This window comes from Microcystis wesenbergii NRERC-220 (assembly GCF_032027425.1).
In the GTDB taxonomy this organism is placed as follows: Bacteria; Cyanobacteriota; Cyanobacteriia; order Cyanobacteriales; family Microcystaceae; genus Microcystis; species Microcystis wesenbergii_A.
Genome location: NZ_JAVSJA010000001.1, coordinates 1,997,501 through 2,458,873, shown reverse-complemented (window position 1 = coordinate 2,458,873; position 461,373 = coordinate 1,997,501). Strand labels below are relative to the sequence as shown.

The following is a 461,373-nucleotide window of genomic DNA, read 5'->3' as shown; positions in this document are numbered from 1 at the left end:
ACCCCATCCTCAACTTATCATTTACTGATAAATTATCGTTTCCAAGTGACTTTTGGTAGGATATGATTCATATCTACCCGCTCTCTGTACTTGGTGGCGAAGTTTAGGAGGGAATCGAGGAGAGAATCGGAGAGATAGTGAGGTTGTAGGCCTAGATCGAGTAATTTCGTGTTTTTAGCCTTGAAATAATGTTCCTCTAACTCGATGCGCGGGTTGTCAAGATTGTTAATCTCCACATTTAACCCTAGTGCGGAACCAGCTTTTTTAACCATCAGTGCCAAGTCACCGACGCTAAACAATTCGGTAAATTGGTTAAAGACGCGGAATTCTCCCGATTGAGCGGGATTTGCGAGCGCTAATTCCAAACAACGCACGGTATCGCGGATATCTAAAAATCCTCGCGTTTGACCACCTTTACCGTACACTGTCAGGGGATGACCGATCGCCGCTTGAATACAAAAACGGTTTAAAGCAGTACCAAAAACCCCATCGTAATCGAGACGGTTAATTAACATCTCATCCATTCCCGTTTCTTCGGTGAGGACTCCATAAACCACCCCTTGATTGAGATCTGTGGCTTTTAAACCCCACATCCGACAGGCAAAATGGATATTATGGCTATCGTGGACTTTGCTGAGATGGTACATACTACCGGGCTGTTTGGGATAGGGTAAAGTATCCTTACGACCGTTATGTTCGATCGTGATGTAGCCTTCTTCAATATCTATATTAGGTGTCCCATACTCACCCATCGTTCCCAGTTTCACTAGGTGCGCGTCGGGAAATTCCTCTTTCATCGCGTAGAGGATGTTTAAATTGCCAACAACGTTGTTAACTTGGGTTAAAACTGCGTGTTCGCGATCAATCATGGAGAAGGGTGCAGATCTCTGTTCTCCGAAGTGAACAATCGCATCCGGTTGAAACTGTCGCAGGGATTGAATCAAAAAGTCGTAGTTATTGATATCCCCGACAAAAAGATCGAGCGATTTTCCCGTCAGATCTTGCCAGCGTTGAATCCGATGAGATATGGGTGCGATCGGTGTTAAGGTATCGCAGCCTAATTGTAAGTCCCAATAGCGACGAACTAAACTATCAAGTATGCCTACTTCGTAACCTCTATTTGATAGATGGAGTGCCGTTGCCCAACCACAATAGCCGTCTCCGCCAATAACCAAAACTCTCATACAATATCTGTAAAGTTTATATACTCGTCTTTGCTCACTCTAGCAGTTTTGTGTCACGCTTTACCAACTTAGTCTGCGTGAACATAGCGGGGTGTGGGGTGTGGGGTGTGGGGTGTGGGGTGATGGGGAAATGGGGAAGTGGGGTGTAGGGTGTGGGGTTTTTCAGTGATCAGTAAACAGTAACCAGTTATCAGTGGGGGGAGATGGGAGAATCAATAAAGGTAGTCTATTGACAACTGCTCACTGATTACCACTGTCCACTGAAAACTCAAATCTGCTCACTGCTCACTGCTCACTGCTCACTGCTCACTGCTCACTGATAACTGATAACTGATAACTGATAACTGATGAGGGTGTTCTAGAAAACTTGACAAGGGAACGGATTATGGGGAAACTCAGCTTGTAATCAGTGGGCTTTGCTGACGAGAAAACAAAAGCCAAAAATCTAGATAAAAGGCAGTTTTTTTCGGTAACTCAAGGCCTATCTGCTTTTTTACTTTTTCTTTTCTACTTTTTACTTTATTACTTGATCTTATGCGTTGGCAAGCTCGGCAAAAATCTTCCTTTTCTTTCCTTCCCCTATACGGATTTTTGGCATTTATCGTCGTTTGTCTGATTATTTGGGCAAGTTCTCTCTATCCTCGTTCTAATGCTCTGGTGGGGGGTGATTCTCTCCCCGCACCTTTTAGGGAGTTTCAACCGGAATGCGCGGATTATGTCCTAGAAAATAGTTCTTTTAAGGATATATCGAGAATTTTTGATTGTAAAACCTATAAAAACCTCTCCGATCGAGTGATTTTTTCCCTATCTCTCCAAAAAAACGATATTAGTCTCGATAATTGGCAAAATAACTCGGCAACAGCGATCGAATTAGCACCCTGGCCAGAAATTCATCCCCGCGCTCAAGAGACAAAAGTACCGATCTTAATGTATCACGACATTTTACCGGAAAAAGAGGTATTCTTTGACGTTACTCCTGGCGAATTAGAGGCACATTTTCAATTTTTGCGGGAAATCGGGGCAACTCCTATCAGTATCGATTGGTTAATTTCCCATCTGCGGACAGGTATTCCCCTTCCCGCTAAACCAGTTTTATTAACTTTTGATGATGGTTATGGGGGACATTACCAGTATGTCTATCCTTTATTGAGAAAATACGGCTATCCTGCTGTTTTCTCGATTTATATCAATAAAATGACTCAAAAAACTGGCAGAACCAGTGTCACTTGGCAACAACTCCGGGAAATGGCCGCCGATCCTCTAGTACAAATTGTCTCCCATAGTGTCAGTCATCCCCGGGATTTAAGGTTATTGTCCGATGCAGATTTGGAGCAAGAAGTCAAGCAATCGAAACAAATCTTAGAAAAAGAATTGGGCATTCCGATTAATTATTTCACCTATCCGGAAGGGAAGGCGGACGATCGAGTGAAGGAATTCGTCAAAAAAGCGGGTTATCGGGCTGCTTTATCGATGAATGACCTCGATGAGCATTTTGCCGGACAATCCCCCGATTTACTCACTATTGGACGCTTTGGGCAATCGCGCACGCGAGAAGTTGTACCGCAAGCTTGGGGAGGTGATCCCTTACCCCGTAGGGATGGCGGTTTTAACTTTGCCACCACCATCCAAAAACGGGAAGTGGAATTTCCAACTAATACACTTGTTCTGATTAGTGGCGGTATTCCCAAAACCATCCACGCTGATAGTCGTTATCAAGTGGAGGAAATTATCGCCGGCACAGAAGCGATCGCGGCTGTAGATGGCGGTTTTTTCTCCCTCAAGGAATTGGACTCAAATCAGATGATCGGGCCGGTTTTAAGCGAAAATGGCGGCTTTATCCCGGGATATGAAGGGGAAATCGGCAAGTTAGAGGGTCGTCCTTTAGTAATCATTACCGATCGATGGGTGCGTTATCTTCCTTTTGATCCTGTCCGTCATAATACCCTAGAAGGAATCGCAGCGGAGGCCGGAGATGATCTCAAGGTGACGGATGCTTTTGTCGCGGCCGCTTGGTTAGTCAAAGATGGACAACCACAATCCCGAGAATCCTTTGGTACACTTTACGGTTTTGATGCCCTGCGTCACCGGGCTTTTTGGGGGATTAATCAGGCAGGACAGCCAGTAATCGGGGTTTCCAGAGAGCCGATCGATTCCATGGCTTTGGGAGAATTATTAGTACAGGCAGGCTTTCGGGACGCGGTGATGTTGGATTCAGGAGCAAGCACCTCCCTCGCTTATCAAGGCCAGTCGCAAGTGCATTATACTCCCCGTCCCGTTCCCCACGTTGTCGCTTTATTTCCCCCCACAGAAACCTATATTGTTCCCGTTAGTCATGTGGGGATTCCCTGCGTAATTTTCGCCGATTCCTGTCCTGCGGGGAGTTAGGGGACAAAAAGTTGCTAACCAGAAAACGGCTGAAGCTATGTATCTAAGAAAGCTCTAAGAGCAATTTTGTACTTGTTTTTCAGTCGTGGAGAAACTAGACCACCTTGCTGAATCTGTGCGAGAATTGTGGCTGAACAGGAGCCTTTTGGAATCGGACTACCCGCAGTGATTAAACTGGCTAATTCCGTGGCATCCATCTCCCGGGCAAATTGATAGGCAATCACGGATTCACAGACGATAAAATTCGGGACACCAAGGCCGGGCAAAAGCACACAAGTAGCTTCCGAACTGCTTCTTCGAGTTGTAACATTGACAAATAAATATCTATTTTCAGAAGTCTTTGCGATCGCAATATAGAGATGTTGCTTATTAGGGGGTGTATCAATTAAAAAGGCATCCCCCAGCTTGACTACCAGACTAGCCATGTAAAGCTCCATCTAAATAGGCTTCTCGCTGGGCTTCTTGGCTAATATCTTCGATTTCCTCCTCCGTTTTACCCATAGATCGCAAAACATCCTCCACTAAAATTGGAATAGCCGAACCATGGGGATCCTTCCATTCTGGTAAATCGTGAGTCCATTCGGCTACATGAAAGGGATCGAGATGGCCAAAAGTCTTGTAAACCTGTTTAAGAATCATTTCTTCTTCTTCACAGAGTTCTTCATTGCCGGGATATTGCAGCAGGTCAACATAATTAGAATCCCGGGGAGAAATATATTTCGACCACAGGGGTAAAGCAGAGTCCACGGGCTGTCCTTTAATCAAATCATAAACACCACTGAGAACCGGTCCATAATCCATTGATACATATCTATCCCCAGTAATTGGTTGATCCATGGTTTTTAAAGCAAGACGGTCAGCTATATAGAGCATTTTCAGCAACCCTAAATACTTCATCGGTTTGCCGTGCAGCTTTAAGAGTATAGCAGCGGCTTCAACTGCTTTCTCTGGATGAAACCGAAATTTGATCGTCATAACTACTATAAATTCACTGCTTTTTTATGACACTTTTATTATAGTTATTATTCTACATCGGCCATATTTAAGATTTTGTCCCAGTGGTTGAGGTTTCTAGCCTGATTTCTCAAAGATGCTGCTATAGGTATGATCGAGTTAAACCTTAGCCCAAAATTCTACCATGGAGATCGAACGTCTTAACGCCCTTTCCGATAATTATATTTTCCTCCTCTACGATCGAGCGCAAAAAATCGCGGCCGTGGTGGATCCGGCGGAACCTGAACCCGTTTTCAGGCGATTAGAGGCTTTACAGGTGGATTTAGTCGCTATTTTTAATACTCATCACCACGGCGACCATGTGGGGGCTAATCAGGCTTTAATTAATCGTTATCCCCATCTTTGTGTTTATGGGGGAAAGGAGGATCGCGGTCGCATTCCGGGCCAGCAGCTGTTTTTAGAGGAGGGGGATCGGGTGGAATTTGCCGGTCGCTGGGCCGAGGTTTTCTTTGTCCCCGGCCACACTCGCGCTCATATTGCCTATTATTTTCCCCCGGTTAACCCCGGAGATTACGGTGAGTTATTCTGTGGTGATACCCTGTTTTCGGGGGGGTGTGGTCGTTTATTTGAGGGAACACCGGGCCAAATGGTGGCTTCTTTAACTAAATTGCGATCGCTGCCCGACCAGACTAGGGTTTGGTGCGCTCACGAATATACGTTAAATAATTTAAAGTTTGCCTTGACAGTTGACCCTAATAATGCTGCTCTGCAACAGCGTTATCGGGAAGTGGAGAAAAATCGCGCTGAAGATATTCCCACGATTCCGGCAATTTTGGGGACGGAAAAGCTGACTAATCCTTTTTTGCGTTGGGATAGTCCCGCTTTGGCCATGACCATGGATAGCAGCGAACCAATACAAGTGTTTGCACGGCTGCGGGGCAAAAAAGATAATTTTTAAGTAGTGGCTAAGTAGGGTCTGCTGAAAAAGTACGGGCGAAGCATTCGGATAGAAAATCTACGGTTTCACCGATAGGTTATTGCCCGAATGCTTCGCCCCTACAGGACGCGGGCCGATGAAGATGCAAGGTTTTGAACGACGATTCTCTCAAAATCTTGCACCTGTTTCGCGAGAAAAGCCCCAAAACCCTTACTTTGCCTACATTTCACATTTATTCAGCAAACCCTAAGTAGGTAGGTTTTTGGTTTCTGTGGTTAGCCCCCCTTATTAAGGGGGGTAGGGGGGATATCCCCTTATTAAGGGGGGTAGGGTGTGGGGTGTGGGGTGTGGGGTGTAGGGTGTGGGGTGTGGGGTGTGGGGTGTGGGGTGTGGGGTGTAGGGTTGATTCATGAATCAACCCTACAGGGAGTAGGGGGGATCAAAGGCAAAATCTATCCCTACAAGCTCAACGGTTGCGGCTCTAACTTCAAATCGGCAAGACTGACATCACCGTGACCATTTACCGCCACCTCTAGGGGCAAATTGCCGTGATAAGCTTGGATTAACAGGGTTTTTAAGTCCTCAATCAGGGGATAACGGGGATTGGCTCCGGTACACTGATCATCGAAGGCTTGTTCAGCTAAATGGTCTAATTTGGCCATAAATTCGGCTTCACTTTCGGGAATTACCTCTTTAATACTGGCCGGAATACCGATTTCCCGTTTTAAACATTCGATCGCTAATACCAATCTTTCCACACTTTCGGTCTCGCTTTCTCCTCCCAATCCCAAGGAATGAGCGATCCTGGCATAGCGCCACTTCACGTTAGGATATTTGTACTGAGAGAAAGTCGCCTGTTTAAAGGGGGCATCGGTGGCATTATAGAGGATGACGTGGGAAATCATCAAGGCATTGGCTAGACCGTGGGGAATGTGGAAAATTGCCCCCAATTGGTGGGCCATGGAGTGACAGATGCCTAAAAAGCCATTAGCGAAGGCCATTCCTGCCATTGTCGCCGCGTAATGGACTTTTTCCCGCGCTTTCGGGTCTTTAGCTCCGTTATGATAGGAACTGGGCAAGTATTTAAACAGCAGTCGGATGGCATCTTGAGCAAGAGCATTGGTGTACTCTGAGGCTAAAACCGAGACGTAGGCCTCAAGAGCGTGAGTTAAAGCGTCAATTCCGCCGTAGGCTGTCAATTTTTTCGGCATATTCAGCACTAATTCTGGATCGACGATGGCCATGCTGGGAGTTAGGGCATAATCTGCCAAAGGATACTTAATATTATTACGGCGATCGGTCACGACGGCGAAGGGAGTCACTTCTGATCCTGTTCCCGAAGTGGTGGGAATACACACCATGAGAGCTTTTTCGCCTAAAGGGGGCAATTCATAGACTCGTTTGCGGATATCCATAAAACGCATGGCCAAGCTCTCGAATTCTATCTCTGGATGCTCGTAGAGTAGCCACATGATTTTAGCGGCATCCATGGGGGAACCACCACCGATAGCGATAATTACATCGGGATTGAAGGTATTAATGACATTTAACCCCCGTTCGACGGTTTCTAGGGAAGGATCGGGTTCCACATCATAAAAGATATTAATCGTGATGCCGATTTCTTCTAAAACCTCCTCTAAAGCTGCGGTAACTCCTAGGTCAAAAAGAGGTTTATCGGTGACAATAAAGGCCCGTTTTTTGCCGGCTAATTCCCGAATAGCGACGGGTAATGCTCCGTATTTAAAATATACTTTTGGTGGTACTCGGAACCAAAGCATATTTTCCCGGCGCTCGGCTACGGTTTTAATATTTAATAGGTGGGTAGGTTCGACGTTTTCGCTGATGGAATTACCGCCCCAAGTGCCACAACCGAGGGTTAAACTAGGATCGAGACGGAAGTTATAGATATCACCAATCGCACCCTGGGAGGAAGGGGTATTAATTAATACCCGGGCTGTTTGTACGTTGTCTTGAAAGTGCTTAATATGTTCCCGATTGGAGGGTGCGGTATAAAGCACGGCCGTATGACCTCGACCGGCAAATAAGACCAGTTTTTCGGCTTTTTTGACCCCATCTTCAAAGTCTTTCGCCCGGTACATGGCTAAAATTGGCGAGAGTTTTTCGTAGGAAAATGGTTCCTCTAAGCCAATATTTTCCACTTCTCCGATTAGTAAGCGGGTATCTTCGGGAACGGAAATTCCGGCCATGGTGGCTAATTTTTCTACCGGTTGTCCGACGATATCGGGGTTGATATGACCATCTTTGAGGAGAATCCCGACGACTTTTTCCCTTTCTTCGGGGGAAAGAAGATAGGCCCCGCGATCAATAAATTCCTGTCGAACTTCTTCATAGATGCTATCGACAACGATTACCGATTGTTCCGAGGCGCAAATCATGCCGTTATCGAAGGTTTTACTGAGAATAATCGAGGAAACGGCCATTTTTATGTGAGCGGTTTCGTCCACTAAAGCGGGGGTATTGCCGGCACCGACTCCTAGGGAAGGTCTTCCGGAAGAATAGGCCGCTTTTACCATACCCGGACCGCCGGTAGCAAGGATTAAATTAATGCTGGGATGTTGCATTAATGCTTGGGAAAGTTCCACCGATGGCTGATCGATCCAACCAATAATACCGGCTGGTGCGCCCGCTTTGACGGCCGCTTCTAAGACTATTTTGGCCGCCGCGATCGTGCAGTCTTTGGCTCGCGGATGGGGGGAAAAAATGATGCCGTTGCGGGTTTTCAGGGCAATTAGGGCTTTAAAAATGGCTGTGGAGGTGGGATTTGTAGTGGGTACGATCCCCGCTAAAATGCCCACGGGTTCGGCGATTTTTTGCAATCCAAAGGATTTATCTTCTTCGATAATTCCGCAGGTTTTGCTGTGTTTATATTTGTTGTAGATGATTTCTGAGGCAAAATGGTTTTTAATCACTTTATCTTCTATTACTCCCATCCCTGTCTCTTGTACTGCCATTTTAGCCAAAGGAATGCGCGCGTTGTTGGCTGCTAATGCGGCTTTTTTGAAGATAAGATCTACTTGTTCTTGGTTATAGTTGGCAAATTGTTGTTGAGCTTTTTTTACCTGTTGTATCAGTTCTTCTAGCTCTTGTCTATTGGTAACTATCATAACAATTTTGTTGAAAAAATTAGGCATTTTATTCTATTATAGCTTTTTTCGCCAAGGTACTCGCTCAATCTTGGGATTTTCTTTATAGTTTCCTAAGCATTGGTATTATAGAATACTAATAATTCTAGGTAATAGGTATGGGGAAGTGGGGAGATGGGTTTTAAAGTTCGATTGGGAGTTTATCATACTATTAAAAACAGAATTTATCATGAGAACTAATGTATCAAATTTAAGTCCCCCTTTTTAAGGGGGATTTAGGGGGATCAAATTTTTGTCAGTCCTTTGGGATGCTTTTGGGTGCGTTACTACATTTATATTTATTTTATTCCCCCCTCTATTATCCTGATTTCTTCCTCGCTTAATCCATACAATTCATACACTATTTGGTTAATTTTTGTTTCTAACTCCTTGACTTCTTTTCCCTTAGCTTCTAAACATTGTTTAACTAGATATTCGATCGCTTGTTTTTTAGGATTATCAATGTCAACAACTGGAATCTGAGAAACATACATCGGTTTAAATTCAAAAAAACCCCCCTGTTTAGATGATGCTATCTGTTGAATAAACCACCACATTATTGAAGAATTTAAAATAGCTAACAGACAATAAGCATTATCAGTTATACAGATTGAAGTTTTATCATTGCTATAATATCCACATAAATCTAGGGTATATTCAACATTATTGACGATAGCAGGAATAATAATTTTAGGTTGTTCAAATTCTTGCCAGTAAGCGATATTATCTTGGATTTCATACCATTTATAACTCCCTACTTTTCTTCCTATACCTGGAGTCAATTTTTGTTTGTATTGACTCAAATACTGTTCAATTGCAGGGTATTTTTTAATATCAATTCCCCTTCTGGTAAAGATTATCCATAAATCTTTATATTCTACGCACCATCTTTTTACATCTCGTCCTCGGAGAAAAGGTTTAATAACTTCCTCGGAGGAGGGATGTTCACTAATTAATCTATCGCGGGTGATTTTATCAATCACAAAAGCTTCATTTAAACCTGTGGTTATTCCTCGATAAAATCTACCTTTTACATATTCTCCCAAAGGAGTACCGACTTTTTGCAATTTAGCCAATAAATCTAAAGTTTGTGAAGATTCTAATTTCCAACCATCAGCAGATAAATTAGCTTGAGTGATGGTTAGATAATCTTGTTCTAGAATTGTGGCAAACTGGGTGATATTTTGCTCTTTGTGTTTATCCCAAGCTAAAGCTTTAAACTGATTGCCATCACATTTATCTTTACTTAAAGCGATAATACTGGGATAAGCGGTAGCTTCTTCAAAGACAGGAAAATCACCAAAGTCAATTAAATTAAAAATTTTGGTCGAATTGCTGAGAAGTTGTCTTAATTTTTCCCCGTATCCCGAACGAAAATATTTATTTGAGGAGATATAAGTTAAATAACCTTTAGTTTTGAGTATTTGTAAACCCCTCTCATAGAAATAGACAAATAAATCGGCAATCCCGGTATAGGATTGATAAATTTTCTGCAAGATAGGTTTAATATTTTTGAGTTCCTCCTGTCGGATATAAGGAGGATTGCCAATTACCACATCAAAACCGATAAAATTCCCCTTATCATCTAGAACTTCGGGGAACTCGAAGCGCCATTCAAAAGCATTATGATAAATCTTACCGCTTTCAATCTCCTCCAGTTGCGGACGTAACTTATCAATCTCATTCCTTAACTGACTAATCTTCCTTTCCCGCGCTTTCTTTTCCTTGGGTGACTCCTCAAATAATAAAATTTGATTCTCTAGACTATATAAATCCGTTTCCAAACCCCGCAAGCGCTTTTTCAGAGGATTATCTAACTGTAAAGTCTGACGAAAACTACTCTTAATCTCACTTATCAATCTCTCCATCTCACGCTTTTGCGATTTATCCTCCGCATTGCGATAGACTCTCACCGCATCCTTATAACTCTCGATACTTAAACGATTTTTGCGGGAAAAGACTTGTAAATCATTGGATAACCCAAAGCGACTAATCAGAGAATTGCCAACCTTGATATTAATATCGATATTCGGTAACGTCTCTAACTCATTATCTGCTTTGTAGTAAGCATTCTTGAGTAACTCAATCCATAAACGCAACCGACAGATTTTCACCGAGTTGGGATTGATATCAACTCCAAAGAGACACCCCTCAATCAGACGCTGTTTTTCCTGAAATAAAGTCTCCTGTACTCGCTGACTTTCTCGGTTGCGGGGATTATATTCAAACAGATTACCGTCATCATCGGTGACGATTAACTCATCGTTCACCACCTCAACCCGATAATCCCTGAGAGTTTTACCCTCTTTATCCACTAAAATCTGTAACTCACTCTTAATCGCGATTATCTCGTTCAAAGCAGAAACAAGAAAATGTCCCGAACCCACCGCAGGATCACAAATTTTGAGACTATTGATAATAGCATTGGCTGCCGTTTTATCTTTGATGCGGTTATACACATCCTCGATAGTCTGACAATCCCATCCCTGACTCTGGTTAAATTTCTCTATTACTGCGCGTCGAATCGTTTCCCGACACATATACATAGTGATGAAACCGGGGGTGAAAAAGGAACCATCCTTATATCCGTTGATTTTCTCGAAGATTAATCCCAACACTGACGCATTGATAAGAGTCTTATTATCCTCCTGTATCGCTTCCCCACCTTCGCTGCTAAAATCGTAGGCATTGAGAAACTCGAATAGGTATGCTAAAGCGTTGATTTCTCCTGTTCGCTTTTTCCCCTGACTATCCTTTAAGACTGTTCCTGCAAAAATCTCTATATTCTCCGAACGCAGGTTACTGATGACTATGGTTGACTGTTCTAATTCCGTCGGTTCAAATAGGGAACTGTTGAGATAGGGAACCTGAGTATAGGTATTCTGGATGTCTTTGCTTCTTTCTGACTGTTTTTTTGCTAAGACGCTGAAAAATAAGCGATTTAAGTCGTCATAGTCGGCAATTTTGCCTAAATTGAGAAACCCTAGGGATTTATCCCCCCGATGATACCTAATTATCTGCGCTTCTAATAGTTTGAGGAAGAGGATTCTATTTATCCAGGTTATCCCCAACTCTAAACCGATATTCAATAGTCTCTCCTCTTCCGTCTCCCCAAATTCTTCGGGATTGGGTAAACGAGAGATTTTATCTAAACTCTCCACTTGACTGATAGCGTTCTCTAGCAGCGAACCGGGTTGTCGCGCTGCCGGTTGCAGACGTTGGATGAGTTTTTTTCCTCCCTCTTTTATCTCTGTCAATCCGATGATATGCAGCAGTTCACTATAAAAGTTTTTGTCGAGACTGTTGCTATCGTTCGCAAAGGGGAGTTTTAAGAGGTGTTCGGGAGAAAAGATTTTATAGAGACTGATGAGGTTATGTTCGTCTTCCCGGATGGTTTGGGAGTATTCCCGCAAGTCAAAATGGGTGTATGTCAGGGAATCGAGTATGGAGTTAAGGAAGGGTTCTCCTATCTGTTTGTAGAAGAAGTCGGTGGTTTTTCCCGTTAGTCTCCCCGTCTCAAAGTCATTAAACTGTCTGACAAGTTCCTGATTTTGTGCGAATAGTCTCTCGAAGATATTCCCATCGAAGATAAACCACTCATATATATTGGTAGCAATCAGGTGTTTTATCTCTAGGTTTTTCTCGGTTATCCTTTCCCGTAGGAAGTAGAGGAGTAATTCCTGTAATGCTTTACAGTTGAGTTTGTCTCTCCGCAGCATCTCGCTTTTATTGCTGGGTTTCTTGACTTCCAGTATTACCCCCACGGAATCCCGCGATTCTTTCCCATTATGGATGACTAAATCATTCCTTCCCTTGGTGTTGATGAAATGTTGGGGACTATAGTAGCTGTGTTTGAGAAAGTCTGCAAGCAGGTTTTTATGGAACTCCTCTGATTCTGTCTCGTTTATACTCCCCAAAAGTTGTCCTAGGTGGGTTTGAAACTTCTCTACCTGACTACGACTCGGTTTGACTCTTAGGAATGCTTTGTTTAATGCTTGTCGGGGAGAGAAATTTTCTGTCTTCATACCTTTATCCTCTTCCTACTCAACCCGATTTTGGAGTCTATTTTTTTCTCTCTTATCTTTGCTCAAAAACCCTATATATATTTGCGCACGGATTCCCATTATCTAAAAAGTCTAAAGCAAGTCTCGTCATTTGTCAAGGGTTTTTAGAAAAAAAATCGAGCCGATTTTATAATCACCGTAACAACAATTCAGATCGTAAGGATAATTCCGTAGGGATAATTCCGTAAGGATAATTCCGTAAGGATAATTCCGTAAGGATAATTCCGTAAGGATAATTCCGTAAGGATAATTCCGTAGGGATAATTCCGTAGGGATAATTCCGTAGGGATAATTCCGTAAGGATAATTCCGTAGGGATAATTCCGTAGGGATAATTCATGAATTATCCCTACTCAGGAATGCTTTGTTTAATGCTTGTCGGGGAGAGAAATTTTCTGTCTTCATACCTTATATCCTCTTCCTACTCAACCCGGTTTTGGAGTCTATTTTTTTCTCTCTTATCTTCGCTCAAAAACTATATATATATTTGCGCACGGATTCCCATTATCTAAAAAGTCTAAAGCAAGTCTCGCCATTTGTCAAGGGTTTTTAGAAAAAAAATCGAGCCGATTTTATAATCACCGTAACAACAATTCAGATCGTAGGGATAATTCCGTAGGGATAATTCCGTAGGGATAATTCCGTAGGGATAATTCCGTAGGGATAATTCCGTAGGGATAATTCCGTAGGGATAATTCCGTAGGGATAATTCCGTAGGGATAATTCATGAATTATCCCTACTCAGGAATGCTTTGTTTAATGCTTGTCGGGGAGAGAAATTTTCTGTCTTCATACCTTATATCCTCTTCCTACTCAACCCGGTTTTGGAGTCTATTTTTTTCTCTCTTATCTTTGCTCAAAAACTATATATATATTTGCGCACGGATTCCCATTATCTAAAAAGTCTAAAGCAAGTCTCGCCATTTGTCAAGGGTTTTTAGAAAATCTCCCCACTTCCCAAGAGGTGAGGGAAATTGCCAGTAAGTTTGCAGGGGTAGAAAGTTTAAAGGAAGCGGTCGCAACGCGCTCGCTACGCGAGACCGAGCAGTTACAATTATTGTTATCTTCAGCTTGATCTTATTTTACTAAATAGCCAAAAACTAAAATGAGATTCCTATTTATTATCCTGACAAGGAGATGAATAAATGAATAACTTTTCTGATAAAACCCATCGTCGTTCCTTAAGATTATCTCACTATGATTATTCTCAATCGGGTGGATATTTCGTAACAATTTGTATTAAAAATAGTGAAAATTCATTAGGTGACATACAAGATAATGTTATGAATATTAATCAATTTGGTCAAGTTGTTAAGGATATTTGGCATAGTTTAGATACTCGTTATGAAGAGGTTATTTTGGATGAATTTGTGATTATGCCTAATCATATTCATGGAATAATATTTATTGATAACCCAGTAGAGATAATTCATGAATTATCTCTACTGAAGGAAAGGAGAAAAATGTTGTTACCCAAAGTGATTGGTTATTTTAAAATGAATAGTGCTAAACTGATTAATCAATTGCGGGGTAATCAAGGTCAATCGGTTTGGCAAAAGAATTATTATGAACATATTATCCGTGATGAGGTTTCCTTAACGAAAATTAGAGAATATATTGTTAATAATCCTTTAAAATGGCATCAAGATATTGAAAATCAGCAAGTCAAACCTAGTCAGGAGGAACTTCAGTTTTGGCAAAACTTCGGTAGAAAGGATTTATAATCACCGTAACAACAATTCAGATCGTAGGGATAATTCCGTAAGGATAATTCCGTAGGGATAATTCCGTAGGGATAATTCATGAATTATCCCTACTCAGAAATGCTTTGTTTAATGCTTGTCGGGGAGAGAAATTTTCCGTCTTCATACCTTTATCCTCTTCCTACCCAACCCGATTTTTCAGGCTATTTTTTTCTCTCTTATCTTTGCCCAAAAACCCTATATATATGTGCGCACGGATTCCCATTATACATAAAGTTTAAAGCAAGTCTCGTCATTTGTCAAGGGTTTTCAGGAAATCTCCCCTGCTCCCTGCTCCCTTCTCCCCACGCGAGCATTTTTGGGGATTAATCCCGTTCCTCTAGCCATTTTTGCCAGAGATCTGGACGACGTTCCTTAGTGCGATCGAGTTGTTGTTGATAGCGCCAATCAGCGATATCCTGATGATTACCCGATCGCAAAACCGGCGGCACTTGCCAACCGCGAAAGACCGGCGGCCGGGTATATTGGGGATAATCCAATAAACCTGCCTCAAAACTCTCCAATTTCAACGATTCCGCCTTACCTACCGTCCCGGGTAACAACCGCGTCACCCCGTTAATAATCGCTAAAGCAGGAATTTCCCCACAAGTTAGGACAAAATCCCCTAAAGATACCTCTCTAGTCACCAAATGCTCACAAACCCGCTCATCTACTCCTTCATAATGCCCACAGATGAGAATTAACTGCTGATAACTACTGGACCAAGTTTTCAGTAAAGCTTGATTGAGAGGTTCCCCCTGGGGAGTCATCAGCAGGATCTCCCGGGGTGGTAAAATTTCTAAAGACTCGATCGCCTCAAAAATTGGCTCTGGTTTTAATAACATTCCCACACCACCACCGTAGGGTTCATCATCGACGCGACGGTGTTTATCGTGGGCAAAATCCCGGAGATTGACCAAATTTACCCTAGCGATGTCGCGTTCGAGAGCTTTTGCCAACAACCCCGACTGCAGCGGTGAAGTAAAAAAATCGGGAAAGAGAGTAATAATGTCAAACTGCACGGGGAAAATTAAGGCCTAGACTGGAATAGTGTTTAATGTATCATTTTGTCACGGCTCGATCGGTTAAAATCTTGCTAATTTGGCGCTAGTCTATCTCGATAACATGATAGACTATGCTGTACTGTCTAGGGGTTTTTCTGGCTCTAGCTTGAGTGATCGAAGTCTAGCCTAGACTTAAAGTTAACTAAAAGTCCGTCATTGCCAGTGGATCGAAGAAAATTGCTAAAATCGCCTCTACTATTGCTTGATGTCCCGAAAAATATTCCTAAACCGCATTTTTTTCCGTCAACCGTTCAGGGAAAATAACATTAAAATACTTGTCCATCTTCCCGAAAAACCTTCCATCCCTAAAAATGTCTATTCGTTCAGTGACATGATCATCGAGCTAGAAACCCAACACCACGAAAATCCTGCCCCCATATCTCTCAAAACGGCGATTTTAGTCATTGGAGGTGCCGAGGATAAAGTCCACGGTAAAGAGATACTGCACACCTTTTGGAATCGCGCCGGGGGTAGCGAAGCAGTGATCGCTATTGTTCCCTCCGCTTCTAGAGAACCGGTTTTAATCGGCGATCGCTATCAGAAGATTTTCGAGGAAATGGGGGCAAAATACGTCAAAGTTATCGATATTCGTGATCGCGTACAGGGAGAAGACCCCCAATTCCAGGCCTACATCGAAGAATGTACAGGTGTATTTATGACCGGAGGCGACCAGCTGCGTTTATGCGGGTTGCTCTCCGATACTCCCCTGATGGAAAGAATCAGACAAAGAGTGCAACGGGGAGAACTGACCCTGGCTGGAACTAGCGCCGGGGCTGCCGTTATGGGTCATCACATGATTGCTGGGGGCAGCAGCGGGGAAGCACCAAATCGGGCCCTAGTGGATATGGCCATGGGATTAGGTCTGATTCCTGAAGTCATTGTCGATCAACACTTCCACAATCGCAACCGCATGGCTCGGTTAATGAGCGCTATCTCCGGTTATCCCGAACGTTTAGGAATTGGCATCGATGAAGATACCTGCGCTATGTTTGAACGGGATGGCACGATGACGGTAATCGGCTGCGGTACAGTGACGGTAATTGATGCCAGGGCAATGTCCCACACCAACCACCATCAGGTCACCGCTAACGAACCCCTGAGTCTGCATAATCTGCGGGTACATATTCTTTCCTACGGTGATGGCTATCATCTCAAAAAACAGCAAGTGATCGCTAAATTGGGGTAAAAAAACTCCTGAAAAACTGTTCATCGTGAACAGTTTACCGATCTCGGAAACCCGGACAATAAACAACGGCTTCTTTGTGCTTCTCAACAGCGAACATCAGCTATATCGTCACTAACCCCGCCCTAAAAGGGACGGAGCTTGCCTAAACCAATTTAGGCGACGCAAGTAGAGACTACCGCACCGAGACACAATCTGGCACAGACTTCCGAATGCTTCCCTAGTTCGGATTCCCTCTCAGCTTTATTGGTAAAGCGTTGTTAGACAAGACATCTTGATTGTGTTGCGGTAAGGGACATTAACTTCACTCTTAAGGATTATCTCCATGGCAAGAGTTCCTGTTATCTCAAAAGACGGAAAACCGTTAATGCCCACCAAACCTAGTCGGGCCAGACGGTGGATTAAGGAAGGAAAAGCTATCGGTAAATTCAACGACTTAGATATTTTCTATGTCCAGCTAACCGATGAACCTTCCGATAGTAAAACCCAACCGATTGCTATTGGTATTGACCCGGGTAAATTATTCTCTGGAATTGGCGTTCAATCCTCTCTTTTTACTCTTTGGAAGGCTCACTTAGAACTTCCTTTTAAACGAGTAAAAGAGCGCATGGACAATAGACGGTTAATGCGAAGAGGACGTAGAAAAAGACGGATTAACCGCCAACTTTCTTTTAATCTAAGAGCGCATCGACAAAAACGATTCTCAAATAGAAGAACAGGAAAATTAGCTCCCTCAATCAGAGCTAATCGTCAACTTGAACTTCGAGTCGTTTCCGAACTAACCAAAATCTATCCAATTACCGATATTTACTTTGAGTACATCAAAGCCGATATTGATCTAACTTCTGGTAGAAAAGGAGCTAAGTCTGGAAAAGGTTTCTCGTCGGTTATGGTCGGACAGAAATGGGCTATTGAGCAACTATCTCAATTGGCAACAGTCCATACTCGCTTTGGTTGGCAAACCTCTAATCTTAGAAAACATTTGCGACTAGAAAAGTCCAAAAATAAAGCAGAACAATCACCAGAAAGTCATGCTAACGATGGAATTGCTCTTGCCTGTTTTCAGTTTTTAGATTATTGGCCATTTCATGCTTCTAATAGTCATGGATACGATTGGAAGGGTTCTGTTAAAGTAACAAACGCTTCCTTTGCTGTCATCAAACGTCCTCCTATTAGTCGTCGTCAACTTCACCTGATGGTTTTTTCTAAAGGTGGTAAACGACGTAAATATGGTGGCTCTACCACAAGACATGGGTTCCGTAAAGGAGATTTAGTTTCTTCTCCTAAAGGAATTGGTTATGTTAGTGGAGATACCGAAAAACAGCTATCTGTAAGCGATGCCAATTGGAAACGATTGGGACAGATAACTGTTAGCAAGATTCAGTTAATTCGTCGTTCTAACGGTTTAATTGTTTCTCACTAACTCATATAAAGCCGCCCTCCGCTATCGCTAAAGGGCGGGGTTTCAGACCCAGTTTTTCAATGAAAATTCTCAGAACCCAAACCCTGCGCGGTCCCAACTACTGGAGTATTCGTCGCGACAAGCTCATTGTTATGCGTCTGGATCTCGAAGATCTCGCAGAGAAGCCATCGAATGAAATCCCCGGCTTTTACGAGGGATTAATCGACGTTCTGCCCAGTTTAGTCGAACATTACTGCTCCCCCGGTTATCGCGGCGGTTTCTTTGAACGAGTCCGCACTGGTACTTATATGGGCCATATTATCGAACATATCGCCCTGGAATTGCAGGAATTGGCGGGAACTCCCGTCGGGTTTGGTCGCACTAGAGCCACCTCCACCCCAGGAGTCTATAACGTCGTGTTTGAATACGTTGAGGAGCAAGCGGGACGTTATGCGGGTCGGGCTGCCGTGCGGTTGTGTCAATCGATTGTCGATACGGGAACCTATCCTCAGGAAGAATTGGCCCAAGATTTAGCAGATTTACGCGATTTATGCAATAATGCCTCCCTCGGTCCGAGTACCGAAACTATCGTCAAAGAAGCACAAGCTAGAAATATCCCCTGGTTACTCCTGAGCGCTCGTGCCATGGTGCAATTGGGCTATGGCGTTCACCAAAAGCGCATTCAAGCCACTTTAAGCAGTTTTTCGGGGATTTTAGCCGTTGAGTTGGCCTGTGACAAGGAAGGCACAAAAACTATCCTCAAGGATGGTGGGATTCCAGTCCCCCGGGGTACGGTGATTCAATACTTGGATGAGTTGTCAGCGGCAATCGAGGAAGTGGGAGGGTTTCCCATCGTGATTAAACCCCTCGATGGCAACCACGGCCGGGGTATCAGCATCGACATCAAAAATCAACAGGAAGCAGAGGAAGCCTATGATCTGGCCAGTGCCGCCTCGAAAACCCGCAGCGTGATCGTAGAAAGGTATTATAAAGGCAGTGATCACCGAATTTTAGTCATAAACGGCAAAGTCGCCGCCGTGGCCGAACGGATTCCCGCTCACGTCGTCGGTGATGGGCGCTCAACTGTAGAAGAATTAATCGAAATTACTAATCAAGATCCCAACCGGGGCGAGGGTCACGCCAACGTTTTAACTAAAATAACTATTGACAAAACCGCCCTTAATGTGCTAGGAAAACAGGGCTATGAATTAACCAGCATTTTACCCCAAGGTGCGATCGCCTATCTGCGGGCTACCGCTAATTTAAGCACCGGCGGCATCGCTGTGGATCGTACCGACGAAATTCACCCCGAAAACGTCTGGATCGCCCAAAGAGTGGCAAAATTAATCGGTTTGGACATTGCCGGTATCGATGTGGTGACAGATGATATCCGCAAACCCCTGAAAGAAGTGGACGGGGTGATCGTAGAAGTCAACGCCGCCCCCGGTTTTCGGATGCACGTCGCCCCTAGTCGCGGTTTACCCCGCAATATCGCCGCCCCAGTTATCGATATGTTATTCCCCCCCGGGACTCCCAGTCGCGTGCCAATTCTGGCAATTACGGGAACTAACGGCAAAACCACCACTAGCCGCTTAATTTCTCATATTTGCCGACAAACGGGGAAAGTAGTCGGATTTACCACGACGGACGGCGTATATATCGATGATTATCTCGTAGAAAAGGGCGATAACACCGGTCCCTACAGTGCCAGTATGATTTTGAAAGATCCCACAGTGGAGATTGCCGTGTTAGAAACGGCCCGGGGTGGTATCCTGCGATCGGGTTTAGCCTTTAATCAGTGCGATGTGGGAGTGGTGTTAAATGTGGCCGCCGACCATTTGGGTATCGGCGATATCGACACCATCGAACAAATGGCGAAGGTAAAAAGCGTTGTGGCCGAGGTGGTTAGCGCCGAGGGTTACGCGGTTTTAAATGCCGATGACCCCTTGACCGCTAGTATGGCCGAAAAAGTCAAGGGAAGAGTCGCTTATTTTTCCATGAGTCCCGATAACCCGATTATTCACGACCATATCCGTCGCGGTGGCATGGCCGCCATCTATGAGAATGGCTATCTGTCGATTCTAGAGGGAGAATGGACGCTGAGAATCGAGGAAGCGGTCAATATTCCCGTGACTATGCAGGGAATGGCTCCTTTTATGATTGCTAACGCCTTGGCCGCCTGTTTAGCGACTTTTGTGCAGGGTATCGATATCGAGTTAATTCGCCAAGGGGTGCGGACTTTTAAACCTTCCGTGGCCCAAACCCCCGGCAGGATGAACCTGTTTGACTTGGGACACCATCACGCTTTAATCGATTATGCCCATAATCCCGCCGGATACGAAGCCGTCGGCGGTTTTGTCGGCAATTGGTCCGGGGAAAAAGTCGGCGTGGTCGGCGGACCTGGCGATCGACGCGATGATGATTTAATTTTATTAGGGAAATTATCGGCCCAAATGTTCGATCGGATTATTGTTAAGGAAGATAACGATACTCGCGGTCGCCGCCGGGGGGAAGTGGCCGATTTAATTCTCAGGGGAATTAGCCAAGAAAATGCCAGTTTGCGGCCGGAAGTTATTCTCGATGAAACGGAAGCTTTAGAGAAGGCTTTAAGTACGGTTTCTGAGGGTGGTTTAGTGGTAATTTTCCCCGAAAGTGTCACCCAGGCGATCGATTTGATCGAGAAACATCGACCCCTGACCGATAACCAGGGTTAGAAGTTGGGAAAAATAGCTAGAAAATAAAGTAGTGCCAATTGTTACTGAGTACGATGGTTTAATCAAAATCAGCCGAAATCCCTATTATGAGACTCGGCTTGGTTCCGCTTATTTGGGTAATAGCCTGACACTGATGGGGGAGTTGCCGGATGAGAGTGTCGATTTGATTTGTACTTCCCCACCTTTTGCCTTAGTAAGAAAAAAAGAGTATGGCAATGTGGACGCTGATGATTACGTTGAATGGTTTAAAATATTTGCTGGTGAATTTTATCGTATTCTCAAGCCCAAAGGCTCCCTAGTTATAGATATTGGTGGTAGTTGGCTTAAAGGTTTTCCCGTGCGTTCTCTGTATCATTTCGAGTTAGTTATAGAACTTTGTAAACCGAGATTAGAAGGTGGACTAGGTTTTTTTCTCGCCCAAGAACTTTTTTGGTATAATCCAGCCAAACTTCCTACCCCCGCAGAATGGGTGACAGTCAGGAGGGAACGCGTCAAGGATGCTGTCAATACCGTTTGGTGGTTATCGAAGGAGCCGCACCCGAAAGCAAATAACAAGAGAGTTTTACGCCCTTATAGCGAGGCAATGAAAAACCTGATTAAAAATGGCTATGAGGCAAAACTGCGCCCGTCAGGACATGATATTTCCACTAAATTTCAGAATGACCGAGGAGGAGCTATTCCCCCAAATATTATTACTGATTCTATTCAGGAAAGAGGCGCGTCTATAGGTAGTCCAGTACTGGGAGAGTTCAACTGGATTTTAGAGAATGATTTAGGGCAGCCAGTAAATGTTATATCCGCTTCTAACACGGCATCTAATGATTACTATCAAAGAAGATGTAAGGAAGAAGGGGTGAAACCCCATCCTGCTAGATTTCCGCAAGCTTTACCCGAATTTGTTATTAGTCTCTGTACTGAGCCTGGTGATTTAGTTCTCGATCCTTTTGCCGGTTCAAACATGACAGGACGAGTAGCTGAAACCCTTGAGCGTCGTTGGTTAGCGTTTGAATTAAATGAAGATTATATGATAGCTTCGCAGTTTCGATTTGAACAAGATGCTCCTTTGGTCGTAGCTCCTATAAAGGATAGAAAAACTCTTAAAGCACGAGCCTTAGAACTGGCTAAGGATTATCCTGACAAAAGCTTGACAATGGATACTCAAAAACCTTTTGTTCAGTTAGATTTGTTTCCTGCCAGCGATAATAGTATGACAGACAAAAAAATCATCAGATTTACCTACGGCGACCAGTTTTCTCCTAAGCAATTTCAAGCATCTGAATTAGTACAACTTTGTTCTGATTGTCTTCCCGATCGTCGAGTGCTTCAGGATGAGATTGCTAAACGTTATTATGCTGACCATTCCAGCCAAAACGATCTACAGAAAGGAGAGAATCGTGGCAAACTTGCCATGAATACATTTCTTTCCCTTCGTGCTTATAAGTTGGTTGAATCAATTGATGGTGATGATTGGCAGTATCGACTCACGGATATCGCTAATGAAATATTAGACAATCAACAAGATAGTGAGACAGTTTTCACAATTTTTGCTCGCCATATTCTTGTTAACCTAACTGGAATGTCCCTAATAAAAGCCATAGAAGCGATTAATAGTAGGGGAGATAAACCCCAGCTAGAAATCATCGCTTACGAACTTCAAGAAATGGGGTATTCACTCTCGACCAATTGTACTTATGTTAGTACCATGAGACAATGGTTACAAGAAGCTAAAGTCCTGGAGAAAAGTTATGAGATTAACTGGGATCGAGTCTATGATCTATTGGAACTCGATCAAGACTATATTGACGAGCTTTATACTCTTAGTTCCGAACAAAAATATTTTTTACTGGCTATGCTTCAGATGGCGATTACTGAGCTAACCGAGTGGAATAAAATTACCAGATACGCCACCAGTGTTTATAAAATACGATTCCCCTCGAAATCTTTTGTTCAGGATATTATTCAACCTTTAGTAAAAGTCGGCTTAATTGCAACTGAGAAAACGACCAGCGGACGAGGAGCGAAACCTAATCTTGTCAAGCTTACCGAGAAATCACAGCTAGAACTGTTATCTAGATTATTACAATCTATATCCGATATTACAGAAATCTCCCAAACCGAGCTAAATCGAAGTTTTGAAGATGTTGTTAATGACCTAGATAATCCCGATAAACATATTAAAGGTAAAGCTCTTGAACTGCTGGCGATTTGGATGATTCGTCTAACCAGTCTTAGATTCACAAAATGGCGGAAAAGAGACTATGAAACTGGACAGGGTGAAGTAGATGTTCTGGCAGCATCAGACCGCTTTGTTTATCATCGTTGGCAAATTCAGTGTAAAAATACAAAGCGAGTAGATGTAGAAGTATTAGCCAAAGAAGTTGGTATGACCTTCGTAACAGGGTCTGACGTAGTTATGATTGTGACTACTGGTGAATTTACTAGAGACGCTTTTCAGTATGCTTATCGAATGATGGAAGTATCGAGATACTATATGGTGTTGATACAAAAAGAAGACATTGATGCAATTAAACAAGATAGAACCAATATTATCAAAATTCTTGATCGTCGTGCAAGGCGCGTGTTCGCCAAGAAAGAGTTGGGCTTAACTGATAATACAATTGACGAGATAGAAAGTGAAGATAATTCACTGGCAGAGTTATTGGAATTCTCCGGGGAGGAATAAAATTTCAGAAAATATCAAGGAGATTGCGTTAGGCAATCCCTTGTTTTTAGAGAAACAATCAAGATGTTAATATTGCCGTAACGCATCAAAAACTTTTCTTTTCTAGAATTGCTAATCGTAACCGGCGATCAAGGGAAAATAAACTGGTAGAATCTGAATAGAAGTGGTTACTTTGGCGATCGCTAATACCGCGTCGAAATTTTCCTCGTGGGTAATCAAGCGATCAAAAGTAGATGAATTCGTGGGGAGATTCTTGGATGTTAGCCGCCGATACTCAAGCAATTCTTTTGCTTTGTGCCAATTTTGGACAAAATCGCCCTACAGAACCCTCGCCCTTCACCTTGAGCGAGTATAATAGTATTGCTAGTTGGCTACGGCAACAGCAATTAACTCCCGCAGACCTGCTTGATCGCAGTTTACAGGAAAAATTACCAGATATCACGATCGCGCGCACTGGATTCTGGGCGTCTTTTTTCCCTACTCAATCGGGTTTTTTGCTAGGATTAACCCTAGAAAAATGGCTCAACGAAGGACTATGGATTATCGGACGGGGAGAGGATATTTATCCCCAAAGTCTCAAACAGAAACTTAAACATCTTGCCCCCCCATTATCTGTGGCATTGGCGATCGCTATTTCCTTTCTTTGGCAGGATTAGCGATAATTGGTTTTAGAGATAGCGATCATCGATGCTTGCGATCGCGTCTAGAGCCAGATTCAGTTTCAGCACGTTAACCCCCGGTTCGCCGAAGATGCCGAGAAAGCGAGCGTCGGTGTTTTTGGTAACGAGGATCTCCACTTGATTGGGCGGTAATCCGCGCGAGCGCGCCACCCGATCGATCTGCGCTCTAGCTGCCTCCGGGGTGATATGGGGATCGAGACCGGAACCGGAGGTGTACACCAGATCTGCGGTGGGTTTAATTGCCGCTTTCTCTAATCGGGGAATCTCCCCCTCGAGTGCTTTTTGCGGATCGGGATCGGGTTTTCCTTTAATCCGTTCGATCAATGCGGGGTTACTAGGAGCTAGGTTACTCGCCCCCGAAATCCCGGTTTGCAGGATCTTGTTAGGATCGTTTTTCGGATCGGCCGTACTGTAGGCGGTGGTACTCAGGCGACTATTGAAATAGCGATCGCTGGTGAAAGGTTGCCCAATTAGAGCCGAACCCACCACTTGACCTTGATTATTGGTGATCAAACTCCCGTTCGCTTGCCAGGGAAAAAGAATTTGACCGACGGCGATCATCGCAAAAGGATAGATCAGCGCAGTGATCACCCAGAGAACTAGGGTAGAACGGATGGCTCTACCGGCCTCGCGTGCAAAACTCATAATTAGACCTCTTATAAAAATCAAAAATTGTCGTGGTTAGTGAGGAGTCAGGAGACAGGAGACGGGAGACGGGAGAATTAAGAATAAACAACAATCAATTTTTTGAACTCTCAAAAATTAATTATGCCAGAAGTCTATTAAAACCTCTCCGGTACAAAGATGACCAAGAACAGATAGATAAATAACGCAAAGGCGACTAATCCTAAAAGGGTTAATGCGGAGGCTTGCCCCCTATTTATAGCACTTCCCGTAGAAGCTTGAACGATGGAGGAGAAAAGAATTGTCAGACATAAATTTAAGAAAATATACCAGAAAAATCGGTGTTTTCTAAGGGATGCTTTCATAAGAATTAGAGTTTTTTTGAGATTTGTTTTTGCCAGTAAATCAAGAAAATAGCTGTAGTTGTCAAAAATTATCAGACACCCCCTTATCAAGGGGGGATTAAGGGGGGATCAAAGACAAAATCTATTTTCAATTTAATTATAACCACTTACTTAGCTGTAGTTGTCGATAGGTTATCTTGTTTCCCTTTTTCAATTCATAGTTAAGAATACATTGGCCTACATATCTAGCCAAATTAATAGGAACAGCATTGCCAATCATTTGTTCTAGATTAGATTTTGTTCCAGCAAAAATAAAGTCTTTAGGAAAAGTTTGAATATAGCTTCGCTCGATTGTTGTTAGCGGTCTTAATTTTTCCTTAAGATGACAAGCATCACCGGGATGTTGTCGATAGGTTTTGGGAACTGGTCGATTTACTCCTCGAATAGTAGGGCTAGGTTCATAAATACTGAATATCGCCCTTCTTTGATAGCTTCTAGGATGTCTATAATAGTATTCTATATCTAATTCTTTGCCCATATAGTCAAATACAGTCAGAGGTTGACTTGATAGATTTTCATTGATCTCATCGATTAAAAAATCATCTTCTTCGTTCATTTTACCGATCAGAAAATATCTTTTTCTAGTTTGAGGAACTCCGCAGTAACAAGAATTAATAACTTTTCCAGTTAAACCATAACCATGGCTTTTAAAAATTTGTTTTGCTTGAGTGAGTATTTTACTTTTCTCAATTCTATCCACATTTTCCATAACAAACCATTGGGGACTTACTCTAGTTACAATTTCAGCGAATGTGAGCGTTAGATTCGCTCGTCCTAAACCCTCGTCTCTCTTACCCGCACTGGAAAAGTCTTGACAAGGAGGGCTGCCGACAATAATCTCAGGATTATATTGAGCCAATATTTCTTGATTAGATTCTCTAGATAAATCGACATTAAATATCGGATGACTAAAGTTATTTCTATAGACATCTATAGCAGGTATCCAATTATCAAATGCGGCCACAATAGTAAACCCCGCTTTCTGGAAACCTAAAGATAAACCACCACAACCAGCGAATAAATCGATTGTGATCATTTTGCTCCCTCCTCTAAATTAAACAAATCGGGTGAATTATAAATAATAGCATCAAATCGCCTTTCAGGACTCAATAAATTTTGTCCACCTCCTAAAATAATTTCTCTGATTTCTGACTTGTTAATTCTGGGTCGATGCAAAATTTCTGAACGCATATACCGGTTGGTAATTTTGCCGCTTAATGCAAACGCTTTATCGTTTTTTGTATTGTAAGAAAGTTGATCGATTATTTTTCTATGATTGATGCGCTCCTGTTTGCTGAAATCGTCAAGCATTTTGAACAGCCATATCGCAGAACGTATTTGTCTGGAAATAGTTTTTTCTATTCTCGCTTCAAATTTAGTCAGATCTACGAATAGCCGAGTGAAAGCTAGATCGCTCCAAACGAACACATCTAAACATTGCTCTGCCAATTTTGAAGATTTGCCTTCCGTTTTCCAGATAGGCTGTATTAAAAATGGTTGTTGATAGGGCAATAAATCAAGCGATAGTCGGTCAATAACGCCAACTATTGATAGTAAATAAGGCATTACCTCTCTCGGTTCTGTCCAGTCTTGAATAGAATCGAAATCACTACCGATAATCTCCTGTAATTTTTGTGTATTTTGCCTAATGTGATTAATTATACTACAGGCGAGATACACAATGGTATCTGGTCTAACCACTATTTCACATCCATAACGAATATCTTCTAAGTCACAAGTTGTATTGTCTGGTAAAGCGGTTAATTTAATTTCCAGACCTCGAAGACAATTACCGTTATCGATTCTCTGGGTTACTAGATCGACTCTAGGCAAACTACCGATTACAAATTGATTATACGGCGTAAATTGACTCTCGAAAGCATAAAATAAATTATCGGAATCGGGAGCTAGACCGTATAACTCTTGTGTACTTAACTCCGCCGGTTGAATTTTTAAATTTTCATCGAGTTTCAGATATACATTTTTCAGTCCTTTCCCATCTAAGTAAGCGCACAAAGAAGCTGGAAATGAGGAATTAAATTGATTTTTACCCCATGTTTCTTTTTGGGTAAAATCCCGATTCGAGTGCTTCAATCCGAATAAACTAGGCTTAAATATTGCCGATTTTCCCATTACCTCAACCCGATCGCTGAAATTATCTCATCAATAATCTTAATAGCAATAAACGGAGCAATCACGCCCCCCACGCCGTAGATGAGGATATTGCGCCGCAATAGTTGGTCAGCAGTGAGCGGGCGAAATTGAACGCCTTTAAGTGCTAGGGGAATCAAAACGGGGATAATTAGGGCATTGTAGATCAGGGCCGAGACGATCGCCGATTGAGCGCTTTTCAAACCCATGATATTTAAAGGACCGATCCCGGCAGCGGCGAAAATCGTCGGGATAATGGCGAAATACTTAGCGATATCGTTAGCTACCGAAAACGTGGTCAGGGCGCCGCGGGTAATGAGTAACTGTTTGCCGATGGTCACTAAATCGATCAGCTTGGTCGGGTCGGAATCGAGATCCACCATATTGGCCGCCTCCTTCGCCGCTTGGGTTCCGGAGTTCATCGCCACACCGACATTAGCCTGGGCCAGTGCCGGTGCGTCGTTAGTGCCGTCCCCCGTCATGGCAACTAACTTGCCCTGGGATTGCTCGCGACGGATCACCTCGATCTTATCTTCCGGGGTGGCCTCGGCGATAAAATCATCCACCCCCGCCTCCGCCGCAATCACCGAGGCCGTGATCTGGTTGTCGCCGGTGAGCATGATCGTTCTGACACCCATGCGCCGTAATTGGTCAAAACGCTCTTTTAATCCCGGCTTGACGATGTCTTTGAGATAAATAACCCCGTAGATATCGTTACCCCGACAGACGGCCAGGGGAGTCCCCCCCAAACGGGAAACCCTTTCCCGTGCCTGATCGAGGCTGGCGGGAACAGAACCACCGCGGGAACGGACGAAACCTTTAATCGCTTCTACGGCCCCCTTGCGGTATTCCTCGCCGTCCCTATCGGTGCCGCTCATGCGGGTACGAGCCGAGAATGGGACTCCCTCGCCGGGTTGACCATCGATATCGAGGTTTGCGCCCAAATTCCGGGCTAAAGCAACGATCGAGCGTCCTTCCGGGGTTTCGTCGAAAAGGCTGGCCGCTAGACAGACGCGGGCTAATTCCTCGAGGTTATGACCGTTGGCCGGGATAAATTCGTCAGCCAGCCGGTTGCCGAGGGTGATCGTTCCCGTTTTGTCGAGAAGGAGGGTATTTACGTCGCCGCAGGCTTCCACCGCACGCCCGGAGGTAGCGATGACGTTAAACTGAGCCACGCGATCCATGCCGGCGATGCCGATGGCGCTCAATAAACCGCCGATCGTCGTGGGAATGAGGGCGACGAGAAGGGAGATCAAGATGGCGATACTGGAACCGGCCCGAAAGGTATCCGCAACCGCCGGCCCGAGGCTCGTGTCTAGAAAACTGGCGATATAGTTCCCGATCGACGGAATCGTGGCCACGACAATTAAAAAGACTTGGGTTAACACGGCCAGAAGTACCGTCAGCGCGATCTCGTTGGGGGTTTTCGTGCGCTCGGCCCCTTCCACAAGGGAGATCATGCGATCGATAAAACCCTGACCAGGATCTTGAGCGATCCGCACCGTCAACTCGTCCGAGAGAAGCCTAGTGCCGCCGGTGACGGAACTGGCGATGTCGGTGCCGGGTTGTTTGAGGACCGGGGCCGATTCTCCGGTGATCGCCGATTCATCCACCGAACCGATTCCCTCGATCACTTCCCCGTCGGCGGGAATCACGTCCCCGGCCACCAGTTTCACCCGATCGCCCCGACCCAAGGACGTGGAACTGACCGACTCGATCGAGCCGTCGGCCAGGATTTTCCGGGCCATCGTGTCGCTGCGGGTCGATCGCAGGGCATCGGCCTGGGCTTTTCCCCGTCCCTCGGCGATTGCCTCGGCGAAGTTGGCGAACAGCACCGTGAAGAAGAGGATCAGGGTGATGATGCCGTTAAGTAGCCGTTGTTGTCCCCTCTCCCCGGCGATCGTGCCGAATAGATGCGGGTCGATCGTCACCAGGGCCGTGACGATTGTTCCCAACCAGACCACGAATAGGACAGGGTTACGCACGGCGATGCGCGGGTCGAGTTTAAGGAAGGACTGCCGGATCGCACGTTGATAGAGACCTGTCCGGTTTACCTTGGGGGTATGGCGGCGGTCGTCCCGGCGACCTCTCGGCACTCGCAACGGGCGGGGGGACTTAGAATTTCCTTTGTTCGTTCTCATAAATTATCTAAACTCCTAGCCGATCATCCGGGGGATTTGAAAGGCTTCCGCGATCGGCCCGAGGGCTAATATCGGCAAGAAAGTGAGCGCACCGAGAATTAAAATCACCCCCGCCGTCACGCCGGTAAAGAGTCCGGTATCGGTGCGGAGGGTTCCGGTGGTGGCGGGAACCGGTTGTTTGCGGGACATCCCATCGGCTAAGAAGAGCAGGGCAGCGATCGGGATATACCGTCCGGCGAGTAAACTGAAGCAGGCGCTTAGATTCCACCAGAGAGCGGTCATCGTCGGTTTCGCCCCAGATGCGATCGCAAGCGGTGCGGGTTGGGAGTCCCCCAGTCCCTCGAATCCCGACCCGTTATTGGCGGCGGCGGAAGCGTACTCGTAGATAACTTGAGATAATCCGTGAAAGCCGGGGTTACTGATGCCCCGAAAGTCGGGAAAGGCAAGGGCGATCGCTCCGGGGATGAGGATGGCGATCGGGTGAACCAGCAGAATTAAAAAACTCGCTAACACCACTTCCCGCTTCTCGATTTTGCGCCCGAACAATTCGGGGGTTCTTCCCACCATTAGCCCGGTGACGAATACCGCCAGGATCAGATAGGCGAACAGGTAGGCGGTGCCGGTTCCCTGGCCGCCGAAGACGATTTGCAGGAACAGATTCGAGAGGGTGGCGAAGCCGCCGTTCGGCATCAAGGAATCGTGCATGGCGATCACCGCACCGCACATGGTGGCCGTGGTAGTTACCGCGTACAGGGCCGATTGCGCCCAACCGAAGCGTACTTCTTTCCCCTCGAAGTTAACCGCTCGATCGACCCCTAGTAGGGAGTTAACCGCCTGGTTGCCGTTATATTCTCCGATCGCTGTGATGATCGTAAAGCCGATGAAGATACCGAGGGGAATTAGATAGATTAACCGAGCTTGCTTGAGATTATCGGCGAAAACCCCGTAGGTATAGATCAGGGAGGTGGGAATCGAGAGAATCGCCACCAACTGCACCAGATTGACGAATCCGTTCGGGTTTTCCAAGGGGTGGGCCGAGTTGCTGGCAAAAAAGCCGCCGCCGTTTTCTCCCAATTCCTTAATAATCTCGAAGTGGGCTACTGGACCGCGGGCGATCGCCTGACTGAGGTTGGGGTTTTCTAGCGTCGGCAAGATCGCTGGGCCTGCGAGGGTTTCCGGGACTCCGGCGATGATCAGGGCAATTGCCCCCACGATCGAGATCGGTAAGAGGATACGGGTGATCGCTCGGATCAGATCCACGTAGAAATTGCCCAACGGTCGCCCCGTCAGTCCCCGAATCAAGGCGATCCCCACCGCTAGACCGGTTCCGGCCGAAGTGAACATCTGGTAGCCAAGACCCCAGATCTGACTCGCGTAGCTGAGGGTGGTTTCTCCTGAATAATGCTGTTGGTCGCTGTTGGTGATAAAGGAAATCGTCGTATGTAGCGTGGTGTCCCAAGAAGGGGCGGGGAGCCCCGTCGGGTTGAGGGGAAGGACTCCTTGGCCCGCAATCAGGGAAAAAACCAGAATTGCTATTACCGCGTTACTGTAGAGAACGGCGCGGAGGTACTGCCAGCCGGTCATATTCTCTTTCCCTTTCACCCCGACGAAGCTGTAAAGAAGACTCTCGACTCGATCGCACAGTGGATCGAGTGGGGTTCTCTGTTCCATGAAAACCCTCGCCATATAGCGCCCGAAAAAGGGAGTGATTGCCACGATTATCAGGATCGTGAGTGCGATTTGAATCCATCCTTGCAACATGGTTCGATCAACTCCAAAAAAAGGCAAGTGGCGGCTCGATCGACGGATTCGACAAGCTCACCGTCCACGAGCGACCTGGAAAATGACGGGTTCGCTGTCTCGAACCAGCTTGAGAAAACCGAGTTTGTCTCATCGTTAGCGATCGTTAACAAATGGATGTCGAGGGATTACTATCACCTCTGCTGGAATGATTGTAGCGATTTTTCGCGCCTTGACAATCTATATTTTTTCCGTTCGTTATCCTGTCAGCTTTTACGCACTTATGCAGAAATACTGATAATCAGCAATTATCAGTGAGTCTTAGGATTTTAGGTCACCAGTGGCTGAACAAACAGGAATAATTATGCAAACGCCATCGCAATTTATGCCTTTATTTAGAAAACGGGTTTCTTTAAGAAACCCGTTTTCTGGACTTGTGGCGATCGCATCTTCGCCATGACAAGGAGTAAGATTGCTTCGGAGGGTTTTTAGTTGAAACAGAAAGGTTAACGCCGAAAGCGTCCCCCTCTTTTCGTAGTTCCCCTCTCCTCGTATTTTAGGGGGGTAAGGTCATAACAATCCGTTGCCAAAACAGACTTTTCAGAATATAATATAGAAGAGTAGTCATTCATCGCTCAGATTAGTTAAGATGATATTACATGACTAATAATGTTGACCATGATCGCTTATTTAAGGAGTTAATATCCACCTTTTTTGTCGAATTTATTGAGTTGTTTTTTCCTGAAGTAATGAATTATTTAGACCCAGACTCAATTACTTTTTTAGACAAAGAAGTATTTACCGATGTCACGGAAGGAGAAAAGCATGAAAGCGACTTAGTAGCACAAGTTAGGTTTCGCGGAAAAGAATCTTTCTTTCTGATTCATGTCGAGGCGCAGGAAAGTTCTCGAAAATGGTTTAATCGGCGAATGTTTACTTATTTTGCTCGCTTTCATGAGAAATTTGTCTTACCGATTTATCCCATTGTAATTTTTTCTTACTCCAGCCAAAAAAAGAAGCAATTAGTCAGTATGTGGTCGATTTTACTGATTTTAAGGTGTTAGAATTTAACTATCAAGTAGTGCAGTTAAATCGATTAAATTGGCGAGATTTTCTCAATCAGCCGAATCCGGTTGCTTCGGCTTTGATGGCGAAGATGAACATTGCAGACAAAGAGCGAGCAAAAGTTAAGGCGGAATGTCTGCGCTTGTTAATTACTTTAAAGTTAAATCCTGCGAAAATGCAATTAATTTCTGGATTTATTGATACTTATCTCAATCTAAATCCGGTCGAAGAGATACAATTTCAAGAAGAGATTAGCACATTTAGTCAACCCGTACAGGAGGGAGTTATGCAAATTACCACCAGTTGGATGCGTCAAGGTATCGAACAAGGTATCGAACGCGAAAAGACATTGATTCTTCGTCAAATTAAACGCAAGTTAGGGGAGATTAATCCTTCATTGGAAACTAAAATTATGCAGTTAAGTATTGATGATGTCGAAGTATTAGGAGAAGCTTTATTCGACTTCTCTACGGTTGAAGATTTAATCAATTGGTTAAATACTTTAACAGATTAGCTCTTCGGTTAGCGATCGCCTCCCTCGCAGCGGTTGGGATTACCCGATTTTTGCCTAAATTCAACTAACAACTAACCCGCTCCACTTTTGTCCACTTTTATTGATTTAATGTCCACTTTTACTGTAAGTCTTGTCAAGAAATGTTACGATTTAAATTTTATGCTTGACTTCATTGAGGGAGTAATACGGCCATCCGTTGAGTATAGGCTACATATCAAGAGAGGCACTCATGTAAGAGGCACTCATGCAAAACGGAGAATAAATAATCAGTCTTTGATAACCGGATTTAGTGTAACTATACCCTCGGCTGGTGACGAACCGAGTTAGGGGGTATGGCGATCGCTCAACGACTCAAACTCTGATTAGCCGTCTAGGTTATACTTCTTGTGTCTAGGTGCAAACCCCTTTGATTGATTTTTGAGAACCTCAGAAATGAAGATGACTACTCTTAACGAATACTCTCTTATTGTGGGAAATGCCCCTAATTTAGTCATTACCGAAGCAACTGCACCGACATCAGGTATTAGGAGACCATAGTGCAGAAACATTTCGTCCTTTATGGGAGTTAGTTAAAACCAGGGGATGTTATTTTTATGTAACAGATGGCTGGTCGGTTTATCCCTGCTTTATTGCTGATGAAGACCATATTATTAGCAAGACATATATGACAAGAGTGGAGGGGTAAAATACTAGATTGAGACAGTACCTAGCTCGACTTCACCGTAAAACTCTCTGCTATTCTAAGTCTATTGAAATGTTAGGGTATTCAATAGGTTTATTAATCCATTATCTTAAGTTTTGGGAAGTTCCTATTCCTGCCTGATTCATACCTTGATTCAGCAACGCCAAAAATGGTATAAGAAGATTTGGTCATGACTTCCAAGATAGAATCGGAGTAGAGGATATCTTATTTTTGTTTTCCCAATTGTTGGGCTTTATAAAAAGTTTCTAAACTGTGACTATCCCCGACAAAACGCCAGTGCCAGGGTTCATAATTAATACCCTGGGGATTATTTTCGGGGAAAGATAACTCAAAACTATACTGAGCAGCGTTATTTTGCAACCAACGAAAAGCGGCAGTATTGGCAAAACTGCTACTTAAATTCGTTGCGGGAGCGCGACCATCGCCAATATCGATCGCATAACCGGTATGATGTTCGCTGTAACCCGGAGGTGCGCTCACTTCTGCTCGTTTGCGGGTTTCCTGATTGCGTTGTTCTTTAACTTCAAAAAAGAGCTTGTCTTGGGTTGCTTTCGATCGAAATGCGGAAATCGGCATTAAAATCACCCCCGACCTTCTCGCGTCACTCTGCATCTGGATAAAAGCTTTGGCTGCTGCCTTCCTTAAACGCATAGCACCATCCGTAGTAATAGGGGCTAATTCCTTCTCCGGGGCCTCTTCATAGAGTAAATGACCTAGAACGTTCACAATGGGGCTAGGAGTGGGTTTAATGGGGGGGGAGGGGTTAATAACCGGTTTTTCTACGGTAGCAGGGGGACGATTCAAGACTGCTAGGGCAATTAGGCCGGTTCCCACCAGAGCAAGTAAACCGCTTGCGATCGCTATTAGACCATTAGGATTAGTAGTTTTTCTGTACTGGTTGTCCCGCAAAGCTTCGGGAATATCATCGATCGGTTTCACGGTTCACTTACCCTCCTGCACGATAATTACATTATTCCCCGGCCACTCCATCTTGACGAGCAGCGTGTTGAACGGCGGCGGCCACAGCCGTAACTACACGACTATCAAAAACCGAGGGAATAATATTCTCTCGATTGAGATTAGCAGGAGTGATCAAAGAAGCGATCGCTTTGGCCGCTTCCAGATACATATTATCGGTGATTGCCCTAGCGCGACAGTCCAAGGCCCCGCGAAATAATCCGGGGAAAGCGAGAACATTATTAATCTGATTGGGATAATCGCTGCGTCCGGTAGCCACCACGGCCACCAAATCATTGATTAATTCCGGTTGAATTTCGGGAATGGGATTAGCCATGGCAAAGACGATCGCATTTTTAGCCATTCCCTTGACCATTTCGGGAGTCAATACTCCCGGTGCGCTCACCCCCAAGAAGACATCAGCGCCTTTCAGCGCATCCCCTAGCTTACCACTGGCGGCCACGGCCCAAGCTTGTTTTTCTGGGGTTAAATCGTCCCGTTTTTGGGAGAGGATGCCATGGGAATCACAGAGGATTATATTTGTAGCTCCTGCGGTTTTAAAGAGAGTAGCGATGGCGATACCCGCCGCACCCGCACCATTAATGACGATTTTGACTGTATCAAGCGATTTTTTGACCAATTTGAGGGCATTAATCAGGGCAGCCAGGGAAACGATCGCTGTACCGTGTTGATCATCGTGGAAAACGGGAATATTTAATTCCGCTCGCAGACGTTTCTCGATTTCAAAACAGCGGGGAGCGCCGATATCCTCTAGGTTAATACCCCCAAAAACCGGAGCGATTCTTTTGACGGTTGCGATGATTTCTTCGGGGTCTTGGGTGGCTAAACAGATGGGAAAAGCGTCAATTCCGGCGAATTCCTTGAATAACATCGCTTTCCCTTCCATTACCGGCAGGGCAGCCTCTGGCCCGAGATTTCCTAATCCTAATACCGCGCTACCATCGGTAACTACAGCGACGGTGTTGCCCTTAATCGTCAATGAGTACACCAGTTCGGGTTGGTGAGCGATAGCGGTGCAGATGCGACCAACTCCGGGGGTGTAGGCCATGGCCAGGTCATCTTGGGAGGTGAGGGGAATACGACTCTCAATGGAGATTTTACCCCGACGATGGAGATCAAAGGTGCGATCGGAAACTTTCAGGAGTTTAACATCCGGTAGAGCTTTAACCGCGGCGATAATCTGTTCCGCTTGGTCGGTACTAGCGGCATCAACCATCACCTCGCGGGTGCTAATCTTTAAATTGCGTTCGATCAGAGAAATTTGCCCTAAATTCCCCCCCACGTCGGCGATCGCATTGAGGACAGAAGCGAAGGTTCCCGCTTGATTGGGGATTTCTATCTTGAGACTTAAACTATAGCTAGGATTGGGCGTTAAATGAACCATGCTGAAGGCTTCCAATACTGATAAATATTGATTATCTTCTATCTGTGAGGGACTTTGGTATCTAATCACGCAGTTTTTTAGCTATTAGGGTCTTTTTGGGCCTAATAAGTAGTCGTGCAAAATTAATTTCCTAGTCGAGACAGGAGACGGTCGTCAGGAGACGGTCGTCGGGAGACGGGAGACAGGAGACGGGAGACGGGAGACAGGAGACGGGATACGGGATACAGCTATTAGGGATCGGATTTGAGTTTTCAGTTCACTGTTTCCTCACATCAGAAGTCTGACGGGGTAGTGGCTTAGATGTGTAATTAATTGTGCTTAGATACTTACCAGTCAGACTGAGTGAGTCAAACTAGATCTCCTGTTGAAAAGGTGTGGGGCGTGGGGAGATGGCAAATTAGGTTAGACTTCATCTTGATGAGAAAGGCTGTAAATATGACTAGAGAATTATATCCGGCGATCGATCCCTATTGTACTGGTTACTTAAAAGTATCGGCTCTCCACACAATTTATTATGAAGAAGTGGGCAATCCCCAGGGTAACCCGGTAGTATTTCTCCATGGCGGGCCCGGAGGTGGTATTGAGGGGATTTATCGTCAGTATTTCGATCCACAGAAATGGAGAATTGTCCTTTTTGATCAACGGGGTTGCGGGAAAAGTACCCCCCACGCTGAGTTAAGAGAAAATAACACTTGGCTGTTAGTGGCAGATATCGAAAAACTACGAGAATTATTAAAAATCGAGCGCTGGGTAGTTTTTGGCGGTAGTTGGGGAAGTACCCTATCTTTAGCCTACAGTCAAACCCATCCCGAACGCTGTTTAGGCTTAATTTTGCGCGGGATTTTTCTACTGCGAGAAAAAGAATTAAAATGGTTTTATCAAGAGGGAACCAGTTATATTTTTCCCGATATTTGGCAGAATTATTTAGCACCTATTCCCCCAGAAGAAAGGGGTGATTTGCTGGCCGCTTATTATCGGCACCTGACTAGCGATAACCCCCAAATCCGTCTAGAAGCTGCCAAAGCTTGGTCAATTTGGGAGGGAAGTACCAGCAAATTAATTCCCGCGGACAATTTAATCGAGAGATTCGGTCAGGATAATTTTGCCGAAGCTTTTGCACGCATTGAATGCCATTATTTTGTCAATAAGGGTTTTTTAGAGACGGATAACCAACTCATCGAAAATGTTGATAAAATTCGCCATATTCCCGCGGTTATCGTGCAAGGACGTTATGACATTGTTTGTCCGATGATTTCTGCTTGGGAATTACATCAAGCTTGGCCGGAAGCGGAATTTATCATTGTTCCCGATGCGGGACATTCGATGACAGAAGTGGGAATTCGTAGTGCTTTAATTGAGGCTACCGATAAATTTGTTAACTTATAAATCACCTAATCATCGTGATGATTTTGCCAAATTTGTTCATAGGCTTTTTCCATATCTATCGTAAATTTTTTGGCATTCCAGAGGGGAGATGTATGACGTGATTGACGTAATTGATAACGGACTTCTTCCCTCAAATTTTTATCTAATCCTAACTTAATTCCCCACTGCACATATTCTTCATCACTCCAAGCTATACCCTGACTAATGCCGGCATTTTTCATAAAAGTATAGCTATTGCGGGCCGCGAATTGTTCACCAACCCTAGTGACTAAAGGAATCCCCATCCAGAGGGTTTCTAGGGTTGTGGTAGCACCATTATAGGGATAGGTATCGAGAACTATATCAGCAATTCCTAGATTAGCGCGATGGGTTTCCTCATGCAAATCATTGGGCAAAAATCTTAATCTATCTTGACTAATTCCCAATTCGTCGGCACTTTTGAGAAATAATTCTCGAATGGTTTCTTTGTCGGCAAAACCTTTGATTAAAAGATAGCCATTAGGAACCTGTTGGAGAATCTGCAATTGCCGATAAATCATGTTTAAGGTGCGTTTTAATCCCGATTGCACGGTCAGATAAATAATAGCATCATCGGGAATATTTAAATCAGTTCTTCTCCTGGTGGGAACACCCACTTCAAAACCATCCACGGATAAATAAGAGTTAGGAAGTCGGATGATTTTTTCTGAATAAATTTCTTGAGCATTTTCGGGTAAAACGTAGTTATCGGCGATAAAATAATCAATAGCAGGGATTCCCGACGCATCTAATCCTAACCAAGTTACCTGTATCGGTGCGGGTTTTAAAGCCATTACTAGATAAGTTGTATTATTGGTTAAGCTATCAATATCCACTAAAATATCTAAGTTATCTTGACGAATTTGGGCAGTTATTTGTTCAATTTTTGCTGGCAAGTTATAGCTATAATCTGAGTTATTTTTAAACCATTTTTGAGTAATTTCGTCTGCTGCTTGGTTGACAAAATAGGTGTAAATTTCAAATTTATCTCGATTATGATAGTGAAATAACCAGCGACTTAACCAACCCACAGAATGGCGACGGAGAGTATAGGCAATATAACCAATTTTTATTTTTCTTGCTGGAGATTTTAGAGAAGAAACAGGAGCAATATAGTTATAGCGGGTTCTTACATCTGCTTGAAAAATTTCTGCTAGTTTACTTTGTAAATAGCGATTAATTTTCGGATTATCTTGATAGTAGGGAAGGCAGCTAGTAACTCCTAAAATAGAGTCGATAATAAAGGGACGTGCATTAAATTGTTCGGCATTAATTTGTCGCTCGATTAGTTGTGTTAATTCATCGATAAATTTAGGTAAATTTCCCCAGTCTCCCTTAGCTTGTAAAATACCAATCACTAGAGAAATTCCGAACAGTTTTTCAGTAGTTGTCTGGCAATTTTTATAAAAATTATCGGCAGTTTCTAGAGCTTTTTTATAGTCAACAGTGGTGGTTTTATAAAGATTAAACAAACTATTTTGTAAGTATAAATCCTCTGGGAGAAAGCGCAAACAAAGTTCTACTAAATTAATGGCAAATACACTTTGCTTTTGTTGATAACCATAATTGACAATTGCTGATATAACTTTGGCTGCAATTATTTCTGGATTATTGATATGTAAGGCTGCTAATTCTAAAAAGTGGATGGTATCAGTACAGGGGTAGATTAAAACTTTTTCTGTCACTCCCAGCAGTAAATCAAGATTAATTGCTGCTGTAGCTGTATTCTCTAACAGTTCAAATACACACCAATCATGGCACTTTTCCATCGCAAAAATTTGGAATTGTATTTCTAATTCCATCAGATGCAGGAGATTATTTAAAAAACTAGGATTAAGATTTTGTAGCTGCAATCGAATTAGATAACTTGTCTCTAGTCTTTGGGAATTTTCTTGTCTGGTTGCCTCTGCATCTAAGATTTGAGTTAAAGTTTCTATCCACCCCGATAATTCTGATTCGGCTGCTTGACTCAACACCAGTAACCAAGTAGCTTGTGCGTCTTCTTCTCTATCTTGTAAAAGATAGGCTAATCCTATGGCATAGAACGAGTTAGTTAGGACAGATGCCTGAAGGCTTTACTCACAGCATCCACAAGGTTTTCACTATCATTGATAATCTGACTAACATAGTTTTTCAATCTAGCCCAGAACTTTTCAATTTTGTTGATATCTGGAGAATAGGCGGGTAAAAATAGCACTTCACATCCCGCTTTATAGCAAAGAGCGGGATAGTTAGGACATAATAGAGAAAAAGAAATGAGGAGAAGCTTTCATGGCAGCACCCTATAGTGATGATTTAAGACAGAAAGCAGTGAGTGCCGTAGAGCGAGGGGAGAAAAAAAGCCATGTCTGTCGCACCCTCAATATTAGTCGTAATACATTAGACATCTGGCTGAAACGGAAGAAACAAACTGGGACGGTGGCCGCTAAAACTAACTATCGTCGAGGGCCGAAGCCCCAAATTGACGATTTAGAAGCCTTTCAAAAGTTGGCCGAACAATATGGGCATTTGACCCAAGAAAAAATGGCGCAAAAATGGGCTAACCCAGTCAGTAGGATGAGAATTGGTCAAGCCCTCAAAAGAATTGGATTTACTAGAAAAAAAGGCGTTGCTGATTTGAGATATGAATTTTCTTTTGTGGGATTTTTAAAACCTAGACCCAAACTAACTTTTGGATGGGTGCAAGATTGTCATTCATACCTTGATTCAGCAACGCCGAAAAAAAAAACTTAGGCTCTTCGGTAATTGTTATGCAAATAATTAACTTCAAATAAAATTCGATGATAGTGCCTACGCTCAAAAATAGCTGAAATTTATACAGGGAGAGATTTTAGACACAAACAGGGGGAGCATCCCAATTTTGCCATAAGTATAAATGCTTAGAGACTAAAAACGTTAGCTAAGGCAAAATAAAGAGAAACAATTAAACGGTAGAATCATGAATACAGACCAAAAAGAACAACTAGATCAACATTTAAAAGCCATTGCTCAAATTCTAGTCGATAATACCCCAGAAGAACAACTACGTAGCTTTGAGGGCATTGAAACCGCCCTGCGAGACCATTGGCTGACTACATTGGGTCCTGCCATAGGCAATTTTTTTTTGAATCAGCAACAGGAACCCAAGCAGGGCGAACCAAAAGCGTAAGCAGTATCATAGGGAAAGTCAAGATAAGCGAGAAACAAGCCGATAAACTAGGATTAAGCAAGAATAATCGATTAAGTCCCATGCTGGAGAAATGTTGCTTAGGAGCAGTGGCTAAAGTCTCTTTTGAAGATGCGGAAAAAGATCTCAAAATGGCGACAGGAATGGCAGTTTCAGGCAGTAGTCAACAGAGGCTTGTACAAAGATATAAATTTGAGGAAGCAGAAGCAAAGAGTCCGGTAGAAGCATTGAGTGTAGAGGTCGGAAAAGTCAGAATCAGAACGCCCAAAGGACAACCGAGTCAAGGTCGAGATTACAAAGCAGTAAGTCTGCATGGTCAAGAATGTGCGGGATTTTTTCAGCAAAATGAAGAATTACTGGAATGGGTGAACCGTCAGCCCTTAACAGAGGTAGTCACCTGTTTAGGAGATGGTCATGATGGGGTGTGGAATCTGATGGAGAAAATCGGTGTTAAAAGGAGAGAAATATTGGATTGGTATCATTTAGTAGAGAATATGAATAAAATAGGCGGGTCAAACAAGCGTCTGAATAGAATCAAAGAGAATTTATGGAAAGGAGAGGTGAAAAGAGTTTTAGAGGAATTAGAGGGATGCAAAAAGAAACAGGCTATAAATTTCACCAAATATGTCGATAAACATCGAGAAAGAATACCCAATTACGAACTCTATCAATCCCAAGGGATTTGCATCGGTTCTGGAAGTGTAGAGTCAAAGATTAAGCAAATAGGTGCAAGAATGAAAATTGTGGGAGCACAATGGAAAGCAGAGAATGTTCCTCAGTATTTGAAGCTACGTTGTGCTTATCTCAACGGCGATATTGCCTGAGTATTTTTACTCATTGCAAAACTGGGATGCTCCCCAAACAGGTTAATACCAAAAGATAGACAATCGAGTTAAGATTTGATATAATAGCCAAAAACCAGAGTATTTGGCTCTTCGGTAATTGTTATGCAAATAATTAACTTCAAATAAAATTCGATGATAGTGCCTACGCTCAAAAATAGCTGAAATTTATACAGGGAGAGATTTTAGACACAAACAGGTTAATACCAAAAGATAGACAATCGAGTTAAGATTTGATATAATAGCCAAAAACCAGAGTATTTTACTTATGATACTTGACAAATTTTTGAACCTAGAAGGAACCTCTATTCAAGGCTATCGACACCTAGAAAATGTCGGTATAGTTTGACCAGTCGAATCGAAAAAGAAAAAAGCAATCTGTCCTCGTTGTGGGTTAGAGAGCGATAAACTACACCAAAATCATCGATATTTAGTCAAAGATTTACCAATCTCAGGACAACCAGTGTACCTACAAGTTAATCGTCGTCAATTTAAGTGCGATAATTGTCGAAACCCCTTGAGCGAAGAGTTAGATTTTGTCGCCAGTAAACGAACCTATACGAAAAGACTAGCCGAAAATATACTCGAACAATTAAAATCAGGAGATATTTTAAATGTTAGTCGAAGAAATGACGTAACGGAAGAAGAGATTCAAAGAATGCTAGAGGACATTGCTGAAGAAATTACCGAGCCAGACCTATCGGAATTAAAAAGACTAGGAATTGATGAAATCGCTCTAGTCAAAGGACAAAAAAATTACTGTGCGGTTTTAGTAAATTTAGATACGGGAAAACTAATAGCTATTCTAGAGAAGCGAACACAAGAGGAGTTGAGAAAAACGCTTACAGGCTGGGGAAAAGAGGTGTTAGAGCCAATTGAAGAAGTGAGCATAGACCTTTGGTTGCCCTATAAAAATTTGGTGAAAGAATTGATGTCATCGGTTGAATTAGTCGCCGATAGATTCCATGTAATGAAACAAATTAATCAAGAGTTAGACGAACAGAGAAGAGCGGAAAAAAGAGCCGTAGAAGCGCGGAAAAATAAAAAACAGAAAGCGGAAAAAGAAGCGAAGCTAGAAGTTTTAAAGCGAAGTAAATATAGCCTGTTAAAAAATGAAGAAGATTTAACGGAACCCCAAAAAATCAAACTAGAAGCTATCAAAAAAACTTGGCTAAATTTGAAAGAGATGCACGAATTAAAGGAAGAATTCAGAAGGATTTACGAAACCTCAAAGAATCCGACAGAGGGAATGCTATCCATCTCGGAATGGTTGGCAAAATCCTCCAGTGTTTTTACCAAGAGTTGTCAAACAATCCGAAACTGGTTTGGAGAAATCATTAGTTATTTCGAGCGAAGGACAACGAATGGATTAGTCGAGGGAATCAACAATAAACTTAAACTAATAAAACGAAGAGGCTATGGCTTTAGAAACTTTCGGAATTTTTGGGTTAGAAGTATGTTATCTTGGCATCTTGTCTGTTGATTTAGCATAAAGAGTAACGAAGAGCCAATTAATTTTGCTTAGGTACTTATCTATTCCAGCTTCATCAATATAGACAAATCTTTCCGGGGCATAACCTCTGATTTTTTGGAGAAACTCTTTTCGGGCTTCTTCATCTCTTTCTCTGTAGCCATAAGTTTTTTTTTTCTAGTAAATCCCTCAAGGGGTGACAGAAAGGTTAAAGAGCTTGCTTGATAAGGCTCATAGCCGTTAACCCTTTGGAGAAATAAGGGTTTTTCTGGGGTTTGAGGCGTATCAAAGAAAGGGCAAGTTCCGAAAAAATATCCATCGACTCAACCCAAAAAGTACCATAAGTCCCTATCCAAAAATCACTATGTCTTTCAGCAGAACGATTAGATTCTTTGAGGCGACAAATATAAACACGGTGGGGGAAAATATTGAGTTGTTGACCCCGTATTGTATTTAAAGAATAGGCGATAGCAATTAATAAAACAAGAGCTAAAAAACGCGGTTCGCTAACTTTAGTTTTCTCGATATTATAACCTCCCGTTTTACAATCTTTGAACATTGCTTCAATGCCAAAACGAGATTCATATAAATTTAAAGTCTCATCCAAAGAGTCAAGATTAGTAAGAAGATACCAAGGAGCTTCGGCTTGTTTACTACGGTAGCGTCTTTTCCAGCGAGTGGCCAAATTAAAAGGGCCAAGTTTATGAGCAGATGTATGATAAATATCCGAAAAAAAATGCTGAGTCCCCGGTTGAATATCTAGAGCTTTTAGAGGTTGATAGTTTTCTTCACCTGATAATAGCAAAGATGTTCCCTTCTTTTGTCTCAGAATAAAGGCTATCCCCTTTTCGTCTAGCCACTTTCCTAGTTGAACACTGTGAAATTCTCGGTCGCCTATCACGACAACTGGGTAGGATTTCAAAAATTTTAATACCGGCTTGAGAAAGTTTTTTTGGTTCCCTAAATTACTGCTTCCTTGTTTATCTAACAATATCCAGTACACAGGTAACGCCCTTTTTCCACAAATAACACTAGCTACAAACAAATTTCTTCCTTTCCAATCTGTTCGGTCAATTACCAATAATAGATGTCCCAGATGCTTAAGTTTTTTCAGTTTTCTTCTTTGATGTCGATTTTTATTTTTTTCGCTAAACTCTTGCTTAATAATGTGTTTAATTAGCGGAAACCATAACAATTTTACACTTAATTGCGGTAACTTGAGAAACCTTTGTAAATTTCTTCTTCTGCTTTCAAAGGTAATTGGTTGGGGAAATAAGGCGGCCAATCTCTCCAATTGTACTGTTCTATGGCTTTGTAGGAGCAGTATAAGAATTTGTAGAGTCAGATATTGTGCTTGTGTCAAGCTAGCTTGTAAACAGGCCTGATAGAATGATGGTAACATATTGAAATTTTGGGTGGTTGTCTCAACCACTCTATTTCTTTTGGGTTCATTTGGCTAGAGTCTTTATCTTGATTACCTTTGAACCCCTTTGTCACCCCTTGAGAGTAAATCCAATTCTTTTGAGCGCTTGACCAATTCTCATCCTACTGACTGGGTTAGCCCATTTTTGCGCCATTTTTTCTTGGGTCAAATGCCCATATTGTTCGGCCAACTTTTGAAAGGCTTCTAAATCGTCAATTTGGGGCTTCGGCCCTCGACGATAGTTAGTTTTAGCGGCCACCGTCCCAGTTTGTTTCTTCCGTTTCAGCCATAGGTCTAATGTATTACGACTAATATTGAGGGTGCGACAGACATGGCTTTTTTTCTCCCCTCGCTCTACGGCACTCACTGCTTTCTGTCTTAAATCATCACTATAGGGTGCTGCCATGAAAGCTTCTCCTCATTTCTTTTTCTCTATTATGTCCTAACTATCCCGCTCTTTGCTATAGCAGCAGGGGAATGGAAAGAAGCAGATTATGAAACAAATAGGGCGATGCTTCAAGCTGCTAAGAGGGAAGGGAACGGGTCTTTCTACCCAGGAGAGATTAAGAACTTTTCTTGTGAAGATTTACGCATGATTAACCAGCTTTGGTTGTCAGCTAGTAAAGGTAAATTCGGCATCAGCGTTCAGAAAGAAATCTATGAGAGTCTCGGTGGCACGAGAGAGTATAATCAGGGAGTATGGAACAAGTTCGGCGATCGCGTCGGCTGGAGAAAAGGAGGGAGTTGGTTGTGGTATGATGAACTAACCTATAGTGATCAAGCCCCCAAGGGGCACCTGCCGGGGAGAATTAGATTTTTTCTTTTTGCGTTTATTGGAGGTTATGAGCCTATATATTCCTCCTTTCGTGCAAAAGCTTGTAACCTGTAGAATATAACGATCTCAGGTCTTTTATCAAGTCTAATTTTAGGGGTTTTGCTCCCGTGAACATCAGCTTTTCACAGAACTCAATTTTTATCTTAAAATTGATACAATCAACCATAAAGAGATAATGACAATGATAAACCTAGAAACGATTCAAGAAGATATTGCGTCTCTTCCCCTCGACGCACAACAGACTATTCTTGAACTTGTAGATATTCTCAAAAAACGATATTCTCCCAACCCACAGGAAATGAAAGAGCAGCGAACAGAAGATTGGTCTGACTTTATCGGTTGTATAGAGGCTGAACCAGACCTTTCGCAAAACTATAAAACCTATAGCAATTCTCTGACTTATGAGGTACAGTAGCAACAGTGAGTAAACCAATTGCGAATATCTTTTTGAGTAACTTCTAACATAGCCAATTCAATCCCTTCTATTAAGTCTTTGTAAGTTCTCGCCTTCAGTTTTCTTAACGTCGCTTTCACTTTTGACCAAAAGTTTTCAATAGGAGAGAATTCGGGAGAATAAGGAGGTAAATAGATGAGTCTAGCTTTTTCTTGTTCGATTATTTCTCTGACCATAATTTATTACAACCTGGTGCGTTGTTACTGAAACTTGCTACTTACTACAAAAACGAGTGGGAATAGATGTCCCAAAAACCCTTATTCATAAAATCTCCACAGGAGAACTACAGGTATTCAACCTCAAAACTAAGCACTGCCAACGCATTGAAGAACTGATGCAAAAATATAGAGATTTGCCAATGGATTTAGCCGACGCATCTTTGGTTATTTTAGCAGAAGAATTAGGTTCAGGTCAAATTCTTTCCGTTGATTATCGAGATTTTAATACCTATCGTTGGAAAAATACGGAGCCATTTCAAAATCTTTTTCAAGAACAAATGTAATCCGGAACAGGCTTCTAGTTCCTGTGTTTGATATTCAGGCAGAATGAATGATATAATTGGTGCGTGGGGTGTGGCTCTCTCGTGCAAAAGCTTGTAACCTGTAGGATATAACGATCTCAGGTCTTTTGTCAAGTCTAATTTTAGGGATTTTGCTCCCGTAAACATCAGCTTTTCACAGAACTCAATTTTTATCTTAAAATTGATACAATCAACCATAAAGAGATAATGACAATGATAAACCTAGAAACGATTCAAGAAGATATTGCGTCTCTTCCCCTCGACGCACAACAGACTATTCTTGAACTTGTAGATATTCTCAAAAAACGATATTCTCTCAAGCAACAGGAAATGAAAGAGCAGGGAACAGAAGATTGGTCTGACTTTATCGGTTGTATAGAGGCTGAACCAGACCTTTCTTTTGAATTATGAATTATGAATTATCAAAAAGAATAGAAGAAACAAATAGATATGCGGGAACGTTGTTTTGAGTATGCACTGCGAGCAATTAAACTTTATCAATAAACAATAATTTGAGAAAATGAACCAAAAAACTTACCAACTAACCTTAAACTTTGACCAGATTTTAGATTTGGTTAAACAACTCCCAGAAAGTGACAAAATAAAACTCAGTAAAGAACTCGAAAAAGAAACTTTAAATCAAAAATTAACCCAGCTTTTAGAAACCTTTAAAACTGATGAGCTTTCCCTAGAGACAATTACCGAAGAAGTGGAGGAAGTTAGGGCTGAAATTTATGGACAACAAGCCACCGATTAAAGTTATTATTGATACTAACCTTTGGATTAGCTTTCTTATTGGTAAACAGTTAGCTGGTTTAAAATATCTACTGATTGAAAAAACTCTTGTGCCGATTTTTTCTCCACAGCTACTTAATGAGATTAACCTTGTTACCAAAAGACCAAAATTACAAAAGCATTTTTCCCAAAGTAAAGTTCAAGAATTACTTGAACTTTTAAGCATAATTGGGTTATGTAAGTACCTAAGCAAAATTAATTACACATATCTAAACACCTCTTGCCTCTTGCCTCTTGCCTCTTGCCTATCTTCACTAGGAAATTAATTTTGCACGACTACTTATTGAGACTAAATCAAAAATTAATATCTGTAGAGATGCTAAAGATAACTACCTTTTAGCCTTAGCCAAAGATAGTCAAGCTGACTTTTTAATTACAGGCGATCAAGATTTATTAATTTTGCAACAATTTGGAATAACTAAAATTGTTACTTATCAACAATTTTTAGTAATCTGTAGATTGGGTTGAGGAACGAAACCCAACTCAATTATTTAAAAGTGTTGGGTTTCACTATCGTTCAACCCAACCTACGATAATACTTTATTGATGATCGCTGTCAATTTAATTGATGCCCGTAATATGTTGTAAAATCGTATCTAATTTTTGGTTAATCTCATCACGAAACTCTTCAAAATTCGATTGAAGCCGATCAACTTTATCTTCAAGATGATCAATTTCGTCATAGATCCGATCAAAACTCCGGTTTAGCTCTCTTCCTGTCACTTGGGTATCTTCCAGACGCTCCAGGCGCCGATTAAGACTCCTCAATTGACGCTCCACTTCATAATTTTTATCGTTCGGTTCCTGAGCTTGTGCCATAGGGAAAATCGTTGAATGAGAATGTCTTAACTCAATTATATGTTAACTTATTGACTAAATAAAGGATTCTACTTCTCTTAAATCAGCTTGTAGGGTGCGTGTTTGCGCGTATTTAAAAGAAATTTGTTAATAATTAAATTATGATTGCGCCGTAACGCACCATCTTAAGAAAATTGCTGCGTTACGCTATCACTAACGCACCCTACAAGGGCGGCTACTGTGTCCTCTGTGTCTGGAGTGGTTTTTGTTATGATTATTTAACTGCTACCGAATATTCCCCCGTTTAATAGTGTGATTAACTTCCAATCGAACTTTAAAAACCCACTTCTCAGTTCTCACTCTCCTTTATATCAAAGTTTACCTGATAAATATCCTCTAATTTCTTAAGCTATAATTAAAACTCAATAACTTTAACCAGAGGCGAGGATTGTCTTTTTCTAGCCAGCTTTGGGAGTTTTTTAACCATTGGGGAAACCAGAGACCAAAAAGCAGATTTTTGACTCCATCAAGGCTAAAATCGAGATAGGAACCCAACCAACGAATTAAATCCTGACTGCCAGCCATTTCTGCTATCCATAACAGTAAAGCGGGGTTTTTTCTGGCCGCTTTAATTGCTAAACGGCTAAAGGTCAACCAATCGGTTTTATCCTTAATAAAAGTTTCGGAAACCTCTGGCGGTTCGTCGGCCAATAAACCGAAAAATGTGTTTAACATGGCGTTAATTCTTTGGGGTGGTAAAGTTTTTCCCGTGGCCACCATCATTCCTTTAGAAAATAACCAAGTTACCGCCACATTACTTTGATAAGCCCGCACATTTTCTAGGTCTTTAGCTGTTAGTAAATCGTGTTTCAATGCCGTATCCAAAAGATCGGTTAAGCGCTCTAAATTACGCACCAAAGAACCGAAGCCAGTAAAGATTAAGGGTGATTGCAGGGAGGCGGCATCACCGATGGCTAAAATGCGATCAAAGGAGACAATTCGATCTTTTTTGCCTGTGCTAAAATGTCCCGGTATATAACCAAAGGTGGGTTTTTTCCAAGTTAATTTTTCTGGGTCACACTGTCGATATTCGGGCAAAATAGTAAAGAAATCTTCGTACATTTCCAACAGAGAACCGGGGTTATCGGGATGGACTTGATGATAGTGAAATAGATAGAAGGTTAATTCTTTTCCTTCCCCCGGAAATAATTCCCAAATTAGTTGTCTGCCTTTAGAAATATCGCCATGGGAATTTAAGACATCGCCATAGTGAGAATCCCACACCAGCGGCTCGAATCCTTCTACTACTGCCCCCACCGTCGGACAGACACTATCAAAGGCGCGCACTCCGTTTAATTGCCAAGCAATGGCAGAAGCGGAACCCATAGCATCAATCAATAAACGGCCTTTTATCTGTTGAATTTCTCCACCATGATTAAGGGTGACAGTAACACTATTGGCAGTAATATCAGCCTTAATAAATTCTGTTTGATCGAGAATTTTACCGCCCTGATCATGTAATTTTTTAGCGCAGGATTGCAGCAATTTATCGGAATTAATGGCGATATTTAAAACCGTGGGAGTATGGAGAATTTTGGCTTTCAGATGGGGGGGATTATTGCCATCAAAAAACTTATTAAAGCCATCGATGTATTCTTGGAAGATTAATTCCTCGAATTCCTCGGACGTAAATAGGCCTAAATTAATTAAACTTTGAAACTCCGATCGAGAGATGTTCCATTCCCGATTCATTCGTCCGAAAGGCAGTCTTTCTACTAAGAGGACTCGATAACCTAATTTGGCCATCTGTGCCGCATGAATTGCCCCCAAGGCACCACCAATATAAATTAAGTCATAGGCGATGGGATGATCATTTTCCTCACTGCTAGAGAAAATTACCGGCTGCGGTTGTTGGGGATTTTTGGCACTGTCGCGCCAACGTTTTTCCCACCAATACAAACGTTCTAAATCGGCCTCCCCTTGAGGCATTTTGCGGAAGTAGTGAACCGTTAGGGGATAGTCCGCTTCTAAATCTGTAAAAATTGAGTGATTTTTTTGATCGATGTTTGGTATCGTGCTAAACTGCGGCGGAAAACGCTTTTGTAAAGCTCGATCGAGCTGCTGAGTCAGGGATGTTTCTCGGTCATGCGATCGCTGACCCCAGCGGAAAACTTTTAAATAAGTAGTCCGTTGCAGCGTCCAGACAAAGATCGACAATTCGATCGCCTCCGATAAGCGCAATCTCACCCCGTTAGGTGTATTTGTCTTGACACCGCTGGCGGGTTGCCAATCGGATTGTAACCACTGACAAACGGCGATCGAGTCAGGAGTCGGAATTTCTCTGTAAAGGATTTCTCTCATCTTGATTTAGTTATTACACCCAAAAATACCCAAAAGTACAAGTCAAAAATGGTCTGATTACGCTAGACTACACAAAAAGTTTTCTGAAAAAAGTTTTAAAAACTTTACATACCTAGATTAATACACAGCCAGCCCCATCTGATTATGAATTATCCCATCCCGACTACCCCCGAAGAAATTGCCGCCCTCCGACAGCGCCCCGTGGACGAGGAGATGATCGCTGCCGTGATTGCGGGAATTATTAGAATGGCCCGCGCCCAGGGTCAATCTCTAGACGATCTTACCGAAGAAATTCTCGCAGAAGACCCGATTTTAGATCAAGTGCAACGACGTTGGTTAAGTCAGCTTTTGACTAATGCTTGGCAAAATTTAGCTGGATGGGTGTAATTGAGCGATGGAATGGCTAACAATCACTCTCGCTAGTGTTTTGACCCTGTTAACTCCCGCAGGGGCAATTATCGATACGGTTTTAGCCCATACCCTTCGCTCCCAAGTCCAAAAAGTGGAACAATTAGCCGTGAGAGTCGATAATACTCCCAATTATCAGGCTCTGCAAGGCAAAATCGCTCGAGTTCGCATTTCTGCACGGGGAATTTATCCCCGTGCCGATGTTCGCATTGAGAAGATCGAGCTAGAAACTGAGCCAATTAGCCTCGATTTGCGGCAATTACAGCAAAAAAACGGCAGTTTAGCCGCCGCCTTGCGCCGACCGGCTGCGGGGGCATTGCATCTCGTCCTCACGGAAACTAATGTTAATCAAGCTTTACAATCGGCAGCGGTCAAAGAGCCAATTCAGACTCTGATTAATAATCTGATTCCCTCTAGGGAAGAATTGGGTAGCACAAAATATCAACTTAGTCAAGCAAATTTTAACTTTCTTAATAATAATCGAGTCGCCCTCAGCCTGCAGCTAGAGACCCAACGGCCGGACGGCCCCGCAGCCAGCCTCGATCTGAGCTTAGAAGTGGGATTTAAGCTAGTGCAGGGGCGAAAAATCGAGCTTATTGACCCCACAGCCACTCTTAACGGTCGTCGCATCTCCTCGCGCCTTCTCAAGGGGTTTGCCGAGGGTATATCCGCCCAGTTAGATTTAAAAAACTTCGAGAAACAAGGAATTATCGCCCGCCTTCTCCAATTGCAGATCGACGATGATAAGCTGAGTATAGCCGCCTTTGGCAGCATTGAACCTCGATCGGGGAACCCCAATTAAATTTAACGGTCGGAAAACAGGAGATCGGAAGTGGGAATTATGAATTATGAATTATGAATTATGGCTCTTCGTTACTTGGTATGGTTCGATAGGGGGGCATAAATCGACTAAATCCTTATCTGGCAAGGGATTTAATTGATTAGTTCGCTCTAGATCGAAAATAATTGACAAAAATCGCTAAATGCCTTTCTATATAGGGGTTCCATCCCTTATAACCCCCGTCCATTGCATAACACAAACCGAAGAGCCTGAATTATGAAGTGGGGTGGTGGGGAAGTGGGGAAGTGGGGAGATGGGGAGAATAAAAGCCTTCGACTGATAACTGATAACTGATAACTGATAACTGATAACTGATAACTGATAACTGATAACTGATAACTGATAACTGATAACTAATAACTGATAACTGATAACTGATAACTGATAACTGATAACTGATAACTGATAACTGAATTATGCCTAGTTCTCGCTCTAGTGATAAAATCTCTTTGCCTTGGATAATTGGTATCGGCCTCGCTTTATTTACTGCTGGTGGGGCCACTGCCTGGTTTGCCGTCCATCACCTATCTTCCTCCCAGAAAACTAGCGAAAACCCGATTGAATCTCCTACTCCGGCGCCGATAAGTCAATCACCAATTGTTGAACCGGTTTCTCCGGGTCCTGTGAAGACAAGTCCGACAGCGACTCCTGCAGCTATTCCTGTTAGGGAAACTCGACAGGTTTATTGGTTAAAAGTGACCGATACGGGTAATCAATTAGTCACCCAAGAAATTACCGTTCAAAAAGCGCTTAGCCGCGAGCGAGAGTTAACAGCAGTATTGCAAACTCTATTAGCTGGTCCAAGTAATCCTCAGGATATGACTACTATTCCCGCCGGGACTAAATTACTTGATTTAAAAGTAGATAAAACGGGAATTAAGATTAATCTCTCGCGGGAGTTTGGCACTGATGATGGTCCTGATATGTTGATCGGTCGTTTGGCACAAATCATCTATACTACTACCAGCAACGATCCCAATGCCAAAGTCTGGATTCAAGTGGAAGGAAACCCCCTAGAATTACTAGGAGAAGGCCATGGTATTGAAGTTGCCCAACCGATGACTCGTAAGTTTTTTGAGGAGAATTATCAGTTGTAAACTGCCCGCGCCTTTAAATTGTTGTTGTTGAGATTAACTAGGGGGATTAGTGGGGGTATAGGGAAAAAAAATCGGATAGGGAATTGTAATTCCTTCTTGCCGATAGCGTCGGTGTAGGAGTTTAATAAATTCGTGTTTAATGGTGAGATGTTGAAAAAATTCCTCTTCTACCACCTTGAGATAAACCGTGAGCAGGATACTATAGTAATCGAATTTACGATAAAGAATCAAGGGTTGATATTCACCGAGGTGAGGTTGCAATAACTGGGCGATTTCTTGCATAACTTCTAGGGTAACTTTTTCGACTTTTTCTAAGTCACTATCGTAACTAATGCCCACTTCCACGGGAATCAGTAGAGAGTGATCTGGTAAACTATAGTTACGGAAACTAGAAGAAATGATCTGAGCATTGGGAATGACCAAAAGATTATTGGTAATTTCTTCGATTACTGTGCATCTTAAATCCACATCTCGCACATAACCAGCTTCTCCCGTTCTCAGTTCAATATAATCTCCCGGTCTAACTTTTTTAGAAGTGATAATATTAATCCCCGACATTAAATTAGCTAGGGTATTTTGGAGAGCTAAACCGAGGGAAACACCCCCAATACCAAAGGCAGTAAGCAGCGGAGTTATCGAAATGCCAATCGAGCTTAAAATCAGCAAAAAACCGCAGCTAAAAATCAGAACTTTGGCGAGAAATTCAAATAGGGAAGTTAGGGAAGAAATGCCATCATCTCCCGTGGTATAAACTCGTAATATTTCCAGGGATAATTGAGCAACAACCCAAGTAGCCGAAGCTAAAAAAGCTACTAGCAGAAATTTTTTGCTCAGGAGAATGAGGGAGGGAAAGAGGGGAAGATTAGGAAGGGAGAGGGCAATATTTAAACCCAAAAGTCCGAACCAAAGTATGCTTAATCCACGAATGGAACGTAAAACCCCTTCCGAGAAACGCAGGTTTTTTTCTCTGGCAATCGATAAAAGTTGACTGACAACGCGCTTTTCTACAAGCCATCCCAACAGCAGGAAACTGAGGATGATGGTGATAGGTAAGATAATATAGGGCCAATCTTCCAGTCTGGTTAATAGGTTCATTGCTAGAGGGTTAGAAAAAGTTGCACTTTTGCCTTATCTTACTCCCCATTTCTCTATCTCTAGCAGGGGCGGTGGAATTTTCGGGCAAAAAGTTGCAAAATGTAAAGAGAAACTCATCTTTTCTTCGGCAGCTTGCGTGAATAGTCAGTTAGTTAAACCAAAATTCGGGATTTATCGATTCTCAATGGTTATAATCGTGGTTTTGTTCCTGATTAGCACCTTTTTAATCACCTTTCATCTGGCTAAGATGTCGGATCCCTATATTAAAGAGGTGTTATCCCTACAAGGTAATGTCAGTCGCGGTTACGAAATCTTTCAAATTAACTGTGCTGCTTGTCACGGTCAGCTTGCTGATGGCATCGTCGGACCAAGTTTAGAGGACGTTTCCCATCGCAAATCGAGAATTAGTCTGATTGAACAGGTAATTAGCGGTAAAACCCCGCCAATGCCGAAATTTCAGCCCGAACCTCAAGCTATGGCTGATTTATTGATTTATTTAGAAAATCTTTCAAAAAACTGACTCTTGGCCAAAATTGATAGTAAGCTAAGACCCATTGAAACTGGGTGGAGAGTGGGACGTGGGAAGTGGGGGAATGGGGAATTTCAACTAAGTAGCTGGTTATAATTAAATTAAAAATGGATTTTAGGTTCGATCCCCCCTGCCCTCCTTGATAAGGTAGGGTTGATTCATGAATCAACCCTACCCTTGATAAGGGGGGTGTCTGATAATTTTTAACGCCTACCTACTTAAAACCCCAACACCCAACCCCTGACCAACTGATAAATTTTACTTATATAGAAAAATTTTGCTTCTATTTGGGTACGCTAGTAGAGACACTTAACGATAAATACTTATGTCTTGGCATTCCCAAGTTGAACCGGCAATTATCCAAGGGGATTTCTGGCAAGTTAGCCAATTTTATCAAGAATTAATAGAAAAGGAACCCTTAGAAATTGGTCATTATTGGTATTTAGGATTAGCCTATCTTTTGGAAGCTAGGGAAGAAGAAGCACAAACCACTTGGTTATTCGTCCTCAGTCAAGGGGATGAACAGGAAGTGATGCTGTGGACAGCAGATTTAGTCAATATTTTGGATGGGGAAGCGCTCAGACAATTCGAGTTAGGCAATTTAGAAACCAGTTGGTTAATTCGAGGACATATTCGCGAGATTAGTCCCGATAATATTGATAATTTACTGCGGTTTATTTTATTAGCAATTGATTTGAATTATTTTGAAAAAGAGCAGTTAAAAACTTGGTTATTTGTCGATGTGTTAAAAACAAATGATTGCCAGAGTATCGAGTTAAGTTTATTAGCAGAAGTTTTAGAAAAATTTCTCGATTATCAGATACCAGAAACTGTCCCTTACTTAGAGGCAATATTTCAATCTAACTGTCAGCGACAAACTTTCATCAAAGTAGTAGAAGCTAAAGTAACTTCTCTAACCATGAATAATAAACCATTGGCTATTGATATTATTAATACTTGTTTAGCAGTAGAACCAGGACAAATTTATCTGTTAGCTGAACTTTATCAATGTTATTTTGATAATCGAGATTTTCCCGCTGCTATCCAAGTCGCTAATCAATTAAAAACAAGTTGTCAAGGGTTGCCTTCTCAAGCTGTCGCTGATTATATTGCTCTTTATGTCAAATTATTCAGTGGTAATTGGGTCGATATTAAGGCAGATATTGAAGAATGTACAGAATCCTTGCAAAAAAGTATCGCTAATCGAGAATGTCCCAGATTATTGGATAAACCATCCCTAACAATTTTATCTGCTCTAGTTTACCTAGAAGATAACCCAAGAGAAAATCGTTACATTAATAATTGTGTTGGTCAACTTTTTCAGGAATATGTTCGTAATAACTCTAACTGTAATTACCATCAAAAATCGGCTATTAAAGATACCAATAAAGTTCTTAAAATTGGCTATATTGCCCATACCTTATATAATCATTCTATCGGATTAATCTCTAGATGGTTAATGAAGTATCATGACTATAACCAGTTTCATGTCTCTTTATACCTAGTATCTCAAAAAGAAGATTTTATCACTGAAAATGATTTTAAAAATCGGGTAAATGCTTGCTATCACTTACCGATTAATCCTCAAATGATTGCTGAAAAAATTAGTCAAGATAACATTGATGTTTTGGTAGATTTAGACAGTATCACTAATAACGCAACTTGTCAAGTTATGGCACTTAAACCCGCACCAATACAAGTGACTTGGTTAGGTTTTGATGCGTCAGGAATTCCCGCAATTGATTACTATCTTGCTGATAATTACGTTTTACCAGCAGATGCACAGGAATATTACCGAGAAAAAATTTGGCGCTTACCTAATTCCTATATTTGTGTGGATGGTGTCGAGGTTGCTTACCCTTCTCTCCGAAGGGATGATTTAGGGATTCCAGAGGATGCAATTAATTACTTAACCGTACAAACGGGGGTAAAACGGAACCCCGAAACTATTCGACTTCAGCTACAAGTTTTAAAGGCAGTGCCTAATAGTTATTTGAGTATTCAAGGGTTAAGTGATGCTAAATCAGTGGAAAAATTATTTTTCAAAGTTGCCGAGGAAGAAGGAATTAATTATGAGAGATTAAAAATCTTACCCCTCTATCCCACAGGAATTTATCGAGCAAATTTAAGGATAGCTGATGTGGTTTTAGATACCTATCCTTTTACGGGAGGAATGACGACTTTAGATGTGCTGTGGATGGGGATTCCTTTGGTGACAAAAGTTGGTCAACAATGGTCATCGAGAAATAGTTATACTTTAATGGTTAATGCGGGAATTAGTGAAGGTATTGCTTGGAGTGATGAGGAGTATATCGATTGGGGAATTAAGTTAGGTAAGGATGAAAACCTGAGACGCAAAGTTATCGCTAAATTAGATGAATCTAGACAAACTTCCCCGCTTTGGAATGCACGTCAGTTTACTAAAGATGTGGAAAATGCCTATCGTCAAATGTGGCAAATCTATTGTGAAAGTTAATTAGGGAGAATTAAATCATGTCTTGGCAAAATGAAGTTAAAACCGCTTTAGAAAACAATCAATACGATATTGTTAGTCAGTTTTACGAAGAACTGATAGAAAGAGAACCCCTAGAAATTAGTCATTATTGGTATTTAGGATTAGCCTATCTTTTAGAAGCTAGGGAAGAAGAAGCACAAACGATATGGTTATTCGTCCTTAGTCAAGGGGATGAACAGGAAGTGACTGCGTGGACAGCAGATTTAGTCAATATTTTGGATGGGGAAGTGCGAAGACAAGTTAAGCTAAAAAATTGGCAATTAAGCTGGGTAATTCGTCAGCATATCTACCAGATAAATCCAGATAACCTAGAAAATTTATTATATTTAGTCCTGTTAGAAATTAAGCTAGAATATTTTTATCCCCAAAAACTTAAAGATTGGCAAATAGTTGATTTAATTAGTTCGGACAAGTTAGAAACTTTCGATATAAATTTACTCCTACACACAATCTATAAACTTCTAGATTGGCCAGCGCAAGAAGTTCTGGATATTATCATAACCCTTTTAAAAATAGAGTCACAACAATCGGCAATATTGGAAATTATCGAACAACATATTGAAAAAATTTATTATACCGATAAAACTAATGCTGTTATTTTGACTCTTAGCTGTCTAGATATTATACCCGATCGCTTACTACTTTTGTATAAAATTCATCAATACTATCTCGATACTGGTAACTTTGAGTTAGCCCTGGAAACTGCCAATAAAATCAAGAATTTATCCAATGATAAAGCTGCAAAGTTAGATAATATTTATCTGCTCCTCTATACAGAACTTTTAGCAGGTAATTGGTTAAATATTGACAATAAAACCCAAGAATATTATCAAGCAATTCAAAATAATTTAGAACAGTCTCAATGTCCCATGAGAAATCAAGCTGAGGTTATTTCTGTCACTTCTCCCTTAGCTTATTTAAAAGATGACTTAGTAGGTAATCGCTGGTTAACTAATCAGTTAGCTAAACTTTTTCAAGAGGCAGTTAGAAAAAGATTTAAGCAAGTTACTATCGATTCTCAGAGCCCTAAAGATGTCAATAAAAAGCTCAATATTGGCTATATTGCCCATACTTTACGGCGACATTCTGTCGGGTTTCTAAGTCGCTGGTTAATTCATTATCATCAACGAGATAACTTTAATATTCATCTCTACCTAGTCAATCAAGTCGAGGACGATATTACGGAACAATGGTTTAAAAATAAGGCGCATAAGTATAATAATTTACCAGCAAACCACCAAATTATTGCCGAAAAAATTAATCAAGATAACATCGATATTTTAGTAGATTTAGATAGTATAACTAATGATACCACCTGTGGAGTTATGGCCCTTAAACCCGCACCAATTCAAATAACATGGTTAGGATTAGATGCCACAGGAATACCTGCTATTGATTACTTCCTTGTTGACAATTTAGTTCTAGAAAAAAATGCCCAAGAGTTTTATCAAGAGAAGCTTTGGCGCTTGCCTAACTGTTATCTTGCCGTGGATGGATTTGAAATCGGAACACCAACCCTAACCCGACAGGATTTAAACATACCAGCAGACGCAATTACTTATTTAACTTTGCAAGTGGGATTAAAAAGAAATCCTGCCACAATTCGCTTACAAATGCAGATTATTAAAGCAGTACCTAACAGTTATTTATTAATCAAAGGTGCGGGGAGTGAAAAGCTTATCAAAGATTTATTTATCAGCATTGCTAAAGAGGAAGGAATCGATGAAAATAGATTGCGCTTTCTCTCAGGAGTTGCTAAGGAAGAAATTCATCGCGCTAATCTCCAAATTGCCGATGTGGTACTCGATACTTATCCCTACAGTGGTGCAACCACTACTCTAGAAACTCTTTGGATGGGGATACCTTTGGTGACAAAAGTTGGTCAACAATGGTCATCGAGAAATAGTTATACTTTAATGGTTAATGCGGGAATTAGTGAAGGTATTGCTTGGAGTGATGAGGAGTATATCGATTGGGGAATTAAGTTAGGTAAGGATGAAAACCTGAGACGCAAAGTTATCGCTAAATTAGATGAATCTAGAAAAACTTCACCGATTTGGAATGCACGTCAGTTTACTAAAGATGTGGAAAATGCCTATCGTCAAATGTGGCAAATCTATTGTGAAAGTTAATTAGGGAGAATTAAATCATGTCTTGGCAAAATGAAGTTAAAACCGCTTTAGAAAACAATCAATACGATATTGTTAGTCAGTTTTACGAAGAACTGATAGAAAGAGAACCCCTAGAAATTAGTCATTATTGGTATCTAGGATTAGTCTATCTTTTGCAAGGAAGAGAAGAAGAAGCACAAACTACTTGGTTATTTGTTTTCACTCAAGGGGATGAACAAGAAACCGAGTCATGGCTGCTAGAATTAAGCAATATTTTAGCAGCCGAAGCTAACCGACAATTAGAGTTAGAAAATCTAGAAATAAGTTGGTTAATTCGTAAACATCTACAGGAAATTAATCCCAGTTATCTCGATAATTTACTGCATTTAACTCTCGTTGAAATTAAATTAAATAGATTTCATCCTCAACAACTGCAAGAATGGCAAATACTAGAATTAATTACCCAGGGTTCAGTTAACTCTCAATTATTGGAACGGGTAGTGATTGCCGTCATGCCTTACGCTCATAAATATACCGTAGAATTAGTTCGGTTAAGTTTACCCTATCTTGACAATTCTCTAGAATTACTTAATCACGTCATCACTGTCACCCGACACTTTGCTTTTGAGAAATATCAACCTATTTATTCCGTTGACTTAGCGGAAGCTTTTCTTCCCCTTTATCCAGAAAGTTGGTACTTAGCCGTTAATTTATTCTGGTTTTATATCTCTTTAACTGACTATGAAAAAGCAATAAATTTAGTCAATAATTTGAAAGAGACAAGTCAAACGATTGATTTAAAAATGTTTAGTCAATCTCTTCTCTTTAATGGTTCTTTGCGAGCCTCAAAATGGAATGACATTCCTAGTATTTGTCAAGAGTATAAACACTTAATCAAAAAAATTCTAGAAGAAAAGCCTCAAGATATACATCCCTTAGTTCGGGAAGCTTTACTAACAGTTATGAATCCGATTTCTTACTATGAAGATAACCCGAAAGAGAATCGAACGCTTTTAAATCAGATTGGCAGTTTTTTCCAAAAAACCTACAAAGAAATGCTGGGTTTTCAAGAGGAAAGTTTTGACAAACCCAGAGAAGATAATGCAAATAAAAAACTTAAAATTGGTTACATTGCCCAAAGCTTAAAACGTCATCCCGTCGGTTTATTGAGTCGTTGGACTATTAATTATCACAATCGTGAGCAGTTTGATATTCACCTTTATATGGTGAGTCAACCTGTGGATGAAATAACTAAAAAATGGTTTTCTAATCCCGCAGATAAAATCTATCATGCTACTGCTGATTCCCTAGCAACCTACCGCAAAATTAAAGAAGATAACATCGATATTCTTGTGGACTTAGATAGTGGTACCGGGGCAATCGTTGCCCAAGTTATTGCCTTAAAACCTGCTCCTATTCAAGTTAACTGGTTAGGTTTTGATGGTTCCGGTTTACCCGCAGTAGATTATCTTTTAGCGGATGCTTATGTATTGCCAGAAAATGCCCAAGAATATTATCAAGAAAAAATCTGGCGTTTACCTGATGCTTTTGTCGCTGTGGATGGTTTTGAAATAGCCGTTCCTACCCTGCGAAGAGAAGATTTAGATATTAATAACGATGCGGTTATTTATCTAAGTTCTCAAACAGCAATTAAGCGTAATCCTGCGATGATTCGCTTACAAATGCAAATCCTCAAATCCGTACCTAATAGTTATTTCCTGATTCAAGGAGTTGCTGATGATAATTCCCTCTGGGATTTATTCTGTCAAATTGCCGCAGAAGTTGGGGTAGAAACTAATCGAATTAAGATGCTTCCTCTCTATCAGACGGAAACCTACAGGGCAAATTTAGCCATCGCTGATGTGGTTTTGGACACCTATCCCTTTAATGGTGGTACAACCACCTTAGAAACCCTCTGGATGGGAATTCCTCTCGTGGTTAAAGTGGGGCAACAATGGTCATCACGCAACGGTTATACTTTAATGATGAATGCGGGAATAACTGAGGGTATATCTTGGAGTGATGAGGAATATGTGCAGTGGGGAATTAAGTTAGGATTGGATAGAAATTTAAGAGAAGAAGTCCGTTGGAAACTCCGAAAGTCTCGTCATACATCTCCCCTCTGGAATGCCAGACAATTTACCAGAGATTTAGAAAATGCTTATCGGCAAATGTGGAATATTTATTGTCAATCTTAGAGGATAAAAACTATGCAATGGCATCAAGACATACAAACCCATTTAAAAAACAATAATTATCAACTGGTATTGCAGTTTTATGAACAATTAATTGAAAACAATTCTCCAGTAATTGAGGATTATTTTTATCTATAGCAAAGAGCGGGATAGTTAGGACATATAGCAAAGAGCGGGATAGTTAGGACATAATAGAGAAAAAGAAATGAGGAGAAGCTTTCATGGCAGCACCCTATAGTGATGATTTAAGACAGAAAGCAGTGAGTGCCGTAGAGCGAGGGGAGAAAAAAAGCCATGTCTGTCGCACCCTCAATATTAGTCGTAATACATTAGACCTATGGCTGAAACGGAAGAAACAAACTGGGACGGTGGCCGCTAAAACTAACTATCGTCGAGGGCCGAAGCCCCAAATTGACGATTTAGAAGCCTTTCAAAAGTTGGCCGAACAATATGGGCATTTGACCCAAGAAAAAATGGCGCAAAAATGGGCTAACCCAGTCAGTAGGATGAGAATTGGTCAAGCCCTCAAAAGAATTGGATTTACTAGAAAAAAAAAACTTATGGCTACAGAGAAAGAGATGAAGAAGCCCGAAAAGAGTTTCTCCAAAAAATCAGAGGTTATGCCCCGGAAAGATTTGTCTATATTGATGAAGCTGGAATAGATAACACCATCGATTATCCTTATGGATATTGTCACAAATCAGAAAGATTTGAGGCTTTAAAGTTAGGTCACTGTAGCGAACGAGTTAGTGTGATCAGCGGTTGGTGGCGTGGTTCCACGATCGCGCCAATGGTGTTTGAGGGGTACTGTAATACAGAGTTGGTGTGTGAGTGGATAGAACAATTGCTATTACCCGAACTACTACCCGGTCAAATTATCATCATTGATAACGCCAGTTTTCATCCCAAAGAGAGAATCAAAAAATTGTTAGCTAAAGCGGGATGTGAAGTGCTATTTTTACCCGCCTATTCTCCAGACCTCAACAAAATTGAAAAGTTCTGGGCTAGATTGAAAAACTATGTTAGTCAGATTATCAATGATAGTGAAAACCTTGTGGATGCTGTGAGTAAAGCCTTCAGGCATCTGTCCTAACTAACTCGTTCTATGCCATATTACCCGAACTACTACCCGGTCAAATTATCATCATTGATAACGCCAGTTTTCATCCCAAAGAGAGAATCAAAAAATTGTTAGCTAAAGCGGGATGTGAAGTGCTATTTTTACCCGCCTATTCTCCAGACCTCAACAAAATTGAAAAGTTCTGGGCTAGATTGAAAAACTATGTTAGTCAGATTATCAATGATAGTGAAAACCTTGTGGATGCTGTGAGTAAAGCCTTCAGGCATCTGTCCTAACTAACTCGTTCTATGCCATAATAGAGAAAAAGAAATGAGGAGAAGCTTTCATGGCAGCACCCTATAGTGATGATTTAAGACAGAAAGCAGTGAGTGCCGTAGAGCGAGGGGAGAAAAAAAGCCATGTCTGTCGCACCCTCAATATTAGTCGTAATACATTAGACATCTGGCTGAAACGGAAGAAACAAACTGGGACGGTGGCCGCTAAAACTAACTATCGTCGAGGGCCGAAGCCCCAAATTGACGATTTAGAAGCCTTTCAAAAGTTGGCCGAACAATATGGGCATTTGACCCAAGAAAAAATGGCCCAAAAATGGGCTAACCCAGTCAGTAGGATGAGAATTGGTCAAGCCCTCAAAAGAATTGGATTTACTCTCAAGGGGTGACAGAAAGGTTAAAGAGCTTGCTTGATAAGGCTCATAGCCGTTAACCCTTTGGAGAAATAAGGGTTTTTCTGGGGTTTGAGGCGTATCAAAGAAAGGGCAAGTTCCGAAAAAATATCCATCGACTCAACCCAAAAAGTACCATAAGTCCCTATCCAAAAATCACTATGTCTTTCAGCAGAACGATTAGATTCTTTGAGGCGACAAATATAAACACGGTGGGGGAAAATATTGAGTTGTTGACCCCGTATTGTATTTAAAGAATAGGCGATAGCAATTAATAAAACAAGAGCTAAAAAACGCGGTTCGCTAACTTTAGTTTTCTCACCTCCCGTTTTACAATCTTTGAACATTGCTTCAATGCCAAAACGAGATTCATATAAATTTAAAGTCTCATCCAAAGAGTCAAGATTAGTAAGAAGATACCAAGGAGCTTCGGCTTGTTTACTACGGTAGCGTCTTTTCCAGCGAGTGGCCAAATTAAAAGGGCCAAGTTTATGAGCAGATGTATGATAAATATCCGAAAAAAAATGCTGAGTCCCCGGTTGAATATCTAGAGCTTTTAGAGGTTGATAGTTTTCTTCACCTGATAATAGCAAAGATGTTCCCTTCTTTTGTCTCAGAATAAAGGCTATCCCCTTTTCGTCTAGCCACTTTCCTAGTTGAACACTGTGAAATTCTCGGTCGCCTATCACGACAACTGGGTAGGATTTCAAAAATTTTAATACCGGCTTGAGAAAGTTTTTTTGGTTCCCTAAATTACTGCTTCCTTGTTTATCTAACAATATCCAGTACACAGGTAACGCCCTTTTTCCACAAATAACACTAGCTACAAACAAATTTCTTCCTTTCCAATCTGTTCGGTCAATTACCAATAATAGATGTCCCAGATGCTTAAGTTTTTTCAGTTTTCTTCTTTGATGTCGATTTTTATTTTTTTCGCTAAACTCTTGCTTAATAATGTGTTTAATTAGCGGAAACCATAACAATTTTACACTTAATTGCGGTAACTTGAGAAACCTTTGTAAATTTCTTCTTCTGCTTTCAAAGGTAATTGGTTGGGGAAATAAGGCGGCCAATCTCTCCAATTGTACTGTTCTATGGCTTTGTAGGAGCAGTATAAGAATTTGTAGAGTCAGATATTGTGCTTGTGTCAAGCTGGCTTGTAAACAGGCCTGATAGAATGATGGTAACATATTGAAATTTTGGGTGGTTGTCTCAACCACTCTATTTCTTTTGGGTTCATTTGGCTAGAGTCTTTATCTTGATTACCTTTGAACCCCTTTGTCACCCCTTGAGGGATTTACTAGAAAAAAAAAACTTATGGCTACAGAGAAAGAGATGAAGAAGCCCGAAAAGAGTTTCTCCAAAAAATCAGAGGTTATGCCCCGGAAAGATTTGTCTATATTGATGAAGCTGGAATAGATAAGTACCTAAGCAAAATTAATTACACATATCTAAACACCTCTTGCAAGAGGCACTCTTGCCTCTTGCCTATCTTCACTAGGAAATTAATTTTGCACGACTACTTAACACCATCGATTACCCTTATGGCAGAAGTGTTGAACGTTGAGAAAAGTCAGAAAAAAAATGCTATTATAGATAGAATCTAGACAACTTATTCCCCTCACAATAGGGAGTTTGCCCTGATGACGAATTTTTCAAAACTCATAAAAGAGCTTCTCAAACCACTGCCTAAAAATGACTACCCCGCTTTAGATACTTTTACATTTTTGTCCTGTTGGATTGGTTTTGCTTTAGATAAAAGCATCGTCAGTATGAGGGACTTATGCAGTAGAATGGTACTTCAAGGAATTAATGTAAATTTATCCACATTTTCTAAGGCAAGCAAAATTAGAGAAACAAGTCCATTTGAGAAAGTCATTGTCGAATTAAATAAGCGTTTAGTTGCCAAAAAAGGAATAGAGAATGCGCGAGCTTTATTTCCTATTGACTCAACAATAATTAGCTTAACCAGTAAATTACTATGGTCCCAGGGATGGCATCAAGTAAAACTATTCTCTGGTCTTAATAGTATCACAACAGAGGTGGTCGGAATACTCATCCATTTTGGTCAAGGTCATGACTCAAAAGAAGGAGGAAAAACGATAGAAGCAATTCCTGTAAATGGAGTTGGAGCAATGGATAGAGGATTTGCGTCTAATCAAAGAATCACCGAATTATTAGAGAGTAGTGACAAGCATTTTGTCTTGAGAGTGAAAAATAATATTAGCCTAGAGATGCTCGAAAATGGCAAGTGTAAACTCGGAAAAGATAAAAGACAAATAGAAGTAAGAGTAGTCGCTTTTTGCGACCTAGAAAGTCAAACAGAATTTCGGCTGGCGACAGATTTACCTCTAGAAGGAGAAGGAGCAGTTAGTAATGAAGAAGTTGCCGAAATTTACATCCAAAGATGGCAAATAGAACTGCTGTGGAAATTTTTAAAAATGCATCTAAAGTTGGATAATCTAATCACTAAAAACGAGAACGGAATCCGCCTACAGATCTATAGTTGCATTATCGCTTATCTGATTCTACAGCTAATAGATATTGAAGAAGGATTTGGGAAAAGCTTATTAGACAAACTGCGCTATTTACAGAGTTTCATGTGTCAACATATTAGCTATGTACACTGGTTCCGGAGGATTGTCTATTCAATTTAAAATTTGATGTTATAGGGGTATTATGCTTGTCAATGTAAAGTTTTATTACAGGATTCAACGTTTCTGCCCTTATGGATATTGTCACAAATCAGAAAGATTTGAGGCTTTAAAGTTAGGTCACTGTAGCGAAAGAGTTAGTGTGATCAGCGGTTGGTGGCGTGGTTCCACTATCGCGCCAATGGTGTTTGAGGGGTACTGTAATACAGAGTTGGTGTGTGAGTGGATAGAACAATTGCTATTACCCGAACTACTACCCGGTCAAATTATCATCATTGATAACGCCAGTTTTCATCCCAAAGAGAGAATCAAAAAATTGTTAGCTAAAGCGGGATGTGAAGTGCTATTTTTACCCGCCTATTCTCCAGATATCAACAAAATTGAAAAGTTCTGGGCTAGATTGAAAAACTATGTTAGTCAGATTATCAATGATAGTGAAAACCTTGTGGATGCTGTGAGTAAAGCCTTCAGGCATCTGTCCTAACTAACTCGTTCTATGCCATATCTAGAACAAGGAAGCCGATTTGTGGATAAAAGACATTTAACCGTCCTCAGTTGGATGGTGACAGCCCTACTCAGTAGTCAAAGTCTCAATCAAGCCAGATGGGAACCCTTTGTACAAAGCAGAGCCGAACAAGCCAATAGTTATCAGAGACGGTGGAATCGCTTTTGCCAGAATGGAAGAGTAGCGGTGGAAAAGATATACATCCCCTTAATATTGAAAGCCATCGAGACTTGGAAGGAGAAGGGGGAAAGACTTTATCTAGCAATAGATACCACTCTGTTGTGGAATCAATACTGCTTTGTCTATCTAGCGGTGGTCTGCGGGGGGAGAGCCGTCCCCTTGATGTGGATGGGATTAGAACATGGTAGTGCCAGCCTAGCTTTTGAGAAATACGAACCCTTGTTGGACAGAGCCAAAGGCTATCTTCAGGGCTTTGAGAATGTCATGCTGTTAGCCGACCGAGGCTTTGCCAATCAGCAATTAATTCAATGGCTCAGGAAAAATACTTGGCATTGGTGTCTTCGCTTACCTTGCGATACCCTCATTTACGGTGTTCGCCGTCGGGGTTTTGGCTATGAGGTCAGAGAACTCTATCCTCCCAAACGGCAAGCCTGCTTTTATCGCAACGTTCAAGTCTGGCAGGAGGCTAGAATCACTGCTCATCTTGCTTTAGCCTCTGTTCCAGGGGTTAAGGATAATTGGGCAATTCTGAGCCATGAACCTCCTACCCTTGACACCTTCTGGCAGTATGGTCTTCGTTTTCCCATTGAACATCTCTTTCTCGACAGTAAATCGGGCGTTTTTGACTGGGAACATTCTCGTGTTCGCTCTGCTGCTTGTTTAGAACGTCTCTATCTCATTGTTGCCATTTCTATTCTCTTTGCTACTTTAACTGGCATGGCGGTTCAACAATCTGGCTCTCGCCGTCAGGTTGATGCTCATTTTCGGCGTGGTTTGAGTTATTTGAAAATTGGTTTACGTTGGCTGGCGGGAGTTGTTCATAAGGCGCGTCCCTTCTTGCGACTTGACCACTTATTTTCTGTTGACCCTTTTCCCTGTTTTGCTTCTCGCAAAGCTCGTCAGGATTATTATGGCAAAATTACCTTTTCTTTTATTCAGGAGTTTGAGGCTTTCACATAACAGTACTTGTCTTTGTATTGAAAAATGTGTCCGTCAGTCAGGCTGTCCACACCCAGATTTTGTTTTTTTTGAGCCAACAAAGGTTTCCAATTCATCCAGTTCCCCTACTTCAGGAATTGTTTCTGGGTCATAGGCGACTGGCAATAATTCTCCCACAGATTTTACCCAATTAATTACGGTCGTATGATGAACTCCCTTTAGCCTTTCTATTCCTCTAAATCCCATCCCATTAACATAGGCAGTTAGGCATTCTCGCTTCGTTTTTTCGTCATAGCCTTTCTGTTTTTCATAGTTATCAATAAATTGACGGCCACAGGTTACACAAATAGGATTTTGTTTACCTTGTTTATTGATGCCATTTTTACGGATATGGGTAGATTTACATTCAGGGCATTGCATTTTGATTTCCTCCATTCATATCTCTATTATGCAACGCCCTTGAATGTTTGCTGCTTTAAGGCTGTTAGCAAATTAGGGAGGGTACTCTCTTCATTCCTCGCCGGAATCAAGACCGAGACTTTAGGCGAACCGACGACTGAAAGGTCTGGAAGTCGCGGCAACCGCCACATCAATCCCCAGCCTATTAGCCAGCGCACCACCAGTGTGATGGACATCAGCTCCATAATAATTCAACCTTTCCTTCCGTCTAGAACATCACTCACCTACCGATACGAATTCCCTTGAGAAAACTCAGCAATCCGAACACCTTAAGAATCCACAAAACGAGGGCGATGACAACCACAATGTTCAGGATTTGCTTGATCTTGCTGTCCATCGGAATGTAGTTGTTCACGAGCCACAATAGAACCCCAACCACGATGATGACTACCACAAACTGGACCAGATCCATGACTGACCTCCTTTCTCCGATCTAATGAGTTTCGTCAAGCATTTTATTCTATTCATTATATATGATCGTTTATATATGCTCGTTAGGTGGCCAAGGCAATCGCACACAATTCTTAAAGATACACAATAAATCTACAAGAGATACTCATGTAATAGCAATTAATGGGACTTAAACAAATTTCAAGCCCAAATGTAGCCCAAAGCCGCTTTGTGAGCGGAAAAGACATCAATATTCTGCGTTAGCCAAGGGAAAAAACGAAAAGACATCGCTGTACGAAAAGCCTCCAAAGCATCAGTAAATGTCTCCAAAGGTTTATTCGCCCATCGCCTTTGTAGTCCCCCGGTTAAGTGATGCCAGAGAATAAAAGTGTAGGCACAAAACACCAGGATAAAATGGCGAAGAAGGCTTTCTTTCTCGCGAACCTGATATTCTCTTAGCCCTAACCATCCTTTCGCCTCTCGATAGAAAACTTCTACCCAATTTCTTGGCGAGTAAGTTTCTACTACCCACTGCGGGGTTACTTTTTCCGCCTGGACATTCGTGATAAAATAATCGATGTCCGTCGCTTCTTCCCAAGAACTCGCGTTCATGACGATGGCAAAAGTTCTCTCTTCTTCTAAAGAAGCGATGCGAGCAGAAACAATAAATACGTACAGGGTTTTCGGTTTTTCAACTGAGAGAATTACTGGGGTAAAACTCTCTGGCTTCAAGCTTTTTGCTAATTTCTCCAGACTGATTTTTTCCTCGATTCCTGATTCCTTTTTTCGGATAATTTTTCGATTTTTAGCCCCTCCTCCTAAATACTTTAGTTTTCTCTTTTCTAACTCTTTCAGAAACGGCGTGTTGTTTCCATACCCCGCCTCTATCAAGACAATTTTCGGTCGGTATTTTCGCTTTAAACTTCGGTCGATTAATTCGAGTCCGAGTTCGGGTTTCTTTTTCAACTCTTCGTCTTCTTTTCCCGATAGTAGAGAAGATGCCGGTTGATAGCTCTCGATGTCTAAGGGTAAGCTTTTTTTCCCGTCGTAGAGATGGGTGGTTACTACCACTACTCCGTTGTCTGTCTTGCCGATCTCACCGAGGTATTGTCTTCCGACTCCCTCGGTAAAATTGCCACTTTTTCGATGTCCCGAATCATCCAGAATCATCGTGAAGCCCACGCCGATCCTAGTCTGCGAGCATTTGTTCATCACTTCCAGACGACGTTGGTTAATTTGCGTCGCCGACCAAGGAGCCTCGGTTAAAAAGTGATGTAATCGGTGATAAACCACCCCCACCGAGTTATCCGCCATCTGGGTTAGGTTTTTTCGCTCGCTTTCTCCTAATAATCCGCCTAAATAGTGTCGGAAGCCATCTTTTTGCGACTGGTTTTTGAAACAGTCATCGAATCTAGCGCACCATCTCTCGAAGCAGGGCGGCATAGCGGATGGGGTCGTTTCTCCCATGGGCGTATTTTGACGTGAAAGCCTACTATGACTTGATTATAGCTAAAAAAATTCGGTTCTGTGTTTAAGTCCCACTAAGAAATATTCATGTTTTGTCTGACCCTCCTGTTTATTAACGATTCGATAATTAACGGGAACTGACCTTCCTTTACAATCGGTATAATATCAGGTAACTGCGTTAATACCTTTGACTACTTTTTTGTGTTTACCACCAGTAAAAGTAATCGATTAACTCAGCTTTAGCTGGGTGACTATAAGGCTTGTCAATTACCATGTCGTCCGTACTGATTGTTCCTCCTTCAAGTTCGATTTGAGGAGCCACTTCATCAAACAAATCCTTGAGTGTATAGTTCTCTCGCCACAAGAAACGATTGACACTGTCAGGAGATAAATTGCCCAGAATTTGAGCCAAACGAACACAGCTTATATATTTAGGCTCGCCGAGCAAAAATAGGGTGTAAATAGCCAGATTACATTGAGCAGTTGTTGGCTTCGTAATGTTTCTCATCAGTTGTTCTGTTATAAGAGATGCCCTTGTGTCAGGAAATCAAATCGGAGAGGGTTTTGTCAAGAGTCGAGAGAGAAATTGTATCTAAGACTAACAAAATTAGACCACCCACATTTAAGCCTTTTTGTCAATGCGTAATTTCTATGCTTGCAGAAACGGTATCGTTACATTTTGTGTCGTATTCAAGCAATTCATACAGACTCAATCAATTCATACAGTAAATCAAACAACCACCTGTTACAGTAATACCAGAAGCAGAATTGTTAGCTCAACTTAGGTAAGCAGTTCTCAAATCCAACAAATTCAATAAGGAGAGCATCATGAGCTTAAAAGATAGAACCGAGGCAACCGCCAAAAATATCGAAGGTAAAGTTCAAGAAGCAGTAGGAGATCTGACTGGCGATCCCAAAGCTCAGGCAGAGGGCAAGGAAAAACAGGCAGAGGCAAAAGTTCGTCACACTATCGAAGATGTGAAAGATGAAGTCAAAAAAATTATTGATTAGTAGGTCATTTGTCACGGCAACCGCCATTCAGACAAATGATTGAAACCCAGATTTCATCGGAACTCTTCCTCAAAAAATGGCTTCTTTCGAGACAGGTGAAACACTAGGACAAGGCGGCGTAAATAAACCCAATATTACCAGATATCTAGCTTCTCAAAGAAGTCGAATATCTCTCCCTCGGTAAATAAACTTACGCCGTCAAAGACTAGAAAAATCTTTCTCGAAAGGGTCTAGACAGTAGTTGTTCATCATCCATGTATCATGGATTCATCAAATTCTTTTTTGGAGTTAAAATGATGTCACTTCAACAGATTCGTCGCTTTTTTGTCACCATTATTTTAACTATAATGCTGGCAATTACTATAGCTTTTGATTTTGGAACTACAAATAGTTGGGCTGCAACTTTACCCACCCAATCGCAGACTCAAATCGCAAGCATGAATCGAGCCAAGGCAGTTACGAAAAATATTGAAGGCAAAGCTCAAGAAGCGATTGGCAACATGACAGGCGATCCCAAAGATCAGATGATGGGAAAAGCCAAGCAAGTCGAAAGTCAGGCTCGTAACGCAGCAGAAGATATAAAAGACCAGATGAAGTTAAAAGGGCGGGCAAAAGCAGTCACAAAGAACATTGAAGGCAAAGCTCAAGAAGCGATAGGTAAAGCTACTGGCAACCGCCAAGATCAAGTTGCTGGAAAAGCTAAACAAGTCGAAAGCCAAGTTCGCAATACAGTAGAAGATGTGAAAGATCAGGTTCAAGATATACTCAATTAAGGATCGATGACTGAATTTTCATTACTTTTCTCTAAATCAAGGAGGGAAATATGTTTGATCTCGTTTGGACTGCCGTTGTTATACTTTTCATCCTCTGGTTGTTAGGATTCTCCATTAACATTGGCGGCGGCTTAATCCACCTGCTTTTGGTTTTGGTGCTGATTGGCGTTGTCTACAACTTGTTTATGAGGCGACGGTAATTGTTGATTCTCGAACACAGAAAGGGTCAAAAAATCGGGAAAAAGCAAGAATCAAAGTAGCTAAGATTCAGGCTCGAATCACCGATAGCAGAAAAGACCATTTACATAAGCTAACCACTCAATTAGTTCGTGAAAACCAAACGATTGTAGTTGAGAATTTAGCCATCAAGAATATGGTCAAACACCCCAAGTTATCTCAAGCAATATCTGACGTTAGTTGGGGAGAAATCACTCGACAATTAGCCTATAAATGCTGTTGGTACGGAAGAAATTACATCGAAATAGATAGATGGTTTCCTAGCTCTAAAAGGTGCAGTAATTGCGGGTATATTGCTGAGAAAATGCCGTTAAATGTTCGAGAGTGGGATTGTCCAGACTGTGGGACGCACCATGACCGAGATATTAACGCCAGTAAAAACATTTTGGCCGCAGGGCTTGCGGTGTCAGTCTGTAGAGCGACCTGATGACCAGAACAGAGTAAATCTGTTAAGGCAGGTGCGAAAAATCCTTTGGGAAAGAGGCAGAAACTCAAATCGTGAGGTTTGGGAATCGCCGTCCGTTTCAAGGCGGCGAGGATGTCAACGGTCGCTGGATCACCCCAAAGAAAATTTACCCAATTCTCAACTATTACTATCAAAATAAGCCCCTGATAGAGGATTATCTTCCTGACAACTACGAAGAACAATACCAAAGATCCATTTAAGTACCGAGGAAAGGAAGCTAAATTCCATCAGGAATAATTAAATCAATCATTTCTTTACGATTTTGGTTCTTCCGAATTTACACTGTCAGTAGATGGAAAAGTTTGAATAACCAGAGTATTTAGTAACATCTGATACAAAATACTTAGAGAAATTAATTAAGAAAACTTATGTTTAAGAAAAAAGACTATTGCTATTAGCCAGAAGGCAAATAGATGGTATCAACAACTTGATAGATTTTATCAACGGCTTGCCTTAAAAACGAGAGCATTTGTTGAAAAGTAAATAACTCTCGATAAATTAAGCGTCCCCCACGTCTCGGAAAACAAACTTTTCGCCATAATAAATTAACCCAAATATTAACAAGAAGAAAGGAAATTCCGATAAATAATAAGCGAATAACTGGCTTTTTATTGGGAGTTTTAAGGCGACAAATATTTTTAATTCTATAGCTAGTCTCAATGCCAAAACGTTGACGATAAGCAGTATGAATATAATCTAGTTTAATAGATGGCAAATAAACTACATAAGCAAAATATTCAATTCCATGCTGGTTTCTTTTGCCTTTTTTGTACTTACAAACTATCCATAAATCAAAAGTTACACAATTATTTTGGTCTTGCCCCATAGTATAAGTAGTTTGATAACTTTTATTTCCTTGAATAAATTGCTTAATTCCCCCTGTTTTACCTCGAATAATTGCTGGCATAATGAAAGGTATTTTCAAAGCTTGTAGCCAACGAATAACAGCAATACTAAAAAAGCCTCGGTCTAAATAAAGAGTTTTAAAATCTATCTTTAGAAGAGAGCCTAATGCTAATAAATAGGTAATAATGGCGACAGTTGTGTCCGTATTCCGAATTCCTCTAATAGCTAAAGTTAATCTTTTTCCTTTTTTAATAAGATATAAGGTCGCATAAGCATAAAATGAGCAAGTTCCCTGTTTAGCCTGACTTCGGTAAATATAAGGTTTTTCGCTATCAGATGGTTCACCATAATAAGGAATTAAATTTAGGTCAATTGCCAACTTAAGCTTTCTTTTTTTGATTCTTGGCAATACCTGACTTTGTAAGGCTAGATTAACTTGGGATTCTAAAGTATCAAAATCATTTATTTTGTCTAAATGATGGCGAATATTTCGACCACAGCTAGAATTTTTAAGCATTTTAGCTGTGTTTTCAATGCTGTCGCAATTGCTGGCCGCCCTGACTAATATTTGATACAAGTCTGAGGCAGTAAATCCCCCCTGAGTTTCGAGAGGAATATGTTGAATTAAACAATCAATTGTTGTTGGTAATGTTTCTGATTTTGTTAGTAAAAATTGGCAGTTTTCGTTAATCAATTTTCAAATTTATTGCTGAAGTTTATTGATTTTATTATAACATTTTTATGTTTTTTTTGAGCGATTTTTTCTTTAATTAGTCAATTTAGATATAGATAACTTTTACTTATCATTGACCAGTGCTTCAGTACATAAGCACTAAAAAATACTAATTTTTTAGCCCCTATCATTTAGCGATCGCTATTGGACAAAAACTTTTCCATCTACTGACTGTAGAAAATTCCTCAAGCTCCCTCTCTGCCTAGCAATGCTCTAAAGTTGATAAATATCAATCTAACAAAAACTCAAAGTCTTAGTATACAAGCTTTACAAGCATAAGTTGTTGATAGTTTTACATGACAGGTTCGGTAGAGCCAAAAAGAAGTATTAGCTTTAGCAATAGAAATTTCCGATTCTCTCGCTTTACTTGATGATGGCTTGGCAAGACGGTATGCCAACTTATTAGGAATAAAACTCACTGGAACAATGGGAATATTATTAAAGGCTAAACAAAATGGTTATCTACACCGTATTGAGCCAATTCTTAATCAACGTCTCGACTTCGCTCGACGTTGACCCTGAGCGAAGCCGAAGGGTCAACTAGAATTGCTGAAGTTTCGCTTAGATGCCACTACTCGTACTTCTGTCTTAAAATTAGCTGGTGAAGGATAGAGTATGAAATCTATCGATCTATTTTAATATTTTTGGCATTAAGAGTTTCTTCCATCTTCATAACTTGGAAAGCCACAAAAAAGCACCCCCTCGCGGGAGTGCCTTTTCATTCAGACTAGGAATTATACTAAATCCTGTTTAAAAAGTATAGGATAGTGGGGTGTGGGGAGAAACAATTCATAACTTGAGAGTTAATCACAATAAGTAGTCGTGCAAAATTAATTTCCTAGTCGAGACAGGAGACAGGCTTCGGCCGTGAGCTTTTGCGTTCGACAAAAGCTCACGCCGAGGTCCGAACGGAGACAGGAGACGGTCGTCAGGAGACGGGGACTCCGGGACAGCTATCAGGGATCAGATTTGAATTTTTAGTTCACTGTTTACTGGTCACAGCAAAAAGCTTTTGGCTGACGGGTGACGGCTTGGATGTGTAATTAATTTTGCTTAGGTACTTATTAAAAACGGATTTGGTATTAACCATTGATAGCGGGAGCAATCAGAGCCACAGAAGCCTGTTCACCACTAGCTAAGTCTAAGGGGAAGTTGTGTGCATTGCGCTCGTGCATTATACTAAATCCTGTTATAATAAAACGAGTAAAGACGAGGAGATAAAATGCCTAAGAAAGCTTACTTAGCCGAACATCTAAGTTCAGAAGAACTGAAGGATAGATATAGAAGCAGTCAAGACTCAGTGGAAACAAGAAGATGGCACTTATTGTGGAAAATATCCTTAGGATGGACAATCAAAAATGCGGCAGTAGCTGTGGGGTTAGATTATCAATATAGTTTTAAAATTCTCAAGAGATATAATGAATTAGGAGAAGAAGGAGTTAAAAATCTCAAGAAAAAAAGTGCAGAACATCGGAGAGGAAAAGAACCTTTATTGAAGGAAGAACAATTTGAAAAATTAAAAGAAGAACTGAAAGAACGTCCTGCGGATGGAGGAATCTGGACAGGTCCGAAGGTAGCCAGATGGATAGAAAAGGAAACAGGACGAGAAAAAGTGTGGAATCAAAGGGGATGGGATTACTTAAAAAAGTCGAGATATTCTTGTCAAAAGCCCAGTCCAAAACATAAAAAGGGAGACCCAGTTGAACAAGAAAAACTTAAGCAAAATTTACCAGTAAAAGTCCAAGAATTAAAAGATAAATTTCCCAATTCTCAGGTGGAAGTCTGGTTTTTTGACGAACATCGAGTTGGCTTAAAACCAATCATTAGAAAAGTCTAGGCTCCAATAGGAGAAAGGCCTTCTGCCCTAGTACATCCTCGTTATGAATGGTTATATGTTTACGGATTTGTTGAGCTAAAAACAGGAAAAACACTCTGGTATTTAATCCCAAGAGTTAATCATCAATGGTTAAGTTTAGTCTATCAATCTTTGGCAAAAGATGTCGGGTTATCGGCAGAAAAAATTGTCCTATTAGTACAAGATAATGCTGGGGGGCATAGAAGTCAAAAACTTGAAGTTCCCGATGGAATCATGCTCGATTTTCTACCAGCTTATTCGCCAGAACTACAGCCAGCCGAGAGATTGTGGTCTCTAGTAGATGAACTTCTGGTTAATCAGTATTTTGAGACGATTGAAGAAATAGAAGAAATTCTGATAACTCGTTGTCAGTATCTCGAAACAATGACTAATGAAATTAAAAACTTGACTAATACTAAATCCTGTTATCAAAGACTGATTATTTATTACCCCTGTTGCATGAGTGCCTGTCCTGATATGTAGCCTATACTCAACGGATTTAGTATAACTATCATTGGCTAACCTCAAGGGGTGACAAAGGGGTTCAAAGGTAATCAAGATAAAGACTCTAGCCAAATGAACCCAAAAGAAATAGAGTGGTTGAGACAACCACCCAAAATTTCAATATGTTACCATCATTCTATCAGGCCTGTTTACAAGCCAGCTTGACACAAGCACAATATCTGACTCTACAAATTCTTATACTGCTCCTACAAAGCCATAGAACAGTACAATTGGAGAGATTGGCCGCCTTATTTCCCCAACCAATTACCTTTGAAAGCAGAAGAAGAAATTTACAAAGGTTTCTCAAGTTACCGCAATTAAGTGTAAAATTGTTATGGTTTCCGCTAATTAAACACATTATTAAGCAAGAGTTTAGCGAAAAAAATAAAAATCGACATCAAAGAAGAAAACTGAAAAAACTTAAGCATCTGGGACATCTATTATTGGTAATTGACCGAACAGATTGGAAAGGAAGAAATTTGTTTGTAGCTAGTGTTATTTGTGGAAAAAGGGCGTTACCTGTGTACTGGATATTGTTAGATAAACAAGGAAGCAGTAATTTAGGGAACCAAAAAAACTTTCTCAAGCCGGTATTAAAATTTTTGAAATCCTACCCAGTTGTCGTGATAGGCGACCGAGAATTTCACAGTGTTCAACTAGGAAAGTGGCTAGACGAAAAGGGGATAGCCTTTATTCTGAGACAAAAGAAGGGAACATCTTTGCTATTATCAGGTGAAGAAAACTATCAACCTCTAAAAGCTCTAGATATTCAACCGGGGACTCAGCATTTTTTTTCGGATATTTATCATACATCTGCTCATAAACTTGGCCCTTTTAATTTGGCCACTCGCTGGAAAAGACGCTACCGTAGTAAACAAGCCGAAGCTCCTTGGTATCTTCTTACTAATCTTGACTCTTTGGATGAGACTTTAAATTTATATGAATCTCGTTTTGGCATTGAAGCAATGTTCAAAGATTGTAAAACGGGAGGTTATAATATCGAGAAAACTAAAGTTAGCGAACCGCGTTTTTTAGCTCTTGTTTTATTAATTGCTATCGCCTATTCTTTAAATACAATACGGGGTCAACAACTCAATATTTTCCCCCACCGTGTTTATATTTGTCGCCTCAAAGAATCTAATCGTTCTGCTGAAAGACATAGTGATTTTTGGATAGGGACTTATGGTACTTTTTGGGTTGAGTCGATGGATATTTTTTCGGAACTTGCCCTTTCTTTGATACGCCTCAAACCCCAGAAAAACCCTTATTTCTCCAAAGGGTTAACGGCTATGAGCCTTATCAAGCAAGCTCTTTAACCTTTCTGTCACCCCTTGAGTTGGCTAACTTATGACTGATTGTTATCATCTTTTTAAAACAGGATTTAGTATAACAGGATTTAGTATTAGAATATGAAAAATGCAATGCAATCCTTGCTATCAAAGTAATACTAAATCCGTTGAGTATAGGCTACATATCAGGACAGGCAAAAGGCACTCTTGCAATAGGCAAAAGGGGCAATAGATAATCAGTCTTTAATAACCAGATTTAGTATAATTTCAGTTCCAAGCTGATTCGGAGCATCTTTCAATTTGACAACGCCACCTTTGCTGTAACTTTGACACTATTGACACCCTTGATTTGTTTTGCCAAGGGGTCAATTTTGTCGAGTTGCTCTTGAGTTTCTACGGTTCCAGAGACGACTACCGCTCCATCTTTAGCAGAAACTGTAAGTTGCCCTTTCGGGATGTTGGCTTCTAGCTTAGAGCGAACTTCACTGGAAAGGTCACTGTTGGCGCGATCCGCATCTCCTCCAGTTAGATTGTTGCGTTGCTCACGAGCGCGAATATCAGAATTGAGTTGATTTCGGCGCACTTGACTAGACGCATCGCTTTGGTTCTTTTGGACTGTTTTAGTATCAGGAACTTGCCCCGTTTCCTCTGTGGAAGAAGGGGCGTTGGTGCTAGTTTTAGCGTTGTTCCCACAAGCCACAGTTCCAATCAGTAGAAGGCTGCTGAGGATTAAAGTTGTGATCTTTTTCATGATGCAAATCCTTTAATAATTTCCGATTTTACAAACGAGAAGCAGGAGGATCGACATAGCCTTCAATTGCTAGGGCATTGTAAATTTCCCACTCGCGAATCCCTCGGCGCTTTAGAATTGTTTCAGCCTGAAGGATGTCAGCATCTGTACCGTCCACGATCAACAGGTAGTCTCCACGAACCACATAATCGTGATAGACTCGTGCCCGATCTTCTGGAATTCCTAGACCAATTAGACCACCTACCAAACCCCCGGTAGCCGTCCCGATTGCACCGCCAGCTAACGTGGTAGCGATCGCAGTTGCAGCCGCCCCTGCCAACATGACGGGACCCACTCCAGGAATTGCCAATATGCCCAACCCAACCAGCAAGCCTGTCAGTCCTCCGATGGCTCCGCCTGCCGCTGCCCCAGTCTTTGCTCCTTCGTCAATATGAGTTGTTTTTGTTTCGGTAAGCTCTTGAACTCGTGTCTCACCAATCCGGTTGCTCTGCTCCAGTCGTTCAGGCTCTTTGGCAATGATTGATACCTCATTCATGGCAAATCCGTCATCTCGTAATCCATTCAGTGCCTTCTCTGCCTCTTGATGGCTAGAGAAGATTCCCACGGCTCGTTTACGGTTAGTTAAAGTCATTTTTCCCTCCAACGCTATGCGGTAAAAGCTTTGTAAATCCTATAGTATGGCGAACTATCGCGATTGAATTTCCTGATGCGAGTTGATAATTCTGCTCTTGGCATTACTGTAACAGGCGGTTGCTTGATTTACTGTATGAATTGATTGAGTCTGTATGAATTGCTTGAATACGAGACAAAATGTAACGGGCGATGCACGAGTTAAACTCCATCGACTTTACCCGTCAGACGCTCATCAAACTTCTGCTCATAATCGGGGTCTTGAGTTCCGAGGAGTTTGTCCCAGAACGTGAAATATAGACCGTAATGTACGGTGTACTTGCGATGATGAATGGAATGATGGGCAGGACCAATAAACCACCGACCCAACCAATGATGGGGAAATGAGGAGGGCAAGCGATCGATCCCAAGATGATTTAACACTGCCCAGATCGTCATCGTGGTGAGTGCCGCAATTAACGTGATGAAATGCAGGGGAAGGACAAAGACAATGCCGACCAGGAAGAGAGACTGAACGATCGCCTCTAGTGGGTCAAAGGCAAACGAAGTCCACGGGGTAGGATAGCGCGAGCGATGATGCCCCTGGTGTAACCACCGAAAGAGTGACGGGTGGTGAAACAAGCGATGGGTGAAATAGAAATAGGCATCCTGGAGAACCAACACAGCGCCATAACTAACCCCTAAATAACACAGCCCATACTGTTGAGGGTGGCTGTATAAGCGGGTAATGCCCCAACTGTATCCTGTCATGATGAAAGCCGCCGCCAGCGCAAACACCCCCGCCGAAAGAACCGAGAGCGTGATATCTTGTTGAATCGATCGCCAAGAGGGAGACCAATGCCGCAGGTTGTGATTGACAAAGGACTGACTCAAGGGCGAATAGAAGAACAAATAGGTTCCCCCAGCCACGAGAAAGTATCGCGCCAGGATGATCCCAAAGAAAGCGAACCCGTAAAATCCAAATGAGTGGTCTATCAATTTAATCTCCTTGCCATTCCCGATCTTCCAAGTCCTTTTGAGGTAACAGCAACGTGGCTTCAATTTCTTGCCGGATTGCGGCTGTTATTTCGCAGTTACTATTCAAACAATCGATCAGGAGTTGATTGGCCTCATAGTAGCGTTGGAGCAGCTGCTGTTGCTCAGTCGTAAACTGCCAGGGATGATGAATATTGCGATAATTGGCGATCGCACACCGCAACTGTTCCACCCAGGCAGAATAGTTTTTCTGCCACCATTCCTGAAGCCGTTCCAGGTTTTGACTCCGAGGTGGCAGTTGGTCTCTCAATTGTTGCAAAGACTTATAAAATCCAGCATCCAGAACCATCACCAGAATGTTGTTGAGTGCCTCGCTACAAGCATTGACGTATGCAAAATCCTGACTGTGGTCGATGGCAAACTCTACCAGCAAGTTCTCCAACGCCGCATCTAAAAACATCCCCTGATCGAGCGTGCTGGCTAAGGCAAAGCGATCTGCCGTATGCGGGCTTTGGGCAAGGGCAAGGTAAAATGCGCGTGCGGTCGCCACTTTGGTTTCGTCTGGGAGCTGCTGGGATTTTTGGCTGGCCCAACTCAAAAACTCTTGCAGATAGGAGTCTTGCGCGACTAAGGCATCAATTTGTTGCTTCATCAACTGCACCAGCGCATCTGCACTTCGCAACATGGCAGCCGTTAACAAGAAGACTTCGCGCCAGTGGGAATCGGTGATGTGACTCACCAACCCTCCCAGTGCTTGTTCTAATGCCTGCAAATTATGGCTGGCAACTATTTTTCGAGCCGTGAAGTATTCTTGAAATGCCAGATAAGAAAATGAAAAAATGCCTCGCGCCCTTTCTGTGAGGATTCCATGCTGTGCCTCGATCGCTTTCAGCATGGCTTCGCTTTCGAGTTGGAGTTCCTCTGCTTCCAGGGTTGCACCTGGCAAATTCCGCAAATAGTCGCCAATGTATTGCTCAATCGTGCGTTGCTCAAAAAAATACTGCCCCTGTTCAAAAGTCACTGCTGCAAGCTGGCTCAACAGCCTCAATTTTTGGGGCAATAAAAACCCCCGGTAAACCTGATCGCGTTCGACTCCTCTAGCTTCATCCCATTTACCCAGCAGCAAATCCAGCCCTTGTTTATAAAACTCAGCCCGCTTGCTCGGAAATTTCCCTTGACCCTGAAACACCCAGCAGGCGAGATGCAGAAACAGAGGTGTCACCACCAGTTGCCGAAATTGCCAGTTTTCCGGCAAGTCCAACTTCTCCATAAACTCAGCCGACTGCTCCTGCCCCGCTTGAGCAGTCGTTTTGCTCAGTGCCACAAACCACTTTTGCGCGAAGGTGCTGATTTGTGCCTGGGTAAAGGGGGCAATTTCTACATCAGTGAAACCTCGAATCTGGAGTTTTTGGGCAGCGGTGCGACAGGTTACTACAAATCGATTGCGATGATACTTTTCTGAGAATTGGCGAATTTCTCTCAGAACTGCTGTAATGTCCTGGTTGAGAACTTCATCCATGCCATCGAGCAACAGCAGGACTCTGCCCGCTTGCAGTAAGGTTTCCAGCACAGACGGGTTGGAAATTCCCGAGGTGAGCAATGCCTGACGGATGTAGTTGAACAGGCTAAATTCACCACTGGGACTGGACTCCTCGGCAAATTCTCTCAATAAGATAAAAATCGGCACTTGATTCGCCGCAAACTCGCCTTGGTTGCACTGAATCGCCAGATGTTGCAAAAAGGTAGTTTTGCCAACCCCCGGCCTGCCCAAAACTCTAAGCTTTGAGTAAGTTTCAACAGCCTGCATTCCGGGTATTTGCTTCTGCTCAACCTCTCCCAAGCCGACGCGATCGAATTCAGCGGGACCCAAGTTTTGCAAATCGGCAATCTCCACCCACTGTTGACTGGCAATTTCCGCCAAAATATTGACATCCACATAGATGTCATCAATGTTGACTGGATGGCTGATATCTAGTAACTGCAAGATGCCGCACTGGTTTTGGATGGTGTCCAGGCGTTGCGCTCGCACCTCTTGCACCAGAGCATCAATATTAGTTTTCGCCAGTTCTCCTGGTTCAGGAAATTCTGCGGGCGGAGCGAGGGCAATCTCCCGCCAATCCAAATCCAGAATCGAACAAATTTCCAGGAAAACCTGGCGATCAACGGGTTTCCCTGTGAAAAACCGCCAAATCGGCTGGCGGGTCTTTAAGTTCACTTCCCCTGCTAGATTTTCCTGAGTCCACCCCGTGAGCGCAAAGGCTCGTTTAGCCTGTTTAATTCCCGAAGGGGAGGCCTGGAGCGATCTCTTGACCATACAATCCAATCCTCCCTATCGAGTCAGAATGAGTTCTGGTTGGGACGACCAGAAACTTCTAAGGGATCGTAGCCTAGTTGTTGAGTAATCCGTTCTCTGGCTAAGGCGCGGTACTCCCAAAAATGTTCTCCCGCCGCGCACAGACCTAAATACAGATTGAGAACTTGGGGCTTTTTTTGCAAAATCGTCCATAATTGCCGCCAAAACTGTCCCCGAATGTCCCCTCGGCGGATACCCTGATGCCAGATTAACTGGGTAATCAGCCGTAACCCCTTCCCCACGGGAAATTGCATGGTTTGCTTGTGTTTTGACTGCAAACCCAGACCGAGACATTGTTGGAAACAGCGTCGGAGATAGTGGCTGGGTTCGTACAGCGTCCAGAAGCCTTCGACATACTCTCTGGCAATTTCGGCAATCGGGCGGGTGGGGATAAAATTCATCAAGCTATTCTGATCTCCCGTCGGATGGATGCTGTCACCCTCAACTAAACGCTGTTCTTGCTGGAGACGATGCCAAAGAGCCGTATTCGGCAAAGATTGGAGAATTCCTAACATGGGTTGAGGAATACTGGTTTCTTCCACAAAGGCTTGAATCCTTTCCCCCGCACCAGAGCGCTCTCCATCAAACCCCAAGATAAATCCAGCATAGATTAGCAAACCGGCTGCATTAATCTTGCGACAGGCTTCCACCAGTGGATTGCGAGTATTTTGCAGTTTGCGCGTCACTTGCAGACTATCTTGGTCAGGAGTTTCAATCCCCAGAAAGACAGAATAAAACCCCGCCTCAGCCATCAGGCTTAACAATTCATCATCCTCTGCCAAATTGACCGAGGCTTCAGTAATAAAGGTGAAGGGATAGTCGTGCTGCTTCATCCAGGGAATCAAGTCTCTGAGAAAGCGTTTGACGTTGCGCTGATTGCCAATAAAGTTGTCATCGACGATGAACAACGAACCGCGCCAGCCTAGGTCGTAGAGAGTCTGCAACTCGGCTAAAGTCTGACTCGGCTCTTTAGTACGAGGTTTGCGCCCGTAGAGGGAAATAATGTCACAAAATTCGCAGTTAAAGGGACAGCCGCGAGAGAACTGCACTGCCATCATTAAGTAATCGTCTCGCTGAAGCAGGTCGAAGCGGGGGATGGGGCTGAGGGTCACGTCTGGCTTGTCCCCAGAGCGGAAAATTCCCTGGCTTTGACCTTGAGCGATCGCCTCCAAAAACAGGGGAACGGTTAACTCTCCCTCATCCAAAATTAGATAGTTCGCTCCAGAATCCAGGGCATCCTGGGGGACAGAGGTGGGGTAGGGACCGCCAACGGCGACTTTTTTGCCTAACTGCACGGCTTTTTGAATCAGAGCTTGAAAATCTGGCTTCTGGACCAACATGGCAGAGAGGATAACCAACTCACACCACTCCCAATCGGCTTCTGTTTCAGGATTGACGTTGCGATCATAAAATCGAATCTCCCAGTTTTGGGGGAGGAGGGCGGCGACAGTAATGATGCCGAGGGGTGGAATGGTGGCTTTCAGTCCCGCGATTTCCATAAAGCGATCGTAAGACCAGAAAGACTGGGGAAACTCAGGGTAGAGTAACAGGGCTTTCATCGAAAAACTGGGTCTGAAACCCCGCCCTTTAGCGATAGCGGAGGGCGGCTTTATATAAGTTAGTGAGAAACAATTAAACCGTTAGAACGACGAATTAACTGAATCTTACTAACAGTTATCTGTCCCAATTGTTGACCATTGGCATCGCTTACAGATAGCTGTTTTTCGGTATCTCCACTCACATAACCAATTCCTTTGGGAGAAGAAATTAAATCTCCTTTACGGAACCCATGTCTTGTGGTAGATCCACCATATTTACGTCGTTTACCACCTTACAACTATGTCTGCTTCTTCATTGGAGGGGAATATACCGATGATCGAGTGAATATTTGTCATGAATTTCCTGTTTTTAGTACATAATTAGATTATATCCAACATTCCGCAGGTCAGATTCCACTTCATAAATATCCCTCTTTGGGAGTATCTCATTTATGCAAGTGAGTAATTTATACCAATTCTCTAAATACCGACTACAGATAAAGCCTCAAGAATATAAGCACGTCCTGTAATCGAAGCAATTACCTTCTGGGTCATAACTTTCAGTCTCTCGGTAATTAATTCTCTTAATTCATCTAAAGAAGCTGGTAATTTCCATCTCAATCCCTTCTTTAAGTATTGCCAAATCTGTTCAATTGGATTGGATTCAGGGCAATAGGGCGGTTGAAATATCAGTATAATGTTGTCGGGAATTTTTAACTTTTTCGCCTTATGAAATCGAGCATTATCTAACTGGATGATTAAAATACTATCGGCAAAATGTTCAGCAACTAACTTCTAAAAATATCTGAAAACATTGACTGTTTAAATGAGTGAATTCGTAAAAAAAATGCTCTCCTGTCTTCGGCTCTACCACTCCATATATATAAGTTGCTTGAAATTTCCACTGCACCTTCCCATAAGGTTTTATCCCTTTTGCTGTGATTTTTCTGCCACTGATAGTCTTCAGTCCTATTCGAGTTTCATCTTCACATAAAAAGCGAATTTTTCCCTCTAATCCCATCATTATCATTGCCACCCAACTCAGCATTGCCAGGTTTTCTAAGAAGTTTTTTTAAAATACTCTAACCTTTCTTCTGACTGCTCTAGGCTTTTTGGTCTCGCTATTTTTGGTGACGCTTTTAGTCTATAATATACTAATTTATGAACGGTTTTATACTTTGCTTTTATCCCTATTTTTTTCTCTAACCATTCACAAATCTCGACCTGACTATCAAACCCTTGGTTTTCTTTTAATCTTTTTTCTAAGGCTTTTTCTGCCCATTGGGGAACTTTTCTTGGTCTTCCTGTACCCACTTTTTTCGACAATAATTTTTCTAATCCCCCTTGACGGTATTTTCCTACCCAATCTTGTACGGTGACTCTGTTTCTCCCGATCATTTCGGCGGCTTCTGTCACCGTTTTTGCCTTTTTTGTCTTTAATAAGTACAATACTTGTATTCTTTCTTTTCCTGAACCAGTTTTTTCTTGTCTGAGCAGTTCCTTGAGTTCTGCTTCGCTTTCTCTGATTTCTATCTTAGAAACTCCTGCCATATTTTTCCTTTAACTCTACTAAGATGATATTCTACACTATTTGTAGTCAGATTTTGGAGAATTGGTATTACTTGTCCCTAAAACTGGTTTCTAGCAAGGCTTTCAAAATAGCTTGACATAAAACCTGATTTAGGGGTTACAAAGGTGAGATGCTCCCTCCCTCTTAGCAATGCCATCGTTAGCATGACTTTCTGGTGATTGTTCTGCTTTATTTTTGGATTTTTCTAGTCGCAAATATTTTCTGAGATTAGAGGTTTGTCAACCAAAGCGAGTATGGACTGTTGCAAACTGAGATAGTTGCTCAATCGCCCATTTCTGTCCGACCATAACCGACGAGAAACCTTTTCTAGACTTAGCTCCTTTTCTACTGGAAGTTAGATCAATATCGGTTTTGACATACTCAAAGTAAATGTCAGTAATTGGATAGATTTTGGTTAGTTCGTCAACGTCGAGCGAAGTCGAGACGTTGACGATTAGCTCTGATTGAGGGAGCTAATTTTCCTTGTCTTCTATTTGAAAATCGTTTTTGTCGATGCGCTCTTAGATTAAAGGGAAGTTGGCGGTTAATCCGTCTTTTTCTACGTCCTCTTCGCATTAGGCAGCGATTGTCTAGGCACTCTCTTACTCGCTTAAAAGGAAGTTCTAAGTGAGCCTTCCAAAGAGTAAAAAGGGAGGATTGAACGCCAATTCCAGAGAATAATTGACCCTGGTCAATACCAATAGCAATCGGTTGGGTTTTGCTATCGGAAGGTTCAGTGGTTAGCTGGACATAAAAAATATCTAAGTCGTTGAATTTACCGATAGCTTTTCCTTCCTTAATCCACCGCCTGGCCCGACTGGGTTTGGTGGGCATTAACGACTTTCCGTCTTTTGAGATAACAGGAACTCTTGCTATGGAGATAATCCTTAAGAGTGAAGTTAATGTCCCTTACCGCAACACAATCAAGATGTCTTGTCTAACAACGCTTTACCAATAGAGCTTAGAGGGAATCCGAACTAGGGAAGTATTCGGAGGTCTGGGCCAGATTGTGTCTCGATGCGGTAGTCTCTACTTGCGTCGCCTAAATTGGTCTAGGCAAGCCCCGTCCCTTTTAGGGCGGGGTTAGTGACGAATCAAATTATCTCAAACCCAGTCAACGCTTCGACATTTTGTCGGAAAGCGATTAAGGCATGATTAGCTTGATACTCGACGAGACCAGAGAAGATCGCCTCCGAGACTTCCTGCGAGACAACGGTTTTGATCTCAATATTGGTGTTATAACCGACCATATCTCCCTGGCGGTTGCCGTGGCGACCTGCGCCCTGGGCTTGCGAGAGGGTATAGCCAGTTACGCCTAACTCTTGCAGCAGCTTGATCATGCGGTCTTGCAAGACGGTTTCACCAATGATGACAACCAGTACAGCCGGTTTAATGGGTAGGGATGAGGATGACATGGGCAACTCCTAAAATGGGTTTTTCAAAGACAATGTTATTGACATGCTCACCACGCCACTTTTTTAGGATGGTCGCGTCAATGGGGTTGACGCAGATAGCGAAAAACGCTTAATTGCTTAAGTCTGACACTTTCGACCCGTCCGTTTTGAGTGTCCGAATGCCGGACGGCCACTTTGAACAAGTCGAAAAAATCTCATGTTCAACCTTATTTCCTAGAAAGTTTTACTCGTTCAAGGCCGAATTTGACTTCTTTTCTGAACGAAACCCCCTACTATCTGTGGTCAGGGTTCAGTTTTTAGCTTGGTTATCGCTTTTTCCATTGTAGCTTAAAGCCGTCCTCAAAGGACGGGGTTTTCAACCCAAATTTTCGATAATAGAATACCTGACTGGGGTACGCTCAAGAGATGGCGATCGCCTCTGTTGTCGGTATCAAAATATTCTCGGAAATCGGCTTGGCATCGGGTAAGTAGTCCATAAAAAGCCTCATCTGATTCATTTGTACGGGACCAAAAATAGTGGCAAAAGAAACATCGGCTGCATCTCGTCCTGTGCCAACGCGAATTAGCCCGCTCTGAGGCACAAGGCGGGTAGGATCGAAAAGATACCAGCGACCCCCTAGATAAGCCTCAAACCAGGCATGAAAATCGGGGGGATTTAAACCATAGGCGTAGCCGGCAACAAAGCGTGCTGGAATATTCAAGGCCCGACAAAAAGCAATGCCTAAATGGGCAAAATCACGACAAACGCCTACCCGTTCTATCGCTGTATCGCAAGCAGAAGTTAAAGAATCACTGCTACCAGAGAGATACAAAACATTGTCATAAATCCAGTTACAGATAGCTGTCACCCGCGAATAACCAGGGACTAAATGGCCAAATTCAGCCGCGACAAAGCGCAATAATCGATCTGACTGACAGTAACGACTCGGATAAAGATAGTACAAGATATCGAGGGGTAAATCGGCCGGCTTTACTTCAAAAATCGTACTGGGGTCTGAATAATAAGGAGATAAGCCAACGGTTGCTCGATAGGAAATTTGCAAATTGCCAGGAGGGGCATTGAGTCGAAAGTATCGGTTTCCACTGACAGAAGTGATGTATTCCTCAATCGACCGTTGAGAGTTAGAATGGAGGTCTTCCTGAACAATAATCTGATGGTTGTTGCTGACAATAGCAACATTAAGAATTAGAGTGCTTGCTTGCTCAATGCTGTAGGTTAATTCACAGCCAAGTTCATACTTTAGCATATCGTTTTTTCCTGTCCTTTCAATACGAGCAGATGCTGGAGCCGAAGCCGATTGTAACGCTGCACCCACAAACAAGGCAGGTTGAAAGCTGTTCCCACGGCGAGGTTTACCAGCACACCCCAGCCAGGAGTCCAGAGCATCGTCACTAACCAAAACAGCCAGATGGCGATGTGAACGTATTCCGCGCGACGGGTTTCAGCCAAAAAACGGGACATTACGGCACAGTCCCCACCGCCAACGGATGTTTTGCGAAAACCTCCTGGGAAGAAATCCCCTGCTTCTGGCAACCGATCCTTCCATCGCTTGATCCGCAGTACCCGATTGTACCATTGTCTATCTTCCCCCCAGATTCGTGGCCGGGTCAGGCAGGTGTCCGTTTCTAGGAATTTCAGGGGAAGTCGATGACCGACAAAACCGATCAAAAGCGACCAGGCTGTCCAACCGACCACACAAAGCCCGACGATTACCCCATCCGGTAACTGTAGTATAGACAATCTCATTCATTCACCTTGCCATCGGGTACTTATCCTTCGTCCTTTCCATTCGATTTGACCACGTTCGAGATTCAGAATTGCCAGCAGGAACACTGCAATGAAGAAGGCAACCGGAATGGGGAAGAAAAAGACGATTGCTCCGAATGAACCCACTGGCCATACAATTATGGCTAACTGTATGGCGAAGGCAAGATAAAGCAGTACGTTATATAGTAAGGATGAATTCCCGACAATCGGCCAGCCGAATAGGGATGCGGGCAGACACCAAGCCGCCCAGAACAACCCTGAAAGCCAGAACACAACCGCCAGCATCCGCAGCCAAGAGACTTCCCCTGCTGCCGTTGCAAAGTTTTTGTCGAAACCAACAACCAGGTCCCGCAGCCCGCCGGGGTACATCCGATAGTCCAGTTGGCCATGACCAATGTATGCACTCACTGGCAGTCCCGCACTCTCATAAATATGAGCCATGAACCAGTCTTCTACAACATATCCTGCCACAGCGTCGTGGCCGCCGACCCGCTCATAGTCATCCTTGCTGGTAGCCATAGCCGGTCCAAAAGCCACACCACCTCTTGCTCCCAGTTTGACGGCCATCAAGCCGACGAGATTGAACAGAACCGCTAACAGTTCGTAGGGGCGTTCAGTGCGGTGATAGGGCTGAACTGAGACCAGACCACCTAAGTGTTGAACAGTTGCCACCAGCCTGCGGAGCAGCTCCTCCCCTGGCTCAGTGTCGGCATCGAGAAAGACGAGAATATCGCCAGATGAGGCTGCATATCCGGTTTTGAGTGCCCAGTTTTTCCCTGTCCAACCTGTGGGCAAAGGGCTAGTCTGCACTACTTTCACCCCAGCCTGTTCGGCGATCTGTGGGGTAGCATCGGCGGACTGGTCATCGATGACAATGATTTCGTAGGGCTTGAATGTTTGCTGCTTTAAGGCTGTTAGCAAATTAGGGAGGGTACTCTCTTCATTCCTCGCCGGAATCAAGACCGAGACTTTAGGCGAACCGACGACTGAAAGGTCTGGAAGTCGCGGCAACCGCCACATCAATCCCCAGCCTATTAGCCAGCGCACCACCAGTGTGATGGACATCAGCTCCATAATAATTCAACCTTTCCTTCCGTCTAGAACATCACTCACCTACCGATACGAATTCCCTTGAGAAAACTCAGCAATCCGAACACCTTAAGAATCCACAAAACGAGGGTGATGACAACCACAATGTTCAGGATTTGCTTGATCTTGCTGTCCATCGGAATGTAGTTGTTCACGAGCCACAATAGAACCCCAACCACGATGATAACTACCATAAACTGTACCAGATCCATGACTGACCTCCTTTCTCCGATCTAATGAGTTTCGTCAAGCATTTTATTCTATTCATCATTATATATGCTCGTTTATATATGCTCGTTAGGTGGCCAGGGCAATCGCACACAATTCTTGAAGATACACAATAAATCTACAAGAGATACTCATGTAATAGCAATTAGTGGGACTTAAACAAATTTCAAGCCCAAATGTAGCCCAAAGCCGCTTTGTGAGCGGAAAAGACATCAATATTCTGCGTTAGCCAAGGGAAAAAACGAAAAGACATCGCTGTACGAAAAGCCTCCAAAGCATCAGTAAATGTCTCCAAAGGTTTATTCGCCCATCGCCTTTGTAGTCCCCCGGTTAAGTGATGCCAGAGAATAAAAGTGTAGGCACAAAACACCAGGATAAAATGGCGAAGAAGGCTTTCTTTCTCGCGAACCTGATATTCTCTTAGCCCTAACCATCCTTTCGCCTCTCGATAGAAAACTTCTACCCAATTTCTTGGCGAGTAAGTTTCTACTACCCACTGCGGGGTTACTTTTTCCGCCTGGACATTCGTGATAAAATAATCGATGTCCGTCGCTTCTTCCCAAGAACTCGCGTTCATGACGATGGCAAAAGTTCTCTCTTCTTCTAAAGAAGCGATGCGAGCAGAAACAATAAATACGTACAGGGTTTTCGGTTTTTAAACTGAGAGAATTACTGGGGTAAAACTCTCTGGCTTCAAGCTTTTTGCTAATTTCTCCAGACTGATTTCTTCCTCGATTCCTGATTCCTTTTTTCGGATAATTTTTCGATTTTTAGCCCCTCCTCCTAAATACTTTAGTTTTCTCTTTTCTAACTCTTTCAGAAACGGCGTGTTGTTTCCATACCCCGCCTCTATCAAGACAATTTTCGGTCGGTATTTTCGCTTTAAACTTCGGTCGATTAATTCGAGTCCGAGTTCGGGTTTCTTTTTCAACTCTTCGTCTTCTTTTCCCGATAGTAGAGAAGATGCCGGTGGGAGCAAGTCAATTTTGTCAGAACAAACGTACCAATCCCTGACAGGGGGACAAGCAAGCTGAAAAGCTTATGTAGCATGGAATACAGATACAGACTCCCAAAAAAGATCAGTCATATATAGCAAAGAGCGGGATAGTTAGGACATAATAGAGAAAAAGAAATGAGGAGAAGCTTTCATGGCAGCACCCTATAGTGATGATTTAAGACAGAAAGCAGTGAGTGCCGTAGAGCGAGGGGAGAAAAAAAGCCATGTCTGTCGCACCCTCAATATTAGTCGTAATACATTAGACATCTGGCTGAAACGGAAGAAACAAACTGGGACGGTGGCCGCTAAAACTAACTATCGTCGAGGGCCGAAGCCCAAAATTGACGATTTAGAAGCCTTTCAAAAGTTGGCCGAACAATATGGGCATTTGACCCAAGAAAAAATGGCGCAAAAATGGGCTAACCCAGTCAGTAGGATGAGAATTGGTCAAGCGCTCAAAAGAATTGGATTTACTAGAAAAAAAAAACTTATGGCTACAGAGAAAGAGATGAAGAAGCCCGAAAAGAGTTTCTCCAAAAAATCAGAGGTTATGCCCCGGAAAGATTTGTCTATATTGATGAAGCTGGAATAGATAACACCATCGATTATCCTTATGGATATTGTCACAAATCAGAAAGATTTGAGGCTTTAAAGTTAGGTCACTGTAGCGAACGAGTTAGTGTGATCAGCGGTTGGTGGCGTGGTTCCACGATCGCGCCAATGGTGTTTGAGGGGTACTGTAATACAGAGTTGGTGTGTGAGTGGATAGAACAATTGCTATTACCCGAACTACTACCCGGTCAAATTATCATCATTGATAACGCCAGTTTTCATCCCAAAGAGAGAATCAAAAAATTGTTAGCTAAAGCGGGATGTGAAGTGCTATTTTTACCCGCCTATTCTCCAGACCTCAACAAAATTGAAAAGTTCTGGGCTAGATTGAAAAACTATGTTAGTCAGATTATCAATGATAGTGAAAACCTTGTGGATGCTGTGAGTAAAGCCTTCAGGCATCTGTCCTAACTAACTCGTTCTATGCCATATTACCCGAACTACTACCCGGTCAAATTATCATCATTGATAACGCCAGTTTTCATCCCAAAGAGAGAATCAAAAAATTGTTAGCTAAAGCGGGATGTGAAGTGCTATTTTTACCCGCCTATTCTCCAGACCTCAACAAAATTGAAAAGTTCTGGGCTAGATTGAAAAACTATGTTAGTCAGATTATCAATGATAGTGAAAACCTTGTGGATGCTGTGAGTAAAGCCTTCAGGCATCTGTCCTAACTAACTCGTTCTATGCCATAATAGCCAAAAACCAGAGTATTTGGCTCTTCGGTAATTGTTATGCAAATAATTAACTTCAAATAAAATTCGATGATAGTGCCTACGCTCAAAAATAGCTGAAATTTATACAGGGAGAGATTTTAGACACAAACAGGTTAATACCAAAAGATAGACAATCGAGTTAAGATTTGATATAATAGCCAAAAACCCAGAAGTGTTGAACGTTGAGAAAAGTCAGAAAAAAAATGCTATTATAGATAGAATCTAGACAACTTATTCCCCTCACAATAGGGAGTTTGCCCTGATGACGAATTTTTCAAAACTCATAAAAGAGCTTCTCAAACCACTGCCTAAAAATGACTACCCCGCTTTAGATACTTTTACATTTTTGTCCTGTTGGATTGGTTTTGCTTTAGATAAAAGCATCGTCAGTATGAGGGACTTATGCAGTAGAATGGTACTTCAAGGAATTAATGTAAATTTATCCACATTTTCTAAGGCAAGCAAAATTAGAGAAACAAGTCCATTTGAGAAAGTCATTGTCGAATTAAATAAGCGTTTAGTTGCCAAAAAAGGAATAGAGAATGCGCGAGCTTTATTTCCTATTGACTCAACAATAATTAGCTTAACCAGTAAATTACTATGGTCCCAGGGATGGCATCAAGTAAAACTATTCTCTGGTCTTAATAGTATCACAACAGAGGTGGTCGGAATACTCATCCATTTTGGTCAAGGTCATGACTCAAAAGAAGGAGGAAAAACGATAGAAGCAATTCCTGTAAATGGAGTTGGAGCAATGGATAGAGGATTTGCGTCTAATCAAAGAATCACCGAATTATTAGAGAGTAGTGACAAGCATTTTGTCTTGAGAGTGAAAAATAATATTAGCCTAGAGATGCTCGAAAATGGCAAGTGTAAACTCGGAAAAGATAAAAGACAAATAGAAGTAAGAGTAGTCGCTTTTTGCGACCTAGAAAGTCAAACAGAATTTCGGCTGGCGACAGATTTACCTCTAGAAGGAGAAGGAGCAGTTAGTAATGAAGAAGTTGCCGAAATTTACATCCAAAGATGGCAAATAGAACTGCTGTGGAAATTTTTAAAAATGCATCTAAAGTTGGATAATCTAATCACTAAAAACGAGAACGGAATCCGCCTACAGATCTATAGTTGCATTATCGCTTATCTGATTCTACAGCTAATAGATATTGAAGAAGGATTTGGGAAAAGCTTATTAGACAAACTGCGCTATTTACAGAGTTTCATGTGTCAACATATTAGCTATGTACACTGGTTCCGGAGGATTGTCTATTCAATTTAAAATTTGATGTTATAGGGGTATTATGCTTGTCAATGTAAAGTTTTATTACAGGATTCAACGTTTCTGCCAAAAACCAGAGTATTTTACTTATGATACTTGACAAATTTTTGAACCTAGAAGGAACCTCTATTCAAGGCTATCGACACCTAGAAAATGTCGGTATAGTTTGACCAGTCGAATCGAAAAAGAAAAAAGCAATCTGTCCTCGTTGTGGGTTAGAGAGCGATAAACTACACCAAAATCATCGATATTTAGTCAAAGATTTACCAATCTCAGGACAACCAGTGTACCTACAAGTTAATCGTCGTCAATTTAAGTGCGATAATTGTCGAAACCCCTTGAGCGAAGAGTTAGATTTTGTCGCCAGTAAACGAACCTATACGAAAAGACTAGCCGAGAATATACTTGAACAATTAAAATCAGGAGATATTTTAAATGTTAGCCGAAGAAATGACGTAACGGAAGAAGAGATTCAAAGAATGCTAGAGGACATCGCTGAAGAAATTACCGAGCCAGATTTATCGGAATTAAAAAGACTAGGAATTGATGAAATCGCTCTAGTGAAGGGACAAAAAAATTACTGTGCAGTTTTAGTAAATTTAGATACGGGAAAACTAATAGCTATTCTGGAGAAGCGAACACAAGAAGAGTTTAAGAAAACCCTTACGGGCTGGGGAAAAGAGGTGTTAGAGCAAATTGAAGAAGTGAGCATAGACCTTTGGTTGTCCTATAAAAATCTGGTAAAAGAATTGATGCCGTCGGCCGAGGTAGTCGCTGATAGATTCCATGTAATGAAACAAATTAATCAAGAGTTAGACGAACAGAGAAGAGCAGAAAAAAGAGCCGTAGAAGCGCAGAAAAATAAAAAACAGAAAGCGGAAAAAGAAGCGAAGCTAGAAGTTTTAAAGCGAAGTAAATATAGCCTATTAAAAAATGAAGAAGATTGAACGGAACCACAAAAAATTAAACGAGAAGCTATCAAAGAAAATTGGCCAAATTTGAAAAAGATGCAGGAATTAAAGGAAGAATTCAGAAAGATTTATGAAACCTCAGAGAATCCGACAGAAGGACTGCTATCTATCTCGGAATGGTTGGCAAAATCCTCCATTGTTTTTACCAAGAGTTGTCAAACAATCCGAAACTGGTTTGGAGAAATCATTAGTTATTTCGAGCGAAGGACAACGAATGGGGTAGTCGAGGGAATCAACAATAAACTTAAACTAATAAAACGGCGAGGCTATGGCTTTAGAAACTTTCGGAATTTTTGGGTTAGAAGTATGTTATCTTGCTCAAGGGGTGACAGAAAGGTTAAAGAGCTTGCTTGATAAGGCTCATAGCCGTTAACCCTTTGGAGAAATAAGGGTTTTTCTGGGGTTTGAGGCGTATCAAAGAAAGGGCAAGTTCCGAAAAAATATCCATCGACTCAACCCAAAAAGTACCATAAGTCCCTATCCAAAAATCACTATGTCTTTCAGCAGAACGATTAGATTCTTTGAGGCGACAAATATAAACACGGTGGGGTAAAATATTGAGTTGTTGACCCCGTATTGTATTTAAAGAATAGGCGATAGCAATTAATAAAACAAGAGCTAAAAAACGCGGTTCGCTAACTTTAGTTTTCTCGATATTATAACCTCCCGTTTTACAATCTTTGAACATTGCTTCAATGCCAAAACGAGATTCATATAAATTTAAAGTCTCATCCAAAGAGTCAAGATTAGTAAGAAGATACCAAGGAGCTTCGGCTTGTTTACTACGGTAGCGTCTTTTCCAGCGAGTGGCCAAATTAAAAGGGCCAAGTTTATGAGCAGATGTATGATAAATATCCGAAAAAAAATGCTGAGTCCCCGGTTGAATATCTAGAGCTTTTAGAGGTTGATAGTTTTCTTCACCTGATAATAGCAAAGATGTTCCCTTCTTTTGTCTCAGAATAAAGGCTATCCCCTTTTCGTCTAGCCACTTTCCTAGTTGAACACTGTGAAATTCTCGGTCGCCTATCACGACAACTGGGTAGGATTTCAAAAATTTTAATACCGGCTTGAGAAAGTTTTTTTGGTTCCCTAAATTACTGCTTCCTTGTTTATCTAACAATATCCAGTACACAGGTAACGCCCTTTTTCCACAAATAACACTAGCTACAAACAAATTTCTTCCTTTCCAATCTGTTCGGTCAATTACCAATAATAGATGTCCCAGATGCTTAAGTTTTTTCAGTTTTCTTCTTTGATGTCGATTTTTATTTTTTTCGCTAAACTCTTGCTTAATAATGTGTTTAATTAGCGGAAACCATAACAATTTTACACTTAATTGCGGTAACTTGAGAAACCTTTGTAAATTTCTTCTTCTGCTTTCAAAGGTAATTGGTTGGGGAAATAAGGCGGCCAATCTCCTGACTGACGGACACAAGTGGGTCAAAACCTGACAAGACAAGGGTTGCCAAAAAGAAAAATATCTGGGTAGATAGGGAAAAAGCAAGAATCCCTACAAGATGAAAACCGAGAACAGAATCTTCTCCCAAGTTTATTCCTATCTAGAACAAGGAAGCCGATTTGTGGATAAAAGACATTTAACCGTCCTCAGTTGGATGGTGACAGCCCTACTCAGTAGTCAAAGTCTCAATCAAGCCAGATGGGAACCCTTTGTACAAAGCAGAGCCGAACAAGCCAATAGTTATCAGAGACGGTGGAATCGCTTTTGCCAGAATGGAAGAGTAGCGGTGGAAAAGATATACATCCCCTTAATATTGAAAGCCATCGAGACTTGGAAGGAGAAGGGGGAAAGACTTTATCTAGCAATAGATACCACTCTGTTGTGGAATCAATACTGCTTTGTCTATCTAGCGGTGGTCTGCGGGGGGAGAGCCGTCCCCTTGATGTGGATGGGATTAGAACATGGTAGTGCCAGCCTAGCTTTTGAGAAATACGAACCCTTGTTGGACAGAGCCAAAGGCTATCTTCAGGGCTTTGAGAATGTCATGCTGTTAGCCGACCGAGGCTTTGCCAATCAGCAATTAATTCAATGGCTCAGGAAAAATACTTGGCATTGGTGTCTTCGCTTACCTTGCGATACCCTCATTTACGGTGTTCGCCGTCGGGGTTTTGGCTATGAGGTCAGAGAACTCTATCCTCCCAAACGGCAAGCCTGCTTTTATCGCAACGTTCAAGTCTGGCAGGAGGCTAGAATCACTGCTCATCTTGCTTTAGCCTCTGTTCCAGGGGTTAAGGATAATTGGGCAATTCTGAGCCATGAACCTCCTACCCTTGACACCTTCTGGCAGTATGGTCTTCGTTTTCCCATTGAACATCTCTTTCTCGACAGTAAATCGGGCGTTTTTGACTGGGAACATTCTCGTGTTCGCTCTGCTGCTTGTTTAGAACGTCTCTATCTCATTGTTGCCATTTCTATTCTCTTTGCTACTTTAACTGGCATGGCGGTTCAACAATCTGGCTCTCGCCGTCAGGTTGATGCTCATTTTCGGCGTGGTTTGAGTTATTTGAAAATTGGTTTACGTTGGCTGGCGGGAGTTGTTCATAAGGCGCGTCCCTTCTTGCGACTTGACCACTTATTTTCTGTTGACCCTTTTCCCTGTTTTGCTTCTCGCAAAGCTCGTCAGGATTATTATGGCAAAATTACCTTTTCTTTTATTCAGGAGTTTGAGGCTTTCACATAACAGTACTTGTCTTTGTATTGAAAAATGTGTCCGTCAGTCAGGCCAATCTCTCCAATTGTACTGTTCTATGGCTTTGTAGGAGCAGTATAAGAATTTGTAGAGTCAGATATTGTGCTTGTGTCAAGCTGGCTTGTAAACAGGCCTGATAGAATGATGGTAACATATTGAAATTTTGGGTGGTTGTCTCAACCACTCTATTTCTTTTGGGTTCATTTGGCTAGAGTCTTTATCTTGATTACCTTTGAACCCCTTTGTCACCCCTTGAGGTTATCTTGGCATCTTGTCTGTTGATTTAGCATAAAGAGTAACGAAGAGCCAATTAATTTTGCTTAGGTACTTATCTATTCCAGCTTCATCAATATAGACAAATCTTTCCGGGGCATAACCTCTGATTTTTTGGAGAAACTCTTTTCGGGCTTCTTCATCTCTTTCTCTGTAGCCATAAGTTTTTTTTTTCTATGGCATAGAACGAGTTAGTTAGGACAGATGCCTGAAGGCTTTACTCACAGCATCCACAAGGTTTTCACTATCATTGATAATCTGACTAACATAGTTTTTCAATCTAGCCCAGAACTTTTCAATTTTGTTGAGGTCTGGAGAATAGGCGGGTAAAAATAGCACTTCACATCCCGCTTTAGCTAACAATTTTTTGATTCTCTCTTTGGGATGAAAACTGGCGTTATCAATGATGATAATTTGACCGGGTAGTAGTTCGGGTAATAGCAATTGTTCTATCCACTCACACACCAACTCTGTATTACAGTACCCCTCAAACACCATTGGCGCGATCGTGGAACCACGCCACCAACCGCTGATCACACTAACTCGTTCGCTACAGTGACCTAACTTTAAAGCCTCAAATCTTTCTGATTTGTGACAATATCCATAAGGATAATCGATGGTGTTATCTATTCCAGCTTCATCAATATAGACAAATCTTTCCGGGGCATAACCTCTGATTTTTTGGAGAAACTCTTTTCGGGCTTCTTCATCTCTTTCTCTGTAGCCATAAGTTTTTTTTTCTAGTAAATCCAATTCTTTTGAGCGCTTGACCAATTCTCATCCTACTGACTGGGTTAGCCCATTTTTGCGCCATTTTTTCTTGGGTCAAATGCCCATATTGTTCGGCCAACTTTTGAAAGGCTTCTAAATCGTCAATTTTGGGCTTCGGCCCTCGACGATAGTTAGTTTTAGCGGCCACCGTCCCAGTTTGTTTCTTCCGTTTCAGCCATAGGTCTAATGTCAGAAGTGTTGAACGTTGAGAAAAGTCAGAAAAAAAATGCTATTATAGATAGAATCTAGACAACTTATTCCCCTCACAATAGGGAGTTTGCCCTGATGACGAATTTTTCAAAACTCATAAAAGAGCTTCTCAAACCACTGCCTAAAAATGACTACCCCGCTTTAGATACTTTTACATTTTTGTCCTGTTGGATTGGTTTTGCTTTAGATAAAAGCATCGTCAGTATGAGGGACTTATGCAGTAGAATGGTACTTCAAGGAATTAATGTAAATTTATCCACATTTTCTAAGGCAAGCAAAATTAGAGAAACAAGTCCATTTGAGAAAGTCATTGTCGAATTAAATAAGCGTTTAGTTGCCAAAAAAGGAATAGAGAATGCGCGAGCTTTATTTCCTATTGACTCAACAATAATTAGCTTAACCAGTAAATTACTATGGTCCCAGGGATGGCATCAAGTAAAACTATTCTCTGGTCTTAATAGTATCACAACAGAGGTGGTCGGAATACTCATCCATTTTGGTCAAGGTCATGACTCAAAAGAAGGAGGAAAAACGATAGAAGCAATTCCTGTAAATGGAGTTGGAGCAATGGATAGAGGATTTGCGTCTAATCAAAGAATCACCGAATTATTAGAGAGTAGTGACAAGCATTTTGTCTTGAGAGTGAAAAATAATATTAGCCTAGAGATGCTCGAAAATGGCAAGTGTAAACTCGGAAAAGATAAAAGACAAATAGAAGTAAGAGTAGTCGCTTTTTGCGACCTAGAAAGTCAAACAGAATTTCGGCTGGCGACAGATTTACCTCTAGAAGGAGAAGGAGCAGTTAGTAATGAAGAAGTTGCCGAAATTTACATCCAAAGATGGCAAATAGAACTGCTGTGGAAATTTTTAAAAATGCATCTAAAGTTGGATAATCTAATCACTAAAAACGAGAACGGAATCCGCCTACAGATCTATAGTTGCATTATCGCTTATCTGATTCTACAGCTAATAGATATTGAAGAAGGATTTGGGAAAAGCTTATTAGACAAACTGCGCTATTTACAGAGTTTCATGTGTCAACATATTAGCTATGTACACTGGTTCCGGAGGATTGTCTATTCAATTTAAAATTTGATGTTATAGGGGTATTATGCTTGTCAATGTAAAGTTTTATTACAGGATTCAACGTTTCTGGTCTAATGTATTACGACTAATATTGAGGGTGCGACAGACATGGCTTTTTTTCTCCCCTCGCTCTACGGCACTCACTGCTTTCTGTCTTAAATCATCACTATAGGGTGCTGCCATGAAAGCTTCTCCTCATTTCTTTTTCTCTATTATGTCCTAACTATCCCGCTCTTTGCTATAGAACAAATTGAGAGTTAATCACATTACTAAAAACGGATTAGCTGTAGGGCTAATTCATGAATTAGCCCTACAATAGGCGTTGTCAAATTGAAAGATGCTCCGAATCAGCCCAGAACTGAAATTACTTTGATAGCAAGGATTGCATGGCATCTTTCCTATTCTGATCTGACAACGCCGATAAATCAACAGGGATTTTCAATTTGCCCGGGAAATGTGCGTCGCCAGGGCCGCCGATTGTAGGATGGGGGTAGTGGTGACGGAATCCGTCGCTAGGGTAAAGAGAGGATTGGAGAGGATACCGGCCAGGGAAGTCGCCACTAGGGAGAGGACAATGCCCACCTGTAGGGGACGCATCCCAGTAAGAGTCCAATTGATAACGGGGTAATTTTTCACCGCATCGGACATCTCTTGGGGTTCCTTGACCACCATCATTTTGACCACACGGATATAGTAGTAAATCGAGGCCACACTGGTAACTAAACCAACGAGGACGAGGGCATAAAGTCCCGCTTGCCAACCGGCCCAGAATAGATAAATCTTACCAAAGAAGCCCGCTAGAGGCGGAATTCCCCCCAAAGAGAGCAGACAGATGCTTAAACAGAGGGTTAGGAGCGGATCTTTCTGGTAGAGTCCCGAATACTCAGCGATCTGATCGGTTCCAGTTCTCAGAGCAAAGAGAATCACACAGGCAAAAGCCCCTAGGTTCATGAACAGGTAAATTAACAGATAGAAAATCATGCTAGAGTAACCCGCGTCAGTACCGGCGGTTAAACCAATCATGACAAAACCCGCCTGACCGATCGAGGAATAGGCTAACATCCGTTTCATGCTAGTTTGGGCTAAGGCGACCACGTTGCCGAGGATCATACTCAAAATTGCTAGGGCGATAAAGATAAACCGCCATTGTTCGCTCACTAGACCGAAAACCGTCACTAATAAGCGAATTGCTAGGGCAAAACCGGCCGCTTTGGAACCTACCGAGAGGAAAGCCACCACGGGAGTGGGTGAACCTTCGTACACATCAGGGGTCCATTGGTGAAAGGGAACCGCCGAAATTTTGAAGGCGATACCGGCAATCACAAAAACTAATGCGATCGCTAAGGCCAGGGACTGACCACCGTTAACATCGGTTAATTTTTGGGCAATGGCACTTAAACTGGTTTCACCTCCGGATAAACCGTAGAGAAGGGAAACACCGTAGAGGAAAATCGCCGAACTAGAAGCTCCAATTAACAGGTATTTTAAAGCGGCCTCGTTCGATCGAGGATCCCGCTTCATGTAACCGGTCATTAGATAGGAGGAAATACTGAGCATTTCTAGGGAGATGAAGATCATCACCAATTCACTAGCGCCAGATAGGAACATTCCCCCGAGGGTTGCGGTGAGCATAATGGCCAAGAATTCCGCTAGGGAGGTTCCCGCTTGTTCCACATAACGGATAGACATCAGCACTGTGGAGGCGGTAGAAAGAGCAATAATCGCCCTAAAGACGATACTGAGATTATCGCCCTCAAAAGCCCCTAAAAAGGCCACTGGTTTCGGATTGTCCCAGGCAAAATAAAGAGCAACCACAGCAGCGAGCAGACCAGCGATCGCAGCGTAGGGCAGCCAACTTCTGGCACTTCGTCCCACGATTAAATCGCCGATTAAAATCACCATCAGGGTAATAATCAGGATTCCTTCGGGCCAGATAACGCCGGCGTTTAGCTGACTGGCAACAAGACTAGAAAAATCCATATTGATTGAGGTTAAAGGAATTTGAAGTTAAAAAAGGCTTAATACAAGCTTAGGGCATTTCATCAGTGATTCAGTGATCAGTTATCAGTTATCAGTGATCAGATCTGAGTTTTCAGTTCACCGATCGCCGCTATCGGGTCAAAATATCTAAAAAACCAGATAAATTTGAGATAATATTAGCTTTTATGGTTATTATAGTTGTCTATTGTCTTTTTTATCCTTCTGTCTCGGAGTCTACTCAGCTAAGGGAAAATCTTTGATTTTTGCAGCAGAGCTAATTTCTGATGGTGACAAGTTGTCACCGAGATGTATCCACGTTAACAGGGAATAAAGTGAAAACTCAGGAAATCATGACATAGACTGGCATCGTTAGTTGTCATTGAAGGATTCTGATAAAATTAGGCTAGGGAAACACCCGGAAAATCACTTGTTTTCGAGCCATCCGCTTGATTTTGTTGTTGAAAAACTTTCTAGTTCGCTCAATCCTTTTCCTTTAGCGCTCGCTTGAATGAGTAACGAAACCTATCTCAATCATCCCACTTTCGGTCTATTATACAGAGTGTGTCTATTAGAAGAACATCAGGAATTATTTACCACTCTTTATGCCCAACGTCTTTTTTTTCTGGTGACGGCCGGACCCAAAAAAGTCTCGTTCGCTCCGATTAGTCGTTCCGATGCTCGTCTTTTGGTGGAAAATCGGCTGCGGAATTTGCGACGGCGCAGTAATGTGCAAGAATTTAACAGTCTCAACCAAACTTATCAACAAACCTTTTCAGTCTAGTTCATGACGATCGCTAGTCGTATCGAGTCAATCCGTCTTACCCTACCCCCCTCCACGCGTCTGATTGCCGTCAGTAAACAGGTATCTGGCGATTATATCCGTCAAGCTTACCGAGCAGGAGTGAGAGATTTTGCTGAAAGTAAGCTACAGGAAGCAATCTCGAAGCAGCAAGAACTAAAAGACCTCCAGGATATTTCTTGGCACTTTATCGGGCATCTACAGGCAAATAAAGCCCGCAAAGTCCTAGAATCTTTTGATTTAATCCATTCCCTCGATAGTTTAAAATTAGCCCAAAGACTCGATCGCCTAGCTGGGGAATTAGAGATTAATCCCCAAGTTTTGCTACAGGTGAAAATTGTCCCCGATCCCGATAAGTTCGGTTGGGACACAGACGAATTACTAGCAGATATTCCCGCTTTAGTCAACTGTAAACAGCTAAAAATTCAAGGTTTGATGACAATTCTGCCCCGAGGATTATCCGCTGGGGAAAAGTTAGCCGCCTTTGAAAAAACCAGAGATTTAGCCCAAATAATCGAGAATAGCTCTAGTTTACGCCTGCCTCATCTATCAATGGGGATGTCTAACGATTATCCTCTCGCCATCAAGGCCGGAGCCACTTTAATCCGGGTGGGAACCAGCATTTTTGGCGATCGCATTTACTGAACCATCTCCGTAAATTTACAGAAAAACCCCCCTAGAAAATTTAATGATCGGTGATAATATATATTAGAATTGCAGCGCCCAATCTAGAAGCTGGTGGTTAGAAATGAGGAATTGACTTTTTCCCAATCCCTGAAAACTATCCCCTGAGCACAAAGACCGAATCTAAAACCTAATTGGTTAAGCTAAAAGCTTTGATGTGCTTAGTTTCTAACCTTCTTTTTAGGTAGGAGAATTGCCAGATTCTGTCTTCTGCACGAGTGCCTGTTGCCTCTTGCCTTCAGCAGCTGATAACTGATAGCTTAATTTGGGAACTAACCGCTGCCTCCAGACGACTAAAATGACGAACCCTTAACAAAATAGTTCCCCTGTACTAAGTTAGAGCAAAAATTGTTAAAGGCCAATAAATAACCCCGACTCTAGACAAGACCACCCAAAAAAATCTTGTGAAGGACCTTAGACTGTGAACAACATTTTTACCAAACTCAAAGATTTTGTCGGCATCTCCGAACAACCAGAAGACGAAGACGAAACCGACTACGAAGAAATGAACTGGGAAAAGTCTTCCCCCCAAGAGAAGGATCAAAACGAAGAAGAAGAACCGCTTAATCGTCGTCAACGCGAACCTTTAAATCTCAACACAGCCACATCTATGGGACCCAACAGAAGCAACGTGATCGGTATGCCAGGTATTAACAACAATAATGCAGAAGTAGTCGTGATCGAACCCCATTCCTTCGAGGAAATGCCCCAAGTTATCCAAACCCTGAGAGAACGCAAATCGGTGGTTTTAAACCTCAACGTCATGGCTCCCGAAGAAGCACAAAGAGCCGTGGATTTTGTCGCCGGTGGCACTTACGCGATTGATGGTCATCAAGAACGCATCGGTGAGAGTATTTTCCTATTTACCCCCAGCTGCGTTAAAGTTAGCACCCTTTCGGGAACTATTCACGATATCGCCGACAATCCGAAAATGGCTCGACCCGTTTCCTCCGCACCTGCTTGGGGCGCTGAAATCAATCGATTAGCTCAATGAATCCGCCCATAGTCCTCTCGTCAAGTTTGTCGAAGCTGGAAATCGCTCGATTGCTCGAGAGGATGTGTTTTTTCTGGGTAAGACCTCTAAATCTGCCTTTTTTTCTTTTTACTTTTTACTTTAAAAAATACTGTGTCTATTCGCTTAGGAATTATTGGCGGTGGAGTGATGGCCGAGGCCATTCTCAGCCGTTTATTAAAAAAAAATATTTATAGTCCCGAAACGGTGTTAGTCAGTGAACCCCAATCCCAACGGCGTAACTTTTGGGTTAATACCTACGGAGTAAAAGTCAGCGAGGATAACCGGGAAGCCGCTAGAGCAACTGAGGTGTTAATCTTAGCGGTAAAACCGCAAATTTTAGAGCAAGTAGTGAATAGTTTGCTGGGAATACCCGAAAAACCCCTAATTATCTCGATTTTAGCGGGAGTTACCCTCAATCGCTTAGAAATGGGCTTTCCCGATCGCCCCGTAATCCGGACGATGCCCAATACCCCGGCCACGGTGGGACAAGGGGTTACAGCGATCGCACCCGGTCGTCATGCGGAACCGGAACATCTGGCCGTAGCCAGAGATATTTTTGCTGCGGTCGGTTCGGTGGTGGAAGTTCCCGAGCCTTTGATGGACGCAGTAACGGGATTATCGGGATCGGGCCCGGCATTTGTGGCCCTGATGGTGGAAGCTTTAAGCGATGGTGGTGTGGCGGCCGGATTACCGCGAGCGATCGCGTCTCAATTGGCCATAGAAACAGTTTTAGGGACGGCAACCCTATTAAAAGAATCGGCCATACATCCGGGAGAATTAAAGGATCGCGTCACTAGCCCCGGGGGAACTACGATTGCCGGGGTGAGACAATTAGAAAAAGGCTCTTTTCGCTCGACAATTATCGAGGCAGTAGTGGCGGCCTATCATAGATCTAAAGATTTAGGGCGTAGTTCCGAAAAGTAATCTTGGTATCTTTTTTAACCCCCTAACTGATGTCTCGATCTGTGATAAGATACGCAGCAATTCTTGTCCAGAAAAAGTTATGAATAAGAAATCTTATCGTTTTGATTTAATGGCATTAATTGCCATTGCTGTTTTTTTTCTGGGGATTGTTTTCTGGAAAGTCCCGCTTCATTATCCCTATATCCTTAATTTTGATGAAGCGGTGGCCCTGGTACTTGCCTACGTCACCAAACAAGGTTATCGTCTCTACGAACAAGTTTGGCACGATCATTTATCGGGTTTATCTCTTTTACTAAATAGTTGGTTAAGCTTGACAGGATTTACTATCCATGCGGCGCGCCTTATGGTGCTTTCTTTGTCCACAATTATGTTAGGAATTTTTTATCTAATTCTGAGAGTTAATTGCGGAATATTGGCCTCTTGTTTATCGGTATTTATTCTCTCAACCTGTCTAGTGTATATTACCCTTTCAACCACAATGTTGCGGGAGTTACCCTCACTTTTTTTTACAATCTTAAGTATTTTTATCATCTTTAAAGCCCTTCAATCCACGGGTAAGCTTAAGTATGGGCTGTATTTACTCAGTGCCATTGCTTTGGTTTTTTCCCTGCAAATTAAACTTTCGGGCATTACTATTATCCCAACTGTAGCTTTAATTATTTTTCTCAATCAACAGAATAGTTTTATTAAAAGAATCATTGATATTGTTATTTGGTCAGTCGCTGTTGTTTTAGTCTTTGTCTTGGGTTCCCTGACTATTTTTCCTTTTTCCTACGCAAATATCATTAAATCTCATGTCAGTGTTGCCGCTAGTTTCGGTGAAGAAAATCTCACCTTATTGACTCTCTTACAAAGCTCCCTACAGCACGAACCAATTTATCTAATCGTGACAGCGAGCGCTATTATAGCGATGGTTTTTACTCGCAATATAATACCACTTTTACCGCCCTTGATCTGGTTGGGTTCTAATCTGTTCAGATTTGCCACAGTCGCCCCAATTTGGCCCTATTATTATATCCATTTAATTATTCCCGCCGTTTGGATAATTGCCTTGTTTGTCGAACAGTTAAAAATTACTGATAGCCTCGGAGAATTTAGGCAAAATCGCCAAATAACTTGGGTATTAATGCTTAAAATGCTGATTTTTATTCCCCTGTCTGGTCAATTTCTCTTTAATACCTTGAGAATAATCACCAATCGTGATCCGGCAATTAATGCCTACGTTCAATTTAATAAAAGGTATAAACCTCTTTTAGCAGAAGCTGTGTTTGAAAAATTTAAAAACTCCGATAAACTTCTGTTAACCGACAATCCTCACTACATATATCAATATTTCTTGAAAACACCCCCAGAAACTGCTGTCATCACCAGAAAGAGATTTATCAATCAGAATCTTGATGGGGATTTTATCCTAGAAGTTATTGAAAAAAGACAGCCAGATTTGGTTTTCCTCTATCGATTTGAAAAGGAATTTATGCAATCACCAAAACTCAAGGATTATCTAGAGAAAAACTATATCCAGTTTCCCGACCAGCAAGAAAAAGGAACTCTCTTTATTAGTCCCAAAACTTGGCAAGAATATCAAAGTAAGGCCGATTAGAAATTGTGGACGGGGACTATTAACGTTTTTTCTTTTTTACCGGTTTTTGAGCCACTTTTCGAGAACGTTTATAGGCAGATCCGATCCAATCACTACAACTATGACTCATCGCTCCTAATTCTAAACCCAGGAAAATAGCGATCGCTACCCGGGGATACTGTTGCCATAATGCGATCGCTTGCTGCGGCCACAGTCGCCAATCCCAGTCTATACCCCAGAAACTTTGCAGGATCGGAATGATGACGATCGCCGCTAGTAAAAGAAAACTACCGAAGTAAAATAACCGAAAAATTGTGCCGATCAATAAACCGTGGGATAACCAACCGCGATGACGGATCATAGAACGATAGGGTAGCCACAACCAGCGCAGATAACCCCAACGTTTGTACTGTACCGAGTGGATGTCAAGATCTGGTCCAAACAGGAATCCGCTAAACAAATAACTGGCCAACAGTAATAGGGTTAATTTACCACTGCCACTGACCAAAAAACTCGCCCCCGCAATCGGTGGCAGCAGAATTAGGGTAATGCGATCGTGAGTTCGACCAGAGGGCATCGGAAAAAAATCAACTCGCTCAAAAAAATAATATACTTTTTTGAAAATATATGTTATACTAAGAAAGTGCAAGATTAATTCGGGCGTTTAGCTCAGTGGTAGAGCGCCTGCCTTACAAGCAGGATGCCGTAAGTTCGACCCTTACAACGCCCATTTTATTAGATTCTTGCCTCGTCAAGCTTTCATACCCGATCGCAGGTTGAGATTAAAACTATTGAGGGGAATTCTTGCTGGAAGGCAAAATTGGGACTAATTGCTAGTAAGCTGGTCAGTAGGTACTAGGATTAATTCATCGCGGCACACCGGTTATATGGCCAATTGGAAATGTATTAAAAATTGTGGAGCTTGTTGTCAACTAAATCCCGATGAGCGTCCTGACTTAGAAGAATATCTGACTCCCGCACAATTAACTCAATATCTCAGCATGGTGGGGGAAGAAGGTTGGTGTATAAACTTTGATCGCCAAACCCGTCTCTGTACCATTTATGACCAGAGACCAGAATTTTGTCGTGTTCAACCCGATATTTTTGCCAAAATGTATCAAATTGAACCGAGAGAATTCGATCGATTTGCGATCGATTGCTGTCATCAACACATTGAGGATCTTTATGGGGAAGATAGCCTAGAAATGAATAGCTATCGTCAGCAAGTAGGCTAAGATTTATCCCTATCCCAGAAATAACTCGGACGGGGAAGAAAATAAGTGGTCTGGTTATTGTCCCGATCCTCTCCATCGCTAAACCAGTAAAATTACGGAATCGATTGTTTCCCTGTTGAGGAGAAGTCTATAGGAAACTCAAAACCTCTAGTAGAGGTGCAGAGTTTGAGTTCAGGACAGGGAAAAACTATCATGGAAAAACCAGAAAAACAGCGCCGCAGACGCGGGGTTGTCCTTACCCCCACGGGACTAGAAAAATTACTTACTGCCAAACAAGAAGCGGAGTATCGGGATAATCGCGGTCATCGTTTCACCCTAGAAGTCCTCAGCGAGAAAACTCTTTTAGGGGTAGATACTCTGATGAAGGTATTTGCTTGTGAATCGGGAGTGGATAAACAAACCCTGAAACATTGTTTTCAAGCCTTTAATTTAACTTTAGAAAATAGCGATTATTATCGTCCTAACTTACTAGAAACTAATACTATTAATCCTCAACTATTGCCTGAGTTACCAGAGGGACAAGTCCCCCTCGATTCCCTCTTGTATATCAACAGAAACAATCTAGAACAGACTTGTTATCAAGAGATCTTGCGCGGGGGTAGTCTGATCCGGATTAACGCGGCCAGAAAAATGGGAAAAACTTCCCTGATAACCAGAATTATTAATCATGCACAACAACAGCAATACCATACACTTTATTTTAGTTTTCGGTTAGCAGAAAGCTCAATTTTTCAAGATTTAAATCACTGGATGCGTTGGCTTTGCGTTAGTATTAGTCGCCAGTTAGATTTAGACAATCATCTCCCACAGGATTGGGATGAATTCTTGGGGGGTAAAATTAACTGTAAAATCTATCTAGAAAAGCATATTCTCTCCCATCTCGATCATCCTTTAGTGCTTGCCTTTGATGATCTTGAATATCTTTTATCCTATCCACAGCTAGGGGAAGAATTTTTTAGTATTCTCCACCTCTGGCACGAGGAAGGCAAAAACAAACCTCTCTGGCAAAAATTACGTTTAATTGTCGCCTATTCCCCTGCACAGGAGCTTGATAAAACCTCAGATACCTATCAATCTCCTTTTAGTCTTGGTTTACCGATCGAATTGCCTAATTTTACCAGCGCACAAGTACGAGAATTAAGCCAAAGACAGGGATTAGATCAGAATTTTGACTCCGAAAAATTACGGATATTTCTAGGGGGTAATCCCTATTTAACTCGTCTTGCTTGCTATCATATTGATCGGGGCAATTGTACCCTAGAAACCATTCTCGCTAATTCGATTAAGGAGGAAAGTAATATTTTTGCAGATCATCTTAAACGTTTACTTTCACATCTGCAATACTTAAAGGGCAATTTAGCGGCTATCTTTGCTAAGGTGGTGATGGCGGAAAAAGACATAGAAATTGATATAATGGCGGCTTTTCACCTAGAAAGTCTCGGACTGATTCACCGACAAGGTAAGTTTTGCCGAGTCAGTTGTCCTCTCTACCGTCAATATTTTGGCCAATATTTCCGGCAACGTTCTGTTTTTTTGCCTCAAAAAACTTCTATCCTCGCCAAAAAAATTACGCTTGCTCACTTTGATACTTCCGAAAAAAGTCGCTATGCCATCTAGTTTATAGTCCGTTAGGCGCTCGACTAACACAGAATACATTCTAAGTAAGTAGTTATAATTAAATTGAAGATAGATTTTGCCTCTGATCCCCCTATCCCTTATAGGGATCTTTCTTAACAATTTTTTCAGTAAGCACTCCAACCCTTATCCTGACTTGATTTCAGTTTTTTCTTTGTCAGTAAGGGTGTCAACAAGGAATATTACAAATTGTTAACCGAGTCTTGAAAGCTTTATGCTACAAAGGTTTGAAATGTTAAGAAAGATGTGACTAAAGGAAAGAAGGGGGGTGTCTGATAATTTTTAATCCCTACCTACTTAAGACTTGTTCTAAGCTTAACCTGCTTTTTGCCTTACTCAAATTGGCCAAGTAAAAGACTCATTTCGTGAACAACATTCTCACTTGCCTTTAACGCTTCTTTTCTAATTGCTTGAATTTCGGTCATACTTTTTGCTATTCTCTGCTGTTCAGATTTGGGTGGAATAGGCACTAAAACTTTAGACAAATCATCTACTAAAATAGTAGGAATAGCATGACCTGTCATGTACCTTTTAATCTGACGCAAAAAAAAGTCTGTTCGCATATATACTAATAAAAACAAAGGCTCGACTACCTGAATATTTCTTAATACTGAAAATCCATTTGAGCAAATTGCTCCGTCTTCATCTTCCGTGATTAGGGCTGTTGCTTGGCGTGGTGTTCCCGTACTTGCTCCTGAAATTGCTGTAATAATATCGCCTTTGTACAATCTATAAGTTGCGCGAGATGGGGCTTCATGTGCCTTGATTATTTGTTGGGAAACAACTTGCATTGTACGATAATCAACATCGGAAATGGCGATATATCTAATTTCACTATCCCTAGCTAAACGAAAATCAGCCGCCTCTCTCAAAATATCGGCAATTTCACCTAAAGGTTTCGCACCAATAGATTTTAGATGTTCTAATAATTTTTGGTCATTGGGTAAATAATGTTCGGCATCCAGTCTCGAATTGAGCAGGGTATTCTTAACTGTATAAATACAATCGCTGTTTTGTGCAAATTCGCCATTGATAAATGACGTAAAAGATTGAGAAATATCATCTATATCATCGTCAACTATTGGCAAACCTGATTTTGTTCGGGTTATAACTCCCGACTCGTTGCGCTTATATATTGTTTGTCCTTTAACGTCATAGCCTATTTTTTTGATTTGTGCCATAAAACAAGAATCATGGTTTGCCGGTAATTTTTGAACTACCAAAAGTGATGTCTTGATTCCTGTGCCGTAGGGTACAAAGGCTTCCGGCGGTATGGAAACAACACCTAATATTTTTGTTTGGGAGCGCAACCAATGGCGAATCGGTCCATTAGAGATATTTTGTAATAAACCATCGGGCAGAATAATCGCCATGCGCCCACCTGCGCGCAATAATTTTATAGATTTCTCAATAAATAAAATATCGGGCGACTGACCCGCTAAAACGGCTTGGGAAACTTCCCAACCATTGGACGCTGATTTATGCCATTTCCTGGCGAGAAGATATGATTGAAGAATTTTCTGGTCTTCTACTTTTCCCTTATTTCCGAAAGGAGGATTGGTCAAGATAACATCAAAAGAATTATTTAATTTTTCATCTTCGATAAGCGCATTAGTGCAGATAATTTCTGAACCTGTGCCACCTTCAAAAACTAAACGAATCATTCCCGAAAGGGCGACATCAGGATTAAATTCAATTCCTGTAATACTTTCTTGCACAAAACTTGCTATATCGAACTCTGGATTATTTTGTCGAACATGGTTTATTGCTTGAATTAAAAAACCACCACTTCCGCAAGCAGGATCTATAATTTTTTCGTTTGGTTTGGGGTCTATCATTTCAACCGCAAGGCGGACAATTGGATGAGGGGTAAAAAATTCTCCCCTATCTCCACGCTGGTGTCTATTTACAAAAGTCTGGAAGGCTTCCCCTTTTATATCGCCAGATGTTTTACTTAAATTAATGTACTGTAACCTGCCTACAATATAAGCAAGAGTTAAAGGTTTTAACTTGAATGTGTCATCGGTGAAAAATCCCCGATAATGATTCTTGATGGAGGTAAATAATTGACTGAGACGCGACATAAATTCATCGGACTTATTGGCTACGATGGCTTTATATTCACTTGCTGTAACGCCAAAATTTACAGATTGCTTGACAGATTTTTCATCATGAAGTTTGATGATGATTAGTTTAACCATCTCGTGAAAAATCTTGTCTTTGAGCATTCCTTCGTTGGCGTAAATATAATTATGGCACTCTTCAAAAACTGCTGAAAGATTGTTAGAAGGTCGTAATTCCTGAATTTGCGGGAGTTTTTCAGGTAACAGGCTATCTTCGGAAAATAACAATCCTTGCTCTTTCATTTTTCGAGTTTGCTGCTGTGTTCTGTCCATTTGTTACAACTCTCCATTTGCTTCTTCTGTAATTAAATATCTATTATCAACCTGCATTTCGTCTTCTTTGACACTATCTTTCTCCTTCAATGTCTGGTAAACATCATTTAGATTTTCATACCAGTCATCAGTGATACTTAATCTTGCGTTGCCAGATTCATCAGTAAACACAAATCCCATGATGTAATTTTGCTGTAAGTGATTTTCATCGTCACCAGATGATTCTAGGTGTTGGGGGTTGGCAAAAAGAAATTTATGCTCTGAATACCGAAGAAAAATGTCAATCGAAATAACGTTAAATTCATCTTTTCGATGCGTTGCTTGAGTTCTGTTGCTTGAAGCAGATTTGCCGGAAACAAAGTGAGTTTCCAAGACCCGAATCTTTGACATAACATAATTGAGGCGGCTGTCAAATAACGCATTTACTTCTTCTCTTGAAAGATGCTTCAATGCCTGTACTGCACGTGATTTGGCCGTTTCCCGTTGTGGGTTGTAGTTTTGAATTTCTTCATATTCATAAATGGTTGTTGAAAATTCATCTTGAAACTTTGGCAATTCTCGATGTATCCATTCGATAACTTGTTCTTCGATGTTGCCATTCTGGTCAATCCAATCAATTTTTCCAGAATGTGCAATGAGAAAAATTTTTAATTTCTCGAAGTTGTACAATTTATGCCACTTTTCAGAATTTGACTTTACGCCTTTAGATTCCACAACATACCAAAGATTAGATTCTGGTTTGCGAAAATAAAAATCTCCATGGTGATTTGGGCGCTTCCTACCTTCCCATTTTTCACGAATTCGTTTAACTTCAAATCCATATTCTTCTTCAAGTTTCTTTTTTAGCAACAACTCCGTGATTGAACCACTGACATATCCCTGTGCATTAGGGCTGTGCTTTAATGCTTCAAGAAAAATTTCTAAATTAGTCTTAAATACTCGGTGAACAAAATTAGTCAATCGTTCAAAAATGGTCATATTTTCGTCTTGTATTGTTGAGAAAAACCTTCCCAGAGTTGAATAGATAGAATATTTTTAGCCTCGACTGCATTCCTAGCAAACCAGTCTTTTAGTGGACAGAGATAATCGCCATCTTGATTAAACAAGAACTTGCCACTATACCTGATTATAGAATATAAATTAGAGGATGTCAAGAGATAAAAAATTCAGTTTAATGTTAACCAAAGTGAGTAAAAAAAGCTGAGAGATTGTTGATGACAGAAATTCGGAGCATCTTTCAAATTGACAAGGCCAATTGTAGGGCTAATTCATGAATTAGCCCTACAATTGGCGCTAATTCATGAATTAGCCCTACAGCTATTGACAACGCCTATTGTTTAGCCTTTTGATCAGGTGGGCGACGCTCACCTGATTTATTTTTAGCTAAACATTAAAACGGAATAGTAAAACATCACCCTCTTGAACAATGTATTCCTTGCCTTCACTTCTGACTAAACCTTTTTCTTTAGCCGCGCTCATCGTACCACTATTAACTAAATCCTGATAAGACACAGTTTCTGCACGAATAAAACCCCGTTCAAAATCCGAGTGAATAACTCCGGCTGCCTGGGGTGCTTTCATGCCAGAAATAATCGTCCATGCGCGGGTTTCTTGGGGTCCAGTGGTGAGATAGGTACGCAGTCCTAATAACTCGTAGGTAGCTTTAATTAAAGATTTTAATCCCCCTTCTTCTACTCCTAAAGAACCAAGAAAATCTTTTCTTTCTTCCTCCGACAATTCCACTAATTCCGATTCTACTTGAGCAGAAACGATCACAACTTTGGCCCGTTCCTGTTGGGCAATTTGACGGACACTTTCTACCCAATCATTACCCGTGGCCAGATCATCTTCGCTCACATTAGCGGCATAAATAATCGGTTTCCGACTCAATAAACCGAGATTTTTAATTAATTCTTCGTCCTCTTTGCTTAAATCCACTTTTCGCGCCGAAATACCGTCATTAAGACAAATTAGGATTTTTTCAAGGATAGCCAATTCTTCGGCGGCTTCCTTGCTATTTTTCGCCTGTTTGCGTAAACGTTCCACCCGCTTCTCCACCTGTCCCAAATCCGCTAGAGCTAACTCTAGATTAATCACCTCGATATCCCGGGCCGGATCCACGGACCCAGAAACATGAATAATATCATCATTATCAAAACAGCGCACCACATGAACGATCGCGTCCACTTCCCGGATATTAGCCAAAAATTGATTACCCAATCCTTCCCCGCGACTCGCACCCTTAACTAATCCGGCAATATCGACAAATTCGATCCGCGTCGGCACGATTTTCTCAGAATTAGAGATTTTAGCCAAAACCTCCAGACGTTCATCGGGGACGGATACCACACCCACATTCGGTTCGATGGTACAAAAGGGAAAATTAGCCGCCTCGGCCTTGGCATTAGCCACCAGAGCGTTAAATAGGGTCGATTTCCCCACATTTGGCAGTCCCACGATTCCAGCTTTCAACATAAAAATTGCTTGATAAACATCATCCCGACCTCTCACTATATCAGGCTGCCTCTCGTTTTTGTAAATCCAGTTGAGGAGAAAGACTCTCGATAGTCAACAGCTTAGTTAACATTTGCTGAAAAAATTTTTCCTGGAGGTAGGAGACTCCGATTCAGGAGACTCCGATTCAGGAGACAGGAGATTATTTTTATTTATTCTCCCCATTTCCCCATTTCCCCACACCCCACACCCCACACCCCACACCCACGAAAAACTTATTTAGCAAACCCTAGTTAACATTTATTCAAGTTCCTTAACTAAAAGTAGGCGAGATTTTACAAGAGATTGCGAGAATGGGATGTAATGCTTGAGACTGAGTTAGGGTGAAGAGTAAGAAAGAATACACCTGTAGCACTAGGCAAAATTATGGCAAGACAGGCCTTTCACTTCTAAATACGTCCTGAGAGTAATTTTCAGTGCTATGACAGTATATTTCCTAGGGCGATCGAGTGTAAATATCGTCCAATCGCCGCAACTAATCACTAAATCATTGTTGGGGGTATCTGTATGAACCAAAGTACCGGAGCAAACACCCGTAATGTGGCCCTTGTCGGCCCCTACTCCAGTGGCAAAACCTCCTTACTGGAAAGTTTACTTTTCGTCACAGGAGCGATCACCAGAAAAGGAAAAATCAGCGATCGCAATACCGTCGGTGATAGTTCCACGCAAGCGCGGGATCGACAGATGAGTGTAGAAGTTTCCGTTGCCCATAGTCAATACCAAGACCTAAATTTTACCTTTCTCGATTGCCCCGGTTCGATCGAATTTGCCAGTGAAACCTATAATGCCCTGGTCGGGGCCGGTGCTGCTATTATCGTTTGTGAACCAGTGGTCGATCGAGTTCTCACCCTGGCTCCCTTGCTAAAATTCCTCGATGATTGGGAAATTCCGCATCTAATCTTCATCAACAAGATGGATCGCTGTAATAGTCACTTTAACGAAGTCCTACAAGCTCTCAAATCCGTTTCTAGTCGTCCCCTCGTTCCCCAGCAATATCCTATCCGTCAGAATAACGAAATTATCGGATTTATCGATTTAATCAACGAACAGGCTTATCATTACCATGCTAACAGTCCCGCCGATCCTGTAGCTTTACCCGACCACCTCAAGGAAGAAGAACAGAGCGCTCGACAAGAAATGCTGGAAACGATCGCCGAATTTGACGATCATCTTTTAGAAGAACTCCTCGAAGATATTAACCCCTCCCGGGAAGAAATTCTCCAAGACTTAAAACAAGAACTGGGAGCCGATCAGATAGTACCCGTGTTCTTCGGTATGGCGGAACGGGATTATGGTGTGCGTCATCTCCTCACCGCTTTAGTGGAAGAAACACCGGCCCCGACAATTACTGCCAACCGTCGCGGTCTCGATCCCAGTGCGGATGGAGATGCAGTGGTACAAATCCTCAAAACCTATTTTACTCCCCAGGGCGGTCGCCTGTCCCTAGGGCGAATCTGGCAGGGAACCCTTAACGATGGCATGGCCTTGAACGGTGTGCGGATTGGTGGTATCTATCGTCTCATGGGACAACAACAACAACCCTTACAGCAAGCGCAAGCGGGGGAAATTGTCGCTCTCGGTCGTTTGGAGGGAATCGCCACCGGAGACGTGGTTAGCAGCGGCAGTCAAAAACCCGATCTTCCCAAAGGTTTACAACTCAAACCCGTCTTTGCCTTGGCCATTGCCGCCGTAAATCGCAAGGATGAAGTTAAATTAAGTTCAGCTTTGACAAAACTGATCGAAGAAGATCCCTCCCTCTACTGGGAACAACACGGCGACACTAAAGAAGTGATTCTTTGGGGACAGGGAGAAATTCATCTGCAAGTGGCCCTCGATCGCCTAGCACGCAAGTATAATCTACCGATGACCACCCATTTACCCCAAGTCCCCTACAAGGAAACAATCAAGGCCAGTACCAAATCCCACGGACGCTATAAACACCAAACCGGCGGCCACGGTGCTTTTGGTGATGTGTATCTCGATATTAAACCCCTGGCCCGGGGGGAAGGTTTCCACTTCCATGAAACCATTGTCGGTGGTGTTGTCCCGAAACAGTATATCCCTGGGGTGGAAACGGGAGTGCGGGAATATCTCGGTCATGGTCCTTTGGGTTTCCCCGTGGTGGATATCGATGTCACCCTCACCGATGGTTCCTATCACAGTGTCGATAGTTCCGAACAAGCTTTTAAACAAGCGGCCCGTCTAGCGATGACGGAGGGACTACCTAAATGTCATCCAGTCTTATTAGAACCAATTCTATCGGTGACGGTTCTCGCTCCCTCAGAATACACCGCCAAGGTTTTACAGTTAATCAGTGGTAAACGCGGTCAAATTCAGGGTTTTGAAGCTTCTGGGGAGTGGAAAGGTTGGGATCAGGTGACGGCCTATCTCCCCCAAGCGGAAATGCACGATTTGATCGTTGAATTGCGTTCTCTGACTATGGGGGTCGGTTTCTTCCGGTGGGATGAGGATCACCTGCAAGAAGTGCCGGATAAACTGCGCGATGCGGTTTTAGCTATGCAGGGTAACGGTCAAAAGTAAGCTGCCCGCGCATTTAAATTGCTTGTTGAGATGAGGCAACAGGCAAAAGGCAACCCCCCCGACATCGGGGGAGAATCGAGGCAAAAACGCGGTCGGACTGACCGTGTTAGAAAATGCTCGCGGAGGCGATTTGACGGGGATCGACCGGGTTAAACCCAGTCGATCTAGTTAAAAGCCTATGAACCGAGAATCCCCCGCTACACCGCGCGAGCGGTTAGCGGGGGAGAGTCAATATTAGGAATAACCCTAGGAGTGTTAACGATGATTACAATCCTAGAGAGGATTCTTTTTTCCTATCACTGCATAGAAGGGATCAGCGACCATAATTCCTAACATTTGCAGGAAACTGGGGGTAGTAGCAGGACGAACGATCCCCTGTACTTCCCTAAATCCCGCCACCGATTTAAAATAGGATTTCACTAACGCTACCCGGCCTAAATCGCTATTATCGCGCCAAACAGCGATCGCTTTTTGGTAAAACATCCGATTGGAAAAACTGACCACCACCAGACCATTAGGCTTTAAAATGCGATACAGTTCCGCAAAAATCGCCTCTGGATACTGCAAATACTGCACCGACACCGTGATTAACACCGCATCAAAAGAACTATCCTCTAGGGGCAATTTTGGCTGTGCATTGAGGTCTTGGACAAAATAACTATGCAAGCGGGGATTTTTGGCTAACTCCTCCCCATTCATCCCGTGACCTTCGATATGCTCAAATTCCATCTCCTCCGGTAAATGGGACACCCAGCTGCTCATCAGGTCTAAAATGCGTGTATTCGGCGATAATATCTCTCGGTAGAGAGCGGTTAATCGATCGATAAAACCCTCATCCACGTGGGTGACGAAGCGGGGAAAAGCATAAAAATCGCTGTCTTTGGTCGGATCGAATTTAGTTCTTTCTTCGGGTCGGAGCATTTTTGTCAAGTTAATTTTACTATTCTTAACATACCCCACAGACAGAAAAAAGGGTTAACCGAACTGGTCAACCCCTAGGCTTGGGAACGCGCTGTAAATCTTAGCTTTGAACGACTAGCTTAACGTTAGCGTTTTGCAGACCACGCTGTTTCACTTCGGATAGGGTTTTGTTCACAGCGTATTTTTGGTTGATCGAGTTGATCAATTCGGTTTGATTGTGTTTTTTGGCTACACCCCAGAGGTCAGCGATTAAATCGAAACTGCCGTCGCTATTGCGAGACCAACCGAGATCATATTCGCCATCGAGAACAGCAACGATGTCGGAGCGAACCCGTTGACCGTTGTAACCACGAACATCGGCTTCAGTTTTCACGCTAATGCCGAGGTCGCGGAGAGAAGCTTTGAGGATTTCGGCATCGGTGATTTTGGTCCGGAGAGTGCTAAAATGAGACATTGGAATTTCCTCTTTGTAGATAAGAATCAACAACAACAGATCGAGAGTTAAAGAGTGCCGCCAAGCGGCTTTGCGAGGCATTGCTAGTCCCTGAGAACTAGCCTTTCATCCCGTTGGGAGCGGGCGAAAGTCTGTTAGAACTCCAATCGCTGGTACTCAGCGACGGAGGCCGAAGCAGGTCGGGCGCGTTGTCTGGCCCAATCACGCAGGGCAGTTACCTGTTCGGTCATGGTGCGAGATAGGGGCAGAGTCGCCTTAATCGCCGCAATAATGTCCAATTGCGTGAATTCGCGATCTTGGGCGAAGGCCTCATACATGGCGGCAATCAGCGCCTGTTCTATTTCCGCACCGGAAAACCCATCGGATACCTTGGCTAACTGCTCCAAATCGAAGCGAGAAATGTCGGAGCGTCGTTTAGTCAGGTGAATATTAAAGATATCTTGTCTTTCTTCGGAATTGGGCAAATCGACAAAGAAGATTTCATCGAAGCGCCCCTTGCGGAGAAATTCCCCCGGTAGCCGTTCAATCCGGTTAGCTGTGGCCATAACGAAGACGGGCGAGGTTTTTTCCTGCATCCAAGTCAGGAAGGAGCCGAAGATGCGGCTAGAGGTTCCCCCATCGGAATCGGCGGATCCTGTGCCACCGGCAAAAGCTTTATCTAATTCATCGATGAAAAGAATCGCCGGAGAGATGGATTCGGCAGTTTTTAAGGCATTACGCAGGTTAGCCTCGGACCGTCCCACCATGGAACCATCGTAAACCCGTCCCATATCTAAGCGCAGGAGCGGTAAACTCCAGAGACGCGAGGTGGTTTTAGCGATTAAGGACTTACCACAGCCGGGTACTCCTAAAATTAGCATCCCTTTCGGTTGGGGGAGTCCGTAGCCTCTGGCTCTTTCTGTAAACGCGTTCGAGCGCTGTTTTAACCATTTTTTTAATTCTTCCAGACCGCCGACGGCATTGATGGTCTCGTCTTCTTCAACGTATTCTAAAATTCCGTTGCGGCGAATCAGTTGTTTTTTCTCGGAAAGGACGATTTCTACCTCGTCTTCCGTCAATTTGTTCGCTTTTACATGGGCTTTGCGGTAAACTTTTTCGGCTTCATCTTTGGTTAAGCCCAAGGCCGCTTTCAGGAGTTTTTCCCGGACCTCTGTGGTGGTACGGCGATTTTGATTTTTGCCTAGGTGTTGCGAGAGAACCGTATCTAACTCTCCCATGTCCGGCAGGGGAAAATCTAGAACTACTACGTCTTTCTCTAGTTCTATGGGGACTTCTTGCAGGGGAGACATTAAAATAATGATTTTTTCGGTTCCTTTAAAGCTGGCGATTGCATCTCTTAACCAGCGAGTGACCGGGGCGGAAGTGATGAACGGATGCAGGTCTTTGAAGATGTAGATGCCCGCTTCCCGTTGACGCACTACCCATTCGATCGCCGCTTCTGGAGATACGGTATTATGTTGACTGGTTTGGCGCGGTTGACCCTGTTCGATCATGCCGTGGGTGACAGTCCAGACAAACACCCGTCGATGTTGTGTATTTAGTTGGGCTATTTTGCTGATGGCTTCTTCCGCCCTTTCCTCCTCGGAGGTGACGAGGTAAATCAGGGGGTACTGAGCCTTGACGAGAATTTCTAGCTCTTCTTTCATAACATCGACCCTATTTGTGGTAACGGTTTTGACCTTGGGCGGCTGATGGCTGTAGATGCCTTGTTCGGCTACTGAGAGTTTAGCAGGGAACTAAGGCTGCTTCTCCCTCTGCGGTTGCTTGGGCCCCGACGGGTTCGGGAACTTCGAGCGGGAACTCGTCGCCGACTATTCCGGGCTGGCGTTTGATCGACCTTAGCCGATCTTCTTTCATTACTAAGGCGGCATCACACTCGGGACAGACATGAACCTGATAGGTTTTGCCATAGGCGGCGGCTTCGATTTCTTCTACCTTTTCGGGGTATTTTAGGTAGAAAGCGATCGCTTTTTCCACCAGCCCTGACATCGATTCTTCATCGATCGCAGCCCTTATTTTTAGTTGACGATGGACTCCAGGGGGAAGGTACAGTGTGACTTTTTGCTTGTCTTGCATATCACTAAATTGGTTTACCCGGGTATGTGTCCTTACTATAACCACTATCTTTCCTCCCTGTCAAGATGGTAAGCTGTTATGACAGCATAATTGTAACATTTCTTTACAATTGTTGGAGAAGTGGGGTGTGGGGTGTGGGGTGTGGGGTGTGGGGTGTGGGGAGAATAAAGCTGCCTTTTGCCTTTTGCCTTTTGCCTTTTGCCTTTTGCCTTTTGCCTTTTGCCTCCTGAATTCAGCCAACCCTAGTTACTATTGATACGACTTAAAAAGGCTTGTAGGCGCTCGCTGTGGGGATTATTAAAGAAGGTGTCGGGAGCGCCTGCTTCTTCGATCACACCTTGATTAAAGAACAAAACCTTGTTAGAGACTTCCTTAGCGAACTGCATTTCGTGGGTGACGACTACCATAGTCATCCCCTCATCGGCCAATTGACGCATAACGTTTAACACTTCCCCGACTAATTCCGGATCCAGGGCCGAAGTGGGTTCATCAAATAAAATCACCTCTGGTTTCATGCAGAGACTGCGAGCGATCGCCACCCGTTGTTTTTGTCCTCCCGATAATTGGTCGGGATAAACATCGGCTTTTGCGGCTAATCCCACCTTTTCCAGATAATGAATTGCCGTATCTTTAGCCTCATTTTCCGAGTGGTGTAACACTTGCTTGGGAGCTAACATCAAGTTTTGCAAAACGGTGAGATGGGGAAAAAGATTAAAGTGTTGAAACACCATACTTACCCGGCTGCGTAAGTTGCGGAGGACCGATTGATTTAACTTCGGGGAAGAGATGTCAATCCCCATCACCTCCAAGCGGCCGCCGTTAATTGTTTCCAAACGATTGAGACAGCGTAAAAAGGTACTTTTACCGCAGCCAGAGGGACCGATTACCGATACCACATCCCCTTGATAAAGAGTGCCTGTAACTCCTTTAAGTACCTCTAAAGAGCCGTAACTTTTGCGTAAACCTTCAGTGACAATCACAGGGGTGGTAGTGGTCATAATATCCTCTCGTAGAAAATTTTACATTCTGTATAAAAGTATCCAGATTAGTTTCTGCTAAATTGTATCCTTGACGACATTTTATCAAGAGGAATAATCATAATACTCAAATAGTCTCTCTACATCTGTCTTGGGTGGGAAGTAGGACGAAATTATTAACTTAATTGAGCAAAAAAATCAAGGAGAAACAATTAAAAAATGATTAAATTTTGGCGAGGGCGGGTGGTGCAGAGAGTCATCTTTGCCTTGTTAGGATTAGTCTTGGCGCTCGGATTAAGTGTTATTCCGGCTTTTTCTCAGACCCCTCCTAATCCTTTTCGAGTCGCCACAGAAGCGACTTTTCCGCCCTTTGAATTTCAACAAGGGGGACAATTAACCGGGTTTGATATCGATTTAATGCGAGCGATTGGCAAAGAAGCCGATCTCAATATTGACTTTAGAAATTTACCCTTTGATGGCATTATTCCGGCTCTACAAGCGAGAACAGTGGAAGCCGCTATTAGTGGTATGACCATCACCGCCGAACGCGCCCAAGCGATTTCTTTTTCTCGACCTTATTTTAAGGCTGGTTTAGCGATCGCTGTTCGGGAAGATAATCAGACGATTAAAAATTTTGAAGACTTAAAAGGCAAAAGAATTGCCGTCCAAATTGGCACTACGGGAGCCTTAGAAGCGACAAAAATACCGGGGGCAACAGTTAGTCAATTTGACTCGGCGGCTTTAGCTTTGCAGGAATTAATTAATGGTCGAGTTGATGCGGTAGTTAACGATAAACCCGTGACTTTGTATGCAATTAAACAAGCGGGTTTACGGGGAGTAAAAGTGGTCGGAGAATTATTAACGGAGGAATTCTACGGGATTGCTTTACCCAAAAATTCCCCCTATCTCCAGTTAATTAATGATGCTCTCGGTCGAGTCATAGAAAGTGGTCGGTACGATGCTATTTTTCGGCAATGGTTTGGAGAAAAACCGCCAGAATTACCTTTAGTTGCCCCAGCTTTAAAGAATTTACAGGAATCGAGTTTTAACTGGGGAGAATTATTCTATAACCTGATTGTTAAAGGGGTTCCTTGGACAATTCTGTTAACGGTTCTGTCTTTTCTGTTCGGGTTAATTGGTGGAACTTTAGTGGCCATTGCCCTGATTTCTCCCTACAAATGGTTAAAAACAATTTGCCGCATCTATGTGGATTTCTTTCGGGGAACACCGATGCTGGTGCAATTATTCTTGATCTATTTTGGTTTGCCCGGGTTGTTCCGAGAAATTGGCTTAAATATCGACTTAGATCGTTTACCAGCAGCCCTATTTGCCCTAAGTTTAAATGTGGCGGCCTATTTAGCTGAAATTATGCGCGGCGGTATTCAATCGATCGATAATGGTCAATGGGAAGCTTGTTCTAGTTTAGGAATGTCCCCGGTGCAAACCATGCGCGAGGTGATTTTTCCCCAAGCGTTTCGCCGGATGTTGCCACCGTTGGGGAATGAATTTATCACCCTAATTAAAGATACCAGTTTAGCGGCAGTAATCGGTTTTGAAGAATTATTCCGGCAAGGTCAATTAATGGTAGCCACTACCTATAAAGCTTTCGAGATTTATATCGCTGTTGCTTTAGTTTATTTGGTTTTAACTACCCTTTCCTCTCTGGTATTTAAGCGCTTAGAGATTTATATGGATCCCCTACATAAATCTAAACAGGAACAGAAAGCCTAGGGGCAAAAGATGGGAACTGATACTAAACGTCGTGCTTTGCTTACCTCATAAACGATTAAAGGTAGCAAAAAAAGAATTAGATTCGGAGAATGAATCAGCCCTACCCAAACCCTGGTCCAGTTATAGTAGGTTGATTCATGAATCAACCTACAGCGATTAAAGGTAGCAAAAAAAAAGAATTAGATTCGAAGAATGAATCAGCCCTACCCAAACCCTGGAGCGCATTAGCTTTTCGGTGGGATGCTTACAGCCAGCTGCTGATATATCTGTAATAATTTAAGAGTTACTAATAATTGCTGATTGTCGGTATTTCTGCAAATGTGAGATGCCCCCGTGAATCAGTCGGTCGAACCCGCGTTTCTAGAGGCAGAAACCAGCCAAAAAGCCCCTAAACCAGAGGTAAGAACCACGACAATAATTAACCCGACCAGTAACCAAATATTTTTAGGTAATTGCTGTTTTGAAGCAGTAAGGGTGATGGGAGGGGTGACTGAGACTTCTTTCTTAACCGGCAGCGAAGGAGAAGGGGGTGTAACCAGACGGGGACGAACCGGGATCAGGAAGGAGGGTTCCTCGACGGGATTCCTCTCGAAACTCTCTACCACTTTTTCTAATCTTCTTCCCTGAGCAACTACTGTCTCGATTTCCTGACGTAATTGCCGATTACTCTTGACAAGTTGCTGGTTTTGTGCTTCTAGAGATTCCGCCCGTGCCTGAGTGGCCTGCAATTCTTTGACTAATTCTCGATAGACCGAGAGGGGAACCGAGGGGCGACCGGTGCAACTCTGGGGTACTTGGGGGGAAAGACGCGGCGTAGTGGTCATGAATTGACTAATTTAGGGCTTTTAAGGGGTAAAAATGGCCCACTGGACCGGTTCCGTGACCGATGGCGAGGGAATGATCGAGGGCGTTAGTAACGTAATCCTTGGCTTTTTTCACCGCCATTTTCAGGTCATCACCCAAAGCAAGGTTAGCGGCGATCGCCGACGATAGGGTACAACCAGTCCCGTGAGTGTTATTGGTTTCGACGCTTCTGGTCTTAAAAGTTTCCCATTCTTGCCCATCAAAGCAGATATCAACCCCACGCAGCCGACCTTTCATGCCGCCACCTTTCACTAATACCGGTGTGGCCGACTTCTGGAAAATAATTGCGGCGGCCGCTTTCATCGCCTCAAAATCATTGATCTCGATGCCACTTAAAAGCTGTGCTTCGTAACGATTAGGGGTAATAATCGAAGCCAGAGGAATTAAACTATCCAAAAGACTATCTACAGCCCGATCATCAATTAATTTGGCTCCTACCCGCGAAACCATAACCGGATCCACCACTAAACTGGTCAAACGCCAGCGCTCGATCGCCTCGGCCACTGCTTCGATAATCTCGCTACTAAACAGCATTCCCGTCTTGACCGCTGACACTGCGAAATCCCTGACCACGGCATCGATTTGGGCCGTTACCATTTCCGGACTTAGGGACTCGACGCGCTCGACCCCCAGGGTATTTTGGGCGGTAACGCAGGTAAGGGCGCTGGTGCCGTGAACTCGGTGGAAGGCGAAGGTTTTCAAATCCGCTTGAATTCCCGCGCCGCCACCACTATCGGAACCGGCGATGGTGAGGGCAATGGCAGTCATAGGAGGTTAGCGATCAAAAGGACGACGACGTTGCAAGAATTCGGGGATATCTAACCCCGCCTGTTTTGGTGGTTCGGGAGTGGGTGCTGGACTCGGTGCGGGGGTATTAATCACCACCTTGTTAGCAGTGGGACGAGAGGGGGAATCGCCGGAAAAACCGGTGGCAATGACGGTAATTCTGACTTCTCCCTGCATTTTCTCGTCAATTACTGCCCCGAAGATGATATTAGCGTTGGGATCCACCACTTCATAGATAATTTCGGCGGCGGCATTGACTTCGTGTAGGGTTAGATCTTGACCGCCGGTGATATTAAAGACCACACCTTTCGCCCCTTCGATCGAGGATTCCAGTAACGGCGAGGAAATAGCAGCGATCGCCCCTTCCTTAGCCCGAGATTTTCCGGAACCGATGCCGATGCCCATTAGGGCCGAACCCGCATCGGCCATCACTGCCCGCACATCGGCGAAATCCACATTTACCAGACCGGGGATAGTGATAATATCCGAGATCCCCTGTACCCCTTGCCGCAGCACATCATCAGCGACGCGAAAAGCCTCCTGTAGGGGAGTGTCGGCGGGTATTACCTGTAATAACTGGTTATTGGGGATAATAATCAGGGTATCGACCCGACTTTGTAAACCACCCACCCCTTCATCGGCCTGATTAGTGCGACGACGACCCTCGAAGGTAAAGGGACGAGTTACAACTCCCACGGTCAAACAGCCGATTTCTTTGGCAATTTCGGCCACAATTGGAGCGGCCCCCGTTCCCGTGCCGCCGCCCATGCCGGCGGTAATAAAGACTAGATCGGTTCCTTCCAATGCTTGGGCGATTTCATCCCGAGATTCTTCCGCCGCTTTCTGTCCGATCGCCGGATTGCCGCCCGCCCCTAGGCCGCGGGTTAATTTTGTCCCGATTTGTAACCTCTGGGGGGCGGAGGAGTGGGCCAGGGCCTGGGCGTCGGTGTTAATTGCCCAAAATTCGATTCCGGTCACGCCACTGGCGATCATGCGGTTAACGGCGTTACAGCCCCCACCGCCGACCCCGATCACCTTGATCTTGGCGACATTGCTCGGTACGATGCGATTACTACGACTTTCTTCTCGGGGTGTCATCTGTGATTCATGGGGGCGAGAAAATGATACTCCAGTATTATTCTGATAGTAATGATTATCTTCGCTCATAGCTGAACTGGCATAATCGTTACTGTTCAGATTGGGGTAGGTGGGAACGATTTCATTAATCGATGTCATTGGAATTGGAACACTCTTAGTACAAGATTCTGTTATTGATTTGATAAATCAGAGATGTGCTGTTAACACTATCACTAATATTATGTCGGTTCCAGTATCCACAGTATCAGTTTCCTTTTCAGAAAATCATAATTTGGGGTTTTTGCCAATACCTCAAGGGAATAATTGCGGTTATTTGCTGATAAACTGCCGTTAATCCCGACGAGTTGCCGTTACTTTGGCAACGATGGGGGCTAACTGCGGTTTTAATTGTACAGTGGGAGCATCGGGATTGCTCAGGTCAATGTAGAGAATTCGCGCTAGAGGTATCTTGGATGACAATGGCCGCGATTGTACGAGAGCGGTTAATTTTTCGGGCAATCTATCTTTATAAAAACCTAAATAGACCTGTCCTAGCTCAGTTTTTAGTACAAGATTACTAGGATTGCGCCAATCGATGGCGGTAACTTTAATCGATAAGTTATCAATTAAGGGATAAATTTTTTGCCACTGTTGTTGATGTTGTCGGTCGTAACCAAGCACTTCTAGGCTAGGTAATTGGGTTTTGGGCAGAGTTCGACCATAATAATTTTGAGGAATTATCGTTCCCGAGGCATCTAAAAAGCCTTGCTGTTGATGGGAATGCCAACGGGCAACAGGTTTTCTTTCTTGAATAGAAACAATCACTTTCGGGGGCAATAATTGCCGCTCGATCTTAACGTCGGCAATAGCGGGAATAGCCGCTAATTTTTCTCGCAATTGATGGGTAGGTAATTCCCAGAGAGACAGAGGATAGCTTAATTTCAGCCAAGCACGAATCGACTCGGGCGACATTAATTCCGTGCCTTCGATTTCCACCTGTCCGGCCTTGGTAATTGTCCAATAGGGCGAAGTCATCCCCCAAGCTAATCCCGCCGCTAAACCACTAACCACCAGAAACCGACCCAGGGCTTGCCACACCTTCGATCGCCTTTGGTGGCGCAGGTTTTGTCGTTTTTGTTCCAGGGAGAGGGAAGAAAGGATTTGATCACTCATAGGGAAAATATCGGGCAGTTTTGCTGTTATCTTAGGTCGCGAGGTGGGCTGCTGGCAACTCGATCGCTACTCAAATAACCAGTTTGACAAAGAAAGAGATAATAAATGTTATAACAGTAGTAGTCTACAGGCGTTCTTTTGTCTGTCTCCAGTAAACCTAAACGCTCCTTTTTGCCAAGATATTTCGACGGTCAGCCAGAAAGAGCATTTCGGCAAGAACAGCCTAATTTATCCGAAAATTACCTATGGTTATCAACAAACGCGGACTTGTTCTCGGTGCTACAGCAGTGGTCCTGTCTACCGTCGCCGTCACGGGGGCGGGATTCCGTCTCTCCCAAAGTCAAGCTTTTTTTCAGGAAAGTCCCAAGGAAACCGTTGATGAGGTTTGGCAGATCATCAACCGCACTTATTTAGATGGCACTTTTAATCAATCGGACTGGAACGCCATCCGCAATCAGTATTTAAATCGTTCCTACAAAAATCAAGAGGAAGCATACACCGCTATCCGCGAGATGTTGAAAACTCTCAATGATCCCTATACCCGTTTTATGGATCCCAAAGAGTTTAACAATATGAAGATCGATACATCGGGAGAATTGACCGGGGTAGGGATTCAACTGACCAAAGACGAGAAAACCAAGCAGTTAGTCGTGGTTTCACCCATTGAAGATACTCCCGCTTCTAAAGCTGGTGTGCTGCCTAAAGATGTGATTATCGCTATCGATGGTAAATCTACCGAAGGCATGGAACTAGAGCAAGCGGTGAGCATGATCCGCGGCAAAGTGGGGACAAGCGTTAAGATCACGATTCAACGGGGTGAGGAGAAGAAAGAATTAACTCTTACCCGGGCCAAAATTGAAATTCACCCAGTGCGCGCCCACACGGAAAACACCCCGATCGGTAAAATCGGTTATATCCGTCTTAATCAATTTAGCGCCCAAGCTAGTGGCGATATGAGTCAAGCGATTCGCGAATTGGAAACCGAAGAGGTGAAGGGTTATATTCTCGATCTGCGTTCTAACCCTGGCGGTTTACTCTACGCCAGCATCGAAATCGCTCGGATGTGGATACCCGATGGTTTGATTGTCTCTACGGTTGATCGCAAAGGGGTGACGGAACGTCAACGGGCTAATAATCAAGCTTTGACTAATAAACCCCTAGTTGTCCTCGTCGATGGTGGTTCCGCCAGTGCTAGTGAAATTCTCTCCGGGGCTTTACAGGATCATGATCGGGCGGTTATTGTCGGTACGAAAACCTTTGGTAAGGGATTAGTGCAATCGGTACGCAGTCTTAGCGACGGTTCGGGATTAGCGGTGACAATTGCCAAGTATCTCACCCCCAACGGACGGGACATCAATAAAGATGGTATTCATCCTGATGTGGAGTCGGAACTGAGCGAGGAAGAACGCAAAAATCTTCAAGAGGAAAGGGATCGGGTGGGAACCTTCCAGGATCCTCAATTCAAGAAGGGTTTTGAAATCTTGGAAAAAGAAATCACTGAAGGCAAGAAAACACCCACCAATACCGCTAAACAATAGGTTGACATTTGCCCGCTCGAATTAAACCCACCCGACGGGCGATCGCTTCTCCCCGCTCGGCAAAAGGACCCCAGTATTGACCATTAACTGGGGTTTGGCCGTTTTCTAGGGCTATAATCTGACAAATTCCAGTACTTTCCCGGACAATGTACCAGTTTTCTGCGGTATGATCCATAGATTTTTCTCCTTAATCCCTCCATTCCCTTGTTCATCAGTAGCTAGACGCAATTAATTACACATATCTAACTACCTCCTGCATGAGTGCATCTGCTAACCAAGAAGTTAATTTTGCCCTATTACTTATCTGCTTTTAGCAAGAGACGATCCTGATTAATTTTTCCGGCAGCGGTTTTCCCTTTTTGGCTCAATTCTTACCCAGAGGTGCGTTGATTCTCCGTTAGAGAAGAGAGACGATATATTTTTTAGCGGGCATAATTGGACAAATTAGGCTGAATTTACCGCTCCCATTATCCGTCATTATGGCTTTGACAGACCACTACTTAGCGGTTTTCCCTGACTGGTTAGCGTTGCTCGCTTCTTTTGTAATCCTCTCAATTTCCCCAATACGGTAATCCGTAAATCGACTAGAGCTAGACTTTTTCCCCGACTAAAATAAAATGGGAGAGAGAATAACTATCGACGATAAGCCGTTTTAAGATTATGGGATTCTTTGACTCAGAAGTGGTTCAACAGGAAGCTAGACAGCTATTTGAAGATTATCAGTCTCTCATACAACTAGGGAGCGAGTACGGGAAATTCGATCGAGAGGGTAAAAAAATCTTTATCGATAGGATGGAGGAGTTAATGGAACGCTACAAGATATTTATGAAGCGTTTTGAATTATCTGAGGATTTTTCCGCCCAAATGACCGTAGAACAGCTAAAAACCCAACTAGGTCAATTTGGTATGACTCCCCAAATGATGTTCGACCAAATGCAGCAAACCCTTGAGCGGATGAAGGCAGAAATTCGCTAAAATTGCCGATATTTATCGGGTATTGGCGGACTTTTACCCGATAATTTCCTCTCCAGTTTACTGCTGAGAAAATTGGGGTTTCTGCGGTTTTTTGAGAACAATGATCTAATAATTTTAAGTAGGTTAGCTGATGAACTCCAGGCCAGATTCACAAGAAAATATTGAGCCACCTCAGTATAGTGAAAAAACTAACCGCATTCAGGCAATCAGTCAACTGATTAAGGCGATCACCCCGTTAATTTGGGCTATAGTTGTTCTAGTGGTTATCGTGCCTCTCTTAGGGAAAATTTGGCTAGGAACTGCCGGCAATGAACCGTTAAAAACTAGGGTTGCTACCGAAACTAACCTAGAGATTCCCATCAGTATAAACAAAAAATCTAACAGTCAAATCGATCGGGAAATTAGCCAAGCTTTACAGACAGCGAGAGCAAATTCTCAAACCTTCGCCCTAGGAGAAATTGAGGGATGGGTGGAGGAGTTGATGACACGGGTAGATCAGGGTTTTCTGCCTTGGTATTTTAACTATTTCAATCAAAAACAATTTGAGGGCAAGGCCTTTTTAAGCGGATTATACTCCTCGATCGCTCACTGGGTCAATACAGATAATCCACCCCCGGAACAGGTGGTGGCAGAAAATTTGACCAAAACTATTCAAACCGAGTTTACTAAACGGGTAATTCGTCCCCAAGAGGCCCAATTGCGTCTAGAGAGAATTACTAGGGATACAGTTAATTTATATGTCAGTAATTTAAGCAATGAATTAGAGAATATTCAGGCTAGTTATCAAATTCCCCAAGGCAAATGGGAGCGTTATCTTAGTGATATAGCCATAACAATTCAAGATACCGAGGGCAATATTTCTAACACATCAATTAAACTTTTAGTCGGTGGCACCACCGCTTTAGGAATTAAATCTCTCATTCCAGTGATGAAAGTGGGCAGTACAGTTTATTTGTCCCTAGCGGGAAAAACGGGGGCGAAAATTGCCACTAAAACCGGTGGGGCAGTAGCGAGTAGTTTTGGGGCAGAATTAATCGATCCAATCGTGGGAATTGGTTTGATAGTTTGGGATTTATGGGACTATCAGCATACGGTAAACATTGAAAAACCGATTTTGCGGGATGCCATTTTTAATTATTTACAAGAAGTTAAATACGATCTAGTCAATAATCATCAAGGTAGTGTCCTTTCCTCTATTTATCAAATTGAAACCAGTGTCAATAAATCCTTAGTGAGAACCTAAATAAAATGATCTAAGTAGGTAGGCGTTAAAAATTATCAGACACCCCCCTTATCAAGGGGGGCAGGGGGGATCGAACCTAAAATCCATTTTTAATTTAATTATAACCAGCTACTTAATTCTAACTACGCCACCGTAAAATCTGTGCTTTAATGGGGTTGACAAAATCCCGTTTTTCTGCTTGACATTTCTCGTATTCTTGCTTAAGGCGATAATACCATTTGGCCTGGGTATCGGCATCATCAATTAACATCAAAGCTGGATGATAACTAAGTCCTTCCTGTTGTTTAATCACCACATCGCGATCCTGTGTGAGGAATTGTCGGGTTAAATAACGCAAAAGAGGGGTTAAAAATGCCAACCAAGGAATCGTATAGTATAAACTTTGATGGACTTCGCAGTGATTTTCATCGATGGGAGTAATTGCCGTAAAAGCACAGGCTAAATGCCGATCACCTCGTAGTATTTCTGTACGCACCGAGGGCAATTCAAAAACAATTTCAATCGATACTTTACTACCCAAAATTTTATAGGGTTTCGCACTGACGGGCATATCATAGGGGGCAAGACGAAAACCCAGGGGAACAGGTTCGTATTGTTTTTCCTTGACCCGAAATTGGCGCGGACCGCTGCGCCACCACCAAGAAGTATGAACGTAGGGACCGTGGGCTGGATCCATCAATCCCACCACTGCATGGTCAATATTGCAGTCAAAAGTGATAGTTTCGGCTACTTTGGGGGTAAGTTTGCCAAAATCGCTAATAGTCGGCACAGGAGGCAGATTTTCTTGATTAATTTCTCTTTTTGAGTCTGCCGGAATAAACACCCAAATATGACCTTGTATTTCACGACAGGGATAACTGGTGACACAAATTCTGCTAACATCAAGGCGATCGTGTTCAGTTAATGAGGGGATCTCAGAACAAACGCCATCGCTAGTGTTAAATTTCCAGCCGTGATAGCAACAGAACACCCCATCCCCTTCAATCCAGCCATGGTGCAGCGGAATCCCACGATGGGGGCAAATATCCCGCAATGCGAACACTTCTCCATCCTGTCTCCTACCGACAACAATCGGTTCACCTAGCATTTTTTTGGCCATTAGCTGACCGGGTTTAAGTTTATTTGCCGGTGTGGCCACATACCAAAAGTCGCGCAGTAAGCTAGTCATAGGGTTTCTCTGGAGAGCTTCGATCGTTCATCCTATCATTAGAATTGAAGGTTATGAGACTAGAGTTCTTGACAAAAAGTAACACAAGAAAACCGGAAGAACCCAACGCCGATGTAGCCAACCCTCAGGTTATGCTTAATTATATTAGAGGCTTGGAACGAGCCAAAGCACGACGCAGAAAACCGCCATCGACGAAGAAGCGTCAGAAACTCCCCACTCAGCCAAGGGGTGGGGAATAGTTGATTAAAACATTGTCCAGCTTTCTTTGACCCATGACTCTCCCCTCGGATTTTCCCCTAGAACCACCGGCTACCAATAAGGATCCCCATCGTGATTATCGCGGACTCGATCGCGGTAAACTCACCCCCATGTACCAGCATTATGTGGAGGTAAAAGAAACCTATCCCAATGCTCTTTTACTCTATCGTGTGGGCGATTTTTTCGAGTGCTTCTTTCAGGATGCGGTGATTATCTCCAGAGAATTAGAATTAGTTCTCACCAGCAAGGAAGGGGGTAAAGGTATTGGGAGAGTCGCCATGACCGGGGTTCCCCACCACGCCCTAGAGCGCTATAGTCGTTTATTGGTGGAAAAAGGCTATGCGGTGGCGATTTGTGACCAGGTAGAGGATTCAACGGAAGCAGCCGCCGAAAAACGGCTCGTAGAACGCGCTATCACCAAACTTCTCACCCCCGGAACCCTCACCGATGAGGGAATGTTAAACGCAAAAAAGAATAATTTTCTGGCCGCAGTGGTGATTACCGGAGAAAATTGGGGATTAGCATATTCAGATATCTCCACTGGAGAATTCTACACCACCCAAGCCAGCGATTTAACGGCTTTAAGCCTAGAATTAAGCCGTTTACAGCCCTCGGAAATCCTTTTCCCCATCAATGCCCCCGATTTAAACCGTATTTTGCGCCCCGGGGAAAAATCTGACCATCTCCCCCCCTGTTTACCCGATAGTTTTTGTTATTCTCTCCGTCCCCAAACTATCTTTACTCTCACAGAGGCGAAAAATCGTCTCTTAATCACCTATAAAATGCGTTCCCTAGAGGGGATGGGCTGCGAACATTTACCCCTCGCTATTCGCGCAGCCGGAGGCCTCTTAGAATACATTGAAGATACCCAAAAAGCCAATCAAGTCCCCCTACAACCTTTAAAAACCTACTCTATCTCCGAATTTTTGATTTTAGATGGGCAAACCCGTCGTAACCTTGAAATTACCCAAACGGTGCGCGATGGTAGCTTCTATGGTTCTCTATTATGGGCGATCGATCGCACTTGTACAGCCATGGGTAGTCGCGCTTTACGTCGTTGGTTACTGCAACCCCTCTTAGATTCTCGCGGTATTCGCGCCCGTCAAGATACTATCCAAGAGTTAAAGGATAATCCCGCCCTGCGCCAAGATATTCGGCAAAAATTAAGGGAAATATACGATATAGAACGTTTAAGCGGTCGTGTTGGCGCAGGAACGGCTAACGCCCGCGATTTACTTTCCCTAGCGGCATCTTTAGTCAAATTAGCCGATTTAGCGGCTTTGGTTGCTTCGGGAAATTCGCCCTATTTGAAAGCTTTACAGCAAATTCCCGCCGATTTAGAAAAATTAGGCCAGCAGGTGATAGCGCATCTGGTGGAATCTCCTCCGCTGCATCTGAAGGAAGGGGGGGTGATTCGCGAGGGAATTGATGCCCAATTGGATGCCCTGCGGCGCGACTATCAGGAAGTAATCGATTGGTTTAAGAATCTGGAGACGACAGAGAAAGAAAGAACGGGTATTAGTAATCTTAAGGTTAATTATAACAAAACTTTCGGTTATTATATCAGTTTACCCCGCAGTAAAGCCGATTTCGCCCCAAAAGAGTATGTGCGTAAGCAAACTTTAGTCAATGAGGAACGTTATATCACCACCGAGTTAAAGGAGAAAGAAAATATAATTCTGACGGCAGTAGATGAATTAAATAATCTAGAATACGAGATTTTTAGCGATTTACGCCGTCAAGTGGCCGAATTTTCCCCAGAAATCCGGGAAGTGGCCACAAAAGTCGCCGCTTTGGATGTGTTGGCAGCATTGGCAGAAATCGCCGTTTATCAGGGATATTGTCGCCCAGAAATCGCCGATGGTCGTCTTATCGATATTAAGGATGGTCGTCATCCCGTGGTGGAACAATCCCTTGGGGCTGGCTTTTTTGTGCCGAATTCGATTAATTTGGGCAATCAGGAAGGTTTAGAATACCCCGACTTGATTATTCTCACCGGTCCCAATGCTAGTGGCAAAAGTTGTTATCTGCGACAGGTGGGATTAATTCAATTGTTGGCCCAAACCGGCAGTTTTGTCCCGGCAAAGTCGGCCAAAATCTCTATCTGCGATCGCATTTTCACCCGGGTGGGGGCTGTGGATGACCTCGCTACTGGCCAATCCACCTTTATGGTGGAAATGAACGAAACCGCCAATATTCTCAATCACGCCACGGACAGATCATTAGTATTATTAGACGAAATTGGCCGGGGGACAGCCACCTTTGACGGTTTATCCATAGCTTGGTCTGTGGCGGAGTATTTAGCCACGGTACTGCAATCGCGGACGATTTTCGCCACTCACTACCACGAATTGAATGAATTAGCCTCAATTTTAGAGAATGTAGCTAATTATCAGGTAACAGTCAAAGAATTACCCCATGAGATAGTATTTTTGCACCAAGTACGACCGGGAGGTGCGGATAAGTCCTACGGTATCGAAGCGGGGAGATTAGCCGGTTTACCAGCTTCTGTGATCGATCGTGCCATGCAGGTGATGGGTCAAATCGAAAAACATAGTAAAATTGCGATCGGTTTGCGTCAAGGAATTAAGAAAATTAAACCGGTTAAGTCGGATAATTCCCCCTCTCTGCAGCAGCTAGATATTTTTGATGACAGTAAGTAGGTATGTGTTAAAAATTATCAGAAACCCCCCTTATCAAGGGTAGATCCCCCCGCCTATCGGCACCCCCCTTATCAAGGGGGGCAGGGGGGATCAGACACCCCCCTTATCAAGGGGGGCAGGGGGGATCGAACCTAAAATTCATTTTTAATTTAATTATAACCAGCTACTTAAGTAGTCGTGGAAAACTCAACTTTGTGTCCTTTGTGTCTCTGTGGTTCACAAAAACAAAAAAGGCTTAATTTGGCAACAGTATTAAAACTGTAAAAACTTTTTAATTTGTGTCCAAAGATTGGTAAAAGACTCTTTCATTTCCTCCTTAATTTTCCAGCGTTTAAATGCCTCTTCGTAGGCAATCCCTTGATTTTGAAAAGTTTTCCAAGCGGAAAGAGAAAGAGGTAAACCCATCAGCAAAAAGATATAAATTGCCCAAGAAATTGTTCCCGCACTAATTAAATTAATGATAATAAAAAAACTATTAATAATCAGATAGCGAACGGTTTTATGTTTTAGCTCCTCGCGACGAAAGCGATCGAATTCTTGCCGTTTATAACTGACCATTTTTGACTCTTGCCAGTCCTTTTCTGCCGCTTCTAAGTCTTTAACTTCAATAGCTAAATCGTCGGCAATTTCTAACAACTGTTGACGGGTAATTTCTCCCTTATCCCCTTGACGGGAGATAGCCAAATAGAGAATTTCCTGCACATCCTCTTGACTGTAGGATTGGGGAGGGAAAAAATCGGGGTTTGGCATAGCGATAGAGAAAGAAATAGTTTCCTTCTCTATTATGGGCGATCGATTTAGCGATTGACAGTTAGACGAGACAGGGAGTTTTTAACTGATTCATCCATGCTTCTAAATCCTGCAAAGAGCGATCGGCATATTGACCGTAACGTTCCCGTTTATTGCGGATTTTTCTGGTAAAATTCGGCAAAATGCCAAAATTTGGCGGCATCGGTTGAAAATGTTTCGGTTCGGCACTGCTGATAAACTCAAATAATGACCCCATCATTGTTGTGGTTGGCAATGTCACCGTTTCTAATCCTAAAGCTAAACGAGCGGCATTAGTTCCCGCTAACCATCCCCCAGCAGCCGCAGCCGTATAGCCTTCCGTGCCGATTAACTGTCCTGCCGCTAACAGCGTCGGTCGCGATTTAAACTGGAGACTGGAGGATAATAACTGGGGAGAATTGATAAAGGTGTTTTTGTGCATCACCCCCATGCGGACAAATTCGGCCTTTTCTAACCCCGGAATCAGACGGAAAACCCGTGTTTGTTCACCCCATTTTAAATTAGTTTGAAATCCCACCATATTCCACAATTGCCCCGCTTTATCTTCCATTCGCAACTGTATAACTGCGTAGGGACGTTGATCCGGATATCTGGGATCCGCTAATCCCACCGGTTTCAGGGGACCAAAACGCATGGTATCCTCTCCCCGACAGGCTAATTCTTCGATTGGCAGACAAGCCTCAAAAAATTTGGCATTTTCTCGCTCAAAATCCTTTAATTCTGCTTGTTCTGCCTGTTTTAACTCTTGCCAGAAATGCAGGTATTGTTCCCGATCCATAGGACAATTGAGATAGGCGGCCTCACCTTTATCGTAACGGGAGGCCAGAAAAGCGATCGATCGATCAATAGATTCCCCTAGAATAATCGGACTAGCGGCATCAAAAAAGCTCAGATAGTCCAGGCCGGCAAAATTTTGCAGATCTGCGGCTAAAGCAGCACTGGTTAACGGTCCAGTGGTTAAAACGACGATACCATCCCGGGGAATTTCCGTGATCTCCTGACGTTTTAAGGTGACTAGAGGGTGGTTAGCCAAGATTTCCGTCAAATTTCGACTAAATACCCCTCGATCGACCGCTAAAGCCCCTCCTGCGGGGACACTGTGCTGATCGGCCTGAGCAATAACTAGAGAATTTAAGCGTCGTAATTCTTCATGGAGTAACCCGGTGGCGCGATCCACCGCCATGGCACCAAAGGAGTTACTACAGACTAATTCGGCTAAAAATTGGCTATGGTGGGCGGGACTAGAGCGAATTGGGCGCATTTCGTACAGGATCACGGGAATACCTGCTTGGGCTATCTGCCACGCCGCCTCAGTCCCCGCTAATCCTCCACCAATTACATGAATAGGGCGATCGATCATAGTTGGGAGAAAATGGCTAGAGTAGGATTATTTTAGCGTCAGTTCCGAGTCACCAAAAAATAGGGCCGGTCTAGGGCGATCGCATGAAGATTGGGGCTGATCGCAAACTCAGGTTATAATATTAAGGAAGGGATAGAATATTATATTTTATCTCGTCACGGTTTTTGCTTTCGAGAAGGTGGCAACACCGCCCCACTTTCTCACCATCTCCTTCCAGATGGGCTAGTTAGCGGTTTGACTTCTATGAACACCAATTATCTTGAGGAATACCAAAAATACCTAGCCGAATGGCAGAAAATGCTTCTGTCCGCTTGGGGTAATGGTCTTCCCACGACTACACCAGTGTTTGAGTTTCCGGAAACTTTGGTTAAATCCCTTGAATATCAACAAGAATGGGTGAAATCCTACCTAACCGCCCAAGAAACCGCCACCAAAGTTGCCCTCGATAGTCAGAAACAATTCTGGGATAGTTATTTCGGTTTTGCTCGTCAGTCCATGGCTGTAATCAATAAACCAGCTTAATTAGGGTTTGCTGAATAAATCTAAAAACCTTGTTGGACAAGGTTTTTAGACTTTTTTTCCCTCAAAAAGTGCCGACCTTTGGAGTGATTGGGGGGAAAATCCCTGGACTTTTTCCCTGAAAATTAGGTAATTGACCACCTGAAAATGGGTAAAACCCCACACCCCACACCCTACACCCCACACCCTGCCACCAGGAAAAACTTTTTTAGCAAACCCTAGATAGTTCGGTTAGTGACTTAACTTCCCTTAAAAAATGAAATCCCTCAAATACAATCCCCTCCGGCCTTGTATTTGAGGCTTTTTTTGTGTTATTCCCTTTAAGCAATCAGGGAATTTTGGGGTTTAGCAAAAATCATCCGTCCGGCCGAGGTTTGCAGTGCAGATGTCACCACTACCCGCAATTCTCCCCCTAGATAATCTTTTCCTTCCTCTACCACCACCATCGTGCCATCTTCTAGATAACCGATGCCTTGGGTGGGTTCTTTTCCTGCTTTGAGAATTTTCAGATCCAAAGTATCCCCGGGCAAGTAGATCGGGCGTACTGCTTGGGCGAGATCGTTGACATTCAAGATGGTGACTTTTTGCAGATTGGCCACTTTACTGAGATTATAATCGTTAGTGAGCAAGGTGGCGTTAATTTCTTGGGCAAGATGGACCAATTTAGCATCTACGGTGCTAATATCCTCATAATCGGCGGGATGAATGATAATGCGATCAGGGAATTCTTGCTGCATCCGGTTTAAGATGTCTAATCCGCGTCTTCCTCTGACTCGTTTTTGGTCGTTACTGCCATCCGCTAACTGTTGCAATTCCTGAAGGATAAATTGGGGAATGAGTATCTGTCCTTCGATAAATCCTGTGTCTAACAATTGTTCGATACGACCATCGATAATACAACTGGTGTCCACAACTTTGGTGGCGGCAGCTTGCAGGGTCCCTTCTGCCACTAAAATTGATTCCATACTATTGGGGTTAATCAGACGCAAAAAAGTGCGCCCGTGGGTATCAGCTAAACTAACCCCCAGATAGGAAAACATAATACTGCCTAAAATAGCGATTATCGGCTTGATAAACGAGAATTCTCTGGGAATCGGTAGGAAGAAAATCGGGGCTAGGATCAGATTAGCAATTAACAAACCGATAACTAGACCGACCGAACGGGTTAAAATAACTTCGATCGGAGTTTGTCGTACTTGGGTTTCTAGACGACGATAGGTAGTTTGGGCAACTAAACCAAGAGCTAAACCAATAATTGAGGCAAAACCCGCCGATAACCAGCGTAAAGCTTCAATATTGCTGATTTGCGACTGGACAGCAACCGGCAGCAAGTCCACACCACTATAACCAATACTGGCAATAGCGAAGACGAATAGTAAAATTATGACTGCATCAAGCATAGGGATAATACCAGAGAGGATAGGGGGGAATGATGGTAGAAAAATAATGAGTATGAATGCTTTTATATTATATCCGTGGGCCTCTCCTAATTTGTGTCGGGAAAGTTGCTTTCATTCTAGGAGATGTTCTCCCCAGCCATAATACATCTTAACGAAGATCAACGAAATTATAGCCGTCGGGAGTCAGCCTTGAATCAGTTATCAGTTATTAGTTATCAGTCATCAGATACGAGTTACAGCGTTTCTCAGATAGATGAGGTTCGTTCTTGCATCTAAAATACTTGATTAGCAAGGCTTAGTCTGTACCTCACCTTGACGAGAAAGGCTGTATGAGTTCACTGATTACTGATTACTGTTCACTGATAACTGCTTTAATGCCCTATTTTCACCCCATAACCTCGGTTTATATTCATATTCCCTTTTGTCGTCGGCGCTGTTTTTACTGCGATTTCCCGATTTTTGTCGTCGGTAATCACACCAATCCGGCGACTTTTCCCCCTGTGGTGGAGTATGTGGAAATATTACAAGAAGAAATTAGTCTTAGTCAGGGGACGGGGAAACCCCTAGAAACAATTTTTTTTGGGGGGGGGACTCCTTCCCTGTTACCGGCGGAATTATTAGGATCAATTCTGGATACTTTAGCCAAAAAGTTTGATTTTGCGGCCGATATAGAGATTTCTATGGAGATTGACCCGGCTACCTTTAGTGTAGAACAATTACAGGGTTATATTAGCGCGGGAGTCAATCGGGTTAGTTTAGGAGTACAGGCTTTTCAAGAACCATTATTACAGGTTTCTGGTCGATCGCATACCGTTAAGGATATCTATCAGGCAGTGGAATTAATTCAGGGAGTGGGAATAGTTAACTATAGTTTGGATTTGATTTCGGGATTGCCACAACAAACCCTGACAGATTGGGAAAATTCCCTAGAAAAAGCGATCGAACTGCAACCGGCCCATCTTTCCTGTTACGATTTGGTCTTAGAAGCGGTTACTCCTTTCGGTAAACAGTATCAACCGGGGAAAAACCCCTTACCCGATGATGAAACCACGGCGAAAATGTATGTTTTAGCTGGTGAAAAACTAGCTTTAGCCGGTTATCAACATTACGAAATTTCTAACTATGCTAAACCGGGTTATCAATGCCGACATAATCGAGTTTACTGGGAAAATCGTCCCTATTACGGTTTTGGTATGGGGGCTGCTAGTTATCTTCATCAACAACGTTTTACCCGTCCGCGCAAAAGTCGCGACTATTTCGCTTGGGTAAAAGAAGGCTGTCAGATTGACGTGGAGAAAAATAGCTTGATTGATGATCTTCTCGAAACCTTAATGCTAGGGTTAAGGTTAGGGTCAGGGGTGAGTTTACCTGCCATTGAAACTAATTTTGGTTCGGAAATCAAAAAAGCAATTTTAGAGGTCTTAGAGCCGCATAAACAGCGTAATTTAGTAATAATTGAGGGGGATAGCAGGGTCAGATTAAGCGACCCCGAAGGTTTTTTGTTTTCTAATCTAGTTTTAACCGATTTATTTGATCGCTGGCAATAGTTAGAAACTAGATTTTAAGTAGCTGGTTATAATTAAATTAAAAATGGATTTTAGCTTCGATCCTCCCTTAATCCCCCCTTAATACTAGGGTTGATTCATAGTAGGGTTGATTCATGAATCAACCCTACCCTTAATCCACCCTTGATAAGGGGGGTGTCTGACAACTTTTAACACCTACCTACTTACTAGCGATAATGGATAGCTAACCAAATACAAGGGGGATTATTGCTAGTAAATTCGACGCGATGTTTTTGGTGAGGAGGAATCAGGAGATAATCCCCTGCTTGCAGATTAACTTTGTTGCCATCTTCATAACTAATCTCAGCAAATCCCTGTAATAAAATCACCCATTCAAACTCAGATTGATCGTACCATTGACCCCGGGGAGTGGTTTGGCCGGTGGAAATAATTCTTTCTAGACGAATAGCTTGACTTTGAGCTAAAATTTCCAGAATTTCTCGGTCGGGAATTAGTTCAGGTAAATCAAAAATTGAAGCTGCTATCATTAGTTATTATCCCTTTCTGGATGAAAATCTTTAATTACCGTCGGTATTGCTGTTAAAATTTTCTCAACGATATGAGCAGGTGTATCTAGGTCAGAAACAACAATCCGAAGATCTGCTTCTGCATAAAGTCCTCGTCTTTGTTCTAATAATAATTCCAGTTTACTTTCTAAATCAGTGGACTGAAGCAAGGGACGAGAGGTATCTTTTTTTAAACGTTTAACCAAGACTTCGAGAGGAACATCTAACCAAATCATTAAACCGTGACGAAGATAACTCCAATTCATCGGTTTTAAAACCATCCCTCCCCCGGTGGCAATCACAGTTTTAGTCAGAGAGGATAATTCGGCTAAAACTTGGGTTTCTAACTCCCGAAAAGTCGCTTCTCCCTCGTCGACAAAAATTTCCCTGATTTTCTTTCCCGCGACCCTTTCTATTAATATATCTGTATCAAAAAAACGATATTGTAACCGTCGGGAAAGCAACTCTCCCAGGGTGGATTTGCCAGATCCCATCATTCCTAGCAAAAAAACACTTAATCCCCGTAAGGAGTTAAAATCCGTTGAATTGTCCATAGTTAAAATTTAGCTGAATGTAGTCCTCGCTACTCAGGGACGATGTTTTGATAAGCATTTGGGAGTAAAAACCGCGAGATGAAATCAGAAAATCTTCTCAGAACCCCCATTGACACCGACATCGTGTCAGAATCTGGATAACCATGATACCATCTTGGTAATTAATGGACAAAATCAGCTTGATTAATTTAATCAAGTGGTGTGAGGAGTGTGAACACAGGAGTCTAAAATTCATGTCCAATCAACCAGCAAACTTTCCGGGTAACAGAAATCAACTCAAACCGATTAAAGTCGGGATTATCGGGGTCGGTAACATGGGACAACACCATAGTCGCATCCTGAGTTTATTAAAAGACGTGGAATTCGTCGGGGTGGCCGATGTCAACGTCGAAAAGGGACTGGAAACTGCCAGTAAATACCGAGTCCGTTTTTTTGAAAATTATTTAGATCTCTTACCTAGGGTAGATGCGGTTTGTATCGCTGTCCCCACGCGGTTACACCATCGAGTCGGGATGGACTGTCTGCAAGGGGGAGTACATACCTTGATCGAGAAACCGATCGCCGCTAGTATTAGTGAAGCGGAATCTTTAGTCAACGCAGCAGCCGATCACGATTGTATTCTGCAAGTGGGTCATATCGAGCGTTTTAATCCCGCTTTCCAAGAGTTATCGAAGGTCTTGAAAACCGAGGAGATTTTAGCGATTGAATCCCATCGCATGAGTCCCTATTCCCAACGCGCTAATGATGTGTCGGTGGTGTTAGATTTAATGATCCACGATATAGATTTAATTTTAGAATTAGTCGCCGCTCCCGTGGTGAAATTAACCGCTAGTGGTAGTCGCGCTGCCACTGATTCCGGTTATCTCGATTATGTCACTGCAACCCTTGGTTTTAGTAATGGAGTGGTGGCTAATTTAACCGCTAGTAAGGTGACTCATCGCAAGATTCGCCGTTTAGCGGCCCACTGTAAAAATTCTCTCACGGAAGCGGATTTTCTCAATAATGAAATCCTCATTCACCGGCAAACCACCGCTAACTATAGCACCGATTACGGTCAAGTTCTCTACCGTCAAGATGGTTTAATTGAAAAGGTTTATACCAGCAATATTGAACCTCTACACGCGGAATTAGAACATTTTGTTCATTGTGTGCGCGGTGGGGACCAACCTTCTGTCGGTGGGGAACAAGCTTTAAAAGCTTTACGATTAGCTAGTTTAATCGAACAAATTGCCCTTGATGGTCGCGTTTGGCAACAATCGGACTGGAATTATCAATATCTTAATTCTCCCGTGATTACTGCTTCTTGATTGTTTTTACCCCGATTCTTTAAGTGAGAGAATTGGGGTGAGGAAACAAAATTAGTTATCTGGAAAACTTTCCCAACATTTTTCTGAGGATTTTTTTCCACACCATTGACTTTCACAGGGAACTCCATCACCGTCTCCATCCATTTTGACATTGGGGCAATTTCTCAAGAAAAAAGTCGCTTCTGCACAGGATATCATCTGGGAACAGTGAGTTCTACCATCGCACCGAAACTGTGGAGAAGGACTAGGTTTTTTCTGGGGAGTGGGACGATTATTGTTGTTAGCTACGGCTAAATTATTGAGGGTTTGATTGCCAGAAATTGGTGATTTTATTGATATTTGTTCGCTCAGAAAACCCAGAATTAAAATAACAATTACTTTTTTCATAAAATGCTTGCCTGATTCTCTGCTCTTATCATAGTACCAGATAGGAGACGGGGTGCATCCCACATTTGCAGAAATACCGACAATCAGCAATTATCAGTGACTCTTAAATTAGTACAAAAATATGAACAATCGCGTGTAAGCATCCCACCGAAAAGCTAATGCGCTCCGGGGTTTGGGGGCGGCACCACGCCCCCAACGGGGTAGGGTTGATTCATGAATCAACCCTACCTTGAATCAACCCTACCTTGAATCAACCCTACGCCCCCAACGGGGGGTTTGGGGGGTTCTACCCCCCAAAAGCTTGGATTGAGTGATAAAACTAAAAGTAACGTCCAATTTTAGGAGAAAGTTTCCCCTGAAAAATACCAAATTAGTAGATTGACAAAAATGAGATACACCCTAGGAGACAGGATAATAAATCAGAGTTATTCCCCGTTTCCTATTCCCTGTATTTAGAGTAAAATTTCCCTCTGTTGAATTGCTAATTTATGGGCGGGAAAACCCTCGTACTCGGCTAAAGTTTTCGTGGTTTCTTTTAACTTTTCAAAGCCTTCAGGGGTGACATAAGCCAAAGTGGAGCGCTTGAGAAAATCATAAACCGAAACCGCCGAATAGGAACGGGCAAAACTTCCTGTCGGCAGCACAGCATTGACTCCGATGGCGTAGGTAGCCATAGAGGAAGGAGTATGATTTCCTAGGAGAATTTCGCCAGCATTTTTAATCTTGCCCAGAATGGCAAAAGGATTACTAACTAAAACCTCGAGATGTTCCGGGGCGTACTCATTGACAAAATCGAGGGATTGCTGCAAACTATCGGTTAAAATTATGCCCCCATAGGCGGCTAAACCCGCCTCACAGAATTCCCGTCGCCAATCCGGGAGTTTTTGCAGGTATTCCTGAGCATATTCACTAGCAGCGATCGCTAAATCTTCACAGTGGGTGACTAATAAAGCCGCCGAATCCGCCCCGTGTTCCGCTTCAATTAATAAATCCAAGGCCGCTAAACGGGCATCGGTGGACTCATCGCCCAAAACTATCGACTCACTCGGACCTGCCGGTAAACCCACATCCACAGTACCGAACAGTAACCGCTTGGCCGCCGCCCCATAGACGCTGCACGGACCGGTAATTTTGTCAACCCTTTTGATATTTTTTGTTCCCAAAGCTAAAGCGGCGATCGCTTGTACGCCACCTAACTTATAAATTTCTCTGACTCCAGCCATGCGCGCCGCCACCAGAGAAACGGGTTCCACGTTGCCCTGTTTATCGGGGGGAGTGCAAACGACAACTCTTTCCACTCCTGCCACCATTGCCGGTATAGCTAACATTAACATCATCGAAGGAAAAGCACCGCGGCCCCGGGGAACGTATAAACCCACATTGGGGATAGGAGAGATTTTTTCGCCAGCAAAGACACCGGTTTCAATTTCTGCCAGTTGCATTTCTTCCGGCATTTGGCGACGATGTACCTCTTGAATATTCCGGAAAGCCTGTTCAATGGCGGTTTTTACTTCCGGTTCAATTAACTGAAAAGCCTGCTCAAATTCTGCCTCGCTGACTTTGATATTTTCTACCGTTGCACCTTCGTAGTCAAAACGCCGCACATAGTCCACAACGCCGGCATCCCCCCGCTCCCGGATGGTTTCTATCACCGTTTGAGCGACTTTGAGGGCGTTATCAATATCTAACTCGGCTCTTTTCTGAAGTTTTGCCCGTTCCGCGCTACTTAATTGCGAAAGTTTTAATATTCTGACCACTATGGCTGCTCCTACTGCCCCCGTCCTCTCAAGAATAACGGGGAATCTGAATCTTTATTTTTATTGTAACCTTTGGGGGAGTGCTGGCTTTTCAGTGATCAGTAAACAGTAACCAGTAATTTGTTAAGCTAAAGGCTTTATTGCCAGATTCTTTCTCTTGCCTCTTGCCTCCTGCCCCCTGCCTCCTTGGGTATAATGCAGATCATGTTTAAGCTCTCTTGCTGTTCTGTAAATGCGATCGCTCTTGGTTTATTATGGGGGGCGATTAGTCCGGTGTGGGCAGAAACGGAGTTAGACCTAGACCCGAAAATTCGGCAAGAAAGCCCGGTTTTAGAGCGTTGGTTAGAAAAAATACCCGATATCGCCGAAGATATTCGCCGCGATCCTAGTTTTCGCACTCGTATCCGTTTAGGATATGCAGAGTTTCCTTCTACCGATAATTCCAGTGGCGTGATTTTGGGGGTAGAAGATGTGTTTTTCGGTCAAACCAGTTTAACCCTAAGCGGCGATTATCAGACGGCTTTTAACGGCAAAAGGACGGCAATAGGAGCAAATTTACAATACTATCTCCTCCCTTTGGGTGATTATGTCAATCTGGCTCCCATGGTGGGCTATCGTTACATTCAAACGGGAAATTACAGCACCGATGGGCTTAACTTAGGATTAAAGCTCAAATTAGCCCTTTCTCGCACGGGGGCAGCAGATATCACCGTCAGTCAGAGTTTTATCTCCCCGGGGGGTGCTAACGAGGTGGGATTAACTACTCTTTCGGTTGGTTATGCGATTACCTCTAATTTACGTTTAGCTGCCGATATTCAAGCCCAAAATTCCCGCGCGCGTAAAGATAGCTCCGTGGGAATTTTACTGGAATGGCTGCCCTAATTAGGGTTTGCGGCAAAAAGTTTTTCCTGGGTGTAGGGTGTAGGGTGTGGGGTGTGGGGTGCGGGGTGTAGGGTGTGGGGTGTGGGGTGTGGGGTTTTACCGATAAAAACTCACACCTGATAACTGAATCACTGATAACTGATCACTGATAACTGATCACTGATTAGGTACTAAAGTATTTAGCAGTGGGGTGATAGGTGATGATGGCGGTGGTGGATTGTTCTGGGTACAATTGTTCGCTTTCGTCCATAGACATCCCAATGCGATCGCATCCTAACAGATCTAATTGCTTGTATTGGTCCTGAATATTGGGACAAGCGGGATAGCCGAAACTATAGCGAGAACCCTGGTAACGCTGTTGCAGTATATCGCGGATATTATCGGGATCGAACTCTGCGAAACCTAACTCGCGACGGATGCGGGTGTGGGTCCATTCGGCCATGGCTTCGGCGGTTTGGACAGCCATGCCGTGATAATAGAGGTATTCAGTATATTCGTTGGCATCAAAGAGAGATTTAGCGTATTCCGTGGCGATTTCCCCCACTGTCACCGCTTGCATCGGGAAAACGTCGATAATACCGGATTCCTGCGGGGCGAAAAAGTCAGCAATACAGAGACGACGAGCGGATTTCTGGCGAGGAAACTCAAAAATGGCGATCGGTTGCAGATTTTCGGGTTTTTCGCCCGCTTGTATCGATTCGGGATCGTAAATTAAGAGGGAATTACCGGAGGATTGACAGGGAAAATAACCATAAATTAATGTGGGGTTTAGTAAATTTTCCTTGACAATTTTCTCTTTCCATGCTGTCAGAATTGGATGAACTTTTTCCTGTAAAAACTCGTCGTATTCTTGCTTCGATTGGCTTTTGGGTTTGCGGAATTGCCATTGACCGACAAATAAAGCTTGTAGGTCTAAATACCAGAAAACCTCCTCGATGGGAATTTCTGCTGCCGTTAATATTTTAGTACCCCAGAAGGGCGGTGTTGGTCGGGGAATATCAACTTCCACCGCTTCCGAACGACGGGTATCAATAACTAATTCTTTGTCTAGGGTTCCATCGGTAAAAATAGTATCGGGATTAACCTCTAATTCTTCTGCAACAACCGTAGTTTTTTCTGCCTCGGCACACTCCGCTAAAAAGCCTTTGCTATCATCCCATTGACCCCCAGCTTTAGCGGGCATTAATTTATCCATAAAATGCAGGTCAGAGAAGGCATCTTTTCCATAGATAACCTGCCCCTTGTAGGTTTTTTGACAGTCATCATGGACAAATTTGGGAGTTAAAGCTGCCCCACCAAGAATAACAGGAACGGTGATTCCTTTTTCATTAAAAACCTCTAGATTTTCCTTCATAAAAGCCGTCGATTTCACCAATAAACCGCTCATGGCGATACAATCGGCCTTATGTTCTTTGTAGGCTTCGATGATATTTTCTACAGGTTGTTTAATGCCCAAATTAATCACCCTATAGCCGTTATTGGTCAAGATAATATCAACTAGGTTTTTACCTATATCGTGAACATCCCCTTTAACTGTTGCGATAATAAAAGTCCCTTTGGCATTATTATCACCCTCTTTTTTCTCCATAAAGGGTTCTAAAAAGGCAACGGCTGCTTTCATAGTTTGGGCAGATTGGAGAACAAAAGGTAACTGCATTTGTCCTGAACCAAATAACTCACCCACTACCTTCATCCCATCCAGGAGGAAAATATTAATAATATCTAGGGGTGGATAGTCCTGTAAAGCTTGCTTTAAAGCCTCTTCCAGTCCCAATCTTTCCCCATCAATAATATGCTGTTTTAAGCGTTCCTCCACGGGTAAATTAGCATTACTAGAGGGGTCTTTTTTAGTAGTTTTACCCGCAAATAATTCGGTTAACTTGGTCAGGGGATCATAAACACATATATCGCCATCAAAACGACGATTATCATAGATTAAATCCCGACAAACTTGCTGATATTCTGGTTCAATTTTTGCCAGAGGAAGAATCTTATTAGCGCTGACGATTGCGCCATCCATACCCACCTGCATCGCTTCGTGGAGGAAGACAGAATTTAATACCTGACGCGCTGCCGGATTCAACCCAAAAGAGATATTAGACACACCTAAAAGAATGTGACATTCGGGCAGTTCTTGGCGAATTCGTCCCATTGCTTCGATGGTAGCCTTGCCATTTTCTCGGTCTTCTTCGATACCGGTAGAAATCGGTAAAGCTAAAGGATCAAAAAAGATTTCGTAGGGAGGAATTCCGTATTCTGTCGCCGCATAATAGGCCCGTTTAGCTATCTGGAATTTTTTCTCGGCAGTGCGTCCCATTCCTTCTTCATCAATGGTTCCAATTACTACCCCCGCGCCGTATTTTTTCGCTAAATCCAAGACTTGATAAAAACGCGATTCCCCGTCTTCGTAGTTAGTAGAGTTGAGGATACATTTACCCCCCGCTACTTTTAACCCCGCTTCCATTTTTTCCCATTCGGTGGAATCTAACATTAAAGGTAGGGTGACATTATTAACTAAACGAGAGGCTAATTGGTGCATATCGCGCACCCCATCCCGGCCCACATAATCGACGTTGACATCGAGAATATGCGCTCCTTCTTTTACCTGAGCTTTCGCCATAGATACTAAACTATCCCAGTCTTCAACATTGAGCAGTTCCCGACATTTTTTAGAACCACTGGCGTTTAATTTTTCCCCGACAATCAGGAAAGAATTATCTTGAATATAGGGTTGGGTACTGTAGATAGAAGCGGCGGAGGGTTCATAATGATAATGACGAGATTTCGGAGTTAAACCCTGACTTAGTTCCGCTAAAGCTTGAATATGGTCGGGACGAGTACCACAACAACCGCCGATAATTTGTACTCCCAAATCTTCGATAAAGTGCATTAAAGCCATTTTTAATTCTACGGGAGTGAGGCGATAATGCGCTTGACCGCCGACATTTTCCGGTAAACCAGCGTTAGGAATACAAGAAACAATAAAAGGGGAATTTTCCGAGAGATATTTAATATGGGGTTTCATCAAATCAGGACCAGTGGCGCAGTTAAGTCCCAAAATATCGATTTTATAGGGTTGTAAAATAGAGACAACGGCGTTAATTTCCGTTCCTACTAACATCGTTCCCATGGTTTCCATCGTCACCGAAACCATTAGGGGCAATCGTTGACCTTTTTGCTGAAATACTTCTTCAATAGCATTTAAAGCCGCTTTAATTTGCAGGACATCCTGACAGGTTTCTACTAATAATAAATCTGCCCCGCCATCGTACAGACCCTCTACCTGTTCCACATAGGCATTTTTGAGAGTATCAAAGTCTATATGACCCAAAGTGGGCAGTTTTGTCCCCGGCCCCATGGAACCCGCCACAAAACGGGGTTTTTCGGGGGTAGAGTATTTATTAGCGCAAGCCTTGGCCAGTTCGGCGGCGGTTTTGTTGAGATAATAGGCTTGATCGGCTAAATCGTACTCGGCTAAAACTATCGAGGTTCCCCCAAAGGTGTCGGTTTCAATCACATCCGCACCCACGGCTAAAAAGGCTTCGTGGACTTTGGCTACGGCGCTAGGTTTAGTATGGACAAGATACTCGTTACACCCTTCGTATTCTGCCCCACCAAAGTCCTCGGCCGTCAGATTTTGGCTTTGTAGGGAAGTTCCCATCGCCCCATCAAAGACGAGGACGGGATGCTTGGGGCCGTTGAGGTAGTCGAGAAAGGGGCTATTCATAGAGAGATTTACTGCTATAGCATTTTGAAAGTTTATTGTAATACGGTTACTAGAAATCTGCTATGGTCGGCATTTCAGTGATCAGTGATCAGTTATCAGTTATCAGCTTCTGAAGGCAAGAGGCAACAGGCACTCGTGCAAAAGACAGAATCTGGCAATTCTCCCGGCTCCGGAGCTTCCATACAGTCTTAACAAGTAATTTAGATAGTCAACAGCCTAGCACCAGCGATCGAGAAAGCCTATCAATCTAATTTTGTAGAACTAGACGGGCTAAACCAACTCCGGGATAATAATTACCGAGAATTTGTTGATAATCTAGGCCTTTTTCCGCTAATTTATAAGCTCCAGTTTGACTCATGCCGCGACCACCGTGGGCCCAAGCGACAATTTCATCGGTGGCGGCATAAAGAGACTCGACTACACCCCCTTTGTAACTGAGAATCTGCCCGGCAGTGGCATTAACCGCCTGGTGAGTCGATTGATACTCCGAGCGAATGCCTTTATATACCTGCCAGCGTTGGCTATTGCCCAGATGAAACCAAGCATTAGCGGGGCGGATTATATGTACTAGAGCATAGGAACGAGCGGCGATCGCTTGTGCCTTTAAAGCGTGCATTGGCGCGGTGGAGTGCATTTCACTACCCACCACACTATAGAGATAGGCCTCTAAATTAACATGATTGACCACTAACAAGCGATCGCCTTGGGCAACCAGCAGCACTTTGCCCCGATACCAACCATCATCCACATAAACTAAACCATCGGCACTGGTGGGCTGCACAAAAATCACCTCTGGCAGCGATAAATCGCCCATTTTTAAGCCATTGGCACCTGGAATGACCGGTAAACCCTCGTTAGTGGCAATCGTTTTTAAACCGCGACCTTGGCGATCTGTGATCACCGCCGGTCCGTTAACTCCAATCAAAACACTGGCCACATCCCTTTTGATCGCCACGCGAATTTCTATGGCCGGCGGCGTATAATTAGCGGGAACCACTAAGGGTTGTCTAGTCACCGGTTTAACTGCGGCAGCGGGGGAAGTATTAGGGGAAGTATTAGGGGAAGTTTGAACCGATGGCGCTAATTTTTTCGGCTCCGAGGGGGAAGATTGGGGAGAGGGCGCTGATTTTGGAGTCGCAGAAGATTGGGGAGAGGGGGATAGTTTCGGCGATGGCGCGATTAAGGGTGCGATCGGAGATGGAATAATAGGGGAAGGGAAGGGAGCAGTCTCTAGATTTGCTTGCGGTTGCGGGGTTTCTGGTTTTTCCTTGGCTAAATAAGTTAAGAGAATTGGCGTAAAAGTAGCGATCGACAGCAAAGGAACGGCACAATGGCGCAGCAGGGAAAAATAGGCACTAGCAGAAAATTTCACTTTGATCACACCGTCTTGAATTTTTTTATCTAACTTTATCATTCCCCGATGCAAAAATTTTTTATATCGCTCTTCTGGGAGTCTGGGGAAGAGAGATAAGATATATAGCCTGAAATCGAGAGGTGGTCTATGGTTAAGCCACGCCCAGGACAACCAACAGTTAAATTTATTGATGACTACTGCGAAAACTATAGAGGCCGCCAATTCAGAATTGAATTGGCGAAAGAAAAACTCGGCCAATAGAATGAAAGGAAAAAACTTTTGCAGCTGCCAGGGGGAATTAGACTAGGATCGCTGGACTTTAATTATGGCCCAGCTGATTATTTTTTCCCTTGCAGTAAGCCAAAACGAATTAAACCCGACTCGTAACCGCGCCGCATTAACCCTAAAGATAATGCCCCTCGGATAGTAGTGTAACCGCTTGCTAACAAACCTGCGATCGCATCTGTGGTTAGGGCCGAGTCAATCACCACATCCCAAAAAGCGGCCACCGATAGGGACCAATCATCGGTTTTTAGGTCTTGAAAGCCAACTTCACGGGCAATATCGGCGTATTCTGGCAAAGAAATCACATATGGCAGACAATAAACCTGATAAATCTCGTTTAATAGTCTAATCTCCCCTTCCGTTAAATTACCAGCGAGGGAAGTGGTCGGACGATGACACCAAGTAGCCATCAAAAAAGTCCCCCCGGGCTGCAAAACCCGATAACATTCCCGCAGAAATTGCCTTTTATCGGGCATATGTTCGCCACTTTCCAATGACCAGACCAGATCAAAATTATCGTCAGGAAAGGGTGTTTTTAGGGCATCAGCCACAAGAAAACTGACTTGTTTTTCTAAATTGAACTCTTGCGCTCTTTGGCTGGCTCTAACGGCTTGTACCGGGGAAAGGGTAATCCCCACCCCTTGGCTGTGAAATTTTTCGGCCAGATAAAGGCTACTGCCACCAATACCACAACCCACATCAAGAATCTGATTAGCGCCGGTGACATTTCCCCAAGTTAATAATTCTTCTATTAAATCAATTTGTGCCTGACGGCGATCGAGTTTAATCTTGCCACTCCGACCGTAGTAACCATGGTGCAGATGTTCGCCCCAAATCCTTTCCCACAGTCCACTAGAGGAGTCATAAAAATCGGCTATTCGTTGATAAAGTTCCATGGTGATTTCCTAGTTAAGAGAGGCACTCTTGCCAGAGAGCCAAAACACTTACTTAACCCTAACCCGAAACTCTCGGCAAAGGACAAAACCCTTTCAAGTCTATCAATGGCTAGGTGGGGTGAAGAGAATCAAACCCGACAGCAACCCCGAAAATCGTGTCAGAATAGATCATTGTAGTCACTGATTATCTTTGAGAAAAATATTTATATGTTAGGACGGGACAGCTACGATTTAATCATTGTCGGGGGCGGTATAGTCGGGACCACCCTAGCGGTGGCTTTAAAAAATACAGGATTAAATATCGCTATGATCGAGGAACGCCCCCTAGAGGTGGCCGCCTCCCGTCGTCAAGCTTATGCCCTCTCGTTGATGTCGAGCCGGATTTTTACAGGCTTGGGTATCTGGGATAAAATCTCGCCCAGTATCGGTAAATTTCGTCATATTCGCCTTTCTGATGCCGATTACCCGATTTTTGTACCCTTTGTGGTCGATGAGCTAAAAACCGATTATTTGGGCTATGTGGGCGAACATCAAGTGATTTTAACCGCCCTGCACAAGGCCAGCCAAGATTGCGATCGCATTGAGTGGTTATCCCCTGCTAAAGTGTTAGAAGTGGAGTACGGAGCAGAAACAGCGACTGTCACCCTGGAAGAAGCCGGTCAAACCCGAAAAATCACCACAAAATTAGTCATCGGGGCCGATGGAGCCAGATCCGCTATCCGGCAAGGGGCGCAAATTAAAACCAAAGGTTGGAAATATTGGCAATCCTGTGTCGCTTTCACCATTAAACATCAACTTGATCGCAACGATACCGCCTTTGAAAGATTTTGGCCCACCGGTCCGATGGGCATTTTACCGCTCCAGGGTAATCGCTGTCAGATCGTTTGGACAAATCCCCATGGCGAAGCGAAAAAACTGCAAGAAATGCCCGAAGGGGAATTTATCGACAAATTAGAAGCATATACGGGGGGATTACTGGGAAAAATAGCATTAGTTAGCCCCCGCGCTCTCTTTCCCGTACAGTTAATGCAGAGTGATACTTATGTTAAACCCCGACTGGCTTTAATTGGTGATGCCGCTCACTGTTGTCATCCCGTCGGTGGTCAAGGTTTAAATTTAGGCATTCGCGACGCGGCCGCTTTAGCGCAGGTATTAAAGGAAGCAGTGGACAAGCAAGAAGATATAGGAGCGCTTTCTACCCTAAAATCCTACGAAAAATGGCGTAGATCGGAGAATTTAGCGATTTTAGGCTTCACAGATTTTCTTGATCGCTTGTTCTCCAATAACTGGCCGCCCATCGTTGTCATCCGTCGTCTAGGATTGGCAATTATGTGCGGTTTCCCCCCGTTGAAATTGTTTGCCCTGCAATTAATGACGGGATTAAAAGGACGTATTCCCCAATTAGCTAGATAGCTGGCCACTAATTCCGCGGATGGGGCAGAAAGGAAGAAAAAAAAGCTTGCAAAATGCTGCGATTATCGCTATGATGGTTAAGGTTCAATATCGGGGCGTAGCGCAGCTTGGTAGCGCACTACTTTGGGGTAGTAGGGGTCGTGGGTTCGAATCCCGCCGCTCCGATTGCAGAAAAACAGAGAGTTAGGTAGGGATGCAACCAATCTCTACCTTGTCCTGTTTACTCGAAATTTTCTTAATTGATCAGCGTTTCTGATCAAGTTAGTTCACCATTAAGATCACTGCTTTAGTAGAAAATGTCTAATCAAATATCAGCTTACGGTTCCTGGAAATCACCGATTACCTCCGATCTAATTGTGGCAGAATCGATTAGTCTTGGCGGTGTAACTCTAGATGGAGAAGATATTTATTGGTTAGAAGGCAGACCACAGGAAAAGGGGCGAAATGTTTTAGTTAAATTAAACCCCGACGGCACAACCCCAGACATCACCCCAGCACCTTTTAATGTGCGAACTCGTGTCCATGAATACGGGGGAGGTTCCTATCTAATTGTTGCCGGAATTATCTATTTTTGTAATTTTGCTGACCAAAGAATTTATCGCCAAACTGCTGATAGTTTACCCCAACCTCTGACCCGAGAAAATTCCTGTCGTTATGCGGATTTAATTCTCGATGAATTTCGCAATCGTTTAATCTGTGTTTGTGAAGATCATAGCCAAAAAGATCGGGAACCGGTTAATAGTATTGTCAGCATCGATGTGGATACGGGAGAAATAGAAACTTTAGTATCTGGCGATGATTTTTATACCTCTCCTCGCCTAAGCACCGACGGTTCTCGATTAGCTTGGATTAGTTGGAATCATCCTAATATGCCCTGGGATAGTTCTTTTCTTTGGGTGGCGGATATTAATAATCTTTATTTGAGTAATATTCGGGTCATTGCTGGTGGTGAAAATGAGTCAGTATGTGAACCGCGCTGGTCTGCCGATGAACAGTTATATTTTACCAGTGATCGCAATGATTTCTGGAATTTTTATTGCTTTAACCATGATGAACAAATCGAACCAGTTCTTGAACCGATCGAGGCTGAATTTGCCTATCCTCATTGGGTTTTTGGTTTATCTAACTACGGCTTTGCTGGGGAATCCCAGATTATTTGTAGTTATACAAAAGATGGCCGTTGGTATTTAGGAAGTATCGATACTCTTAATCGAGAATTCCGAGAAATTATTACTGCTGATACTAACATTTCTTCCCTACAAGTTAGCGAGAGCAAAATAGTTTTTATTGGCGGTTCTTTCAGGGAAGTAACCGCGGTTATCTCACTGTATTTAGCCACAGGAACGAGAGAAATTCTCAAATCTTCCAGTAATTTAACTATTTCTAGCGATTATTTCTCGATTCCAGAAATGATTGCTTTTCCCACCAGTCAGGGACTAACGGCATCTGCTTGGTATTATCCCCCCCAAAACCCCGATTATACCGCCCCCAATGGCGAATTACCGCCCCTTTTAGTGAAAAGTCACGGTGGGCCGACGGCCGCGGCCACCTCTAGTTTAAGTCTAAGGGTGCAATACTGGACCAGTCGCGGCTTTGGCTATCTAGATGTCAATTATGGCGGTAGTACGGGTTATGGTCGTCAATATCGTCAGCGTTTGCTGGGAAATTGGGGAATTGTCGATGTGGAAGACTGCATCAACGGGGCAAAATATTTGGTTAATCAGGGATTAGTCGATGGGGAAAGATTGGCAATTTCTGGAGGCAGCGCCGGAGGTTATACAACTTTAGCGGCCTTAACTTTTCATGATACTTTTAAAGCAGGAGCTAGTTATTACGGAGTTAGTGATTTAGAGGTTTTAGCCACCGATACCCATAAATTCGAGTCGAGATATTTAGATAAATTGGTGGGACGTTATCCTGAAGAAAAGGAAATTTACTATCAGCGATCACCTATTCATTTTACTGCTCAGTTATCCTGTCCGGTGATCTTTTTCCAAGGTTTAGAAGATCGAGTGGTTCCACCCAATCAAGCGGAAATGATGGTAGAAGCTTTAAAAGCGAAAGGTTTACCCGTTGCTTACGTTCCCTTTGCGGGAGAACAACACGGATTTCGTCAAGCTGAATCGATCAAACGAGCATTAGATGCAGAATTTTATTTCTATTCCCGTCTCTTTGGTTTTACTCCTGCGGATAATTTAGAACCAGTAGAAATTAAGTAGGGTTTATGGCTGGCACTTTTTGAGGGCAAAAAAGTCTAAAGATATTATCTCACAAGGTTTTTAGATTTATTCAGCCAGTAGGGTTTGCTGAAAAAGTTTGCTGATCGGGTTAGGAGTCGGTCGTCGGTCGGGGAGGTCAGAATAACAGAATAAAGCAAAAAGGTTAAGTGTAACTGGTGCGGGCGATATTTTACCCCATCAGAAAAGTTTAATTACTATAGCGCCACTGTCATGATGATAAAACGGCACTCGATCGGTTTCAAGCTGTATCCTTAATAAGGGAGCAGTCAAGCTAGGAGTCTTGTGAGAGGAAAGTCACAGGCCCGGTTCTGAAGGGGAGGGGATGGGGGCGACGACCTTCTCGACCCCTAATATATAAGCGACCCCAATAGGTTGTCAGTGATCTAGAAAAATTTTGGCTAGGATGTAATTTTACTGAGAAAATTGGGGATAATCAAGGGTAGTGGAGAGGTTAAGAATAGTCTATGACATTTTCTTCCAAGAAAACTCGTGCCGTTGCCCTGCCCAATTACCTTTCCCCCTTTGGTAATAAGTTGGTGCAGTCGGGCTATATCGGTGCCGAGCAAATGCAACAGGCCCTAGTGGAAACACGGAAATCGGGACGATCGCTAGTAGAAATATTAAAACAACTAACCGGGCGCCCTTTGCCCCCGGATTTGCAGCGACAGCATAAGAAAAACCAGTTGTTTGAATTAAAAATTCTCTACGGAGTTGAATCGATCGACGCCGAGTTGAGCGATGTGGATGGGCTGGAAATAGCCCGGTTGATCGATTCTTTGATTCCCATCGATCTTTGTCGTCGCTATCGTCTCATCCCCCTGGGACAGATCAAAGGAGAGGCAACTACGATTTTGATAGCCATGGTCGATCCTGACAACCTAGAGGCTAGCGACGATATCAATCGTATTCTCCGCCCCAGGGAGTTAGGTATACAGCGTTTAGTGATTACCAGCGAGGACTATGAAAGATTACTGGAAAAATTCCACCAGGCCCAATCGCAACTAGAACAGGAAAAAGCCCGACTCGAAAAAGAAAAAGAACTGGAAAAACTCTCGGATATCACCGACATTGTCGGCACTATCGATGTGCTCAGCAATGTCCCTAACGATGAAGTGGCCGATGATCTCGGGGTGGGGGACGCTAATCAAGCCCCCGTCATCAACCTGGTCAATAAAATTCTAGCTAAGGCCCTGCAGGAAGGCACTTCTGATATTCACATCGAACCCCAAGAAGAATTCCTGAAAATTCGCTTTCGCAGAGATGGAGTTCTTTATCAAGCTTTTGAGCCGCTGCCGAAAAAAATTACCCCGTCGGTCACTGCCCGTTTTAAAATCATGGCCGATCTCGATATCGCCGAACGTCGTCTTCCCCAAGATGGTAAAATTCGGCGGATGTATCAAGGGCGGAAAGTGGATTTTCGGGTTAATACCCTGCCCAGTCGCTATGGCGAAAAAGTCTGTTTGCGGATTCTCGATAACTCAGCTACCCAGTTGGGTTTAGATAAACTGATCACCGATCAAAATACCCTGGCAATTGTCCGGGAATTGGCCAGTCGTCCCTTTGGTCTGTTGCTGGTTACAGGTCCGACCGGTTCGGGGAAATCCACCAGTTTATACTCGGTTTTAGCCGAAAGAAATCACCCCGGAGTTAATATTAGTACAGCCGAAGACCCGATCGAATATTCTCTACCAGGCATCACCCAGGTACAGGTAATTCGCGAAAAAGGCATGGATTTCGCCTCGATTCTCCGGGCCTTCATGCGACAAGACCCGGATGTGATTCTGGTGGGAGAAACTAGGGACAAGGAGACGGCCAAAACAGCGATCGAGGCGGCCTTAACTGGTCACTTGGTCTTAACTACCCTACACACTAACGATGCCGCAGGTGCGATCGCTCGCCTCGATGAAATGGGGGTTGAACCGTTTATGATTTCCGGTTCTCTCTTGGGAGTCTTGGCCCAGCGTCTGATGCGGCGCGTCTGTACCGAGTGTCGAGTCGCCTATCACCCCAGCCAAGAGGAATTAGCCCGTTTTGGTCTTGCCGCTGCCAATGAACGGGAAGTGACCTTTTATAAGGCTAATACCCTAACCATAGAGGAAATTCAACAGGCGCGAGATCAAGGTAATCTTTGTACCAAATGTGGTGGCAGCGGTTATAAAGGTCGCGTCGGGGTCTATGAGGTAATGCAAAATAGTGAACGACTGCAGCAGTTAATTAACCAAGGAGCAACCACCGATCGCATTAAGGAGGCGGCCGTCGATGAGGGCATGGTGACACTCCTAGCTTACAGTTTAAATCTGGTGCGGGAGGGTTACACCACCCTCGAAGAAGTGGAACGGGTGACATTTACCGATTCTGGTCTGGAAGCGGAATTAAAAGCCAAACGGAAAAGCGGTTTAACCTGTCGTGGTTGTCGCGCCGAACTACAACCAGAATGGCTCGATTGTCCCTATTGTATGACACCACGATTTAGTGATTAAGACAGTTTTTCAGGTATCAGTTATCAGTTATCGGTTATCAGTTATAAGATTTGAGTTTTAAGTAAGGAGTATTAAGTGAGTAGTCTTAAATAGCAATTTCCTAAGGTCTTTTTACTGATTACTGGTTACTGTTTACTGTTCAATGATTTTACCTTAGAGATGGAGTTTAAGCCATGGAAATGATCGAAGATTTAATGCAACAATTGGTCGAGATGGGCGGTTCCGATATGCACATTCAGTCTGGGGCGCCGGTCTATTTTCGCATTAGTGGCAAACTGTCCCCGATTAATGAAGAATCTTTAACCCCGCAAGATTGTCAGAGATTGATTTTTAGTATGCTCAATAATACTCAAAGAAAAGAGTTAGAGCAGAATTGGGAATTAGACTGTTCATACGGGGTAAAAGGATTAGCAAGATTTAGGGTCAATGTTTATAAAGAAAGGGGTGCTTATGCAGCTTGTTTACGCGCTTTGTCCTCCAAAATTCCTAACTTTGAACAATTAAATTTACCAGAAGTAGTCCGAGAATTATCGGAAAGACCGAGGGGATTAATTCTCGTAACCGGCCAAACAGGTTCAGGAAAAACTACCACTTTAGCGGCAATTTTAGACTTAATTAATCGGACTCGTTCCGAGCATATTTTAACGGTAGAAGACCCAATTGAATACGTTTTTTCTAATATAAAAAGCTTGTTTCACCAAAGACAAAAGGGAGAAGATACCAAGAGTTTTGCTAACGCATTAAAATCAGCTTTACGGGAAGATCCTGATATTATCCTTGTGGGAGAAATGCGGGATTTAGAAACAATTAGTTTGGCAATCACGGCTGCGGAAACCGGTCACTTAGTCTTCGGAACCCTACACACTAGCTCGGCAGCGGGAACAGTGGATCGGATTATTGACGTTTTTCCTGCTAACCAACAGGCACAAATTCGCGCCATGTTATCCAATTCTCTACTAGCAGTTTTTAGTCAAAACCTAGTCAAGAAAAAAAATCCTAAACCGGGGGAATTTGGCCGGGCAATGGTACAGGAAATCATGGTGGTAACTCCAGCGATCGCTAACCTAATTCGCGAAGGAAAAGCCCCCCAAGTCTACTCAGCAATTCAAACGGGAATGAAGTTAGGAATGCAAACCATGGAACAGGGATTAGCTAATTTAGTTGTTAGCGGTGTTGTCTCCTTTGAAGAAGCAATTTCTAAAAGTGGTAAACCCGATGAATTACAACGTCTTGTCGCTGGGGCCAGCGCTAATGTTAAAACTAAAGCCAGGCTCTAATAACAAATAGTAACCTTTAAGCGTTCGTCAGCCCCTATCAGTTATCAGTGAACAGTAACCAGTAATCAGTGAAAAGAAAGTACCGAAGTTTTCACTTAACACTATCTACCCAGTTAAAACTCCAATCTGATAACTGATAACTGATAATTGATAACTGATAATTGATAACTGATAATTGATTTGTCCTATGCCTACTTTTGTCGCACAAGTTAAAAACAGATCTGGAAAAGTTTTCCAAGAGAAAATTGAGGCCATGTCTCCCGATCAGGCCCGGACGATGCTGAAGGCGAAATATGCTACCGTCGGTAAAGTCAAAAAAGCGGGAGTAGAGATCGATCTTTCCGGTTTAGAGTTGATGTTTGCCAGCATTTCCATCAAAGATAAAGCGGTTTTTTCCCGTCAATTTTCGGTGATGATTAATGCTGGTGTGGGGATTGTGAGATGTTTGGGAGTTTTGGGGGATCAATGCGGTAATCCCAAGATGAGAAAAGCCCTACAAGCGATTAGTGCTGAGGTACAGCAAGGGAGTCCGTTATCGGAAGCGATGGCCAAACATCCCGAATGTTTTGATGAACTTTATGTCAGTATGATCGAAGCTGGAGAGACGGGGGGGGTACTCGATGAAGTGCTCAACCGTCTCTCGAAACTTTTGGAAGACATGGCCCGCTTGAAAAACCAGATTAAATCAGCGATGACCTATCCAGTAGCGGTAGGAATTTTGGCGGTAATTGTGTTTTTCGGGATGACCATCTTTTTAATTCCCGTGTTTGCGAAAATTTTCACCGATTTAAAGGTGGAACTACCAGCTTTAACGCAATTTATGCTCTTTTTAAGTGGTGTGATGCGTAGTTGGTTGATTTTAATCCCGATTGTTACCATTGCTGCCACGGTTTTTTTACTGCGTCGCTATTACAAAACCCCGATGGGTCGTCTGCAAATTGACCATTTTTTCCTTAAAATGCCTCTTTTTGGTGATTTGAATGAAAAGTCGGCTGTGGCTAGATTTTGCCGGGTTTTTGGGACTCTGACGCGTTCTGGTGTCCCAATTTTAAGTTCCCTCGACATCGTTTGTAATACGGTGGGTAATCAGGTAATTGCCAATGCGATCGCTGGTGCCAAGGCGGAAATTCAGCAGGGGGGAATGATGAGTTTGGCCCTACAAAAAGCCAATGTTTTTCCAGCTTTAGCAATTCAAATGATTAGTATTGGCGAGGAAACGGGAGAATTAGATGCCATGATGATGAAAGTGGCGGATTTCTACGAAGATGAGGTGGAACAGGCCGTTAAAGCTTTAACCAGTATCATTGAACCCTTGATGATGGTTGGTATTGCCGGGATGGTGGGAACTATTCTTCTGTCTATGTACCTGCCCATGTTTAAAATCTTCGAGGCGTTGGGATAAGTTGATCAGTGATCAGTGATCAGTGATCACTGATCACTGATCGGTGACTATTGCCAGTAGCTTGAAATCAGAAAGATTTTAATTGGGTGTGGCTCTTTTAAAAAGATGGTATCCTGAGCAAAAATCAACGAAGCACGAGAGTTTAGGAGAGCAAGAACAGAAATGTCAGAGGTAAGCAGAGAAGAAGGCGGATGTTTCACAGAAGCACGAGAGTTATTTGAAGACATGGTAGAATGGCTGAATTCAGACCAGGTTTGTGGTCTGGAGCATAGCGAATTAGAAAACAAGCTCCAAGTCAACGGCAACGAACTCCTAAGACGACTGCAACGCCGGCTACCTAGACAGGCGCGGCAACGAAGAAATCGAAGGGGACTATTGCGGAAGTGACGGCATCAAAAGAACCCATAAGCGGAAACAAACAAGGCAATTAACCACAATCTTTGGCACAGTAGTAGTCAGACGAATTGGTTACGGAGGTAGGAAAATGAGCAGTCTTCACCCCTTGGATGGGGAATTAAACCTACCACCAGAACAATACTCACATACACTATCAGAAAGAGTAGCATCAGCCTCCGCCTTGAACGGATTCAATCAAACAGTAGAAATCATCAAGAAGACAACGGCAGCCCAAATAGCGAAGCGTCAAGTAGAAGAAATAGCACTCTCAAGTGCTTGTGACTTTGACGAGTTCTATCAAGCACAACAAGCAAAGTCACAGCCCGATGAAGAAACAGGCGAAATCCTGGTCATTAGTGTTGAGGGCAAAGGTGTCGTCTTGACATCCTCGCCGCCCTAAAAGTGCGGCGATTCCTAAACCTCACGATTTAAGTTTCTGCTTCCACCACCGTCGCATACCACAGTTAAAAAACCATGTACTGTCTTACACAGAGTCCACAGACTTTCGCCCCATTTCAGAAGCCCGATTCCGTGTGTCCCACGGTACGTTGACCGCCTATAGCTTCTTGTACTTGTTGCGCGCGACTTTTTACCCGGCCAAGCTTTTCTGGTCGGAACCCCCTAAGCCGAGTTTTCAAGGCTTCGGCCGTGAGCTCAGCCGAACGGTGCTGCGCCGTCCACTTGGTTTTCGAGACTGGCCTTTTAATTCTAACGTAAAGCCAACCTATAGCAAAGAGCGGGATAGTTAGGACATAATAGAGAAAAAGAAATGAGGAGAAGCTTTCATGGCAGCACCCTATAGTGATGATTTAAGACAGAAAGCAGTGAGTGCCGTAGAGCGAGGGGAGAAAAAAAGCCATGTCTGTCGCACCCTCAATATTAGTCGTAATACATTAGACATCTGGCTGAAACGGAAGAAACAAACTGGGACGGTGGCCGCTAAAACTAACTATCGTCGAGGGCCGAAGCCCCAAATTGACGATTTAGAAGCCTTTCAAAAGTTGGCCGAACAATATGGGCATTTGACCCAAGAAAAAATGGCGCAAAAATGGGCTAACCCAGTCAGTAGGATGAGAATTGGTCAAGCGCTCAAAAGAATTGGATTTACTAGAAAAAAAAAACTTATGGCTACAGAGAAAGAGATGAAGAAGCCCGAAAAGAGTTTCTCCAAAAAATCAGAGGTTATGCCCCGGAAAGATTTGTCTATATTGATGAAGCTGGAATAGATAAGTACCTAAGCAAAATTAATTACACATATCTAAACACCCAGAAGTGTTGAACGTTGAGAAAAGTCAGAAAAAAAATGCTATTATAGATAGAATCTAGACAACTTATTCCCCTCACAATAGGGAGTTTGCCCTGATGACGAATTTTTCAAAACTCATAAAAGAGCTTCTCAAACCACTGCCTAAAAATGACTACCCCGCTTTAGATACTTTTACATTTTTGTCCTGTTGGATTGGTTTTGCTTTAGATAAAAGCATCGTCAGTATGAGGGACTTATGCAGTAGAATGGTACTTCAAGGAATTAATGTAAATTTATCCACATTTTCTAAGGCAAGCAAAATTAGAGAAACAAGTCCATTTGAGAAAGTCATTGTCGAATTAAATAAGCGTTTAGTTGCCAAAAAAGGAATAGAGAATGCGCGAGCTTTATTTCCTATTGACTCAACAATAATTAGCTTAACCAGTAAATTACTATGGTCCCAGGGATGGCATCAAGTAAAACTATTCTCTGGTCTTAATAGTATCACAACAGAGGTGGTCGGAATACTCATCCATTTTGGTCAAGGTCATGACTCAAAAGAAGGAGGAAAAACGATAGAAGCAATTCCTGTAAATGGAGTTGGAGCAATGGATAGAGGATTTGCGTCTAATCAAAGAATCACCGAATTATTAGAGAGTAGTGACAAGCATTTTGTCTTGAGAGTGAAAAATAATATTAGCCTAGAGATGCTCGAAAATGGCAAGTGTAAACTCGGAAAAGATAAAAGACAAATAGAAGTAAGAGTAGTCGCTTTTTGCGACCTAGAAAGTCAAACAGAATTTCGGCTGGCGACAGATTTACCTCTAGAAGGAGAAGGAGCAGTTAGTAATGAAGAAGTTGCCGAAATTTACATCCAAAGATGGCAAATAGAACTGCTGTGGAAATTTTTAAAAATGCATCTAAAGTTGGATAATCTAATCACTAAAAACGAGAACGGAATCCGCCTACATATCTATAGTTGCATTATCGCTTATCTGATTCTACAGCTAATAGATATTGAAGAAGGATTTGGGAAAAGCTTATTAGACAAACTGCGCTATTTACAGAGTTTCATGTGTCAACATATTAGCTATGTACACTGGTTCCGGAGGATTGTCTATTCAATTTAAAATTTGATGTTATAGGGGTATTATGCTTGTCAATGTAAAGTTTTATTACAGGATTCAACGTTTCTGCTAAACACCTCTTGCAAGAGGCACTCTTGCCTCTTGCCTATCTTCACTAGGAAATTAATTTTGCACGACTACTTAACACCATCGATTACCCTTATGGATATTGTCACAAATCAGAAAGATTTGAGGCTTTAAAGTTAGGTCACTGTAGCGAAAGAGTTAGTGTGATCAGCGGTTGGTGGCGTGGTTCCACTATCGCGCCAATGGTGTTTGAGGGGTACTGTAATACAGAGTTGGTGTGTGAGTGGATAGAACAATTGCTATTACCCGAACTACTACCCGGTCAAATTATCATCATTGATAACGCCAGTTTTCATCCCAAAGAGAGAATCAAAAAATTGTTAGCTAAAGCGGGATGTGAAGTGCTATTTTTACCCGCCTATTCTCCAGATATCAACAAAATTGAAAAGTTCTGGGCTAGATTGAAAAACTATGTTATAGCAAAGAGCGGGATAGTTAGGACATAATAGAGAAAAAGAAATGAGGAGAAGCTTTCATGGCAGCACCCTATAGTGATGATTTAAGACAGAAAGCAGTGAGTGCCGTAGAGCGAGGGGAGAAAAAAAGCCATGTCTGTCGCACCCTCAATATTAGTCGTAATACATTAGACCTATGGCTGAAACGGAAGAAACAAACTGGGACGGTGGCCGCTAAAACTAACTATCGTCGAGGGCCGAAGCCCAAAATTGACGATTTAGAAGCCTTTCAAAAGTTGGCCGAACAATATGGGCATTTGACCCAAGAAAAAATGGCGCAAAAATGGGCTAACCCAGTCAGTAGGATGAGAATTGGTCAAGCGCTCAAAAGAATTGGATTTACTAGAAAAAAAGGCTCTTCGTTACTCTTTATGCTAAATCAACAGACAAGATGCCAAGATAACATACTTCTAACCCAAAAATTCCGAAAGTTTCTAAAGCCATAGCCTCGCCGTTTTATTAGTTTAAGTTTATTGTTGATTCCCTCGACTAATCCATTCGTTGTTCTTCGCTCGAAATAACTAATGATTTCTCCAAACCAGTTTCGGATTGTTTGACAACTCTTGGTAAAAACAATGGAGGATTTTGCCAACCATTCCGAGATAGATAGCAGTCCTTCTGTCGGATTCTCTGAGGTTTCATAAATCTTTCTGAATTCTTCCTTTAATTCCGGCATCTTTTTCAAATTTGGCCAATTTTCTTTGATAGCTTCTCGTTTAATTTTTTGGGGTTCCGTTCAATCTTCTTCATTTTTTAATAGGCTATATTTACTTCGCTTTAAAACTTCTAGCTTCGCTTCTTTTTCCGCTTTCTGTTTTTTATTTTTCTGCGCTTCTACGGCTCTTTTTTCTGCTCTTCTCTGTTCGTCTAACTCTTGATTAATTTGTTTCATTACATGGAATCTATCGGCGACTAATTCAACCGATGACATCAATTCTTTCACCAAATTTTTATAGGGCAACCAAAGGTCTATGCTCACTTCTTCAATTGGCTCTAACACCTCTTTTCCCCAGCCTGTAAGCGTTTTTCTCAACTCCTCTTGTGTTCGCTTCTCTAGAATAGCTATTAGTTTTCCCGTATCTAAATTTACTAAAACTGCACAGTAATTTTTTTGTCCCTTCACTAGAGCGATTTCATCAATTCCTAGTCTTTTTAATTCCGATAAATCTGGCTCGGTAATTTCTTCAGCGATGTCCTCTAGCATTCTTTGAATCTCTTCTTCCGTTACGTCATTTCTTCGGCTAACATTTAAAATATCTCCTGATTTTAATTGTTCAAGTATATTCTCGGCTAGTCTTTTCGTATAGGTTCGTTTACTGGCGACAAAATCTAACTCTTCGCTAAAGGGCTTCTGACAATTATCGCACTTAAATTGACGACGATTAACTTGTAGGTACACTGGTTGGCCTGAGAGCGGTAAATCTTTGACTAAATGTCGATGATTTTGGTGTAGTTTATCGCTCTCTAACCCACAACGAGGACAGATTGCTTTTTTCTTTTTCGATTCGATTCGTCAAACTATACCGACATTTTCTAGGTGTCGATAGCCTTGAATAGAGGTTCCTTCTAGGTTCAAAAATTTGTCAAGTATCATAAGTAAAATACTCTGGTTTTTGGCTATTATATTAAATCTTAACTCAATTGTCTATCTTTTGGTATTAACCTGTTTGTGTCTAAAATTTCTCCCTGTATAGATTTCAGCTATTTTTGAGCGTAAGCACTATCATCGAATTTTATTTTAAGTTAATTATTTGCATAACAATTACCGAAGAGCCGTAAAAAAAAACTTATGGCTACAGAGAAAGAGATGAAGAAGCCCGAAAAGAGTTTCTCCAAAAAATCAGAGGTTATGCCCCGGAAAGATTTGTCTATATTGATGAAGCTGGAATAGATAACACCATCGATTATCCTTATGGATATTGTCACAAATCAGAAAGATTTGAGGCTTTAAAGTTAGGTCACTGTAGCGAACGAGTTAGTGTGATCAGCGGTTGGTGGCGTGGTTCCACGATCGCGCCAATGGTGTTTGAGGGGTACTGTAATACAGAGTTGGTGTGTGAGTGGATAGAACAATTGCTATTACCCGAACTACTACCCGGTCAAATTATCATCATTGATAACGCCAGTTTTCATCCCAAAGAGAGAATCAAAAAATTGTTAGCTAAAGCGGGATGTGAAGTGCTATTTTTACCCGCCTATTCTCCAGACCTCAACAAAATTGAAAAGTTCTGGGCTAGATTGAAAAACTATGTTAGTCAGATTATCAATGATAGTGAAAACCTTGTGGATGCTGTGAGTAAAGCCTTCAGGCATCTGTCCTAACTAACTCGTTCTATGCCATATTACCCGAACTACTACCCGGTCAAATTATCATCATTGATAACGCCAGTTTTCATCCCAAAGAGAGAATCAAAAAATTGTTAGCTAAAGCGGGATGTGAAGTGCTATTTTTACACGCCTATTCTCCAGACCTCAACAAAATTGAAAAGTTCTGGGCTAGATTGAAAAACTATGTTAGTCAGATTATCAATGATAGTGAAAACCTTGTGGATGCTGTGAGTAAAGCCTTCAGGTATCTGTCCTAACTAACTCGTTCTATGCCATATTACCCGAACTACTACCCGGTCAAATTATCATCATTGATAACGCCAGTTTTCATCCCAAAGAGAGAATCAAAAAATTGTTAGCTAAAGCGGGATGTGAAGTGCTATTTTTACCCGCCTATTCTCCAGACCTCAACAAAATTGAAAAGTTCTGGGCTAGATTGAAAAACTATGTTAGTCAGATTATCAATGATAGTGAAAACCTTGTGGATGCTGTGAGTAAAGCCTTCAGGCATCTGTCCTAACTAACTCGTTCTATGCCATAGTCAGATTATCAATGATAGTGAAAACCTTGTGGATGCTGTGAGTAAAGCCTTCAGGCATCTGTCCTAACTAACTCGTTCTATGCCATATGTCCTAACTATCCCGCTCTTTGCTATAGAACGGCGGGGTTTCAGACCCAAAATTTCCGATGAGACGAGAAGATTTGCGTCCTAGCACCCAGAAAAGAGCCATAGCCGGACAAAGAAAGCTGAAAAAACGTTTAACAGCCGGAGAAAAGCGCAACTCAAAGCGGATGGCTACCGTAGCGGCGGTTTATACCATTAACCCATTGAGCCGTACCGCAGCACAAATCGTCAATCCCAAACCCGATCAGGGGAGCAAGCGTCCTCGACCACAAGCCAAGCGGGTATGGGCGAGTTTGGTCAAAGAACCCGAAACCGTAATTTCCGTGGCCTTTGACGAAGCTTTGTCCCGTGACCCCCATCAACAAAAAAACTGGGTTGCCTTAGTTGATGGTAATCAGACACAATTACGTCTACTCCAAGAATTGGCTCAAAAACACGACATCCGCCTGACAATTGTTCTCGACCTGATTCATCTGATTGAATATCTCTGGAAAGCAGCCTTTGTGTTTCATGCTCCCAGTAGCCAAGCAGCCGAAGATTGGGTGAGTGAACGTTTACTGCGTATTCTTGAAGGTAAATCGAGTTCTGTCGCTGCCGCGATGGGTGGTTGTGCTACTCGGCTGAAATTGACGGACGAACAACGCACTTCTGTGGATAAATGTGCCAATTATTTGCTTAATCATCGCGATTATCTCCGCTATCAAGATTATTTGGCGGCAGGTTTTCCCATTGCTACGGGGGTAATTGAGGGGGCTTGTCGTTACTTGATTAAAGACCGCATGGACATTACGGGGGCGAGATGGAGTCTCAAGGGTACTGAGGCGGTTTTACGTCTTCGCTCCCTTCAGGTTAGCGGTGATTGGCCTGATTATTGGCACTTTCATTTACAGCAAGAGCATCAACGGCATCATCGGGCTTTGTATCAAGATGGTGTTCCTTTGCTCACAACTGTGATTCAAGCTTGTTGTTCTACTACTTCAAGACACACAGCGATGCTTGTTTGACTTGCCATCCGTCTTTCTAAAAGAGCCGCACCCATTGGAGTTAATGGGTTTAATCCTACATTAGGACATATTGCCGGACTGAGAAATAACTCGCGCATTAAAAACACGGTTGGGACTGGAATTAGTGAGTTTAGTCAGCTATTAGCTAAGGATATTGTCGCCTATCAGGATAGAATTGCAGACAAAGAACAACAGTTAAGCGAGATTCTAGAACTGGAACAATTTAAGCTTTATTGCCAAGTATTTGACCAGTTTCTTTTTGGTACGGTGACTAAAAGCTTGTTGCTTTTACACTGCTATCCTATCGAAAGATTTTTAGTCAACGGTAAACCTTACTTTAGAGGTGATCACGATATCAGCTTGAGAAAGTTTCAGGCTTATCTAGGCTTAGGATATTCCTAAGTACCTAAGCAAAATTAATTACACATATCTAAACACCTCTTGCCTCTTGCAAGAGTGCCTCTTGCCTATCTTCACTAGGAAATTAATTTTGCACGACTACTTATCAGATTTCTGGTGATACCTCAGCAAAACAGGACAAGGTGAAAAAGTCCTGGAAAGGTTCCGACTTAATGCGCTCTCACTTGTACGCTCACGCACTGGTGACTATTTGCCCGAATAAACCTGCTAAAACCGAGATTGTTGGTAAACTTAAGCATTCTTGGCTTAATCCTCGTATTCATATCTATTACGACCACGAAAATGGTCAAAGAATCGAGAAAAGGAAAGAGTTAGCAAGTTTTAAGGCATTGGGTAAGGATGGGCTGTGTCGCTTGCTGTTTTACGAGACTAGGCTACTCTATCAACTTTTAACCCGCAATTTGGTAAAGTGATCTTCGGCTAATTTCTGGATACTTTCGCTGATTAGGTCGATTTTCTTGAGCATGAGCAAGCTGGCGCGACCAACGAGAATCACGGTGCGGAAAATCTGCTGTTTCTGTAGTCTCAGGGTATCTCGCAGTTCAGCCGAGCCGATGCTATTCTCCAAAGATTGGCGTTTTCGCTCTGTTTCTGCCAATTTCTGGCATTTAACCGCCACGGACTCCTTGATTTCCTCGGTCAGTGACCGGAAAAACCGCCGGTATTCATCCTTATGGTCGGTGAGAAATCTGATTAACTGGTTATAGTCCTCGACTAATCTTTCCAATTCTTGAAAAGTTTCCTCGAAATTGAGGGGTTCTTCTTTTTTCCTCAATCCTAACCATGTATTGCGAACCCGTTTTCCGGTTTTAATCAGTTGCTGTCTTTCTTGAATCTGATCCTGCAAAATTAATAAATCGGGGCGATTTAGTTGGGGAAGTTGATAGGTTTTCCGATAAAGCTTGATTTTCGCTGTTTCTTCTGCCATCGCCGTGATCGCTGAGGGTGAGTTTTTTCTATTTTAGCCCGATTTTTTGATCAGCTAAGACGCATTTTAACCGCCTATCCTTAAACCCCCCCGATGTCGGTAGGGTTGATTAATAGTAGGGTTGATTAATAGTAGGGTTGATTAATAGTAGGGTTGATTCATGAATCAACCCTACCCCAATGTCGGAGGGGGGTTGCCTCTTGCCTCGTCTCAACAAGCAATTTAAATTAAGAACAGCATAATGTCTTTGCCGGATAGTTGTTTCAGCTTAGGCATATTCTGGCTGTAACTCAAATATAATCTGTAGAGAAGGTTTGGCAACTAGACCGAACTCCCTGGGGTCTTCTCCCTCTAAATGCAGTAAAATGGCTTCTTGGAGATTATTAACCACCTCATCTAAGGTATTTCCCTGGGTGACAATCGAAATTTCCACGCATTCACCTACATATCCTTGTTGTTCACCAGAACGAATAATTGCATTAACTTTTGGACTTAATTTTGTCATAACTGCTCATGTTTATTTTTTGCTTATTTAGATTTATGGCAATCGAGCAAGGGACGGGTCATTGACCCATTCTAACTGACTTTTCCCTAAGCTGTGAAATTCATCTAGTTTTCTAGAAATCTCGGCCAGAGGCGAAAAAATCAGCGACAATGATATAAATGGAGTTATCAACACAAGTAAAGCGATTATGACTGTAGCCACGACGAACGCCCGAGATATTTTCCGCTCCGCCTACGAAAACCGTTACACTTGGGATGAACGATTCCCCGGTTACACTGCCGATATTATCCTCAGCCAAGGGGAGGAAGTGCATACGGGCAAAATTCAAGTTAATGCCGATTATAGTGTGGAAGTAACGGGCATTGATGACGAGAAAGTGCAAGAAAGTATCTATAATCAAATGCGCGACATCGTTACTCATCGCAAAAGAGGCAATTTTGAGGCTTCCCACGGCAAAAACCAGTTTAATTTCGGGCAAGATGATCCCACCGGTGCGGTAGAAATTCTTGTCACGGGCGATGCTATGGGGTCTAATTATAAAGTACGCGGCCAGGAAATCTGTCAAGTCAGTCGAGTTATGGGACCGATGGCTTTTACTATTAATACCGAGGAAAGTCTCGATACGGGAGAAGGTTATATTTCTATTCGCTATAATGCCATTTTCCGCAATGCCAAAACCGATGAATTAAAGGGAAAACGTGACTTTAAGGAAACCTACGAAAAAATCGGTAATTATTATTTACCCTCCTGTCAAGTGATTAATGCAATCGAAGCGGGGGGCGAAAAATCCACCACAGAATTTACTTTTATCAATCTACAGCTTTTAGAAGCTTAAGGGCTATCCTCGCCCAAAAAGCGTTAGGATTGAAGTAACTACACTGTAATAAATCTCTGACCAGAAGCTGATTATGTCTTTAACACTGACTCCCAATAACGTCGAACAAGTTTTAGATGAAATGCGCCCCTACCTGATGGCGGATGGTGGTAACGTGGAATTAGTCGAAATCGACGGGCCAGTCGTCAAACTGCGTCTTCAAGGCGCTTGCGGTTCCTGTCCCAGTTCCACCATGACCCTAAAAATGGGCATCGAACGTCGTCTCCGGGAAGTGATTCCCGAAATTGCCGAAGTTGAACAAGCTTTCTAAATCTTGGGTTAATTAATTCTCACCACCGCCCGATTGCTAATTAAATTAGCGATCGGGCCTAATATTAATTAGGGTTTGCTGAAAAAGGCCTAGGCAGGGGGCAAAAGGCAAGAGGCACTCATGCAAAAGGGAGAATAAATAATCAGTTTTTAATAACCAGATTTGGTATTATATATCTTTTTCTGCAAGATTGATAAAATTACAGAATTAATTAAGGTAAAAAGTATCTTTTTTAGCCGATTAACCAGCCAATTAAGCATTAAGATATACTTGAAAATTTTTATTAAAACTCAAAAACTATGACAGAAAATATCCCCACCATTGTGGTCATGCACGGCGACCAAACTGGAGAAGAACTATTACTAGAAGCCCTGAGAGTATTACAACCTTCGATAATTCGTCAACCGGTTAACTTTGCCGATTTTGATCTTAGTTTAGCCCAACGTCGCCAGAGTAACAATCAAGTGGTTCATGAGGCCGCCGAAGCGACTCTAAAAACCGGATTAGCTCTCAAAGCCGCCACTATTACCCCAGAAATCAAAGGAGATGTGGGCAGTCCCAACGCTATTTTAAGAGAAGCAATGAATTCTCAGGTAATTCTCCGCATCGGTCGCCGTATCCCCGGTATTCGTCCGATTGGGGGCGTTTATTCTCCCATTGCCATTGTCCGCATGGCCGTTGACGATGCCTACGGGGCCAAAGAATGGCGAGAAACCACCGCCACCGGCGATGAAATTGCCTATCGTACCTCGCGCATTTCTAGGGCTACCAGTCGCGCTGTGGCCGAGTTTACCTTTCAACAGGCCAAAAAAACCGGGGCGCGGGTATTTGGCGGCCCAAAATTCACTGTCAGTGCCACCTACGAAGGGATGTTTAAAGAGGAATTAGACGCGGCGGCCCGAAGACATCCGGAAGTGCGTTATCAACCCCTGTTAATTGATGCAACTTTTGCCCTACTTTTACAAACCGACGGCGAAGCTTTGGTGATTCCAGCACTTAATCGCGATGGCGATTTATTATCTGATTTTGTCTTGCAACTCTATGGCAGTATTGCTGGGGCCGAAAGTTTAGTTTTGGGATTTGATGAGGAGACCTTAGCGGTTAAAACTATTATGGCAGAAGCTCCCCACGGCACGGCCCCCGCTTTAGAGGGCAAAAATATCGCTAATCCCATGGCGATGATTTTAGCCTCGGCAGCTTTGTTAGGTTATATCGAAACTAACGAAGCGCGCAAAGCTTCTCGGGCAATTTATGAAAGTGTCTTTGAAACTATTCACGAGGGCAAAAAAACCCCCGATTTAGGGGGCCAAATGACCATGAGTGAGTTTACCGATGAGGTGATTCGTCGCGTGGTTAGTAAGTTAGAAGTTTGGTCTGCTTTGGGGTAAGCTGTCGGCACATCAAATCACTTGGTTAAGACTGCACTGGGGAAGGGGGAAAAAGCCGTAAGATTGCCTATTCCCTAATACCGAAAGCTTCTTACCTCACTATTCAGATAACCGCGATATTGCCGCTAATAAGTAGCTAGACAGAATTAATTACACATATCTAACTACCTCTTGTATGAGTGCCTCCTTTTGCCAATCCTAACCAAGAAGTTAATTTTGTCCTATTACTTAGTTAAGCTAACTTAAAGGCATCTCGCCAACACCAGCGCAACAGGGTGAAAGCGATTAAACCTTTAACCACTTCTAGAAACCAGTAACCAATCTGCAAGGACATCATTTCTCCCGACATTCCCGACGCAGTAACGGGAGCCAGTAAACCCATAGCGCTCAGATTGGGAGTGAGAAAATAGGTGTAAATTAGGGTGATTACCAAGAGAACACCGGCCAATAGAAGCGATCGATGTTCGGGGAGATGGATTAAGGTATGATAGCGGTGGAAGACAACAAAGCTACACAGCACAATCGCCGCACAAACTAATTCCAGATGGTTAAAAATACCAAATAGCAAGTAACCGGCACTGGCAAAGCCATTTTGCGTCATCATGCCAGCTACGGATAAGCTGGGGATAATGATTAAATCGATGACGAAACTGGCACTTAACCAGAAACCGAGAACAACCATGGCTAAGGTTGTCCAATTAAACCAAGACCAATAACGCTCAACAAAAGTTTTCATTAGGCTTGCTCCTCCTTGCCTTTCTAACTTAATTGTAAAGAGCGTTCGCCAAAATTTTGGCAAGTTTTTTGGTAATTCTTAGCAATTCTTATCAATTCTGAGGAGAGCAACCAAACAATAAGCTGCCCGGTAACTTAAATAGTTTGTTGAGATGAGGCAAGAGGCACTCTTGCAAGGGGCAACCCCCCCTTGCCCCCCCGACGTCGGGGGGGCAAGGGGGGGATTCGGCTAATCTAAGAATAAGGGTTTAAATGCGTCTTAGCTTACCCCTCTTACTTCTAGATTTGGCTACCCGCTCGGCGCAGAATTGTAAAGATTTATCAACAAGTGTTTATAAAAACCTTTAAATATTGACCAAGGTGACGATTATAGACTTACCCTAAAACAATAACTAACTATCTACGGGTTTACTGTTATGGATAAGGATTTTCGTAACTATCGCATGGTTTGCACCCTCACCTTCGGAGATATTTACGGACAAATAATCGTTTGGTTAATCGTTATTTTTCTTACTCTGGCTTCCACTCTAGCTCTTTGGAGTAGCACTAGACAAATTTTTGCCCTCGCTACCGTGGGGTTAGTCGTCGTCCTCTCTTTGCCTTTTTTACTCTTTGCTTTCGTTACTACCCTCCTCAATCATATTGAATTCGTTCCCATCGAAACGGAAACCAATATTCGTCGTGGTCCTGTACCCGGAGTTAGCGGCAGTCGTGTACCCGCAGCCAGCTAAATCCGACCAAATCCCCAATAAATAGGGCTTGCTGAAAAAGTTTTTCCTGGGGGCAGGGTGTGGGGTGTGGGGTGTGGGGTGTGGGGTGTGGGGTTTTATCGATTTTCAGGTGGTCAACTACCTAATTTTCAGGGAAAAAGTACCTGAATTTTCCCCCCAATCACTCCAATGGTCGGCACTTTTTGAGGGAAAAAAAGTCTAAAAACCTTATCCAACAAGGTTTTTAGATTTATTCAGCAAACCCTAAATAATCTAGAGACTTTGTCAGCAAAGTCTCCAGCAGTTTTTGCCCTTGTTTGCGTCGGGGTTTCTCGTTCTAGATTTTTGTTAATTTTTGTAAATTTAACTTGTTTTTAAAACTTTTTTCTGGTAGGGATTATCCAGAGAAAAATAGATGAAAGAGGCAAATCGTCAAGAGAATAATCTTGTTTGCTGCCTGATCCCGGTCAATGATAAATTTTAAAATACCTAGTCTTTTACATTTTCCCAACTCTCGGAGTGATCCCCGATGTTAAAAAATCTCTTTGGTGGCAAAAAATCTGACTTTTACCTAGAACTAAAAGAAACCGATGGTGAACAAAAAGCGACAGCAACCACGGCAGCAGCCGCCCCTGTTGTGGAAGCTCCCGCTCCTGCTGTCGAGTCTGCTGCCGCCCCTGTAGCCGAGAAAAAAGCCAAAAAAACTTCTGTTAAGAAAGAAAAGCAAGTAAAAGAAACTCCCGCCGCTCCTGTGAGCGCACCGGCACCCGTAGCCGCTACTAACGGCAAAGTAGAGCCGCAAGAAGTGGAATTTGCGACAAAATACTTGATTACTCCTAGTATGTCTCGCCGTCGCCCCGGTCCAAGTTTGAATGGTTTCAAAGACATGGCGCGCAAAGCGAAACTACCTGCTAACCGCGGCTAAATCCACCCGGATTGCTTTCTCAAAAAAAAAGGAGAGCTTTTCTTTGACTCTCCTTTTTCATCAGGGTGCATCTACTGACTCAAGTGTAGCAGAGAGTTTTTTTAAGGTTGGTTATTTAGGTTACTCCCTAGAGTATTTTGGGGATAATTATTACCTGTCTTCTTGGGCAATTTTTAAAACCTAGGACTAGATCGAACTGAGCGAAGCGGTGATCACCACTACCCCGATCTGTTTCCAGTTTTTCAATTCTCCGACTTTTTCGGCGAGATCGGAGGTTTTCCCCGCCGCGTTCTCTATAACTTTAACTCGATCGCTTAAACCCTCTATCTTCGCGTCTAGGGTTCGGATATCGCCTTTAATTTCCGACTGCCCTAACTCTAAATTCTTCTGTCCGTTTTCCATGGTGGTTAGTCGGTTTTCGATCGCCTTCTGTCCGTTGGCAATGCCGATGATTAAATCCTCTAATCTTTTTAAATCTTTTTCAGTTGCGGCTGTCATCAGTTAAACTCCTATTAGTTGAATTTTTCTTACCCAGATTCGATACTTTATTGATTGCGGATAACTTTCTCATTATCAACTTCCCTCCCAGATTTTTACATAGGCATTTTCCATATTTTGGGCGAATTTTTTCCCTTGCCAGAGGGGGGCTGTGTCACGATTTCCTAACAGTTGATGGCTGATGTCTTGACGAAGGGAGCGATCGAGTCCTAATTTTACTCCCCAGTCGATATATTCTGCCTCATTCCAGCCAATTCCGGCTTCAATCCCAGCATTAATCATAAAAGTATAACTATTGCGGGCGGAAAATTGTTCTCCTACCAATGTAACTAAAGGGATTCCTTGCCATAAAACTTCTAAGGTGGTGGTAGCGCCATTGTAGGGATAGGTATCTAATACCACATCGGCAATCCGTAAATTAGCGCGATGGGTATATTCATCTATAGCTCTCGGTAAAAATCGCAATCTTTGGGGATTAACTCCCTCCCGAATCGCTATTTCAGTAAATAATTCTTGAATTTTTTCAGTCTTACCGACTCCCTTAATCAGAAAATAACTATTAGGCACTTGTGCGAGAATTTTCATCTGAAGTTTAATAGTATCAGGATGGCGTTTCATGCCACTTTGTACGGAAAAATAGATGGTAGCATCGGGGGGAATTTCTAAATCTTCTCGATGGAGATTGGGAGTGCCGATTTCAAAACCATCCACTGCTAAATATGTCTCTGGTAAACGATAGATTTTTTCTCGATAATATTCCTCCGCTTGCTGGGGTAAAACGTAGGGATCGGCGATATAGTAATCAATAGTTGCTAATCCAGAAGCATCCCAACCTAACCAAGTCACTTGTTTGGCTGCGGGTTTCAGGGCCATAATCTGATTGGTGAGATTATGGGTTAAACTATCTAAATCTACTAGAATATCTATCTGATCCTTTTGAATTTGTTGGGCAACTTCTAGGGGATTTTGAGCGTAGGGAAAATGACGGATAATATCTCGGCTATCCCGGAACCATTGACGGGTAATTTCATCTTCTTCTTGGTTAATAGTATAGATGGCTATTTGCAATTTTTCTCGATCATGATGGTGAATTAACCAACGACTTAACCAACCGACAGAATGATGTTTTAAGGTACTGGCAAGATAACCAATCGTTAGTTTTTCTGGAGCTTTTTTGCTTGTAACTAAAGGAGTTTTTAAACTATTATTATCAAGGAAAATTTCGGCGATGCGATTAGTTAATTGTCGATTGGCTAAGGCTCGATCGCCTAGGTAGGGTAGGGGACTAGAAACATTGAGAAAGCTAGTTTTAATAATCGGTTCTAAAGTGATATTTTTCCGACGGGTTAATTCCTGTAATAAATTCTGATATTCTTGATAAATATGATCAATTTCTTGCCAAACTCCCCAGCGCAAAAGTATTAACAAAATTAGATAATTACTGTATAACTTTAGGGTTGGAGTTAGACAAATTTCTCGCAACTGATAGGCAGTTATCAAAGAATTATCAAAGTCTTCTGCTAAAATATAAAGGTTAACCAATTGTTCCAAAAGACTCAGATCATTTGGTCTTAATTGCAGACAAAGTTTAATAATTTCTACTCCAAAAGCGGGACTTTGTTGCTCGTTGGTGACTCGTGCTGATATCTGAAAAGCTTGCGGGATAAAACTATCGGCTAATTCTCCTAGGTAGGGTAAACTTGCTTGAGCTAAATCTAAAGTTAATTCGTGGGGATATAAAAGACTTTTGAGAACTACATTTAAAAGTAATTCTCGATCGGGATTATATCTGAGATTGTCTTGAATAGGATAATTAAGTAGTTCTTCAGGATCAAATATTTCTAAATCTAAAGCTAAGTCGAATAAAGCTAATAAATTATTAATTGACTTGGGAACAATTTCCTGTAGATGATAGCGAAAATATTCTACAGCTGCCAGATCACCTTTTCTTTGTTGTCGTCGCGCTTCTGCGTCTAAAACCGCTTCTAATTCTGCTTGCCATTGCTTAACTTCTTCCGGATTACCTCCTCTTAAAATATTTTGCCACATCACCTGCGCCTCTGCTTCTAAATTTTGCAGAAGATAGGCAACTCCCAAGTACCAATAGTCAGAAATATTTTCGGGATTGTTATCGATTAGTTCCTCGTAGATTGCCGCAACTTGAGGATAATTCTCGGCAATTAAAGCTTGATAAGCGTCAGGATGCCACATAAATCAGTTATCAGTAAACAGTAACCAGTAATCAGTGAAAAAGTGACAGTTAGGGGGGTAAAGCTCAAAAAGAATTGACTCATAACTGGAAACTGTCAACTTAAAACTTACATCTGATAACTGATAACTGATAACTGATAACTGAAATTAAACCACTTTAGCGATGGCTGCTTCTAGCTTATCCATAGCCTCATCTACTTCTGTTTCCGAGACAATTAAAGGAGGTACAAAACGGAGAACTTTCGGACCTGCGGGGGCAATTAATAAACCCTCTGCCAAGGCTGCATTAACAATAGTAGATGAAACCAACTCACTTTCTGAATTAATTTCCAGACCATTAATTAAACCCCAACCGCGCACATCGACAAATAGATGGGGATATTGAGAAGCAATCACGCGTAAACGGCTGCGTAACTGTTCCCCTCGCTGCTGAACATTTTGCAGAATGTGATCCCGTTCAATGGTTTGTAATACTGTTAAAGCTGAGGCACAAGCGAACGGATTACCCCCAAAGGTACTCGCATGACTACCCGGTTCAAACACATCACAGAATTTTCTGCACATCATCGCACCGATGGGAATACCCCCCGCTAAACCCTTAGCAGAAGTGAAAATATCTGGTTCTACCCCCAAATTCTCATAACCCCAGAGTTTACCGGTTCTTCCGACTCCCACCTGTACTTCATCAAAGACAAGCAAAATGTTATTTTCGTCGCAAATTTGCCGTAAACGTTGGAAATACTCGATATCCCCTGGACGAACTCCCCCTTCACCCTGCAGCGGTTCCAACATAATCGCAGCCACACGACGATTACCCTCATCGAGATCAGCGATCGCATTTTCCACCGCTTCGATATCATTATAGGGAATATAGGCAAACCCCGGCATCAGGGGTTCAAAGTCTTTTTGGTACTTCGGTTGACCGGTTGCGGTGATGGTAGCTAAAGTGCGGCCGTGAAAACTAGCGTGAGCGGTTAGAATAACCGGCTGTTCGAGGAAATCTAGCACCGTATGGGCATATTTTCGTACTAATTTAATCGCCGCTTCGTTTGCTTCCGCACCAGAATTACAGAAAAAGACTTTATCAGCGCAGGAATGATCGACAATCCATTTAGCTAGTTCTCCTTGTTCGGGAATATAGTATAAATTCGAGACATGATGGAGTTTTTGGATTTGCTGACTAACCACTTCAATTAAAGCAGGGTGCGCGTGACCGAGGGTACAGGTGGCAATTCCCGCGACAAAATCAAGGTATTGTTTCCCGGAAGTATCCCAGAGGAGACAGCCTAACCCTTTGGCGATCGCAATGGGAAAACGACCATAAGTATTCATCACATAGCTGTTAAAACTATCTGGATCGAAGGGTTGATTCGGGTTTAAATTGGGAGTGGGATCAACTAGGGTTGGTTCTAAAAGGGTTTTTGGACTCACTGGGGAACTCCTGCGCGATTAGACATAGGGGAAATTATAATCAAATCCGTCTGAGAAGGACGGGTTATTTAGATTAAAAACTGATTTCATTGTAAGTTACTAGACAGTGTTAGGGGTGAATTTTGCTTGTCTATCAGTGAAGATAAATATCGTCGTCTGCGTCAGGAATTAATCGGGGGAATTTTTGCCCTGGTCGTGGTGTTTTTGCTGGGTACGTTTTGGTATCATCTGATCGAGGGTTGGAGTTGGCTAGATTCGGCCTATATGACGATTAGTACCCTCGCTACCGTCGGTTTTGGCGAAATTAATCCCCTAGGTGAACGGGGACGATTGTTTACAATGGTTTTGATTATCATGGGAGTAGTCAGCATCGGTTATATTGTTAATCGCTTGACCGAAGCTTTAATTCAAGGCTATTTTCAAGAGGGACTCAAACAGAGACAGGAGAAACGCTTGATCGATCGACTATCAGAACACTATATCATCTGTGGTTTGGGTCGCACAGGCAGACAGGTAGCGATCGAATTTTACGCCGAAAATATTCCTTTTGTAGTCATTGATACAGACCCCCTACAGGTAAATCGGGCCAAAGAATTAAATTATATTGTTGTTCAAGGAGATGCCACCTTAGATAAATCTTTACAAATGGCAGGAATTGAACGCGCTACTTGTATTGTGGCCGCTTTAACTTCCGATGCGGAGAATTTATATACAGTTTTGTCTGCTAAAACTCTTAATCCGAAAATCCGCGCCATTGCTAGGGCCAGTACCGAGGAAGCAGTACAAAAATTACAACGGGCCGGGGCCGATGCGGTGGTATCTCCCTATATTACCGGCGGTAGAAGATTAGCGGCCGCGGCCCTACGACCCCAGGTGATGGATTTTGTTGATGGGATTTTAACCGGAACCGATCGATCATTTTATATGGAAGAATTTTTAATCGATCCCAGGACCTGTCCCTGTGTGGGTTTAAGTCTTAGTCAAGCACATTTAAGATCTCGATCGGGGGCCTTAGTTTTGGCTATACGTCGCGCTGATGGTACGCTAATCGGGGGACCCACTGGCGATACGGAATTAATGGCCGGGGATCTGTTAATTTGTATGGGAACGGCCGAACAATTACGCAGTTTAACTCAGATTTTAATCCCCATGCGATCGGATGGTTTACGTTTACCGAAGCATTAGTTAAAGAATCGATAAAAAATCTACTGGTAGCATTGCGGGAACAGGGGAAACAGCAAAATCTCTTAGGTTTCGCGTTATGATTATTTCTAGCTTTTCTGATTCAGCAACGGCACTGGTAACGGCATCTTCAAAATCTTTCATCTGACTTGCCAATGCTTGCCTAATTATTGCGTCTGTCACCCTAGCAACTTGCAAATTCTCTAGAAGACTTATCACCAATTTTCTTGAGCTTTCCCTTCCGTTTTTTTTAGACAAAATATAATAAATATTAGTGACGGCATGACCAGAAATATATCCTTGAGTTTTACCTGTCTTAACTGTATTGAATGCTTGTACAGATGCTGGAAAATGTGGTTCACGCTCACCCAAAACATCTAGCAATACATCACTGTCGAATAAGACTCGTTTCACCGATACTTCTCCACTAAATAATCAATATACGATTCTTTTGGGTCTTCTGATCCTAAATCAACAACCCCCACTAAGTCTCTTGTCCAAGGATCAAGATCGCTTAAATCATCTGCTAGGGAATGAGAGGTAGTTTCTGAGGATACATTACTAGGATTAAATCGCTCTTGAATTCTTAAAATTATTAAACTACTATAAGCTCTCAATTGGGTGACTAAAGATTTGTCAGTATCTTGGAAATATTCGGTTATAGTACGATTAGAAACCGATAGAGCATTTTTAGCTCCCTGGTAAATTTGCTCTAGTTCTGAATCGGCAAACATATCAATAAACACATCTATGGTTTCCGAGAGAATGTGTGAACCTTCCACCACTCTGATTAAATCGTCTGTTAGGGAATGAGAGGTAGTTTCTGAGGATACATTCTTAGGATTAAATCGCTCTTGAATTCTTAAAATTATTAAACTACTATAAGCTCTCAATTGGGTGACTAAATGCGATGTTTCAGTATCTTGGAAATATTCGGTTATAGTACGATTAGAAACCGATAGAGCATTTTTAGCTCCCTGGTAAATTTGCTCTAGTTCTGAATCGGCAAACATATCAATAAACACATCTATCGTTTCCGAGAGAATGTGTGAACCTTCCACCACTCTGATTAAATCGTCTTTTTCTTTACCCGTCTTTCCCTCATTGATCTGAGCAAGGCCGATAAATAATTGATTATAGGCAGTAATTTGATCAGTAAATTGGTCTATATATTGGATTAATTCCAGTGCCGAAACCTCATTCTTATATTGTTTCCATACCTGAAACCATAGTTGATTAATTTGCCAAAATATATCGGCTCTTGCTTGATAAGTTTTAGAGTTATCCATAACTCGATCGAGCAAAATCTTAGTTTCTTGTAGTAAATTATCCAGTATGATTCGATCAGAATCGGTTACAATTTGATCAAGTTTATCTGTAATATCTTGCAGATTTTCTAACAAAAATTGTCCTAAATTTTCCCGTTCGACTGAACTTGGCAGACTATTCATCGTATTTACCTCTCCTAAGACTGATAATCAAACAGAAATGAGTAGTCAAAATCATCAGCCCTCAACCTCCATTATAACGATTTTGGGGTCTGAAGGGGTGATTATAGTTACTATAGCCTCTGAGGGAGATAGATTGATTACTGTTCACTCTTAATTCTCTTGACTCGGAGACCAGTGACTCCTTACTCCTCAATCTAACGTCTGTCTGGAATTGAGAAATTGAGGATGATTTGATAGGATGTTAGTACAATCGGGGAATAGTAAAAGAAAAACCCCTATTTCTCATGAGTCAAAATCCCAATTCTTCCTCGCGACCACTGCAGCCGCTGCCGGTTCCCTCCATCCCGATACCTCCCTCAGAGTTAATCACGGAAATCAGCATGGGGATAACTGAAGAAATGACGCAACAAGTGGCGATACCGACCAAAGCCGTCCAGAATATGCCACAAAATAGTCAAATTACCACCCTACGTCCGCCCCAAAATCGCGCTCCCAGTCAGGCTGCTTCTCCCCAAACCCCACCCCGGCCTAGTCGCGCCTCCAATCAACCCACCCTAGAACAGTTGATCCGGATGGCCTTTGATCGGGGTTATTCGGACGTTCACCTGGGAGTTGGAGAAAAACCCCGGATGCGCGATCGTGGTGAAATGATTATTCTCAACTATCCTGAAATTGACATCAACACTTTTCATAGTTGGTTACGGGAAATCCTAGGGGAAGAAGAAATCCTTCGCTTTCAAAAAGACCTAGAATTTGACGGTGCAACTCAGTACGAATTCGCTAGGGTGCGGATTAATATCTTTGAAAGTCTGCGCGGTCCTGGGATGGTTTTGCGTCTAATTCCCATGAAAATCCTCACTATAGAACAATTGGGCTTACCGGCTGTGTTCCGGAATGTGTGCGATGTGCATAAGGGATTGATTTTAATCACCGGTCCGACGGGTTCAGGGAAATCCACCACCCTCGCAGCCATGATCGATTACATCAATAAAGAACACGCCAAACATATTATCACCATCGAAGACCCGATCGAATTTGTCCACCAAAGTCGTCGCAGTTTGATCAAACAAAGGGAAGTGGGAATACACACCCATGAGTTCGATAATGCCCTAAAAGCCTCTTTGCGGGAAGACCCAGATATTATTCTGGTGGGGGAGATGCGGGACAAATCCACCGTTAATACTGCCCTGAAAGCTGCCCAAACCGGTCACTTAGTTATGGGAACCCTGCACACCAACAGCGCCGTTAAAACCCTGGAGCGGATTTTAACTCTTTATTCCGCCGAGGAACAGGAATCCATGCGGGTGGCGATCGCAGAATCCCTGGTTTGTATTATTTCCCAGGGTTTATGTCGTACCACCGACAGTAAACGGGCTGCTTTTCACGATATTCTCGTCAACACAGAAACCGTCAAAGATTGCATTCGCAGCGGCAAAAATGACGAAATTCTCGAATTAATGAAAGATGGCGAATACTATGGCATGATTACCACTAATCAATCTCTATTTAACCTCTATCAAGAGGGACGGATTAGCGATGATGTCGCCCTGGAAATGTCCCCGGTTCCCAATGAACTGGCGATGATGCTGCGGGGTAAAATCTAGAAAAACCCTGAAGGAAATTCTTGAGGGGTCAAGAGTTTAGTAGGCTAGAAAAATAGAAGCCCCTATTGATTCTCTACGGGAACCCCTCAAGTGACGACTTCTGCGATTGTGTTGCCCGATATTTTTAAAGGCATCGCCCTGTTTACCCCCGGGGGCGACCTGATTTACTGTATCGATCCTGATAAACAAACTCATTGGCATCTGAATCTCTGCGCTGCTCTCCAGTCCGCTTTAGGGTTGCCAGAACCACCCCATTTTTTAGTTCCTAGTTTTACTGCTACCATCGATCGCTGGCGAGATCCCTACAGTCACCGTATTCATACTAGAGCCGAAGTCTATCCCCTTGTCCGTCGCTATCAGCCTTTATTAAATGCTATTTTCGCCACGGACGAGCGAGCTTGGTTTACTGTACCTTGGCAGGAACAATCCTCTAATCCCACTATCTTAGAAACCTATCGTCAGCAGTTTCCCCAACTTTGGCAATCCCACGATCTGATTCTCCGTTATCAGGAGCGCCCCGCAACGACTTCGGGGATTAGTGCTGACTCTGACTACACTAACCCTAGTCCCAAGGGTTATGTTTTGCGGTTATTTGTCTCCGGTAATAATGCCAATACTAAGCACACCCTAGAATCGATCCATCAGCTTCTAGAACGAGAATTACACCATCCCTATACCCTGAAAGTGATCGATATCTCTAAGCATCCAGAACAAGCAGAATCTAATCATGTCTCTGCTATTCCCACTTTAGTCCGGGTTTGGCCGCAACCGGTGAAACGCATCGTCGGAGAATTTGAGGATTTACCGCGAGTATTACAGATTATCGCCACCGCTTAGGGTTTAAAGACTTCTGACTCGATTCCTCGCCACCATTCGCCCAATTTCATTAAGTCTTGCTGAATATCATCCAATTCTTGGATATATTCCTGTTGGGAAAGACTGGCACGACGTTCTTGCAGTTTTTTGAGACGCAATTGCACCAACAGCCAAGGCTTAGAAATACCGTTAGTTTCTTCAATATAGCGAGCGATATCTTGACTATCCATAGTTTTTTACTGTTATTACTCCCTATTTTGTCATATTAACCCGAGATTCCTTTTTTTAGTTGCAGAAGATTATGTTTGATTTTAGCCACTATTACCCCTACCAAGAATTAGTTTCTTTCCTGAAAAACCTAGCCTCATCCTATCCTAATTTAATTAGCCTCACCTCGCTCGGTAAAAGCTATGAAAATCGAGATATCTGGTTAACTACCCTAACAAATCAAGCCACAGGCCCCTATTTAGAAAAACCTGCCTATTGGATCGATGCTAACACCCATGCGGGGGAAGTAACAGGCTCTGCCGTCGCTCTCTATACTATCTCTCATCTTTTGAGTCAATACGGTCATAATCCCCAAATTACCAGACTTCTTGACCATTACACTGTCTATATTTTGCCGCGATTAGCCGTGGATGGAGCGGAAAAATATCTCACTACTCCCTATATGTTACGATCGAGTATTCGCCCCTATCCCCACACGGATGAGAAACCGGGGCTATATCCTGAAGATATTAACGGCGATGGTTTAATCTTACAAATGCGCCAAAAAGATACCTGTGGCGCTTGGAAAATTTCCGAACAAGATCCTCGCATTATGGTGCGTCGCGAACCGGAGGAATTTGAGGGAACTTTTTACACTTTGCTCACCGAAGGTTTAATCCGCGATTACGATGGCTATAATTTTACCACTGCCCCCACCCTAGAGGGCCTAGATTTTAACCGCAATTATCCCGTTTATTGGGTTCCTGAAGGGGAACAAAAGGGGGCCGGAGATTTTCCCTTTTCGGAGCCAGAAACCCGTGCAGAAGCCGAATTTTGGGCAAATAACACCAATATTAATGGCTTCGTTACCTATCATACCTATTCAGCAGTAATGTTGCGTCCCTATAGCACCCATCCCGATGAATATTTCCCCGTGGAAGACTTAGAAATGTATAAATATATTGCTGATAAGGGAAAAGCAATGACTGGTTATGAATGCGTTTCTGTCTATCACGATTTTCGTTATCATCCCAAAGAAGTGACTAACGGTGCCATGGATGATTACGGTTACGATCATTTTGGTTGGTATGGTTTTACGGTAGAGTTATGGGATGCACCCACCCAAGCAGGGGTGAAAAAAGATGATTATATTCAATGGTTTCGCTGGCATCCTTTTGAAGATGAATTGAAATTACAGCATTGGAATGATGAGAATTTAGCGGGAAAGGGTTTTATTAATTGGCAAAGTTTTGATCACCCCCAATTGGGAGAGGTGGAAATTGGCGGTTGGGACTTTAAAAATGTCTGGCAAAATGCCCCAGAAAAGTATTTACCAGATTTATGTGAAAAACAATGTCAGTTTACTATTGCCCATGCTTTAATGTCACCTCTTTTAGCTATCTCTCGTCTTGATCTTAAGTCGGAGGGAAATGGTATTTATCATCTGGTTTTACAGTTAGAAAATCAGGGATTTTTACCCACTTATACCAGTAAAAAGGCACTGGAAAGAAAGATTGTTCGTCCCATTCAAGTCAAGTTAAATTTAGCCGATGAGGTGAGTTTAATAGTGGGAAAATTAGAGCAGGAAATAGGTCACTTAGAAGGGCGATCAAATAAAGTATATAGTAGTCTTGCTCACGGTTTAGATTATCGCTGTACGGTGGAATGGGTGATTAAGGGAGTTTCTGGTCAAGAAATCGAGGTTATTGCTATAGCTGAAAGAGCAGGGACAGTCAGACAAAAAGTGATTTTATAGAGCTATTTTGTTCGATAAAATTGTTAAATAAGTCTCGTTAGATTCCGTGGGTAAAACTCGCAATTTTTGGCTAAGAAGATCTGGTTCTAATCCCAAAGCTTCTAAAGGAATTACTCCTAATAAATTGTTTTGACCTCCGGGTAATTCCCAACATTCAAAAGTCCCTTCCCGTCCCGCAATAATCAAGGTGGCATCGCGAAAAATTCTCGCTTTTCCTATGCCTTTAGCCGTAGCCACATCTACTTCTTTTAAAAGCTGTAAACCCAAGCGGGAGATTACTTCTGGCACTAGACAAAGAGTGGTTGCCCCCGTATCCACCAAGACATTTTCTAGGGTAAGAGAGCGAATTTGTTCCGGTGCGATGATACCAGCCTCCGCACGAATTTGATCCGCGCGATTGATAACTGTAATGGTGGTGTAGATTTTGGCCATATCTTCTGCAATAACTGCTGGCTCAACCATAATACTACCCTCAATCCTACCTCTAATTATACCGGAATAATTGCCAACAAAATTGTCTAGTAACTTTAATTATTAATCCGGCCATCGGGCATAATTGCACCGCGTAAGTTAACTTCTATCAGATTAGCACTCATTAACTCGGCACGAGTTAGATTAGCATTACTTAAATCGGCATTGGTGAGATTTGCTCTAGCAAAGAAAGCATCGACTAAATACGCTTCGCTGAGATTAACTTCTGAAAGATTAGCCCTTGTTAAGTCCGCATGATTCATTCTTGCCGCTTGAAAATTAGCTCGACTAAGATTAGCTCGATCGAATTTTATTTGAGTCATAATTGCACGATGGAAATTTGCCCCCATTGCTTCCGTATCGCTCATTTTTGACCGCACTAAATTGGCTCCTGCTAGATTTGCTCCCACTAAACTCGCCCCGATTAAATTAGCATCAGTAAGTAAAGCACCTTGCAGATTAGCATTAGTTAAATCCGCTTTTCTGAGGTCAACATTGCACAAATTAGCCTCCTTTAAATTGGCTCCTACTAGATTAGCTCGCAGCAGTTCAACCCCTTTCATATTAGCCCCTTGCAGGTCGGCGTGATAGAGATTAGCCGTTTGTAATTTAGTGTTATGATTTTTCTTTTCCTGACGCATATTTGTTCTCCGCAAACAAGCGCCACTGAGGTTAGCACCACTTAAATCAGCCCCCCGTAAATCCGCCCCGATTAAGTTAGCATCAAGTAAAATACCTAGGGTTATATCGGTATCACGAAGATCAGCCCCTTGTAGCAGCGCTCCGTGTAAATTGGCACTGCGTAAATCCGCCCCATTTAAGTCAGCTTGATTGAGACTAGCACCGCTTAAATTAGCTGCCACGAGATTAGCTTGAGCCAGATTAGCCCGGTTAAGATAGGTAAAGAGAAGATTGGCCCCGTGCAAATCCGCTCCATTTAAAACAATGCCAACTAAGTCAGCACCAACTAAATTAACTCCTGATAATCTTAAGCCACTAAATTGAGTTTCTCCTGCGGCATAACGTTCAATTAGTTCGTTGGGTTTCATAGGTATAATATCCAGAGAAATTTGATTAAAAATTAAAGAATTCTTTGTAAAGCTTGCACCAGAATACCAGCGGTTTGAACGTTAGCATCCGCATCCATTTGGGTTTGAGCAATATTGTACAGTTGCCTTTCGATATCCTTGAGAGATTTCCCACTTTGGATGAGTTTTTGTAGTAAATCTTCTAGGGTATAACGTCGCAGGGTTGACCAATCTTGATCGCTCTGATCCCAGGGATGAAATAGGAGTGAGAAAATCAATATTTTGACTCGTAAAGGATTAGCATACTGGAAAATTTCTAAACGAATTTCAAAGGGGTCGTAGGCAGGAATTTGTGGGGAATTACTGGGGTTATTATCTAAGGAAACTGGCTCGGAAGAATCACAATCATTATTTAGATGAACTGTTGGAGGTTTCAAGATTTGACTTTCTGACCCATTATCCTGTTTTTTGTCATCGTTATCAGTATCGTAGAGAGGCTCTAGCTGGGCAAGAATAATATCGGCTAGGGCTAGGTATAGATCTTTTTTGTTAATATTTTCGGCAACTTGGGTGAGAGTTTGTCGCAAGCTTAAGAAATTAGGATTGTTTTGCTGGAGTTCTAAAATCATATTGGTTAAGCCATAATTATTAATCACCGCTTGATCGTTTTCCCAACGATTTTTACAGGCGGCAAACATTAATTTTTTAATTCTCGCCGTCTCTCGATGATTTTCTAGTCCAATAATCACCTGTCTTAATAAATTATCTTCCTCTTTGTTGACAGGATTATTAACGGCAGCCAAGCTGGGGTTAACTTCTGCTTCTCCTGGTAATGATTCGGTGTCTTGGTCGGCAGCAATATCACTATATAATTTACTGATTTGCTTAATAATCACTGTGGCTACGCCCGCATAAACTTTAGGACGATTTAGGGTTTTAACTGATTGATAAACAGAAAAAGTTAATTGTTCTTTATTGGGTTTGAGTTGCACTAACTCGTTCACCAAGTCTTCCATAGCCACATTGTTTAAAATATTAGGATCATTTTCCCAATATTCCTTACAGATACAAAAGATTAATTTTTTGATCCGTAATTTTTCTTGGTGACTGTCGAGATAGCGAACTACGTCATTAAAAACGTCGATGGATAATTGCATAGTAACCTCTGATCCGAGAAAGTAGCCCGCCCTCGCACGCCTCTATTATAGCGGTATGCTATTAGTCTCTTGCGAGTCAGCTTGCAGGAGTACGGCGGCTTCAGGCTCAGTCTGGTACATCTTCTAAGTGGAACGGCTTAGCCAATAAGGAGTTGTCTGTGCCAGATGACTAGAGGAATCGCCGTATATAAGTGATTCCTAGCTTGTAGTGCCTGAACATATCCTAACCTAAAAGCGTGGCAATATTGAGTTAGCGTTGCTAAATCTAGTCTATCTTCCCTAAGAATAAGCTGCCCGCGCATTTAAATTGCTTGTTAAGACGAGGCACTCTTGCACTCTTGCAAAAGGCAACCCCCCCGACGTCGGGGGGCAAGGGGGGGTGGGCTAATCTAAAAATCAGCGGTTTAAATGCGTCTTAGCTTACCTAGTCTAACTCCTAAAATTAGCAAAAGATGATTTTTTCGTCTTTCTCGTTTTTAGTACAAATGTCTGAGTAAAATCGGAGTAAAGTCTTTAAGTTTAGGCGATCGATGCCCGATAGGGTTAGAGTAATCAGGGAGACACTGATTTATCGAGAGGCCATATCATCCCATGCTAGAACTCTACCAATTTGAATTATCTGCCTATTGTGAGAAAGTCCGTCTCATCCTCGACTATAAAGGACTTGCCTATAAAAAAAGGGACGTGGTGCCAGGGGTGGGACAATGGGAATTATTCCGTCTTTCTGGACAGCGACAGGTCCCCGTCCTCAAGGATGGTGATACTTATATTGCTGACTCGACGGAGATTGCTTTTTATCTCGATCGCAAGTATCCTGAAAAACCAATTATCCCCACAGATCCCCTCCAACGGGGTCAATGTTTATTAATCGAAGAATGGGCCGATGAATCCCTGGGATTAAAAGGAAGAACCGCTTTTCTCGGCGCTTTTGCCCAAAATCAAAACTTTCGTACCGCTTTTTTACCCCAGGAAACTCCCGATTTTATGCGCTTGTTGCTGGGTTCCTTGCCGGGGGAATTAATTGATATTTTGGGGACGGGTGTAGGTCTGGGAAAAGATGCTATCAATACCGCGAAAAAGGGGCTACAACAGGATTTAGAGGCTTTGAACCTCATTTTAACCAATCGTCCCTATTTAGTCGGGGATCAGCCCACTTTAGCCGATTTAGCCGTGGCGGGATTAAGTGTACTGCTTCAGTTTCCCCAGGGTTCCTATCTCAACTTACCTAGGGAATTGCAAGGCAAGGGGATTCCGGGGTTAGCCGATAATAGCGCCTACGAGGGCTTTTTTGCTTGGCGCGACCGTCTTTATAGTCAATACCGTCAAACTATCACCCCGGATAGTTCCACCCCTCCTATCGATTCCCCCAACTCTATCCAGATTGAATAGCAGCGCTTGACTAGGGTGGTGGGGTGTGGGGTGTGGGGTGTGGGGTGTGGGGTGTGGGGTGTGGGGTGTGGGGTGTAGGGTGTGGGGTGTGGGGTGTAGGGTGTGGGGTGTAGGGTGTGGGGTGTGGGGAGATTAAATAAAAGCAATCTACTGATCACTGATTACTGATCACTGATTACTGATTACTGTTAAGATTCGCGTAAAACGTAGCCGACACCGCGCACGGTATGAATGAGGCGTTTTTGACCACCAGCCTCCATCTTCAGGCGTAAATAGCGAATATATACCTCAATAACGTTTGATTCTCCTCGAAATTCATCTCCCCAGACATTTTCGAGAATTTGATCCCTTGATAATACTTCTTTGGGGTGAATCATCAGGTAGCGCAGCAGTTCAAATTCCTTCATCGTCAACTCAATATTTTTGTTTTTATAGGAGAGACGACGACTGGCTAAATCTAATACTAAGTCACCGAAGCACAATTGTTCGGGGATAATTTCCAGAGGTTGCAGGTAAAAACGGATTAATTTGAGAAAAGATGGCGAATTATAGGGTTTGAGAAAATAATCGTCAGCCCCCGCTTCCAAACAGGCGAGACGTTCTTCTAGGGTTTCTTGAGATACTAATAAAATAATATAAACGCGACTCCCTTGGGAACGTAGACGACGACAAAAAGTCACACCCGCTTCCCCCGCCAGGAAGCGATCGAGTATAATCATCGCTGGCTGCCAACTTTCCACTTCTGGGAAAGCGATATCAATGCTAGGCACGATTAGGAGGCGATAACCTGCTTCTTTCAAGTCCGCACTGGCTAGTTTAGCGATATTCTCCTCAATTCCCACCAAGAGAATCGAAGAACTCGGAACGGATGTACTCATGAGTTGGCAGCGGTAAAGAAATAGGAAAGATAGGGAGGCGACTAGCCAATTATACTTAATTGATTTTTGCCTAACCGATTTGATAAAAAAGTTAACGCTGTGGTGCGTTGGACAAAATTACCATTGACAGACCAACCAATAACTCGATCGGGGGACGACCAGAGGCTAAGATGGTCTACAGGGGGATCTGCATAAAAATTTTCTTGACCGCTACCCAATAAACAGGAACTCCAATGGGTAAAATAATCGTGACTAAGGCGATAAATGGGAAAATTACCGATTAATGGCACTCCCCACCCGTCCAGAGCGATTAAAGCTCGAATTTTCGCCCCTTGAGCTTGCCAATAATGAGCTAAAGCGATCGCATATACCACCCCCGCACTAAACCCAATCAAGGTTAGGTCTTCTCCCGGTGAAAAAGCTTCATTTAAGCAAGAAAAAGGAGAAATAATAATATAGGGACGTAATTTGACCGATTTGCTCCCCAGATGTCCTAAAAAATCCTCGGTCAATCTAGAATCATGAAAACCCGGACAAATCACTAAGGTCATAAAATTAAGTAAAAAGCTATGAGGAGACAGTAATCAGTTATCAGTAATCAGTTATCAGTAATCAGTAATCAGTTTTTTCTCCCTGCTCCCCTACTCCGTCTCCCCACACCCCACACCCCACACCCCACACCCCATCTCCCGCACCCTACACCCTACACCCCACACCCCACACCCCACTTCCCCTAATCTTGCCACCTTATGACCGTAGAATCCAGCTTACAACAGTTAAAAAGAGCTTCATCGGGACGATTACCCAGTAGTTACGGGGTCTATTTTAAGAATACCCTGGTGGCCCTCTGTCATGCTCTTGAAGATCATATCTTGCAAACTAGCAGCCCTGGTAGTACAAATAAACCACTGGTCTTAGTCACCTTTCAACAGGGTAAATGGTATTTACAGGAGGCCGAGCGCTATTTAGATATTGCTCGCTCTTCTCGTCATATTGCGATCGCTGCCGTAGCCGATAGTGGTTTTTCTGAGCATAAAACCGGCAGTTTAGAGAATGTTTCGCTAGTGAACTTAGATAATAGCGATAGTTTGGTTAATGAGTGGAATTTAATCATTCTTTCCCCCGATTACGCCTCCATGGTACTCTGTCATGAGTTATCCCCGGAAGAATACCGGTCCGATAGTCAACCCCAAATAGACACGGAGCGAAAATTCTACGGTTTATGGACATTCGATCGCGATTTAGTCGAAAAAGCCGCTAGGATCTTAATTGAGCGTCTCCATCCCTATAATCCCAGTCTAGCGGCCGATTTAAGCAGACAACAGCAGGAAATTAGTCAAAATATTAATCCCATTCCCACGGATTTAACGGGAGTAGTCTCTCGCATTGTCACCTATCTGCAAACCAGTCAACAGCAGTTAGTCACCGTCAGCAGACAAACGCGAGAATTAAGCGACTTAGAAGGACAAGCATCCCGTTTAAATAAAAATTTAGCCGCTAATAAACTGCAAGCTTTTCTAAGAATGGCTCAAAAGGTCGATGAAAGAGATATTGATAATCCCCTTGCTTCTCTACAGGTGGCCGCTTTAGCGGAAATGTTGGGACAATTGCTCGATTTACCCACCCTGAGATTACGACGCTTACGATTAGCCGGTTTATTATACCGCATCGGTCTAGCGGAGGCTCCGATCGAAGTTTTTAGACAGCGTGCCAGTCAGTTAGAGGGAGCAAATGCGTTATTTTGGCGGGATCGATCGGTGTTAGGCGCACAATTACTCGCCACTATGCCCGAATTAGCCCCAATTCAACAGATTATTTACCATGAGTTTGAATACTGGGATGGTAGCGGGGTTCCCAACGGCTTAAAAGGGGAAGAAATCAGCCTAGAGTCGCGAATTTTAGGATTATCAGCCTATTTTCAGGAATTAACTCAACCGCGAGGCGACCGACTAGCTCTAGATTTAGGAGAGGCCCTAGAGCGCTGTCAAAATTATAGCGGGATTCGTTTCGATCCCGCTTTGGTAGAAAAATTAAGTTCGGTAATTCGTCTGTGCGAAATGGGGTGGATGCAATTACCCGATCGCCCTAGTCAAGTCCCCGCCGTCTGGTTAGAATCAGTTTAGGATTAGACTCCGATTAAACTCTGCATGGCACGTCCCATATTAGCCGGTTTAAAAGCTGCCATGGCCGCGGTCGGTTCATAGCCGCAATGTACCATACAATCGGCACATTGCGGATTGCCACTGGCCCGACCGTAGTTATCCCAATTGGTTTCTTCTAAAAGTTCCCGAAAGCTTTTGTAATGACCTTCGTTGAGCAGATAACAGGGTTTTTGCCATCCTAAAAGACTATAGCTGGGACTACCCCAAGGGGTGCATTCATAGTCTTGTTCACCGATGAGAAAATCGAGAAAGAGAGGATTATGGTTAAAATTCCACTTTTTCTGGCCTGATTTCCAGGGTGAGAGAATTTCTCGGAATAAAGCTCTGGTTTGCTCCCGTTTCAAGAAACTATCTTGATCTGGGGCCCACTCATAACTGTAGCCGGGGGAAATCATCATGCCATCGATGCCCAAAGTAGCGAGAAAATCGAAAAATTCCTGCATTTCTCGCGGCTCTGTGCCTTCAAAAACCGTGGTATTAGTAGTAACCCGAAAACCTCTCACTTTCGCCGCTTTAATCCCTTGTACTGCCTTATCGAATACTCCCTCTCGATCCACACAGCGATCGTGATGTTCCTTGAGACCGTCCAGATGGACACTAAAGGTAAGATAGGGGGAAGGAGTAAATTTATCTAGGCTTTTCTCCAATAACAGGGCATTGGTGCAGAGATAGACGAATTTTTTTCTGTCCACTAACCCCTTGACAATTTCATCGATTTGTGGGTGTAAAAGCGGCTCGCCCCCGGGGATGGAAACCACGGGAACCCCACATTCTTCCACCGCTGCGAAACATTCTGCTGGGGTAAGATGATTGCGGAGGATTTCCGGGGGATGTTGAATCTTCCCACAGCCAGTACAGGCTAAATTACAGCGAAATAGGGGTTCTAGCATTAAAACTAAGGGAAAACGCTTTTTTCCTGCTAGACGCTGTTTCAAGATATAGGAAGCAACCACTAAAGCTTGTTGTAGTTGGACAGCCATTTGCTCACACCAAAAGGATTCTAAGTAATTATAGACTGTTAACAGGGCATCAAGGCATAGAAGCCTAGAAAATGGCAAAATAAATAAAAGCTGAGGGCTTTTCTGGCTGTTTACTTGATTATCACCTTGATCTAGCTGATGGCTCCAAGACTACTGACTCCTAACCTTAACGACAATTTTTGATTTTTACCGGAGGTCTATTATGGGTTCTTTAGGCGATCGCTTCAAGAAATTTGCGGGTAGAACTCGCTATGTGGTCTGTCGCTTATTTTTGCATCTCTACGGCCAAGAAGTCGCACCGCTGATTGGTATTCTTAATCGTGCCGGCCGGGAGGCGATCGATTCCGAAGGCGATTTAGAGGTCATGGGAGAGGGTTTAGTAGAAATTTGTCAAAATCTGCTGCAGATGAACCTCTATTGGTTTTCTGTGGCTAATGAGGGCGATGTTTTTGGGCATGAGGGGGAAGCGGGAGACTACGTTAACGAACTGTTTACCGATTCTGCGGGGAGATACCTAAGTGAATCGGTGTCTTCACAAGTGGGGGAAAAGGAACCCTTAACTTTACCCGTCACCGATAACTTAGTTGTTATGATCACAATAGCATTCGAGGGTGAGAGTGCTGCTTTAGAAACTAGCCTAGCCGATCGAGAGGCCCTGGAAGATGGTTTAAGATCAATAATTAACCTCCACTACCAAGGTCGGCTGCGTGCGATTCAGGTACATTTTTCTCCTGCTCAATTGGGAGATGAATTGACCAATGAGCAACTATTACTCAATTTCCCCGAATTGCTGCCTTTATAGTCTTAATTTTGCCCTTATGCTGCGCCAAGTAACGACAATCCTTTTAATTCTTACCCTTTGTTGCACAACGGTGGCCTGTGGTTCGTCGTCAAATCAAACTCAGTCACCGTCAGCTAATAACAGTAGTGTAAGACGAGAATCCAATCAGGTTAGTAGCGGTCGCTACGAGGTGCAACAAGCTACCTACGATGATGGAGATGGCACTTATACCCTAATGCTGTTAAACACCCCTGGGGGTACTTCTCCCCTCTTTCGCACCACTAACCTGCAAATGGCTAGATTAAGCGATGAAGCTATCGCTAAAGGGGAAAAAACCGCAGTAGAAATCAACGGTGATCAGGCTACCCTGTACATGACCGAAGATTTTAAAATTGAGTATGTCCATAATGTCACGGAAGTGCGGAACAATCCCCAAACCGGACAACAGGAAACCGTGGTGATTCGACAAGAATCGAGTTTTTGGAGTCCTTTTTTCGGTGCTGTTGCTGGTCAAGCTTTGGGTAGTTTGCTCTTTCGTCCTCAATATTACGTTCCTCCCCTCTATACTCCGGGGGGTGTGATGACCGGTTTTGGTGGTTACGGTTCCACCTATAATCAGGCAGTGGATCAATACCGGACTAAACATAATAGTCCACCTCCGGCAGTCAAAAACCGGCAAACTCTCCGTTCTACCGGCAATTTACGTCGTTATCCTAGCAATACTCCCTCTAGTCCCAATCGCAGCAGCACCACCACCACAAAACCCAGTGGTTCCGGTTATGGTTCCAGTACCCTGAAGAATTCGGGTAAATCTGATAATGTCAAACGTTCTCCTAGTTTCGGTTCCTCTGGTTCCCGTCGTACCCCTAGTCGCAGTGGTTTCGGCAGCAGCAGACGCGGCCGACGTTAGGAGGATTTGACTGGAGTGGTGGAAGATTAATTCTGTCTTCCCCACCTCAGAGATTGGGGATGGCAGCTACTTAAGAAGCAACCATTTTGCGAATTTCCGAATAGAAAACCGTTTGGCGATCGCCATTGGGCGACTGGATAATACTGGTACGCAATCTCAGATTAGGACTAGCAAACCAGATTCTTTCCTCGATACGATGGTGATTATGCTCGATGGTTAAAGTCAAAGCTTGATCGCTTCTGAGATGATATTCTCCCAGCGCTGCCGATTTACCGTCCGCTGTGATTAATTTTCCTTGCCAAGAATTCTCTGAAGGTAGCCAAACTAAATAGCTAGAACCGATTTTTTTCGGTTGTCCATAGTCCACGGAATTATCCCAAGTCGCTTTCCATCCCCCTAGACTGGCCTGGGACTGACAGTTATTTTCTAAACATAATTGCACCACATCGGCAGCATCGGCGGCCAGCAAATCGATGGTGATTTCTGCTTTATTATTGGCAACTTTTTGGGCAGCTAATTGATAACTGGTGCGCTGAGAAAACCATTTACCCGCACAGAGATTAATAAATTCTTGAATGTCCATGAATGGCTGTAGGCAAAGATCGATCGCTCTGGAAGACTAGATTATTTATTCTATCCTATCCCTAGACGTTGGCCAATTTTTGCAAGGATAAACGGGCTGCTTCGCGCACTTGCGGGTGTTCGTCTTTGACCAAAAATTTTAAGGCTGCGATCGTTTTTTCCGCCGGAAGCTGGCCTAAAGCTTCCGCTAATCGCTGCCGGATTAACCAGTCATCGGAGTTAACAAAAGTTAAAAGCTTCTCGACGGTTTCCACTGCTTTGATTTCCCCAAGAGCGGCAATAGCGGCCTGTTGAATAACCGCTTCGTTACTATCGAGAGCCGATAATAACACCTGTTTAGCCCGAATATCGCGTAAATTGCCCAAAGCGACGGCAGCACTGAAGCGGACTAACCATTGCGTATCTTCGTAAAAAGCTCGTTGTAGGGGTTCAAAAGCGCGAATATCTTCTAAATAACCTAAGGCCCCCGCAGCATCGGCGCGAATGCCATAATCGGCATCATTGGCTAACAAATCCACGAGGATAGGAAAGCATTCCTCGGTTTGTTTGACTCCCAAAGCAAAGACAGCCATCGATCGCACTGGCAGCATTTCATCATAAAGGACTTTTTTGATCAAGGGTACAGCCTCTTCTGGGGCCACTTCTCGCAGGGATGCCAAGGCCAGCAGACGATCTTTGGAGTTGCTGCTTTCTAACTGGAGGGCAATGGCTTCTATATCAGGCTTACTCATTTTTGTCAATCACTTGTAATATTTCTTTAATTCTAACGCAATTGTTTCTAAGTCAGCAGCCTTAGTGGACTGAAACAGCTAATTTCTGTGTGTTACAGTGTTTCTCATAAAGATGAAGTGTAACCTAATTTGGTATCGAAGACCGACTCCCGAAAACGAAAACTTCGTACCTGATCATTAAGATAACTGCTATCAACAGGTTCGGGATATTGCTTGAGAAAAATTAATTTTTGGTGTCGGAATGTTCAATTTGCTATAACTTCGGTTGACGGAATTGATAAACATCAGAGATCGCCTGTACCCAACCATTAGCAACGGATTCTAATAATCGATCGCCTTTTGCTTTACTTGCATTAGTAGCATCTCCCATCACTCCACTTTTAGTCAACTCCTTAGTTAACCAAGCAAAGGGTAATTTTCCTTCCATAGTTAACAAACTATTTTCTGGCAAACCTTGGGGATATTCTCGGACGGCCCGCTCAATTTTTACCTGTTCTGGCAGTAATGATAACATAATGCTAGTTTCCACATCTCCTGCATGAATACCGTATTCTAATTCATATTCCGAGAATAATTCAGCCGCATTGTGGGGAACTCGCCAAGTGAAAAAAGGAAATACTAAAAAATCGGGATATTGTTGATGAATATCCCTAGCGGCAATTTCCATAACTTGGGGTTGTCCGCCGTGGGAGTTCATTAATACTAACTTGCGAAAACCCGAACGATAGAGACTTTCAGCTATCTCTTGAATGAGGGTTAATAAGGTGGCTGCCGAGAGGGTAATAGTGCCGGGGAAAGACCAATGTTCGTTAGATTTTCCGTAGTAGAGACAGGGTAAAGCAAAGGCAGGAATATTATCATCTAACTTCTCGAAAGCTTTGCCTAAAACCCCTAAACTAATGGCAGCATCCACGGCAATAGGTAGATGGGGTCCGTGTTGTTCGATCGCACCGATGGGTTGAATAATTACCACATTTTCCTGATCTGGCATTGAATCTATATCGGTCCAAGTAAGATAGGGAAAATAACGATGAGGGGGAATAAAACCGTGCATCATAATTTTATTAGGGATTAGGGTTAGGGGAAAAATAACGGTTTATTTGGTAATTTTATCACTAATTCTTGGCAAGGTTGCCAATCATCTTTATCGGTCATGGCTTGCCAAACCGAATCCATCTAGCAAGAAAACCTGTTTCATTAATTATAATAGGCAATATCGTCGGGGAAAAACACCAGGGGTGACTTGTTTTTTTGCCCTTGTTACTGAGCATCTTTAAGCCTTTTCTTTAAGTATTATTGTTAATGTAGCTTATTAAGATCAGCGACCGCACTTAAACTCACAGCCTCAATCAATGTGCATGGTACGTTCCCAAAAATCGAGCGGTGGAGCAGTAGGAGTCAGATTAGGGAACGCACCCTACAGCGATGGCGTACTGCTACGCAGTGCCTTCGGCATCGCACTACAATTGCTCCAGCAGCATATCGTACTCTGCATGGGAACCAACCCAGAACCAAATCACCGTATCATCCTCTAATTGACCGACAGCACGATAATCCCTATTGATGCGTGCAGAATAGATGGGCAGCTGTGGATGGACTTTCTTGAATCGCAAGCTGGGATAGCTTGGGTCTTCTTTGAATTGCCGATACGCTTTACGGGTCTGCTCTTGAATCGGTTTTGGAAGATCTGCAAACATCTCCCGAAAACCAGCAGTGGTACAAGACTTCACAACGTTTCTGGGTCTAATTCTTGAGTCTTACCCGATCGATGTTCTGCCATTGCTTCGGCTGCTAGTTTAGCCAGCAAGTTTGGTGAGCGAGCAAAGGAGTCATGCCATCGCTGCTCTTCTTCGAGTTCTGCCAAAATTAGGGTTGCGATCGCGTCCTGTTGAGCGGTTGACAAGGTTTTTAATTGGGCGATCGCCTGCTCAAGTCGTTCAGTCATAGACAACATCTAACGTATCGGGCTTAATATATTCTAGCTTCCACGTTGCTGCAACAATGACGTACTGCTACTCAGTGCCTTCAGCATCGTACTCTACTTCAACGCTTCGATCGTAACTAAACCACCCTCAACTGCCTGAATTCGCAAATCGTATCCTCGTAATAGCTGCATCCCAATCAACGGAACCGTCTCTGATTCGTTGATGTAAATCTCACGATATTGCCCGTCCCAGATCACAAGCCCGATGTAAACTTCAAACGTGCAGAAAGTCCCATCGCCTAACGTCGCAAGATCTCGACCCTCCCAAATAAACCCTAACCTAGCAATTATGTCAGACGGCAAGGTGAGAAAACCCGAAAATCCTGTATCAATTACAGCATCTACTATCTGCGTTGTTTCATTGTTTCTGACTGCGATCGCTAACGTCGCCTCACACCGTTGATTTACACGACCTTGCATCATGGCTTTGTTCTCAGGCTCCTTGCGCCAAAGTGATCGACGGCTGAATGCCCAATGCGAACAAACCATGTCTGAGTATCAGGCACTCGTGCAGAAAGTTGCTTCGCTGCGGCTACCAAATCATCCGCTACTTCAAAAGCCCCTGTTTCAATGTCAATTGCCACAATTCTCCCCTGATTACCCTCCTCGACTTGGGGACGTACCTGAGATTGATAAATCTCATTACCACGTCGAGCAAATTCTTCTTTACTGTAGCGGGGTTGTCGAACTGTCATTGGCTTGACCCTGTGGCGACTTTTGCCCCTCTATTTTAACCAAACATGGGGAATCTTCCCTAACATTCCTCAACTGGTCCCACCAGAGCGGCATCGTACTTAAACTCACAGCTTCAATCCATGGGCATGGTGCGTTCCCCAAAATCGATCGGTGGAGCAGTAGGACTTGCATTAGGGAACGCACCCTACAAGATCGGCGATCGCACTGTGTGCGCCGATTTGTTAGCTCATTATCGGGATGTTGCCTTCAGGGTCGATCATGCGGATCAATTCAAGAACCTCGGTCGGATTTGTCGAAAACCATTCGTTCCCTGGAGCGGTTTTGATCGACCGTCCTCTTAAGCGTAGGATAGAATGCAGTGCCGCTTCCCAATGCGAAGGAAAGGGCGTCCACATCACCAATGCAATGTGGGGAACTTCTGGAAGGGCAGTGGTCGACTGACTAAGAATCCGTCGGAGGGGATCCCGGTCTGTGCGGCCAATCTTGCACGGCCACCGGTTTTCCTCCTTTGCGTCTGGATGACTTTGGTAGACTTTGAAATAGTAAAGATAGATTGCTGATTCTCCCGAACCGAACTCAAGTTCGGCTGAAGCCACAACACCTGCGGAGTCATTGGGTTCATCCTCGGCAGATAGTTCATGTTCCACTTCCGACTCGTCTGCGGATCGAATCTTCCACATTCCATATCCTGGATTCGTCGCGAGACCTTCTCTTTTCAGGTATTGAAGTGCCTTCTTAACCGAAGCTTCGAGGTTCGCGGCATTCGCTTCAACGCCACCACGTTTTGTATGAACCTCAGGGATTTTCGTGACTATATCGTTTCGACGAACGATCCTTCCTGCATACAATTCAAGAATCAGATCTCGAATCACCTCCGGCATAAGCGGGATTCCCGCATATTGGTATGCGGATTCGATCCGCTCAGCTTCTCCGTCGGATTCTGGCATTTTCTTTTTAGCTAACTACATATTATAGGTCAACTTTCTGCACAACACTCTCTAGAGTAACGATATAGGTTAACTTTCCCTATATCACACCCAAAAGCGTGTTAACCAAATGAGCTTACTGCAAACAGCCTCCTCTAAGGAGACTGATCAAAGAATCCTTCCAGAATTCTAGCAAAGATTCTTAGATATGACTGCACTTTGTCACAAAATTTTACTATTATTTTGACACTCTTAATGGTTAGAAGGGAAACATTGATCGCCAAGTCTGGTCAATTTTTGTTCAACGCATTTCAGGAAATGACCTAAATAAGTAGCTAGAGATAATTAATTACGCATATTTAACCACCTTTTGCACCACTACTTATTACTTAATTACTGTTTATTCTGTAATTTTATCACTAATTCGTGGAAAGGTTGCCAATCATCTTGATAAGTAATTGCCTCCCAAACCGATTCGATTAGCGGTCTAAGTAAAGCGGTTTTAGGATTATAATGCGTTAAGGTATCGCCAATTTGAGACAGGGAATCTGAGGGTAATTGATTTAAGACCAAACTATATAACTCTCGCCAACGTTGCCAATCAGCTTTTGGTAAATCCATATTTTCAAGAATTAGAGAACTATTTTCTCGCCAACCGTAATTAAATTGTTCACTTAATTGATAGAAAAAGTCGTGATAACCCAGGCCGGTTTCTTGGAGAACTTCCACGGTTTTGCTGACCAGTAAAGCGGATTCGGGAGTAAAAATATCCTCAAAACCTAACTTTTTGAGCATCATTTTTTGATAATAAAAATTGTAATGCTGGTCATAGTTAGCCAAAGCCATATCTAACTCTAACAAGGAGGCGACCATGGCCAGGGGAGATTGTAGTAACTCTAGATTTAAGCGACAGATAAAAGGCTGATTGCCATAACTATAACGGCCGCCGTAGTCGAAATAGGCCGCCGTAAATTGGGGGTTATAGGAAGGAATAAAAGCGTAGGGACCATAATCGAAACTTTCCCCGGTAATTGACATATTATCGGTATTGAGAACCCCATGACAAAAACCTGCGGCCATCCATTGGGCCGCTAATTTAGCGGTTCTTTCGCTCAAAGTGGCGTAAAATTTTAAATAGCGATCGCTATCCTGGGGATCGATTTCAGGATAATAATAAATAATCAGATGATCGAGGAGTCTTTTAATTAAATCGCTACGTTTAATATGAAATAAACGCTCAAAAGTCCCAAAACGAATATGAGAATTACTAACTCGAATCATCACCGAAGATCGCGTCGGGGAAGGTTCATCGCCACGCCAGAGGGATTCTCCCGTTTCCACCAAACTGAGACAACGAGAGGTATTCACCCCTAAACCGCGTAAAGCTTCCCCAGCTAAGACTTCTCTAACTCCACCCTTGAGAGTTAATCTACCGTCCGCATGACGGGAATAGGGGGTCCGTCCCGATCCTTTCGTACCAAAATCGTATAATTTGCCATCAATACCCCTAACTTGACCGTAGAGAAAACCGCGACCATCTCCCAAAAAAGGATTATACTCGCCAAATTGATAACCGTGGTAACGCAGGGCCAAAAAGGGGGTCAGGGATTGAAATTTACCAAAAGCCTCGATAAAATGCTCATCTAAGGTTAATTCTGGCTGAATTCCCACCAAAGGTAATAAAGCATCATTGCGAAAACGAAGGATATGACCGGGAAAATCCGCGGCCGCAACTTGATCGTAGTATTGGTCCCCCAAGTCCTGCATGGCGCTTTCGTAAGGGAGACTGAGAAAGGGATTGGTGAGATGGTCTGTCATAGTGGTGGTGTCGATCGAGCTTTGAGGCGATAAAGTGATAAAGATAGCCAAAAAATTTTCCTACTGAGACTATCAAACAGCGATGCCCGATTCTATTATGTATCAAGGGGACTATTTTCTTGTCCTTGAGGCCGATCAACCTGAACAATTCCAGACTCCCGACCAGTTGCGGGATAAGTTAAAAGATTTAATCACCGCAAAACCAGAGATTTGTCCCCGACAATTGGCGAAATTCTCTAGTTTTGAGGAAAAAGCTCTCTATCTGCGCGATAATTACTGCGAGTTAGACCTGGGTGAGGAGGGTTATTTACAATGGTATGTGGTCCGTTTGGAAAAATAAGGGAACCCGCTTTTTAACTTTTTACTTTCTAACTTGATCATTATGGGAGAAATAGAAGATTTACTGGCACAAATGAAGGCAGAATACCAGAAACGGGATCAGGAAAAACCGATGCCGTCCCCTTCTTCTCGCCAAGAAAAAGATCGTTCCCCGGCCGAATTTAAGGTTAATTATACCGGCGATTCTTCTACCGATGCGCTTTTAAAAGCTTTAGCCTTAGAAAACCAAGAAAGGCAACAACAGGAGGCAGCGGAAAAAGAAAAAGCGGCGGCATTAAAACAGCAGCGCAAGCGAGAAGCTTTAACTAAAAAAGCGAAGCAATGGTTAGATAAATTGGATGCTAAATCGGAGGAAGGACGCTGGTTTGAGGAGTTTTCATATAGCTACGATTCTCCTTTAGAAGCAGCGATCGCCTATCTAGAAGCTTTGGGAGAAGTGGACAGTTCTAACTGATAAGGTCTAATTTAAAGTTGTGGGTAAATTGGCCGCATCAAAAACTCGATTATGCCACCAAATATTATCACCGGCTAGAATATTTGTGCCGTAACGGGGAACGATACCATAAACAGTGCTGGGGTCATAACCCAAAGCTTCACTGATGAGATTGTAGAGACGTTGTAGATCAAAACCCCGGGGGTCACAATGGGGGTATTTTCCTTGATTAATCAGAAAACTATCCACGGCAAAATGGCTGACAATTTGCGGTAATTGTCCCGTTTGTAAGGCTGCGAGGAGATAATATTTCGCCGTTTGTTGGTATTGAAAATCGCTGTAACCGGGGAGGGGTTGCAAGCGTCCTTTGGTCAAACAGTGGGATCCCGGTGCTTGTACCAGTTCAATGTTAACGCTGGAGATAACCCGACGATTTCTTTCGGCAAAAATTGGTCGCAAGCGATCGCAATTAGGGTGAGATAGCTGCTGACAAATCGCTTCTGTTGCCCATAATGCGGTGCTTTTTGCCCCATCAAAGTAATTTGTGGGATATTCTTTGACTAAACGCCTAAAAACGGCTTCTGAAGGCGTATTTAACCAAATTCTCGCCCTTTTTTCTAACTCAGTGGCCGATCGCGTACTCAAAGGAACACCCGCTAAAGCAAGTGCAAAACCCTTGACGCGGATAGTTTCTGGGGTAAGTTGCCACAGTTGACGCACTAATTGATCTCTGGTGTCTGCGGGCAGCATTTCGGCCGCTTGTTCATAAAAAGTGGCAGTGGGACGGTGACGTTCAAAAAAAGGCCGGGCGATCGAGTCTAAAATATTTCTATCCCTGGAATTCGGTTTGCGGGGAATGTAAACATTGGGACCCAATTTCATCGGACCGCGAGCATATTTTTTCTGTTCTTCGATGTTACCCGCAGTCATACTCCAAGCTGTATCGTGGAGAATAAACAAGGGAGTGCGATCGAGGGTTAATTCGGTTTCTGGCGGGGCAATTTGCAAAAATTCGGCGATTTTCTGCTTTTCTAACTCATCTAGACTCTTACCGGCTAAATTCTCCCCCACAGTGGAGGGATTAAAAATATTTATGGTGGCAGTGGAGAGACTAGAGCTATTCAGTTTTAAAATCAGTAGGGACAAGACCAAGCTAATCACCAAAGAAGTCACTCCCCATCGCCATTGTTCCGGGGGAAAGATAGAATATCTAGGGAGAGAAAATTGTCTTGATTTTTGCCGTCTTTGTCGATTCATCGGACCCTTTTTACTCGCTTTCCACCCATTGTATTGACTTTCTCGAAAAAGGGAATTAATACTAAATCCGTTGAGTATATGCTACATATCAGGATAGGCACTCTTGCAATAGGCAGCTTTATTCTCCCCACTTCCCCACTTCCCCACTTCCCCACACCCCACACCCCACACCCCACACCCCACACCCTACACATAATTACTGAGGAACCATTGAGCATTAAAAGCTCGATCGCAGGATATTTCTAGTAATCTTATCCCTGATTCCGGCAAAACTGCGATTTTTTGCTTAAAATCAGTCCAATCGCTGATTAAATGGTAATCGATACCGTAGGTGCGACAGAGTTGGCAAAAGTCGATATTTTGGGGAGTGGCAAAAAATTCTTCAAAGGGAGGGTCAAATTTGGCGATCGGCAACATCTGGAAAATGCCTCCCCCCTTGTTATTGATTAAAATTATGGTCAAGGAGCCAACAAAATATTTTTTGATTAAAAAACCATTTGTGTCGTGTAATAGGGCTAAATCTCCCGTTAATAGCAGACTGGGGACATTTTTATAAGCTATTCCTATCGCAGTGGAGAGGTTGCCGTCGATGCCATTGGCCCCGCGGTTAAAATAGGGACGAATTTGGCGATCGCTAGGCGGGTTAAAAAACTCGGCATAGCGAACAGGCATACTATTAGAGATAAAGATCGGGGTGCGGGGGGGGAGGTATTGGGAGAGCAGCCAGGGGATTTTCCCTTCAATCAGTTTAGTTTCTGCTGCCAAAAGGCGATCGATGGTTAATCTGGCTTGCTGGTCTAATTTTTGCCATAATTGCCGATATTCTCGGTTATTATGGGTTTGATCTGGGAATAAATCCCCTAATTGCTCGATATTTACCCTGAGATGTCCGGTTTTTCCCTGTAGAGGATCGTAATTATCGGGATGGGGATCGATAATCCAGCGCGGACAGTCGATTTCTTCTAACCAGGTCCGTAATTCTTTGCTGGTGGGTAATTCGCCAATTTGCAGGACAACATCGGGGGTTAATTGGGTCCTAAGGGCAGGATTCCGCAATAATAAATCATAGGTGGTGATGAGATGGGGATTTAACCCTGCATAGTTTCGCAGAGGAGATAAAGCTTCCGCTAAGACGGGATATTGTTGCGATCGGGCTAAATTAGCGATCGCCTGACAGTAACTTTCAGGGTTTTGCGGGGAAGCTAATCCCGCGATGATAATTCCTTTGGAGGGTAAAGAATTAATTTGGAGAATTGAGTGGTTAATAGGGATATTTTGCCGAGATATATGGCTAAAAAAAGCTTCTTGGTCAAAATTAGCTTCTAAATTGTTAATTTCTAGATCGGGAGTTGGTGCGAGGGGCTCCCGAAATGGTAAGTTCAGATGCACCACTCCGGGGACAGGATCGAGACAGCGCAACCACGCGTGGATGATAGTTTGACGGAGATAGCGTAAACGCTCGATATTGGCACTAGGACAGCTAATTTCCGCTTGCCAGTTGGGATAATTACCGTAGAGTTTGACTTGATCGATAGTCTGACCGGCGTGAGCATGACGCAATTCTGGGGGGCGATCGGCGGTTAGAATTAATAAAGGGACATGACTTTCTTTTGCTTCAATGACTGCGGGATAAAAATTAGCCGTGGCGGTCCCGGAAGTGCAGACTAAAACCACCGGTTGATACAATTGTTTGGCTAATCCTAGGGCAAAAAAGGCGGCCGAGCGCTCGTCTAAGATGGGAATAGCTTCAATCTGGGGATGTCTTGCCAAGGCTACCGTTAAAGGAGTCGATCGCGATCCGGGAGAAACCACCCCTATCTTCAATCCCAAACGGGCCAATGTTTCGACTAAAATAGAACCCCAAAGTGTATTAAGATTGCGAAAATCGAGCGACATTTATCAGTTCAGTGCAAAGGTTAGGGGACAATAAGTTAAAGAGTCTATTAATAAATTTAACATTGGCTGGAACTGGCCAAGAATAAGTTATTTCTGAGTCAGCGATGCAGAAGTTATTAAAAGAGAGCGAAGGCAATTGGCCCCTACAATAATATTATGGAGCCAATGGTAGGGGCGCATCGCGTACGGACAAAATGTCCTATAGATATTTCGACCAAATTGAGATACACCCAGTTTTAAAGTTCCCTATATCCAAAGCAAACTAACATCAATAGGTTTTGAAAATTTTCCCTTATGATCCTGATTACAGACCAAATTTACCAGCGTATTTTCACCCACGCAGAATCCACCTATCCCGAAGAATGTTGTGGGTTACTCTTGGGAAAAATTACCGAAACAGCAGCCCAAGTTATCACCGTGCAAACCACAGAAAATAACTGGTCAGGTAATAGGAGAAAACGCTTTAGTATTGCCCCAGAAGTGCTTTTACAAGCTCAAAAATCGGCGCGGGAAAACCAGCTAGAAATTATCGGTATCTATCATTCCCACCCCGATCATGCCGCCATTCCCTCGGAAATTGATCGCCAATTAGCCTGGTCAGGATATACTTATTTAATTGTCTCCGTCGTTTCAGGACGAGCGATCGATTTACAAGCTTGGCAACTGGACGAAGGCGAAGAATTTCAACCGGTAAAAATATTGTAGTCTGGTTGGAAATACTCGGGATCGGTCTTCTTGCGGATCGGTTTTAGCCAACGTCGTTTTTCCCCGATTTTTCCCGGGCAAAAGTGCCATCGCATCGACGAGTATTATGCCTAGGAATAGGTGGCATCCGTGGGACTGGTTTGGCTCTCTTTTTCCTTTTTAGAAGAACTGGTAAATTAATCTTACCAATTAAAAGGACCTAAAGCCCGATCATTGTAATCGCCACCCTCGGCAATAAAATGAATTACCATCGATTTACGGGTTAGCAGGGCATTATTAATCTTCCCACCACCGTGAATTAACATTCCGTGCCAGAGAAGAATTTCTCCTTTTTTAGCAGTAAATGATTGACAGTCATAATTCTGAGCGCGCCGGTTAACATAATCTTGGTATTGGGGAATTTTATCGGCAGTAATATTTTTAAGATTGATGGCGGGATAGTTTGGAAAAAAGTCAGTTACTTTGATATTTTTATGAGATTTAGGATAAAAAATTAGCGGGCCAGCATCTGCGGAAATATCTTCTAATGCAATCCAAACACCGACTAAATGATTAGCGGGATGAACATAAAAAACTGCCATATCCTCGTGCAGTCCTTGCTCTGTACCGTGCAGGAAGTTGATGGAATATCTCGGTTCGCAGGATTTGCCGATAATTAAATTAACTAAATCCCTCAGATTTTGATTGTCAAAAATTGCTCGAGCAGCGGGGGAAATCTCATGAAAGGCATGGAGTCGCCAAATAGAATTAACTAAGGCTTTTCTTTGCTCCATATCTAGGGCTAAAACCTGTTCATGACTTAAACTCGCCGGTAGATTTTCTGCTTGAATGCCTTCAATTCTTAATCCAGGAATAGCCGATTCTAGGAAAAATAAATTGGCTAATTCCGCTACTAAATTATCGATCGCCGTTGCGGGAATTAAATCTTTGACAACACAATAACCCAATTCTCGCCAATGGTCAAGGAGTTGATATTCTCGTTCGGAAATTCGCCGTTGTTGACGAGCTTTTTGCAGAGATTTTTCGGCTCGCGATCGATCTAACCAGGGTAATTCGGCAGTAGAATCGAAAGACCAGGGCAAATTTTTGAAGATATCGGCAATTTTAAAAATCATGGTGAGTCCATCTTTTCCGAGCCACTTTCGGACTATTTTAATCTATGAGCGCTCGATCTACCCTGTCAACAGACATAAATTATTTGAAAAACCCCCTAGGATGAGTTAGGAGGTTACAGGGAAAAAATTAATCAGGGTTGATGGGATTAACTAGCGCTAACTTCAGCGGGATAAACGCTAACTTGACGGCGACTTTTATCCTTGTATTCAAATTTGACCACACCATCAATTAAAGCGAATAAAGTATCATCGCCACCACGACCAACATTTTTACCCGGGTGAACTTTAGTACCCCGTTGACGGATGAGAATATTTCCCGCTTTTACCACTTGACCACCGTAGCGCTTAACGCCTAGGCGTTGGGAACGAGAATCGCGTCCGTTGCGGGTACTACCCGTACCTTTCTTATGAGCCATAATTTCTCTCCAAATGCTTTTTTGATTCTAAAAGTTATTCTTCTTTATCGCTACTATCTTCTACAACTTCAGCGCCGGAGGTAGCAGCAGTGGCGACTAGGGTTTTACCGTTATAATTGATTGAATCAATCATAAAACGGGTAATTTCTTGACGATGACCGCGTTTTTTACGGGTTTTCTTTTTCGGGCGCATTTTATAGACAATAACTTTTTTGCCCCGACGATGTTGCATGACAGTCCCTGCCACGGTGGCCCCTTCGATAAAGGGCTGACCGATGCTAATATCATCCTCATCATGGATTAATAGCACTTTGTCGATGGTATGGGTACTTTGTTCATCGACGGGAAGAAGTTCGATATCGTAATAGCGACCGGGTTCTACCCGAATCTGTTTGCCACCGGTCTCAATAATTGCGTAACTCATAAATTTTCTGCGCTCGTTTTGCCGTACAGGTAGCTGAAAAAAATTCCAGCTTTTGTGCTAATGTCTTCACCTGATCCGAGCAGGAATTGACACAATTTACTATTATCTAATATTCGGGCGGCAATTGTCAAGCTTTTTACCCACCGATTGGCTATATACTGAAAATAATCTTACGAAAAGCTCAATTAAACCGTTATGGAACAGTGGGAAAGCAGAGGACACCTGTTAACCGAACAAATTAACCCAAACAGCCTAAATTTAGACCAATTAAACCCGCTCGAATTGGTGGATATCTTCAATCGCGAGGATGCCCAAACCCTGAAGGCGATCGCCATGGCCCGGCAAGAATTGGCCCTAGCGATCTCTCTGACCGGTCAAGCTCTGGCTAAAGGTGGCAGACTCTTTTACATTGGGGCGGGAACCAGTGGCCGGCTGGGGGTTTTGGACGCGGCCGAATGTCCTCCCACCTTCTGCACTCCCCCGGAATTGGTACAGGGAATTATTGCCGGTGGAGCGGCGGCGCTGGTGCGTAGTTCCGAAGATTTGGAGGATAAAGCGGAAGATGGGGCGACGATTATTGCCCAGCGAGAAATTCACGAATTAGACGTGGTAGTGGGGATTACCGCCGGGGGGACAACCCCCTACGTTCACGGGGCTTTACAGGCGGCAAAACAGCGCGGTGCGACAACGATTGCCATTAGTTGTGTCCCCGCCGAACAAGTGGAGATCGCGGTGGATGTGGATATCCGGTTATTGACCGGACCGGAACTTTTGGCCGGCTCCACACGGCTGAAAGCGGGAACGGTGACGAAAATGGCTTTAAATATCCTCTCCACAGGGACAATGGTAATGTTAGGCAAGGTTTACGGCAACCAGATGGTCGATGTGGCAGTTACTAATCATAAACTCCATGACCGCGCCCTGCGGATTATCTGCAACCTTACCGATGTTAGTCGCCAGGAAGCGGCAATTTTACTGGAAAAAAGTGGCCGCCGGGTTAAACTGGCTTTGTTAATGCAGAAAACGGGACTTTCGGCGGCGGCAGGACAAGAATTGTTACAAAAGCATCGGGGTCAATTACGGGCTGCCCTGCAAGCTTATAATCAAATTGATTGATAAAAACCTATTGATTTTGACTTTCCTATGGTTAATATTTCTTCGGAAATTGCCGCGATCGCTGTTATTTTCCTCGTCGCTGGCGCTATCTTGACTTGGAGTTTTTATCGGGCTAAACCCTACGGCCAACTGGGAATTTTAGCTTGGTTACAATCCTTGGTCTTAATAGCTCCTTGGTTAATTTTTTTCGGGCTATTTGCGGCGGGAATTTATCTCAATCTAGCGGTAATTCTCTTTTTACTGGTTGCTTCCACCATTATCTATATTTATTTGGGCAACCGTTTACGCTTACTGAAAACCAATCAGATAATTGAACCGAAAGTTAACCCGGCAGTTAGCGAGTCCGTTACTCCTCTAGAAATCCCGGCATCGGTGACAGCAATTGTACCGGATGTGATTCCAATTCCCGAAGAGGATTTAAAAGTTATTCAGAGTATTTTTGGGATAGATACTTTTTTTGCCACCGAGACTATCTCTTTTCAGGAAGGGGCAATTTTTAAAGGCAATTTACGGGGAGAACCAGATATCGTTCACTCTCGCTTAAACCAGAAATTAAGCGATCATTTTGGCGATAAATATCGTTTATTTCTGGTGGAAGGAACCGAGGAAAAACCTGTGGTAATTATCCTTCCCAAAACTAACGAGCCTAGTCCTGCCACTCTTGCTCAAAAAAATCTCTCTTTAGTTTTGTTAGTAGCCACCATTGTCACCAGCTTAGAAGCGGCGGGAATTTTATTGGGTTTTGATTTGTTTAGTAATTGGCAGAGGTATCAAGAAGCGATTCCCCTGAGTTTGGGTTTATGGTCGGTATTAATTGCCCACGAAATCGGTCATCTAATTATCGCTAAACGCCATAATGTTCGTCTCAGTTTACCCTATTTTCTTCCCACTTGGCAGATTGGTTCTTTTGGGGCGATTACTCGTTTTGAATCTTTATTACCTAACCGCAGTGTTCTATTTGATATAGCTTTCGCCGGTCCTGCTTTGGGAGGTTTGGTTTCTTTAATCTTGTTAATCGTTGGACTGACTTTATCTAATTCGGCCAGCCTTTTTCAAATCCCTAGTACCTTTTTCCAAAGTTCAATTTTAGTGGGTTCTTTAGCGCGGATAGTTTTGGGCGACGAGTTACAAAATGCCGTTATCTCCGTCCATCCTTTAACTGTTATCGGTTGGTTGGGATTGGTGATTACCGCCCTTAATTTACTGCCCGCCGGACAGTTAGATGGTGGCAGAATTGTTCAGGCTATTTATGGTCGCAAAATTGCCCGCCGCACCACTGTGGCCACTTTGGTCATTTTGGGCATTATTTCCTTAGTTAATCCCAGTAATCCCATTCCTCTCTATTGGACAATTTTAGTCGCTTTTTTACAAAGAGAGTTGGAAAGACCGAGTTTAAACGAGTTAACCGAACCCGATGACACCCGCGCCGGTTGGGGTTTATTACTACTCTTTTTAATGTTGGCGACTCTGATTCCTTTAAGCCCTAGTTTAGCGGGACGGTTAGGCATCGGTGGCTAAATACTTCCCCGAAATTCTTGCCATTGATTGCCGTCAAAAAAAAGCTTGACAAAAACTCAAGTCTTGACTTATAATTTTCTTATAATGGGAATCCGTGTCCGCCTATAGACCCCTGATTTTTCCGTAAAATATAGCCTCCAGCATTTACCCCTGAAGATTTGACTTTTGGAGTTGCTCAAAATGTCTAACGAAACTGTCACTTATTCCCTAGAAGCTGTCCTGACAAGGATTGAGGGGAAAATCGACTCTCTGGAAAAACGCCTTGACGAGAAAATCGACTCTCTGGAAAAACGTATTGACGAGAAAATCGACTCTCTGGAAAAACGTATTGATGAGAAAATCGACTCTCTGGAAAACCGTATTGACGAGAGATTTGACAAGATAGAAGACCGGTTAACTAAAGTAGAAATAGGACAGGCCGAACTCAAGGGAGATATTAAAGCTTTAGACGAAAAAATCAATGGATTAACTGCAAGGGTTGCCTATCAGGAATTCACCAATCGAGGGATTCTGATAGCATTGGTGGTCGCTATTTTAGGAGGTGCCGCTAAACTTTTTGGTTTTTTCCCTAATCCTTAGAAGTTGCCGGCAGCCGTACCTAGTAAGTAGTCGTGCAAAATTAATTTCCTAGTCGAGACGGTCGTCAGGAGACGGTCGTCAGGAGACAGGAGACGGTCGTCAGGAGACATGAGACAGGATACGGGATAAGGGATACAGCTATTAGGGATCGGATTTGAGTTTTCAGTTCACTGTTTACTGATCACAGCAGAAGTCTGACGGAGTAGTGGCTTAGATGTGTAATTAATTGTGCTTAGATACTTAGATAGGCTCTCCCCAAAAATTTTTCGCTCATTACCCCGATCATTTGTTAGAATAGATTCAGAATTCAAGGATAAAACCTCATCTATGAATCCCGTTGTTTTGGTGCATGGTTTTCTGGACACTACGGCTGTTTTTAAACCGATGAGCGAGTATTTAAACTATCATGGTTGGCAGGTGCATAGTTTTAACCTAATTCCCAATCATGGTTACGAAAAGTTAGAAGTTTTAGCCGGTCAGGTGGACAATTATATCGAGAAAAACTTTGCTAAAGAGCAGAAAGTAGATCTGATTGGGTTTAGTATGGGAGGATTAATTACCCGCTACTACCTGCAAAGATTAGGAGGGGTGGCAAGAGTGCAACGTTACCTAAATATTTCTGCCCCGAATCGAGGCACTTTAACCGCGTATAGTTTACCCTTAGATGGGATTAGACAAATGCAGCCGGGGAGTCAATTTCTAGAGGATTTAAATCAAGATTGTCAACAAATTTTAAATAAAATTAAAACCACAATTATCTGGACTCCCTACGATTTAATGATATTTCCCGCCCATAGTTCCCGTTTATCGGTGGGCAAAGAAATTTCGATTCCCGTATTGCTTCATGCTTGGATGGTCAAAGATAGCAAAGTCTTAACAACAATTAAAGAGACCTTATTAGAATAGAAATACTGGTTGTCTCCAACACTTGAACAAGGTCAAAATATTACCGACAAAAAAGTTAATTTTTATCAAAAAAGCTTGACTTAAGGTTATAATTGTGCTAGGCGATCAAATTCCCCTAGGTGTCACCATGTCCACTCAAGAACCCACCCTAACCGATGTTCTCAACGAATTGAAAAGCTTCCAAACAGCAGTAAATCAACGTTTTGAAGCGATAGACCAACGTTTTGAGGAAATAGACCAACGCTTTCAGGAAATAGACCAAAGATTAGACAAGCTCGACTATAAATTTGACACCTACGAAAAAGCCTCCGAGAAAGTGCTGAGATTAGCCACGACAATTATTATCGCGGCCGCCACCGTAGCGGTTTTACCCTCGGCCTTTCAGGCAATCGGCCCCCTATTAACCCAGATCATCGCCGCCGGCAATAACTAACTTGTGATCAACACTTGACGATTGCATGGTATGATAGGGGTTTTGGAACTATTGTTTTAGGTCAAGATCATGGCGAAACGAATGCAGGTTATCCTCAATCAAAAAGTCAGCAAATTAGGTGAAAATGGCGATGTGGTGGAAGTGGCCCCCGGTTATGCGCGCAATTACCTTATCCCCCAAGGTGTGGCCGTTTTAGCCACCAAGGGCGCGATTAAACAGGCAGAATTTAGGAAAGAAAAAGAGCGTCAACGTCTCCTCGCTGAAAAACAAGAAGCGGAAACCAGAAAAACTGCGATCGAAAAACTCAGTCCCTACACCATCCCTAAACAGGTGGGTGAAAACGAGGCAATTTTCGGTACTGTCACCAGTCAAGATGTGGCTACGGTTATTCTAGAAAATGCTAAATTAGAAATCGATCGCCGTGGTCTTACCGTCCCCGATATCGGTCAATTGGGAGTCTATAAAGTACAAGTCAAACTCCATCCCGAAGTGAGTGCCGATATCGAAATTAAAGTAATCGCACAATAACAATTATCGGGGCATAGTTATCAGTAATCGGTGAAAACTTATCAGAGCAATTAACTAGCTGATGGCTGATAGCTAATAGCCATTCACATCTCAAAAACTATGACTCATCCCACGGATCTAAAAACCCTAGCACGCTGGATGGCGGCGGATTTTAGTAATCAAGAACAAGCTTTTGCTAATCCGCCTTTTTTCGCCCATATTCGCGTGTGTATGCGTCCTTTACCCGATGAATTACTGGGGGGAACCAGTTTATTTTTAGAGCAGGCCTACGATTTTATGCTCAATACTCCCTATCGTTTGCGAGTATTTAAATTGTCGGTAGTCGATGACCATATTGAACTAGAAAACTTTAAAGTTAAAGAGGAAGCTAACTTTTTTGGTGCTTCTAGAGAACCCCAGCGTCTCAAAAATCTCAGCTTAGAACTATTAGAACCGATGGCGGGTTGTGATATGAATGTCACTTGGACAGGTAACAGTTTTAAAGGGGTGGTGAAACCGGGTAAACAATGTTTAGTCTTTCGCAAAGATAGAATGACTTATTTAGATAATAGTTTTGAAATTAGTGAACGGGGATTAATTAGCGTTGATCGCGGTTTAGATCCCGAAACCGATCAATTAGTCTGGGGTTCGATCGCCGGTCCCTTTGAGTTTGTGCGTCGCAGTAGTTTTGCTGAGGAAGTGTGAGAAAAATTCTCGGTTTTTAGCTATGAAAATCGCCACATGGAATGTCAACTCGATTCGCAGCCGACAAGAGCAGGTAATTAACTGGTTACAACTCAATCCCGTTGAGGTTTTATGCTTGCAAGAAACTAAGGTAATCGATCGAGATTTTCCCAGAGAAGCTTTTGAATCTTTGGGTTATCATCTCTATATTTCTGGACAAAAATCCTATAATGGTGTGGCGATTTTTAGCCAAAAACCCCTGGAGGATATCACTGTGGGATTTAGTCCAATTATCGGCGAAAATTTAACGGGAGAACTGGACGAACAGAAACGGCTAATTACTGGAGTAATCGGCGATATTAGGATTATCAATCTCTACGTTCCTAATGGTTCTTCCCTAGATAGTGACAAGTATATTTATAAGCTTAAATGGTTAGAAACTCTTAGGAAATATCTAGATAAAATTATTAATTATCAACCTGAAGAATTATGTATCTGCGGAGATTTTAATATTGCCTTAGAAGATAAAGATATTTATGATGCCAAGGGCAAAGAAAATCATATTATGTCTTCAGCTAAAGAAAGAGAAGCTTTAGAAAAGGTCTTAGAAATTGGCTTACAAGATGCCTTTAGAAAATTCACATCGGACCCAGGACATTATAGTTGGTGGGATTATCGCAGCGGCGGTTTTGCTCGTAACCGAGGTTGGCGAATCGATCATCTTTATTTAACTCCTCAGCTATACGAAAAAGCCGTTAATTGTCTGATTGATCGAGAACCCAGAAAACAAGAAAAACCTAGCGATCATACCCCCGTTATTCTGGAAATATCAAGCCAAAAATAGCTAAAGGATCAACCTAGACTTTGCACAGCCAGAATTTTGCTCTCTTAGCTTCCCTAACCGGGGACTTTCAGCTTGAGGATTTATTCGGTAACGAGAAAATGCTATGATTCGGGTTGAATTTACCAAGTTTATTAAATTATGCGTTCTCCCCAATTAATTGTTCTATTGCTCGGTTTATCCCTTCTCCCTAGCATCTCCCCCCCTTTTGTCCATGCTAATCCCTCGATAGTGCCAGTGAAACAATCGAGTAATCGCGATGGGGGACAAACAATCAAGGAAGCGGAAATTAAAGCAATGATTCAAGACATTGAAACTGCTATTAAAGATAAAAATATCGCCCTAATCCTCAAACACTATGCCCCGTTTATTTCCTCGCAATTGACCATTAAAACCGATGCTAGTACCGAAATTTTTGAGTTAAATGGCATCACGGAACATAAAATATTTTTAGAGGAATCCTACAAAAATATTAAAAGTATGGAGGTTCTTTCTGAGAATTGGGATGTGGATATTCTTGCAAATAACGAGATGGCGATGATCACTCGCGAGCGGGTAGTCAATATTACCAACACCGAGGGTGATAACTATATAGTGGCATCGGAAGCGGTGGCTAAAGTCGCTCCCATCGACGGCAAATTGAGGATCTTTTCCATTCAAGAAACCGCCGAAGTGGGACGCAGACCGAAAAAATAATCAACCTCTCCGATTGGGACTGGACCAACCCGACTCCCGCCGTCTTCGTCCCTCGATAAAACCGTCATCGTAGTCTCTGGAATTGCGCGGATTATCATAGCGGGCAAAGTTAAACCCGTCCTCTAGTCCGCGCTGGAATTCTTGCTCTGGTGGCACAAATCGATAACGTTGTCTATTATCTTGTACCGCCCGGTTGATTAACAAGGCCCCCGCTCCAATACCCACGGCCTCACCAAAGGTTAAAGACTTAGCATAATCGATGTTAATTGTCAAGAAAGTTGTTGTTAAAATTAAGGCTTTTCCCCAATGTTGACCCATAAAATCCTCCTTCAAAAAATCAAGTTGACAACAAAACCAGTACAGATACAGAGTTTCTCATAAAATCGACCCCCGACTTGCCAAAACGAAAACCTTGTACCTCACCATTACGATAACTGCTATGAGCTAGATTTAGAAGAATGGGAGTGAAAGCGAATCCCCAAGAAGACATCGTAGAGGAAACTCCAGAAATTCTTACCTTGCAGTAAACCTAAAGACTGTTCACACTCTTTCGCATCTAAAAGCGGTTTAGTGGCATAGTATGCCGGTTGGTATTTGTACCAAGGAATCGACGGCCAGAGATGATGCACGAGATGATAATTCTGGCCTAAAATCAGCAGATTTAAGAGGGAACTGGGGTAAACGCGGGCATTTTTCCAACGATTGCGCTCTTGGAAAGGACGATGGGGGAGATAATCGAAAAATAAACCGAGGGCAATTCCCACCACTAAAGCGGGAACAAACCAAAAATTCATCACATAGCCAATAAAACCGTATTGACAGGCGACGATGACTATGGTAGCCACAAAAAGACGACTGAGGAACCATTCCAGCAGTTCGTATTTCCGCCAGAGTTGCCGCTTAAAAAAGAAAATCTCGTGATAAAAAAATCTGGCCGCAATCATCCACAAAGGGCCACCAGTGGAGACAAAATGATCCGGATCATTTTCGGGATCGTTAACGTGCGCGTGGTGCTGTAAATGGACTCTCGTGAAGACCGGAAAGGCAAAACCGAGCATTAAAGCACTGCCATGACCTAAAATAGCATTAAATATCCGATTGCTATGGGCAGAATTATGAGAGGCATCGTGGATAACTGTCCCCGATAAATGTAAAGCGAGGACATTAGCACTAAAACAAATCCAGTCGGGCCAAGACCATAGCCAATAGCCACAGGTAGATAGGGTTATTAGGCTCAAGGCACTAAAAAACATGGTAACGTTTGGGTTGAAGCCCCCCGGTGGTTTTAAATACTCTTTGGGGACTGTCAGCAACATCTCGGCCGACTGCATTATGGGTGTTGCTCCTTATTGTGTTCGCTTTACTGGCGTAAATTATCATACTACGGCTTTTTCATAAAGTTTTGTAACATTATCTTAATTAATCTAAAGTTATGAAGAAAGTAAGGATTTGTTATATGGTCTTCCCCCCTCAGTCCCCGATTGCTGCGGACGAGAAAAGCCTCAACTCCAATCCCTACTTGCGATTTACTTGAAGAACCCCAAAATCGCTGAAACCCAGTCTCGTGGATAAGATTTATTCAGCCAGCCCTAATTGGTTTAATAATTGTTGTGTCACCACATCGGGATGCTGCGCTTCCATGATCGCCCGGACTACAGCCACCCGTTGCGCTCCTGCCTCTAAAACCTCTTTAATGTTATTACTATCAATACCACCGATCGCAAACCAGGGTAAAGGGCAATTTTCCCGCGCATAACGGACATATTCCAATCCTGCCGGGGTTTTTCCCGCTTTCGTGGGGGTGGCATAAACCGGCCCCACTCCCACATAATCGGCCTTTTCTTGGATTGCTTTGGCCATCTCTTGGGGATTAGTGGTGGACCGACCGATAATTGCCCCGGGGCCGAGAAATTGCCGCGCTAGGGAAATCGGTACATCCTGTTGACCGAGATGAACACCATCGGCATGAATGGCCTGAGCAATATCGACGCGATCGTTCATAATAAACAAAGCATCGTAACGGTGGCATAACTCACACAGTTTAGCGGCTTCTTCTAAACGAATCGTATCAGCGGCGGTTTTATGGCGGTACTGCACCAATTTTAAACCCCCTTTTAGGGCCAATTCGACGATTTCTAGCAGATTTTCGGCGGGAGAAGTGACTAAATAGAGAGGAGATGCTTGCAGTTTTTCTAGGGGTGGAGAGATTAATAGTTTACTCTCTAGCTGATAAACCCGATAGCGCAGCCGTTTACAGGCTATCCCTAGCTCCAGATCATAGAGTTTACCGTATTCTTCTAAAACCCTGAAAGCCTCCTGTACGCGAGCCAGATTGGCCTGCAGCAGTCCCTCGACAGTCTCCCGGATTTCTTCCCTGGGATGGCTTAAATCCCTACCGATATCCCCGGCCGTGTCCCGATGTAGTTTCAGATCGATCGAGTGCCAACTAGCCAACTGATGGCGCATTTCTTTACATTCTTGGGCTAAATCGGGATTATCTAAGCCAAAACGACACCATTCTTCGATAATTCGCAGTCCTTCTCTGGCCCGGTCAAGGTTAGCATCGAGAATCCGTTTAATCGCCGTAGTTTCTAGTTTCATGAAAAGTCAATGTGGAGTTATTATCGCCGTCAGCGGACATTCTTAAGCATCTCTAGGTATTCCAGTAATTGCTGATGATCTGGGTTATGTAGTGGGTAGAGACGATTGTAACAGATGGTGATCAGGGCTTGCAGATCCTCCACTAAATCCTCAGCACCAATGAATTCATGGGATCGATTGAGGAGAATGACTTGGATTTTAAAGAAACCGCACAAACCCCAAATAAAATCATGACAAAAGCGGCCAACACTTTCCGGATGGATTAAAACTAGACGTTCCAACCCACCGTCACACATCATCTGCACTAGACGCATAAGATTAGGGTGATTGTGGCTGACTCCGTTGCCGATATCGGTGAGAATTTCAAAGGGTTGACCCTGCTGACTACAAAATTCTTCTAGCGCTTTTATCTGAGCTTCTAATTGTTGTTGTTGTTCAGGTCGATTAACACGAGCATAGCCAATAATGTATCGGGTTGCTTGACCAGATTGTAAGAGAGCTTCCCGTCGATAGCGGCGATGACCACCGGGGGTACGAATTGAGCTAATTTTACCCTGTTGTTCCCAGCGTCGGAGAGTTTTAATGCTAACTCCCAGCAAATCCGAGGCTTCTCGAATAGTGATTAGGTTATCCATAGATATAACTCGGTTTTAAATTATAGGATTTTTCAGTCTGTTGAGGTACAAAAGTTATGGGTTTTAGGCAAAAGGCATAAAGGCATAAAGGCAAAAGGCAAAAGGGAAGAAAAATAGTTGTACCTCACTAGCTTAGGAAACGCTAAAAGAAAATTTATTGGGGTATAATTGTCCACCTTTAGACAGGTATTTGTACACTTTTGTCCTACTATGGGCATCATGGGTAAGAATTGAAAAAATTTTAACCTGTTTGTTCCAAGAATGTAGAGTCTTAAGGCTAACCCGAAGCCAATCCCAAGCTTTTCCAGTGGTGATTAAATTATCCATATATATGAATCGTTTTTAAATTTAAAAATTTTATAGGGTAGAATTGTCCAATTTTAGACAGATAGTTGTCCATTTTCATCCTGTGATTAGCTCCCACCCGTGATTGTAGGTGATTGATAAGAATTAATGATACTCCTTTAGATAAACATATTAAGTGTAATTTTGTGTCTTTTTCAAACCTGAGTTTGTTTTTGGGTCGCACGGGTGACACTTTTATAGCAGCAAAGCAAAAAGACCTTGGTGTAGGGATGAATTTCCTTGTCCCATTTACCCCATTTCCCCCTTTTAGGGAATTGATTCTTATGGAACTCCAGTTCTAACGGTCAGAACTATTAATTTTTATGTATTTTATCTCTCTTGATTAAGTTTTGTCACTATACAAAAAATTTTTTAAACTAGAGCTTGTTTATTTGTCCAACTTTCACCAAAAAGCTTGGGTATATTTGTCAAGCGTGGGTAATTATTTTAAGAAAAAACTGCCCTAAACTATACAAAAAAAAATGAAAATATTGCCGAAAAATAATTCTATCAAACAGTTGCTTTTTTGGGAAGGGTTTGTTATGCTTCTGTCAAGCCAAACAAAAATTTATCAGCGAGCTTAACGCTTGTCTGCATTTGTTTGACGGCTATTACTACACACAATCAAAGCTGGATAATTCAGTTTAGGGAATTGATTCTTATGGAACTCCAGTTCTAACGGTCAGAACTATTAAGTTTTATCGATTTTATCTCTCTTGATTAATTTTTGGATATTTACAAAAAATTTTTTAAACTAGAGCTTGTTTATTTGTCCAACTTTCACCAAAAAGCTTGGGTATATTTGTCAAGCGTGGGTAATTATGTTCAGGAAAAACTGCTCTAAATTGGACAAAAATATTTCAGATATTACAGAATAATAAGTTATCTAAACATCTTTTTTTTCTGAAAACTTTGTTATACTTCTGTTAAGTCAAACCAAAATTTATCAGCGAGCTTAACGCTTATCTGCATTTTTTTGACGGCTATAGTACACACAGTCAACGCTGGATAATTTAGTCATGATGACAACAAACAAATTAACCAAAATCCTCTGCGGTGCAGCCACCCTCGGTATCGCCACCGCTATGGCCGCTCCCGCTCAAGCTATTCATTTTACCGTTGAACTCGATACAAATGGCAATGGTTTTGTCAGTAGTGAAATTGCCGAAGAAGATGAGACCGTTGGTGTTAAGATTGACGGTGTTTTCTATGATTCCGTTATCCTCGGCGACAACTCTTTCTACAATTTCAGTATCAATGGCGATGTTAGCCTAGGCGATGAACTGAGATTCATTCTCAATAATGGTGTTTGGACTGTAAATTTCAGTGAAGAAACTAGCCTCGGTGTTCATAATGGTACATTGCAATACGAAGTCGATATTTCTGACCCCAAGCTAGTTTTCGCTCAGGTTGCATTCGAGACAAATATATCTGGACCGCCTGGAAACGAGAATTATCTCGCTACCAGGGGGATTTTCAAACTAGATAATACTCCGCTTATCACCCTAACGTCCACGAACGGCTCTGAGGACTTCGGCAGTATTCTGTCTTCCAATGCTAATACCATCAAAGTGATCGATACCTATACAAGCCTTGACAATGGTAGTTCTCTGTTACAATTTTCCACTAACAACTTCACTCAAGACCTAGACCCCCCCCCTGCTGAAATCCCCGAACCGGGTACTATCCTCGGACTTCTGGCAGTGGGTGGTTTAGGATTGATTTCCCGCTTTAAGAAACAAAAATAACAGTTACCAATGTCTTGCACACATTGATAACTGTGACGTTGAACAAAAAACAGCTAAAGGTTAGATGCCCTGTGAGGGTTTATAGCTTTTAGCTTTCTCTTTAGTACTGATTCTAGCACAAGCCAAGACCTAATTTTTGTTTTTGATCAACGGGTCGTTAGAGGGTTTTGGGGTTTTCTAGCAATTCTGGCGCATAAAAACTAGACATCGAATATATAACTCGGTTTTAAATTAAAGAAATTTATGGGGGGAGAATTGTCCAACGTGAGACGGTCAGTTGTCCACTTTTAAAGATGAAGAATGACGGAATTTGGCATCAACGGACTTACTCGCACTGGTGATGGTAGATGAGTTAGGAAAATTAATTAATAGTACCCCTTTAGATAGAGGTATTAAACGGGATTTTTTGTTTTTCTCAAACCTGAGTTTGTTTCCGGGTCGCACGGAGTATCTTAGTTATACTAAATCCTGTTTAAAAGATCTAGGGGAGTGGGAAGTGGGGAGAAGGGACTGGGTTTTTAAAGCTGGACTAGGATTAATCACACTATTAAAAACGGATTTGGTGTTATAGGGGCAAAGCAAAAAGACGTTGCTGTGGGGGCAAATTGCCCGCCTCCTTTCCCTATTTTTCCTCAGTTTCCCCGTTTTCCCCGGTTTCCACCCCTAGGGAATTGATTCGTCGAACTGAAGTTTTGACGCTCAAAACTGTTAAGTTTTATCTTTTGTAACTCTCTTGATTAATTTTTGTCAATAGCCAAAATTTTTTTTAAACTAGAGCTTGTTTATTTGTCCAACTTTCACCAAAAAGCTTGGGTATATTTGTTACCTTTTGGGTAATTATGCTCAAAAAAAACTCCTATAAATTGGACAAAAAATATCTAAATATTCCTCAAAAAAAGTTTTTTAAAATACTTGTTTTTTTGGGAAAGGTTTGTTATAGTTCTGTTAAGTCAAACAAAAATTTATTAGCGAGCTTAACGCTTGTCTGCATTTTTTTGATGGCTATTAGTACACACAATTACAGCTGGATAATTCAGTTATGATGACAACCAACAAATTAACCAAAACCTTTGCTTCTGGCTCTCTAGCCATCGGTGTTCTCGCCGGCGCGGTGCTTGCCGCTACCAGTGCCAGTGCGACGACTCCTAGTCCTAATGGCTCTGTGACCTCAACTTGGGCGGCATGGGTGGCCGGAAATCCTCTTGTAATTCCTGGTAACGGAGCAACAGCTACGTACGTCGTCGATAGTACGTTTGTTCCGAGTCAACCCGGTTTTGATACAGTTACTCTGTTCAAAGCCGGTGATGAGTATGAATTCACATACAGTGCTATACCCGGTACTCTTGCGACCGATAGTAATGCCGGGACTTTAATATATGACATTACGTTCCCTACGTTCGTTAATGGGGTTTCAATAGATTCAGACACAACAGAGACCTACGGGAGTGTAACCAAGCAAGGAGAGCCTGAGTTCTCCCGCACCTTAACTTCATTTAACGGCGACCCCGACCCTTTTCCTAACGGTTTCCTCGATATCCCCCTCACCAAAGCATTGCGCATCACAGATACCTTCATTCCTACTAATCCAGGAAGTACCAATGAAGGTCTAAGCGTCCTGTCCAATAATTTCCGAGAAGCCCCTCACGTCCCCGAACCGGGTACTATCCTCGGACTTCTGGCAGTGGGTGGTTTAGGATTGGTGTCCCGCTTCAAAAAACAAAAATAACAGTTACCAATGTCTCGCACACATTGATAACTGTGACGTTGAAATAGCTATAAGGTTAGATGCCCTGTTTGGTTTTCTAGCCTTTAGCTTTCCCTTAGGTATTGACTATAACACAAGTCAAGGCCTAATTTTTGTTTTTGGTAGAGTTCTTGCCTAAGGGTCTCTTAGGTTTGCTGGGTAAAATGTATTCTAAGATACATTCCTGCGGGCGGTCGCAACGCGCTCGCTACGCGAGACCGAGTGGAACGAGATTGATCACTCCTATATAAGTTAAACTTATCATACAAGGTTTTCAGGTTTGAGATTTTTTCTAAAACACTTGTTTCTTTGGGAAAAGTTGGTTATGCTTCTGTCAGGTCAAATAAAAAGTTATCAGCGAGCTTAACGCTTGTCGGCATTTTTTAGATGGCTATTACTATAGCGTTTCCTAAGCTAGTGAGGTACACCGATTTTTCTTTCCTTTTGCCGTTCGGACATCGGACGTTCGGCGAGACTTCGGACGTTCGGCGAGCTCAGTCGAGCCGCGTGAGCTTTTGTCGAACGCTCAGTCGAGCGGACGGTGAGGCTTCGACGGTGATCTCAGCCGAACCGCCGAACCGCCGAACCGCCGCGTGAGACTTCGGACGTTCGGCGCCCTACACCCTCTTTCAAGTCAGGGGGGGGTTGCCTCTTGCAAGAGTGCCTCATCTCAACAGGCAATTTAAATTACGAACAGCTTAGCCATTGAAGAAGCTATCAGAATGGGCATTCTTGAGGATGGATGGACTCTGGGAAAGAAAATAGAGTAAACTATGCTATGTTGTGTTCTAGATAGAGATAAAAACGCCGCCATCAACACTGTCGGGACGTTCGGCGAGATCAGTCGAGCCGCGGACAGAAATTCAAGCCCGACTACAGACTACCTACCGTCTATCTCAATGGAGCGAGAGGACTCCCGTTAAACTGCGTATAAATCGCCACCAGAATGAAACTAACGCAGTAGCGTTTCCACTTTTGGGGAGTTTTGGTTCTCGACGTATTTTTTTAGTTGTTCGACAGTAACGCCGCCACAACTAGCCACGAAATAACCTCCCGTCCAAAAATAGGGTTTGTTGTGGAAATACTTGGCCGCCAAATCCAGAAATTCCTTTCTAATTAAGCGACTACTAACTGTTTTAAGGTTAGCGATTAGTTTGGTCCATGATTGTAATCGGTTGACATATTAGGCAGTAAGTGTGACAATTTAACTATACATCACGAAACTAACGACAGTGATAACGCTTACCTACCAGTACAAACTAAAGGTAAACAGACAACAGGAACGGGAGATAATCCACATTCTTGATGTTGGCAAGAGCGTTTATAATTACGCTCTTTCAGAACGGAAAGATTGGCTAAACTCTCGAAAGTGTCTTGCGGATCACTGTTCGCTAGTTTCCGAGTACATAATTCCTGCGGATGAACCCTATCCAAATTACTTCGTTCAAGCTAAAAATCTAACGGAAGCTAAAAAAGTTTACCCGATATTAAAGACGGTTAACGCTCAAGTTTTACAGCAAGTCTTAAAAACTGTAGATAAAGCTTTTTCTGACATGAAATCGAAAGGCTTCGGCTTTCCTAGATTTAAGAAAAAGATGCGGAGTTTGGTTTTTCCTGCGCTGTCAAAAAACTTTCTAGGGGATGGATGCTTGAATTTTCCGCAATTAGGAAAAATTCGGATTAGGAAATCTAGGGAGTACCCGTCTGGGTTTGAGCCTAAACAAGCTCAAATTATCCAAAAAGCGTCGGGATTTTACGTTTCGGTTTCTTTCCAATCTCCGGAATTAGTTCCCGATATGACAGTGGGGAAAACCTGTTTAGGAATCGACGCGGGGATTGAGAGTTTTGTCGCTACTTCACGGGGAGATTTAATCAAAGCCCCTCGATTTTTGTTGAAAGTACAGAGTAAGCTTAAATTGCTACAAAGACGCTTGAAACATCAAGTCAAAGGCTCGAACAATTGGTTGAAACTCCAAGAGAAGATAGCAAGATTACCTGAAAAAGTGTCTAATACTCGTAGAGATTGGCACTTTAAACTAGCTCATTACCTTTGTGATATTGCTGATAATATCTTTGTCGAAGATATTAACTTCGTTTCCTGGTCTAGAGGGATCGTTAGAAAACAATCTCTGGATTCAGGTATCGGTAGTTTTATTAACGAGATAAGTAGGTAGGCGTTAAAAGTTGTCAGACACCCCCCTTATCAAGGGTAGGGTTGATTCATGAATCAACCCTACCTTATCAAGGAGGGCAGGGGGGATCGAACCTAAAATCCATTTTTAATTTAATTATAACCAGCTACTTACTACCGTTTGTTGTTTGGAAACGGGGGAAATATTATCTTAAGGTCGATAAAAACGGAACTTCCCAGGAGTGTCCGAATTGTGGCGCGATTACCGGCAAAAAGTCGTTATCGGAAAGAGTTCACCGGTGTGATTCTTGCGGTCACATCGAACCAAGAGATACGGCATCAGCAAAAGTAATCGAGAACCGAGGCAAAAACGCGGTCGGACTGACCGTGTTAGAAAATGCTTGCGGAGGCGATTTGACGGGGGTCGTTCAGTTAAATCTGTTCGATCTAGTCAAGAGCCTATGAATCAAGAATCCCTTGCTACACCGCGCGAGCGGTTAGCGGGGGAGAGTCAACAGGCGAAATTGTTAGACAAGGTAACTGGATGAACCCGGAATCCCGAAGTGCTTAGTGCGATGGGAGCGTCAAATTGTCTTGATGAAAAATTAAGAAAAGAGCAACTTTTGTCAACACTTGTTTTTTTTGAAAAACTTAGCTAGACTTTTATCAGGTCAAACGAAAAGTTATCAAAAATCTTAAGGTTTTTTTAAGCTTTCTGTTGACTTTAACATAGAACGTAGGTTGGGCTTCGGCCGTGAGATCAGCGTTCGACCGAGCGTTCGACAAAAGCTCACGCCGAAGTCTCACGCCGAGGTCCGAACGGTTGAAGCATGAAACCCAACGCCCGCTCATGTTACGCTACCGCTGACCCATCCTACAAATAATTGTGCCCCCCTACTTAGACAATTCTCAAAAACTGTGCTATAACAAGCATATCTTGACCACTATTCCTTGTGCGATAAACAAGCTCAACGGGTCGTGTTGCAAGAAAAAGTATGGGTCTTAGGAACTAGGACTCCTGCCCGGGTCGGGAAGGTAAGACTTGCTATCTTGCATCCCATTGAAGCAGGAAGCTCCCAACTACGTTGAGAGTGATTCACCATAGTACACAAAACTAACGCTGGACAATTCAGTTATGCTTAGAAGAAACAAATTAACCAAAACTCTTGCTTTTCCCATCGCCACGGGAGCCGCCGCCATCGGCGTTCTCGCCGGCTCAGTGCTTACCGCTACCAGTGCCAGTGCAGCAACAGTATCGATTAACTGGGACCAATTCAAGGCTGGAACTACCCTCCAAGTGGGCGACAAAAAAGTTACATACGTCAGTGATACATTTGCTACTGGTGCGATACCAGGCACGACCACCTTCATTACCTTGAGCGAGGCTGGACAAGAGTATGCCTTTGAATTCGATCCAGTGGGTATGCTCTCTGCGGCTGGGTCTTTCACCTACACAATCGAGATCCTAGACCCCAACTTTCATTTTACAGGGGCTCAAGTGGATTCAGACGTAAATGTCAACCCTCCCCTCGGCTACGGGACTGTAACCACATTCCTTCAGGAACCCAATCTCACCTTAATATCACTTAACGGCTGGCCTGCCCCGCCTGCTCCTGGTTCTTTCAACCCTATTACTGGTGATCTCAAGAAGCTCACGGTCACGAATACACTTGCCCCTAATCCTGGTGGAACTCTGATGTCTTCGTCGAATAAATTCACACAAGGTACTGAAGTACCCGAACCGGGTACTATTCTCGGACTGCTCACCGTTGGTGGTCTAGGATTAGTTTCCCGCTTCAAGAGATGAAAATAACAGCTGCCAATATGGTCAAGACATTAATAGCTAAAGGTTAGATGCCCTGGCAGGGTTTCTGACTTTTAGCTTTTTCTTAATTATTGATGCTAACGCGAGCCAAGACCTAATTGTTGTTTTTAAGGGTCGTTAGCGGGTTTTGGGTTTTAGACAGGGATAATGAAGCCCTGGCGATATCATCGCTATATAATTAAGCTTTGGGTAATTTATCTCACCATAATTCTTGACCGCGAAAAACTGATGTCCTCTTTACTCTCCGCTATTCCCCTCGACGCGATCGCTTATAATCCCCAGGGTTTAGTACCAGCGATCGCTCAAGACTATCTTGATGCTACAGTGTTAATGATGGCCTGGATGAATCGGGAATCCCTCGAAAAAACCCTCACCACTGGGGAAGCGTGGTATTGGAGTCGTTCTCGTCAAGAATTGTGGCACAAGGGAGCCACTTCCGGCCATATCCAAAAAGTGCGTCAAATTCGCTACGATTGCGATAGTGATGCTATCTTACTGACTATTGAGCAAATCGGTGATATCGCCTGTCATACCGGCGAAAGAAGCTGTTTTCACCAAGTAAACTGGCAAAAATCACCGCCAGCGGCCGACACTCTCTCGGAATTGTTTAAGGTAATTTGCGATCGCAGAGACGATCCTCATCCGGAATCCTACACCTGTAAACTTTTGGCCGGAGGAGATAACAAAATTCTCAAGAAAATCGGCGAAGAATCGGCAGAAGTGGTCATGGCCTGCAAAGATAATGATGGCGATGCTATTACCGCAGAAGTGGCCGATCTTTTTTATCATACCCTCGTCGCCCTCGCCTATCACCAAGTCCCCCTGCGAGATGTCTATAAAAAACTGCAAGACCGGCGCCGGTAATCAGTTATCAGTTATCAGTTATCAGTTATCAGTTATCAGTTATCAGATTTGAGTTTTTATTGTTAAGTTTCCGGCTCCTGACGACCGAATATTTGTGGTTTACGACTTAGTAATTATCGGTGCCACTCCTGCGGGGATAGAAGCGGCTTTGTTGGCTGTTCACCTCAAAAAAAGGGTGGCTTTAGTGCAACAGCCTTCTAGGGACAATTTAGAGGCATCTGAGGACATTTTTAGCAAGGGCTACAGCCAAATTATCCATCTCTATAAACTGCTTAATCATTGGCAAGAAACGGCTATTTATCCCCAATGGCAACGGTTGCGGCAATGGTTAGAGGAAGTAGATAAAACTATTAATAAACATCATTCTTTAGCGAGATTAGCCACGGAAGGAATAGATGTTATCCTGGGTGGGGGGGAATTTGTCCGGCTGCCCCATTTGGGATTCGTGGTTAACGGTCGGCAATTGTTGGCTAAACACTATCTTATCGCTACTGGTTTTTATCCGCAAGTCCCGAAAATTTTCGGCTTAGATGAAGTTAATTATTTTACCGCTCAAACCCTTTGGCAAGAGCCAAATTTAGACAAGTTGGGACAACATTTAGCGATTATTGGCAACAGCAGCATGGCTGTGAGTTTAGCGCAAATTCTCCGACGTTTGGGGAAAGAAATTAGCTTAATTATCGAGGATAATTATCTGCTGCCGGATATTGATCGGGAAATCTCCCATTTAGTTACTGCCATTTTAGAAGCGGAAGGAATTAAGATTTTACCCGGCTATTGTCCTAGTCAAGTGAAAGCGATCGAGGGTCAAAAATGGCTACAATTAGGCAATCGTGTTATCGAAGTTGATGATCTGATTTTTGCCGGTAATTATCAAGTCAATGAACAGGGATTAAATTTGGCTGGGGTGGGAGTTAAACTAGAGCAAGGACTAATTAGGGTTAATCGGCAATTACAAACCGATAATTCCCGCATTTATGCCCTAAATTTGCTCAGAAATAATTATCCCGATCCTACTTTAAATCACCGGGCCGCTTTTGGGTTAGTCAAGCATCTGCTCACGGGAGAAAAATTTAACTTTAATCCCGATCAAATTCCCTCATTTATTGCTTTTGATCCGGCTATTGCTTGGGTGGGTTTAACCGGAAAAGCGGCCTGGGAGAGCTATGGTGAGGAGGTAAAGATGATCAACTATCCAATCAAAAATATGATCCCACAACAAATCTGGGGGGAAACCACGGGATTTTGTCAATTAATCTACCGACAAGATGGTAAAATACTGGGAGCGCAAATAGTCGGTAATCAAGCAGCAGAAATGATTAGTATTATCAGTTTAGCTTTACAAGAAAATTTAACCATACAATCCCTCAATAAAAATATTTATACTTGGGGAAGTATGGGAGAGATTATCGGAGAAATGACGCTATTAATCCCCCAGAAAAAATCTTGGTTAACTTGGCTAAAACAATTATTCAGATAATTAGATCGAGAAAGAAGATTAAATTATGAAACCGAAATTTATTGTCTTTGAAGGTATTGACGGATCGGGGACAAGTACCCAAGCAAAACTCCTACAAGAATATTTTTTCAAGCGCGGGGAAAAAGCAGTTTTAAGTCCGGAACCTTCCGAGGGAGTTATCGGTCGTTTGATTCGAGAAATAATGCAAACTAATCTTATTTCTATCGAAGATCAAAATAAATTTGACCGACAAATGGCTTATTTATTTGCAGCTGATCGCCATTATCACTTATATAATGATCATGATGGCGTTTTTAAACTTATTCAGCAAGAACAAACCCACGTTATCACTACGCGTTATTATTTTTCTTCCCTGGCCTACAATGGCAATAATCCCGAAGAATTGGCTTTTATTCGGCAGTTAAATCAACATTTTCCCAATCCCGATTTAGTCATTTATATCGATGTTCTTCCCGATATTTCTCTGGCAAGAATTAAAAACCGAGCCATCACAGAAGTGTACGAAAAACAAGAAAAGTTAATGAAAGTTCGTCAGATGTTTCTCCAGATATTTAAAGAATATAAAGATAATTGTTTACAACTGGATGGCAATGATACAATAGAACACCTTCACCAAAATATTATTAATTATCTTGACCGATTAATTTAAATCTATGCTCAGTATAGAAACCACCCCTAAATTCATCTACCAACCCCACTATAAACCCAATCAATTAATCTGCGGTCACGGCCAAACGGCAATTATCACGGGATGGACAGTAAAACAGTCCCTTGCTAAACATTTAAATCCCGACCAATACGCAGTAATTGGCAATCTTTATAGTCCCAGCAGAGGAATTAATCCCCTGCTGAGAAACTTAATAGCAAATCCCCACGTTAGATATTTAGTTATTCTCAACGCGACTAAGGAAGATAAAAACTCCGGTAGCTGTCAATGTTTACTAGACTTTTTTAGTCAAGGATTCCAGCTAGGAAAAAGTGACACAGGTAGAGAATGTTGGCTAATTAATTCTTCTATCACGGGATATATTGACAAAGAAATTGACCGAGAAACCCTTGAAAAATTACGTCAATCGATTCAATATCAACCAGTTAAATCCATTCAAGAAGCGATTGAAACTGTCAAAAATTATGCAGAACAATCTCCCTTACCAACTTGGGGAGAACCCTTAATCTTTCCTCTCTTAGAAAATCTTCCTTCTCTGCTACCTGGGACAAGATACGGTCATCGCATTGAAGGAAAAACTATTGCCGAAACTTGGGTAAAAATTCTCCAAAAGATTAAAACCACCGGCACAATTAGACCGACAGGATATGATGGTAAATGGCAAGAATTAATTGACCTAATGGCCGTTGTCACCGATGAACCCCCAGACTTTTATTTTCCCGAACCTAATTATTTGCCTATAGATAGACCTTTTCTCACCGAATATATCGGACAAATTCTCGATGATTCTCCTATACACCAAGGAGTTAAATACACCTACGGTCAAAGATTGCGCTCTTGGTTTGACCGAGACCAAATTGCACAGGTTATCAATAAATTAATCTCAGAAATTGACGCAGCTAGTGCAGTCATGTCCCTCTGGGATGTGAAAGACCACGAAAAGGGAGGTAGTCCCTGTTTAAATCATATTTGGGTGCGAGTGGTGGAAAATGAATTATCTCTCACTGCAATATTTAGAAGTAATGATATGTTTGCCGCTTGGCCGGCAAATGCCATGGGATTGCGTGCTTTACAGCAACATATTAGGGATGAGATTAGCAAGCGCTCCGACTACAATTTATCAATGGGTCCACTGATTACTATCAGTCAATCGGCCCATATATACGATGATACTTGGGAAAATGTCGAACGATTAATCGCCACCCAGTACGATAAAATTGTCAATCAGCGCGACTTTTTTGACCCTAGCGGTAACTTTTTGATTTCTGTGGAAGAAGAACAAATTCTTGTCCAACAAACTACCCCCGGCAGCGGGGAAATTGTCGCTTGTTATCAAGGCAAAAATCCCCTGAAATTAATCCGCGAGCTTGCAACTACTAATCCTGCGATTATTCCCGAACATATCGGTTATCTGGGAATCGAGTTACAAAAGGCATACAACTGTCTCAAGAATAATCAACCTTATATTCAAGACCAGTAGGAAGTGGGAAGTTTCAGTGAACAGTGAACAGTCAACAGTCAACAGTGAAAAGACAGTAGGAAACTTCTATTTAATACTGCTCACTTAAAACTCAAATCTGATAACTGATAACTGATAACTGATAACTGATAACTGATTACTGATTACTGGTCTTTGTTTGCTGAACCGGCACCGCGATATTTGAGAGATGAGGAGCGAATTGGGTTAGCCACCGTGGGATTATTGGTGATTTTAACCTCCGCACCGCGATATTTACCCCCTCGCTCCTTGACAGGAGCCTCGGCGACTGTTGGCTCCATATAGGCGGCGCCACGATACTTTTTCTCGCCGGCGGTTTCTGGAGTGGGGACGGGGACATTCTTCTGCTCTTCTTGTCCTTGCCAGAAAAAGGTGACAACAATCACAACTGTCAAGAGAATTAATAGCTGAATCTGCCAAGGAGCTAAAACCAGACTCAACACTAAACTAATGACCGTGGCGGCACTGGCAAGATAAGCGATCTCATCGCTGGACTTCTGCCAGAAATAGGCAGCCAAGGCAGCGGTGAATAGTGGTAACAAAAACAAATAGGACATTCTGGGTACACCTTGTCACGCTAGTGAACCAATCTCTCTATTATTACCTCCCTCGCTTCGATCGGCGAAAAATATTAACTTAGCTTATAGAACCTATAAGTTTTATTTTGTCAATCCTTCTTTACAATTCGTAAAAATATTGTTACATTTATTTACATGAACTAAAAGTTAAAGCAAAACAGCCAAGACAGCAAGCCAGTTCAGATTGTCTCGAGGAGTATCAGACAGCTTATGATTCGTTTAGCTCCAGACAACGGCAAAAAACTTGGCCTACTAGCTTAAAAAAGTTTTCGGGGTTTGGGTTTACCCCCTTGACAGATTTGCTTGAGTTCTCCTACATAACTTAGCGCTACCTCGGCTGGACACCGGGGTTTTTTATTTTGTTACAGCGTTTTCGACTAAGTAAAACGTAGATGAACTATCGCTATCTAACAATTGATTGAGATTACCTACTTAATTAAAAATTAACTTCATTTTGATGCACGGAATCCAAATAAAACTTGATTACATCTTCCGATGCACCCTGACATTGCAACTGGCCTTTATTCAGCCAAATTGCTTGGTTACAGGACTCTTGAATTAAAGTCAAATCGTGGGAAACTACTAAAATAGTAGCGTTAGAATTCCAGAATTTTTTTAAACGTCGTTTACACTTATTTTTAAAACTTTCATCCCCGACGGAAAGGACTTCATCAAGAATAAGAATATCGGGGTGAACCTCTGTTGCGATCGCAAATCCTAAACGAGCCACCATCCCGGAAGAAAGAGATTTCACTGGCGCTCCCATATATTCTTCTAACTCAGCAAAGTCGAGGATATCTTTGGTTTTTTCCTTCATTTCCTGACGAGAAAATCCCAGCATTACCCCATAGAGAATAATATTATCTTTTACTGGTAAATCTGGATCAAAACCCGCTCCTAATTCAATTAGAGAGGCAATTTGTCCCCTGACTCTCACCTGTCCCTTCGTCGGTTCTAGAATGCCACAAATAACTTTTAAAAGAGTAGATTTTCCTGCGCCATTAGCTCCAATGATACCTAATTTTGCTCCAGAATTAATGACTAAATTTATATCATCTAGAACTAATTTTTTGGCAGGTTGACGATATTTGCCTTCAAGAATAGAGAAGATTGTCCTTTTCAGATCGTAAGAAAATTCTTCTTGAGTACGTCTTTGGAGAGACACTTGATCGAGTCGAATTACTTCTGTCATTTATAATAAATCCATAAATAAATGTCGCCAGAGTCGGAAGCAAGTCCAACCAATTCCTAAGATGATGATCCCACCAAGTAGAGATTGAAAAATCAAACCAAAATCTGGTAATCCAGGGGAAAGGGACAATTGGCGAATGCTTTCGATTACCGGTAATAATGGGTTTAATAGGAGGAATGGTTGTACGGAAGGAGGAATAATTTCTGGGGGATAGAAAATCGGGCTGCTAATCCAAGCGACAAAACAAACAATTTCGTAAAAATAGGGTAAGTCTCTGAAGAAAACGTAGAGGGTACTGATAAAGAAACCCACTCCCGTGCAAACCAGAGAAAGACCGATCACGGGAAAAATCAGAGCAATTACATTAATTAAACTTTGAGACTTCCAGAGAGTTACTATAGCCAAAAGGGGAAAGATACTAATAGCAAATTGAAAAATATTGGCCACTACCATGGAAACGGGAAAGATGCTAACCGGCAGACGAATTTTATTTAAAATACTGCCATTACTAACGATACTAGGTAAAGCTTGGTTAGTGGAAGCATTAAAGAAATTTATTACCACTAAACCAGTGAAAGCAGCTAGGACATAGTTAACTAGAGAATTATCAAAATAAGAGGCGAAAACCGTGCCGAAAATTGCCGTGTATAGTGCAGTCATAATCACGGGATTTAACAAAGACCAGTAAACCCCCAGAAAAGAACCCCGATAGCGTCCCTTGAGATTACGTTCCACTAAAACACTAAGCAATTCGTAATATCGCCGCGCTGTTGACCATCTAGTTTTTGCCTGGAGATCGGTCATAGGGATAATTGTCATCTCGTCAGTACTCAGTGCTTCATTCTAAACGATTCCCGTCAATTTTGTCTATTGATCGAGGGGGGACTCTAGTTTTTATCCAGTTCCCGACGACTCTCCCTCTCGGGAAAAAGTTCCCTCCCTAGGCCATTTATCCGGCTCAAAAAGCTTAAAAACCGCTAAAAGCCTCTTTTTTTAGGGTTGAACTCGGTTTTTAGGGACAGCCTCAGCTAATTGACCTAGACTCTAAGCTGCCCGCGTATTTAAATTGCTTGTTGAGATGAGGCACTCTTGCAACAGGCAAGCCCCCCAACCCCCCACCCCCCCTGCCCCCCCGACATCGGGGGGGGTTGGGGGGCAAGGGGGGGCGGGGGAAATTCAGCTAATCTAAGGATAGGCAGTTAAAATGCGTCTTAGCTTAGCAAGTTTGCCAATAAAATAGACACCGGATAAAAGCCAAGAAATGGCGATTTAAACACAGCTAATCTCCGAAAAACTGGAGTCAAAAACCGATAACTGAACAACTTCCTAACAGCCAAACCAAGAATCTAATCTAATTGATGTCCCGTCAGTTCCACAAAGATATCTTCGAGGTTGGAAGGACGACACATTACCCCAGTTTTATCGCTCAAACTGTCCATATAGGAGTTAGCATCAGCCACAGTGGGGAAGAATTTATAATCGATTTTATCGCCAACTTGTTTGATAACTAATCCCTCGCCATACTTAGCGCGAAAATCCGTGAGAGTTCCTAATTCGATTAATTTGCCCGCGTCCATAATGCCAATTCTGCCCGTTTTTCCTGTGCCGTTATCCTGACAGAGAAATTCCACTTCTTCCATGTAGTGAGTGGTTAATAAAATTGTCATTCCTTGCCGGTTTAAATCGCGAATTACTTCCCACAAACGACGACGATTTTGGGGGTCTAAACCGACAGTTGGTTCATCGAGAAAGAGGATTTTTGGTTCGTGAAGAAGGGCGCGAGCAATCTGTAAACGTCGTTTCATCCCTCCGGAAAGAGTTTTGGCCAGGGCAGATTTTCGATCGCTTAAACTGACATAATCTAAATAGCGATCGATTAATTCCTGTCTCTGGGGATTGGGGATATGGTGCATCCGGCCGTGAAATTCCATATTTTCCCAGACGGTTAATTCCCCATCAACGCTAATCTGTTGCAAGACTACCCCTATATTTTTTTTCACCTGATCGCGGTATTTTTTCACATCATACCCCGCCACTGCGATTTCTCCTTGACTTGCTTCGGTTAGGGTGATAATCATGCGGATTGTCGTCGATTTTCCCGCACCGTTGGGACCGAGTAAACCAAAGATTTCCCCTTTTTCGATAGCAAAGGAAAGCTCGTTAACTACTGGGAGATTATTGTAGATTTTAGAAACGCGATCGAGAGCAATAGCGGCGGTCATAGTTACAAAAGTTAATATTCCAGCTATGGATTAGTGTAACCGAATTAGCCTAACTCGACTCCGATTTGATCGGAAGCATCCCGCAGTGATCATATATCGTCACAATCAGACTAGAATGCAGATAAAAAATTTTGACTTTGCTGGTATCAGATGCGAGTTTTGCTGCCGATTCTCTGTTTATGTCTAGGAATGGGGGAATTTTTCCTCAATCCCCCGATTAGTCCCGTCAATTCCCTTCCCGCAACCACGGCAACCCGAACGGAAACCCGTTTGCTGCTGAATTTAAAAAAAAGACGGGTTTTTGTTTACCAAGGACAGAAAATAATTGCTTCTTACCCAGGGGCGATCGGTCGTCGGGGTTGGGAAACCCCGACGGGACAATTTAGGGTGATTCAGATGGTGCGGGAACCAGTCTGGGAACATCCTTTAACCGGTCAACTGGTGCCATCGGGAAAAAACAACCCTTTAGGGGCGCGTTGGCTCGGATTTTGGACCGATGGCGAGAATTTTATCGGTTTTCACGGTACACCCCCAGAAAATCTCATCGGTCGGGCCGTCTGCCACGGTTGCGTCAGGATGCGCGATCGAGATATAAAGGCTTTATTTGAAAAGGTACAAATCGGCACTTCAGTGATAGTAATCGCTCAATAGAAACAATGGGAAAATAATAAGCTGTTAACTAGGGTTTGCGGCAAAAAGTTTGTTGGTGGGGTTAGGAGTCTGGGGAGTCAGTCCCGATGAAAAAATTTTCACCCCCACAGATGAAAGAGGTTTCCTTCCCTTGTGGTGAAACTAGCCCTTAAATCATGACGATACCAAATTTGTCGATGTTGATAGGAATTCCACTTATATCCTTGAGCTTTTAGCAAGTCTCTAATCTGAATAGTCGGGGGAGAACCTTGCCCTTTTTGATTGCCAATTTCAATAGTTATATATTTTGACTTATCTCCTAGTATGGGATATTCTTGCCAATTGATTTTATTCAGATTTAAATGGGCAAGAAAGGGCGAATAGTTAGGACTTTCTGTAATTATATAAAGTTGCTTGATCGCACGGGTGAGAGCCCCATAAAAAAGCGGTTGAAAGCTAGTATTAATATTTCACTTGGTAAAATACCACAATGTTTCTGCAAAAATAAAGCTTTCTTGACTAATGTGCTAGTTTTGCCACTCCCCGCACGCGCTAAGACTTGGATATTATTATTGACTTCTCCAATGGCTACAGACTGCTCTAAATCTGGTTTTCTTCCTAGATTTTTTTCTAGCCAAGATTGCACAAATCTATGTTTTTCTTGCCAAAATTCTTCCTTAGTCAGATATTTATACAATCTTTCCTGATAAAATTTATTGACATTAAGTAAATCATATTCAAGCTTCTGATAAGTTTCTTGTCGTATTGTATCTTTAATTTCTGGTACTTTTTGGAAAATTTCTTGTACGGTAATAAAGGGAAATATATCACTAAATTGATTAATAATTTTATCGATTTTATATTCAGAAAAAAAATTATGCTGATATTTAATATGCACATACACAGTATCATCCTCGTATTTTATGTTTATGATTTGTCCATATTTATAATTCTTGGTACCTTTTATCCCCGTCTTTTTCCCTTTGTATTTCACTTCTTCACGAATACGACTTACCTTTTTACCCACAAGAAGCTTCCAAGCTTGATCATAATTACCAACAAGCTCGGCAAATTCCTGAATATTATTAATTACTAATTGCTTATTTAGGTTTGAATTATCCATTGTTACCTCACCAGACCTTACACGATCGAGTGCTGTCTTTCGGCTATGTTTATTGTTCCCTAGGGCAGTTGAAAACTAACAGCGATCGCTTCCCATAAACATAAAGTATAACCTAATTTGGTATTGACGAACAGCTACCCAAGAGGAAAACTTCCTAGAGGTTTGACAAATAGAATTAAATGCTTGATAATCTCGGTTTTTAGGCAAAGGGAGACAGATCTACCCCTATCCCTAGAGACATAAAAGTGCGCTGTCAAAAAATAATTGTAATCATACCAAACCGGGGACTTTGCGATAGATAGAAGCGATCGATCCCCGGAATCCTACACTGGTAAATTCTACCTCATCTCCCGCTTCATAGATCTGTTCTTGCCAAACTCCCGAATCCTCGCGACGGTGACATTCAATTTTCATCTGGTTTTGATGAATAAGAATATATTCTTTTAAGGTGGGACAGGTTTGATAATCACTAAACTTATCACCCCTATCAAAGGATTCCGTAGATTTCGATAATACTTCAATAATCAGAACGGGATAGAGAATAAAATCATCGGTATTGTTAATCTCTCTCTCGTCACAAACCACCGCAATATCGGGATAATAATAACAATTTGCCTCCTCTAACCGGACTTTGATATCGGAAGTGAGAACAAGACAGGGACTATCATCGAGATGGATACTTAATAAAGTGGCTAGATTTGTATTTAAGACAATATGCGGCTTTTTTGCGCCTACCATCGCATAAATCCGTCCTTTTCGGTACTCGTGCTTGATCGGACTGACTCTTTCCCCTTCTAGATACACTTCTGGAGAGACATAAAAAAAATTAGGATTCGTCACCATCGTCCTCATGCTCCCTATCCTCGAATAACTGAATTATAGCCTTTCGGAATCATCGCTCTTGGACACAATCTCGCTAGACTTATAGATCAATGATTGTCACTTGTAATATTTATATTACAGTTATGTGACAGACTAGAGATAACGACTCTCAAAGGGACGTTATTTAGGAATAAATCCCGAAAACGATTGATATCCATAGGTTTGCCAGAATGTCCAACGCTAAAAGTTACAAAGATACCGTTAATTTGCCTCAAACTGACTTTGATATGCGAGCAAATGCCAGCAAACGTGAGCCAGAAATCCAGAAATTCTGGCAAGATGAGCAAATATACGAGAAATTAGCGCAAAATAACCCCAAAGAATTATTTATTCTCCACGATGGACCACCCTACGCTAACGGGTCTCTGCATATCGGTCATGCTTTAAACAAAATTCTCAAAGACATTATCAATAAATATAAACTGCTGCAAGGCTACAAAGTGCGCTATGTGCCGGGTTGGGATTGTCACGGGTTGCCGATCGAACTGAAGGTTTTACAAAGTCTCAAAAGCTCGGAAAAAGAGGGTCTAACCCCTTTGAAATTACGTCAGAAAGCCCACGATTTTGCCCTTCAAACGCAAAAAGAACAGTGTGAAGGTTTCAAAAGGTATGGAGTCTGGGGAGACTGGGAAAATCCCTATTTAACCCTACAACCAGAATACGAGGCCGCTCAAATTGCCGTATTCGGAAAAATGGCCCTGAAAGGTTATATTTATCGGGGACTAAAACCGGTTCACTGGAGTCCTAGTTCTCAAACCGCTTTAGCTGAGGCAGAATTAGAATATCCCGAAGGTCACACTTCCCGCAGTGTCTATGTTGCTTTTCCGATTACGTCAGTTTCAACCCCGGTTTTAAGGCCATTTTTGCCTAATTTATCCGTGGCTATCTGGACGACTACCCCCTGGACTTTACCCGGGAATTTGGCCGTCGCATTGAACCCAGAATTAAACTATTCAGTGGTGGAAACTAGCGAGTCTAATTATCTAATCGTAGCGACGGATTTAGTCGAAAAATTGTCCGACACTTTTAACACAACTTTGACGATTAAAGCAACGGTTAAAGGTCTGGAATTAGAACATACTAAATATCGTCATCCTTTGTTTGACAGAGAAAGTGCGATTCTTATCGGTGGGGATTATGTCACCACTGATTCCGGCACCGGATTAGTTCATACTGCTCCCGGTCATGGTCAGGAGGATTATATCGTCGGTCAACGTTACGGTTTACCGATACTTTCTCCCGTGGATGATCAGGGAAATTTTACCGCAGAAGCGGGACAATTTGCGGGTTTAAATGTCTTGAAAGATGCTAATGAAGCAATCATTTTAGCACTGACAGAAAAGGGTGCGTTACTCAAAGAGGAAGCATATCAGCATAAATATCCCTACGATTGGAGAACCAAAAAACCGACAATTTTTCGCGCAACGGAACAATGGTTTGCTTCCGTGGAAGGATTCCGGGAATTAGCTTTAGAAGCGATTGATTCGGTGCGTTGGATTCCTGCAACGGGTAAGAATCGCATCACTTCTATGGTTAGTGAAAGAAGTGATTGGTGTATCTCTCGTCAGCGCAGTTGGGGGGTTCCTATTCCTGTTTTTTATGACGAAGAAACGAATGAACCTCTGTTAACCGAGAAGACGATTAATCACGTTCAAGCTATCTTCGCGGTCAAGGGTTCTAATGCTTGGTGGGAGTTATCGGTAGAGGAATTATTGCCTCCCAGTTATCGTGATAATGGTCGCAGTTATCGCAAGGGAATGGATACTATGGATGTGTGGTTTGATTCTGGTTCTAGTTGGAATGCGGTGGCTAATGCTCGACCAGAATTAAGTTATCCTGCGGATATGTATCTAGAAGGATCGGATCAGCATCGGGGATGGTTTCAATCGAGTTTATTAACCAGTGTGGCTGCTAATGGTATTGCTCCCTATAAAACGGTGTTAACTCACGGTTTTGTTTTGGATGAACAGGGACGAAAAATGAGTAAATCTCTGGGTAATGTCATCGATCCCAATGTGATCATTAATGGTGGTAAAGACCAGAAAAAAGAACCCGCTTATGGGGTGGATGTGATTCGGTTATGGGTGTCCTCGGTGGACTATACCAATGATGTGAATATTGGTCAAAATATTCTCAAACAGTTGGTAGATATCCGTAATAAAATCCGTAATACTGCCAGGTTTTTACTGGGGAGTTTAAATGATTTTGATCCCGTTAAAGATGCGGTAGCTTATGAAGAGCTACCGGAGATCGATCGCTATATGTTACATCGTATCTCGGAGGTGTTTACGGAAGTAACGGCAGCTTTTGAAAGTTTCCAATTTTTCCGCTTTTTCCAGACGGTACAGAATTTTTGTGTTGTCGATTTATCTAACTTTTATATCGACATCGCTAAGGATCGTTTATATATTTCTGATCCTAATTCTTTCCGTCGTCGCAGTTGTCAAACAGTCTATGCTATTGCTTTAGAAAATCTCGCTAAAGCGATCGCTCCTGTCCTGTCTCATCTAGCGGAAGATATATGGCAATTTCTCCCCTACAAAACTCCTTATTTATCGGTATTTGAGTCAGGATGGCTAAACATCGATCCTGCTTGGAATAATCGCGAATTGGCCGATAAATGGGCCAAATTCCGGCAGCTACGCACCGAAGTTAATAAGGTGATGGAAACTGCCAGAAATGATAAGGCGATCGGTGCTTCTTTAGAGGCAAAAGTTTTACTTTATGTTCCCGATGAAACCTTACAACAGGAGTTAGAATTATTCAACAATTGTGATAGTTTAACGGGAAATAAAGTCGATGAATTGCGTTATCTATTTCTCTCTTCCCAGGTGGAATTAGTTAGTGATATTAGCGCGATTCAAACCGCAGAATATAAGGGAGAATCAGACTTTGTTTCGGTGGGAATTGTCAAAGCAGACGGCGAAAAATGCGATCGCTGTTGGAATTATTCCACTCAAGTGGGAAAATTTGCCGATGATCCCACTATTTGCGAGCGCTGTAATGCCGCTTTAAAAGGAGAGTTCTAAGCTAAACTAAAAGGGTGCTTTATTGTCTAATAAAGTACCCTTGTTTAATCCTCAGCTAAAAACTTATTCACAGATATTAACTCTAGCGAATAGATAATTAGGGATGGAAGATTACCAATCAGCTTTTTTACAACGTCATCAAGATACAGAAATACTTTGTAAATCTAATAGGAAAATAGCTGCTATGCACTTTGGAGGTATTACGATCGAATGTTTGCTGAAATCTATGATCTTAGCTTCGGTATCCAATAAAGAATGGAAAACTAAGTCCAATAACCCCGGACATACCATAACTAATCCGGGTCACAGTTTGACAGCTGCTCTAAAAAGTAATAATCGTCTCTATTCGAGAGTTCAAAATTATCCAGACGTGATAAAATGGATTAATATAGTAGAAAATCCTAGTCAAAATTTTATAGATATGCGTTATTCCAGCAGTGAACCGAATGACGATAAATACAAAGAGTGGTTATCAGCTTATACAGGTCTGAAACAATGGCTTCAGAAACAAGCTACTCAACTTTAAGGAGATAGTTATGTCAGAAACTTGGTTAAGATCACTGAAACAAAAATTAACAGATATATATGTTCAAAAAGAAGCACAAGAATGGGTTGATATCAATGTATCTACTGCTGGACTTTTGAATATAACTATCGTCAGTGATAAGTTTGAAAATTTATCAACAACTCAGCGAATAGAAGCAGTTAAAAATGACATAGGACAACAGCATAAATCTTTAGGTTTTATATCTTTATATACTATTCAGGAGGCAGCCTCTCTCGATCTAAAAGCTCCACAACTTCTGGACGAAAAATCAATTCACACTTGGCAAGATTTAGCTTTGTGGTCAACTAATCCACAAAATCAATCACCGTCTTCTCCTGAACTTTGTCTTCCTAGAACCGTAACTTTTTATTCTTTTAAAGGGGGAGTAGGTAGGACAACTGCTTTAATTCATGTTGCTTGGATTTTAGCGATGCGAGGTCGTAAAGTAGTAGCTGTTGACTTGGATTTAGAAGCACCGGGGTTAAGCACAGCTTTTCCCTTAAATCCCTCACCGAAATACGGAATTGTGGACTATTTTTATGAAAAATCCTATTTACCAGAAGGTGTAACAGCAAAGATTAATATCACTGAAATATTTGGAGAAGTTAATATTCCCGATGCAACGGGAAGACTATTTATTGTTCCTGCGGGTTATTTGAGTCTTGATTACATTACTAAAGTTGATGATCTGCGAGCAACAACAATTCTCAATAATGGGGAAACACTCTGGTCAACTTTTAGTCGAGAGATTCAAAATCAGTTAAAACCTGATCTTATCTTAGTAGATTCGTGTACTGGAATCAATGAATGGGGAGCTTTATCTTTACTACAGGCAGCCAACGAAGCAATTATTTTTTTATTTCCTAACGAACAAAATCAAAAAGGAATCGAGCTTCTTTTGCAATCTTTGACTTCTTTTGGCCGACTTTCGCTTAATTTTGTTTTTTCACCTGTTCCCGATTTAAGTGATACAGGAATAGCTAAAGTTACTCATGCTTGGCAAATTTTACAAAAATATATTGACAAAAATATAGATATAGATGAAACTACCGATCATGATTTAGATATAGATTTAGAAGACTATTTAATCATACCTTATATTCCCTCGATCGCTCTAGCAGACCGTTATCCTGTCACTGGATTACTGGATTATTATACTCCCATTGCTAGCTTAATCGATGAAGATACCAATTTTCAGTAGATAGCATCCGAGGGAACCTTGATTCCTTCTTAATTCTCGCTTTGGTAGTGCTTTGATGACATCCCAGCTGCCATTTGCCATTGAGATAAATTTCCCTCTTGACCAAGTTGATAGAGCAAGTTTCTTTGTTCTATGTTAAGATGTTGGTGGCTTCGTTTTTGGTTCTGATCTGTTGTTGTATTGATCAGACAGTACCTGATGATCCTTTTTCTGTCAACTCTTAAGGAGTCGTGCGTTTCATTTTTGAATTGGCAATATTAGGAGGGATAAAAATTATGGTTAATTATCTCAGTCAAGAAGAGAAATTACTAGCAGCCGAAGAAGAAAAGTATCTAGAGGAAGAAGATGATGTGGATTTTCCTCCTGTAGATATTATTGCTTACAATGAGCAGCGATCCTGCTCTGATCTAGTTAGAATGTATCAAAAAAAACAATTGGTTATCGATCCAGATTTTCAAAGAGATGTGGTGTGGAGTGAGGCACAACAAACTCGTTTTATTGATAGTTTAATGAAACAGTTACCGATTCCTAGTATGTGTATTAGTCTTGACTATAAGACAGATAAACGCTATATCATCGATGGATTACAACGAATTAGTACCATCGTCAAATTTTTAACTACTGAAAATTGGAGGCTATCAAAATTAGCTGATGTAGATTCGTCTATTTCTGGAAAAACAGTTGAGGAAATAAAAACTCAGCATGAAGAATTATATGAACGCGTAGAAAATATGACTATTCCCATCACCATGATTCGCTATGACTCCAGCAAAAAAACTCATAATAATTATATTTTTAACATTTTCCATCGCTTAAATACCGGTGGAGTAAAACTTAATAATCAGGAGATCAGAAATTGTATCTATAATGGCGAGTTTAATACTTTTTTAAAAGAATGCGCTCAATATGAAAACTGGCTTTTGCTGATGGATCGAAAGCAGAAAAAAGCATCTCGATTTGAAGATGAAGAATTAGTTCTTCGTTTCTTTGCTTTTTATGATGGATATCAGAACTACAAGGGGAAATTGACCGGATTTTTAAATGATTATATGTATAAACATAGATTGGCTCATGAAGATTTTATTCAAGATAAAGATGAATTATTTAAGCAAACTGTTGACTTGATTTATGATAGAATCTTCAAAGAGGAACCTCTCAAAACCAGTAAAGTTATTGCTGAGGGAATTCTGTTAGGAGTTGCCAAAAATTTAGATACTTTAGTCAATCTCTCCAATGATGAATTACAAGACAAGTATTCTAGATTAATAAAATCTGAACCATTTTTAACTGAAAATTTATCTGGTGGTATGTATCGAAAAGATAAGGCTTTAGAGAGAATTAATACATCTATCAAAATTTTTTCATCTACTTCTACTGGTAATGATTACTAAAAGTTATTTATTCAAGACGCTAAACAGGCTTGATAAACTCTATAATGACTCTACAAGTGATGATCAAAAGATTTTTTATTCTAAACTAGCTCTTATAGAATTATGTGGCTGGATCGAGGAAACTATGGATGATATAGTTTTAAGATGTGCTAAACGATGCTTAAAGTCCCCAGCTAACCAAAAATTCATCAAAGACGAGATTATTAAGCCTAACTCTAACTTTCAATATGAAGCTTTTAGAAAAATGTTGATGATAGTTATTGGTTTAGCAACATTAGAAAAAATTGAAAAAAAGTTAGAAAAAACTGATAAAATTAGTGCTTTAAAAGGTGATCTTGTTAATCTAAAGAAAAGTCGCAATCGAGCGGCTCATACTCATACTAAAGGTACTTTGAGAACCTATGACGCTCCTTCTAAAACTCAACATGATTTTGATAGAATATATGCTTTGTTAACAGAGTTAGATGCAGAATTGCAGCGTCATAAGTGTTGACTTATTTCTCGTACAATCGCTTTTAGCGCACCTTCGACAAAGACAATCAGTCAAAATTAAACCCCCTAACCAGCGAAAATTAACTACAAGCGATCGAAAAACTGGGAAAATATTCAATTGATTCAATGTCATCTTTTTTAACTATCCTGCCCATGAATAATCAGGTCATCCGTACTGATAAAGCTCCGGCCCCTGTGGGTCCCTATAATCAAGCGATCGCCGCTACTGGTCCTTTTCTCTTTGTTGCGGGACAAATTCCCCTAGATCCCGTCACGGGTGAAATCGTCTCCGGGGAAATTAGCGCCCAAACCGAACAAGTTATGGCCAATCTAGAGGGCATTTTAACCGCTGCCGGGGCTAATTGGTCAAATGTGGTGAAAACTACCGTCTTTCTCTCGGATTTAGCCAATTTCGGGGCGATGAATCAAGTTTATGCCCGTTATTTCCCCCCGGAAACTGCCCCGGCCCGGGCCTGTGTGGAGGTGGCCCGTCTTCCCAAAGATGTGCTAGTGGAAATAGAATGTATTGCCGCTTTAGCCTAAAAATTAAGGTGGGCAATGCCCACCCTAAGGGAATCTCTCTCTAGACCACCAAAGCCTCTAGAATCGTCTTATTGTAGATAATTCGCCCTACAGTAGTACGCACATACTGAGAAATTATCTCACCATCCTTCTCGCGGGTTTTGCGCTCCCGATAATATTTCCAGATGCTGCCATCGGGGAGAGTTTCCGTTTCCAGGACTTCCTCATCGGGTTTATTGGTTTTCACCTTTTCTCCGACTGGTAAACGCAACCACACAGAAGCGTGCAGATCCACCAATCCCTGATCAAAAGCGCGAATAGCGTCATCCATGCTGGCGAAATAACGACCCCCACCCTTTTGGGCCTTGGGATTTTCGGCCGTGAGATAATAACAACCCAAAACCATATCCTGAGAAGGGGCAACAATCGGGCGACCGGTCGCCGGTGAGAGAATATTATGACAAGCTAACATCAATAATCGCGCTTCCGATTGTGCTTCCAGGGAGAGGGGAATATGTACGGCCATTTGGTCGCCGTCAAAGTCAGCGTTAAAAGCGGGACAGACGAGGGGATGTAACTGAATCGCCCGGCCCTCCACCAATATCGGTTCAAACGCTTGAATGCCCAAACGGTGCAGGGTGGGGGCGCGGTTTAACATCACCGGGTGTCCCGTGATCACTTCATCCAAGACGTGCCAAACATTGGCATCCCCCCGTTGGATCATTTTCTTGGCCGCCTTGATATTATTGACGATGCCTAATTTAATTAAACGATGGATAACGAAGGGTTGGAACAATTCGATCGCCATTTCCCGGGGTAAACCGCATTGATAGATCTTCAATTTCGGACCGACAACGATAACCGAACGTCCCGAATAGTCAACCCGTTTACCGAGGAGATTTTGACGGAAACGCCCCTGTTTACCCTCGATAATATCCGATAAAGACTTCAGGGCGCGATTATTGGCCCCCACCACCGTGCGACCGCGACGACCGTTATCAATTAAAGCATCGACGGCCTCCTGTAACATCCGTTTTTCGTTGCGGACGATAATTTCGGGGGCGAGAATTTCTTGCAGACGGGATAAACGGTTATTGCGGTTAATCACCCGACGGTAGAGATCGTTCAGGTCAGAGGTGGCAAAACGGCCGCCGTCCAACTGCACCATCGGGCGTAAATCGGGAGGAATCACGGGAATTACGCTTAAAACCATCCATTCTGCCTGAGAACCCGTGGCGATAAAGTTATCGATTACCCGGAGACGTTTAATTAATTTTGCCCGTTTTTGCCCTTTACTTTCGACAATTTCCGTCCGCAGTCTTTCCGCTTCTTCTTCCAGGTTAATTTCCTGTAAGAGTCTTTGGATAGCCTCGGCCCCGATACCCACTTCAATGCCGACTAATTCCGAATCCTCCGCGTAGATTTCTTCTTCGATCTCTAACCATTGATCTTCGCTGAGGAGTTGTTTATAACTAAGATTGCCTGCGTTACCCGGATCGAGAACCACATAGGCATTAAAATAGACGATTTGCTCCACGTCCCGCAGGGGCATATCGAGCAGGATACTGAGATAACTGGGAATACCTTTGAGATACCAAACGTGGGTGACGGGGGCAGCTAATTTGATAAAACCCATGCGATGACGACGTACCCGGGACTCGGTGACTTCCACCCCGCAACGTTCACAGACAATCCCCCGGTGACGGACGCGCTTGTATTTACCGCACCAACATTCCCAGTCTTTGGAGGGGCCAAAAATTTTCTCGCAGAATAACCCATCCATTTCCGGTTTGAGAGTCCGATAGTTGATCGTTTCTGGTTTGGTTACTTCTCCGACGACTTGACCGTTAGGTAGGGTTCTTTCTCCCCATTGCCGAATTCTCTCGGGGGACGCTAAACCGATTTTGACGTAATCAAATCTTTGATCTGTTGGAGTCTTCATTCTGAATTTTTTACTATGGGTAATGATCTGGGATAAGCGATCGCTCTCGCGTTCTCGATGCCCCGATGACAACTATTGGGCAGAAACGACTATTAACTCAGTCACTTTTTCTTGGGGTCAAACTAGCCCGACCGAGTCCGGGACATTACATTATACAATTTTTCTAGTTCGATCGACCATTAAGTGATATTTTCCCAGATGGTGATGCTACCGTCGGCCGCGGCCGCTGCTAGGTGGCAATAATCGGGGCTGAGAACTAAACTGGAGATCGGCGACGATCGCCCATCGGCAGGGGTGAGAGTTGCGATCGCCTGTTGATAATTGGCTAACCAGATTTTAATCTCTCCGTCGGTTCCCCCGGTAAATAACCATTGACCCTCCTCTGCGAATACCAAGCTTGTCACCTGACCATTATGGGCATTGATCACCCGAATTGGCGCAAAATGACCGCTTTTCTCGGGGTCGTATTGCCAGATTTTCACTGTCCCATCCACACAACCGGCGGCAATAATCTGACCATCGGCAGCGATCGCAAGACTCTCTACCGAAGAAACGTTACCTGATAAGACGGCGATTTTTTCTCCCGATCCCAATTGCCAGAGGGTGACAGTGCCATCACCCCCAGCTGCGGCGATAAAATCTTGATTAGGAGCCACCGCTAGGGCATAAATTGCCCCCAGACTGTCATAGGAGCTAAATTCTTCGGTTTCCTGCTCTAAATTCCACTGTTTTAGGGTTTGATCGTAACTACCACTAACCAAAAAATGCCACCGAGGGGCAAAATCTAGGCCGTGAATCGAACCGAGATGACCGAGGAAAATTTGATTTAATTCCAGACTACTGGCATCGCTGGCTAAAGTCCATAATTTAACGGTTTGATCGAATCCTCCCGTCGCTAGATGATAATCGCCGTTTCCGGTGACTGCTAGGGCTAAAATGCCCTGATCATGAGCTTCCACCGTATTAATCAGGGTTCCTCTCGCAAAATCCCAGATTTTTAGGGTACGATCCCAACTAACGCTAATTAAAAACCGTTGATCCTCGGTAATTGCGATCGCTGTAATCATTTCCCGATGGGCGGTCAGACGGCGATAATAATGCCAATGGGGGATAGGGACGGGGGGGGAAGCGGGAGTTAAATTAAGGGCGGGTAGGGTGATTTGTGGCTCATTTTCCGCTTTTGTGGCGGTAATATCCGCCGATTCTTCGTTAATCGGCAAAATCTCTCTGTGTAAGCGACCGTAGGATTTTTCCAGATGTTCGATGCGTTCGAGCAGCCCGTTACGGTTGATATATTGGATAATTTGATTGTAGGACTGTTCGAGGACGAGAATATTCTCCTCTAATTCTGCGATCTCGCGTAGCGAGCGCGTTGCGACCGCACGTTCGTTATCCCTGGCCACCGCGGGATCGAGGGACTGTATTTGGGCCGATAAAGCTTCTTTTTCTTCTTCCCACTGACTCTGTAAATGACCGGTCATCTCAGTTAAGCGTTGACGTTGCAGGGTTCTTTCTCGGAGACGATTGAGAATATTTAACGCGAAAGTTACGACTAGGAGGAACAAAGGCAAAAACCCCGCACCCATGGCCATAAGGGTAAGCAGGGTTAATCCTAGGGCGATATATTCCGCTAATTCTAGCCAATGGGGGCGATGGTCGGTCATTTTGCAGTTACCGGTAAAGGGATTTTGATGATCTCCTGATTTCAGACTCATGGTAACTCTAATTGCCGCCTTGGGATTGACTAAAATTAATTTTTAAGCAGGAGTTAAGACTTTTTCCTTAGTTTCTATCGGTGCGGTTAAAGCGGATTCTAAATCGGCTTTCCCTAGTCTTGCTTCCAAAATTTTCAGCACTTCCCGTCCAAAATCATCGGGATTTTGTCGCCATGCTTGCAGACAAACTTCGCCAAAGAATGACCCCAAAGGTTCGGGATTCCAGAGCAGTTTTTTGGCTGTCCAGGGCATTAAACTCATGGGATCGTAGTCGGGTTTAAGAATTTCTTTTTTGAGGGCGTATTCTTCTAGATGGGTGTGGGGTTGTAGTCCGATAAAAAAGATGGCTGGTTCCACTTTATCGACTCCAAAAATATTTTCTAATTCCCGATGATAGGCGATAGTTTGACGAATAGTTTCTAGGGTTTCATCAATAACATTAAAGGAATAATTTACCGAAACCAGATCATTAAAACCCGCCGCTTTTAAGTCTCGACAATTTTGTAGAACTGTCCGCAAATTATAGCCCATCCGCATTTTGCGGACTAATTCCTGAGAACCACTGGTGATGCCAATTTCAAAGTAGTTCATGCCTGTTTTTACCATTAAATCGCACAGTTTCGGGGTAAGATTATCGGCGCGAATATAGGCAGCCCAATGTATATCTTTCATCCCAGCGGCGAGGATTTTTTTTAATAGTTCTTCTACATCGTCGATAAATTTTCTGGCGGGGATAAATTGGGCATCGGTAAACCAGAAATTGCGAATGCCGCGGTCGTATAATTGGCGTATTTCCTTAACTACTTCATCGGCGGGATTAATGCGTACTTGTTTCCCTTCGACAACGGTATAGATGCAGTAGCAGCAGTTATGGGGACAGCCGCGCTTGGTTTGTACCCCGATATAAAAGTCGTTTTCTTGGAAATAGTAGGAAAATTCTGGCCAAATACTGGCGATGTAGTCGTAGTTACAAGCGGATTTTTCTAAAGGGGTGGGGGATTCGTGGATTAAACGCGGCCGGGGTGTGGTTTCTCCGACGACATAACAACGTTCATCCCTAAAGTCCCGGCCGGAGAGGAATTTTTCTAGCAGGGTTTCCCCTTCTCCCACTGATACAATTGTTCCTATGGGCAGTTTGGTTTTTAGTTGTTCGTAGAAAACACTGACGGCACCACCCCCGACGATAACTCGCGCTTCGGGATGGTATTTTCTGGCCCGCTGCAACCCGCGGCGAATTAGTGCCTGATTGCGCCATAATTCGCCGTAGTAGGCGGTTGTCACCTTTAAACCTCCTAAAGCACCTCGCAGCTTGATTAGGGGGTTTTTAGCGTAGTAAAATTCAAAGGCGTTTTGCAGGGGATTGCCACCGCGACCACCGACGGGAGCATATATTTGAATATCCCGCCAGGAGAATACTAGCAGGGTGGGCCGAAATTCGTCAACACAGCGATCGAGGGACTGGTTAAAGTCTAAGGGGGGGACGGTACCAAGGTCAAAAATCCTTTGTTCGATGTCGGGGAATAGTTTATGAACGTGGTCGGAAAGATAAACCACACCGATGGGGAAAATGGGGTTACAGGGGAGTCTAACGTAGAGGATGCGTTGCGCTTGCGGTTGAGTCATGAGATTTCTGAATGGGACGAGGACGCATTCTGAGTAATCTTAATATAACTTAACTTTGCTGGGCTTGTCTGGCAGTTATCAGTTATCAGTTATCAGTTATCAGTTATCAGTTATCAGTTATCAGATGTGAGTTTTCAGTTCACTGTTTACTGTTTACTGAAAAGCTTCCCACTTCCCCACTTCCCCACACCCCACACCCCACACCCTACACCCCACACCCCACACCCCACACCCCACACCCTACACCCCACTTCCCACTTCCCACTTGCGTCTAAGGTTAAACTTTAATTCCTAGTACCTGTGTATGGGTTCCCCGCGCTTGGGTGACACCGATGGTTCTTTCCGATGCTTCAATCATGGGCCGACGCAAACTAACGACAATAAACTGCGCTTGTTGTGCTTGTTTTTGAATCATTTTGGCCAATTTCTCTACATTGGCCCCATCTAAAAACATATCCACTTCATCAAAGGCATAAAAGGGAGAAGGACGATATCTTTGTAGGGAAAAAATAAAGCTTAAAGCGGTTAAAGATTTTTCACCTCCAGACATGGAACTTAATCGCTGTACGGGTTTTCCTTTCGGATGTGCCACCAGATTTAAGCCACCATTAAAGGGGTCATTTTCGTCTTCTAGTTGTAAGTAACCATCGCCATCGGACAGGGTGGCAAATATATTCTTAAAGTTTTCGTTAACGGCAGTAAATGCTTCCTGAAAAGCATTAAATCTGAGGGTGGTAAAGTTTTCTATCCGTAAAAGTAGTTCGGTTCTTTCTCCTTCTAGAGTTTGCAGTTTTTCTGATAGTTCATCTAATCTCTCTTTAGTTTTTTGGTGTTCTTCTAAAGCTAACATATTCACAGGTTCTAAAGCTGCTAATTTCTTTTGTAACTGCCGAATATCGCTTTGAATTTTCTCGAAATCTCGTTCGCTTTCGGGAATTTCGGGCAAGGGATTGGGTAAGTCGCTTTCTAGTTGACTAATTTCTGTCTGTAAAGTGGTTAGTAATGCTTGTCTTTCCTCTTGATTGTTGACTAACTTTTCCGATTGCCAGATAGCCTGTTGTTGTTGGTTTTGTTGTTGTCGCAAAACTGTCTCTAATTGGTCTCTTTTTTGCTTGGTTTCCCCTAGTTGTCGGGATAATTGCTGTAAAGCTTGATTGATTTCTAAAATATGGTGATCAAGTTTTTCTATCTCCAGATTACCGATATTTCTCTGATTAACTGCATCGGTAATTATTTTCTCAATCTCAATAATTCTATCCGCAGACTCTTGACTTTTTTCCTCTAGTCTGATTTGTTGATTTTGTAAATCTTTTAACTGTTCGCGGACTGTAGCGAGGTGATTTTCTTGGGTTTGTAACTCTAATTCTTGACTGCGAATTATTCCCTGTACCTGTTGCCATTCGCTATGGGTATGATTGGCCTCTAAAGCAGTTAATTTCTCCTGTTCTTGCTGTAAAGATAACTCTAACTCAGGAATTTCTCTAGTTAATACCTCTAACCGTTGACTAGAAATACTAATTTCCTCTTGCTGTCCCGATAATTGACGGGTTAAATCCTCTTTTTCTGTGGTTAAACGTTGTAAATCCTTGCTTAATTGTTGTAGAGATAATTGATTTTCCCGATGACTTTGACGGGTTTCGGTTAACTGTTGGGTTAACTGACTGATAAGATGATTAACTTGGGTGATTTTTTCCTCGTTGCGGGTAAGAATGCGATCGATTTCTGCTAATCTTTCCCGTAGAGATTCCGCTTCACTAGACTCCTTCGGAGAAATTTTACCAAAACGCAGCCCCGATCGCGTCGGTTGGCTGCCTCCGGTCATAGCGCCAGTCATCTCTAATAACTCGCCATCCAAAGTAACGATGCGATATTGATTGATATAATAACGGGCAGAATCTATATCCTCGAAAACCACCGTACTGCCAAAAATATAGTTAAAAACCTCCCGATACTGGGGTTGAAACTTAACTAAATTCACCGCTAAATCCAGATAACCCCGCGCATGACGCAGAGAGGAAATATCCTGGGGACGGGGAGGACGAATTTTATTCAGGGGTAAAAAAGTGGCCCTACCGATGCGACGCTGTTTTAGTAAGGCAATTCCGGCAGCCGCGACGCTATCATCTTGGACGACTACATGACCTAAACGACCTCCGGCGGCGATTTCCAGAGCAATTTGATAACGTTCCTCTACTTCCCCCAATTGTGCCACTAATCCGCAGATTCCGGGCAAATCTGACTGTAATAATATTTGAGTGGCATAGGTTCCCTGGGCCTCCTGTTGTGCTTGCTTGGTCGCTTCCAGTTTATCTAATTCCCTCTGTTTGTCCCGTTGTTCCTTGAGCAGACGTTTTTGGGTGTCCTGACTGATAACGCGATTTTGTTCGGCAATGGTGAGTTTTTGGGCTAAATTTTGGATATCGGGGTCCGATTGATTAATTTTTTGTAATATTTCTTGACTTTCTTCGGTTTTTGTGCTAATAACTTGCTCTAATTCTTGCAGACGTTGACCAGCTTCTACTATATTAGTTTGCAATCGATCGCATCTTTCGGTCAATTGGGCCCGTTGGCTACGGTAGGGGTTTAATTGTTCCTGAAGACGGGTAATATTGCGGGAAAGGTCACTTTGTTCTTTTACCCAAGCTTCTGACGCTTCCGCGAGACTACTTGCTTGCAGACGATGGTTTTCTAGGGTTTCCCTTGCGGTTTGGGTTGTCCGTAGGAGATTGGGTAAAATTTCAGTTTCTAAACGGCTTTTTTGGGCAGTAATCTGGTTTAATTCGCGATTATAGCGATTAATTTCCTCTAAAAGTCTGGTTTTCTGTGCCTGAGATTCTTTTTCGAGGTTTTCTAACTCTTTTTGTCGTTGTTGCTGTTGTTGTCGTTTGGCCTGTTGACTCGCTAATCGGGAAGTTAGGGACAGGTGTTCATCTTCCCCAAAAGCTTTAACCTGTTGATTGAGTTTCTCTAATTCTTGACTATTTTGGGCGATTTGTTCGGATAAATTGGCGATATTCTCGGTTAAAACCTGTTTTTCCCTTTCCCCAGCTTGAATTTGTCCTTGTACTTGCTGGCAGCGCTGCTGGAGATTTTGCCAATGCAGGACAATTTCCCATTGTTGTTTTTCTTGGACTTGGGCCTTGAGTTTTTGGTATTTTTCGGCTTTAATGCGATCGAGTGCTAATTTCTCCAGAGATTTTTGCAATTCTGTGGCAATAATTTGGCAGCGTTCTTCCCTTTCTTTAACCGAATCGATATTCTCCTTAGTTTTCTCAATTTTGCGGTCAAATTCGGCTACTCCTGCCAATTCGTCGATAATTTCCCGTCTTTCCTTGGCATTCATGCTGATAATTCGGGTTACGTCCCCCTGTAACACCACGTTATACCCTTCGGGATAGATGCGTAAACGGTTTAATTGGTCGTGAAGTTCGCTAACCGTACAGGTTTCCCCATTGATATAGTAGGTAGAAGTATAGCTGCCACCCTTAGCCACTTTTAAGCGTCGGGAAACCGTCCAATCCCTATCGGTTGCGTCGGGAATATCGCTAACATCAAAAGTCACCGAAACGCTCGCTTCGGTGCTATGACGTTGACTGTTATAGCTATGATTGACTAAATCCGGTAATCTTTCGGCCCGCATTCCCTTGGAAGTAGCTAATCCCAAGCAAAATAGCAATGCGTCAAGGATATTCGACTTTCCCGAACCATTTGGACCGGAAACCACCGTAAACCCCGGCAAAAAGGGTATAGGAGTCGTTCCCCCGAAGGATTTGAAGTGTGAGAGTTCGACCTTTTTGATGTAAACCATGGCGATAAGCAAAAAGTAGGCAAGCTATCAGCTGTCAGCTTGAATCGATAAGGGATAACTCCGGTTTATCCTTGACAATATCCTCAGACTTGACCGGAGATGAGTTTGATTAGTTGCGTAGTTGGAAAATTTTATGACAACACCCTTATAGAAAAATATAGCTGATAGTCCCCTTAAATGGCTTGAATCCATTCCTTGACTTGGTACTCTGTCCAGATGCCATTTTGCCAGTAGGTATCCGCTTCGATTAATTCTCGCACTTCTGACTCGCTGGCTGCCTGATAAATTGCGAAAACTTGGCTTAAATCTGCCGTTGGTCCGATAGTAACGAGAATTCCCCGTTCTTTCTGTTGATTTAATCCCTCTAGATGCGCTTGACGATAGGGTGCGCGTTTTTCCAGCACATTTTCACAATAACTACCCCAGACAACAAATTTCGGCATATTTGACCTGTACTCTCTTGATCTGTTGCTATTTTACGATCGAATCGTCAATCAGACTAAATCGCTATGGAAAAGTGGTGGGTAGTATAAAAATACTGTAAGATGCAGATAGTTGGGGTCGTGATGCACAAACTTATTCGGAGCTTTTACGCAGTTCTCAAATCAGGAAAAAGGCAGCATATAATTATTTTTTAAGATAAATACGAACTCCTTGAACTTCATCAACTAGCCGATAATTTTCCTTGATAACCCTAGCAATTTCAGGAAAAACTTCGTGTCCATGAGTTTTTCTATCTTTAATTCCAGTCATTCGTGGAGCTACAGCATCAACAAATAACCTAGCATTAGAATTAATCAGATCGTCTGCATATCTTTTCAGAAAATATTCTTGCAGTGAACCTGGTAGGATTTGCCAAAGAGGAACACTATCTCTTGTCGCTTGTACCACGCCCGTGTCAACATATAACTCTGGTTCCAACCCCCAAACAGCCATAGATTCACCAGGAGAAGCATACTTTAGTATAGTTTTAGCAATCGGACTGAGATAATTTTTAGCAAATCTTCTGCGATTATCGAGGTGAAAATTATCTGATATTATTGTTATAGTAAATTGTAAAAAACTACTAGCAACTGTAATGAAAACTACACCTGTCAAAAGAGACAACTTTAAGTTTGAACGATTTAATTTTGCCCCTTGTAAAACTTTTGCTAGTTCACCTATAAAAACGCCGAGGAGAAATCCACTAGGTATAATTAGAAACAGTAAATAATGAGGAAACCCGTTCCCTGGTTTAATAATTGAATAACTCGACGCAGCCAAAATAAATAAACTGTAATAGACAAAACAAAATGTGTTAGAATTATCTTGATGTGGGCTTAAAGAAAAACGCTTTATTATTAAAAATGGTATTCCTACTATCAAGGCAATTGCTGTCAATAAAAATAATATCTGTGTATCTTTCACATTTATTAACATATTAATAAATATGTTAATTTTTGCTAAAAAGCTTACTTGCGTTAGATTTCCTCCCAAACCATGGGTAGCATAAATCAATAAATTCTGTTGTATATAAGATTTCCAAAAAGCATCATATATTGAGAAAATTGTTAGATATAGTACGACCATAGCCGAGAACAACATTCCCCCAAGAAAGAAAGCAGCAAGACTCCTGATAAATTGACCTCTTGCGATGCTTTTTAGCCAGAGTATGTGCAAAAATATACAAGCAATTGAGAAAGCTATAGGAACTGACTGCATTTTGGCAAAGGGAGTAAGTCCTAGGATAAAACCCAAGGCAAATATCAGGGGATTAGGATTAGATGAATTACCAGTATAATATTTACAAACGATTAACAAAGCCACACTTAATATTGCAATTGAAAAATGTTCACTTGTATAATGCACATAGTCAAAAAATGTCATTAAGGCGACAGTGGTGACAACGGGAACTATTGCTAGACGAGAAAGGCTCTTATCGTAGAGAGTGGATAAAGCATAATAAAGACAAACAATAGCAGCAATGATCATGATTAAGCCGATCACACGACTACTAGCATATTCAATTCTGAACCCGAAAAAAGCTGGCAGAGTCAGAGGATAGACATTGAGCGGTCCAGATGAACCTGCATCTACTGCACGCCAGAAAACTGGGTCTTTCAACAGTTTGATTGCACCTGCGATAAATAATGCCTCATCTGGGTTGATTAGCATTGGTGGCAAGAAACCTGGCCAGCGTGCTGCTAAAATAAAAGTCACTAAAGATGTAATAAATATTATATTTGACAATAAAAATTTCTGGAGCTTACTCGTGGGAGTTCTCAGGAATATGAGAGGAGAAAAAGCTAAAAAAATGAAGATAATAAAAGTGACTATTACCGATATTCTGTAAATAATTGACAAAGATTGAATACTGGCCGAGTTACTCAGTAGCCACCACCGTAAATCAATTTGGTTATTTACCATTTTTTCACTCTTTAGGGATCAATCTAGAGGAGATGGACTTATATTATAGTCCGCTGTAAGCATTTTTTCGATGTTTACAACTGAGAATAATGACAACTGAACCCTCATCGTCTAATACCATTTTTCTAAAGTAATGGCAGAGATGGTTAATTACCCTCACCCCCACCCCCCCCCGACACCTGTCAGGCAAGGGGGGGTGGGAGCTTACAAGTGTAGGTTTTTTACAATTAGATGTATAATGGGGTGAGACAAGGTAGACAAGGAGGGAAAGTGGACAAGGAGGAAGAACGCAGAACAATCCAAACCCATGAAGATTTGATTATCTACCAAAAAGTATTTCAGGCGGCTATGACTATTTTTGAGTTATCAAAAAAGTTTCCTGATGTAGAAAGATACTCTCTTACAGACCAAATACGTCGCTCTTCTCGCTCGGTTTGTGCTAATTTAGCGGAGGCATGGAGAAAAAGACGGTATAAAGCCTCCTTTGTCGCCAAATTAAATGACTGTGAAGCCGAAGCGGCTGAGACACAGGTAGGGTTAAATTTGGCGATGAAATGTAATTATTGGCCAGCAGAAAAGGGAAGAGAATTATCCAGTACATATAGTCAAGTTTTAAGTGGATTAGTCAAAATGATTGGTCAGCCAGAAAATTGGTTAGTTGGTTGAACAATGCTGAAGAATAAACATCTCAAAGAGTGGGCAAAAATTGTCAGTGATCATTTTCCTCATCTATCTTTACCCGAAGTAGCAGGGTTAGCTACTTGGAGTTTTGGGATGGTGATGACAAGCTCAAGTAGTCTAACTAGGGTATCAGAATTTATCGGCAGACTCAATCAAGAAAAGACAAATACAGTGAAACAAAGACTAAGGGAATGGTATCTCCAAGCAGAGGCAAAAACTGGAAAAAAAAGAAATCAATTAGAGGTAAATGAATGCTTTGCCTCCCTACTTAAATGGATTTTGAGTCGGTGGAATAGTGAAGAAAAATGGCTACCTCTAGCCATAGATACTACTAATATTGGCCAAAATTTTACTGTTCTTTCTGTTCACGTTCTTGATCAAGGATGTGGTATTCCTGTAGCTGGGAAAATTGTCAAAGGAACAGAAAAAGGAGCAGGGAAACCTCATTGGCAAGAATTATTTCAATCTTTGAAAAATGTGGTTCCTCCTGATTGGCTAGTAGTTGTATCAGCAGACAGAGGACTCTAGGCTGATTGGTTATTTGAGGCAATTTGTGCCTTGAATTGACCTCCTTTTTTACGAATTAATCATCAAGGAACTTATCAAATTAGAGGTGAGAAAGAATGGCGATTTTTAGAAACAGTAGTACCAAATACAGGAATGAGTTGGTCAGGAATAGTTACCGGTTTTAAAACTAATCCCTTGAATTGTACTTGATTAGCTCGTTGGGATAATGGTTATAAAGAACCTTGGTTAATTGTTACAGATTTACTACCACAACAAGGTGAGGCCTTATGGTATTCTTTACGTTCTTGGATTGAGTGTAGTTATCGAGACATTAAAAGTGATGGTTGGCAATGGCAGAAAACTCGTTGACGAGAGCCTTCTAGAGCCGAAAGACTATGGTTAGCTATGGCCGTAGCTACGCTCTGGACTCTAACAGTTGGCACTGAGCATGAGCAACATCCCCCTGATCTTAATGACGAGCAACTTCCGACAAATCCTATTGCGAAAAAACCACATATTCGCCGAAAAACAGTTCGTCAGATTTCCTGTTTTCTTCAAGGTTTAATCAAAATTATAGCCGACTTACTTAACGGCAAGGCTATTTCTTTAACTGCAGAAACGTTGAATCCTGTAATAAAACTTTACATTGACAAGCATAATACCCCTATAACATCAAATTTTAAATTGAATAGACAATCCTCCGGAACCAGTGTACATAGCTAATATGTTGACACATGAAACTCTGTAAATAGCGCAGTTTGTCTAATAAGCTTTTCCCAAATCCTTCTTCAATATCTATTAGCTGTAGAATCAGATAAGCGATAATGCAACTATAGATCTGTAGGCGGATTCCGTTCTCGTTTTTAGTGATTAGATTATCCAACTTTAGATGCATTTTTAAAAATTTCCACAGCAGTTCTATTTGCCATCTTTGGATGTAAATTTCGGCAACTTCTTCATTACTAACTGCTCCTTCTCCTTCTAGAGGTAAATCTGTCGCCAGCCGAAATTCTGTTTGACTTTCTAGGTCGCAAAAAGCGACTACTCTTACTTCTATTTGTCTTTTATCTTTTCCGAGTTTACACTTGCCATTTTCGAGCATCTCTAGGCTAATATTATTTTTCACTCTCAAGACAAAATGCTTGTCACTACTCTCTAATAATTCGGTGATTCTTTGATTAGACGCAAATCCTCTATCCATTGCTCCAACTCCATTTACAGGAATTGCTTCTATCGTTTTTCCTCCTTCTTTTGAGTCATGACCTTGACCAAAATGGATGAGTATTCCGACCACCTCTGTTGTGATACTATTAAGACCAGAGAATAGTTTTACTTGATGCCATCCCTGGGACCATAGTAATTTACTGGTTAAGCTAATTATTGTTGAGTCAATAGGAAATAAAGCTCGCGCATTCTCTATTCCTTTTTTGGCAACTAAACGCTTATTTAATTCGACAATGACTTTCTCAAATGGACTTGTTTCTCTAATTTTGCTTGCCTTAGAAAATGTGGATAAATTTACATTAATTCCTTGAAGTACCATTCTACTGCATAAGTCCCTCATACTGACGATGCTTTTATCTAAAGCAAAACCAATCCAACAGGACAAAAATGTAAAAGTATCTAAAGCGGGGTAGTCATTTTTAGGCAGTGGTTTGAGAAGCTCTTTTATGAGTTTTGAAAAATTCGTCATCAGGGCAAACTCCCTATTGTGAGGGGAATAAGTTGTCTAGATTCTATCTATAATAGCATTTTTTTTCTGACTTTTCTCAACGTTCAACACTTCTGCTTTAACTGGTTTATTTTCACAACAGTACCCGACAAGATATGCTCTTGCTCTTAATACTTCCTAGTCTGATTTTTGTGGTATCAAAAAACTTCCTTGTCCACTTTCCCACCTTGTCTTCCTTGTCTTGATTTACACCCTTTTGTAAAAAACCTACACTTGTGAGGGGGGTGGGAGAGGGTAGTAGAATGCCTGCCACGAATAAAGAAAAACGGTATAATTCTCCCACTTCTGACTCGCTGGCTGCCTGATAAATTGCGAAAACTTGGCTTAAATCTGCCGTTGGTCCGATAGTAATGAGAATTCCCCGTTCTTTCTGTGGATTTAATCCCTCTAGATGCGCTTGACGATAGGGTGCGCGTTTTTCCACCACGTTTTCACAATAACTACCCCAGACAACAAATTTTGGCATATTTGACCTGTACTCTCTTGATCTGTTGCTATTTTATGATCGAATCGTCAATCAGACTCAATCGATCTAGAAAAGTGTGGGGTAGTATAAAAATACTGTAAGATGCAGATAGTTGGGGTCGTGATGCACAAACTTATTCGGAGCTTTTACGCAGTTCTCAAATCAGGAAAAAGGCAGCATATAACTATTTTTTAAGATAAATACGAACTCCTTGAACTTCATCAACTAGCCGATAATTTTCCTTGATAACCCTAGCAATTTCAGGAAAAACTTCGTGTCCATGAGTTTTTCTATCGGTAAATAAAAACCTTCTTGGAGCTACAGCATCAACAAATAACTTAGCATTAGAATTAATAAGATCGTCTGTGTATCTTTTCAGAAAATATTCTTGCAGTGAACCTGGTAGGATTGGCCAAACAGAAACACTATCCCTTGTCGCTTGTACCAGGCTTGTGTCAACATATAACTCTGAGGCCCATCCCCAGACAGCCATAGATTCACCAGGAGAAGCATACTTGAGAATAGTTTTTGCAATCGGACTGAGATAATTTCTAGCAAATCTTCTGCGATTATTGAGGTAAAAATTATCTGATGTTATTGTTACGGCAAATTGTAAAAAACTACTAGCAACTGCAATAAAAATGACACCTGTTAAAAGAGAGAACTTTAAGTTTGAAAGGGTTAATTGCGACAGCTGTAAGACTTTTGCCAGTTCACCTAAAAAAACGCCGATGAGAAATCCACTAGGTATGATTAGAAACAGTAAATAATGAGTAAACCCGTTCCCTGGTCTAATAATTGAATAACTCGACGCAGCCAAAATAAATAAACTGTAATAGACAAAGCAAAATGTCTTGGACTTTTCTTGATTTAGGTTTAAGGAAACACGCTTTAATACTAGAAATGGTACTCCTAATATCAAGACAATTGCTGTTAATAAAAATAATATATGTGTATCTTGCGCTTTTCTTAACATATTAAGAAATCTGAGAATTTTTCGGAAAAAGCTCATTTTATTTACGTCTCCCATCAAACCATGGGTAGAATACATCAATAAATTCTGTTGTATGTAAGATGTCCAGAAAGCATCATATATTGAGAAAATTGTTAGATATAGTATAACTAAAGCCGAGAACAACATTCCCCCAAGAAAGAAAGCAGCAAGACTCCTGATTAATTGACCTCTCCCTCTGCTTTTTAGCCAGAGTATGTGCAAAAATATACAAGCAATTGAGAAAGCTATAGGAACTGACTGCATTTTGGCAAAGGGAGTAGTTCCCAGTATAAAACCCAAGGCAAATATCAGGTGATTAGGATTAGATGAATTACCAGTATAATATTTACAAACGATTAACAAAGCCACACTTAATATTGCAATTGAAAAATGTTCACTTGTATAATGCACATAGTCAAAAAATGTCATTAAGGCGACAGTGGTAACAACGGGAACTATTGCTAGGCGAGAAAGGCTCTTATTGTAGAGAGTGGATAAAGCATAATAAAGACAAACAATAGCAGCAATTATCATGATTAAGCCGATCACGCGACTACTAGCATATTCAATTCTGAACCCGAAAAAAGCTGGTAGAGTCAGAGGATAGACATTGAGAGGTCCAGATGAACCTGCATCTACTGCACGCCAGAAAACTGGATCTTTCAACAGTTTTATTGCACCTGCGGTAAATAGTGCCTCATCGGGGTTTAGCATTGGTGGCAAGAAACCTGGCCAGCGTGCTGCTAAAATAAAAGTCACTAAAGATGTAATAAATATTATATTTGACAATAAAAATTTCTGGAGCTTACTCGTGGGAGTTCTCAGGAATATGAGAGGAGAAAAAGTGAAAAAAATGAAGATAATAAAAGTGACTATTACTGATATTCTGTAAATAATTGACAAAGATTGAATAGTCGCCAAATTACTCAGTAGCCACCACCGTAAATCAATTTGGTTATTTACCATTTTTTCACTACTCTATTTTCTAACATAAATCCGAATGCCCTCAACTTCATCCACCATGCGATAGTTATTTTCAATCACAGTGGCGATTTCGGGATAGGCATCGTAACGATAAATCTTCTTCTCGCCAGCCATCGCATCTACAAAAACCTTTGATTTTGACTTTAATAGATCGTCTGCGAAGCTTTTTAGATAATAAGCCTGCTGGGGACTTTTAAAAACCATCCATTTAATCCCAACGTCTCTAACTCCCTGATACAGTCCAGTCTCTATATATAGATCACCCCTCTTGCCCCAGATCGCCATTGAATCATTCGGTGAAGCGTATTGTAAGATTGTCCGCACGAGGGGAGTTTGATAGTCCTGAAGATATTTTTGGCGTTGAGAGAGATAGGGGTGTTCGCTTCTGATCAACGTATAGCCCTGTAGGAAGCTGGCTGCGATCATCAACAGCAATATCAAAAACTGTATCTGTTTATAAAAAGCATTATTCTCCGACAATTTAAAAATTTCTCCGATTACCACACCGATCAAAAAACCACAGGGGAAGACAAGAAAAAGAAGATAATGCGGGAAAGGATTACCAGGGCGAACGGCGACATAAATAGAAACTACTAGGATAAACAGGCTGTAGAAGAAGAAGATAAAAGTATTTGTGAAAAATAGCTTTCGCCGCACCATACTTTCCCTGAAAAACAAAATCGTTGCGGCGATGAGAAAAATCGAGGTAATTTGAAATAGTGAACTTGAGTTTAATCGTTTACTACTATGGCATAGAACGAGTTAGTTAGGACAGATGCCTGAAGGCTTTACTCACAGCATCCACAAGGTTTTCACTATCATTGATAATCTGACTAACATAGTTTTTCAATCTAGCCCAGAACTTTTCAATTTTGTTGATATCTGGAGAATAGGCGGGTAAAAATAGCACTTCACATCCCGCTTTAGCTAACAATTTTTTGATTCTCTCTTTGGGATGAAAACTGGCGTTATCAATGATGATAATTTGACCGGGTAGTAGTTCGGGTAATAGCAATTGTTCTATCCACTCACACACCAACTCTGTATTACAGTACCCCTCAAACACCATTGGCGCGATAGTGGAACCACGCCACCAACCGCTGATCACACTAACTCTTTCGCTACAGTGACCTAACTTTAAAGCCTCAAATCTTTCTGATTTGTGACAATATCCATAAGGGTAATCGATGGTGTTAAGTAGTCGTGCAAAATTAATTTCCTAGTGAAGATAGGCAAGAGGCGCTCTTGCCTCTTGCAAGAGGTGTTTAGCAGAAGTGTTGAACGTTGAGAAAAGTCAGAAAAAAAATGCTATTATAGATAGAATCTAGACAACTTATTCCCCTCACAATAGGGAGTTTGCCCTGATGACGAATTTTTCAAAACTCATAAAAGAGCTTCTCAAACCACTGCCTAAAAATGACTACCCCGCTTTAGATACTTTTACATTTTTGTCCTGTTGGATTGGTTTTGCTTTAGATAAAAGCATCGTCAGTATGAGGGACTTATGCAGTAGAATGGTACTTCAAGGAATTAATGTAAATTTATCCACATTTTCTAAGGCAAGCAAAATTAGAGAAACAAGTCCATTTGAGAAAGTCATTGTCGAATTAAATAAGCGTTTAGTTGCCAAAAAAGGAATAGAGAATGCGCGAGCTTTATTTCCTATTGACTCAACAATAATTAGCTTAACCAGTAAATTACTATGGTCCCAGGGATGGCATCAAGTAAAACTATTCTCTGGTCTTAATAGTATCACAACAGAGGTGGTCGGAATACTCATCCATTTTGGTCAAGGTCATGACTCAAAAGAAGGAGGAAAAACGATAGAAGCAATTCCTGTAAATGGAGTTGGAGCAATGGATAGAGGATTTGCGTCTAATCAAAGAATCACCGAATTATTAGAGAGTAGTGACAAGCATTTTGTCTTGAGAGTGAAAAATAATATTAGCCTAGAGATGCTCGAAAATGGCAAGTGTAAACTCGGAAAAGATAAAAGACAAATAGAAGTAAGAGTAGTCGCTTTTTGCGACCTAGAAAGTCAAACAGAATTTCGGCTGGCGACAGATTTACCTCTAGAAGGAGAAGGAGCAGTTAGTAATGAAGAAGTTGCCGAAATTTACATCCAAAGATGGCAAATAGAACTGCTGTGGAAATTTTTAAAAATGCATCTAAAGTTGGATAATCTAATCACTAAAAACGAGAACGGAATCCGCCTACAGATCTATAGTTGCATTATCGCTTATCTGATTCTACAGCTAATAGATATTGAAGAAGGATTTGGGAAAAGCTTATTAGACAAACTGCGCTATTTACAGAGTTTCATGTGTCAACATATTAGCTATGTACACTGGTTCCGGAGGATTGTCTATTCAATTTAAAATTTGATGTTATAGGGGTATTATGCTTGTCAATGTAAAGTTTTATTACAGGATTCAACGTTTCTGGGTGTTTAGATATGTGTAATTAATTTTGCTTAGGTACTTATCTATTCCAGCTTCATCAATATAGACAAATCTTTCCGGGGCATAACCTCTGATTTTTTGGAGAAACTCTTTTCGGGCTTCTTCATCTCTTTCTCTGTAGCCATAAGTTTTTTTTTTCTAGTAAATCCAATTCTTTTGAGGGCTTGACCAATTCTCATCCTACTGACTGGGTTAGCCCATTTTTGCGCCATTTTTTCTTGGGTCAAATGCCCATATTGTTCGGCCAACTTTTGAAAGGCTTCTAAATCGTCAATTTGGGGCTTCGGCCCTCGACGATAGTTAGTTTTAGCGGCCACCGTCCCAGTTTGTTTCTTCCGTTTCAGCCAGATGTCTAATGTATTACGACTAATATTGAGGGTGCGACAGACATGGCTTTTTTTCTCCCCTCGCTCTACGGCACTCACTGCTTTCTGTCTTAAATCATCACTATAGGGTGCTGCCATGAAAGCTTCTCCTCATTTCTTTTTCTCTATTATGTCCTAACTATCCCGCTCTTTGCTATAGCCATTGATATAAATTGGCTGAACTTTTCCCCGAAGGCTAGGTTCTTTACATCGGCATAAATTAATAAATTCTGGAGGGTATACCTTCTCCAGAAATCCTCAGAGGTTGAAAAAAGAATTAGAAAAAAGAGATTGATAGCAGAAAACAGCAATAAGCCTAAGGCAAGCGTAGCTAAACTTTTGAGAAATTGTCGGATACTTTCTTTTCTTGTCCAAAGTATGTGAGCGAAAATTAAAGTGATTGCCAGCGCGACGGGAAGACCCTGCATTTTTGCGTAGGGCATCATTCCGATAACTGCACCAAAAATAAAAACCATGCGATCGCTAAACTCGCGGGTGTAAACGTAGCAGGTAATCCAAAGAGCAGTACTTAAAATAGCGATCGGGAAATGTTCGCCGCTATAATGAACAAAATTACTATGGACTGCCAAAGAGAAAAATAAAACAACTGGGATAGTCGCAATACGGGCGACTCGATTATCGTATAAATATTGGCTCTTCGTTACTCTTTATGCTAAATCAACAGACAAGATGCCAAGACAACATACTTCTAACCCAAAAATTCCGAAAGTTTCTAAAGCCATAGCCTCTTCGTTTTATTAGTTTAAGTTTATTGTTGATTCCCTCGACTAATCCATTCGTTGTCCTTCGCTCGAAATAACTAATGATTTCTCCAAACCAGTTTCGGATTGTTTGACAACTCTTGGTAAAAACACTGGAGGATTTTGCCAACCATTCCGAGATGGATAGCATTCCCTCTGTCGGATTCTTTGAGGTTTCGTAAATCCTTCTGAATTCTTCCTTTAATTCGTGCATCTCTTTCAAATTTAGCCAAGTTTTTTTGATAGCTTCTAGTTTGATTTTTTGGGGTTCCGTTAAATCTTCTTCATTTTTTAACAGGCTATATTTACTTCGCTTTAAAACTTCTAGCTTCGCTTCTTTTTCCGCTTTCTGTTTTTTATTTTTCCGCGCTTCTACGGCTCTTTTTTCCGCTCTTCTCTGTTCGTCTAACTCTTGATTAATTTGTTTCATTACATGGAATCTATCAGCGACTACCTCGGCCGACGGCATCAATTCTTTTACCAGATTTTTATAGGACAACCAAAGATCTATGCTTACTTCTTCAATTGGCTCTAACACCTCTTTTCCCCAGCCCGTAAGGGTTTTCTTAAACTCTTCTTGTGTTCGCTTCTCCAGAATAGCTATTAGTTTTCCCGTATCTAAATTTACTAAAACTGCACAGTAATTTTTTTGTCCCTTCACTAGAGCGATTTCATCAATTCCTAGTCTTTTTAATTCCGATAAATCTGGCTCGGTAATTTCTTCAGCGATGTCCTCTAGCATTCTTTGAATCTCTTCTTCCGTTACGTCATTTCTTCGGCTAACATTTAAAATATCTCCTGATTTTAATTGTTCAAGTATATTCTCGGCTAGTCTTTTCGTATAGGTTCGTTTACTGGCGACAAAATCTAACTCTTCGCTAAAGGGCTTCTGACAATTATCGCACTTAAATTGACGACGATTAACTTGTAGGTACACTGGTTGGCCTGAGAGCGGTAAATCTTTGACTAAATGTCGATGATTTTGGTGTAGTTTATCGCTCTCTAACCCACAACGAGGACAGATTGCTTTTTTCTTTTTCGATTCGATTCGTCAAACTATACCGACATTTTCTAGGTGTCGATAGCCTTGAATAGAGGTTCCTTCTAGGTTCAAAAATTTGTCAAGTATCATAAGTAAAATACTCTGGTTTTTGGCTATTATATTAAATCTTAACTCAATTGTCTATCTTTTGGTATTAACCTGTTTGTGTCTAAAATTTCTCCCTGTATAGATTTCAGCTATTTTTGAGCGTAAGCACTATCATCGAATTTTATTTTAAGTTAATTATTTGCATAACAATTACCGAAGAGCCTAAATATTTAAGCGAGTAATAGAAAAAGATAACGGACAGAATAACTAAAAATAAGCCGATAACTCGATCGCTGGCGTAATCGATGCGAATATTCAATAGTTTAGGAATAGTCAGGGGTATAATATTCAGCGGACCCGATGAGCCAGTATCAACCGAACGCCAGAAAGCTGCATCTTTAAACAGTTTCATCGCGGCGGCAATGAAGATATCTTCATCCGAATTAATAGAGGGCGCGAGTAAAACTGGCCAACGAGCAGCGAGAATCGCTAACCCCGTCCACGCTAAAAAAACAGGTTCCGAGAAAACCCGCAAGATAAATCTACTAACCTTCGACTCGTTGAAGATTGTAGGAGAAAGCGCTAGAACGACAAATATGAATAATACAAGAATTAGACTTATCCTATATAGATTAGGTAATCCAGATTGGTTTTCTATTGTATTTAATAAAGATAAGCGTAAGTCAAAATTTTCCATGATCAATAGGGGCATTGGTTCGACAGTTATAGATTAATAAAAGTTAATCCGTTCTCGTTCGACAACTAAAGGCCTTTTTAAAATTCTCATGTGCATTAATCCGATATATTCCCCAATAATACCGATAAAAAATAGTTGCACAGAAGCGAGTAAAAATAGTCCGACCATGATTGGTGCGGTTCCTAAAGGAAAATAATCCCAGAACAACAATTTGGCGATTAAATAACCTAACGCCACTACCAGACTCAAGAGGGACAAAGCAAAGCCTAACATGGTGGCCAGTCTGAGGGGAACTTGGGAGTGACTGGTAATACCCAGCATCGCCTCGCTATAGTATCGATAGAAGTTGTAACTACTAATACCCCGTTTTCGCCGTTGTTGTTGATACTCAAAAGAGAAACTTTCAAAACCTAACTCTTCAATGAGTCCCCTAAAATAGGGATAGGGATCGTTAATCTCTCGTAGAACATTGATGACTTTCTGATCATATAACCCGAAACCTGTAAAATTTCTAGTAACTTTTATATCCGAAAGATTGTCCATTAAATAATAAAAAATTTGTCTAGCGAAATAGAAAAAAGCTCCTTCTTTCATCGGAGTTTTAACCGCTTTAACAACTTTATAGCCTTCCTCCCACTTCTTGACAAATTCTAGGATTAATTCGGGAGGATCTTGCAGATCTGCTACGATAGGAATAACCGCATCTCCGTAACACTGAAGAATCCCATAGTAACCAGAACGAACGGGACCGAAATTTCTAGCATTAACGATGACTTTTACCCTGGAGTCTTTTTGAGCAATTTTTTTTAATTCATCTACAGTTTTATCTTGGGAAGCGTTATCGATAAAAAGATGTTCATACTCATAGTTAGGTAACTGATTAAAGACTTCTTTAACCCGCAGGTAAAGGTCTTCAACATTTCCTTCCTCATTATAACAAGGAGTCATTACAGTAATTTTCTTCATTGTGATCTTTCTCTAAAAACAAATAGTTTCATTAAAATAAAAGAGATGACAGCCATGGGAAGAACCAAGATAGCACCAGCGATTAACATTTTAGTTTTTTGCTCGATGCCAATATCAATAGCATCAACAATTCTCAGGGCCTCAACGTTCAAGAGAAAAGTCACCACATAAACTAAGACAAAACGAAAGATTAATTTATTGTTTTGGCTACCAAAAACTAACTTTCCCGTGGTTTGAAAGTTAAATAAAACCCCCAGAATAGTAGCCAGCAAGACAGCATATTTATAATTTAGTCCTATCAGTATAAGACTACCATATAAAAAATAACTGAATAAGGTATTCAGTACGCCAACTAACACAAACCTGGCAAATTCATGTTTTTTAATCAGGTTAACCAATCTATGCTTTTTGATCAGATACATTTTCTTAGTTCATTCCCCCGCAAGTCATTAATTATTGATTAGATTATTGTTGCCCAATTTTAACAGATAACTGTCAAAAATTCATTGAGTAGAGGTCTCACTTGATTCTCTAACTCTAGCGAAACCTTCTCCATTTTACCTTCTCCTCGTGTTAGGATGCAGTTAATTGATCTTCCAGTATTTTTCTTGTCCAGTTTAATTGCTCCTAAAATAAGCTCTAAAATATTAGAGGTTAACTCCTGGTTATAAGGCTGATAATAAGGTTTCAAAAACTCTTCCAAATTATCAAAATATCCCGATTCTACCATTCCTAGTCTTTCGGAAAAGAAGGTAGCCGTAAGCACCCCTAAAGTTACAGCAATTCCATGGGGAATTTTATAGTTAGTGGCCGATTCATAAGCGTGTCCGAAAGTATGCCCATAATTTAAAATATTTCTAATTCCCTTGTCAAACTCATCCCGCTCAATGTAACGTTTCTTGATATTTAGAGCATCTAAAATTAGATTTTGAATCTCTAGAAAATCCGACGATAGTTTTTGAAGATTAATTTTCATTTGTTGAACTTCAGATTGACCAGCCAGTAAATTTAGCTTGATAATTTCCCCCAACCCAGAGCGAATTTCATCAGAGGGTAAGGTCTTCAATACAGAAAAAACAAGAATAATCTCATGGGGGGGATAAAATGTCCCGATTTGGTTTTTGAAGTTTTGGATATTGATGGAGCTTTTACTGCCAATACAACTATCACATTGAGCTAATAAGGTAGTAGGAATTAATATCCATTTAATCCCCCTAAATAAAACGGAAGCTATAAAACAGCCAATATCTTGAATAACTCCACCTCCAATTACTAGCAAGGTACAGTCTTTCCTAAAACCTAATTCCAAGAGGTTTAAAAAAATTGGTGTGAGTCGTTCAAAAGATTTTTGTTCCTCCGTAGCCTCTATTTTTAAGATAGGGCGATCGGACAAAACTTCTTCTATTGGCTGTGAGTACAGGTGGAAAACGTTACTATCAACTAAAGTAAAAACAGTCTTGTCTTTGACAGCTTGTGTTAAAGCATCTTTTAAGCCTTCCTTGACTTCAACACAGTAGGGGTGAAATTGACTTTGGATTTCTAGCATAACTCAAGAACCTTAAAATCAGGGTTTATTTACAGGTGAAGCCGCCATCAATCACTAGATTTTGTCCAGTGAGATAGGTATTTTCTTCCGAACACAAAAAACTAACTAGCTTGGCAATTTCATGGGGTTGGGCAAGACGTTGTAAGGGAATGGTAGCAGTAATTGCCGCTAACTGTTCAGGAGAATTATTGACAAAGGTTAACTCGGTTTCGACATATCCCGGACAAACCGCGTTTACGAGAATACCATAGGGAGCCAATTCCACTGCCGCAGTTCGGGTCAAACCGTTTAAACCTGCTTTAGTTGCCGAGTAAGCAGAGCGGTTTTCTCTGGTGACTAAACTAAAGATAGAGCTTATATTGACTATCCTTCCCCACTTTTGGGCTTTCATATAGGGAGAGAACCCTCTAATTAGGGCCATGGGGGCGGTCAAATTCACCTGAAGCATAATTTGCCAGTCCTCATCTTTGACATGGGTAAGTTCATTGAGAAGATTAATCCCAGCATTATTGATGATTATGTCAAACCCCTTCCCCTGCTCGGAAGCGATATAAGCGGCAATGGACTCCATGCGGGAAAGATCCAAGACATCCCGTGTTGGGGCAATTACTTCAACGCCTTGGTCTTCCAATAATGAGGCCATGGCAGCCCCAAGTCCGCGAGAACCTCCAGTAATCAAGGCTTTATGATGCTTTGTTAGATTTACCATAGAGTAATTTATTAATTGAACTGCGGTAGCGTTCTTCCATCATTTCTAAGCGACTATCATCTTCTCGATGAATTGCCCCATAGTAATTCTTTTTATTCTTCAGCCACATAAGCTCAAATTCAACCGCCTTCAAAAAAGCCTCCTCCGGGTTATTGATGGCTTCCGGACAACGGAAGACAACCTTTCGGGTTTCAAAGCGATCAAGATGTCCTTCAGGAAAGGCTTTAAAGAAAGGTAATGAATGAACGGAAACCCCACCGCCTACAACCACCTTTAACCCGGCTGATTTCGCTTTTTCAGCAATTTTCAAGGCAATATCTAGGACTTGATCGCTATTAATATCTTCACGAGTCAATCCCATAGAACCAGACAAGTCAACTCGCCCAATCACCACCCCACTTAAAGACTTGATTTCGGGCAAGGATAACATTTCATCAAAGTTTTTAAAAGCTGTAATCGTTTCTAAGTTAATCAGAAATTCCACATCTTGTTTTTGATCACTGCTAAAGCCGATATTGATCGCATTCAAGTATTTTTTCAAGGCGTAGGCCGTTTCTACCATGGGAGCAATTACCCGTTCAGCCCCTAAGCTAGTAGCATCAAACATATCTTTGATGGCCTCACAGCCACCAATTTTTAAGTTTAAACCCAAGCCGGCTGTAAGACTAACCTCTTTGAGGCGCATTGCTTCTTCCATGCGGGTGCCTTCCGCTTCAAATTCGGCTTTGACTCCACAAACGTTATAGTTCTCCTTTAATTCCAATAAAAGTTCCACCATTCGTTTTTCCATCGAGTTCATAGTTTTCCTGCTCCTTGATTAGCTAGTTTTAAGTTTGAACTTGAAAGAAGTATAACCTATTCAGTCATGGGCGCAACAATCATATTACTCATAAACTCATCCCGATCTAGGAAGGGGGACAAATCTTCTAAGGGAGAAGATACCATGCGCCCATCATCCAAGCGACGAGAAGACAACTTAGGAGCAAAGGGTTGATTGAGGTCAAGAAACACTTCACAGATCTGAGAACCTTCTCCTTCAATGGTTTCTTGAATAGCTTGCTTCATAGTTGCGTGTTCTCGGCAAAGTCGGTAAGGAATCCCATAGGCCGCAGCTAACTTTTCAAAACTGGGAAAGGTCACGCCACTTTCAGGTCCACAACCGACAATATTATCGGCAAAGAAATTCTGCTGAGTTTGACGAATCGAGTGATAGCCTTGATTATTGAGGACAAAAATCTTGATAGGCAGTTGATATCCCACCAGGGTTTGTAATTCTTGTAGGTTTAATTGAATGCTGCCATCTCCCGCAATACAAATCACTCGCCGCTTACCACTGGCAATACAGGCCCCGATCGCCGCCGGTAGATCGTATCCCATGGAGGCACAACCAGAGTTAGTGTAGAGGCGCTGTCCCTCTTTGATTGATGCCGCTTGAAATGTCGTCACACAGGCGGTTCCATCACCGGTCACGACTATTTCTCCCGGAGGGAGTTCCTTAAAGAGTGCTTGGGCAAAGCAATAAGGGTTAACTGCCCCTTGTGTTAGCCAATATTCGGGTAAGACAGTGGGATATTTTTCCTTACGAATCAAACACCAGTCTAGCCACTGTTGATGGTGTTGTGTTGGCTCAACTTGATGTTGCAGTAAATGCGCCAAAAAGTCGGCTACATCGGCATGAACAGGTAAATCCGGCCTGAGCGTTGGCTTTTTCAGTTCTGATTCGTCAATATCCACGATAATCTTATAGGCTTCCCGGGCAAAATTTTCCCAGTTATAGCTCACCTGGCGGATGTTGAGCCGGCAACCTAAAACTAATAAGAAATCAGCATTTTGGACGGCAAAATTACCAGGGCGATCGCCGATAGTCCCTGGCCTACCAATATAGTAAGGATGATCGTTCCAGATCAGATCGTGAGCGTTCCAAGCTGTAACTACAGGGATTTTCCAAGTATTGACCAAGCGCAGGAAGTCTTCATAAGCCCTCCCTAAACGAATTCCCGAGCCGGCGTAGATAACCGGGCGTTCGGCGGTTTTCAGTCGGTTGATAACTTGTTCACAGGTGGCTGCTAGATCGGGGGTAGTATATTTGATCGCATCTTCTTTGGGGTCGTAGCCCGGTAGAGATGTGGGATCAATCTTAGCTCCTTGAACATTCATCGGGATATCCAACCAGCAAGGACCGGGACGGCCAGATTGAGCCAGATGTAATGCTCTTTCGAGATGGTAGCGAATTGACTGGGGCTCTGTCACCATCACCGCGTATTTGGTGATCGGTTCCACCAATTTAACAATGTCAATTTCCTGATCTCCCAATTGTCTGAGGGGTAAGTCTGTACTTCTGACCACGGTTTCCCATTTTACCTGTCCGGAAATAACGATCATACCGATGGAATCTGTCCACGCTCCATAGACTCCGGTAATGGCATTGGTTCCCCCCGGTCCTGTGGTTACATTCAGAGCGGCTAGGCGATTGGTTAACCGATAGTAGCTTTCGGCCGCCATAGCACAAGCTTGTTCGTGGTGGCAACAGGTGTAGGATAGTCCTGGACAGCGCCCGAAAGCATCATTCAGGTGCATCGCCCCACCACCAGTAAGCAAAAAAACATCATGGATGCCATGTTTCACAAGGGTTTGGGCGATATAGTCGGCAACTCTCATCGGGGTTTCGCTCTTAGATTCGCTAATTTGGTTGACATTATTATAGTTGATAGATTATGAATTAGTGCAGGTATACATTGTTTGGCTCTCTGGTTTCTCGTGTCGTGTTATCAACACTGAGCATATCTAGACGGCCATGCTTACGATGCTTGGTTATAAGCTTTACCTTACTTGATATGTTTTGCCACCGAATAGAGTTAGTATATTCAAATTATCTATGCACTCACTACTTTATTTTTCAGGTTAAGTTCATTAATTATTTGTGTTAGAATTTCTTGGCCATAAATTTTAGATGTTATCAAAATTGTTTCTGTTTTCTTTTTTAATTCTTCGGGAGAAATAATAGGCTTGTCCATTAAATATTCTCCCCAATACTTGGGATTACTATCAACAAATGCAATTATATTGGCTTGACTGAGACTTGAATTAGCCAAAAGTCTCATTGTAGAACTGCCAATTCCCCAAACGATTATTTTTTCGCAATTTAAAACCAACTCATCTATCGCTTGGGTATCAAGATATTCCTCTGAATGTTTTAGGTATTTAATTATATTATTGCAAAGTTCTGAATCTAAATCTAAATTCAATGGTATTTTTCTATTTAACAATCTAGCCATTACCCAAATAGCTGGATAAATAGTCCCTGAATGTAACTCAAATTCTTTCTCTCCCCTACCAATGATAGTAAAGTTAGCAAGCATTAGTAATTTTTCTAGGAACTTTAAGGAGAAGTGATTGATGTGTTCAGTGTCAAAATAATGAAATGGGGAAACATAAAAATTTAAGTATCTTTTAGCATCGGGAACTTCGGCATACAGAATCCCATTTTTATCCAGTATATCTTTAAGATTAGTTAATGCAGTAGACACATCTTGTATATGTTCTAATACGTGGGAAAGAATAATAACATCAAACACACCCAAACTATGGGGCAGTTCAAACATTGAACCAGTATAAGTTTCTATGTCATACTTTTGTTTTGTAGTTTCGGCACAGATAGGAGATGGATCTAAACCACATAAATTGTTATATCCTAGTTTTTTAAGATAGCCTAATAAGCCACCATTGGCACAGCCAATATCTAAAATGCGAACGCTCTTATCCGGTAAAAATTCAGCAATACATTCAGCCGTTTTTTGAATTCGGGCGGCATCATAGGGAGATTCCCCTCCTCCCGTAGCGGTTTTTTTGTCCTCGTATTTGGATAATTTGGTGTAAAAAATATCGTAATCTTTCTGACTTACTGTTGTATCAGCATAGACGAAACCACAGCGATCACAACACAGTATATCATATCCATTTGAGAGGGGATGACCTTCAGGTAAAACGAAATTTTGTGTGTGAATAATTTCCCCATTTTCTTCTTGACAAATTGGACAATTTCGCAGTGATTTTTTCTGATTCATGATGTAAATACTAAAATTTTGATGAATTATAACTAGCCGTTCGGATGATTGAGTCTGACAAAGAAATTAATGGCTTAAGTTGTAACTCAGCAAAAGCCCTCTGGACTGAGGGTACATAACGTTCAACAGGTTTACCGGGGATAGGTTCTTTTGCTATAACTACCTCGACTTTTGATGCAAATGTACTGGCAACAACTTCCGCCAGTTCAGCGATAGTTAAATCCTCATCTGAACCGACATTGTAAGGGTAGCATGATTTCCCCTTAAACAAAATTGTCCACAGCCAAATTGCCAAATCCGCCGCATAGAGGTAAGAACGATAAGGAGTACCATCCCCCTGGATGAGAATCGGACTCCCCGTCATACCATCTCGAATGAAATTACCAATAGCAAAATGGGTATCCAGTGGCAAATAGGGACCGACAAAGGCAAAGCAACGAGCAATTTTAGTTTCTAAGCCCTGTTGTTTAGCATAGAGAGTACAGAGCATTTCTGCTGCCCGTTTTCCTTCTGCATAAGCATAACCCGGATTAGTTAAATCAGGAGAGCCTAAATAGTCTTCGGAAACATGGGTGATTTCTGATGGCTGCTTGCCATAAACGGCACCGGAACTAGTTAATAAGAACTTTTTAGCCTGACAAAATTTAGCAAATTCTAAAGTATGCCTTGTTCCCTCAATAATCGTATCAAACATTAGTAAGGGATCTTCTTGATTGAGCTTGGCACTGGCTTCAGTTGCACCATGAATAATATAAGAAAACTCCCCTTCAGGAAACTGAAATGACCTAACATCACCGCTATGGAATTGAATAGCGGGATGATTGGCTAAATGAGGAGCTTTTTGCCTGAAACTATCAGGATTTCTGGTTAAAACAACTGCCGATGCTTTTAAGTCTAGCTGATCATTGGCCCAAATAAAACTCTCCAGAAGCCAACAGCCAAAAAAGCCTGTACCTCCAGTAATAAATATCCGCTGTCCACGCAATTCTTCCCACAGGTCTTTAGTGTGGGCAAGAATATGATTTAAGTCATTTGTTAGAAGATTGGTCATAAGAGCATATTACATCAGCTATGAATATTATGATAAGGAAGTGGTTCTAATTAGAAGATAGATTTTGCCTTTGATCCCCCCTTAACCACCCCCTTATTAAGGGGGGTATCTGACAATTTTTTAACACCTATTAGATAACGCATTACCTTTTCTCTTTTACCTTTATTATTTACTCCTTCTTTGATAATTAAACCTCCAAGTATTAACCTCAATAGAGTAATCAACATGACAATAATACTCAGTCCTTGTGCTGTCATTTACGGAATGATAAAGTAGTTTTTCTGTATTAACAAAAAAAACAAAAAATCACATACATTAAATCATATTTACTTTGTTTTTCTTCATTGACAAAAAAGCTAAATGTATATAGAAGTCAACAAAAGTAAGGTGAGAGACAGTAAAGAATAAGGTTTGTTTTCTATCATAAACTATCATCAACTTCCACTCCCAGCGATCGCAATTGTGCCGCCAAGCGCTCGGCTCGTTGCTTTTCCTGTTCGGCTCGTTGCTTTTCCTGCTCGGCCAACTCCTCTATGGTGGGGAGCAATTGCCCCGCTGGTGTTGCCCAACGCAGCCAAGTAATCGGCTCTTGTTCATCCCCATAAATTCCCTGCCAGCGCACTAACACTAGCCCTAATATTTCGCTGCTGAATCTGCCTTGAGCATCTGGGTTTAAAGATTTATAAACGCCCCCTTCTAAGCGATGTCCCGCTAAATCTTCTGAGTCAAAGGGATCATACCAAAAGTATTCTGTCACCCGCCAACGATTCTGATAGATCAGCTTTTTCTCTTCTTTATCCTTTTTGGCTGTACTTTCAGAGAGCAATTCAATCACCACATCAGGAGCTTTTTCTTCTTCCCAGACGACCCAGCTTTTCCGTTCTTTTCGAGGCACGTCCACAACGACAAATACATCAGTTCCGCGATCATCCTCGTTACGCACTTGATTGGCGCTAAAGTAAACAAACATATTGCCCCCCACAAATGCTTCTCGTCCTTGAGCTTTTAACCACCGGGAGAGAGGTCTAACTAATAACTGCATTTGCAGTCCGTGTCGCTGGGTTTCCATGGGAATACCATCATCAGAAGGTAGTTCATCTTGGGTCGGTGGTAGCTTGATCCCCAGTGGGTTAGCTGCAATTAGGAGGGTTTCTTGAGCCATTGGTTGGTTGGGGTGAACAACTGATACCACTTTCTTATCATAAACTATTGTCAATGTCAACCCAATTGCGCTCTCAATTGTGCCGTCAAGCCTTTGGCTCGTTTTAGGCTATATGATTTTGTCAAGATTCTCTGACTCTATTACAATTCTAATCTTTTACATAAATATCACAACTTCGCTTTATAGTAGAATCTATGCTTTTCCGGGATTCTAGAAGTTTATAATTGTTCTGATAGAGTAATTCTAAAAACGTGCCACGAAGATTGTAATTGAAAACTTTCCTTAAGGGGCAGACCGTGACAATTGGATTAAATTTATTGAGAGCATCAATAAAACGGGGCTGAAAAGAATTGTCCCCAGATAAAATAGAAGTTGTCTCGGGATAGAACAAGACTTTTCTGTTTTTGTGAAGATAATAATAGGATTCAAATGAATCTGAAAGGAGAATTGATGGACGGTTTAATTGCTTTTCTAATCTAGCCACTCTCTCAGACAAGCCTTACAATGGGAGCATCTCACTTGTGCAATGAGTATTAATGCTTATAGCCGTCAAAAACTAGAAAATCTTGAACTTGATCAAAAAGAGAAATGAGATTATAATAGTGATAACCTACGATTCAGAATATATCTCGATGGCAGGAACAATCCAATGTTATCAGAAAATGAAAAAAGAATTCAAGAGTTATCCCGAGAGTTAGGAGCGTGTCTCTAGGAGCAATCCCAAATTAAGAAATTTAATAACTTGGGAGAAATAGAGGAGACTGTCAGAGATTTAATGATCAAGTATGTTAACCCAGAAATCGTTCTTTTTTTATCAAAATAAGTATAGAAGAAACCGCCAGCCGGACGAGAAGAGTAAAAAGTATTTTGGGTGAATTACCAATGATGGTTATTTTAAAGGGAATTTCCATTGGTTCTGGCTCCAGGTCATCTCAAGTCAAACAAATTGGTTTTCTTGTTAGAATTGCTAGTGCAATGTGGAATTCTGGCAATGTACCGCCAGTCTTTCGTCATTGCTGGGCCTATCTGAATGGTTCTCTTTTTTAACTTTTTTATTTACCTCGTTAAGCATTCTTACTTGATGCAAATGTGAGATGCTCCGCCTACAAATTCTTCGATTAAAGACTCTCAGGAAATTTGCATTCTCACCACTATTAGACCATTTGTCCTGGAAGATGAGGTTAGCATAACAAACACAGTCACTCACTCAAAGTTAATCCGTTCTCGTTCGACAACTAAAGGCCTTTTTAAAATTCTCATGTGCATTAATCCGATATATTCGCCGATAATGCCGATAAAAAATAGTTGCACAGAAGCGAGTAAAAATAGTCCGACCATGATTGGTGCGGTTCCTAAAGGAAAATAATCCCAGAACAACAATTTGGCGATTAAATAACCTAACGCCACTAGCAAACTCAGCAGAGACAAAGCAAAGCCTAACATGGTGGCCAGTCTGAGGGGAACTTGGGAGTGACTGGTAATACCCAGCATCGCTTCGCTATAGTATCGATAGAAGTTGTAACTACTAATACCCCGTTTTCGCCGTTGTTGTTGATACTCAAAAGAGAAACTTTCAAAACCCAACTCTTCAATGAGTCCCCTAAAATAGGGATAGGGATCGTTAATCTCTCGTAGAACATTAATGACTTTCTGATCGTATAAACCGAAACCTGTAAAGTTTCTAGTAACTTTTATATCCGAAAGATTGTCCATTAAATAATAAAAAATTTGTCTAGCAAAATAGAAAAAAGCTCCTTCTTTCATCGGCGTTTTAACCGCTTTAACAACTTTATAGCCTTCTTCCCACTTCTTGACAAATTCTAGGATTAATTCGGGAGGATCTTGCAAATCTGCTACCATAAAAATAACCGCATCTCCGTAACACTGAAGAATACCATAGTAAACAGAACGAACGGGACCGAAATTTCTAGCATTAACGATGACCTTTACCCTAGGATCTTTTTGAGCAATTTTTTTTAATTCATCTACAGTTTTATCTTGGGAAGCGTTATCGATAAAAAGATGTTCATACTCATAGTTAGGTAACTGATTAAAGACTTCTTTAACTCGCAGGTAAAGGTCTTCAATATTTCCTTCTTCATTATAACAAGGAGTCATAATCGTAATTTTTTTCATTATCTATTTCCTCTAAAAACAAAGGTTTTATTTAAAAAATAGGAAACAATTGCTAGAGGCAATACTAAGATAGCTTGTGCCGCTAACATATTAATTCCTAGCATCTTAACAATTCGTAAGGATTCAGCGTTTAATAAGTAAATCACTAAATAAACACCAAGAAAGCGAGCTAGTAGTCGATTATTTTGGTCTTTAAAAACGATCGCCCCGATAGTTTTAAAGTTGAATAATACTCCGCAAATAGTAGCAATAAGTAAGGAATAGCGATAATCTAATCCTAGACGAAACAGCAAGGCAAAGACGGAATAACCAAATAAGGTATTAACTACCCCCACTAACAAAAATCTAACAAATTTACTTTTTTTGATTAGATACATTTTTCAAGTTTATTTTGACAATTAGTGATTACATTGGTCTTTACCTTCTCCTCACCTGTAAAATGGCTAATACACTCTTTGTAGCATGGCCAGAGCCGATTGCACAATGCCATCCAAATCAAGTCCTTGTTGGGAACGTAAAACTGTTTGACTACCGGCGGTTTTAACGGCTTCTCTTTTTAACCTTAAAGGAATAAATTCAACAGTTTCGCCCGACTGTGTCAGAACTTCTGCAACTGCACTTCCTAAACCGCCAATTCCATGTTCTTCTAGGGTGATTATCTTCTTAGTCTTTTCGGCAGATTGTAAGACAGATTGTTCATCTAGAGGGTAGAGAGTCGGCATACTCAAAACTTCAATAGAATAACCCTGTATCGTCAGTTTTTCAGCCGCTTTAACGGTTAAATCTAGCATTCCCCCTATACTGATTAAGGTCAAATCTGTTCCCGACTGTAACTCGATTGCCTTACCAATTTCAAACTGAGGTTCCCTGGGGTGAACTTGAGGCTCACCGGCTTTCCCTAATCTTAAATAACAGGGACTAGATAGGTTAACAATAGCTTGAGTCGCTAACTTAGCTTCTAGAGGATCTCCCGGAGCGATAACCGTCATATTAGGCAACACTCTCATCACCGCTAAATCTTCCATGCCATGATGAGTATAACCCAGAGAACCGTAGGTCAGTCCACCACCAACAGCAACAATATTAACATTGAGATTGTGATAACAGACATCATTGCGAATCTGTTCAAAACATCGCATGATCGGAAAATTGACAATAGAATAGACAAAGACGATTTTGCCACACATTGCTAGACCCGCAGCTATGCCGATCATGTTTTGTTCGGCAATACCCACATTAACAAATCGTTCAGGAAATTGGCCGGCAAATCCTTCGAGGACAGAATAGCCTAAGTCTCCACAAAGAAGCCAAATCCGCTCATCTTTTTTAGCTATTTCACAAAGCGTGTTGATAAAAGCTGTTCTCATGATTTCCCCTCAATTTCTTCTATGGCTTGTTCTAGTTGTTCTTGATTCGGTGATTTGTAATGCCAAGCCAGTTGATTTTCCATAAAACTGACTCCTTTTCCCTTAACAGTATGGGCGATAATACAGCTAGGTTTGCCCTTTTCAAAAGGAACACTATTGAAAGCGTCTTCAATCTGCTGGAAATTATGACCGTCAATTTCTCGCACTGACCAACGAAATGCCTGGAATTTAGCTGTTAAGGGTTCAAGGTCAAGCACTTCTTGGACTGTGCCAAAACTCTGAATTTTGTTATAGTCCACAATAACAACTAGGTTATCGAGTTGATGCTGAGGCGCGAATAGGATTGATTCCCAGTTTGAGCCTTCGTCCATTTCGCCATCACTAACTAGAACAAATACTCGGTAGGGTTTATCTTCACGTTTACCAGCTAAAGCTATACCACAACCGATAGGTAAACCATGACCTAAAGACCCAGTAGAGGCTTCTATTCCGGGTAGATAATGACTGATATGACCAGTTAACTTAGAACCATCTTGACAATAGGTTTCTAGCCATTCTAGGGGAAAAAATCCCCGTTCAGCCAGTACTGCGTAGAGAATAGCCGCACTATGACCTTTACTGAGAATAAATCGATCGCGGTCTAGCCAATTTGGGTTAGTCGGATCAACTCGGAGAATTTTGCCATATAGCACAGCTAATAAATCAGCCATGCTTAAACAACTGCCAATGTGAGAGGCATTAGCTCGATGAACCATTTGTAAAGCCTGAAGACGGATTGATTGAGCTAATTGATTAACTAGGATGTTTTGAGCCATTATTCTTTGACAAAGTAGGAAATATAGGGGTCATAAGGAAAGCGACAGAGTTTAACCATCTCTAAGCTTTCTAAGAGTGCGGTAGTTTCACCTGGAAATTCGGCGCAGTTTAGCTCATCAAAAGCAATAATTCCCCCCTTAACAACTCGAGGATAGAGATATTCAATTGCCACCTTAGTAGGTTCATAAATATCAAAATCCAAATAGAGAAGACTAATCAATAAATGAGGATTATTTCTGACATATTGAGGAATAGTTTGACAAGCATCTCCAGCTACTAATTCTATCTTAGCAATATGTCCTAAAGGACGATTTTTGTCGTGGATATCAACTAGAGATTGCAGTTCATTGATAATCCTGTCCGAAGTTTTAAAACCTCCTTCTTTTAAATGTTCTGAATCACCAGTTTTGATATCTTTTTCATGGAGTGAAGGAAACCCTTCAAAAGTATCAAATCCGATCACTTTGCGAGTATGATTATAGGGTTCAGAAATGGCAGAAAAATGATACCAAGACATCAATCCACCCCCTCCAAACACTCCACATTCAACAATACTGCCATTAGCCTGGAGGCTAAGTTTGAAAATTTCCCATCTCGTTAAAAATCGGGCAATGTCTTGGCGACGTACATGACGAGGAAATGTTGAGAGACGCTGGGTTATAGGTAGACCAGATACTTCAAAAGTCCTCGCTAAATCATCGGGAATGCTTTTTTCCTGTTGATTGTACTTAGCGGAATGATGTCCTAATTGACTCAATGATGATTGCGTTTCTGAATTCATTTTGTTACTCCTCTTGCAAAAGATATAGTTTTTAGGTTCAAAAGTCAATGACATTTAGGGCAAAATGAGAATCTTCTGCAAATTCTCCGATTGAAAGATTCGGACAGAACTGTTTAAGCTGACTGTTGATACCATGCAAGGGTTTTTTTAATCCCTGTAGATAAATCAACGGTTGCCTTGAGTCCTAATTCTTTTAATGCTCTGTCAGTAGCGGGTACATATCTGGCAATCCGTTGACCTACAACTGGTTCTTGAGCAACAGTGATAGAATTAGGGTGTCCAGCAATTTCCGCCACTGCTAAGGCGGTATCTTTGATGTTGATTTCCAGATTTGAACCCACATTATAAGGACGACAAGACTGCCCCTTAAATAATATAGTCCATAACCAAATCATCAAATCCGAAGCATATAAATAGGAACGATAGGGGGTTCCATCTCCTTTAACATGAATCGTTTTTCCCTCTAAAATGTCCCTGATAAAGTTGCCAATGGCAAAAGATTCACCTAAAGGTAAATAGGGACCGACAAAGGCAAAACACCTGGCGATTTTTACCTCTATATTATACTCCTGAGCATACAAGACACTTAAGAGTTCTGCGAGTCGTTTTCCCTCTCCATAAACGGAGTTAGGAGAACTCACATCCGGCGCCCCTTGATAACTTTCCGGAATATGACTTATATCTGAGGGTTGTTGACCATAAATTGCTCCTGAGCTAGTTAGTAATAATTTTTTTGTGCCACAATTTTTAGCAAAATCTAGCACTCGCCAAGTCCCTTGTACTGTAGTATCTAGCACAAAAAGACGATCCTGTTGATGTACTAGAGAACTCGCTTCAGTTGCCGCATGAATAATATAAGAAAACTCCTCTTCAGGAAACTGAAATGACCTAACATCACCGCTATGGAATTGAATAGCGGGATGATTGGCTAAATGAGGAGCTTTTTGACTGAAACTATCAGGATTTCTAGTTAAAACAACTGCCGATGCTTTTAAGTCTCGCTGATCATTGGCCCAGATAAAACTTTCTAATAACCAACAGCCAAAAAAGCCTGTACCTCCGGTAATAAATATCCGCTGTCCCCGCAATTCTTCCCAGAGGTCTTTAGTGTGGGCGAGAATGTCATTTAAGTCATTTGTTAGGTTAGGTTGCATCTTCAGCCAATCCATTTCATAGAAAAAGACAAATCCACACAAAAATCAAAAGCAATAGATTTTTACATTCACTCTACCCAATGCGATAAGAAAAGGGTAACTTAAAAAAGAGATAACAAACAAGTCCATTATATTGTCTAATTGACGAGATTGACTAAAATTTCTGGTCATAAAAAACATCCAAAAAAATAAAAATGTTCCCAAAAATGCGAACAATGCAAATTTACCTACGCTCCGACAAAACTCTCGGATAGTCGCTGTTACCTACTCTAACATCTCCTCCGTTAATCCTGGAAATACCCCAATCCAGAAGATTCCTTCCATGATTTTATCAGCATTTGACAAGTCTCCTACAAGGTTTCTGGTTCAACGCCTAATTCTCTTAATTTTTCAGCTAATTTTTGCCGTAACATTCGCTCCTGTTCGAGTTGATATTCAGTTTGTGCGACTCGTTCACTCCCCCATAATAACAGATTGCCCGACAGCTCCCACCAAGGTAACCAATAGGCTGTCACTTCAGCTTTTTTTCCCTGCCAGACTCCCAAAAATAAGTTAATCTCTGCTATCCAATAACGATTGTTTTCATTAGGTTTTTGTTGTTCATACTTTCCTTGATTTAATCGATAAATTTCTAATTCTCCTGTTTTTGGGTGAAATATTCCATAGACAGGTACTTGTAATATTTGCTCATAAAAATACCATTTTCCATAGGGATAATGGGGATTCAATGAGTATTCTCCCCCTTCGGTTTCCGAGATAAACTCCATGACAATAGCTGGGATATCTCCTTCAAGATGGGGAGTATAACTGCGCCGAATTTCTCCGCTAGGAATCGGTTTTACTGAGGGAATATAAACCCAGTCAGGCGCTTTGACAACAGTTTGAGTTTTAACGGTAGCACACAAGCCAAAATTAGAAGCAATTAGCATCGATTCCAGAATTAATCCTGCTAATTCTAGCGATTCCCGTAAAGATGCTGCTAATAGGGGTTGCAAGTTGTTGTCCACAGGTTCGTCAGGTAGAATAAAATCATCTGGCAGTTTTTCCCAGGTGATTATCGTTGATTTTGTCGGTAAATCAATGGCAGATGGTGTCATTGTCGTAAACAGTCCTTCCTAATATTTAATAAGCTCTCTTCAGTATAAACTGCCCGCGACTAAGTAGGTGCATTAAATTAATTATCAAATAGACCTGTAGGTGGACAACTGACTGACGGACACATTTTTCAATACAAAGACAAGTACTGTTATGTGAAAGCCTCAAACTCCTGAATAAAAGAAAAGGTAATTTTGCCATAATAATCCTGACGAGCTTTGCGAGAAGCAAAACAGGGAAAAGGGTCAACAGAAAATAAGTGGTCAAGTCGCAAGAAGGGACGCGCCTTATGAACAACTCCCGCCAGCCAACGTAAACCAATTTTCAAATAACTCAAACCACGCCGAAAATGAGCATCAACCTGACGGCGAGAGCCAGATTGTTGAACCGCCATGCCAGTTAAAGTAGCAAAGAGAATAGAAATGGCAACAATGAGATAGAGACGTTCTAAACAAGCAGCAGAGCGAACACGAGAATGTTCCCAGTCAAAAACGCCCGATTTACTGTCGAGAAAGAGATGTTCAATGGGAAAACGAAGACCATACTGCCAGAAGGTGTCAAGGGTAGGAGGTTCATGGCTCAGAATTGCCCAATTATCCTTAACCCCTGGAACAGAGGCTAAAGCAAGATGAGCAGTGATTCTAGCCTCCTGCCAGACTTGAACGTTGCGATAAAAGCAGGCTTGCCGTTTGGGAGGATAGAGTTCTCTGACCTCATAGCCAAAACCCCGACGGCGAACACCGTAAATGAGGGTATCGCAAGGTAAGCGAAGCAGCAATTCTCATTTTGAAAACAAAAGAAGATAAAGTTCTCTATGTGAACAAGAGAACTTCTGTCTAATTATCATTTTTTTTCAAGATAATCATCATAATTAGCTTCAAGAGACAGTTTTAAAATATCTGCCCATAAAAAACTTATCTCAACTCATAAATTTAGCTGAAATTCTGACCTAATTTGTGGTTTTTTCAATGAATAAAATAATCTTTCCTTCTCTCGAAAAATTGACATTTTTAACTAGAATTTATTTTTTTGAGCGGGACATATTCGGTAAGAATAAACAAGAAAAACTCTGACCAATTCTTAAAACAAAAATATTTTAATAAAGTACGAATATCATTAAAAAAACTGGTGCGAGTAACTAATAACTCACGAATCTTTTGATAAGTATGATTAACTAAATCTAAACCGGTATGAAATAAAAAAGCTAGTAAATTTAAAGACAACAAGAACTCGCATAAATGACTTTGACCATGACCAAAATTATGTTCTAAATTATAACCGTGATTTTTAAGAACGTTATTTCCTTCATTCTCAACTTTCCATCTGCTGCGTCCAGCTTTGACAATTTTTTCAACATTATTTTCAGTAATTTGATGATTGGTAATCCAATTATTTTGATAGATAATTTTCTGTGTTTTTTCATTAATGACCGTGACTTCACACCAATTAACTTCGAGACTTGACTCGACCTCTCTCAGAGGAACTCTAGAAACATAACGATAACGATAAATGAGATTCTTTCGTCCATCCCATTGTTTCTTTTCTACGGTTTTAACTTCTCCACTTTTTTCTAAAAATTCTAGCCATTCATATAAGGTTTTATGAGAAGTTTCAAGACAAACAAAAATAAAATTATAACCTTGTTTTAGAGCTAACTCACAGATAGGTTGGCGAGAGTATAAGTCATCTCCTAACAGGGTTACAGGATAACCATACTTCTTTTGATGATTCTTATCTAACCATCTTTTAACAGCCGCATTTTCACAATCTTGTTTTTGCTGCCCATCTTGTTTTTTAATAAATTCTGGTTCTAAATTAATCACTTGTTTTTGCTCAGGAGAAACCACAATTGGCGTGACGCAACCATGAAAATAAGTTGTCGTTCCCTTACGATGATTGCGGCAATTACAATGGGGACAACTAATTTTCTTTGAAGAAAAATATTCCGTACCATCTAAAGCTATTAAAATTTCCTCATCTAAGTAGAAAAAATTTTTAATAACTCCCTGTTTTTTTAACCATTGATAGACTTGTTGAAAAGAGCCAAATATTGTGGCAGCTGGGATAGGATCTAACAGGTTTCTGATTTGATTATCACAAGGTATTTTTTTGATACCAAATAAACTTGAAGCATTATCTTTTCCCTTACTAATTTTCATCAAACGTTGATGCTCTAAAAAAGAAGGTGACTGAGTAAAAAAAACCGAAAAAGCCGCCTTAACTGCATCTTCTACCTGATATTTGGTATTGTTTCCTGGTTTTCTGTCATCGGGTAAGTCATGTAATTCTTGAACTAAAAATTGTATTAATTCAGGAATTTCTAAAGTCACAGCCTTTTTCGTCATCGCAGAACAGTTTGATTAATTAATATTTCCAACTTAATAATTTTACCTCAACAGACAACAATCATCAATTTTTATTTGGTTCTCTTTCTGATGTAGAGAACTTTTGTTCTAGATTTCTCCCATCTTTCAAATATTTTGAGTATAAATACTCTATATACTCACTTCTCTGCGATGCAGTCGCACTCGCGGGAGCGCATTTTGTAGCTTGCTTAAAGCTTTGTTTCTGTCTGTATCACTTGTTACTTTTTAAAATGAGAATTGCTGTAAGCGAAGACACCAATGCCAAGTATTTTTCCTGAGCCATTGAATTAATTGCTGATTGGCAAAGCCTCGGTCGGCTAACAGCATGACATTCTCAAAGCCCTGAAGATAGCCTTTGGCTCTGTCCAACAAGGGTTCGTATTTCTCAAAAGCTAGGCTGGCACTACCATGTTCTAATCCCATCCACATCAAGGGGACGGCTCTCCCCCCGCAGACCACCGCTAGATAGACAAAGCAGTATTGATTCCACAACAGAGTGGTATCTATTGCTAGATAAAGTCTTTCCCCCTTCTCCTTCCAAGTCTCGATGGCTTTCAATATTAAGGGGATGTATATCTTTTCCACCGCTACTCTTCCATTCTGGCAAAAGCGATTCCACCGTCTCTGATAACTATTGGCTTGTTCGGCTCTGCTTTGTACAAAGGGTTCCCATCTGGCTTGATTGAGACTTTGACTACTGAGTAGGGCTGTCACCATCCAACTGAGGACGGTTAAATGTCTTTTATCCACAAATCGGCTTCCTTGTTCTAGATAGGAATAAACTTGGGAGAAGATTCTGTTCTCGGTTTTCATCTTGTAGGGATTCTTGCTTTTTCCCTATCTACCCAGATATTTTTCTTTTTGGCAACCCTTGTCTTGTCAGGTTTTGACCCACTTGTGTCCGTCAGTCAGGGTGGACAATGCTGGCAATTATTTCATACACTATCATCAACTTCAACTCCCAGCGATCGCAATTTTGCCGCCAAGCGCTCGGCTCGTTGCTTTTCCTGCTCTGCTAACTCCTCTATGGTGGGGAGCAATTGCCCCGCTGGTGTTGCCCAACGCAGCCAAGTAATCGGCTCTTGTTCATCCCCATAAATTCCCTGCCAGCGCACTAACACTAGCCCTAATATTTCGCTGCTGAATCTGCCTTGAGCATCTGGGTTTAAAGATTTATAAACGCCCCCTTCTAAGCGATGTCCCGCTAAATCTTCTGAGTCAAAGGGATCATACCAAAAGTATTCTGTCACCCGCCAACGATTCTGATAGATCAGCTTTTTCTCTTCTTTATCCTTTTTGGCTGTACTTTCAGAGAGCAATTCAATCACCACATCAGGAGCTTTTTCTTCTTCCCAGACGACCCAGCTTTTCCGTTCTTTTCGAGGCACGTCCAAGACGACAAATACATCAGGTCCGCGATAATCTTCGTTCCGCACTTGATTGGGGCTAAAGTAAACAAACATATTGCCCCCCACAAACGCTTCTCGTCCTTGGTTTTTTAACCACCCGGAGAGAGGTCTGACTAATAACTGCATTTGCAGTCCGTGTCGCTGGGTTTCCATGGCAATACCATCATCAGAAGGTAGCTCATCTTGGGTCGGTGGTAGCTTGATCCCTAGTGGGTTAGCTGCAATTAGGAGGGTTTCTTGAGCCATTGGTTGGTTGGGGTGAACAACTGGTGCTACTTTCATATCATAAACTATCATCAATGTCAACCCCTAGCGCTATCAATCTTGATGCCAAGCGCTCGGCTCATTTTAGGTTATGTGATTTTGTCAAGATTCTCTGACTCTATTACAATTCTAATCTTTTACATAAATATCACAACTTCGCTTTATAGTAGAATCTATGCTTTTCCGGGATTCTAGAAGTTTATAATTGTTCTGATAGAGTAATTCTAAAAACGTGCCACGAAGATTGTAATTGACAACTTTCCTTAAGGGGCAGACCGTGACAATTGGATTAAATTTATTGAGAGCATCAATAAAACGGGGCTGAAAAGAATTGTCCCCAGATAAAATAGAAGTTGTCTCGGGATAGAACAAGACTTTTCTGTTTTTGTGAAGATAATAATAGGATTCAAATGAATCTGAAAGGAGAATTGATGGACGGTTTAATTGCTTTTCTAATGTAGCCACTCTCTCAGACAAGCTGGCTACAGCAGACATTTGTGAATAGCTTTTAGGGCTTTGAAAATTGGATATCATTGCGGGTATAAATTTTACACAAGCGATTAGGGACATAATAATAAAGGGCATGATTAATACACTGATCAGGGAGAGTCTTAATAAATCAAACGAATTGGGCAATAGAATTGGCAAAAATTCCCTAAATGCCATTTTATTCTGCATCAATTCTGGTTCAGATTCAGACATTTTTTTTCGATAAGAACTAAAGGCATAATCAATCAAACAACCATAGGAAAGAAAAAATGGAAGTGATACAGATATCAAATTCCAAGGATGACTTCTATTGACAAAATAAAAGAGGCTAACTATTCCCCAGATGGCAATTACAAAACGATACTTAGCGTTTTTATCCTCAATGGGACTCTGAAAAGATTGTATGATATTAAAACCGTAAACAACCATAAATATCATCCATATATTATCTGGAAAAGGCAAACCAAAAAAGCCAGAGCCAAATTTAAGAGTAAAACCTATATAATTATAAAAATTGATGACTTCTCCAGCAACAATTCTAAAGCCAAAAATAATTATAAAAATGATAATTATAAAATTTATACTAAATCTCGTTAACTTTTTAATCATGTTTTTTGCGCTAAAGCCATCTATTTTAAACTCATTCCAAATGTAAATAAAGAAATACATAATCAAGACAGAGATACCAGAATCAAAATTACTTAATAGAGCCATTGCCACTAGAAAATCTAGAAGTAAATCTCGTAAGTTAATTGTTAAAAAATTCAAGGAAAAAGTAGCTTTATCGAGAAATTTTCTTTCAGATATATACAACAAAGTAACCATCAAAAGACAAGGGAATAAAGTTCTTAAAGGAAAATATTGAAAGTATAAATCTTGGCTTACTACCTTACCATGAAAATAACTCCAAAATAGGCAACTAATGAATACCAAAATTCTGATCAACGAATTTTGGTAGATGGCTTTAACTATTAAATAGTAAAGAAGAATCTGAAGAGCAATCAAACTACATACAACAATTTTGATAGACAATAGACTATTTCCCATTAATCGTGATAGTAAACCAAGCCAAAGATAATATCCGCCATATAAACTTTTAAATCCATCGTCAACAAGGGGAATAAAAGGAGAATCACTATTAATGGCCGCTAATGGGAAGAGAACCACATTAAAATGGTAGTTCGATGGATCAGTATAAACCAGACTCCAAGCAACTGATGTCACCGTCACTAAAACTCCAATAAAAACTATATTCTCAATCAATAATGTTCTCAAAAATTTACGAAGAGAAAATAAATATAAGAGAAAAAAGAAAATAACTGTTAAAATCAATGCAACTGGAATTAGCAACGAAAAATTCAAGCTTGATAAATAAGTTGTCAGTTTATCTGAGTTGGATGACATCTCAGGTTTCATATAGAATCTGAGACTTTCAGCGGTTCCTTGGGTAAAGAGCTTTTGAATTGCTATCGTGTTGAAAACAAGACCAAGTCCCCAAGAAAGTAAAAACTCAAGATTACGACTTTGATTTGTGACTTGCCAATTATTGATTATTTTTGATAAAATAGAACTTAAATAGTTCAAAACTTTACCCAATAATATAGGTAAAACAATAATTGAAATTAAAATGAATAGATACCACATTGCCTCATACCTTTCATTTCCTTTCAAGCTGCCAAATCTTGTGGTAAGAAGATAATTTACATCGATAAAAATAAGTAGGAACGCCCCTACTCCTTTGAGCCATTGATCGATCATATTTTTGTTCATTTATCTAATTTAATTTGAAGTATTGAAGTTAACAAAAGTAAGGGAAAAGACAGTCTCTTCGAGGCACGTCCACAACGACAAATACATCAGGCCCGCGATAATCCTCGTTACGCACTTGATTGGGGCTAAAGTAAACAAACATATTGCCTCCCACAAACGCTTCCCGTCCTTGAGTTTTTAACCACCGGGAGAGAGGTCTGACTAATAACTGCATTTGCAGTCCGTGTCGCTGGGTTTCCATGGGAATACCATCATCAGAAGGTAGTTCATCTTCGGTCGGTGGTAGCTTGATCCCCAGTGGGTTAGCTGCAATTAGGAGGGTTTCTTGAGCCATTGGTTGGTTGGGGTGAACAACTGATGCCACTTTCTTATCATAAACTATTGTCAATGTCAACACAATTGCGCTCTTAATTTTGCCGCCAAGCCTTTGGCTCGTTTTAGGCTATATGATTTTGTCAAGATTCTCTGACTCTATTACAATTCTAATCTTTTACATAAATATCACAACTTCCCTTGTACTGGGAAGTTGTGATATTTACTGCGGATTCTAGAAGTTTATAATTGTTCTGATCAAGTAATTCTAAAAAAGTGCTACGAATATCTTGTCTGTAGTCAGACATCTTTATGGGGCAGACCGTGACAATTGGATTAAATTTATTCAGAGCATAGGTAAAACGGGACTGAAAAGAATCGTCTGTAATAGAAGTTATATCAGGATAGAACAACACTTTTCTGTTTTTGTCAAGATAATAGTATGACTCAAACCAATCAGAAATTAGAATTGATGGTCGGTTTAATTGCTTTTCTAATGTAGCCACTCTCTCAGACAAGCTTGCTAAAGCAGACATTTGCGAATAGCTGTTAGGGCTTGTAAAATTGGATATCGTTGCGGGGATAAATTTTACAGAAGCGATTAGGGACATAATAATAAAGGGCATGATTAATACGCTGATAAGGGAGAGTCTTAATAAATCAAACGAATCGGGCAATAAGATTGGCAAAAACTCCCTAAATGTCATTTTATTCTGCATCAATTCGGGTTCAGATTCAGACATTTTTTTTCGATAATAACTAAATGCATAATCAATCAAACAACCATAGGAAAGAAAAAATGGAAGTGATACAGATATCAAATTCCAAGGATGACTTCTATTGACAAAATAAAAGAGGCTAACTATTCCCCAGATGGCAATTACAAAACGATACTTAGCGTTTTTATCCTCAATAGGACTCTGAAAGGATTGTATGATATTAAAACCGTAAACAACCATAAATATCATCCATATATTATCTGGAAAAGGCAAACCAAAAAAGCCAGAGCCAAATTTAAAAGTAAAACCTATATAATTATAAAAATTGATAAATTCTCCAGCAATAATTCTAAAACCAAAAATTATTATGAAAATGATAATCATGAGATTTATACTAAATCCCGTTAATTTTTTAATCATGTTTTTTGCGCTAAAACCATCTATTTTAAACTCATTCCAAATGTAAATAAAGAAATACATAATCAAGACAACTATACCAGAATCAAAATTACTTAATAGAGCCGTTGCCACTAGAAAATCTAGAAGCAAATCTCGTAAGCTAATTGTTAAAAATTCAATAGAAAAAGTAGCTTTATCGAGAAATTTTCTTTCAGATATATACAACAAAGTAACCAGCAAAAGACAAGGGAATAAAGTTCTTAAAGGAAAATATTGAAAGTATAAATCTCGAAATTCTACCCTACCATAAAGATAACTCCAAAATAGGCAGCTAATAAATACCAAAATTCTGATCAATCGATTTTTGTAGATGGCTTTAACTATTAAATAGTAAAGAACAATCTGAAGAGCAATCAAACTACATACAACAATTTTGATAGACAATAGACTATTTCCCATTAATCGTGATAGTAGGCCAAGCCAAAGGTAGTATCCGCCATATAAACTTTTAAATCCATCGTCAACAAGGGGAATAAAAGGGGAATCACTATTAATGGCCGCTAATGGAAAAATAACCACATTAAAATGGTAGTTCGACTTATCATTATAAACCAGACTCCAAGCAACTGATGTCACCGTCACTAAAACTCCAATAAAAACTATATTCTCAATCAATAATGTTCTCAAAAATTTACGAAGGGAAAATAAATGTAAGAGAAAGAAGAAAATAACTGTTAAAATTAATGCGGCTGGAATTAGCACCAAAAAATTCAAGCTTGATAAATAAGTTGTCAGTTTATCTGAATTGTATGACATCTCAGGTTTCATATAGAATCTGAGACTTTCATCGGTTCCTTGGGTAAAGAGCTTTTGAATTGCTATCGTGTTGAAAACAAGACCAAGTCCCCAAGAAAGTAAAAACTCAAGATTACGACTTTGATTTGTGACTTGCCAATTATTGATTATTTTTGATAAAATAGAACTTAAATAGTTCAAAACTTTACCCAATAATATAGGTAAAACAATAATTGAAATTAAAATGAATAGATACCACATTGCCTCATACCTTTCATTTCCTTTCAATCTGCCAAATCTTGTGGTAAGAAGATAATTTACATCGATAAAAATAAGTAGGAACGCCCCTACTCCTTTGAACCATTGATCGATCATATTTTTGTTCATTTATCTAATTTAATTTGAAGTATTGAAGTTAACAAAAGTAAGGGAAATGACGGTCTCTTCGAGGCACGTCCACAACGACAAATACATCAGTCCCGCGATAATCCTCGTTACGCACTTGATTGGGGCTAAAATAAACAAACATATTGCCTCCGACAAACGCTTCCCGTCCTTGGTTTTTTAACCACCCGGAGAGAGGTCTGACTAATAACTGCATTTGCAGTCCGTGTCGCTGGGTTTCCATGGGAATACCATCATCAGAAGGTAGCTCATCTTGGGTCGGTGGTAGCTTGATCCCTAGTGGGTTAGCTGCAATTAGGAGGGTTTCTTGAGCCATTGGTTGGTTGGGGTGAACAACTGATGCCACTTTTTTATCATAAACTATTGTCAATGTCAATACAATTGCGATCACAATTGTGCAGCCAAGCGCTCGGCTCGTTTTAGGCTATATGATTTTGTCAAGATTCTCTGACTCTATTACAGTTCTAATCTTTTATGTAAATCTTACAATTTTTCAGGATAGGGTCATCTATGTTTCTCTCTGACTCTACAAGTTGATAATTATTCTCATAGAGTAATTCTAAAAAAGTGCCATGAAGATTTTCTTTTATGATAGGTACATTTATGGGACATAGGGTGACAATTGGATTAAATTTATTGAGAGCATAAGTAAAACGGGACTGAAAAGAATTGTCCCCAGATAAAATAGAAGTTGTCTCGGGATAGAACAAGACTTTTCTGTTTTTGTGAAGATAATAATAGGATTCAAATGAATCTGAAAGGAGAATTGATGGTCGGTTTAATTGCTTTTCTAATGTAGCCACTCTCTCAGACAAGCTGGCTACAGCAGACATTTGCGAATAGCTTTTAGGGCTTGTAAAATTGGATATCGTTGCGGGGATAAATTTTACAGAAGCGATTAGGGACATAATAATAAAGGGCATGATTAATACACTGACCAGGGAGAGTCTTAATAAATCAAACGAATTGGGCAACAAGATTGGCAAAAATTCCCTAAATGCCATTTTATTCTGCATCAATTCTGGTTCAGATTCGGACATTTTTTTTCGATAAGAACTAAAGGCATAATCAATCAAACAACCATAGGAAAGAAAGAAGGGAAGTGATACAGCTAACAAATTACCAGGATGACTTCTATTGACAAAATAAAAGAGGCTAACTATTCCCCAGATGGCAATTACAAAACGATACTTAGCGTTTTTATCCTCAATAGGACTCTGAAAAGATTGTATGATATTAAAAACGTAAACAACCATAAATATCATCCATATATTATCTGGAAAAGGCAAACCCAGAAAGCCAGAGCCAACTTTAAAAGTAAAACCTATATAATCATAAAAATTGATAAATTCTCCAGCAATAATTCTAAAACTAAAAATAATTATGAAAATGATAATGATAAGATTGATACTAAATGCCGTTAATTTTTTAATCATGTTTTTTGCGCTAAAACCATCTATTTTAAACTCATTCCAATGGTAAATCAAGAAATACATAATCAAGACAATTATACCAGAATCAAAATTACTTAATAGAGCCATTGCCACTATAAAATCTAGAAGCACATCTTGTAAGTTAATTGTTAAAAATCCCATAGAAAAAGTAACTTTATCGAAAAATTTTCTTTCCGATATATACAACAAAGTAACCAGCAAAAGACAAGGAAATAAAGTTCTTAAAGGAAAATACTGAAAGTATAAATCTTGGCTTACTACCTTACCATAAAAATAACTCCAAAATAGGCAGCTAATAAATACCAAAATTCTGAGCAACGGATTTTTGTAGATAGCCTTAGTTATTAAATAGTAAAGAAGAATCTGAAGAGCAATCAAACTACATACAACAATTTTAATAGACAATAGACTATTTCCCATTAATCGTGATAGTAGGCCAAACCAAAGATAATATCCGCCATACCAAGTCGAAAATCCCTCAGAAACCAGTGGGGTAAAAGGGGAATCACTATTAATGGCCGCTAATGGAAAAATAACCGCATTAAAATGGTAGTTCGATTTATCATTATAAACCAGACTCCAAGCAACTGATGTCAACGTCACTAAAACTCCGATAAAAACTATATTCTCAATCAATAATGTTCTCAAAAATTTACGAAGGGAAAATAAATGTAAGAGAAAAAAGAAAATAATTGTTAAGATTAATGCGACTGGAATTAGCACCAAAAAATTCAAGCTTGATAAATAAGTTGTCAGTTGACGCCAATTGTATGACATCTCAGGTTTCATATATAATCTGAGACTTTCAGCAGTTCCTTGGGTAAAGAGCTTTTGAATTGCTATCGTGTTGAAAACAAGACCAAGTCCCCACGAAATTAAAAACTCAAGATTACGACTTTGATTTGTGACTTGCCAATTATTGATTATTTTTGATAAAATAGAACTTAAATAGTTCAAAACTTTAGCCAAGAATATAGGCAAAACAACAATTGAAATTATAATCAGTAGATACAACATTGCTTCATACCTTTCATTTCCTTTCAATCTGCCAAATCTTGTGGTAAGAAGATAATTTACATCAATAAAAATAAGTAGGAACGACCCTACTCCTTTAAGCCATTGATCAACAATCACAGGTTTATTCATTTGATAGATTTTATTTTCCTCTTTATTTATTGTCTTTTACAATTTAGATTAAAGAACATCCCTAGGTAACTCTTAATCAAAGTTGACTCGCGCTCTCTCTACCACTAGAGGTCTTTTTAAGCTTCGTCTATTTATTAAACCAATATATTCTCCTAAAATACCTATAAAAAATAACTGTACAGAAGAAAAAAGAAACAATCCGATAATGATCGCCGCTATCCCTATAGGGAAAAGGTTCCAAAACAGAAGCTTCAAAATCAAAGTCCCCAGACCGACCAGAAAACTCACTAGAGATAGAGCAAACCCGATCATTGTCGCCAATCTTAGCGGAAAATTAGAATAGGTAGTGATGCCCAGCATTGCCAGATCGTACATTCGATAAAAATTGAAACTACTCTTACCTCGTTTTCGGACTTTCTGATGATACTCGATTTTAGCACTCTTAAAACCGACTTCTGAAATAAGACCCTTTAAGTAGGGATAAGGATCATCGATCAAACGCAATGCTTCTATCACTTTGTGATCGTATAAACCGAAGCCCGTAAAATTAGCAGTTAAGTCAATCTCTTCTGATAGAGTCCTAACTAAAAAATAATAAAATCTTCTTATATTATAGACCAAAGAATTCTCTTGACTCGAGCTTTTAATTCCTTTAACAACTTGATAGCCTTCCTCCCATTTGTCTAAAAAATCGATGATTAGTTCGGGAGGATCTTGACAATCGGCGAAGACTAAAATAACCGCATCTCCAGTTCCTTGTAAGAGGCCGTAATAGGTAGAACGAACAAAGCCAAAATTCCTAGCGTTAATGATAATTTTGACTCTAGAGTCGCTTTGAGAGATTTTCTCTAATATACTGACTGTTTTATCTTGAGAGTCATTATCGATAAAAATATGCTCGTATTCATATTTTCCTAATCTTGCAAAAATATCTTTGACCTCAGTATATAAAAACTCAACATTATCTTGTTCATTGTAGCAAGGAGTAACAACACTAATTAATTTTTTAATCATCTTAAATTTCCTCAATTTTGTTTATGTTTAAATGGTCTTTATACCATTTAATTGTATTTTTTAATCCCGTCGTTAAATTATATTTTTGTGTCCAATCAGTCTTTTTTCTCAGCAACTCATTATTAGCACAAATAAACATGGGATCATTGGGACGGTAAGGTAAAGCACCCAGATGAATTAAATCAGGTTTACCTAATAAATTACCAAGTTCAAGTGCTATTTGTCCAACGGTTACAGGTTGACCAGAACCAACATTAACTACACCTGAAACGTTGCTCTTAGCAACTGCCCAAATTGCCGATGCTACATCCTCAATATGAAGAAAATCTCGAATTTGCTCACCTTTAGTTGTTTTCACCACTTCATCCCGCAGCAGTGAAGAAATAATCCCAGGGATTAATCGTCGCTCATCCTCCATTGGTCCATACTGATAAAACAGGCGAATCCAAGCTATCTCCATTTCGGTTATCTGGGCAAATTGCTGCAAAATAGTGGAAAGTGCGACCTTGGTGGCTGCATATAAGGTTATGGGTTTTGTCAAACTGGATTCAGATAAATATCCCAGACTTAAATCATACTCAAAACAAGTCCCTATACCCACAAACCGCTTACAACCCAGTTCGGCTAATTGAGAGAGAAGATTGATGCTCGCCTGAATTGAATCAAGGTTTTCTTGAGAATTTAGGTATTTACCCGGCACTGCATACCAAGCTAAGTGAATGCACAATTCAGGCTTGATTTCCTGCAAATAAGCATTCATGTTTTCAAATGCTACTAAGTCGGATTGCCATAAATACATTGATGGCAGAATATCTTGAATTCGCCATCGGTTGCTGCTTTCTCGTACAAGCGCATGTACCTCACACCCTTCGGCTACTAAAAGCCTTGCTACATGGGAACCAACAAAACCACTCGCACCAGTAATTAATACTTTCATGCTTTCTTTAAATTGTTTTGATTCTCAATAAACAAATGGACTCCGAAATTCTGAAAAAGGAAGAAAACTCTGATCTCGTTCAGACAAGATAGGATTTGGATTTGGCCAAGGTATTACTACGGAATTCCAAAGAATTCCTGTATCTTCTTTGGGAGAATATACTGTTGATACCTTATACAACATAATTGCTGTTTCGCTCGTCACATAAAAACCATGAGCTAGACCAGAAGGGATATAGATTATTTTACCATTTTCAGAACTCAGATTAAACAACTCAAACTCGCCAAATGTTGGAGAGCCTTTACGCAAATCTACCACTACATCTATTACCGACCCTTCGAGACAATACACCATTTTTGTGCAATCTTGCGGAGGAACTTGGAAATGTAGTCCTCTCAAAACATTTTTCTTGGACACCGAATAATATTCTTCAGCAAAGTGAATAATTAACTGGTGACTTTCATAAATGTCCTGATGTAGAGTTTTAACAAAACGACCACGCTTGTCTTGTAAAATAGTGGGGACAATTTCGTAGCACTTAGGAATTCTTGTCTCAGTGATTTTCATGAGTTTTTCAAGATTTTACGTGGATTGACAGTGGATTAAGGTTGATTCCCCATGCTCGGAAATTTTGTCCCAAAAGTTCGGTAATTTTATTGCCCCTGACAAAACTCTCGGATAGTCGCTGCTACATAGGTTAACATCTCCTCAGTTAATCCAGGATAAATGCCCAGCCAAAAAACACTACTCATGATTTTATCGGCATTACTTAAATCCCCAATAACTCGATAATTTAACCCTTGATAAAGAGGTTGTCGCAGTAAATTTCCCCCAAATAACAGCCTTGTGCCGATGCGTTTTTCCTCCAAATGCTTAACTAAATCATTGCGGCTAAAAGGAGCATTTTCCTTGACAAAAATCGGAAACCCGAACCAACTCGGTTCAGAATCGGGGCTGGCTTCAGGCAGAATTAAAACATCTTGAAGCTCCTGTAACTTTTGATGCAAAAAGTCGAAATTTTCCCGGCGCTTTTTGATAAATCCTGGCAATTTATCCAGTTGCGCTACCCCAACGGCGGCTTGCATATCCGTCATCTTTAGGTTATAACCCACATGAGAATAGGTGTACTTATGGTCATAACCGAAGGGTAAATCTCCTAACTGCCAACCGAAGCGCTTATTACAGGTATTATCTACCCCCGGAGGACACCAACAATCTCTGCCCCAGTCACGGAATGACTCGACAATCTTTTTCAAGCGGGTATCGCTGGTTAAAACCGCGCCCCCTTCTCCCATAGTCATGTGATGAGCGGGATAAAAGCTAACCGTTGCTAAATGCCCAAAGGTGCCGGTTTTTTGCCCTTTATAGAGACTTCCCACCGCGTCACAGTTATCCTCAACTACCCAGAGGTCATGTTTTTCGGCAAAAGCCATCACCGCTTCTAAATTAAAGGGATTTCCCAAGGTATGAGCGATCATAATCGCTTTAGTCTTCTCTGACAAGGCCGATTCCAGCTGCTCGATGTCGAGGTCATAACCGGGTAATTTAACGTCTAAAAAGACGGGAATTAGCTGATTTTGAAAGATGGGGTTAACTGTAGTCGGGAAACCTGCGGCGACGGTAATGACTTCATCCCCCGGTTTAAGTTGTTTTTCCCCCAGTTTAGGGGAAGTTAAGGCACTTAAAGCCACTAAATTGGCCGAAGAGCCAGAATTGACTAATAAACAATGTTTTACCCCCATCCACTGGGCAAAACGTTCCTCAAATTCTGCTGCATATCTGCCCGTCGTTAACCAGAAATCTAGGGAAGAATCCACTAATTTGACTAATTCTTGCTCATCAAATACCTTACCCGATGCCGGAATATAGGTCTGCCCCGCCACAAAAGCCCGGGGTTGAAATTTGTGCTTATAATATTCTTGTACTGCTTGAAAGACTTGCTCTCGCAGTTCTGCTTCAGTATTTGTATTGGGGGGAGAAATAGATTGAGTCATGGTTAATTTCCTTTCAGGGGAGAAATTTGAACTTAATTATTACTTAATTTAGACCATTATCAGCCTTGAGTTCGCTAATCGATCAAACAACTTTGATAATATTCGATTTGTTGGCGAGTAAGGTCTTGGAATTGTGCTTTATCTTCAGAGTCTATTTGAGCCGCTTGATAATACCATGTCACGGTTTCCTTGAGGGTTTGCCGAAAATCCCAGACGGGTTGCCATTTTAGGGTATGGAAAGCCTTATCTGTGACTAGATTAAGCAATTTAGCCTCATGAACAGCATTCGGATCACTTTGATCGAGCCAAGTCCCCGGCCAAAGTTGTAAGATAGACTCAACTAACTCTTTAACTGGGCGATTAGAGGCTAGAGCCGGACCGAAATTAAACGCCCCATATAACCCCCGGCTGTCTTGCTGCCAATTAGCCGTCATCAACTGCTCATAAATAGACTCAGCTAACCGTAAATAGCCACCCAAAGGCTCTAAAACGTGCTGCCAAGGACGAGTCGCTAGAGGGTTCCGCACCGGAATCGCTTCGGACTTCATCAAGGCCCGCATTGCATCGGGTACAATCCGGTCTAGAGACCAATCTCCGCCTCCGATGACATTTCCTGCCCTGGCGCTGGCAATGCCGATGGGGGTTTGAGGGGTTTTAAAGAAGGAATTTCGCCAAGATGCGATCGCCAATTCCGCCCCCGCTTTGCTAGAACTATAGGGATCGTAACCCCCCAAGGGGTCATTTTCCCGATAACCATAGACCCATTCCCGATTCTCATAGCACTTATCGCTAGTAATAAACACGGCGGCACAGGGATGAGTCAGGCTTTTGAGGGCCTCTAAAACGTGAATAGTCCCCATCACATTTGTGTTCCACGTTTCCACCGACTCCAGATAAGAAAGCCGCACTAAAGGTTGTGCTGCTAAATGAAAGACTACATCCGGTTGCCATGAAGCGATTAAACGAGTCACTAACTCAGGCTCTCGAATATCTCCTATATGATGACTCAGGTTTTGAGCTAAGTCTAATTGCTCAAATAAGGCGGGGGTGGTATTGGGAGCTAAACTGAGGCCTTTTACCTCTGCCCCTAGATGGAGTAACCAAAACGCCAGCCAAGACCCCTTAAAGCCCGTATGACCAGTAATAAAGACCTTTTTGCCCGGCCAAAATGCTTTCTTTACCATATTTTCCATCTAGCTTGTCCAGTGTCATCAAGGTGATTGAGCATTTCCATTTCTCGATAAGTATCCATACACTGCCAAAACCCATCAGGCTCATCCCAGAAGGAGAGGGGAGCTACGATTGTTCACAAGTCAAATAGACTCGCTATACCGGGTTTTCAGTTAATTTCAACGGCTTTCTGCAAGTAATCGCCGAAAAGAGTCTTTGTGAAGGCTTAAACCCATCACCCTAACTCTTTGGGAGCTACTATACATGAACTTGACGGAGGATGTCAATTGGTTAAGGGGATTTGACAATTCATTTAGTTTTGCTATATATTAGCCTGTGGTTAAACTTTTATCCAGAAAATTTGCCAGACAATCTCTTATGGACTAAACTTTTTAGCCATTCAGGCATAGAGAGAAGTGAAATGTATAATAAATTGGCAAATAAGAGCAAATTGATAATTTCATCAATTGCCCAAGGATGTAAGAATGGACTCGCGTAAAAGGTTCCCACTATAGCGACTAAAGCCATACTGGAAGACAAGCTTAACTGATTTTCTTGCTTAATCCAATCCAAGATTTGAGGAAGGGCAAAGATTAGAAAAGTTAATTTGTAATCCATAACAAGGCCAATAACCAGATAATTTCCTAAATAAATGCCTGCTGCCAGACGGAAATAATCAATATATTGACTTTTATCTAAAGATTTGCCCGAATCTGTTGAGACAAAATCCGAACTAAGCCATTCTCGAAAAATTTTAAATTTCGACAATAAAACTCTGGTCAAGATTAACAGCGTCAATAAACTCATAATTATATACATCATATATCTGAGCGTCTTTTTAATATCAGTTTCGCCGCCAGTAGATAAAGAAAGATTTAATAGCAAAGTTTTGACTTTTAAAAAGAGGGATTGATGTCCAAAACGAAACCAAACACTCTCAACATCAAATGCTTGTGAGATAGTTTTCATCTCCCCTATACTAGCCAGAAAATAAGTAATAAAAGCAGTGGTAAAAATAGCCAACAAGAACAGAAATATATTTCTTTTTTCTTTAATAATTACTGCCAGACCGAAAATTGGAAATAGTTTAATAACTCCCCAAAAAAATATTAACAAATAGGCACACAACCTAAAAATTAATGCTCGGCTATTCTTAATTATCATTAGTCCGACACCAAGCCAAGAATAGATAACAATATCTACGTTGCCACGTTCGACTAAAAGCATTACCGGTGGTGAGCATAAAATTAGGGTGTAAACTACAGCTTCTTGATAATTTAATCTGCCAATGATCATTAAAGTGACAACATAAAAGATTAAAGCAAATAAAACTCCTAAAAATATAGTATCACGCTGCTCTAACCCCAGCCAAGTTAATAAAGACCAACTACTAGGATAAGCTATTTGATTGAAGCAGGAATTATTTGTTAGGGAAACTTCGCCAGTCAATCGATCACAATCAAAAGCACCTAATACGTATCCAAGATCCATAAAAGTGTTTTTAGCCGCTGGAACCCCCAGTTTCCTCCAAAACTTGTGATAGGGAACAAAAAAATTAGCTAGATACAATAACCCAAAATATCCTAAGAGTGCAGCAATTACCAAAAATCTGCCATCAATTTTTGATTGCTGTTTGAGCATTTTCCTAATCTGGAGATGTATTGAATTTACTATGTCCACTTTGTGCCTGCTGCTATTAAAGGATTGACTATCTGTCAATGACTTGAGTTCGGTATAAGACGCTCATTGCGCCGCTAAATGAAAGATTACATCCGGTCGCCATGAAGCGATTAAACGAGTCACTAACTCAGCCTCTCGAATATCCCCTAGATGGTGACTCAGATTCCGGGCTAAGTCTAACTGGTCAAATAAAGCGGGGGTGGTATTGGGAGCTAAACTGAGGCCTTTTACCTCTGCCCCCAAATGGAGTAACCAAAAAGCCCGCCAAGACCCCTTAAAGCCAGTATGACCAGTAATAAAGACCTTTTTGCCCGACCAAAATGCTTTTTTTACCATATTTTCCATCTAGCTTGTCCAGTGTCATCAAGGTGATTGAGTATTTCCATTTCTCGGTAAGTATCCATGCACTGCCAAAACCCATCAGGCTCATCCCAGAAGGAGAGGGGAGCTACGATTGTTCACAAGTCAAATAGACTCGCTATACCGGGTTTTCAGTTAATTTCAACGGCTTTCTGCCAGTAATCGCCGCCAAGAATTTTTGATAAGGCTTAAAGCCATCACCCTAACTCTTTGGGAGCTACTATACAGGAACTTGACCGAGGATGTCAATTGGTTAAGGGGATTTGACAATTCATCTAGTTTGGCTATATATTAGGCTGTGATTAAACTTTTATCCAGAAAATTTGCCAGACAATCTCTTATGGACTAAACTTTTTAGCCATTCAGGCATAGAGAGAACTGCCATGTATAATAAATTGACAACTAAGAGCCAATTGATAATTTCATCAATTGCCCAAGGATATAAGAATGGACTGGCGTAAAAGGTTACCACTATAGCGACTAAAGCCATACTGGAAGACAAGCTCAATTGATTTTCTTGCTTAATCCAATCCAAGATTTGAGGAAGGGCAAAGATTAGAAAAGTTAATTTGTAATCAATAACAAGGCCAATAACCAGAAAATTTCCTAAATAAATGCCTACTGCAAGACGGAAATAATCAATATATTGACTTTTATCTAAAGATTTGCTCGAATCTGCTGAGACAAAATCGGAACTGAGCCATTCTTTAAAAATCTTAAATTTCGACAATAAAACTCTGGTCAAGATTAACATGGTGAATAAACTGGCAATTATATAGATCATATATCTGAGCGTCTTTTTAATATCAGTATCGCCGCCAGTAAATAAAGAAAGATTTGATAGAAAAGATTTGACTTTAAAAAAGAGGGCTTTATAGCCAAAACGAAACCAAAGATGCCCAAAACCTCTGTCATCAAATGCTTGTGAGATAGTTTTCATCTCCTCTATACTAGCCAGAAAATAAGTAATAAAAGCAGCCGCAAAAATAGCCGCCAAGAACAGAAATATATTTCTTTTTTCTTTAATAATTACTGCCAGACCGAAAATTGGAAATAGTTTAATAACTCCCCAAAAAAATATTAACAAATAGGCACACAACCTAAAAATTAATGCTCGGCTATTCTTAATTATCATTAGTCCGACACCAAGCCAAGAATAGATAACAATATCTACGTTGCCACGTTCGACTAAAAGCATTACCGGTGGTGAGCATAAAATTAGGGCATAAACTATAGCTTCTTGATAATTTAATCTGCCAATGATCATTAAAGTTATCACATAAAAGATTAAAGCAAATAAAACTCCTAAAAATATAGTATCACGCTGCTCTAAACCCAGCCAAGTTAATAAAGACCAACTACTAGGATAAGATATTTGATTGAAGCAGGAATTATTTGTTAGGGAAACTTCGCCAGTCAATCGATCACAATCAAAAGCACCTAATACGGCTGCAAGATCGATAAAAGGGTTTTCAGCCGCTGGAACCCCCAGTTTCCTCCAAAACTTGTGATAGGGAACAAAAAAATTAGCTAGATACAATAACCCAAAATATCCTAAGAGTGCAGCAATTACCAAAAATCTGCCATCAATTTTTGATTGCTGTTTGAGCATTTTCCTAATCTGGAGATGTATTGAATTTACTATGTCCACTTTGTACCTCCTGCTATTAAAGGATTGACTATCTGTCAATGACTTGAGTTCGGTATAAGACGCTCATTGCGCCGCTAAATGAAAGATTACATCCGGTCGCCATGAAGCGATTAAACGAGTCACTAACTCAGCCTCTAGGCTAAGTCTAATTTAGGAGTTACGCACTGTACAAATTCACCATGATGTGTATGAACGAAAATCCGTCGTTTCAGACTTTTGGCGATTAACTTCTGATCGATAGCGATCGCTCAAAAGTCATCAAAAAATCACGTTAAAATGCCCGAAACCCATACCTCATATTTGGTCGATCCTGTCAATGCGTAAGTCCTATAATTGGTCAAATAAGGCGGGGGTGGTATTGGGAGCTAAACTGAGGCCTTTTACCTCTGCCCCCAAATGGAGTAACCAAAACCCCAGCCAAGACCCCTTAAAGCCCGTATGACCAGTGATAAAGACCTTTTTGCCAGGCTAAAATGCTTTCTTTACCATATTTTCCATCTAGCTTGTCCAGTGTCATCAAGGTGATTGAGTATTTCCATTTCTCGGTAAGTATCCATGCACTGCCAAAACCCATCAGGCTCATCCCAGAAGGAGAGGGGAGCTACGATTGTTCACAAGTCAAATAGACTCGCTATACCGGGTTTTCAGTTAATTTCAACGGCTTTCTGCAAGTAATCGCCGAAAAGAGTCTTTGTGAAGGCTTAAACCCATCACCCTAACTCTTTGGGAGCTACTATACATGAACTTGACGGAGGATGTCAATTGGTTAAGGGGATTTGACAATTCATTTAGTTTTGCTATATATTAGCCTGTGGTTAAACTTTTATCCAGAAAATTTGCCAGACAATCTCTTATGGACTAAACTTTTTAGCCATTCAGGCATAGAGAGAAGTGAAATGTATAATAAATTGGCAAATAAGAGCAAATTGATAATTTCATCAATTGCCCAAGGATGTAAGAATGGACTCGCGTAAAAGGTTCCCACTATAGCGACTAAAGCCATACTGGAAGACAAGCTTAACTGATTTTCTTGCTTAATCCAATCCAAGATTTGAGGAAGGGCAAAGATTAGAAAAGTTAATTTGTAATCCATAACAAGGCCAATAACCAGATAATTTCCTAAATAAATGCCTGCTGCCAGACGGAAATAATCAATATATTGACTTTTATCTAAAGATTTGCCCGAATCTGTTGAGACAAAATCCGAACTAAGCCATTCTCGAAAAATTTTAAATTTCGACAATAAAACTCTGGTCAAGATTAACAGCGTCAATAAACTCATAATTATATACATCATATATCTGAGCGTCTTTTTAATATCAGTTTCGCCGCCAGTAGATAAAGAAAGATTTAATAGCAAAGTTTTGACTTTTAAAAAGAGGGATTGATGTCCAAAACGAAACCAAACACTCTCAACATCAAATGCTTGTGAGATAGTTTTCATCTCCCCTATACTAGCCAGAAAATAAGTAATAAAAGCAGTGGTAAAAATAGCCAACAAGAACAGAAATATATTTCTTTTTTCTTTAATAATTACTGCCAGACCGAAAATTGGAAATAGTTTAATAACTCCCCAAAAAAATATTAACAAATAGGCACACAACCTAAAAATTAATGCTCGGCTATTCTTAATTATCATTAGTCCGACACCAAGCCAAGAATAGATAACAATATCTACGTTGCCACGTTCGACTAAAAGCATTACCGGTGGTGAGCATAAAATTAGGGTGTAAACTACAGCTTCTTGATAATTTAATCTGCCAATGATCATTAAAGTGACAACATAAAAGATTAAAGCAAATAAAACTCCTAAAAATATAGTATCACGCTGCTCTAACCCCAGCCAAGTTAATAAAGACCAACTACTAGGATAAGCTATTTGATTGAAGCAGGAATTATTTGTTAGGGAAACTTCGCCAGTCAATCGATCACAATCAAAAGCACCTAATACGTATCCAAGATCCATAAAAGTGTTTTTAGCCGCTGGAACCCCCAGTTTCCTCCAAAACTTGTGATAGGGAACAAAAAAATTAGCTAGATACAATAACCCAAAATATCCTAAGAGTGCAGCAATTACCAAAAATCTGCCATCAATTTTTGATTGCTGTTTGAGCATTTTCCTAATCTGGAGATGTATTGAATTTACTATGTCCACTTTGTGCCTGCTGCTATTAAAGGATTGACTATCTGTCAATGACTTGAGTTCGGTATAAGACGCTCATTGCGCCGCTAAATGAAAGATTACATCCGGTCGCCATGAAGCGATTAAACGAGTCACTAACTCAGCCTCTCGAATATCCCCTAGATGGTGACTCAGATTCCGGGCTAAGTCTAACTGGTCAAATAAAGCGGGGGTGGTATTGGGAGCTAAACTGAGGCCTTTTACCTCTGCCCCCAAATGGAGTAACCAAAAAGCCCGCCAAGACCCCTTAAAGCCAGTATGACCAGCAATAAAGACCTTTTTGCCCAGCTAAAATGTTTCCTTTACCATATTTTCCATCTAGCTTGTCCAGTGTCATAAAGGTGATTGAGTATTTCCATTTCTCGGTAAGTATCCATACACTGCCAAAACCCATCATGCCTATAGACGGCGAGTTCTCCTAAAGCGGCTAGGGTTCTTAGGGGTTGTGCTTCAAAAGTCGTCGTATCTCCCTCAATTAAATCCAAAACCTTGCGATTTAAGACAAAATAACCCCCATTAATCCATCCTTCAGCCGTTTGGGGCTTTTCTTGGAATTGAGTGACTAAATTACCCTCAATGATTAACTCGCCAAAGCGAGAAGAAGGACGAACCGCCGTCATCGTGGCTAATTTCCCATGGGAGTAATGGAAATCCAACAGATCCGCAATATTCACATCACAAACCCCATCCCCATAGGTGGCTAAAAAGATCTCGCTTCCGCTTCTCTCTATGTAAGGGGTGAGACGTTTAAGACGGCCTCCGGTCATGGTTTCCTGTCCTGTATCAATTAACCAAATACGCCAGTCTTCCTCCTCGTGTCCACTATCGAGTTTGGTCACTTTTTTATTGCCTAACTCTAAGAGGACATCACTTTGATTCCAATCATAGCTAAAGAAATAGTCCCGGATTATTTCCCCTTTATACCCTAGACAGAGCATAAAGTCAGTTAAGCCATAGTGGGCATAGGTTTTCATGATATGCCAAATAATTGGCCGATTTCCGATGGCAATCATCGGCTTAGGTCGAAATTCGGTTTCTTCCCGCAGTCGGGTTCCTTTGCCACCACACAAGATAGCCACGGGAAGGTTAGACTTATAGTCCTTAACTGTTAAACTGACCGATTGTATTACCATTAGATTATATAGTGAAAGGTTTTTAGAGTGACATCATCTTATCGAGGCAGTTTAACACGGGATTCCCGATTGTGTCCAATATCATCTTAGGTACGAGACAAGCATAAAAGCAAATATTCTTAATTGTCGTTTTAATAAATAAAAGTGATGGAAGGCGAGGGGGTTTCCCAGCTTTGCATAAAGGGAATTTATGGATTTGAAAACAAAGAATATTTGTTTTTATTAAAGCCATTGCCTAGAGTGAAAACAGAGACTCAAAAAGATCACTCAAGGAGATCAAAAACGATGAAACCGACGCTACTGACAGCCTTCTGTCTATTGCTAATCACAATTTTTTCTTGCTTCCACCCTGCCATCGCTAAGGCCGTTACCCCCACTGACAGCGCACCGGCAAAAATTACTCTGGTCGAGCCGGCTGCCGCCGCGGATAATCTGCAAAAACTACAGGAAACTAACGCCTGTGTCGGTTGTGACTTTAACGGAATTAGCCTCAAAGATTTAAACTTGTCCTCGGCCAATCTAGAAGGAGCAAACCTCAGCCAAGCGGATCTAGAAAGAACAAACTTACAGGGTGCTAACCTCAAAGGGACTAATCTCCAGGGAGCCGACCTCGGCAAAACTCTCCTAGCGGGAGCCGATTTAAGCGGGGCCAATCTCTTAGGTGCAGATTTAGAAAAAGCTAACCTGCAAGGAGCAAACTTAACCAACGCCAATCTGCAAAAAGCTGACTTAGAGAAGGCCAATCTCACTAATGCTCGGTTAGACGGTGCTAACCTGCAAGATGCGGACGGTGAAGGCGCGATCGGTGTCGATCCCAATCACTTTACCAAATTCTCCGTTAAAAGTTGATAGAGAAGCCTCGTTTCATCGAAAATTTGGGTCTGAAACCCCGTCGTTCTACGACGGCTTTACTGTTAAATATTAGAACATTTACGAAATATATGCTAGAATGTGAGACATGGAAAAAGCCTACTCGTTCCGATTTTACCCCACACCCGAACAAGAGTCGCTATTGCGGCGCACTTTGGGCTGTGTAAGATTGGTTGACAATAAGGCACTCCATCTCAGAACACAAGCTTGGTATGAAAGACAAGAAAGAGTAGGATATACTGAAACTTCTTCAATGTTGACCGAGTGGAAAAAGCAAGAAGAATTAGACTTTCTCAATGAAGTTAGCTGTGTACCTTTACAACAAGGCTTAAGACATTTACAAACAGCTTTTACTAATTTCTTTGCTGGTCGTACTAAGTATCCTAACTTTAAGAAAAAACATCAGGGAGGAAGTGCCGAATTTACCAAATCTGCTTTTAAGTTCAAAGACAAACAAATCTATTTAGCCAAATGCACAGAACCCTTACCTATTCGATGGTCAAGACAAATACCAGAAAGCTGTGAACCAAGCACAGTAACAGTCAGATTACATCCTTCTGGACGTTGGCATATTTCAATTAGATTTGATGACCCAACGATTAAGCCTCTACCAGTAACAGATAAAGCCATCGGAATTGACTTAGGAATTAGTAGCCTCGTGATTACCAGCGATGGCGATAAAGTATCTAATCCCAAGCATTTTAAAAAGCATTATCGGAGACTGCGAAAGGCCCAAAAAAATCTTTCTAAGAAGAAGAAAGGCTCAAAAAATCGGGAAAAAGCAAGAATCAAAGTAGCCAGAATTCACGCTCAAATCACCGATAGCAGAAAAGACCATTTACATAAGCTAACCACTCAATTAGTTCGTGAAAACCAAACGATTGTGGTTGAGAATTTAGCCGTCAAGAATATGGTCAAAAACCCGAAATTATCTCAGGCAATATCTGATGTAAGCTGGGGAGAAATTACCCGACAATTAGCCTATAAATGCCGTTGGTATGGGAGAAACTACATCGAAATAGATAGATGGTTTCCTAGCTCTAAAAGGTGTAGTAATTGCGGGTATATTGCTGAGAAAATGCCGTTAAATGTTCGAGAGTGGGACTGTCCAGACTGTGGGACTCACCATGACCGAGATATTAACGCCAGTAAAAATATTTTGGCCGCAGGGCTTGCGGTGTCAGTCTGTGGAGCGACTATAAGACCAGAACAGAGTAAATCTGTTAAGGCAGGTGCGAAAAATCCTTCGGGAAAGAAACAGAAACCGTTCGGCTGAGCTCACGGCCGAAGCCTAAATCGTGAGGTTTGGGAATCACCGTCCGTTCACGGCGGTGAGGATGTCAATTGCATCGTCTGTTAATCAACGCATATATGCGTTGATGGTGATTGCGATTACAGGGAAAATAGGCGAAAGTGTGACTAGACAAAGATTACGGGTAATTTCTGCTTAATGGCTATTTTAGTTCCTCACACCTTCACAGAAGGATCAATTAGATATCTTCTTGATTTGCCGGATGTGTACGACTCGGATAACAGTACCATAGCTTCTGCTGTCGGACTCACAAGACAAAACCCCTCAACTTTCGAGGCAGACGACGACGATGTTTGGCTGCCTGTCTCAGAAGGGCTAAAAGCAGGCAAACTAATCCGGGTGCGACTTTCCTATCGAGCCACAGTTAGCGGAAGGACTGTGACTAAAAGCGCGCGCATTATTTGCCCGACAAGTAAAGTAGATACTGCATTTTCGTCGTTAAAAGGCAAAAACTACAAAGGAAACAATATTACCGGTGCGGGAATTCCTCGTCGCCGTCGCCTAACCTAATTTAACTATTTTAAGGAAAAAACACAATGGCTACAGGATTCGGTCGCTTTAAAATTACCGTTGGGGAGCTAACAGGAACACCCTCAAGCATGAGCTTTTATTTTTTCGCTCCCAAGGAAAGCTACGAGGGATTACAAGAATCAGAAACCGGAGTTTCAAAAGTGACGAACACGAGCGCCGCAGACACCACCGACGAAACGGCTCCGGTTTGTACAGTAGAGGCACTACTGCGGTCTGGCTATGGGGTGAGAAAAACAATTGTTTATACAACGGGGGCAGGTACTACTTTAAGGAGAAAATATGCCCGGATGATTGTGGCTAAAAACAAAGCCGCTGATTTTGCGCCTAGCGGCAGCTTTAAAGGCGGCACGATTAAGGGCGTGGTCAATCCGACTAAAGCTGTTTTCTCATAATGATTAGCGAAGGGAATTGGCAGATTTTCTATAATGCCAACAATCAAAATGATCCCTTGAATATTCCTTTAAATTTTCCCATAGAGTCGATATTAGTTAAAGTGACTTTATCGACTCCACAAACAACATGGAGAAGGGCGGGATGGTTTAATCAGTATTGGGAAGATGGCGGCAATTTGTGGCTATTAAAAAGCGCTCAAATTCAATTAAACGGACATTTAATGACATTAAGTTTAACTAATACCAATTCTCTAAATACCGACTACAGATAAAGCCTCAAGAATATAAGCACGTCCTGTAATCGAAGCAATTACCTTCTGGGTCATAACTTTCAGTCTCTCGGTAATTAATTCTCTTAATTCATCTAAAGAAGCTGGTAATTTCCATCTCAATCCCTTCTTTAAGTATTGCCAAATCTGTTCAATTGGATTGGATTCAGGGCAATAGGGCGGTTGAAATATCAGTATAATGTTGTCGGGAATTTTTAACTTTTTCGCCTTATGAAATCGAGCATTATCTAACTGGATGATTAAAATATGGCATAGAACGAGTTAGTTAGGACAGATGCCTGAAGGCTTTACTCACAGCATCCACAAGGTTTTCACTATCATTGATAATCTGACTAACATAGTTTTTCAATCTAGCCCAGAACTTTTCAATTTTGTTGATATCTGGAGAATAGGCGGGTAAAAATAGCACTTCACATCCCGCTTTAGCTAACAATTTTTTGATTCTCTCTTTGGGATGAAAACTGGCGTTATCAATGATGATAATTTGACCGGGTAGTAGTTCGGGTAATAGCAATTGTTCTATCCACTCACACACCAACTCTGTATTACAGTACCCCTCAAACACCATTGGCGCGATCGTGGAACCACGCCACCAACCGCTGATCACACTAACTCTTTCGCTACAGTGACCTAACTTTAAAGCCTCAAATCTTTCTGATTTGTGACAATATCCATAAGGGCAGAAGTGTTGAACGTTGAGAAAAGTCAGAAAAAAAATGCTATTATAGATAGAATCTAGACAACTTATTCCCCTCACAATAGGGAGTTTGCCCTGATGACGAATTTTTCAAAACTCATAAAAGAGCTTCTCAAACCACTGCCTAAAAATGACTACCCCGCTTTAGATACTTTTACATTTTTGTCCTGTTGGATTGGTTTTGCTTTAGATAAAAGCATCGTCAGTATGAGGGACTTATGCAGTAGAATGGTACTTCAAGGAATTAATGTAAATTTATCCACATTTTCTAAGGCAAGCAAAATTAGAGAAACAAGTCCATTTGAGAAAGTCATTGTCGAATTAAATAAGCGTTTAGTTGCCAAAAAAGGAATAGAGAATGCGCGAGCTTTATTTCCTATTGACTCAACAATAATTAGCTTAACCAGTAAATTACTATGGTCCCAGGGATGGCATCAAGTAAAACTATTCTCTGGTCTTAATAGTATCACAACAGAGGTGGTCGGAATACTCATCCATTTTGGTCAAGGTCATGACTCAAAAGAAGGAGGAAAAACGATAGAAGCAATTCCTGTAAATGGAGTTGGAGCAATGGATAGAGGATTTGCGTCTAATCAAAGAATCACCGAATTATTAGAGAGTAGTGACAAGCATTTTGTCTTGAGAGTGAAAAATAATATTAGCCTAGAGATGCTCGAAAATGGCAAGTGTAAACTCGGAAAAGATAAAAGACAAATAGAAGTAAGAGTAGTCGCTTTTTGCGACCTAGAAAGTCAAACAGAATTTCGGCTGGCGACAGATTTACCTCTAGAAGGAGAAGGAGCAGTTAGTAATGAAGAAGTTGCCGAAATTTACATCCAAAGATGGCAAATAGAACTGCTGTGGAAATTTTTAAAAATGCATCTAAAGTTGGATAATCTAATCACTAAAAACGAGAACGGAATCCGCCTACATATCTATAGTTGCATTATCGCTTATCTGATTCTACAGCTAATAGATATTGAAGAAGGATTTGGGAAAAGCTTATTAGACAAACTGCGCTATTTACAGAGTTTCATGTGTCAACATATTAGCTATGTACACTGGTTCCGGAGGATTGTCTATTCAATTTAAAATTTGATGTTATAGGGGTATTATGCTTGTCAATGTAAAGTTTTATTACAGGATTCAACGTTTCTGCCATAAGGGTAATCGATGGTGTTAAGTAGTCGTGCAAAATTAATTTCCTAGTGAAGATAGGCAAGAGGCAAGAGTGCCTCTTGCAAGAGGTGTTTAGATATGTGTAATTAATTTTGCTTAGGTACTTATCTATTCCAGCTTCATCAATATAGACAAATCTTTCCGGGGCATAACCTCTGATTTTTTGGAGAAACTCTTTTCGGGCTTCTTCATCTCTTTCTCTGTAGCCATAAGTTTTTTTTTCTAGTAAATCCAATTCTTTTGAGGGCTTGACCAATTCTCATCCTACTGACTGGGTTAGCCCATTTTTGGGCCATTTTTTCTTGGGTCAAATGCCCATATTGTTCGGCCAACTTTTGAAAGGCTTCTAAATCGTCAATTTGGGGCTTCGGCCCTCGACGATAGTTAGTTTTAGCGGCCACCGTCCCAGTTTGTTTCTTCCGTTTCAGCCAGATGTCTAATGTATTACGACTAATATTGAGGGTGCGACAGACATGGCTTTTTTTCTCCCCTCGCTCTACGGCACTCACTGCTTTCTGTCTTAAATCATCACTATAGGGTGCTGCCATGAAAGCTTCTCCTCATTTCTTTTTCTCTATTATGTCCTAACTATCCCGCTCTTTGCTATACTATCGGCAAAATGTTCAGCAACTAACTCTAAAAATATCTGAAAACATTGACTGTTTAAATGAGTGAATTCGTAAAAAAAATGCTCTCCTGTCTTCGGCTCTACCACTCCATATATATAAGTTGCTTGAAATTTCCACTGCACCTTCCCATAAGGTTTTATCCCTTTTGCTGTGATTTTTCTGCCACTGATAGTCTTCAGTCCTATTCGAGTTTCATCTTCACATAAAAAGCGAATTTTTCCCTCTAATCCCATCATTATCATTGCCACCCAACTCAGCATTGCCAGGTTTTCTAAGAAGTTTTTTTAAAATACTCTAACCTTTCTTCTGACTGCTCTAGGCTTTTTGGTCTCGCTATTTTTGGTGACGCTTTTAGTCTATAATATACTAATTTATGAACGGTTTTATACTTTGCTTTTATCCCTATTTTTTTCTCTAACCATTCACAAATCTCGACCTGACTATCAAACCCTTGGTTTTCTTTTAATCTTTTTTCTAAGGCTTTTTCTGCCCATTGGGGAACTTTTCTTGGTCTTCCTGTACCCACTTTTTTCGACAATAATTTTTCTAATCCCCCTTGACGGTATTTTCCTACCCAATCTTGTACGGTGACTCTGTTTCTCCCGATCATTTCGGCGGCTTCTGTCACCGTTTTTGCCTTTTTTGTCTTTAATAAGTACAATACTTGTATTCTTTCTTTTCCTGAACCAGTTTTTTCTTGTCTGAGCAGTTCCTTGAGTTCTGCTTCGCTTTCTCTGATTTCTATCTTAGAAACTCCTGCCATATTTTTCCTTTAACTCTACTAAGATGATATTCTACACTATTTGTAGTCAGATTTTGGAGAATTGGTATAACAAATCTCTGTTAGTTTTTAATCCCGTTCCTTGGCTTGTTAATTGGAATATATCTTTATTTGCCCCTGTCCAGTCTATCGACAAAACAGACGAAAAGCTTGACGAGATTTTAGAGAGATTGCCAAACCCAACCAATTTAAATAATACTTTGCTGTTATGAGCTATCTTCCGTCAATAATTCCCGCGGGACAAGTTTCTTTAAGAGGCTATCAAGAAAATAATATTTTCCGTCACGCACAGGGAATAGAATCTTATCACCAGCTAGTTAATTACAACTTTCTAGAGGCTAATCGTGGGGTGGTGTGGGAGTTGCCGATTGACTTTGAATTAATGTCAATTTGGGTAAAAACCGTTACGCCAGCAACTACTACGGCTAAAATAGACCTTTCTGTTTCTAGCTTCATAGCGGGGGACAATTTTACAACTTTAATTAGTTTTAACTTGCAAGCTAGACAGGTAGATAGTTCTAATGTTTGGGCTACTTGGATTCCTCCTTTAACGATTCTTCCTAAAGGCCTAACGGTTAAAATGGAATCTAACGTTGCAACTGAAATTATATATTTAGCAGGTAGAGAGTGTTATTTGTCTCCTGCGATTTATCCTTCAATGATTGAGCCGCTTTAATGATTGGACTGCAAAAAATAGAGCCTGGCAAAAACACAGAATTAAGAGTTTTTAACTCTTTTATTCAGTGGCGAGTAGTTGGTGAAACAACTTGGAAAAATTTAGTTTCTCTTTCTGAGATTCAAGGTCCTTCAGGAGTAGCGGGTACATTTACTCAGTTATCTGATGCTCCTAACTCTTATTTTGGACAATCTAGGAGAGGAGTTAGAGTCAATCAATCGGCGAATGGGTTAGAGTTTTATTCTTTGTTAAGAGAAGATTCCTGGTTTTTTTCTATTGGAGCGTTAAATGAAAATTCGCCTTTTTTAGAAGGAAGCACTTTCCCTAAAACCTACACCTTACCAGCTTTACTTAGAGAAACAACAATTAATCGACTTAGTGGATTAATTAACAGTCAATCTAGTGGAACGGCTATTATTAGTATTCAGTTTGGATTAAATAGCTGGACAAATATTACAGGATTATCTACTCTTGCCTGTACCACTTCAGTTTTAGCTGACCAGTTAGCAAGTGTAAATAATGTTATCCCGGCAGGGCAACGCTTAAGAATTAGTTTTGCTTCTATCACGGGAACATTAAATTTATCGTTTAGATTAGATGTCACGGAGGCACTATGACAAATTCCTTAATCGCAATCCGTAAATTTATCACGGGAGAAGATGACTCTACTATCAAAGAAATCTATCAAATTGCGATGATTAATCAAGCGCAAATTTTAGCGCAATCAACCAGTACATTACCTCTTTTTAGTACTCTTCAGGAGTTGCAAGTGTTTATGATTAAAGGATTGTTGTCTGATGCTTTAAGATTTGATGCTATGGCAAAGATTAAGCTAACTGAGTTAGCAATGAATGAAGCTGTTATCGGCAATAATCCCCGAATTGATTTAGTGTTAGAGCCGAATCCTTCTAATCCCAATAGTTTACGGCTAAAATCTCCTAGTGAAGCGGAAATTATACAATCAGTTCAAGCACAATTTGCAGACGACGCATTAACTCTAGAATTATTAAGCAAGGGATTGATTCAACTTTCACTAACATTTAAATAATGGCTAAATTTTTCTTTATTAATTCAGGGATGGAGTTGTTTACTCCTAAGCTTTTAAATCCTACAATTTGGGTTAAAGCTAACGCTTCTAATACACTTAATCTAAGCGGATCAAACCTGACAGGAGTGAAAGATATAGCTAATGATTTAAGTTTTTCTGCCACTGGTGCGATTACAGTAAATACCACAGAATTAGGAGGTAAGTCGGTATTAAGTATTAATAATACTAGCTCTAGTCAATTTCTTTCTGCTCTTTTTAACTACGGAGGAAATGCACTTACTTTAGTTTCTCTTCACAGAAATAACTCTGATCCATCGGTTGTATCAAGAACTAGATTTGGTAGGCTGTGGTCCCTTGCTTCCTCGACGGAGCAAGATTTCAGTAATACGAGCGGTATCCTATTGGGATACGGAATTAATGGCACCAATGGGGTTTATATGTACAGAAATAATGCTATAGCGGGTCAAACTTCGCCGCTAATCAACAACCAGTGGGCTTCTGTTATTGCTACTAAAAACGGTTCTCAAACAAGAATAATTTTAAATGGAGGAACCCCCGTAAATGGAAATACTTCTACAGCAAGTTTTAATATTAATAGAATTAGAATTGGCAACGATATGACAACATCTGATTCTGGGATGAATGGGTTTATAGCCGAAAATCTCTTATGGACTAGAGAACTATCTAGCTCAGAGATTAATTTGTTAACTGGTTATTTGCATTGGGAATGGGAGATGCAGTCTCTTTTACCCAGTAATCACCCTTACGGCAACCGCCCGCCTTATGTGGGGGATGTTTAAAGGATTGTTTTTTGTTTTTAGTGGTTTTTTTTGTATGCCTAGAATGTCTCTTAAAAACAAAATAGCTTTAGTTTTTATTTCATCGGGATTAATTAGTGCGATTGCATTAAGTTTAGTCCTTCCAGAGGAAAAATTAATTCTTGCTTTGTCTGCTCCTAGCGCTTTAATTGGTGCGGGTTTAGGACAATGGTCATCAAACAAAGAGGACGAGTGACTAATGGCTTCTACTAAAATTAACTGGAATAATCGTCAGTCTAAGATCAGCAGATATTTTAGCGTCAGCGAAGTAACTCAGAATGACTCGCGGCGAACTCCCCCGGTCGGTAGCGATATAGAGCGCGAGATTTTCCGACTTGCGATCGAACTCGATAAAATCCGTGAGGAGTGGGGTTCTCCGGTGTTAGTTACCTCTTGGTATCGCCCGCCGGTGGTTAATCGCGCCGTGGGTGGGTCTTCCAATTCTCAGCATCTTTACGGCCGGGCGGTCGATATTCGCCCAGCTAATCCCTCGTCTTTAGCTAAGTTTCAAACGTGGCTTGATCAACATTGGTATGGAGCGCTCGGGTACGGGGCGCGCCGGGGTTTTGTTCACCTTGACACTCGCAACGGAAAGGGATGGAAAACCGGAGGGCAAAAAGGGCCAAGATGGAATTATTAGGGTCGTTGTCAGCCCCAAAAAATCGATCGCCATTAGAGCGATCGTTTTTTTGTTTGGGGTATCTGTTCTAAAAAAGTTGGCGTTGCTGAATAAGGTATGAATGCCGGCCGCGCAGGTTCCCGTGCAAAAGTTAGTTTGGGTCTAGGTTTGAAAAATCCCACAAAAGAAGATTCAGACCTCAAATCAGCAACGTCCTTACTTTTAAGCAAAAACGCGAGCATACCGAGGACGAACATAAACTTGCTCCCCGACTTGGAGGTGCAGTTGATCCAGTTGTTCTCGATTCAGATGGGCAATCAGGAGAGAGCGATCGGGTAGAATTAATTCCACATCGATGGCCCAACCCAGATGGATAATGCGCTCGACTTTTGCCGCAATGCTAGACCCATTGGGAAAAGAGAGAATTTCTAGGTCGTGGGGACGAATAAAAATCTTGACTCCGTTAGTACCCCCTCCGAGCTGCCCGAATAGTGCAGCCGAGGTCGGTGGTACAACATTCACCCGGCCGATAAAACTCATCACAAAAGCAGAGGCAGGATGATCGTACACCTGATCGGGAGTTCCCACCTGTTCGATTTTACCCTCATTAAAAATTACGATCTCGTCGGCCACTTCCATGGCTTCCTCCTGGTCGTGGGTGACAAAAACACTGGTGACATGAACCTCCTCGTGTAACTGTCGCAACCAAACTCGTAGCTCTTTTCTAACTTTGGCATCCAAGGCCCCAAAAGGCTCATCTAATAATAATACTTCCGGTTCCACCGCTAAAGCCCGGGCCAGGGCAACCCGTTGACGTTGACCCCCGGATAGTTGGGCCGGATAGCGATCGCCTAATCCCTGCAATTGAATTAAACTCAAGAGATTGTCCACTCGTTTTTGAATGTAGTCCGGGGCAGCTTTGCGAATCTTTAAACCGAAAGCGATATTCTGACGCACCATCAGATGTTTAAAAAGCGCATAATGCTGAAAAACAAAGCCAATATTCCTTTTTCTGACATTTAAATTGGTTGTGTCTTTGCCGTTGATGATAATTTTGCCTGTGTCGGGAGGTTCTAATCCTGCGATCGCTCTCAGGAGAGTGGTTTTTCCTGAACCGGACGGCCCCAGCAGTGCCACCAGACGATTCGATTTGATCTCTAGGTTGATGTTGTCTAAAGCAGTAAAGGTGCCGAATTTTTTCGATACTCGCTCGATGATGATGCTCACGGTAGCTAATCCTCTGGCAAAAAAATGTATAGGGTTTGACCGTATTTTAACCATGATTCAATCGCAATCGTATTAAAATACACTTACATTTTACAAGATAGCAAGAAAATTAAGTTTCGATTCGGGAGATTACTGGTTATAAACAGAGACTAAAAGATTAAACAGAGATAAAAGCTTACTATTACTGTTTTTTGCTCTTTTAGTCGGTTCTAAAGGCTTAATTAACTAATTTTGTCCCTTAACCACCAGAAACACACCGGAGAAAAGAGACAACTGAGGCAAAAATGGACTATTCTTTATTGACAATATTTAGCTTTTTTATCGGAATTGTCGTGGGATTAACGGGAATTGGCGGTTCATCCTTGATTACACCCCTATTGATCTTTGTATTTCAGGTTCCCGCTACCACCGCAGTGGGTTCCGATGTGGTAGCGGCCGGGTTGATGAAAGTGGTCGGCACCGTTCGTCACTGGCAACAGCAAACGATCGACTTAGAGGTGGTAAAATGGCTAGTAATTGGCAGTGTACCCGGTTCTCTGTTAGGATTAGTCGGTTTTCGCTATTTTCAGCAGAATAGCTCCCTCAATCTCGATCAATGGTTGCCTCCTATCATCGGCCTTGTCTTGATGATCGTGACTGTCCTAGCGGCCCTGGAACTACTAATCTCCTTATTTTTTCCCGATTTGTCCCCTTGGTCCTGGCCAAAATTAGATTTAACCACTCGCTCTGGTCAGATAAAAACAACGATATTAGGGGCAGTTTTAGGCTATTTGGTCGGTTTAACCAGTATTTCCAGTGGTTCCTTGTTTGCATTGGTCTTGATGACCTTTTTTCACCTTGATTCTCGCAAATTAGTCGGTACAGATCTATCGCAAGCGTCCATCCTCTTAACCTGTACTTCCATTGGTCATCTGGGATTAGGAACGGTAGATTGGAATCTGGTACTTCCCATCTGGTTGGGTGGAATACCGGGGGTAGTAGTGGGAGCAAGATTATCGGAATATTTCCCCAAAAATGCCCTAAAAATACTGCTTTATACTATTCTGGTCACGGTCAGTTGGCGCTTACTCCAACCAACCTAATCCCCAGAGTTCACTCGAAGGTCATCATACTACCCATCAACAGATCGGGACTGGTGGCGACAAAATAGATAATTCCCGCACCGAGAATAACGATCGCTAAACTAAATAGTAGCACCCATCGATCGGCTGGTTCGTAGGTATCTTCATCTATATCTCGTCTGACTGTAAAATAATGGGCTGTGGTCAAAAATACGGTCAATAAACCCACTAAAGCAAACATTAAGCCTAATTTCCAACCATAACCGGGCCTGGGAACCAGAGGAGGATGAAAGGCCCGTAAGCGCAGGATAACCATACCAAAACCCATTAATGCGATCGCCGTTCGCATCCAAGACAGATAGGTGCGTTCATTGGCCAGATGATCGCGGACTCGATTGGGATTGACTTTTTTCGGTTTAATGCTGGTCTTGCTTTCCGTCACTGGCGATTTGAGAAAAAATAACATGATCGAGATGGCTAGGGGGCGGTTTCAAGTTGACCGCTTGAAAAGATAAGATGATGTTATTCTATGGCACTTGAGTTATAGATGGTATTGAAAAAATCTAAAATCTCTTTTTAGATGTATTTGTATTGAATTAAAAATTAAATAGATTCTGCTTGCTGCTGGAGAAGCGCCCATCCATAGCTTAAGGATAAGGCCAAGAAAGCCAGGAGAAGACTTTCCTTGATCATAAACACACCCAAACCGATCAGCACACAGGGGACAAAGTGGCTGCCGTGACTGGTAATTAAATTAGCGATCGCCGGTAATTTAGTCAACTGATGAGCAGTAAAACACCAAACACCCACCAAGATCAGAAAAACGCTGACGATAGTGACTAAATTTGGCCAGGTATTACTAGCAAACAGCGGCAGATAAATGCCGATATTATCACTGCCATTGGCGATGGTAATTGCCGCCACAGCGCCGGTTTGAGGGGAAAACCAGGCCGCCAAAGGAGAAGACGGTGCTGATTCTACAGCCATCTCCACATTATTATCCGTCTCGGTTTCTTCTCGCTGCCAGAGACTCCTAATCCCGAAAATCACGGGTAACAGACCGAGAAAACGAATCCACTGAGCCGGAATCAAGAAACTCCCGAAAAAGCCGGTTAAACTCGCCAAAATCAGCAGTATAAAGCCTAAATACTGACCGATAACGATATGACGACGGCGAAAAAGTTTATTGACTTGGGCGAAAAGAATCGTCAAAATCAGGATGTCATCGAGATTAGTGGCAATAAACGCCGCTATTGCTGTGGATATGGCAGTAATCATGGTAGTCATAGGATTTTTTTCTTAATCGGCTCTTCTGGTCTCGATCGCCCTACCTCCACTCTAGAAAGAGCCATTAATAAAATCAAATATTCTTTCTTGTTGATTTAATAAATTAAAATGATGGAAAGACCAATAGAGACAAAAAACCCCTTGCCATGGCCAGAATGACCCTAGATCAACTGGAAATCTTTCTCGCGACTGCCGAACATCTCCACTTCACCAAAGCAGCAGAAGCTTTATATATCACCCAACCGGCCGTCAGTGCCGCCATTGCCTCCCTAGAAAATGAATACGGGGTGAAATTATTCCACCGCGTCGGTCGTCACATCGAGATCACGGAAACAGGACGTTTACTGCAATTAGAAGCGCAACGCATTCTCACCCAGGTAACTTTGACAGAAAGGGGATTGGCGGAATTCAACGACTTGCAACGGGGAGAACTACAATTAGGGTCGAGTTTGACTATTGGTAACTATTGGCTGCCGGCAAAAATTAGCGATTTTCAGGAGCGCTATCCAGCAATTAAGATCAATTGCACCCTAGCTAATACGGAAGAAATCTGTCTGGGTACGGCTAACGGACGTTTTGACCTAGCATTAATCGAGGGAGAAGTCAAGAGTGATTTAACACATTGTTTAGAACAGGAGAGCGTCGGCAGCGATCGCTTATTAATTATTGTCGGACGTTCTCATCCCTGGTATAAAAGAGAAGCGATCGAATTGCCGGAATTAGTGGAAACCCCTTGGGTAATGCGAGAATCGGGATCGGGAACTCAACAAAGATTCGAGGAAGCGCTACGGAATTGGGGCATCGATTTACGGACATTAAAGGTGACTTTGCTGTTAAATACGGGAGAAATGGTGAAGGCAATCATCGAGAATAGTTCGGCAGCTGCCGGGATTTCCGAATTGATGGTTCAAAAGGAATTAGAATTAGGCACATTGCGATCGATTCGAGTCATCGATACTTCCGGTTTATCCCCTCGCTATCTCGAATTTACGCGCCCTTTTTTAAAAATAAAACACCGTCAGCGCTTTCAACCCCGCGTCTGTCAAGTTTTCGAGCAGATGTTGTAATCTGATAGAAGTCACCAAAAATTAAACCGAGAGAAAATAAAGCTATGTCAGGGAAATTATCTTTGGCAAAAAAGAGAGATTAGGGGTAGTGAATTGGAGGACTTGGGGACGATTTGTTTGAACAGAGTAGAGTGTACGTTTTTCAAGATAACTCGACCGAATTCTCTGCAACAAAAGGTGTTAGATTTATTAGGGGTTTCTTTAATAGAACTCTTGCAAATTAATTATATGTTATAATGATGGGTTAACTAATTTTCCCCAAAAAATTAGTTAATCAGTACATTTGTCCTGAATGAAAACTTGAAGTTTAACTTTTAACTCAAAACTCTTTAGAGCTGCTTTAATTTGGTTATCAAAACCTCTTTATTTAAGCGGCACAAACTATCTCAATTATAAAAATTGAGAATAAATTCTCCTTGACTTGATTAATCTTTAGGCAACTTTTAAGAAGCTGCTATACCAGAAACGTTGAATCCTGTAATAAAACTTTACATTGACAAGCATAATACCCCTATAACATCAAATTTTAAATTGAATAGACAATCCTCCGGAACCAGTGTACATAGCTAATATGTTGACACATGAAACTCTGTAAATAGCGCAGTTTGTCTAATAAGCTTTTCCCAAATCCTTCTTCAATATCTATTAGCTGTAGAATCAGATAAGCGATAATGCAACTATAGATCTGTAGGCGGATTCCGTTCTCGTTTTTAGTGATTAGATTATCCAACTTTAGATGCATTTTTAAAAATTTCCACAGCAGTTCTATTTGCCATCTTTGGATGTAAATTTCGGCAACTTCTTCATTACTAACTGCTCCTTCTCCTTCTAGAGGTAAATCTGTCGCCAGCCGAAATTCTGTTTGACTTTCTAGGTCGCAAAAAGCGACTACTCTTACTTCTATTTGTCTTTTATCTTTTCCGAGTTTACACTTGCCATTTTCGAGCATCTCTAGGCTAATATTATTTTTCACTCTCAAGACAAAATGCTTGTCACTACTCTCTAATAATTCGGTGATTCTTTGATTAGACGCAAATCCTCTATCCATTGCTCCAACTCCATTTACAGGAATTGCTTCTATCGTTTTTCCTCCTTCTTTTGAGTCATGACCTTGACCAAAATGGATGAGTATTCCGACCACCTCTGTTGTGATACTATTAAGACCAGAGAATAGTTTTACTTGATGCCATCCCTGGGACCATAGTAATTTACTGGTTAAGCTAATTATTGTTGAGTCAATAGGAAATAAAGCTCGCGCATTCTCTATTCCTTTTTTGGCAACTAAACGCTTATTTAATTCGACAATGACTTTCTCAAATGGACTTGTTTCTCTAATTTTGCTTGCCTTAGAAAATGTGGATAAATTTACATTAATTCCTTGAAGTACCATTCTACTGCATAAGTCCCTCATACTGACGATGCTTTTATCTAAAGCAAAACCAATCCAACAGGACAAAAATGTAAAAGTATCTAAAGCGGGGTAGTCATTTTTAGGCAGTGGTTTGAGAAGCTCTTTTATGAGTTTTGAAAAATTCGTCATCAGGGCAAACTCCCTATTGTGAGGGGAATAAGTTGTCTAGATTCTATCTATAATAGCATTTTTTTTCTGACTTTTCTCAACGTTCAACACTTCTGCTGCTATACCTATCCCTAACTCACAGTTATAAATAGCCGCCAACAAGTTAACTCTTAAACTATATCTTCGACGACGATTCCGATATTTACAGGATAAGATTTTAAAGATTTTGAGTTTCCTATTTATAGGTTCAATGATAATCCTTTCTTTGGCTAAAGCCTTGTTATACTCTTTTTCTAACTCTGTTAATTTTCTATTTTTCGATTTCTTTTTCGGTGTATAACTATTACTATGGTATGCATCTATTCCCTGATAACCACTGTCTTCTATGCTGGTAGTTAAAGGATGAAAACGAACTCGACTTTTTTTAAATAAACTAAAATCATGACCTCTACCTTTCCCACAAAAGACACAGATAATTTCCTCTGTATTTTGATCAGCTACTAATTGGGATTTTAAAGTATGATAACCTCTTTTACCCCCCAAAAAATCTTTCTGTTTCTTTTGGGGGCGTTCAATGGGAGTTTCCGTTACATCCATTACCGTTATGACCGGTATCTCTGCTTGATTGAGTAAAGCTTTTTTTCCTTTTAAACGGAAGTTTCCCGATTGTAAAAGCATTTTTTCCGTCTTATTTACAATCCGACCTATAGTTGATTCTGATAGTTCCCAGCTTGTACCAATGTGAAAATATGTTCTATATTCTCGCCAATATTCTAACGTTACTAAAACTTGTTCTTCTATAGATAGTTTAGGTTTCGGTCCCCTTTTAGATGGTGAATTAGAGTCGGCTTCAACACTTTTTACTGATTCTACCATCTTTCTATATGTTTGTTTATACACACCGAAACGGCGTTTGAATTGTTCATCTGATAAGTTTTGATAATCCATAATTTTGCTAATAAACATAGCAAAATTATAGATGATTTCCTGACCTAAGATCACATTTTATTCTTTTTTCCACTTCAATCTAAGAATTGAGAAAAAAGCAAAACCCTCCATTATACCATAAAAAAATTATGCAAGAGGTCTAATTTGTACTCAGTAACGGGGCAGCAGAAATTCTCTTAATCCCTCCTCCGGCAAAAGTTGTCGCTTTTTGTCAACGGGGAAGTTCAGTAATATAGCCGACTTTGGTGGTTTCTTGTTCGGTGGATTTAGATGGGTTTAGTTGGCGCTTGAGGGTTGAAACTGTGGTGAAGAGGTCGAAGACGATTTGAGGCACGCTGTTAAATGTGATTGAATAGATGTCTAATGCACAGCTGTCAGGGTTGTGGGGTGAAGGCTATCAAAATTGCCTAGCTTACTTGGGAAGTAAGCCTCTCAGGGCAACCTATACAAAAAAGACCGATCGAGCTAGACTCGTAAAAAGATAACTCCATCTAGAAAGCTTACCCTAGACTGGAAAGAACGTCGGAAAAATCTCGTCAGAAATAGGAGTCAATCGAGTTTATGCCAGAGCTTGCTGTACCATTAGAGCTTGATTTCACTAGCGAAACCTATAAATCAGCCTATAGTCGCATTAATGCCATCGTTATTGAAGGCGAATACGAGGCCAATAGCAATTATATTCAATTAGCAGACATCCTTGCCGATAACAAAGAAGAGTTACACCGTCTGGCAAAAATGGAAAACCGTCACATGAAGGGTTTTCAAGCTTGCGGCCAAAATTTGCAAATCACTCCTGATATGGAGTATGCTCAAGAATTCTTTTCCTCTCTGCACGATAACTTCCAAATTGCCTACGCAGAAGGTAAAATCGTCACCTGTTTATTGATCCAATCTTTGATTATCGAAGCTTTTGCGATCGCTGCCTATAATATTTATATTCCTGTTGCCGATCCTTTTGCGCGTAAAATTACCGAAGGCGTAGTTAAAGACGAATATTTACATCTCAATTTTGGCGAAGAATGGCTAAAAGCGAACTTTGAAACCGCTAAAGAGGAATTAGAAGCGGCAAATCGCGCTAATCTTCCCATTGTCTGGAGAATGCTCAATCAAGTCGAGGATGATGCTCGCGTCCTCGGTATGGAAAAAGAGGCCCTCGTGGAAGACTTTATGATTAGCTACGGGGAAGCTTTAAGCAATATTGGTTTCAGCACCCGTGATATTATGCGGATGTCTGCCTACGGATTAACTGCTGTCTAAAGCTTGAGTCTCTAGATTTCCTTTTTTTCCCTGCTGCCGCTCAACACAGAGCGGCGCTTTTGTGTAATATATTTAAGAGTCTTAACGATTTCTTAGCAATATCCTCATTTTTATCTAGTGCCATCTAGTCTAACGAAAGAACAATCAATGTTTGGTCTTATAGGTCATCTTACCAGTTTAGAACACGCCCAATCGGTCGCCGACGATCTAGGTTATCCTGAATATGCTAACCAGGGATTAGATTTTTGGTGTGCTGCCCCCCCGCAAATTGTCGATGATTTTCATGTCACCAGCATCACGGGGCAAACCATCAGAGGGAAATATATCGAATCCTGTTTTTTACCGGAGATGTTGTCGAATCGTTGGGTAAAGTCTGCTATTCGTAAGGTGCTAAATGCCATGGCACTCGCTCAAAAAAGTGATATCAATATCACCGCACTCGGTGGTTTTTCTTCAATTATTTTCGAGGAATTTAATCTCAAAGATAATCGACAGGTGCGGAATATCGAGCTAGATTTTGGCCGTTTTACCACAGGTAACACCCACACCGCTTACGTCATCTGCACTCAGGTGGAAACCCTCGCTGAAAAAATGGGCATCGATTTAGCTCAATCTACCGTCGTGGTTTGCGGGGCAACCGGAGATATCGGCAGCGCCGTTTGTCGTTGGTTAAATGAAAAAACCGATACAAAAAAACTAATCTATGTGGCACGCAATCAAGAGCGTTTACAATCTCTCCAAGAGGAGTTAGGACGCGGTAAAATTCTTCCCCTAGAGGAGGCTTTACCCCTAGCTGATATCATTGTTTGGGTGGCTAGTATGCCTAAAGGGGTGGAAATTGATGTGGATAAACTCAAGCGCCCCTGTATTATTATTGATGGTGGTTATCCGAAAAATTTAGGCACGGTGTTAAATGCCCCCGATATTTCGGTGATTAAGGGCGGCATTGTCGAGCATTCCCTCGATATTGACTGGAAAATTATGAAAATCGTTAATATGGATATTCCCTCTCGTCAAATGTTTGCCTGTTTTGCCGAGGCGATTTTATTAGAGTTGGAGGGTTGGCAAACTAATTTTTCTTGGGGACGCAATCAAATTACCGTCCCTAAAATGGAACAAATCGGCGCAGCTTCCCGCAAACACGGTTTTCAACCTTTGTTATTTTAACTAATATCCCCAACCCCCCACCGACCAGGGAATTAGAAGTTTCAGGCGACAAATAATTAGGAGTGAGCGCTTGACTTTGACGGCGGCTTGGGTTATGATTGTCATATAATGGGATGTTCGTGTTTAACACTGAATGCTTAGATTACCATTATAAATAAACTCTTTTAAAAATATTATCCCAAAATCTGCCCACAAAAGCCAGCCAAATTTTGCCATCAATTGTTAAATTTTGTTAAGAAAAATCCCAATAGTGGCAAGGTATAGGACTCCCTTCGCTGATCAGAGGTCTTTTGGGGGAATTATAGAGATGTGGGCCTGAATTTTAGCGCGTTCCCAGGTTCTACCTGGGAACGCTTTGTTGAGGTTCTACCTGAATACTACTTTAAGGCAGAGCCTTCGACTCATTGTTCGCTTACTCTTTTAAGGGAAGGGTTTTAAAATTGCTTTAACCTTTATCCTGTATGCTTTTTAGCGAATAAGGTAAGCAGAAAAGTGCCGAATGCGATCGCCAATTGACTCGCTCAAACCCTGATCAATTCGTTAACTTCCAAATGGTCTTTTTGTACTAATAAATATTCGAGTAGAACGCTCAATGCGTTTGCTAGACTGCATTTGAGACAATTTATCAAATTTTCGGTTCGAGAAATGAGCGAACGGTGAGTTTGAACTCTCAAAAATTAATTATGCAAGAAATCTAATAATAATAGGAGTGAGGGCTTGACTTTGCCGGCGGCTTGGGTTATGATTGTCTCATAATGGGATGTTTGTGTTTAATTGCAAGTGCTTAGATTACCATTATGAATAAACTCTTTTAAAAATATTATCCCAAAATCTGCCCACAAAAGCCAGCCAAATTTTGCCATCAATTGTTAAATTTTGTTAAGAAAAATCCTAAGAGTGGCAAGGGATAGGACTCCCTTCGCTGATTAGAGGTCTTTTGGGGGAATTATAGAGATGTGGGCCTGAATTTTAGCCTTCTAGCAAAGACGACAAAACCAATAAACCCTGACTAAATCTAGGGTTTGCGGCAAAAAGTTTGTCGTGGGATCTGGGGTGTAGGGTTTTACCGATCTCATCTGGTCAATTACTCAATTTTCAGGGAAAAAGTACCTGAAGTTTCCCCCTGATCACTCCCATGCCAGGCACTTTTGGATTTCAAAAAAGTCTAAAAGTCTTATCCAACAAGGTTTTTAGATTTGTTCAGCCAGCCCTAAATAATTAGGAGTGAGGGCTTGACTTTGACGGCGGCTTGGGTTATGATTGTCATATAATGGGATGGTCGTGTTTACCATTGAATGCTTAGATTACGATTATAAATAAACTCTTTTAAAAATATTATCCCAAAATCTCCAGACAAAAGCAAGCAAAATTTTGCCATCAATTGTTAAGTTTTGTTAAGAAAAATGGCAAGAGTGGCAAGGAAGAGAACTTCCTTAGCTGATCAGTCCGATATCCTTGATAGTTTCTCAGGGTTTTTGGGGGAATTATAGAAGTGTGGGACTGATTTTTAGCTTTCTAGCAAAGACGACAAAACCACTAAACCCTGACTAGAACTAGATTTTTTCCTGATGAAAACTTGGTTAGAAGATCGCGGTATTTTACCCGCTTACGGTGGTGGGGTAATCATTGGCATTACCCTCTGTTTTTTCGGAGCGGCGACTAATACCATGGCGGGATGGTTGTATGCTATCTGTGGCACGACGATCGCTGTTTTAATTTTATCGATAATTTTACCCCGTCGTTCCCTTCTTCCCCTGAAAGTGCGTCGTCTTGCCATTGTACCCGTAAGTGCGGGAGACGATCTTAGTATTAGCCTAGAGATAGAAAATACTAGCAATCAGCCGATAAATCTGTTAGAAGTGACAGATATGCTGCCTATAGTTCTCGATCAGCCAAAAATAACCCCAATAGAAGCGATTGCCCCCAAAAGTTGCCATCGTTGGACCTATTATTTACCCACCAGTAAACGGGGTATTTATCACTGGCAAGAAGTACAATTAAGAACAGCAGCCCCTCTCGGTTTATTTTGGTGTCGTCGTTGTAGTCAAGCAGCGGCTAAAGCTTTAGTTTATCCCCAAGTTTTACCCTTACAACAATGTCCCCTGATCGATTCCCTCGGTCAAGAGATGGAACAAAAATTAGAAAATAATCGCTATTATCAAAGGGCTAGTCAAGGACTTACCCGTAACCTGAGACAATATCGCCACGGGGATTCTACCCGTTTAATTCACTGGAAAACTAGCGCCCGTTTGGGAGAATTGCAAATTCGGGAATTAGAAGTGTTAACGGGAGGACAGGAAGTGATTATCTGTCTCGATACCCTCTGTGATTGGCAAGAAGACAGTTTTGAACGGGCGATTATTGCCGCTGCTTCCCTCTATTTTTATGCCCATCGTCGGCAATTAAATGTGAAACTCTGGACCGGTGAAACGGGTTTAATTCAGGGGGAAAGGGTCATTTTAGAGACTTTAGCCAGTATAGACGCAAAAGCTAGTCAAAAAAACGCCAATCTGCCTAATTTACCTGTAATTTGGTTGACAAGTAACTTCAATTCCATCGAACAACTCACCCCCGGCAGCCGTTGGTTATTTTTCCTCGCTGCCGATTCTAGGGAGAGTCCTTCACTCTTAATCCGACAGTTTAGCGGATTGGCGATCGAAGCGGAAACTTCTCTACAACAACAATTGCAAAAACCCCCTCGTTGAGAAAATTTCCGTTCACAGTCTAGATTGAGAGGAAATTCTCCAGAAAAAAATACCGGTATCCCCGAAAAAGATGTTATGATGAAAAAGACTCGGACTCATGCGATCGCAACGCCTTAACCTTGTCAGGACCGGAAGGTAGCAGCAATACGGGATGCTTGTGACTGGCGTGATCTCCGGGTCTTTTTGTTGCCTGTGACGGTCGCTGTTGTGAACGCTTTCAAAACTTTTCGATCGCTTACTGCCGAGACTCGTAGTCAACTACTCTTCCTCTTCGTCACGGCGCTGTTTTTCTGGATAAGTATCACCACTCTCCTCCCCACTCTCCCCACCTATATTGACTCCCTAGGCGGTAGCAAACAAGATATCGGTTTTGTCATGGGGGCCTTTGCTATCGGTTTAATTTTATCGCGCAGTTGGTTAGGCAATCTAGTTGATCGCCGCAGTCGCCAATTAGTGGTTTTATTTGGAACTATTGTCGCCGCTACCGCACCCCTCGGTTATCTATTTTTTCGCGATCTTTCCTCTTTATTCGCCGTCCGCGCCTACCATGGCCTCAGTATCGCCGCTTTTACCACCGGTTACAGTACGCTAGTGGTGGATTTTTCCCCCGTTCGTCAACGGGGAGAGATAATTGGTTATATGAGCCTAACTGCACCCATAGGCATGGGAATCGGTCCAGCTTTAGGCAGTTATCTCTACAAATCGATCGGTTATAACGGTTTATTTCTAGTTTCCGCCACTTCAGGAGCGATCGCCTTTCTCCTGAGTTTCTCCATTCAAGAACCGGACTTCAAGAAAAAATTAGCCGAAATGAAGGCAGAAAATCAGACAATTGAGCGCAGTTTCTGGGCATTATGTCAAGAGCGAGCTTTTTTAGTCCCCACCTTAGTTTTTCTACTGGTGGGGACTTTATTCGGCGGTTTAGTCGCTTTTTTACCCCTGTTTCTCCTCGAAAATCAGATCCCTTTCAGTGCCGGTCTATTCTACAGTTGTGCGGCAGTATCGGGGGTAATCGGACGGATTTTGTCGGGAGGAGCCAGTGATCGCTATGGACGGGGTTTATTCATCACTATTAGCGTTTTTTGCTATGGTTTATCCATGTTGGTTCTATCTTCTGCTCGATCTCCTTCCGCTTTAATTTTAGCCGCTATCCTCGAAGGTACGGGAGGGGGGATTTTATTCCCTATGTTACTGGCTTTAATCTCCGATCGCTCTGGTCCCCAAGAACGCGGCCGGGCCTATTCTATCTGTATCGGCGGTTTTGATGTGGGAACGGCCTTAGCAGGTCCAATTCTGGGGGTTTTAGCAATTTCCTACAAAACTATGTTTAGTTTATCGTCAGGATTAGCTGTTATCGCTCTCTTTCTCTTTTTTACTCTTTCTAACCCCACTATAAGCCATTCTTTTCTCTTCGCTTTCGGTTTAGAAAAAGATCGTTATGCTCTGCGCGGACAATTACAATAAAGCTTACTGAAAAAGTTTTTCCTAGTACAGGGTTATTTAATAGGTTTGAGGTTGAAAATTATCGGGAATATCTAATTCAAATACTTGGTCATGAATCCGAGCCACATAAAACCCTTCTTGTAGAATTTTTTCCCGTAATTCCGGGGATAAATCAACGGCAGCTAATATGCCATAGAGTTTTTTATCTTTGTGTTCAGGAAAAAAGCGGCGAAACCGTTGCAAAATACTTTTTAATTGTGTAATAGAATCCTCTTTGGCATGACTTTTAACCTCAACGATATAAGCAGTATTTAGCTCACCATTGGTATAGGCAAGAACATCAATTTCTATGTGTTGTCCTTCTTTACTGACTCGGACACTGGGACTGATAACCTCCATACCAAATTGTTGTCCGAGAATCGTTTCCATTGAAGGAAGGGCAAGTCCTTCGGTAAAGCTGCCGAATTTGGCAGCGAGTCCCCCAATTTGTTTGCCCAGTTCCTTGAGTTGTTTGTCGGTTTCCTTCTGTTGTTGGGCGTTTTCCTTCTGTTGTTGACTAACTTCCTTCAATAGTAGTTCAGTCTCCTTCTGTTGTTGACTAACTTCCTTAAGTTGTCGGTCAGTTTCCTTGAGTTGTCGGTCAGTTTCTTTTTGAGCGGTAGTTAATTCCGCTAAGAGTCGCCATACATCTTCGGATGTGGTTGCCATAAATAATTGTTTCCTTCCGATCTAGTCTATTGTTATTTTAGTCAATCGCGCCGATACTTCCTACTTTTTAACCTTCCATGCTCTCTTTTTTGTCAAGTACATCTTATAGGATTTTAGATGAGCTTACCCTGATAATCAATTATCGGCGGCAAGAATTGACTTTTTCTACCCCTAATTTATGACAATTTTAGGCACTTCCTCCCTTTGATGCACAAAAAAGATCGATTAAATTTCCGGTTAAACTGATAGGCTCTTCCCTTGCTCAGAAGTGGCAAAATGCCGCTCGATTAGGGAGGGGACATCTTGGGGAGCTACCTGATTATAATGGGTTTTATCGGGCATAACCACCAGATTCGGGCCTTTTTTGCACTGTTTTAAACAGCCGGTTAATTTAATATTCACCGCTTCTCCCAGTCCTTTTTCCTCTAAACCACTCTCTAACCTTTGGCAGACTCTCGCACCGCCATTTTTCCAACAATCGGACTTCTGACAGATTAAGACGGTGGCTTTTTGCGCTTTTGCCGGGGTGACTTCTGGGGTTTTTTCGCCGGATAAATGCTCAATCCCTAGTACCCTAAGTTTTAATTTTCCCTTTTTTGAACAAAGACTACTTTCTCCCGTCACTTTTAGCCATGAGTGGAGAGCAATATTAAGAGGTATGTGGTCTCGCAGTGTTTTTTCGGGCTTCAACCAATATTCCCGTTTATCAACACTGATTCTCAGGTATTTTACCTTATATCCGTCCTTGAGGACAAAACCGAGGAATTGACCGACCACTTGAAAGGGAACCATGGCAGTTGCAGATTTTGACATAATTTCTTACTTTTTACTCTCAGATTGCTAATTTTTCTCAAAGATTATGCTTGTCAACAGGTTTCCAGCCAAGCGATTAAACAGCCTCGAGAAACCCCTACCTGTCGCAGGACAATCCACAGCTGTAAAAGTTGAGCGGGGCTATCGATGCGAACCTGCAAAAGCTTATGGAGCGAGCATTTACATTCAATGTCCACGGCCTGCAGCCAGTGGTAGAGCTGCCAGCGCTCCCAAGCACTAAGAGGGAAGATTTTCTCACCTTCCGATGGCAATTTGTCTATACTCATGGGGCTTTTAATTGAGAATTATTAGCAATATAACTCTAGGCTGATGTTCTCAGTATAACCGACAACTGCAAATAATTATCAATAACCTGAAGAAAAAAAGTTACCCGGCAGCGGCGATCAGCTAAAATCTTGCTTGTCCGCTTTGCCGGTCCCGGAATCCCTACCTCCTAGAATTGTCAAAGGGATAAAAATGGAGATAACAAGATTTATTGAGGAAAATTATGGATAAAAAAGCTCAAAAAACCGATAATTCAGCAATTCTCTATTTTGATGGTGGTTCTCGCGGCAATCCGGGGAGAGCAGCAGGTGCAGCGGTAATAGTTTTAGCCGAGGGTAATTCCTTGACTACGACTAGATATATGGAGAGAGCCACTAATAACGAGGCCGAATACACGGGATTGATTATTGGATTGGAAAAAGCCCAAGAATTAGGCTTAAAAAGCCTAGAAATTCGCGGAGATAGTCAATTAGTCATCAATCAAGTTAAGGGAGACTGGAAGGTAAAAAGCGATAGTTTACGTCCCTTTTATCAGCGTACTTGTCAATTAGTCGCCCAATTCGATCGCATTAGCTGGTGCTGGATTGAACGAGCTAAAAATAGTTTGGCTGACGCTGCTGCCAATCATTGTATGGATGCGGCGAAAAAATCGCCAGAAAAACCGAAGGAAGGCGAAACTAATCTCGATATTCTGCTCCAATCCCTGAAACCAATCCTCAATACCGAAGAATTCGTTTTCTCTTCCCTAACAGCAACAGGACTAGAACAGCTACAATTAACCCCTATCTGCCAATTTCAGGAAGAGGAAGGCATAACGGTGATTATTCCCCGTCAGCAGGCTGATCGCACAGGATTACAGTACAAATATATTTATAGACAAATTACTCTTTCTGTGCATTCTAGTTTAGCGGCGGTGGGATTTTTAGCGGTGATTAGTGAGAAACTGTCCGAAGCGGCAATTAGCGTCAATGTCATTTCCGGTTATTATCACGATCATTTATTTATCCCTAGGGATAGGGTGACAGAAGCGATGGCTATTCTCGAAGAAATTAGCCGCTCATAACAGTTATCAGTTATCAGTTATCAGTAATCAGTTATCAGTCATTAGGAGCCAGGAGTCATACTAAATCCGTTGAGTATAAGCTACATATCAGGACAGGCAAAAGGCAAAAGGCAAAAGGCAAAAGGCAAAAGGCAGCTTTGTTCTCCCCACACCCCACACCCCCCCCTGCCCCCCCGATGTCGGGGGGGTTGGGGGGGTCACACCCCACACCCCACTTCCCTTTAAACAGGATTTATGATTATTTGCCCTCCTCTGAGGAATTTTTCACCGTTTCTTCTAGGAAAACTACCGGTTCTTTTTCCCGTTGCTGCGAGCGGATGATATCGATGGTACTTTTCAGCACACTAGCGATGGGAACTGCTATCAATAAACCGAGAATTCCTGCCACTTTGCCCCCGATAAAAAGAGATAGAATAATCCAGACGGGATTAAGTCCGATCATACCTCCCATTAACCGAGGGGCGATGACATTATCATTAATTTGACCCACAATAATGGTCAGGGTCAAAACTTTTAACCCTAACCAAAAATCTTGAAACATCAGTAGGGTACTAATGCCAATAATGGTAAAGGCACTGGCAAAAGGAATTAATGTAGTTAGACCGATCGCCACCCCGAATAATAGGGCATAATCAACCTTGAGAACCACAAAAACAAAAATTTGAGCAAGGCTGAGAATTCCCGCTAAAATGGTTTGACCAGCAAAATAGGTTTCAAAAGTTTGACGAATAATCGTTCTTAATTTGAAATTCCAGGGAGCAGGAATCCAGCTAAAAATTCCCTCCCAAATTTGTTCGCCATAGAGAACCAGAAAGACAGTTAGAACCAGAACAAAGAGAATGTTTAGGATACTGTTGATAGTTCCCAGCACAAAGCTGAGTAATTGCGTGCTAAGAGTTTGTAAAACATTGGTTAGTCGTTCCGATAACTGGGTGATTGATTGCTCGATATAAATCGCATATTTCTGAGTTTTATCCCACTTTTCTAAATTTTGTATCTGTTCGGTTCCCGACTCGATCCACTGGGGCAAACTATTGATTAAACTGCTTAATTGCTCGACAATCTGGGGAATTAAAATTAAACCTAAAACAATCAAAATTAATAGGGCAATTAAAAAGACAATAGCGATCGAACCACTGCGATTAACCCCGCGTCTTTGCAGCAGTTTGATGGGAACATCTAAGACAAAAGCTAGTAAACTAGCAGTGACAAAAATACTGACTAAGGGTTCTAGATAGCTAAATAATTGGAATAATAACCAACCATTGAGAAATAAGAGCGGAAAAACTAGACTTAGCCGCAACCAACGAGGTAGTTGCTTAAAAAGCTCTATCATTAGACCTCTTGTAAAAATCAAAAATTGTTGTTAGGGTTAGGAGTCAGTAGTCAGTAGTCAGTAGTCAGGAGAATTAAGGCTCTTCGTTACTTGGTATGGTTCGATAGGGTGGCATAAATCGACTAAATCCTTGTCTGGCAAAAGATTTAATTGATTAGTTCGCTCTAGATCGAAAAAAATTGACAAAAATCGCCAAGTGCCTTTCTCTATAAGAGTTTCATTCCCTATAACCCTGTCCGTTGCATAAGACAAACCGAAGAGCCAGAATTAAGAATGAATAATAATCAATTAAACGGTCTATTTCCAGATTTTATGTAATTTAATCCTTGTTTTTGCCGTTTTTGAACCCTCAAAAATTAATTATGCAAGAGGTTTATTAATTTTGTCCTGAGAGAGTATCGAGGTAAAAAGAGACTTTTCTAACTAGAAATCCCCTTTCAATTTACCATCTCCTCGTTACTTTTTTGGTTCCAGTAACCCTGAAACTCTTATCCTAACTGTATGGAGCTAAGCGGATTCGAACCGCTGACCCCCTCAATGCCATTGAGGTGCTCTACCAACTGAGCTATAACCCCTTGAAGACCATTTTTGAATATAGCTTAAATAGAATCATTTTGTCAAGGGGGGACGAGAAAAAAATTTGTCACTCAAAAGGCGATCGCTGATAAGACAATGGTAAAACAATCGCCCCCATTTAGACAGGAGCCGGAATTTGGGTTAAATAGGTTAAACAGTGACCCATGAGGAAATAAACTACTAACATAGCCGCTGCCGCTGCTGCCACCAAGGTTCCCGCCAGCATCAAGGAAAACTCTTGCTTGTCGAACGCTTGCTGCATCAGATGCAATGACCAAGCCACAAGACCGAGGTCAAAGATGAGAATCGGAACTAACATATTTTAAATTTTGTTAACTTTCCTCTATTCTAATACATAATTTTCCCTGGGGATAATCGGAGGGAAGTTAAAAACAGGGATTTTTTGCCGGTTTCTCGATCACGGCTGTCAGCCCTCAGCCATTAGCTTTCAGTAATAGGTCTAAACCTTGCTATTCTTGGGTTTAAGCCTGAAGAAATCCTTATCCCGGAAAAGCGACTCAATCACTAGATTAAGTTCTGCAAATCTGTCCCTCATTTTCGGGCTAACGCACGGGGACCTGTTGATTTTGCAGATAATTTTTAACCTCAGCGATGGTTAATTGACCATAATGGAGCAAAGAAGCCAATAAAGCCGCTTCTGCCCGCCCTTCCGTCAATGCTTCGTAAATATGCTGACAATTACCTGCTCCTCCCGAAGCAATCACAGGAATCTCCACCCTTTCCGCGATCGCTTTTGTCAAGGCCAGATCGTAACCCGCTTGCGTGCCGTCAGCATCCATACTGGTAACTAACAACTCACCCGCCCCGCGTTTTTCCACTTCTTGCGCCCATAATAAAGCATCAATACCCGTATTTTCGCGTCCACCCCGAACATAAACCTCCCAACCGGGGTTATGCACATCCTTACGTCGTCTAGCATCGATCGCCACCACAAGGCACTGTTTCCCAAAGCGATCGCTGGCTCGATCGAGCAATTCCGGCTCGCGCACGGCAGCCGAGTTAATGCTGACTTTATCGGCCCCGGCTCTTAACAAATTTTTAATATTTTCTAAGGATTGGATACCGCCACCCACGGTCAGAGGAATAAAAACCTGTTCCGCCGTACGATAGACTACATCAATAATCGTGTCGCGATCTTCATGGGTAGCAGTAATATCAAGAAAAACCAACTCATCGGCCCCTGCCTGATTATACAAGCGGGCCAACTCCACGGGGTCGCCAGCATCCTGAAGATTGACGAAATTAACTCCTTTAACTACCCGACCTTTATTGACATCCAAACAAGGCAAAATCCGCTTCGCTAACATATCCTAGACTCTTGATTGTAACAATGGCCATCAAACGATCGCACAATTCCCCCCCGGCTGCCGAGGAAAATCTGCTCACTCCCAATCCCACTATAGAAGAAACGGAAAAAGCAGAAGCGCAGATTCGTCCGCAATCCCTAGAGGATTATATCGGTCAACAGGACTTAAAGGCTAATCTAAAAGTCACCATCGCCGCGGCCAAAGCTAGACAAGAAGCGATCGATCATTTGCTCTTCTACGGACCGCCGGGGTTAGGAAAAACCACCATGGCTTTAATTTTAGCGGCTGAGATGGGAGTAAATTGCCGCATTACTGCCGCCCCCGCTTTAGAGCGTCCCCGGGACATTACCGGCATCCTGATCAATCTTCAACCCCGGGATATTCTTTTTATCGACGAAATTCATCGACTGAATCGGGTAACGGAGGAGTTATTATACCCCGCGATGGAGGATTATCGCCTAGATGTGACGATTGGCAAGGGTCAAGCGGCGAAAATTCGCAGTATTTCTTTACCTCCCTTTACTTTAATCGGTGCTACTACCAAAGTTGGCTCTTTAACTTCGCCTTTGCGCGACCGTTTTGGCATGATTCAACGTCTGCGCTTCTATACAGTCGAGGAATTGACCACAATTATTCTCCGAAGTGCCACTATTTTTAATATTCCCATGACTGAAGCGGGTGCGATCGAAATTGCCCGTCGCGGTCGGGGAACTCCACGCATTGCCAATCGTTTATTAAAACGGGTGCGCGACTATGTGCAGGTGAAGGGAGAAACTATGATTACCCCCCAGTTAGCCGCTGAGGGATTAAATCAATTAAATGTGGATTCTATGGGTTTAGATTGGACCGATCGATTAGTATTAAAGACGATGATCGAACAGTTTCAAGGCAGACCCGTGGGATTGGAAGCGGTAGCGGCAGCCACGGGAGAAGATGCCAAGACGATCGAGGAGGTGTATGAGCCTTATTTATTACAAATAGGTTATCTCAATCGTACTCCCCGGGGTCGCGTGGTGACGGCTGCCGCCTACGAACATTTAGGTTTACTGGCGAAATTGCCGAAAAATAAGGATCAGAGTTTACCTTTGTTTGAGTTGTAGTTTTCTAGACCCTAACTAGGTTAAAGATGGCATAGCCAACGCATAATTGAAACCAGTTGATTATCATTGGTTAAGTTAGCGGCATTGGTGAGTTTTTTCGTCTCTAATTGCTGATAAATTTCCCTAGCCATTTTTGTTTCAATAGCAGCGCCGATAAAAAAAGTATAAGGATGCTTAGAGATTTTTCTAAAAGCATCATCAATTCTCTGCAAAGCAGTACGAGCAGTTTTCCAATGTTCATCTGCTCCTGCGGGATCAATCCCACCTTTCAATTCTCCCAAAGCAATGTATAAATCAGCAGATTGTAAGGTTTGTTTTTTGATTTTTTGATTAGCTAATTGCGTCGAATCACATTTTAAAAGGCACAAATCAATATTGTTGTTATTAACAATGGGAACATTGACATTATAAATTATTGTTCTTGGTTGGCTGTTATTTAACCAGCTAACACCTCTAACCAAGATTTCTAGATTAGGTGTCATTTCTTCAGCTTCTCTCCATTGATTATTACTAGAATTGAGCCAATCATAAGCAATCCCTGCTACTCTTAAAGTTGCTAATAGAGAACGAGTAAATTTACTTTGAGCTAAGGAGCCACCCGCGTTTCTCATGATTCCTCCTAAAGTGTCACCCCGAATCAATAGAAATCTATAGACTAACTCCTCGACAAAATTAGTCCCCGCAGGTTCCAGAAAATTGACAATTAATTCTTGAATTGCTTCTACCTTGTCTTGGGAATGTAAATAATTTTTAGCCTTATCAGAAATTCCCGATGCAGTTAATAAAGCCGCTTGAATATCTGGGATGTTTAGTAAATCTCTAGGATTGTTTACGGTTTGTGCAATAATTTTTAAGGTTCTTGCTTCTGCAATTAAAGGAGTAGCTCTCTGATTTTTTTCTAAGGCTAGAGCAATAAATCCTGAACGGATAGCTTCATAGGTAGTCTCCAAATCACAACTTTGGTTTAAATGCAAGAGATAGGGTTTTTCCATTAAGGCTTTCTCCACACATAAATACATTTTCTTAAAGATTCTCTACCATGACATCCCATTTGCTGACTACTATTACCTTTTCCCTGAGGAACTACTAAAATATTTTCTACTTTAAATCCAATTTCTTCGGCAATTTTTGACAAAATTAAATCTACAGAAATACTAGCTCCCGCATAGCGCACGTTATCATTAATCATACAGAAAATACCCGAGGATTTCATAACCCGAAAGCATTCATAAATTAGACAAGACATTTCCAGAAAATACCCTCTAATCATCCGAGGAATACCATGGTTATTTAAGGCCTTGCTTGATTTTAATTCCTCTAAATAACCCAGGATACTCTCTAATAATTTTTGACGATCAGTTATGGCAATGGCTGGCGACCAATGTTCATTTATTTTTAGTAACTCTTTGGGTTTATTTTCAACAGTGCAACTAAGCATTTGTTGACGTAATTGTTTTAATTGTAGTTGATCTATTCCCAATAGAGCCAATTCTAAAGCGTAGATACGAGTATAATCATAGCGATTACAATAAGGAGGAGAAGTAATAATAGAATCGTATTTTTCTGAGGAAATCTCTGGCAAAATCTCAAGACAAGAACCTTGATATAGTTGAATTTTTCCCCGAGGATAATCTCTAGAAAAAAGTTCCAATTGTTGCTGACTAGGCTCTAAATCTGCGAGAATTTCTCGTAACTTGCTATGTAGGGCAATTTTAAAGTCTAAAATTTTTCCTTTGTCAAATATATTTTTGCCCTGTTGTTTACCAGAACGATAATCCCAACGGAGGTATTGACCATCTTTTCTAGTATAGCTAATTGATTCGAGAATAGAAAGTAAGGCAAATTTTAAGATCGCTTGCACTCGCTCATTCTCTTGGGCAATCAACCCTAAGTAACTTTCTATACAAGCCTGATTTTCTTGGGGATATGCTCCTTGAGTAATTGGTAATTCTAATAACTTAACTTTGTAATCTACCTGTTGCCAAAGGCTATGGTTAGACCAGTACTCTAGACGATGTATATCATCACTATTTAAGCCATTTTCTAAAATTTGTCTAGTAATAATTAATTCCTGTCCAATCGGCAATAGTTCTATTCCATCTGCTGATAAACCCCTGGCCGCCGCCGCAAACAAAGTTGTTCCGCTGCCGGCGAAAAGGTCTAGTATTTTTCCTTGTTTGATACCATATTTTTCTAGAAGATAAACTATCAGATCAACGGAAAAACCCTCTTTATATTTATACCAGCGATAAACCGGTTGGTTCTTATTACCTTGAAAACTCACTAGGGTACGAGATAATTGCTCAGAATAAAGTAATTTGTCTTGAAAATAATTAAATAATTCTCGATCAAGATTGTTAATTTCTAACAATCTTTCTGCTAGATTAACTGAACTATTAATCATTTAGGTTTACTGGCGAAATTGCCGAAAAATAATTATCAGAGTTTATCTTTATTTGAGGGGTAATTTTAATCGGTGGGGAAAGGGCGATACTTAAGTAGCTGGTTATAATTAAATTGAAGATAGATTTTAGGTTCGATCCCCCCTTAATCCCCCCTTGATAAGGGGGGAACTGATCGTTTTTAACACCTACCTACTTAAGGGTTAATTCTCGCACCGATTCCCCTAGATTTAATCTCAATCCCCTAGACAAATACCCAAACCCCTGGCGGTTTTGACTAAAGTTTCTTCGGGATCGACGACGCGATAGGTTTTAATCGCCTCCTCAATGGGAACACTGACCACTTGCCGATTTTGCCAGGCCACCATGCGATCGAATTCTCCCTGGGCGATCAGATCCACGGCCGCCACGCCAAAAGCCGCCCCCAGTAAGCGATCCATCGGAGAAGGAATACCCCCCCGTTGAATGTGGCCCAGGAAAGTCACTCTCGTTTCGGCCCCGGTTTCCCTGGCAACTTCTTCGGCTAAATAGCGACCGATACCCCCGAGACGATCTTCCCCTAGGGCTTCCTTTTGCACTAGGCGATTGCCAGTTTCGGTACGCACAGCCTCGGAGACAATAATCAGAGAAAACTGTTTATCCAGACGCTGCCGTTGCCGGATCTTCTCGCAGATCTTCTCTAATCGGTAGGGAATTTCGGGAATGAGAATGATATGGGCCCCCCCCGCAATACCGGCAGCCAGGGCGATATGGCCGGCATCTCTACCCATAACTTCTAGAATCATCACCCGGTTATGACTAGCGGCGGTAAAATGGAGGCGATCGAGGGCCTCTGTGGCGATATTAGTAGCTGTATCGAAGCCGATGGAGACTTCTGTAGCTCCCACATCATTATCGATGGTTTTGGGGATACCAATCAGATTAATGCCTCCCTGTTGGGCAATACGGCGCAAAATCGCCAGACTACCATCGCCACCGATGCCGATCAGGGCATCCAGTCCCAGACTATGATAGCCGTCAATGATTTCCTGAGAGCGATCGATCAGGGTTCCATCCGGCATCGGGAAAGCGAAGGGATCCCCTTTATTGGTAGTACCGAGAATTGTTCCTCCCATCACCAACAGGCGATCGACTCCTTCAATATCAAAGATAGTGGTTTTGGGGGGACGGCTAACTAATCCGTTCGTTGCTTCTCGAATACCCACCACTTCCCAGCCATAATTGCCACTGGCATGGTGGACAACGGCACGAATGGCGGCATTTAAACCCGCACAGTCACCACCACTGGTGAGAATTCCAATTCGTTTTTTTTCACCCATAGCTTTTTGTCAGGAGATTAACAAATCTATATTTAGGGAAAAGTTGCGGATAATGCCTAAAAATTAAGAAAGTTTCTAGATCGTCCCTGACAGCTAGGGGAAAAAATCGAAAAATCAGACCCTATCCCCTCAGTCCCTCTACCAGAGAGTTTGACCGACACGAGCAGGGTATGCAGGGCGACACGGATTCCCATTATACTAGAAAGTATATAGCAATCTTAGGGCATTTGTCAACCCTAATATACGAGAAATTTTCTGATAACTGATAGCCGATCAATTTAACTATTTACTGCTTGCTGAAGACGGGATATATCCCAACCTTTTTGATTGAGAAGTAGCCAAGACTGCATTAAATCAGGACCGTGTAACTCCCCCATCAAAGCGGCGCGTAGAGACTTCATCACCAGACCTTTTTTAACCCGATGGGCTTTAGTTGTTGTCTCAACAATTCCCTTAGCAGCTTCTCCGGTCAAATCGGGAGTAATAGCGGCGAGAATATCCTTGATAATATCCTTAACTCCCTCTAATTGTAATTGACTTAAAGCCTCCTGATTATAATTAGCCAGAGGGGTTAAAAGTAAGCGACTTTCAGCGACAGCATCGCTTAATCGAGTTAAACTCGGACCGATGAGAGTAGCCAAACCGATCAACCAAGCTCGATCGGTTTCAGCATCAAAATTATACCCTGCTTCTTGCCAGTAAGGGAGAAGTAAAGGCACTAATTCCTCACCGGTTAAACGATGGAGATATTGACTATTAATCCAATCCAGTTTAGTCCAGTCAAATTTTGCCCCCGCTTTATTTACCCGTTCTAAACTAAACACTTCTGCGGCCGTTTCAAGGGTAAAAATTTCTTCAGTGGAATCGGGAGGAGTCCAACCGAGGAGAGTCATGTAATTAACCAAAGCTTGCGGCAGAAAACCCAGTTTTCGGAAATCATCGATCGAAGTGACTCCATCCCGTTTAGATAACTTGCGACCCTCCTGATTTAAGATCAAAGGACTGTGGGCAAACTCCGGCACTTTTGCCCCCAAAGCTTCGTATAAAAGAATTTGTTTAGCCGTATTAGCGATGTGATCTTCCCCACGAATAACATGGGTAATTTCCATATCGATATCATCAACAACTACCGCTAAATTATAAAGAGGCTGACCGAAGTTTTCCTCGGCATTTTCCGAGGTACGAGCGATCACCATATCGCCACCTAAATCACTACCTTTCCAGATGACTTTTTCCCGGATTAAATCCTGCCAAATAATTTCTCGATCATCGTCAATAATAAAACGAATTACTGCTTTTCTCCCCGCTTGCTCGAATTGCGCTTGTTGTTCGGGGGTGAGATAACGGTGACGATTATCGTAACGGGGGGCAAGATTGCGGGCTTTTTGTTCTTCCCGCATTTTTTCCAATTCTTCCGGGGTACAATAACAACGATAGGCTAAACCTCGATCGAGCAGAGTTTGAATAGCCTGACGATAATAATTAAGACGTTGAGTTTGAAAAAAAGGACCTTCATCCCAATTCAGTCCTAACCATTGTAGGCCCGCTTGAATATTTTCCGTATATTCTGGTCGAGAACGTTCTAAATCTGTATCTTCCACGCGCAAGATAAATTTACCCTGGTGATGATGGGCAAAAAGCCAGTTAAACACGGCTGTGCGCGCTGTTCCAATGTGTAAATTTCCCGTGGGACTGGGGGCAATACGAACTCTTACTGTCACGATCTAACTCCTAGGTTTTTGCGGCAACGATATCCCATGTTATGGCAAATTCACCTAGGCCAACTGGCAAAATTAAGAAAATTAAATGAATAGCTACCAAAGGGTGAGGGATGAACAACAAACTCTCAATAAATGAAGTTTCCCTCTCCGGGGAGAGGGTTTGAGGATGAGATATTTAAATAACCGTGTTATTTCGGTAATTTAGGCAGCGATTAAAGATTTGCTCAAAGGTTGCCAACGGAAATATCTTTCCCCACCCAATTCGAGGACAAATTTTAACCGGGGTTCCTGTTGACTAAGATTAATTAAGTATTGTTTTTCTTCCGAGGATAAAACAAAACTTTCAATAATCCAAATCACTAAACCTTTAGATTTGGGGGGTAAATTTTCCAATTGATAGGTAGCAATGGGAGGAATAAAATAAACCGGTCCCACGGCTGCTTCCCGACCAATATTTTTTTTACCTAAATGGGGGGGACGGACTCCATGAATGCCAGTAAGATAGGCACTTAAATCGCCCAGACCTCTAGCGGTGATATGCAGGACATTGTAACCGGTGGCCCGTAAACGTCTTTGATAGCGTCCCTCGTAACCTCCTTCTAAGGGTGCGTAAACACCTAAAGCGCCGTATTGTTCCAGATCGCGAATAAATGGTTTTCCTGTGGTCAGTAGTGCCATAGCTAGTAAAAAAATCTTTTTCCCTATAATCGCACGTTTTGTTAAGTTGTGCGTCAGCTGAACAAAGAAAGACTTAAGATCAAAGATAGAGAGAGACAATCGCTACTCTCCCAAGGAGGCAATATGTTTCACGATCTCCTTTATCCCAACGGACTGCTTTATATCCTGATTAAACTAACTGTTTTAGCTTTAGCAGTCTTGCTCTGGTTTATGGTCGTTTCGGCCCCGGCTGTCTGAAAAAAACACTGCTCTTGTCTCAGGTTAGCCTTGTCTTCTACAATTAGCGTTCTATGCAATGGCTAAATTTTGTCGATGACTCCTGTTAAATTGCCGATCGATCCTTTTCTGAAACCCAACCTAACTACTAAGCTCCTAGGGGTTGGGTTGGTATTGACAATTATTTTTATCCTGATTGCCCTGTTTTCGCCCCTTCTGCAAGCGATCGGCCTGATTCAGGATCCAACCGACATTTTAAGCAATTATCCCCTACAAACCCCCAGTTCCGCCCATTGGTTCGGGACGAATGTGCGCGGTTACGATGTCTTTTCCCGCACCCTATTCGGGGCCCGGGCGGCCTTGTCCGTGGTATTTTTGGCCACAGGATTATCTTTAGTCATCGGGGTTCCTTTAGGGTTAATTAGCGGTTATTTGGGGGGTAAGATCGATCGCGTTCTCCTCTTTCTCATGGATACCCTCTACACCTTGCCGGGGTTATTATTATCGGTGGCTCTGGCCTTCGTTTTGGGTCGTGGTATCGTCAATGTAGCCATCGCTGTTAGCATTGCCTATATTCCTCAATATTTTCGCGTGGTCAGAAATCAAACCGCCAGCGTCAAAAATGAGTTATTTATCGAAGCGGCACGAGCGATCGGGGCTACACCGGGTCGTATATTATCAAAGTATCTTTTTTTTAATGTCGTCCAAAGTGTCCCGGTTCTTTTTACCCTCAACGCAGCGGATGCGATCCTGGTTTTAGGCGGTTTAGGCTTTTTAGGCTTAGGATTACCAGAAGAAGTGCCGGAATGGGGTCATGATCTCAAGGAAGCTTTGGCGGATTTATCTACAGGCATCTGGTGGACCACTTTATTCCCCGGATTAGCGATGACCACGATGGTGGTGGGTTTATCCCTCTTGGGAGAGGGGTTAAGTGAAATTGTAAACCCCCTGAGTCGTAAACGCTAAAAGCGAGGGTCAGAGTTCGGGGGAAATCAACTCAGGACCCCCGCACCCTCAGCCTCTCTGTCCAGTAACAATGTAGGATACCCTTTGGGCGATATTGGTGGCGTGATCGGCCATGCGTTCCAGATGACGGATTAGTAAAGCCATCAGCAGGATTGGTTCCACCACACCCTTGATATCTCTTTGATGGGCGAGAGTGTGATAGAGATAATCATAGGCTCGATCGACCGTATTATCTAGTTCTTTGACCTTTGAACCCGCTTCTTGATCGAGGTCGGCCAGAGCAACCAGGCTCGTGGCTAACATATACTGAGCATGGTGGGACATAGCCTCGATCTCACTCATACAATCATGAGGAGTATAGGCGAATAACTTGAGTGCTATTTCGGCTAAATCCTTGGCATAATCGCCGATCCGTTCCAAATCGCGCACTAATTGCATAAAAGCACTTAAAAGCCGCAAATCTTGGGCTACGGGAGCCTGTAGAGTCATGAGAGTGGCACAATCTAACTCGATTTGACGATAGTAGCGATCGATTTCCTTATCGAGGGGGGCGATTTTTTTCGCCATTTCCAAATCCCTAGCAAAGAGGGATTGATGGCTAAGACGAAAGGATTCTTCGACCAAGGTTCCCATTCTCAGCACATCCTGCTCCAATCGCTGGAGAGAACGAGCGAAATAGGTGCGATCGGGATGATTGGTTTCTTTGGATAGGCTCACGGTCGGATTCGCTTAACATAAAACTACTCTTTCTCTACAGTCATAACAAGAAAATTTTAGATTTTGCACAGTTGTCTAGAGAACTTGACAGAATTTTTTCTCCCCTCTCCCCAATTCATAATTCATAATTCATAATTCATAATTCCCACCTAATTTTTTTGACGGGGGAGAGTGACTTGTAGGCGAGCGCCACCGGTGTTAGGATCATTTTGAGCGACGATCGAACCACCGTGGGCTTGAATAATCTCTTTGGCAATCGATAAACCTAAACCGGTACTATGATCCTTGCTGCCTTGTTTTTGACGGGTGCGGGAAGGATCACCACGAAAGAGGCGATCGAAAACGTAGGGCAGATCCGCTTCATTAAATCCTTTACCGTTGTCGATAACGTCAATTCTCAGCCATTTTTTCCCGATAGTATCGGATATTTCCCGAATTTCTAGGCGAATTTTCCCCTGATCGGGACTATACTTAATGGCATTATCAAAGAGATTCAGGAAAACCTGCAGCAGACGAGAATGATCCACTTCCAGCGTCCAATCCACCGGAGAGGAATAATCTAAGCTAATCTGTTTTTGGGCGGCTAAAGGGGTGACAGTCTGCCAAGCAGCGCTGATTAATTCCTCTAGATTAATTATCTGGTATTGTAAAGATCGCCCCGCATCCGCTTGTAATTCACTGATTTCTAGCCAATCGCAGACTAATTGACTCAAACGCTCCACTTCTTTCCCCATTTGTTCTAACCAGCGTCTTTCGGGAGCTTGCAGGCGTTTTTGTAAAGCTTCGGTGAGGAGAGAAATGGAGGTTAAGGGAGTGCGTAACTCGTGGGTTAAGTCAGAGAAAGCTCGCTCGCGATTTTGCGATAATTCCACTAAAGGCTGTCTATTTTCGATAAATACAGCGATTTCACCTTCTGGCAAGGGATAACCGTAACCCTTCAAGGCAATCGATTTAGGAGCAATCACTTGGCGATCGCTAATGGGAGTGACAGGATAATTAGTCGGGTAAAAAGTCCAAGTTTGCACCTGTGGACTCTGTTTTTGGCGAGTTTCTTGAATTAATTGATCTAATTCGTAGGAACGCACTAATTCCAGCAGCAGACGTACCTGATCTGGCTGCCAGCGATCGAGTTTTAAGAGGGTAATTGCCTGTTGATTACACCAGAGCAGTTGATTATCGGCATCTATATGAAGATAGGCGATCGGCGCTATTTCTAGCAAGGATTTCTGAATTTCTAAACTCTTTTCTCGCTCTTGCAGACTTTGGGAGAGAAACTGTAATTCTCGACGCACTAGGGAGGTAACGGGAAAAGAGGCCGACAAATCCACCGAATCCGAGAGAGCGCTTAGGTTTCGCTTTAACTCTCTATTTAAGCGTGAGACTTGCCAATAACAAATACTCAAACCTAAAACTACTCCGAAAATAAAAGCGAAAATAGTCATTATCCCAGAAAGCGGCGATCGCTAAACTTGAAAATATAATCGCTCACCTAGCCAAAACGATAACCGAAACCGCGTACAGTAATCAGGTATTCCGGTTGACTGGGATCGATTTCTAGTTTTTCGCGTAACCAGCGAATGTGAACATCGACGGTTTTGGTGTCTCCTAAAAAATCTGGCCCCCAAATTTGTTCAATTAATTGCTCTCTTGACCAAACTCGGCGCGGATAACTCATAAATAGGTCGAGGAGACGGAATTCTTTAGGAGAAAGGTTAATTTCTTCATCTCGCACCGTCACCCGACATTCCTGGGTATAGAGAAGAACATCGCGGAATTTTCGCACGGGAGCGGCAGCTAGGGAAGTAAATCCTTGACGACGAATGAGAGCGCGACAACGAGCGACTAATTCGCGCATACTAAAAGGTTTAGTCAGATAATCATCGGCACCCACTTCTAAACCCAAAACTCGATCGGTTTCGCTGGCCTTAGCACTTAAAATTAAAATCGGGATAATATTGCCGTGATAGCGCAACAGACGGCAGATATCAAGACCGTTGATTTGGGGTAACATTAAATCCAAAACGACCAAATCAAAACGAGACTCACCGTGATTAGATTCTTGACTTTGCAGTAATTCTAGGGCAACGCGACCATCACTAACACCGAGCGCCTCGTAACCTTCTTCTTCCAAAGCCAAAATAATCATATCCCGAATCACTTCTTCGTCTTCAACGATTAAAATCCGATGATTGGGAACGAAATCCGTACTCGCCGACAAGGGGGGGGTGTCAAGGGTTAACATAAAAATACTTGATTATTCGTCCTAATTTTATCTCAATTTGTCAACCGGCACTCGTTTTGGGGGGTAGAGCCGAATGTTATTACAGTTATCTACCTGGTTAGAGGTGGAATCCTATCTAGAACAATCTCAGGGAATTATTATTCCCATTGGTTCCACGGAACAACACGGGCCGACGGGACTAATTGGTACAGATGCTCTATGTGCTGAGGCGATCGCTAAAGGAGTGGGGAAACAGGTACGAGCAATGGTAGCACCCACCTTAAATGTCGGTATGGCCCTACATCACACGGCTTTTCCCGGTACGATTAGCCTTCGTCCTAGCACTTTGATTCAAGTCATCCTCGACTATGTGACTTGTTTAGCTAGAGCGGGTTTTCGTCAATTTTTCTTTATTAATGGTCACGGGGGCAATATTGCCACCCTAAAAGCCGCTTTTTCGGAAACCTATTATCATTTGGATTCCCTCAATTTGCCTAACACAAACGAGGTTAAATGTCAAGTGGCCAATTGGTTTATGGTGCGAGAAGTTTATCTTTTAGCCAAAGAATTGTATGGAGATCAGGAGGGTTCCCACGCTACACCGAGCGAAGTGGCGTTAACTCAGTATCTTTACCCTGAGAGCCTTAAAAACGCCTTTTTATCGGAAAAAGTGGCTTCTGGTCATGGTATTTACGGTGCGGCTAATTTTCGCCAAAACTACCCCGATGGTCGTATTGGGTCCAATCCTGCTTTAGCGACTCCCGAACACGGTCAGAGGTTCTATGAATTAGCTGTGAAAGAATTGAGTAATACTTATCTGGAATGGCTCTCTTGTCCTTTGTCCGAGTGATAGTGACTAGGCCTCCGAGACCCGGAATAATTTAACTGTAGCCCTAAGTAACTGGTTTCAATTAAATTGAAGATAGATTTTGTCTTTGATCCCCCCTTAATCCCCCCTTAATAAGGGGGGTGCCGATCCCCCCTTAATCCCCCCTTAATAAGGGGGGTATCTGACAGTTTTTAACACCCACCTGCTTAGAAAGAAAACTTAAATATGCAAGGAGAAAATTGATGATTGCCCTCACTGACAATAACTCCAATCAACCACTGGCTAGTTTGCGGGAAATACAAGAACTTGCCATCGCAATTACAGCCAAAAGCCTCAATCCCGCCATGCTAACGGTTGATTTCCTCAAATATTCGGGAATAGTTCCCCCCGACTGGGAATTGAATGGCCAGCCGGTACTCAATCCTAATTACGCTCAAGTTAATTTTCAAAATGGTATCAGCATCGTCGCCCAACCCCGGAAAATTACCTTTGTGGAGATAATTAACTCTCCCGATCGCCTGAAACTGAAACTGCCAGAAATTGTTGGTTTATATCTAGATAAACTCCCTTTAGCCGAATATCAAGCCCTGAGTATCGCCCCGAAAAGCATTGTTCCTCTCCCTAGTAGTCCCGATGCCGCTCAAAAATACATCACCGAAACTCTTCTGGCCCCCGGTCCCTGGCACAATTTCGGTACAGCCCCCCTACAAGCCGGCATCAATCTACTTTATCAGTTAGAAACCTCTCAGCTATCCGTGGCGATTAACGAGGCAAAATTGCAATTACCCGATGGCCAAACCTTAGCGGCGCTATTATTTGCCGGTAACTTTAACTATAATCTGGCCGAGGGCAGCGATCGATTAAATCTGCTCAAACAATATCTGGGACAATGGCAAAAAGATCTAGAGATGTTCCGAGAATTAGTCACCCAGCGTTTTCTGGAAAGACAAGTCCCAGTTTTCCCCTCTAATATCAATCTGCCCCTAGGACCCCAAGCTGGACTGTAATCAGTCATCAGTCATCAGTCATCAGTCATCAGTCAATACTTACAGCCTTTCTCGTAAAGGTGAAGCACAGAGTAATCCTTGCTAATCAAGTGTTTTAGACGCAAGAACGAACCTCATCTATCTGAGAAACGCTGTATACTAAATTCTGTTATTAAAAACTGATTATTTATTCCCCCTTTTGCCTCTTGCCTATTGCCTATTGCCTTTTTTAACTAGCCATCTCTGCCGCTAGTTTAGAAAATTGGTATTACCAATAACCTAAAACACATCCACCCCCGCAAAGCCTTGTATTTTCGCATTAGCGGCTTCCCCACAGCTGCGCGGGGTGGGGAATAATTTCCCCGGGTTAGCCAAACCCTTGGGATTAAAGCAATCCCGCACATAGCCCATAGTTTCTAAGTCAATCTCGTTGAACATGGCGGGCATATAACAATTTTTATCGATGCCGATACCATGTTCCCCCGATAAACTGCCCCCAACCCGCACACAAAGCTTGAGAATTTCACCGCCTAATTCCTCCACTTCTTCCCAAGCCCCCTCTACCTTGTTATCGTAGAGAATCAACGGGTGTAAATTGCCATCCCCAGCGTGGAAAACATTGGCGATTTTATAACCGTATTTTTCACTTAAAGCCTTAATTTCCTGAAGAACATACACCAATTGAGTGCGGGGAATCACCCCATCTTGCACAAAATAATTAGGGCTAATTTTCCCCGCCGCCGCAAAAGCCGCTTTTCTGCCCTTCCAGAGTTTAAAGCGGGTTTCGGCATCATTAGCCGTGGTGATATTTCTCGCCCCATTTTGACGGCAAATCTCGGCAACCCGATGTTTATTCCTGGCTACTTCTACCCCTAAACCATCCAATTCCACTAATAAAACTGACTCGGCATCCCGGGGATAACAGCCGGTAGCCACCACGTCTTCCACGGCGTTGATACTGAGATTATCCATAATCTCCATCCCCGCCGGAATCATTCCCGATTTAATAATATCCGCCACCGCTTGGCCCGCCGCCTCGATACTGGTAAAATCAGCCAGTAAAACACAGATAGATTCCGGAGTTTTCAGGATTCTTAAGGTGATTTCCGTGGCAATGCCTAAAGTTCCCTCGGAACCCACAAATAAACCGGTTAAATCGTAGCCCGGTTGTTCCGGTACCGCACCCCCCACATCGATAATTGAACCATCGGGAAGGACGATTTTTAAGCCCATAACGTGATTGGTAGTGACACCGTATTTTAAACAGTGAACCCCGCCGGAATTTTCCGCCACATTACCACCGATCGAGCAGATAATTTGACTAGAGGGATCCGGTGCATAATAAAATCCCGCCCCGCTTACCGCTTGCGTCACCCAATTATTAATCACCCCGGGCTGTACCACCACCCTTTGATTATCTAAATCAACCCTGAGAATCTGATTCATTCGCGCCGTGACGATGAGAATCCCCTCTTCTAAGGGTAACGCCCCCCCCGATAGGCCCGTTCCTGCACCCCTCGCTACCCAGGCAATCTCGTTATCGTGACAGAGTTTCACCACCGCCGCAATTTCTGCGGTGCTGCGGGGCAGTACCACAAGAGCAGGTCTTTGTCTGTATCCTGTGATACCATCGCACTCGTAGGTTAATAATTCATCTTTGCGACGGATGACACCATCTTTACCGAGGATCGCTTCTAGCTGTTTGATCAGATTGGGGGAGATTTTCGGGGGATTTTTGAGTAACATAGGTTTCAGGGCGGCGGAGTCGCCATAAAATCGCTCTATAGGTTAAAATTTCGCAAAAAAGCCAGAAATGAAGCTTTAAAAACTGCTCTCTCCTATTTTAGCACTATAACCCCTTCCTCTGTAGAAATCGGGTGCATCTCGCACTTGCAGCAATACCGACAATCAGCAATTATCAGTGACTTTTAAATTATTACAGATATATCAGCAGCTGTCTGTAAGCATCTCACCGAAAAACTAATGCGCGGGGGGTTTGGGGGCGGCGCCACGCCCCCAACGGGGGGTTTGGGGGGTAGAACCCCCCAAAAGCTTGGATTGAGTGATAAAATCGAAAGTAACGCCCGATTTTAGTAGAGAGTTTCCCCTTAAAAATCCCAACTTAGTAGATTTACAAAAATGATATGCACCCGCAGAAACCTGCAAGGGTCTGGATTATAGAGAAAATTGCCGATAAATTTGCCAGTGCTTACCGTTATGAATTAGGAGGGTAATTTGATCGATTATCACCTCAAAAAATAGCTCTTGATTAGCATATTTTGACCAAGCTTTCCAGAAATTATCTTTAGTTAAATCTCGGAAGCCAACGGTTAAATGCGGCGCAAAAGCCCGGCTTTTTGAGGTATTATCGCTGATATTCAAGGAAGATTCTAGCTGCTGTAAAAGCCGTTTTTGCAGGGTTAATAATTCTGGGGTTTTCTGGACATTAATATAAATGACTCGCGGTTTAAAGGCGGCAAAATTCTCGAGAATTAGGGGAATAGGAGAGTGCAAGCGGGCAAATTCCTCTAAACATCTTTCTAAATCTGGTAATTCTCCTAAATTCCACCGGAAAGGGGGTTGGAGAGTGACGTGGGGAGGCGATTTCAGGGCGGCGCGACTATTGTAAATTTCTGCAAACTCTAACTTGATTTTTGTGGCAATTTCCTGTACTTCCGGCGGCGGCAAAAGCGCAATAAAAAATAGAGATCCCTGGGGTTGATTCATGGAAACAAGCAAAGCTACAGAAATGAAGCTGTCACCTCGATTCTAGCAGTCTTTCACAACTCTAGCTAATTGTATATCTCTGTTACATTGCACCATCGACAGCCAAGATTAATCGGTATAATTATATGGTTGTTAATCCGTCCTAGCCTACTGAGAATTTATGACCTGGTTTGTCAAGATAGAAAAAGGCATTGTTGATAAAGCTACCTTCGATCGCTATGTCAGCGCCCATAAGGACTATGTGCGTGATTTAATTAGCCAAGGACGAGCAGCAAAAACCGGTTATTGGGCAGAAAGGGGCGGCGGAATGTTATTATTTAAGGCCGATTCTCTTGAGGAAGCCCAAGCAATTATAGTTCGCGACCCTTTAATCGAGAATGGTTGTGTGGAATACGAACTTCATGAATGGCGAATTGTCGTAGAATAATCTAGCTTTTCAGGGAACAGTAATCAGTAATCAGTAATCAGTGAAAAGACAGCAATGTTAAGCTGTTGACTATCTAAATATTACTCGTTAATACTGCCTGGGAGTGGGGAGCTTTTCAGGGAACAGTGAAAAGTAATCAGTAATCAGTGAAAAGACAGCAATGTTAAGCTGTTGATTATCTAAATATTACTTGTTAATACTGCCTGGGAGTGGGGAGCTTTTCAGGGAACAGTGAAAAGTAATCAGTAATCAGTGAAAAGACAGCAATGTTAAGCTGTTGATTATCTAAATATTACTTGTTAATACTGCCTGGGAGTGGGGAGATGGGAGTGGGGAGTGGGGAGTCGGGAGACCACTTCGTGCGCGACGTTCGGCGATGCTCAGTCGAGCCGTTGCGGGGGGAGAGGGAAGATGGGGAGCTTTTTGCTGTGAACTGAAAACTCACATCTGATCAGTGATCAGTGATCACTGATCACTGATCAGCTATACTGGGGGAATTGTGCTAAAAGCACGGTTGATGCTGCCGAGCGTTAAATTAAATTGTCTCTAGTGAAATTGAGGAATTAACTTTGTCTAAACAAGATCTGATCGAAATGGAAGGAACCGTCACCGAATCCTTGCCTAACGCCATGTTTAGGGTGGATTTAGATAACGGTTTCAACGTCTTAGCCCATATATCCGGCAAAATCCGCCGTAATTATATCAAAATCCTCCCCGGCGATCGAGTCAAAGTGGAACTGACCCCCTACGACCTAACCAAAGGCAGAATTACCTATCGCTTGAAAAATCAGAAAAAATAGGGACAAATGGGGGCAAAGAAGCCAAAAAGTCTAATCAGCGGCCAAATTTATTTAAAAAAAATAGGTGACACGGGTAAAAGAAATCTGATATAATAATAAGCTTGCAGTGTTGCCAGAATAGTTAGGCATGAAAGTTAGAGCGTCTGTCAAAAAAATGTGCGAAAAGTGCCGCGTCATCCGTCGGCGCGGTCGAGTCATGGTAATTTGTTCTAACCCCAAACACAAGCAGAGACAAGGTTAATCCACCAAAGTCACTGTCTTGGGGCAGAGAATCGTTACCGTTAATTGTAGTCGTTTTTGGAAAAAAAATCGTTCATAGGGAGAAAGAAAAAGCGTGGCAAGGATAGCTGGTGTAGACCTACCTCGCGATAAGCGTGTGGAAATCGCCCTGACCTACCTCTACGGAGTGGGTCTATCGCGTTCCCAAGAAGTCTTATCTGCGACGGGTGTTAACCCTGACACTCGGGTCAAGGATCTCAGCGATGAAGACGTGGCGGCGCTACGGACTTATATCGAAACAAATTATCAAATCGAGGGGGATTTGAGACGCTGGGAGGCGATGAACATCAAACGCCTCGCCGATATCGGCACCTATCGAGGTCGTCGGCATCGGCTAGGATTACCCGTGCGCGGGCAACGGACGCGAACCAATGCGCGGACCCGTCGCGGTCGTCGGGTGACAGTGGCAGGGAAGAAAAAAGCCCCCTCCAAGAAATAATTTTTTATTCATTGCGATATCCCCCAATCAAGAAAAACTATGGCGCGACCAACCAAAAAAACCGGACCAAAAAAACAGAAGAAAAATATTCCTACCGGAGTCGCTCACATTCAATCGACCTTCAACAATACCATTGTCACGATCGCCGATACCAAAGGCGATGTGATCTCTTGGGCATCGGCGGGATCGAGTGGTTTTAAAGGAGCCAAAAAAGGAACCCCCTTCGCCGCCCAAACCGCCGCCGATAACGCCGCCCGCCGAGCGATCGAACAGGGAATGCGTCAACTAGAGGTGATGGTTAGCGGCCCTGGGGCAGGACGGGAAACCGCCATCCGGGCCCTGCAAGGAGCAGGATTAGAAATCACCCTGATCCGGGACGTGACCCCCATCCCCCACAATGGTTGTCGTCCTCCCAAACGCCGGAGAGTGTAAACAGTGAACAGCTTTTTCAGGGGACAGGGATCTTGAGGCTGGCAGCCGTTAGCTTTGAGCGCATCAGCAGCAGAATCGGGTCGTCAAAGACCATCTGCTCAAAAAACTGAACGCCGAACGCTAAACGCTGAAAGCCAAAGAAAACTGATAACTGATAACTGATAACTGAAAACTGAACAAGGGAGGTCAATCGGTGGCGCAATTTCAAATCGAGTGTGTAGAAGCAAAAACTTACAAGAATCAGAGTCAGTACAGTAAGTTTGTACTAGAGCCTCTAGAAAGAGGCCAGGGTACAACCGTAGGCAATGCCCTGAGACGGATTCTCATTTCCAATCTGGAAGGGGCGGCCGTGACGGCCCTGCGGATCGCAGGAGTCAATCACGAATTTGCCACCGTCGAGGGAGTACGCGAGGACGTGATGGAACTCATGCTCAACATGAAAGAAATCATCCTGAAAAGCTACACCAATCAAACCCAGATCGGGCGTTTAGTGGCAACTGGACCGGCGACGGTAGTGGCGGCACAATTCGATTTACCCTCAGAAATCGAGATAGTTGATCGCAATCAGTACGTCGCCACCCTAGCCGAAGGAGCCAAGCTAGAGATGGAATTTCGCGTGGAAAAAGGCAAAGGCTATCGGGCGATCAATCGCAGTAAAGAAGAAGCCACTTCGCTAGACTTTCTGCAAATCGACTCGATTTTTATGCCCGTAACCAAAGTCAACTATAGCGTCGAAGATATCCGTTCCGAAAGCGGTCAAGCTAAGGATCGTCTGCTCTTAGAAATTTGGACAAACGGGAGCATTAACCCCAAAGAAGCCCTTTCCCAAGCGGCCGATATGCTAGTTAATCTCTTTAACCCGCTCAAGGATCTCAACGCCCTCGAATCCTCCGGTAACTTTGACGACCAAGAGATCAACCAAGAAAACCAAATTCCGATCGAGGAACTACAATTATCCGTGCGCGCCTACAATTGCCTGAAGCGAGCGCAGATCAACACCGTAGCCGACCTCCTCGATTACAGCCAAGAAGATCTCTTAGAAATCAAAAACTTTGGGCAGAAATCGGCGGAAGAAGTCATTGAAGCCCTACAAAAACGGTTAGGAATCACCCTACCCCAAGAAAAAAGCAAGTAAACCCAATTCCAGGAAAATACCATGAGACATCGGTGTAAAGTGCCTCAATTGGGTCTGCCGGCTGACCAAAGAAAGGCACTGCTGCGCAGCTTGGCCACCCAGCTAATTCGCCACGGTCAGATCACCACCACCCTAGCGAAAGCGAAAGCGGTGCGAGCAGAGGTAGACCACATTATCACCCTAGCTAAAGACGGTTCCCTGAGCGCCCGTCGCCAAGCTATGGGCTACATCTACGATAAACAACTGGTTCACGCCCTTTTTGAAGGCGCCCAGGCCCGTTATGGCAACCGTAACGGCGGTTATACCAGGGTCGTGCGTACCCTGCGCCGTCGCGGGGATAATGCCCCCATGGCGATTATCGAACTGATGTAAAGATGACAGCTTGCCACCAGTCGCGGATCGCCCTAGTTATCCAGTATGTGGGAACTAATTTCCACGGCTGGCAACGGCAACCCGATCACAGGAGCGTGCAGGAGGAAATCGAGAAGGCTCTGGCCGATATTCTCGGTCATGACGTCACTCTGCACGGGGCCGGACGTACCGATAGCGGTGTTCACGCCGCCGCCCAAGTTGCCCATTTCCAGCAGCAAAGTCCGATCCCACCTTCCCATTGGGCCAAGGTTCTCAATGCTCGGCTAGATGACGATATCGTCATCCGGGCCTCGGGCCGGGTTCCCGATCGCTGGCACGCCCGTTTCTCGGCCCTCTGGCGACGTTATCGTTACACCCTCTATACCGACCCCATCCCCAATCTATTTGTTAGCCCCTTTAGTTGGCACTACTACCATCGTCCCCTCGATGCCGATTTGATGGCCAGGGCCTTAAAGCCCCTATTGGGTAAGCACCATCTGGCCGCCTTTCACCGTGCTAACTCTAGTCGTGACCATTCCTGGGTAGAAGTACAAGGGGTGGAATGCTACCGTCAAGGGCCATTTGTACAGATGGAAATTCAAGCCAATGGCTTTTTGTACGGGATGGTGCGCCTATTGGTGGGAATGTTGGTGGAGGTGGGAACTGGTGAGCGATCGCTAGAAAACTTTACCGACATCTGGGTCAATCAGCGCCGAGAATTGGTCAAATACGCCGCACCAGCTAAAGGACTATGTTTACTGCGGGTGGGTTACGCCGATTTTCCCTTTGCCGATAGCGTCTGGTTCGAGACTCAGCCTCTTTATTATTTCCGAGCAGAGGGGATAGGGGAATAGGGTAATGGGGGAATAGGGGAATTTCAACTAAAACCCGAAAACCCGAAAACCCGAAAACCCTAACCCCCCAACACCCAGGTCGGCAATAAAAAAAATTATTTTTGTAAACCAAGGCAAACTCACCATGAACAAAACACCTCTACCAAATTTAGAGACTCTAGAGCAGAAATGGTACGTCATTGATGCGGCCGATCAGCGTCTAGGTCGTCTGGCCACCGAAATCGCTATGATTCTACGGGGCAAAAATAAAGCCACTTTCACCCCCCATCTGGATACGGGGGATTTTGTCATTGTTATTAACGCTGAAAAAGTGACGGTGACGGGCAAAAAACGCCAACAGAAAGTTTATCGCCGCGACTCCGGCAGACCGGGTGGTATGAAGGTAGAAAGCTTCGATAAACTGCAAAAACGCATTCCCGAACGGATTATCGAACACGCTGTTAAGGGAATGCTCCCGAAAAATAGCTTAGGTCGGAAATTGTTCACGAAACTGAAAGTTTATGCCGGTGCGGAACATCCCCATCAGGCACAACAACCGGAAGTTTTAGCGATTAATACGATTCCCGCAGGAGGAAATTAAGTCAATGCAAGCCACGGACAGTAAAAATAAGGTAGTTTATTGGGGAACAGGACGACGCAAATCGGCGGTCGCTTCCGTGCGTCTGGTGCCGGGGACGGGGGCAATTACCGTTAACGGTCGCGATGGAGAAACCCATTTTAACCGCATTCCCACCTATATCCAGACGATCAAGGCTCCTCTGGAGACTTTGGGACTGGAAAACGAGTATGATATCATCGTTAAGGCCGAGGGCGGTGGTTTGACCGGTCAGGCGGATGCGGTGAAATTGGGTGTCGCTAGAGCTTTATGTCAATTGGCCCCGGAAAATCGTCCTCCCCTCAAGAGTGAAGGTTATCTGACTCGGGATCCCCGGGCGAAGGAACGGAAAAAATACGGTCTTCACAAAGCGCGCAAAGCGCCTCAATACTCGAAACGTTAGGTTAATAGAGAGGTTTATTATGCCGAAAAAAATTCATCCTACTTGGTATCCGGAAGCTAAGGTGATCTGTAATGGTGAACTGGTGATGACGGTGGGTTCGACAAAACCAGAAATTCATGTGGAGGTTTGGTCGGGTAATCATCCTTTTTATACGGGAACCCAGAAGATGATCGATACGGAGGGCCGGGTCGATCGCTTCTTGCGTAAGTACAAAATGGGCGATAAGTCAAGCAAAAAGGCCGATCAGAAATAATTCTTTACTTTTGCCTTTTTGACCTGGTGGGGAGATTTTCCCACCGGGTTTTTTGCTATTTTTAGGCTGGTAGGGTCATTATTTCTGCACTGATAAGCTGCCCGCGCATTTAAATTGCTGGTTGAGACGAGGCAAGAGGCACTCTTGCAAGAGGCAACAGTAAAGGGATTGGGGGAGATTCGGCTAATCTTAAGAATAAGCGCTTTAAATGCGTCTTAGCTTACTAAATCTGGTTATTAAAAACTGATTATTTATTCCCCCTTTTGCATCAGTGCCTGTCTTCATACTGCTTTTCTCATAAAGATGAAGTATAATCTGATGCGGTATTGGCGATCAAATCCCGTTCCCTACACCCTATTTTTAGACTCGCTCCCAGATTTATTAGCACAAGTTGCTCAAAAAGTCAAGCAAATAAAAGATACAGAGCAAAGACAAAATTTTGCCAGTTGTACGGGACTTTTTTGCGCGTATTTAAAGGAAGGCAGCAGCTTTATTCGATTTTTTTGAACTAGAAGATTGAGAAGCTTGGTTAGGATCTCCCGGAAACTGAGCGCTCCCCAGTAAAACCGGGGAAGGAGATATATATTTTTTTACCTACCTGATACTTTTTAAGAGATTAACTATCTCATCGGGGAATCTTTGCTGTAATTCTTCATCGGATAATCGCGACAACAGAATCATAAAATTTTGCCTTACTTTTTGGGTATCGGGATGATTTTCTCCTAATCTTTCTTGATAAATAGCAATAGCTCTCACATACAACGGTTCCGCTTCTGCGTATCTGCCTTGGGATTCGTATAATACCGCTAAATTATTGAGACTTTTAGCAACACTAGGATGGTTTTCTCCTAATCGCTGTTCCCGCAGAGAAAGGGAGCGCTTATACAAGGGTTCCGCTTCTGCGTGTCTGCCTTGGCATTGGTATAATTCTGCTAAATTATTGAGACTGGTAGCAACATTGGGATGGTTTTCTCCTAATAGCTGTTCTATCAGAGAAAGGGATCGCTTATACAAGGGTTCCGCTTCTGCGTATCTGCCTTGGGAGTGGTATAATCCTGCTAAATTATTGAGACTGGTAGCAACATGGGGATGGTTTTCTCCTAATAGCTGTTCTATCAGAGAAAGGCATCTCTTACATAAGGGTTCCGCTTCTATGTATCTGCCTTGGCTGAGGTATAATTCTGCTAAATTATTGAGAATGTTAGCAAAATAGAGATTGTTTTCTTCTAATAGCTGTTCTATCAGAGAAAGGGAGCGCTTATACAACGATTCTGCTTCTGTGTATCTGCCTTGGCATTGATATAATAGTGCTAAATTATTGACACTGGTAGCAACAATGGGATGGTTTTCTCCTAATAGCTGTTCTATCATAGAAAGGGAGCGCTTACACAACAGTTCTCCTTCTGCGTATCTGCCTTGGAATTCATATAACACTGCTAAATTATTGAAAATGTCAGCAACAATTGGATGGTTTTCTCCTAAGCGAGATTGGATTTCTTCACAACATTTTGTGAAGGGAACTGCTGCTAAATCATATTCTCCCTGTCCCTTATAAAACAAAGCTAACCCAAGAAACACCAAAATTAAATTATCTTCTGGGTTGGGAATATCATCTAACATGGTTTGACTGACAAGTTGCAGATGGGGAATTGCGGGAGTTACCGCTGCAATAATCTCCCTTGTGGGGGTTTGCGGGATATTTTCGGCAATGGTTAACAAAGTTTCCACAAAAGCGCATCGATAAAGAGAATTTTTCTCAGGAATTTCCTGTAATTGCTCTTGAAAAAATTCTCTCACGAGGGGATGAATCCGATAAAAAGAATAGTCCTCATCCACGGGTTGCATCAGATGAGAATTATCCAATTGTCCCCGCGCTTCTTCCAGTTCACTTTCGGTAATTTCTGTGGATTTTGCCGTATCTTCTAGCAACGTCCAAGCAATAGCCACCGGTGCGAATAAACTCAACAGCATTGCCACTTTTTGACCAGCAGAACTTAAATCATCCCAACTGATTTTAATTGCGGCTGCTACCCCTAAATGTCCATAATCTTTGTGGTTTCTTTCTTTGGTTAAAGCAGTATGAGCTAAATTTAATTTATCGCGTAAATGGCTAAACTTTAAATGACGATTTTTCGCTAAATATTCCCCCACCAACTCCACTGCTAAGGTTAAGCGTCCTAAAATTTCGTGACAAATCTGTTCTACTAAAGCTTTTTCTTTCTCAACTTTAGCAGTACCAACAATTTTGGTTAATAACTCTACACATTTATCTAATGGTAAAACATCTAAAGCTATAGACTCAAATTCCGTACTAAGACACCTTTCCCTAGTGGTGACTAATATCTTAATCCTAGAATCTTTTGGTAATATTCGATCGGGAATTCGGTCGATATTGGGGACATCATCGAGAATTAATAATAATTTTCCCTGCTGAGGTAGCCAATTTTGCCAATACCAGTACACTTGTTTTTCTAAAGATTCTTTTTTCAATATTTCTGGTAAAGATAGATAGGGACCAGCTAATTTAACTATTTCTTCTGCTAAACCCGATAGTCGCAAGGATAACCAATATTGTGCCGCGTATTCCTGTTGGTATCGTTTCGCATATTCCAAAGCTAAAGCGGTTTTTCCTATTCCCCCTAACCCTTCTACTGCACAAACAATCACCCCTTGTTCTGTTTGCAATTGCTGATGAATTAAGGTTAACTCATCTTCCCTCCCGACAAAATTAACCGTACTTTTGCCCACATTACTAGGGACAGCTTGACGTTCTTTTGGTTCGGGAATATTCAGATTAAAAGTATTATTTTGATTGTTATCAGTTCCATCTTGCTCAATATTGATTTTCATTTTTAATTCTCTCTAAAAATAATTATCTTTGCTCAAAATAAATCTAATATAAAATTAATATTAATGAGGTTTTTAAGGAAAATAACGATACATTTCCTTTCGGTGTAGAAGACGAACCAAGGCGACAGTATCTTGCTCTAAATACAAACCAAGACGATAATCCCCAATCCGAATGCGATAAAATCCTCGATACCCTTGAATCGCTTTGACATTACGCAACTCTGTTAAACTTTTGGCTGATTCTATCTCCTCAATAATTGCCTGAATTTGTCGCTTAATTTTACCATCTTTGAGATTGCGTAGATCTGTCTCAAAGCTTTTACGAAATTCAATATTCATCTCTTATTCTTTTAACAGAGTCAAAATTTGATCACGACTGACATTGTTACTATCTTTTCCCTCTTGAATTGCCCTAGCCATAGCCGTATCTTCCAGCACTTCATAAATTAACTCTTTTAGTAAATCCTTTTCTTGTATTAATAACTCATAGAGTAACTCTTTTAATATTGGTTTTAACGCTTCCGCTTGCAATTCTGACATAAATTACCTCTTGTCTTTGATAATAACTATTTTCAATGATAACATTTACTAGGCTTGGTTTTCACAGATTAAAGATGTTGTTCTGTGTATTACCAATTCCCGATTGACTAATATTAATTGTCCGCTCGATACCAGCCAAGCTTTTAGAGGGAATACTTACTTTTTTAGACGATTTTTCACCCCTGCAATCACACGATTAAATGTGGGAAAATAACGCTTAAAAGTTGACTCAGTATCTAATTCCGCTTCGTAGGTCAGGGAAACAAAAGGAGGTATAGTAGATATAGCTGCCTTTAATTTGGCTGCTGCCGATCGCTCTGGTTGATTGAGTTTAGCCAGAATTTGGTTTAATGATTCTAAGATTTGTGCAGAAGCAAGTTCAGGGGGCGGTTCTGTGGTAATTGCCGTCACTTCTGTGACAATTTCTGCTACCATTACCTCGGCATCAGGAAAAGATGCTTCTTGACTCTCGCTGGCGATTAAATCCCATTTTTCTCGTTCCAATTCTTTAATTTCTATGCGCTTATCGTTTATGCGTTGCTGCAAAAGAACTTTATCTTCTGGACGCGCACCTGTCCACGCATCGCGGATTCCAGCTAATTGTTCTTTTAAGCGTTGAATATTTTTATCGAGATTTTGTAATTCGTCAGTAGCCATGGAAAAATAAGCTTAAATTAGCCAATTAATTCAATTATGATCTATCTATCTAGAAATGTCATTCCTTTGGCTGTCCCCCACTCCCCAACACCCAACCCCCCACGGATCACAGAAAAAGCCTAGCTCAATCTGGAAATTTTGATTATGATCATTAGTAATTGACCTTTATTTGTGATATAGATTCAAAGGAGAGACACGGTGTCCACAGAAGTGATCGAAAAGCGTTCCACAGCGACAATCCGTAAACCAGCACCGCGTTATCGCGTTTTACTCCACAATGACGACTTTAACTCGATGGAGTATGTGGTTCAGAGTTTAATGCAAACGATCGCCGGTATGACGCAACCCCAAGCAGTTGATATCATGATGGAAGCGCACACGAATGGTACAGCCTTGGTGATTACCTGCATCCAAGAACACGCGGAATTTTACTGTGAAACCTTGAAAAATAAAGGTTTAACCAGCAGCATCGAACCCGATGAATAAAAGATTACGGGTAATTGCCACTTACCCAGTCCCCCTGCGACTGGGAATTTTTATTTTGCTCTTACTTTTTCTCTGGTTGCCGATCGCACTTCCCCTCTATCACTTTTTTGCCACTAATGCTAATCTGGTCTCAATTTTGACCCTTTCTGTTCTCTATCTGGAATTTTTGGGGTTATCCCATTGGTGGGGACGGACAATTTATGGCGATGAGGGATTAGCAGATTATGGGTTAATTTGGCGAAGAAAAACGCTGATTGAGTTAATTAACGGCTTGGCGATCGGTCTATTTTTTACTTTCTCGCTTTTTCTGTCCCAAGCGTTCCTAGGTTGGTTAAATTTCTTACCCGCAAATCCCCAGATCGGCAAAATCATCCTGGAGGGGTTTTTAGTCGCTTTAGCGGTGGGTTTTGCCGAAGAATTACTATTTCGCGGCTGGTTACTGGGAGAATTAGAAAAGGATTACAGTCCCGCTATCGCTCTAGTGATTAGTGCCTTAATTTTCGCTCTTGCCCACTTTATTAAACCTTTAGCCGAAATTATCCGCACTTTTCCCCAATTTCCTGCCTTAGTCTTGCTAGGATTGATTCTCGGTTGGGCAAAACGCGCCTGTGGTGGTAGTTTGGGTAAAAGTATCGGTCTGCACGCGGGTTTAATCTGGGCATACTATATATTAAATGTGGGTCAGTTAATTAAATACACTGGTACTGTTCCCGATTGGTTAACTGGAATCGATAAAAATCCTTTAGCGGGAGTGATGGGTTTACTTTTTCTGACAATTCTCGCTATCTGGACAAGAAAAAAAGTAACCGATGTAAAACTGGACAGTTAGACTGTTTTCTCTCCCTGTCAATTTCGGTCTTTTGAGGGGTTTTTCGCCGATATGTATTAAGGTTTATGCTGCCGATATTTCCGATGAATGACAATTTTCTAGCGATCGAGCGTTTCCACTAGCGAAATTCGAGTTTATTATAAAAAGAAATCCTCTCTCAGGTAAGAGCGGTAGTATGGCTTACTCGACACAGCAGTTAATTGAAATCCTCGAGCGAGAAATGCACGCCACTTGCAAAGGGGAACGTCTCTTACTCTCCCCGGCGGAGCGCATTGATAATCCGGTGATTGCCAAGGCGATCAATCTAGAAAAGGTGGGCAAAGTCTTCGCCTATCAGGATTTTCGCCGCCAAGTTCACGATTATCAACAACAATATCAGGTTTCGGGCATTATCTGGCGTGTTTGTCAATGGGGCGATCGCACTCTCCGTTATCCCGAAATTCATAATCAATTAGTTGCCGTGGCGGGTGACAAGGAAATTCTCATGGCTGCCAAAGCCTCTGTTTTAGAGTTTTGGAACAGTATCACCCCTAATATGAATTTTTGGTGGGCGCTTAACTCCCGTCGTCCCATTTCCGCCGATTCTCTAGCCGAATTAGTCGCCCAGTCCGAATGGGCCGAATTAGATGTGGCGCGCACAGAATTATATCTCGGCCTCTGTTGGGGTAATCCTTTAGAACACCAGTATCAATGGGCGCAACCCTTTTCCGGTTGTCATCGCATTATCGCCGCCGTCGATGAACCTAGTTCGATTAAGGTATAAGGGCGATTGATGTCTTGGGGTTGGGAAGCTTTTTTTCAGTGATCAGTAAACAGTAATCAGTGAACTGAAAACTCACATCTGATCACTGCCTCCTGTTGTAAAGTTTTGTTAATTTTTCTGGGAATAGGGCGTTTTGTAAAAATAGATACAGAATTGTATGTTATATATATTAGTGGGCGATTAAAAAAGTTCAAAACACGATTTGCAGATCGGAGGAAATGATTATGTCTACAGAACAACAAGCTCGTGCCTTAATGATGCGTCACCACCACGCCGTCAAAAATCGTCAACAATCGATGTTAGGGAGAAGTGCTTCTGAAATCGGTATTGACAATGACAATGGCTACGGGGGAACTGTTCAACGTCGCTTCTCGGCCGACTTTTCTTCACAAACCTATGATCGCTCTGGTGCTACTCTGAGTTAGGCTCTGAGATTTCGCCAAGGTGTCAGCTTTCAATCTTAGAATTAAGTGAACAATCGGCCCACGCAAACCGAGATCGGAATGTGTGGGTTTTCGATTTTTAGAGATAGGGGTCAGTCCTGGGCCGATTACGGGGTTTCATCGGGATTTATGCCTAATTGCCGTAATTGCGCCGCTAAACGTTCCGCCCGTTGACGTTCGCTTTCGGCCTGTTGATAGGCTGCCTGGGTGCGTTGACGTTCGATTTCGGCCTGTTGATAGGCTGCCTGGGTGCGTTGACGTTCAATTTCAGCATTCTGACGTTCAATTTCGGCTAATTCCGCAGGTAGGAGAATTAAATTGCCGTCTAGGTCATAAAAACGCAGCCAAGGGGCTTCTTCTCGCTGAATACTGCCCATCCAGACTCCTAACCATAATCCCAAACGTTGACACCATAACCAACCGCGGTGGTCGGGAATAATTTCTTGATAGCATTGATTTTGGTCTAAAGCCCAACCTTGCAGGGAAGTGGCATCAAAGGGATTGTAAACGAAGTATTGGGAACAGCGAAAAGTCCGCTCATAGAGGTCTTTTTTGGTAGTTAAATCGATTTTTGCGGTGCTTTCTGACATTAATTCCACGATCACATCGGTATAACGTCCGTTTTCGTCCCAAACCACCCATCCTTGTCGTTTATAACTACCATCGATATCGAGGACAACGAAAAAATCGGGGCCACGAAAATCTTTATTAAAAACCCGCTCACGGCTAAAGTAAATAAACATATTACCGCCAACAAAAAAGTCCTCTCGATCCTGATAGGCTTGTTCGATAGAATCGATTAAGACATTCATGGCCTTGCGGTGACGGTGGGTTTCCAAAGGTTCTCCGTCATCAAAAATCAAGTCTTCTGGGGGAATGGGGGGTTCTTCCCAATCGATAACTGGAGGAGTGAGAGGTTGAGTCATCGGGGTTACGTCCGGGATAGAGATGGTTTTATTTCATCTGCAAGACGAGGCGATATTTAGGTTGTCCACTTCTCAATTTTGCCATGGCTTCATTCACCTGGGAGATAGGATAGGTTTCCGTGACCGGTTCAATGCCATGACGAGAGGCAAATTCGATCATTTTACTGATGGTACTGGGACTACCCAAAGGACTGCCGGAAATCGATTTTTGACCCATAATCAAGGGAAAAGCGTAGGTAGCTATGGGTTCAAGAACGGCCCCAACAATATGCAGACGACCTTTGGGACGTAAACAGGCGATATAAAGACCCCAATCGAGATTAACGTTAACGGTAGAGATGATGAAATCAAAGTAATTTTGTACCGATTGCAAAGCTTCGGGGTCTCTGGAATTGATAAAATGAGTCGCGCCTAGTTCTTTTGCTTCTGTTTCTTTGTCGGGACTACTAGAAAAAGCGGTTACTTCGCAGCCCCAAGCTTTGAGGAATTTTAAGGCTATATGGCCCAAGCCACCAATACCAATGACCCCAACTCGGGCCGTGGGTTTAATATCAAATTGGACAATGGGATTAAAGACGGTTATACCACCACAAAAAAGCGGGCCAGCTTTGGCAGCATCTAACTGGTCTGGCAAGGGAACTAACCAACTATGATGGGCCCGGACTTTTTCGGCAAAACCGCCATGGCGACCGACGATAGTTCCTTCGGCAGTGGCACAAAGGTTTTGATCCCCTGACATACAAGTTTCACAGGTCGAACAGGAACGGGAAAACCAACCAAGACCGACTCTTTGCCCTATGTTTAATTCTTTGACTTTAGCACCAAGAGCGGCGATTGTACCAACCACTTCATGACCAGGGACAAAGGGATAGGTGGTCAGTCCCCAATCGTTATCGAGCATACTTAGGTCACTGTGGCAGATGCCGCAATATTCCACCTCGATTTCCACATCTTCATCCGCTAATATACCCGGATCGTAGTCAAAAGGTTCTAGTTTTCCCCCTTTTTCTCGGGCAGCATAGGCTCTAATCATGATTAAGTCCTCTAGGATGGGTTTATTGGTTATTTTATCCTAGATTGATCTGAGTATGTCTTAACTATGGTCTATTGCCTGTTCCCTAATAGCCGATAATTAATTCCACCAGTAATTTTCATCTGAATCTGGCTCTCTTATTTTTTGTGTGATTCAGTTTAAGTTATATAGGAGCGATCAATCTTTGTGTCCTTTGTGTCTTTGTGGTTCGTTCCACTCGCTCGCCAGCAGGACTGTATCTTAGAATACATTTTACCCACCAAACCTAAGAGAGCCTGAATCCTCACAAAACTTGTCCCTAAAATCCGCAAGCATCGAGAAGCGACCAGCAATCGCCGACGAAAAAATCAAGAGAAGTGATTGAGAAAGCGACAGAATAATTAGAGAAAATCATCACTCATGCCAACAAAACCTCAAAAATTCTAGTGGCAGAATTGGCAAAAAATCAAACCGCTAGGGAAATCAATCGAGTCACCGAAGAACCTTTTCGAGAGATGCCCTCCGAAAAATTGACTGAATCATTGGTAGGAAAGGAGATTAAACCAGGGATTAAACCAGCATAATGGACTATTAAGACAATTTTTGGCTAAGGGTAGGAATTTTCAAATTGTCAAACCAGAGGAGGTAAAAAGAGCCGTAATACTAAATCCGTTGAGTACAGGCCAGTTATGAGGAGAGGCACTCATGCAAGGGGGGGTAGGGGAGAATAAATAATCAGTTTTTAATAACCGGATTTAGTATAAACTCGATTAACAATCGGCCTCGAAAATGTCTTGACGATCAGATACCAAATGAGGTATTGTATGAAGGTAGATTCGGGTAGTGATGCAGTTAAGACTTGAATTAGCCAAGGGGCGGAGAAGTCAAACAAGGCAAAAAGCCCGTACCCAACTTTGGGATAATTTTTGTCGGCAGTCATATCCTATTAACTACCTTTATTATCAGATAGTCATGGGCAAAGTCATCGGCATCGACTTAGGGACAACCAACAGTTGCGTTGCTGCACTCGAAGGAGGTCAGCCGATTATAGTCCCCAACTCGGAAGGGGGAAGAACAACTCCTAGTATTGTGGGATTCGGCAAGAGCCAGCGCCTAGTAGGACAACTAGCCAAACGTCAAGGCGTCACTAATGCCGAAAATACCGTCTATAGCATCAAACGCTTCATCGGTAGACGTTGGCAAGACACCGAAGCAGAAAGGGGACGAGTCGCCTATAATTGCCAACGCGGTCGCGATGATACCGTCAACATCAAAATTCGCGATCAAGAATTTACCCCCCAAGAAATCTCGGCCATGATCCTGCAAAAATTAAAAGCCGATGCCGAAGCCTATCTGGGAGAACCGATCAAAGAAGCCGTCATTACAGTCCCCGCCTATTTTACCGATGCCCAACGTCAAGCCACCAAAGACGCGGGGGCGATCGCAGGGCTAGAAATATTAAGAATTATTAACGAACCCACCGCCGCCGCCCTGGCCTACGGTTTAGATAAACAAAACGAAGATCAACATATCCTCGTGTTTGACCTAGGGGGGGGAACCTTCGACGTTTCCATCCTGCAACTGGGGAATGGAGTCTTTGAAGTGAAAGCCACGGCTGGCAATAACCATCTTGGCGGAGACGATTTTGATAACCTCTTAGTGCAGTGGCTGATCGAGAACTTCAAAAACCAAGAAAACATCGACCTAGCCACCGATCGCATGGCCAGCCAAAGACTGCGAGAAGCCGCCGAAAAAGCCAAAATCGAGCTTTCTAGCCTGATCACCACCTCAATCAATCTCCCCTTCATCACCGCCGACGAAACCGGTCCCAAACACCTAGAAATAGAACTAACTCGCGCTAAATTCGAAGAATTAACCAGAGAATTAGTAGAAAAAACCCTCCAACCCGTACAACAGTCCCTCAAAGACAGCCAACTACAGCCTAGCGATATCAATCGTGTGATTCTCGTTGGTGGTTCCACCAGAATGCCCGCCGTACAGCAATTAATCTCCCGTTTCTTTTCCACGGGCCAGATTGATCGCTCTGTCAACCCCGATGAAGCCGTTGCTTTAGGAGCAGCAATTCAAGCTGGAGTTTTAGGTGGAGAAGTAGAAGACGTCCTCCTCCTCGACGTCACCCCCCTTTCCCTAGGCATCGAAACCCTCGGCGAAGTTTTTACCAAAATCATCGATCGCAATACCACTATCCCCACCAGCAAATCTCAGACATTTTCCCCCGCTGCCGACGGTCAAACTTCGGTGGAAATTCATGTTCTGCAAGGGGAAAGGTCGATGGCCCAGGATAATAAAACCCTCGGTAAATTTCTCCTGACGGGAATTCCTCCCGCCCGTAGGGGTGTGCCACAAATCGAAGTAACCTTCGAGATCGATGTCAACGGCATCTTAAAAGTGTCCGCCAGCGACCAAGGCACCGGCAAAGAACAAAGCATTTTAATTAGCCATACTGGGGGACTGAAACCGAACGAAATTGAAAAAATGCGCCTAGAAGCCGAACAATACGCCGAATTTGATCGCAATCGTCTGCAAATGATCGATATTCGCAACCAATCCGATAGTCTTTTCTATAGCTACGAAGTCACCCTCAAGGAAAACAGTGAGTTTGTCGCCCCCGATATCCGGCAACTAGCCGACCAGAAGCGGCAACAGTTGGAAATCGCCCTGCGCGACCCCTCCATATCCCCGGAAAAGCTAAAAACCACCCTGGCAGAATTTCGTCAGATTGTCCTCGAAATCGGTACCCGTATCTACACAGGTAAACAAAAAGAAAACCCAACCCGCAACGATACCGGTCTTCAAGCGCTCAACGTCACCCAAGAACCAACTCAACCAACCCGCACCCAAGCCGCCGCCCCCCCAAATACCATCGCCGACAGGCCAACCCCCTCCTCTACTGGAACCAGAACCCATAGCAATCCAGAAACGAAATCCACCGAATCAGGCAGTTATGATAATACCTACAATGAGGCAGAAGCGATCAACAGTGACTACGAGGCCGTAGATTAAAAAAGGAAAAGCTATCAGCCTTTTCAGTGATCAGTAATCAGTAATCAGTGATCAGATGTGAGTTTTCAGCTTTTTTCTCCCCACACCCCACACCCCACACCCCATACCCCACTCCGGTGCTCCCCTCTCCCACCAAAAAAATAGTAGGGATAACCCAACTAAACTATTATGTATAGTTTGTTAAAGTAACAACTAGACTTAAACTTTATTTATAAATTGCGAGCAGAACCATAGCCCCCTATGCCCACTGATTATTACGAAATTCTAGGTGTCTCGCGGGATGCCGGCAAAGAAGACATCAAACGCGCCTATCGTCGTCTCGCCCGAAAATACCATCCCGATGTTAACAAAGAACCGGGAGCCGAGGAACGCTTCAAAGAAATTAACCGCGCCTACGAAATTCTCTCGGAACCAGAAACCCGCAATCGTTATGACCGCTTTGGTGAAGCTGGGGTTTCTGGTGGCCCTGCCGGTTTTGATCCCGACAATATGAGCGGTTTCGCCGATATCTTTGAGTCAATCTTTAGTGGTTTCGGTGGCATGGGCGGCCAAGCAGCCGCCCGCCGACGCACAGGCCCTATCCGGGGCGAGGATCTACGTCTCGATTTCAAACTAAAATTCCGCGAGGCGGTCTTTGGCGGCGAAAAGGAAATCCGCATCCGTCATCTGGAAACCTGTCAAACCTGTAAAGGCAGTGGGGCCAGACCAGGAACCAGTCCCCGCACTTGTACTACTTGTAATGGTACTGGTCAGGTGCGTCGCGCCACCCGTACTCCCTTCGGTACTTTTGCTCAGGTTTCGGCCTGTCCCACCTGTGATGGTGCTGGAGAAGTGATCGAGGAAAAATGCGACCTTTGCGGCGGTTCTGGACGTAAACAGGAAACCAAAAAACTGAAAATTACCATCCCCGCGGGGGTTGACAACGGCATGAAATTGCGCGTTGCCCGGGAAGGAGACGCAGGACTTAAAGGCGGGCCGCCGGGGGATTTATTCGTTTATCTAACCGTGGAAAACGATGCAGAATTTCAACGGGAAGGTAATGATATTAAATCGGATATCTCGATTAGTTATATCCAAGCGATTTTAGGATGTACCATCAAAGTTAATACTGTAGATGGCCAAGAGGACTTGACTATCCCTGCCGGTACTCAACCGAACACCGTACTGATTTTAGAAAACAAGGGGGTTCCCAAATTAGGTAATCCCGTTAGCCGCGGTGATCATCGTATTACCGTTAAAATCTCGATTCCTGCCCGTGTCACGGGAGAAGAACGGGAATTACTGGAAAAAATAGCGAAAGTTCGCGGGGAAACCGTGGGGAAAGGCGGAATCGAGGGATTTTTAGGTAATATCTTCCATAAATAGGGCAGGCTGAATAAATCTAAAAATCTTGTCGGTTAATGGAGGCAGGAGTCATACCATTTTTCTTTATTCTTGGCAGGTATCTTACCCCCCCCTTGCCCCCCGACATCGGGGGGGTGGGGGGTTAGGGATGAGGGCGATTAACCATCTCTGCCATTACTTATGAAAAATGGTCTCAGTATTCAGGAGTCAGGAGATAGGAGATTATTTTATTTATTCTCCCCACACCCTACACCCCACACCCCACACCCCACACCCTGTCCCTAGGAGAAACTTTTTCAGCAAACCCTAAATAATTATGACTTTAGACCTGCGCGGCACTCCCTGCCCAATTAATTTTGTCCGGACAAAATTGCAATTAGAGAAAATGACCGCCGGGGAACGGTTGGAAGTCTGGTTAGATGCCGGGGAACCGATCGAACAGGTTCCCACTAGCCTGACAGTGGAGGGTTATCAGATAGAATCGATCGAGGACCGAGATAGCTTTTTTGTTCTCCAAGTCTATCGCCCCGATTTCTAAATGGTAGATGCACAATTAACCGATTTATACGGCACAGTGGTGGCCGTACAGGCGAATTTCTATCAGGTACGCTTGGATTCTCCCGTTATGGGCGAGAATCTTCTCTGTACCCGTCGCGCTCGCTTGCAAAAAATCGGTCAATCGGTGATGGTTGGTGATCGGGTGCGCGTGGAGGAAGCCAATTTTGATGATCGGCAGGGTGCGATCGCAGAAGTCCTCCCCCGCAGTACCGAGATCGATCGGCCGGCCGTTGCCAATATCGAGCAGATTTTGCTAGTTTTTGCCCTTGCCGAACCTGTCCTCGATCCTTGGCTGATCAGTCGTTTTTTGGTGAAAGCCGAGTCCACAGGCTTGGAAATTGCGGTCTGTGTCAATAAAATCGATCTGGGGGAACCGGAACAAATAGAACTCTGGGGCGATCGCCTAGCTGGTTGGGGATATCGTCCCTTTTTTGTCAGTGTGGAGAAAAATCGGGGATTTGAGGCTTTATTGGCACAATTAAACCATAAAATTACTCTCTTGGCCGGTCCATCCGGGGTGGGAAAATCGAGTTTAATTAATTGCCTAATTCCTGAGATTAATCAACGGGTGGGGGATGTGTCGGGAAAACTGCAAAAAGGTCGTCACACTACCCGTCATGTGGAGTTATTTGCTTTACCAAATCGGGGTTTATTGGCCGATAGTCCGGGGTTTAACCAACCGGATATTAAGTGTTTACCGGAACAATTAACTTTTTATTTTCCAGAAGTGAGACAGCGTTTAGCTTTAGGAAATTGTCAATTTAATGATTGTACTCACCGTCGGGAACCTAACTGTGTGGTGAGGGGAGATTGGGAACGTTACCAACATTATTTAGAGTTTTTAGAAGAGGCGATCACACGAGAACAGTCATTACATAAAACTAGCACAAAAGAGTCAAGTTTAAAGTTAAAAATTAAAGAAGCAGGTCAAGAAACCTACGAACCCAAATTAGCTAATAAAAAATATCGTCGTCCTTCCCGTCGCGGCAAAAATCAAGATCAGGAACGCTACGAAAATAAAACTCTCCAAGATATTTATAATGATGATTCTGAATAGAATGGGTTACACTGCGTTCTCAAGATTAAAATTTAACAGCAATGATTGTATATATGGGTTTTTATTGGAATTAATTCAACTTATCTACGAACTAAACTTTTAAGAGTTCTAGAGTTAGCTATTTTCCATGTTCCCTCGTCATTTTCAAGATTATAGCGAACTAATAAGGTACTTAAACCACTATTTTTTTGATCAATTTTACCCTGATTGTTATAGAGTGTTCTTTCTTCAGTAACCACCACATCCACTGTAGCTTGATCGCCAGAGGATGTAAAATTATTAACTGAATCTATTCTCTGAACTCCATAGATATAATAAGCGCCATTATTAGCTAACCATTCGGAAGAACTTTCTTGACCATCAGAGCTTTTTATTTTGTCATTATAAGCTTTACCTGTAAGTAATTTTTCTCCTAAATAGGTTTGATAGGAGGGACCGAAAATATCTCTTTTTGCCTTTAACCAGCGCTCGATTAAATCCACCGCTTCTGAACGAGAAATAGAGTTAACTGTCTGTTGAGGAACAGGTGAATAGACAGCTTCAGGACTGGGTGAGGTATCGATGACACCTTGGGTAATTTTAACTTGATTAAAGTATTTAATTAGGTGCTTTTGTAACTCTTGAGCGCGATTTAAGTCACTAAAAGTTGCCACCTGAATATTACCATCATTAACAAAAGCATCGCGACAAAAGTTATTTTTAACTCTCTCTAAACTATCCTCATCAGTTACTACAACTTTATAGTAAGTATCGGTGATATTCTCATCTCCACAGACAGATTTAGGAAACTCATTATTAATGGTAATATCTGAGTCTTGATTCTCTGGGGAAGGTGACGGAGAAATTGACTCATCTCCAGAAGAATTTGAGAGATAATAACTTAAGACAAAACCACCTAAAATGCCAGTACCGATCATACTACCTATAATTATTGCTTTCACCCATTCAGGTAACGTGCGGGGATTAGAAACAGGTTTTGAAGTTACAGGATAAATTATTTGAGTAGGAGCGGGGGTAGCGGCAGGAATAACGATATTTGTTGCTACAATTGATGGAGGAGCTTGTAGCGCTTCTAACATCTCTTTTGCAGTTAAATAACGTTCGTTAGAGCGCAGTGAAATAGTTTTATCTAGCACAGCTGCTAAACTGATATTAGTATTTAAAGCGAACTGCCGCCAATAAATTTTTCCTGTCATCGGATCGCTCTCTAACATTTCAGGAGTTTTGCCAGTTAGTAGATAAATAGCCGTCAATCCTAAAGCGTAGAGATCACTACTATAAACCGGACGACCGATCGCTTGTTCTGATGGCATAAAACCGGGAGTACCGATAACAATAGAATTAAGAGAATGCCCCGAATTAGAAACCACCGTTCCCATAGTTTCTTTAACCGCACCAAAATCAATTAGGATCGGTAAATGATCATAAATTCGTAGAATAATATTATCGGGTTTTATATCTCGATGGATAATTTTTTGTCCGTGAACATAAATTAAAACCTGTAGAATACTAACTAAAATCTCTTTGACTTGATCATCGGTAAAAACTCCTTTACTCTGTATTCTTTGGCTGAGAGTTTCCCCCTCGATAAATTCCTCGACTAAATAAAATTGATTATTTTCCTCAAAATAAGCGTATAGTTTGGGAATTTGAGGACTATTTTCGCTCAATTTTTCCAGGATAGCGGCTTCTCGATCAAATCTTTCTTTGACAAGATTGTGAACCTGGGGATTATCATTAATCGGTTTTAGCTGTTTAACCAGACAGAGCCGTTTTGAGGGCATTTGGCTATCTTCTGCCAAAAAAGTCTCTCCGAAACCACCATCGGCAATTAATCGCAAGACTTTGTAACGATTTTGTAGAATTAAATCCGTCATGGGGAAACATCACTGTTTACTTAACAATCTCCACTGATCAGATTATCGCCGACCTCCCCTCCCATTCAGAACCGTGCTTGAGATGTTCACCTCAGACGGACTTAGTTTGACTGCTCTCTTGTTAAGGGTACAGCTTGACAATGATTGTCTGGGTCAACTTCAACTTGACAGACCAGTAGTTCCCACTATAGCTTAGTTTGAGGCTCAGGCAGCTTCCCGATTCTACCCTCGGATGCTATAGTCAGCAAAAAATTTTTAGAAACTTCTTGACAAAACCGGGGAGATAAATGCTAATATTAAAAAGGTCTGTCCAATGGGGATTAGCCAAGCGGTAAGGCAGCGGGTTTTGGTCCCGCCATTTCCTAGGTTCGAATCCTAGATCCCCAGTTTAAGATTTTTTATCCCCAATCCGCCAATGGTTGAGAATATCCTCGATCAAAGCTTCCTTTAGCCAAATACGACCGATAAGCGTCAGGGGAACCGCCAGAAATAGCCCTAAAAAGCCAAAAATCGAGGCAAAAAACAACTGGGCCAACAGGGTAAAAGCGGGTAAGAGCTTGAGGGACGGCACTGTTAAAATGGGCAGCGGTGGATGATGGTCGAAATATTGAATTAACAGATAAATACTGCTGTAGAGTAGTAAAACTGCCCAGGGTTGCCAGGGAGCCTCCAGAAGGGCGATAGAAAAGGGTAAAATCGTGCTTAAAACCGGCCCGAGGTTAGGGATAAAGGTGAGAAATCCCGCCAGGATAGATTGGGAAAAAGCGAGGGGAATGCCGATCAGGGATAGACCCAGGCAACTGCCCAAGGTCATAATCAACATATGACAGAAAATCCCTTTCAGCCAAGCTTTTAAATCTCGATCGCATTGTTCTAGGATCGATCGTACCCTAGGACGGTAGAAAGCGGGAAATAAACGCAGAAAACAACGGTGGTAAGCGGCAGGATCGGCGAGAATCATCAAGCTCAGGGCAACAATTAGCAGTAAGCTGAGGATAATACCGAAAGTGCCGTAGAAAATGCTTAAACCCCGGCCAGCAATTTGGTTAATCAGGGGTTGTAATTGAGCCAGCAGCGTTTTAAAGTCCGGGAAGACAGTGGCCAGACTAGGATCGAGATAATCCTCAAGACTATGGACTTGTCCCCAGAGTCTTTCTATAGCTTGGGGTAATAAACTAAATAATTGGCGAAATTGTTGGACTAAAGCGGGTATAATCCCCACAAAAATACCGATTATACCAATAAAGAAGCTAAAAAGGGTGATAATTAGGGCGTAGGAACGCTTGAGGTGATGACGCTGCCACCAAGTCACAGCCAAATTTAAAATCTGCGCCAGAAGAATCGCCATCAATAATAATAGGAGAATCTGTCGAATCTGCCAGAGAATCAACAGACAGAAGACTAACAGGACTAAACCGAGGCTGCTGCCAAAAGTCATGATAAGTAAGGAGAAAAATTCCTAATCAGTTATTGTCCGTCTCCAGAGGGCAAAAACCGTGAGCAGAAAAGGAGTAAAAACCAGAATTAAAGTGTTAAGAGGACTGGGAGTGATCGATAATAAAGGGGCAAGATATTTAATTGCCAGGGAAATTAAAGCCGATATCAAGATTATTTTGATAATAAAGCCGCTCATAGATCAGTTTTTAGGTGACACAAGCACTATCTTATCCCTGAATAGGGTAAATTTTGGTCAGAATGTGGCAATCATACCCCATGGATTTGATTAATACTATTGCTCAAGTTAAAAAAAGATATAAAACGGCAAAAATTGAGCTTGCTGGCAATAATAACATTTTTCAAGAATGTGGGCGAAGTTGCTAGATTTTCTGGGCGAGGTCAGTCCAGAGGGAAGGGGAAATTATGAAACAATGATGGTATGGCGGTTCGTTTGGCCACCTCCAGCCTCCAAATTAATCCTCAAACCCCTAGAGGCTCCTTTGGCGGGCGACCAAACCCGGCCATAAAGGGATACTACGGCCAACTAGAAAATATTAAATTTTTATAAAGTTTTTTCAATTTCCCTAGCAAAATGTAAGAATAGATACAGAATAAGAAATAAGATCTTGTCATTTGTTGTCCCTAAATAGAGACGACAAGAGAGATTAAAGTCACTTTAAAGCATTGCAGGGAGTCGGTGATATGACGTTAGTCTATCGAGGAGTTAAGTACGAAAGGGATTCTCTCCCCTTGGAGATGAATACTGGAGATATCGGGGGTAAATACCGAGGTCAAGACTGGAATCACCATTATCCTCGCCATATGCTCCAATTAGAGCCGAAACTGCATCGTCAGTATCGTGGAGTTGCCTACAGCACCCGTCCTCATTTTGCCGAGCAAGTCATCCCGAACACTTGTCCGTTGCCCGTTGTCAAACCCCCTGTTGTTGTCCAGGAGGAAACCCTTTCTAGTATCCATCTGAACAATATTCGTCGTCGTCTGGAACGTCGTTTACAAATCGCTCAAGAGAATGGTGACGAAACCCTCGTTAATCTCTTGAAAAAAGAATCCCAAGACTTAGCCTTAAACTGCTAGATTAGCGGTTTTTCCCCACTTTCCCCTCGGTTCTGCCGGGGGGAATATTTTTGGGCGCAAAAATGCCTAAATCTTCCCCCCGCTCACTCCCAGGGCCGGCACTTTTTGATTTTAAAAAAGCCTCAAGATATTATCCAACAAGATTTTTAGATTTTTTCAGCCAACCCTAGTTAGGAGTTTACAAGCTTTTAATTATATTAGGTCGAGGTCTATTCTAGTTCGGGTTCGGATCGGGGCGTTGTATCATTTCCACAACATTTTTGATACCTTGGATAAAAGTTTGAAAACTACGCGATTTATTTTCAGTTAGGGAAAGATGGGGGGCAATCTGTTTAGAGTGGGTTCCTGCATAATACTCTTTCACTAGCTTTTTTAATTCTTGTTTAGCCGAGTTAAGCTGGTCTGGTTCTCTGTATTTACTTTTATTTTGTTTTTGGCCGCGACTATTTAAATTATACGCCTTGGCCACCGCTGCTAAATCTCCCAGAAACCAAGATTATAATTCATGGCAAATAATCCGAATTAATACTTGAGCATCGCTGGCATTTTGACAAATTTCCCCTAGTTCCTTTTTGAGTTTTTGACAATCGTGGGAATCCTGATCATGGACAATAATAAATTTGGTATTGGGACTAGATTTATTGAAAGCTTTGAGTTTTATAGGAATAGATTTGGCTAGGTCTTGTTTACCTTGATGACCAATATATATATAGCTTATTTCTGGGGGAATAAGTTTAGGCAAAAGTTCTTCTAACACATTTTTTATAGATGACTCTTCTAGCAAAAATACGATATCATAGTTCCTTAGGGTTCTACTCCTTCAAACCAGCCTTGATTCCAAAGATAGCCGGGTAAATCGCCTTCCGCTACTAAGTTTTTGAGGATTTCGCTATCGTTAGCCCTATGGATTTGGGTGATACCTTGGGATTTAATTAGCCAAAAAATACTAGCTAGTGGAACCGCATTGATAAAATCGGGGGAGTGGCTAGAAACAAATACCTGACCCCCCCGATAGCTATAGTGGGCGAATTCTTCGGCTAGTTCTTTTAATAAAGTAGGATAAAGTTGGTTTTCTGGTTCTTCGACACAGAGTAGGGGATGAGGATTGGGATCGAATAGTAATATTAAATAAGCGAACATTTTCATAGTTCCGTCAGAAACATAGCGATCAATAAAAGGGTCTTTAAAGGCCTGATCTTGAAAACGTAAAATCAAGCGACCGTCTTCGGTTTCTTTGGCTTCCACAGAGGAAATACCCGGAACTCGTTGTTTCATTTTTTCGAGAATTTGCTGAAAAATTTCGGGATATTGTTGATAAATATATTGAGCGACTGTAGCTATATTGTCGCCAGTAGGGGATAAGTGTTCAGCATAAGATATTTCTTTACTTCCTCTAGCTTCGCTAATATGAAAGTCAGAAACGTGCCAATTTTCAATCAGAGAACGAAAGGCTGTAGCGGCTTTAAAACGTTGAAATTGTCCTAATCCTTTGATTGCTAGTATATCGTTAGATTCTAGCTGTTGTTCTTCTCGATCGAGTTCTTTATCCGGTTTACTAAAATCTTCTTCGTTGGTGATAGCATATCCTTGACCAAGTTGAAAATCTAAAAAATGAAAAGGTTTACCGTGTTCACCCCGTTTATAGCGAAGTATTTCGCGTTTGATAACGGGGCGATTATTGTTTTGTCCAATTATGATTTGATAAGTAACCAGACGTTCTGTATCTAAGATTTTCATGGGAAATTGCAGCTCGATTTCAATATCTTCCTGTTCTTGACCTCTAGTGATAATTTCTCTATAACCGCCGCGAATTTGTAAAGCTTGGCGAATGTTATTTTTGAGGGCATCTCGCAGAAACCCAAAAATATCAAATAGAGTAGATTTTCCCGTGCCGTTAGCTCCAATAATCACGCAAAAAGGGGGAATATCTCTTATGTGTATATTTTTAAACATACGATAGTTTTTTATTTTAATAGAAACAATTTTCATGATATAATCGAGCCGTTATAGTTTTTTTGATTATACGATTGATCCGGTGAAGATAATTGATCAATTAGTCAAAAAAGCCAGAGATTGGACTCTCTTGGAAATTGGGGTATAAATCAGCTAGAAACTAGAGAGGCAAGCTCAACCGCCTAGGGAAGGGACAAGAAACCAGACTCAACACAAGTTGCCCAAAATAGCGTAAATTGTCTATAAATTTGTTCAACGACTTAAATTAGTACAAATGTTTGACTGTATTATCATCGGTGCGGGACCAGCAGGAGCGACGGCGGGTTATCATCTAGCTAAAAAGGGGCGATCGATTCTGATCCTCGATAAAGCGAAATTACCCCGTTATAAACCCTGTGGTGGGGGGGTATCCCCGGCAATTAAGCAGTGGTTTGATTTTGATTTTACCCCCGTGATCGAGAATACCGTCACGCAAGTGGAGTTTACTTGGAAACAGGGGGATGCCGCCACCACTAAGTTAAATATGCTAGAACCGATGTGGATGGTACAAAGGGATCGTTTCGATGATTTTTTAGGTCAACAGGCGATCGCAGTCGGGGCAACCATCCAAGATAACAGCGAAGTTACCCAGATCAAATTCCTTCAAGATCACTGGCAAGTTACCACATCACAGGGAACATTTTCAGGTAAATATCTGATTGCTGCCGATGGTGTTAGGGGCAATACCAGTCGCTGGTTGGGATTACCGGCGAAAAACCAAGCGATCGGGGCTACCCTCGAAATTACTAACGAAGGGGCTACTATTCCCCCCCAAAAAGCTTTTTTTGACTTTGGTTCCCTAAAAAATGGTTATATCTGGGCTTTTCCCAAGTCTAATGGTTACACAATTAGCGGTGGTTGTTTTAAGGGCAGCATCAAATCCGAGGATCTGAAAAAACAACTGTTAAATTATGCCCGTCAAAAGGGCTGGAATTTAGAGGATTATCGCTATAGTGAGTATGCTTTAGCCCTTTGGAACGGAAATAAACCGCTACACGCCCAAAATGCCCTAATTACAGGAGAAGCGGCGGGGATTCTCGATCCTCTCATCGGTGAGGGTATCCGTCCGGCAATTTTGACGGGAGTTAAGGCAGCCGAGGCGATCGATCGAGCTTTAGCCGGGGATAATCAGGCTTTAGCGGGCTATAGTCGGATAATTCGGGAAGAATGGGGGGAAGATATGGCTTTAGCGGCCAAATTAGCCGGTTTATTCTATCAATTTACCCAAATCGCCTACAATATCGCCGTTAAACGCCCGATCGCCGGTCAACTGATGGGACGTATTCTCGTGGGAGATTTAAAATACCGGGATGTTACGGAACAAGCGATGCAACAATTGAAAAAGCTTTTACTGCCCGGATTCGGTTGGTGATAACACCTCGCGCACCAGGGTGGGGGTGACTCGATCGCTAATGGTGACTTGGCCGATTGCCGTTGGTAAAATAAATCTAACCTTGCCATCTTTAACTTTTTTATCGGCAGTGAGAGCATTTACCATCTCATCGGCATTTAAAGGCGGAATACGGGTTTCTAAGGCGGCTTTTTCGATTAAATCGGTTTGACGTTGATTTTCCCCGGCGGTCCACATTCCCAGTTTAACAGCGATCGCTCCTGCCGCCACCATCCCCATGGCCACCGCTTCCCCGTGGTTAATGCTAGTATATCCCGTTAGACTTTCAATGCCGTGGGCGATCGTGTGACCATAGTTTAAGATCGCCCGCAAACCCGCTTCTTTTTCGTCTGTGCATACCACATCTGCTTTAGCTTGGCAAGACTTTGTAATAATTGTTTGCAATAGATCGCCATCGATCTGAGAAAAACTGGCTAAATTGTCCGAGTCTTCTAACTGTTGAAATAACTCAGCATCCCAAATTACACCGTATTTAATCACTTCTGCCATTCCAGCCCGAAATTCTCGCACGGGTAGGGTTTTAAGCACCCTAGGATCAATCAGAACTAATTTCGGTTGATAAAACGCCCCGATCAGATTTTTGCCCTGGGGATGATTAACACCAGTTTTACCCCCGATGGAAGCGTCCACCATCGCTAACAGAGTGGTGGGAACCTGGACAAAATTAACGCCCCGTAACCATGTGGCTGCCGCAAATCCAGTCATATCACCGATTACACCACCACCGAGGGCAACCATAGTCGAGGAACGTTCCAGCCGGTGAGCGAGGGCGCTATCATAAACTTGGGCGATCGAATCGAGGGTTTTATAATTTTCGCCAGCGGGGATCAGATGAGTAGAAACAACAAAGCCCGCTTTTTCTAGGGAATTAACGGCTATCTGCCCGTAATAGTCAAAAATTTCGGGATTAGAAACCAATAAAACCTTTTTACCTAAGCTTAACTGGCTCATTTCTCCACCGAGATTAGCTAAACTGCCCTTCTCGATCAGAATATTATAGGAGCGATCGGGTAAATTAACGGGAATACAAATAGCCATAGGGTGTGGGGTGATGTTTCAGTAAACAGTGATCAGTGATCAGTAAACAGTGATCAGTAAACAGTAAAAAAGCAGCTCCGAGCTTGTCGCTTAATACTATTCACTGAAAACTTAAATCTTATGACTGATAACTGATAACTGATAACTGATAACTGAGTCGGTTATTGACGCAGCTTAGTCAACTCTAAGAGCAGACGACAGGATAAAAAACAGATAAAGCTCTCTCCCAGAAAGAGACTTAATTGCCAAGCGTCAGCGAGCAAGTCTGTGGATAATTGTAGGGGAACTAGGCCGCGGACTAGGGCAAAAGCTGCCACTGTACCATCTTTGAGATGGGGATTATCGTCGTTACGGACGACATAACGATAGGTGACACCGAAGAGAAATCCGCTAATTATCGCCCCGGATATCTTGACAAAAGCGCCAATTAGTGCGATCGATTCCCCTAACAATAGTCGATCAACAGTTAAAAATAGCAGATAGGGAACCAGGAAAGCCAGAGCCGAGATACTCCCCACCTGTATGGATTCGATTCTTTCCTTGAGCGTAATTTGCACGATCGCCTCTCTAAAACGGAGTCACTGATGAAGTATTATAAATTGAGTAGTTATCTCCTAAGTATTTCGTTTAACAAAGGCAATTATGGATATTTTGACACTTGGTTGGGTTAGCATTCTCGCCCTGTTCACTTGGTCGATCGCCATGGTGGTTTGGGGTCGTAACGGTTTCTAGGTAATCTATAGATACCATGGAAACATCCTTGATTCTCAACACTCTCTTTCTAGTCGCCTTAATTCTCCTCGTTATCGTTAGCGGTGGCATTCTCTACCTGACGACTACAGAATGGCGCGATCGCCGTCGTCAAGATGGCGATAAAAAATTAGGAAAATAATCCTGAACAGGTGTACTTAATTACGCCTGTTTTTCCTTTACTATAGATTTCCTGCAAAAATCAAAAATCTGACCTTAGGTGAGGAGACGGTCGATAGGATAATCCGAGACAGGAGGATAAAAAAGACAAGAAACAACTATGCTATCCACAAAACCTAAGATTATGTCAGATTTATCTGAGTTTTTAGATATTTTGACTAGATAGCGGTTCGAGAACTTACTTTTTCAGGAGGTCTTAAGTAGCTAGACGCAATTAATTAGACATATCTCACCACCTCTTGCCTTTTGCCTCTTGCCTTTTGCCTACTACTTATGATTAAAATACTGCACTTATCGGATATTCACATGGGGAGCGGTTTTTCCCATGGACGTTTAAATCCAAAAACGGGATTAAATACTCGTTTAGAGGATTTTATGGGCAGTTTAAGCCTCTGTATCGATCGGGCTATTGCCTCCCCTGTGGATCTAGTTCTTTTTGGGGGAGATGCCTTTCCCGATGCCACTCCTCCTCCTTTTGTTCACGAAGCTTTTGCCAGTCAATTCCGTCGTCTTGCCGATGCTAATATCCCGACGGTGTTATTAGTAGGTAATCACGATCAACATTCTCATGGTAATGGCGGTGTCAGTCTCTCCATCTATCGTACCCTAGCGGTGCCGGGGTTTATTGTTGGCGATCGCCTGACCACCCATCGCATCACCACTCGCAATGGCGATATCCAAGTAATTACTTTACCCTGGTTAACCCGCGCCACTCTCTTAACCCGTCCCGAAACCGAGGGTTTATCCTTGAGTGGGGTAAATGAATTATTAATTAACCGTTTGGAACCAGTTTTAGAAGGAGAAATTCGCCAATTAGATACAAGTGTACCAACAATTTTATTAGCCCATTTAATGGCCGATCGAGCTAGTTTAGGAGCAGAAAGATTTTTAGCGGTTGGTAAAGGTTTTACCGTGCCTTTATCGCTGCTAAATCGTCCACAATTCGAGTATGTCGCCCTCGGTCATGTTCACAAACATCAAAATCTTAATCCTAGCAATGATCCGCCTATTGTCTATCCGGGGAGCATTGATCGAGTGGATTTTAGCGAGGAAAAAGAAGATAAGGGCTATGTTTTAATAGAAGTGGCTAAAGGAGAGGTTAAATGGGAATTTTGTCCTTTACCCGTGCGTCCTTTCCGTTCGATCGAAGTGGATGTTTCCGAGGCAGAAAACCCCCAAAAGGAATTGTTGAAAGCTCTCAAAAAATACGATATTCAGGAAGCAGTTATCCGCTTAGTTTATAAAATTCGCAGTGAACAATTAGAACTAATCAACACCAATCAGCTTGACGAAGCGTTAAAAACTGCCCATAGTTATAGTATTCGGGCGGAGTTAATTAGTCAATTAACCCGTCCCCGTTTACCGGAATTAGGGGTGGGTAATCAATTAGATCCGATGGAGGCGTTAAAAGCTTATATCGATAATAAGAAAGATTTGCGCGATATTGTTGATGATATGTTAGAGGCAGCCCAGCTTTTATTAAATCAACAGCCAGAAATTTGGCTAGAGGAAGAAACCTCGATTTAGTTATCAGTTATCAGTTATCAGTTATCAGTTTACTGCTCACTGAAACATCTTCCCTATCCCTCTTTGAACTAACAATGAGTTTATGTCTTAATCCCGATTGTTTATATAACAATGATCCTACAGATAAATTCTGTCAAAAATGTCGCTTTCAATTATTACTAAAAGATCGTTATCGTGCTATAAAATTAATTGGACAAGGGGGTTTCGGTAAAACTTTTCAAGCAATTGATGAGGATAAACCTTCTAAACCTTATTGTGTGATTAAACAATTTTTTCCTAGCGCTCAAGATAGTAACGCCCTCAAGAAAGCTGCGGAATTATTTAAAGAAGAAGCGATTAGTTTAGATAATCTCGGTCAACACCCACAAATTCCCTCCCTCTATGCCTATTTTACCAGCAATGATGGGCGACAATATCTTGTTCAAGAATATATTGAGGGACAAAATCTAGAACAAGAATTACAAAGCGAGGGAGTTTTCAATGAGGAAAAGATTAAACATCTTTTATTAGAAATTTTGCCAATTCTTGATTTTATCCATGCTAAAAGAGTCATTCATCGGGATATTAAACCAGCTAATATAATTAGGAGACGCAGCGATAATAAAATAATTTTAGTTGATTTCGGTGCCTCTAAATTTATGACCATTGCTAATCTTTCCCTGACAGGAACAGTGATCGGTTCGGCGGGATATATCGCCCCAGAACAAGGCAATGGTAAAGCGATTAATAGCAGTGATTTATATAGTTTGGGAGTCACTTGTATCTATTTATTAACGGGAATATCTCCCTTTGAATTATTCGATGTGAGTGAACATGAATGGGTATGGAGACAGCACCTGATTAATAATCCTGTTAGTGTTGGATTAGGCGAAATTTTAGATAAATTAATTGAATTTGCCACCAAAAAACGTTATCAATCAGCTGGGGAAGTCCTGCAAGAGTTAGCAGTAAAATTAGCCGTCGTGATTCCGCCAAAACCCCGATCACAGAATACAATTCAAGAAACGGTTTTGCCAGTTTTTCCAGCCGCCACCAGGGAGGAAATTAACCTCAAAAGTGCCAAGGCAATTGATTACACTAACCTACGGTATTTATTGGCGCAAGAAAAATGGCAAGAGGCAGATCAAGAAACAGCTAATCTATTTTTAAAAGTTGCCGATCGAACTAAAGAAAAATATCTTAAGATAGAAGATATAGATAACTTTCCCTGTGAAGATTTAGCCACTATCAATCAACTCTGGTTACAATATAGTCAGGGAAAATTCGGTATATCTGTTCAGAAAAGAATCTATGAAAGTTTAGGAGGAAGCGGCAATTATGATCAACAAAAATGGAACGATTTTGGATCAAAAGTCGGTTGGCGAGTTAATAACAAGTGGTTATACTACGATCAAATTACTTTCTCTCTCAAAGCACCCTCCGGACATCTCCCCACCCTTGTCTGGGGTGTGGGTGGTGGCATAATTCTTTTTTCTCGTCTGGAAGCCTGTGCCGTGGACAGAGTGTCTAGCAAAGGATAAATTAGCTTAAAAACTTTTCTGGAGAATTAAACAATTTCTCCCTTCGCCAGTGCGGATATATTGTAAAGTATCAGTAAAAGAACGCATGAAAAGTAATCCTCGATCGCTTTCCATTTCCAAAGGTGCGAGGGGATGTTGTTGTAGAGAATCAAGTTTGGCTTGCAGATCAAAAGGTTGACCGTGATCCCATATTTTTATTTCTAGAGAATGGGACGAAAAAGTTAATTCTAGATCGATCGCTGTGGTCGGTGGTAAATGTTGGTGAGCGTAACGGACAGTATTAGTAAATCCTTCTGCTAAAGCCACCTTACACTGCCAAAGCACCGAGTCGGGTAGAAAAGAACGGCCGTGGGATTCAAACCATTGTAGGACTGGGATTAAAGCTGCCAATTCCGTCCGGACTTGTAGATGGAAATGGAGGGGGGAAGAAGGGGAATTTAAGACTTCAGAAGGCACCACTGTTTTTTTGAAAGAGAATCAAAATTGTTTTAAAAATCAGTTGTAGATCGTAGCCTAAGCTCCAATTTTCTTGATAGCGCAAATCTAGTTGAATTACCTCTTCAAAATTACGCACCCGAGAGCGACCATTCACCTGCCATTCTCCCGTCATACCGGGTTTTACATCTAAACGTTGCCATTGGGGAACATCGTAGCGTTCCACCTCATCGGGTGTGGGGGGACGAGTGCCAACAAGACTCATTTCACCGGTGATCACATTCCAAAACTGGGGCAATTCGTCTAAACTGGTACGACGTAAAAATTTTCCTACCCGGGTAATCCGGGGATCATTTTTATTCTTAAAAAAAGCTCCCTGCGCTTGATTGGGGATTTTATCCTTGAGTGCTTCTGCATCCACACACATGGAACGAAACTTGAGAATTTTAAATTGCTTTCCCAACCAACCGCAGCGGGTTTGACTAAAAAAAATTGGACCTGGACTGTCTAACTTAATAGCGATAGCAATGGGGACAAAAATAAACCCCGTGATTAATAAACCCACGATCCCACCAACAATGTCAAGACAGCGCTTTAACCAACTGCGAATCGAGGGATGGGTTTCGGGTAGATCGTTTTCAGTGGCAGTAAAGCCGTTTTCTTGGGGTGCTAGGGGGGGGGTTTGGAAAGTGAATAATTGATCTAGTCCCGTAATCGATAAAACCCCCATCACTGGGGGATGGACGTTAGCCAGCACTAACTCGATATTTTCTGCCCTGGCCGCTTTGAGATTATGGACTAAAGCACCCACACCACTACTATCCATAAATTGAGTGGCATTCAGATCAAGAATGACTTTTTCGGGAGTGGGTGTTTGGGCGATGAGATGGTGAAAGAGATCTTTGAACTGTACTGCTTCCAAGACAGTCAAGCGATCGGGCATCCGCAAAACGGGATACTCCATCGGAATGATCAGAAAACGTGTTTCAGGGAGTTGGGAAGTCATCGACACAAAGAGGTGGTTTGATAGATGAACAAGGCCTGATGACCTACCTAATGTTTACTACACTTTTCCCCAAATACCAATGGGTAATGTCAGAGATTGCCTGTGATTATCGGCTAACGAATCTCACCTAGGGGCGGACGGCCTTGGGTTTGGGCTTTCGCTTTGGCCGCACTCTTTCTCAGGGCATCTAAACGGGTCTCATAACGCTTACGCAGACGACGGTTGGGTGTTTGTTCGATTAGGGTTTTAAAGGCACTGCCTAGGCTCTTGTAGGCGTTGGGGAGAGAATAACCGAAACGGGTGGCGATGGCGATCGCTTTTTCATCGGCTTCGATCGCTTCTTTGAGAATTTTATCGCCATTATTTTTGCGCCAGAGACGATAACCGGAAATCCCACATAATCCCATAGCCAAAAGCAATAATAACCCGTCCTGTACCCATAATTCCCCCACTGCGCCACCTAAGCCAATAGCGAGGGCGGCCATTTCCCAGCCTTCCCGGGGAATACTATCATTTTGAATCCTGGCCACTTCATGCCAAAAGAGCAAATTACGCTGATCGATGGCTAAATTTTCCCATTTTGCTAAATCTATCTGAATTTCTACCTCATCTCTGCCAATTTCTTCACAACGGATCAGGGGGGGATTAATCTCTGTGGAACCTTCTACCGTTACCCAACTTTGTAATTCTGGGGGTAGTAGGGTTTTTAGGCGCCGAAGTTCGCTCATTTCGGCTCGTGCAGAGGAGGCCGCATAAGATGTCATAGATTTTTTACCTATTCTCTACCAATGACGATGAATTCTATTTTCGATCATAGCGGTCTTTTTTGTGATCTTGGCAGCTTTTGGCAGTAGGAAGCATTTTCAGTGATCAGTAATCAGTCATCAGTGAGGGAAGTGGGAAGTGGGAAGTGGGGAGTGGGGAAGTGGGGGAGATGGGGAGAAACAATCCATAACTGGGTTTTTAAAGTTCGATTGGGAGTCAATCATACTAAGTAGGTGGGTGTTAAAAATTGTCAGATACCCCCCTTAATAAGCTATCCATTAGTCACATCTTTCTTAACATAAAATTTGACAAAAAGAGAAAAGTGTGCAAGATGGCTCAAGGGAGTTCTATGGGGGACTAATTTGATGAGATAGTTTCCAAGTCTGGCTGATATCATGTAACCTTCGCAGTCCCAACCAAATAGTTTTAACACCAGGTTCACCGTTGACCCTGAGAGAAGCCGAAGGGTCACCTTTTCTACCTAAAAACCCCCCAAGAGAAGCAATCATTCTGACCGCTTCCCTAAAGGAGGGCGGCTTTTCAGGTGGCGGACCCTTTTTATGAATAGTGGCACACAAAGATTGCCATTCATGTTCTTCCAAAAAACTTTCACAACTCTCCTCTCCGTGTAAGCGTGCTTGATAGGTTAACCAAAGTAATCTCCAAGCTACAATCGAATAGGTAGCTAAGGCCATCTTAATTCTCCGACCCGTTTCTAATTGCAGTTTTTCTAGTCCACAACCACTTTTTAAAACAAAATGATAGCGTTCTATCAACCAGCGATAACTATACCAGCGCACGCAGGTTATCGCCGATTCAAAGCTACTAATGTTCAGGCTAGTTAAGAGGAGCCAACTGATAGGATTAACTCCAGGATGAGGATTTTCTTCTTCAGCTAAAATTACCTGTAATTTGACCGGTTGACGAGGGTTCGCTTTCGAGTGATGCTTAGGTACTTGTATTTCAAAACTGGCCAATCTAACTGTTAGTTTAGCTAGTCTAGCCTCGTGATTAGGATTGCGTTTTACTTGCACATCTAGGCTACCACAGGCTTTTATTTCTCTGATGGATTGATGTAAATATTTAGTCTCTGGATGCCCTGAGCTTTGCTTATCTTCGAGATAGTTAACTTTTCGTTTATGAGTTCCTCGGATTAATAAATGAGAGTTAGGACTTCTTGATTGGGCAAATAAATCAAATATGTCTGCCTCACAATCTCCGATTGTTACTACTTGAATTTCTTCGGGTATTTGTTGTTGTGTTTCTGATAAGGAATCTAACCATCTTTGACTTTCTTTTTCTTGGGTTTCTCTTTTTTTGCGTTGCTTGGCAATCCCTAAATTCTTTTCTTCTCTTGCCCAGACATATTGATTAATCAGTCCTAAAGGTATTCCTTGCGGTGACACTCCTAATGTGGTATGAACTTTGAGACCAAAGGATTTTTTATAATCTAGATAACCCATTCCTTTTTTGGCTTTTTGTGTCGTAAAGTCTAAACTTGTTGTGTCTTGAACTGCCAAAACTATTGGATGTTCTTTGATTCTTTCTACTGTACTTTTGGCTTGGGCGGCAATTAGATCTGAGGGGTGAAAATAGGGGGAATTCCAAAAGTCGTAGGTGGCACTCGCTGCGGCTAGATTTCCCGAAGCTTGTGGCACACTTGTACTAGGTTGACTGGCCAAATTTTCCACGATACTGATTAACCTTTTCTTTCTTCTGGTGTCTCCTAGGTCTGCATACTGTAGTTCTTGGGCTGCCCATTTCTCCATTTTTTTGCTCACCTCCACCTTAATTCCTTCTTTCAAAACTATACCTATCAATCGTTTCCCCTTTTTTTAAGTTTCTTCTCTTTTTGTTAAGAAAGATCCGACTAATGGATAGCTTAAAAAGGGTGGCTTTGCTCCTCCTTGATAAGGGTGGCTTTGATCCCCCCAACCCCGGCTGCCGCAAATACGGCGGTGAGAATGTCAGGTCTTACCCCACTCGATTAAAGCGCTAGTCAATCCTTCTAGGGTATATTCTCGCGCCTCGATATCAACACGACCAAATAACTCTTGACAGGTTTTTGAAGTTTGCGGACCGATAGAAGCCAGACAAACTTTTTCTAATAGGGAATTAACCGATAATTCTGCCGTTTCTTGCAGCAATAACCGATAAAAATTCTGGACGGTTTTGGAACTAGCAAAGGTGACTATATCGACTTTCCCCTCTCGAAACGCTTCCCAGATGCCACTATCCATGCGTGCCGGACATCCGGAATAATATGCGGCCACTTCCGTCACCTGACCAGCTTTGGCCGTTAACTCCTTAACTAATATCTCTCTGCCTCCCGTTTCCACGCGAGGAAAGAGGAATTTTTGCCCCTTAATCGGGTCGGGAAACTCGTTTACCAAAGCATCAGCGACAAAATCCCCCGGGATAAAATCCGCTTTTAATCCCCGTGAGTGCAAAACTTGGCTGGTTTTTTTGCCCACCACGGCGATTTTTACGGTCGCTAAAGCCCTAGCATCTTTTCCCCAAAATGTCAAGCGATCGAAGAAAAAATTAACAGCATTGGCAGAAGTTAAAATCAGCCAATCAAACTCTTTTAACTGAGCGATGGCATCGTCTAAACCTTGCCAACGGTCGGGGGGACGAATCTCTAAAGCGGGCATTTCTAGGACTTCTGCGCCTTGATTTTGCAAAATTTCGCTAAATTGACTCGTTTGCTCGGCGGCACGGGTAATAACAATAGTTTTACCGCCTAGGGGTAGGGGAGAAGACATAATCGCCAGATCCACAACTTGACCAATGACCATAATAGAGGGTGAGAGGGACACCCCGGCGGTTTGAGCGAGAATATTTTCTAAAGTGCCGCGCCAAATTTGTTGATCCTTGCGTCCGGCCTGGCGGATAATAGCGATCGAGTCGTCAATATTCCGCCCATTTTGGCATAATTTCTCGATAATTTGCCCTAAGGACTGACCGGCCATCAATAGCACAAGTGTATCAATTTTAGCTAAAGCTGACCAATCGAGAGACTCGGGATCGTGAGCGCTCAAGACCGCAAAACAGCGACTAATATCCTTTTCGGTCAGGGGAATTCCGGCCAACAAAGGAGCGGCTAAAGCGGAGGAAATACCGGTTATCAGTTCAAAATCACAGCCAGCCTGCTTTAAGGCTAACATTTCAGGATATACTCGCCCAAAAACACCCGGATCACCACTTTTGAGCCGAATAACTCGTTTTCCCTCTTGACAATAATTAACCAGTATCCGATTAATCTGATTCTGCTCGGCCCCGGGTTGTCCCCCCCGTTTGCCTACATCGACTAAAACACAGGTTTTCGGCACTAGGGAGAAGATTTGACTATCCACTAGGGCATCATACAGCAAAACCTCGGCCGTGGCTAAAATTGCTCGCGCTTGCAGGGTGAGAAAACTGCTCTGACCGATTCCCGCACCGAGAAGATAAACTTTACCCCGGGGATGGACGACTGCTGACATAATCGCAAATTTGGGTTTAATCTTTAATCTAGCACTGGAGAAGATACAAATTACTAACGCAACAAGGGCAGCAGTAAAGTGACGAAATAATATACTAGGGGAGCGGTGAACACATAACTATCAGTGCGATCGAGTATACCACCGTGACCGGGGATTAACTGCCCGGAATCCTTGACCCCAGCATCGCGTTTCATCATCGATTCCGTCAAATCGCCCAATAAACTGACAATACCAATTAATAAGCCCAAAATTAGGCCCGTCAGCTGCCAATAGGGCCAATCTAAATACCAAGCACCCAAATCGGCCACCGCTATACTGCCTAAAATGCCAAAAAAGGAACCTTCCACGGTTTTTTTGGGACTAATCAGCGATAAACTGGTTTTCCCTAACCATTTTCCCATGATATAAGCTCCGATATCGGCGGCCCAAATGCAACCGAAAGCTAGAAAAGTCACCGTCAAAGCGGCCGGGAATAATTTCGGTTCCATCCACGATTCTGGCCAATATCCCATCAGGGGTAAGTTACTGGCAATAGCCACAGGATTACTTTCAGGAGAAAAACCGACCCGTAAACGAATCCAATAACTAGGTAAGTAACCACCATAAAACAGACCGAGAATTGAGGTGGAAATGTCGGCAATTGTCGCCATTTTGGGCTGAAAGAGCAGATAAAAACAAATTAATGCCCCAGCGAGGGGAAACATGGCATCGGTGAGGGGGGCCGCCATAGTTGCCGTCAGCAGTAATAATTGTGAAACGACAAGAGTGGTTTTAGCGGCCGGTTCAATGCCTTTAGCGCGAACTAAGCGAAAATACTCTAATTGTCCCAAAAAGACGATAACACCGATGCCGAGGGTGAAATACCAACCCCCAACGATAATAATTCCCAGTGCGAAGGCAATAGCAAAAATAGCGCTGACAATGCGTGGCCAAGGCATGGTTAATCCAGAGAAATTAGGCGGCATTGTCATAATTATATAGATTAAGAAAACTTTATGGAAGGTTATCCCCAATTAAAGTTTATCGCCACTCAGGATAAACATGGGATCAACGGCGGCAAAAACTTGGTGAATACCCCTAGTTTCTAGGCGATTTACTGCCGCTTGGACAATCTCGATATTACGCGCCTGTAAATTAGAAAAGCCTTCGGAAAATTGATAGAGGGTTTCTAAATTATTGGCCGTAGCCACGATGCGGCCGTTGGGTTTCAGGTATTGCCACACTTCTTGCAGGACTGATTTAATCGGTTTGCCGCCCTCGATACAGACGCGATCGGGTGCGAGGGATATATTGGGCAGACAATCCGGGGCGCTGCCTTCAAAAACCGTAACATTTTTAACCCCAAAGCGATCGCAATTACGGCGGATTAAACTGGCCACTTCTTCATCTCTTTCAATGGCAATAATCGGACTATTGGGACATAATAAGCCAATTTCAACGGGAATAGTGCCGGTTCCTGCGCCGATATCCCAGAAAACCCCCCCATCTCCTAACCTCAAAGCGGAAATCATCAATAATCTCACCTCGCGTTTACTCAAGGGAATCCCGGGCAAACGTTCAAACAGTTCATCGGGAATACCGGGGGTTTTATATAACCAAGTCATGGGGGATCAATTATTGAGAAGCTTCACTACCAAGCATTATTATATAAGTTTGTCAAGTTTTCTTTATCAAGTAAACAGGGACTTTTCTCGGTATAAAACCCTGATAATAGCTCTAAAAAGCTATTATTTGTCATTACAGCTTTTTTCCTGTCAAAGGAGTAGATACCGAGAGGTGGGAGGGGACTTGATGGAACCTAGCATAATTACACGATCTTGTCAAGGATTTTTGGTTAGGAAAAAAGTAACTTTTTCTGAGCCAATGTCACAGATATTGTTAGCATCGGTAGCTAAACTGTTCTACCGCAAAAAACCGTGTTAGATTGACTTCGATCGATTTTAAATTGAGTTCGGTTAGGCAATTTGTTAAGTCTCTCATCTTTCCGGGGATGAGGGACTTTCTTAGGGGCAATCCACAGCAAAAACAGCCCCTAAAACTGATTATTGACCCGGACTCGGTGCTTCTATCGGGGACTCTGGGGAAAGGGGAGTCGATTCAACTATTGGCGGTGGGGCCGGAGGTTGGAGAATATTGCGCCAGCCTTGCATTTGGGAGCGAGCCGAACTGTAAGCGGTACTTTCTGGGGATACGGATTCAGCAAGGCGAATAGCTTCCAGATAACGGCCATTATTAGCTTGGGCCGTGGCTAAAGACAAAAGCTGATAACTCCAACGTTCCAGCAATTCACTCCGTTGCACACCCGCATCGGTTTTAGTGGAAATATTGGTAACTAAAGCAATCGCCCGGGTTAAACCTTCTGCGGTTCCCGTCGCCGCTAATTGATTAGCCTGTTGGAGATTTTGACTGGCCCGCAATTCTCGGCGCCAACGACGGATATTTTGGGATGCTTCCCCGGAAAGAGCGCGACCGGGGGGAATTTGATTGGCAGTTTCGATCGCCGTGCTATAGTCTTTGAGATTGGCCAAAGCTTGAGCCTGATCTAAAATGGGTTGATCCTCCATGCGTTCAATCCGCGCTTGCCAGTCGCGAATTTCCCGTTGAGCATCTCTGTATAGGACCCGATTGTTAGCGATGGCTCGCGCCTGAATAATAGCGTTACTGAGGGAGTTAATATCGCCAGGGAGAGCTATTTCCCGCGCGCGTTCTAAAATCGGTCGGTCTTCAATGACTTGTATTTGACGATTCCAAGAGCCAATTTCCTGCTGTGCTTGCGACCAGAGGGGGTTATTCCGGGGAACCTCGCCCGCTTTCGCGATCGCGGCGCTATACTGCTCGATCGTCCCTGCTTGTGCTAAATCTCTAGCCTCAGACAGTATTCTTAGATCCTGTACCTGTAACTGCCAGCGTTCCCTCATGCCTAGGGCCGTTTGATGGAGGGGTCGAGAAGGGTCGATTTGTTCTAGTCCCAGTATGCCAGCTTCCAATCCCTCCACCGTGCCGGCTTCCGCATCCAAGGCCGCTGTGGACAAGAGAGACCAATCGGTGACATCTTCTTTAATTTTGAGGTCTTTGGGGGTTTGGTTAGCCAAATCCCGAAGAGCTTGCCATTGCTTCCGCTCAATTAATCTTTCGGCATATTCTTGCAGTTTATCTTCGGTTTTCCCGATTAATTTTTCTGCCTCCTGATAGGCATAACTGCTGGCTTGAATTTTTCTAGCTTCTTCGATGACTTTGAACCAATTGTCGAGACCGCCCCGGGCAAAGAGATTAAAGGCATTATCTAATTTACTACTATCTTCCCGGGCGACGGTAATTTTAGCGATCGCTTCATTATATTTAACCGTTGCCCAATATTCGTTATTTAAGTTCAATAAATCCACCGCTAGACGGAAAGATTGATTCCAGTTGGAAGCGCGGAGATTTTCCTCTAGTTTGCTTAATATCTCGTTGCCTTCCGTCCAGGTTCCTTGCCACTTAGCGATTCTTTCTTCAATAATTGCCGCTACTGCCATATTATCGGGGATTTGACGGGCTTTAGCGATCGCTTGCCTTAAATTTCCCGCTTGATAGTCTTTTTCAGCCAAATTCAGGATATCTCGCGCCCATTCTTCCACCTGTTGATTAACTTGCGATCGCAGGGGATGGTCATCGGGTAAAGCTTCCACTAGGGCAATTGCCTCGAGTAAACCTGCCACGGTGCGACTATCGGCGGAAAGTTGAGCGCAGTAGAGACGCAGGGACGCAGAAGCGATGGGCCAGAAGATTTTTGGGCAATTGGGCGACTTCTGCATATTTAATAACTGCCAAGTGGCGAGAAAGCCAACACTGCCAAAGACCACGACAAATAAAGCCGCCCAAACTTTCCAAGTGAAACGATGCTGGTATCGGTACCAAAAGAGAAAAAGAAAAGACTTAGTTTTCTCAGGCCAACGAGTCAGGGAGTCAATCGATTCTCGTTTGACTAGATTTTCGGTTAATTCTTTTCCTTTAGACATTCACAACTCCCCGGCAGATATTTTAGATAGATTTTACCCTAATGGCGCTCATTGCCCAACTTCTCAGCAAGATTCAGCCTGTAGAGACTCGACTAATTCGATTAATTGTGTCTCGTTGGCATTATACACTTCCCGACAAAACTCACAGACGGCTTCCGCTTGTTTATCTTTTTCGATGATGTCTTTTAATTCATCGACCCCGAGGAATTTTAAAGCTCCTAAGACCCGTTCAAAAGAGCAGCTACAATCAAAACGCAGCATCTGCACAGCAGGAAAAATTTCTAGACCCATATCTCCGAGAAGTTCCTGAAAAATATCTTCTAGTCCTTTTCCTGCGCGTAAAAGGGGCGTAAATCCCGTTAATTTTCGCAATCTCGACTCTAAACGAGCCACTAAGACCTCATCCCGGGCGGCTTCTTTAGAGAGAACTTGTAATAAAATTCCCCCAGCAGCCGTCACTCCTGTGGTCGTACCGACAAAAACCCCCACTTGCAAAGCGGAGGGAATTTGTTCCGATTGGTCTAGATAGTAGGCGATATCTTCCCCCACTTCCCCAGAAACTATCTCGACGATGCTTTCTTGAAGTTCATTTCTCCCCTCGCCTTTTTCTTCGCGTAAGACTCGCACATAACCCTTGTTACCCACGGCGCGACCCACATCTAATTTACCCTTAGCATTGGGGAGTAATTCCACTTGGGGATAGTCCACATAACCCCGCACCGTGCCATCGAGTCCAGCATCAACCAAGACCCCACCCAGAGGACCGTCGCCTTTAATGCGAATATTGACCCTAGAACCGGGTTTTTTTAAACTGGAAGCCAAGAGTAAAGCCGATGCCATCGTGCGACCGAGCGCGGCGGTGGCTACGTTAGATAATTGATGTCTTTGGCGGGCTTCTTCGGTTAAACGAGTGGTAATCACTCCTACTACTCTAATTCCCCCATCGGCGGCCGTGGCGCGGATTAATTTATCTGCCATACTACTTACTGTTATCCTTGGAAAACGCTGTCCCGATTTTTAGTTATTCTTTAACTAACTTAACAAAAATTATCAGATAATAATATGTTCGGCAATTTTCAACAAAGTCAGCTGCGTATCGAAATCTCGGCCAGTGAACAGGCTATCCGGGATAGTTTGCTCAAAACTGCTCATCTCCGTCAATGGCTGTGGCCGCAAATGCTCTCGCCTAATCTACCCGATAAATTAGAGGAAGGTTTGACTTTTACCTCTTGGTTAGGTTTAATTCCCGTACAACATCAGGTTTTATTGGCCAATGACCAGTGTTTACGCTTGCTTTTGAGTCAAGGCATCGATGGCTATCACGAATGGTATTGGGGTGATGGTTGGTTACAATCCCGTTTAGAAGGCATTTCCCTCCTTCCCCTCAATCTCGGTCAAACTCTCAGTTTATTGAAATTACGACTATTTCTGAGCAATCAAAAGTAATCAGTAATCAGTGAACAGTGAACAGTAAACAGTAATCAGTAAACAGTAAACAGTAAACTAAAAACTCACACCTGATAACTGATAAGCTGTTCGTAATTTAAATTGCTTGTTGAGACGAGGCAAGAGGCAAGAGTCAAAAGGCAACACCCCCCCAACCCCCCCGACATCGGGGGGGAGAGGTTCGGCTAATCTAAGAATAAGGGTTTTAAATGCGTCTTAGCTTAACTGATAACTCACACCTGATAACTCACATCTGGTAACTGATAACTGATAACTCACACCTGATAAGTACCTAAGCAAAATTAATTACACATTTCGATAAAGCTTTTGCCTTTTGCCTTTTGCCTCTTGCCTATCTTCACTAGGAAATTTATTTTGCACGACTACTTAACTGATAACTGATTAGGGTTGAGTTCCATCGAGACTGATTTCACATTTACTGGCATCGAGGTTAGTTAGAGAAGTTCCAGTATAAGTACCTTGTTTAATTATTCCTAACAGAGAAGCGATAACTAGACATTTTTTTTCTTGGTTGGGATAGGGATCGGCGGAGGCATCGGCGGCGGGATATAATACGATTATCGCTTGGTTTTGCGGCGGCTCAAAGGTTAACCCCGGCACATGACCCCGAAAGGAAAACTGTACCCCCAGACTGCTGCTAGTAGTGGGAACATTCGTAAAATTATTCACCACCATAAATATTTCCTGCGGCAGACTTAAGGAGCCCGCGTTAGTATTAGTCGCCACTAAACAACCTGCTTCACTGGCGGTTATTTGCCGGTAAACCGTGGGATTATTGCCAGTCCCGTTGGTAAAATTAATCGTGCAAATTCTCCCCAGACGGATAGCTTGTCCTTGGGCATCCTCTAGGGCTGATTGTATAGAATCGGTGGCTTCTTGGACTTTATTGCTATTTAACCAAGCTAATAAATTAGGCAGGGTTAAGGCGGCAAGAACTCCCGTAATTGCCAAAGCTACCAAAATTTCTAACAGGGTAAAACCCTGATTTTTATGGACATTCAAACGACGCATCGGGAATCACCTCAACAGAACTTTTAGCAAGAAATTTTCCTTCTTGTTCGCTTCTTTCGTCTCTTTCTTGAGTTTGATAGTCATTAGCGATTTCATCATCAGCTAACTTCACCTTATACTCTATACGGAGAAGATGGGGATTATCCGATTGGTTATCAATATTAAAAGTCCGATAGAGAGAATAGTTTTTACCGACAATTGTTCTGGTCGCTACTAATTGGGGGTCCGTCGGTATAGGGGTGGGGAGTTTAATATCCGTTAGTTGTCTTCTTAAAGCTGTGGCATAACCCTGATTGATATTTGTACATACATCTGGACTGACATAATTGGGACTGGAAGTCACATTTAAAGTCGAAGCTATATATTTGGTATCCTCGAAGTCTTCTTGAATCCAAAAGTTAGCTTGAGCTTGTCTTTCTGACCGAACTTTATATAAGGCATCCACTGCCATTAACTGTAGGGTTCCCGTTAAGAAAGCGGTAATAGTCAAAATGGCAATGATTACTTCTAACAGGGAGAAACCTGACTCAGACGATGACAGTTTTAGCGGTATCCTCTTTCCTTTTGATTTCACTTCCTAATCCTCCCAAGTTTTTCCTCAAAACTACTGGCTTTTTTAGCCCTCAACTACAGAGTACCCAGATGATGGGATATTTCTAACTCTAGCCAGGGAATTAATTCCCCGCAACCCCTATTGCTCCAGTGAGTCAGATTGTCTAAACTCTCATCCAGTTAGCATTGTACACTAATCTATTCTTTGTCTGTGATCACAATCGGCGATCGAGATCACACTTAACCAGTAATTTAGATACACTAACAGCTTATCCGCCCAAAATAGCAATGCCTACGCCGATTAATAGAATTAATCCGCCATAAATTACTTCTTGGGGGGGTATTTCACCAAAAATGAACACTCCTAACAGACTCGCGGCGATTGGCTCTAATAAAATTACCATGGTTACTATTGTCGGTGCTACCCATCGCAAAGCCCAGTTAAAGCTAGTATGACCGATTAATTGCGGAAAAATCGCCATCATTAACACATAAACATACACGGACAAAGGATAGCTTTCGTAACCTTGACCGAAGAAGAAAATATTGGGTAATAAAGCTAATCCTGCGGTAGTGTAGGCTACAGTTATATAATTCTTAATATTTAAGCCCTTTCTTTGTGCTTCCCGTCCGAGGAGAATATAACCACTAACGAGAATTGCCCCAATTAAAGCCAAGCTATTGCCCAATAAAGGGTTAGGATAAGAACTACTGACATCTCGATCGGCTAAAACAATCAATAATCCCCCCGTTAAAGCCACAAAAATGCCGATAAAAGTTAATTTTGTCGGTTTTTCTCGAAACCACCACCAACCCAACAGAGAAACCCAGAGGGGATTAGTGGTGACTAAAGTGGTAGAAGCGGCGATCGAGGTGTAGGATAGAGAAGTAATCCAAGTAGCAAAATGGAGAGCTAAACAAAATCCTGCCCCCACTGCGTAATAATAGGCTTGAATAGGGACTTTTTGGCGTGATAAGGTCAACCAGTTCGGAATTAGGACAACAGAAGCCAATATCAGACGGGAAGTCGCTAAAAATAAACTAAATGCGATCGTAGCATTACCTACCGCTTCGATCGCTAACCGGATAAAAATTGCCGATGCAGAAACCGACACCACACCGATAGTTAAAATAAAAATAATTTTGGCGTTGGAAGGAGGCAAAATAGGCTGCGCTCGCACGATGATCAATGATGTTATTTACCAGTTATTTTAGCCGTAGGCAGGAGTCAGGAGTCAGGAGTCAGTTATCAGTGATCAGTAATCAGTGATCACTGATCAGTTTTTTGCTCCCATCACCCCACACCCCACACCCCACACCCCACACCCCACACCCCACACCCCACACCCCACACCCCATCACCCCATCACCCCATCTGCTATTTACTTGATCTATGGAACTACCAGAATTAAATATAGAGACAATTTGGGCGATTATTAACGATGAAATTGACGACGAAACCGTTAATAAATTGGTCTGGCAAACTTTAGGTTATCGCTACGATGAAAGTCAAGGAAAATGGGATAATAGTCAAGTAGAGGAAGATTGGCGACGTGAATATCCTCAACCCCCAGATTTTATTGCCAATCGTCCCCCAACAGTAAAATTAACTCGATCGATCTTGCCAGAAAATAAACAATTATTAAAAGATAAATTGGGGTTTACCGGTTATAAAATTGGCGAATTCAATCCCCGCATGACTCGCCGTGCCACCGCCGCTAATTGGTTGTGCTTTTATGGGTTAAAATAGATGAGGAAAGTTATTTTATCAAGCTTCTAGCATGGTCACTATCCCTGTCAAGTCCTCCTCTCATCCCCTAGCATCCTATATTGATCGTCTCACGGCTGGGGAAGCATTGTTAAAAGATACTCCCCAGAATTTGATCGAGGTAGTGGGTATCCTGAAAAGTTACGGGGTGGTGTTAGATGCTTATTCCAAAAATTTAATTTATATTGCGGAAAATCAGTTTTTGGTTTTTTTCCCTTTCTTTAAATATTTTAATGGTCAAGTATCTTGGCAGAAATTACTACAACACTGGTGGCACGATCGCATTAATTTTGAGTATGCTGAATACTGTATGAAAGCCATGTTTTGGCATGGTGGGGGTGGTTTAGATAGTTATGTAGATAGTGCCGCTTTTCGGGAAGTGACAGCCAAGGTTATTCAAGCCAAATTTAGGAATAATCCCCTAGTTTTAAGTTTAAATAAAGCCTTTCCTGAATTTTTGCCAGAACAAATGCGGATGATGGCCTACTATAGCGGTTTAGGTCAATTTTGGCGAATTATGGCCGATACTTTTTTAAGTTTATCCGATCTCTACGATGCCGGACAAATTACCAGTATTCCCGCAGTGGTGGCACACATTAAGAAAAATTTAGTCGATAATGCTAGTCAAGCAATTGTCTATCAGGTAAAAATCAAAGGACAAACCTATGATCTGATCCCCAAATCGGCAGGATTAACCTTTCTTGCAGATACAGCAATCCCCTACGTTGAGGCGGTTTTCTTTCGCGGAACACCTTTCCCCGGTACAATTTCCTATAATGCCCAAGCCTATCAAATTCCCTACGATCAAGGAATGTTTGCCTATGGTGCTTTGTATGCAGATCCTTTACCCATCGGAGGTGCAGGGATTCCTCCCACACTATTAATGCAGGATATGCGTCACTTTTTACCAGATTATCTGCACGACATTTATAAAAAGAGTTTTCGTCAAGAGGAAGATTTATTAGTCCAGATCTGCGAAACTTTTCAAAAGTCGATGTTTTGTGTAACAACGGCAGCCATTCAAGGATTAGCACCTTACCCTTTAACTACCACAGATTTAAAAGAACAAAAAGCCAATCGCATCTATCTAGAAGCATGGATGAATCGCTTTGTCAAGTCGCGATTAGAAGCGGTAAATCAATAATTATTTTGCCAATTATTTTGCCGATAAATCGGTAATTTTTGCAGTCAACAAACTCCCTTATATTTATGTCAGATATTAACGCCCAACTTCAGGATATTTTAGCTCAATTGCAATCTTTAAGCGAACGGGTTGCCCTCATCGAAGCGCGGCAGATGTTAGTACCGGACATCGAGCGCTATGGTAAATTACAGCAATTTCTAGCTGAGGGGAACTTTAGGGAAGCAGACGCGGAAACTCTGCGAGTTATCCTCGAAGCTGCCGGCAGAACCCGCGATACTTTAACTCCAGAGGATATGATGCGGTTTCCCGTTAATGTGATTCGGGTACTTGATCGCCTTTGGAAAAATTATAGCGGCGATCATTTCGGTTTTAGCGCTCAGGTGAAGTTATATTTTGCCGTCGGTGGTAGTATTAACACCCTGCGTACCCAAGATGCGGAAACGATTAGAAAATTTGGGGAATTGGTGGGATGGCGCGACAAAGATGAGTGGCGTATCGATGATTATGATCACTGGGATTTTAGTCTAGCAGCTCCTCAAGGCTGTTTTCCTGCCCTCTGGTGGAAGTCTCCCTACGGGTTAAAAATGGTGACTTTTTGTTTTACTCGCCTGATAGAGTGCGATTTATAGGCAATGAAAGGAATTATCGGCTATTTTCGGGCTTTATTATCCCCCCAATTTGCCCCCACTGGGATAAAAGTGGCTGTAGTGGTGGGGACAATTTTATTGACAATTAACCACGGTTATGCTATAATGTCTGGTCGCATGACAGGCGATCGCTGGCTGGCGGCATTACTGACTTATCTAGTTCCCTATCTGGTCAATGTTCATGGGCAGTATAGCAGTTATCACCGTCAACAGTGGCCGAAAAAATCGCCCAAATAAGGCTCTTGGTTACTCTTTATGCTGAATTAGCAGACAAAATGCCGAGATAATATCCTTCTAACCCCAAAATTCCTCTAGCATTCTTTTACTCTCTTACGCTAAAGGTTTCTACCCAAATTTCCAGCCATAGCAGCAGTAAAGATCAGCCCAGAATTAAAAGCTAGGCTTTCAGTATTAGGACTATTTCAGGTTAATGGCGGGAAGCGGATTTGAACCACTGACCTTCGGGTTATGAGCCCGACGAGCTACCAGACTGCTCTATCCCGCGTTGCTTTATCTAGTATAGAACTAAATCTCGGTAAATGCCAAGGAGTTTGTAAAATTCCTTTACATTTACCGTCCGACCAGAGGTTAATACTTACGTTCCACGGGGGTGAAATCCTGAATCACCACGGGCATATAGTCGATATCGATGCCGGAGGGGGAATAATAGGCGAGGGTATGCTGAAGGAAATTTTGGTCATCCCGTTGGGGAAAATCCTCGCGGGAGTGGGCCCCTCGGCTTTCTTGACGATTGAGGGCAGAGGTGAGGATAATTTCCCCCACCACCATGAGACTTTGTAATTCCCAGGCCTCGATTAGTTCCGTATTCCAGCAATCACCCCTATCATCGAGGTAAATCTGCTCGTATTTGCGCTTTAATTCGCCGATTTGTTTAATTCCCTCGCGCATGGTCGCTTCGGTGCGAAAAACGCCGCAATGTTGGGTCATACAGTCTTGGAATTCCTGACGTAGTTGACCGATGCGAATCGTGCCTTTTTTGGTCAATAAAGCGGTGATTTCCTCTTTAGCATCCTGAAGGTAAATATCGGGATTAAAGACGGGAAAAGCGCGTTTTTCGACGTATTTAGCGATCGATTTGCCGGTTCTTCTCCCATAGACCACACATTCTAACAGGGAATTACTGCCCAAACGATTGGCCCCGTGGACGGAGACACAGGAACATTCCCCGGCGGAGAAAAAGCCCTCGGTGAGGGTATCGGCACTTAAGCGAACGCGACCATCGGTATTAACGGGAATGCCTCCCATACAATAGTGAACTGTAGGACGTACAGGCATCGGTTCCTCTACCGCATCGACACCGACGAGACGGTGGGCCTCCTCCCAACAGAAGGGAATGCGACTCATAATTTTTTCCCGGCCTAAATGGCGTAAATCCAGATAGACAAAGGGACCCCCGGCGCTACCGTCCAGATTTACCCCCCGGCCGGCGCGAATTTCTAGGGTAATGGCCCGGGAAGTGATGTCCCGGGGGGCTAATTCCATGCGCGAGGGGGCGTAATCTTCCATAAAACGACGACCTTCGCTATTGATTAAATAAGCGCCTTCACCCCGGACCGCTTCCGAGATTAAAACACCGACGGGATAGAGTCCAGTGGGGTGAAATTGGACAAATTCCATGTCTTCTAGGGGAATACCCGCTTTTGCCGATAAAGCTAAACCGTCCCCCGTACAGGCGAAATCGTTGGAGGTGGTGTTATAAACGCGACCATAGCCCCCCGTACCGAACATAATTGCTTTTGCCCGGAGGATTTCTAACTGTCCGGTGGCGATTTGGTACATAACCACCCCTTTGGCCGTACCTTCTTCGAGGATAAGACGCAAAACGTACCATTCATCGTAGATTTTTACCTGATTACGGCCTAAATTGCTGACCAATTCGTGCAGCATGGCGTGACCGGTTTTATCGGCGGCGTAACAGGCCCGGTTATGGCTGTGACCGCCAAAGGCTCTTTGGGCAATGCGTCCATCTTCGAGACGGGAGAATAACACGCCTAGATGTTCCAATTCGATGATAACTTCGGGGGCTTCTTGGGTGAGAATATCCACTGCATCCTGGTCAGCTAGAAAATCGGAACCTTTGACGGTATCGTAGGCGTGGGCCTTGGGATTATCTTTGGGGTCAACGTTTTGCAGGGCGGCGGCGATACCCCCCTGGGCGGCGACGGAGTGGGAACGAATTGGGTGGGTTTTGGCAACGACAGCAACATCGATAGTCGGGTTGAGGCGTTTGATTTCTAAGGCGGCGCGGCATCCTGCTAACCCACCGCCCACTATAACGACATCGTGTTCTTTCATGGCTGATTTTTCTACGGGCTTCTGTTTCTATGGTGGAGGGAGAATTGCTCAGAGGTGAGTTTTTGTAACCGAGACTTTATATTTCAGGAGGCAGCCCTTTCAATTATCAGTTATCAGTTATCAGTTATCAGTTATCAGATGCGAGTTTTCAGTTCACTGATTACTGTTTACTGATTACTGAACTTGGTATGGTTCGCTCGGGGGGCATAAATCGACTAAATCCTTATCTGGCAAAAAACTTAATTGATGAGTTCGTTCTAGTTCAAAAACAATTGACAAAAATCGCCAAATGTCTTTCTCTATAAGAGTTTCATTCCTTATAACCCTGTCCGTTGCATAAGACAAACTGAAGAACCTCACTGATTACTGATTCCTGTTTACTGATAACTGAAAAGTCTTCATAATTCCCAAAAAAACAACCCGCGGCAGTTAACCGCGAGTTATTTTTGGTTAAAATCGGATAATTACTGAACGGTAATCGTTCCGACCATACCGGCGCCGCGATGGGGTTCGCAGTAGTAGGTGTAAGTACCCGGTTCGCTGAAAGTGCTTTCAAAGGACTCACCAGCGGAAAAAGCCAGACCTTTATGGGATAATTTAGCAGCCTGGGCTTCGGGAACCTTGGTGCTATCGAAAACTATGTTATGGGGAGAAAGTTTGTTATTGACCCATTTCACCGTATCTCCTGCTTTAATAGTGAGGGCGGGGGGATCAAATTGTAGTGTACCTGCATCACCGCCCATCTTCACCGTGAAGGTTTCCGCAGCAGCGGAGGCAGTGTTGAAGAAGAAGCTAGAGACGACTAGCGCCACGGTAGCGAACAATAAACCTAATTTTTTCATGCTTGTTAATCCTTTACACGAGGGAAGATGACAAGTTTGACAGCCTGTCTTTTGACAAAAAAGTAAAAGTTTGCTTTTAACTGTCCCATGAATTAATTCTACACCAAGTTTGACAGCTTGTCTTTTGACAAGAAAACCGGTTTTTTCTGACGATGGTTGGGGAATTTCTTAAGAAATAGAGGAGAACCTATCGTGAAAAGATTATTAATTTCCCTGTGCTTGCTCTTGGCTGTGGTTACTTTCGGTATGGCTCGTCCCGCTTTAGCTGATGGGGCTTCGATTTTCAGTGCTAACTGTGCTTCCTGCCACATGGGCGGTAAAAACGTGGTTAATGCCGCTAAAACCCTGAAAAAAGAAGATTTAGTTAAATACGGCAAAGATTCCGTTGAAGCTATCGTTACCCAAGTTACCAAAGGTATGGGGGCGATGCCCGCTTTCGGTGGTCGTCTCAGCGCTGAAGATATCGAAGCTGTAGCTAATTATGTCCTCGCTCAAGCGGAAAAAGGCTGGTAAAAGTTAGTTATCGGTGGCGAGTTATCGGTTGTCAGTCTGGTAAGAATTGTAGCGATCGAAATTCTTGGGTCAATTGCTGGCTTAAAATAGCTAATGGTTCATCTCGGGACAAGGTTGTGAAATTGCGATCGTTTTTCTATCTTTTAGGTGCGACGGTAATCATTCTCCTAGGAGTCGCTACAGCCAGTTTTGCTTGGATTCTCGCCGATAGTCCTCTGTCTTTGCTCAAAGGTGGGGTGTTGCGGGAACCGGCGGCGGCGATTTTTGTGCCGAAACAGGCCCCGGTTATGGTATCCTTGTTGGTCAATCCCGAACGTTTAGAGTCTTTTGGTCAATTAATCGCTACACCGGCTAATCGACGACGTTCCCACCAACAAATTAAAGATTTAGAAAAAAGTCTGCTCGGCAAAACGGGATTAAATTATCAAAAGGAAATCAAACCCTGGTTAGGGGAGGAAATTACCCTCGCTGTTACTTCCCTAGATTTCGATCGCGATACCGATAATGGTATCCAACCGGGTTATCTTTTGGCAATTCAAAGTAAAGATGGTGAACGCGCTAAGGAATTTCTGCAAGCTTCCTACTCAAAACAGGCGGTTTCGGGCAAATTTGACCTCGTTTTTGAACTCTACAAGGGAGTTAACCTCATTTATCAACGTCCCTTGACCGCAGGAGATAATAATCGTTTTCTCGCTAGTGCCGTCGTCGGTGATACGGTGCTTTTTGCCAATAATATCAAGGTTTTGCGCGAGGCACTTAATAACGTGCAAGTACCGGATTTAAACCTAAAAAATAGCCCTGATTACCGAGAAGCCCTCAAAAATATCACCGAACCGCGTATAGCTATAGTTTACGGCAATTTACCCCCGTTATCGGCTTGGATCGCTAATCAACCCGTCCCAGAGAGTCCCGAAGCAAAACAACGATTAGCCACGGCTTTTACCCTCAAATCTGGGGGAATAGTCGCTCAAACCGCCTTAATTGGAGTCTTAGGACAGGATGACCAAGCACCAATTTTATCTAGTCCCGTGGGAGCATTATCTTTTATCGGCGAAAATAGCCTTTTAGTCGCCGCTAGTCGCGATTTAAATCGTTTTTGGACTCAGGTAGAGGAGGGGTTAGAAGCAGATAGTCCCCTACAGGAATTAATAACACAGGTCTTAAACCGCTTCCAGTCGCCTTTAGGTTTAAATTTGCCTGAAGACGTTTTTAGCTGGGTTAGAGGCGAATATAGCCTCGCTCTCGTGCCTAGTTCAAAGGGGATGGAACCCGATAGTGTTTTTGTAGGGGAACGGGTGATGGGGGTAGAGGTGGACAGTGCGATCGAGCATTTGGATGAGTTAGCCCGCAGTCGCGGCTATAATGTGGTTAATCTGCCTTTACTCGATCGAACGGTGACAGCTTGGACAAAGTTAACCACGGCGGTCCCGGGAGGAAAAGCGCAACTAGAAACGCTCGTGACGGGAGTGCATACTAGGGTCGATAATTATGAAATTATCGCTAGTTCTGTGGAAGCGATGGGTTTAGCTTTATCTGCACAGAAAAACCCCATCTTAAGTAGTGGTAAGTTTCGACAGGCAATTACTGCTCTACCCGCAGAAAATGATGGTTATTTTTACGTCGATTGGCGACAATTGCAACCAGTAATCGAGGCAAAATTCCCGATCGTGCGGGTGTTAGAATTATCGATTAAGCCTTTATTTAATAATCTGCGTTCTCTTACGATTAGCAGCCAAGGTAGTGAAAATTCTGTGCGTCGGGGAACGATTTTCTTTAACCTGGGAGTGAAGTCTTAATCAGTTATCAGTTAAGTAGTCGTGCAAAATTAATTTCCTAGTGAAGATAGGCAAAAGGCAAAAGGCAGGAGGCAAGAGGTGGTTAGATATGTGTAATTAATTTTGCTTAGGTACTTATCAGTTATCAGATAGAAGCTTGTAGGTTTGGTTGAGCGATTTAATACTTAGGAGAAAACTGCTCGATTCAATGGTTTGAGCAAAACCCAACATTCTTGACGACATTGGTGTGGTTGGGTTTTACTCAAGCGTCGCTAATAACCGTTCTGGATCCGTTATCAAGTAGCCAGTGGTATTGATTCTGTGGAAGGACTCTCTTGGGGTAGTATAAATGTAGAGGGAGAAACATTACCTCTCCAGACGCGAATCGCTGAGGGTCATCAATTCCCAGATTAGATTCCAAGGTAGCAAGCCCTAGCTTGAAAAATTCGCTAAAATATATATAATTAACTTGATCAGATTATTTATAAAGTCTGTTTAACAGCTAAAGTTAATAAAGTTGATTCTGAAGCCGATGACCAAAGAGCTACTCATACAAATCAATCGAGAAGGAAACCTCGAACTTCCTCCTGAAGTTCAAACCCGCCTCAACCCAGGAGATAAATACATGATTTCCCTGACGGAAGACTCCATCATTCTCAAAAAAGTTCATCAAGATAAAGTCAATCTAGAGCAATTCTTTGAGCGACTAGAAGCAATGGAACCAGACCCCAATCAACCGACTCTGGCTGAGATTAGCCAGATGATTAAAGAAGCTCGCCAAATTAGACGCGCCAACTCATGAAAGTTGTTCTAGATGTCAATGTTTGGATTTCAGGATTGTTGTGGGGAGGAGTTCCGGGTAAAATCCTTAAATTAGCTAAAAATCAAAGAATTACAATCATTACTCCCCAAGAATTTCTTAGTCGCTACTTTAATGAGTAGAGAAGAGGAGTAAGGTAATTAATTGACGATTTACACCAAGAGAAAAGATAAGTTTGACCGACAATAATTGCTATGATTACTGTAGGATTTAAAAAAAGCGATCGCTCTTACTACTTTCTAATTACTTTAGATAGTAGTAGCCTAGTGCTTTTTAGACAAAAAAAGCCTATTCTGCATATTCCCAAAAAAGCAGCCTATGAATTAAGTAGGGGTTGCTGAATCAATCTAAAAACCTTGTTGGATAATATTTTTAGGCTTTTTTAGCCCAAAAACCTTTTTTAGCAGGATTTACACCGATATTCAGCCAACCCTAAGTAGAATTTAAAACCATCCCCAGTGAGGAACTAGCCATGAAATCCTTTGCCCTTCTTACCACCGTCAGCCTAATCAGCCTTTCCACCCTCGCGACTGTTCGCCCCGTCATGGCGCTAGAGAGCCGACAACCAGCCGAAACCCGGATCGCTCAAGGGAACAATCAAGACGCGATCGGCCACTATAACCGGGGAGTTGACTACATCCAACAAGAAAAATACGATCTCGCTCTCGCTGAATTCACCAAAGCGATCAACATTAATCCCCGATTGGCCGAAGCTTACCTCAATCGGGGGGTTCTTTACGACGAACAGGGGAAACCCGACCTCGCCCTGTCCGATTACAATCAGGCGCTCAACATTAATCCCCGATTCGCCGAGGCTTACTACAATCGGGGGGTTCTTTACGACGAACAGGGAAAACCCGACCTCGCCCTGTCCGATTACAATCAGGCGCTCAACATTAATCCCCGATACGCGAAGGCTTACTACAATCGGGGGAATCTTTACGACGATCAGGGGAAACCCGACCTCGCCCTGTCCGATTACAATCAGGCGCTCAACATTAATCCCCGATTGGCCGAAGCTTACAACGGTCGCGGGCTTCTTTACTACGAACAGGGGAAACCCGACCTCGCCCTGTCCGATTACAATCAGGCGCTCAACATTAATCCCCGATTCGCCCTGGCTTACAACAATCGCGGGCTTCTTTACGACGAACAGGGGAAACCCGACCTCGCCCTGTCCGATTACAATCAGGCGATCAACATTAATCCCCGAGAAGCCCAGGCTTACGCCAATCGGGGGGTTCTTTATTACTCTCGACAAGAAAGGGAAAAAGCGATCAGAGATTTCCGACAAGCCGCCGAACTGTCCCGCCAGCAAGGAAACGCGGCGTTATATGAAAAGATTATGGAACTCCTACGGCTATTAGGCGCGGTCTAGTCCTTTTTCTTGGGTTGAGTCCGTCGGTGGGGTTGAGCGAATCAATAGGTTAAAGAAAACCTCTCAATTTTAGGGGAAAGGGAAACCCAACAGCCAACACCTCAATCCGTCTCAATAGGCGATCGCAAATTTTGTCGGCTGCATTAACGAAGTGTCAGGCGGCAATCTCGCTGCCAACCCTGATAATAAAGCTGATCGTGGCTTGAGAGCAATTCCGTTATAATAGGGGTCAACTTAATATCGTTAGCAACGCAGAATGAGGATTTCACCATGAGGATTCCATATACATATTGGAAAGAATCAGATGGGATGTTCTTGGGCTATTTGAATGAATTTCCCGATCATTGGACCCAAGGTGTTGACTTAGAAGAATTAATCGAAAACCTGATCGATCTCTACAGAACATTTACTACGGAAGAAATCCCCGGAATCAAGAGAGTTGCAGAGTTTGAATTCGCATGAAAAGACATGATTTAATTGCACAATTGGAGCAAGCTGGCTGCTACTTGATTAGACGTGGAGGGAAACATGATATTTACCATAATCCAGATACTGGAAAAACAGAACCAATTCCCAGACATCGAGAAATTAATGAGCGATTGGCTAAAAAGATTATCAAAAGTCTTACTGGTGACAGATAAATTCACAGTGCCAATCAAACAAGGCTACAAGGAAGCAAAGGAGCTATGGAAAAATGATTACTGTAGGATTTAAAAAAAAGTGATCGCTCTTACTACTTTCTAATTACTTTAGATAGTAGTAGCCTAGTGCTTTTTAGACAAAAAAAGCCTATTCTGCATATTCCCAAAAAAGCAGCCTATGAATTAAGTAGGGGTTGCTGAATCAATCTAAAAACCTTGTTGGATAATATTTTTAGGCTTTTTTAGCCCAAAAACCTTTTTTAGCAGGATTTACACCGATATTCAGCCAACCCTAAGTAGAATTTAAAACCATCCCCACCGAGGAACTAGCCATGAAATCCTTTGCCCTTCTTACCACCGTTAGCCTAATCAGCCTTTCCACCCTCGCGACTGTTCGCCCCGTCATGGCGCTAGAGAGCCGACAACCAGCCGAAACCCGAATCGCTCAAGGGAACAATCAAGACGCGATCGGCCACTATAACCGGGGAGTTGGCTACATCCAACAGAAAAAATACGATCTCGCCCTCGCTGAATTCAACAAAGCGCTCAACATTAATCCCCGATACGCCGAGGCTTACCTCAATCGCGGGTTTCTTTACGAACAACAGGAGAAACCCGACCTCGCCCTGTCCGATTACAATCAGGCGCTCAACATTAATCCCCGATTAGCCGAGGCTTACAACAATCGCGGGTTTCTTTACGCCGAACAGGGGAAACCCGACCTCGCCCTGTCCGATTTCAATCAGGCGCTCAACATTAATCCCCGATTAGCCCTGGCTTACAGCAATCGCGGGCTTCTTTACCGACAACAGGAGAAACCCGACCTCGCCCTCGCTGAATTCAACAAAGCGCTCAACATTAATCCCCGATTGGCCGAAGCTTACAACGGTCGCGGGCTTCTTTACTACGATCAGGGGAAACCCGACCGCGCCCTGTCCGATTACAATCAGGCGATCAACATTAATCCCCGCTTCGCCGAAGCTTACAACAATCGGGGGCTTCTTTACGACGAACAGGGAAAAGCCGACCGCGCCCTGTCCGATTACAATCAGGCGCTCAACATTAATCCCCGAAACGCCAATGCTTACTACAATCGCGGGACTCTTTACTACGAACAGGGGAAACCCGACCTCGCCCTGTCCGATTTCAATCAGGCGCTCAACATTAATCCCCGATTAGCCCTGGCTTACAGCAATCGCGGGCTTCTTTACGACGAACAGGGAAAAGCCGACCGCGCCCTGTCCGATTACAATCAGGCGCTCAACATTAATCCCCGATTAGCCCCGGCTTACAACAATCGCGGGTCTCTTTACGAAGATCAGGGAAAACCCGACCTCGCCCTGTCCGATTACAATCAGGCGATCAACATTAATCCCCGATACGCCAATGCTTACTACAATCGCGGGAATCTTTACTACGAACAGGGAAAAGCCGACCTCGCCCTGTCCGATTTCAATCAGGCGATCAACATTAATCCCCGATACGCAATCGCTTACGTCAATCGCGGGGTTCTTTACTACTATCGACTAGAAAGGGAAAAAGCGATCAGAGATTTGCGACAAGCCGCCGAACTGTACCGCCAGCAAGGAAACGCGGCGTTATATGAAAAGGTTATGGAAATCCTACGGCTATTAGGCGCGGTCTAGTCCTTTTTCTTGGGTTGAGCGAATCAATGGGTTAAAGAAAACCTCTCAATTTTAAGGGAAAGCGAAACCCAACAGCCAACACTTAAATCTGTCGGAATCGGCGATCGCTTCTCATGGCTTTTTGTTGGGTTTCCTTGGGTCAATTCAACCTAGGATAATTGTTATCAGTATTTAGTTTTTTCTAGTCTAGTCTGTTAATTGTTCATTAAAAACCTTCGGGATGGATGTTATTTTATGACCCTAAAACAACTCATACAAGACAAACGAGAGGATATCCTAAAAATTGCCACCAAACATGGTGCTTTTAATGTGCGTGTATTTGGTTCCGTTGCTAGAGGTGAGGAAACCGAAAATAGTGATATTGATTTTTTAATTGATTATGATTTAGCTAAAACATCCCCTTGGTTTCCTGGTGGATTATTAGTTGATTTAGAGGATCTCTTAGGGTGTAAAGTGGATGTAGTAACTGAAAAAAGCCTTCATCATCTAATTAAACAGCGAATCTTAAAGGAGGCAATTAAGTTATGAATGAAGATCAAGTTTATCTTGGATACATTTTAGACTGTATTGATAAAATTAAGGAGTATTGCCAAGGAGGAAAACAGGAGTTTTTTGCTAATTCAATGATCAGCGATGCTATCATTAGACGCTTACAAACCTTGGCAGAATCAACTCAACAGCTTTCGGAGGAATTAAAGGCAAATATTCCCGATGTTGACTGGCGTAATATTTCTGGTTTTAGGAATATTTTAGTACATGATTATTTAGGAGGAATTGACCTTAATACAGTTTGGGATGTGGTAGAGAATTATTTGGATAATTTAAGAGAACAGATTTTAAGGCATCTAGAATCAGTCAATACTTAATCAAAGTCTAATTTTGTAGGTTGGGTTGAGCGAATCAATAGGTTAAAGAAAACCTCTCAATTCTCAGGGAAAGCGAAACCCAACACCCAACACCTAAATCTGTCTGAATCTTTTTGTTGGGTTTCCTTACGTCAATCCAACCGACGATAATTGCTATGATTACTATAGTCCGTAGTCGTGGTCTTTTATGTGCCATATTAAAACAAACCGAAAAAGTAAAAATTTATCTACAACAAGCAGCTATATTATTCCTCCAGCAGGATAATATGGCAACTTATGAAGAGGTGATGCAACTTTTACGCGAATTAGGGAGGTGACAAATGATAAAAACACCCGTTGATTTATACCGTAGAGGTAATGCTACATCTCCCAGAATGGATCATGTTCGTCCTAACAAAGATATTGCCATCTATGAAAATAATGGGCAAATATGGGTAAAAGAAACCCTTGTCGATGGACAAACACCGGGGGGAATTTCCACCTTTTCCGTTCAGGGAATAGGAAACAACTGGTGGAAACTAGATCGGGGGAATTCTATTCCCAGTGAGCTAGAATTAATTAATGATCGAGGTAATCACTGGTTATGGAAACCCTTATTTCCCATGTCAATAGAAACCTATCAACAAGCCTTAAGGGTAATTGGTGAATTTTTTTATCGTGTAAGTTGAGGTAAACTATGAAAACTCTATCATTTAAAGACATCCAATTTATTATCGAAGCTCTCGAAGCCCTTCTCAAAAATTATAGTGACCGTATTCAACAACTAGAAACTCTCGAAAAATATGAAGATGAAATTTCAGACTTAAGTAATGATTTTCTATTTTTACAAGAGTTAATTACTGACTTACAAAATCAACAAACAAAAGAATTGGCTCTACTTGTGCCTGAATTTGATTTGAAAAAAATGCCTTTACAAACATTAATTAAACAAGGAAAAACCCTGTCAATTGAGGAAAAATTAATCTTAGTGGAATCTCTAACTTCATCAATCCGCGAAGAATATAATCTAATGCGAACCTGAAATGAGAAACATAATGATTACTTATTTAGCCACCGTTCATAAAGTCCGTAGTCCGTAGGTTGGGTTGAGCAAATAAATATGTTAAAGAAAACCTCTCAATTCTCAGGGAAAGCGAAACCCAACACCCAACACCTAAATCCGTCTGAATCTTTTTGTTGGGGTTCCTTTCGTCTATAGTTGGGTTTCCTTGGTTCAACCCAACGGACGATAATTGCTATGATTACTATAGGATTTGAAAATGGCGATCGCTATTTCGATCCTCTTATTTTTTTGTTGGGTTTCCTTCTTGATTTTGAGAATCGCAATATTAACTGATTTTGGTAGATAATTGAGATGGGATTTAATCATTATTCTTCACTTAAATTAAAGTCAATTCGTTGATAAATATCCAGCAGTGAAATTTGAATATCTACAGAATACAACCTTAAAACATCATTCTCTGATTCATAAAATTTAAACAACCATTCTCCATTATTTTGTTGATAAAATTGTTCCACATAATAACGGTATTGATCAATTAAAATATATTCCTTAAAGTCAGGAATTGAGCGATAAAACTTAAACTTATCAGTGCGGTCATAATCTCTAGTAGATTTCGATAAAACCTCGACAATAATTAAGGCATTAGTTACAGTATTTGTGCCTTTTCCTTCATATAATGGTTTGCCTTTAATCACCATTACATCAGGATAAGTATAAAAGCGATATGTCGGCATCCATAACCGTACATCACTCATGAAAGTCCAATAATCTTCATTATTAATCTTAGCTGGAAAATTTTTATAAAAATTACCAGCAATCAGATTATGATTGGTTGTTGCTCCCGTCATAGGAATAATTTCTCCATCTAAATATTCATTTTTGTATTCTGCTGTTTCTTCTAGCCGACAATATTCTTCCGGTGTATAATACCGTTTTTCGATTTGAACTTGCATACTAACCTCCCTTATCTTGGTTAAATTTCCATTCAATAGCTAACTTAATATTAGCTTGTGCTGAACCTTTTGTCACTAAAGGAATCCCCGTTTTACCCCCAACTTGTAAGCCAAATTCTCAAGTAACCTGACTGGGTGGATTAGCTTGGGAAACTCCCTGTTTGATCGAAGTTAATAATAATTGTACATAGTCATTGACAATATTAGTCCGTAGGTTGGGTTGAGCGAATCAATAGGTTAAAGAAAACCTCTCGATTTTAAGGGAAAGCGAAACCCAACATTTCAGTGATCAGTTTTGTAGGTTGGGTTGAGCGAATCAATAGGTTAAAGAAAACCTCTCGATTTTAGGGGAGAGCGAAACCCAACAGCCAACACCTAAATCCGTCGGAATTAGCGATCGCTATTCCCCTCCTCTCATGGCTTTTTGTGGGGTTTCCTTGGGTCAATCCAACCGTACTATAGTTGGGTTTCCTTAGGTCAACCCAACCTACTGTAGTTTCGTAGTCAAACCAACCGACGATAATTGTCATGATTACTATAGTTGGGTTTCCTTGGGTCAATCCAACCTACAAGGGGGATTATGCGCCAAAATAATCAATACTTATTATGCAGTATCGAAGGGCAAAAATTGAGGGAGGAACTTACTTTTTTACTCTTGTCACCCACAAGCGTCAAAAATTCTTGTGCGAACCCGAAAACATCTCCCTCTTGCGAGAAGCATTTCGCTACGTTATGCAACGTCACCCATTCACAATCGATGCCATTTTCATTTTAGGCGTTCCTGATTTGAGATCTGAATTTTTTTTGGTGGAATTTCTTAAAACCTAGACCCAAACTAACTTTTGCACGGGAACCTGCACAGTTGGCATTAATACCTTGATTCAGCAACGCCTAAAATCGATATTCAACTTGTTTACATTCCTAAAATCTGATTTCTAGGTTTTTTATCCTTGAAAAATTAATTATGCCAAAAATCCGATATAGCAGTTATATTAATTGTGAGATACGAAGTTTTCCGGCTCTCTTATTCTTTGTGTGATAAGTTTAACTTATATAGAACCGATCAATCTTTGTGTCCTTTGTGTCTTTGTGGTTCGTTCCAGTCGCTCGCTGGCAAGACTGTATCTTAGAATACATTTTACCCACCAAACCCAAGAGAGCCGTTTTCCTTTTGGGGAGTCAGGAGACTCCGAGACAGGGATTTAGGGAGATAGGGAGATAGGGAGATAGGGAGATAGGGATTTAGGGAAATTTCACACACCCCACACCCCACACCCTACACCCCACTCCCTGCTCCCATAAGGGAAGATGTTTGATTTTTGCCAGGTATCTGACATTTAAGAATTGTCTGCGATCGCCCTATCTACCTGCTGTCCGCCCTATCTTTCGCGGGCAACCCCTGCTAGGATAAAATAGGGGTGAAAAATTGCTAATCCAAGGAGTACAGACGTGATTGAACCTTTAGTGCTAGGGATTGTCCTAGGCTTAATTCCCATTACCCTAGCGGGTTTGTTCGTTGCCGCCTATTTACAGTACAAACGGGGCAATCAATTCGGCTTAGACTAAATCTATCACGCCAATCCCCCGAATTGAGACAATCTCCCGTCAAGCTAGGCACTAGACGGGAGATTTTCCACAGGACAAATTTGCCGCTTAACAGATTGTGGCTGCCGGCGTTGTCATCCCCGCAAAACTCATCTGTCTTGGGAGAGCGATCGCCGAAAACCAAAGGCTACAGGGCTGTTAAACTAGGAAAACGAATGACAGTCTCCGTGTATTCGGGAACCCATCCGGCGGTAGTGGTGAAGTAACGCACTGCTTTAACTCGTTTACTGGCAGTGAGGTGAAACCAGTGTTCGCTATGGGCGGGAACATTGATATATTCTTGAGGTTGAATAGTTAATTCCCCCTGAGAACCATCGGGAAAAACAAAGCCAAAAACCCCTTCCCCATCAATGATATAACGCACCTCATCGTCAGCGTGGGTGTGACAGCGCTCGAATTTGGCCAGTAAAGTGTCGAGATTGGGAATTTCAGGGTGTAAAACGATTAAATCTCTGGCTTGATAACCCGCTTCTTGCTTAAGTTGCTCAAAATAACCGTCTAAGCTGGTTAAAACTATTTCTTTTTCTTCGTCAGTCAGAGAAGCTTGCTTAAGTAGCTGACGGGTGGCTTCGTTTTCGATCGGCCAATAGTTTAAAGTAACATTTAATTTGGCCAATTCCAGACTAATGTCGGCTAACTGGGTATAGGTTGTCCCATTCTCTAAGCGTAGTATCGCCATTAGTTATCATCCTCAAGATTACTTTTTCTATTTTAAAGTTTTCCAGAGGCAAGCCGCCCGATTTTTTGCCCCTCGATCCCTTGCCAGTTCCTAGGATTTTCTGCTCAAAAATGCTATTATGGCCCATATATGGGGAATTAGCTCAGTTGGTAGAGCGCTGCGATCGCACCGCAGAGGTCAGGGATTCGAGTTCCCTATTCTCCATTTTCCAGAGATATTAACCAGAAAGCAACTAGAAAATACCTTTTAATTCCTTTTCATGGGTGTAAATCCAATCAAAAATATCTTGGATTAATTTTCTACCGTCTCGCTGGGGTTGCCATCCAGTTATAGAACTGATTTTGCGGGAATCAGTGATAAAAATTGGCATATCTCCGGTGCGATTTTCGGGAACTGCCTCAATCATTATACTATTGCCCGTGATTTCTTGACATAGTTTTGTAGTTTCATAAAGGGACAAGGAAAAATCTTGCCCACCCCCCACATTAAAAGTCTGCCCTTTGAATTGTTCTAAATTAGCAATCTGAATATCGATTAAATCGAGTAAATCAGCTACATGAAGAAAATCTCTAACCTGTTTCCCTGTACCCCCATAACCGATATATTTTAAGGACTTCTGAAAGTAATGATTAGCCACCCAAAGGGCAAAAACTCCCTGATCAACTTTTCCCATCTGCCAGGGACCAGTTAAAACTCCACAGCGATTAATTAAAGTTCTTAATCCGTAGGCATCCCCATATTCATTAATAATCAATTCCGATGCTAACTTAGTGGAACCGTAGAGAGAACGGGGCAAATCTAAGGGAAATTGTTCACTGATACCAAAAGCAGAAACCCCGGGTAAATCTTGCTGTTCAGATAACTGAAAACGAGTATCTGTTTCTGTATAGTTTAATTGATTAAGATAGGTGATGGGATAAACTCGGCTGGTGGAGAGAAAAATAAAATCTGCTTGGGTTTGTCTAGCTAATTCTAAACAGTTAATCGTTCCAATTAAGTTAGTCTGCAAAACGTAGCCAGGAGAAGTATAACCAGCTAAAACGGAAGGTTCTGCCGAACATTCTAGGATTAAATCCACTGGCAAAGCGGATGCTTCTAAGTCTTCCGCATTTCTGACATCTCCATGAACAAACTCAATTCCCGCCTGTTTGAGACGGGGAATATTTAACTCGGAACCGCGACGTTTTAAGTTATCTAAAGCGATAATTTTCCAGTCGGGATAGAGTTGGGCTAATCCTAAACCTAAAGAACTACCCACAAAACCCGCACCACCAGTAATTAACACTTGCCTAGTCATAATTGTACAATCTTGATTAGTATTTGTAGGTTACTTTGAATCACTGTATTGTCAGTAATTATCTAGGTTTAGTGGCTTTGACAAATAGCTGCCCACCCAAGAAATTCCAGAAAATAGGAAATTTTAAATAAATTTTGAGTAAGGTGGGTGAAGCGGGTCTTCCTTTCGTAGAAAATGGTAGAAAACGAGGAATTAAAGTATCGATTCTAAAACCAATTGTTTCCAATAACTCCTTTAAAGAAAGGTGAGTTATTGGTAGTTTATGATCAATAAAATCATAGTATTCTTTATAAGAATACTTAAAATTAGGTTGAATCACTAGAAGTGATCCGCCCGGTGTTAAAATGTCATAACAAAATCCCAAAACTTCGATTAATTCTTCCGCACTATTTAAATGCTCGAAAAAGTTGGAGATAAAAATTTTATCAAATCTTATATCAAGTTTTTGCTGCTCATTAATACTGAGAATATTGAGATTCAATACCGTTACATCAGGATTAGCAAAAACTTTTGCATCAGGATTAAGATCGATTAAGTATTTATTTTTAGAACGAATTTGATTAATAAATTCACAGTAACCTCCACCAATATCTAAAACTGTATCATTGACAGTAACATAATTTTGTAAAAAATTATTAACCAAAACTTTCCAAAGAGCTAATTTTGCTTTTCTTTCTTGAGGATTAAAGCGACTTTCGTAAAGTCTCTTTAAGTATTCCATTTGTCGGGTTACTTGCTCGTCTAACATGGTTTTAACCTCTGAATTTATTGGTTACTTTTATCTGATTTTTTGGACAGGTTTGCGCTTATAGTCGCCTCTAGAAAGGTATTTTTCTAACCAGATAGAGAGAACTATAAATAAATAACGACTACCCATTTCCTTGAGTTTTAACTTGGAAATCCCCGTGGTACGATTGCGCCAAGTGATGGGAATTGTCGTGTAGGAATATCCTCGCACGATTGCTTTTAAGGGCATCTCTACTGTTAAGTTAAAATGGTGAGACAGTAGAGGTGATATTCCTTCGATAACCTCCTTCCGATAGATTTTAAAGGCATTAGTGGTATCATTAAATTTTAGCCCAAATAAAACTTGAATGAATAGATTGGCCAAACGATTAACGAATAACTTGTGTATGGGATAATCAACAACTTTTCCTCCTTTGATAAAACGAGAACCAAAAACGCAATCGTAGCCTTCTTGGAGTTTATAATAATAGTCCACCATGTTATCGGGAGAGTCGGAATTATCTGCCATTACTACTGCCACTGCATCACCGCTAAAATTTTCTAATCCACAGCGCACCGCAAAACCAAACCCGTTAGGATAATAATTATTGATGTAGAGAATGCGGGGATTTTCTTGGTTGATTTTTTTCAGAACTGCTTCGGTGTTATCTTTGCTATTGTCATTAACCACCAGGATTTCATAATTAATTTTATCCCGTTCTAAACGTTCGGATATTAAGTGAGCAGTGCTTTCGATGCAATCTTCTTCGTTGTAAGCAGGAATAACTATTGATAAGGTTTTTACTGCATAGTTATCCCTTGATTGACGTGGGTGAGAGTAACCGTCCATCTCGAAAGCTGGTGCTAATCCTTCGGGATAGTACATTTCTGTCTCATTTGTCTTATTCTTAGGTTTAAAAATTAGGCTATCACTGGCGACATAATTAATACTAGCTCCCAGTAAAACCCCAATCATTGTGTTGACTCCGGGGCTAACTCCTAGCCAGTTTAAGAATGGAAATACCAAAAAAACTCGCAGTAAAACTGCTAAACCTGCCGAGAGATGATAGAGAGGAAGTTGTATCAAAATTACATCTCTAATTGTCCAATCTCCCCCAGTCCACACCCAGATTCTATAGATAAAGAAACTAGCAATTAAAGATATTTCTATCGAAATAACATTAGCAACATTCTTCAGAAATGGGGTATTAAATCCTAAGTCGTCAATGAACCAATAAATGAAGAATAAGTTGATTAAAAATGCCACTCCCCCAGCAATGAGAAATCGAAAAATTTTATTATTGTAGATTTTAGTTAACATAAGGAACTCAACTCAATATAAATTACAGATAATTATCTCTTATTTACCGTGTCTTGTTGTGTATATATCACAACGTTTGTTAGAAAAAACGGGCTTGTCATTAGGATTATACAGGCTATTTAAATATTTTTTATCTTCTCGGTTTTCTCTTGTTTCGTTGCAAAAAACTATCGCCTCAACTTGATGATTAGCTCTTGATAACTCAGAGAAAGCATTTTTTAATTCTTCCTCACTTGCTTCACTATAAATCATTAAGGCACGACGTTGACTGTAGTAAGGTATCATTGAATTCCATTGATGTCCGTAGATTAACAAAACACCATCAGAAGAAGTAATACTTTGGACTTGAGAGGCAATTTCTAAGTAATTGATACTATAAAATTTTGTTTTAGGATGCCAGAAAGCTCGATAAAATTGCAGTTGTGATAACAAAATTAAAGCTAGGAAAAACCAGCCTACAGACTGCCAAATTTTCCGTTGTTTCTCTATTAATCCCATGATGGTAAATCCAGAAGCACCGAGGAGAAAGATAGCATTAGCATAGGGATAATAGTTGTGAACAAAATGCAAATTGGTAAAAATGGCAACTGTCAATATAAATAGTAAACTTAAGCCATAACTTAGTAACTTTTTTGAGGTGAAAATTGGTAATATTACTAAAGCCATAACGCTGATTATCAATCCGCCAAAAACGTCATTTAGAGTCCTAGTTAGATAATTTCTCCACTGTGACCGAGATAATTTTTGAGCGATAGTTCCAAAGTTCCAATCTCTCAAAGCTTTCGAGGTGATAAAATCTGCTGCCATGGGATTGAGTAGCTTTTGGGCATCGGTAAAGTTAACCCAAATTTTGGCTATAAGGAAGGGTATGATTATAAAAACAACGACCGGTATCAATAAATCTTTCGCTAAGTTACGAGATGAGTCTTTCTTAAACCAATTAATACCTATCCAGACACAAGCTAAAATTAAAAATCCAGCCATAGTCGTTACTTTAGTCAGACTGGCAGCGATTCCAAAAAGACAGGCTAATAAGGCAATAATTGGCGATTTATAGCGAAAATAAACAGCAATACAGGCAAGATAAGCTAAAGAGAAAAATAGGGCGGTTGATTCAATCATGAATGTTCTGGCCCAAAACAGATAAAGGGGACTGGCTAAAAATAAACTCAAAAACAGCCAACGGAAAGCTCGCGCTACTTGTAAATAAGATAGGATTACATATATAGGAATCAAACTTAAATAAAAGAAAAAAGCACTCACAAATCTACCAGTTTGGTCAATGGGAGTCTGCAAAAGCTTAACTAAAATAGCCACTATTCCTTGATAGAGCGGAAACTCCAGCGGAATTGACCAAGGCACTCCTAAAACAGGGGTTTCATAGGCTAACCAAGGACTACCTTTGAGTAAATAAAAGACCGAGATGGCCGTTTGAGTTTGACGAAAGGCGTGAGCATCTATCAAAGGATTATTCCAGCCCCTGCTAATCGCCCACAAACTATGGATTAAGCAAACTGCAAAAATTAACAATAATATTTTCTCAGTCCATGATTTAAAAGCAAGCATATTTGACCATCTCCAGTTTTTTAAACGCCTATACGCACAGACCCAGATAGTTTTGACATAGTAATCTAATGATCTACTATAACCAACGGCTAACGTTTTGACTAAAAATCTCTTTGAGAATATCTGTTACTGTGTAGGTTAACTGCCAATCAGGATAATGATTTTTAAACTTACTCACATCAGAAATCCACCAGATATGATCACCAATGCGATTAGTCTCCACATACTGCCAGTTTAACTTTTTATCCGCAATCGCTTCACATTCTTGAATAGCTTCTAACATGGAACAATTACTAAAGCGACTACCACCGATATTATAAACTTCTGCTACTCGCGGAGTCTGATAAAAATGATAGAAAGCATTGACCAGATCGTAACTATGAATGTTATCGCGTACCTGCTTACCCTTATACCCATAAATACTGTATTCTTTGCCGATCATCGTACATTTCATTAAGTAGGATAAAAAACCGTGTAATTGCGTTCCCGAATGACTTGGACCGGTTAAACAACCGCCACGAAAAGAGGCAGTTTTCATCTCAAAATAACGCCCGTATTCCTGTACTAACACATCCGCCGCCACTTTCGAGGCACCAAACAAAGAATGTTTACAAGCATCAATACTCATCAACTCGTCAATACCATGAGCAAAATAAGGATGATTTTCCGAGATTTCCCAACGTAATTCTTTTTCTACTAAAGGCAATTCATTCGGTCTATCCCCGTAAACTTTATTGGTGGAACAGAAAATAAATACTGCTTGGGGACAGTGTTGACGAGTATTTTCTAATAATACTAAAGTTCCGTTAGCATTGACACTAAAATCCATATAGGGATCTTTAGCTGCCCAATCGTGGGAAGGTTGCGCCGCCGTGTGGATAATTAAGGATATATCATGACTATAGGTTTTAAATATATCTGCAATAGCTTCATGATCCCGAATATCCACAGCATGGTGAATGTATTTATCCCCGTAATCTTGGGATAATTTGGCTCGATTCCACTCCGTCGAAGCGTCTTCGCCAAAAAATACCTGACGCATATTATTATCGATACCGACGACAGTATAACCCCGATCACAAAAAAACCTCACTGATTCGGAACCGATTAAACCAGCAGAACCGGTTACTAGAACGATCGCCATAACTATATCCTGAATTTTTTGCCTAGTTGTTCAGAAATTTCCCAAGTTGAGAAAACTTTACCCGACTTTACTAGATATGTTCGCCTTTGTCAATTAAACAGGAGGAGATTCCCTTAACTGCGGCAATTCCCTCAAAAATTATCGTCTTATCCACTAGGGGTGATTTAATGGCGTTTTCTTGCCAGTAATCCCTAATTAAGTCCCCATCTCCCCCTGTTAAAATTATCCCGCTCTCTGGATATAAATTTAACCATTCCTGACTGAATTTTTCTATTCCCGCCAAAATTGTATAAATTATCCCACTTTTTATACCTTCTGCTGTTTCTTTTGCCCACATCTGCGGTAATCTTTCCGGTAAGGACACCTCTGGTAAGGCTGCCGTCCGTTCCCTTAAACTGGCTAATTGCACCTTTAACCCGGGTAAAATTGCCCCCCCCACTAGCTTTTTATCCCCATCCACTCCCGTAAAAGTTAAGGCTGTTCCCGCATCGATGACTAAACAGGGAAATCCGTATTTTTTTCCCGCACCTAAGACAGCTAAAGCTCGATCGATGCCGAATGTTGCATATAAATCCAATAAAGGAATATCTTTTAAAGTAATTATCCGTAAATTGCCATAATTTGCCCATAATTCTCTTTGGCTAGGAACCACAGAGGCGACAATTAATTCACAGTTGCATTTATTTGTCAAGAGTTTAGGGAAAATTTGTTGCAAAAATTCATTACTTAGGGGTTCGGTCAGGTGGGGAGTATCGAGACAAGCTAACAGGGTTTGACCGCGAAAATACCCCCAATGTAGCCGAGAATTGCCGATCATCAACCCTATCCAGTCAGTATCTTGCTCAGTCATTTAGTTAGTGGGAAGTATTTTCAGTGAACAGTGAACAGTAAACAGTAATCAGTAATCAGTGAAAAGACAGCACTGTTAATGCTATTTAATACTCCTCACTTACAGCTTTTCTCAGATACATGAGGTTCGTTCTTGCATCTGAAATACTTGATTAGCAAGAATGAGCTTGTGCTTCACCTTGACGAGAAAGGCTGTCATACTATTCACTAAAAACTCACATCTGATCACTCATAACTGATCAGTGATCACTGATCACTGATCACTGATAAGGCTGATATTTGGCGGAATTATCTAGAAATCATGACAAAAGTTTTTTAATGGTTGCACAGGCAAGAGAATAAGATAACCTAGGTATAGAATTTAACAAAAAATCTGGTTAACGGACATTGATCAAGTCGATAGCACAGTGTCAAACGAGTTCTTTTCCCGCTCAGGTATGGCAATTAGATCACGGCTTAACCGTAATTCATCAGTACTTACCCGTGACTCCTGTGGTGGTGGTGGATGTGTGGGTGAAAGCAGGTGCGATCGCTGAACCCGACCCATGGTTAGGTATGGCCCATTTTCTCGAACACATGATCTTTAAGGGGACGAAAAAACTTCCCCCCGGACTCTTCGACTATTTAATCGAAAATTGTGGCGGAATGACCAACGCTGCCACCAGTCACGATTATGCACACTTCTATCTCACCACCAGTGTTGACCAAATTGAACATACCTTACCCCATCTGGCCGAAATTCTCCTCCATGCTGAGATTGACGATGAGGAATTCTATCGGGAAAAAGATGTAGTTTTAGAAGAATTACGGGCCTGTTATGATGATCCCGATTGGATTGCCTACCAAACCCTCTGCGGAAGTATCTATCAAAACCATCCCTACGGACGCTCTATTCTAGGGGATCAACCCTGTTTAGAGCAATTAACCCCCAATCAAATGCGCTGTTTCCATCGCACCTATTATCAACCGGAAAATATGTGTGTGGCGATTATCGGGGGAATTGAACCCCAACCAGCTTTAGAAATTATCCGGCAATCTTTTCGGGAATTTCCCGTCCCCTCGGAATCCCCCCCCCATCTAGTGGCTGCCGAACCCCCCCTGATCGAAATTCGTCGTTCCCAAGTATATTTACCCCACCTAGAACATTCTCGTCTCTTGATGGGATGGATTGGCCCGGGATGCGATCGCCTAGAAGATGCCTTTGGATTAGACTTGCTTTCGGTAATTCTTGCTGGGGGACGCTGTTCGCGGTTAGTGCGACAGCTGCGGGAAGAAGCGCAAATCGTCCTCGATATTAACAGTAATTTTTCCCTGCAACGAGATTCCAGTCTCTTTACCATCGGCGCTTGGCTATCTAGCTCACAAATCGGGGCAATTGAAGCTATTATCTGTGAACATCTTCAATCTCTGCACGATCATCCCGTCACCCCCGCAGAATTACACCGCACTCAACAGTTATTAGCTAACGATTATATTTTCTCCACAGAAACCCCGGGCCAATTAGCCGGACTCTATGGATATTATCAAACCCTGAGAGCTGCCGACCTAGCAACGATCTATCCCCAAGTTATCCAAAGTTTGCAACCGTCAGATCTACAGCGTCTGGCTCGTCAGTATCTCTCCCCGGAGCGATATGCTATTACAGTAATGCAACCCTGTGAATAAACGATGTCCGCTTCCCCCATTCACCGCTTAACCTTAGAAAATGGCATCACCCTTTTAGTGGTGGAAAATACGGCCGTGGAGTTGGTTGCAGGGAGGATTTTCCTCAAAAATGCGGGTACTCGTTGGGAAAAAACCGAAAAAGCGGGTTTATTTCGTCTTTTAGCCGTGCTGCTCACCAAAGGTACAGAAAAGTTATCTTCCCTAGAAATTGCCGATCGCATTGAGTCCACGGGGGCCGGTTTAAGCGCCGACACGGGGACTGATTATTTTGTGGTTAGTTTAAAGACCGTTACCAAGGATTTTTTAGATATACTGCGTCTAGCGGCGGAAATTATTCGTTTTCCCAGTTTTCCACCCCCAGAAATCGAATTAGAGAAAAATCTCACCCGTCAAAGCATTCGCTCTCAATTGGAACAGCCTTTTAATGTGGCTTTTAATCAATTACGCGCCGCTATGTACCCGGATCATCCCTATGGTATGTCTTTATTGGGTACGGAGTCAACGGTTTCGCAATTGCAACGGGATGATCTGCTGGCCTATCATAGTCGCTTTTTCCGTCCCGATAACCTAGTGATTAGTCTTTCTGGCCGTATTACCCTAGAGCAAGCAGTAAAAGCAGTGACGGAAATTTTTGGCAGTTGGTCAATTCCCGATCTTCCTTTATCTAGTTTACCCCCCGCCGCTTTTGATTTTCAGCCCACCTGTTTAACTACCGTCCAAGCTAGTCAACAGGCGATCGTTATGTTAGGATATCCTGGCTCTTCTGTGCAAGAGGATGATTATGCGGTTTTAAAATTATTGAGTACCTATCTGGGGAATGGGTTATCTAGTCGTTTATTCGTGGAATTGCGAGAAAAACGGGGATTAGCCTACGATGTTTCCGCTTTTTATCCCACCCGTCTCGATTCTTCCCAATTTGTCATTTATATGGGAACTGCACCCCAAAACACAGCGATCGCAGTGTCGGGATTGCGTCAGGAAGCAGAAAGGTTATATCAAGTAACTTTGAGTGAGGAGGAGTTACAGTCAGCTAAAAATAAGTTATTGGGTCAATATGCTCTCGGTAAACAAACTAACGCCGAAATCGCTCAATTATACGGTTGGTATGAAAGCTTAGGTTTGGGGATTGAATTCGATCGCACTTTCCTGGATTCTATTAATCAGATTACTGCCGAACAAGCGCGATCGGTAGCCAGTAAATATTTTCAAAATCCTTACATTTCTCTAGTCGGTCCAGAAAATGCGATCGCTGAAATTCTCTAGTCAGAGCAAAAAGCAGCAATAAAAAACTATTGCCGCTGCTATTTTTGATTAACTCCCCGGGTGGGATTCGAACCTACGACCAATCGGTTAACAGCCGACCGCTCTACCACTGAGCTACCGAGGAAGGCTACTCACAATTAATAATTATAATCATAAGTCCCTCAATAATGCAAGTGCTTTCTGGATTTTTTCTCAAAAAAATTTCCGGTGCCGGTAGCGGTGGGCGGAGAATCCACTATTGTGGAGATAAGGACACCATTAAGTCTAGTCTATGCTTGCTCATCACCGCCGTCCCGTTTCCTTCTGTCTGCTCTCGACAGATCTACCCATCCTCTCCACTTTAGACACTTCCGCTACCCTCTACCAAAAGGATCGCCACCGGTTTCATCTTCTCCTCAATCAACCACCGGTGGCTCTCGCAGAAATAGAGACACTTAAACCCGAAAATAATCAAAATAAATTAATTTGGCTAGAAATTTCGGCCAATCGGGTAATTATGACCATGCAGGGCCAGGGAAAATTCGCCTATCGTCATTTTTGGGAGCAAGGGGTTTTTGGTGTCAGTCGCTACTGGTTAAATGCCGAAAGTTCTCAACCGGGTTACGCTTTTCGCCTCCGCAACTATACCCGTAGTCTCAAATTAGAGGGGAATAATTTCCCCGAATATTTGCGTCTAGAGTACGAATTATGGTCAGATAACCTGATTTTAGGTCATTATGTCCTTCATTTGCAAGTACCCAATAAATCGGGTTGGCTGCATAGAGCTAAAAACTTTGTGGGATAAAACTTTTAGGCTTTTTTGTCCTCAAAAAGTGCCAGCCGGTGGCAAAATTTAGGCACTTTTTCCCCGAAAATTAGGTAATTGTGGGGTGGATTGAAGACTTAGTGCTACACTTCCCGAAAAGTCTATTTTATTTGAGCTTGTTGTTAGGAATCCACTTAAAAGACGTTGTTTAATCTGGCTAATAAGCTCTTGGGTATGATATGGGGAAAAGTTCCAGCGATTGCGCTAAAATGGGGGAATATGCCGAAAGTTTCCACCTATCGTTACTCTGAGGACTGTTATATGGACGACAAGCTACTTAAAAAATACCTTGAATACGCAAAGACCGAAGAGTCCTTTGCAGTTCTCTTTGTGAAAAAGCATCTCGCTCAAGCAAAAGAGCATTGGGTAGATATTGTCGATTGCCGACGTTATGAGATGTCCTCGGATAATCTACATTTCAGATTCGTCGTAGGTGGCTTGTATAAGAGAAAGATAAAACCTCAGTATCCATCAAAATCTGTGTACACCATTAATGGCAAATTTGATGAAGGCAGATATTACTTAATGGTACGAGCTATAACGTGGGAAACCGCACATAAGGACATTGAACAGCAAAAATCAAAGAACATAACACCACGGAAATTCAAGATAACAGGGATAAGCTACGATAAAAATCGAAGCAACAAAGACTTTTTCCGGAAGGACGCACCACCAGAAATAAAGGCTCTTGCAAATAATCTTAACGACCGTACAAACCCACTATGGGATAGGGCTTTGCAATACGCTAACAAGCCAGAGTTTGTTTATGAGATTAAGAAAGTTTACATCAACTAGCATAGTGCCTAACAATTCAAATGCAGATCGCTATCGCTGTAGGGTGCGTTCCCTAATGCAAGTCCTGCTACAAAGCGATCGCTTTTTGGGAACGCACCATGCACATTGATGGCAGCTGTGAAGTTAGAAGCATGAAAACCAACCCCCGATCATGTTACGCTACCGCTAACCCGTCCTACAAATAATTGTGCCTCCCTACTTATCAAAAAAATGTTTGATATTATGCTTGAAATTTCTAAAACCTCTCTTCAAGTATTAGGCAGTGAAATATTTAATTAGATAACCAAAAGTAAATAACTAAAAACAAAATATTTATTAAATCAAAAAAGGTTGAAAATGGTAAGAAATGCAACAAATAAATTATTGCAAAATGCTAAAAAATTAAAAAGTGACGAGTTTTATACACAACTTTCAGATATAGAAAGTGAGTTGCAACATTATAAAAGTCATTTTGAAAATAAAGTAGTTTATTGCAATTGCGATGACCCCAGAATTAGTAACTTTTTTAAGTATTTTGCTGCAAACTTCACAAAGTTAGGTCTAAAAAAAATAATAACATCTTGTTATCGAGAACAAGGGAGAGATTTATTTAATACAGAAGAAGATGAAAAGGGTTTTTTCTTTGAATATACAGGTACAGAGAGAGAAAAAAATAAACCTATTTCCACTGACATTGTTTACTTTAATGGGGATGGGGATTTTCGTAGTCCTGAAAGTATTGAACTATTAAAAAAGTCCGATATTGTTGTTACTAATCCCCCATTTTCATTATTCAGAGAATATGTAGCTCAATTAGTTAAATATGACAAAAAGTTTTTGATAATTGGCAATATTAATGCAATAACCTATCAAGAAATTTTCAAACTAATTAAAGAAAACAAAGCTTGGTTAGGAATAAATCTTGGTAGAGGTATTTCTGGCTTTATTGTTCCCGAACACTATCAACTTTATGGAACAGAGGCTCGTATTGACAATTCTGGAAATAGAATAGTTTCTCCAAATAATTGTTTATGGTTAACCAACTTAGACACATCAAAGCGGTACGAAGATATAGCTCTCACAAAAAGATATTTTGGCAATGAAGCTGAATATCCAAAATATGACAATTATGATGGAATTAATGTCAATAAAACCCAAGACATTCCCTTAGACTTCAAGGGGGTTATGGGTGTACCAATAACATTTTTACATAAATTCAATCCCGACCAATTTGAAATAATTAAATTCAGGAAAGGGAATGATGATAAAGATTTATCAGTAAATGGGAAATGTCCTTATTTTAGAATACTAATCAAGAATAAACGAATACAAACTGAATATATTGATTTAACTGACAAAGAAAAACAATGTATAACTCAGTCCTAGGGTGCGTTCCCTAATGCAAGTCCTACTACTCCAGCGATCGATTTTGGGGAACGCACCATGCACATTGATGGCAGCTGTGAGTTTATGACGATTGCACCTAAAAATCAGCGAATTTCTTGACAAATGAAGTTAAATATGGTATCTTCATCGCTGATCTGGTAGTGGATTGTTTCAGCTAATTTGGTGTATTAGAAAAATGCTATAAATTCTAGAATCTAAGACTTTAAGCCGAAATCTATTGCCCTATTTTAGCTGAAACAGTCCACTACCGTGCTACCGTGCGACTTGAGTGCGATCGCTGTCACCTTGTTGATTAAACCTTAAAACTGGGATCTCTTTGAGTGTCATTAGTGCGATCGCTTTTCTTCTCATCAGTTCTAGCTCATGCTGATTTTGATATAATAGCCATAATTGTTTGACATCTTAAGAGAAAAAATCATGATTAGAGCGATTAAACAGAAAGGAATTGTTGGCAGAGAAGGAAAAATAGAGCTTTATTCTACGGAACTAGAAGAAGGAACAGCTGTGGATATTATTATTTTAGTATCTGATCCTGAACCCGATACAACCGAATATCTTCTTTCAACAGAAGCCAATCAGCGTGAATTATCCGAAGCTATTGACAGAATAGAAAAGAAAGAAAACTTAGTGACAATTACTGTAAAAGAATGGCGTGAAAAATATAGTATTTGATCCGAAAGCTTTTACACAATTCAATGAATGGGCGATAGAAGACAAAAAACTCTATAAAAAAATCGTTGATTTAATTGACGACATATTGCGCCATCCCTTCTCTGGAATCGGTAAACCCGAACCCTTAAAACATCAACTCAAGGGTTATTGGTCAAGACGCATTAATGATGAACATCGCTTAGTTTATAAAATTACAGAAACAGAAATTATTATTATCAGTTGTAAATTTCATTATGACTAGGCTCAATGCGATCGCTGTTATCCTGTTGATTAAACTTTAAAATTGTCATTGCTTGGGATAGGAACGCAAATGGCGATCGCTTTTGGGGCAGGGGTAAGAACGATCGCATCTCTCTTAGGGTAGAACGCTGATGGCAAAGGATGGTCAGTCAGCCCCAGATAGTCAACAGCCTACCCGAAAAAGCTAGATTTTGTAACAAAATTTAGTATTACTTAGGGCTGTGTATAGAGAAGTTGCGAATTGTTAACCTTAGCTTTGCTAGGAAAATAAAACATGGTATTGTGACCCCAAGGCCGTGAAAAACGGCCAGGTTTTCAGTTTTTTTAAACATCAGGTCGCTACATTCTACAGCTATTTTCGCTGAAAAAAAAACGATTTTCTAGGCATTTCTATGACTTATCTTGTTGAACATCCTTCTACAACCTTTTATTCCTATACCGATACGGGGGTCGATCCCCTGAAAACCGCTCACGGAGTTTATATCACGGTTCACGGACATTTTTACCAACCACCGCGAGAAAATCCCTATCTAGACAGAATTGAACGGCAACCGAGCGCCCATCCCTTCCATAATTGGAATGAACGCATCCATCACGAGTGTTATCGTGCCAATGCTTTTGCGCGCATTTACAATGACCGGGGGGAAGTGATCAAAATAGTTAATAACTACGAATATCTCAGCTTTAACATCGGGGCCACCCTAATGTCATGGATGCAATCCCATGATCCCGAAGTTTACCAACGCATCCTGACAGCGGATCAAAAAAGTTGTCAACGCTTAAACGGTCATGGTAACGCCATCGCCCAAGTCTATAATCATATCATTCTGCCCCTAGCCAACAAACAGGACAAATACACCCAAATTCGTTGGGGAAAAGCCGATTTTAAGCACCGTTTCGGTCGCGATCCCGAAGGAATGTGGTTAGCGGAAACAGCCATTGATTTAGCCACAGTGACAGCTTTAATCGATGAAGGGATTAAATTCACCATTTTAGCCCCTTCCCAGGCCCTGCGCTGTCGTCCTTTCCCTAGCGACCATGATCCCCATCCCCAATGGCACGCGGTGGCCGGAGGTCAAATCGATCCCACCCGTCCCTATCGCTGTTACATCCCCGATGGTCGTTATCTGGATATTTTCTTCTACGATGGTCCAATTTCTCGGGATATGGGCTTTAATGATGTCCTAGCCAGCAGTGATTTTCTCGTCGGTCGTCTGGGACAGGCAATTAAAGGGGATCATCGTCCTTCCCAGTTAATCAGCGTCGCTACCGATGGGGAAACCTTCGGCCACCACAAACAGGGGACAGAGAAGTGTCTTAGCTATGCTTTTACGGAATCTTTCCCTAAAAACGGCTGGACAGTCACCAATTTCGCCCATTATCTCAGTATTTGCCCCCCCACTTGGGAAGTGGAATTAAAACCCGTGACCGCATGGAGTTGTGTCCATGGCGTAAATCGTTGGCAGGATGACTGTGGTTGCGGGGGAGGGGGCAATTACCAGCAAACATGGCGTAAACCCCTGCGGGAGTCCCTAAATTGGCTCAGAGATGAGTTGATTAAGGTCTATGAGATTCAGGGACGGGAATTTTTCCGGGATCCTTGGCAGACAAGGGATGACTACATTGCAGTTATTTTAGATCGCTCCCCAGATGCGATCAAACATTTCCTCGCCGGGCATCAAAGTCGCCAACTGAGTAAAAGCGAGAAAATCGATGCTTTGCGTTTATTAGAAATGCAAAGACAGGCTTTATTGATGTTTACCAGTTGTGGCTGGTTTTTTGAGGAAATTTCTCGACCTGAAGGCACGCAAATTTTGAGATATGCTGGCCGGGCCCTGGAATTAGCTGGAGAAGTGGCTGGAATTCAATTAGAAATGAATTTTCTCAGTCGTCTAGCTTTCGCCCCCAGTAACGTTAAGTTATATCAAGATGGGGCCGATGTCTATCGACAATTGGTCACTTCTGCGCGGGTGGATTTGGAACAGGTGGCGGCCCATTACGCTATTAGTTCCCTATTTACCGATTATCCCGGTCATCATCGGATTTATTGTTACAATACCCGTCAATTAGATTATCAAAAACAAGCGATCGGGTCTTTAACTTTAGCAGTGGGACAGGTGGAATTAACCTCAGAAATTACCCAAGAAAGTGAACATTTTGTCTTTGCTGTTCTACATTTAGGAGGTTGGGATTTTTACTGCTGCATTCAACCTTTTAACGGTCGGTTAATCTATACCAATCTTAAGGAGCATCTCTTTGAATCTTTACAACAGGCCAGTGTCTCGACCATGATCGTAGAAATGGGGCGCGGATTGGGAGAAAACTTTTTTGCTTTACCCCATCTTTTTGCCGATGAAAGACACCGGATCATGCAGAAGGTGACAGCCGAAACTAAAAAACGTCTCGATCAATTATACACCCAAGTTTATCGGGATAATTACGGCATTTTAGCGGCTTTCCAACGGGATGAGCTGCCCGTACCTCAAGAGTTACAGGTAGCGGCCGATATTGCCATTTCTCACCGTTGTTTACAGGTGATTAATGCCCTCGAAAAAGATTTTAAGCATCGGCAAGCGACGGAAAATAATCTCGATCAATTATTGGCTATTGCTAAGGAAGCCAATCATTTACGCTGTCAATTAAATATTCCCGAAGCGCGTCAAACCTTAGAAAGTCTGCTCTGGCAATCTCTTTGGAAATTATTACACGATGGTGATCCTTTAACGGCGGAGGAGGATGCCCGCTTAATCACCCGTTTAAGTGAAGTTAGCCAACAATTAAACCTAGGATTATCCCTCGATCGCTCTCAGGAATTATACTATTATTACTTCCATGATCGTCTAGTTCCTAATTGTTTGCGGTCTAATTCAATAGATGTTTCCTGTCCCTGGCCGATGACTCAATTAAAATGGTTATTACTATTAGGACAGGTGTTAAAAGTTGATGTGAGTATTTGGCTGTAAAATCAGTCAAAGGGTGGGCAATGCTCACCCTTTGATTATTAAGTAGGTTAGGCGATGATTGCCCTGAAACTCAGGTTAACCCAGAGACTAAACCCTTAGATTTATAATGGATCATAAGTCTATCATCGAAGGTTTACATGACTATCACGCCGATTTATACCGCCTCAGCCAGCACAGTAACCCAGTATCCCGATGCTTTTGGGCGTTTTGGACGCTACGGGGGCAAATACGTCCCGGAAACCCTGATGCCAGCCTTAAGTGAACTAGAAACGGCCTATAATCAGTATAAGGACGACCCCGATTTTCAAGAAGAATTAAATCAACTGCTCAAGGATTACGTCGGTAGACCCAGTCCCTTATATTTTGCCGAACGTCTCACCGCCCATTATGCCAAAGCTGACGGCACTGGGGCGCAAATTTACCTAAAACGGGAAGATTTAAACCATACTGGGGCCCACAAGATTAATAACGCCCTCGGTCAGGTTTTATTAGCCAAACGCATGGGTAAAAAGCGAATTATCGCCGAAACCGGGGCAGGACAGCACGGCGTGGCCACCGCTACGGTTTGCGCTCGTTTTGGTCTAGAATGCGTGATTTATATGGGAATTCACGACATGGAACGCCAAGAACTCAATGTTTTCCGCATGAGACTGCTTGGGGCGACGGTGCAACCCGTGGCCGCCGGGACGGGAACCCTGAAAGATGCCACCTCGGAAGCGATTCGCGACTGGGTAACTAATGTCGAAACCACTCACTACATCCTTGGTTCTGTGGCCGGTCCCCATCCCTATCCGATGATGGTGCGCGATTTTCACGCGGTTATCGGTCAAGAAACCCGTCAGCAAAGTCTGGAAAAATGGGGCGGTTCACCGGATATTCTCCTCGCTTGTGTGGGGGGTGGTTCTAATGCTATGGGTTTATTTCATGAGTTTGTTAAAGAAGCTGCCGTGCGTTTAATTGGTGTTGAGGCTGCCGGAGAAAGTATCGCCTCCGGAAAACACGCCGCCACCCTTACCCAAGGTCAACCGGGGGTTCTACATGGCGCAATGAGTTATTTATTACAAGATAGCGAAGGTCAAGTTATCGAGGCCCACTCCATTAGTGCCGGTTTAGATTATCCCGGAGTCGGGCCAGAACATAGCTTTTTAAAAGATAGTGGTCGCGCCGAATATTACAGCGTCACCGACAAGGAAGCATTAGAAGCTTTTCAAAGAGTTTCCCGTTTAGAAGGGATTATTCCGGCCCTAGAAACTGCCCACGCTTTAGCTTATTTAGAAACTCTTTGCCCGCAAGTAACCGGTAGTCCTCGCATTGTTATTAATTTCTCCGGACGGGGTGATAAAGATGTGCAATCGGTGGCTAAATATTTATCGATGAATGGTTAACAGTGAGCAGTTATCAGTTATCAGTTATCAGTTATCAGTTATCAGTTATCAGTGAGAGGGATAAGCTATTGTGCATCTAAATTTGATATTCGTTTTGACCTGTTTCCCGTTCCAGACTAGCTTAATATGAAAAGTTCTTTTAAGAAGGGTTATCAGTTAGGAATTTTGATGATTGTATCGACAAGTTTAATGGCCTGTAGTGCCTTAAACTATAGCTCTTTTACGGAACTTGTACCATCTTTATCTCCCTCTCCTTCTCCCTCTCCTTTGGATGCGGCAACTTTACTTATTTTAGAGAATAAAATCTATCAACAGGTCAATCGCTATCGTCAATCTCGCAATTTATCTCCCCTACTGTTAAATCGGACAATTTCGCAACAAGCAAGATTACATAGCCAACGCATGGCCGCGGGTTTAGTTCCTTTTAGTCATCAAGATTTTGACAAAAGAGCGCAAACTATTGGCGTTTCAGTTCCCTATCAAGCAGTAGGGGAAAATCTGGCAGTTAATCAAGGTTATGATGACCCGGTAATGATTGCTGTGGATGGTTGGATTAAAAGTCAAGGTCATCGGGAAAATATGGAGGGAGATTTTGATAGTACCGGGATTGGAGTAGCGACGGATAATCAAGGAAAATTGTACTTTACTCAAATATTTCTCAAACGTCAATCCGCTCCCGTTTCTACTAATACCCTTAGCTACGATACTATCGGGAATCAATCTTTTTTAATTACCCTTGAAGAAAACACTAATTATCAAGTTAATCGCTACCGAATTTCTCAAAATTTACCGCCCCTACGTCTCGATGCTCGCATTAGTCATGAAGCTCGCTTATTTAGCCAAAAAATGACCAATAAACAGGCTCCTTTTAGTCATGATGGTTTTGAGGGAAGAATGAAGGCAGTACAAAGAATGATTCCTTTAGAAAAAATGGGCGAAAATTTGGCTTTTATGAAGGGATATACCGACCCCGTTAGTGTTGCCGTCAAGGGTTGGATTAATAGCCCCGGCCATCAAAAAAATATGGTTGGTGATTATAATCTCACTGGTATCGGTATCGCTCAAAATAATGCTGGTGAATATTATTTTACACAACTTTTTGTTAAAAAGCGTTGACAAAATCCCCCCGATTATATTTAAATTTAATTACCAGTTTTTAACATCAGTTATCAGTTATCAGTTAAGTAGTCGGACATAAATTCTGTGGTCTATCTTAAGAAATGTAAATTGCCGCAATTCTTACTGACGACCGACTCGGAGACTCCTTACCCCACAGTTAACTTTACTTTTGTCCAACTACTTATCAGGGAAATAAAGGCAGTCGTGCGATAGGCAAAAGCATTACAAATTTCCCTCCTGTCTCCTGTCTCCTGTCTCCTGTCTCCTGTCTCCTATCTGCTAACTATATGAACTTAGACAATTTTCAAGTGTGCGATCAAGATTTAAGCGATGACCTATTATCCCGTTATCTAGGGGTTAATTCGATCGCTGTAGATACAGAAACGATGGGATTAATACCGGGGCGCGATCGACTGTGTTTAATTCAACTCTGTGATCCCAGTGGTTTTGTCACCGCTATTCGCGTTTTTAGGGGGCAAACAGAGGCTCCTAATCTCAAAAAGGTCATGGAAGATGAGCGGATAGAAAAAGTCTTTCATTTCGCCCGTTTTGATGTGGCTCAACTATCCCATACTTTTGGCATTGCCACTCAACCGATTTTCTGCACCAAAATCGCCAGTAAACTCGCTCGGACTTATACCAGCAGTCACGGTTTAAAAAGTCTCGTGCAGGAATTGGAAGGCATAGAATTAGACAAAACCGCTCAGAGTTCTGATTGGGGAAATGCCGCTAATCTCACCCCACAACAACTGAGTTATGCCGCTAACGATGTGCGCTATTTACTGTCAGTGCGAGATAAACTAATTGTGATGCTGCAAAGAGAAGAAAGATGGGAATTAGCCCAAAAATGCTTTAGTTGTATCCCCATCTTCACCGCTTTAGATTTACAGCAATACAAAGATATATTTGAGCATTAGTCAGCAAAAGTTACAGTCTATTTAATAAGTAAATAGAAGATAGATTTTGTCTTTGATCCCCCCTGCCCCTAGGTAGGGCTATTTCAAGGTCGATAGAGGGCTTGTAAAAAAGAGTTTACTGTGTATAATCACAATATTAACCTGACATAAGCCAAAATATGCCTAAAAATCTCATTTATTATCTGGAGAAAATTCCTGACTTCCGAGAGCCGAGAGGATGCCGTCACCGATTGCCAGTTGTCTTGCTTATTACCATCCTGGCCATCATGAGTGGAGAACTGGGCTATCAAGCAATGTCTCGTTTTTTAGAACGCCATCGTCGTAACTTATCTTTTGTTACTCGGTCTGTCCATATCCCGTATCTCCGGGAGCATCAGTGATTAGACGAGTTTTAAGAGAATTAAACTATAAAGAAGTCGAAGAACAATTGAACGAGTGGCTAAAAGAGAATGCTAAAGTTCCCGAAGGTGAATGGGTCAGTGGAGACGGAAAAGCACTTAAAAATACGGTGTTGAATTATGATGATTCTCAACAAGTATTTTTTAATTTCGTCTCGTTTTTTAGTCATCAAAAAGGGGGCGTGATGGGGGTAAAAGTGATGAATAATAAGGAAACTAGCGAGATTCAGACCTTAGAGGATTTATTAGATATATTAGATAAGTACCTAAGCAAAATTAATTACACATATCTAACCCCCCCTTGCCTCTTGCAAGAGTGCCTTTTGCCTTTCTTCACTAGGAAATTTATTTTGCACGACTACTTAGCAAGGGAGTCACCTTTTCCCTCGATGCCTTGCATTGTCAAAAAAAACGCTCGATAAGATTGTAGAAAAAGGGAACAATTATTTAGTGAAAGTAAAAAACCATCAAAAAAAATTGTTTAAGGCTAAGTACCTAAGCAAAATTAATTACACATATCTAAACACCTCTTGCCTCTTGCAAGAGGCAACAGTAAAGGGATTGGGGGAGATTCGGCTAATCTTAAGAATAAGCGCTTTAAATGCGTCTTAGCTTATTTTCCCGTACTGCCGAGATAGACCCCAAATGGCAGTCGGCTAACTGTGTGGTTAGGGTGACCCGTCAGGGAAGGAGAGAGGAACATGACTTTGAGCGAACAGGTTACTATCTGACCTCTCAGGCGCCCAACTGCCGTCATCTTGCTCTGGGAATCAGAGGAGATTGGAAAATTGAAAATCGCTTACATTGGGTAAAGGATGTGATTCAAAACGAGGATCGTAGTCCCCAGAAAAAGGGACTTTCCCCCATCAACATTTCCTTGTTAAAGACATGGGTTTTAACCTTGTACAGGTTAGAGGGTTATGATTCTTTAACAAAGGGAATTGACCACAATAAGCACAACATCCGCCAATTATTGTCTTTATGTCGCTAAAATTTCGTTTCTAGCCGTATTTCTCCTTTTTTCTTGAGAATGAAATAGCCCTACCCTTATCAAGGGGGGCAGGGGGGATCCCCCCTTGATCCCCCCTTGATAAGGGGGATGTCTGACAATTTTTAACACCCACCTACTTAGTATCAAAATCTCTGTTTATTTTAATAATAATAAACGCTGGGGAGATAAAGTAACAGTCCAAGGCAAAGCTTGCTCCTTAATTTCTAACCATTTATCCTTATATAACTCTGCTTGGATATGAAAATCGCGGTCGTGGTTAGAGGGTTGATTAAGTTTCAGATAGAGAGTCACCCGATGGGGTCCTTCAATGGCATTAGCTAACCAACAGGGAAAAGTATTAATATCGCCTAAATCTCGACCAAAAATAATTTGATGGGCGCGAATTCCCGTATAGGTTAAATAGTCGGGAATCCTGGAAACAGTGTGTAATTTAACATCCCAATCAATCGCTTCCAATTGTTGATTATTAATGATTATAGCACGGGAAAAATTCTTACAGACCGTAATTTTTGCCAAACTAACGCTATCTGGCTGCTCAAAAATTTTCTGTTTAGAATTATTAGCAATTGCCCGCCCTTTTTCCATAACTAATAAATTCTCACATATTCGATAGGCTTCATCCATATTATGGGTAACAAAAATTGTCACGCCATCGTAATTACTTAAAGTTTTGATCATCTGACGTTCTAATTGAGTGCGTAGATGGGTATCAAGGGCAGAAAAAGGCTCATCTAATAATAAAGCTTCCGGACGACTAGCTAAAGCGCGAGCGATGGCGACCCGTTGCTGTTGTCCCCCCGATAATTGATGGGGATAACGGTTTTCCATGCCGGGTAACTGCACTAATTCTAATTGGTTGGCAATCTGCTGACGGATAATTTTTGTGGGTAACTTTTGCGAGAGACCAAAAGCGATATTTTCCGCCACGGTGAGATGGGGAAAAAGGGCATAATTCTGCACCACAAAACCGATACGACGCTGACGACTGGGGAGATTAATTCCCTTTTCGGAATCGAAGAGAATGCGCCCATTTAAGACAATACGACCCCTTGAGGGCGTTTCCACACCAGCCAGCGATCGCAAAATGAGGCTTTTTCCCGACCCCGAAGCCCCTAATAGTCCTAATGGCTGATTTTGGCAGTTAAAAGTGACCGAGAGATTAAAACCGGGTAAATATTTCTCTATATCGACAAATAAGCCTATTTTATTCTTATAATGCTGATTTTCAGCTGCTAAAAGGGCAAAATCGCGACCCTCCCAGGGTGGCAGCCAGTCCTCCATCTCGTTAGGTTTGCTTTCTCCCGGTCGTCCTAATTGCTGTTTGCGTTGACTTTGCCAGAGATTAACGGCGATAATCCCCGATAGGGAGATTAATATGATAATAAACACCCATATCCAAGCCTCAGTCATCGCTCCTGCTTCCACAGCGAAGAAAATCGCCATCGGGATAGTTTGAGTTTGCCCCGGAATATTACCCGCTAACATCAAAGTTGCCCCAAATTCCCCCAAAGCGCGGGCAAAAGCTAGGGTTAATCCCGCTAATACTCCGGGGAAGGAAAGGGGCAAAAGTACGCGCCAGAATATTTTCCCTTCCGATGCCCCTAGGGTGCGGGCAACCTGTAGGATGTTGGCATCCACCTGTTCAAAAGCCCCTAGGGTGGTTTTGTACATCAGGGGAAAAGCCACCACCGTCGCGGTGATAACGGCGGCATACCAAGTAAAAACGACGCGAAAGTTAAATAAGTCTAATAACTGTCCTAATGGTCCGTTTTTGCCGAATAGGAGCAGTAAAATGAAGCCTACCACCGTCGGGGGCAAGATTAAGGGCGCGACGAAAACTGCCTCGATTAGGGATTTCCACCGTCCGCGATAGCCTAACATCCAATAAGCGGCGGCAATACCGAGAAAAAAGATGATTATCAGGGCAATGGTGGCGGTTTTCAGGGATATCCATAGGGGAGAAAAGTCTGACATTGTTTATCTGGCTATTCCGAAGCCGAATTTTTCAAAAATGTTTTTAGCGGCTGCGCTGGTGAGATATTGGGTGAAAGTCTTGGCAGCTTGCGGGTTTTTACTGGCTTTAATCACAGCTATGGGGTAAATAATCGGAGAATGGAGATTATTGGCAGCCGTAGCCACTACTTTTACCCGGTCGGAAATTTTGGCATCGGTGATGTAAACAATGCCAGCATCGGCGTTACCAGTTTCTACGGCGGCGAGAACATTACGGACGGAGTTGGCAAAGACCAGTTTTGCTCTTATTTGCTCTAAAATGCCGATATTTTTCAGAACTTCTTCACTGTACTGACCGACAGGAACGCTGCGCGGTTCACCCACGGCAATTCTTTTGACATTACTGTTAGTCAGGGAACGAAAATCGCTGATTTTTAGGGCGGAATTCTTGGGAACGATTAAAACTAGGCGATTAGTGAGCAGGTTTCTTCTGGTAGTTGTATCGATTAAACCAGCTTTTGCTAAAGCGTCCATTTGCTTAGTGGCAGCCGAGAGGAAAACATCGGCCGGCGCACCCTGTTCGATTTGCCGTTGCAAAGCTCCCGACGCACCAAAGTTATAGTTAACTTTAATGTTACTATGGGCTTTTTCAAACTCTGGCTTGATTTCTTCTAGGGCCTCTTTGAGACTAGCGGCGGCAGAAACTAGAATTGTCTGGGTTTGGGCGGTGGTGATAGTAGATGAAAAAAGGTTTATGCCCGCAGATAATAAGCAACTAAGGGCAATTGAGCCGATAAAAGCCAGAAAATATCGTCTTTTCATCAAGATTGATAGCAAGCGATCGATATTTATATTTCTATCACAACCAATCCACTGCCCGAAATCTGTATCTAGGGTTTGCGGCAAAAAGTTTTTCTTGGGGAAGTGGGGAAGTGGGGAATGGGGAGGTGGGGAGATGGGGGAGTGGGGAAGTGGGGGTGTGGGGAGAAAAAAGCTGACTCCTGACTCGGAGAATACTGACTCGGAGAATACTGTCTCGGAGAATACTGACCCCTGAATCCTAGAACTTAGGGAATCCTGTGAATTTTGAGGAAATTAGTGCCTTTAGTTTTCTGCATGGGAATTCCCGCCATAATCAGGATTTTATCGCCCGATTGCGCTAGATTTTTCTGAAGTAGAATTGATTCCGTTTGCTTTAACACATCCTCAAAGACGGACACCTGATGATCGAGAAGAATCGGGATCACACCCCAGACTAGGTTGAGACGGTGATAGACTCGTTTATTGGGAGTCATGGCAATGACGGGAACCGAGGGACGTTCCTTAGAAGCCAGTAGCGAAGTGTAGCCAGAGGTGGTAAAAGTGACAATATAACGGAGATCAAGGGTTTGATCGATCGCCACTAAAGCCTCACTGAGAGCGTGAGTTTCATCGGACTGATTGGGGGGAGCATTATCAAACTTCACATCCGCTTCCACATCATGGGCGATTTTGGCCAACATAGCCACAGCTTTGACGGGAAAATCTCCCACTGCTGATTCCCCCGATAACATCACCGCATCGGTTCCATCGATAATCGCATTAGCCACATCACTAGCCTCGGCCCGAGTCGGTCGGGGATTGTGAATCATGCTTTCTAACATCTGGGTGGCAGTGATGACGGGAATAGTTTTCATATTGCAGAGTCTGATGATGCGTTTTTGCAACATGGGGACTTTTTCGGGACTTAATTCTACCCCCAAATCGCCCCGGGCCACCATAATGCCGTCACATTCCTCGACAATTGACTCTAAATTTTCGATCGCTTGCGGTTTTTCAATTTTAGCTATCACTGGCACATCCGCGTGATTTCTCTCGGCTAAAAATGCCTTAATCGCTTTGATATCTTCTCCTTTACGAACAAAACTCAGGGAAACCCAATCAACCCCCTGAGCAAGACCAAATTCTAGGTCTTGTTTGTCTTTTTCGGTCATGGAAGGTAAGCGCAAATTGAGACGGGGTAGATTAACTCCCTTGCGACTCTTGAGAATTCCTCCCTCCAATACTTGACATTTTAGGTCTTTTCCGTTAATTTCAACGATTTTTAGCTCTAATAAGCCATCATCAAGGAGAATTTGCTCACCTAACTTGGCTTCCTCGGCCAGATAGGGATAATCGATCGAAACGGTGTTCGCTTCTCCCCGATACTCATCCATGGGGACAAGGGTGAGATAATCGCCGTCGTTGATGGAAATCGAACCATTGGGGAGATTGCCGACGCGAATTTTTGGCCCTTGTAAATCTTGCAGGAGGGTGATAGGATTGTCTAATTCTTGAGAAATTTGCCGTAAAAGACTAACAACTCTCGCATGATCTTCGTAGCTACCGTGGGAGAAGTTTAGCCGCGCTACATTCATCCCCGCACCGATCATCTGCTTGAGGACTTCTGGCGAATTACTGGCAGGGCCGATCGTGGCTACGATCTTAGTTCTATGGGTAATAATTGACATGGAACCCTTACTAATCGATCTTGGGACGATTACATGATATTCACTTTAGGTTAACTAACGGTGAAGCGGAAAACAAATTAAGCTTTTCCACAGAGTTGCCATCGCTCTCGGTCCACTGCTTCACCGTCAGGAGTCAGCTATCAGCAGCAACGGTTGAGATCTTTAAGGTAGGATAAACTAATAACCATCTCCGCTCTTCGGCGTAGCTCAGAGACCACTCGTTTAGATTTCGTTATGACCAACACATTAGACGATAAAGCCATAGTCAAGGACTATTTTAACGCCACAGGATTCGATCGCTGGCGCCGGATTTATGGGGATGGCGAAGTTAACAAAGTACAAAAAGATATTCGCATCGGTCATCAACAGACGCTCGATACCGTTATCGGTTGGTTAGAAAGTGATGACAATTTGCCCAATCTCTCAATCTGTGATGCCGGTTGTGGAGTCGGTAGTCTGAGTATTCCCCTCGCTAAAGCGGGCGCAACTATTTTCGCCAGTGATATTTCTGAGAAAATGGTGACAGAAGCCAAGGAAAGAGCGGCCAAAGAGTTAGCAGATACCAGTAAACTCACCTTTGCCGTTCAAGATTTAGAAGCATTAACCGGCCAATATCACACGGTCATCTGTCTTGATGTTCTCATTCACTATCCCACAGAAGAAGCCTTAGGCATGATTAAACACTTGGCATCCCTAGCTCAATCCCGTTTAATCCTCAGTTTTGCCCCTAAAACCTGTTTATTAACCATTCTCAAGAAAATTGGTCAATTTTTCCCCGGTCCGAGTAAAACCACTCGTGCCTATCAACACAAGGAAAAAACTATTGTCGCCGCTCTCAACGAAAATGGCTTTAAAATCGAACGGACGAGTATGACTAGCACTCGTTTCTATTTTTCCCGTATCCTCGAAGCTGTCCGCAGTGAATAAAGAATGGCAGTCACCACCAGCAAATTAATCGAGTGGAAACAGCAAAAACGCGCGATTGTCACCCTCACAGCTTGGGATTATCCGATCGCGCGACTGCTCGATCGAGCAGGAATTGATATTATCTTGGTAGGTGATTCCTTAGCTATGACCGCTTTGGGCTATCCTACCACTTTACCGATCACCCTAGAGGCGATGATTCACCATGCGGCGGCCGTGTCTCGTGGGGTAAAACAAGCTTTAGTTGTCTGTGATTTGCCTTTTCTCAGCTATCAGGAAAGTGTCAGTCAGGCAATTCACTCGGCGGGAAGGATGTTAAAGGAAGCGGGAGTGCAAGGGGTAAAATTAGAGGGAGGTTATCCCGCTATGATCGGGACGATTAGCCGTTTAACCGAGATAGGCATCCCTGTTATGGGTCATATCGGATTAACTCCCCAGTCAGTGCATCGTTTAGGATACCGTCAGCAGGGAAAAACCCCATCGGATGCACAAAGATTAATCGAGGAAGCTTTAGCCTTGGAGAAAGCGGGAGTATTTGCCCTGGTTTTGGAACATATTCCCGCCAATTTAGCCGCTACTATTACCGATAAATTGACTATCCCGACGATTGGTATCGGTGCGGGGGAGGATTGTGATGGTCAGGTATTAGTAACGGCGGATATCCTAGGATTAACCGAAAAAGCTCCCCCTTTTGCCAAAGTTTATGCCAATTTAAGCGAGACAATTACAAAAGCAGTGGTGGAATTTGCCAAGGATGTGAGGAGAAATGAATAGCGGCGAAAAAGCCACCTTTGGGGCCGGCTGTTTTTGGAAAACCGAGGACGCATTTCGGCGTTTATCGGGGGTTTTAGCGACTTCCGTGGGTTATATGGGGGGAAATTTCCCCAATCCTAGTTATCTCGATGTGTTATCGCGAATTACCGGTCATGCGGAAGTGGCACAAATTGCCTATAATCCCCAAGAGATAAGCTATGAGGCGTTATTAGCTGTTTTTTGGTCAATCCATGATCCGACTCAGTTAAATCGCCAAGGACCGGACCGGGGAGAACAATATCGATCGATTATTTTTTATCACACCCCGGAACAAAAGTTAATCGCCACTGCTTCCAAGGGTCAACTACAACTATCGGCAAAGTTTCAGCAAGATATCGTTACTTTGATCGAACCCGCAGGAGATTATTATCTGGCCGATCAGTCCCATCAACAGTATTTGGAGAAAAAACAGGCTCGATCGGTCGAGGATTTCCAGAAGAAAATATAAATACAGGTTCGGGGTATAATGTAAAATTGCTTTCGCAGGAGATCAGGAAAAATGCCCGAGGCGGTCGGAGTCATTCAAACACTGGGTTTTCCCCCCGTTTTAGCGGCGGCGGATGCCATGGTTAAAGGGGGACGAGTCACCCTAGTTTATTTCGATCTAGCGGAAAGGGGCGAATTTTTGGTGGCGATTCGCGGTCCGATTTCCGAGGTTAAACCAGCAGTAGAGGCAGGATTAGCGGCGGCGATGACCGCTTTTGGTGGTAATGTGGTCAGTCATTACATCGTACCGAATCCTCCAGAAAATGTACTGGCGGTTTTACCAGTGCAGCATACGCCTAAGTCAGACCGTTTTCGCAGTTAATTTCCCTAGCGATTTGCCCCAAACTAGACTATAGTTAAAGACTGGAAAATAGATTGGATTCTATCAATTAAACTTATCTGATTTTTGTTATTAGGAGTTAATTTATGACAGCCCAACCCGCGGTGGGATCGATCGAGACAAAAGGTTTCCCCGGTATTCTAGCGGCCGCCGATGCGATGGTAAAAGCAGGACGGATCACGATTGTTGGCTATTTAAGGGCAGGAAGCGCCCGTTTTACCCTCAATATTCGTGGGGATGTACAGGAGGTAAAAACCGCTATGGCTGCCGGCATTGAAGCCGTCAATAAAACCGAGGGGGCAGCTTTAGAAACCTGGGTAATTATTCCCCGTCCTCACGATAACGTGGTGGCTATTTTACCGATCGATTATAGCGAGGCAGTGGAACCTTTTCGCGCCGCCGCCGACGGTGCGAACGCTCCGATTCGTCGTTAATATTCAAGGTTAATTTTTGGTGATCGGTTGAAACTTGTCTAGTTCCAACTTAGTTTTTATTGACGTTCGCCCCTGCCTAAAGGCGAGGGCATTCTTCATTCAACGAGTTTCCGTAAGAGGGCAGCATTTCTCCAACTAACCAAGAGGTAATCTCTCCTCAAGCGTGAGTTGGCCGCTATAATCAGTTACGATCTGAGTAAAACCCCACTAGCTAGGATTTGATAGCTGCGATCGCTCTCTTTTCAGTAAGGCACTAGCGAGAAAAATGCCCAGTATTGCCAATACAGCCATAGCATAAAAAGCGTAAGTGTAAGTACCGAACCAGTCGCGAATTCTACCGGTTACTAAAGTGCCGATCAAAGCACCGACACCGTAGGCAGTAAAAACAATACCGTAATTTTGGGCGTAGTGGTCAGGATTAAAGAAGTGGAGAGTGGTAGCGGGAGCTAGGGCTAACCATCCCCCTAAACAAAACCAAAATAGACAAAAAGCCACTAGATAGCTAGTAACTGCCCCTTTTTCGGCCTTGACCATCAACAGACAACCAATCAAAATGAGTGTATAGGCCCCGATCGCTAAATAATGGGGTTTCCAGCGATCGCTCAGCCAACCGAACAAAGGACGACTAATACCATTAAACAAGGCAAATAGCGCAACACTACTAGCGGCTAACCCCGGCTCGATCTGGATAATTTCCTCAGCGACAGGACTAGAAATACCGATGGCACTCAAGCCAATTAAAGCACCAATAGCATAGCAAAGCCATAAGCCATAAAATGAGCGACTTTTCAGCATATTCACTGGATAATTGGCCAGAAAGTCGGATTTTCGATTAGCTAAATTGGCGGGAGGTTGCCAGTCCTGGGGGGGTAATTTCATGGCGAGGGCAATCATCACAATAATTATTGTAAAGATAATCCCCAAAAATCTTAAACTTGGTCTAACGCTATATTCATTGATCAATCGATTGGCTAAAGGTGCGGTAATCAGGGGAGAAAGGCCAAATCCGATGATAGTTAAACCCACCGCTAAACCTTTTTTGTCGGGAAACCAGCGTGCCACCACTGCCATGGGAACACCGTAAGCGATGCCGACTCCCGTGCCGGCAATAACTCCGTAGGTAAGAATAATTGTCTGAATCTGAGCGGCAAAACTAGCGAGAATATAGCCTAAACCGACGATAATTCCGCCGATAGCAGTCATCCTGCGAGTGCCTACCCGGGGGATAAAAAAACCAGCGATCGGCATAGAAGCGGCATAAAATACTAAAGCCACAGTGTAGGGTAATAGGCTTTCCGTGGCGCTGAGATTTAACTCTGTTTCTAGGGGTTTTCTAAAGATACTCCAAGAGTACACCGTCCCTAAACAGAGTAAAACGCCCATTCCTAGAGGTATTAATAACCATCTACCTTTGGCTGCGGGTAATCCCAAAACTGTCAACTCGGAATCATAATTACTGGTAGTCATAGATCGCCGTGACTCTTTCTAGACTTGTCTGGCCAGTATTCTAGATGAGGTCATGGCTAATGGGGCCAATTTTCTGGAAAATTTTCCGATTAAAATAAGGGGCGAATTATTTCGCCCCCCTTTAAAAGTCTGCCCCCCATCTATAGCGGAGGGACTTCTGAGGATTTTTAACTAAACTGCCGCGAAGTAAACTTTCGACTTCACAGGGTCGGGAACCATGGTAGCATCCCCTTCTTGCCAACCGGCGGGACAAACTTCATCCGGATGGGATTGGACGTATTGAATCGCTTTCAGAGTGCGGAGGGTTTCATCGACACTGCGACCAAAGGAAAGATTATTAATAGTAGCGTGTTGGATAACACCTTCTTTATCGATGATAAAGAGACCACGCAGGGATACCCCCGCATCAGGATCAAGAACATTGTAAGCGGTGCTGATTTCTTTTTTCAGATCCGACACCAACGGATAGGCCACATCACCGACACCACCAGATTTTCTCTCGGTTTGAATCCATGCTAGGTGAGCAAATTCGCTATCGACGGACACCCCTAAAATCTCGGTGTTGATACTGCTAAATTCGCTAACTCGATCGCTGAAAGCGGTAATTTCCGTGGGGCAAACAAAGGTAAAATCGAGGGGATAGAAGAATAAAACGACGTATTTACCCCGATAATCCGATAATTTGATGGTTTTGAACTCTTGATCGAAAACGGCGGTCGCGGTGAAATCCGGCGCCGCTTGTCCGACTCTTAAGCAACCTTCGGCGGTCATACTTTTAATCTCCTTAATCTAGTTTCTGGGAAAATGCAACTATTTTTACATTCCTTAACAACTATATCATAGTCATAACGATTTTGAGTAGTCAGCAATCAGTTATCAGTGGCCAGCGGGGAGATAGGGTGATGGGGTGATGGGGGTTAGGTGTTAGAGAGGTTTGATCGGGCGAGAGAAAAACAATTTACCCACTTTTCGCACTTCTTAACATTCAATAGCTACAATCATGGATTTTTATCAAGGTTAAGAATTGTATTTTTTTTTTCTCAGAAAAAATCAATTATTGAAAATGTTCTCAATAGTAGGTTCTACAATGAAGGTTTTTCGTCAAAACATCTTGGGGAATGTAAAAATATATAAAAGTATATGAAGATTTGCGGAATGTCGGATTTAATAAACTTCATAATGTTCACTTTTGCAGCCGAAATAATAATTTAAGGACAGCGAAAGAGATCGTCACCCGGGGAATTCAGCCCATTGTACAACTTAGTACAACTTTCTTGCCTCAACGCTCCGACCTGCTGCTGTCTGCTTTTACTTATAGTTGCAAAGGCTATGTCAATGTCATCAAGCACCGGTAAATATCTATCCTCATCCCAACGTCAGCAACTTCTCGAAATCTCAACAGAACCGAATATCTCTGATGTTGATCGCAAACGGATTCAAATCATTCTTTTCGCTGACGAGGGCAAATCCCAGAACGAGATCCGTAAGCTTCTCGATTGTACTGCCGCCACCGCTAGTAAATGGATACTGATCGCCGAGAGTGGCAAGATCGATCGCTGGCAAAAATACCGCCGCGGTCGCCCTTCAAAAGTTGATCAACCTTACCTCGATCGCCTGAAGGAACTGATTAGTAAATCCCCCCGGGATTTCGGCTATTCCTTTAAGCGATGGTCGGGAGTTTGGTTAGCGCGGCATCTAGAGAAAGAATTCGGGGTTGCACTCACCCCCACCCACATCAATCGCCTCCGCAAACAGCTACAGCCGCTCCGCATCGTCGATCTTTCTCCTTCAGCCAAAGCTTAAAACAACTATGCTCGATACTCACAGCCTCGTCAATCCCTGGCCGGAATTCCTGTCCGAAACCCAGTGGCGGAGTCTCCAGAAAACGGCGATCACCCTCTCTCCCGAAGCAGGTACACTGCCCCTACAGCCCGGATTATACCTAGTCGTTGGCGGCAAAGTTCGGATAGCGAACTCGCAGCAAAAAGAGATGATTGCGCTCAAAACCGGCGAATTTTTCGGGGAATTCTCCCTCTTTCCCCGATCGGGTTTTCTGCTCTTCGGCGTAGCTCAGAGACCACCCTACTCGGTTCGAGTCTCCGCAAAGGCGGAACTACTTCTTATCCCCGAGTCCGCCCTGAAGCCGATCCTGAAAAAACACCCCGCCCTGAAAAAAACATTACTACAACGGGCGCGGGAAATTGATCAACTTCTTGGGACGAAGACAGAAGAAACGGACAAAAAAAGCGATCGAGCCTATTTTCCCTCTCCAGCGCAGCGGTTAGGTCACTGGATCGGGCAATCCCTCCGCCGTTATCCCTTCTTCGAGCAACAGTCCGCCTCCGATTGCGGGGCGGCCGGTTTAGTCATGATCGCCCGTTATTGGGGCAAAAGAATCAGCGTCAACCGTTTGCGGGAAATGGCCAACGTCAACCGCGACGGGGCAACCCTGTCGGGACTGATCACCGCGGCGGAAAATATCGGCCTCTCCACCCGTCCGGTAAAAGCGACTCTAGAGGGATTAGGGAAACAGCCCCTACCGGCGGTCTCGCGTAGCGAGCGCGTTGCGACCGCTCACTGGGAAGGCAAACACTTCGTTGTGATCTGGAAAATTACCGCCAAACAGGTGATTATTGGCGATCCAGCGATCGGGCAATTAACCCTAAGTCGTGCCGAATTCGCCAGTAAATGGACGGGATTCACCCTGCTGCTCCAACCGAACCAGAAATTCCGGGACACGAAAGAGGATAAAACCTCTCTCTGGCAGTTTTATCGCTTACTGGAACCCCATTGGTTCGTACTGCTGGAAATTTTCGTCGCCTCGCTTTTTATCCAGATATTCGGCTTAATTACGCCGATTTTCACCCAGTTAATCCTCGATCGGGTAATCGTGCAGGGGTCCTTAACTACCCTTTGGGCGATGGGGATCGGTGCGCTAATTTTCGGGGTTTTTCGGGTGGCAATTACTGGTTTACGCGCCTATCTCCTCGATCACACCGCTAATCGCATCGATACGGCATTAATCACCGGTTTTATCCGCCATACCCTCAGCCTTCCCCTCGGTTATTTCGAGTCCCGCTATGTGGGCGATATTATTTCCCGCGTCGGGGAAAATCGCAAGATTCAGCGTTTTCTCTCTGGGGAAGCTCTCTCGATTTTACTTGACTTATTAACGGTTTTCGTGTATGTGGCGGTGATGTTCCGCTATAGCTGGCAATTAGCCCTCATCAGTTTAGCGATCGTGCCACCGTTCCTTCTGCTGGCGTTAATTTCTACCCCTTTTCTGCAGCGAATATCCCGGGATATTTTTCAGGCGATCGCTAAGGAAAGCAGTTACCTGATCGAGATTTTAACCGGTATTCGTACCGTCAAATCTACTGCCACAGAGCGATCGACCCGTTGGCACTGGGAAGACCTTTTCTCGGTGGAGGTCAAGAAAAATTTCTCTGGGCAGATCATTGGCAATAATCTCCAGATATTCAGTAATCTGATCGAATCTTTAGCGACGACGGGGTTACTCTGTTTCGGTGCCTATCTAGTGATTCAAAATCAATTATCGATCGGACAATTGATCGCCTTTAATATGCTTTTTGCCCAGATCATCGCGCCTTTTCAACGCTTAACCGTTCTCTGGACGCAATTTCAAGAAGTCAATATCGCCGTCGAGCGCATTAACGATGTACTAGACGCAAAGCCGGAGGAGAATTTAGAGGAACTTTCCCGTCAATTTCTCCCGGAATTACAGGGACATATTCGCTTTGAGAATGTCACCTTTCGCTACCACACCGACAGCGATCAGAATGTTTTAGAAAACCTCAGTTTTGAAATTTTACCCGGTCAAACCGTTGCCATCGTCGGTCGGAGCGGTTCGGGAAAAACCACGATCTCGAAATTACTGATCGGCCTCTATCCCCCCACCGATGGGAAGATATCGATCGACGGTTACGATCTGAGTACGATCGCCCTCAGTTCCCTCCGGCAACAGGTGGGAGTCGTCGATCAGGATACTTTTCTCTTCGGTTCCACGATTCGGGAAAATATCAGTTTAGGTCATCCCGATCACCCCCTAGAAAATGTGATCGAAGCGGCGAAATTAGCGGGAATTCATGAGTTTATTCAATCACTGCCCATGGGGTACGAAACTCAAATCGGCGAGGGTGGAGGGCTACTTTCCGGGGGACAGAGACAACGAATCGCCATCGCTCGATCGTTGATGGGAGAGCCGCGGTTATTAATCCTCGATGAAGCCACTTCCCACCTCGATACCGAATCGGAACGGATTATTCAAACAAATCTCCAGAAAATTCGGCAGAATCGCACGATGGTGATTATCGCCCATCGCCTCTCTACGGTGCGGAACGCAGATTGTATTCTCGTTCTCGATCGAGGGGTATTACTCGATAGTGGAACCCACGAAGAATTAATGGCCCGTCCCGGTATTTACCGTAATTTGAACTCTAATCAATTGAGTGAATAACTATGACCACCAATCTAGACAGAGAGCGCGATAACTGGTCTTTCCAGACCAAGGAATTGATCGATACTTTACCCCTACCCTGGACGCGTGGTTTACTCTATTTTCTGATTATTTTCGTCTCGATCATTCTCCCCTGGGCGATATTCTCAAAAGTCGATGAAACGGGTGTCGGACCAGGAAAACTGGAACCCCAAGGAGAAACAGTCAAAATCGATGCTATCGCGACGGGAAAAGTGGAAAAAATCTATGTCCGTGAAGGCCAAGAGGTGAAAGCAGGACAACCGATTTTAACCCTAGATTCCTCATTAATCGGCAAGGAAATACAACAAATTGAGGAGAAAATAGAAGGACAAAAAAGTCGTCTTTCCCAACAGAAACTTGTCAAAAGTCAGTTAGAGATTTCTTTAACCACCCAAAGCCAACAAAATCGCGCGGCAGCAGCGGAAAAAGAAGCCTCGATCGAACAAGCGCGGGAGAATGTGGACGCATTAATCAAGAAAGCGAAAATATCCCTAGAAGAACAACAGGCGCGGGTAAATCAAGCGAAAACCGCCCTCGCACAAAGTCAGACTGATTATCCGATTCTCAAAAGTCGTTATCAAACGGCTTTAAAAGAAGTCGATCGCTACCGAAAAGCGTGGGAGGATGGCGCGATATCGGAGGTGCAATTCATCGAGCGTGAGGACAATGCCAAGGAGCGCCAACAACTCTACGAGCGGGGAAAAGCGGAGGTAAAAGAAAATCAACATAAACTAGCGGAATTAGAAAGCAACCACCGTCAGACGAGTCAACAAACGAGCGCCGATATCGCCCAAGCGCGTCTGCAATTACAGGAGCGGCAGCGGGGTTATCAAAGTCTCCGCCATTCCAACGAGTTGGCACTCTTAAGGATACAGGAGCAGATTAACAATCTAGACACGGAGATCGGAACACTGGCATCGGAAATCGCCCAAAGCGAGAGCCAACGGCAAGCGCTCCAAATCCAACTAAGTCAGAGGGTTTTAAAGGCGAATACCGACGGCACAATCTTTTCATTACCGATTAAACGCGCGGGTGCGGTGGTGCAGTCGGGAACGCGGGTTGCGGAGATAGCACCGAAGGGATCGCGGTTTATTCTCAAGGCAGAAATGCCCACGGATCAAAGTCAATTTCTCCGCGCCGGTATGCCGATAAAAGTCAAGTTCGATGCCTATCCTTTTCAGGATTACGGCATTATCGGCGGCAAGATCACCAAGAAATCACCGACGGCGATCGAAAAGGAAACGCCCAACGGAAAAATTAACGTTTTCGAGCTAGAAATTCAACTCGATCGCTCCTGTATTCAAAAGGGAAATCAATGTATTCCCCTCAATCCGGGGGATACGGCTACCGCAGAAGCGATCGTCCGTCAGCGTCGGGTGATCGATTACATCCTCGATCCCTTTAAGGATCTGCAAAAAGATGGGTTAAAACTGTAGTTTTTTTCAGGAGTCATTATGTCCCATAGTATCACCATCAGCAATCAAGACCTTATCCAACAGCTTAAGCTATCGGGGAAAGTTCCCGAAATAGTCGAGGGAATTATCGGTCGGAAAATCATCACCGAAACCGCCACGGCAGCGGGGATTAAAAACACGACTGACGAGTTACAACAGGCGGCCGATCAATTCCGTCTCGCCAATGAATTACATAACGCCAAAGATACATGGAATTGGTTGGAAAAACAGGGCTTATCCCTAGATGATTTCGAGGAGATCGTTCAATTCAATTTACTATCGGGTAAATTAGCCGAACATCTTTTCGCAGACAAAATTGAATCCTATTTTGTGGAACACCAGCTAGATTATACTGGCGCGGTGATCTATGAGGTAGTGTTAGCAGATCAGGCGATGGCGGAGGAGTTGTATGAATCGATTCAGGAGGAGGAAATCAGCTTTCAGGAAGTAGCGCATCGCTATATCGAGGATGTGGAATTACGACGCAAGGGGGGTTATCGCGGTACTGTTTACCGTAAGGATTTACGACCGAATCTTTCGTCCGCAATTTTCGCATCGGATTCTTCTCGATTGTTGAAACCGCTGCAAGGCGATCGGGGTTTTCACCTGATTTTTGTCGAGGAAATCCTTAAACCAAAATTAACCGAGGAGTTGGCTCTGAAAATCGGTGTTGATTTGTTTAACGGCTGGGTAAAGGAGAAGATTCAAGAGATAGAATACGAGTTTAGTAATTAATCGTGAACGGGGTGGGCATTGCTCACCCCGCAAACATAGTAAGGGAAGATAAGAGTTATGGAATGTGTGATCTGTAAACACGGTACGACTCGATCGGGTTTTGTTACCGTTACTTTAGAGAGAGATAATTGTATCGTGATTTTAAAACAAGTCCCTGCGGATATCTGTCAGAATTGCGGGGAGTATTATCTAAGCGAGTCGGTCACTGCGGAAGTTTTACAGAAGGCTGATCGCCTATTTTGTAGGTTGGGTTGAAGCATGAAACCCAACATCATCCCCCTATTATTCTTCATGTTTTGTGTTGGGGTGCACTTCGTTTAACCCAACCTACGGATTATTTTACTATAAGATTAATACAATATGGATTAATAAAATACCAATAATCCGATTATTCTTGAGTGAGCTTATTCAGCATAAAAACCAACAAAGTGATTTTTAATACATACACTTTTAAAAATTACTGAATTTATTCATTAACAGAATTCCCAGTTAATTTAAAAAATAAATAACTCAATTAAGTTAGCTTGGTTGGTTCTCTTTGCTTCCAACAAGACAGGTTCAGAGTTTTTTGTACATAAATTACTTATTTTTGTTTCTTTAAATAGCTTGGAAGCCCGTTGTTTAATCGGTTTTGATGTAAGGATTCAGGCCATACAAAAAGCAGTCAAACTCATGCTGTGTAAGCATTTAGGCGAATTATGTCCAAATCCTCATTCTCATTCAGAAACCCTGAAAGCCTTAATTTTCGTGCTTATTGAGAATGAAACTGTTAGTTTAGCGAGTTCTGAGATTTTAGAAGCCGCTCTGTGACTGCATTTGAGGCACCTGAATCCTTACGTTTTGATGATGTTTTTGTAAAAAATAGTCTTTCAAAAAGAACATAAATAACTAAATTATGTTCTTTTTGTTCGATTTTGATAGTTGATCTGGTGTTGAAAAATTGTTATGGTTTTCTTGAATCAATAATTTGATTCATTCATTTAGCGAAAATTTGGAGAATACATCTCATGGCTAACATCAAAATCAACGAGATCAAAAACACGGTGACTAACGAAATTATCGAGCTTCGCACCGATGCCGTTAACGACAGTCCAGAAAGCATCACCGCTTTTAAAACTTTACGTCAAGTGGTAGGCGGTGCTGCTGCCAAATGGGTAGTCCGCTAACGACAGTCCAGAAAGCATCACCGCTTTTAAAACTTTGCGTCAAGTGGTAGGCGGTTGTTGTTGGTGCTATTATATGCAAATGTAACTGATTGATAAAATACAGAGATAAATCAGTATTTTATCTCTGTATTTCTCCTAGTTTCCACGGTAGTTCAGCCAAACAAGATACTCCGTTGACTATCGTGGAAATACCAACCAGATAAAGATCGCATTTCTTGAGAATATGTATGCTATTTTTAAACGATTTTCCGATCACTTGGAGCCATCGTCCTTATTTCGATCTTAGTCCCTATCAATCTGGAGCTTGGCATATTCAGGGAATTGACTATAGTTATCGAAATCTTGTCTCCGAAGTACGAGGTGTCGATACGTCATCTGTTACCCCGGTTGCTCTCGTTCACCCCGCTTCTTTTCGAGAGCAATTGATTCGAGAGACCAGTCTTTTTCAATACCCAATTAACGATCCTCTCACCCTCCCCGATGAGTTGAGAACCGAACGTTGGAGAGTTCTTTGCGAGCATTTAGAGCATTATCGTGAGCTTTCACCCGCTACTCAACTGAAAACAATTAATTTATTATCGAGTTTATGCTTTCATGAAGCGATTATTCGCTATATTCCCGCAATTACTGATGAAAACATTGGCAGAGACCCCACGTTCGCTAGATTAGCTTACAGCCTGGCGATGTCTAAAATCCTTTGTCAAGAAGATATCGGTACATCAGAAAACCTGGAAGATTTTCAACGAATCGTTCAATACGCTTCTAAAGAAAGCCTGGTGGTTTTCGGGGCAGCCGTAGAATTAATCGTTTTGCAGGCTACTGCCTTTCGAGATATAGCCGCAGTCGCCTATTGGCGAGAAGTAGCCAAGGAGGCACTCTCTCACTTCGAACCTTCCCTCGATCGTTTCGATTTTAAACATTTAACCAGTGCTTTCCAGCGTGCGGCTGTTTTCGCTCCACTTCTGCGGGGTGAGCGAGAAACGGTTGTCCGTGAAATGGATCTCTGTCAATCCCTAGCGGAAGAACTAACTCGCGAGTGTAAAAACGAGAGCGAACGACTTTCCGCCTACGACAATCTAATAACGGTTTTCGAGAGCCGAACAAAAGAAGCTCTCTGGTTAGGCGATATTGATCTCGCCGAAGAGAGAGCGAAGAAAATGGTGGCGATGGAACCTCTTTACTCTCGTTATCGCCTGAAACTGGGGGAAATTTTACTAAAACAAAATAAATTTGAAGAAGCGGCGAAAATCTATCGTTCTGCTACTAGACTCGGCCCACCTGGAATGGCGATCGCTTGGTTTATGGCTGGCCAATGTCACGAACGATTAGGAGAGATAGACATCGCCTGTGATTGCTATCTAGCTTCCCTACAGATGGATGAATTGGGGATCTCCGCCGTGGAGAAAATTAACAAATTGGCCCCCCGGCTAGGTAACTCGATGCTGACCGATTGGAGTACCATGCGTCTAGAACAATTACTCGAACAACAGGGAGGTATGGTCTCTAAAACGAAAACTTCCTATATTCCTGAAGCCGCTTCTGCACTGAAATTAGCGGGTGAACGCGAACTCTCTCAAATTTAACTCAAGGCGATCGAGGAATTCGGGAAAGATTCTACCTCGATCGCCCCGCAGCCGGAATTCCCTTAGAAGAATTTCTAACCCCTCACTGAATCGCCTGTTTTAAACTGCGGCAGAATTCTTCGAGGGATTTTAACCCATCGCTGGGGGAATTATCGGCCAGACGTTTAACCATGGCACTGCCGACAATTACCGCATCAGCACCCCAGTTTTTCACCTGTAGTGCCTGTGTCGGGTCAGAAATGCCAAATCCTACCCCCACGGGTTTATCGGTGACAGAACGGATAGAATCGAGCAATTCCTCCACTCTGGTGGCCACTTGGTTACGCATTCCCGTCACTCCCGTGACACTAACCAAATAAATAAAACCTTGGGATTGCAGGGCGATCGCTTGTATTCGTTCCGGGGGACTGGTAGGCGCTACCAATAAAATCACTTCAATTCCCTTAGCGGCAGCCGGTTGCAGCAGACTTGCCGCTTCCTCTAGGGGTAAATCGGGAACCACCAAACCACTCACCCCGGCTGCTTTTATTTGGTCTAAAAAGACATCTATCCCGCGATGATAGATGGGATTATAGTAAGTAAAGAGAATAATGGGAGCTTTCACCTCTCCCTGAGCATTTTTGACGATTTCTAGCACATCTTCCAACTTGACACCCCGATTTAAAGCGCGGGTGGCTGCCGCTTGAATAACCGGACCATCCGCAAGAGGATCGGAATAGGGAACCCCCAACTCGATCAGATCGGCCCCTGCCCGGTCTAAAATGCGTAAAGCTTGGGCAGTAGTGGACAAATCGGGATCACCAGCAGTAATAAAGGGAATTAAGGCACAATTCCCCTGGGAACGGAGAGAACGAAAACACTCGGAAACAGCAGTCATCGAAAATTACTGGAGACATAAAGCACCGTCTATTATCTCATGGTGGGGAATAGCTCGTAGCCGGTCGCCGCAAGCTCAGGTAAAGAATTTTTCGAGTAATACTTAAGGAATATTGACAAAATGGCGATCGAGGTTAGAATAGGCTCAGTCTGACAGTTTTAAAAAAATTTCTTGGATAATAAGGGTTTTCATTCCGCTTTTTCCAGTACACAATAGAACTACTGCCCGATCGGGTTTCGTATAATCAAACACCATATTATATCTATGTTTTCCATTTACATTCTCACTCATAACGAAGAAATTGATATTGCCGCCTGTGTGGAATCGGCACTTCTATCCGATGATGTGATTGTGGTTGACTCCTACAGTAGCGATCGCACAGTAGAGATTGCTTCTCGTTATCCAGTGCGCGTGATTCAGCATCAATTCGAGAGTCATGGTAAACAAAGAACTTGGATGTTAGAAAATATCGAGACTAAATACGATTGGGTTTATATTCTCGAAGCAGATGAAAGGATGACACCCCAACTCTACGCAGAATGTCTCCGTGCCACGCAACAACAGGAATTTACTGGTTTTTATGTGGCCGAAAGAGTTATGTTTATGGGAACTTGGATCCGTCGCAGCACCCAGTATCCCCGTTATCAAATGCGTCTATTTAGAAAAGATCAAGTCTGGTTTAGCGATTATGGTCACACGGAAAGGGAAGAATGTCGGGGAAAAACCTCTTTTTTACAAGAAACCTATCCCCACTATACCTGTAGTAAAGGTTTAAGTCGTTGGATTGAAAAACATAATCGTTACTCTACCGATGAAGCGGCAGAAACCCTGCATCAGTTGGCTAACGGTGGTGTTAGTTGGAAAAATTTATTTTTTGGTGAAACCGAAGTAGATAGACGGAGAGCTTTAAAAGATTTATCTCTACGATTGCCTTTTCGTCCCCTGCTTCGTTGGTTTTATATGTATTTTATCTTGGCAGGAATTCTCGATGGTAAAGCTGGTTTTGCTTGGTGTACTCTGCAAGCTTTTTATGAGTATTTGATCCTCTTAAAAGTAGCGGAAATGAAACAGGGTTTACCCACTCCCCCCGAAGTGAGAAATCCTTTTCATCCCCCGCAAAATGGTGACAATAGTAATTCCCATAGGCCCGATTTCGTCTCCCTAAAAGGAAAAGCCGATTAACATTCAACCATTATTAATCAGTCAGCAATCACCTAACAACAACCTAGAGACAAAAAACAATCCCGATCTATGTATTGGTAATTTTAGTACAAATGCTGAGACTCTCTCTCCCCTCTCCCTTCTCCCCACTTCATAATTCATCTCAAGCTGTACTGTATTTAAACTTCGTATTAGCATTTTAGTACAAATGCTCAAACTCCCTCTCCCATCTCCCCACTTCCCTGATTAATAACGGATGCGAGGATCAATGTAAGCATTGATTAAATCGATAAAAATACTGGCAAAAACCACTATTGTCGCAAAAAAAGCCATTAATCCCTGCACTGTTGGGTAATCCCGCAGAGAAATCGCCCTATATAACTGATTTCCCAAACCTGGCCAGGAAAAAGTAACTTCCGTCAAGACTGCACCACCTAAAAGAGCCGCAAAAGTTAATCCTAAGACAGTAATTGCGGGTATTAGAGCATTTTTCAGCGCATGGGCGATCATAATCGTTTTTTCTGGTATTCCTCTCGCTTTTGCCGCATCTACATAGTCCGCTTGCAAAGTTTGTTTCAGATTAACTCGCACCATCCGTTCAAAAATTCCACTCAAGAGAATGCCGAGAGTAAAACTAGGTAAGGCTAGATAATACAAAGCTGTGGGCAACTTATCTAGTTGTAGAGTCATCAGACTATCAAGGGTGTATAAACCCGTAATTGTCTGGGGTGGAGTTTCACTCAAAGGAAAACGAGTCCCCAAGGGAAACCAGCGCAACTGTACCGCAAAAATTAGCTGTAAGAGCATTCCCACCCAAAAAATCGGCAAGGAATAGGTTATCAGTCCAAATAAACGTCCCCCCGCATCTAAGGGTGTATTCGGACGGGAAGCGGTAATAATTCCCAATCCGACTCCCACTATCACCGCAATTAGCATTCCATAAAAAGTTAGTTCCACCGTCGCTGGAAAATGTTTAGCGATAATCTCCCACACAGTCACCCCTTTACTGGTTAAAGAGTCTCCTAAATTGAGACGCATTAGGTGAAAAATATAGTCTAGGTACTGGAAAAATAGGGGTTTATTCAGTCCTAATTGTTCTCTTAGGGCATTTTTGGCACTTTCAGGGGCGCGGTTGCCTAAAATCGCATCCGTGGGATCACCGGGGGCAACACGCATCAGTAGAAAAACCACCGTCACGATCGTCCATAACATCAAGGGAGCTAGGAGTAAACGCACCAGTAAATAGGATTGTAAAGCAGCGCGGCGAGACATGAGGGCTTTCCGATCAGAAAATACATTCTCAAGGAACCATACCCCAAAAAGGACCGAGCGATCGAGAGGTACTGAATAAAAAATTAAATTGAGAAAAACATTTAGTACAAATAAACTAATATATCCGCACCGCCAGTTCTAATCAAGGGACTAGCAAAAAAGACCAAAAGCCGAAAGGCTTACGTAGCAAGGGATAGAAAAAAGATCAAAAAATTTTGCCAAAAGGGGTTGACAAACTTAGGGAAGTTAGATACATTGGTAAATGCGCGGTTGAAGCAAAGCGAAAGCGAAGCGAAACAAACGACGCTGGAACCTAGACAAAACAATAGTTTGAAAGCCAAGCAAAACAGCCTCGTTTAGAAGCAATTCTATAACAAAGAAGTCAAACCCGCAAGGGGGAGACGAAAAAAAGTCAAAGAATCAAACGATTCATCATGGAGAGTTTGATCCTGGCTCAGGATGAACGCTGGCGGCGTG

438 protein-coding genes, 7 tRNA genes, 1 rRNA gene, 1 other RNA gene and 38 pseudogenes (1 of these 485 running past the window's edge) are annotated in these 461,373 nt (G+C 42.4%); 235 read left to right on the top strand and 250 right to left on the bottom strand.

Annotated features, from left to right (window positions below):
- Positions 1 to 32: 32 nt before the first annotated feature.
- Complete coding sequence (locus RAM70_RS12110) at positions 33 to 1,184, bottom strand: NAD-dependent epimerase/dehydratase family protein (RefSeq protein WP_045358229.1); 1,152 nt, start codon at positions 1,182 to 1,184, stop codon at positions 33 to 35.
- Positions 1,185 to 1,718: 534 nt separating this feature from the next.
- Between RAM70_RS12110 and RAM70_RS12105 the strand changes: the two genes are divergently transcribed.
- Positions 1,719 to 3,569: a polysaccharide deacetylase family protein gene (locus RAM70_RS12105; RefSeq protein WP_312673905.1), complete on the top strand. Its 1,851-nt coding sequence runs from the start codon at positions 1,719 to 1,721 to the stop codon at positions 3,567 to 3,569.
- Between the two features lie 35 nt (positions 3,570 to 3,604).
- Here RAM70_RS12105 and RAM70_RS12100 read toward each other — a convergent pair whose 3' ends face one another.
- Complete coding sequence (locus RAM70_RS12100; protein ID WP_002803334.1) at positions 3,605 to 3,994, bottom strand: hypothetical protein; 390 nt, start codon at positions 3,992 to 3,994, stop codon at positions 3,605 to 3,607.
- Positions 3,987 to 4,544 carry a Panacea domain-containing protein gene (locus RAM70_RS12095; RefSeq protein WP_312673904.1) on the bottom strand — a complete coding sequence of 186 codons (558 nt, stop codon included), beginning with the start codon at positions 4,542 to 4,544 and terminating at the stop codon, positions 3,987 to 3,989. The genes RAM70_RS12100 and RAM70_RS12095 overlap by 8 nt, the downstream gene beginning before the upstream one ends.
- 163 nt (positions 4,545 to 4,707) lie before the next feature.
- On the opposite strand from RAM70_RS12095, the gene gloB reads away from it, so the two are divergent.
- A complete protein-coding gene (gene gloB / locus RAM70_RS12090) occupies positions 4,708 to 5,481 on the top strand; it encodes a hydroxyacylglutathione hydrolase (RefSeq protein ID WP_190381730.1) in 774 nt (257 codons plus the stop codon).
- 437 nt (positions 5,482 to 5,918) lie between these two features.
- Here gloB and adhE read toward each other — a convergent pair whose 3' ends face one another.
- The 4 genes from adhE to RAM70_RS12070 form a co-directional block, all read right to left on the bottom strand.
- On the bottom strand, positions 5,919 to 8,585 hold the full coding sequence (gene adhE, locus RAM70_RS12085) for a bifunctional acetaldehyde-CoA/alcohol dehydrogenase (protein WP_045358258.1): 2,667 nt from the start codon (positions 8,583 to 8,585) through the stop codon (positions 5,919 to 5,921).
- Positions 8,586 to 8,902: 317 nt separating this feature from the next.
- Positions 8,903 to 12,628, bottom strand: a complete 3,726-nt coding sequence (locus RAM70_RS12080) for a class I SAM-dependent DNA methyltransferase (RefSeq protein WP_312673899.1) — start codon at positions 12,626 to 12,628, stop codon at positions 8,903 to 8,905.
- Between the two features lie 126 nt (positions 12,629 to 12,754).
- Positions 12,755 to 13,006: a hypothetical protein gene (locus RAM70_RS12075; RefSeq protein WP_045358238.1), complete on the bottom strand. Its 252-nt coding sequence runs from the start codon at positions 13,004 to 13,006 to the stop codon at positions 12,755 to 12,757.
- Positions 13,007 to 13,244: 238 nt separating this feature from the next.
- A complete protein-coding gene (locus RAM70_RS12070) occupies positions 13,245 to 13,394 on the bottom strand; it encodes a hypothetical protein (RefSeq protein ID WP_159291492.1) in 150 nt (49 codons plus the stop codon).
- 417 nt (positions 13,395 to 13,811) lie between these two features.
- Between RAM70_RS12070 and RAM70_RS12065 the strand changes: the two genes are divergently transcribed.
- Positions 13,812 to 14,390, top strand: a complete 579-nt coding sequence (locus tag RAM70_RS12065; protein ID WP_045358265.1) for a transposase — start codon at positions 13,812 to 13,814, stop codon at positions 14,388 to 14,390.
- 344 nt (positions 14,391 to 14,734) lie between these two features.
- Here the strand turns inward: RAM70_RS12065 and trmD are convergent, their stop codons facing one another.
- A complete protein-coding gene (trmD, locus tag RAM70_RS12060; RefSeq protein ID WP_045358266.1) occupies positions 14,735 to 15,430 on the bottom strand; it encodes a tRNA (guanosine(37)-N1)-methyltransferase TrmD in 696 nt (231 codons plus the stop codon).
- A 373-nt stretch (positions 15,431 to 15,803) separates the two neighbouring features.
- Between trmD and RAM70_RS12055 the strand changes: the two genes are divergently transcribed.
- From RAM70_RS12055 to RAM70_RS12035, 5 genes are all read left to right on the top strand, one after another.
- Positions 15,804 to 16,658 (top strand): cyanophycinase, encoded by an 855-nt coding sequence (locus RAM70_RS12055; protein WP_045358267.1) that lies wholly within the window; start codon positions 15,804 to 15,806, stop codon positions 16,656 to 16,658.
- A 322-nt stretch (positions 16,659 to 16,980) separates the two neighbouring features.
- On the top strand, positions 16,981 to 18,078 hold the full coding sequence (locus tag RAM70_RS12050) for an RRXRR domain-containing protein (RefSeq protein WP_312673894.1): 1,098 nt from the start codon (positions 16,981 to 16,983) through the stop codon (positions 18,076 to 18,078).
- Between the two features lie 59 nt (positions 18,079 to 18,137).
- Positions 18,138 to 20,771 carry a cyanophycin synthetase gene (cphA, locus tag RAM70_RS12045; RefSeq protein ID WP_045358270.1) on the top strand — a complete coding sequence of 878 codons (2,634 nt, stop codon included), beginning with the start codon at positions 18,138 to 18,140 and terminating at the stop codon, positions 20,769 to 20,771.
- A 31-nt stretch (positions 20,772 to 20,802) separates the two neighbouring features.
- On the top strand, positions 20,803 to 23,454 hold the full coding sequence (locus RAM70_RS12040) for a DNA methyltransferase (RefSeq protein WP_045358271.1): 2,652 nt from the start codon (positions 20,803 to 20,805) through the stop codon (positions 23,452 to 23,454).
- 233 nt (positions 23,455 to 23,687) lie between these two features.
- A complete protein-coding gene (locus tag RAM70_RS12035; RefSeq protein ID WP_312673891.1) occupies positions 23,688 to 24,110 on the top strand; it encodes a hypothetical protein in 423 nt (140 codons plus the stop codon).
- Between the two features lie 12 nt (positions 24,111 to 24,122).
- On the opposite strand, the gene kdpC is transcribed toward RAM70_RS12035, so the two are convergent.
- The 6 genes from kdpC to kdpA all read right to left on the bottom strand — a co-directional run bounded on the left by kdpC (position 24,123) and on the right by kdpA (position 31,215).
- Entirely contained in the window at positions 24,123 to 24,779 is a 657-nt protein-coding gene (gene kdpC, locus RAM70_RS12030; RefSeq protein WP_045358272.1) for a K(+)-transporting ATPase subunit C, read from the bottom strand.
- 137 nt (positions 24,780 to 24,916) lie between these two features.
- Positions 24,917 to 25,123 (bottom strand): potassium-transporting ATPase subunit F, encoded by a 207-nt coding sequence (locus RAM70_RS12025; protein ID WP_072024794.1) that lies wholly within the window; start codon positions 25,121 to 25,123, stop codon positions 24,917 to 24,919.
- A 136-nt stretch (positions 25,124 to 25,259) separates the two neighbouring features.
- Positions 25,260 to 26,198 (bottom strand): DNA cytosine methyltransferase, encoded by a 939-nt coding sequence (locus RAM70_RS12020; protein ID WP_045358275.1) that lies wholly within the window; start codon positions 26,196 to 26,198, stop codon positions 25,260 to 25,262.
- On the bottom strand, positions 26,195 to 27,295 hold the full coding sequence (locus tag RAM70_RS12015) for a HindVP family restriction endonuclease (RefSeq protein WP_312673886.1): 1,101 nt from the start codon (positions 27,293 to 27,295) through the stop codon (positions 26,195 to 26,197). The genes RAM70_RS12020 and RAM70_RS12015 overlap by 4 nt, the downstream gene beginning before the upstream one ends.
- Entirely contained in the window at positions 27,295 to 29,454 is a 2,160-nt protein-coding gene (gene kdpB / locus RAM70_RS12010) for a potassium-transporting ATPase subunit KdpB (RefSeq protein WP_312673884.1), read from the bottom strand. Before kdpB ends, RAM70_RS12015 begins: the two co-directional genes overlap by 1 nt.
- A 15-nt stretch (positions 29,455 to 29,469) precedes the next feature.
- Positions 29,470 to 31,215: a potassium-transporting ATPase subunit KdpA gene (gene kdpA, locus RAM70_RS12005; RefSeq protein WP_045358279.1), complete on the bottom strand. Its 1,746-nt coding sequence runs from the start codon at positions 31,213 to 31,215 to the stop codon at positions 29,470 to 29,472.
- Between the two features lie 638 nt (positions 31,216 to 31,853).
- Between kdpA and RAM70_RS12000 the strand changes: the two are divergent.
- Positions 31,854 to 32,773 (top strand): annotated as a pseudogene (locus tag RAM70_RS12000) (Rpn family recombination-promoting nuclease/putative transposase).
- Between the two features lie 520 nt (positions 32,774 to 33,293).
- Positions 33,294 to 33,596, top strand: a pseudogene (locus RAM70_RS11995) (IS1 family transposase); the annotation flags it as partial.
- 84 nt (positions 33,597 to 33,680) lie between these two features.
- On the opposite strand, the gene RAM70_RS11990 reads toward RAM70_RS11995, so the two are convergent.
- Positions 33,681 to 34,415: a M15 family metallopeptidase gene (locus tag RAM70_RS11990; RefSeq protein WP_312673883.1), complete on the bottom strand. Its 735-nt coding sequence runs from the start codon at positions 34,413 to 34,415 to the stop codon at positions 33,681 to 33,683.
- A 31-nt stretch (positions 34,416 to 34,446) separates the two neighbouring features.
- The gene (locus RAM70_RS11985; protein WP_312673881.1) at positions 34,447 to 35,838 is read right to left on the bottom strand and encodes an NAD-dependent malic enzyme; all 1,392 of its coding nucleotides are present in this window, start codon (positions 35,836 to 35,838) and stop codon (positions 34,447 to 34,449) included.
- Positions 35,839 to 36,273: 435 nt separating this feature from the next.
- Between RAM70_RS11985 and pip the strand changes: the two genes are divergently transcribed.
- Positions 36,274 to 37,224 (top strand): prolyl aminopeptidase, encoded by a 951-nt coding sequence (gene pip, locus RAM70_RS11980; protein ID WP_190381239.1) that lies wholly within the window; start codon positions 36,274 to 36,276, stop codon positions 37,222 to 37,224.
- 5 nt (positions 37,225 to 37,229) lie between these two features.
- On the opposite strand, the gene RAM70_RS11975 is transcribed toward pip, so the two are convergent.
- Together RAM70_RS11975 and RAM70_RS11970 are read right to left on the bottom strand one after the other, a co-directional pair.
- On the bottom strand, positions 37,230 to 39,278 hold the full coding sequence (locus tag RAM70_RS11975) for an O-linked N-acetylglucosamine transferase, SPINDLY family protein (RefSeq protein ID WP_312675904.1): 2,049 nt from the start codon (positions 39,276 to 39,278) through the stop codon (positions 37,230 to 37,232).
- Positions 39,279 to 39,295: 17 nt separating this feature from the next.
- Entirely contained in the window at positions 39,296 to 39,499 is a 204-nt protein-coding gene (locus tag RAM70_RS11970) for a transposase (RefSeq protein WP_312675902.1), read from the bottom strand.
- A 14-nt stretch (positions 39,500 to 39,513) separates the two neighbouring features.
- Here RAM70_RS11970 and RAM70_RS11965 point away from each other — a divergent pair, with 14 nt between their 5' ends.
- The 3 genes and pseudogenes from RAM70_RS11965 to RAM70_RS11955 all read left to right on the top strand — a co-directional run bounded on the left by RAM70_RS11965 (position 39,514) and on the right by RAM70_RS11955 (position 42,733).
- On the top strand, positions 39,514 to 39,975 hold the full coding sequence (locus tag RAM70_RS11965; RefSeq protein WP_312673878.1) for a helix-turn-helix domain-containing protein: 462 nt from the start codon (positions 39,514 to 39,516) through the stop codon (positions 39,973 to 39,975).
- 205 nt (positions 39,976 to 40,180) lie between these two features.
- Positions 40,181 to 41,232, top strand: a protein-coding gene (locus RAM70_RS11960; RefSeq protein ID WP_288087067.1) for an ISKra4-like element ISMae18 family transposase whose coding sequence is annotated in 2 segments (ribosomal slippage) — positions 40,181 to 40,337 and positions 40,337 to 41,232 — 1,053 coding nt in all. Because the reading frame shifts where the segments join, the coding sequence is not laid out codon by codon here.
- A 286-nt stretch (positions 41,233 to 41,518) separates the two neighbouring features.
- Positions 41,519 to 42,733 (top strand): annotated as a pseudogene (locus RAM70_RS11955) (ISL3 family transposase).
- A 48-nt stretch (positions 42,734 to 42,781) separates the two neighbouring features.
- Here the strand turns inward: RAM70_RS11955 and RAM70_RS11950 are convergent.
- From RAM70_RS11950 to RAM70_RS11940, 3 genes and pseudogenes are all read right to left on the bottom strand, one after another.
- Positions 42,782 to 42,898 (bottom strand): annotated as a pseudogene (locus RAM70_RS11950) (IS630 family transposase); the annotation flags it as partial.
- Positions 42,899 to 42,929: 31 nt separating this feature from the next.
- Complete coding sequence (locus RAM70_RS11945) at positions 42,930 to 44,123, bottom strand: IS4 family transposase (protein WP_312673844.1); 1,194 nt, start codon at positions 44,121 to 44,123, stop codon at positions 42,930 to 42,932.
- A 91-nt stretch (positions 44,124 to 44,214) separates the two neighbouring features.
- Positions 44,215 to 44,550: an IS630 transposase-related protein gene (locus tag RAM70_RS11940; RefSeq protein WP_312673876.1), complete on the bottom strand. Its 336-nt coding sequence runs from the start codon at positions 44,548 to 44,550 to the stop codon at positions 44,215 to 44,217.
- Here RAM70_RS11940 and RAM70_RS11935 point away from each other — a divergent pair.
- Both RAM70_RS11935 and RAM70_RS11930 read left to right on the top strand, forming a co-directional pair.
- Positions 44,527 to 45,033, top strand: coding sequence for a GUN4 domain-containing protein (locus RAM70_RS11935; protein ID WP_376750916.1), 507 nt, complete (start codon positions 44,527 to 44,529; stop codon positions 45,031 to 45,033). The two genes, RAM70_RS11940 and RAM70_RS11935, sit on opposite strands and share 24 nt — an antisense overlap.
- Positions 45,034 to 45,160: 127 nt before the next feature.
- Positions 45,161 to 45,394 (top strand): hypothetical protein, encoded by a 234-nt coding sequence (locus RAM70_RS11930; RefSeq protein ID WP_312675900.1) that lies wholly within the window; start codon positions 45,161 to 45,163, stop codon positions 45,392 to 45,394.
- On the opposite strand, the pseudogene RAM70_RS11925 reads toward RAM70_RS11930, so the two are convergent.
- A pseudogene (locus RAM70_RS11925) lies at positions 45,379 to 45,609 on the bottom strand (transposase); the annotation flags it as partial. The gene RAM70_RS11930 and the pseudogene RAM70_RS11925 overlap by 16 nt on opposite strands.
- Before the next feature lie 2 nt (positions 45,610 to 45,611).
- Here RAM70_RS11925 and RAM70_RS11920 point away from each other — a divergent pair.
- From RAM70_RS11920 to RAM70_RS11900, 5 genes and pseudogenes are all read left to right on the top strand, one after another.
- Positions 45,612 to 45,935, top strand: a pseudogene (locus RAM70_RS11920) (type II toxin-antitoxin system VapC family toxin); the annotation flags it as partial.
- A 231-nt stretch (positions 45,936 to 46,166) separates the two neighbouring features.
- Positions 46,167 to 46,364: a hypothetical protein gene (locus RAM70_RS11915; protein WP_376750915.1), complete on the top strand. Its 198-nt coding sequence runs from the start codon at positions 46,167 to 46,169 to the stop codon at positions 46,362 to 46,364.
- 109 nt (positions 46,365 to 46,473) lie between these two features.
- Entirely contained in the window at positions 46,474 to 46,710 is a 237-nt protein-coding gene (gene vap15, locus RAM70_RS11910; RefSeq protein ID WP_002762933.1) for a type II toxin-antitoxin system VapB15 family antitoxin, read from the top strand.
- Positions 46,688 to 47,014, top strand: coding sequence for a putative toxin-antitoxin system toxin component, PIN family (locus RAM70_RS11905; protein ID WP_080754247.1), 327 nt, complete (start codon positions 46,688 to 46,690; stop codon positions 47,012 to 47,014). The genes vap15 and RAM70_RS11905 overlap by 23 nt, the downstream gene beginning before the upstream one ends.
- A complete protein-coding gene (locus tag RAM70_RS11900; protein ID WP_312675898.1) occupies positions 47,010 to 47,216 on the top strand; it encodes a putative toxin-antitoxin system toxin component, PIN family in 207 nt (68 codons plus the stop codon). The genes RAM70_RS11905 and RAM70_RS11900 overlap by 5 nt, the downstream gene beginning before the upstream one ends.
- Positions 47,217 to 47,309: 93 nt before the next feature.
- Here RAM70_RS11900 and RAM70_RS11895 read toward each other — a convergent pair whose 3' ends face one another.
- Both RAM70_RS11895 and RAM70_RS11890 read right to left on the bottom strand, forming a co-directional pair.
- A complete protein-coding gene (locus RAM70_RS11895) occupies positions 47,310 to 47,567 on the bottom strand; it encodes a hypothetical protein (RefSeq protein WP_045358291.1) in 258 nt (85 codons plus the stop codon).
- Positions 47,568 to 47,942: 375 nt separating this feature from the next.
- The gene (locus RAM70_RS11890) at positions 47,943 to 49,907 is read right to left on the bottom strand and encodes an FAD-dependent monooxygenase family protein (protein ID WP_045358290.1); all 1,965 of its coding nucleotides are present in this window, start codon (positions 49,905 to 49,907) and stop codon (positions 47,943 to 47,945) included.
- A 144-nt stretch (positions 49,908 to 50,051) separates the two neighbouring features.
- Between RAM70_RS11890 and RAM70_RS11885 the strand changes: the two genes are divergently transcribed.
- The 3 genes from RAM70_RS11885 (at position 50,052) to RAM70_RS11870 (ending at position 52,253) form a co-directional block, all read left to right on the top strand.
- A complete protein-coding gene (locus RAM70_RS11885) occupies positions 50,052 to 50,294 on the top strand; it encodes a hypothetical protein (RefSeq protein ID WP_002763591.1) in 243 nt (80 codons plus the stop codon).
- 7 nt (positions 50,295 to 50,301) lie between these two features.
- Positions 50,302 to 51,117, top strand: a complete 816-nt coding sequence (locus RAM70_RS11880) for an LmeA family phospholipid-binding protein (protein WP_045358289.1) — start codon at positions 50,302 to 50,304, stop codon at positions 51,115 to 51,117.
- Positions 51,118 to 51,572: 455 nt separating this feature from the next.
- Complete coding sequence (locus RAM70_RS11870) at positions 51,573 to 52,253, top strand: GerMN domain-containing protein (protein ID WP_312673867.1); 681 nt, start codon at positions 51,573 to 51,575, stop codon at positions 52,251 to 52,253.
- A gap of 33 nt (positions 52,254 to 52,286) precedes the next feature.
- Here RAM70_RS11870 and RAM70_RS11865 read toward each other — a convergent pair whose 3' ends face one another.
- Positions 52,287 to 53,348 carry a mechanosensitive ion channel family protein gene (locus RAM70_RS11865; RefSeq protein ID WP_287999780.1) on the bottom strand — a complete coding sequence of 354 codons (1,062 nt, stop codon included), beginning with the start codon at positions 53,346 to 53,348 and terminating at the stop codon, positions 52,287 to 52,289.
- A 184-nt stretch (positions 53,349 to 53,532) separates the two neighbouring features.
- Here RAM70_RS11865 and RAM70_RS11860 point away from each other — a divergent pair, with 184 nt between their 5' ends.
- The 9 genes and pseudogenes from RAM70_RS11860 to RAM70_RS11820 all read left to right on the top strand — a co-directional run bounded on the left by RAM70_RS11860 (position 53,533) and on the right by RAM70_RS11820 (position 62,440).
- Positions 53,533 to 53,868: a c-type cytochrome gene (locus RAM70_RS11860; protein WP_045358376.1), complete on the top strand. Its 336-nt coding sequence runs from the start codon at positions 53,533 to 53,535 to the stop codon at positions 53,866 to 53,868.
- 334 nt (positions 53,869 to 54,202) lie between these two features.
- Complete coding sequence (locus tag RAM70_RS11855; RefSeq protein WP_190381828.1) at positions 54,203 to 56,353, top strand: O-linked N-acetylglucosamine transferase, SPINDLY family protein; 2,151 nt, start codon at positions 54,203 to 54,205, stop codon at positions 56,351 to 56,353.
- 17 nt (positions 56,354 to 56,370) lie between these two features.
- Complete coding sequence (locus RAM70_RS11850; protein WP_312673866.1) at positions 56,371 to 58,524, top strand: O-linked N-acetylglucosamine transferase, SPINDLY family protein; 2,154 nt, start codon at positions 56,371 to 56,373, stop codon at positions 58,522 to 58,524.
- A gap of 17 nt (positions 58,525 to 58,541) precedes the next feature.
- Entirely contained in the window at positions 58,542 to 60,701 is a 2,160-nt protein-coding gene (locus RAM70_RS11845) for an O-linked N-acetylglucosamine transferase, SPINDLY family protein (protein ID WP_312673864.1), read from the top strand.
- Positions 60,702 to 60,713: 12 nt separating this feature from the next.
- The gene (locus tag RAM70_RS11840; protein WP_312673862.1) at positions 60,714 to 60,836 is read left to right on the top strand and encodes a hypothetical protein; all 123 of its coding nucleotides are present in this window, start codon (positions 60,714 to 60,716) and stop codon (positions 60,834 to 60,836) included.
- 83 nt (positions 60,837 to 60,919) lie between these two features.
- On the top strand, positions 60,920 to 61,360 hold the full coding sequence (locus tag RAM70_RS11835) for a helix-turn-helix domain-containing protein (RefSeq protein WP_312673860.1): 441 nt from the start codon (positions 60,920 to 60,922) through the stop codon (positions 61,358 to 61,360).
- Positions 61,306 to 61,791, top strand: a pseudogene (locus tag RAM70_RS11830) (IS630 family transposase); the annotation flags it as partial. The gene RAM70_RS11835 and the pseudogene RAM70_RS11830, both read left to right, overlap by 55 nt.
- Positions 61,792 to 61,808: 17 nt before the next feature.
- The gene (locus tag RAM70_RS11825) at positions 61,809 to 62,054 is read left to right on the top strand and encodes a transposase (RefSeq protein ID WP_376750906.1); all 246 of its coding nucleotides are present in this window, start codon (positions 61,809 to 61,811) and stop codon (positions 62,052 to 62,054) included.
- A gap of 50 nt (positions 62,055 to 62,104) precedes the next feature.
- Positions 62,105 to 62,440 (top strand): IS630 transposase-related protein, encoded by a 336-nt coding sequence (locus RAM70_RS11820; protein WP_312673858.1) that lies wholly within the window; start codon positions 62,105 to 62,107, stop codon positions 62,438 to 62,440.
- An 8-nt stretch (positions 62,441 to 62,448) separates the two neighbouring features.
- Here RAM70_RS11820 and RAM70_RS11815 read toward each other — a convergent pair whose 3' ends face one another.
- Positions 62,449 to 63,633, bottom strand: coding sequence for an IS4 family transposase (locus RAM70_RS11815; RefSeq protein WP_312673856.1), 1,185 nt, complete (start codon positions 63,631 to 63,633; stop codon positions 62,449 to 62,451).
- Positions 63,634 to 63,747: 114 nt separating this feature from the next.
- Here RAM70_RS11815 and RAM70_RS11810 point away from each other — a divergent pair.
- From RAM70_RS11810 to RAM70_RS11795, 4 genes and pseudogenes are all read left to right on the top strand, one after another.
- A pseudogene (locus tag RAM70_RS11810) lies at positions 63,748 to 63,864 on the top strand (IS630 family transposase); the annotation flags it as partial.
- 219 nt (positions 63,865 to 64,083) lie between these two features.
- Positions 64,084 to 65,100: an IS4 family transposase gene (locus RAM70_RS11805; RefSeq protein ID WP_288016859.1), complete on the top strand. Its 1,017-nt coding sequence runs from the start codon at positions 64,084 to 64,086 to the stop codon at positions 65,098 to 65,100.
- A gap of 22 nt (positions 65,101 to 65,122) precedes the next feature.
- Entirely contained in the window at positions 65,123 to 65,581 is a 459-nt protein-coding gene (locus RAM70_RS11800) for a transposase (protein WP_312673854.1), read from the top strand.
- A gap of 12 nt (positions 65,582 to 65,593) precedes the next feature.
- Positions 65,594 to 66,742 (top strand): transposase, encoded by a 1,149-nt coding sequence (locus tag RAM70_RS11795; RefSeq protein ID WP_312673852.1) that lies wholly within the window; start codon positions 65,594 to 65,596, stop codon positions 66,740 to 66,742.
- Positions 66,743 to 66,782: 40 nt separating this feature from the next.
- Here RAM70_RS11795 and RAM70_RS11790 read toward each other — a convergent pair.
- The 5 genes and pseudogenes from RAM70_RS11790 to RAM70_RS11770 form a co-directional block, all read right to left on the bottom strand.
- Positions 66,783 to 67,141 (bottom strand): annotated as a pseudogene (locus RAM70_RS11790) (IS1 family transposase); the annotation flags it as partial.
- Positions 67,142 to 67,179: 38 nt separating this feature from the next.
- Positions 67,180 to 67,365, bottom strand: a pseudogene (locus RAM70_RS11785) (glycosyltransferase family 2 protein); the annotation flags it as partial.
- A gap of 35 nt (positions 67,366 to 67,400) precedes the next feature.
- Positions 67,401 to 67,592, bottom strand: a complete 192-nt coding sequence (locus RAM70_RS11780) for a Thivi_2564 family membrane protein (RefSeq protein WP_012265960.1) — start codon at positions 67,590 to 67,592, stop codon at positions 67,401 to 67,403.
- Positions 67,593 to 67,771: 179 nt separating this feature from the next.
- Complete coding sequence (locus RAM70_RS11775; protein ID WP_312673850.1) at positions 67,772 to 69,037, bottom strand: IS701 family transposase; 1,266 nt, start codon at positions 69,035 to 69,037, stop codon at positions 67,772 to 67,774.
- A gap of 78 nt (positions 69,038 to 69,115) precedes the next feature.
- Positions 69,116 to 69,545, bottom strand: a pseudogene (locus RAM70_RS11770) (IS701 family transposase); the annotation flags it as partial.
- Between the two features lie 320 nt (positions 69,546 to 69,865).
- Here RAM70_RS11770 and RAM70_RS11765 point away from each other — a divergent pair.
- The 4 genes and pseudogenes from RAM70_RS11765 to RAM70_RS11750 all read left to right on the top strand — a co-directional run.
- Complete coding sequence (locus RAM70_RS11765; protein WP_002752242.1) at positions 69,866 to 70,048, top strand: CsbD family protein; 183 nt, start codon at positions 69,866 to 69,868, stop codon at positions 70,046 to 70,048.
- Positions 70,049 to 70,344: 296 nt separating this feature from the next.
- Positions 70,345 to 70,821, top strand: a complete 477-nt coding sequence (locus RAM70_RS11760; protein WP_045359451.1) for a CsbD family protein — start codon at positions 70,345 to 70,347, stop codon at positions 70,819 to 70,821.
- 50 nt (positions 70,822 to 70,871) lie between these two features.
- Positions 70,872 to 71,021, top strand: coding sequence for a lmo0937 family membrane protein (locus RAM70_RS11755; protein ID WP_110546089.1), 150 nt, complete (start codon positions 70,872 to 70,874; stop codon positions 71,019 to 71,021).
- Positions 71,022 to 71,029: 8 nt separating this feature from the next.
- Positions 71,030 to 71,560 (top strand): annotated as a pseudogene (locus RAM70_RS11750) (RNA-guided endonuclease TnpB family protein); the annotation flags it as partial.
- Between the two features lie 358 nt (positions 71,561 to 71,918).
- On the opposite strand, the gene RAM70_RS11745 reads toward RAM70_RS11750, so the two are convergent.
- Positions 71,919 to 73,064, bottom strand: a complete 1,146-nt coding sequence (locus RAM70_RS11745) for a transposase (protein WP_312673845.1) — start codon at positions 73,062 to 73,064, stop codon at positions 71,919 to 71,921.
- Between the two features lie 417 nt (positions 73,065 to 73,481).
- Here RAM70_RS11745 and RAM70_RS23135 point away from each other — a divergent pair, with 417 nt between their 5' ends.
- Complete coding sequence (locus tag RAM70_RS23135) at positions 73,482 to 73,619, top strand: PIN domain-containing protein (protein ID WP_242017386.1); 138 nt, start codon at positions 73,482 to 73,484, stop codon at positions 73,617 to 73,619.
- Positions 73,620 to 74,185: 566 nt separating this feature from the next.
- On the opposite strand, the pseudogene RAM70_RS11740 reads toward RAM70_RS23135, so the two are convergent.
- A pseudogene (locus tag RAM70_RS11740) lies at positions 74,186 to 74,290 on the bottom strand (photosystem II protein D1); the annotation flags it as partial.
- Between the two features lie 35 nt (positions 74,291 to 74,325).
- Between RAM70_RS11740 and RAM70_RS11735 the strand changes: the two are divergent.
- The 3 genes from RAM70_RS11735 (at position 74,326) to RAM70_RS11725 (ending at position 76,778) form a co-directional block, all read left to right on the top strand.
- Entirely contained in the window at positions 74,326 to 74,940 is a 615-nt protein-coding gene (locus RAM70_RS11735; protein ID WP_045359440.1) for a helix-turn-helix domain-containing protein, read from the top strand.
- 6 nt (positions 74,941 to 74,946) lie between these two features.
- Positions 74,947 to 75,441, top strand: a complete 495-nt coding sequence (locus RAM70_RS11730; RefSeq protein ID WP_080754293.1) for a transposase — start codon at positions 74,947 to 74,949, stop codon at positions 75,439 to 75,441.
- A gap of 143 nt (positions 75,442 to 75,584) precedes the next feature.
- Positions 75,585 to 76,778 carry an IS4 family transposase gene (locus RAM70_RS11725; RefSeq protein ID WP_312673844.1) on the top strand — a complete coding sequence of 398 codons (1,194 nt, stop codon included), beginning with the start codon at positions 75,585 to 75,587 and terminating at the stop codon, positions 76,776 to 76,778.
- Between the two features lie 268 nt (positions 76,779 to 77,046).
- Here the strand turns inward: RAM70_RS11725 and RAM70_RS11720 are convergent, their stop codons facing one another.
- The 16 genes and pseudogenes from RAM70_RS11720 to RAM70_RS11645 form a co-directional block, all read right to left on the bottom strand.
- A complete protein-coding gene (locus RAM70_RS11720) occupies positions 77,047 to 77,502 on the bottom strand; it encodes a BON domain-containing protein (RefSeq protein ID WP_002777200.1) in 456 nt (151 codons plus the stop codon).
- Positions 77,503 to 77,530: 28 nt separating this feature from the next.
- Positions 77,531 to 78,133 (bottom strand): hypothetical protein, encoded by a 603-nt coding sequence (locus RAM70_RS11715; RefSeq protein WP_002803205.1) that lies wholly within the window; start codon positions 78,131 to 78,133, stop codon positions 77,531 to 77,533.
- Between the two features lie 200 nt (positions 78,134 to 78,333).
- Positions 78,334 to 79,110, bottom strand: a complete 777-nt coding sequence (locus RAM70_RS11710; RefSeq protein WP_016515453.1) for a sterol desaturase family protein — start codon at positions 79,108 to 79,110, stop codon at positions 78,334 to 78,336.
- Between the two features lies 1 nt (position 79,111).
- Entirely contained in the window at positions 79,112 to 81,421 is a 2,310-nt protein-coding gene (locus RAM70_RS11705) for an NACHT domain-containing protein (protein WP_312673840.1), read from the bottom strand.
- Between the two features lie 23 nt (positions 81,422 to 81,444).
- Positions 81,445 to 83,019: a B12-binding domain-containing radical SAM protein gene (locus RAM70_RS11700; protein ID WP_045359435.1), complete on the bottom strand. Its 1,575-nt coding sequence runs from the start codon at positions 83,017 to 83,019 to the stop codon at positions 81,445 to 81,447.
- A gap of 59 nt (positions 83,020 to 83,078) precedes the next feature.
- Positions 83,079 to 83,291 (bottom strand): annotated as a pseudogene (locus RAM70_RS11695) (hypothetical protein); the annotation flags it as partial.
- A 187-nt stretch (positions 83,292 to 83,478) separates the two neighbouring features.
- A complete protein-coding gene (locus RAM70_RS11690) occupies positions 83,479 to 83,754 on the bottom strand; it encodes a transposase (RefSeq protein ID WP_312675889.1) in 276 nt (91 codons plus the stop codon).
- Between the two features lie 25 nt (positions 83,755 to 83,779).
- On the bottom strand, positions 83,780 to 84,046 hold the full coding sequence (locus RAM70_RS11685) for a hypothetical protein (RefSeq protein ID WP_312673838.1): 267 nt from the start codon (positions 84,044 to 84,046) through the stop codon (positions 83,780 to 83,782).
- 11 nt (positions 84,047 to 84,057) lie between these two features.
- Complete coding sequence (locus RAM70_RS11680) at positions 84,058 to 84,549, bottom strand: helix-turn-helix domain-containing protein (RefSeq protein ID WP_045359021.1); 492 nt, start codon at positions 84,547 to 84,549, stop codon at positions 84,058 to 84,060.
- A gap of 165 nt (positions 84,550 to 84,714) precedes the next feature.
- Positions 84,715 to 85,444, bottom strand: a pseudogene (locus RAM70_RS11675) (RRXRR domain-containing protein); the annotation flags it as partial.
- Between the two features lie 218 nt (positions 85,445 to 85,662).
- Positions 85,663 to 85,983: a P-II family nitrogen regulator gene (locus RAM70_RS11670; RefSeq protein WP_002752253.1), complete on the bottom strand. Its 321-nt coding sequence runs from the start codon at positions 85,981 to 85,983 to the stop codon at positions 85,663 to 85,665.
- Between the two features lie 398 nt (positions 85,984 to 86,381).
- A complete protein-coding gene (locus RAM70_RS11665; protein WP_002783606.1) occupies positions 86,382 to 87,230 on the bottom strand; it encodes a transglutaminase-like domain-containing protein in 849 nt (282 codons plus the stop codon).
- Positions 87,224 to 87,730 carry a glycosyl-4,4'-diaponeurosporenoate acyltransferase CrtO family protein gene (locus RAM70_RS11660; RefSeq protein ID WP_287999685.1) on the bottom strand — a complete coding sequence of 169 codons (507 nt, stop codon included), beginning with the start codon at positions 87,728 to 87,730 and terminating at the stop codon, positions 87,224 to 87,226. The genes RAM70_RS11665 and RAM70_RS11660 overlap by 7 nt, the downstream gene beginning before the upstream one ends.
- Positions 87,731 to 88,825 (bottom strand): glycosyltransferase family 2 protein, encoded by a 1,095-nt coding sequence (locus tag RAM70_RS11655; protein WP_312673835.1) that lies wholly within the window; start codon positions 88,823 to 88,825, stop codon positions 87,731 to 87,733.
- Positions 88,826 to 88,860: 35 nt separating this feature from the next.
- Positions 88,861 to 89,034 (bottom strand): Thivi_2564 family membrane protein, encoded by a 174-nt coding sequence (locus tag RAM70_RS11650; RefSeq protein WP_312675896.1) that lies wholly within the window; start codon positions 89,032 to 89,034, stop codon positions 88,861 to 88,863.
- Between the two features lie 200 nt (positions 89,035 to 89,234).
- Positions 89,235 to 90,053 (bottom strand): annotated as a pseudogene (locus tag RAM70_RS11645) (transposase); the annotation flags it as partial.
- Between the two features lie 163 nt (positions 90,054 to 90,216).
- Here RAM70_RS11645 and RAM70_RS11640 point away from each other — a divergent pair.
- From RAM70_RS11640 to RAM70_RS11620, 5 genes and pseudogenes are all read left to right on the top strand, one after another.
- Positions 90,217 to 90,657, top strand: coding sequence for a helix-turn-helix domain-containing protein (locus RAM70_RS11640; protein WP_312673834.1), 441 nt, complete (start codon positions 90,217 to 90,219; stop codon positions 90,655 to 90,657).
- A pseudogene (locus RAM70_RS11635) lies at positions 90,603 to 91,088 on the top strand (IS630 family transposase); the annotation flags it as partial. The gene RAM70_RS11640 and the pseudogene RAM70_RS11635, both read left to right, overlap by 55 nt.
- Before the next feature lie 17 nt (positions 91,089 to 91,105).
- Positions 91,106 to 91,351, top strand: coding sequence for a transposase (locus tag RAM70_RS11630; protein WP_376750906.1), 246 nt, complete (start codon positions 91,106 to 91,108; stop codon positions 91,349 to 91,351).
- Positions 91,352 to 91,652: 301 nt separating this feature from the next.
- A complete protein-coding gene (locus RAM70_RS11625; RefSeq protein ID WP_288016859.1) occupies positions 91,653 to 92,669 on the top strand; it encodes an IS4 family transposase in 1,017 nt (338 codons plus the stop codon).
- A gap of 89 nt (positions 92,670 to 92,758) precedes the next feature.
- Positions 92,759 to 93,994 (top strand): annotated as a pseudogene (locus RAM70_RS11620) (ISL3 family transposase).
- Here the strand turns inward: RAM70_RS11620 and RAM70_RS11615 are convergent.
- Positions 93,978 to 95,144 carry an IS4 family transposase gene (locus RAM70_RS11615; RefSeq protein ID WP_312673833.1) on the bottom strand — a complete coding sequence of 389 codons (1,167 nt, stop codon included), beginning with the start codon at positions 95,142 to 95,144 and terminating at the stop codon, positions 93,978 to 93,980. The pseudogene RAM70_RS11620 and the gene RAM70_RS11615 overlap by 17 nt on opposite strands.
- Before the next feature lie 13 nt (positions 95,145 to 95,157).
- Between RAM70_RS11615 and RAM70_RS11610 the strand changes: the two genes are divergently transcribed.
- Positions 95,158 to 96,339, top strand: coding sequence for a transposase (locus RAM70_RS11610; protein WP_045358595.1), 1,182 nt, complete (start codon positions 95,158 to 95,160; stop codon positions 96,337 to 96,339).
- A 40-nt stretch (positions 96,340 to 96,379) separates the two neighbouring features.
- On the opposite strand, the pseudogene RAM70_RS11605 reads toward RAM70_RS11610, so the two are convergent.
- The 3 genes and pseudogenes from RAM70_RS11605 to RAM70_RS11595 form a co-directional block, all read right to left on the bottom strand.
- Positions 96,380 to 96,502: pseudogene (locus RAM70_RS11605) on the bottom strand (IS4 family transposase); the annotation flags it as partial.
- Positions 96,503 to 96,816: 314 nt separating this feature from the next.
- Positions 96,817 to 97,374: an IS630 family transposase gene (locus RAM70_RS11600; protein ID WP_008204666.1), complete on the bottom strand. Its 558-nt coding sequence runs from the start codon at positions 97,372 to 97,374 to the stop codon at positions 96,817 to 96,819.
- On the bottom strand, positions 97,328 to 97,540 hold the full coding sequence (locus RAM70_RS11595) for a hypothetical protein (protein WP_312673828.1): 213 nt from the start codon (positions 97,538 to 97,540) through the stop codon (positions 97,328 to 97,330). The genes RAM70_RS11600 and RAM70_RS11595 overlap by 47 nt, the downstream gene beginning before the upstream one ends.
- A gap of 134 nt (positions 97,541 to 97,674) precedes the next feature.
- On the opposite strand from RAM70_RS11595, the gene RAM70_RS11590 reads away from it, so the two are divergent.
- Positions 97,675 to 98,691: an IS4 family transposase gene (locus RAM70_RS11590; protein WP_288016859.1), complete on the top strand. Its 1,017-nt coding sequence runs from the start codon at positions 97,675 to 97,677 to the stop codon at positions 98,689 to 98,691.
- A 54-nt stretch (positions 98,692 to 98,745) separates the two neighbouring features.
- On the opposite strand, the gene RAM70_RS11585 is transcribed toward RAM70_RS11590, so the two are convergent.
- Together RAM70_RS11585 and RAM70_RS11580 are read right to left on the bottom strand one after the other, a co-directional pair.
- Entirely contained in the window at positions 98,746 to 98,871 is a 126-nt protein-coding gene (locus tag RAM70_RS11585; protein ID WP_376750880.1) for a hypothetical protein, read from the bottom strand.
- A 255-nt stretch (positions 98,872 to 99,126) separates the two neighbouring features.
- Positions 99,127 to 100,668, bottom strand: a complete 1,542-nt coding sequence (locus RAM70_RS11580) for an NAD(P)H-quinone oxidoreductase subunit N (protein WP_190380085.1) — start codon at positions 100,666 to 100,668, stop codon at positions 99,127 to 99,129.
- Between the two features lie 508 nt (positions 100,669 to 101,176).
- Between RAM70_RS11580 and pipX the strand changes: the two genes are divergently transcribed.
- From pipX to RAM70_RS11555, 5 genes are all read left to right on the top strand, one after another.
- Positions 101,177 to 101,449, top strand: a complete 273-nt coding sequence (pipX, locus tag RAM70_RS11575) for a transcriptional coactivator PipX (protein ID WP_045358306.1) — start codon at positions 101,177 to 101,179, stop codon at positions 101,447 to 101,449.
- A gap of 3 nt (positions 101,450 to 101,452) precedes the next feature.
- Positions 101,453 to 102,112, top strand: coding sequence for a YggS family pyridoxal phosphate-dependent enzyme (locus tag RAM70_RS11570; RefSeq protein WP_190380084.1), 660 nt, complete (start codon positions 101,453 to 101,455; stop codon positions 102,110 to 102,112).
- Positions 102,113 to 102,572: 460 nt separating this feature from the next.
- A complete protein-coding gene (locus tag RAM70_RS11565) occupies positions 102,573 to 103,145 on the top strand; it encodes a cell division protein SepF (RefSeq protein WP_045358302.1) in 573 nt (190 codons plus the stop codon).
- A 132-nt stretch (positions 103,146 to 103,277) separates the two neighbouring features.
- Complete coding sequence (proC, locus tag RAM70_RS11560; RefSeq protein WP_045358301.1) at positions 103,278 to 104,090, top strand: pyrroline-5-carboxylate reductase; 813 nt, start codon at positions 103,278 to 103,280, stop codon at positions 104,088 to 104,090.
- Between the two features lie 79 nt (positions 104,091 to 104,169).
- On the top strand, positions 104,170 to 105,690 hold the full coding sequence (locus RAM70_RS11555; RefSeq protein ID WP_312673827.1) for an ArnT family glycosyltransferase: 1,521 nt from the start codon (positions 104,170 to 104,172) through the stop codon (positions 105,688 to 105,690).
- Between the two features lie 19 nt (positions 105,691 to 105,709).
- Here RAM70_RS11555 and RAM70_RS11550 read toward each other — a convergent pair whose 3' ends face one another.
- Positions 105,710 to 106,246 carry a metal-binding protein gene (locus RAM70_RS11550; protein ID WP_061432401.1) on the bottom strand — a complete coding sequence of 179 codons (537 nt, stop codon included), beginning with the start codon at positions 106,244 to 106,246 and terminating at the stop codon, positions 105,710 to 105,712.
- 81 nt (positions 106,247 to 106,327) lie between these two features.
- On the opposite strand from RAM70_RS11550, the gene RAM70_RS11545 reads away from it, so the two are divergent.
- The 3 genes from RAM70_RS11545 to RAM70_RS11535 all read left to right on the top strand — a co-directional run bounded on the left by RAM70_RS11545 (position 106,328) and on the right by RAM70_RS11535 (position 108,521).
- Positions 106,328 to 106,399, top strand: a tRNA-Val gene (locus RAM70_RS11545).
- 157 nt (positions 106,400 to 106,556) lie between these two features.
- On the top strand, positions 106,557 to 106,904 hold the full coding sequence (locus tag RAM70_RS11540; RefSeq protein ID WP_312673823.1) for a YkgJ family cysteine cluster protein: 348 nt from the start codon (positions 106,557 to 106,559) through the stop codon (positions 106,902 to 106,904).
- Positions 106,905 to 107,096: 192 nt separating this feature from the next.
- The gene (locus tag RAM70_RS11535) at positions 107,097 to 108,521 is read left to right on the top strand and encodes an AAA-like domain-containing protein (RefSeq protein ID WP_312673821.1); all 1,425 of its coding nucleotides are present in this window, start codon (positions 107,097 to 107,099) and stop codon (positions 108,519 to 108,521) included.
- A gap of 350 nt (positions 108,522 to 108,871) precedes the next feature.
- Here the strand turns inward: RAM70_RS11535 and RAM70_RS11530 are convergent, their stop codons facing one another.
- The 3 genes from RAM70_RS11530 to ychF form a co-directional block, all read right to left on the bottom strand.
- Positions 108,872 to 110,905 carry an N-6 DNA methylase gene (locus RAM70_RS11530; protein WP_312675895.1) on the bottom strand — a complete coding sequence of 678 codons (2,034 nt, stop codon included), beginning with the start codon at positions 110,903 to 110,905 and terminating at the stop codon, positions 108,872 to 108,874.
- Between the two features lie 33 nt (positions 110,906 to 110,938).
- Complete coding sequence (locus RAM70_RS11525; protein ID WP_312673819.1) at positions 110,939 to 111,913, bottom strand: hypothetical protein; 975 nt, start codon at positions 111,911 to 111,913, stop codon at positions 110,939 to 110,941.
- A 405-nt stretch (positions 111,914 to 112,318) separates the two neighbouring features.
- On the bottom strand, positions 112,319 to 113,410 hold the full coding sequence (gene ychF, locus RAM70_RS11520; RefSeq protein ID WP_312673817.1) for a redox-regulated ATPase YchF: 1,092 nt from the start codon (positions 113,408 to 113,410) through the stop codon (positions 112,319 to 112,321).
- A 546-nt stretch (positions 113,411 to 113,956) separates the two neighbouring features.
- On the opposite strand from ychF, the gene RAM70_RS11515 reads away from it, so the two are divergent.
- The gene (locus RAM70_RS11515; protein WP_312673814.1) at positions 113,957 to 115,990 is read left to right on the top strand and encodes an elongation factor G; all 2,034 of its coding nucleotides are present in this window, start codon (positions 113,957 to 113,959) and stop codon (positions 115,988 to 115,990) included.
- A 273-nt stretch (positions 115,991 to 116,263) separates the two neighbouring features.
- Here the strand turns inward: RAM70_RS11515 and RAM70_RS11510 are convergent, their stop codons facing one another.
- From RAM70_RS11510 to RAM70_RS11490, 5 genes are all read right to left on the bottom strand, one after another.
- Entirely contained in the window at positions 116,264 to 116,911 is a 648-nt protein-coding gene (locus tag RAM70_RS11510) for a class I SAM-dependent methyltransferase (protein ID WP_288001135.1), read from the bottom strand.
- A 100-nt stretch (positions 116,912 to 117,011) separates the two neighbouring features.
- A complete protein-coding gene (locus tag RAM70_RS11505; RefSeq protein WP_190358418.1) occupies positions 117,012 to 117,365 on the bottom strand; it encodes a DUF1257 domain-containing protein in 354 nt (117 codons plus the stop codon).
- Positions 117,366 to 117,499: 134 nt separating this feature from the next.
- Complete coding sequence (gene ycf46, locus RAM70_RS11500) at positions 117,500 to 119,011, bottom strand: stress-responsive protein Ycf46 (protein WP_312673812.1); 1,512 nt, start codon at positions 119,009 to 119,011, stop codon at positions 117,500 to 117,502.
- A 79-nt stretch (positions 119,012 to 119,090) separates the two neighbouring features.
- Positions 119,091 to 119,441 carry a slr0373 family blue light stress response protein gene (locus RAM70_RS11495; protein WP_045358317.1) on the bottom strand — a complete coding sequence of 117 codons (351 nt, stop codon included), beginning with the start codon at positions 119,439 to 119,441 and terminating at the stop codon, positions 119,091 to 119,093.
- Between the two features lie 242 nt (positions 119,442 to 119,683).
- Positions 119,684 to 120,439: an amino acid ABC transporter ATP-binding protein gene (locus RAM70_RS11490; protein WP_045358318.1), complete on the bottom strand. Its 756-nt coding sequence runs from the start codon at positions 120,437 to 120,439 to the stop codon at positions 119,684 to 119,686.
- A 198-nt stretch (positions 120,440 to 120,637) separates the two neighbouring features.
- On the opposite strand from RAM70_RS11490, the gene RAM70_RS11485 reads away from it, so the two are divergent.
- The gene (locus RAM70_RS11485; RefSeq protein ID WP_312673809.1) at positions 120,638 to 122,149 is read left to right on the top strand and encodes an ABC transporter permease subunit; all 1,512 of its coding nucleotides are present in this window, start codon (positions 120,638 to 120,640) and stop codon (positions 122,147 to 122,149) included.
- Between the two features lie 338 nt (positions 122,150 to 122,487).
- Here the strand turns inward: RAM70_RS11485 and RAM70_RS11480 are convergent, their stop codons facing one another.
- The 4 genes from RAM70_RS11480 to RAM70_RS11465 all read right to left on the bottom strand — a co-directional run bounded on the left by RAM70_RS11480 (position 122,488) and on the right by RAM70_RS11465 (position 126,049).
- Positions 122,488 to 122,973, bottom strand: a complete 486-nt coding sequence (locus RAM70_RS11480; RefSeq protein ID WP_045358321.1) for a bZIP transcription factor — start codon at positions 122,971 to 122,973, stop codon at positions 122,488 to 122,490.
- Positions 122,974 to 122,980: 7 nt separating this feature from the next.
- Positions 122,981 to 123,781, bottom strand: a complete 801-nt coding sequence (thiD, locus tag RAM70_RS11475) for a bifunctional hydroxymethylpyrimidine kinase/phosphomethylpyrimidine kinase (protein ID WP_312673807.1) — start codon at positions 123,779 to 123,781, stop codon at positions 122,981 to 122,983.
- Between the two features lie 6 nt (positions 123,782 to 123,787).
- The gene (ftsZ, locus tag RAM70_RS11470; RefSeq protein ID WP_288002240.1) at positions 123,788 to 125,035 is read right to left on the bottom strand and encodes a cell division protein FtsZ; all 1,248 of its coding nucleotides are present in this window, start codon (positions 125,033 to 125,035) and stop codon (positions 123,788 to 123,790) included.
- A gap of 192 nt (positions 125,036 to 125,227) precedes the next feature.
- Positions 125,228 to 126,049 (bottom strand): cell division protein FtsQ/DivIB, encoded by an 822-nt coding sequence (locus RAM70_RS11465; protein WP_045358324.1) that lies wholly within the window; start codon positions 126,047 to 126,049, stop codon positions 125,228 to 125,230.
- 245 nt (positions 126,050 to 126,294) lie between these two features.
- Between RAM70_RS11465 and ctpC the strand changes: the two genes are divergently transcribed.
- Positions 126,295 to 127,587 carry a carboxyl-terminal processing protease CtpC gene (ctpC, locus tag RAM70_RS11460; protein WP_045358325.1) on the top strand — a complete coding sequence of 431 codons (1,293 nt, stop codon included), beginning with the start codon at positions 126,295 to 126,297 and terminating at the stop codon, positions 127,585 to 127,587.
- Here ctpC and RAM70_RS11455 read toward each other — a convergent pair.
- Positions 127,577 to 127,762, bottom strand: a complete 186-nt coding sequence (locus tag RAM70_RS11455; RefSeq protein ID WP_288002237.1) for a hypothetical protein — start codon at positions 127,760 to 127,762, stop codon at positions 127,577 to 127,579. The genes ctpC and RAM70_RS11455 overlap by 11 nt on opposite strands.
- 485 nt (positions 127,763 to 128,247) lie before the next feature.
- Between RAM70_RS11455 and RAM70_RS11450 the strand changes: the two genes are divergently transcribed.
- Both RAM70_RS11450 and RAM70_RS11445 read left to right on the top strand, forming a co-directional pair.
- Complete coding sequence (locus RAM70_RS11450; RefSeq protein WP_045358327.1) at positions 128,248 to 128,562, top strand: DUF1825 family protein; 315 nt, start codon at positions 128,248 to 128,250, stop codon at positions 128,560 to 128,562.
- Between the two features lie 130 nt (positions 128,563 to 128,692).
- A complete protein-coding gene (locus tag RAM70_RS11445; protein ID WP_045358329.1) occupies positions 128,693 to 129,805 on the top strand; it encodes a hypothetical protein in 1,113 nt (370 codons plus the stop codon).
- A 118-nt stretch (positions 129,806 to 129,923) separates the two neighbouring features.
- On the opposite strand, the gene RAM70_RS11440 is transcribed toward RAM70_RS11445, so the two are convergent.
- Positions 129,924 to 130,973 (bottom strand): Rieske 2Fe-2S domain-containing protein, encoded by a 1,050-nt coding sequence (locus RAM70_RS11440; protein WP_045358330.1) that lies wholly within the window; start codon positions 130,971 to 130,973, stop codon positions 129,924 to 129,926.
- Positions 130,974 to 131,026: 53 nt separating this feature from the next.
- On the opposite strand from RAM70_RS11440, the gene RAM70_RS11435 reads away from it, so the two are divergent.
- Both RAM70_RS11435 and mutS read left to right on the top strand, forming a co-directional pair.
- Complete coding sequence (locus RAM70_RS11435; protein WP_152606981.1) at positions 131,027 to 131,212, top strand: hypothetical protein; 186 nt, start codon at positions 131,027 to 131,029, stop codon at positions 131,210 to 131,212.
- 33 nt (positions 131,213 to 131,245) lie between these two features.
- Complete coding sequence (mutS, locus tag RAM70_RS11430; protein WP_045358331.1) at positions 131,246 to 133,894, top strand: DNA mismatch repair protein MutS; 2,649 nt, start codon at positions 131,246 to 131,248, stop codon at positions 133,892 to 133,894.
- A gap of 252 nt (positions 133,895 to 134,146) precedes the next feature.
- Here the strand turns inward: mutS and RAM70_RS11425 are convergent, their stop codons facing one another.
- Positions 134,147 to 134,644, bottom strand: coding sequence for a 2TM domain-containing protein (locus tag RAM70_RS11425; RefSeq protein ID WP_312673799.1), 498 nt, complete (start codon positions 134,642 to 134,644; stop codon positions 134,147 to 134,149).
- 61 nt (positions 134,645 to 134,705) lie between these two features.
- Positions 134,706 to 136,043: an FADH(2)-oxidizing methylenetetrahydrofolate--tRNA-(uracil(54)-C(5))-methyltransferase TrmFO gene (gene trmFO / locus RAM70_RS11420; protein WP_149986149.1), complete on the bottom strand. Its 1,338-nt coding sequence runs from the start codon at positions 136,041 to 136,043 to the stop codon at positions 134,706 to 134,708.
- 243 nt (positions 136,044 to 136,286) lie between these two features.
- Between trmFO and RAM70_RS11415 the strand changes: the two genes are divergently transcribed.
- The gene (locus RAM70_RS11415) at positions 136,287 to 136,565 is read left to right on the top strand and encodes a hypothetical protein (protein WP_002736942.1); all 279 of its coding nucleotides are present in this window, start codon (positions 136,287 to 136,289) and stop codon (positions 136,563 to 136,565) included.
- A 317-nt stretch (positions 136,566 to 136,882) separates the two neighbouring features.
- On the opposite strand, the gene RAM70_RS11410 is transcribed toward RAM70_RS11415, so the two are convergent.
- Positions 136,883 to 137,962, bottom strand: coding sequence for a PIN/TRAM domain-containing protein (locus RAM70_RS11410; RefSeq protein ID WP_045358336.1), 1,080 nt, complete (start codon positions 137,960 to 137,962; stop codon positions 136,883 to 136,885).
- Positions 137,963 to 138,336: 374 nt separating this feature from the next.
- On the opposite strand from RAM70_RS11410, the gene hemW reads away from it, so the two are divergent.
- Positions 138,337 to 139,509, top strand: coding sequence for a radical SAM family heme chaperone HemW (gene hemW, locus RAM70_RS11405; RefSeq protein WP_312675894.1), 1,173 nt, complete (start codon positions 138,337 to 138,339; stop codon positions 139,507 to 139,509).
- 185 nt (positions 139,510 to 139,694) lie between these two features.
- Here the strand turns inward: hemW and RAM70_RS11400 are convergent, their stop codons facing one another.
- Both RAM70_RS11400 and RAM70_RS11395 read right to left on the bottom strand, forming a co-directional pair.
- Complete coding sequence (locus tag RAM70_RS11400; protein WP_045358338.1) at positions 139,695 to 140,015, bottom strand: cupin domain-containing protein; 321 nt, start codon at positions 140,013 to 140,015, stop codon at positions 139,695 to 139,697.
- Positions 140,015 to 140,587, bottom strand: a complete 573-nt coding sequence (locus tag RAM70_RS11395) for a shikimate kinase (RefSeq protein ID WP_312673789.1) — start codon at positions 140,585 to 140,587, stop codon at positions 140,015 to 140,017. The genes RAM70_RS11400 and RAM70_RS11395 overlap by 1 nt, the downstream gene beginning before the upstream one ends.
- Before the next feature lie 233 nt (positions 140,588 to 140,820).
- Between RAM70_RS11395 and RAM70_RS11390 the strand changes: the two genes are divergently transcribed.
- A complete protein-coding gene (locus tag RAM70_RS11390) occupies positions 140,821 to 141,894 on the top strand; it encodes a Gfo/Idh/MocA family protein (RefSeq protein ID WP_149978939.1) in 1,074 nt (357 codons plus the stop codon).
- Between the two features lie 51 nt (positions 141,895 to 141,945).
- Here RAM70_RS11390 and RAM70_RS11385 read toward each other — a convergent pair whose 3' ends face one another.
- The gene (locus tag RAM70_RS11385) at positions 141,946 to 142,281 is read right to left on the bottom strand and encodes an excalibur calcium-binding domain-containing protein (protein WP_288002221.1); all 336 of its coding nucleotides are present in this window, start codon (positions 142,279 to 142,281) and stop codon (positions 141,946 to 141,948) included.
- 452 nt (positions 142,282 to 142,733) lie between these two features.
- The gene (gene hisD, locus RAM70_RS11380; protein WP_045358343.1) at positions 142,734 to 144,038 is read right to left on the bottom strand and encodes a histidinol dehydrogenase; all 1,305 of its coding nucleotides are present in this window, start codon (positions 144,036 to 144,038) and stop codon (positions 142,734 to 142,736) included.
- A 195-nt stretch (positions 144,039 to 144,233) separates the two neighbouring features.
- On the opposite strand from hisD, the gene RAM70_RS11375 reads away from it, so the two are divergent.
- On the top strand, positions 144,234 to 144,920 hold the full coding sequence (locus RAM70_RS11375) for a hypothetical protein (protein ID WP_312673788.1): 687 nt from the start codon (positions 144,234 to 144,236) through the stop codon (positions 144,918 to 144,920).
- Between the two features lie 163 nt (positions 144,921 to 145,083).
- On the opposite strand, the gene metH is transcribed toward RAM70_RS11375, so the two are convergent.
- The 3 genes from metH to RAM70_RS11360 all read right to left on the bottom strand — a co-directional run bounded on the left by metH (position 145,084) and on the right by RAM70_RS11360 (position 151,182).
- Complete coding sequence (metH, locus tag RAM70_RS11370) at positions 145,084 to 148,647, bottom strand: methionine synthase (RefSeq protein ID WP_312673787.1); 3,564 nt, start codon at positions 148,645 to 148,647, stop codon at positions 145,084 to 145,086.
- Between the two features lie 247 nt (positions 148,648 to 148,894).
- Complete coding sequence (locus tag RAM70_RS11365; RefSeq protein ID WP_045358348.1) at positions 148,895 to 150,061, bottom strand: SpoIID/LytB domain-containing protein; 1,167 nt, start codon at positions 150,059 to 150,061, stop codon at positions 148,895 to 148,897.
- Between the two features lie 278 nt (positions 150,062 to 150,339).
- Entirely contained in the window at positions 150,340 to 151,182 is an 843-nt protein-coding gene (locus RAM70_RS11360; RefSeq protein WP_190380524.1) for a methyltransferase domain-containing protein, read from the bottom strand.
- 207 nt (positions 151,183 to 151,389) lie between these two features.
- Here RAM70_RS11360 and RAM70_RS11355 point away from each other — a divergent pair, with 207 nt between their 5' ends.
- From RAM70_RS11355 to RAM70_RS11305, 11 genes and pseudogenes are all read left to right on the top strand, one after another.
- Positions 151,390 to 152,595, top strand: a complete 1,206-nt coding sequence (locus RAM70_RS11355) for an FAD-dependent hydroxylase (protein ID WP_190380525.1) — start codon at positions 151,390 to 151,392, stop codon at positions 152,593 to 152,595.
- Positions 152,596 to 152,686: 91 nt separating this feature from the next.
- Positions 152,687 to 152,760 (top strand) — tRNA-Pro (locus RAM70_RS11350).
- A 131-nt stretch (positions 152,761 to 152,891) separates the two neighbouring features.
- Positions 152,892 to 154,814, top strand: coding sequence for a S9 family peptidase (locus RAM70_RS11345; RefSeq protein WP_312673786.1), 1,923 nt, complete (start codon positions 152,892 to 152,894; stop codon positions 154,812 to 154,814).
- A gap of 485 nt (positions 154,815 to 155,299) precedes the next feature.
- The gene (locus tag RAM70_RS11340; protein WP_045358352.1) at positions 155,300 to 157,315 is read left to right on the top strand and encodes a GspE/PulE family protein; all 2,016 of its coding nucleotides are present in this window, start codon (positions 155,300 to 155,302) and stop codon (positions 157,313 to 157,315) included.
- Positions 157,316 to 157,488: 173 nt separating this feature from the next.
- Positions 157,489 to 158,592, top strand: coding sequence for a type IV pilus twitching motility protein PilT (locus tag RAM70_RS11335; RefSeq protein ID WP_045358353.1), 1,104 nt, complete (start codon positions 157,489 to 157,491; stop codon positions 158,590 to 158,592).
- Positions 158,593 to 158,779: 187 nt separating this feature from the next.
- Positions 158,780 to 159,994, top strand: coding sequence for a type II secretion system F family protein (locus RAM70_RS11330; protein ID WP_045358354.1), 1,215 nt, complete (start codon positions 158,780 to 158,782; stop codon positions 159,992 to 159,994).
- A gap of 162 nt (positions 159,995 to 160,156) precedes the next feature.
- Positions 160,157 to 160,772, top strand: a pseudogene (locus tag RAM70_RS11325) (ISKra4 family transposase); the annotation flags it as partial.
- Positions 160,773 to 161,175: 403 nt separating this feature from the next.
- On the top strand, positions 161,176 to 161,616 hold the full coding sequence (locus tag RAM70_RS11320; protein ID WP_312673191.1) for a helix-turn-helix domain-containing protein: 441 nt from the start codon (positions 161,176 to 161,178) through the stop codon (positions 161,614 to 161,616).
- A 133-nt stretch (positions 161,617 to 161,749) separates the two neighbouring features.
- Positions 161,750 to 162,766 carry an IS4 family transposase gene (locus tag RAM70_RS11315; RefSeq protein ID WP_312675755.1) on the top strand — a complete coding sequence of 339 codons (1,017 nt, stop codon included), beginning with the start codon at positions 161,750 to 161,752 and terminating at the stop codon, positions 162,764 to 162,766.
- Positions 162,767 to 162,885: 119 nt separating this feature from the next.
- Positions 162,886 to 163,296 (top strand): transposase, encoded by a 411-nt coding sequence (locus tag RAM70_RS11310; protein ID WP_312675803.1) that lies wholly within the window; start codon positions 162,886 to 162,888, stop codon positions 163,294 to 163,296.
- A gap of 29 nt (positions 163,297 to 163,325) precedes the next feature.
- Positions 163,326 to 163,751 carry an IS630 transposase-related protein gene (locus RAM70_RS11305; RefSeq protein WP_312672158.1) on the top strand — a complete coding sequence of 142 codons (426 nt, stop codon included), beginning with the start codon at positions 163,326 to 163,328 and terminating at the stop codon, positions 163,749 to 163,751.
- On the opposite strand, the pseudogene RAM70_RS11300 reads toward RAM70_RS11305, so the two are convergent.
- Positions 163,685 to 164,899 (bottom strand): annotated as a pseudogene (locus RAM70_RS11300) (ISL3 family transposase). The gene RAM70_RS11305 and the pseudogene RAM70_RS11300 sit on opposite strands and share 67 nt — an antisense overlap.
- A 245-nt stretch (positions 164,900 to 165,144) precedes the next feature.
- Here RAM70_RS11300 and RAM70_RS11295 point away from each other — a divergent pair.
- The 5 genes and pseudogenes from RAM70_RS11295 to RAM70_RS11275 all read left to right on the top strand — a co-directional run bounded on the left by RAM70_RS11295 (position 165,145) and on the right by RAM70_RS11275 (position 168,095).
- Entirely contained in the window at positions 165,145 to 165,627 is a 483-nt protein-coding gene (locus tag RAM70_RS11295) for an IS630 family transposase (protein ID WP_235614858.1), read from the top strand.
- Between the two features lie 17 nt (positions 165,628 to 165,644).
- Positions 165,645 to 165,890, top strand: coding sequence for a transposase (locus RAM70_RS11290; protein WP_312675893.1), 246 nt, complete (start codon positions 165,645 to 165,647; stop codon positions 165,888 to 165,890).
- A gap of 17 nt (positions 165,891 to 165,907) precedes the next feature.
- A complete protein-coding gene (locus RAM70_RS11285) occupies positions 165,908 to 166,153 on the top strand; it encodes a transposase (protein ID WP_376750906.1) in 246 nt (81 codons plus the stop codon).
- A gap of 167 nt (positions 166,154 to 166,320) precedes the next feature.
- A pseudogene (locus tag RAM70_RS11280) lies at positions 166,321 to 167,262 on the top strand (ISKra4 family transposase); the annotation flags it as partial.
- A 542-nt stretch (positions 167,263 to 167,804) separates the two neighbouring features.
- Positions 167,805 to 168,095: a hypothetical protein gene (locus RAM70_RS11275; protein ID WP_288002499.1), complete on the top strand. Its 291-nt coding sequence runs from the start codon at positions 167,805 to 167,807 to the stop codon at positions 168,093 to 168,095.
- Here RAM70_RS11275 and RAM70_RS11270 read toward each other — a convergent pair.
- Both RAM70_RS11270 and RAM70_RS11265 read right to left on the bottom strand, forming a co-directional pair.
- A pseudogene (locus tag RAM70_RS11270) lies at positions 168,068 to 168,610 on the bottom strand (formylglycine-generating enzyme family protein); the annotation flags it as partial. The gene RAM70_RS11275 and the pseudogene RAM70_RS11270 sit on opposite strands and share 28 nt — an antisense overlap.
- A 268-nt stretch (positions 168,611 to 168,878) precedes the next feature.
- Positions 168,879 to 169,115, bottom strand: coding sequence for a type II toxin-antitoxin system HicB family antitoxin (locus tag RAM70_RS11265; RefSeq protein WP_045358357.1), 237 nt, complete (start codon positions 169,113 to 169,115; stop codon positions 168,879 to 168,881).
- Positions 169,116 to 169,302: 187 nt separating this feature from the next.
- Between RAM70_RS11265 and RAM70_RS11260 the strand changes: the two genes are divergently transcribed.
- The 3 genes from RAM70_RS11260 (at position 169,303) to RAM70_RS11250 (ending at position 171,648) form a co-directional block, all read left to right on the top strand.
- Positions 169,303 to 169,950, top strand: coding sequence for a DUF3386 domain-containing protein (locus RAM70_RS11260; protein WP_045358358.1), 648 nt, complete (start codon positions 169,303 to 169,305; stop codon positions 169,948 to 169,950).
- A gap of 73 nt (positions 169,951 to 170,023) precedes the next feature.
- A complete protein-coding gene (locus RAM70_RS11255) occupies positions 170,024 to 170,260 on the top strand; it encodes a NifU family protein (protein ID WP_002735229.1) in 237 nt (78 codons plus the stop codon).
- A gap of 299 nt (positions 170,261 to 170,559) precedes the next feature.
- Positions 170,560 to 171,648, top strand: a complete 1,089-nt coding sequence (locus RAM70_RS11250; protein WP_312673785.1) for an isocitrate/isopropylmalate family dehydrogenase — start codon at positions 170,560 to 170,562, stop codon at positions 171,646 to 171,648.
- Between the two features lie 232 nt (positions 171,649 to 171,880).
- Here the strand turns inward: RAM70_RS11250 and RAM70_RS11245 are convergent, their stop codons facing one another.
- On the bottom strand, positions 171,881 to 172,384 hold the full coding sequence (locus RAM70_RS11245) for a hypothetical protein (protein WP_045358360.1): 504 nt from the start codon (positions 172,382 to 172,384) through the stop codon (positions 171,881 to 171,883).
- Positions 172,385 to 172,799: 415 nt separating this feature from the next.
- Here RAM70_RS11245 and RAM70_RS11240 point away from each other — a divergent pair, with 415 nt between their 5' ends.
- Positions 172,800 to 173,114: a hypothetical protein gene (locus RAM70_RS11240; protein WP_151696429.1), complete on the top strand. Its 315-nt coding sequence runs from the start codon at positions 172,800 to 172,802 to the stop codon at positions 173,112 to 173,114.
- Positions 173,115 to 173,622: 508 nt separating this feature from the next.
- Positions 173,623 to 174,018 (top strand): hypothetical protein, encoded by a 396-nt coding sequence (locus RAM70_RS11235; protein ID WP_045358361.1) that lies wholly within the window; start codon positions 173,623 to 173,625, stop codon positions 174,016 to 174,018.
- A 186-nt stretch (positions 174,019 to 174,204) separates the two neighbouring features.
- Here the strand turns inward: RAM70_RS11235 and RAM70_RS11230 are convergent, their stop codons facing one another.
- The 3 genes from RAM70_RS11230 to RAM70_RS11220 all read right to left on the bottom strand — a co-directional run bounded on the left by RAM70_RS11230 (position 174,205) and on the right by RAM70_RS11220 (position 178,158).
- A complete protein-coding gene (locus RAM70_RS11230; RefSeq protein ID WP_045358362.1) occupies positions 174,205 to 174,516 on the bottom strand; it encodes a hypothetical protein in 312 nt (103 codons plus the stop codon).
- Positions 174,517 to 174,591: 75 nt separating this feature from the next.
- The gene (locus tag RAM70_RS11225) at positions 174,592 to 176,727 is read right to left on the bottom strand and encodes an O-linked N-acetylglucosamine transferase, SPINDLY family protein (protein ID WP_312673781.1); all 2,136 of its coding nucleotides are present in this window, start codon (positions 176,725 to 176,727) and stop codon (positions 174,592 to 174,594) included.
- Between the two features lie 147 nt (positions 176,728 to 176,874).
- Positions 176,875 to 178,158: an aspartate aminotransferase family protein gene (locus tag RAM70_RS11220; RefSeq protein ID WP_312673779.1), complete on the bottom strand. Its 1,284-nt coding sequence runs from the start codon at positions 178,156 to 178,158 to the stop codon at positions 176,875 to 176,877.
- Positions 178,159 to 178,284: 126 nt separating this feature from the next.
- Between RAM70_RS11220 and RAM70_RS11215 the strand changes: the two genes are divergently transcribed.
- The gene (locus tag RAM70_RS11215; protein WP_312673778.1) at positions 178,285 to 179,343 is read left to right on the top strand and encodes a potassium channel family protein; all 1,059 of its coding nucleotides are present in this window, start codon (positions 178,285 to 178,287) and stop codon (positions 179,341 to 179,343) included.
- Here RAM70_RS11215 and RAM70_RS11210 read toward each other — a convergent pair whose 3' ends face one another.
- Positions 179,344 to 179,754, bottom strand: coding sequence for a PIN domain-containing protein (locus RAM70_RS11210; RefSeq protein ID WP_312673777.1), 411 nt, complete (start codon positions 179,752 to 179,754; stop codon positions 179,344 to 179,346).
- Positions 179,751 to 180,791 carry a hypothetical protein gene (locus RAM70_RS11205; RefSeq protein WP_045358367.1) on the bottom strand — a complete coding sequence of 347 codons (1,041 nt, stop codon included), beginning with the start codon at positions 180,789 to 180,791 and terminating at the stop codon, positions 179,751 to 179,753. The genes RAM70_RS11210 and RAM70_RS11205 overlap by 4 nt, the downstream gene beginning before the upstream one ends.
- Before the next feature lie 284 nt (positions 180,792 to 181,075).
- On the opposite strand from RAM70_RS11205, the gene RAM70_RS11200 reads away from it, so the two are divergent.
- Together RAM70_RS11200 and RAM70_RS11195 are read left to right on the top strand one after the other, a co-directional pair.
- Entirely contained in the window at positions 181,076 to 182,395 is a 1,320-nt protein-coding gene (locus RAM70_RS11200) for a type IV pilus twitching motility protein PilT (protein ID WP_045358368.1), read from the top strand.
- A 90-nt stretch (positions 182,396 to 182,485) separates the two neighbouring features.
- The gene (locus RAM70_RS11195) at positions 182,486 to 183,232 is read left to right on the top strand and encodes a circadian clock KaiB family protein (protein ID WP_045358369.1); all 747 of its coding nucleotides are present in this window, start codon (positions 182,486 to 182,488) and stop codon (positions 183,230 to 183,232) included.
- On the opposite strand, the gene RAM70_RS11190 is transcribed toward RAM70_RS11195, so the two are convergent.
- Positions 183,229 to 183,441, bottom strand: a complete 213-nt coding sequence (locus tag RAM70_RS11190; protein WP_002751038.1) for a hypothetical protein — start codon at positions 183,439 to 183,441, stop codon at positions 183,229 to 183,231. The genes RAM70_RS11195 and RAM70_RS11190 overlap by 4 nt on opposite strands.
- Before the next feature lie 71 nt (positions 183,442 to 183,512).
- On the opposite strand from RAM70_RS11190, the gene RAM70_RS11185 reads away from it, so the two are divergent.
- The gene (locus RAM70_RS11185) at positions 183,513 to 185,174 is read left to right on the top strand and encodes a M14 family metallopeptidase (protein ID WP_190380560.1); all 1,662 of its coding nucleotides are present in this window, start codon (positions 183,513 to 183,515) and stop codon (positions 185,172 to 185,174) included.
- Here the strand turns inward: RAM70_RS11185 and RAM70_RS11180 are convergent.
- The 3 genes from RAM70_RS11180 to RAM70_RS11170 all read right to left on the bottom strand — a co-directional run bounded on the left by RAM70_RS11180 (position 185,169) and on the right by RAM70_RS11170 (position 187,830).
- The gene (locus RAM70_RS11180) at positions 185,169 to 185,636 is read right to left on the bottom strand and encodes a retroviral-like aspartic protease family protein (protein WP_190380559.1); all 468 of its coding nucleotides are present in this window, start codon (positions 185,634 to 185,636) and stop codon (positions 185,169 to 185,171) included. The two genes, RAM70_RS11185 and RAM70_RS11180, sit on opposite strands and share 6 nt — an antisense overlap.
- Before the next feature lie 65 nt (positions 185,637 to 185,701).
- Complete coding sequence (locus RAM70_RS11175) at positions 185,702 to 186,694, bottom strand: pentapeptide repeat-containing protein (protein WP_045358372.1); 993 nt, start codon at positions 186,692 to 186,694, stop codon at positions 185,702 to 185,704.
- Between the two features lie 32 nt (positions 186,695 to 186,726).
- Entirely contained in the window at positions 186,727 to 187,830 is a 1,104-nt protein-coding gene (locus RAM70_RS11170) for a hypothetical protein (RefSeq protein ID WP_045358373.1), read from the bottom strand.
- Positions 187,831 to 188,421: 591 nt separating this feature from the next.
- On the opposite strand from RAM70_RS11170, the gene RAM70_RS11165 reads away from it, so the two are divergent.
- Complete coding sequence (locus tag RAM70_RS11165; protein WP_045358374.1) at positions 188,422 to 189,219, top strand: glutathione S-transferase; 798 nt, start codon at positions 188,422 to 188,424, stop codon at positions 189,217 to 189,219.
- 188 nt (positions 189,220 to 189,407) lie between these two features.
- On the opposite strand, the gene nblR is transcribed toward RAM70_RS11165, so the two are convergent.
- Both nblR and RAM70_RS11155 read right to left on the bottom strand, forming a co-directional pair.
- Positions 189,408 to 190,097 carry a response regulator transcription factor NblR gene (gene nblR / locus RAM70_RS11160; RefSeq protein ID WP_312673774.1) on the bottom strand — a complete coding sequence of 230 codons (690 nt, stop codon included), beginning with the start codon at positions 190,095 to 190,097 and terminating at the stop codon, positions 189,408 to 189,410.
- A gap of 41 nt (positions 190,098 to 190,138) precedes the next feature.
- Complete coding sequence (locus tag RAM70_RS11155; protein ID WP_045358384.1) at positions 190,139 to 190,648, bottom strand: hypothetical protein; 510 nt, start codon at positions 190,646 to 190,648, stop codon at positions 190,139 to 190,141.
- A 198-nt stretch (positions 190,649 to 190,846) separates the two neighbouring features.
- Here RAM70_RS11155 and RAM70_RS11150 point away from each other — a divergent pair, with 198 nt between their 5' ends.
- Positions 190,847 to 192,220, top strand: a complete 1,374-nt coding sequence (locus RAM70_RS11150; RefSeq protein WP_312673772.1) for an HD domain-containing phosphohydrolase — start codon at positions 190,847 to 190,849, stop codon at positions 192,218 to 192,220.
- Between the two features lie 2 nt (positions 192,221 to 192,222).
- Here the strand turns inward: RAM70_RS11150 and hpnH are convergent, their stop codons facing one another.
- Positions 192,223 to 193,239, bottom strand: a complete 1,017-nt coding sequence (gene hpnH, locus RAM70_RS11145; RefSeq protein ID WP_190381690.1) for an adenosyl-hopene transferase HpnH — start codon at positions 193,237 to 193,239, stop codon at positions 192,223 to 192,225.
- A gap of 202 nt (positions 193,240 to 193,441) precedes the next feature.
- Between hpnH and RAM70_RS11140 the strand changes: the two genes are divergently transcribed.
- Both RAM70_RS11140 and RAM70_RS11135 read left to right on the top strand, forming a co-directional pair.
- Positions 193,442 to 194,041: a DUF1517 domain-containing protein gene (locus RAM70_RS11140; protein ID WP_190381691.1), complete on the top strand. Its 600-nt coding sequence runs from the start codon at positions 193,442 to 193,444 to the stop codon at positions 194,039 to 194,041.
- Positions 193,998 to 194,930, top strand: a complete 933-nt coding sequence (locus RAM70_RS11135; RefSeq protein ID WP_312673766.1) for a hypothetical protein — start codon at positions 193,998 to 194,000, stop codon at positions 194,928 to 194,930. Before RAM70_RS11140 ends, RAM70_RS11135 begins: the two co-directional genes overlap by 44 nt.
- Positions 194,931 to 195,000: 70 nt before the next feature.
- Here RAM70_RS11135 and RAM70_RS11130 read toward each other — a convergent pair whose 3' ends face one another.
- The 3 genes from RAM70_RS11130 to RAM70_RS11120 all read right to left on the bottom strand — a co-directional run bounded on the left by RAM70_RS11130 (position 195,001) and on the right by RAM70_RS11120 (position 197,300).
- Positions 195,001 to 195,513 (bottom strand): phycobiliprotein lyase, encoded by a 513-nt coding sequence (locus RAM70_RS11130; RefSeq protein WP_312673764.1) that lies wholly within the window; start codon positions 195,511 to 195,513, stop codon positions 195,001 to 195,003.
- A 61-nt stretch (positions 195,514 to 195,574) separates the two neighbouring features.
- Positions 195,575 to 196,243: a HEAT repeat domain-containing protein gene (locus tag RAM70_RS11125; RefSeq protein ID WP_312673762.1), complete on the bottom strand. Its 669-nt coding sequence runs from the start codon at positions 196,241 to 196,243 to the stop codon at positions 195,575 to 195,577.
- 253 nt (positions 196,244 to 196,496) lie between these two features.
- Positions 196,497 to 197,300 (bottom strand): creatininase family protein, encoded by an 804-nt coding sequence (locus RAM70_RS11120; RefSeq protein WP_045358395.1) that lies wholly within the window; start codon positions 197,298 to 197,300, stop codon positions 196,497 to 196,499.
- Between the two features lie 295 nt (positions 197,301 to 197,595).
- Between RAM70_RS11120 and RAM70_RS11115 the strand changes: the two genes are divergently transcribed.
- Entirely contained in the window at positions 197,596 to 197,778 is a 183-nt protein-coding gene (locus RAM70_RS11115; RefSeq protein WP_072024798.1) for a hypothetical protein, read from the top strand.
- Here the strand turns inward: RAM70_RS11115 and RAM70_RS11110 are convergent.
- The 6 genes from RAM70_RS11110 to RAM70_RS11085 form a co-directional block, all read right to left on the bottom strand.
- Entirely contained in the window at positions 197,704 to 197,973 is a 270-nt protein-coding gene (locus RAM70_RS11110) for a type II toxin-antitoxin system RelE family toxin (RefSeq protein WP_045358397.1), read from the bottom strand. The genes RAM70_RS11115 and RAM70_RS11110 overlap by 75 nt on opposite strands.
- The gene (locus RAM70_RS11105) at positions 197,970 to 198,188 is read right to left on the bottom strand and encodes a hypothetical protein (protein WP_045358398.1); all 219 of its coding nucleotides are present in this window, start codon (positions 198,186 to 198,188) and stop codon (positions 197,970 to 197,972) included. The genes RAM70_RS11110 and RAM70_RS11105 overlap by 4 nt, the downstream gene beginning before the upstream one ends.
- Before the next feature lie 93 nt (positions 198,189 to 198,281).
- On the bottom strand, positions 198,282 to 198,650 hold the full coding sequence (locus tag RAM70_RS11100; RefSeq protein WP_045358399.1) for an aspartyl protease: 369 nt from the start codon (positions 198,648 to 198,650) through the stop codon (positions 198,282 to 198,284).
- Complete coding sequence (locus RAM70_RS11095) at positions 198,647 to 198,922, bottom strand: hypothetical protein (RefSeq protein WP_045358400.1); 276 nt, start codon at positions 198,920 to 198,922, stop codon at positions 198,647 to 198,649. Before RAM70_RS11095 ends, RAM70_RS11100 begins: the two co-directional genes overlap by 4 nt.
- 222 nt (positions 198,923 to 199,144) lie before the next feature.
- Complete coding sequence (locus RAM70_RS11090) at positions 199,145 to 199,870, bottom strand: GIY-YIG nuclease family protein (protein WP_271950526.1); 726 nt, start codon at positions 199,868 to 199,870, stop codon at positions 199,145 to 199,147.
- A 372-nt stretch (positions 199,871 to 200,242) separates the two neighbouring features.
- The gene (locus RAM70_RS11085; RefSeq protein ID WP_502572681.1) at positions 200,243 to 201,667 is read right to left on the bottom strand and encodes a protein adenylyltransferase SelO; all 1,425 of its coding nucleotides are present in this window, start codon (positions 201,665 to 201,667) and stop codon (positions 200,243 to 200,245) included.
- An 82-nt stretch (positions 201,668 to 201,749) separates the two neighbouring features.
- Here RAM70_RS11085 and RAM70_RS11080 point away from each other — a divergent pair, with 82 nt between their 5' ends.
- Together RAM70_RS11080 and RAM70_RS11075 are read left to right on the top strand one after the other, a co-directional pair.
- Positions 201,750 to 202,007 (top strand): CRR7 family NDH-1 assembly protein, encoded by a 258-nt coding sequence (locus RAM70_RS11080; protein ID WP_045358403.1) that lies wholly within the window; start codon positions 201,750 to 201,752, stop codon positions 202,005 to 202,007.
- 42 nt (positions 202,008 to 202,049) lie between these two features.
- The gene (locus tag RAM70_RS11075) at positions 202,050 to 202,460 is read left to right on the top strand and encodes a salt stress protein, Slr1339 family (protein ID WP_045358404.1); all 411 of its coding nucleotides are present in this window, start codon (positions 202,050 to 202,052) and stop codon (positions 202,458 to 202,460) included.
- 6 nt (positions 202,461 to 202,466) lie between these two features.
- On the opposite strand, the gene RAM70_RS11070 is transcribed toward RAM70_RS11075, so the two are convergent.
- Positions 202,467 to 203,696: a hypothetical protein gene (locus RAM70_RS11070; RefSeq protein ID WP_312673747.1), complete on the bottom strand. Its 1,230-nt coding sequence runs from the start codon at positions 203,694 to 203,696 to the stop codon at positions 202,467 to 202,469.
- A 186-nt stretch (positions 203,697 to 203,882) separates the two neighbouring features.
- Positions 203,883 to 205,592: a 2-succinyl-5-enolpyruvyl-6-hydroxy-3-cyclohexene-1-carboxylic-acid synthase gene (gene menD, locus RAM70_RS11065; RefSeq protein WP_312673745.1), complete on the bottom strand. Its 1,710-nt coding sequence runs from the start codon at positions 205,590 to 205,592 to the stop codon at positions 203,883 to 203,885.
- Positions 205,593 to 205,886: 294 nt separating this feature from the next.
- Between menD and RAM70_RS11060 the strand changes: the two genes are divergently transcribed.
- On the top strand, positions 205,887 to 206,297 hold the full coding sequence (locus RAM70_RS11060; RefSeq protein WP_312673743.1) for a M67 family metallopeptidase: 411 nt from the start codon (positions 205,887 to 205,889) through the stop codon (positions 206,295 to 206,297).
- Between the two features lie 182 nt (positions 206,298 to 206,479).
- Here RAM70_RS11060 and RAM70_RS11055 read toward each other — a convergent pair whose 3' ends face one another.
- From RAM70_RS11055 to rplU, 3 genes are all read right to left on the bottom strand, one after another.
- On the bottom strand, positions 206,480 to 207,412 hold the full coding sequence (locus RAM70_RS11055; protein WP_312673741.1) for a phytanoyl-CoA dioxygenase family protein: 933 nt from the start codon (positions 207,410 to 207,412) through the stop codon (positions 206,480 to 206,482).
- Between the two features lie 146 nt (positions 207,413 to 207,558).
- Positions 207,559 to 207,828 carry a 50S ribosomal protein L27 gene (gene rpmA, locus RAM70_RS11050; RefSeq protein ID WP_002744094.1) on the bottom strand — a complete coding sequence of 90 codons (270 nt, stop codon included), beginning with the start codon at positions 207,826 to 207,828 and terminating at the stop codon, positions 207,559 to 207,561.
- A gap of 34 nt (positions 207,829 to 207,862) precedes the next feature.
- Positions 207,863 to 208,252 carry a 50S ribosomal protein L21 gene (gene rplU / locus RAM70_RS11045; RefSeq protein WP_312673739.1) on the bottom strand — a complete coding sequence of 130 codons (390 nt, stop codon included), beginning with the start codon at positions 208,250 to 208,252 and terminating at the stop codon, positions 207,863 to 207,865.
- A gap of 195 nt (positions 208,253 to 208,447) precedes the next feature.
- Between rplU and murQ the strand changes: the two genes are divergently transcribed.
- The 9 genes from murQ (at position 208,448) to RAM70_RS11000 (ending at position 215,532) form a co-directional block, all read left to right on the top strand.
- Positions 208,448 to 209,368, top strand: a complete 921-nt coding sequence (gene murQ, locus RAM70_RS11040; RefSeq protein ID WP_045358410.1) for an N-acetylmuramic acid 6-phosphate etherase — start codon at positions 208,448 to 208,450, stop codon at positions 209,366 to 209,368.
- Positions 209,369 to 209,395: 27 nt separating this feature from the next.
- Complete coding sequence (locus RAM70_RS11035) at positions 209,396 to 210,886, top strand: site-2 protease family protein (protein WP_312673736.1); 1,491 nt, start codon at positions 209,396 to 209,398, stop codon at positions 210,884 to 210,886.
- 180 nt (positions 210,887 to 211,066) lie between these two features.
- Positions 211,067 to 211,465, top strand: coding sequence for a DUF4164 domain-containing protein (locus tag RAM70_RS11030; RefSeq protein WP_002800640.1), 399 nt, complete (start codon positions 211,067 to 211,069; stop codon positions 211,463 to 211,465).
- A gap of 327 nt (positions 211,466 to 211,792) precedes the next feature.
- Entirely contained in the window at positions 211,793 to 212,371 is a 579-nt protein-coding gene (locus RAM70_RS11025) for an esterase/lipase family protein (RefSeq protein WP_002800639.1), read from the top strand.
- A 94-nt stretch (positions 212,372 to 212,465) separates the two neighbouring features.
- A complete protein-coding gene (locus RAM70_RS11020) occupies positions 212,466 to 212,804 on the top strand; it encodes a ssr2422 family thylakoid membrane protein (RefSeq protein ID WP_045358413.1) in 339 nt (112 codons plus the stop codon).
- 69 nt (positions 212,805 to 212,873) lie between these two features.
- Positions 212,874 to 213,332 carry a 50S ribosomal protein L9 gene (rplI, locus tag RAM70_RS11015; RefSeq protein WP_045358414.1) on the top strand — a complete coding sequence of 153 codons (459 nt, stop codon included), beginning with the start codon at positions 212,874 to 212,876 and terminating at the stop codon, positions 213,330 to 213,332.
- 99 nt (positions 213,333 to 213,431) lie between these two features.
- The gene (locus RAM70_RS11010; protein ID WP_045358415.1) at positions 213,432 to 214,016 is read left to right on the top strand and encodes a chromophore lyase CpcT/CpeT; all 585 of its coding nucleotides are present in this window, start codon (positions 213,432 to 213,434) and stop codon (positions 214,014 to 214,016) included.
- Positions 214,017 to 214,038: 22 nt separating this feature from the next.
- The gene (xth, locus tag RAM70_RS11005) at positions 214,039 to 214,839 is read left to right on the top strand and encodes an exodeoxyribonuclease III (RefSeq protein ID WP_312673734.1); all 801 of its coding nucleotides are present in this window, start codon (positions 214,039 to 214,041) and stop codon (positions 214,837 to 214,839) included.
- 138 nt (positions 214,840 to 214,977) lie between these two features.
- Positions 214,978 to 215,532, top strand: a complete 555-nt coding sequence (locus RAM70_RS11000) for a hypothetical protein (RefSeq protein ID WP_312673732.1) — start codon at positions 214,978 to 214,980, stop codon at positions 215,530 to 215,532.
- Here RAM70_RS11000 and RAM70_RS10995 read toward each other — a convergent pair whose 3' ends face one another.
- The 4 genes from RAM70_RS10995 to RAM70_RS10980 all read right to left on the bottom strand — a co-directional run bounded on the left by RAM70_RS10995 (position 215,533) and on the right by RAM70_RS10980 (position 218,768).
- Positions 215,533 to 215,850, bottom strand: coding sequence for a hypothetical protein (locus RAM70_RS10995; RefSeq protein WP_002763627.1), 318 nt, complete (start codon positions 215,848 to 215,850; stop codon positions 215,533 to 215,535).
- A gap of 119 nt (positions 215,851 to 215,969) precedes the next feature.
- Positions 215,970 to 216,863 (bottom strand): beta-carotene hydroxylase, encoded by an 894-nt coding sequence (crtR, locus tag RAM70_RS10990; protein WP_045358418.1) that lies wholly within the window; start codon positions 216,861 to 216,863, stop codon positions 215,970 to 215,972.
- A gap of 244 nt (positions 216,864 to 217,107) precedes the next feature.
- Positions 217,108 to 218,133 (bottom strand): thiamine phosphate synthase, encoded by a 1,026-nt coding sequence (locus RAM70_RS10985; RefSeq protein ID WP_045358419.1) that lies wholly within the window; start codon positions 218,131 to 218,133, stop codon positions 217,108 to 217,110.
- A gap of 29 nt (positions 218,134 to 218,162) precedes the next feature.
- Positions 218,163 to 218,768, bottom strand: a complete 606-nt coding sequence (locus RAM70_RS10980; protein WP_190380513.1) for an IS607 family transposase — start codon at positions 218,766 to 218,768, stop codon at positions 218,163 to 218,165.
- Between the two features lie 1,364 nt (positions 218,769 to 220,132).
- On the opposite strand from RAM70_RS10980, the gene RAM70_RS10975 reads away from it, so the two are divergent.
- The 3 genes from RAM70_RS10975 to RAM70_RS10965 all read left to right on the top strand — a co-directional run bounded on the left by RAM70_RS10975 (position 220,133) and on the right by RAM70_RS10965 (position 222,587).
- Positions 220,133 to 220,861, top strand: a complete 729-nt coding sequence (locus RAM70_RS10975) for a PEP-CTERM sorting domain-containing protein (RefSeq protein ID WP_312673727.1) — start codon at positions 220,133 to 220,135, stop codon at positions 220,859 to 220,861.
- Between the two features lie 310 nt (positions 220,862 to 221,171).
- Positions 221,172 to 221,432, top strand: coding sequence for a hypothetical protein (locus RAM70_RS10970; protein WP_152606984.1), 261 nt, complete (start codon positions 221,172 to 221,174; stop codon positions 221,430 to 221,432).
- 468 nt (positions 221,433 to 221,900) lie between these two features.
- Positions 221,901 to 222,587: a PEP-CTERM sorting domain-containing protein gene (locus tag RAM70_RS10965; RefSeq protein ID WP_312673724.1), complete on the top strand. Its 687-nt coding sequence runs from the start codon at positions 221,901 to 221,903 to the stop codon at positions 222,585 to 222,587.
- 970 nt (positions 222,588 to 223,557) lie between these two features.
- On the opposite strand, the pseudogene RAM70_RS10960 reads toward RAM70_RS10965, so the two are convergent.
- A pseudogene (locus RAM70_RS10960) lies at positions 223,558 to 223,764 on the bottom strand (IS200/IS605 family transposase); the annotation flags it as partial.
- Positions 223,765 to 223,837: 73 nt separating this feature from the next.
- On the opposite strand from RAM70_RS10960, the pseudogene RAM70_RS10955 reads away from it, so the two are divergent.
- The 7 genes and pseudogenes from RAM70_RS10955 to RAM70_RS10925 form a co-directional block, all read left to right on the top strand.
- Positions 223,838 to 224,773: pseudogene (locus RAM70_RS10955) on the top strand (RNA-guided endonuclease InsQ/TnpB family protein); the annotation flags it as partial.
- Positions 224,774 to 224,907: 134 nt separating this feature from the next.
- Positions 224,908 to 225,201 (top strand): annotated as a pseudogene (locus RAM70_RS10950) (zinc ribbon domain-containing protein); the annotation flags it as partial.
- A gap of 670 nt (positions 225,202 to 225,871) precedes the next feature.
- Complete coding sequence (locus RAM70_RS10945) at positions 225,872 to 226,543, top strand: PEP-CTERM sorting domain-containing protein (RefSeq protein ID WP_312673722.1); 672 nt, start codon at positions 225,872 to 225,874, stop codon at positions 226,541 to 226,543.
- Between the two features lie 246 nt (positions 226,544 to 226,789).
- Complete coding sequence (gene hisIE, locus RAM70_RS10940) at positions 226,790 to 227,425, top strand: bifunctional phosphoribosyl-AMP cyclohydrolase/phosphoribosyl-ATP diphosphatase HisIE (RefSeq protein WP_190381186.1); 636 nt, start codon at positions 226,790 to 226,792, stop codon at positions 227,423 to 227,425.
- Between the two features lie 94 nt (positions 227,426 to 227,519).
- Positions 227,520 to 228,905 (top strand): FAD-dependent oxidoreductase, encoded by a 1,386-nt coding sequence (locus RAM70_RS10935; protein ID WP_190381187.1) that lies wholly within the window; start codon positions 227,520 to 227,522, stop codon positions 228,903 to 228,905.
- Positions 228,906 to 228,930: 25 nt separating this feature from the next.
- Positions 228,931 to 229,554: a dTMP kinase gene (gene tmk / locus RAM70_RS10930; protein WP_045358430.1), complete on the top strand. Its 624-nt coding sequence runs from the start codon at positions 228,931 to 228,933 to the stop codon at positions 229,552 to 229,554.
- A 4-nt stretch (positions 229,555 to 229,558) separates the two neighbouring features.
- On the top strand, positions 229,559 to 231,052 hold the full coding sequence (locus RAM70_RS10925) for a thymidylate synthase (protein WP_045358431.1): 1,494 nt from the start codon (positions 229,559 to 229,561) through the stop codon (positions 231,050 to 231,052).
- Positions 231,053 to 231,195: 143 nt separating this feature from the next.
- Here the strand turns inward: RAM70_RS10925 and RAM70_RS10920 are convergent, their stop codons facing one another.
- The 4 genes from RAM70_RS10920 to RAM70_RS10905 form a co-directional block, all read right to left on the bottom strand.
- Positions 231,196 to 231,627: a DUF4278 domain-containing protein gene (locus tag RAM70_RS10920; RefSeq protein WP_045358432.1), complete on the bottom strand. Its 432-nt coding sequence runs from the start codon at positions 231,625 to 231,627 to the stop codon at positions 231,196 to 231,198.
- 457 nt (positions 231,628 to 232,084) lie between these two features.
- Complete coding sequence (locus tag RAM70_RS10915; protein WP_045358433.1) at positions 232,085 to 232,840, bottom strand: ABC transporter ATP-binding protein; 756 nt, start codon at positions 232,838 to 232,840, stop codon at positions 232,085 to 232,087.
- Positions 232,841 to 233,644: an ABC transporter permease gene (locus RAM70_RS10910; protein ID WP_190381190.1), complete on the bottom strand. Its 804-nt coding sequence runs from the start codon at positions 233,642 to 233,644 to the stop codon at positions 232,841 to 232,843.
- A gap of 542 nt (positions 233,645 to 234,186) precedes the next feature.
- A complete protein-coding gene (locus tag RAM70_RS10905) occupies positions 234,187 to 235,062 on the bottom strand; it encodes an ABC transporter ATP-binding protein (RefSeq protein WP_045358435.1) in 876 nt (291 codons plus the stop codon).
- A 150-nt stretch (positions 235,063 to 235,212) separates the two neighbouring features.
- Between RAM70_RS10905 and RAM70_RS10900 the strand changes: the two genes are divergently transcribed.
- Positions 235,213 to 235,713 (top strand): L,D-transpeptidase, encoded by a 501-nt coding sequence (locus RAM70_RS10900; RefSeq protein ID WP_312673714.1) that lies wholly within the window; start codon positions 235,213 to 235,215, stop codon positions 235,711 to 235,713.
- Between the two features lie 379 nt (positions 235,714 to 236,092).
- Here RAM70_RS10900 and RAM70_RS10895 read toward each other — a convergent pair whose 3' ends face one another.
- Entirely contained in the window at positions 236,093 to 236,815 is a 723-nt protein-coding gene (locus RAM70_RS10895; protein ID WP_045358437.1) for a UvrD-helicase domain-containing protein, read from the bottom strand.
- A 270-nt stretch (positions 236,816 to 237,085) separates the two neighbouring features.
- On the bottom strand, positions 237,086 to 237,658 hold the full coding sequence (locus tag RAM70_RS10890) for a Uma2 family endonuclease (protein ID WP_039900140.1): 573 nt from the start codon (positions 237,656 to 237,658) through the stop codon (positions 237,086 to 237,088).
- A 209-nt stretch (positions 237,659 to 237,867) separates the two neighbouring features.
- Between RAM70_RS10890 and ileS the strand changes: the two genes are divergently transcribed.
- The 3 genes from ileS to RAM70_RS10875 all read left to right on the top strand — a co-directional run bounded on the left by ileS (position 237,868) and on the right by RAM70_RS10875 (position 242,474).
- On the top strand, positions 237,868 to 240,726 hold the full coding sequence (ileS, locus tag RAM70_RS10885; RefSeq protein ID WP_312673711.1) for an isoleucine--tRNA ligase: 2,859 nt from the start codon (positions 237,868 to 237,870) through the stop codon (positions 240,724 to 240,726).
- Between the two features lie 103 nt (positions 240,727 to 240,829).
- Positions 240,830 to 241,252: a hypothetical protein gene (locus RAM70_RS10880; RefSeq protein WP_190381092.1), complete on the top strand. Its 423-nt coding sequence runs from the start codon at positions 240,830 to 240,832 to the stop codon at positions 241,250 to 241,252.
- Between the two features lie 10 nt (positions 241,253 to 241,262).
- Positions 241,263 to 242,474: a ParA family protein gene (locus tag RAM70_RS10875; protein WP_312673708.1), complete on the top strand. Its 1,212-nt coding sequence runs from the start codon at positions 241,263 to 241,265 to the stop codon at positions 242,472 to 242,474.
- Here RAM70_RS10875 and RAM70_RS10870 read toward each other — a convergent pair.
- Positions 242,472 to 242,659 (bottom strand): annotated as a pseudogene (locus RAM70_RS10870) (hypothetical protein); the annotation flags it as partial. The gene RAM70_RS10875 and the pseudogene RAM70_RS10870 sit on opposite strands and share 3 nt — an antisense overlap.
- A gap of 90 nt (positions 242,660 to 242,749) precedes the next feature.
- Here RAM70_RS10870 and RAM70_RS10865 point away from each other — a divergent pair.
- The 3 genes from RAM70_RS10865 to RAM70_RS10855 all read left to right on the top strand — a co-directional run bounded on the left by RAM70_RS10865 (position 242,750) and on the right by RAM70_RS10855 (position 244,900).
- Positions 242,750 to 243,865 carry a GmrSD restriction endonuclease domain-containing protein gene (locus RAM70_RS10865; RefSeq protein ID WP_312673706.1) on the top strand — a complete coding sequence of 372 codons (1,116 nt, stop codon included), beginning with the start codon at positions 242,750 to 242,752 and terminating at the stop codon, positions 243,863 to 243,865.
- Positions 243,855 to 244,358, top strand: coding sequence for a HEPN domain-containing protein (locus tag RAM70_RS10860; RefSeq protein ID WP_312673704.1), 504 nt, complete (start codon positions 243,855 to 243,857; stop codon positions 244,356 to 244,358). Before RAM70_RS10865 ends, RAM70_RS10860 begins: the two co-directional genes overlap by 11 nt.
- A 125-nt stretch (positions 244,359 to 244,483) precedes the next feature.
- Complete coding sequence (locus tag RAM70_RS10855; protein WP_002771650.1) at positions 244,484 to 244,900, top strand: RidA family protein; 417 nt, start codon at positions 244,484 to 244,486, stop codon at positions 244,898 to 244,900.
- 40 nt (positions 244,901 to 244,940) lie between these two features.
- Here the strand turns inward: RAM70_RS10855 and RAM70_RS10850 are convergent, their stop codons facing one another.
- The 6 genes from RAM70_RS10850 to RAM70_RS10825 all read right to left on the bottom strand — a co-directional run bounded on the left by RAM70_RS10850 (position 244,941) and on the right by RAM70_RS10825 (position 256,166).
- Positions 244,941 to 246,821 (bottom strand): DNA-directed RNA polymerase subunit gamma, encoded by a 1,881-nt coding sequence (locus RAM70_RS10850; protein ID WP_004163413.1) that lies wholly within the window; start codon positions 246,819 to 246,821, stop codon positions 244,941 to 244,943.
- A gap of 179 nt (positions 246,822 to 247,000) precedes the next feature.
- Positions 247,001 to 248,536, bottom strand: coding sequence for a WD40 repeat domain-containing protein (locus tag RAM70_RS10845; RefSeq protein ID WP_312673699.1), 1,536 nt, complete (start codon positions 248,534 to 248,536; stop codon positions 247,001 to 247,003).
- Between the two features lie 42 nt (positions 248,537 to 248,578).
- Complete coding sequence (locus tag RAM70_RS10840) at positions 248,579 to 250,159, bottom strand: photosystem II high light acclimation radical SAM protein (protein ID WP_287998799.1); 1,581 nt, start codon at positions 250,157 to 250,159, stop codon at positions 248,579 to 248,581.
- Positions 250,160 to 250,436: 277 nt separating this feature from the next.
- Complete coding sequence (gene smc / locus RAM70_RS10835; protein WP_312673698.1) at positions 250,437 to 253,967, bottom strand: chromosome segregation protein SMC; 3,531 nt, start codon at positions 253,965 to 253,967, stop codon at positions 250,437 to 250,439.
- 173 nt (positions 253,968 to 254,140) lie between these two features.
- Positions 254,141 to 254,410 (bottom strand): YciI family protein, encoded by a 270-nt coding sequence (locus RAM70_RS10830; RefSeq protein ID WP_045358444.1) that lies wholly within the window; start codon positions 254,408 to 254,410, stop codon positions 254,141 to 254,143.
- 184 nt (positions 254,411 to 254,594) lie between these two features.
- The gene (locus RAM70_RS10825; protein WP_312673697.1) at positions 254,595 to 256,166 is read right to left on the bottom strand and encodes a hypothetical protein; all 1,572 of its coding nucleotides are present in this window, start codon (positions 256,164 to 256,166) and stop codon (positions 254,595 to 254,597) included.
- A 450-nt stretch (positions 256,167 to 256,616) separates the two neighbouring features.
- On the opposite strand from RAM70_RS10825, the gene RAM70_RS10820 reads away from it, so the two are divergent.
- Together RAM70_RS10820 and RAM70_RS10815 are read left to right on the top strand one after the other, a co-directional pair.
- Positions 256,617 to 257,039, top strand: coding sequence for a four helix bundle protein (locus tag RAM70_RS10820; protein ID WP_312673696.1), 423 nt, complete (start codon positions 256,617 to 256,619; stop codon positions 257,037 to 257,039).
- Between the two features lie 3 nt (positions 257,040 to 257,042).
- Complete coding sequence (locus RAM70_RS10815; protein WP_312673694.1) at positions 257,043 to 257,582, top strand: hypothetical protein; 540 nt, start codon at positions 257,043 to 257,045, stop codon at positions 257,580 to 257,582.
- 658 nt (positions 257,583 to 258,240) lie between these two features.
- On the opposite strand, the gene RAM70_RS10810 is transcribed toward RAM70_RS10815, so the two are convergent.
- From RAM70_RS10810 to RAM70_RS10790, 5 genes and pseudogenes are all read right to left on the bottom strand, one after another.
- The gene (locus RAM70_RS10810) at positions 258,241 to 259,257 is read right to left on the bottom strand and encodes an IS4 family transposase (RefSeq protein WP_288016859.1); all 1,017 of its coding nucleotides are present in this window, start codon (positions 259,255 to 259,257) and stop codon (positions 258,241 to 258,243) included.
- Positions 259,258 to 259,564: 307 nt separating this feature from the next.
- A pseudogene (locus RAM70_RS10805) lies at positions 259,565 to 259,759 on the bottom strand (YciI family protein); the annotation flags it as partial.
- 184 nt (positions 259,760 to 259,943) lie between these two features.
- Complete coding sequence (locus tag RAM70_RS10800; protein ID WP_312673693.1) at positions 259,944 to 261,512, bottom strand: hypothetical protein; 1,569 nt, start codon at positions 261,510 to 261,512, stop codon at positions 259,944 to 259,946.
- A gap of 219 nt (positions 261,513 to 261,731) precedes the next feature.
- On the bottom strand, positions 261,732 to 262,397 hold the full coding sequence (locus tag RAM70_RS10795) for a hypothetical protein (RefSeq protein WP_312673692.1): 666 nt from the start codon (positions 262,395 to 262,397) through the stop codon (positions 261,732 to 261,734).
- Between the two features lie 106 nt (positions 262,398 to 262,503).
- Positions 262,504 to 262,926 carry a transposase gene (locus RAM70_RS10790; protein ID WP_312675891.1) on the bottom strand — a complete coding sequence of 141 codons (423 nt, stop codon included), beginning with the start codon at positions 262,924 to 262,926 and terminating at the stop codon, positions 262,504 to 262,506.
- Between the two features lie 172 nt (positions 262,927 to 263,098).
- On the opposite strand from RAM70_RS10790, the gene RAM70_RS10785 reads away from it, so the two are divergent.
- Positions 263,099 to 264,115 (top strand): IS4 family transposase, encoded by a 1,017-nt coding sequence (locus RAM70_RS10785; RefSeq protein ID WP_288016859.1) that lies wholly within the window; start codon positions 263,099 to 263,101, stop codon positions 264,113 to 264,115.
- 107 nt (positions 264,116 to 264,222) lie between these two features.
- Here the strand turns inward: RAM70_RS10785 and RAM70_RS10780 are convergent, their stop codons facing one another.
- The 14 genes and pseudogenes from RAM70_RS10780 to RAM70_RS10715 form a co-directional block, all read right to left on the bottom strand.
- Entirely contained in the window at positions 264,223 to 264,663 is a 441-nt protein-coding gene (locus RAM70_RS10780) for a helix-turn-helix domain-containing protein (protein WP_312673191.1), read from the bottom strand.
- Between the two features lie 29 nt (positions 264,664 to 264,692).
- On the bottom strand, positions 264,693 to 265,154 hold the full coding sequence (locus RAM70_RS10775; protein ID WP_312673690.1) for a hypothetical protein: 462 nt from the start codon (positions 265,152 to 265,154) through the stop codon (positions 264,693 to 264,695).
- Between the two features lie 88 nt (positions 265,155 to 265,242).
- Positions 265,243 to 266,457: pseudogene (locus RAM70_RS10770) on the bottom strand (ISL3 family transposase).
- A 139-nt stretch (positions 266,458 to 266,596) separates the two neighbouring features.
- Positions 266,597 to 267,112: a hypothetical protein gene (locus tag RAM70_RS10765; RefSeq protein WP_312673688.1), complete on the bottom strand. Its 516-nt coding sequence runs from the start codon at positions 267,110 to 267,112 to the stop codon at positions 266,597 to 266,599.
- 33 nt (positions 267,113 to 267,145) lie between these two features.
- Positions 267,146 to 268,078, bottom strand: a complete 933-nt coding sequence (locus tag RAM70_RS10760; RefSeq protein WP_312673687.1) for a glycosyltransferase family 2 protein — start codon at positions 268,076 to 268,078, stop codon at positions 267,146 to 267,148.
- The gene (locus RAM70_RS10755) at positions 268,075 to 268,500 is read right to left on the bottom strand and encodes a GtrA family protein (RefSeq protein WP_312673686.1); all 426 of its coding nucleotides are present in this window, start codon (positions 268,498 to 268,500) and stop codon (positions 268,075 to 268,077) included. The genes RAM70_RS10760 and RAM70_RS10755 overlap by 4 nt, the downstream gene beginning before the upstream one ends.
- A 59-nt stretch (positions 268,501 to 268,559) precedes the next feature.
- Complete coding sequence (locus RAM70_RS10750; protein ID WP_312673685.1) at positions 268,560 to 269,624, bottom strand: AroB-related putative sugar phosphate phospholyase (cyclizing); 1,065 nt, start codon at positions 269,622 to 269,624, stop codon at positions 268,560 to 268,562.
- Positions 269,625 to 269,649: 25 nt separating this feature from the next.
- On the bottom strand, positions 269,650 to 270,333 hold the full coding sequence (locus tag RAM70_RS10745) for an SDR family NAD(P)-dependent oxidoreductase (protein WP_312673684.1): 684 nt from the start codon (positions 270,331 to 270,333) through the stop codon (positions 269,650 to 269,652).
- The gene (locus RAM70_RS10740) at positions 270,308 to 271,132 is read right to left on the bottom strand and encodes an aldolase/citrate lyase family protein (RefSeq protein WP_004163421.1); all 825 of its coding nucleotides are present in this window, start codon (positions 271,130 to 271,132) and stop codon (positions 270,308 to 270,310) included. Before RAM70_RS10740 ends, RAM70_RS10745 begins: the two co-directional genes overlap by 26 nt.
- A 56-nt stretch (positions 271,133 to 271,188) precedes the next feature.
- Positions 271,189 to 272,991: a thiamine pyrophosphate-binding protein gene (locus tag RAM70_RS10735; protein ID WP_045358451.1), complete on the bottom strand. Its 1,803-nt coding sequence runs from the start codon at positions 272,989 to 272,991 to the stop codon at positions 271,189 to 271,191.
- A gap of 215 nt (positions 272,992 to 273,206) precedes the next feature.
- Complete coding sequence (locus tag RAM70_RS10730) at positions 273,207 to 274,397, bottom strand: class I SAM-dependent methyltransferase (protein ID WP_312673682.1); 1,191 nt, start codon at positions 274,395 to 274,397, stop codon at positions 273,207 to 273,209.
- Between the two features lie 10 nt (positions 274,398 to 274,407).
- Positions 274,408 to 275,448 carry an NAD-dependent epimerase/dehydratase family protein gene (locus RAM70_RS10725; RefSeq protein WP_045358453.1) on the bottom strand — a complete coding sequence of 347 codons (1,041 nt, stop codon included), beginning with the start codon at positions 275,446 to 275,448 and terminating at the stop codon, positions 274,408 to 274,410.
- Between the two features lie 50 nt (positions 275,449 to 275,498).
- Complete coding sequence (locus tag RAM70_RS10720) at positions 275,499 to 275,705, bottom strand: hypothetical protein (protein ID WP_045358454.1); 207 nt, start codon at positions 275,703 to 275,705, stop codon at positions 275,499 to 275,501.
- Positions 275,706 to 275,869: 164 nt separating this feature from the next.
- On the bottom strand, positions 275,870 to 276,610 hold the full coding sequence (locus tag RAM70_RS10715) for a Uma2 family endonuclease (protein WP_045358455.1): 741 nt from the start codon (positions 276,608 to 276,610) through the stop codon (positions 275,870 to 275,872).
- A 649-nt stretch (positions 276,611 to 277,259) separates the two neighbouring features.
- Here RAM70_RS10715 and RAM70_RS10710 point away from each other — a divergent pair.
- A pseudogene (locus RAM70_RS10710) lies at positions 277,260 to 277,495 on the top strand (ISKra4 family transposase); the annotation flags it as partial.
- A 318-nt stretch (positions 277,496 to 277,813) separates the two neighbouring features.
- Here RAM70_RS10710 and RAM70_RS10705 read toward each other — a convergent pair.
- The 28 genes and pseudogenes from RAM70_RS10705 to rfbF all read right to left on the bottom strand — a co-directional run bounded on the left by RAM70_RS10705 (position 277,814) and on the right by rfbF (position 307,608).
- On the bottom strand, positions 277,814 to 278,746 hold the full coding sequence (locus RAM70_RS10705; RefSeq protein WP_312673673.1) for a glycosyltransferase family 2 protein: 933 nt from the start codon (positions 278,744 to 278,746) through the stop codon (positions 277,814 to 277,816).
- On the bottom strand, positions 278,746 to 279,123 hold the full coding sequence (locus tag RAM70_RS10700) for a GtrA family protein (protein ID WP_312673671.1): 378 nt from the start codon (positions 279,121 to 279,123) through the stop codon (positions 278,746 to 278,748). Before RAM70_RS10700 ends, RAM70_RS10705 begins: the two co-directional genes overlap by 1 nt.
- A 66-nt stretch (positions 279,124 to 279,189) precedes the next feature.
- Positions 279,190 to 280,113: a transketolase family protein gene (locus RAM70_RS10695; RefSeq protein ID WP_312673669.1), complete on the bottom strand. Its 924-nt coding sequence runs from the start codon at positions 280,111 to 280,113 to the stop codon at positions 279,190 to 279,192.
- Positions 280,110 to 280,928: a transketolase gene (locus RAM70_RS10690; RefSeq protein WP_312673667.1), complete on the bottom strand. Its 819-nt coding sequence runs from the start codon at positions 280,926 to 280,928 to the stop codon at positions 280,110 to 280,112. The genes RAM70_RS10695 and RAM70_RS10690 overlap by 4 nt, the downstream gene beginning before the upstream one ends.
- The gene (locus RAM70_RS10685) at positions 280,928 to 281,710 is read right to left on the bottom strand and encodes a TylF/MycF/NovP-related O-methyltransferase (protein ID WP_312673665.1); all 783 of its coding nucleotides are present in this window, start codon (positions 281,708 to 281,710) and stop codon (positions 280,928 to 280,930) included. The genes RAM70_RS10690 and RAM70_RS10685 overlap by 1 nt, the downstream gene beginning before the upstream one ends.
- 113 nt (positions 281,711 to 281,823) lie before the next feature.
- The gene (locus RAM70_RS10680) at positions 281,824 to 282,864 is read right to left on the bottom strand and encodes an NAD-dependent epimerase/dehydratase family protein (protein WP_312673664.1); all 1,041 of its coding nucleotides are present in this window, start codon (positions 282,862 to 282,864) and stop codon (positions 281,824 to 281,826) included.
- 350 nt (positions 282,865 to 283,214) lie between these two features.
- Complete coding sequence (locus RAM70_RS10675; RefSeq protein ID WP_288002212.1) at positions 283,215 to 283,961, bottom strand: Uma2 family endonuclease; 747 nt, start codon at positions 283,959 to 283,961, stop codon at positions 283,215 to 283,217.
- Between the two features lie 149 nt (positions 283,962 to 284,110).
- Positions 284,111 to 284,737, bottom strand: coding sequence for a hypothetical protein (locus RAM70_RS10670; protein WP_312673663.1), 627 nt, complete (start codon positions 284,735 to 284,737; stop codon positions 284,111 to 284,113).
- 318 nt (positions 284,738 to 285,055) lie between these two features.
- Positions 285,056 to 286,304 (bottom strand): annotated as a pseudogene (locus RAM70_RS10665) (ISNCY family transposase).
- A gap of 246 nt (positions 286,305 to 286,550) precedes the next feature.
- A complete protein-coding gene (locus tag RAM70_RS10660) occupies positions 286,551 to 287,138 on the bottom strand; it encodes a hypothetical protein (RefSeq protein ID WP_312673662.1) in 588 nt (195 codons plus the stop codon).
- 122 nt (positions 287,139 to 287,260) lie between these two features.
- On the bottom strand, positions 287,261 to 287,980 hold the full coding sequence (locus tag RAM70_RS10655) for a Uma2 family endonuclease (RefSeq protein ID WP_312673661.1): 720 nt from the start codon (positions 287,978 to 287,980) through the stop codon (positions 287,261 to 287,263).
- 147 nt (positions 287,981 to 288,127) lie between these two features.
- Positions 288,128 to 290,245 (bottom strand): hypothetical protein, encoded by a 2,118-nt coding sequence (locus RAM70_RS10650; RefSeq protein ID WP_312673659.1) that lies wholly within the window; start codon positions 290,243 to 290,245, stop codon positions 288,128 to 288,130.
- Positions 290,246 to 290,309: 64 nt separating this feature from the next.
- Positions 290,310 to 290,591, bottom strand: a pseudogene (locus RAM70_RS10645) (Uma2 family endonuclease); the annotation flags it as partial.
- 148 nt (positions 290,592 to 290,739) lie between these two features.
- Entirely contained in the window at positions 290,740 to 292,857 is a 2,118-nt protein-coding gene (locus tag RAM70_RS10640; protein ID WP_312673658.1) for a hypothetical protein, read from the bottom strand.
- A 61-nt stretch (positions 292,858 to 292,918) separates the two neighbouring features.
- A pseudogene (locus tag RAM70_RS10635) lies at positions 292,919 to 293,203 on the bottom strand (PDDEXK family nuclease); the annotation flags it as partial.
- A 148-nt stretch (positions 293,204 to 293,351) separates the two neighbouring features.
- A complete protein-coding gene (locus RAM70_RS10630; protein ID WP_312673657.1) occupies positions 293,352 to 295,487 on the bottom strand; it encodes a hypothetical protein in 2,136 nt (711 codons plus the stop codon).
- Between the two features lie 72 nt (positions 295,488 to 295,559).
- Positions 295,560 to 296,501, bottom strand: coding sequence for a glycosyltransferase family 2 protein (locus RAM70_RS10625; RefSeq protein ID WP_312673655.1), 942 nt, complete (start codon positions 296,499 to 296,501; stop codon positions 295,560 to 295,562).
- A gap of 1 nt (position 296,502) precedes the next feature.
- Positions 296,503 to 297,438 (bottom strand): NAD-dependent epimerase/dehydratase family protein, encoded by a 936-nt coding sequence (locus tag RAM70_RS10620; protein WP_312673653.1) that lies wholly within the window; start codon positions 297,436 to 297,438, stop codon positions 296,503 to 296,505.
- A gap of 24 nt (positions 297,439 to 297,462) precedes the next feature.
- Complete coding sequence (gene rfbC, locus RAM70_RS10615; RefSeq protein WP_312673652.1) at positions 297,463 to 298,005, bottom strand: dTDP-4-dehydrorhamnose 3,5-epimerase; 543 nt, start codon at positions 298,003 to 298,005, stop codon at positions 297,463 to 297,465.
- An 86-nt stretch (positions 298,006 to 298,091) separates the two neighbouring features.
- On the bottom strand, positions 298,092 to 299,432 hold the full coding sequence (gene rfbH, locus RAM70_RS10610; RefSeq protein ID WP_312673651.1) for a lipopolysaccharide biosynthesis protein RfbH: 1,341 nt from the start codon (positions 299,430 to 299,432) through the stop codon (positions 298,092 to 298,094).
- Positions 299,433 to 299,506: 74 nt separating this feature from the next.
- Positions 299,507 to 300,625, bottom strand: a complete 1,119-nt coding sequence (gene rfbG / locus RAM70_RS10605; RefSeq protein ID WP_312673649.1) for a CDP-glucose 4,6-dehydratase — start codon at positions 300,623 to 300,625, stop codon at positions 299,507 to 299,509.
- Between the two features lie 325 nt (positions 300,626 to 300,950).
- Positions 300,951 to 302,243 carry a hypothetical protein gene (locus tag RAM70_RS10600; RefSeq protein WP_045358463.1) on the bottom strand — a complete coding sequence of 431 codons (1,293 nt, stop codon included), beginning with the start codon at positions 302,241 to 302,243 and terminating at the stop codon, positions 300,951 to 300,953.
- Between the two features lie 102 nt (positions 302,244 to 302,345).
- Positions 302,346 to 302,627, bottom strand: a complete 282-nt coding sequence (locus RAM70_RS10595) for a GDP-mannose 4,6-dehydratase (protein WP_312673647.1) — start codon at positions 302,625 to 302,627, stop codon at positions 302,346 to 302,348.
- Positions 302,628 to 302,952: 325 nt separating this feature from the next.
- Positions 302,953 to 304,254 carry a hypothetical protein gene (locus RAM70_RS10590; protein WP_312673645.1) on the bottom strand — a complete coding sequence of 434 codons (1,302 nt, stop codon included), beginning with the start codon at positions 304,252 to 304,254 and terminating at the stop codon, positions 302,953 to 302,955.
- Positions 304,255 to 304,623: 369 nt separating this feature from the next.
- Positions 304,624 to 304,743, bottom strand: a pseudogene (locus RAM70_RS10585) (CDP-glucose 4,6-dehydratase); the annotation flags it as partial.
- Between the two features lie 373 nt (positions 304,744 to 305,116).
- Positions 305,117 to 306,409: a hypothetical protein gene (locus RAM70_RS10580; protein ID WP_045358463.1), complete on the bottom strand. Its 1,293-nt coding sequence runs from the start codon at positions 306,407 to 306,409 to the stop codon at positions 305,117 to 305,119.
- Between the two features lie 102 nt (positions 306,410 to 306,511).
- Positions 306,512 to 306,745 (bottom strand): GDP-mannose 4,6-dehydratase, encoded by a 234-nt coding sequence (locus tag RAM70_RS10575; RefSeq protein WP_274518330.1) that lies wholly within the window; start codon positions 306,743 to 306,745, stop codon positions 306,512 to 306,514.
- A gap of 32 nt (positions 306,746 to 306,777) precedes the next feature.
- Entirely contained in the window at positions 306,778 to 307,608 is an 831-nt protein-coding gene (gene rfbF / locus RAM70_RS10570) for a glucose-1-phosphate cytidylyltransferase (protein WP_045358465.1), read from the bottom strand.
- Between the two features lie 285 nt (positions 307,609 to 307,893).
- Between rfbF and RAM70_RS10565 the strand changes: the two genes are divergently transcribed.
- From RAM70_RS10565 to RAM70_RS10545, 5 genes are all read left to right on the top strand, one after another.
- Positions 307,894 to 308,457 carry a pentapeptide repeat-containing protein gene (locus tag RAM70_RS10565; protein ID WP_312673643.1) on the top strand — a complete coding sequence of 188 codons (564 nt, stop codon included), beginning with the start codon at positions 307,894 to 307,896 and terminating at the stop codon, positions 308,455 to 308,457.
- Between the two features lie 109 nt (positions 308,458 to 308,566).
- Positions 308,567 to 309,754 carry an RNA-guided endonuclease InsQ/TnpB family protein gene (locus tag RAM70_RS10560; RefSeq protein WP_312673641.1) on the top strand — a complete coding sequence of 396 codons (1,188 nt, stop codon included), beginning with the start codon at positions 308,567 to 308,569 and terminating at the stop codon, positions 309,752 to 309,754.
- Between the two features lie 414 nt (positions 309,755 to 310,168).
- The gene (locus RAM70_RS10555; protein WP_312673639.1) at positions 310,169 to 310,300 is read left to right on the top strand and encodes a hypothetical protein; all 132 of its coding nucleotides are present in this window, start codon (positions 310,169 to 310,171) and stop codon (positions 310,298 to 310,300) included.
- A gap of 26 nt (positions 310,301 to 310,326) precedes the next feature.
- Positions 310,327 to 310,713 (top strand): hypothetical protein, encoded by a 387-nt coding sequence (locus RAM70_RS10550; protein ID WP_312673637.1) that lies wholly within the window; start codon positions 310,327 to 310,329, stop codon positions 310,711 to 310,713.
- Positions 310,713 to 310,985 carry a hypothetical protein gene (locus tag RAM70_RS10545; protein WP_312673635.1) on the top strand — a complete coding sequence of 91 codons (273 nt, stop codon included), beginning with the start codon at positions 310,713 to 310,715 and terminating at the stop codon, positions 310,983 to 310,985. The genes RAM70_RS10550 and RAM70_RS10545 overlap by 1 nt, the downstream gene beginning before the upstream one ends.
- On the opposite strand, the gene RAM70_RS10540 is transcribed toward RAM70_RS10545, so the two are convergent.
- Both RAM70_RS10540 and RAM70_RS22955 read right to left on the bottom strand, forming a co-directional pair.
- Positions 310,965 to 311,240 (bottom strand): transposase, encoded by a 276-nt coding sequence (locus RAM70_RS10540; RefSeq protein WP_312675889.1) that lies wholly within the window; start codon positions 311,238 to 311,240, stop codon positions 310,965 to 310,967. The two genes, RAM70_RS10545 and RAM70_RS10540, sit on opposite strands and share 21 nt — an antisense overlap.
- A 28-nt stretch (positions 311,241 to 311,268) precedes the next feature.
- Positions 311,269 to 311,760 (bottom strand): transposase, encoded by a 492-nt coding sequence (locus RAM70_RS22955; protein ID WP_312672115.1) that lies wholly within the window; start codon positions 311,758 to 311,760, stop codon positions 311,269 to 311,271.
- A gap of 15 nt (positions 311,761 to 311,775) precedes the next feature.
- On the opposite strand from RAM70_RS22955, the gene RAM70_RS10525 reads away from it, so the two are divergent.
- Positions 311,776 to 312,792 (top strand): IS4 family transposase, encoded by a 1,017-nt coding sequence (locus tag RAM70_RS10525; protein WP_312675755.1) that lies wholly within the window; start codon positions 311,776 to 311,778, stop codon positions 312,790 to 312,792.
- 275 nt (positions 312,793 to 313,067) lie between these two features.
- Here the strand turns inward: RAM70_RS10525 and RAM70_RS10520 are convergent, their stop codons facing one another.
- From RAM70_RS10520 to RAM70_RS10510, 3 genes are read right to left on the bottom strand one after another with little or no spacing between them, the layout of a single operon-like run.
- Complete coding sequence (locus RAM70_RS10520) at positions 313,068 to 313,427, bottom strand: IS630 transposase-related protein (RefSeq protein ID WP_312672113.1); 360 nt, start codon at positions 313,425 to 313,427, stop codon at positions 313,068 to 313,070.
- 29 nt (positions 313,428 to 313,456) lie between these two features.
- Complete coding sequence (locus RAM70_RS10515; protein WP_312673633.1) at positions 313,457 to 313,768, bottom strand: hypothetical protein; 312 nt, start codon at positions 313,766 to 313,768, stop codon at positions 313,457 to 313,459.
- Between the two features lie 11 nt (positions 313,769 to 313,779).
- Positions 313,780 to 314,271, bottom strand: a complete 492-nt coding sequence (locus RAM70_RS10510) for a helix-turn-helix domain-containing protein (RefSeq protein WP_045359021.1) — start codon at positions 314,269 to 314,271, stop codon at positions 313,780 to 313,782.
- A gap of 226 nt (positions 314,272 to 314,497) precedes the next feature.
- Between RAM70_RS10510 and RAM70_RS10505 the strand changes: the two genes are divergently transcribed.
- From RAM70_RS10505 to RAM70_RS10480, 6 genes are read left to right on the top strand one after another with little or no spacing between them, the layout of a single operon-like run.
- Positions 314,498 to 314,965, top strand: coding sequence for a hypothetical protein (locus tag RAM70_RS10505; RefSeq protein WP_190381714.1), 468 nt, complete (start codon positions 314,498 to 314,500; stop codon positions 314,963 to 314,965).
- The gene (locus RAM70_RS10500) at positions 314,965 to 315,582 is read left to right on the top strand and encodes a hypothetical protein (protein ID WP_312673631.1); all 618 of its coding nucleotides are present in this window, start codon (positions 314,965 to 314,967) and stop codon (positions 315,580 to 315,582) included. The genes RAM70_RS10505 and RAM70_RS10500 overlap by 1 nt, the downstream gene beginning before the upstream one ends.
- Positions 315,579 to 316,013 carry a hypothetical protein gene (locus RAM70_RS10495; RefSeq protein ID WP_312673630.1) on the top strand — a complete coding sequence of 145 codons (435 nt, stop codon included), beginning with the start codon at positions 315,579 to 315,581 and terminating at the stop codon, positions 316,011 to 316,013. The genes RAM70_RS10500 and RAM70_RS10495 overlap by 4 nt, the downstream gene beginning before the upstream one ends.
- A complete protein-coding gene (locus RAM70_RS10490) occupies positions 316,013 to 316,813 on the top strand; it encodes a LamG-like jellyroll fold domain-containing protein (RefSeq protein WP_312673629.1) in 801 nt (266 codons plus the stop codon). The genes RAM70_RS10495 and RAM70_RS10490 overlap by 1 nt, the downstream gene beginning before the upstream one ends.
- Before the next feature lie 43 nt (positions 316,814 to 316,856).
- Entirely contained in the window at positions 316,857 to 317,027 is a 171-nt protein-coding gene (locus RAM70_RS10485) for a hypothetical protein (RefSeq protein WP_190381252.1), read from the top strand.
- Positions 317,028 to 317,030: 3 nt separating this feature from the next.
- Positions 317,031 to 317,471, top strand: a complete 441-nt coding sequence (locus RAM70_RS10480) for a D-Ala-D-Ala carboxypeptidase family metallohydrolase (RefSeq protein WP_312673628.1) — start codon at positions 317,031 to 317,033, stop codon at positions 317,469 to 317,471.
- 201 nt (positions 317,472 to 317,672) lie between these two features.
- On the opposite strand, the gene RAM70_RS10475 is transcribed toward RAM70_RS10480, so the two are convergent.
- The gene (locus RAM70_RS10475; RefSeq protein ID WP_312675887.1) at positions 317,673 to 318,677 is read right to left on the bottom strand and encodes a sulfate/molybdate ABC transporter ATP-binding protein; all 1,005 of its coding nucleotides are present in this window, start codon (positions 318,675 to 318,677) and stop codon (positions 317,673 to 317,675) included.
- Positions 318,678 to 318,961: 284 nt separating this feature from the next.
- Here RAM70_RS10475 and RAM70_RS10470 point away from each other — a divergent pair, with 284 nt between their 5' ends.
- On the top strand, positions 318,962 to 319,759 hold the full coding sequence (locus tag RAM70_RS10470) for a sulfite exporter TauE/SafE family protein (protein ID WP_312673626.1): 798 nt from the start codon (positions 318,962 to 318,964) through the stop codon (positions 319,757 to 319,759).
- A 10-nt stretch (positions 319,760 to 319,769) separates the two neighbouring features.
- On the opposite strand, the gene RAM70_RS10465 is transcribed toward RAM70_RS10470, so the two are convergent.
- The gene (locus RAM70_RS10465; RefSeq protein WP_002762666.1) at positions 319,770 to 320,204 is read right to left on the bottom strand and encodes a YidH family protein; all 435 of its coding nucleotides are present in this window, start codon (positions 320,202 to 320,204) and stop codon (positions 319,770 to 319,772) included.
- A 137-nt stretch (positions 320,205 to 320,341) separates the two neighbouring features.
- Positions 320,342 to 321,025: a cadmium resistance transporter gene (locus tag RAM70_RS10460; protein ID WP_045358469.1), complete on the bottom strand. Its 684-nt coding sequence runs from the start codon at positions 321,023 to 321,025 to the stop codon at positions 320,342 to 320,344.
- Between the two features lie 146 nt (positions 321,026 to 321,171).
- Here RAM70_RS10460 and RAM70_RS10455 point away from each other — a divergent pair, with 146 nt between their 5' ends.
- A complete protein-coding gene (locus RAM70_RS10455; protein WP_287999989.1) occupies positions 321,172 to 322,092 on the top strand; it encodes a LysR substrate-binding domain-containing protein in 921 nt (306 codons plus the stop codon).
- A gap of 526 nt (positions 322,093 to 322,618) precedes the next feature.
- Here the strand turns inward: RAM70_RS10455 and RAM70_RS10450 are convergent.
- Together RAM70_RS10450 and RAM70_RS10445 are read right to left on the bottom strand one after the other, a co-directional pair.
- Entirely contained in the window at positions 322,619 to 323,635 is a 1,017-nt protein-coding gene (locus tag RAM70_RS10450; protein ID WP_288016859.1) for an IS4 family transposase, read from the bottom strand.
- A gap of 33 nt (positions 323,636 to 323,668) precedes the next feature.
- Positions 323,669 to 324,577, bottom strand: coding sequence for an IS5-like element ISMae4 family transposase (locus tag RAM70_RS10445; protein WP_312675885.1), 909 nt, complete (start codon positions 324,575 to 324,577; stop codon positions 323,669 to 323,671).
- A gap of 543 nt (positions 324,578 to 325,120) precedes the next feature.
- On the opposite strand from RAM70_RS10445, the gene RAM70_RS10440 reads away from it, so the two are divergent.
- From RAM70_RS10440 to RAM70_RS10420, 5 genes are all read left to right on the top strand, one after another.
- Positions 325,121 to 325,816 carry an aldehyde oxygenase (deformylating) gene (locus RAM70_RS10440; protein WP_045358471.1) on the top strand — a complete coding sequence of 232 codons (696 nt, stop codon included), beginning with the start codon at positions 325,121 to 325,123 and terminating at the stop codon, positions 325,814 to 325,816.
- A 147-nt stretch (positions 325,817 to 325,963) separates the two neighbouring features.
- The gene (locus RAM70_RS10435; RefSeq protein WP_045358472.1) at positions 325,964 to 326,983 is read left to right on the top strand and encodes a long-chain acyl-[acyl-carrier-protein] reductase; all 1,020 of its coding nucleotides are present in this window, start codon (positions 325,964 to 325,966) and stop codon (positions 326,981 to 326,983) included.
- A gap of 1,568 nt (positions 326,984 to 328,551) precedes the next feature.
- The gene (locus tag RAM70_RS10430; RefSeq protein ID WP_312673624.1) at positions 328,552 to 329,688 is read left to right on the top strand and encodes a DUF58 domain-containing protein; all 1,137 of its coding nucleotides are present in this window, start codon (positions 328,552 to 328,554) and stop codon (positions 329,686 to 329,688) included.
- A gap of 86 nt (positions 329,689 to 329,774) precedes the next feature.
- An RNA gene (gene ffs, locus RAM70_RS10425) (signal recognition particle sRNA small type) lies at positions 329,775 to 329,871 on the top strand.
- Positions 329,872 to 329,880: 9 nt separating this feature from the next.
- Positions 329,881 to 331,152: an MFS transporter gene (locus RAM70_RS10420; protein WP_312673622.1), complete on the top strand. Its 1,272-nt coding sequence runs from the start codon at positions 329,881 to 329,883 to the stop codon at positions 331,150 to 331,152.
- Between the two features lie 36 nt (positions 331,153 to 331,188).
- Here the strand turns inward: RAM70_RS10420 and RAM70_RS10415 are convergent, their stop codons facing one another.
- The 3 genes from RAM70_RS10415 to RAM70_RS10405 all read right to left on the bottom strand — a co-directional run bounded on the left by RAM70_RS10415 (position 331,189) and on the right by RAM70_RS10405 (position 332,939).
- On the bottom strand, positions 331,189 to 331,839 hold the full coding sequence (locus RAM70_RS10415) for a DUF3782 domain-containing protein (protein ID WP_045358474.1): 651 nt from the start codon (positions 331,837 to 331,839) through the stop codon (positions 331,189 to 331,191).
- 237 nt (positions 331,840 to 332,076) lie between these two features.
- Positions 332,077 to 332,652 (bottom strand): (2Fe-2S) ferredoxin domain-containing protein, encoded by a 576-nt coding sequence (locus tag RAM70_RS10410; protein WP_312673620.1) that lies wholly within the window; start codon positions 332,650 to 332,652, stop codon positions 332,077 to 332,079.
- 53 nt (positions 332,653 to 332,705) lie between these two features.
- Positions 332,706 to 332,939 (bottom strand): Asr1405/Asl0597 family protein, encoded by a 234-nt coding sequence (locus RAM70_RS10405; RefSeq protein ID WP_190380590.1) that lies wholly within the window; start codon positions 332,937 to 332,939, stop codon positions 332,706 to 332,708.
- Positions 332,940 to 333,160: 221 nt separating this feature from the next.
- Between RAM70_RS10405 and RAM70_RS10400 the strand changes: the two genes are divergently transcribed.
- Complete coding sequence (locus RAM70_RS10400) at positions 333,161 to 334,000, top strand: reverse transcriptase-like protein (RefSeq protein WP_190380591.1); 840 nt, start codon at positions 333,161 to 333,163, stop codon at positions 333,998 to 334,000.
- Positions 334,001 to 334,238: 238 nt separating this feature from the next.
- On the opposite strand, the gene RAM70_RS10395 is transcribed toward RAM70_RS10400, so the two are convergent.
- The 5 genes from RAM70_RS10395 to hisF form a co-directional block, all read right to left on the bottom strand.
- Positions 334,239 to 335,336, bottom strand: coding sequence for an AI-2E family transporter (locus tag RAM70_RS10395; RefSeq protein WP_045358485.1), 1,098 nt, complete (start codon positions 335,334 to 335,336; stop codon positions 334,239 to 334,241).
- Positions 335,337 to 335,393: 57 nt separating this feature from the next.
- The gene (locus RAM70_RS22950) at positions 335,394 to 335,588 is read right to left on the bottom strand and encodes a hypothetical protein (RefSeq protein WP_072024799.1); all 195 of its coding nucleotides are present in this window, start codon (positions 335,586 to 335,588) and stop codon (positions 335,394 to 335,396) included.
- A gap of 250 nt (positions 335,589 to 335,838) precedes the next feature.
- A tRNA-Ala gene (locus RAM70_RS10390) sits at positions 335,839 to 335,911 on the bottom strand.
- Positions 335,912 to 336,030: 119 nt separating this feature from the next.
- Positions 336,031 to 336,231 carry a hypothetical protein gene (locus RAM70_RS10385; RefSeq protein WP_002796074.1) on the bottom strand — a complete coding sequence of 67 codons (201 nt, stop codon included), beginning with the start codon at positions 336,229 to 336,231 and terminating at the stop codon, positions 336,031 to 336,033.
- 244 nt (positions 336,232 to 336,475) lie between these two features.
- Complete coding sequence (gene hisF, locus RAM70_RS10380; protein ID WP_045358486.1) at positions 336,476 to 337,240, bottom strand: imidazole glycerol phosphate synthase subunit HisF; 765 nt, start codon at positions 337,238 to 337,240, stop codon at positions 336,476 to 336,478.
- Between the two features lie 23 nt (positions 337,241 to 337,263).
- Here hisF and ruvB point away from each other — a divergent pair, with 23 nt between their 5' ends.
- Complete coding sequence (ruvB, locus tag RAM70_RS10375) at positions 337,264 to 338,340, top strand: Holliday junction branch migration DNA helicase RuvB (RefSeq protein WP_312673616.1); 1,077 nt, start codon at positions 337,264 to 337,266, stop codon at positions 338,338 to 338,340.
- A 20-nt stretch (positions 338,341 to 338,360) separates the two neighbouring features.
- Here the strand turns inward: ruvB and RAM70_RS10370 are convergent, their stop codons facing one another.
- From RAM70_RS10370 to RAM70_RS10350, 5 genes are all read right to left on the bottom strand, one after another.
- The gene (locus RAM70_RS10370) at positions 338,361 to 339,359 is read right to left on the bottom strand and encodes a type II restriction endonuclease (protein ID WP_002759695.1); all 999 of its coding nucleotides are present in this window, start codon (positions 339,357 to 339,359) and stop codon (positions 338,361 to 338,363) included.
- Positions 339,332 to 340,744, bottom strand: a complete 1,413-nt coding sequence (locus tag RAM70_RS10365) for a class I SAM-dependent methyltransferase (RefSeq protein WP_312673612.1) — start codon at positions 340,742 to 340,744, stop codon at positions 339,332 to 339,334. Before RAM70_RS10365 ends, RAM70_RS10370 begins: the two co-directional genes overlap by 28 nt.
- A gap of 234 nt (positions 340,745 to 340,978) precedes the next feature.
- Positions 340,979 to 342,061 (bottom strand): ATP-dependent 6-phosphofructokinase, encoded by a 1,083-nt coding sequence (locus RAM70_RS10360; protein WP_045358489.1) that lies wholly within the window; start codon positions 342,059 to 342,061, stop codon positions 340,979 to 340,981.
- Positions 342,062 to 342,339: 278 nt separating this feature from the next.
- Positions 342,340 to 343,782, bottom strand: coding sequence for a glutamate--tRNA ligase (gene gltX, locus RAM70_RS10355; protein WP_312673610.1), 1,443 nt, complete (start codon positions 343,780 to 343,782; stop codon positions 342,340 to 342,342).
- A 201-nt stretch (positions 343,783 to 343,983) separates the two neighbouring features.
- The gene (locus RAM70_RS10350) at positions 343,984 to 344,460 is read right to left on the bottom strand and encodes an NAD(P)H-quinone oxidoreductase subunit N (protein WP_002747620.1); all 477 of its coding nucleotides are present in this window, start codon (positions 344,458 to 344,460) and stop codon (positions 343,984 to 343,986) included.
- Positions 344,461 to 344,772: 312 nt separating this feature from the next.
- On the opposite strand from RAM70_RS10350, the gene RAM70_RS10345 reads away from it, so the two are divergent.
- On the top strand, positions 344,773 to 345,642 hold the full coding sequence (locus RAM70_RS10345; protein ID WP_312673608.1) for an ABC transporter permease: 870 nt from the start codon (positions 344,773 to 344,775) through the stop codon (positions 345,640 to 345,642).
- A 48-nt stretch (positions 345,643 to 345,690) separates the two neighbouring features.
- Here the strand turns inward: RAM70_RS10345 and phoU are convergent, their stop codons facing one another.
- The 3 genes from phoU to RAM70_RS10330 form a co-directional block, all read right to left on the bottom strand.
- Entirely contained in the window at positions 345,691 to 346,359 is a 669-nt protein-coding gene (phoU, locus tag RAM70_RS10340; RefSeq protein WP_045358492.1) for a phosphate signaling complex protein PhoU, read from the bottom strand.
- A 149-nt stretch (positions 346,360 to 346,508) separates the two neighbouring features.
- Entirely contained in the window at positions 346,509 to 347,801 is a 1,293-nt protein-coding gene (locus RAM70_RS10335) for a sensor histidine kinase (protein WP_312673607.1), read from the bottom strand.
- Between the two features lie 47 nt (positions 347,802 to 347,848).
- Positions 347,849 to 348,601: a response regulator transcription factor gene (locus RAM70_RS10330; protein WP_190380615.1), complete on the bottom strand. Its 753-nt coding sequence runs from the start codon at positions 348,599 to 348,601 to the stop codon at positions 347,849 to 347,851.
- A 73-nt stretch (positions 348,602 to 348,674) separates the two neighbouring features.
- On the opposite strand from RAM70_RS10330, the gene RAM70_RS10325 reads away from it, so the two are divergent.
- A complete protein-coding gene (locus tag RAM70_RS10325; RefSeq protein ID WP_045358495.1) occupies positions 348,675 to 349,430 on the top strand; it encodes a creatininase family protein in 756 nt (251 codons plus the stop codon).
- A gap of 221 nt (positions 349,431 to 349,651) precedes the next feature.
- The gene (locus RAM70_RS10320) at positions 349,652 to 350,416 is read left to right on the top strand and encodes a hypothetical protein (RefSeq protein ID WP_287999959.1); all 765 of its coding nucleotides are present in this window, start codon (positions 349,652 to 349,654) and stop codon (positions 350,414 to 350,416) included.
- 258 nt (positions 350,417 to 350,674) lie between these two features.
- Here RAM70_RS10320 and glcD read toward each other — a convergent pair whose 3' ends face one another.
- Entirely contained in the window at positions 350,675 to 352,141 is a 1,467-nt protein-coding gene (gene glcD, locus RAM70_RS10315; protein ID WP_045358497.1) for a glycolate oxidase subunit GlcD, read from the bottom strand.
- Between the two features lie 429 nt (positions 352,142 to 352,570).
- Positions 352,571 to 353,122 (bottom strand): 2'-5' RNA ligase family protein, encoded by a 552-nt coding sequence (locus tag RAM70_RS10310; protein ID WP_045358498.1) that lies wholly within the window; start codon positions 353,120 to 353,122, stop codon positions 352,571 to 352,573.
- 160 nt (positions 353,123 to 353,282) lie between these two features.
- On the opposite strand from RAM70_RS10310, the gene RAM70_RS10305 reads away from it, so the two are divergent.
- The 12 genes from RAM70_RS10305 (at position 353,283) to RAM70_RS10250 (ending at position 359,597) form a co-directional block, all read left to right on the top strand.
- The gene (locus RAM70_RS10305; protein ID WP_045358499.1) at positions 353,283 to 353,549 is read left to right on the top strand and encodes a YciI family protein; all 267 of its coding nucleotides are present in this window, start codon (positions 353,283 to 353,285) and stop codon (positions 353,547 to 353,549) included.
- A gap of 569 nt (positions 353,550 to 354,118) precedes the next feature.
- Positions 354,119 to 354,349: a translation initiation factor IF-1 gene (gene infA, locus RAM70_RS10300; RefSeq protein WP_002737109.1), complete on the top strand. Its 231-nt coding sequence runs from the start codon at positions 354,119 to 354,121 to the stop codon at positions 354,347 to 354,349.
- A 127-nt stretch (positions 354,350 to 354,476) separates the two neighbouring features.
- On the top strand, positions 354,477 to 354,590 hold the full coding sequence (gene rpmJ, locus RAM70_RS10295) for a 50S ribosomal protein L36 (RefSeq protein ID WP_012593611.1): 114 nt from the start codon (positions 354,477 to 354,479) through the stop codon (positions 354,588 to 354,590).
- Between the two features lie 93 nt (positions 354,591 to 354,683).
- Complete coding sequence (gene rpsM / locus RAM70_RS10290; RefSeq protein ID WP_002735415.1) at positions 354,684 to 355,067, top strand: 30S ribosomal protein S13; 384 nt, start codon at positions 354,684 to 354,686, stop codon at positions 355,065 to 355,067.
- A 39-nt stretch (positions 355,068 to 355,106) separates the two neighbouring features.
- The gene (rpsK, locus tag RAM70_RS10285) at positions 355,107 to 355,499 is read left to right on the top strand and encodes a 30S ribosomal protein S11 (RefSeq protein ID WP_002735413.1); all 393 of its coding nucleotides are present in this window, start codon (positions 355,107 to 355,109) and stop codon (positions 355,497 to 355,499) included.
- A gap of 193 nt (positions 355,500 to 355,692) precedes the next feature.
- Positions 355,693 to 356,634, top strand: coding sequence for a DNA-directed RNA polymerase subunit alpha (locus RAM70_RS10280; protein WP_045358500.1), 942 nt, complete (start codon positions 355,693 to 355,695; stop codon positions 356,632 to 356,634).
- Between the two features lie 21 nt (positions 356,635 to 356,655).
- The gene (rplQ, locus tag RAM70_RS10275) at positions 356,656 to 357,006 is read left to right on the top strand and encodes a 50S ribosomal protein L17 (protein ID WP_002766099.1); all 351 of its coding nucleotides are present in this window, start codon (positions 356,656 to 356,658) and stop codon (positions 357,004 to 357,006) included.
- Between the two features lie 2 nt (positions 357,007 to 357,008).
- Positions 357,009 to 357,839 carry a tRNA pseudouridine(38-40) synthase TruA gene (gene truA / locus RAM70_RS10270; RefSeq protein ID WP_045358501.1) on the top strand — a complete coding sequence of 277 codons (831 nt, stop codon included), beginning with the start codon at positions 357,009 to 357,011 and terminating at the stop codon, positions 357,837 to 357,839.
- Between the two features lie 124 nt (positions 357,840 to 357,963).
- Positions 357,964 to 358,419, top strand: a complete 456-nt coding sequence (rplM, locus tag RAM70_RS10265; RefSeq protein WP_002735375.1) for a 50S ribosomal protein L13 — start codon at positions 357,964 to 357,966, stop codon at positions 358,417 to 358,419.
- A gap of 4 nt (positions 358,420 to 358,423) precedes the next feature.
- The gene (rpsI, locus tag RAM70_RS10260) at positions 358,424 to 358,837 is read left to right on the top strand and encodes a 30S ribosomal protein S9 (RefSeq protein WP_002737094.1); all 414 of its coding nucleotides are present in this window, start codon (positions 358,424 to 358,426) and stop codon (positions 358,835 to 358,837) included.
- A 19-nt stretch (positions 358,838 to 358,856) separates the two neighbouring features.
- Positions 358,857 to 359,090, top strand: a complete 234-nt coding sequence (gene rpmE, locus RAM70_RS10255) for a 50S ribosomal protein L31 (RefSeq protein ID WP_002760058.1) — start codon at positions 358,857 to 358,859, stop codon at positions 359,088 to 359,090.
- 303 nt (positions 359,091 to 359,393) lie between these two features.
- A complete protein-coding gene (locus tag RAM70_RS10250) occupies positions 359,394 to 359,597 on the top strand; it encodes a hypothetical protein (RefSeq protein ID WP_045358502.1) in 204 nt (67 codons plus the stop codon).
- A gap of 87 nt (positions 359,598 to 359,684) precedes the next feature.
- Here RAM70_RS10250 and RAM70_RS10245 read toward each other — a convergent pair whose 3' ends face one another.
- The 4 genes from RAM70_RS10245 to RAM70_RS10230 form a co-directional block, all read right to left on the bottom strand.
- Positions 359,685 to 361,838 carry a tetratricopeptide repeat protein gene (locus RAM70_RS10245; protein WP_376750914.1) on the bottom strand — a complete coding sequence of 718 codons (2,154 nt, stop codon included), beginning with the start codon at positions 361,836 to 361,838 and terminating at the stop codon, positions 359,685 to 359,687.
- 174 nt (positions 361,839 to 362,012) lie between these two features.
- Positions 362,013 to 362,279: a type II toxin-antitoxin system RelE family toxin gene (locus RAM70_RS10240; RefSeq protein ID WP_190380504.1), complete on the bottom strand. Its 267-nt coding sequence runs from the start codon at positions 362,277 to 362,279 to the stop codon at positions 362,013 to 362,015.
- Between the two features lie 3 nt (positions 362,280 to 362,282).
- Positions 362,283 to 362,480: a hypothetical protein gene (locus RAM70_RS10235; protein ID WP_045358504.1), complete on the bottom strand. Its 198-nt coding sequence runs from the start codon at positions 362,478 to 362,480 to the stop codon at positions 362,283 to 362,285.
- A gap of 156 nt (positions 362,481 to 362,636) precedes the next feature.
- On the bottom strand, positions 362,637 to 363,137 hold the full coding sequence (locus tag RAM70_RS10230; protein ID WP_312673584.1) for a hypothetical protein: 501 nt from the start codon (positions 363,135 to 363,137) through the stop codon (positions 362,637 to 362,639).
- Between the two features lie 198 nt (positions 363,138 to 363,335).
- Here RAM70_RS10230 and clpS point away from each other — a divergent pair, with 198 nt between their 5' ends.
- The 4 genes from clpS (at position 363,336) to gifA (ending at position 365,640) form a co-directional block, all read left to right on the top strand.
- Complete coding sequence (clpS, locus tag RAM70_RS10225) at positions 363,336 to 363,623, top strand: ATP-dependent Clp protease adapter ClpS (protein ID WP_002738526.1); 288 nt, start codon at positions 363,336 to 363,338, stop codon at positions 363,621 to 363,623.
- Positions 363,616 to 364,452: a CPBP family intramembrane glutamic endopeptidase gene (locus tag RAM70_RS10220; RefSeq protein ID WP_312673582.1), complete on the top strand. Its 837-nt coding sequence runs from the start codon at positions 363,616 to 363,618 to the stop codon at positions 364,450 to 364,452. The genes clpS and RAM70_RS10220 overlap by 8 nt, the downstream gene beginning before the upstream one ends.
- Before the next feature lie 175 nt (positions 364,453 to 364,627).
- The gene (locus RAM70_RS10215; protein WP_002797180.1) at positions 364,628 to 365,215 is read left to right on the top strand and encodes a hypothetical protein; all 588 of its coding nucleotides are present in this window, start codon (positions 364,628 to 364,630) and stop codon (positions 365,213 to 365,215) included.
- Positions 365,216 to 365,439: 224 nt separating this feature from the next.
- Positions 365,440 to 365,640, top strand: a complete 201-nt coding sequence (gene gifA / locus RAM70_RS10210; RefSeq protein ID WP_045358507.1) for a glutamine synthetase inactivation factor IF7A — start codon at positions 365,440 to 365,442, stop codon at positions 365,638 to 365,640.
- A 125-nt stretch (positions 365,641 to 365,765) separates the two neighbouring features.
- On the opposite strand, the gene RAM70_RS10205 is transcribed toward gifA, so the two are convergent.
- Positions 365,766 to 366,584 carry a Uma2 family endonuclease gene (locus tag RAM70_RS10205; protein ID WP_288001682.1) on the bottom strand — a complete coding sequence of 273 codons (819 nt, stop codon included), beginning with the start codon at positions 366,582 to 366,584 and terminating at the stop codon, positions 365,766 to 365,768.
- A gap of 28 nt (positions 366,585 to 366,612) precedes the next feature.
- Complete coding sequence (gene ahr / locus RAM70_RS10200) at positions 366,613 to 367,617, bottom strand: NADPH-dependent aldehyde reductase Ahr (protein WP_045358509.1); 1,005 nt, start codon at positions 367,615 to 367,617, stop codon at positions 366,613 to 366,615.
- A gap of 389 nt (positions 367,618 to 368,006) precedes the next feature.
- Between ahr and RAM70_RS22945 the strand changes: the two are divergent.
- From RAM70_RS22945 to rsgA, 5 genes and pseudogenes are all read left to right on the top strand, one after another.
- Positions 368,007 to 368,459 (top strand): annotated as a pseudogene (locus RAM70_RS22945) (hypothetical protein); the annotation flags it as partial.
- A gap of 109 nt (positions 368,460 to 368,568) precedes the next feature.
- Positions 368,569 to 370,620 (top strand): molecular chaperone DnaK, encoded by a 2,052-nt coding sequence (gene dnaK / locus RAM70_RS10190; protein WP_045358530.1) that lies wholly within the window; start codon positions 368,569 to 368,571, stop codon positions 370,618 to 370,620.
- 240 nt (positions 370,621 to 370,860) lie between these two features.
- Positions 370,861 to 371,985, top strand: a complete 1,125-nt coding sequence (gene dnaJ, locus RAM70_RS10185) for a molecular chaperone DnaJ (RefSeq protein WP_045358510.1) — start codon at positions 370,861 to 370,863, stop codon at positions 371,983 to 371,985.
- Between the two features lie 295 nt (positions 371,986 to 372,280).
- Positions 372,281 to 372,502, top strand: coding sequence for a sulfurtransferase TusA family protein (locus RAM70_RS10180; protein WP_045358511.1), 222 nt, complete (start codon positions 372,281 to 372,283; stop codon positions 372,500 to 372,502).
- On the top strand, positions 372,503 to 373,579 hold the full coding sequence (rsgA, locus tag RAM70_RS10175; RefSeq protein WP_045358512.1) for a small ribosomal subunit biogenesis GTPase RsgA: 1,077 nt from the start codon (positions 372,503 to 372,505) through the stop codon (positions 373,577 to 373,579). It begins immediately after the preceding gene.
- Positions 373,580 to 373,659: 80 nt separating this feature from the next.
- Here the strand turns inward: rsgA and RAM70_RS10170 are convergent, their stop codons facing one another.
- The gene (locus RAM70_RS10170) at positions 373,660 to 375,456 is read right to left on the bottom strand and encodes a protein kinase domain-containing protein (RefSeq protein WP_190380468.1); all 1,797 of its coding nucleotides are present in this window, start codon (positions 375,454 to 375,456) and stop codon (positions 373,660 to 373,662) included.
- Positions 375,457 to 375,770: 314 nt separating this feature from the next.
- Here RAM70_RS10170 and RAM70_RS10165 point away from each other — a divergent pair.
- Positions 375,771 to 375,843 (top strand) — tRNA-Gln (locus tag RAM70_RS10165).
- Position 375,844: 1 nt separating this feature from the next.
- Here the strand turns inward: RAM70_RS10165 and RAM70_RS10160 are convergent.
- Positions 375,845 to 376,894 (bottom strand): AI-2E family transporter, encoded by a 1,050-nt coding sequence (locus RAM70_RS10160; RefSeq protein ID WP_045358513.1) that lies wholly within the window; start codon positions 376,892 to 376,894, stop codon positions 375,845 to 375,847.
- A 21-nt stretch (positions 376,895 to 376,915) separates the two neighbouring features.
- Positions 376,916 to 377,089 (bottom strand): hypothetical protein, encoded by a 174-nt coding sequence (locus RAM70_RS10155; protein ID WP_190380469.1) that lies wholly within the window; start codon positions 377,087 to 377,089, stop codon positions 376,916 to 376,918.
- A 506-nt stretch (positions 377,090 to 377,595) separates the two neighbouring features.
- On the opposite strand from RAM70_RS10155, the gene RAM70_RS10150 reads away from it, so the two are divergent.
- Positions 377,596 to 377,988 carry a DUF4278 domain-containing protein gene (locus tag RAM70_RS10150; protein WP_045358514.1) on the top strand — a complete coding sequence of 131 codons (393 nt, stop codon included), beginning with the start codon at positions 377,596 to 377,598 and terminating at the stop codon, positions 377,986 to 377,988.
- Positions 377,989 to 378,202: 214 nt separating this feature from the next.
- Here RAM70_RS10150 and RAM70_RS10145 read toward each other — a convergent pair.
- Both RAM70_RS10145 and RAM70_RS10140 read right to left on the bottom strand, forming a co-directional pair.
- Positions 378,203 to 378,781, bottom strand: a pseudogene (locus RAM70_RS10145) (DUF4276 family protein).
- Positions 378,782 to 378,792: 11 nt separating this feature from the next.
- Positions 378,793 to 379,977, bottom strand: coding sequence for an AAA family ATPase (locus RAM70_RS10140; protein ID WP_045358515.1), 1,185 nt, complete (start codon positions 379,975 to 379,977; stop codon positions 378,793 to 378,795).
- A 238-nt stretch (positions 379,978 to 380,215) separates the two neighbouring features.
- On the opposite strand from RAM70_RS10140, the gene RAM70_RS10135 reads away from it, so the two are divergent.
- Positions 380,216 to 381,352, top strand: a complete 1,137-nt coding sequence (locus RAM70_RS10135; protein WP_312673571.1) for a geranylgeranyl reductase family protein — start codon at positions 380,216 to 380,218, stop codon at positions 381,350 to 381,352.
- Here RAM70_RS10135 and aroB read toward each other — a convergent pair.
- On the bottom strand, positions 381,329 to 382,429 hold the full coding sequence (gene aroB, locus RAM70_RS10130) for a 3-dehydroquinate synthase (protein WP_312673569.1): 1,101 nt from the start codon (positions 382,427 to 382,429) through the stop codon (positions 381,329 to 381,331). The two genes, RAM70_RS10135 and aroB, sit on opposite strands and share 24 nt — an antisense overlap.
- A gap of 161 nt (positions 382,430 to 382,590) precedes the next feature.
- Positions 382,591 to 382,986, bottom strand: coding sequence for a hypothetical protein (locus RAM70_RS10125; protein WP_045358518.1), 396 nt, complete (start codon positions 382,984 to 382,986; stop codon positions 382,591 to 382,593).
- 85 nt (positions 382,987 to 383,071) lie between these two features.
- On the opposite strand from RAM70_RS10125, the gene petN reads away from it, so the two are divergent.
- The 4 genes from petN (at position 383,072) to RAM70_RS10105 (ending at position 386,406) form a co-directional block, all read left to right on the top strand.
- Positions 383,072 to 383,161: a cytochrome b6-f complex subunit PetN gene (gene petN, locus RAM70_RS10120; protein ID WP_012265708.1), complete on the top strand. Its 90-nt coding sequence runs from the start codon at positions 383,072 to 383,074 to the stop codon at positions 383,159 to 383,161.
- Between the two features lie 16 nt (positions 383,162 to 383,177).
- A complete protein-coding gene (locus tag RAM70_RS10115) occupies positions 383,178 to 383,321 on the top strand; it encodes a hypothetical protein (protein WP_002736416.1) in 144 nt (47 codons plus the stop codon).
- Between the two features lie 311 nt (positions 383,322 to 383,632).
- Positions 383,633 to 384,886, top strand: coding sequence for an exonuclease subunit SbcD (sbcD, locus tag RAM70_RS10110; RefSeq protein WP_312673566.1), 1,254 nt, complete (start codon positions 383,633 to 383,635; stop codon positions 384,884 to 384,886).
- Between the two features lie 74 nt (positions 384,887 to 384,960).
- Positions 384,961 to 386,406: a GUN4 domain-containing protein gene (locus RAM70_RS10105; protein WP_312675882.1), complete on the top strand. Its 1,446-nt coding sequence runs from the start codon at positions 384,961 to 384,963 to the stop codon at positions 386,404 to 386,406.
- A gap of 6 nt (positions 386,407 to 386,412) precedes the next feature.
- Here RAM70_RS10105 and RAM70_RS10100 read toward each other — a convergent pair whose 3' ends face one another.
- The 9 genes from RAM70_RS10100 to hslO form a co-directional block, all read right to left on the bottom strand.
- On the bottom strand, positions 386,413 to 386,865 hold the full coding sequence (locus RAM70_RS10100) for an ATP-binding protein (protein WP_288001663.1): 453 nt from the start codon (positions 386,863 to 386,865) through the stop codon (positions 386,413 to 386,415).
- Positions 386,852 to 387,847: an anti-sigma factor antagonist gene (locus RAM70_RS10095; RefSeq protein WP_045358521.1), complete on the bottom strand. Its 996-nt coding sequence runs from the start codon at positions 387,845 to 387,847 to the stop codon at positions 386,852 to 386,854. Before RAM70_RS10095 ends, RAM70_RS10100 begins: the two co-directional genes overlap by 14 nt.
- 113 nt (positions 387,848 to 387,960) lie before the next feature.
- Positions 387,961 to 388,611: a DUF3318 domain-containing protein gene (locus tag RAM70_RS10090; RefSeq protein WP_045358522.1), complete on the bottom strand. Its 651-nt coding sequence runs from the start codon at positions 388,609 to 388,611 to the stop codon at positions 387,961 to 387,963.
- 348 nt (positions 388,612 to 388,959) lie between these two features.
- Positions 388,960 to 390,381 (bottom strand): IS4 family transposase, encoded by a 1,422-nt coding sequence (locus tag RAM70_RS10085; protein ID WP_312675880.1) that lies wholly within the window; start codon positions 390,379 to 390,381, stop codon positions 388,960 to 388,962.
- A 198-nt stretch (positions 390,382 to 390,579) separates the two neighbouring features.
- Positions 390,580 to 392,097 carry a uroporphyrinogen-III C-methyltransferase gene (gene cobA, locus RAM70_RS10080; RefSeq protein WP_045358535.1) on the bottom strand — a complete coding sequence of 506 codons (1,518 nt, stop codon included), beginning with the start codon at positions 392,095 to 392,097 and terminating at the stop codon, positions 390,580 to 390,582.
- Positions 392,098 to 392,150: 53 nt separating this feature from the next.
- Positions 392,151 to 393,068: a phosphatidate cytidylyltransferase gene (locus RAM70_RS10075; protein WP_045358523.1), complete on the bottom strand. Its 918-nt coding sequence runs from the start codon at positions 393,066 to 393,068 to the stop codon at positions 392,151 to 392,153.
- A 42-nt stretch (positions 393,069 to 393,110) separates the two neighbouring features.
- The gene (cbiT, locus tag RAM70_RS10070) at positions 393,111 to 393,701 is read right to left on the bottom strand and encodes a precorrin-6Y C5,15-methyltransferase subunit CbiT (protein WP_002732225.1); all 591 of its coding nucleotides are present in this window, start codon (positions 393,699 to 393,701) and stop codon (positions 393,111 to 393,113) included.
- A gap of 438 nt (positions 393,702 to 394,139) precedes the next feature.
- Positions 394,140 to 396,095, bottom strand: coding sequence for a chromosome segregation ATPase (locus RAM70_RS10065; protein ID WP_045358524.1), 1,956 nt, complete (start codon positions 396,093 to 396,095; stop codon positions 394,140 to 394,142).
- Positions 396,096 to 396,158: 63 nt separating this feature from the next.
- A complete protein-coding gene (gene hslO / locus RAM70_RS10060) occupies positions 396,159 to 397,073 on the bottom strand; it encodes an Hsp33 family molecular chaperone HslO (protein ID WP_045358525.1) in 915 nt (304 codons plus the stop codon).
- 84 nt (positions 397,074 to 397,157) lie between these two features.
- Between hslO and RAM70_RS10055 the strand changes: the two genes are divergently transcribed.
- Positions 397,158 to 397,541, top strand: a complete 384-nt coding sequence (locus RAM70_RS10055) for a hypothetical protein (protein WP_002791292.1) — start codon at positions 397,158 to 397,160, stop codon at positions 397,539 to 397,541.
- Between the two features lie 402 nt (positions 397,542 to 397,943).
- On the opposite strand, the gene RAM70_RS10050 is transcribed toward RAM70_RS10055, so the two are convergent.
- From RAM70_RS10050 to RAM70_RS10040, 3 genes are all read right to left on the bottom strand, one after another.
- Positions 397,944 to 398,573 (bottom strand): pilus assembly FimT family protein, encoded by a 630-nt coding sequence (locus tag RAM70_RS10050; protein WP_312673556.1) that lies wholly within the window; start codon positions 398,571 to 398,573, stop codon positions 397,944 to 397,946.
- Positions 398,551 to 399,087, bottom strand: coding sequence for a type 4 pilin (locus tag RAM70_RS10045; RefSeq protein WP_312675878.1), 537 nt, complete (start codon positions 399,085 to 399,087; stop codon positions 398,551 to 398,553). Before RAM70_RS10045 ends, RAM70_RS10050 begins: the two co-directional genes overlap by 23 nt.
- Positions 399,088 to 399,394: 307 nt before the next feature.
- On the bottom strand, positions 399,395 to 400,288 hold the full coding sequence (locus RAM70_RS10040; RefSeq protein WP_045358537.1) for a DMT family transporter: 894 nt from the start codon (positions 400,286 to 400,288) through the stop codon (positions 399,395 to 399,397).
- Between the two features lie 230 nt (positions 400,289 to 400,518).
- On the opposite strand from RAM70_RS10040, the gene RAM70_RS10035 reads away from it, so the two are divergent.
- The 4 genes from RAM70_RS10035 (at position 400,519) to nrtS (ending at position 402,921) form a co-directional block, all read left to right on the top strand.
- Positions 400,519 to 400,875: a DUF1823 family protein gene (locus tag RAM70_RS10035; protein WP_045358538.1), complete on the top strand. Its 357-nt coding sequence runs from the start codon at positions 400,519 to 400,521 to the stop codon at positions 400,873 to 400,875.
- A gap of 31 nt (positions 400,876 to 400,906) precedes the next feature.
- A complete protein-coding gene (locus RAM70_RS10030; RefSeq protein WP_045358539.1) occupies positions 400,907 to 402,037 on the top strand; it encodes a CO2 hydration protein in 1,131 nt (376 codons plus the stop codon).
- A 65-nt stretch (positions 402,038 to 402,102) separates the two neighbouring features.
- Positions 402,103 to 402,666, top strand: coding sequence for a GUN4 domain-containing protein (locus RAM70_RS10025; protein ID WP_288001862.1), 564 nt, complete (start codon positions 402,103 to 402,105; stop codon positions 402,664 to 402,666).
- 3 nt (positions 402,667 to 402,669) lie between these two features.
- On the top strand, positions 402,670 to 402,921 hold the full coding sequence (nrtS, locus tag RAM70_RS10020; protein ID WP_312673554.1) for a nitrate/nitrite transporter NrtS: 252 nt from the start codon (positions 402,670 to 402,672) through the stop codon (positions 402,919 to 402,921).
- 194 nt (positions 402,922 to 403,115) lie between these two features.
- Here the strand turns inward: nrtS and RAM70_RS10015 are convergent.
- From RAM70_RS10015 to petE, 3 genes are all read right to left on the bottom strand, one after another.
- A tRNA-Met gene (locus RAM70_RS10015) sits at positions 403,116 to 403,189 on the bottom strand.
- An 83-nt stretch (positions 403,190 to 403,272) separates the two neighbouring features.
- The gene (locus RAM70_RS10010; RefSeq protein WP_108937080.1) at positions 403,273 to 405,000 is read right to left on the bottom strand and encodes a succinate dehydrogenase/fumarate reductase flavoprotein subunit; all 1,728 of its coding nucleotides are present in this window, start codon (positions 404,998 to 405,000) and stop codon (positions 403,273 to 403,275) included.
- A gap of 464 nt (positions 405,001 to 405,464) precedes the next feature.
- The gene (gene petE, locus RAM70_RS10005; protein ID WP_045358543.1) at positions 405,465 to 405,842 is read right to left on the bottom strand and encodes a plastocyanin; all 378 of its coding nucleotides are present in this window, start codon (positions 405,840 to 405,842) and stop codon (positions 405,465 to 405,467) included.
- 192 nt (positions 405,843 to 406,034) lie between these two features.
- Here petE and petJ point away from each other — a divergent pair, with 192 nt between their 5' ends.
- The 12 genes from petJ (at position 406,035) to RAM70_RS09945 (ending at position 414,502) form a co-directional block, all read left to right on the top strand.
- Positions 406,035 to 406,355 carry a cytochrome c6 PetJ gene (gene petJ / locus RAM70_RS10000; protein ID WP_002732729.1) on the top strand — a complete coding sequence of 107 codons (321 nt, stop codon included), beginning with the start codon at positions 406,035 to 406,037 and terminating at the stop codon, positions 406,353 to 406,355.
- A 116-nt stretch (positions 406,356 to 406,471) separates the two neighbouring features.
- Positions 406,472 to 408,151, top strand: coding sequence for a DUF3352 domain-containing protein (locus RAM70_RS09995; RefSeq protein ID WP_312673551.1), 1,680 nt, complete (start codon positions 406,472 to 406,474; stop codon positions 408,149 to 408,151).
- Positions 408,152 to 408,662: 511 nt separating this feature from the next.
- On the top strand, positions 408,663 to 408,932 hold the full coding sequence (locus RAM70_RS09990) for a hypothetical protein (protein ID WP_002796343.1): 270 nt from the start codon (positions 408,663 to 408,665) through the stop codon (positions 408,930 to 408,932).
- The gene (locus tag RAM70_RS09985; protein WP_072926101.1) at positions 408,929 to 409,072 is read left to right on the top strand and encodes a putative toxin-antitoxin system toxin component, PIN family; all 144 of its coding nucleotides are present in this window, start codon (positions 408,929 to 408,931) and stop codon (positions 409,070 to 409,072) included. The genes RAM70_RS09990 and RAM70_RS09985 overlap by 4 nt, the downstream gene beginning before the upstream one ends.
- A gap of 350 nt (positions 409,073 to 409,422) precedes the next feature.
- Positions 409,423 to 410,328 carry a tetratricopeptide repeat protein gene (locus RAM70_RS09980; RefSeq protein WP_159296577.1) on the top strand — a complete coding sequence of 302 codons (906 nt, stop codon included), beginning with the start codon at positions 409,423 to 409,425 and terminating at the stop codon, positions 410,326 to 410,328.
- 270 nt (positions 410,329 to 410,598) lie between these two features.
- Positions 410,599 to 410,790: a type II toxin-antitoxin system HicB family antitoxin gene (locus tag RAM70_RS09975; protein ID WP_002800870.1), complete on the top strand. Its 192-nt coding sequence runs from the start codon at positions 410,599 to 410,601 to the stop codon at positions 410,788 to 410,790.
- The gene (locus RAM70_RS09970) at positions 410,787 to 410,969 is read left to right on the top strand and encodes a type II toxin-antitoxin system HicA family toxin (protein ID WP_012267861.1); all 183 of its coding nucleotides are present in this window, start codon (positions 410,787 to 410,789) and stop codon (positions 410,967 to 410,969) included. The genes RAM70_RS09975 and RAM70_RS09970 overlap by 4 nt, the downstream gene beginning before the upstream one ends.
- Positions 410,970 to 411,301: 332 nt before the next feature.
- Positions 411,302 to 412,615: a tetratricopeptide repeat protein gene (locus tag RAM70_RS09965; protein WP_312673540.1), complete on the top strand. Its 1,314-nt coding sequence runs from the start codon at positions 411,302 to 411,304 to the stop codon at positions 412,613 to 412,615.
- 234 nt (positions 412,616 to 412,849) lie between these two features.
- Positions 412,850 to 413,143, top strand: coding sequence for a nucleotidyltransferase family protein (locus tag RAM70_RS09960; protein ID WP_002733639.1), 294 nt, complete (start codon positions 412,850 to 412,852; stop codon positions 413,141 to 413,143).
- Positions 413,140 to 413,481, top strand: coding sequence for a HepT-like ribonuclease domain-containing protein (locus tag RAM70_RS09955; RefSeq protein WP_312673538.1), 342 nt, complete (start codon positions 413,140 to 413,142; stop codon positions 413,479 to 413,481). Before RAM70_RS09960 ends, RAM70_RS09955 begins: the two co-directional genes overlap by 4 nt.
- A 320-nt stretch (positions 413,482 to 413,801) precedes the next feature.
- Positions 413,802 to 414,149 carry a Tse2 family ADP-ribosyltransferase toxin gene (locus RAM70_RS09950; protein WP_045358549.1) on the top strand — a complete coding sequence of 116 codons (348 nt, stop codon included), beginning with the start codon at positions 413,802 to 413,804 and terminating at the stop codon, positions 414,147 to 414,149.
- An 8-nt stretch (positions 414,150 to 414,157) separates the two neighbouring features.
- Positions 414,158 to 414,502 carry a hypothetical protein gene (locus RAM70_RS09945; RefSeq protein ID WP_045358550.1) on the top strand — a complete coding sequence of 115 codons (345 nt, stop codon included), beginning with the start codon at positions 414,158 to 414,160 and terminating at the stop codon, positions 414,500 to 414,502.
- Positions 414,503 to 414,694: 192 nt separating this feature from the next.
- On the opposite strand, the gene RAM70_RS09940 is transcribed toward RAM70_RS09945, so the two are convergent.
- The 4 genes and pseudogenes from RAM70_RS09940 to RAM70_RS09925 all read right to left on the bottom strand — a co-directional run bounded on the left by RAM70_RS09940 (position 414,695) and on the right by RAM70_RS09925 (position 415,967).
- Positions 414,695 to 414,850 (bottom strand): hypothetical protein, encoded by a 156-nt coding sequence (locus RAM70_RS09940; protein WP_287969755.1) that lies wholly within the window; start codon positions 414,848 to 414,850, stop codon positions 414,695 to 414,697.
- Complete coding sequence (locus tag RAM70_RS09935) at positions 414,850 to 415,437, bottom strand: Uma2 family endonuclease (RefSeq protein ID WP_312673534.1); 588 nt, start codon at positions 415,435 to 415,437, stop codon at positions 414,850 to 414,852. The genes RAM70_RS09940 and RAM70_RS09935 overlap by 1 nt, the downstream gene beginning before the upstream one ends.
- A gap of 1 nt (position 415,438) precedes the next feature.
- A pseudogene (locus RAM70_RS09930) lies at positions 415,439 to 415,543 on the bottom strand (CU044_2847 family protein); the annotation flags it as partial.
- Positions 415,544 to 415,781: 238 nt separating this feature from the next.
- A complete protein-coding gene (locus RAM70_RS09925) occupies positions 415,782 to 415,967 on the bottom strand; it encodes a hypothetical protein (protein WP_152606989.1) in 186 nt (61 codons plus the stop codon).
- A 76-nt stretch (positions 415,968 to 416,043) separates the two neighbouring features.
- Between RAM70_RS09925 and RAM70_RS23085 the strand changes: the two are divergent.
- Both RAM70_RS23085 and petG read left to right on the top strand, forming a co-directional pair.
- Positions 416,044 to 416,211, top strand: a pseudogene (locus tag RAM70_RS23085) (transposase); the annotation flags it as partial.
- A 675-nt stretch (positions 416,212 to 416,886) separates the two neighbouring features.
- Positions 416,887 to 417,003: a cytochrome b6-f complex subunit V gene (gene petG, locus RAM70_RS09915; protein ID WP_002738052.1), complete on the top strand. Its 117-nt coding sequence runs from the start codon at positions 416,887 to 416,889 to the stop codon at positions 417,001 to 417,003.
- Between the two features lie 166 nt (positions 417,004 to 417,169).
- On the opposite strand, the gene RAM70_RS09910 is transcribed toward petG, so the two are convergent.
- Positions 417,170 to 417,721, bottom strand: a complete 552-nt coding sequence (locus RAM70_RS09910; protein ID WP_312673530.1) for a 1,2-dihydroxy-3-keto-5-methylthiopentene dioxygenase — start codon at positions 417,719 to 417,721, stop codon at positions 417,170 to 417,172.
- Between the two features lie 131 nt (positions 417,722 to 417,852).
- Here RAM70_RS09910 and RAM70_RS09905 point away from each other — a divergent pair.
- A tRNA-Ala gene (locus RAM70_RS09905) sits at positions 417,853 to 417,925 on the top strand.
- Positions 417,926 to 417,953: 28 nt separating this feature from the next.
- Here RAM70_RS09905 and RAM70_RS09900 read toward each other — a convergent pair.
- The 6 genes from RAM70_RS09900 to RAM70_RS09875 form a co-directional block, all read right to left on the bottom strand.
- The gene (locus RAM70_RS09900) at positions 417,954 to 419,018 is read right to left on the bottom strand and encodes an NAD-dependent epimerase/dehydratase family protein (protein ID WP_312673528.1); all 1,065 of its coding nucleotides are present in this window, start codon (positions 419,016 to 419,018) and stop codon (positions 417,954 to 417,956) included.
- A gap of 58 nt (positions 419,019 to 419,076) precedes the next feature.
- On the bottom strand, positions 419,077 to 419,766 hold the full coding sequence (locus tag RAM70_RS09895) for a class I SAM-dependent methyltransferase (RefSeq protein ID WP_002756283.1): 690 nt from the start codon (positions 419,764 to 419,766) through the stop codon (positions 419,077 to 419,079).
- A 30-nt stretch (positions 419,767 to 419,796) separates the two neighbouring features.
- Positions 419,797 to 421,065, bottom strand: coding sequence for a glycosyltransferase (locus RAM70_RS09890; protein WP_312673524.1), 1,269 nt, complete (start codon positions 421,063 to 421,065; stop codon positions 419,797 to 419,799).
- 39 nt (positions 421,066 to 421,104) lie between these two features.
- Complete coding sequence (locus RAM70_RS09885; RefSeq protein WP_288059901.1) at positions 421,105 to 422,631, bottom strand: ArnT family glycosyltransferase; 1,527 nt, start codon at positions 422,629 to 422,631, stop codon at positions 421,105 to 421,107.
- 76 nt (positions 422,632 to 422,707) lie between these two features.
- Positions 422,708 to 423,775, bottom strand: a complete 1,068-nt coding sequence (locus tag RAM70_RS09880; protein ID WP_002759431.1) for an NAD-dependent epimerase/dehydratase family protein — start codon at positions 423,773 to 423,775, stop codon at positions 422,708 to 422,710.
- Between the two features lie 70 nt (positions 423,776 to 423,845).
- On the bottom strand, positions 423,846 to 424,625 hold the full coding sequence (locus tag RAM70_RS09875; protein ID WP_312673520.1) for a pantothenate kinase: 780 nt from the start codon (positions 424,623 to 424,625) through the stop codon (positions 423,846 to 423,848).
- Positions 424,626 to 425,011: 386 nt separating this feature from the next.
- Here RAM70_RS09875 and RAM70_RS09870 point away from each other — a divergent pair, with 386 nt between their 5' ends.
- Together RAM70_RS09870 and RAM70_RS09865 are read left to right on the top strand one after the other, a co-directional pair.
- A complete protein-coding gene (locus RAM70_RS09870) occupies positions 425,012 to 426,289 on the top strand; it encodes a M16 family metallopeptidase (protein WP_312673519.1) in 1,278 nt (425 codons plus the stop codon).
- A 3-nt stretch (positions 426,290 to 426,292) separates the two neighbouring features.
- Positions 426,293 to 427,552 (top strand): M16 family metallopeptidase, encoded by a 1,260-nt coding sequence (locus tag RAM70_RS09865; RefSeq protein WP_190380699.1) that lies wholly within the window; start codon positions 426,293 to 426,295, stop codon positions 427,550 to 427,552.
- A 52-nt stretch (positions 427,553 to 427,604) separates the two neighbouring features.
- Here RAM70_RS09865 and RAM70_RS09860 read toward each other — a convergent pair.
- Positions 427,605 to 427,676 (bottom strand) — tRNA-Asn (locus RAM70_RS09860).
- Positions 427,677 to 427,823: 147 nt separating this feature from the next.
- On the opposite strand from RAM70_RS09860, the gene RAM70_RS09855 reads away from it, so the two are divergent.
- The 12 genes from RAM70_RS09855 to RAM70_RS09805 all read left to right on the top strand — a co-directional run bounded on the left by RAM70_RS09855 (position 427,824) and on the right by RAM70_RS09805 (position 439,223).
- A complete protein-coding gene (locus RAM70_RS09855) occupies positions 427,824 to 428,336 on the top strand; it encodes a hypothetical protein (protein ID WP_312673518.1) in 513 nt (170 codons plus the stop codon).
- Between the two features lie 165 nt (positions 428,337 to 428,501).
- On the top strand, positions 428,502 to 429,152 hold the full coding sequence (locus RAM70_RS09850) for a hypothetical protein (RefSeq protein WP_312673517.1): 651 nt from the start codon (positions 428,502 to 428,504) through the stop codon (positions 429,150 to 429,152).
- 336 nt (positions 429,153 to 429,488) lie between these two features.
- Complete coding sequence (locus RAM70_RS09845) at positions 429,489 to 430,517, top strand: adenine-specific methyltransferase EcoRI family protein (protein ID WP_045358561.1); 1,029 nt, start codon at positions 429,489 to 429,491, stop codon at positions 430,515 to 430,517.
- Between the two features lie 438 nt (positions 430,518 to 430,955).
- On the top strand, positions 430,956 to 431,210 hold the full coding sequence (locus RAM70_RS09840) for a hypothetical protein (RefSeq protein WP_045358562.1): 255 nt from the start codon (positions 430,956 to 430,958) through the stop codon (positions 431,208 to 431,210).
- Positions 431,191 to 431,451, top strand: coding sequence for a Txe/YoeB family addiction module toxin (locus RAM70_RS09835; RefSeq protein WP_045358563.1), 261 nt, complete (start codon positions 431,191 to 431,193; stop codon positions 431,449 to 431,451). The genes RAM70_RS09840 and RAM70_RS09835 overlap by 20 nt, the downstream gene beginning before the upstream one ends.
- A 391-nt stretch (positions 431,452 to 431,842) precedes the next feature.
- Entirely contained in the window at positions 431,843 to 434,413 is a 2,571-nt protein-coding gene (locus tag RAM70_RS09830) for a DUF3536 domain-containing protein (protein WP_312673512.1), read from the top strand.
- Between the two features lie 137 nt (positions 434,414 to 434,550).
- Entirely contained in the window at positions 434,551 to 435,798 is a 1,248-nt protein-coding gene (trpB, locus tag RAM70_RS09825) for a tryptophan synthase subunit beta (protein ID WP_045358565.1), read from the top strand.
- A gap of 126 nt (positions 435,799 to 435,924) precedes the next feature.
- Positions 435,925 to 436,914: a CAP domain-containing protein gene (locus RAM70_RS09820; protein ID WP_045358566.1), complete on the top strand. Its 990-nt coding sequence runs from the start codon at positions 435,925 to 435,927 to the stop codon at positions 436,912 to 436,914.
- Positions 436,915 to 437,204: 290 nt separating this feature from the next.
- Complete coding sequence (locus RAM70_RS09815; RefSeq protein ID WP_045358567.1) at positions 437,205 to 437,834, top strand: ribonuclease D; 630 nt, start codon at positions 437,205 to 437,207, stop codon at positions 437,832 to 437,834.
- Between the two features lie 158 nt (positions 437,835 to 437,992).
- On the top strand, positions 437,993 to 438,214 hold the full coding sequence (locus RAM70_RS22935) for a transposase family protein (protein ID WP_072024801.1): 222 nt from the start codon (positions 437,993 to 437,995) through the stop codon (positions 438,212 to 438,214).
- Positions 438,211 to 438,654 carry a hypothetical protein gene (locus RAM70_RS09810; RefSeq protein ID WP_312673510.1) on the top strand — a complete coding sequence of 148 codons (444 nt, stop codon included), beginning with the start codon at positions 438,211 to 438,213 and terminating at the stop codon, positions 438,652 to 438,654. The genes RAM70_RS22935 and RAM70_RS09810 overlap by 4 nt, the downstream gene beginning before the upstream one ends.
- A gap of 179 nt (positions 438,655 to 438,833) precedes the next feature.
- Positions 438,834 to 439,223 (top strand): ISAs1 family transposase, encoded by a 390-nt coding sequence (locus RAM70_RS09805; RefSeq protein ID WP_190381699.1) that lies wholly within the window; start codon positions 438,834 to 438,836, stop codon positions 439,221 to 439,223.
- A gap of 156 nt (positions 439,224 to 439,379) precedes the next feature.
- On the opposite strand, the gene modB is transcribed toward RAM70_RS09805, so the two are convergent.
- The 3 genes from modB to pyk form a co-directional block, all read right to left on the bottom strand.
- Positions 439,380 to 441,218, bottom strand: a complete 1,839-nt coding sequence (modB, locus tag RAM70_RS09800; RefSeq protein WP_190381700.1) for a molybdate ABC transporter permease subunit — start codon at positions 441,216 to 441,218, stop codon at positions 439,380 to 439,382.
- Between the two features lie 3 nt (positions 441,219 to 441,221).
- Positions 441,222 to 442,019, bottom strand: coding sequence for a molybdate ABC transporter substrate-binding protein (gene modA / locus RAM70_RS09795; RefSeq protein WP_312675874.1), 798 nt, complete (start codon positions 442,017 to 442,019; stop codon positions 441,222 to 441,224).
- Between the two features lie 245 nt (positions 442,020 to 442,264).
- Positions 442,265 to 443,686 (bottom strand): pyruvate kinase, encoded by a 1,422-nt coding sequence (gene pyk, locus RAM70_RS09790; RefSeq protein ID WP_190381483.1) that lies wholly within the window; start codon positions 443,684 to 443,686, stop codon positions 442,265 to 442,267.
- Positions 443,687 to 443,920: 234 nt separating this feature from the next.
- Here pyk and bchM point away from each other — a divergent pair, with 234 nt between their 5' ends.
- The 5 genes from bchM to RAM70_RS09765 all read left to right on the top strand — a co-directional run bounded on the left by bchM (position 443,921) and on the right by RAM70_RS09765 (position 446,683).
- Positions 443,921 to 444,613 (top strand): magnesium protoporphyrin IX methyltransferase, encoded by a 693-nt coding sequence (gene bchM, locus RAM70_RS09785; RefSeq protein WP_312673506.1) that lies wholly within the window; start codon positions 443,921 to 443,923, stop codon positions 444,611 to 444,613.
- 3 nt (positions 444,614 to 444,616) lie between these two features.
- Positions 444,617 to 445,384 carry a 3-methyl-2-oxobutanoate hydroxymethyltransferase gene (gene panB, locus RAM70_RS09780; protein WP_045358573.1) on the top strand — a complete coding sequence of 256 codons (768 nt, stop codon included), beginning with the start codon at positions 444,617 to 444,619 and terminating at the stop codon, positions 445,382 to 445,384.
- Entirely contained in the window at positions 445,377 to 445,871 is a 495-nt protein-coding gene (msrA, locus tag RAM70_RS09775) for a peptide-methionine (S)-S-oxide reductase MsrA (protein WP_045358574.1), read from the top strand. Before panB ends, msrA begins: the two co-directional genes overlap by 8 nt.
- A gap of 51 nt (positions 445,872 to 445,922) precedes the next feature.
- Positions 445,923 to 446,231 carry a carbon dioxide-concentrating mechanism protein CcmK gene (locus RAM70_RS09770; protein WP_002732196.1) on the top strand — a complete coding sequence of 103 codons (309 nt, stop codon included), beginning with the start codon at positions 445,923 to 445,925 and terminating at the stop codon, positions 446,229 to 446,231.
- A gap of 104 nt (positions 446,232 to 446,335) precedes the next feature.
- Positions 446,336 to 446,683 carry a carbon dioxide-concentrating mechanism protein CcmK gene (locus tag RAM70_RS09765; RefSeq protein WP_045358575.1) on the top strand — a complete coding sequence of 116 codons (348 nt, stop codon included), beginning with the start codon at positions 446,336 to 446,338 and terminating at the stop codon, positions 446,681 to 446,683.
- Between the two features lie 207 nt (positions 446,684 to 446,890).
- Here the strand turns inward: RAM70_RS09765 and RAM70_RS09760 are convergent, their stop codons facing one another.
- Both RAM70_RS09760 and RAM70_RS09755 read right to left on the bottom strand, forming a co-directional pair.
- Entirely contained in the window at positions 446,891 to 448,150 is a 1,260-nt protein-coding gene (locus tag RAM70_RS09760; RefSeq protein ID WP_288001425.1) for an L-lactate MFS transporter, read from the bottom strand.
- Between the two features lie 171 nt (positions 448,151 to 448,321).
- Positions 448,322 to 448,921, bottom strand: a complete 600-nt coding sequence (locus RAM70_RS09755) for a peroxiredoxin (protein ID WP_002752469.1) — start codon at positions 448,919 to 448,921, stop codon at positions 448,322 to 448,324.
- A 564-nt stretch (positions 448,922 to 449,485) separates the two neighbouring features.
- On the opposite strand from RAM70_RS09755, the gene RAM70_RS09750 reads away from it, so the two are divergent.
- From RAM70_RS09750 to RAM70_RS09715, 8 genes are all read left to right on the top strand, one after another.
- Positions 449,486 to 449,953 carry a helix-turn-helix domain-containing protein gene (locus tag RAM70_RS09750; RefSeq protein WP_287694062.1) on the top strand — a complete coding sequence of 156 codons (468 nt, stop codon included), beginning with the start codon at positions 449,486 to 449,488 and terminating at the stop codon, positions 449,951 to 449,953.
- A gap of 7 nt (positions 449,954 to 449,960) precedes the next feature.
- Complete coding sequence (locus tag RAM70_RS09745) at positions 449,961 to 452,627, top strand: ABC transporter transmembrane domain-containing protein (protein WP_312673497.1); 2,667 nt, start codon at positions 449,961 to 449,963, stop codon at positions 452,625 to 452,627.
- Between the two features lie 2 nt (positions 452,628 to 452,629).
- A complete protein-coding gene (locus RAM70_RS09740) occupies positions 452,630 to 454,084 on the top strand; it encodes a beta-barrel domain-containing protein (RefSeq protein WP_312673495.1) in 1,455 nt (484 codons plus the stop codon).
- An 18-nt stretch (positions 454,085 to 454,102) separates the two neighbouring features.
- Entirely contained in the window at positions 454,103 to 454,837 is a 735-nt protein-coding gene (locus RAM70_RS09735; protein ID WP_108936445.1) for a peptidylprolyl isomerase, read from the top strand.
- A gap of 57 nt (positions 454,838 to 454,894) precedes the next feature.
- Positions 454,895 to 455,092 carry a type II toxin-antitoxin system MqsA family antitoxin gene (locus RAM70_RS09730; RefSeq protein WP_069475497.1) on the top strand — a complete coding sequence of 66 codons (198 nt, stop codon included), beginning with the start codon at positions 454,895 to 454,897 and terminating at the stop codon, positions 455,090 to 455,092.
- A gap of 273 nt (positions 455,093 to 455,365) precedes the next feature.
- Positions 455,366 to 455,647: a hypothetical protein gene (locus RAM70_RS09725; protein WP_190381887.1), complete on the top strand. Its 282-nt coding sequence runs from the start codon at positions 455,366 to 455,368 to the stop codon at positions 455,645 to 455,647.
- A 197-nt stretch (positions 455,648 to 455,844) separates the two neighbouring features.
- Positions 455,845 to 456,003 (top strand): hypothetical protein, encoded by a 159-nt coding sequence (locus tag RAM70_RS09720; protein ID WP_190381886.1) that lies wholly within the window; start codon positions 455,845 to 455,847, stop codon positions 456,001 to 456,003.
- A 227-nt stretch (positions 456,004 to 456,230) separates the two neighbouring features.
- Positions 456,231 to 457,586, top strand: coding sequence for a tetratricopeptide repeat protein (locus RAM70_RS09715; RefSeq protein WP_312673489.1), 1,356 nt, complete (start codon positions 456,231 to 456,233; stop codon positions 457,584 to 457,586).
- 82 nt (positions 457,587 to 457,668) lie between these two features.
- On the opposite strand, the gene trpA is transcribed toward RAM70_RS09715, so the two are convergent.
- Positions 457,669 to 458,463, bottom strand: a complete 795-nt coding sequence (trpA, locus tag RAM70_RS09710; protein WP_149976193.1) for a tryptophan synthase subunit alpha — start codon at positions 458,461 to 458,463, stop codon at positions 457,669 to 457,671.
- Between the two features lie 264 nt (positions 458,464 to 458,727).
- On the opposite strand from trpA, the gene RAM70_RS09705 reads away from it, so the two are divergent.
- Positions 458,728 to 459,645, top strand: a complete 918-nt coding sequence (locus RAM70_RS09705; protein ID WP_288001438.1) for a glycosyltransferase family 2 protein — start codon at positions 458,728 to 458,730, stop codon at positions 459,643 to 459,645.
- A 225-nt stretch (positions 459,646 to 459,870) separates the two neighbouring features.
- Here the strand turns inward: RAM70_RS09705 and RAM70_RS09700 are convergent, their stop codons facing one another.
- Positions 459,871 to 460,896: an ABC transporter permease gene (locus RAM70_RS09700; RefSeq protein WP_045358591.1), complete on the bottom strand. Its 1,026-nt coding sequence runs from the start codon at positions 460,894 to 460,896 to the stop codon at positions 459,871 to 459,873.
- Positions 460,897 to 461,327: 431 nt separating this feature from the next.
- On the opposite strand from RAM70_RS09700, the gene RAM70_RS09695 reads away from it, so the two are divergent.
- Positions 461,328 to 461,373: ribosomal RNA gene (locus tag RAM70_RS09695) — 16S ribosomal RNA — on the top strand; it runs 1,443 nt beyond the window's last position.

Coding starts and splice junctions, on each gene's coding strand:
- RAM70_RS10875 (WP_312673708.1), top strand. CDS start 241,263: ATGTCAGAAACTTGGTTAAGATCACTGAAACAAAAATTAACAGATATA.
- RAM70_RS10090 (WP_045358522.1), bottom strand. CDS start 388,611: ATGACATCTTATGCGGCCTCCTCTGCACGAGCCGAAATGAGCGAACTT.
- RAM70_RS09815 (WP_045358567.1), top strand. CDS start 437,205: ATGAACTTAGACAATTTTCAAGTGTGCGATCAAGATTTAAGCGATGAC.
- vap15 (WP_002762933.1), top strand. CDS start 46,474: ATGAACCAAAAAACTTACCAACTAACCTTAAACTTTGACCAGATTTTA.
- RAM70_RS12070 (WP_159291492.1), bottom strand. CDS start 13,394: ATGAATTATCCCTACGGAATTATCCCTACGGAATTATCCCTACGGAAT.
- RAM70_RS11880 (WP_045358289.1), top strand. CDS start 50,302: ATGGAATGGCTAACAATCACTCTCGCTAGTGTTTTGACCCTGTTAACT.
- RAM70_RS10440 (WP_045358471.1), top strand. CDS start 325,121: ATGCCAGAGCTTGCTGTACCATTAGAGCTTGATTTCACTAGCGAAACC.
- pipX (WP_045358306.1), top strand. CDS start 101,177: ATGAGTAACGAAACCTATCTCAATCATCCCACTTTCGGTCTATTATAC.
- RAM70_RS10395 (WP_045358485.1), bottom strand. CDS start 335,336: ATGATAGAGCTTTTTAAGCAACTACCTCGTTGGTTGCGGCTAAGTCTA.
- RAM70_RS10370 (WP_002759695.1), bottom strand. CDS start 339,359: ATGTATTTATGTGTGGAGAAAGCCTTAATGGAAAAACCCTATCTCTTG.
- RAM70_RS10050 (WP_312673556.1), bottom strand. CDS start 398,573: ATGCGTCGTTTGAATGTCCATAAAAATCAGGGTTTTACCCTGTTAGAA.
- RAM70_RS10010 (WP_108937080.1), bottom strand. CDS start 405,000: ATGAAAGAACACGATGTCGTTATAGTGGGCGGTGGGTTAGCAGGATGC.
- smc (WP_312673698.1), bottom strand. CDS start 253,967: ATGGTTTACATCAAAAAGGTCGAACTCTCACACTTCAAATCCTTCGGG.
- cphA (WP_045358270.1), top strand. CDS start 18,138: ATGAAAATTCTCAGAACCCAAACCCTGCGCGGTCCCAACTACTGGAGT.
- RAM70_RS10760 (WP_312673687.1), bottom strand. CDS start 268,078: ATGAAGAAAATTACTGTAATGACTCCTTGTTATAATGAGGAAGGAAAT.
- RAM70_RS11265 (WP_045358357.1), bottom strand. CDS start 169,115: ATGACAAAATTAAGTCCAAAAGTTAATGCAATTATTCGTTCTGGTGAA.
- RAM70_RS11465 (WP_045358324.1), bottom strand. CDS start 126,049: ATGAGTGATCAAATCCTTTCTTCCCTCTCCCTGGAACAAAAACGACAA.
- RAM70_RS10680 (WP_312673664.1), bottom strand. CDS start 282,864: ATGCAACCTAACCTAACAAATGACTTAAATGACATTCTCGCCCACACT.
- rfbF (WP_045358465.1), bottom strand. CDS start 307,608: ATGGTAATACAATCGGTCAGTTTAACAGTTAAGGACTATAAGTCTAAC.
- RAM70_RS10550 (WP_312673637.1), top strand. CDS start 310,327: ATGGCTACAGGATTCGGTCGCTTTAAAATTACCGTTGGGGAGCTAACA.
- RAM70_RS11135 (WP_312673766.1), top strand. CDS start 193,998: ATGAGCAACTATTACTCAATTTCCCCGAATTGCTGCCTTTATAGTCTT.
- RAM70_RS10330 (WP_190380615.1), bottom strand. CDS start 348,601: ATGTTAACCCTTGACACCCCCCCCTTGTCGGCGAGTACGGATTTCGTT.
- RAM70_RS11185 (WP_190380560.1), top strand. CDS start 183,513: ATGTTTGATTTTAGCCACTATTACCCCTACCAAGAATTAGTTTCTTTC.
- RAM70_RS09840 (WP_045358562.1), top strand. CDS start 430,956: ATGATTAGAGCGATTAAACAGAAAGGAATTGTTGGCAGAGAAGGAAAA.
- RAM70_RS11200 (WP_045358368.1), top strand. CDS start 181,076: ATGAGTCAAAATCCCAATTCTTCCTCGCGACCACTGCAGCCGCTGCCG.
- RAM70_RS10830 (WP_045358444.1), bottom strand. CDS start 254,410: ATGCCGAAATTTGTTGTCTGGGGTAGTTATTGTGAAAATGTGCTGGAA.
- RAM70_RS10030 (WP_045358539.1), top strand. CDS start 400,907: ATGGTCACTATCCCTGTCAAGTCCTCCTCTCATCCCCTAGCATCCTAT.
- RAM70_RS10965 (WP_312673724.1), top strand. CDS start 221,901: ATGATGACAACCAACAAATTAACCAAAACCTTTGCTTCTGGCTCTCTA.
- RAM70_RS10745 (WP_312673684.1), bottom strand. CDS start 270,333: ATGGTAAATCTAACAAAGCATCATAAAGCCTTGATTACTGGAGGTTCT.
- RAM70_RS11155 (WP_045358384.1), bottom strand. CDS start 190,648: ATGACCTTAGTGATTTGTCCGGGTTTTCATGATTCTAGATTGACCGAG.
- RAM70_RS10385 (WP_002796074.1), bottom strand. CDS start 336,231: ATGTTAGTTCCGATTCTCATCTTTGACCTCGGTCTTGTGGCTTGGTCA.
- RAM70_RS10545 (WP_312673635.1), top strand. CDS start 310,713: ATGATTAGCGAAGGGAATTGGCAGATTTTCTATAATGCCAACAATCAA.
- RAM70_RS10985 (WP_045358419.1), bottom strand. CDS start 218,133: ATGAAACTAGAAACTACGGCGATTAAACGGATTCTCGATGCTAACCTT.
- RAM70_RS11570 (WP_190380084.1), top strand. CDS start 101,453: ATGACGATCGCTAGTCGTATCGAGTCAATCCGTCTTACCCTACCCCCC.
- RAM70_RS09735 (WP_108936445.1), top strand. CDS start 454,103: ATGTCCCATAGTATCACCATCAGCAATCAAGACCTTATCCAACAGCTT.
- RAM70_RS11760 (WP_045359451.1), top strand. CDS start 70,345: ATGTCACTTCAACAGATTCGTCGCTTTTTTGTCACCATTATTTTAACT.
- RAM70_RS10410 (WP_312673620.1), bottom strand. CDS start 332,652: ATGTCAAAATCTGCAACTGCCATGGTTCCCTTTCAAGTGGTCGGTCAA.
- RAM70_RS12110 (WP_045358229.1), bottom strand. CDS start 1,184: ATGAGAGTTTTGGTTATTGGCGGAGACGGCTATTGTGGTTGGGCAACG.
- ruvB (WP_312673616.1), top strand. CDS start 337,264: ATGGCCATCAAACGATCGCACAATTCCCCCCCGGCTGCCGAGGAAAAT.
- RAM70_RS12055 (WP_045358267.1), top strand. CDS start 15,804: ATGATCATCGAGCTAGAAACCCAACACCACGAAAATCCTGCCCCCATA.
- RAM70_RS10160 (WP_045358513.1), bottom strand. CDS start 376,894: ATGACTTTTGGCAGCAGCCTCGGTTTAGTCCTGTTAGTCTTCTGTCTG.
- RAM70_RS11890 (WP_045358290.1), bottom strand. CDS start 49,907: ATGAGAGAAATCCTTTACAGAGAAATTCCGACTCCTGACTCGATCGCC.
- RAM70_RS10320 (WP_287999959.1), top strand. CDS start 349,652: ATGATTGCCCTCACTGACAATAACTCCAATCAACCACTGGCTAGTTTG.
- RAM70_RS11240 (WP_151696429.1), top strand. CDS start 172,800: ATGGATAAGGATTTTCGTAACTATCGCATGGTTTGCACCCTCACCTTC.
- rpmE (WP_002760058.1), top strand. CDS start 358,857: ATGCCGAAAAAAATTCATCCTACTTGGTATCCGGAAGCTAAGGTGATC.
- RAM70_RS10345 (WP_312673608.1), top strand. CDS start 344,773: ATGACTCCTGTTAAATTGCCGATCGATCCTTTTCTGAAACCCAACCTA.
- RAM70_RS11080 (WP_045358403.1), top strand. CDS start 201,750: ATGCCCGATTCTATTATGTATCAAGGGGACTATTTTCTTGTCCTTGAG.
- RAM70_RS10435 (WP_045358472.1), top strand. CDS start 325,964: ATGTTTGGTCTTATAGGTCATCTTACCAGTTTAGAACACGCCCAATCG.
- RAM70_RS11540 (WP_312673823.1), top strand. CDS start 106,557: ATGGCCAATTGGAAATGTATTAAAAATTGTGGAGCTTGTTGTCAACTA.
- pyk (WP_190381483.1), bottom strand. CDS start 443,686: ATGTCAATTATTACCCATAGAACTAAGATCGTAGCCACGATCGGCCCT.
- kdpC (WP_045358272.1), bottom strand. CDS start 24,779: ATGAGTTTTGCACGCGAGGCCGGTAGAGCCATCCGTTCTACCCTAGTT.
- RAM70_RS09925 (WP_152606989.1), bottom strand. CDS start 415,967: ATGACAATTATCGTCGGTTGGTTTGACTACGAAACTACAGTAGGTTGG.
- RAM70_RS11735 (WP_045359440.1), top strand. CDS start 74,326: ATGCCTAAGAAAGCTTACTTAGCCGAACATCTAAGTTCAGAAGAACTG.
- RAM70_RS09705 (WP_288001438.1), top strand. CDS start 458,728: ATGTTTTCCATTTACATTCTCACTCATAACGAAGAAATTGATATTGCC.
- RAM70_RS11090 (WP_271950526.1), bottom strand. CDS start 199,870: ATGCCAGAATCCGACGGAGAAGCTGAGCGGATCGAATCCGCATACCAA.
- RAM70_RS11550 (WP_061432401.1), bottom strand. CDS start 106,246: ATGCCCTCTGGTCGAACTCACGATCGCATTACCCTAATTCTGCTGCCA.
- RAM70_RS12065 (WP_045358265.1), top strand. CDS start 13,812: ATGAATAACTTTTCTGATAAAACCCATCGTCGTTCCTTAAGATTATCT.
- pip (WP_190381239.1), top strand. CDS start 36,274: ATGACTAGAGAATTATATCCGGCGATCGATCCCTATTGTACTGGTTAC.
- RAM70_RS11150 (WP_312673772.1), top strand. CDS start 190,847: ATGACCGTAGAATCCAGCTTACAACAGTTAAAAAGAGCTTCATCGGGA.
- ileS (WP_312673711.1), top strand. CDS start 237,868: ATGTCCAACGCTAAAAGTTACAAAGATACCGTTAATTTGCCTCAAACT.
- RAM70_RS10855 (WP_002771650.1), top strand. CDS start 244,484: ATGTCATCTTTTTTAACTATCCTGCCCATGAATAATCAGGTCATCCGT.
- RAM70_RS09965 (WP_312673540.1), top strand. CDS start 411,302: ATGAAATCCTTTGCCCTTCTTACCACCGTTAGCCTAATCAGCCTTTCC.
- RAM70_RS10650 (WP_312673659.1), bottom strand. CDS start 290,245: ATGATCGATCAATGGCTCAAAGGAGTAGGGGCGTTCCTACTTATTTTT.
- RAM70_RS10815 (WP_312673694.1), top strand. CDS start 257,043: ATGCTGAAGAATAAACATCTCAAAGAGTGGGCAAAAATTGTCAGTGAT.
- RAM70_RS11440 (WP_045358330.1), bottom strand. CDS start 130,973: ATGACTAGCTTACTGCGCGACTTTTGGTATGTGGCCACACCGGCAAAT.
- RAM70_RS09955 (WP_312673538.1), top strand. CDS start 413,140: ATGAATGAAGATCAAGTTTATCTTGGATACATTTTAGACTGTATTGAT.
- RAM70_RS09820 (WP_045358566.1), top strand. CDS start 435,925: ATGAAAAGTTCTTTTAAGAAGGGTTATCAGTTAGGAATTTTGATGATT.
- RAM70_RS10515 (WP_312673633.1), bottom strand. CDS start 313,768: ATGCTGAGTTGGGTGGCAATGATAATGATGGGATTAGAGGGAAAAATT.
- RAM70_RS10205 (WP_288001682.1), bottom strand. CDS start 366,584: ATGACTCAACCTCTCACTCCTCCAGTTATCGATTGGGAAGAACCCCCC.
- RAM70_RS10640 (WP_312673658.1), bottom strand. CDS start 292,857: ATGATCGATCAATGGTTCAAAGGAGTAGGGGCGTTCCTACTTATTTTT.
- RAM70_RS11650 (WP_312675896.1), bottom strand. CDS start 89,034: ATGGTAGTTATCATCGTGGTTGGGGTTCTATTGTGGCTCGTGAACAAC.
- RAM70_RS11330 (WP_045358354.1), top strand. CDS start 158,780: ATGCCTACTTTTGTCGCACAAGTTAAAAACAGATCTGGAAAAGTTTTC.
- RAM70_RS09980 (WP_159296577.1), top strand. CDS start 409,423: ATGAAATCCTTTGCCCTTCTTACCACCGTCAGCCTAATCAGCCTTTCC.
- RAM70_RS11120 (WP_045358395.1), bottom strand. CDS start 197,300: ATGATGCACGGTTTTATTCCCCCTCATCGTTATTTTCCCTATCTTACT.
- RAM70_RS11915 (WP_376750915.1), top strand. CDS start 46,167: ATGATAAACCTAGAAACGATTCAAGAAGATATTGCGTCTCTTCCCCTC.
- rpsK (WP_002735413.1), top strand. CDS start 355,107: ATGGCGCGACCAACCAAAAAAACCGGACCAAAAAAACAGAAGAAAAAT.
- RAM70_RS11885 (WP_002763591.1), top strand. CDS start 50,052: ATGAATTATCCCATCCCGACTACCCCCGAAGAAATTGCCGCCCTCCGA.
- RAM70_RS10075 (WP_045358523.1), bottom strand. CDS start 393,068: ATGACAATGCCGCCTAATTTCTCTGGATTAACCATGCCTTGGCCACGC.
- RAM70_RS10065 (WP_045358524.1), bottom strand. CDS start 396,095: ATGTCTAAAGGAAAAGAATTAACCGAAAATCTAGTCAAACGAGAATCG.
- RAM70_RS11335 (WP_045358353.1), top strand. CDS start 157,489: ATGGAAATGATCGAAGATTTAATGCAACAATTGGTCGAGATGGGCGGT.
- RAM70_RS09740 (WP_312673495.1), top strand. CDS start 452,630: ATGACCACCAATCTAGACAGAGAGCGCGATAACTGGTCTTTCCAGACC.
- RAM70_RS11665 (WP_002783606.1), bottom strand. CDS start 87,230: ATGCTAAAGTATGAACTTGGCTGTGAATTAACCTACAGCATTGAGCAA.
- RAM70_RS10350 (WP_002747620.1), bottom strand. CDS start 344,460: ATGGCACTACTGACCACAGGAAAACCATTTATTCGCGATCTGGAACAA.
- RAM70_RS10460 (WP_045358469.1), bottom strand. CDS start 321,025: ATGACTACCATGATTACTGCCATATCCACAGCAATAGCGGCGTTTATT.
- RAM70_RS11865 (WP_287999780.1), bottom strand. CDS start 53,348: ATGAACCTATTAACCAGACTGGAAGATTGGCCCTATATTATCTTACCT.
- rpsI (WP_002737094.1), top strand. CDS start 358,424: ATGCAAGCCACGGACAGTAAAAATAAGGTAGTTTATTGGGGAACAGGA.
- RAM70_RS12100 (WP_002803334.1), bottom strand. CDS start 3,994: ATGGCTAGTCTGGTAGTCAAGCTGGGGGATGCCTTTTTAATTGATACA.
- sbcD (WP_312673566.1), top strand. CDS start 383,633: ATGATTAAAATACTGCACTTATCGGATATTCACATGGGGAGCGGTTTT.
- RAM70_RS10655 (WP_312673661.1), bottom strand. CDS start 287,980: ATGGCTCAAGAAACCCTCCTAATTGCAGCTAACCCACTAGGGATCAAG.
- RAM70_RS09885 (WP_288059901.1), bottom strand. CDS start 422,631: ATGCTTGCTTTTAAATCATGGACTGAGAAAATATTATTGTTAATTTTT.
- RAM70_RS11700 (WP_045359435.1), bottom strand. CDS start 83,019: ATGAAAGCCCTGTTACTCTACCCTGAGTTTCCCCAGTCTTTCTGGTCT.
- RAM70_RS10455 (WP_287999989.1), top strand. CDS start 321,172: ATGGCCAGAATGACCCTAGATCAACTGGAAATCTTTCTCGCGACTGCC.
- RAM70_RS11165 (WP_045358374.1), top strand. CDS start 188,422: ATGCTAGAACTCTACCAATTTGAATTATCTGCCTATTGTGAGAAAGTC.
- RAM70_RS12015 (WP_312673886.1), bottom strand. CDS start 27,295: ATGGGAAAATCGGCAATATTTAAGCCTAGTTTATTCGGATTGAAGCAC.
- RAM70_RS11855 (WP_190381828.1), top strand. CDS start 54,203: ATGTCTTGGCATTCCCAAGTTGAACCGGCAATTATCCAAGGGGATTTC.
- RAM70_RS11510 (WP_288001135.1), bottom strand. CDS start 116,911: ATGCTCCGACCCGAAGAAAGAACTAAATTCGATCCGACCAAAGACAGC.
- RAM70_RS09975 (WP_002800870.1), top strand. CDS start 410,599: ATGAGGATTCCATATACATATTGGAAAGAATCAGATGGGATGTTCTTG.
- RAM70_RS09940 (WP_287969755.1), bottom strand. CDS start 414,850: ATGATTAAATCCCATCTCAATTATCTACCAAAATCAGTTAATATTGCG.
- RAM70_RS10690 (WP_312673667.1), bottom strand. CDS start 280,928: ATGGCTCAAAACATCCTAGTTAATCAATTAGCTCAATCAATCCGTCTT.
- RAM70_RS12105 (WP_312673905.1), top strand. CDS start 1,719: ATGCGTTGGCAAGCTCGGCAAAAATCTTCCTTTTCTTTCCTTCCCCTA.
- RAM70_RS10500 (WP_312673631.1), top strand. CDS start 314,965: ATGATTGGACTGCAAAAAATAGAGCCTGGCAAAAACACAGAATTAAGA.
- RAM70_RS09935 (WP_312673534.1), bottom strand. CDS start 415,437: ATGCAAGTTCAAATCGAAAAACGGTATTATACACCGGAAGAATATTGT.
- RAM70_RS12035 (WP_312673891.1), top strand. CDS start 23,688: ATGAATTCGTGGGGAGATTCTTGGATGTTAGCCGCCGATACTCAAGCA.
- RAM70_RS11775 (WP_312673850.1), bottom strand. CDS start 69,037: ATGGGAGAAACGACCCCATCCGCTATGCCGCCCTGCTTCGAGAGATGG.
- RAM70_RS11845 (WP_312673864.1), top strand. CDS start 58,542: ATGTCTTGGCAAAATGAAGTTAAAACCGCTTTAGAAAACAATCAATAC.
- trmFO (WP_149986149.1), bottom strand. CDS start 136,043: ATGATCGATCGCCCTATTCATGTAATTGGTGGAGGATTAGCGGGGACT.
- RAM70_RS10055 (WP_002791292.1), top strand. CDS start 397,158: ATGTTCGGCAATTTTCAACAAAGTCAGCTGCGTATCGAAATCTCGGCC.
- nblR (WP_312673774.1), bottom strand. CDS start 190,097: ATGAGTACATCCGTTCCGAGTTCTTCGATTCTCTTGGTGGGAATTGAG.
- RAM70_RS10510 (WP_045359021.1), bottom strand. CDS start 314,271: ATGGCAGGAGTTTCTAAGATAGAAATCAGAGAAAGCGAAGCAGAACTC.
- RAM70_RS11105 (WP_045358398.1), bottom strand. CDS start 198,188: ATGACTGAACGACTTGAGCAGGCGATCGCCCAATTAAAAACCTTGTCA.
- RAM70_RS11410 (WP_045358336.1), bottom strand. CDS start 137,962: ATGCTTGATGCAGTCATAATTTTACTATTCGTCTTCGCTATTGCCAGT.
- RAM70_RS11365 (WP_045358348.1), bottom strand. CDS start 150,061: ATGATAAAGTTAGATAAAAAAATTCAAGACGGTGTGATCAAAGTGAAA.
- RAM70_RS11415 (WP_002736942.1), top strand. CDS start 136,287: ATGAACACCAATTATCTTGAGGAATACCAAAAATACCTAGCCGAATGG.
- RAM70_RS11485 (WP_312673809.1), top strand. CDS start 120,638: ATGATTAAATTTTGGCGAGGGCGGGTGGTGCAGAGAGTCATCTTTGCC.
- gloB (WP_190381730.1), top strand. CDS start 4,708: ATGGAGATCGAACGTCTTAACGCCCTTTCCGATAATTATATTTTCCTC.
- RAM70_RS11175 (WP_045358372.1), bottom strand. CDS start 186,694: ATGAAACCCAACGAACTAATTGAACGTTATGCCGCAGGAGAAACTCAA.
- RAM70_RS12080 (WP_312673899.1), bottom strand. CDS start 12,628: ATGAAGACAGAAAATTTCTCTCCCCGACAAGCATTAAACAAAGCATTC.
- RAM70_RS10240 (WP_190380504.1), bottom strand. CDS start 362,279: ATGAATATTGAATTTCGTAAAAGCTTTGAGACAGATCTACGCAATCTC.
- metH (WP_312673787.1), bottom strand. CDS start 148,647: ATGAATAGCCCCTTTCTCGACTACCTCAACGGCCCCAAGCATCCCGTC.
- RAM70_RS11835 (WP_312673860.1), top strand. CDS start 60,920: ATGGCAGCACCCTATAGTGATGATTTAAGACAGAAAGCAGTGAGTGCC.
- xth (WP_312673734.1), top strand. CDS start 214,039: ATGAAAATCGCCACATGGAATGTCAACTCGATTCGCAGCCGACAAGAG.
- RAM70_RS11030 (WP_002800640.1), top strand. CDS start 211,067: ATGTCTAACGAAACTGTCACTTATTCCCTAGAAGCTGTCCTGACAAGG.
- RAM70_RS10220 (WP_312673582.1), top strand. CDS start 363,616: ATGAATAAAAGATTACGGGTAATTGCCACTTACCCAGTCCCCCTGCGA.
- RAM70_RS09895 (WP_002756283.1), bottom strand. CDS start 419,766: ATGTTAGACGAGCAAGTAACCCGACAAATGGAATACTTAAAGAGACTT.
- RAM70_RS10470 (WP_312673626.1), top strand. CDS start 318,962: ATGGACTATTCTTTATTGACAATATTTAGCTTTTTTATCGGAATTGTC.
- ftsZ (WP_288002240.1), bottom strand. CDS start 125,035: ATGACATCGATTAATGAAATCGTTCCCACCTACCCCAATCTGAACAGT.
- RAM70_RS10900 (WP_312673714.1), top strand. CDS start 235,213: ATGCGAGTTTTGCTGCCGATTCTCTGTTTATGTCTAGGAATGGGGGAA.
- RAM70_RS11715 (WP_002803205.1), bottom strand. CDS start 78,133: ATGACTTTAACTAACCGTAAACGAGCCGTGGGAATCTTCTCTAGCCAT.
- RAM70_RS11965 (WP_312673878.1), top strand. CDS start 39,514: ATGGCAGCACCCTATAGTGATGATTTAAGACAGAAAGCAGTGAGTGCC.
- RAM70_RS11100 (WP_045358399.1), bottom strand. CDS start 198,650: ATGATGCAAGGTCGTGTAAATCAACGGTGTGAGGCGACGTTAGCGATC.
- RAM70_RS10675 (WP_288002212.1), bottom strand. CDS start 283,961: ATGACACCATCTGCCATTGATTTACCGACAAAATCAACGATAATCACC.
- thiD (WP_312673807.1), bottom strand. CDS start 123,781: ATGACTGCCATTGCCCTCACCATCGCCGGTTCCGATAGTGGTGGCGGC.
- RAM70_RS11075 (WP_045358404.1), top strand. CDS start 202,050: ATGGGAGAAATAGAAGATTTACTGGCACAAATGAAGGCAGAATACCAG.
- rfbG (WP_312673649.1), bottom strand. CDS start 300,625: ATGGAAAATATGGTAAAGAAAGCATTTTGGCCGGGCAAAAAGGTCTTT.
- RAM70_RS11820 (WP_312673858.1), top strand. CDS start 62,105: ATGGCAGCACCCTATAGTGATGATTTAAGACAGAAAGCAGTGAGTGCC.
- RAM70_RS09990 (WP_002796343.1), top strand. CDS start 408,663: ATGACCAAAGAGCTACTCATACAAATCAATCGAGAAGGAAACCTCGAA.
- RAM70_RS11000 (WP_312673732.1), top strand. CDS start 214,978: ATGCGTTCTCCCCAATTAATTGTTCTATTGCTCGGTTTATCCCTTCTC.
- RAM70_RS10700 (WP_312673671.1), bottom strand. CDS start 279,123: ATGTATCTAATCAAAAAAAGTAAATTTGTTAGATTTTTGTTAGTGGGG.
- hisIE (WP_190381186.1), top strand. CDS start 226,790: ATGTCCTCTTTACTCTCCGCTATTCCCCTCGACGCGATCGCTTATAAT.
- RAM70_RS11360 (WP_190380524.1), bottom strand. CDS start 151,182: ATGGAACTTTATCAACGAATAGCCGATTTTTATGACTCCTCTAGTGGA.
- RAM70_RS11455 (WP_288002237.1), bottom strand. CDS start 127,762: ATGGATCATACCGCAGAAAACTGGTACATTGTCCGGGAAAGTACTGGA.
- RAM70_RS10765 (WP_312673688.1), bottom strand. CDS start 267,112: ATGGAAAATTTTGACTTACGCTTATCTTTATTAAATACAATAGAAAAC.
- RAM70_RS09985 (WP_072926101.1), top strand. CDS start 408,929: ATGAAAGTTGTTCTAGATGTCAATGTTTGGATTTCAGGATTGTTGTGG.
- RAM70_RS10865 (WP_312673706.1), top strand. CDS start 242,750: ATGGTTAATTATCTCAGTCAAGAAGAGAAATTACTAGCAGCCGAAGAA.
- RAM70_RS11425 (WP_312673799.1), bottom strand. CDS start 134,644: ATGCCAAACCCCGATTTTTTCCCTCCCCAATCCTACAGTCAAGAGGAT.
- RAM70_RS11085 (WP_502572681.1), bottom strand. CDS start 201,667: ATGACAGACCATCTCACCAATCCCTTTCTCAGTCTCCCTTACGAAAGC.
- RAM70_RS10495 (WP_312673630.1), top strand. CDS start 315,579: ATGACAAATTCCTTAATCGCAATCCGTAAATTTATCACGGGAGAAGAT.
- RAM70_RS10685 (WP_312673665.1), bottom strand. CDS start 281,710: ATGAATTCAGAAACGCAATCATCATTGAGTCAATTAGGACATCATTCC.
- RAM70_RS09845 (WP_045358561.1), top strand. CDS start 429,489: ATGGTAAGAAATGCAACAAATAAATTATTGCAAAATGCTAAAAAATTA.
- RAM70_RS11525 (WP_312673819.1), bottom strand. CDS start 111,913: ATGACCATTTTTGAACGATTGACTAATTTTGTTCACCGAGTATTTAAG.
- RAM70_RS11555 (WP_312673827.1), top strand. CDS start 104,170: ATGAATAAGAAATCTTATCGTTTTGATTTAATGGCATTAATTGCCATT.
- RAM70_RS10250 (WP_045358502.1), top strand. CDS start 359,394: ATGAAGTATAATCTGATGCGGTATTGGCGATCAAATCCCGTTCCCTAC.
- RAM70_RS10995 (WP_002763627.1), bottom strand. CDS start 215,850: ATGGGTCAACATTGGGGAAAAGCCTTAATTTTAACAACAACTTTCTTG.
- RAM70_RS10705 (WP_312673673.1), bottom strand. CDS start 278,746: ATGAAAAAAATTACGATTATGACTCCTTGTTATAATGAAGAAGGAAAT.
- ycf46 (WP_312673812.1), bottom strand. CDS start 119,011: ATGAAAGAAGAGCTAGAAATTCTCGTCAAGGCTCAGTACCCCCTGATT.
- RAM70_RS09880 (WP_002759431.1), bottom strand. CDS start 423,775: ATGGCGATCGTTCTAGTAACCGGTTCTGCTGGTTTAATCGGTTCCGAA.
- RAM70_RS09945 (WP_045358550.1), top strand. CDS start 414,158: ATGAAAACTCTATCATTTAAAGACATCCAATTTATTATCGAAGCTCTC.
- trpA (WP_149976193.1), bottom strand. CDS start 458,463: ATGACTGCTGTTTCCGAGTGTTTTCGTTCTCTCCGTTCCCAGGGGAAT.
- RAM70_RS10140 (WP_045358515.1), bottom strand. CDS start 379,977: ATGAAAATTGTTTCTATTAAAATAAAAAACTATCGTATGTTTAAAAAT.
- RAM70_RS09910 (WP_312673530.1), bottom strand. CDS start 417,721: ATGGCGATACTACGCTTAGAGAATGGGACAACCTATACCCAGTTAGCC.
- RAM70_RS10795 (WP_312673692.1), bottom strand. CDS start 262,397: ATGGTGCGGCGAAAGCTATTTTTCACAAATACTTTTATCTTCTTCTTC.
- RAM70_RS10945 (WP_312673722.1), top strand. CDS start 225,872: ATGCTTAGAAGAAACAAATTAACCAAAACTCTTGCTTTTCCCATCGCC.
- RAM70_RS11235 (WP_045358361.1), top strand. CDS start 173,623: ATGTTAAAAAATCTCTTTGGTGGCAAAAAATCTGACTTTTACCTAGAA.
- RAM70_RS10625 (WP_312673655.1), bottom strand. CDS start 296,501: ATGATTAAAAAATTAATTAGTGTTGTTACTCCTTGCTACAATGAACAA.
- hpnH (WP_190381690.1), bottom strand. CDS start 193,239: ATGGCTGTCCAACTACAACAAGCTTTAGTGGTTGCTTCCTATATCTTG.
- RAM70_RS11535 (WP_312673821.1), top strand. CDS start 107,097: ATGGAAAAACCAGAAAAACAGCGCCGCAGACGCGGGGTTGTCCTTACC.
- RAM70_RS09855 (WP_312673518.1), top strand. CDS start 427,824: ATGCTTGCTCATCACCGCCGTCCCGTTTCCTTCTGTCTGCTCTCGACA.
- RAM70_RS09900 (WP_312673528.1), bottom strand. CDS start 419,018: ATGACTAGGCAAGTGTTAATTACTGGTGGTGCGGGTTTTGTGGGTAGT.
- RAM70_RS11755 (WP_110546089.1), top strand. CDS start 70,872: ATGTTTGATCTCGTTTGGACTGCCGTTGTTATACTTTTCATCCTCTGG.
- bchM (WP_312673506.1), top strand. CDS start 443,921: ATGACCAACACATTAGACGATAAAGCCATAGTCAAGGACTATTTTAAC.
- rplQ (WP_002766099.1), top strand. CDS start 356,656: ATGAGACATCGGTGTAAAGTGCCTCAATTGGGTCTGCCGGCTGACCAA.
- RAM70_RS11840 (WP_312673862.1), top strand. CDS start 60,714: ATGCAATGGCATCAAGACATACAAACCCATTTAAAAAACAATAATTAT.
- RAM70_RS10755 (WP_312673686.1), bottom strand. CDS start 268,500: ATGTATCTGATCAAAAAGCATAGATTGGTTAACCTGATTAAAAAACAT.
- RAM70_RS09720 (WP_190381886.1), top strand. CDS start 455,845: ATGGCTAACATCAAAATCAACGAGATCAAAAACACGGTGACTAACGAA.
- dnaK (WP_045358530.1), top strand. CDS start 368,569: ATGGGCAAAGTCATCGGCATCGACTTAGGGACAACCAACAGTTGCGTT.
- RAM70_RS10115 (WP_002736416.1), top strand. CDS start 383,178: ATGGAAACATCCTTGATTCTCAACACTCTCTTTCTAGTCGCCTTAATT.
- gifA (WP_045358507.1), top strand. CDS start 365,440: ATGTCTACAGAACAACAAGCTCGTGCCTTAATGATGCGTCACCACCAC.
- RAM70_RS10845 (WP_312673699.1), bottom strand. CDS start 248,536: ATGAGTCTGAAATCAGGAGATCATCAAAATCCCTTTACCGGTAACTGC.
- RAM70_RS11945 (WP_312673844.1), bottom strand. CDS start 44,123: ATGTTACCATCATTCTATCAGGCCTGTTTACAAGCTAGCTTGACACAA.
- RAM70_RS10480 (WP_312673628.1), top strand. CDS start 317,031: ATGGCTTCTACTAAAATTAACTGGAATAATCGTCAGTCTAAGATCAGC.
- RAM70_RS10560 (WP_312673641.1), top strand. CDS start 308,567: ATGGAAAAAGCCTACTCGTTCCGATTTTACCCCACACCCGAACAAGAG.
- ahr (WP_045358509.1), bottom strand. CDS start 367,617: ATGATTAGAGCCTATGCTGCCCGAGAAAAAGGGGGAAAACTAGAACCT.
- ychF (WP_312673817.1), bottom strand. CDS start 113,410: ATGTTGAAAGCTGGAATCGTGGGACTGCCAAATGTGGGGAAATCGACC.
- RAM70_RS10095 (WP_045358521.1), bottom strand. CDS start 387,847: ATGACTTCCCAACTCCCTGAAACACGTTTTCTGATCATTCCGATGGAG.
- RAM70_RS11345 (WP_312673786.1), top strand. CDS start 152,892: ATGTCTAATCAAATATCAGCTTACGGTTCCTGGAAATCACCGATTACC.
- RAM70_RS11125 (WP_312673762.1), bottom strand. CDS start 196,243: ATGAGTAAGCCTGATATAGAAGCCATTGCCCTCCAGTTAGAAAGCAGC.
- RAM70_RS10520 (WP_312672113.1), bottom strand. CDS start 313,427: ATGGCAGCACCCTATAGTGATGATTTAAGACAGAAAGCAGTGAGTGCC.
- petN (WP_012265708.1), top strand. CDS start 383,072: ATGGATATTTTGACACTTGGTTGGGTTAGCATTCTCGCCCTGTTCACT.
- RAM70_RS11260 (WP_045358358.1), top strand. CDS start 169,303: ATGACTGTAGCCACGACGAACGCCCGAGATATTTTCCGCTCCGCCTAC.
- RAM70_RS10215 (WP_002797180.1), top strand. CDS start 364,628: ATGGCTTACTCGACACAGCAGTTAATTGAAATCCTCGAGCGAGAAATG.
- RAM70_RS11355 (WP_190380525.1), top strand. CDS start 151,390: ATGTTAGGACGGGACAGCTACGATTTAATCATTGTCGGGGGCGGTATA.
- RAM70_RS11115 (WP_072024798.1), top strand. CDS start 197,596: ATGTGCATGGTACGTTCCCAAAAATCGAGCGGTGGAGCAGTAGGAGTC.
- RAM70_RS11480 (WP_045358321.1), bottom strand. CDS start 122,973: ATGACCACTACGCCGCGTCTTTCCCCCCAAGTACCCCAGAGTTGCACC.
- RAM70_RS12025 (WP_072024794.1), bottom strand. CDS start 25,123: ATGAAAGCATCCCTTAGAAAACACCGATTTTTCTGGTATATTTTCTTA.
- RAM70_RS10325 (WP_045358495.1), top strand. CDS start 348,675: ATGTTATTACAGTTATCTACCTGGTTAGAGGTGGAATCCTATCTAGAA.
- RAM70_RS10590 (WP_312673645.1), bottom strand. CDS start 304,254: ATGCTCAAACAGCAATCAAAAATTGATGGCAGATTTTTGGTAATTGCT.
- RAM70_RS12020 (WP_045358275.1), bottom strand. CDS start 26,198: ATGATCACAATCGATTTATTCGCTGGTTGTGGTGGTTTATCTTTAGGT.
- RAM70_RS10925 (WP_045358431.1), top strand. CDS start 229,559: ATGCTCAGTATAGAAACCACCCCTAAATTCATCTACCAACCCCACTAT.
- RAM70_RS11895 (WP_045358291.1), bottom strand. CDS start 47,567: ATGGCACAAGCTCAGGAACCGAACGATAAAAATTATGAAGTGGAGCGT.
- RAM70_RS11450 (WP_045358327.1), top strand. CDS start 128,248: ATGGGATTCTTTGACTCAGAAGTGGTTCAACAGGAAGCTAGACAGCTA.
- RAM70_RS10105 (WP_312675882.1), top strand. CDS start 384,961: ATGAGTTTATGTCTTAATCCCGATTGTTTATATAACAATGATCCTACA.
- trpB (WP_045358565.1), top strand. CDS start 434,551: ATGACTATCACGCCGATTTATACCGCCTCAGCCAGCACAGTAACCCAG.
- RAM70_RS10505 (WP_190381714.1), top strand. CDS start 314,498: ATGAGCTATCTTCCGTCAATAATTCCCGCGGGACAAGTTTCTTTAAGA.
- RAM70_RS10085 (WP_312675880.1), bottom strand. CDS start 390,381: ATGGAGAAATGGGCAGCCCAAGAACTACAGTATGCAGACCTAGGAGAC.
- RAM70_RS10840 (WP_287998799.1), bottom strand. CDS start 250,159: ATGACTCAACCGCAAGCGCAACGCATCCTCTACGTTAGACTCCCCTGT.
- RAM70_RS11130 (WP_312673764.1), bottom strand. CDS start 195,513: ATGGACATTCAAGAATTTATTAATCTCTGTGCGGGTAAATGGTTTTCT.
- hslO (WP_045358525.1), bottom strand. CDS start 397,073: ATGGCAGATAAATTAATCCGCGCCACGGCCGCCGATGGGGGAATTAGA.
- RAM70_RS11940 (WP_312673876.1), bottom strand. CDS start 44,550: ATGGCAGCACCCTATAGTGATGATTTAAGACAGAAAGCAGTGAGTGCC.
- RAM70_RS11205 (WP_045358367.1), bottom strand. CDS start 180,791: ATGAATAGTCTGCCAAGTTCAGTCGAACGGGAAAATTTAGGACAATTT.
- RAM70_RS10365 (WP_312673612.1), bottom strand. CDS start 340,744: ATGATTAATAGTTCAGTTAATCTAGCAGAAAGATTGTTAGAAATTAAC.
- RAM70_RS10620 (WP_312673653.1), bottom strand. CDS start 297,438: ATGAAAGTATTAATTACTGGTGCGAGTGGTTTTGTTGGTTCCCATGTA.
- RAM70_RS10920 (WP_045358432.1), bottom strand. CDS start 231,627: ATGTCCTATTTGTTTTTGTTACCACTATTCACCGCTGCCTTGGCTGCC.
- RAM70_RS11795 (WP_312673852.1), top strand. CDS start 65,594: ATGCCATATCTAGAACAAGGAAGCCGATTTGTGGATAAAAGACATTTA.
- RAM70_RS11140 (WP_190381691.1), top strand. CDS start 193,442: ATGGGTTCTTTAGGCGATCGCTTCAAGAAATTTGCGGGTAGAACTCGC.
- RAM70_RS11340 (WP_045358352.1), top strand. CDS start 155,300: ATGACATTTTCTTCCAAGAAAACTCGTGCCGTTGCCCTGCCCAATTAC.
- RAM70_RS10725 (WP_045358453.1), bottom strand. CDS start 275,448: ATGACCAATCTTCTAACAAATGACTTAAATCATATTCTTGCCCACACT.
- RAM70_RS11225 (WP_312673781.1), bottom strand. CDS start 176,727: ATGTGGCATCCTGACGCTTATCAAGCTTTAATTGCCGAGAATTATCCT.
- dnaJ (WP_045358510.1), top strand. CDS start 370,861: ATGCCCACTGATTATTACGAAATTCTAGGTGTCTCGCGGGATGCCGGC.
- RAM70_RS10595 (WP_312673647.1), bottom strand. CDS start 302,627: ATGGAAAATATGGTAAAAAAAGCATTTTGGTCGGGCAAAAAGGTCTTT.
- RAM70_RS10310 (WP_045358498.1), bottom strand. CDS start 353,122: ATGAATCAACCCCAGGGATCTCTATTTTTTATTGCGCTTTTGCCGCCG.
- RAM70_RS09715 (WP_312673489.1), top strand. CDS start 456,231: ATGCTATTTTTAAACGATTTTCCGATCACTTGGAGCCATCGTCCTTAT.
- RAM70_RS12075 (WP_045358238.1), bottom strand. CDS start 13,006: ATGAATTATCCCTACGGAATTATCCCTACGGAATTATCCTTACGGAAT.
- RAM70_RS11230 (WP_045358362.1), bottom strand. CDS start 174,516: ATGACAGCCGCAACTGAAAAAGATTTAAAAAGATTAGAGGATTTAATC.
- hemW (WP_312675894.1), top strand. CDS start 138,337: ATGCCCTATTTTCACCCCATAACCTCGGTTTATATTCATATTCCCTTT.
- hisF (WP_045358486.1), bottom strand. CDS start 337,240: ATGTTAGCGAAGCGGATTTTGCCTTGTTTGGATGTCAATAAAGGTCGG.
- rplM (WP_002735375.1), top strand. CDS start 357,964: ATGAACAAAACACCTCTACCAAATTTAGAGACTCTAGAGCAGAAATGG.
- RAM70_RS10035 (WP_045358538.1), top strand. CDS start 400,519: ATGGAACTACCAGAATTAAATATAGAGACAATTTGGGCGATTATTAAC.
- RAM70_RS11055 (WP_312673741.1), bottom strand. CDS start 207,412: ATGATTTTTAAAATTGCCGATATCTTCAAAAATTTGCCCTGGTCTTTC.
- RAM70_RS09700 (WP_045358591.1), bottom strand. CDS start 460,896: ATGTCTCGCCGCGCTGCTTTACAATCCTATTTACTGGTGCGTTTACTC.
- RAM70_RS10975 (WP_312673727.1), top strand. CDS start 220,133: ATGATGACAACAAACAAATTAACCAAAATCCTCTGCGGTGCAGCCACC.
- RAM70_RS09865 (WP_190380699.1), top strand. CDS start 426,293: ATGTCCGCTTCCCCCATTCACCGCTTAACCTTAGAAAATGGCATCACC.
- aroB (WP_312673569.1), bottom strand. CDS start 382,429: ATGGCTATTTGTATTCCCGTTAATTTACCCGATCGCTCCTATAATATT.
- RAM70_RS11490 (WP_045358318.1), bottom strand. CDS start 120,439: ATGACCACTACCACCCCTGTGATTGTCACTGAAGGTTTACGCAAAAGT.
- menD (WP_312673745.1), bottom strand. CDS start 205,592: ATGTCGCTCGATTTTCGCAATCTTAATACACTTTGGGGTTCTATTTTA.
- RAM70_RS10155 (WP_190380469.1), bottom strand. CDS start 377,089: ATGAGCGGCTTTATTATCAAAATAATCTTGATATCGGCTTTAATTTCC.
- kdpB (WP_312673884.1), bottom strand. CDS start 29,454: ATGAGAACGAACAAAGGAAATTCTAAGTCCCCCCGCCCGTTGCGAGTG.
- RAM70_RS11250 (WP_312673785.1), top strand. CDS start 170,560: ATGACAGAAAATATCCCCACCATTGTGGTCATGCACGGCGACCAAACT.
- RAM70_RS10430 (WP_312673624.1), top strand. CDS start 328,552: ATGAAAACTTGGTTAGAAGATCGCGGTATTTTACCCGCTTACGGTGGT.
- RAM70_RS11860 (WP_045358376.1), top strand. CDS start 53,533: ATGGTTATAATCGTGGTTTTGTTCCTGATTAGCACCTTTTTAATCACC.
- cbiT (WP_002732225.1), bottom strand. CDS start 393,701: ATGACTTGGTTATATAAAACCCCCGGTATTCCCGATGAACTGTTTGAA.
- RAM70_RS11610 (WP_045358595.1), top strand. CDS start 95,158: ATGAAAACCGAGAACAGAATCTTCTCCCAAGTTTATTCCTATCTAGAA.
- RAM70_RS10230 (WP_312673584.1), bottom strand. CDS start 363,137: ATGGCTACTGACGAATTACAAAATCTCGATAAAAATATTCAACGCTTA.
- rfbH (WP_312673651.1), bottom strand. CDS start 299,432: ATGACTCAATCTATTTCTCCCCCCAATACAAATACTGAAGCAGAACTG.
- RAM70_RS11395 (WP_312673789.1), bottom strand. CDS start 140,587: ATGGACAATTCAACGGATTTTAACTCCTTACGGGGATTAAGTGTTTTT.
- RAM70_RS10780 (WP_312673191.1), bottom strand. CDS start 264,663: ATGGCAGCACCCTATAGTGATGATTTAAGACAGAAAGCAGTGAGTGCC.
- RAM70_RS11905 (WP_080754247.1), top strand. CDS start 46,688: ATGGACAACAAGCCACCGATTAAAGTTATTATTGATACTAACCTTTGG.
- RAM70_RS11800 (WP_312673854.1), top strand. CDS start 65,123: ATGCTTGTCAATGTAAAGTTTTATTACAGGATTCAACGTTTCTGCCCT.
- rpmA (WP_002744094.1), bottom strand. CDS start 207,828: ATGGCTCATAAGAAAGGTACGGGTAGTACCCGCAACGGACGCGATTCT.
- RAM70_RS11400 (WP_045358338.1), bottom strand. CDS start 140,015: ATGATAGCAGCTTCAATTTTTGATTTACCTGAACTAATTCCCGACCGA.
- RAM70_RS11680 (WP_045359021.1), bottom strand. CDS start 84,549: ATGGCAGGAGTTTCTAAGATAGAAATCAGAGAAAGCGAAGCAGAACTC.
- RAM70_RS11305 (WP_312672158.1), top strand. CDS start 163,326: ATGGCAGCACCCTATAGTGATGATTTAAGACAGAAAGCAGTGAGTGCC.
- RAM70_RS09760 (WP_288001425.1), bottom strand. CDS start 448,150: ATGACTACCAGTAATTATGATTCCGAGTTGACAGTTTTGGGATTACCC.
- RAM70_RS11025 (WP_002800639.1), top strand. CDS start 211,793: ATGAATCCCGTTGTTTTGGTGCATGGTTTTCTGGACACTACGGCTGTT.
- RAM70_RS11815 (WP_312673856.1), bottom strand. CDS start 63,633: ATGTTACCATCATTCTATCAGGCCTGTTTACAAGCCAGCTTGACACAA.
- glcD (WP_045358497.1), bottom strand. CDS start 352,141: ATGTTACTCAAAAATCCCCCGAAAATCTCCCCCAATCTGATCAAACAG.
- RAM70_RS11375 (WP_312673788.1), top strand. CDS start 144,234: ATGCAGATCATGTTTAAGCTCTCTTGCTGTTCTGTAAATGCGATCGCT.
- RAM70_RS10880 (WP_190381092.1), top strand. CDS start 240,830: ATGGAAGATTACCAATCAGCTTTTTTACAACGTCATCAAGATACAGAA.
- RAM70_RS09750 (WP_287694062.1), top strand. CDS start 449,486: ATGTCATCAAGCACCGGTAAATATCTATCCTCATCCCAACGTCAGCAA.
- RAM70_RS10485 (WP_190381252.1), top strand. CDS start 316,857: ATGTCTCTTAAAAACAAAATAGCTTTAGTTTTTATTTCATCGGGATTA.
- murQ (WP_045358410.1), top strand. CDS start 208,448: ATGGAACAGTGGGAAAGCAGAGGACACCTGTTAACCGAACAAATTAAC.
- RAM70_RS10150 (WP_045358514.1), top strand. CDS start 377,596: ATGACGTTAGTCTATCGAGGAGTTAAGTACGAAAGGGATTCTCTCCCC.
- RAM70_RS11725 (WP_312673844.1), top strand. CDS start 75,585: ATGTTACCATCATTCTATCAGGCCTGTTTACAAGCCAGCTTGACACAA.
- modA (WP_312675874.1), bottom strand. CDS start 442,019: ATGAAAAGACGATATTTTCTGGCTTTTATCGGCTCAATTGCCCTTAGT.
- RAM70_RS10600 (WP_045358463.1), bottom strand. CDS start 302,243: ATGCTCAAACAGCAATCAAAAATTGATGGCAGATTTTTGGTAATTGCT.
- tmk (WP_045358430.1), top strand. CDS start 228,931: ATGAAACCGAAATTTATTGTCTTTGAAGGTATTGACGGATCGGGGACA.
- RAM70_RS11505 (WP_190358418.1), bottom strand. CDS start 117,365: ATGTCTCATTTTAGCACTCTCCGGACCAAAATCACCGATGCCGAAATC.
- RAM70_RS10135 (WP_312673571.1), top strand. CDS start 380,216: ATGTTTGACTGTATTATCATCGGTGCGGGACCAGCAGGAGCGACGGCG.
- RAM70_RS11190 (WP_002751038.1), bottom strand. CDS start 183,441: ATGGATAGTCAAGATATCGCTCGCTATATTGAAGAAACTAACGGTATT.
- RAM70_RS10415 (WP_045358474.1), bottom strand. CDS start 331,839: ATGGCAACCACATCCGAAGATGTATGGCGACTCTTAGCGGAATTAACT.
- RAM70_RS10360 (WP_045358489.1), bottom strand. CDS start 342,061: ATGGGTGAAAAAAAACGAATTGGAATTCTCACCAGTGGTGGTGACTGT.
- RAM70_RS11390 (WP_149978939.1), top strand. CDS start 140,821: ATGTCCAATCAACCAGCAAACTTTCCGGGTAACAGAAATCAACTCAAA.
- RAM70_RS11445 (WP_045358329.1), top strand. CDS start 128,693: ATGAACTCCAGGCCAGATTCACAAGAAAATATTGAGCCACCTCAGTAT.
- kdpA (WP_045358279.1), bottom strand. CDS start 31,215: ATGTTGCAAGGATGGATTCAAATCGCACTCACGATCCTGATAATCGTG.
- RAM70_RS11655 (WP_312673835.1), bottom strand. CDS start 88,825: ATGGAGCTGATGTCCATCACACTGGTGGTGCGCTGGCTAATAGGCTGG.
- RAM70_RS10660 (WP_312673662.1), bottom strand. CDS start 287,138: ATGAAAACCGAGAACAGAATCTTCTCCCAAGTTTATTCCTATCTAGAA.
- RAM70_RS10750 (WP_312673685.1), bottom strand. CDS start 269,624: ATGCTAGAAATCCAAAGTCAATTTCACCCCTACTGTGTTGAAGTCAAG.
- RAM70_RS09730 (WP_069475497.1), top strand. CDS start 454,895: ATGGAATGTGTGATCTGTAAACACGGTACGACTCGATCGGGTTTTGTT.
- rplI (WP_045358414.1), top strand. CDS start 212,874: ATGGCGAAACGAATGCAGGTTATCCTCAATCAAAAAGTCAGCAAATTA.
- RAM70_RS10695 (WP_312673669.1), bottom strand. CDS start 280,113: ATGAGAACAGCTTTTATCAACACGCTTTGTGAAATAGCTAAAAAAGAT.
- panB (WP_045358573.1), top strand. CDS start 444,617: ATGGCAGTCACCACCAGCAAATTAATCGAGTGGAAACAGCAAAAACGC.
- RAM70_RS11765 (WP_002752242.1), top strand. CDS start 69,866: ATGAGCTTAAAAGATAGAACCGAGGCAACCGCCAAAAATATCGAAGGT.
- RAM70_RS11070 (WP_312673747.1), bottom strand. CDS start 203,696: ATGAATCGACAAAGACGGCAAAAATCAAGACAATTTTCTCTCCCTAGA.
- RAM70_RS12095 (WP_312673904.1), bottom strand. CDS start 4,544: ATGACGATCAAATTTCGGTTTCATCCAGAGAAAGCAGTTGAAGCCGCT.
- RAM70_RS10490 (WP_312673629.1), top strand. CDS start 316,013: ATGGCTAAATTTTTCTTTATTAATTCAGGGATGGAGTTGTTTACTCCT.
- RAM70_RS11495 (WP_045358317.1), bottom strand. CDS start 119,441: ATGCAAGACAAGCAAAAAGTCACACTGTACCTTCCCCCTGGAGTCCAT.
- rfbC (WP_312673652.1), bottom strand. CDS start 298,005: ATGAAAATCACTGAGACAAGAATTCCTAAGTGCTACGAAATTGTCCCC.
- rplU (WP_312673739.1), bottom strand. CDS start 208,252: ATGAGTTACGCAATTATTGAGACCGGTGGCAAACAGATTCGGGTAGAA.
- RAM70_RS11985 (WP_312673881.1), bottom strand. CDS start 35,838: ATGGTTCATTTAACGCCCAATCCTAGCTATAGTTTAAGTCTCAAGATA.
- RAM70_RS11515 (WP_312673814.1), top strand. CDS start 113,957: ATGAACCAAAGTACCGGAGCAAACACCCGTAATGTGGCCCTTGTCGGC.
- msrA (WP_045358574.1), top strand. CDS start 445,377: ATGAATAGCGGCGAAAAAGCCACCTTTGGGGCCGGCTGTTTTTGGAAA.
- rsgA (WP_045358512.1), top strand. CDS start 372,503: ATGGTAGATGCACAATTAACCGATTTATACGGCACAGTGGTGGCCGTA.
- RAM70_RS10735 (WP_045358451.1), bottom strand. CDS start 272,991: ATGAGAGTTGCCGACTATATCGCCCAAACCCTTGTGAAACATGGCATC.
- RAM70_RS11870 (WP_312673867.1), top strand. CDS start 51,573: ATGCCTAGTTCTCGCTCTAGTGATAAAATCTCTTTGCCTTGGATAATT.
- mutS (WP_045358331.1), top strand. CDS start 131,246: ATGACTCTCCCCTCGGATTTTCCCCTAGAACCACCGGCTACCAATAAG.
- RAM70_RS10895 (WP_045358437.1), bottom strand. CDS start 236,815: ATGGATAATTCAAACCTAAATAAGCAATTAGTAATTAATAATATTCAG.
- RAM70_RS10235 (WP_045358504.1), bottom strand. CDS start 362,480: ATGTCAGAATTGCAAGCGGAAGCGTTAAAACCAATATTAAAAGAGTTA.
- RAM70_RS11720 (WP_002777200.1), bottom strand. CDS start 77,502: ATGAAAAAGATCACAACTTTAATCCTCAGCAGCCTTCTACTGATTGGA.
- RAM70_RS11660 (WP_287999685.1), bottom strand. CDS start 87,730: ATGAGATTGTCTATACTACAGTTACCGGATGGGGTAATCGTCGGGCTT.
- RAM70_RS09745 (WP_312673497.1), top strand. CDS start 449,961: ATGCTCGATACTCACAGCCTCGTCAATCCCTGGCCGGAATTCCTGTCC.
- modB (WP_190381700.1), bottom strand. CDS start 441,218: ATGTCAGACTTTTCTCCCCTATGGATATCCCTGAAAACCGCCACCATT.
- RAM70_RS10715 (WP_045358455.1), bottom strand. CDS start 276,610: ATGGCTCAAGAAACCCTCCTAATTGCAGCTAACCCACTGGGGATCAAG.
- RAM70_RS09770 (WP_002732196.1), top strand. CDS start 445,923: ATGCCCGAGGCGGTCGGAGTCATTCAAACACTGGGTTTTCCCCCCGTT.
- RAM70_RS10580 (WP_045358463.1), bottom strand. CDS start 306,409: ATGCTCAAACAGCAATCAAAAATTGATGGCAGATTTTTGGTAATTGCT.
- RAM70_RS11245 (WP_045358360.1), bottom strand. CDS start 172,384: ATGAAAACTTTTGTTGAGCGTTATTGGTCTTGGTTTAATTGGACAACC.
- cobA (WP_045358535.1), bottom strand. CDS start 392,097: ATGTCAGCAGTCGTCCATCCCCGGGGTAAAGTTTATCTTCTCGGTGCG.
- RAM70_RS09890 (WP_312673524.1), bottom strand. CDS start 421,065: ATGTTAACTAAAATCTACAATAATAAAATTTTTCGATTTCTCATTGCT.
- petE (WP_045358543.1), bottom strand. CDS start 405,842: ATGAAAAAATTAGGTTTATTGTTCGCTACCGTGGCGCTAGTCGTCTCT.
- RAM70_RS10405 (WP_190380590.1), bottom strand. CDS start 332,939: ATGAGTATAGACAAATTGCCATCGGAAGGTGAGAAAATCTTCCCTCTT.
- RAM70_RS10860 (WP_312673704.1), top strand. CDS start 243,855: ATGATTACTAAAAGTTATTTATTCAAGACGCTAAACAGGCTTGATAAA.
- RAM70_RS10850 (WP_004163413.1), bottom strand. CDS start 246,821: ATGAAGACTCCAACAGATCAAAGATTTGATTACGTCAAAATCGGTTTA.
- ctpC (WP_045358325.1), top strand. CDS start 126,295: ATGGTTATCAACAAACGCGGACTTGTTCTCGGTGCTACAGCAGTGGTC.
- RAM70_RS11685 (WP_312673838.1), bottom strand. CDS start 84,046: ATGCTGAGTTGGGTGGCAATGATAATGATGGGATTAGAGGGAAAAATT.
- RAM70_RS11095 (WP_045358400.1), bottom strand. CDS start 198,922: ATGACAGTTCGACAACCCCGCTACAGTAAAGAAGAATTTGCTCGACGT.
- RAM70_RS10400 (WP_190380591.1), top strand. CDS start 333,161: ATGGATAAAAAAGCTCAAAAAACCGATAATTCAGCAATTCTCTATTTT.
- RAM70_RS11530 (WP_312675895.1), bottom strand. CDS start 110,905: ATGAAAGAGCAAGGATTGTTATTTTCCGAAGATAGCCTGTTACCTGAA.
- RAM70_RS11640 (WP_312673834.1), top strand. CDS start 90,217: ATGGCAGCACCCTATAGTGATGATTTAAGACAGAAAGCAGTGAGTGCC.
- RAM70_RS11435 (WP_152606981.1), top strand. CDS start 131,027: ATGAGACTAGAGTTCTTGACAAAAAGTAACACAAGAAAACCGGAAGAA.
- RAM70_RS09755 (WP_002752469.1), bottom strand. CDS start 448,921: ATGACCGCCGAAGGTTGCTTAAGAGTCGGACAAGCGGCGCCGGATTTC.
- RAM70_RS11170 (WP_045358373.1), bottom strand. CDS start 187,830: ATGCAATTATCCATCGACGTTTTTAATGACGTAGTTCGCTATCTCGAC.
- RAM70_RS11010 (WP_045358415.1), top strand. CDS start 213,432: ATGACTCATCCCACGGATCTAAAAACCCTAGCACGCTGGATGGCGGCG.
- RAM70_RS11780 (WP_012265960.1), bottom strand. CDS start 67,592: ATGGATCTGGTCCAGTTTGTGGTAGTCATCATCGTGGTTGGGGTTCTA.
- RAM70_RS11705 (WP_312673840.1), bottom strand. CDS start 81,421: ATGGTCAAGAGATCGCTCCAGGCCTCCCCTTCGGGAATTAAACAGGCT.
- RAM70_RS10170 (WP_190380468.1), bottom strand. CDS start 375,456: ATGACGGATTTAATTCTACAAAATCGTTACAAAGTCTTGCGATTAATT.
- RAM70_RS10025 (WP_288001862.1), top strand. CDS start 402,103: ATGTCAGATATTAACGCCCAACTTCAGGATATTTTAGCTCAATTGCAA.
- crtR (WP_045358418.1), bottom strand. CDS start 216,863: ATGCAGTCGGCCGAGATGTTGCTGACAGTCCCCAAAGAGTATTTAAAA.
- RAM70_RS09950 (WP_045358549.1), top strand. CDS start 413,802: ATGATAAAAACACCCGTTGATTTATACCGTAGAGGTAATGCTACATCT.
- RAM70_RS11850 (WP_312673866.1), top strand. CDS start 56,371: ATGTCTTGGCAAAATGAAGTTAAAACCGCTTTAGAAAACAATCAATAC.
- RAM70_RS10445 (WP_312675885.1), bottom strand. CDS start 324,577: ATGTTTATTAGCAAAATTATGGATTATCAAAACTTATCAGATGAACAA.
- RAM70_RS11180 (WP_190380559.1), bottom strand. CDS start 185,636: ATGGTTGAGCCAGCAGTTATTGCAGAAGATATGGCCAAAATCTACACC.
- RAM70_RS09875 (WP_312673520.1), bottom strand. CDS start 424,625: ATGACTGAGCAAGATACTGACTGGATAGGGTTGATGATCGGCAATTCT.
- RAM70_RS09960 (WP_002733639.1), top strand. CDS start 412,850: ATGACCCTAAAACAACTCATACAAGACAAACGAGAGGATATCCTAAAA.
- RAM70_RS11580 (WP_190380085.1), bottom strand. CDS start 100,668: ATGGATTTTTCTAGTCTTGTTGCCAGTCAGCTAAACGCCGGCGTTATC.
- RAM70_RS10910 (WP_190381190.1), bottom strand. CDS start 233,644: ATGACCGATCTCCAGGCAAAAACTAGATGGTCAACAGCGCGGCGATAT.
- RAM70_RS10740 (WP_004163421.1), bottom strand. CDS start 271,132: ATGAACTCGATGGAAAAACGAATGGTGGAACTTTTATTGGAATTAAAG.
- RAM70_RS09970 (WP_012267861.1), top strand. CDS start 410,787: ATGAAAAGACATGATTTAATTGCACAATTGGAGCAAGCTGGCTGCTAC.
- RAM70_RS11930 (WP_312675900.1), top strand. CDS start 45,161: ATGATAAACCTAGAAACGATTCAAGAAGATATTGCGTCTCTTCCCCTC.
- RAM70_RS10980 (WP_190380513.1), bottom strand. CDS start 218,768: ATGGATAACCTAATCACTATTCGAGAAGCCTCGGATTTGCTGGGAGTT.
- RAM70_RS11320 (WP_312673191.1), top strand. CDS start 161,176: ATGGCAGCACCCTATAGTGATGATTTAAGACAGAAAGCAGTGAGTGCC.
- RAM70_RS10915 (WP_045358433.1), bottom strand. CDS start 232,840: ATGACAGAAGTAATTCGACTCGATCAAGTGTCTCTCCAAAGACGTACT.
- RAM70_RS10730 (WP_312673682.1), bottom strand. CDS start 274,397: ATGAATCAGAAAAAATCACTGCGAAATTGTCCAATTTGTCAAGAAGAA.
- RAM70_RS11385 (WP_288002221.1), bottom strand. CDS start 142,281: ATGAAAAAAGTAATTGTTATTTTAATTCTGGGTTTTCTGAGCGAACAA.
- rpmJ (WP_012593611.1), top strand. CDS start 354,477: ATGAAAGTTAGAGCGTCTGTCAAAAAAATGTGCGAAAAGTGCCGCGTC.
- RAM70_RS10890 (WP_039900140.1), bottom strand. CDS start 237,658: ATGGTGACGAATCCTAATTTTTTTTATGTCTCTCCAGAAGTGTATCTA.
- RAM70_RS11255 (WP_002735229.1), top strand. CDS start 170,024: ATGTCTTTAACACTGACTCCCAATAACGTCGAACAAGTTTTAGATGAA.
- RAM70_RS11585 (WP_376750880.1), bottom strand. CDS start 98,871: ATGGCAGCACCCTATAGTGATGATTTAAGACAGAAAGCAGTGAGTGCC.
- RAM70_RS22935 (WP_072024801.1), top strand. CDS start 437,993: ATGCCTAAAAATCTCATTTATTATCTGGAGAAAATTCCTGACTTCCGA.
- RAM70_RS11060 (WP_312673743.1), top strand. CDS start 205,887: ATGATCCTGATTACAGACCAAATTTACCAGCGTATTTTCACCCACGCA.
- adhE (WP_045358258.1), bottom strand. CDS start 8,585: ATGATAGTTACCAATAGACAAGAGCTAGAAGAACTGATACAACAGGTA.
- RAM70_RS09805 (WP_190381699.1), top strand. CDS start 438,834: ATGCGTCTTAGCTTATTTTCCCGTACTGCCGAGATAGACCCCAAATGG.
- RAM70_RS10630 (WP_312673657.1), bottom strand. CDS start 295,487: ATGAATAAACCTGTGATTGTTGATCAATGGCTTAAAGGAGTAGGGTCG.
- RAM70_RS10305 (WP_045358499.1), top strand. CDS start 353,283: ATGACCTGGTTTGTCAAGATAGAAAAAGGCATTGTTGATAAAGCTACC.
- RAM70_RS10720 (WP_045358454.1), bottom strand. CDS start 275,705: ATGACAGCACAAGGACTGAGTATTATTGTCATGTTGATTACTCTATTG.
- RAM70_RS10905 (WP_045358435.1), bottom strand. CDS start 235,062: ATGACCGCCGCTATTGCTCTCGATCGCGTTTCTAAAATCTACAATAAT.
- RAM70_RS11035 (WP_312673736.1), top strand. CDS start 209,396: ATGGTTAATATTTCTTCGGAAATTGCCGCGATCGCTGTTATTTTCCTC.
- truA (WP_045358501.1), top strand. CDS start 357,009: ATGACAGCTTGCCACCAGTCGCGGATCGCCCTAGTTATCCAGTATGTG.
- RAM70_RS09765 (WP_045358575.1), top strand. CDS start 446,336: ATGACAGCCCAACCCGCGGTGGGATCGATCGAGACAAAAGGTTTCCCC.
- nrtS (WP_312673554.1), top strand. CDS start 402,670: ATGAAAGGAATTATCGGCTATTTTCGGGCTTTATTATCCCCCCAATTT.
- RAM70_RS12050 (WP_312673894.1), top strand. CDS start 16,981: ATGGCAAGAGTTCCTGTTATCTCAAAAGACGGAAAACCGTTAATGCCC.
- RAM70_RS10465 (WP_002762666.1), bottom strand. CDS start 320,204: ATGTTATTTTTTCTCAAATCGCCAGTGACGGAAAGCAAGACCAGCATT.
- RAM70_RS10180 (WP_045358511.1), top strand. CDS start 372,281: ATGACTTTAGACCTGCGCGGCACTCCCTGCCCAATTAATTTTGTCCGG.
- RAM70_RS11670 (WP_002752253.1), bottom strand. CDS start 85,983: ATGTCATCCTCATCCCTACCCATTAAACCGGCTGTACTGGTTGTCATC.
- RAM70_RS09830 (WP_312673512.1), top strand. CDS start 431,843: ATGACTTATCTTGTTGAACATCCTTCTACAACCTTTTATTCCTATACC.
- RAM70_RS10565 (WP_312673643.1), top strand. CDS start 307,894: ATGAAACCGACGCTACTGACAGCCTTCTGTCTATTGCTAATCACAATT.
- RAM70_RS10335 (WP_312673607.1), bottom strand. CDS start 347,801: ATGACTATTTTCGCTTTTATTTTCGGAGTAGTTTTAGGTTTGAGTATT.